Below are 461,373 nucleotides of genomic sequence, written 5' to 3' on the forward strand. Positions count from 1 at the left end.
GTTCTACGCCGGTTCCTGGCGTTACGCTGGCGGCCGGAGACAGCTGCCAGCGCCGTATTCTGATGAATACCATCGATGCGCGCCTGATTGCCATTAATGCTGATAACGGCGAGTTCTGTGAGGACTTTGGTGACCACGGCATCGTGGATCTCAAAAAGGGCCTGGGCGATGCGCCCGATCCGCTTTATCAGCTCACCTCTGCACCCACGATTGCCGGTACCACCGTTGTCGTAGGCGGGCGCGTGGCTGACAACGTTAAAACAGATATGCCTGGCGGCGTGTTACGCGGTTTTGACGTGATCACCGGCCAGATGCGTTGGGCCTTTGACCCGGGCAATACCGATCCGAATGCTATTCTGATGCCGGGCAAGGACTATACGCGGAGTACGCCAAACTCATGGGCGCCGATGTCCTACGATCCGGCCATGAACACCGTGTTTATTCCGATGGGAAGCTCATCGGTTGACCTGTGGGGCGCAAACCGCAACGCACTCGATCATAAATACGGTGCCTCCGTACTGGCACTCGATGCAACAACCGGTAAAGAGAAGTGGGTTTATCAGACCGTGCATAACGATCTGTGGGACTTCGATCTGCCGATGCAGCCGAGCCTGATCGACTTCCCGATGAAAGACGGCAGCACCAAGCCTGCGGTCGTGATCGGCGGCAAAACCGGCATGATCTTTGTGCTGGACCGGATGACCGGCAAGCCACTGACCAAAGTGGAAGAGCTGCCAATGCCGCAGGGACATATCCCTAACGAGCAGTACACTAAAACCCAGCCGCATTCGACCGGTATGCCGATGATTGGTAATCAGACGCTGAAAGAGTCCGATATGTGGGGGGCCACGCCGTTCGATCAGCTTGCCTGCCGTATCGCCTTTAAATCTATGCGCTATGACGGCCTGTTTACCGTGCCGGGCACGGATAAGTCGCTGAGTTTCCCGGGTTCGCTGGGCGGAATGAACTGGGGCAGTATGTCCACCGATCCGAATAACAACCTGTTGTTTGTTAACGACATGCGTTTAGGATTGTGGGTACAGATGATTCCGGTTGATACCAGTAAAGTTTCCCGTGGCAGCAACGGCGGTGAGGCGATCAATACCGGCATGGGCGCCGTTCCACTGAAAGGTACGCCTTATGCGGTGAATAAGAACCGCTTTATGTCACCGCTGGGCATTCCTTGCCAGGCACCCCCGTTCGGTACCTTGTCTGCTATCGATATGAAAACGCAGAAAATCGTCTGGCAGGTTCCGGTGGGTACCGTGCAGGATACCGGTCCGTTCGGGATCAAAATGCGCGCGAAAATGCCAATCGGCATGCCAACGCTGGGCGGCACGCTGGCAACCCAGGGCGGCCTGGTGTTTATCGCCGGTACGCAGGATTACTATCTGCGTGCGTTTGATAGCGCAACGGGTAAAGAAGTGTGGAAAGCGCGTCTGCCCGTTGGCAGTCAGGGCGGCCCGATGAGCTACGTCTCGCCGAAAACCGGCAAGCAGTACATTCTGATCTCTGCAGGCGGCGCGCGTCAGTCACCGGATCGCGGTGACTACGTGATTGCTTATGCGCTGCCAGACAGCAAGTAACAGCAAGCGATAACGGGTAAAATAAAAGGGCCGCTCGCGGCCCTTTTTTTGTGCTTATTTTCCGTCGCAGAAGAGCGACACCAGCTCCGGCGGGGCCGACTGTTCCGGTATCAGGATCACCACCGTACCGGCCTCACGGCGCGTGGCGTACTGGATCTGGATACGAAAATAGCGCTGATCCCCGCATCCTACCTTAGTGGCTTTATCCTCTGACTCGCCCAGCGGCATCGCCTGCTCCAGCACTTTGCAGACGCGCTGTTTCTCTGGCGCAGGAAGTTCACCTAAGGGAAAACGACGCTCGCTGCGTAAGCCGGGGATAAAAGCAAAGCCACCTTCGCGCGTCACCACAATGGTGGCGTCGTCGGTAAGTTCGGGGAGTTGACTCATAATACGCCTACCTCTTTCCACGCCTGTTCAATTTTGCTGCCGACGGAACGATCAAAGCGCTTTTCACCGTGCTGCACGGTCAACTGTGCAAAGGTTTTGAAGTCAGCATCCTGATGCAAATTATCATCACACAAGGTGTCATACCACGCTTGCCCTGCCTGTTCCCAGGCAAAACCACCTAGTGCTTGTGCTGCCAGATAAAAGGCACGGTTAGGAATGCCAGAGTTCAGGTGCACGCCGCCGTTGTCTTCTCGCGTTTTAATATAGTCGTCCATATGGCCCGGTTGCGGATCTTTACCCAACATTGGGTCGTCATAAGCGGTGCCGGGGTGCGACATCGATCGCAAGCCTTTGCCATTGATGCCTTTCGCCAGCAGGCCTTCACCAATAATCCAGTCGGCCTTATCGGCAGTCTGTTTTTTACTGAACTGCTTCACCAGGGAGCCAAAGACATCGGACATGGATTCATTTAGCGCGCCAGCCTGTTCAAAATAGATCAAACCGGCTTCGGTTTCTGTGACACCGTGCGATAACTCATGCGCAACAACATCAATAGCGATAGTAAAACGGTTAAAGATCTCACCATCGCCGTCGCCGAACACCATCTGCTGTCCGTTCCAGAAAGCGTTCTGATATTTTTCACCATAGTGAACGGTTCCCGCTAATTTCAAACCGTTATTGTCCAGAGAATTGCGTTTATATATCTGCCAGAAGAAATCGTGTGTGACGCCAAGATAGTTCCAGGCCTCGTCGGCGGCAACGTCACCATTTGAAGACTGGCCTTCTTTACGCACCAGGGTTCCCGGCAACGTTTCTTTGTTTTTGGCATCATAGATTTCACGCTCAATCTTCCCGGCCTGCGTGGTTTTCGGCGCAGCCGTCTTTTGCCAGTGCTCCGCCATCAGGTGCTGAACGTGGGTGAGGGTACGGCGCGCCTGCTCCTGCTGATGACCGGAACCGTGGGCGATAATCTTACGGAGAATATAGGGAGGGATAACGCTGAAAGCCATTGTAGACTCCTTGGCACGAGGGATGTACCAGGAAGTATAGTTAAGAAATGCTTTTCTTTCGTTTCGGTTTTTCGGGAATAAGCTGCGTGACCTGACTTTCTACCCAACCATCATCGAGACGGGTACGCAGTAAATCGCCTGTGCTCACCTGACGCGTTTTCTTCACCACCTGGCCAGCGTTGTCGGTCGTGACGCTAAATCCACGCGCCAGCGTGGCTAACGGACTGACGCCTTCCAGCTGGGCCGCAAGCTGACCGAAGCGGTTTTTGTCACGGTTAAGCAATTTTTCCATGCTTTGTTGCAGGCGATAGTGCCAGCTTTGTAGGCTTTTTTGCGCCAGATACAGGCGCTGCTGTGGCTGCTGCTGCGCCAGGCGCTGTGACAGGCGGTCCTGCTGGCGAGTGGCATTGCGAAGCCGCTGTTCCATCGCCTCGCCCAACCGCTGCTGCAGGCGAAACAGTGCGGTTTGCTGGCGGGCCAGACGCAGTTGAGGATGCTGCTGCTGCAGGCGATGATCCAGGCGACTGAATACCCGCTGCTGGCGCGCCAGATAATAATCCATTGCCATCTCCAGCCGCTGCTGCTGTGACTGCAGCTGGCGCAGGAGTTCAAGTTGATTACGGCTGACAATCTCTGCCGCAGCGGAAGGCGTTGGCGCGCGCAGGTCAGCAACAAAATCGGCAATGGTGACGTCGGTTTCATGGCCAACCGCGCTGACCACGGGAAGGCGACTGGCAAAAATCGCACGCGCAACGCGCTCGTCATTAAAACTCCACAGATCTTCCAGCGAACCGCCGCCGCGACCCACGATCAGCACGTCGCATTCGGCACGTTGGTTCGCAAGCTCAATGGCGCGCACGATAGCGGCAGGCGCATCTACACCCTGAACGGCAGTGGGATAAATCACAACGGGCAGTGAGGGATCGCGACGATGCAGCACGCGCAGAACATCGTGCAGGGCTGCGCCCGTCGCAGAGGTGACCACGCCAACCTGCTTAGCCGGCTGTGGTAAGGGCTTCTTGTGTTCGGGTTCGAACAAGCCTTCCTGCGCCAGCCTGGCTTTCAGTTGCTCAAACTGCTGCTGTAGCAGGCCTTCACCGGCGGGATGCATACTTTCAATAATCAGCTGATAATCGCCGCGCGGTTCATAGAGTGTGATATTTGCGCGAACCAGGACCTGCTGGCCGTGCTGGGGACGGAACGTCACACGACGATTACCGTTACGGAACATGGCGCAGCGGACCTGGGCGCCATCATCTTTCAGGGTAAAGTACCAGTGGCCAGAAGCGGGCTGGGTGAAATTGGAGATCTCGGCGCTGAGCCAAACCAAGCCCATCTCATTCTCCAGCAGCTGACGCACTGTCGTATTGAGACGGCTGACGGTAAAAATATTGGCGTTTGGCGGCAGCGACATGTGACGAAGATCAAATTCCAAATCAGTAGGTTAATCAGTCGATACTACATTGCTGATTGCGCGGATCAAGACTTTTTCTCAAATAATAGTGGAGGCAATCGATTACGGCCTGTATAATGCCGCGGCAATATTTTATCTATTCTCACGCACCCGAGGTGGAGTATTGCCATGTTAAGAATCGCTAAAGAAGCACTCACTTTTGACGACGTCCTGCTCGTTCCTGCACACTCCACCGTCCTGCCGAATACGGCCGATCTCAGCACTCAGCTGACCAAAAACATTCGTCTGAATATTCCCATGCTTTCTGCTGCAATGGATACCGTGACCGAAGCGGGTCTGGCTATTGCGCTGGCGCAAGAGGGCGGTCTGGGCTTCATTCACAAAAATATGTCGATTGATCGCCAGGCAGATGAAGTGCGTAAGGTTAAAAAGCATGAAAGCGGCGTCGTCACCGAACCGCAGACCGTGTTGCCCACCACTACGCTGGCGGAAGTGAAAGAACTGACCGAACGCAACGGCTTTGCCGGTTACCCGGTCGTGAACGCGGATAACGAGCTGGTGGGCATTATCACCGGTCGCGATGTGCGCTTCGTCACCGATCTTACCCAGCCCGTGACGGCCGTGATGACGCCAAAAGAGCGCCTGGTGACAGTGAAAGAGGGTGAAGCCCGTGATGTCGTCCTGCACAGAATGCATGAAAAGCGCGTAGAAAAAGCGCTGGTCGTGGATGACAGCTTCCACCTGCTGGGGATGATCACCGTTAAAGACTTCCAGAAAGCCGAACGTAAACCTAACGCCTGTAAAGATGCGCAGGGTCGTCTGCGCGTCGGTGCGGCTGTAGGCGCCGGTGCAGGCAACGAAGAGCGCGTAGATGCGTTGGTTGCTGCCGGTGTGGACGTACTGCTGATTGACTCGTCGCATGGCCATTCAGAAGGCGTACTGCAGCGTATCCGTGAAACCCGCGCTAAGTATCCTGACCTTGAAATCGTCGGCGGCAACGTTGCAACAGGTGCGGGCGCGCTGGCCCTGGTTGAAGCTGGCGTGAGCGCGGTTAAAGTCGGTATCGGCCCGGGCTCCATCTGTACTACGCGTATCGTTACCGGTGTGGGTGTCCCTCAGATCACCGCCGTTTCAGATGCCGTGGCCGCGCTGGAAGGCACCGGCATTCCGGTTATCGCGGACGGCGGTATTCGTTTCTCTGGTGATATCGCGAAGGCGATTGCCGCAGGCGCATCCTGCGTCATGGTGGGATCGATGCTGGCAGGGACCGAAGAATCACCGGGTGAAATCGAACTTTATCAGGGCCGCTCTTTTAAATCCTACCGTGGAATGGGCTCGCTGGGCGCCATGTCTAAAGGTTCGTCGGATCGTTACTTCCAGACCGACAACGCTGCTGACAAGCTGGTGCCAGAAGGTATTGAAGGCCGCGTGGCTTATAAAGGCCGCCTGAAAGAAATCGTGCATCAGCAAATGGGTGGCCTGCGTTCCTGCATGGGCCTGACCGGCTGCCAGACCATTGATGATCTGCGTACCAAAGCCGAATTCGTGCGCATCAGCGGCGCGGGCATCAATGAAAGCCACGTGCACGACGTGACCATCACCAAAGAGTCACCGAACTACCGTATGGGTTCATAACCCCGTAAGATTTCCCGCCCGGCAACAGCCGGGCGCTTTACTTTAAGTCACCGTTCTGGAAACCCCTCAATGACGACGGAAAATATCCATAAGCACCGCATTCTGATTCTCGATTTTGGTTCTCAATATACGCAGCTGGTTGCGCGCCGCGTACGTGAGCTTGGCGTGTACTGTGAACTCTGGGCCTGGGATGTCACCGAAGAGCAGATTCGCAAGTTCAATCCAAGCGGCATCATTCTGTCTGGCGGCCCGGAAAGCACAACCGAGCATGGCAGCCCGCGCGCGCCTGACTATGTGTTCACGGCTGGCGTGCCGGTTCTGGGTGTTTGTTATGGCATGCAGACCATGGCGATGCAGTTGGGCGGCAAGGTGGAAGGATCCAACGAGCGTGAGTTTGGCTATGCGCAGGTTGAAGTCAACACGGCAAGCGCCCTGATTCGCGATATCGAAGACGCCATCAGCGCAGCCGGTAAACCGTTGCTGGATGTCTGGATGAGTCACGGTGATAAAGTGACCGCTATCCCTGCTGACTTTGTTACCGTTGCCAGTACAGAAACCTGTCCATTTGCCATCATGGCGAACGAAGAGAAACGGTTCTACGGCGTGCAGTTCCATCCGGAAGTGACGCATACGCGTCAGGGGCTGCGCATGCTGGAACGTTTTGTTATCGATATTTGTGAATGTGAAGCGCTCTGGACACCGGCAAAAATCATCGAAGATGCCGTCGAGCGTCTGCGCGTGCAGGTCGGCAACGACAAAGTGATTCTGGGCTTATCTGGCGGTGTGGATTCGTCAGTGACCGCCATGCTACTGCATCGCGCCATCGGTAAAAACCTGACCTGCGTATTCGTCGATAACGGCCTGCTGCGTCTGAACGAGGCCGAGCAGGTGCTGGACATGTTTGGCGACCATTTTGGTCTGAACATTGTTCACGTTGATGGCGAAGCGCGTTTCCTGGACGCCCTGGCCGGGGAAAACGATCCGGAAGCGAAGCGTAAAATCATCGGCCGCGTCTTTGTTGAAGTCTTTGACGAGCAGGCACTGCGCCTGGAAGACGTGAAGTGGCTGGCGCAGGGTACCATCTACCCTGATGTGATCGAATCGGCTGCCTCTGCTACCGGTAAAGCGCACGTGATTAAGTCGCACCACAACGTCGGCGGCCTGCCGAAAGAGATGAAGATGGGCCTGGTCGAGCCGCTGCGCGAGCTGTTTAAAGATGAAGTGCGCAAGATCGGTCTGGAGCTGGGCCTGCCTTACGATATGCTCTATCGTCATCCATTCCCGGGGCCAGGCCTTGGCGTGCGCGTACTGGGTGAAGTGAAGAAAGAGTACTGTGACCTGTTGCGTCGTGCGGATGCCATCTTTATTGAAGAGCTGCATAAAGCCGATCTCTACAACAAAGTCAGCCAGGCCTTTACCGTGTTCCTGCCTGTACGTTCTGTTGGCGTTATGGGCGATGGCCGCAAGTATGACTGGGTCGTTTCACTGCGCGCGGTAGAAACCATCGACTTCATGACCGCCCACTGGGCGCACCTGCCGTACGACTTCCTGGGCCGCGTGTCCAACCGCATCATCAACGAAGTTAACGGTATTTCCCGGGTGGTTTATGATATTTCCGGCAAGCCACCGGCGACGATTGAGTGGGAATGATTTAGCGTCCGGCTCAGACCGACAGTAAGCACTATAAAAACGAAGCCCGCGTTATGCGGGCTTTTTGCATTTTAGCTCCCGCATTGTCTGGCCGATAGTCGCTTCGCCGGAACGGCGAGGGATATCACTGAATTTCGCCTGCAAAATGAGTTCGCGTTGAACAGCGCACGGCGCTGAAGCGAACTTAGGATCTACGCCAGGCGGCAGGCAGGAGACGTACGACGCGAAGCTCGGTGACGACAATCCCCACCAGGATTAACGCCGCTCCTGCAAGTCTTTCTGGCGGCAGACGATCGCCCGCGAGAAAATAACCAAAAATCCCACTAAACACAGGTTCACAAATCAGTATCAGGGCGACCTTTTCCGGGGCCAGCACAGCCTGAGCACGATTCTGAATGGCGTACGCCAGGGCTGTTGCGAACAGGGCCAGTGACAGGATTGTTAATGCTGTCGGCAGCGAGTGAGGTAAAGAAAACTGGTCACGGGCGACGCTCCATAGCAAAGAAAGCACGCCAACGATGCCGAGTTGTATCGATGTTGATGCCAGGGAAATATCAGGCGTTGTGAAAGTCGACACGATGACGATGTGTACGGCGAAGCACACCGCACAACCCAGAATAAGTAAGTCACCATAGTGCACCCTGAACCCGTCAAGGCTGAGTAAGCCAAGCCCAAACACGGCAATGGCGGTTCCTGCTGCCTGTTTAGCACTGGGGCGTCCTCTGCCGATGAGATAGATACACAACGGCGTGAAAACGGTGCACAAGCCTGTGATGAAGCCGGCATTGGAGGGCGTTGTGTAAGCTGTGCCGGATGTCTGTAGGGAAAATGCAGCGAAGAGCACGATGCCCGCCAATACCGCACTCACCCAGTCACGTGGCTTCAGGTGGCGAAAAGAACGGATCGAAAAGGGGAGAAGCGCGAAAGCCGCCAGGGTAAACATCCACGCGTTCAGGGTGGATGCGGCCATGAAGCCCAGCGTGTCGTGCTTCGCAACGAAGCTCCAGCCCCACACCGCCGTGACGGCTAAAAGCGCGATTGACCAAAGGATGCGATATGACATAGTTGTCCCTTAGGCAGGCATTTATACCGAATGCCTGGCTCAGAATTGTATGTCAGCGGTACCCAAAGCGGCTTACGATAATTCAGTAAAAAGCTCCTGGCAATCCTTAACGCTGTTCCTGCGGCGGCTATCCGAAATTTCAACTGTTGATGACGCGAAGTAGCGAGATAGAAGGGGGCAGTACAAGGTGCCAGCAACCGGGAATTTGATAAGGTCAGGGTTCTGTGGCTGGCGGTGGTCGGGATGAGCAATGAGCAGACGTTGATAACATTACTGCCTCGCTACAAGCCTGCTTAACGGCGGGTTTTTCCTTTCACTGGTCGAAGGCCGTTTTTGGGTGAAGGCATAAATACTTGCGCGGAGTGGAGAAGGGTGATCACGCCCTGATGCCTGTCAGCATTTAAGCCAGAAAAAATCAGCCGGTGCTATCCGGCTGATTTTATTTACCGCATGTCTGCACGAACAAAAAAATATGAATCCGCTGTCGGGCGATGTTTACTTAAGGTGTTCCTTCAATTCCGCTGACGCCTGGCCAATCGCCGTACGCACCGTAGGCTCTTTACTCAAGGCATTCAGCAAACCAAAGTCGTGGATCATGCCGTTATAGCGGGTCACCGTCACCGGTACACCGGCGGCATCCAGCTTACGTCCAAAGGCTTCACCTTCATCGCGCAGCACGTCGAGTTCGGCAGTCTGAATCAGCGTTGGCGGTAAACCGGCCAGTTGCGCCTCAGTGGCACGCAGCGGAGAAGCCAGAATGTTATTCCGATCTTTATCTGACGTGGTGTAGTTATCCCAGAACCACTTCATCATGTTTCGGGTCAGGAAATAGCCGTTGGCGAATTGCTGATAAGACGCATCATCAAAGCGGGCATCGGTAACGGGCCACAGCATCACATCGTAACGAATCGCCGGGGTTTTGTGTTGTTTGGCCTGCAGCGCGACGGCGGCCACCATGTTGCCTCCCACGCTGTTACCGACCAGCGCCAGGCGCTTACCGTCAACGCCAATTTCCGCACCGTGTTCGGCTACCCATTTTGTCGCTTCATAAGCCTGGGTAATCGCGACCGGATAATGGGCTTCTGGTGAGGGCTCGTAATTCACAAATACCGCCGCAGCGCCGGATTCGTTCACAAGGTCTCGCACCAGACGTTCGTGCGTCGGGAAGTCACCCAGCACCCAGCCGCCACCGTGGAAGAACATGAATACCGGGAGCACACCGCTGGCGTGTTCGGGTTTAACAATCGTCAGTTTGAGCGGCTTGCCCAATGCTGTGATGGTTTTTTCAGAAACCTGTGCGGGTGGCAGTGTGGCACCTTGCTGCGCGCCGGTGAGTACCGCGCGTGCTTCTTTAGGCGTTAAGGTCTCAATGGGCTTACCGCCGCCACTGTTCAGTGCTTTAAGAAAGGCGGCGACGCCAACGGTAGGTTCAGGCGCATTCTCCACAGGGCTGGCCCATGCTGATGTGATCTGGCTGGCTAACAATAAAGCACCTGCGGTGAGTTTCACGTTCATTTTAATTTCCTTGTGTTTGCGATTAAGTAGTGCGCTATTTAGTTTGGCTAAGATGGCAGGTATTTCTTAAGTTGTAAACTACTAAATAGTTCGCTATTTAAATTTCAAGGCTGACGCGAGAACAATGCTGATGGCGAAAAGGCGCGGGAAGAGGCGTGGCGTCTGTATTGGATGGCATTTTTTACGATTTACCCGTGGGTTAATCAATTTCGTGCCAGTTGTTTTTTTGAGCGCTACACTCATCTCTGAACCGCAACGCTGTCAGCGTGTAAAACAGCCTGCGTGTGTCCATTTCACGGCATGATAGCGACGGGCAATCAGGCTTTTTGATGACTCAAACTCAAGGACTGAATTAACCATGTTTAAGCGTCTTCTCTCTTCTCTGCGCAATAAAAACCAACCCGCCGATACCGCACCAGACGAGCCCGCTCAAGAACGGGAGATGATTGTTGCTTACGATGCTCATGGACAGGAAATGCACATTGCACGCAATGAATGGCGTGAGAAGGTCTTTCTGCCGGATCTGGAAAAGAAGTGGGATGATGCGGACGCCTTGTACACCGCGATTCTGATGGGGTTGAAAGACGCCTTTGCTTCCGATCTGGTTGCGGCAGCGGAGCGCCTGGTGGACATTGACCGTAATCCTGAACGAAGTCATACCCTCCACGGAATTGTACTGATGGAAACCGGCCACCTGGATGCGGCAGAACAAACCCTGCGAGAGGGAATGGATAAATCAGGCGCGACAGGAACCTTACTCACCAATCTGGCGAAAGTCTTTGCCGAGCGCGGTGAGGACAAACGGGCAGATGACACGCTCTGGCAGGCTATTCAAACCGATCCGAACCTGGATAACGGTTTACTCTGGTGGGTGAGCATTCAGCGCGAGCGCGGAGGCGAGGATGCTTACATTGAGGGATTGCGCAGTGTTGCCGCGATGCCGGGAAGCTGGCGAGCACAGCTCTGGATGGCCCGTTTTTATCTGGAGCATAACGAAACCGACAAGGCTCGTGGACTTTATGAAGAGGTGCTGTCGGGTGGACGGTACGATGCTGAGGCGCTGTATATGATCTCTGGCGACCTGGGGAAAAATGGCGAGATTCCGCTTCTGATTTCGCTGGTTGCGCCCCATTACGATGTTCAAAAGCACGATCCTATGGCCGGTATAAATTTATTGCAGGCTTATCTTGAGTTGGGGCAGACGGATCAGGGGCTCACGCTTCTTAACCAGCTGTATGCACTCAATTTTGCCCCGATCAAGCAGCATCTTGATTATTACAGACAAGCGTTTGAAGAGAAACGCCGCCAAACGGAACCCGTTCAGCAGGTGGCGCCTGATGATGTGAAAATCACAACGTTATCCGTTACGCAGCCCATTTGGCATTACGGCTTATGTAAAGCCGACTGGCTGTTTAACCAAAAACCTGAAGAGACAGCGAAGATCGGTTTCTTTGCGTTATCAAAAATACCGGATGGCACCGCAGCCCAGGGCATACAGCGCGAAGATGAGCTTGGCCGACTGTCGCGCGCGATTCCGCTCTATCTCGCTGAAGCCGTACATTACTGGAGTGATTATGCGGCGTGCACCTATTTTCTGATGGCGGAGGGCCACGGTCCTGTTCTCACTGGCCAACCGATGGTGGGTGAGGATATTTATGAGATCCTGCCGCCTGACATGAAGTATGTGGTGACGGGGGAAATTGGCTGCACTGGCGAGGGCGAACAGCGTCGTTGGCAGATTGCGTTGTCGCTGTGGAACTGTAACACGCGCAGTAAACAGTCGACTGAAACTGAAGAGGTAACGGATGCCGGGTTAGGCAACGTGATGCAGGCGTTGGAGCAAAAATTACTGATGCAGGCCGGCCTGAAGCGTGAACAACCACTGGATGCCTTTTATCAACGTCCTCCGGCTGACGCGTTGCCTGTCTATCTGACCGGGCTGGGGCAATCGTTAATGCTGACGTTGCTGGCTAACCAACAGGTTCCGTATTCGGAGGTCTGGAATGAGCGCGCCATGTTGGACTGGCCGCTGACTATTGTCCGTCACTGGCCATCCCTGACTGCCGCTAAAATCATGTATCTTTCCGGGTTGGGCAAAGCTTTCGATTATCACTCCGAGGCACTGCCGGGCTACCAAACATCCAGTCTGGAATTGCTGAGAATGGAGAGCAGTCAAAGCAGCGTGATTGCAGGACTCGCGCCGCTGATGTGGAAAATATTTGGTATCGAAGGTGAGATAAACTCACGCAGCCAACCTGTCGCGCTGGAGGCGCAGCAGCGCTATGAAGCGTGGTTGCAACGTGTAGCGGAAAAGGCGATAACAGGCTAGTTTTCAGACGGCGGGTTCAAGATAACCTATGCTGTTGTTGAAATCGCCAGGCATGAAATGCATCTGGGATCTGTTATCTGCTTCGAGCATGGGTGAAGTGCAGGCTTCGCGTGCCTTCGGGATTGGCTCTATCGCCTTCTGTACTGACCGCAAAGCAGAGGGCAGCCCAGACCGGTCGCGCGCTGAATGCGCGCGGCGAGTATCTCTGCTTGCTTCCTGAGCCTGAGTCGCGGCGGGTTTCAGGCTGGCTGATTCTGCGTATAGCCAGCCTCTGAGCATACTGGTGGTGACAGCCATCACGGCCCCTTAACGTTGTGTGATGGCGGGCCGTGCGTCAGCAGCCACTCACCAGCGTGAGCAAATATTGCGATGACATCGCAGCATAGTTAGTGAATACAAACCCTATATTTCATTGCAAAATCATCCCTTATCTTTTACCTGCAGGAACCGCGATGCTGACCCTGAAAATCTTCAGTCTCTGTTTTCTCACCGTAATTTTACTGTCGCTAGCGGCGAGCCTGGCGCAAGCCACTCATGGCAACAACGCTACCGGCCAGGGTGGCTGGGCAACGGCCCGAAGGGATTCGGCCGGTGTCGCGCCCGATCCACAGGCCAACGCCAGTCAGGCCATCGTTCAGGTCTATGCCGCACCGACATACGGCTGGAAAGGCGCTATCGCGGTGCACCCGTGGATTATCTTTAAACGTGCAGGTGAAAGCCGCTATACACGTTACGAAGTCATTAGCTGGGGGAGCGGCGATAAGGTAAGACGTAATTCATCGTTGCCTGACGGCTACTGGTACGGGGCAAAACCGCGGCTGTTGGTTGAGCATCGTGGCCCGGATGCGCAAAAACTGATCCCGCAGATTGAAGCCGCCATAAAATCCTACCCCTGGCCCACCACCTATCGCGCCTGGCCCGGGCCGAACAGTAATACCTTTATGGCGCACATTGGTCGCAATGTGCCGGATCTCAAGCTTGATCTGCCTGCCAACGCCCTGGGAAAAGACTACCGGCCATTATGGCGCCCCGTGGGCTTGCCGCCCTCAGGCCGTGGGGTTCAGGTATCAATACTTGGCGTCGCGGGCATTACGCTGGGGGCGGAAGAAGGGGTTGAAGTGAATCTTTTGGGACTGAGCGCGGGGATAGGCTTTGCGCCGTTTCGGCTGAGACTGCCTTTTATTGGCGGTTTAGGAAAAAATAATCTGCAGGAAAATAAAATCTGACAGCCGTTTGGTGGATGACGCGGCAGTCGAAACAGGTTACCCGACGGTTGGGTTGCCGCGTAACCCCACTTCGGGTTGTCTTAACCGTTACGGTCTGCCTGAGTCACATCACCCGTTTTAACAGACGCCAAAATCGCCATCTTCATGGTAGAGATTTACGCTGTCTGCGTTAACTTCGATTTCTTTTTGAGTGGCATCGTCCACGCGAGCGCACCACAGCGTTCCCCCTTCGGCACGTAGCACCACCATTTTGGGTCCGCCCGTTTTCGATTGTACCAGGTCATCAGTTTTAAACATACTTCCTCCGTTGTGAGCATTGATTTTAGTCCATCACGCCAGACTGACACTTTTTTGCGTAACCTTTTCCATTTTAGCCGCAACCTGTTTTACCTGCTGCCCGACAACCCCCATGCTGCTCATCTACCGCATTAAGTATAAATAAGTTGTCAGTTGACAACCCATCAAAAACAAGGAATGATATGCACCATGGTGGACAGAAAGCGACATCCCAGCAAAGAGATTGAAGCCGCATTATGTTACGCAGAGTTCCATGGGTGGCTGGTGGTTGCTAAGGGCCATCACGCATGGGGCAAAATGTACTGCCCGGCAAATCTGTCGGCGTGCCGCTGTGGTGAATACTGTCTGACCTGTATCTGGCGCACCCCGAAAAGCGCGCAAAACCATGCCAAAGCGCTGCGGCGCGTGGTAGACAACTGTATCGCCACCCGTGAGTAGAAAAAGAGGGAAGGATTATGACGGACTATCATTTCACCCTGCGGTTTGAACTGCCTGAATCAGCCAAATCCATCGACGCATTACTGGAAAAGCTGGCGGAGGCAGGATGCGACGATGCGCTGGTCGGTGCCGGTGTGGCAGGCAAGCTGGCACTGGAATTTACGCGCCACGCCGACTCGGCGAGCCACGCACTCAGCAGTGCGATAGAGGATGTGCAGTCTGCTATTCCTGGCGCAGTCATGGTTGAAGCCGCGCCTGACTTTGTCGGTTTAACCGATGTTGCAGACCTGATTGGTGTATCACGCCAGAACATGCGCAAACTAATGCTGACGCACAGCAAACAGTTTCCGCTACCGGTTCACGATGGCAAAACGGCCATCTGGCATTTAGCCGATGTGCTGGAGTGGCTGGCGCAGCGTAATCACTACCAACTGCCTGCGGTCACCTGCGAGCTGGCACAGGTGACGCGTCGGCTTAACGTGATGGGATCCCTGCAGCGCTACGGTTATCAACATTCGTGATCAGTGCGGTATCAGAAAGATTGTCGCCAGGCCCAGAAAAATAAAGAAACCACCAGTATCGGTGATGGCGGTAATCAAGACGCTTGAACCCACGGCGGGATCGCGTTTCATTTTCGTCATGACCAGCGGCACCATGACACCCATAACCGCAGCCAGCAGGAGATTCAGCACCATCGCCAGCATCATGACGCCGCCCAGCGCCATGTTATCGTACATGAGCCAGGTCACTCCGCCCATAATGGCGCCCCAGAACAGGCCGTTAATCAAAGCGACGCCGAGTTCACGCATAAACAGGAACGAAAAGTTGCCCGGCTCAACCTGATGCAGGGCCAGGGCGCGAACAATCATGGTGATGGTCTGATTACCGGTGTTCCCACCTATCCCGGCAATAATCGGCATGAGCGTAGCTAGGGCGACAATCTGCGAGATAGTGCCTTCAAACAGACCAATGACGCGTGAGGCAATAAATGCCGTACACAAATTGATTGCCAGCCATGCCCAGCGGTTGCGCACGGATTTGCGCACCGGCGCGAAAACATCTTCTTCCTGACTGATCCCGCCCATTTTTCGGATATTGCTTTCGTTCTCTTTGTTAACCAGATCAACAACATCTTCAATGGTGATGCGGCCGATGAGTTTACCCTGCGCGTCAGTTACCGCCGCTGAGATCAGGTTGTAACGTTCAAAGGCACTGGCTGCATCTTCGGCTTTATCATCAAGCTGAAACGTGGTGGGATGCGAATTCATCACGTCGCTCACCATGGTCTTGGGTTTGTTCAGCAGAATAGCGGTTAACAGCAGTTCGCCCAGCAGTTGGTTGTTTTCATTGGTGATAAAGATTTTGTCTGTACCGTCCGGCATGCTTTTGCCTTTCCGCAAAAAGCGCTGCACTGTGGCTAAGGTCACATCCTCGCGCACCGTGAGGATATTGAAGTCCATAATCCGGCCCACGCGATCCCGGTCGAACTGCATCACGCTCAGGATGCGGGCGCGCAGGTTAGGCTCAAGCGAGGTCAGCAGGCGTCCGGTGAGGTCGCGTGGCAGGTAACGTACCAGCCAGGCCTGATCGTCAATGTCCAGGGGTTCCATAGCCTGCAGGATGGCGCGATCGCTCATCTCTTCGGTCAGGCTGTCCCAGACGGTTTCAGAGGCTTCAACCAGCACATGACCGCGTTTCTCACCCGGTACCAGGCTCCAGAGTGCCAGACGCGCTTCTTCAGGCAAGGCTTCAAGAATATCGGCAAGGTCAGCGGCATGAAGCTGGCTGATGTCTTGCTGCAGAATTTCACGATTTATCGCATTTTCACGTTGCTGCTCAGCGGTGAGATGGCTGGCTTTATCCAGCAATTCATCCACCAGATCGTGCTCATTGAGCAGCAGCGTCAGAATACGATGACGAATTTCACTTAAACGTTGAGTGTGTGAGGCAGACACATTGCATCCCTATAGTCTGAAAGCACTTGCACGAAGTGTAGCGTTTTGACCGAAAAAGGGATGTAAAAAATGGCGCTGATGCAGGGGATCGCGCGTCGATTAATCAGGTTATGACATCTTATGATTAACGGCTGTCAGAAAGCGTGGTGATCGCCGGAGGCGAGTCGGTTTGTTTTTGCTGATGATGCTCGAAAGCCGCGGGCAGGATAAAGACGAGGCGACTAAACAGAATGATAAAACTGATGAGTAAAACAATCCGCGTCATGCTGACGCTTTTTTTACGTCTTCGTGGAGAAAGGGCGCTGTTCACGCAGTGTAATTCCTGTAAAAACCCAAGACGGGCGACAGCAATATTTAGTCACAGTCGCCCGCTGAAATCAACCGCTGTTTAAAAAAAATACAACAATGTTAATAACTGGCTTTCTGCGCCAGGAGCGTCGCAAACCGGCAGTTTATCCGGTTGCCATTTTCATCTTTGCGGTGTAACTGACCCCAGTTTTCGTTGTACTTCACAATGTGCCAGTTGCGATAGTAATGACTTAACTCGCCGGATTTAAAGGCAAAAGGGAAGTCAGACGGACAGGGGGCATCCTCGGTATTCATGGCGGCAACAATCAGGTTGAAGCCATTTTTCACGGTGCAGGCCTGCATATCGGCAATCAGCTGGGGGATAGTTTCCGGCTGTAAAAACATCATTACCACCGTAGAGATCGCCAGCTGGTACGCGCCGTTGAAACGCACCTGGTTTAAATCCTGCTGCGCCGTATGAATGCCGGTCAGCCCTTCGGCGGTAATAATCTGATTCAAGCGTGCCAGGCTTGCCGGATTATGGTCCCAGGCAGTCACTTCGAATCCATGTTGATTCAGAAACAGCGTGTTGCGCCCGCTTCCGCATCCCAGGTCAAGCGCTTTGCCGGGCGTCAGCTTAGGCAAGGCGTCAACCACTTCAGAATGGGTGGGCGTTAAGCCGTAGGTATCGGCAAAATAATGTTCAGTTCGTAATGTCATCGTCATCGGTTCGGTGATGCGGGCAGTCAGTGCCCGCACGATCAGGCTTCTGCGAGAATCAGTTTCCAGCCGGTTACTTCATCCCAGTAGGTTTGCTCACGCTCAAGGTCGAGTTGCACCAGGTTATTCTGACTGAAATAGCCTGCCGGAAAAGTGAGCGTCCAGTGGCCGTCATCGCAGGTGAGTTTTAACGCGTCCGGACGAGTCGTGGCCTGGCGCTGGTTATTCAGCAAGGTCCCCAGACGAAGCAGAAAGATAAGGGGCAAAAACTGCTTCTTCTTAAACAGCGTCACGCGCGGCAGTTCATCTACCTTCACCGCTTTACGGTGAAATCTGACCAGCGCCGCCAGCAGCATTTGCTGATCCTGATTAAAGCCTGGCAGATTGGTGTTCTGCAGGATATAGGCTGAATGGCGCTGTAAACCACTGTGATTGATGGTCAGCCCCACCTCATGCAACATGGCAGCCCATTTCAGTAACGCAGCCAGCTGCGGATTCGCCAGTTTGGGATTTTGATCGCGCCACTGCAGATAGAGCTGTTCCGTCGTCTCCAGTACGCGTCGAGCCTGATCGCTGTCGATGGCGTAGTGATTCGCCAGGCTCTGAGCCGTACGGCTGCGAATATCCCGATGGCGGAAACGGCCTTCCATTTCGTACAGCACACCTTCACGAAGTGCGCCATCACTCAGCGTCAGTTCACGGATAGCCAGCGCGTCAAAGACGCCGCAGAGAATGGCCAGGCCCGGAACGAACACGCTTTTACGCTCCTCAGACAGGCCCGGCAGGCTCAGCGCAGCAAAGGACTTGTGCTTAATGACTTCGTCATACAGTTTCGTCAGGCGCTCAGGGGTAATCAGCTTCTCTTTCTCACCCATCGCCAGCAGCACCTCACAGGCGGCTTTGATGGTGCCAGACGCGCCCAGCGCATATTGCCAGCCGTGCAGACGGTACTGCCAGGCCAGCGTTTCCAGCTTCTGCGTGGCGGCCAGGCGGGCGCGACGAAAGTTCTCAACGCTGATTTCACCGCCGGGAAAATAAAGCTGGGCAAAACTCACGCAGCCCATGCGACGGCTTTCTACCAGCTGCGGCTCAAAATCTTCACCGATCACTAATTCCGTTGAACCGCCACCGATGTCGATGACCAGCTTGCGGCCTTTTTCCGGCTGCGTATGTTCAACGCCCATAAAAATCAGGCGCGCTTCTTCGTGACCGGAAATCACCTCAATCGGGTAAGGAATAACGTCAGCCGCGCGCTGCAAAAAGGTTTCGGCATTCACCGCCTGCCGTAACGTATGTGTGCCCACGATCGTCACGTTGCTGGCGTTAAAGCCCTGCAGACGTTCAGCAAACAGCGCCAGGCAGTTCAGCCCGCGTTCCATCGCCTCTTCGCTCAGGTAATTTTTGGCATCCAGCCCATCGGCCAGATGTACCCGTTGCTTCAGACGCCCCAGAACCTGCAAAGCGCCATCCACCACGCGGGCAATTACCATGTGGAAACTGTTGGAGCCAAGGTCAATTGCCGCAAACTCTTGAGGTTTCGGCGTACTTTTTTGGGAGATAGGCATAGGCGTTATTCAGGTTGTTCCAGCTTCTTAATGTAATCGTAAATGGCCATCTGCGACCGTACTTTACGACGATTACCGCGCTGAACGTACTGGTTAGTCAGCTCTTTATCCACAACACGTGCTTTAACGGTGTCGCTAAGCTGAATAGCAATAATGTCCAGGATGCGCTGCTTTATCTGTGGATCAAGGATCGCCACGGCCACTTCGATGCGATAATCAATGTTACGCGTCATCCAGTCCGCGGACGAGAGAAACACTTTCTTATCACCACCGTTTTCAAAAATGTATACGCGGTCGTGTTCCAGGAAGCGGTCAACAATACTGATCACACGAATGTTTTCACTGATCCCGGGCAAGTCTGGAATCAATGAGCACATTCCGCGCACCAGTAAATTAACATTTACGCCAACGCTGGATGCGGTATAAAGCCTGTCTACCAGCCCTTTGTCCACCAGGTTGTTAATTTTCAGCGTAATCCCACTAGGGCGTTTTTGCTGCGCGTTGGCGATTTCGTTATCGATCAAATCATACAACATGCGACGCGAGTTTTGCGGAGAAACCATTAAATGGTCAAAGGTCACCGGGCGATAGGGATTTTCAATAAAGTTGAAGACCCGACGCACTTCATTGGTGATACGCGCATCGGCAGTTAACAGGGAATAGTCCGTGTAAAGGCGTGCCGTTTTTTCATTGAAGTTACCCGTACCAATGTGGGCGTAGCGCACGATCTCCTCGCCTTCCCGGCGGGAAATCAAAAACAGCTTGGCGTGAATCTTCAGCCCGGGCGCGGAGAAAATAACGTGTACACCGGCTTCCGTCAGGCGTTTTGCCCAGTAAATATTGGCTTCTTCGTCGAAACGGGCCTGCAGCTCTACTACAACGGTCACCTTTTTCCCGTTATAGGCGGCATGAATCATCGCATCCATAATGCGCGAATGCTTGGCAACGCGGTAAATATTGATTTTGATCGCCAGCACGCTCGGGTCGAATGACGCCTGACGTAACAGTTCAAGAACATGCTCGAAGGTGTGGTACGGATAGTAAAGCAGCACGTCGCGATTACGAATGGCATCGAAACCGTTGCGGAAACCGTCAAAGCCAATATGGCGGATTTGCGGCATCGGCCGGTTAATCAGGTTGTTCTTCCCGACGTTAGGGAAGCCGATAAAATCTTTAAAGTTGTGGTAGCGCCCCCCCGCCAACACGGAGTCGTAATTTGAAATCGACAGCTTGTCGCACAGCAGCGCCACCATCGAATCCGGCATGTCGCGCTGATAAACAAAACGCACCGGTTCGGCGGTCAGACGCTGTTTCAGGCTGGATGACATCAGTTCCAGCAGGCTGGATTCCATTTCTGTCACCAGGTCGTACTCCGCATCACGCGTCATTTTCATCGAATAGGCGTTGAGCGTGTCGTAGTCATAGAAACCTTTAAAAATATCATCCAGACAATACCGCAGGATGTTATCAAGCAGGATCATAGGCTTACGGCGACGGGGAGGTTCGGCAGGCAGATTGATGAAGCGTGGCACTTTATCCGATGGAATTTCCAGCAGGGCGTACTGAATATCCTGACCGCGAATAATTTCAACCGCCAGGTAGGTGTAATCGTCTTTCAGAAACTCGGTTAAATCGGTTTCATGAGTAATCAAAATCGGCGTGATGTGCTGACGCAGCTCATGCTTAAAGTAGTGGCGCAGCCAGCTTTGCTGGTTAGGTGACAGCTGACGTTCGTTTATCAGGAATATTTGATTACGCGCCATCTCCAGCAGCAGGTCGTTATACAGGGCGTCAAATTCCTGATCTGACTTCAGGACGCGCTGTTGAATCTTTTTTAACAAATGGCGTGGCGTGCTGGCGGAGCCTTGCTCTTCGCCAATCAGGATACGGCGTTTCAGATCGGCAAAACGTACCTTGTAAAATTCGTCGAGGTTGTTCGAGTAAATACCTAAAAAACGCATACGTTCAATCAGCGGATTACCTTTATCTGCCGCTTCCTGCAAAACACGTTCGTTGAAGCACAACCAGCTCATTTCTTTTTCGATATAAAGCTTTACCTGACCCATTCTCACTCCGTATGACGGTTGCAGGACTGACGACGATACAGTATCCAACAGCATTATGGCGAGAGTATGGCAGGGTTGTCCAACAGCAAAAGTTGTCTTATCAACCAGCTACGGGCAACATAGCGACTCATTTCCGCCGCATAACCAGGGCCGCATGAGCGTAAACCATATTCCTGTGCAGTTTAGCGATCGCCGACGTCGTGCTATTGACCGTTTCACGCGGCGCCTCGTCACGTGTTGCGGAGCGGCCATTCTGCTACTGATGATGCTGTTGTTCTTTTGGTTGCTTTGGGTGGTCCTGCCGTTATTCAGCGCGCCGGGCGTGCAAAGCGTCAGCAGCCAACGTCTGTGGGATTCGGCACCGGCTCTGGCGATCGGCAATCTGGGCGACGTAGGCTGGCGCATCAGCCGCGATGGAAAGGCGCGCTTTATTCCGCTAAACGGACAACCGGCAGCCCCGGCATTAGGACTTTCGCCCGTGCCGGAGCAAATCGTGACCAGCGCAGACGACAAGACGTTGCTGCTTAATGCCCAAGGCAGTTTAACCCTGCTGCAACCGGTGATAATCCAGGGCGAAGGCGAATGGCATTTCCCATTGGGCGATAAGGTGTTTCGCCTGCCACAGGGCGAAATAAAAAAGATGGCGCTGGCCACGATTAGCCCTGACCAGTGGCGCATCGCCGCCTCTGGTGAGTCCGGAGTAAACCTACTGACGCTTGGCACCAACCAGCAGGCGTCGCTGATTACGCTGCCGGCCCAGCAACCTCAGCATCTGTTACTGTCGCCCAAAGGCGACCTGCTGTATACCACCGAAGGTAACCTGCTGCAGGTCTGGCAAATTGATGACGGGCGAGCCTGGCTGCGCGAAACGCAGACGCTGGCTCAGCCGCCCCGGCAGTTGCTGTTACTGGCTGGCGGGCAAAGCCTGCTGATCCAGGATGACAGCGGCATTTCTCAGTGGTTCTCCATAGCGGGTCAACACGGCCTGCGCTTACACCGCATCCGGACCTTTGAGCACAGCGCCGGACAGGCCACGATGATCGGTGAGCCACAGCGACGGGTGTTTGCCACGGTTGATCAGACCGGCATGCTGAAGGTGTTTGCCAGCAAACAGAACGGGCCTATCCTGCAACGGCAGCTGGCCGCTGGTATTCTTCAGGCCCAATTCTCCCCCCGTGGTGACAGCCTGCTGCTGGAGCGGCAGTCAGGCTGGGAAACGCTGAAGCTGACGAATCCCTGGCCGGATGTGACCTGGCGTAATTTCTGGCAAAAAATCTGGTATGAAAACTATCCCAAGGCCGACTGGGTCTGGCAATCCACCAATGCCGGAGACAGCTACCAGGCGAAATTCAGCCTGATCCCAATGGTCGTGGGCACGCTTAAAGCGGCCAGTATGGCTCTGCTGTTTGCCACGCCGCTGGCGCTGGCCGCCGCGATGTATACCGCGTGGTTTATGGCACCGGGCCTGCGTCGTTGGGTTAAGCCCGCCATTGAGATGATGGGGGCGCTGCCCAGCGTGGTGATCGGACTGATCGCCGGATTATGGTTAGCGCCGCACGTAGGTCAGGCGTTAGTGGGCTTGCTGCTGCTGCCCATGACGCTTGCCGGCAGCCTGCTCGGCTGTGGCGTAGTGAGCCGTCGCCTGCCTGAGCGCTGGCGCCAGCCAGGACGTGAGGTGTTGTTGCTTCTGCCTGTGCTGCTGAGTGTCACTCTGCTGACGTTAGGGTTGCCGACCCTGATCGTACCCGATGCCGGGGACTGGCTACCGCATTACGCGCAACGTAACCTGTTGGTGGCGGCGCTGGCGATGGGGTTTGCGCTGGTACCGTTAATTTTTACCCTGGCTGAGGATGCCCTGTTTAGCGTGCCCGCTTCGCTGGGACAAGGATCGCTGGCGCTGGGTGCCACGCCCTGGCAAACCCTGACGCGAGTTGTGCTGCCGGGCGCGTCGGCGGGGATTTTTGCCGCCTTGATGATTGGCTTTGGCAGGGCTGTCGGCGAAACCATGATTTTATTAATGGCGACGGGTAATACGCCGCAAAGTGAAGGCGGCTTGTTCAGCGGCCTGCGTACGCTTTCCGCCAACATCGCGATCGAGATGCCTGAAGCGGCCGTGGGCAGCGCCCATTACCGAATTTTGTTCCTGAGTGCGTTTTTATTGCTGATATTTACGTTAATGATTAATACCCTGGCAGAACTTATCCGGCAGCGCCTGCGTCATCGCTTTAGTCAGTACAAGGAGCAGGCATGACGGTGATGCGACAAAACGACCGCTGGCGCTGGTTAACGGCCGGGGCCGTGACGGTGTGCCTGTTGGCGTTTACCTTATTGATAGGATTGCTGGGATGGCAGGGGCTGCGTACCTTTTGGCCTCATAAGGTTGAGCTCTATACCTTTACGCAGCCTGACGGCAGTCACACCCGGCTGCTGGGTGAAACCCTTGAGCGGCAGTCACAGTATCCAGCCCCGGCTGGCAATGCAGATGATCCGCACGCGACGCTGCATCGCTATTTGATTAAAACCGGCAACCGTGACTGGGCCGCACCGGATTTTCGTATTGCGCTCAGCAAGAATACACCGGCAGTCAGCCAGCCGGAGGCCATCATGGTGTTACAGCGCCGCAGTCACGGCAATGCTTACGGCTGGCTTGTGGGGCTGCGCGAAGACAATGAAGCGCTGACGGCCAAAAACATCAATGCACTTTTAGAGCAGCGCCTTGAACAGGTGCAGATCCTGGTACGCCAGGCCAACGAAATCCGTCGTGTTGATATGGCCCGGCTGAATCAGCAACTGGATCAGCTAGACGATCAGGCTGAACAGCAGCGTGAGGCAAAGCAGTTTGATTTGCAGGCGCAGTCAGAATATGACGCCAATCAGGCTGCACTTGAGCGTCGGCTTATTCAGCTCAATGACAGGCTGAACAATCTGCAAGAGGAAAGTCAGCGTGACGCCTTAATTCTGCGTGACGTTAACGGTATCGAGCACAGTATCCCGCTGTCGCAGATCGTGGCGGCCTGGCAACCCAATGCCATGACGTTGACAGAAAAAACAGGGCACTTTTTCCAACAACTGTGGCGCTTCGTCAGTGATTCGCCTGCCGAGGGTGAAAGCGATTTTGGCGTTTTCCCCGCCATCTTCGGCACGGTTCTGATGGTGCTGCTGATGTCCGTGGTTGTTATGCCGTTGGGGGTGATTGCAGCCGTCTGGCTGCATGAGTATGCCGGACGCAATGCCTTGACCCGACTGGTACGCATCGCGGTGGTGAACCTGGCGGGCGTGCCATCCATTGTCTATGGTGTGTTCGGACTGGGCTTCTTTGTCTGGCTGGTGGGCGGTTCGGTCGATCGGCTGTTCTACAGCAGCGCGCTGCCGAATCCCACCTTCGGCACGCCGGGCTTGCTCTGGGCATCGCTCACGTTGGCCCTGCTGACCCTGCCGGTGGTGATCGTGGCAACGGAAGAGGGCTTATCCCGCATACCGAACAGCCTGAGACAGGGATCGCTGGCGCTCGGGGCGACGCAGGCCGAAACCTTATGGAACGTGGTGCTGCCGATGGCGGTTCCGGCGATGTTAACCGGGCTGATTCTGGCGGTAGCGCGCGCCGCGGGCGAAACCGCGCCATTGATGCTGGTCGGCGTGGTAAAAATGGTACCGGAATTGCCGGTTGATGCGGTGTTTCCCTATCTGCACCTCGACAGAAAATTTATGCATCTGGGCTTTCAGATTTATGATTTAGCCTTTCAAAGCCCCAATACCGAAGCCGACCGGCCGCTGGTGTTTGCCACGGCGCTGCTGCTGGTGCTCATTATTCTGTTGCTGAACCTGCTAGCCATGGGCCTGCGTCACCGTCTGCGTGAACGCTATCGCCTGATGACTCAATAACTGACGATGACTACAATGCCCGAAACTGATATTGCGCTAACCGTTGATCACCTTTCGCTCTGGTATGGTGAGCGCCAGGTGCTTCAGGATGTCTCGCTGCAGCTACCCAAAAACCGTATTACCGCCCTGATTGGGCCGTCCGGCTGCGGCAAATCAACGTTGCTGCGCTGCTTTAATCGTATGAATGACGTGATCGATAACTGCCGCATCGACGGCGAGATTCTTCTGGAGCAGCAGTCGATCATGCGGCCTGCCCAGGATGTCTCTGCGCTGCGTCGCCGGGTCGGTATGGTTTTCCAGCGGCCCAATCCTTTTCCGAAGTCGGTCTACGAAAACGTGGTGTACGGATTGCGCTTGCAGGGCGTGCGCGACAAGCGGGTACTGAATGAGGCCTGTGAACGCGCACTCCGTGCGGCGGCGTTATGGGGAGAAGTGAAAGATCAGCTGGCACAGAATGCCCTGACGCTCTCCACGGGGCAGCAGCAGAGGCTGGTTATCGCCCGCGCCATTGCGATTGAGCCGGACGTGCTGTTACTGGATGAGCCGACGTCGGCGCTGGACCCGATTTCAACGCTGGTGATCGAAGAACTGATGAGCACCCTGAAACAGCACTTCACGCTGGTGCTGGTCACCCATAATATGCAGCAGGCCTCACGTGTGTCGGATTACACGGCCTTTATGCATCAGGGATCGCTGGTGGAGTTCGACACAACAGACAAGATTTTCACGACGCCGAAGGTGCGCCGGACGGAAGATTACATCACCGGACGCTATGGCTGAAAAGGGCAGGGAGCCTGGCTCCCTGCCTGTTACTCGTGGGCGTAGCCCTGAAGCGGTAACGGCTTACCATCCAGCCAGGCCTTTCCCTCACGCATGGCCAGGCGGCCTTCAACAAACCAGTTAATCACCAGCGGATAGATGGCATGTTCCTGATGTTGCACGCGCTCGGTAATGTCCGCTTCGCTGTCTTCGGCAAAAACGGGCACCTTGGCCTGCAGAATCACCGGACCACCGTCCAGTTCATCCGTTACGAAATGCACTGACGTGCCATGCTCCGCATCGCCATTTTCCAGGGCCTGGCGGTGAGTATGCAGTCCGGGATATTTGGGCAGGAGCGACGGGTGAATATTCAGCAGTCGGTCGCGATAATGCGCCACAAAACCCGGGCTTAAAATGCGCATATATCCTGCCAGCACCACAACATCCGGCGCACAGGCGTCGATCTCACGCATAAGCTGGCGATCAAAACTTTCACGGTCGCTAAAGTCACGGGCGTCCAGGGCAATAGCCGGAATGCCTGCCCGCTCTGCGCGGACTAAGCCATAGGCGGAGGCTTTATTACTGAACACGGCAGCGACGCTGCCGTGAATACGCCCGTTTGCACAGGCGTCAAGGATGGACTGAAGATTACTTCCGTTGCCGGAGATCAGCACAACCAGCTTTTTCATGACGTGATGACCACACGCTCTTCCGCTTCTGATGCCTTAATCACGCCGATTTTCCAGGCATTTTCACCGGCGGCGCGCATTAGTTCAACGGCTTTATCAGCGTCGGCAGGGCTCAGGGCAATCAGCATACCCACGCCACAGTTGAACGTACGGTACATTTCGTGACGGCTGACGTTACCAGCCTGCTGCATCCAGCTAAACACAGCCGGCCATTCCCAGCTTTTTTCGTCAATCACGGCCTGGGTGTTATCGGGCAGCACGCGTGGAATGTTTTCCCAGAAGCCGCCGCCGGTGAGATGCGCGATAGCATGCACATCGACCTGTTCGATCAGGCTCAGAATGTTTTTGACATAAATGCGGGTAGGTTCCAGCAAATGATCGGCCAGCGGTTTGCCTTCGAGCTGCTCAACCTGCGGATCGGTCCCGCTGACTTCCAGAATTTTGCGCACCAGAGAATAACCATTGGAGTGCGGGCCGCTGGAGCCTAATGCGATCAGGACATCGCCGTCCTGCACTTTGCTGCCGTCAATGATTTCTGATTTCTCAACGACGCCAACGCAGAAGCCGGCCACGTCGTAGTCTTCGCCATGATACATGCCCGGCATTTCGGCCGTTTCGCCGCCCACCAGTGCACAACCTGACTGCAGGCAACCCTCGGCGATACCGGTGATGACCGCCGACGCGGTATCCACATCCAGTTTGCCGGTGGCGTAGTAATCCAGGAAGAAGAGCGGTTCAGCGCCTTGTACCACCAGATCGTTGACACACATCGCGACCAGATCAATGCCGATGGCATCGTGGCGCTTAAGATCCATCGCCAGACGCAGTTTGGTGCCTACGCCGTCGGTGCCGGAGACCAGCACGGGTTCACGGTATTTTTGCGGCAGCGCACAAAGCGCACCGAAGCCGCCTAGTCCACCCATGACTTCCGGGCGACGCGTCTTTTTCACTACGCCTTTAATACGGTCAACCAGAGCGTTACCAGCATCAATATCAACACCGGCGTCTTTGTAACTGAGAGAGGTCTTGTCGGTCACTGCGAGGTCCCCACGCGAGTTGCGGTTGGTGGTTTAATATAAAGCGCGGCAATTCTACCAGCGCAGGCAAACGTTTGCGAGTCTCAGATTGCGTCCCCGGCGATTTTCATCAATCCTTACTTTGCCATGACAAAATGCCTCTGATTGCGCAAGCACATGTGGCACTGCGGCGAAAAGGCGGTATAATCCCGCGATTTTTTTTTAGCTCAACTCACTCCGGGAGAACAACAATGAAGATCGTGGAAGTCAAACACCCGCTGGTCAAACATAAACTGGGACTGATGCGTGAGCATGATATCAGTACAAAGCGTTTCCGCGAGCTGGCCTCTGAAGTCGGCAGTCTGCTGACGTATGAAGCGACCGCCGATCTGGAAACCGAAAAGGTCACCATTGAGGGCTGGAATGGCCCGGTTCAGGTTGATCAAATCAAAGGTAAGAAAATCACCGTCGTGCCTATTCTGCGTGCCGGTCTGGGCATGATGGAAGGCGTACTGGAGCACGTACCCAGCGCGCGCATCAGCGTTGTTGGCGTCTACCGTGATGAAGAAACGCTGGAGCCCGTGCCTTACTTCCAGAAACTGGTTTCGAATATCGAAGAGCGCCTGGCACTGGTGGTTGACCCCATGCTGGCCACGGGCGGCTCAATGATTGCCACGATAGACCTGTTAAAGAAAGCGGGCTGCAGCAGTATCAAAGTGCTGGTGCTGGTTGCGGCACCTGAAGGGATTGCCGCGCTGGAAAAAGCGCATCCGGATGTGGAGCTTTACACCGCTTCTGTGGATCAGGGGCTTAACGACAAGGGTTATATCATCCCAGGCCTGGGTGATGCCGGTGATAAAATCTTCGGCACCAAGTAATGACGAAAATCCGCGGCGCCATGCATCACGCTGTTTTCAGCCTGCAGCAGCAGGCCGAGCCGCTTTTTTCTGTTGTAACACATAAAGAAATGAACCAGCCGACCAGAGAGTCGGCTTTTTTTTGCCTGAAAACAGACCACTCACTCAAGGGGACTTTTAATGACTCGTCGCGCTATCGGCGTTAGCGAACGGCCGCCATTACTGCAAACGATTCCGCTCAGCCTGCAGCATCTGTTCGCCATGTTTGGCGCCACCGTGTTAGTGCCAATTCTGTTCCACATCAATCCGGCGACGGTATTGCTGTTTAACGGTATCGGCACGCTGCTGTACCTGTTTATTTGTAAGGGAAAAATCCCCGCCTATCTGGGTTCCAGCTTTGCCTTTATTTCACCCGTGTTGCTCCTGCTGCCGCTGGGTTATGAAGTGGCGCTGGGCGGTTTTATTCTGTGTGGCGTGTTGTTCTGCCTTGTCGCGCTGATCGTTAAAAAAGCCGGAACAGGCTGGCTGGACGTGATGTTTCCGCCAGCAGCAATGGGGGCCATCGTCGCCGTCATTGGTCTGGAACTGGCTGGCGTGGCCGCGAATATGGCGGGGCTGCTTCCAGCCGAAGGCCAGTCGCCAAACGGCACAACCGTGTTGATTTCGCTGGTGACCCTGGCGGTTACCGTTTTTGGATCGGTTTTGTTCCGTGGATTTATGGCGATCATTCCTATCCTGATCGGTGTGCTGGCCGGTTACGCGCTTTCCGCCTTCATGGGCATCGTGGACTGGAGCGGTGTTGAACAGGCGCACTGGTTTGCCTTGCCGACGTTTTATACGCCGCGCTTTGAATGGATTGCCATGTTGACCATTCTGCCCGCCGCTCTGGTGGTGATTGCCGAGCATGTGGGCCATCTGGTCGTGACGGCGAATATCGTTAAAAGAGATCTGGTGCGCGATCCCGGACTGCATCGTTCCATGTTCGCCAATGGCTTATCGACGGTCATTTCCGGGTTCTTTGGATCAACCCCGAACACGACATACGGCGAAAACATTGGCGTCATGGCGATTACCCGCGTTTACAGTACCTGGGTGATTGGCGGCGCGGCCATTTTCGCGATTTTACTCTCCTGCGTCGGCAAACTGGCGGCCGCTATTCAGGCGATTCCGGTGCCGGTGATGGGCGGCGTATCCCTGCTGCTGTATGGCGTTATCGGCGCGTCAGGTATCCGTGTCCTGATTGAGTCCAAAGTGGATTACAACAAAGCGCAAAACCTGATTCTGACCTCCGTTATCCTGATTATTGGCGTCAGCGGGGCGAAAGTACATATCGGGGCTGCCGAGCTGAAAGGCATGGCGCTGGCCACGCTGGTCGGCGTTGCGCTGGCCTTAATTTTTCGCGTCATTTCCCTCCTGCGTCCTGAAGAAGTGATTCTGGATGCGGAAGACAACCGCGAGTCGTAATCCCACCGTCAGCTGTCAAAAGTCGGGCAGGGATGCCCGATTCATCTCTGGCCGAAAACTATGATAGACTTGCCCCGATTTTTGCTTGTTCTCTTGCTGAGGTGCTTCTGAACACGCCGGCACAATTGTCATTGCCACTCTATTTACCTGACGACGAAACCTTCGCCAGCTTCTGGCCGGGTGAAAACCCCTCGCTTATTGCCGCGATTAAGGGTGCGCTTAGCCAGCAACATGGCAGCTATCTTTATTTCTGGTCTCGTGAAGGGGGCGGTCGCAGCCATCTGCTGCATGCCGCCTGCGCTGAAATGTCTGCACGCGGCGAAGCCGTGGGCTATGTGCCGCTCGATAAACGCACCTGGTTTGTCCCGGACGTGCTGGAAGGCATGGAGCAACTGCCGCTGGTTTGCATCGATAATATTCAGTGCATTGCGGGAGAAGAGGCCTGGGAAATGGCGATTTTCGATCTTTATAACCGCATTCTGGAAACCGGCAATACCCGGTTGTTTATTACCGGCGATCGTCCTCCTCGTCAGCTCAATCTGCATCTGCCCGATCTGGCATCGCGCCTCGACTGGGGGCAGATTTATCGTCTACAGCCGCTCTCCGATGAGGATAAACTGCAGGCTTTACAGCTGCGCGCCGGACTGCGGGGATTTGAACTGCCTGAAGACGTCGGGCGCTTTTTGCTAAAGCGCCTTGACCGAGAAATGCGCACGCTGTTTGATACGTTGGATCGTCTCGACAGCGCATCCATTAGCGCCCAGCGTAAGCTGACGATTCCCTTCGTAAAAGAAACCCTTGGCCTCTAAAGGATTTCCAGTACCGCTTCTGGCGGACGTCCCAGGCGGGCGCGATCGCCGTTGATCACAATCGGTCGCTCAATCAGTTTGGGATTTTCCAGCAGCGCGTCCAGCAACGCGCTTTCCCCGATGTCAGGCCGATCCAGCCCCAGCGCCGCATAAAGCGGATCCTTACGACGCATTAACTCACGGGCACTTTGCATATCCAGCTTTTGCAGCAGGATCTGTAACGTCTGGCGATCCGGCGGCGTGTCCAGATAGTGCACGATCTCCGGGGCGATGCCGCGCTCTGCTAGCAGCGCCAGGGTTTCCCGGCTCTTGCTGCAGCGTGGATTATGATAAAAGGTCACCATACTGTTTATCCTCGTTGATACTGCTTAAAGCGTTGCTGGAGCTGGCGTAGCTGGTCGATGCGGGCATCGTAACGGGCCTGTTTCAGGCTGCCGAGCGGCACCAGTGAACTGGCCCGGCTTAGGGCGCTAATGGCCTGATCCAGCTGGCCGCTCAGCGCCAGACTTTCGGCGCGGGCAAAGAGCTCCTCATCTGTCAGCCCCTGCTGCGCGGAAGCCTGGGCCAGCAGATCCCATCCGTTGGTATCGTCTTTATGAGTCCAGGTATAGCGGTTGAGAATGCGGCTGGCGTTCGCCGGCTGTTTCGCTTCCACATAGGCATTAGCGAGGTTCAACTGGACGACCGGGCTGGTTTTTGAGGCCTGGGTCGCGGTCAGCATCGCTATCGCCTGCTGCGGTTGATTCAGGCCGATGTCAATGTCAGTCATCAGGTCCAGCAGCCAGACATTTTCAGGTTGTTTCGCCAGTAACGGTGCCACGATCCTTTTCGCCTCACCAAAGCTTTTAGCCTGCAGGAACTGCACGGCTTTACCGTACTGCGAGGCCAGCTGTTCGCGGGAATTACCGTTAGCATATTGCGTAAGCAGTTCGTCCGTTAACTGGTTACGGCCAGTCGAATACATGCCTAATGACCGCACTTTGGCCAGATAAAAGTCTTGAGACGACTGCACCACCACCGGACGCATCTGGTTTGCACGGTTGCGCGCATCGGCAAGACGGCTGTCAGGCAGGGGATGGGTTAACAGGATTTCCGGAGGCTTCGAAGAAAAGCGGCTCTGATCGGCCAGTTTTTGCAGGAAGTTAGGCATGGCTTGCGGGTCAAAACCGGCGCGCTGTAACACCTGAATACCGATGCGATCGGCTTCCTGTTCATTATTTTGGGTAAAGCTGATAATCCCCTGTTGGGTGCCGGCCAGCGTACCGGTCAATGCGGCCATGCCCATTTGTGGGCTGGCCATCGCCAGTAAAATTGAACCCAGCGCGCCCACCCAGGTGAGCGGGGCATTACGTTTTTGATCTTCCATTGCCCGCGCCAGATGGCGCTGCGTGACGTGGGAGATTTCATGGGCCATGACTGAGGCCAGCTGGCTTTCGTTATCCGTAAAACGGAACAGGGCCGCATGCAACACCACGTTGCCACCAAAGAAGGCGAAGGCGTTGAGCTCATCGTTCTGAATCAGGAAAAAGTGGAAGGGCGTTTTAACGGCGTCCGCATGCGAAACCAGCCGCTGCCCAAGTTGGTTGATGTACTGATTCAGCAAAGGATCGTTAATCAGCGGAGCACTGGCGCGGAGCTGGCGGACGTAGAAGTCGCCCATCTGGAGCTCCTGATTAATCGACAGGGTCGATCCTGCCGTGGTCCCCATATCCGGCAGCGAATCACTGATATCCGCACGGGCGGTCAACGGGCCGGATAACGTCAGTGCAGGGAGTAGCGCAGCAAGCAGCGTCTTTTTAAACCGGTTCAACATGCCTTAATCCTGTAATGAATCCCTGATTTGGACAGGTAAGCAGCGGAAATGTTCTGTTTTTTCATCAACAGCGCTACGGTCTTCGTATCTTAACCACAGCCAGGGAAGAATGAAATGGCGTTATGGCAGCCGGGATCGACGCATTGCCCCTTCCGGGCTTGTCGGGTGCTTGCTAAACCCAACCGCCCTGTATCAGCAGTCAGAAAAAGGCATTCGTCGTGCTGCCAGCGCATTGACGACGTGGTGAACCGCTGTCACCGCAATGTCATCTTCCCGTGATGTTGATGTCACACAACCCCGTTAGGTTAAGCGCCAATGAGATCGATCTCATTATCGATTAACCGGGGGGGAAATGAGTGATTTAATCAGCGTGGCGGTTCTGGCCGGCGTTTCGCGAGCAACCGCGGCGCGTGCCTTTTCCGATCCCCATCTGCTTAAGCCCGGCACGCTGAAAAAAGTGCTGGAGGCCTCGGAGCAACTGGGGTTCAGACCTAACCACATTGCGCGCCAGCTCCGTACGCAAAGCTCCACGACGCTGGGCGTTTTGCTGCCTTCGCTCAGTAACCCGGTGTTTGCCTTGCAGCTTCAGGCCATGGAGCAACAGGCGCGTCTGGCGGGCTATGGCCTGCTGGTGGCCACGACCGATTACCAGCCAGAGCGTGAAGCCGCCATGATTGAACATATGCTGCGCCAGCGCGTCGCGGGCATGGTGCTGACCGTCTCCGACGCGGACAGCAGCACCGTATTAGCCCCGCTGGCAGAGGCGCGAATGCCCTTTGTTCTGGCGCATAACGTGCCGCAACAGCAAAACTGGCGCTGCGTCTATGTCGATAACCGTCGCGCAATGGCCGAAGCCACGGCGCACCTTATTGCGCTGGGTCATCAGCATATCGTGATGGCGGCGGGACCGATGCTGCAGTCGGATCGTGCCCGTCAGCGTTATCTTGGCTATTGCGATGCGATGCAGCAGGCAGGATTTGTCCCGAGGGCACTAATTGATATGCCCAGCCATACCCAATCCAGATTCGAGCCCCTTTTACCGCTGATCAACAGCCCGGACCCACTGACCGCCGTCATCTGCAGTAACGATCTCCTGGCGATCAGCCTGCTGGGCGCGGCCGCCCGTGCCGGCATTCAGGTCCCGCATCAGCTGTCGGTCATGGGGTTTGACGGCATTGCTATAGGCGAACAGCTTTCACCCTCGCTGGCCAGCGTGGTACAGCCCAGCGATCGGTTAGGTGCCTGTGCCATCGATATGCTTCTTCAACCCTCTCATGATGACTCGTGCCTGCTGGACCACTGGTTGCGTTCAGGCGAGAGCATCGCTGCAGTCTTTCATTCGTCAACATCAGGGAACCATCATGTCTACACACAATAAAATCACCGTGCTTGCCAGGGCGGCGCTCTTCACCGCCTGTGCATTTTCCAGCCAGCTGGTGCAGGCTGCTGAGAATGCTATTTGCTACAACTGTCCACCTGAATGGGCAGACTGGGCGACCGAGCTTCAGGCCATCAAAAAAGATACCGGCATTGTGGTGCCGCAGGACAACAAGAACTCCGGGCAGGCGCTGGCTCAACTGGTCGCCGAGAAAGATAATCCCGTTGCCGACGTGGTGTATTACGGCGTCAGCTTTGGTATCCAGGCGGCTCAGGCAGGCGTGATTGCTGACTATAAGCCGGCCAACTGGGATCAGGTGCCGGCAGGCATGAAAGATCCGGAAGGGAAATGGGTTGCGCTGCATTCCGGCACGATGGGCTTTATGGTCAACGTAGATGCGCTGGGCGGTGCACCCATTCCAACATCCTGGGACGATCTGCTGAAGCCAGAATACAAAGGGATGGTGGGCTATCTCGATCCGGCCAGTGCGTTTGTGGGTTACGTGGCCGCCGTGGCGGTGAATCAGGCCAAAGGCGGCAGTATGCAGGACTTCACTCCCGCGCTGACCTGGTTTAAAAAGTTGCAGGCGAACAAGCCTGTCGTGCCGAAACAGACGGCCTATGCTCGGGTGATCTCCGGCGAGATCCCCATTCTGCTGGATTACGACTTCAACGCTTATCGCGCCAAATATAAAGATCATGCCAATGTGGTGTTCGTGATCCCGCAGGAAGGGACGGTCACGGTGCCTTATGTCATCAGCCTGGTGAAAAACGCCCCGCACGCCGCTAACGGCAAAAAAGTCATGGACTACGTGCTGTCGGATAAAGGCCAGGCCATCTGGGCCAATGCCTATCTGCGCCCGGTACGGCCTTCAGCCATGTCTGCCGAGGCCAAAAAGCGCTTCCTGCCAGACAGTGATTACGCGCGCGCGCATACCGTGGACTATCAGCAGATGGCCGACGCACAGAAAGCCTTCTCTGCCCGCTACTTGAGTGAGATTCGGTAATGGCAGCGTCTGACGCCCGCAGCGATTTACCGGTGGCAACGCGCCACCGGTCACGCCAACGCGAGCAGGGGGCAAACTGGCCATGGATGCTGCTGCCAGCCTTACTGTTTTTTGCCGCGTTCTGGCTGTTACCTTTTGCCCGATTATTACAGATGGGCATGACGCCGGATCGCAGCACACATCAAAGTGGCTACTGGACGGTAATTACCCAGCCGCAGTATCTGCAAAGCCTGGTGAATACCGTGCTGCTGTCGCTGACGGTAACGCTACTGACGTTGGTCATCGCCACCGTCGTAGGGTGCTTCCTCGCTCGCCAACGTTTCACCGGACGCGGCACTCTGCTGGCACTGCTGACCTTTCCTCTGGCGTTTCCCGGCGTGGTGGTGGGGTTTTTAGTGGTGATGCTGGCAGGACGACAGGGCGTGCTGGCGCAGATCAGCCTGCGCCTGTTTGATGAGCGCTGGACGCTGGCCTACTCACTCACCGGGCTGTTCATTGGTTATCTCTACTTTTCGCTGCCGCGCGCCATTGTGACGTTGGTGGCCGCGAGTGAAAAACTGGATCGCTCGCTGGAAGAGGCCGCCCGTTCGTTAGGCGCCAGCCAGTGGCGCATTATCTGGGATGTGATCGTGCCGGGACTTAAACCGGCACTGCTCTCCAGCGGTGCGCTGTGCTTTGCCACCAGTATGGGCGCATTTGGCACCGCGTTTACCCTGGGAACTGACCTGAGTGTGCTGCCGCTGACCATTTATGGCGAATTCACCAACTACGCTAACTTCGCCACGGCGGCGGCGTTATCGGTGGTCATGGGCGCTGTCGCCTGGGCTGGCTTAATGCTGGCGCGCGTACTCACCCAGTCAAAACAGGAGCCGTCATCATGAAGCGCCGTGGGCTGTTTTACCTGCAGGTCGCGATCACCACACTGACTGCACTGTTCATGATTGTGCCGGTGATCTTGTCGATGCTGGCGGGCGTGACGCAGAACTATTTTGTTGGCCTGCGCAGCGGACTGACGCTGAAATGGGTGGCGCAGGTTTGGGAGATGTACAGCGACACCTTTTGGCTGTCGTTGCTCATTGCTGTCAGCTGCTTGATCGTCACCGTGGCGATCGGCGTACCGGCCGCCTGGGGCTTACTGAAATCGCCCTCTCGCTGGGCATCGCGCATTGAAGAGTGCCTGATGTTGCCGGTGGCGCTTCCGGGCCTGGCCACCGCACTGGGCATTATCCTGCTGTATGGCCAGTTCAGCAGCCTGCGTGACAGCTGGGTGTTTATCCTGATTGGTCACGTCCTTTTTACGCTGCCGTTTATGATCCGCCCGGTACTGGCGGTGATGCAGGCGATACAGCTGCCCCGACTGGAGGAGGCTGCCGCCAGTCTCGGGGCCGGCTTCTGGCGTCGCTTTTTCACCGTGGTGGTTCCCAACTGCCGCAACGGCATTCTCGCCGGGGCCTTTATGGTGATTACGTTATCGGTAGGCGAATTTAATATCACCTGGATGTTGCATACGCCACTGACCAAAACCCTGCCAGTGGGCCTGGCGGACAGCTACGCCTCGATGCGGCTGGAAGTCGGTTCTGCTTATACCCTGATCTTTATTTTAATGATTCTACCGCTGTTGTTGATGCTCAACGCCTGTAATCACTGGCTTGAACGCCAGTCTCGCCAACAACCAAGGGAGGAAAAAGCATGATTGTTGATGCGGTTAACGTCACGCTACGCGGCTGTGCGCGTCGCTTTCATCACCATCAGGCGCTGCACCCGCTGGATCTTAGCGTACGCGCAGGGGAAACCCTGGTTCTGCTGGGCCCGTCCGGCTGTGGCAAAACGACAACGTTGCGCATTATCAGCGGGCTGGAGAGCACTGACGCGCCGGGTGAAGTCTGGTTTGACGATCGCAACGTGACCGACCTGCCTATTGAGAAGCGTAACGTAGGAATGGTGTTTCAAAACTACGCCCTGTTTCCCACGCTTAACGTGGCGCAGAACGTAGCCTATGGGCTAAAAGTGCAGGGCATTCCGCGCCACGAGCGTGAGGCCCGGGTCAATGAGATGCTGGAACTGGTCGATCTCATGTCACTGGCACATCGTCATATCGACAAGCTCTCCGGCGGGCAGAAACAGCGCGTGGCGCTGGCAAGAGCGCTGGCGGCACGGCCTAAAGTGCTGCTGTTTGACGAACCGCTGGCGGCGCTGGATGCCAAACTGCGTGAGCGTCTGCGTCTGGAAATCGGGGGCCTGTTAAAAAAGCTGGCTATCACCGCCGTGTATGTCACTCACGATCAGCAGGAAGCTATGGCGCTTGGCGATCGTATCGCCGTCATGGAGCAGGGGCGCCTGGTGCAGATCGATACGCCGCAGGCCATCTATCAGCGTCCGGCCTCGCGTTTTGTGGCGGATTTCGTTGGCGCGATTAACTGCATCGCACGTGACGATCAAGGCCATCCAGTGCGTTTTTGTCGACCAGAGGATGTGCTGCTGGCAGACGAAGGCCGCTATGCGCAGCACGGCTGCATTGTTGCCAGCACCTTTCTCGGCGCGTCTCAACGCCTGATGATTGATATCGGGCTGGACAAGCCGATTCAGGTTGAACGTCACGCAAGGGAAACCTGGCACGCCGGGCAGCGAGTGAGCTGGTCGCTGGCTGAGCAGGCCGCACTCGAATTTACCCTTTAAGGAGTCAACGTTTGTCCGTTAAACCTGTGCTGATTGCTCAAATCAGCGACTTGCATATTAAAGCGCACGGTCGTCTGTCGTATAAAAAAGTCGATACGTATAATGCCCTGTTACGGGCGATAGCAACCCTGAATGGCCTGACGCCCCGGCCCGATGCGGTGGTCATAACCGGCGACCTGGTGGATTTTGGTACGGCAGAAGAGTATCAGACGCTGCGGCAGGCGCTGGCCACCCTGGCGTTGCCGTTTTACCTGATGGCGGGAAATCATGACGATCGCCAGGCGCTACGGGCGGCGTTTCCCGATCATCCCTATCTGCAACAGGGCCCGACGCTCAACTGGCAACGGGAGGTTAAGGGGGTTCAGCTACTGGCGCTCGATTCCAGCGTGCCGCAGCAGCCGTGGGGCGAGCTTGATGAACAGCAGCTTGACTGGCTGGATGCCGCACTGACCGCGTCACCGGACAGCCCCGCGCTGGTGATGCTGCATCATCCGCCCTTTGTCTGCGGTATCGATCATATGGATCGCCAGCGTTTACGCGCCCCTGCTGCGCTGGCGGCGATCGTCAGTCGTCATCCGCAGGTCGAACGTGTGCTGTGTGGCCATGTACACCGCGCGATTCAGACCCGCTTTGCCGGTACGCTGGCCTGCATTGCCCCCGGCGTGTCTCATCAGGTTGCGCTGGATCTGCAACCGGATGGCCCGGCAAACTTCATGCTGGAACCGGCAGGATTTTTACTGCATCGCTGGCATCCGCAGCAGGGAATGACCACGCATCAGTGTGCGATTGGAGACTATGATGGCCCCTGGCCCTTTTATGATCAAAACGGGTTAATCGATTAAAAGCCATACGGGCTGACTTTTTGGTTAATGCCGCGCTTAAACCTGCTCAAATTGTCCTACAGCGTGTAAACTTACACGCTGTAGGACCGCAATCACGATAAAAACAACAGAGTCAGGCACAGCAAAATGAATCTTTGCACTGTGGCGTTCCCGCCATGCTCATAAATTTCCGTCCCCGGGCGGACTTACGCACGCTTATTGCGCTGCTGGTTATTGCCAGCATAGTCATCACGCTTGCCAATAATTTATATGCAACCTGGCGTGTGCAACGCATGGTGCTGATCGACAGCACCCTGGAAGCCAACCGCGCTTACGCTGCCAAACTGGCCTCCACCAGCGAAGTCTTTTTCCGGCTGGCGCAGTCCCAGTTGCACTTCAGTGCTAATTTACTGGGAAAAGATTTCAATAATGAGGCACTGCTCAAAGCGGAAGTGAACCGTCTACGTGAGCAGACCGACAGTTTTAACTCGGTCGCCGTGGTGGATGAAACGGGTACGGTGCGCGCAATATCTCCCGAATCGCTGACCTTAACCGGGATGCATCTGACCAGCGATGCGGCCCGCGAAGCGCTGCAGACCCGGCAACCGCTGATTAGCAGACCGACACTCTCTGCCGCCAATAACCTGCTGATTTTTGTCTCATGGCCCATCTGGAATAACCAGGGACGCTATCTGGGCTATATTGGCGGGACGATTTACCTGAAAAAGAAAAGTATTCTGAATGCGCTGCTGGGTGAACAGTTTTATCGCGACGGCACCAGCGTATTTGTTCTCGACGGCGATAATCAGGTGCTGTATCACCAGAACCGCCAGATGGTGGGCAAAACCATGTCGCCACTGATGAGCGATCGGGAACGTCAGGAAAAAGATAACGGCTCGCTGGTCTTAACTGAGCCCGACAAACCGACCCGGCTGGCCGGCTACGCCATTGTTCCCACGACGGGCTGGATGGTGGTGGCGTTGAAACCTGTCGACGTCACGCTGCAACCGCTGTCGGGGTTGCTCCTGAAAGTCCTGAAGCATTCAGTGCCCTTTGCCTTACTGACCTTGCTGGTGGCGGTCATTCTGGCACGGATGATTGCCATGCCGCTCTGGCAACTGGCCCGCAAGGCCAGCAAGATTGATGCCTCAAGCGCCACCTACGAAATTGGCGGCATTCGGGCATGGTACTTTGAGGCCGCCCAGGTTAAACGGGCGCTGTTAACCGGTATTGGGCTGGTACAGGACAAAATTGGTCGGCTGAGTTCGGAAGCGCAGACCGATTCGCTAACGCTGTTACTCAACCGCCGCGGGCTTAACGCGGTACTCGATTACTACCAGACGATGCGCCAGCCTTTTGCCGTGCTCGCCCTGGATATCGATCATTTCAAAAGCGTCAATGACAACTGGGGACACGACGTCGGCGATCGGGTGATTCGGCAGGTGGCGCAGACGCTACGACAGAGCGCCCGGCAGTCGGATGTGGTCTGCCGTAACGGTGGTGAAGAGTTTTTAATGCTGTTGCCTAACACGCCTCTGAAAGAGGCTGAGGCGACGGCCGAGCGCATTCGCATCAGCATCGCGGATAACGCTATCGAGGCGGTCGGCCATATCACGATTTCCATCGGCGTAGCGGAGTGGGATGCCCGGCGGCCGCCGCTGGAAAGCAGCCTGAAGCGGGCTGACGATGCCCTGTATCAGGCTAAGAACAGCGGTCGCAACTGCACCGTGGTTGCCAAACGCGTAAAAGCCTCTTGATCAAGACTGTGCGCTAACGGTTTCTGGCCCGCCCGGCAATCCGGGCGAGCCATCAGGAATTGATATGCTCGCGGCAGTAGCGTCGCTTCCAGCTGGCAGGTGTTAAGCCTGTATGCTTACGGAATATCTGACGGAAATAGCCCACATCATTGAACCCACACTGACGCGCTACCTCGGTTAAGGGCAGCTTATCGCCGATCAGCAGCTTTTCTGCCATTAATACGCGCTGCCGGTGAAGGGCTTCCGTCAGCGTCAGGCGAAACACGCGCCGGTAAACACGTCCCAGATAATCGGCATTGCAATGCAGCGTTTTCGCCAGCGTGGAGGTTGAAAGCGCCAGGTGATACTGCGTGCGAATAAGCTGATTGGCTTTCCAGGCCAGGTCAACGCCGGGGCTGTCGACAACATCCTCGTGCAGCGCCGGAGCCGCGAGCTGCTGCAGTATAAGCAGTAAAATACACTCCAGCGCGACGCTGCGGTGAATGTTTTCCTGCTCGCTGAGGAACTGCCGGAACAGGGCGATGATATAGGCCGGATCGCCAACGCGCGTATGCTGGGGAAGGTGGAGCAGTGCCTGGTGTAAGCCATGCTGCTCAGGCTGTTTCTGCCAGTCAAAATGCAGCCAGTAAAATTTCAGATCGGCCGGAAAAATCCCTTCTCCCACATGCAAATGCCCTGGCCTCAGCAGCAGGCTTTCGCCCGCCTGCACGCTGAACAGCTCGCCATCCTCCCGAATCGTTAACTGCCCGCGTTCAACGAAAATGATCTCCCAGGAGGTCAGCCTGCGTGCAGGATGGGTTCCCACGCCGCGCGAAATAAACAGCCCGCCATTTTGCACCTGTATCGGAAACGTTATGGATAATTCGAACATCGTTATTCATTTTCCCGCTGCTACGGAGGTAATTGATGTCTTTCTCTCTGATTATTAACTAAAAAAAAGACATGTACCTGATCCAGTTCACACTTTGCTTCACAGGTCGGAATTACCCCGTTTTTATACTTTTTTGTGCTCTTGTTGGTGAACGGATTCCTGACAAAATAAATCGGGTTAAGCGCTAAAACACCAATAAGCCCGGCATAAAGCGGGCAATCCTCTCTGTCCTGCATGAGGCATTTTAAATGACTTCTACGACTATCGCTCAGGCCGATCTTAGCCCGTCGGCTACGCAGAGTGCGCTGTCCCTGCGAGAGAAAATAGGTTACGGCTTGGGTGACGCCGGTGGCACGGTGGTCACCTGCCTGATCACCAACTTCCTGACGTTTTTCTACACCGATGTGTTTGGCTTAACGCCCGCGCTGGTCGGCACCCTGTTTATGGTGCTGCGCGTGTTTGACGCGGTCTCCGATCCGGTGATGGGCGTCATTGCCGACAGAACCCATAGCCGTTGGGGGCGCTTCCGCCCGTGGCAGCTCTGGGTGGCCGTTCCCCTTGGCCTCATTGGTGCGCTGACGTTCACCGTGCCCGCCGTCAGCATGGACATGAAAATTGTTTGGGCGTTTGCCACCTATCTGCTGCTCTCTGTCAGCTATACCGCCATCAACGTGCCCTATTGCGCGCTGATCAACACCATGACCACCCGCCACACAGAAGTGCTGGCCTGCCAGTCATGGCGCTTTGTATTGTGCGGGGTGGCCGGGTTTCTGGTTTCGGTAGGGCTGCCGTGGCTGGTCGCGGTGTTGGGTAAGGGGAATGCGGCCCTGGGCTATCAGTCTGGCGTCGGTATCCTGTGCGCTCTGGCGGTCGTGATGTTCCTGTGTTGCTTCTTTTGGGTCCGCGAGCGCGTACCGCTGGACAGCCTGGGCAAATTTACCCTGCGTGAGCATCTGGCCGGGCTACGCAAAAACGATCAGCTGTTGCTGATGCTGGTGATGTCTTTTTTGCTGATTAACGTGTTTAACATTCGCGGCGGCGGCTACATGTACTTCATTACCTATGTGTTACAGGGCAGCACGGCTTTCACGTCGCTGTTTTTTACCATGGTGACGTTAGCCTCCATTGTGGGATCGGTGATCGTGAACCCGCTTTCCAGGCGCATTGACACCGTCCGGCTGTATTACTGGACCAACCTTGTGCTGGCCGCACTCGCAGTCATGATGTGGTTCCTGCCGGTCGGGCCGTCATGGCAGATATTGTGGCTGGTGGTGATCCTCAGTAATGGCATCATCCTCGGGTTCACTCTGCCGCTGCATTTTGCCCTGATGGCCTTTGCTGATGACTACGGCGAATGGAAAAACGGTGTCCGCTCGTCGGGCATGAATTTCGCGTTTAACCTGTTCTTTATCAAGCTTGCCTGGGCCTCCAGCGCCGTCATTATCAGCCTGCTGTTTGTCATCGTGGCTTATAAGCCGGGGATCGGCAATCAGACGGCTGCCTCCCTGCACGGTATTACCGCCACGGAAACCCTGTTACCGGCGCTGTTCCATCTGTTGCTGGCATTCACCATCCGCGCCTGCAAGCTCACTAACCCGATGATGGCGCAGATCGCCCACGACCTGCGTATTCGCCATGTTCCGTCTTGAGGAGAGTAAGATGTCTGTCAATGAAGTCGATCTGCATAAGCTGACTATCCACGATCCGTTTCTCGGTAAGTATCAACAACTAGTGCGGGAGGTGGTCATTCCTTATCAGTGGGAGGCGCTTAACGATCGGATCGAGGAAGCCGATCCCAGCCATGCCATCGAAAACTTTCGCATCGCGGCTGGCCAGCAGGACGGGGAATTCTATGGCATGGTGTTTCAGGACAGCGATGTAGCGAAATGGCTGGAGGCGGTGGCCTGGTCGCTTTGCCAGAAGCCTGACGCGGAACTGGAGAAAACGGCCGATGAGGTGATTGAGCTGATCGCGGCGGCGCAGTGCGAGGATGGCTATCTCAACACTTACTTCACCGTGAAAGCGCCGCAAGATCGTTGGACCAACCTTGCCGAGTGCCACGAGCTTTACTGCGCCGGGCACATGATTGAGGCGGGCGTGGCATTTTACCAGGCGACCGGCAAACGCCGTTTACTGGAGGTGGTGTGCAGGCTCGCCGACCATATCGACAGCGTCTTCGGCCCTGAGGAGCATCAGCTGCATGGTTATCCTGGCCATCCCGAGATCGAGCTGGCGCTGATGCGGTTGTATGAAGTGACTCAGCAACCACGCTATCTGGCGCTGGTGAATACGTTTGTCACGCAGCGCGGCACCCAGCCTCACTTCTATGATATTGAGTACGAGAAACGCGGTCAGACTTCCTACTGGCATACCTATGGCCCGGCATGGATGGTGAAGGACAAGGCTTACAGCCAGGCGCATCAGCCTCTTGCCGAACAGCAGCACGCAGTGGGCCACGCGGTGCGGTTTGTTTATCTGATGACCGGCGTAGCGCACCTCGCGCGTCTGAGTCAGGACGAAGGAAAGCGTCAGGACTGCCTGCGGCTGTGGCACAACATGGCTCAGCGGCAGCTTTATATTACGGGCGGAATCGGCTCCCAAAGCAGCGGTGAGGCGTTCAGCAGCGATTATGATTTACCCAATGACACGGTATATGCCGAAAGCTGCGCGTCCATTGGCCTGATGATGTTTGCCAGACGTATGCTGGAAATGGAAGCCGACAGCCAGTACGCCGATGTGATGGAGCGCGCGCTGTATAATACGGTACTGGGCGGTATGGCGCTGGACGGGAAACATTTCTTCTACGTCAATCCGCTGGAGGTGCAGCCGAAAACCCTGCATTTCAACCATCTTTACGATCATGTGAAACCGGTGCGCCAGCGCTGGTTTGGCTGTGCCTGTTGCCCACCGAACATCGCGCGTTTACTGACCTCGCTCGGTCACTATATCTATACGCCGCACGAGAATGCGCTCTTTATCAATCTCTACGTCGGCAACCGGGTTGATGTGCCCGTCGGCGATCGCACGTTGGGTATCCGTATCAGCGGTAACTTTCCCTGGGAGGAAACGGTCACGATTTCTGTGGATGTCACCCAGCCCGTAAAACATACGCTGGCGTTACGACTGCCTGACTGGTGCGAGGCGCCGCAGGTGAGCTGTAACGGTGAGGTGGTGACGGATCGCGCCCGCAAAGGCTACCTGTACATTGAACGGATTTGGCAGGAGGGCGACACGCTCACGCTAACGCTTCCGATGCCGGTGCGCCGGGTGTACGGTAATCCGCTCGTGCGTCATGTGGCGGGTAAGGTAGCTGTCCAGCGCGGGCCGATAGTCTACTGCCTGGAGCAGGCCGATAACGGCGAGCAGTTACACAATGTATGGCTGCCCGCGTCTGCGGCGTTCAACACCTTTGAAGGGAAGGGCGTCTTTGCGCACAAGGTAGTAATCCAGGCTGAAGGGGTGAAAAAGACCGCCCACGAGCCAGCGCAACAGCCGCTGTGGAACTACGACCGCGCACCGGCTGCACCGCAGAGCCAGACGTTAACGTTTATCCCTTGGTTCTGCTGGGCGAACCGGGGAGAAGGGGAGATGCGTATTTGGGTAAACGAAGCCTGACCCCAGAACATTGACCGACAGCGGGCCGGAAAGGCGTTCGGCCCGCTGTGAATAGAATCGGTGGCGATTCGCCTGCCAGTGGACAGCCTTAGCCAGGTTCAAACTCCCGTTAACAGGGCCGTGCAGGCCCGCCATCGCCCGGTCAACGAAAGCTGTCAGGCCACAGACTGCTTTTCACATCTTTCCCACACCAGAATATCCGGTACAATCATGGCCCTTTTTGACGTTATGGACCCAACGGCATGCTGGCTTTATTGATTCAATGGTACAAACGCCGTTTTAGCGATCCGCAGGCGATTGGCCTGCTGGTGATTCTGCTGGCGGGATTCTGCATTCTTTTCTTTCTGAGTGGGTTGCTGGCGCCCTTGCTGGTGGCGCTGGTTCTCGCTTACCTGCTTGAATGGCCGACGGTACGGCTGCAACGCATTGGCTGTACGCGGAGCTGGGCGACCAGCATCGTGTTGGTGCTGTTTGCCGGGATTCTGCTGGTTCTGGTCTTGATTGTCGCCCCCGTCGCCTGGCAGCAGGGCATCAACCTGACGCGGGATCTGCCCAACATGCTGAACAAGCTCTATCTGTATGCGGCGGGTTTACCCCGACGTTTCCCCGCCCTGGTCGATGCGGGCATCATTGACGTCATCGTTGAAAACCTGCGCGGTCGTCTTAGCGGGGTAGGCGATTCGCTGGTGAAATATTCCCTGGCCTCGCTGGTAGGCTTGATGACCCTGATGATTTATCTCGTGCTGGTGCCGCTCATGGTGTTCTTCCTGCTGAAGGACAAAGAGCAGATGCTGAACGCCGTTCGGCGCGTGCTGCCGCGCAATCGCGGGCTGGCGGGGGAAGTGTGGCAGGAGATGAATCAGCAAATTACTAACTACATTCGCGGCAAGGTGCTGGAAATGGTGGTGGTCGGGATCGCCAGCTGGCTGGCTTTCATGTTCCTCGGCCTTAACTACTCGCTTTTGCTGGCCGTATTAGTGGGGGTTTCGGTTCTGATCCCCTATATCGGCGCGATGCTGGTCACCATTCCGGTTATTGGCGTAGGGTTGTTTCAGTGGGGGCTTGATAGCGAGTTCTGGACGCTGTTAACCGTCTATCTGGTGATTCAGGCACTGGACGGCAATGTGCTGGTGCCGATTTTGTTCTCAGAAGCGGTCAATCTGCATCCGCTGGTGATCATCTTGTCAGTGGTGATCTTTGGCGGAATGTGGGGATTCTGGGGCGTGTTTTTTGCGATTCCGCTCGCCACCCTGGTCAAGGCGGTGGTGCACGCGTGGCCTGAAGCCCCGCTGGATGAAACGCTGAGTCGCTAAACGTTCAGGGCGCGGACGATGCCGCGCCCTGAAGACATCAGGCTGACTTGAGGTAGTCCATCACGATGTCGTGGTGGTTTGACGTTTTGAAATCGTCGAACACCTTTTCGATTTTGCCATTCGCATCCACCAGGAAACTGATGCGATGAATGCCGTCGTAGGTTTTCCCCATAAAGGTTTTTTCACCCCAGACGCCAAACTGCTCGCAAACCTGATGCTCCTGGTCCGACAGCAGCGTGAAGTTAAGCAGCTCTTTTTCTGCAAAACGTGACAGCTTTTCGGGTTTATCCGTGCTGATCCCCAGCACCTCGACGCCAGCTTTTTTAAGTTCATCCATGTTGTCACGCAGACCGCATGCCTGCACGGTACAACCCGGCGTCATGGCTTTTGGATAGAAATAGACCAGAACACGCTGCCCCTGGAAGTCGGCTAAATTTACTTGTTCGCCATCCTGATCGGGCAAGCTAAATTTCGGTGCGGTATCACCGGCTTTCAGTGGATTCATCACATCTCTCCATTTTGAGTTCATGCTGTGGTTAATACACCAAGAGGCGAGAAACTGCCAAATGGAAAATTATCTGTTTCAGACGTATTCCTCACCTGACTGCACTTTTAACGTAGCAGAACAGTCACGGGGGCGCTCGTCTTTACCTGCCAGGTGCGGCCAGTTCACGATTATCGGCATCGCTCAGGCTGTAGAGACGCAACGAACCCTGCGCGTTAAGCTCCTGGCATAATTCATTAAAGGCCTGTTCAAAGGCCGGACCATCGCTCCGCGTCGGGCTGTGCGCCGTCATCTGAATATAGAGCGTAGCGGGCCTGTCGTGCTGGGCTGGCTGAATGCGTGACACCAGTTCAGCGATGTTCATCAGGTGCTTGTCCGTTAAATCCGTAAAGCGCTCAATAATATGCGGTGAGTCAGCGACTTCGACCTGAATAAACGCCGTATCCGGCATCGGAGGGCGGGCGGTCGCATGGGTGCGTTTCATCACGATGAGCAGCTCCAGCTCTGCGCCTTTAAGCGGCAGCGTTGACTCAATCAGCGTAATGGCGTTCCAGCTACCGGACAGCAGCATAATGAACGTGAATTCATCCCCAAGCATGGCAAGGCGACTGTCTTCGATGTTGCAACCGCAACTGCTGACGTGACGGGTAATCGTATTGACGATACCCGGGCGGTCAACACCCAGTGCGGTGATCACCAAGTGGTGGGGTTGAGATTGCTGCAAAATAGGATTCCCTGTGCATTTGCTAATAACCATAAGGTAAACATAAAAAAAACTGCTGACAAGCGCGGGAATAGCGGAGCTTGCTTGCTTTTCCCTAAGTGTAAAACGTACCATGAAGCACTTGTTTGTCGAGGGGATCGCCAATGTTTACGGGAAGTATTGTTGCACTCGTTACGCCGATGGATGACAAAGGTAATGTCTGCCGTGCGAGTTTGAGAAAACTGATTGATTACCATGTCGCCAGCGGTACGGCGGCGATCGTTTCCGTCGGCACCACCGGCGAGTCTGCCACGCTGAGCCATGACGAACATGGTGATGTCGTGCTGCAAACCCTGGAACTGGCGGATGGGCGTATTCCCGTGATTGCCGGAACCGGTGCGAATGCCACCGCTGAAGGCATCTCTCTAACCAAACGCTTTGAAAATTCTGGCGTTATTGGCTGCCTCACCGTCACGCCTTACTATAACCGCCCCACGCAGGAAGGCCTGTTTCAGCACTTTAAAGCGATTGCCGACAGTACCAGCCTGCCACAAATGCTGTATAACGTACCTTCGCGCACCGGCTGTGATATGTTGCCGGAAACCGTTGCCCGCCTCGCCGAAATCAAAAATATTATCGGAATCAAAGAGGCAACGGGGAACTTATCCCGTGTCAGCCAGATCCAAGAGCTGGTTAATGATGAGTTCATCCTGGTGAGCGGCGACGATGCCAGCGCACTGGACTTTATGCAACTGGGCGGCAAAGGCGTCATTTCGGTGACGGCTAACATAGCAGCACGCGAAATGGCCGAGCTGTGCAGGCTCGCACAGCAGGGTAATTTCGTTGAAGCTCGCCGTCTCAATCAGCGTCTGATGCACCTGCACCAGACGCTTTTCTGTGAACCTAATCCAATCCCGGTTAAATGGGCGGCAAAACAGCTAGGATTAATCGCTAATGACACGCTGCGTCTGCCAATGACACCACTGACTGCGGTTGCACAGCCGAAAGTGGAGCAGGCGCTGGTGAAAGCGGGTTTGCGATAATTTAGGGAGTTTGAATGAATTACTCAGTAAAGCGGTCAATGATTGCAACAGTGGTGGGGCTTTCCACCCTGATGCTATTGTCGGCCTGTTCGAACGATCAGCGTTACAAACGCCAGGTCAGCGGTGATGAGTCCTACCTGCAGGCCAGTGGTCTGCGGGAGCTGAAGGCACCGTCGGGCATGATTCTGCCTGTCCAGAACGGGGAATACGATATTCCGCCTTCAACCAGCAAAGCACCGGTTGGCAAGCAGCTGGATATTCGTCCACCAGCCCAGCCTCTGGCTCTGATGAACGGCTCACGCGCCCAGTTCAGTAATAACACTGGTGTGCTGATGTTTGATAACAGCCGCGGATCGATTTGGTCGCAGGTTGTGGGTGTCGTCCAGTCTAATAACTTCCCGATCGCTTCCCGTAATGACGCCGGACAACAGCTGACCACCGACTGGGTACAGTGGAACCGTGCAGACGAAGATAAGCAGTACCGTGGTCGTTACCAAATCAGCGTTCAGTCGCAGAGTTATCAGCAGGTCCTGACCGTCCGTCTGCTGGAGCTGCAGCAGGAAGGCAACAGCGTGACCTCGCCAGTGCAGATTCAGCGTTATACCGCGCAGATGCTGAACGACATCGCCGCAGGGATGGACAAGATCGCCACCGCGAATGAAAACGCTGCCGCCGGCCGCGTCAGTGGTGCGATTGATGTGCAAAGCGGTGCCGACGACACCGGCCTGCCTATGCTGGTGTTACGCACGCCGTTCAATGTTGCCTGGCAGCGTCTGCCTGCGGCCATGAGCCGTGTAGGAATGGACGTCACCGACAGCACGCGCTCAACCGGCAGCATGAAAGTGACCTACAAAGCGCCGGGCAGCAGCACCTGGGACAGCGTGGGCGCCAAAGATCCTGAGTTGCCAAACGGCGATTACAAGGTTCAGGTTGGCGACCTCGACAACCGTACCAGTCTGCAATTTATTGATCCTAAAGGCCATGTGCTGACGCAGGCGCAAAACGACGCGCTCGTGGCAGTGTTCCAGGCCGCAATGAACAAATAAAAAATTACCCCAGGCCGGAGATTCTCCGGCCTTTTTATTTCGTTTTTTGGCATAATAGCGCGAGACGAGGTAATCGATTGCGTCACGGCAATCAACGCAAAATGCCTGCCTCAGAACCGGATCTTTCATGTTTGGAGTTAAATAAGATGCAAAAGCGAGCTGAGTTGTATCGCGGTAAAGCGAAAACCGTATACAGCACCGATAACCCGGATCTGCTGATACTTGAATTCCGCAACGATACATCAGCAGGCGACGGCGCCCGCATTGAGCAGTTTGATCGCAAGGGCATGGTGAATAACAAGTTCAACCATTTCATCATGACGAAGCTGCAGGAAGCGGGCATCCCGACACAGATGGAAGCCCTGCTGTCAGATAACGAAGCGCTGGTGAAAAAGCTGGACATGGTCCCGGTCGAGTGCGTAATCCGTAACCGTGCGGCCGGTTCGCTGGTGAAGCGTCTTGGCGTCGAAGAAGGGATTGTGCTGAACCCGCCGCTGTTCGACCTGTTCCTGAAGGACGATGCTAAACACGATCCGATGGTTAACGAATCTTACTGCGAAACCTTTGGTTGGGTCAGCAAAGAGAATCTGGCCCGTATGCGTGAGCTGACCTATAAAGCCAACGACGTACTGAGCAACCTGTTTGATAAGGCTGGTTTGATTCTGGTGGACTTCAAGCTGGAGTTTGGCCTGTTCAACGGCGAAGTGGTACTGGGGGACGAATTCTCACCCGATGGTGCGCGCCTGTGGGACAAAGAAACCCTGGATAAAATGGACAAAGACCGTTTCCGTCAGAGCCTGGGTGGCCTGATTGAAGCCTATGAAGCGGTAGCCCGTCGCCTGGGCGTCAAACTTGACTGAGTAACGCTCAGCAGGTCACGAAAAGGAGAGCGCAGGCTCTCCTTTTTCATTTTGGTGTAAAGCTGGTGATTGCGCCGTCACGCATCTAAAATCATGCCATCTGAGTTAATACGCCACAGGGAGCAAAAACCATGCGCTGGCAAGGACGTCGCGAAAGCGACAATGTCGAAGATCGCCGTAATCAGTCATCCGGTAACCGGGGAGGACGCATTCCTCTGCCACGCGGCAAGGCGGGCATTATCATGCTGATTCTGGTCGCGGTGGCGGGTTATTACGGTTATGACCTGACCCCGTTGCTGACCGGGGGCGAGGTGACATCGGGCAACCAACAGCAGCAGCGCACCGCCAACCCGAATCAGGATGAGGCGGCAAAGTTTACGTCGGTCATGCTGGCGACAACCGAAGACACCTGGGACAAGTTGTTCAAACAGATGAACAAACAGTATACGCCGCCGAAGCTGGTGATGTATCGCGGCGCTACGCGCACCGGCTGCGGCACCGGACAGTCTGTTATGGGGCCCTTTTACTGCCCGGCAGACCAGACTGTTTATATCGATCTGTCATTCTATGACGAAATGAAAAACAAGCTTGGGGCAGGCGGCGATTTTGCCCAGGGCTATGTCATTGCGCATGAAGTCGGCCACCATGTGCAGAAGTTGCTGGGCATTGAACCCCGGGTACGTCAGATGCAGCAGGGGGCCAGCCAGACTCAGATTAATCAACTGTCCGTGAAAATGGAGCTTCAGGCCGACTGCTTTGCGGGCGTCTGGGGCCACTATATGGAACAGGAAAAAATCCTCGAAGTGGGGGATTTACAGGAAGCGTTAAACGCAGCCGAAGCCATTGGTGACGATCGTCTGCAGCAGAAAACCCAGGGCCGGGTTGTGCCGGACAGCTTTACGCATGGTACGTCCGCGCAGCGGTATACCTGGTTCAAACGCGGATTCGACAGCGGTAACCCTGGCCAGTGCGACACCTTTGCTCTTAAAGGATGAACCTGAAAGCAGCGACCTGTGCCATGCAGGCCGCCGGTATACGGCGGCTGGCCGTGATCGGCGGCGAAGCCGACTGGTGCCGGGACACCGCGCTCTCATGGAGCCAGACGCTGGAAGGCGACTGGCTGTGGCTGAGCGATAACCCACCGGAAACCGGCACGCACTGCGCCCCGACCGCATTTCGTACGCTGCTGGGGCGTGAATTCCATCATGCCGTGTTTGATGCCCGCCAGGGGTTCCATGCCGAGGCGCTGGCGGCGCTGGCCGGAACGCTGACGGCCGGTAGCTGGCTGCTTCTGTTAGTGCCCCCCTGGGCGCGCTGGGCGCAGCAGCCCGATGCGGACAGCCTGCGCTGGGCTGATGTCAGCGAGCCGATTGCCACGCCCCATTTTGTCCATCACCTGCAACGCCTGACGGAAGACGATCAGCAGGCGCTGTTGCATCAGCAGCCGCAGCCGCTCGCGCTGCCCAACTGGTCGTCTCGGCCGGCCTGGCACTGTCAGGCCGCGAGTCAGCAGCAAAGCATTCTGCAAGAGCTGACTCATTTTTCTGCTGGCGTGGCGGTCATCACCGCCGCGCGCGGCAGAGGCAAATCGGCGCTCGCAGGCATGCTGGCGCGACAGAATACGCGCTGCCTGGTAACCGCACCGGCAAAAATTACCACCACAGTGTTAGCCTCTTTCGCCGGAGAACATTATCGGTTTATGGCACCGGATGCGATTCTGGCGCTGCCCGACCAGCCCGAGTTTGACTGGCTCATCGTGGATGAAGCCGCGGCCATTCCCGCTCCGCTGCTCCATGCGCTGGTAGCACGTTTCCCGCGCGTGTTGCTGGTAACGACCATTCAGGGTTACGAAGGCAGCGGCCGTGGCTTTATGCTCAAGTTCTGCGCTGAGCTGCAGCAGGTGCGCTACTTTACGCTGGACGAACCGTTACGCTGGGCTCGCCACGATCCCCTGGAACACTGGCTCAACCGGGCTCTGCTGTTTGAGGATGCCGCTGAAACCCCGTCCCTGGAGGAGCGTGCGCCCCGGCGAGCAGATGCGTCTGATTTCGCCGCCCAGCAGGCGGCTTACCAACTGCTGACCAGTGCGCATTACCGCACCTCACCGCTGGATCTGCGTCGCCTGTTGGATGCGCCAGGCATGCATCTGTGGCTGGCGGGCGAGGTTCCGGCGCTACAGGGCGCGCTATGGTTGGTAGAAGAGGGCGGGCTGACGGATGAACTGGCGCAAGCGGTATGGGCGGGCCACAGGCGGCCTCGCGGTAATCTGGTGGCGCAGTCGCTGGCCGCGCACGCCGGGCTGACGGAAGCCGCCACGCTGCGCGCCTTGCGAATTAGCCGGATTGCCATTGCCGCACCTGCGCGCCGCCGGGGAATCGGCCAGCAACTGGTGGCCGCCGCCTGCGCGGATGCCGCCGGATATGATTACCTCTCGGTCAGCTTTGGCTACACTGAACCTCTCTGGGCTTTCTGGCAAGCCTGTGGCTTTACGCTGGCGCGAATTGGCAGTCAGCGAGAAGCCAGCAGCGGTTGTTATGCGGCGATGGCCGTGCTGGGGCTGACGACGGCCGGCAAAGCGCTGCAGCAGAAGGCGGAGGGAAGCCTGGCCCGTGACTGGCCGCTGCTCAGACCGCACATTCCGCTGGACCTGCCGCTACCGGCAGCCTGTGACCACGCGTTTACCCGGCGCGATGCCTGGCTGGCCGCCGGTTTTGCCTGGGCGCAACGCCCGCTGGAAGCAAGCCTGGCGGTACTTCAGCGGCTGGTTGGCATCAGCCAGCAGCCTTTGCCGCTCCTGCGACAGGCGGTGAACGCTGACACCAGCCTGGCTGAACTGGCTCAGTCTGCCCGGCTCAACGGACGCAAGATGCTGATTACGGCCTTACGCGCTGAAGCCGCCGCTGCGCTACTGGCGTTACCCGGCAGAGAAGGCGAAGCGTTGCGTGAGCAATTGCAATAAATCCACCAAGACATTCAAATATTCCCACTATCATCCTGCGCCCGGGGGCGTAGAGTAGTCGCAGGAGGTCGATATGACACTGAAATATGTAATTGTTCAGCAGCCCACTCAGGCTGCCCAGCTGTTTCTGCTTTATCATGCCGTGGGGGACAATCCCGACGCGATGGGCCAAATTGGCAGCTGGTTTGCTAAAACGTTTCCGGCGGCGCTGGTGGTGTCGGTGGGATCGCCGGGGCCGGGCGGTCAATGGTTTAACGAAGCCGGCCTGCATGATAAAAGCGAGCAGGCCTGTGTAGACAGCAGCATGCCGCAGTTTGTCGAGTCGGTGCGTCACTGGCAGCAGAAAAGCGGGGTGCGTCCCGAAGCCACGGCACTGGTGGGGTTTTCGCAGGGGGCCAGCATGGTGCTGGAAGGCATCAAAGCCCACGACGATCTGGCTGGCCGGGCGGTTGCCTTTAGCGGTCGCTTTGTGACGCTACCGGAAAAGGCCAGCACGCGGACTACCGTGCATCTGATCCATGGTGATTATGATGACCATATCCCGCTGATGCAGGCGCAACAGGCGGAACAGCGTTTAACCGCGCTGGGCGGTGATGTCACGCTGAATATCGTAGAGGATTTGGCGCATGCCATCGATCAGCGCAGCATGGATTTTGCGCTGCATCATTTGCAGTATACCGTGCCGAAACGTTACTTCGATGAAGCCTCAGGCGGGGCAAAACCTGGCGATGACGATGTCATTATGATGATGTAACCGCGCGCCCTCGCGATGGCGGGGGCGCATGACCGTTATTTTTTCTTCGGCCAGTGGTCGTCCTCGTCCCACTTGTCGTTGAAATCACGATGAGGCGGGAGATCGGGTTTGTTATCCATAAATTTTTTATGATCGATGCGTTTCAGATCTTTATAGACGTTCATTAACACGCCCACCATCAGCAGGATCACCAGGATCCACCAGTAATCTTTAATAAACTCCATAGGCCCGCTCCTTCCCTCGCTGTCAGGCGATCAATTGTTCCATGATGCGTTGATACATCCGACTCAGCATTTGTAAGTCTGATGCTTTCACGCATTCGTTAATTTTGTGAATCGTGGCATTCACCGGACCCAGTTCCACCACCTGCGAGCCCATACGAGCGATAAAACGTCCGTCAGAGGTTCCACCAGAAGTCTGCAACTGCGGCTTAATTTCATTATAGTGCGTAACGGCGTTGACCACGGCATCAACCAGCTTGCCGCGTGAGGTCAGGAATGGCTGGCCGGAAAGCTTCCACTCAATGGTGTAACGCAACTGATGGCGGTCCAGCAGTTCTGCGACACGCTGCTGAATCAGGGTATCGGTGAGTTCCGTACTGAAACGGAAGTTGAACTGCACAAACAGCTCGCCGGGGATGACGTTGTTACTGCCGGTTCCCGCCTGAATGTTGGCGATCTGCATGCTGGTGGCCGGGAAAAAGGCGTTACCCTGATCCCATTCCGTGGCGACCAGCTCGTTAAGCGCCGGCAGAGCACGGTGCACGGGATTATCCGCCAGTTGCGGATAGGCTACATGGCCCTGTACGCCATGCACGGTCAGGTTCGCGGTGATGGAGCCACGACGACCATTTTTCACGACGTCACCCACGACTTCGTTGCTGGAAGGTTCTCCGACCAGGCAATAATCCAGACGCTCGTTACGCGCCATGAGGCGCTCAACCACTTTTACCGTTCCGTTCGCGCCGCTGGCTTCTTCGTCAGACGTAATTAAAAAGGCCAGACGCCCCTTGTGATGAGGATGAACGGCGACAAACCGCTCGGCGGCAACAACCATGGCGGCCAGCGATCCTTTCATATCTGCTGCACCGCGCCCAAACAGCATGCCGTCGCGGATGGTGGGTTCAAACGGGGGATTAATCCAGCGGCTGGCATCGCCCGGGGGAACAATATCGGTGTGGCCGGCAAACGCCAGGGTTTCGCCTTCGCCGCGCGTGGCCCAGAAATTCAGCGTGTCGTTGATGTTCATGGTTTCGATGTGGAAACCTATCGCTTCCAGGCGTGCGATCAGCAGCGCCTGACATCCGGCGTCATCGGGGCTGAGAGAAGGGCGACGAATAAGCTGCTGCGTCAGCTCAATGACCGGACAAAACATATTATGACTTCTCCTGAAGACGATTCTGGTAAAGAGATTCGCTGAAGCCCAGCAGCAGCGAGCCGTCGGGTGCGCGCAGGACAGGGCGCTTGATGATAGCAGGCTGGGCCAGCATCAGCGCTTTTGCACTGGCGGCATCGGTGACGGCCTCGCGCTCTGCCTCGGGTAGCTTACGCCAGGTCGTGCCGCGCGTGTTGAGCAGATCCTGATAGCCCAGTACGTCGATAAACTGCTGCAGCTGGTCACCGGTCAGGCCGTCAGCACGATAATCATGGAAGCGATAGTCCACGCCCGCCGCCTCTAAACAGCGACGTGCTTTTTTAATCGTGTCGCAATTTTTAATCCCAAACATGACCCACTGCGCGCTCATCGCCTGCTCCTGTCATTAAAATTAGCTCTGGAGTTTACCATAGTGTGATCTGATGCAGCATCCGCCCGATCGCGCCTGTATCGAAAAATACCCTGCACAGAGGCGTTTCCCGTCGGGGGTAAACGGTTTCAGTTTTGCCTCTAATGATTTCGCGGTTTATCATTTCGGAATTAAGAATTTCCTTAATTGTGATTTTTAGGCTACGTCCTGGTCAAAACCGCATTAAAACCTGTCAGCTTAGGCCCTTGCTGAAGTGTGCGTCAGCCAGCAAATCAGAAAATACTCAGCTTTTTGTCGCCTTTGCCGATAGTAATGACAGGTGTAAACGTATTCACCAGGCGAAAAAAAAGGCGTAATATTGCCACTACAATAAGAGAGGGTTCTATGATTGACACCGAAATGGGGAACTGGAAAGAATTCATCGAAGCGATGTTACGCAACAAGTAACACGTGAGGAGAAAAGCAGGGCACTTTCCCCTCTGCTGTAATTCTGACCACACACACGAATAAAACGGCCGCTGCGAACAGAGGCCGTTTTTTTTGCCTGATTGAGGCGCCGTCAGGAAAGCGGGTTAATCAGTCCCGATGCTTCTCTTTCAGGGGAAAGCGGCGACGCACCAGCACAAAGAACAGCGGCACAAACAGAATGGCCAGAATCGTGGCAGAAATCATCCCGCCCATCACGCCCGTTCCCACAGAATGCTGACTGCCGGAGCCTGCGCCGCTGCTGATCGCCATCGGCAGCACACCGAAGATAAAGGCCAGCGACGTCATCAGGATCGGCCGCAGGCGCTGGCGTGACGCCGCCAGCGTCGACTCAATCAGTTCACCTCCCTTACTGTTAAGCTCGTTAGCAAACTCGACAATCAGGATGGCGTTCTTGGCCGAAAGCCCGACCACGGTCAGCAAGCCCACCTGGAAATAGACGTCGTTCTCCAGCCCGCGCGTCCAGGTGGCAATCAGCGCACCGATCACGCCAAGCGGGACGACCAGCATGACAGAGAACGGGATCGACCAGCTTTCATACAGAGCTGCCAGGCAGAGGAAGACAACCAGCAGTGAAACCACGTACAGCGCGGGTGCCTGAGAGCCCGATAACCGCTCCTGATAGGATGCTCCCGTCCACTGGAAACCCACGCCAAGCGGCAGGGATTCGACCAGTTTCTCCATTTCATTCATCGCTGTACCGCTACTCACGCCCTCTGCGGCTTCCCCCACGATTTCCAGGGAGGAGTAGCCGTTATAGCGTTCCAGACGCGGTGAACCGGTTTGCCAGCGGCTGGTGGCAAATGCCGAGAAGGGCACCATGGTGCCACTGCTGTTACGCACGTACCATTTATCGATATCGCCGGGCAGCATGCGATAGGGCGCATCAGCCTGTACATACACTTTTTTTACCCGTCCACGATCCAAAAAGTCGTTCACGTAGCTTGAGCCCCAGGCAGTGGCTAGCGTGTCGTTAATGGTATCCAGTGATACGCCCAGCGCCTGGGCTTTGCGCTCATCAATATCAATTTGCAACTGCGGGCTGTCATCAAGGCCGTTATGACGGACACGGGACAGGAGCTTATCTTTGCTGGCCTTGTCGAGCAGCATGTCGCGCATCGCCATGAGCTTGTCATGCCCGATGCCGCCATGATCCTGTATTTCCAGGTCAAAGCCCGATGAGCTGCCCAGACCGGTAATCGCCGGCGGACTGCTCGCAATGACCGTGGCCTCATTGATGTGTTTGAACGCTTTTCCGGCGCGCTTAATGATGGCGAACGACGTGCGATCGGCCCCGGGTCTGTCACCCCAGTCTTTCAAACGAATAAACAGACGCGCGACGTTCTGCCCGTTCCCGCCAGGGCCGGAACCGATCGTTGAGAAGACCGACAGCACGTTATCTTTCTCTTTCGTCAGGTAGTACTTTTCCACTTTTGCCACTACCGCCGAGGTCTGATTCATGCTGGAACCGGCGGGAAGCTGGACCTGGGTCAAAATCATGCCCCGATCTTCCTGGGGCAGAAAAGACGAAGGCAGATGAAGAAACAGGAACGCCATGATGCCAATAATCCCCACATACAACAGCAGCCAGCGGCCGCCCGTGCGCAGAATGTGGGCGACACCACGCTGATAGCGGTCGGCGTTGCGGTTGAAATGGTGGTTAAACCAGCGAAAGAAGCCGCGCTCGCCGTGATGTTCCCCTTTGGCGATGGGCTTAAGCAGCGTGGCACACAGGGCGGGTGTCAGGATCATCGCGACCAACACCGACAGGATCATGGCGGAGACAATAGTCACCGAAAACTGGCGGTAGATTGCCCCGACGGTGCCACCAAAAAAGGCCATAGGAATAAATACGGCGGAGAGTACCAGCGCAATTCCGACCAGTGCCCCCTGGATTTGCCCCATCGATTTGCGGGTGGCAGCGCGCGGCGAGATCCCTTCCTCGCTCATAATACGTTCAACGTTCTCCACGACCACAATCGCATCGTCCACGAGCAGGCCTATCGCCAGCACCATAGCGAACATGGTCAGGGTGTTGATGCTGTAGCCGAAGGCAAAGATCACACAAAAGGTGCCAAGCAGCACGACGGGCACCGCGATGGTAGGGATTAACGTGGCCCGGAAGTTCTGCATAAACAGATACATCACGCCAAATACCAGCAGAATAGCTTCCAGCAGGGTTTTGACCACGTCGGTGATAGAGGCTTTAACAAAGGGCGTGGTTTCATACGCGATTTTCGCTTCCAGCCCGTGCGGAAAATAGTGTGATAATTCATCCAGCCGCGCCCGCACCAGTTTATCGGTGTTCATCTCGTTGGCACCGGAGGCCAGTTTTATGCCCAGGCCGGAGGCGGACTGGCCATTATAGCGGCTGAGGGAATCGTATTTTTCAGCGCCGAGCGCCACCGTTGCGACATCACCTAGCGTCACCACGGAGCCATCGGGATTATTCTTCAGGGTAATCGCTTTAAACTGGTCGGGGGTTTGCAGCATCGCCTGCGCGTTCACCGTGGCGTTCAGCGCCTGATTATTGACGGCCGGTAGCCCGCCCACCTGGCCCACTGCAACCTGGGTATTCTGGGATTTGATCGCATTGACCACATCATCGGTGGTCAGGGCATAGGCGGTTAGCTTGTAGGGATCGAGCCAGATGCGCATAGCATATTGCGTACCGTAGGCATCCACTTCACCCACCCCATCAATACGGCTTAAGGGCTCCTGAATATTACTGGCGACATAATCAGCAATATCTTGTTTGTTCATGCTGCCGTCAGTTGAGACAAACGCCACCATCAAAATGTTACTGTCGCCGGTTTTATTGACGGTCACCCCTTGTGACTGCACCGGTTGAGGTAACTGGCGCAGGGCCGACTGCAACTGATTCTGAACCTGCTGACGGGCTTCATCAGGATTGGTACCCGCGGTAAAGGTGAGGGTGATTTGCGCCTGGCCGGTATTACTGCTGTTGGAGGACATATACATCAGGTTATCGATACCGGTCATGTTCTGTTCGATAACCTGGGTGACGGTATTTTCCAGCGTTTGCGCTGAGGCGCCGGGATAAGTGGCGGTAATACGCACGTTGGGCGGGGCGAGATCGGGATATTGCTCAACAGGAAGTGAAATAATGGCGAGCGTGCCGCAAAGACACAATAAAATAGCCAAAACCCAGGCGAAAATTGGGCGGTCGATAAAGAAATTCGACATTGAACCGACACTCCTCACTGCTTTTATTATTAATATGAGCGATGCGGCGCGTGACGCACAGAAAAATCCACGCAAACCACGCACGGGTAGGACTGTACTTTACGTGCGAGGCGGGTTTGAAAAGTGGAGAAATTGTAGAGAATGTGTAAGTTTGCGCGTTTTTTATCAACTGTTTCGGCGCTCAATCCACATAATTGTTGCAGCAACGCGTGAACGTACATCAAGTTTGCGCAGGACATTACGAATGTGGACCTTCACCGTTTCTTCCGAGATATGAAGTGCATGAGCCACGTCTTTATTAGACAAGCCCCGCGCCACTTCCTGCATCACGCCGCGTTCGCGTTCGGTCAGCAAGCGGAAGGGATCGTCACTGTTATGTCGCATGGACAGAGCGTGCCTTACCGCATCGCTAAACACCGTCTCACCCTGTAGGGCCTGCATGATCTGGCGCAACAAGATTTCGGGTTCGCTGTCTTTGAGTAAATAGCCGTCCGCTCCTGCATCCACCAGGGCGTAAATGTCGCTGCGCGCGTCAGAGACCGTCAGCACCAGAATACGTGAGCTGATGCCTTCATGACGAAGCGCTTTTAACGTATCCAGCCCTGACATCCCTTTCATGTTGAGATCGAGCAGGATGATATCCGGTGTCAGACGGCGGGCTTCCGCCAGCGCTTCAGTCCCGTTACTGGCTTCAGCGATGACCTGCAACTGCGGCTCCAGCGCCAGTAGCTGGCGGATGCCCCGGCGCATAAGGGGATGATCGTCCACGATCATAATGGTTAAAGCAGGTTGTGCCATGTTAGCTCCCTGTGCACTGGATGTCAGACGGCGGTACGGGCAGTACGAACGATCGGCTTTCCAGACCGTTCCAGAATGGTGATGCGCAGAATGTTGATTGTAATGGTTAATTCTGCCTTCAGGTGTTGATCTGCCACATCTTGTATGATCTCAGGATGTTATTAAAATACACAATGGCGGGCAACAGCACTACTCACGCGGCAGCGCCGGACGCGATGGAAAACGCAGTGTGACACGTGTTCCGCGTGGTTGTGCCGTAATCTGTAAGGATCCGGCTAGCCGTTCAGCCCGCTCCGTCATGGTCGTCAGCCCGTAATGCCCCTGCGGTTCCTCTGTCGTGCCGATCCCAATACCATCATCCGTCACGCTCAGTATATGTTCGCCTTCATCTGTGTGCTGATAGTCGAGGGTAATCATCTGTGCATTTGCATGGCGAATGGCGTTAAGCAGCGCCTCGCGGGCAATCTGGAGTACGTGTACCTGCTGTTGAGCATCCAGCGCCTCAAGCCCTGGCTGGCAGGTGAAATGGATGTCGGCCTCAGACTGCTTCTGCAAGGGGGCGATCATTGCGTGCAGTGCGGCCATCAGATCGGATTTTTCAATCGTTAAACGGAAGGTGGCAAGCAACTCACGGAGCTGACGGTAAGCTTCGGCCAGCGCAAGATCGAATTCGGCAATAATGTCATGTGCTGCCCTATCGCGCGCATCGACAGTGCGCCGCAGCAGCGTCAGTTGAATACGCAGGTAGGTCAGTGCCTGAGCCAGCGAATCATGCAGCTCGCGTGCAATGGTGGCGCGCTCTTCAATTAATAGCATCTGCTGCTGCTGTTTTTGGGTCTGCCAGATCCAGACTGACCGGGCCAGCATTGCCGCCAGGCTCTGCATTAATGCTGCAGGCGGCGTCGTAACGGTCGTTTGCCAGTGCAGGGTGCCAATAGGGTGATCGCCCTGCTGCAAGGGTAACTGATGCCAGGCCTGAGAAGGGGCGATTTGCCCGGACTCAAAGGTAAACTGCTCGCCTTCCAGGCGGATAAACGCAAGCTTTTCTCTGGCAAGCACGCTGGCTAACACGCTGTCGAACAGAGCCGGATGCAGGGGGCCGCGCGCTAAAATCTGAGAGCTCTGATAGAGCAGCGAAAGCGTGCGGTTTGCCTGGGTCAGATCCCGGGTTTTATCGCGGACCCGCTGCTCCAGGAGCTGATAGTGCGCGTGCAACTGGGCGGCCATGCTGCTGAAGGTGTGTGACAGCACCTTAAGTTCATTCTGCTGCTGGACGTGCAGAGGCGGGAACGCAAAATTGCCCTTTTCCACATAACGACTGGCGGTGACCAGCGCGTTCAGCGGCTTAACGACCTGCTGACGGGTAAAGCGTATCGTCATCAACGCCAGCGCCACGATCGCCACCAGGCCCGTCAGGCTACTGATCGCCACCACCCGCATTTTCAGTTCAGCATAACGCTGCAGTTCCAGGACAAAGCGATCGATTTCCCCCACGTAGACGGGCATTTGAAGCTGCCAGGCTTCTGCTGCATCGGCATCAAGATGCTGAGCTAACTCCGGCCAGCCCGCGCGCAAACGTTGATAGTGGTTAATAACTTTATGTGGCACCCAGGGGCGGTCGAGGCCTTGTAAAACGGGGGCATCAAGCGTGTGCTGGAACTGCGCAAGATGCGCTACCAGCAGGCGAGGCTCCAGCCTGGCATCCCAGGCCAGCCGGTAACTCTGCATCCGTAGCGAACCGGCCAGATTAATGGCTTCCGCGTCACGCAGGCTGCTGGAAAGGGTGAGCAGAGCCAGACCGGTTGTCAGCAAAGCCAGCAACACAATCAGCGTTAAAGACTGCGCAATACTTCGGGTAACAGAGCGTTTAACAATCACAACAAATAACCCCTTCAGTAACAGGGAAGGATAAAAGAGGTGGCAGAGGACGCCAGGTGACCTGTCATGAAATAGCCCGAAATGAGACCGTTCAGCAGCTTTACTCACCCGGATTGACGTTTCCCAGGAATCCCGACGTCAGACCGACCATTACTCGCACAGCTTTACAACTCACAAAGGTTGGCTTGCATTGTCTCGCCAATAATCAATAACGTGTTTAACCACAGCGACCAACGCGAGTACAGGAGTATTTATGAAACGATTACCTGCTTACCTCACCGCCGCCCTGTTGGCCACTGCGTCATTTTCTACCTTGGCCGCCACGGCGGTGGACCAACGCGAGGCACAGGATCTGCAAAAAATCGGCAGCGTCTCTGTTTCCAGCGTAAATGGTTCACTTGACGATGTGACTCGCCAGCTTTCACAACAGGCGAAAGCCGAAGGCGCCAGCCACTTCCGGGTCATCGGTGTGAACACGCCGGGTGATTCCAGCCTCTGGACCGGCACCGCAGAGATTTACCGCTAAACCCTCTCTATTCCATCCCTGTAGTGTTTACCGGCCAGCCAATGGCCGGTTTTTTTGTGATCTCAGAAAAATTTTTTACAAATCGTCCCGCATATCCCCTCGGTATATTTTGCTTCGATGTTACATAACGGTTAGGATTCATCGCCGTAAATTCCCGCGCCGCTTTCCGTAAACTCACAGGCGGACGCACAGAGGAAGACAACCCATTTCGCAGTGCTGAACGCAATCGTTTGGATGCGCTATGACTTATGGTCAGGACAAACAGGAAGGCTATGAAATCTACAAAGAAATCCGCAGCGGACATGCGCGCTGCGAAACGACGCTGGCTCAATTCCCACGACTCCGGCTATAAGAAGGCCATGGGCAATCGTCACGTGCAGATGATTGCCATCGGGGGAGCCATCGGTACGGGGCTGTTTCTGGGCGCAGGCGCCCGTTTACAGGCGGCAGGTCCGGCCCTCGCCATCATCTATCTGGTCTGCGGTATCTTCTCATTCTTCATCCTGCGCGCACTGGGCGAACTGGTTTTACACCGTCCCAGCAGCGGAAGCTTTGTCTCCTATGCTCGTGAGTTCATGGGCGAGAAAGCCTCTTATGTGGCAGGCTGGATGTACTTTGTTAACTGGGCTATGACCGGGATTGTGGATATCACTGCCGTTGCGCTTTATATGCATTACTGGGGCGCGTTTGGTGATGTGCCGCAGTGGGTATTTGCGTTAGGGGCGCTGGCGATTGTCGGTACCATGAACATGATCGGCGTAAAGTGGTTCGCCGAAATGGAGTTTTGGTTCGCGCTGGTCAAAGTGCTGGCGATTGTCATTTTCCTGGTTGTCGGTGTCGTGTTCCTCGGCACGGGCAAACCGCTCGATGGAAATGCAACCGGCTTCCACCTGATCACGGATAACGGCGGCTTGTTCCCGCACGGCCTGTTGCCGGCGCTGGTGCTGGTGCAGGGCGTCGTATTTGCCTTCGCCTCGATTGAACTGGTCGGTACGGCAGCAGGCGAGTGTAAAGATCCGGAAACCATGTTGCCGAAGGCGATCAACAGCGTTATCTGGCGTATTGGTTTGTTCTATGTCGGTTCCGTGGTGCTGTTAGTGATGTTGTTGCCGTGGAATGCCTACCAGGCTGGGCAAAGTCCGTTTGTGACCTTCTTCTCTAAGCTGGGCGTGCCTTACATTGGCAGCATTATGAATATTGTGGTGCTGAGTGCGGCGTTATCCAGCCTGAACTCCGGTCTCTACTCGACCGGCCGTATTCTGCGCTCAATGTCGATGGGCGGTTCCGCACCGAAGTTCATGTCTAAAATGAGCAGCCAGCAGGTGCCCTATGCCGGGATTCTGGTGACCGTCGGCGTCTATATCATCGGCGTGGTGCTTAACTACTATGTGCCGTCTCAGGTATTTGAGATCGTATTAAACGTGGCGTCACTCGGCATTATCTCTTCCTGGGGCTTTATCGTGCTTTGCCAGCTACGCCTGCGTAAAGCGATCAAAGAAGGCAAGGCAGACGACGTCAGCTTCAAGCTGCCAGGCGCGCCTTTTACCTCATGGCTGACGCTGCTGTTCCTGTTCAGCGTGCTGGTATTGATGGCGTTCGACTATCCAAACGGCACCTATACTATCGCCTCCATTCCGTTGATTGCGGTGATTCTGGTACTGGGCTGGTTTGGCGTGCGTAAGCGTGTGAACGCCATTGCAGCGACCGAACACGATCATCACGAGCACGACGGTAAATCGTCGTAACCGAGACGTTTCGCATAGAATGCCAGCCAGCGTGCTGGCATTTTTTTTGCCTGTGAGGATGGACGATGACGTGCGCAAGGCCCGTAATTCAGATAGTTTTCTTTTAACGTACGTCCTATTATCTCAGGCTCCCTTTCTGTCGCTGCGGAGCGTCCATGTCCTTCAAGATCAACATCATCAAAGATAAGCTGCTGTCAGAGAACTGGTTTGTCCTGCGTAATATCACTTATGAGATTACCGACAACCGGGGCGAACTCGTGCGTCACAAGCGTGAAGTTTACGACCGCGGCAACGGTGCCACCATTCTGCTGTATAACCGTGACAAGAACAGCGTGGTACTGACGCGCCAGTTCCGCATTGCCACCTACGTTAACGGTAATGAAGACGGTATGTTGATTGAAGCCTGTGCAGGCTTGCTGGATGATGACTCGCCTGAAGACTGCATTCGCAAAGAGGCCATTGAAGAAACCGGCTATGCGGTGGGCGAGGTGGAAACCCTCTATTCGGTTTACATGTCGCCGGGCGGCGTGACCGAGCTGGTGCATTTCTTTGCGGCTGAATATCACGACGCGCTGCGGGAAAATGCGGGCGGCGGTGTAGAGGATGAAGCCATCGACGTGCTGGAAATCACGTTTCCTGAGGCCATGCAGTGGGTGAAAGCGGGGCGCATCCGCGATGGCAAAACCATTATGTTATTGCAGCATGCGCTTATTGCAGGCTGGCTCACGCTCTGATGGAGTACAGAGCAGACGCGCCACCAGGCGCCTCTGCCTGAATGTTACGCGCAGGCCAGCACGCTCTCGGCCACGCATTCCGGGTGCGACTGCAGGCGCGCCAGTGCATCGGCATAAGCGGGCATAGCATGAGCGGCTCCCTGTCGTTCAACGCACAGGGAGGCAAACGCTGCGGCGAACAGTGCAGCCTGTTCCAGAGAAACGCCGGCGGCCAGCCGGGCAGCCAGCGCACCGTTAAAGGCATCGCCCGCGCCGGTTGTATCAAGCGGCGTGGCGGGAAACACCGGAATATGCAGCAGCTGTTGCCCGTCAGACAGTAAGGCGCCCGCCGTACCCAGGGTAATAATTACCTGACGTGCGCCCTTGCGGTGCAGCACAAGGGCGGCCTGCCGGGCGCTGGCGAGGTCCGTGACCTTCACGCCGGTCAGCAGCATGGCTTCGGTGCTGTTGGGCGTCAGCAGATCGACCTTTGCCAGCAGAGCGTCACTGATTTTTTGAAACGGTGCCGGATTAAGGATGACAAAGGTATTTGCCGCCCGGGCATGATCGATCATGCGCTGAATCGCGCTCAGATTATTTTCCAGCTGTACCAGCAAAATATCCGCCGCGGCAACGGTCGGCCTGCAGCGCGTCACTTCCGCTGCGCTGACGGTGAGATTCGCCCCAGGATAAACAGAAATCATATTCTCAGCGTCATTACCGGCCACGTAAATCAACGCATTGCCGGTGGGTTTCTCTTTGCAGGTGAACAGCGTAATGGCATCAAAGCCGGTTTTTTCCAGATGCCGGCGGGCAAATATGCCGAAGTCGTCGTTGCCCACTTTGCCGATGTAGTGCACCCGGGCGCCCGCACGAAGCGCGGCGGTGGCCTGATTCGCGCCTTTGCCGCCGGGCCCCATCATGCTGTGCTGGGCAATTAACGATTCACCCGGTAGCGGAAAGCGGGCCATGCCTGCCACGATATCCAGGTTGAAGGAACCGAACACGCACACTTTGCCTTTCATTTTTCCCCTCCAAAACAGCGCTCGGCGGCCAGACAGGCACCGCGACAGCCCGTGTGATCGGTCGCATGGCTGAAAACGATTTTTAAACCCTGGCGCGTAACGGGCGGTCGCAGATATTGCTGAATGGCGCTGCGCAACTGCACCAAGGGAAAATCCGCCATCGACAGTACGCCCCCGCCCAGAATCAGGTACTCGGGATCCAGAATGTTCATTTCGCTGGCGATCAGCTGTGCCAGCCGCTGCACAAACGCCCGCAGATCAGGGTGATCGCCATGCCGGGTAAAGAGTTGCGAAATCCCCGTATCCGGCTGTTGTGCTGCCGCCCAGGTGCTGAGCCAGTGACCGGATATCAAGGTTTCGGCACAGCCCCGGTTGCCGCACGGGCAGGGCAGGTCGTTGTTCGCCAGCGGAATATGGCCCAGCTCGCCTGAGCCGCCATGATGACCATGATAAAAGCGGCCTTCCAGCCACAGGCTGTTACCCAGACCGGTGCCGGGATATAACCCCACGGCATTATTGGGTAACGTCTCCAGCTGCAGCAGATCCCACAGCATCAGGTGGTTCACATCTTTATCCATGGCAACCGGAACGCCAAGGCGCGCGCTGAGCCGTGCCACGACGGGTTGTTGATCCAGCGCCTGAATAAAGGGCAGCGAGATCACCTGCTGGCGGTCACGGCTGAGAATGCCGGGCAGGCCAAGCATCACCCCGCTTACCGGCTGCGCCTCCAGCGTTTCGCAAATCAGATCGCCAAGCGCGACCAGCGCATCCGCCTGTTGCGACCAACAGGCGGTCGGCACTTTACGGAAGCCGCACCAGTTCCGGCCTTCTTCCATCAGCTGCAAACGGGTACTGGTGCCGCCAATATCAATGCCAAGCCAGCGTGATTTCATGCAGACTCCTGCGCCAGTCCCTGCGCGGCATCAATACTGTCGCGCATCATTGTCCAGGCGGTGGAGAGATCGTCATGCAGGTTGAACAGGCCCGAGGTGCCGACAATCAGCACTTCCGCTCCGGCTTCCAGCAGGGTGCGATAAGTGCGTTGATTACAGGAGCCATCGATCTCAATCAAATAGTGGTAGCCGTGGGCGCGTTTTAACGCACTGAGTGCCCGAATCTTCTCCACCATTTCCGGTATGAAGGGTTGCCCGGCATAACCCGGATCCACCGTCATCACCGTGATCTTATCCAGCAGATGCAGGTAATGATGAATAAAGGACACCGGCGTGGCGGGGTTCAATACCACGCCCGGTTTTTTCCCCAAACTGCGAATCAGGTTGATCACCCGGAAGGCATCCCGATTGATCGTCTCTGCGTGCGGGCAAATATAGTCCGCTCCGGCGTTGGCGACTGCCTCAATAAAATCGGTGGGCTGCTCAACCATCAAATGCACATCGATAGCCACTGGCGTGTGCGGGCGAATTTGCTCAATAAAGAACGGTGAGAGCGTGATATTTTTGACGTAGTGACCATCCATGATATCAACATGCAGGAAGTCAGCGCGGGTGTTCAGCACAGCCAACTGCTGCTTGATCTCCATCAGGTTCATACACATCAACGACGGGGAGATTTGAATTCGCATCATACTTCCTTTTTCTCAGTCAGAGGATTCAGTACCGCACTCAGGCGCTTGCTGCGCTTCATGGCACGGCGTTCATTGAGTCGGGCTTTACCCTGTTTCACGGCCAGCACCACAATCAGCACTGCGCCCCACATCGCCAGGCTGACGTGCTGGCTGATATTCATCAGGTTGAAGCCAGTTGAGAGGATCTGCAGGGCAATCAGCGCCAGCACGACGCCGGTCACACGGCCAAAACCGCCGTTGGGATCGGTGCCGCCAAGAATAATGGCCAGCACGGTCAGCAGCAGGTACGCATCGCCATAGCCCATACGCGCAGAGTTAAATCGCGCCATCATCACGAGCCCCGCCAGCACGCATAGCAGGCTGGAAATCACATACACCAGCACGATCATGCGATGCGTATTAATTCCGCTAAACCAGGTGGCATTAATGTTGCTACCGCCCATATAGATGCACTTACCTGCACGGGTTTTCCCCAGGAACACCGCCAGCAGCGCTGCGGCCACGAAAAAGACCCACAGCGGCAGAGGAATGCCCAGCAGCGTGTCGGCGCCCAGTGCGCGCACCACCGGCGGCATGCCGCTCACCGCGGCGCCTTTTGTCAGCCAGATGCCGATGCCGTTGAGGGTAATCATGGTGGCCAGGGTCACCAGAATGGGATGGGCACCGATGCGGGTTACCATCACGCCGGTGATCAGGCCAATCAGTGCAGCAATCAACATGGCACCGAGCACCGCCAGCAGCAGCCAGGCCAGCTGCTGACCGGTTCCCGCCCCGTCTGGCAACATGCCGAGTAGCACCCAGGCGATGAACAGGCTGGTCAGGTTGGCGGTGGTAATAATCGCCAGGTTTAATCCGCCACTCAGAATGGCAATAAACATCGCCAGGGTGAGCAAGCCCAGTTCAGGCAGTTGAAAGGCCATGCTGAGAAAGGTGGAATCGGTAAAAAAACGGCCGGGCAGCAGGATGCTGAACAGCGCCATCGCAAACGCGATGAGCAGCAGCAGGCCGGTATTGGTACCGTCAGGTTTCAACGCAGATAAAAGTTTCATGTGTGCTTCTCCCATCAGACAAAGCTGACGTCAGTCTCTTTGCGCTTTTTATAGTGCGTGACGGCGATGGCGACCATAATCACGCCACCGACCACGATGTTCATGAAATAGTTGGATACGCCAATCAGGTTGAGGCCGTTCTTTAAAATGGCGATCAGGAAAACCCCCATTAAGGTGCCGCTGACCGTGCCTTTTCCGCCCATCAGGCTGGCACCACCCAGCACGGTGGCAGCCAGCACATCCAGTTCACCGCCGACCAACGCGTTTGGCACCACTTCACCCATGCGATAAACCTGCACCAGTCCGCCAATGGCCGCCATCGCCCCCAGCCAGCCGTAGGCAAAGAGGTGAATCAAACCAACGCGAATCCCGATGCGCCGCGCGGACTCCGCATCACCGCCCACGGCATAAAGCTGGCGGCCCAGATGCGTTTTGTTGAGTAACACGGCCGTCAGGGTGGCGATGACCAGCAGGACGAGCAGGGGCAGGCCAAGCTGAAACGTCTGGCCCTGCCACTCAAACGGCAGCACGCTGCGAAGGGTGATCCACCATTCAGGCAACTGATAGAGGCTGCGTCCGCCGGTTGACCACATCAGCAGCCCAAACAGCAGCGACTGCATGCTGATCGTGATGATGATGGAGACCACCCGCAGCCAGGTAATGAGCCAGGCGTTGATCATGCCGAACAGCGTGCCGCAGGCCACCGCCAGGCCAATACTCAGCAGGGCATGATCAAACTGATAGCGTACAAACAGGGTGGCGATGAAGTACTGCACCACCGAGGCCACGGCAGCAAAGGAGATATCGATGCCGCCGGTGACCAGCACCACAAAGAGCCCAAGTGCGAAGATGCCGGTGACCGCATAGCTTTCGGCTAAATCCAGCAGGTTTTGTACGCTGAGGAACTGGTCGCTGGACAGCGAAAACACCCCAATAAACAGCAGTAAAACCCAGGTCAGCCAGCCCTGGCTGGAATGAGGACGTAAACGGGATAAGTCAGGCATTGATGACCTCCGCCAGTTGCTGTTCTTGCACTCGGTCTGGCTGGTATTCGGCATGGATCGTCCCCTCACGGAAATGCAAAATGCGGTCGCAGTTGTGCCAGACCTCCGGGACTTCATCGGAAATCAACATAATCGATAAGCCTTCTCGCGCCAGTTCGTGGATCAGCTGGTAGATACTGGCCTTCGCGCCGACATCGACGCCGACGGTGGGCGAGTCAAGAATTAACAGGCGAGGTTGAGTGAGTACCCACTTGGCTAAAACAATCTTTTGCTGGTTGCCGCCGGAAAGCGTGGAAATTGCCTGCTCGGGATCGGCTACCCGGACGCCAAGCTGCTGAATCCACTGCAGGATCAGCCTGTTCTTACGGTATTCATCAATCAGGTGAAAGCGGTTTTGCAGCTTATCGAGAATCGGCAACACCATGTTATCGGCCACCGACTGTTGCTGAACCAGCCCCAGCGTCAGACGGTCTTCTGAGACATAGCCAATACCGGCTTTGATGGCGTCTTCATGGCTACGGAAGCGTACCGGTTTCGTGTCCAGCCAAATCTTGCCGCTGTCGGGCTGGGTCATACCAAATAGCGACAGAGCCAGCTCGGTACGACCCGAACCCAGCAGGCCACAGAGCCCCAGCACCTCGCCTTCGTACAAACGAAAATTCACGTCGTGGTACTGCCCGCTCCGGCTGAGGTGTTCGACTTCCAGCAACACGCGATCGCGCCTGCGCGTGACGTTTTTCAACGGATATTCCAGCTTCTGTCCGGTCATCAGTTCTGTCAGACGGTGCGGCGTCATGTCCTGTGCTGGCCAGCTGCCAACCCTGCGGCCATCGCGAATAACCGTCACCCGATCGGAGATTTCCAGTACTTCATCCAGTCGATGGCTGACAAACACCACACAGATGTTTTTCTGTTTGAGATAGCGCACCGTGCGCAGCAGCTGATTCACTTCTGTTCGGGTTAGCGAGGCTGTGGGTTCGTCCATGATCACCAGCCTGGCATCGGCAACGAGTGCCCGGCAAATCGCGACCTGTTGCCGCTGGGCAATGGAGAGGTGCGCCACTTTCTCGTTGAGATCGAGTTCAAACTGAAGCTCGTCAACGATACGTCGGGCGCTGGCATGCAGCCTTTTACGCTGATGCCAGCCGAACAGGCCACGCAGGTTGTGTTCAAACGCAATGTTTTCGGCCACGCTCAGGTTAGGGAACAGAGACAGATCCTGATAGATCACCTGTATACCAAAGTCTCTGGCCTGCTGGGTTGAGAGGCGGGGCAAAATTTCCCCTTCGCCCAGACGGATCTCGCTGCCCTCATCCGGCGCATGAACGCCTGAAATCACCTTAATGAGCGTGCTTTTGCCACAACCATTCGTCCCGGCAAGGCAGTGCACTTCTCCGGCCAGCAGCGTCAGCGAAATATCGCTCAGCGCACGATGACCACCAAACGTTTTCGACAACGCATCTAACGTCACGAGCGTCTGCGGTGCGACAGGTCTCATCTCTACAGCCCCAGCTTAATCAGTTTCGGCAGGTTGGCTTTATCCAGGCTTTCGGTGTTATTGCCCAGAAGGGTATGCGTCGTGTCATCGACCCGGACCTTGCCTAATCCCTCAATGGTCATGCCATCTTTAATGGGCGTGTTTTTCTCCATCATCTCGGCAAGACGGACAAACACTTCACCGGCCGTATGGGGATTCCAGATATAGCCGCCTTTGATCGCGCCCCGGTTGACGAGCTGCGCGCCCTGGCCCGGACTGAAGGCTCCGATGACGCACACCTGGTTAATCTTATTGCGGTTCATTACGGCCCGTCCTGCGCCGATAGGGCCCTGTGAGCCAAAGGCTAAAATCCCTTTCAGATTGGGATATTTAGACATCAGCTCGTTGGTGGTACGGATTGAATCATCCAGCGATTCGCCTACGCCAAATTTGTCGGTGACCAACTGCATTTTGGGATAATGCTGTTTTTGATACGCCAGCGCGGCGTCGGTCCACTGCTGGTGGAGCGGCACCGTCAGGCTGCCAACGTACATGGCGTATTGCCCTTCATCGTGCATACAGGCTGCCAGCGCTTTCATATGGTTGATGCCGTGGGTGGCTGCATCCACTAACTCAAAGTCCCAGTTGGCGAATTTCTGACTCGGTGATTCATGGGTAATCACTTTGATGCCCGCATCGCGCGCCCGCTGTAAGACGGGCTCCAGGACTTTAGGATCGTTGGGGACCACGCCAATGATATCGACTTTCTGCGCAATCAAATCCTCAATAGCGCGTACCTGCAAGGCGGGATCGGCTGCGGTGGGTCCGACCATCCATGCATCTATGCCGCTTTTCGCCGCTTCACTTTTAATCCCGGCTTCCATCGCGTTGAACCATGGAATACCGCCAATTTTCACCACGATGCCCATACGTATTTTTTCTGCTGCCTGAGCCTGGAATGCGAATAATGCGATCAGGGAGCAGGCGATAAGCTGTTTTTTCATAGTGACTCCATTTATTGATTAATAAGCTGCACGGACTGAGGCCGTTGTGAACAGTCGATAATATTTACCCCGTTCCACGCCAGTTCCTGTTCCAGCTCTTTATCTTTTAACTGGTCGGTAATAAGAAAATCCACATCGCGATAATGACAAACACGCGCGAATGAGGGCCGAAGAAACTTAGAGCTATCCATTAATAAATGTTTGCGTTCAGCTGCCAGAATGAGTTGTTGTTTTAAATGTGCATTATGTTCATTCCCCTCGCGTAAATAACCGTCGTTGCCCAAACTGCTACAGGAAAAAAAGATTTTATTTATTTGAAACTCTTTTAACGGTTGTTCAGTCACGATGCCGTGAAAATCTTCATAGCGATCGGAATATTCGCCACCCAGGCAGATCGTGCGAATACTGCTGCGCGCCGCCAGGGTCTGCACAATGCGTAAAGAATTAGTTAATACAGTTAATTCAATATCCGGTAACTGTCGGGCCAGATAAAAACACGTGGTACTACTATCGAGTAATAAACAATCGCCTGGGCTAATAAACCCCAGCGCCCGCTTAGCAATGGTCATTTTGGCATCGACATGTTCATTAATTCGCTGCCGGAAAGATAATTCATACTCATTAATGGCCCGGTTATTTATCTGAATGGCTGCATTATATTGTTTAACCGGAACAGCGCCGCCATGGCTTCGCTGGAGTATGCCTTTCTTTTCCAGTTGGGCTAAATCCCGACGAATCGTTTCCTGCGAAACCTGACATAAGGCGGTCAGTTCAGCGACAATCACGCGTCCATTACGCATTAATTCATCAATAATTCTCTGCTGGCGTTCAATCGGCAACATGCTGGCCTCCGAGGGTTATAAAGTACTGGAAGGCACGCGGCAAAAATGTGGCCTGAGCGTGGCTACGCAGGTCACTCTTCTCACAGCGTGCGTAAAGAGATATTTGTTGGGTTTTTTATGAAAAACTATGTAATAGGTATATTAAAGACGTGACTGATATCACTAAATTAGGGTTAATTAACCGTAAGAAACAGGGCTGACAGGCTTTTATGCCTGCACCTGTGGCGACTATAACATGCCTGTTTTTGACCGTTTATGTGTATTTGACCGATTCGACTGGCGGGAATGTCCGACGAATCCGATTGAGCGCAACAGAGTGAAACAGCATGATGACTATTCTGCAGAGATCACCGCCTTTCTTTTGTTGTAAAGCGGATGTTTTTTAGTCGGTTAGCTGCGCTTGCTGAGCACTTCACAGAATGCGGCCCTCGTGACGTGCGCTATTGCGCTATCATCTTCCACTCAAAGAAGTTGGGGTTCGATTTTCTTAATGTGGTATGGGATGAAATCGCTGTTTGCGTTGTCTGTTTTTATGGTTGCCGCTGCTCAGGCTGATCCGGTACAGAAGCTGTTTTCTGACTGGCAACTCACCTGCAATAATGCGGCGCATTGCGTTGCGCGCAGCATACCTGGCGACCAGGGCCTGGTTATGACGCTTTCCCGCAGTGCGGGATCCGATGACAAACCGTTACTGCGCATCGATTACGGCAGTGCATACAGCGGCGCGCTGCCCGGCCCGGCGCTGCAAGATAATCTTTTAGTCGATCAACGTCGGCTGCGGCCTGACTTCAAGCACTGGACGGTTGAGCCACACCATCTTGCTACCAGCAATCCTATCGCCATTAACGAATTTCTTGAACTGACCATGGATGCGAAAAGCCTGCAGCTGACGTTCAATGCCGGTCCGCAGATTTCGTTGCGCGGTATGAAAGCCGCGTTGTTATTTATGGACGATGTGCAGGGCCGGGTGAATAGCATGAGTGCCTGGGTCAGGCGCGGAGGAAGAACCGGCGTCCCGGCCGCACCGGCCGTACCGCAACTGCCGCCGGCGATGGCTGCGCCTGCGCCACTGACGCGTGACGAGACCAGCGGGCTGATCGACTACGGAACGTGGCGGGTAAATTCGGATACCTGTTCCCTTGATCCCCTGCGCCGCGAAGTCAGCGTCTCGCCGCTGACAGACAAAAAAGCGCTGCTGCTGGTCAGCTGTGAAATGGGCGCATATAACGTGATCGATCTGGCTTTTGAAGTAACGCGTGCGCCGCCCTATGTGGCGCGTGGGATTACGCTGACCTTGCCTTTTACCCCGCCGGGCGCATCAGAGCGCCAGCTGGAGCTGATTAACGCAGATTATGATGCGGCAAGCGGGCAGCTCTATACCTTTGGCAAAGGACGCGGACTTGGCGACTGTGGTACCGCGACCCGCTGGCAGTTTGACGGCGAGCATTTTGTTTTAGCCGAGTATGCCGAGGAGTCAACCTGCGATGCCTGGCACAGCAGTGACGACTGGCCCACGCTTTGGGTGAGCCAGTCAGCCTCATCAGCGGTGAGCGGTTAAGGAATCGCCTGGACCATCATCGGCGAGCCGTTCTGATTGCCCACCAGCTCAGCGAGCAGGTTGTTTACGCCGTCACTCATCGGCGTAAAGCGCGTCAGAGGCGAGCGGGTAACGACCACAAAAACCCCGACGTTTTGCTGGGGAACCATCGCCATATAGGTGATGAAGCCGCCGCCGCCGCCGGTTTTCTGGATAATGCCAGGGCGACCGTTGGCCGGCCCCATATAAACCCACCCCATTCCCAGCGCGTCGGCTTTGCCCGGCACGTCCATGCCGTCAACTTTATGCAACTGGTCGCGACGGTAGATCAGCGTCTGCAGGCGGTCGATCTGTGGCGTACGGTGATTTACCGAGGAGTTGAGGAACTGCTGCATCCAGCGGCCCATATCATCAGGCGTCGAATATACGCCACCGCTGCCGATGGCCGCCAGCGTGTTATTACAGGGGCTGGCGCCTTTTTCCGCCACCATCAGGCGTGCGCACTGCTCAGGTGACGGCGTAAAGGTGGTGTCTTTCATCCCCAGCGGACGGGTAATTAACTGCTGCAGCAGGGCAGGATAAGGCTTACCGGCCGCGCGCGACAGCGCATCGCCCAGCAGGTCATAACCGAGATTGGAATAGGCCGCATTGGTGCCGGGGGCGGCTTTAAGGCTGGCCGTGTTTAACCAACGCCAGCGTTCACTCTGTGTCGGCCAGACAAACACCGGACGATGGGGTTTGCCGCCGGGCTGCTCTCGCGGCAGACCGCTGGTATGGGTAGACAGGTTAATCAGCCGAATGGGCTGACCATCAAAACTGGGCACCCGCTTTCCGGGCGGTGCATATTTACTGAGCGGATCGTCAAGGCGAATCTCCCCGCGCTCGGCCATCTTCACCATGACTTCACTGGTCATCAGCTTGCTCAGTGAGGCAATACGAATTAACGAATCCTTTTGGGGGCGAATATTGTTTCCTGGCCGCGTGTCACCAAAGCTGGCGAAAACCCGCTGATTACCATCTATTGCGACCAGCGCCATGCCTGTCGCACCGCTGGCATAGAAGATATGCTCCGCATAGCGGTCAACAATTTGGGATGCCAGCAACGGATCGGGCGCAACCTGCGCCATGCTTTTAAGGGGAAGCAAAGAAACCAGTAGAGCCAGTACGTAAGGAGTGCGCATTTTCAACGGAGAGGGCTTCGCTATAGGAATCGGGTGAAAACCTATAGTAATCAGTTTGCGGATGACGGGAAGAGCAAAGGACAGTTTTTTTTGTTTCGGATTACAGCATGCGGGCCAGACGGGCCGGTGACGTCACGGGATTGGCGCCGCATTTTGCCCCTGAAAGCCACCTGACTGAACCGGCGCAGGGCGAGCACGGGACACCCGTTCGGTCAGGTGCGTTTGTACATGCGCCGGGGATGGCCCACCTTGCCATACAGCATTTCGACCGTCAGAAAGCCGGTTTCCACGCAGTGCTCCAGGTAGCGGCGGGCGGTCGTTTTACTGAGCCCGGTTTCTGTCATCACCTCATCGACCGAAAAAAGGCGCGTTGTGGCGGGCGTAAACAGTGTCTGAACCCGGGCCAGGGTATTTTCCTCAATGCCTTTGCTGCCGTTATCGTGCGGGTAGTTCTTCGCCTGCAACTGATACAGTACATCGACATTTTTCTGATCGACAATTTTCCATGTGCGCTGCTGGTCTGCGAAGGCGATGAAGTTGGCAAGCGAGCGGTTAAGGCGTTTCCAGGATACCGGTTTAAGCACGTAATCAAAGGCACCGTTGCGAATGGCCTGGCTGCAGGTATCCATATCACTGGCCGCCGTAATAAAAATAATGGAGCAGTTCGCGTTGGCCAGCAACGGATCGCCAATCAGGGTGATGCCTTTGCCATCAGGCAGGTAGTTATCCAGCAGCACCAACTGTGGCGCGGTCAGTTCAAGCTGCTGTCTGGCTTCTGCCAGGGAGCTGGCTATGCCGACCAGCCTGAGCTCAGGGTGCTTACCAATCAGTTCTGCATGAAGCTGAGCCAGTTCAGGCTCATCTTCAACAATCAGGACAGTAACAGGATCATGTTGCATCGCGGACGTTCTCCGTTTCCGTTACGGGACAGCTGTTGGTTTGCGCACAGGGGATAAACAGCGAAAACACCGCGCCACGGGGCACGTTGTCGCTGACCTCAATGGTTCCCCCTGCACGGGTAATATAGCTTTCGGTTAAATACAACCCGATGCCGTGATCGCCTCGGGTTTTGGTCGTCATGCCACGTTCAAACATGCGCTCGCGGATCGCCGGCGTAATGCCCACGCCGCGATCCGCCACTTCAATGAGCAGCTCACGGGTACTGAGTTTAATCAGTACTTCAACAGGTTCATGAGGCAACGGGGCGCGCTGCGTGGCTTCAATGGCGTTGTCCAGCAGGTTGCCAATGACCGAAATCAGTTCGGCATCGGAAAGCGCGGGAAACGGCTTATCCATCAGGCACGCGGGATCAAAATGGAGAATGACGCCTTTTTCTCTGGCGCGCGCGGCTTTGCCCAGTAATAAGCCGCACAGCAGAGGCGAAGTGAATCGAGCCGAGACAAAGTCCAGCAACTCCTGCTCGTGCTCGGACTGCGCTTCAATGTAACCAATCGCTTCGTCAAAACGCCCCATGTGCAACAGCCCGGAAAGCGTGTTCATGCGGTTAAGCTGTTCATGACGCATGATGCGCAGGTTATCGACATAACGTTTCACCTGGCTGAGTTGGGCGCTGAGGGAATCGATGTCGTTAAAATCGCGAAAGGTGATCACCCATCCCATTAGCGCGTCCTCCAGCATGATGCGCACCCGGCTGGCGATGACGGTCAGCGAGTTAAATTGGCAAATTTCATCGTGGGTATCTTTTTCCAGCATTACGGGCTGCGATAAAAAGGGCACGGGGGAGACGATCTGGCTGACAGACTCGCCGCGCAGCGCCTCGGCGGACTGTGACAGTCCCAGCAGCTTGCGGGCAGCCTGATTAATCACTTCGATCCGCAGTTGTTCATTGATAACAATGACGCCTTCATAGATCGATTCCATCATGGCTTTTTGCTGGCGGACCATCAGGCCGATCTCGCGCGGTTCCAGCGAGAAAATCTGTTTTTTAATATTACAGGTAAAAAACCAGGAGAAAATAAACAGGGCAATCAGCACCAGCGCCGCCACGATCAACAGGTTGATCATGTTGCTGAAGGTGATGGCATCCAGATAGCGGGCGAGGTAGCCAACAGAAACAATACCGACGACCTGGCCGCGATCGTTGAGAATAGGCGCCTTACTTCGCAGTGACATTCCCAGGCCGCCTGTCCGAATGGTGGTGATACTTTTCCCTGCCAGCACCGCTGCGTTATCGCCGCCCACCAGCGGTTTGCCAATCCTGTCCGCCGTCACCGAGTGAAAAAGATGCAGGGCCTGGTTATCGCCAATCACAATAAAACTGGCATCGCTTTTCCGGGCGATAGCCTTCATCAGCACATTGATGGTCGTGATGTCACGATCCGCCACCGCTTTTTTCAGTTCCGGAATCAGCGCGATCTCGTCTGCCTGAACCTTCGCGCGCATGCTCATCGCCTGATAAAGCTGCCGGGTGATGCTGACGTAATAATAGCTTCCCAGTAACACGAACAGGACAGACGAAAAAACCACGAGCGAAAGAAACAGCTTCGTTTGAAATGACAACTTCATGACTGTCACACGTATTTTGGAATAATAACTTCAATGTATCATCTTTTTAACAATAGGAACTACATCGGTTTAATTGTTTGATAAATAGTGATTTTTATCGATTACCTACGCTAAAAAAGCCCCTTAAAAGGCTGAGTAACGGCAGCGGGGAATAAAAACCATAAACACCACGGCGATTATCACGATGCGGATCACGCTCTGGAAATAACACCATTAAAACTTTATGCCAGATACCTTCTTCTTCACGTAATTCCGCCTTTTTTCCCGGCATCCTGAAAAAAAAACGATGACGCAAAGAGGATAATAATGAGCTCACCTGATAATTCTTTTCTGTCTGACACGCTGACCCGTTCACCGCGCAGGAAAACCCTGAAAGAGCAGTGGTGGCATATTATGGATAACTGGAAAGTCGGGATTATTCCTCTGCCGCTGTTTGTGCTGGCCGGTGCGCTCATTGCGGTAGACTGCCTGAGTGGAACGCTAAAAAGCGATATCGTGGTCATGGTCGCCACGCTGGCCTTTTTTGGCTTTGCCTGCGGAGAGTTTGGCAAACGCCTGCCCGTGGTGGGGCGTTTAGGGGCAGCGGCTATCTGCGCCACCTTCATTCCTTCTGCGCTGGTGTACTACGGTTTGCTTCCCGACATCGTGGTAACGTCCACGACGCAATTCTACAAATCGACCAATATTCTCTATCTTTACATTTGCTGCATCATTGTCGGCAGCATCATGAGCATGAACCGCACGGTGCTGATCCAGGGCTTTCTGCGCATCTTTTTCCCCATGCTCTGTGGTGAAATCGTGGGGATGATTGTCGGCATGGGCGTGGGTTTAGCGCTGGGGCTGGAACCCTTCCAGATTTTCTTTTTCATCATTCTGCCCATTATGGCGGGAGGCGTCGGTGAAGGTGCCATTCCGCTCTCCATCGGCTATGCGGCATTGCTCCATATGGATCAGGGCGTGGCGCTGGGCCGCATCCTGCCCATGGTTATGCTGGGTGGCGTGACCGCCATTATTATCTCCGGCTGTCTGAACCAACTGGGTAAACGTTATCCGCACCTCACCGGGGAAGGCCAGCTGATGCCAAACGTGACCAATGTTGAACCCGAGCCGCTGCAGTCCGTTTTCTCCGGTAAAGTTGACGTGACGGCGATTGCGTCCGGGGCGCTGCTGGCGGTGCTGCTCTATATGGTAGGGATGTTAGGGCAGAAGCTGACAGGACTGCCTGCGCCGGTAGGGATGCTGTTCCTGGCCGTGCTGGTAAAACTGGTGAATGGGGTTTCTCCGCGTATTCTGGCCGGTTCTCAGGTGGTCTATCGCTTCTTCCGCACGGCGGTAACCTATCCGGTTCTGTTTGCCGTCGGCGTCGCCATCACGCCCTGGCATATTCTGGTTACCGCGTTTACGCTCACCAACCTGCTGGTGATTATCAGCACGGTCAGTGCGCTGGTCGCAACGGGCTTCTTTGTCGGGAAAAAGATTGGCATGCATCCCATCGATGTTGCCATTGTTTCCTGCTGCCAGAGTGGGCAGGGCGGTACGGGCGATGTGGCGATTCTTACCGCCGGTAACCGCATGGGCCTGATGCCGTTTGCGCAGATCGCCACGCGCATCGGCGGGGCCATTAACGTTTCGCTTTCGTTGTTATTACTGAGCCATTTTCTCAAGTAAACCTGTTACGCCGACTGAAGCGCTCGCAAAGCAGCATGGCTCCCGAACGGTGCAGGCGTGAGATAGCCTGCATCCCTTGCCTGGAGTAGGGCTGAGAAAGTGGGAGAGGCTGAGAGAGACGAAAACAGGCGTTCAGAAAAGCGACGTGCCAGCGCAGGGCTGGCACGTCGTGTTAGCCAGGCGACCTGACGCAAAGCAGCAGGTCGCTCAGCAGCAAGTGGATTATGCGGGTTTCAGCAGTGCTTCTGCATGGCTGACGATGTTTTCCACCGTAAAGCCAAATTCAGCAAACAGCTTCTCGGCCGGCGCCGACTCGCCGAAGGTCGTCATGCCCACAATGGCACCGTCCAGGCCAACATATTTATACCAGTAGTCGGCGATGCCTGCTTCTACCGCCACGCGCGCTTTAACCGCAGAAGGCAGCACCGACTCACGGTAAGCGGCATCCTGTGCGTCAAACAGGTCAGTGGAGGGCAGTGAAACCACGCGCACCTTGTGACCGCCAGTTGTCAGCTTCGTCGCGGCACCCAAGGTTATTTCTACCTCGGAGCCGGTCGCAATCAGGATGATGTCTGGCGTGCCGTCGCACTCCTTCAGCACATAACCGCCGCGCTTGATGTTAGCCACCTGCTCTGCGGTACGCTCAGGCTGAGCCAGGTTCTGACGCGACAGGATCAGCGCTGTCGGGCCATGGTGGCGCTCAATAGCTGCCTGCCAGGCGATTGCCGTCTCCACCTGGTCACAGGGGCGCCATACGCTCATGTTTGGCGTCACGCGCAGGCTGGCAATTTGCTCAACCGGCTGGTGGGTTGGGCCGTCCTCGCCCAGGCCAATGGAGTCATGGGTATACACCATGATCTGCCGGGCCTTCATGAGTGCCGCCATGCGCGCCGCGTTACGGGCGTACTCAACGAACATCAGGAAGGTGGCGGTATAGGGCACAAAGCCGCCGTGGTGGGCAATGCCGTTACCGATCGCCGTCATGCCAAATTCACGCACGCCGTAATGGATGTAGTTTCCGGCCGGATCGTCTTTGATGGATTTTGAGCCAGACCAGATGGTGAGGTTGCTCGGTGCCAGGTCGGCAGAACCGCCCAGAAACTCTGGCAGCAGTTTGCCATAGGCTTCCAGGGCATTCTGCGAGGCCTTGCGGCTGGCAATTTTTTGCGGATTGGCCTGCAGCTCGGCAATAAACTTCGCGGTTTCCGTTTCCCAGTTTGCCGGCATGCCGCCGTTCATGCGGCGCTCGTACTCGGCCGCCAGCTCTGGATAAGCCTGCTTATAGGCCGCCAGTTTGTTGTTCCAGGCTTTTTCGCGCTCAGCGCCGGCCTGTTTGGCATCCCACTGCTGGTAAATCTCTTTGGGGATCTCAAACGCCGGATAGTTCCAGCCCAGTTGCTTACGGGTCAGCGCCACTTCTTCTTCGCCTAACGCCGCGCCGTGGGCTTCTTCTTTACCGGCTTTATTCGGTGAGCCGAAGCCAATGACCGTACGGCAGATGATCAGTGACGGCTTGTCGGTGACGCTCTGCGCTTCCTGAATCGCGGCTTTAACCGCATCGGCGTCATGACCGTCGATTTCACCCACCACATGCCAGTTATAGGCTTCAAAGCGTTTGTGCGTATCGTCGGTAAACCAGCCTTCGGTTTCACCATCAATAGAAATACCGTTGTGATCGTAGAAGCCAATCAGTTTGCCCAGTCCGAGCGTACCGGCCAGCGAGCAGACTTCATGAGAAATGCCTTCCATCAGACAACCGTCGCCCATGAAAACATAGGTGAAGTGATCGACGATATCGTGATCGGGACGGTTAAACTGGGCCGCCAGCGTGCGCTCAGCAATCGCCAGACCAACGGCGTTCGCCAGGCCCTGGCCCAACGGACCTGTGGTCGTTTCCACGCCTGGCGTATAGCCAATTTCCGGGTGGCCCGGCGTTTTAGAGTGGAGCTGGCGGAAGTTTTTCAGTTCTTCAATCGGCAGATCGTATCCGGTCAGGTGCAACAGGCTGTACAGCAGCATGGAGCCGTGGCCATTTGAAAGGATAAAGCGGTCACGATCCAGCCAGGCGGGGTTGGTTGGATTGTGCTGGAGGAAATCGCGCCACAGGACTTCGGCGATATCAGCCATGCCCATTGGCGCACCAGGATGACCTGATTTTGCTTTTTGTACCGCATCCATACTTAATGCGCGAATCGCATTAGCCAACTCTCTGCGTGAGGACATAAAGGGTCTCCCTTGTTAAGCATCAGGGCGGGAGTGCTCCCGCCCGGTAAAAGAGGGGGAAAACTACAGGCGCGCTGCCAGCACATCTTCCAGTTTTTGCTGGTCAACGGCGAACTGACGAATACCGTCAGCCAGTTTCTCTACCGCCATCGGGTCCTGATTATGTTCCCAACGGAATTCGGCTTCGGACAGCGGGGAAGGCTGGTGGAAACATTCGGTTGAGGGTTCGAGCTTGCGCTCTACGGGCTCCTCACTGTTTTGCAACTCTTCCAGCAGGTTAGGCGAAAGCGTCAGGCGGTCACAACCGGCCAGGGCAAGCACCTGCTCAACTTTACGGAAGCTGGCGCCCATGATGATGGTGTCATAGCGGTGCTTCTTGTAGTAATCGTAAATGCGGCGTACGGATTTCACGCCGGGATCTTCATCCACGTGATACGGGTCCATCGGTTTGCGGGTGTTGTACCAGTCGTAAATACGGCCCACAAAAGGTGAAATCAGGTAAACACCGGCTTCGGCACAGGCACGGGCCTGCGCGAAGGAGAACAGCAAGGTCAGGTTGCACTGGATACCATTTTTTTCCAGTTCTTCAGCCGCCTTAATGCCTTCCCAGGTGGAAGCCAGTTTGATCAGGATGCGTGAGCGGTCAATGCCGTGTTCTTCATACATGCGAACCAGCTTTTCCGCTTTCGTGACGCACATGCCACGATCGAAGGAGAGGCGCGCATCCACTTCGGTCGAAACACGGCCCGGTATGCTTTTCAGGATTTCCATACCGAGATTGATTGCCACTTTGTCGCTGGCGTTGATGATCTGCGTCTCTTTGCTGCCGCCCTGCTTTTTCGCATAGTCGATGGCGTCATCAATCAGGTGTTTGTAAGGCTGGAGAGCAGATGCTTTCAGAATAAGCGAGGGGTTGGTGGTCGCATCTTGTGGGTGATAATTTCGAATCGATTCGATATCGCCACTGTCAGCCACCACGGTAGTGAACTGTTTAAGGGCTTCAAGCTGGTTCATTTCTACACTCCTTGAAAAAAACGTTGTAACGAAAGGGAACACCTCTGGCCTCGTGCCCTAATCAGTGCAGACATTACCGGTCGCAGTAACGCCGACTCACCACCTTGCAACAGACAGGGTGCAGTGAAAATGCGTTTTCTCTGAATGTTGTGCGATGGGGGTAGCGCGCAATCATCCGAGATGACATTTCTGCGGATAACGACTGCCCGGTTATTAAGAATAGCAGCCATGACAAATGACGCAGACCAGACTGTAACAATCTGTGCCTTAAGAAATGAGGTTCTTTGAAGCGCCTCACCGCTTTGTGGTTGTCTGCTTTCTATACTGGGCGTTCACTTACCTGGCGAAGAAGGATGTCAAATGGATGACCAACTGAAGCAAAGTGCGCTCGATTTTCACCAGTATCCCACTCCCGGCAAGATTCAGGTCTCGCCCACTAAACCGCTGGCCACTCAGCGCGATCTGGCCCTGGCCTATTCACCCGGCGTCGCCGCACCCTGCTTAGAAATTGCCGCCGATCCCCTGGCCGCCCATAAATACACCGCACGCGGTAATCTGGTGGCGGTCATTTCTAACGGCACGGCGGTGCTGGGCCTGGGCAACATTGGTGCGCTGGCCGGTAAGCCGGTGATGGAAGGCAAGGGCGTTTTATTCAAGAAGTTTGCCGGTATTGACGTCTTTGATATTGAGGTCGATGAGCACGATCCCGATAAGCTGATTGAGATCGTCGCGGCGCTGGAACCCACCTTCGGCGGCATCAACCTGGAAGATATCAAAGCGCCAGAGTGTTTCTATATTGAGCAGCAGCTACGGCAACGCATGAAAATCCCGGTGTTCCACGACGATCAGCACGGCACGGCGATTATCTGCACGGCGGCGGTGTTAAACGGATTGCGTATTATCAAGAAGGCGATTTCCGACGTGCGGCTGGTGGTCTCCGGCGCGGGCGCCTCGGCGATTGCCTGCATGAATCTGCTGGTCGCGTTGGGTTTGCAGAAGCACAATATTCAGGTGTGCGATTCAAAAGGGCTGATCTACCGAGGGCGCGAGCCCAATATGGCGGAGACCAAGGCCGACTATGCGGTTGAGGATCAGGGAAAACGTACGCTGGCCGAGGTTATTGAGGGCGCCGACATTTTTCTGGGCTGCTCTGGCCCGGATGTCCTGACGCCTGACATGGTCAAAACCATGGCCAGCGATCCGCTGATTCTGGCGCTGGCGAATCCGCAGCCAGAAATTCTGCCGCCGCTCGCTAAGGCCGTGCGGCCTGACGCCATTATCTGCACCGGCCGTTCTGACTATCCTAATCAGGTGAATAACGTCCTGTGCTTTCCGTTTATCTTTCGGGGAGCGCTGGATGTTGGCGCAACGGCCATCAATGAAGAGATGAAGCTGGCGGCGGTGCACGCGATAGCCGAGCTGGCGCAGGCGGAGCAGAGCGATGTGGTGGCTTCGGCCTATAGCGATCAGGACCTGAGCTTTGGCCCGGAATATCTGATCCCCAAACCCTTCGATCCCCGGTTAATTGTGCAGATCGCCCCGGCGGTGGCGAAGGCGGCGATGGATTCCGGTGTGGCGACCCGGCCCATTAGCGACTTCGACGCCTATCGCGAACAGCTCACGGAATTCGTCTATAAAACCAATCTGTTTATGAAACCGATTTTCTCTCAGGCGCGCAAAGCGCCGAAGCGCGTGGTGCTGGCAGAGGGGGAAGAGGTTCGGGTGCTGCATGCGACGCAGGAATTAGTGTCGTTGGGGCTGGCAAAACCTGTTTTGATAGGCCGCCCGAACGTTATCGCGATGCGCCTTGAAAAGCAGGGGCTGAAGATCGAAGCCGGAAAGGATTTCGAAATCGTCAACAACGAATCCGATCCCCGTTTTAAAGCATACTGGAACGAGTATTACCAGATGATGAAGCGGCGCGGCGTAACGCCCGAGCAGGCACAGCGCGCGGTGATCGGTAATCCGACGCTCATTGGGGCCATCATGGTCTATCGCGGTGAAGCGGATGCGCTCATCTGCGGCACCATCGGGGATTACAACGAGCACTACGAGATTGTGGAGAAAGTGCTGGGCCTGCGTTCCGATGTGAAAGTGGCAGGGGCCATGAATGCCTTGCTGCTGCCGCACGGCAACACCTTTATTGCGGATACCTACGTAAATGAAGATCCCACACCCGAACAGTTAGCGGACATCACGTTAATGGCGGCCGAAACCGTGCGGCGATTTGGTATTGAACCGCGGGTTGCCCTGCTGTCGCACTCCAGCTTTGGCACCTCAAATTCTCCTGGCGCTCGAAAAATGCGTGACGTACTGGCGCTGGTGCAGCAGCGCGCACCTGAGCTGGAAATTGACGGCGAGATGCACGGCGATGCGGCACTGGTAGAGAGCATTCGTCGGGAGATCATGCCCGACAGCCCGCTGAAAGGCAGCGCCAACCTGTTGATTATGCCCAACGTGGAGGCGGCACGAATCAGCTACAACCTGCTGCGCGTCTCGCACGCTGACGGCGTGACGGTGGGGCCGGTGCTGATGGGGATGACCAAACCCGTGCACGTACTCACCCGCATCGCCTCCGTGCGGCGCATCGTTAATATGGTGGCGCTGGCGGTGGTAGAAGCACAAACCCAGCCGCTGTAACACAACGGGGCCGCATGCAGCCCCGATTTTCACCTTCGCGCATGAAAGCGCTGTTAACTTTGTCTTCCTGCCCGTTACGCGGGGCAGGAAGACGAACGTCACTCGGGCAGGTTAAGCCAGTTCTTCACCGGCAGAAAATCGCGGTAGAGCGCGGCCTCTGGCGAATCCGGCTCAGGATGATAATCATATTCCCAGCGTACCAGAGGCGGCAGAGACATCAGAATCGATTCCGTTCTGCCTCCGGTTTGCAGGCCAAACAGCGTGCCGCGATCCCACACCAGATTAAATTCCACGTAGCGACCACGACGATAGAGCTGAAACTGACGTTCACGCTCGCCAAACGGCAACGACTTGCGGCGCGCCACGATGGGCTGATAGGCGTCCAGGAATCCCCGGCCCACCGCCTGAATCAGCGCGAAGCTTTTTTCAAAGCCAGGCAGATGAACATCATCGAAGAACAGGCCACCAATGCCGCGCTGCTCGTCACGATGTTTCAGGTAGAAATAGTCGTCGCACCATTTTTTAAAGCGCGGGTACACGTCCTCGCCAAAAGGCTGGCAGAGATCAAATGCCGTCTGATGCCAGTGCAGCGCATCCTCTTCGAAACCGTAAAACGGTGTCATATCGAAGCCGCCGCCAAACCACCAGATAGGCTCGGCACCTGGTTTTTCGGCAATAAAGAAACGCACGTTGGCATGGCTGGTCGGCACATAGGGATTGTGCGGATGAATCACCAGCGACACGCCCATGGCTTCAAAACTGCACCCGGCCAGTTCAGGCCGATGCGCGGTAGCGGACGCGGGCATCTGATCGCCATGAACGTGCGAAAAGTTGACGCCGGCCTGTTCAAAGACGGCGCCATCACGCAGCACGCGGCTTCGTCCGCCGCCGCCGCCGGGGCGCTGCCAGCTGTCTTCAATAAAATGGGCACCGCCGTCTTCGGCGGTCAGCTTGCGACAAATCTCATCCTGCAAATCCAACAGGAACGTTTTTACACGGGAGATATCTGGCATGTGATGAGCTTCTCTTGGTAAAAATTGGACGTGATTATAGCTGATTCATTATGACATTCGGCGATCGTACTCATCAAAGTAGTTGATTATTCCCGTGGCGATAGCCGACGCGATTTTTTGACGAAACGCGCTGGTGCCCAATAGCTGCTCTTCCCGTGGGTTGGTGATAAACGAGGTTTCCACCAGTACCGAGGGAATCGACGGGGATTTTAATACGGCAAAAGCGGCCTGTTCCGTGTGCTGACTGTGAAGGTGGTGCACCGGACGGATCTGATCCAGCACATGTTTACCCAGCGTCAGGCTGTTCTTAATGGTATCCGTTTGCACCAGGTCAAAGAGGATCTGCTGCAGATAGTGATCCTGCGCTTCCACCTTTGCGCCACCGACCTTGTCGGCATCGTTCTCTCTGTTTGACAGATAGCGCGCCATGCTACTGCTGGCACCGCGGTTGGACAGGGCGAAGACTGAGGCGCCGTTGGCATCGGGGCTGGTGTAGCCATCGGCATGGATGGACATAAACAGATTCGCGCCATGCTGATGGGCAATTTCCACGCGCTGATAAAGCGGAATAAAGTGATCGCTGTCGCGCGTCAGCCGCACCTCAATGCGCGGATGGGACTGCAGTTCACGGCGCACGTTATTGGCAATTTCCAGGACGATATGTTTCTCTTCCGCGCCTTCTTCGCCTACCGCACCCGAATCAATCCCGCCGTGCCCCGGATCGATCATCACAATGCGTTTACCGTTACTGGTGGGTGGCTTGGGTGAGGAGTGACGAGAAGAGAGCGAAGCCTGCTGTTCTTTCGCCTGAACGGCGCGCGGGGACAAAACAGCCAGCGCCAGTCCTGACAGCAGAAGCTGGCGGCGGTGAATCAAACGTTTAAGCAAATGCATGTGCAGGTCCATAAGCAACAATCATGCAAAGTGTTATAGCGTAACGTTAGCGCCAGGGCGATCTTTCAAGCATTTCAGGTTATTACTTTGTATTTCAGCCCACTAACAGCCAAATCCCTTTTTTTTAACGTTGCCGCCAGTGGGGAGGGTTGCGCCCGACGAAGAAAGCGTGATAATCAGCAAATTGTGGTAAATAGCAGGAAAAGAAGATGGAAATCCGCACCTTCCGCCAGGAAGACTTTGAAGAAGTAATCACGCTCTGGGAACGCTGTGATTTGTTACGCCCGTGGAACGATCCGGAACTGGATATCGAACGTAAAATGCATCACGACGCCGATCTTTTTCTGGTGGCTGAAGTGGGCGGTGAAGTTGTCGGAACGGTCATGGGCGGCTACGACGGGCATCGCGGGGCGGCCTACTATCTGGCCGTGCATCCTGATTATCAGGGGCGTGGTTTTGCCAATGCCTTGATGAACCGGCTTGAAAAAAAACTCATTGCGCGCGGCTGCCCAAAAATCCATTTGATGGTACGTGAAGAAAACGATCAGGTCGTCGCCTTCTATGAAAAACTCGACTATGAAACGGTCGATGTGGTGTTGCTGGGTAAACGTTTAATCGAAGATCGTGAATATTAATTCCGTCTGGCCGCCTGAAGAGTACGACGATAAAGGTCAGCTGCGTCTGCCGTTTCTTTTTTGGCTGATTCTGCTGCTGCAGTCGCGTACCTGGCTGTTGCTGATCATGGCTGGCGCCTCACGCCAGCAGGGAAACGATCTTCTGGCGCTCTTTTATCCCGATCGCCAGGCCTTCTGGGTAGGGCTGGCGCTTGGCTTACCGGCGCTGGCGGGCCTGCTGCTGACCGGCTATCGTTCGCGTTTGCCCCGAGTGTGGCGCAGCTGGCGTCAGGTGTTGATGCTTTCCGTAGCAATTAACCTGATTTGGCAAGGCGCACAGCTGTATCTGGCGGACTTCCTCAGTTCACCGCTTCCCCTGTTACTGACGCTATTCGATCTGCTCGCGCTGCTCTGGTTATTCAGCAGCGTTCGGCTTCGCGCCTGCTTTTTACCCCAACCGCATGCTGAATAAACTTTTTGCCGCTTTGCGACTCCAATCAGTTCTGCCTTAATGTTCTTTTATTAACAGGAGTTTTCATGAAAGCTGTTCGTTACACGTTACTGACTGTGGCCATGCTGGTCAGTGGGTGTGCCAGTTCCTCCGGTACTGATGCTAACAGCAGCCAGCAGGTAAGCTGGTGGAATCCACTGAGCTATCACTGGTCTGCCGCGCTGCCGTGGAACTGGTTTGGTTCCTCGCTTACGGCCACAGAGCAGGGCGTGGGCGGCATCAATGGCTCAACGACCATGACCGAAGCCGCCATAAAAGAGGGGTTGAAAGGCAAGTACGATCTGCGTCAGGGCATGCGCGGCCATAACGGCCAGGTGGTGTCGTTCTGGCAGGCTATGGATGACGGCAAAGTGATGCTGGTGATTTATGGTCAGACGCAGGTCGATCGCATTGAGGTGCTGGACAGCCGTATCGCCAGCGCCGATGGCAGCAAAATCGGTGACGCGTTCAGCGCCAAATTCGACAAAGCCTTCAACAACTGCGTGCTGGCGAGCGGACTGGACAACCGTGACGTGGAGTGCCGCGCGCCCAACAGTCAGCATCTTCGCTATGTCTACAGCGGAACCTGGCACGGGCCAGAAGGGTTGATGCCGTCGGATGACACACTCAAGAGCTGGACGCTCAGCAAAATTGTCTGGCAGCGCTAAGTCTTTTTTCACACCGCTCAACCGCAGGGCATAACCGGCCCTGCGCGTCCAATTCTGTTTTTCGTCTGTCTTTTCCCGCCGCCTTATGCCTTTTTCGACTTTGAAATCAGCAAACGATATATAAAACCGTTACGGGTTTACGCTGAGTTATAAATAAACTGCTGTATCTGCAGATGAGATCTGCATCAAATTTCCTCAGGGTGAACCATGACCTTACCAGCGATGAAAAAAATCGTGAGCGGACTCGCACTGTCGCTGAGTCTGGCCGGTGCCGCAAACGCGACCGAGCTGTTGAACAGCTCTTACGATGTCGCACGTGAATTATTTGTCGCCCTGAATGCGCCTTTTGTCAGCCAGTGGGATGCCAGCCATCCTGACGACAAGCTGACCATTAAGATGTCCCATGCCGGGTCATCCAAACAGGCGCTGGCTATCCTGCAAGGCCTGCGTGCCGATGTGGTGACCTATAACCAGGTCACCGATGTGCAGGTGCTGCACGATAAAGGCAAACTGATCCCTGCCGACTGGCAAACCCGCCTGCCGAATAACAGTTCGCCGTTTTACTCCACCATGGCGTTCCTGGTGCGCAAGGGAAACCCAAAGCAGATTCACGACTGGTCCGATTTAACCCGTGACGATGTGAAGCTGATTTTTCCTAATCCCAAAACCTCCGGCAACGGACGTTATACCTATCTTGCTGCCTGGGGCGCCGCCAGCAACGCTGACGGGGGCGATCAGGCTAAAACCCGCGCTTTTATGACAAAATTTCTGAAAAATGTTGAGGTCTTCGATACCGGTGGCCGAGGTGCTACGACCACCTTTGCTGAACGCGGTCTGGGTGATGTGTTGATCAGTTTTGAGTCTGAAGTGAATAACATCCGCAACCAGTACGGAAAAGACGACTACGAAGTCGTGGTGCCTAAAACCGATATTCTCGCGGAGTTTCCCGTTGCCTGGGTGGATAAAAACGTTGAGCAGAATAAAACAGCCGATGCAGCGAAAGCCTATCTGGCCTGGCTGTATTCTCCTGCGGCGCAGAAAATTATTACGGATTTCTATTACCGCGTGAACAATCCGCAGTTAATGGCGCAGCAAAAAGCCCGTTTTCCTGCCACGAACCTGTTTCGTGTTGAAGACATTTTTGGCGGCTGGGATAACGTGATGAAAACCCATTTCGCCAGCGGTGGCGAGCTAGACCAGTTATTAGCGGCGGGGCGGTGATCATGTTTGCAGCCAGTCAAAAACGCGTCCTGCCCGGTTTCGGTCTCAGCCTGGGCACCAGCCTGCTCTTTACCTGTCTGGTGCTGCTGCTGCCAATCAGCGCACTGATTATGCAGCTGTCGCAGATGACGTTGCAGCAATACTGGGACGTGGTCACCAATCCGCAGCTCATCGCGGCCTATAAGGTCACGCTGCTGTCGGCCGGTGTGGCCTCACTGTTTAATGCCGTATTCGGCATGTTAATGGCGTGGATCTTAACGCGTTACCGTTTTCCGGGCCGCACGCTGCTCGATGGTCTGATGGATCTGCCGTTTGCGCTGCCGACCGCGGTTGCAGGCCTGACGCTGGCCGGTCTGTTTTCCGTGAACGGCTGGTACGGACAGTGGTTCGCGCATTTTGATATCAAGATCTCCTATACCTGGATCGGTATCGCGCTCGCGATGGCCTTCACCAGTATTCCGTTTGTGGTGCGTACCGTGCAGCCGGTGCTGGAAGAGCTGGGGCCTGAATATGAGGAAGCGGCTCAAACGCTGGGCGCCACGCCCTGGCAGAGCTTCCGCCGGGTCGTTCTGCCTGAAGTGGCACCGGCCTTACTCGCGGGCACCGCGCTGTCGTTTACCCGCAGCCTGGGCGAGTTTGGTGCGGTAATCTTTATTGCCGGCAACATCGCCTGGAAAACCGAAGTGACCTCGCTGATGATCTTCGTGCGCCTGCAGGAGTTTGACTATCCGGCAGCCAGCGCCATTGCCTCGGTCATTCTGGCGGCATCGCTGCTGTTACTTTTCGCTATCAACACTTTACAAAGCCGCTTTGGTCGTCGTCTGGGAGGCCATTAATGGCAGAGATTTCGCAACTCAATCATGCCGACCGCCAGCCTGTTAACTGGGCCAAGTGGCTGCTTATTGGTATTGGTGCGCTGATATCCTTGCTGCTGCTGGTCGTGCCGATGGTGTCCATCTTCTGGGAGGCCCTGCATAAAGGACTGGGCGTCACCTTAAGCAATCTGACCGACAGCGACATGCTCCATGCCATATGGCTCACGGTGCTGGTCGCATTGATTACCGTGCCGGTGAATTTAGTGTTCGGCACGCTGCTGGCCTGGCTGGTGACACGCTTTACCTTTCCGGGACGTCAGCTGCTTTTGACGCTGTTCGATATTCCCTTTGCGGTATCGCCTGTCGTGGCGGGCCTGATGTATCTCCTGTTCTGGGGCATTAACGGCCCGGCGGGCGGCTGGCTGGATGCCCATAATATTCAGGTGATGTTCTCCTGGCCTGGCATGGTGCTGGTCACCGTCTTCGTTACCTGTCCGTTTGTGGTGCGCGAACTGGTGCCGGTGATGCTGAGCCAGGGCAGTCATGAAGATGAAGCCGCGGTGCTGTTAGGTGCCTCGGGCTGGCAGATGTTCCGTCGCGTGACGCTGCCGAATATTCGCTGGGCCATGCTGTATGGCGTCGTGCTGACCAACGCCCGCGCGATTGGTGAGTTTGGCGCGGTTTCCGTGGTTTCGGGTTCTATTCGCGGTGAAACCTACACCTTACCGCTTCAGGTTGAATTACTGCATCAGGATTACAACACGGTGGGCGCCTTTACTGCCGCAGCCTTACTGACCGTGATGGCAATCGTGACGCTGTTTCTGAAAAGCATTGTGCAATGGCGTTTAGAGCAACAGCACAAACGCCTGCAACTGGAGGACAATCATGAGCATTGAGATTAACCAGATCAACAAATCCTTTGGTCGCACAGCGGTGCTGAACGATATCTCACTGGATATTCCTTCTGGCCAGATGGTGGCCTTACTGGGGCCGTCCGGTTCCGGTAAAACCACGCTGCTGCGCATCATTGCTGGACTGGAACATCAGAACAGCGGTCAGATTCGTTTTCACGACCACGATGTCAGCCGCCTGCACGCCCGCGATCGCCAGGTCGGATTTGTCTTCCAGCACTATGCGCTGTTCCGTCATATGACGGTCTTCGACAATATTGCCTTTGGCCTGACCGTGCTGCCGCGCCGTGAGCGTCCGTCCAGTGCGGAAATTAAAAAACGCGTCACGCGCCTGCTGGAGATGGTGCAGCTTTCCCATCTGGCGAACCGTTTCCCGGCCCAGCTTTCGGGAGGGCAGAAGCAGCGCGTCGCGCTGGCAAGAGCCCTGGCCGTGGAACCGCAAATCCTGTTGCTGGATGAGCCCTTTGGTGCGCTGGACGCTCAGGTGCGTAAAGAGCTGCGCCGTTGGTTACGTCAGCTGCACGAAGAATTGAAGTTCACCAGCGTGTTCGTCACCCACGATCAGGAAGAGGCGATGGAAGTGGCCGATCGCGTGGTGGTGATGAGCCAGGGCAGCATCGAACAGGTGGGGACGCCGGATGAAGTCTGGCGCGATCCCGCCACGCGCTTCGTGCTGGAATTCCTGGGTGAGGTTAACCGCTTCGACGGTGAAGTGCATGGTTCTCAGTTCCATGTCGGGGCGCACCACTGGCCGTTAGGCTATACCTCTGCACATCAGGGCGCGGTCGATCTGTTCCTGCGCCCGTGGGAAATCGACGTTTCGCGCAGAAGTAGCCTGGAAACGCCGCTGCCCGTTCAGGTCTTAGAAGTCAGTCCTCGTGGTCACTTCTGGCAGCTGGTGGTGCAGCCAACGGGATGGCAGAGCGAGCCCTTCTCGCTGGTCTTTGACGGTGAACAGACCGCGCCGTTGCGCGGCGAGCGCCTGTTTGTGGGGCTGCAGCAGGCCAGACTGTACCAGGGCGCGACACCGTTACGGGCGGTTGCCTTTGCACACAGCGCCTGATATTTTCTTTTTCACGCAGGGCGGGACAGTGTCCCGCCTTTTTAATGACCTGAATACCGCGATAACCCGGGCTGTGGCCTGGATCAGGGCGGAGAGGGTTTTGCCAGGAAATGCATCGTGACCACTCTGGAAGACACCATCGGCAATACGCCGCTCATCAGATTACAGCGCCTGGCGCCTGACAACGGCAGTGAAGTCTGGCTTAAGCTGGAAGGGAATAACCCTGCCGGTTCAGTGAAAGATCGGGCCGCCTGGTCGATGATCCACCAGGCCGAGTTGCGCGGCGACATTACGCCGGGCGACCAGTTGATCGAAGCCACCAGTGGCAATACCGGCATTGCGCTGGCGATGATTGCCGCGTTGAAGGGGTATCGGCTGCGGCTGCTGATGCCCGACAACATGAGTCAGGAGCGGCAGGATGCGATGCGCGCCTACGGCGCAGAACTGGTGCTGATTAGCCGCGAGCAGGGGATGGAAGGCGCACGCGATCGGGCTCAGGAGATGGCGGCACGGGGCGAAGGAAGGGTACTGGACCAGTTCAATAACCCGGATAACCCGCTCGGCCATTACCAAACCACCGGGCCTGAGCTGTGGCAGCAGTCGAAACAGCGAATGACCCACTTTGTTTCCAGCATGGGTACCACGGGAACCATTACTGGCGTAGGCCGGTTTTTAAAGGATCACCAGACCGGCGTTAAAGTGATTGGCCTGCAGCCTACCGAAGGCAGCAGCATTCCCGGCATCCGCCGCTGGCCGCAGGCTTACATGCCGGGTATTTATCGCCCTGAGTTGGTGGATGACATCATTGATATGGGGCAGCAGGAAGCCGAAGAAACCATGCGCGCGTTAGCGCGACGTGAAGGCATCTTCTGCGGCGTCAGTTCCGGCGGTTCGGTTGCTGGCGCACTGCGCATCGCCCGGGCGAATCCGGGGAGCGTGGTGGTGGCTATCGTCTGCGACCGGGGCGATCGCTATCTCTCAACCGGAATTTATCAGTAGCGTCCTCCTCAATACCGATGCGTTAAAAAAGGCGTGTGTTGCCCACCAGGGCGCATAAGCCTTTTTTATTTACCGGAGTTGGCACTATGCTTAGTCGCATCTGTAAGGATCGCGTAAAACCGGCTGCGCATTACGCTGGCTCGGTTCAAAATAGCGCCAGTTACGCATGAGAGATAACAATGAAAATCTTGCTGGTAGATGACGACGTAGAGTTAGGCACCATGTTAAGCCAATACCTGATAACAGAAGGTTTTGACGCTCAGCTGGTGTTAACCGGCAGTGCCGGGGTTCAGGGAGCGCTGTCGGGGGAGTTTAGCGCCATGATACTGGACATTATGTTGCCCGATATGAGTGGCACCGACGTGCTGCGCCAGGTACGTCAGCAAAGCCGCCTGCCGGTAATTATGCTGACCGCCAAAGGCGATAATATTGATCGGGTCATCGGGCTGGAAATGGGCGCGGATGACTATATGCCCAAACCCTGTTATCCCCGTGAACTGGTTGCGCGTTTGCGCGCGGTCCTGCGCCGGGTTGAGGAGCTTGCACCGCAGCAGGACAAAAAAGAGATACTGCAGTGGGGCGAGCTCACCCTTAACTCTGCCAGGCGGATTACGGAGTGGAAGGGCAAAACGTTTGACCTGACCGCCTCAGAATTTAACCTGCTCGATTTGCTGCTGCGTTCACCCGACCGGGTAGTGACGAAAGACGAACTGTCAGAAAAAGGTCTGGGCCGACCGCGCGAAGCTTACGATCGCAGCGTGGATGTTCACATCAGTAATATTCGTCAGAAGCTCAGTGCGCTCACGGCGGAGAGCATTACGATTGAAACCGTTCGCAGCATTGGCTATCGCATTCGATGAGTCACAGCTATCGCGGACGCATGTTCTGGAAAATCCTGCTGGGCTTTTGGCTGGTATTTTTCATCATCAGCCAGCTTATCTGGCTGGGGTTTTCACTATCCGGAACCCGCCACCATCCGCCTGAACTCCAGGTAACACAGCGTCTGGCGGATGTGTTAATGGCATCAGCCACGTCCGTGCTGGAACGTGAAGGGCCAGCCGCACTCAAGGTGATGACAGCAGAGTGGACGCCTGAGGAACGCCAGTTCCTGAGCATAAGTCCTGTTGATGACCTTCAGCCCGCCGTCAGCGCGCCGCCGCCTGTTTCCGATACCACTGATAAATCGTTTTTCCCCAATCGGCTGGTGCGTCAGGTAAAGGGTGCAGACGGCAACGATTATGAACTGATGTACGACCTCAGAGGAATGCGTGAACTGAGTCGGGAAGGGCGACCACACAACTTTCTGAACATACCTGAACCCATGTTTATTTTTGCTGGCTCGGTAGGGCTGCTGTTCAGTTTGCTATTGGCCTGGAACCTGACCCGGCCAATGCGACAGCTACGCGAAGGGTTTTCGCGCGTGGCTAATGGGGATTTACGCGTCCGGCTTTATCCGGCACTGCGTAAACGCCACGATGAGCTGTCGAGCGTGGCTCAGGCATTCGATGCCATGGTAGAACGGCTGGATACGCTGGTGAAGGCGCGTGAGGCGCTGCTTCATGATATCTCTCACGAACTGCGCTCACCGCTTGCTCGCCTGCAGTTGGCCACCGGGCTGGCACGTCAAAGGCCAGAGAATGTCAGTACCTCACTGGATCGCATTGACGAAGAAGCGCAACGACTTGATAAGATGATCGGCGAGCTGTTGACTCTGGCGCGTGCAGAACACGAAAGCATGCCGGGAGAACACTATTTTGACCTTGCGGGATTGCTGGAGGCGGTGGTGACAGACTTACGTTATGAAGCGCAGATCCCCGGTGTGGATGTCGTGTATGACGTTGATGAGCGCGCCGATCATACGGTGCGTGGTAATGCGGAACTGTGCCGCCGTGGCATTGAAAACGTATTACGTAATGCCCTGCGCTTCTCGCTGCCGGGACAACGTATTCATGTGAGCCTGAAGGTGGAATCGCAGTGGCTGGCTATTCACGTACGTGACCAGGGGCCGGGTGTGGAAGAAACCAAACTTTCCAGTATCTTTGACCCGTTTGTACGCGTGAATTCTCCGCTGATGGGCAAAGGTTACGGGCTGGGGTTGGCTATCGTACGTAAAGTGGTGTTGGCGCATCATGGGGAAGTGCACGCCGTTAACCGACCGGAAGGCGGGCTGGAGCTCACGCTGCGTTTGCCGCGCTGGCAGCCGGATTAACGCGGAAAACGAACATAAAAAAACGGCACCCTCAGGTGCCGTTTTTCGTTTACTTCCTGATGCGAATCACAGGGGTTTCACCCACAATGACCTGACCAGAAAGCTTCGTCAGATCTTTGATTTCATCCATGTTGGAGATGACAACAGGCGTCAAGGTTGATTTCGCTTTCTCTTCCAGCAGCGCCAGATCGAACTCAATAACCACGTCGCCTTTTTTAACCTTCTGGCCTTCTTCAGCGATACGTTTGAAGCCTTCGCCTTTCAGTTCAACGGTATCAATACCGAAGTGAACAAAAAGCTCAATGCCGTTATCTGATTCGATTGAAAATGCGTGGTTGGTTTCGAAAATCTTGCCGATAGTCCCGTCAACCGGAGCAACCATTTTGTTGCCGCTTGGTTTGATCGCAATACCGTCACCCACGATTTTTTCTGCAAACACCACATCTGGTACGTCTTCAATGTTCACGATTTCGCCTGACAGAGGCGCTACGATATCAATTGTCCCAGCGCTATCTGTTTTTTCGCCAAAAAGTTTAGAAAACAAACCCATGATCTTCTCCTAAGCAGTAATTTGGGGCCAGCATCTCGTGGATCAGCAGAGCGTTTTTTCTTTAATGAACTTGTTAACCAGGTTCATTAAGTCTTCCGCCGTAGGTTGAGCCAGTGCCTGCTCTGCCAACGCCTTCGCATCTTCGAAATGTGTATTACGAATAATTTTCTTGATGCCAGGGATAGAAATGGCACTCATGCTGAATTCGTCCAGCCCCATTCCCAGTAACAGTAGTGTAGCACGTTCGTCACCTGCCAGCTCACCACACATGCCAGTCCATTTACCTTCAGCATGAGACGCATCAATAACTTGCTTGATGAGGTTCAGCACTGACGGTGTCATTGGGTTATACAGGTGCGAAATCAAATCATTACCACGATCTACTGCGAGAGTATACTGCGTCAAATCGTTTGTCCCAATGCTAAAGAAGTCGACTTCTTTAGCCAGGTGACGGGCAATCACGGCTGAGGCAGGCGTTTCGACCATAATGCCGACTTCGATTGACTCATCAAACGCTTTGCCTTCTTCGCGTAACTGCGCTTTAAGCATGTCCAGCTCGGCTTTCAGACTGCGGACTTCTTCGACCGAAATAATCATCGGGAACATGATACGCAGCTTGCCGAACGAGGAGGCACGCAGAATGGCGCGCAGCTGAGCATGCAGGATCTCTTTACGATCCATCGCGATACGAATAGCACGCCAGCCGAGGAAGGGGTTCTCTTCTTTTGGCAGATTCATGTAAGGCAGGTCTTTATCACCGCCAATATCCATGGTACGCACGATAACGGCCTGCGAGCCCATCGCTTCAGCAACGGCTTTGTACGCCTGGAACTGCTCTTCTTCGGTCGGCAGCGAATCGCGATCCATAAACAGGAACTCGGTGCGATACAAACCGACACCTTCAGCGCCGTTACGCTCTGCGCCGGCGATATCACGCACGGTGCCGATGTTGGCGCAGACTTCAACCTGATGACCATCCAGAGTTACCGCGGGCAGATCTTTCAGCTTAGCCAGTTCATGTTTTTCGGACAGGTACTGGTTCTGAACCGCTTTCAGCTCTTCCTGAACGGCGTCAGACGGATTGACGTGAATCGCATTGTTCACGCCATCCAGAATGATGAAGTCACCGTTCTTAATGGAGGTGGTCACGTTACCGGTGCCGACGATCGCAGGGATTTCTAACGAACGCGCCATGATGGACGTGTGCGACGTCCGACCGCCCAGGTCGGTAATAAAGCCCAGCACCTTTTTCAGGTTTAGCTGTGCGGTCTCTGACGGCGTTAAATCTTTCGCCACCAGAATAGATTCGTCCTGGATTGCGCTCAGATCGACAATGTGCAGACCTAAAATATTTTGCAGCAGGCGTTTACCGATGTCGCGCACGTCCGCCGCACGCTCTTTCAGGTATTCATCATCCAGCTCTTCCAGCGCTTTAGCCTGAGCGTCAATCACGGAATTCACCGCGGCATCGGCAGTTGCGTGATCTTTTTTGATCAGGTCGGTGATTTCCTGCTCCAGCTCTTCATCTTCCAGCAACATGATGTGGCCTTCGAAGATCGCTGCTTTTTCTTCACCCAGGGATTCGCTGGCTTTGATGCGAATGGCTTCCAGCTGTTCAGCCGCTTTGCCGCGGCCCTGAAGAAAGCGCTGGATCTCCTGCTCAACCTGATCATCTGAAATCTTTTTACGGTTGATGACGATCTCGTCTTCTTTCAGCAGCAGAGCTTTGCCGAAAGCGATACCTGGTGATGCTAAAATGCCTGAAATCATAACCCTACCTTTTAATCACGATGGCTGACTGGACTCGTTGCATTGCCATAGTCGTGGGACACGTACTCTACGAAAGCAATAACGCGGACAGTTTGTCCGCGATCAAGATGTTGCACGCAATGGCGCAGAAGAGTCGTTTTAAAGCGGTGCAGAAAGGAGATTACTCCAGTTCCGCCATCAGCTTAACTAAATGCTCTACGGCTTTTTGCTCATCTTCACCTTCCGCAGAAAGGGTCACAACGGTGCCCTGGGTCAGACCCAGCGTCTGTAGCTTGAACAGGCTTTTAGCGCTGGCAGATTTACCATTGGAGGTGACAGTGATTTCTGACTGGAAGGCTTTAGCTTCTTTGACAAATTGCGCAGCAGGGCGAGTATGCAGTCCGTTTGGTGCGGTAATGGTAACTTCTTGCTGGAACATTCTATTTCCCCAACTTTTTCAGGATTAGTGTTATGGATCTAAAGTCTAGCCTGGAGCCCTAACTTTAGCCTGTGAAGGTGCGCGGGTATACATCTTACTGTCTAACAATGCGCTTGAATGAGTCTTTCATTCCCGCTGAGTGTCAAAAAGCGATTTGAGCACGTCACCGGTTAATTATGCCGTGATTTGCCCTTTCACTAAATCTGAATCTTGACTCAGCTTGATCCACTTCAAAGGAGGATTAATTTCAGGCTTCGAAATAATTGGCAGTCTAAATACCAGAGCCACGTGAGTGAAATCAATCTGCGACATGGTGAAAGTGAGATCTGCGCCACAAAAAAGCACCCATCCGGGTGCTTTTTAGGCATTCATCCGCACCCGTTTCGGGCTATTGCAGCTCTTTTTCGGTAAAGAGATCGGCAAACAGGGCGGTACTGAGATAGCGTTCGCCGGAAGAGGGGAGAATCACGACGATATTTTTATTGGCGTAAGCTTCATCTTCCTGCAGCTTCAGCGCGGCGGCAACGGCGGCGCCAGATGAAATACCGGCCAGGATGCCTTCTTCTTCCATCAGACGACGTGCAGTGGAGATGGCTTCTTCGTTGGTGATAGCCACTGCCAGGTCAATCAGCGACAGCTCCAGGTTGCCTGGAATAAAGCCAGCACCGATCCCCTGAATCTTGTGGGGGCCGGGTTTCAATTCTTCGCCCGCCATTGCCTGGGCAATGACCGGTGAGTCGGTTGGCTCAACCGCGACCGTGATCAATTCTTTTTTGCCTTTGGTGTTTTTTATGTAACGACTTACCCCGGTCAGGGTACCGCCGGTACCCACACCGGCGATGAACACGTCCACTTCGCCATCCGTATCTTCCCAGATTTCCGGGCCGGTGGTCTTTTCATGAATTTCCGGGTTAGCCGGGTTGCTGAACTGCTGCAGCAGCAGGAATTTGTCTGGATCGCTGGCTACAATCTCTTCAGCTCTTGAGATGGCACCTTTCATGCCTTTTGCGCCTTCGGTCAGCACCAGATTTGCGCCTAACGCTTTCAGCAGCTTGCGCCGCTCAACAGACATGGTATCCGGCATGGTGAGTGTCAGTTTATAGCCGCGTGCCGCCGCCACGTAGGCCAGCGCGATGCCGGTGTTGCCGCTCGTCGGCTCAACCAGTTCAATGCCAGGCTTAAGAATACCGCGTTTTTCCGCGTCCCAAATCATATTGGCACCGATACGGCATTTCACACTGAAGCTCGGGTTACGGGACTCCACCTTCGCCAGGATGCGGCCGTTACCGATGCGGTTCAGTCGAACCAGCGGCGTATGACCAATTGTTAAAGAGTTGTCTTCATAAATCTTGCTCATAGCCTGTCCTTAACTGTATGAATTATTGGGAACCCTCAGAGCATACCTGTTCTTCTTTCTGGCGGAAGGAAAGAAATCATATATCTATATGTCTCATGGCAATAAGACCTGCCAAAAATTGCATAAGGATAGTTGATGTTTTAGCTCAGGTGCCACGAGCAAGCTTCGCACGATAACGATCGACCCACATTGCCGTTGCACCACAAACAGCTACCGGCATAATGGCCAGATTAACGACCGGAATCATCGTAAACAGGCTGACCAGTGCACCAAACTGCATGTTTGCCGTCTTGTGTTGACGCAGCGCCTGGCGCATCTGCTGAAAACCCACCTTGTGGTTATCGAAAGGATAGTCACAGTACTGAATTGATAACATCCACGCGCTGAACATAAACCATAAAACGGGCGCGACGGTCTGCCCAAAGCCCGGAATAAAGTAGAGCAGCAGTAAGCCCAGCGCGCGTGGCAGGTAGTAGCCCAGCTTCTGCAATTCGCGTTTCATAATGCGGGGAACATCTTTGAGCAGGCCTACCCAGCCGCTGTCAGGTAGCGGTTTCCCGGTCAGGCGCGCTTCCAGTTGTTCGGCCAGTAGCCCACAAAAGGGGGCGGCAATCAGGTTGGCAAGGGTGGAAAAGAAGTAACTGAACACCAGTACCACGGAAATCACCGACAGCGGCCACAGCAAATAGCTCAGCCACTGTAGCCAGTCGGGAACGTGGGACATTAACTGCGGGATCCAGCTATCAAGCTGGTAAAAAAGCCACACGAAAGCCCCGCCCAGCAGAAGGATGTTGACCAGTAAAGGGATAATCACAAAGCGTCGAATACCGGGCAATCTGACCAGCTTCCAGCCCTCGCTGAAGTAATGCAAACCGTTAAAAGCGGAAACCGAATTGTTGACAACCATAAAGCCCGTTCTCCTGAAGATGGTAAGGCGCGTCTACTATAACCTGGCTTTTTCACCTCTCCAGGTGCCGTTTGGGTAAAAAAACAGCGAAAAAGCGTGGGTGGTCTATCTTATTTGTGAGAAAATACTGCACAGACTTGCACTTATCTGGCAGGGCAAATACAGTTAGAGAATAAAGTTTGCCGCGGTGGCAAGGTATTGGAACAACAGAGAATACAATGATGCAGGATTTGCGTCTGATATTAATCGTTGTTGGCGCGATCGCCATTATAGCGCTTCTTATTCACGGACTGTGGACCAGCCGTAAAGAGCGCTCTTCAGTGTTCCGCGATCGCCCGCACAAACGTTTGAAACAACGTGATGAACATGATGATGAGACGCTTACCGACGACGTTGATGACGGCGTGGGTGAAGTGCGTGTGCGCCATGCCCGCGACCATCAGGAACCTCACTTCGATGATATTCGCGATACGCAGCCAGACGAGCAGCACGCGCCTGTAACGACACAGCGTGCACGTCAGCCTGCCACATCAGCGCCGGAAAGCGATCCCCTGTTTGCGCCAGCACCTAAGCCTGAATCCGCACAGCCGCGGCCAGCGCCTGCACGCCAACAGCCCGCGCCTCAGCCAACCTTTGTTGCGCCACCGGTACAGGCAGATCCTCTGCTGGATTCTGACCCGCTGGATAGCGTTCAGCCCAATCCCGTTTATCAGGCTGAGCCTGAACCCGCGCCTGAGGTCGTCAGCCCGCCGCCGCCTAAGCAACCTGAAGCGCGCCCTGCAACCAGCAGCAAGCCGAAAGAAGCGGTGCTGGTTCTGCATGTCGCCGCTCATTCCGGTGGTCAGCTAAATGGTGAAGCCCTGTTACAGGGGATTTTGCAGGCCGGTTTTCAGTTTGGTGAAATGAATATTTTCCATCGTCACCTCAGCCCGGCGGGCAGCGGCCCTGTGCTGTTTAGCCTGGCCAATATGGTGAAACCTGGCTCGTTCAATCCGGATGAAATGACTGATTTCACCACGCCCGGCGTGTCTATTTTTATGATGGTGCCGTCGTATGGCGATGCGAATCAAAACTTTAAGCTGATGCTACAGTCCGCACAGCGTATTGCGGACGATGTGGGCGGTGTGGTTCTCGATGACGAGCGCCGTATGATGACGCCACAAAAACTGGAAACCTACAAAGCGCGTATCCGCGATGTGGTTGAATCCCGGGACTAATCCACACTTCTTCAATTTGTTATGATAAACCCCCGCCTGTCGGGGGTTTTTTATCTGATGGGGTTATATGAAATCCGTCCAGGAACACATCACCGAACTGCGCACGACGCTGCGCCATCATGAATACCTTTATCACGTTATGGACGCACCGGAAGTACCGGATGCGGAATATGACCGCCTGATGCGCGAGCTGCGCGAGCTTGAAGAACAGCATCCTGACCTGATTACGCCTGACTCACCTACGCAGCGCGTCGGGGCGGCTCCCTTAATGGTGTTTGAGCAGGTCCGCCATGAAGTGCCCATGCTGTCACTGGATAATGCCTTTGACGAAGCCAGCTTCAGAGCATTTAACAAGCGCGTGCAGGATCGGCTAAAAAGCAGTGACGATCTGGTCTACTGCTGTGAACTCAAACTGGATGGCCTGGCCGTGAGCCTGTTGTATGAAGACGGACTGTTAACCCGTGCGGCAACCCGCGGTGACGGCACAACCGGCGAGAATATTACAAGCAACGTGCGGACAATCCGCGCCATCCCACTGCGGCTCAAAGGCGAGAACATTCCTGCCCGCGTCGAAGTACGGGGCGAGGTGTTTATGACGCAAAACGGCTTTGAAAAGCTGAATGCGGAAGCGCGCCGCACCGAAGGCAAAGTCTTTGCCAATCCGCGCAACGCCGCGGCAGGTTCACTGCGCCAGCTCGATCCCCGTATTACGGCAAAACGACCACTCACGTTTTTCTGTTATGGCATTGGCCTGCTGGAAGGCGGCGAGATGCCGCGCAGCCATATGGCGCGTCTGCAACAGTTTAAAGCGTGGGGCTTGCCGGTCAGCGATCGTATTCGTCTGGTTCATAACGTGGATGAAGCGCTGGCCTTTTACCACGAGGTTGACGCGCAGCGTGCAGAACTGGGGTTTGACATCGACGGCGTCGTGATCAAAGTCGATTCTCAGGATCTGCAGGAGAAGCTGGGCTTTGTCGCCCGTGCGCCGCGTTGGGCGGTAGCCTTTAAGTTTGCCGCTCAGGAGCAGATGACCGTCGTGCGCGACGTTGAATTCCAGGTGGGCCGCACTGGCGCGATTACGCCTGTGGCGCGCCTGGAGCCGGTGCAGGTCGCTGGCGTAATGGTCAGCAATGCGACCTTGCATAATGCCGATGAGATAGAACGTCTTGGTTTGCGTATTGGCGATAAAGTTGTGATTCGCCGTGCCGGTGACGTGATTCCTCAGGTGGTGAATGTCGTTGTCAGCGAACGCCCTGAAGACGCACGTGAAATCCTGTTCCCTTCCCACTGTCCGGTATGCGGATCCGATGTTGAACGCGTCGAAGGCGAAGCTGTCACACGCTGTACCGGCGGGTTGATCTGTGGTGCCCAACGTAAAGAAGCGCTGAAACATTTTGTCTCGCGCCGCGCCATGGACGTCGAGGGGATGGGCGATAAGATTATCGATCAACTGGTAGAGAAAGAGTACGTCAAGACGCCGGCAGACCTGTTTCGATTAACCCGTGAAACCTTAACCGGCCTGGATCGGATGGGGGCGAAATCGGCGCAGAATGTGGTCGACGCCCTGGAAAAAGCCAAATCCACTACGCTGGCGCGTTTCCTGTATGCGCTCGGTATTCGCGAGGTTGGCGAAGCGACCGCGGCTAACCTGGCTAACCACTTTGGCGAGCTGCAAAAGGTAATGGATGCCGATCTGGACGCGCTGATCGCAGTGCAGGATGTGGGCACCGTGGTGGCGAAGCACGTACGTCACTTTATGGAAGAAGAGAGCAATCGCGACGTGATTCGCCAGTTGGTCGAAGACATTGGTATCAACTGGCCCCAGGTGATGGTGGTTAAAGCGGAAGAGATTGACAGTCCGTTTGCAGGCAAAACCGTGGTGCTCACCGGCTCGCTGTCACAGATGAACCGTGACGACGCGAAAGCGCGCCTTACCGAACTCGGCGCGAAAGTCAGTGGAAGCGTATCGAAGAAAACCGATCTGCTTATCGCGGGCGAAGCGGCCGGTTCAAAATTGGCGAAGGCGCAGGAACTGGGCATCGAAGTGATCGATGAAGCTGAAATGATTCGTCTGCTGGGAGCCTGACATGGACAAACAGTATCTGGTTGAAATAGCTAACACGGTCATGCCGTTTGGCAAATACAAAGGCCGGGTGCTGATTGATTTGCCTGAACCTTACCTGCTGTGGTTCGCCCGCAGTGGCGACTTTCCTTCAGGACGTTTAGGTGAGCTGATGCAACTGACGTTGACGATTAAAATTGAGGGGCTGGAAGGCCTCGTGAAGCCCCTGAAGCGCGGTGAGTAATTACGCTGCCTCGTTATATTGAGCAAACGAGGCAGCGATTTTCTACGCGTTTCGGTTATTTCTGCGATTCCACCACGGCGGCTTTATCTTTTTTAGCCTGCAACGCATTGGTTTTCTTATAACGCCCGGCAATAAACGAACACACCATCAGCTGCACCTGATGAAAGATCATCAGTGGCAAGACGATAATGCCCACGGCGCTGGCGGGGAACAGAATGTTCGCCATCGGCACACCGTTTGCCAGACTCTTTTTGGAACCACAGAACAGGACAACGATCTCATCCTGACGGCTGAAGCCAAACAGGCGAGAGGCAAAGTAGTTAATCAACAGAACGATAGTCAGCAGCAGTAGACATCCCGCCAGAATCCACAGCAGCGTATCAACGCCAACCCGTTTCCAGATGCCGTTTACCACCGCTTCACTGAAGGCGGAATAGACCACCAACAGAATAGAGGTTTGATCCGTAATACCAATCAGACTCCGGTTTCTTTCCACCCAGCCGCTGATCCAGCGACGTGACAGATGGCCTAAAACAAAAGGCACCAACAGCTGCAGCATGATTTTACCCACCTGCTCAAGGCCATCACCCGGTCCGCTGTTGTTAACGTCCATAACCAGATTCACCAGCAGGGGGGAGATAAATACGCCCAGCAGGGAAGATGCCGAGGCGCTACAGACCGCGGCAGCAACGTTTCCGCCCGCCATTGAGGTAAAGGCGATAGCTGACTGTACCGTGGCCGGTAAAATACACAGATAGAGGAAGCCGGTATAAATCTCGGCACCAACTTTCACCGGATGCCACCAGACAATTAACATACCGATAGCCGGGAACAGCACAAAGGTACTGCACATAATCCAGAGATGGAGCCGCCAGTGGCTGCTACCGGCAATGATTTTTTCCCGCGACAATTTGGCGCCATGCATAAAGAAAAGCAGCGCAATCGCGGCGGTGGTCAGGTACTGAAAAAAGTCAACAAAATGACCTCTGGCAGGAATAAAAGAGGCCAATAATACGGTGATGATAAGCTTTATCATCATTGGGTCTATACGTAAAAATCCCATCGTTAAAATCCGGTTAAATTTAGGCTGAGGTGATTGTGCGCGATGTGGGTTTAGAAATAAAATTGATTTATTAGATTAATCTATGTGAGAAATCGATGAATTACTCTTTGCGTCAGCTACGCACCTTTGTTGCTGTAGCGCATTACGGCGGTTTTAGTCAGGCAGGGCAGGCTATTGGTCTGAGCCAGTCGGCCGTAAGCCACAGCATAAAAGAGCTGGAAAATGAAATTGGCGTTCGCCTGCTGGACAGGACGACGCGCGAAGTCGTGCTGACCGAGGCCGGCCAACAGCTGGCCTCCCGCATGGAAAGGCTGCTCGAAGAGATAAACACAACGCTGCTTGATATTCGCAGCTACGGTGAACAGCGCAGTGGCACGGTGCGAATCGCGGCCAGTCAGACCATCTCTGCGCACCTGATGCCGCAGTGCCTTGCTGCCAGCCAGCATAGCTATCCGGACATAAAAATCATTTTGCACGACCGCGTACAGCAGTGGGTGTTAGAAAGCGTCCGCAATGCTGAAGTGGATTTTGGCATCGTGATCGGACCGCTTAACGACACCGATTTTGACGGCTGCGCTATTCTGGATGAACCTTTTTTGCTGTTGTGTCGTGAGGACGATCCGCTTGCCGAGGTAGCACAGGCGCAGTGGTCTATGTTGGACGGCAGGACGATGGTGCTGCAGGATTATGCGTCAGGCAGCCGGGTATTAATTGATGCGGCTTTACGCCAGCAAAATATCAACGTTAATGTCGTTCAGGAGATCGGCCATCCCGCAACGCTGTTTCCTATGGTCGATGCCGGCATTGGGATTAGCATTTTACCGGCGCTAGCGTTACCGCTTCCGGCAGGACGGGCGCTGACGGTGCGCCGTCTTTATCCGGAGATCAATCGCACCCTGACTTTAATTAAGCGTAAAAATCGCTCATTAACGCCAGCGGCCGAAGCGATCTGGCAGGAGGTGCGTCAGCAGGCAAGATTGCTGACGCAACAACGCGAGTCAAGACCGGCGTTTTAGATATACACATCGAGTTGATTGGTCTGCGTCGGGCGGTTAACGCCATCTGCAGATGCAGTATTACCTTCTTTTTGCGCCTGCTTTGCTTCAGCTTTCTGTTGCTCTTTGCGTTGTAACTGCTGGATTTGCGCTTCTAATACCTGGATTTGTGCCTTAATCGTATCTTGCTGCTTCTTTTTCTGCTCTGTGGTCATCGTCTTATCGTCACCCAAACTTTTCAGTTGGTCGTTGAGACGAGAAATCTGCTTATTCAGGCTGGCGATTTGTGATGCGGTATCACTGGAGTTGGTTGTGTCTGATGAACTGCTGCTTCCGATACTCGGCGTGCTGGTTAATATCGTTGTCATTATGATCTCCTTGCAAATAGACGTTTTAGGTTATCGGACGCTTGCCGCAAAAGCTTAATGCCCCAAAATGTTAATTTTACGAAAAGATTCTTACAGTCTGGCGTCAGGACGGATAAATTTGGTGGCTCGTGCAGGATTGCCTCGGCCTGGTGGGCCTCGCCCTGCGGGTGATGCTGGCGCATCCACCTGAACCGCTTTGCGATTCAGTCGAACCTGCACAGGTTCTCATCCTGCACTATAGACACTGGCGCACAGAAACGAAAAAAGCGCCTGAAGGCGCTTTTTTCTGAATTTGGTGGGTCGTGCAGGATTGCCTCGGCCCGGTGGGCCTCGCCCTGCGGGTGATGCTGACGCATCAGCCTGAACCGCTTTGCGATTCAGTCGAACCTGCGGCAGGTTCTCATCCCGCACGTTTTACGCACAGCAAAAAGGCGCCTTTAGGGCGCCTTTCAACATTGGTGGGTCGTGCAGGATTGCCTCGGCCCGGTGGGCCTCGCCCTTCGGGTGATGCTGACGCATCAGCCTGAACCGCTTTGCGATTCAGTCGAACCTGCGGCAGGTTCTCATCCCGCACGTTTTACGCACAGCAAAAAGGCGCCTTTAGGGCGCCTTTCAACATTGGTGGGTCGTGCAGGATTCGAACCTGCGACCAATTGATTAAAAGTCAACTGCTCTACCAACTGAGCTAACGACCCGAAGTGGTGGGTGATGACGGGTTCGAACCGCCGACCCCCTCCTTGTAAGGGAGATGCTCTACCAACTGAGCTAATCACCCACTTCGGTACTGCTTCACAAGAGTGTCATCTGACTAAGATATGGTGGGTGATGACGGGTTCGAACCGCCGACCCCCTCCTTGTAAGGGAGATGCTCTACCAACTGAGCTAATCACCCATATCTTATCTCTTGTCACTGCGGGCCACCTTAAACCTTCTTAAGAGTGGTGGGTGATGACGGGTTCGAACCGCCGACCCCCTCCTTGTAAGGGAGATGCTCTACCAACTGAGCTAATCACCCCCGCTGTGTGGAGTCGCATTATAGGGATAGTTGATTTTGAGTCAACGCTTTTTAAAACATAATTGTGCGTTCGGTTTAATTTTAAACATCCCGTAGGGATTTTATCCAATGTGCTGGTTTTCTTAGCAGAAATACAGGCTTTGCTGCCGCTCTGCTGTCTTGCATGCATTGAGGATTCATCATCAGATGCTAGAATATGCGCACTGTTTTCGCGTCTAACCCGTTTTTTGTCATCCAGACAACGAACCTGCGCATTTAAGGCAATACTGAATGAAAATCAAAACTCGCTTCGCGCCAAGCCCTACCGGCTTCTTACACGTAGGTGGCGCTCGTACCGCACTCTACTCATGGCTCTTTGCCCGTCATCATCAGGGCGAGTTTGTACTGCGCATTGAAGATACCGATCTTGAGCGTTCTACACCGGAAGCCATCGAAGCTATTATGGATGGGATGAACTGGCTGAGCCTGGACTGGGATGAAGGCCCTTATTACCAGACCAAACGCTTCGACCGCTACAACGCCGTCATTGATGAAATGCAGGAAGCGGGTACTGCCTATAAATGTTACTGCTCGAAAGAACGTCTTGAAGCGCTGCGTGAAACGCAGATGGCCAACGGCGAAAAACCCCGCTATGACGGCCGCTGCCGTGACAGCCATGAGCATCATGCCGCTGATGAGCCGCATGTAGTGCGCTTCCGTAATCCACAGGAAGGCTCTGTTATTTTTGACGATCAGATTCGCGGTCCGATTGAGTTCAGTAACCAGGAGCTGGACGATCTGATCATCCGCCGTACCGATGGCTCACCGACTTACAACTTCTGCGTCGTGGTCGATGACTGGGACATGGGCATCACCCACGTTGTGCGCGGTGAAGACCACATCAACAACACACCGCGTCAGATCAATATCCTGAAGGCGATAGGCGCACAGGTACCGGTTTATGCCCACGTTTCGATGATTCTGGGTGACGACGGTAAGAAACTGTCTAAACGTCATGGTGCAGTAGGCGTGATGCAATACCGTGATGACGGCTATCTGCCAGAGGCGTTGCTTAACTATCTGGTACGTCTGGGCTGGTCACATGGCGATCAGGAAATTTTCTCTGTCAAAGAGATGACGGCGCTGTTTAGCCTGGACGCGGTCAGTAAATCGGCCAGCGCCTTTAATACCGAAAAACTGCAGTGGCTAAATCACCACTATATTAATGCGCTGCCGCCCGAGTACGTGGCAACCCATCTGCAGTGGCATATTGAACAGCAGAACATTGATACCCGCACTGGCCCGGAACTGGCAAAGTTGGTGACCTTGCTGGGCGAGCGCTGCAAGACGCTGAAAGAGATGGCCGCATCGTGTCACTATTTCTATCAGGATTTTTCAGAATTCGATGCCGATGCCGCGAAAAAGCATTTACGTCCAGTCGCGCGTCAGCCGCTGGAAGTGGTTCGCGACAAGCTGGCCGCATTGACTGACTGGAATGCAGAAACGGTGCATCAGGCTATTCAGCAGAGCGCGGATGAGCTGGGTGTGGGCATGGGCAAAGTCGGCATGCCGCTGCGCGTCGCCGTCACCGGCGCCGGTCAGTCTCCCGGACTGGATGTGACGGTGGAAGCCATTGGCCGTAGCCGCAGCGTTGAGCGTATTGAAAAAGCACTGGCCTTTATTGCTGAGCGTGAAGCACAGAGCCAGTAACCGTTCTCTTACACGGCGGCTTGCGGCCGAGCGCTTTCTGGCATTAACCGATGAAGGCCAGGCCGCGGGACGTGATTGTCTGAGACGAAAAAAAACCGGAAGCATCGCGCTTCCGGTTTTTTTATTGTTCGTGAATGCCCAGTCGGTCAAGCACACCTTTTATCCCTTCCCGCAAAATCAACGCCGTGAGCTGATCTTGCTCGTTCTGACTCATTTGCTGGACAGAACTTATCAATAACGCAGGTAATGAATTCGGTGGGGGAGTATAATTTGCCGTGGGTTCATTAAGGTTGCGCGTCGACTGAATGAAACTTTTCACGCGTTCATCAATATGAATCAATCTGGCTTTTCCGCCCTGAACGCCGGGTTTTGGCGTGGTCGTCCAGTTCTCGCGTTTGATCCATTTGTTCACCGTCTGCCGACTGTAGCCCGTTTCGATTGCCAGTTCTTCCGGAGTTAGCCATTCCTTTTTCACGATGCTGTCCCTGTTCAATACATTAGCCATACATATTACAGCAAATCGTAACGCGTGAAAGTAACAGGAAACGAAATTGCCTTTTGTCTCTCAACAAAAGGCAGGGGATTGTTTATTGCGCAGTGCTTGGCTGCTCGGCTGCGGGGCGGAAAGCGAGGAAGTAAGCCAGACCAACGAAAACGGCGCCGCCGACGGCGTTACCTAAGAATACCGCCACGAAGTTAGGCAAATATTCAGCCCAGCTCATCTGTCCGGCAAAGATCGCAGCAGGAATAATGAACATATTCGCCACAACGTGCTGGAAACCAATGGCCACAAACGCCATGACCGGGAACCACATCGCGAAAATTTTGCCGACCACATCTTTACTGGCGAAGGCCAGCCACACGGCAAGACATACCAGCCAGTTACAACCGATGCCAGAAATGAACGCATGCAGGAAATCGGCATGGACTTTGGCATTCGCAATCGCCAGCGTCTTTTTAAGGTAATCACCCTCGGTCATGGCCAGCATGTGGCCAAAGAACCAGGCGATAGCGATGCTGCCAAGGAAGTTGGCAATCGTTACCCAGAACCAGTTGCGTAATACGCTGTAGCCACTAATACGGCGTGCAAACCAGGCAACAGGCAACGTCATCATATTACCGGTTAACAGTTCACCACCGGCCAGAATGGTCAGGATCAATCCCACCGGGAACACCGCAGCCCCTAAGAAGCCGCCAAATGAGCCCCAGTCAGCAGGGAGAGAGTTAATGACATGAACATCCAGCAAGAAACCTGTAGCAATAAAGGCACCTGCCATGAAGCCAAGAATGATTAAGGAGCTAATGGAAGCATGGCTTTTTGCCACGCCAGCCTGAATCGCCAGCTGGGCGATCTCTTTGGGTGTATGCAGCGACATATATTCTCTATTGATTTTAGTATTGGAGCGAAAACGCCTGGTTGAAGAACGGTGCGCTGGAGAAAACCATGCAGCCGTATTAGATAGCGGGCTAAGTTTTACACGACATTACCGGGAAGACAAGATAATTCCCATAACATATTTAACCGTGAATTAACTTAACTACCGATAAAAACTTACTCTTCAACCAGGCTCCTTTCACGATGTTAACAAGGGCAGGAGAGAAACAAACGCACGTCATCACGCTGAGTTTGCCGTCTTTTTCAGCGATCAAACACAGAATGTGATTTTGCCGTTGACACTCCATGGGGGGTTGCATATTATGCCGTCCGTCGCTTAACACGACGGTTTTTTCGGTTCGGGGCTATAGCTCAGCTGGGAGAGCGCTTGCATGGCATGCAAGAGGTCAGCGGTTCGATCCCGCTTAGCTCCACCAAACTTCTTCCCAAAAGTTTGGCACTGAAAAAATGATTTCCAGATGTGGGGGTATAGCTCAGCTGGGAGAGCGCTTGCATGGCATGCAAGAGGTCAGCGGTTCGATCCCGCTTATCTCCACCAAATCTCTGGCTTCTCAGCCTTTCTGATATTTCTCTTCGTCAATCCACACACAAGCGTATATAGCGTGCCTGTGCGATTTATCCTCTTTGACGTTATCTTTCTGCAACACAGCAGGCGTTTATCACCTGGCGTTGTGCCTGAATTCAGCCTAATTGTTGCGCCAGCCATCGACGGAAGTCATTAAGCTGTAGAATAAACGCCTCAGCCGTCGCCCGTGGTGCCTGACTTTCTGCGAAAAAGAAGGCCATTGCCGCTTCACGCGCCGGATAACGCGCAACGAACCGCTCAACGTGCTCCTCAAGGCTGCGCGGCCAGTCCGTGTCGCTATCTTTACGTAACATATTGGTGGCGCGAATCAGTTTTCTGGCAGCCGCGCGCTGAAGTGGTCGCTGCTGCCAGGGCTGGCTGGCGCGGGACAGGCGCGTTGCATACTCGCTCAGCACCTCTGTGACATCGCGGTTTATCGCCCAGGCCAGCGCGCGGGATGGCCTGTAAAGCGCAAAAAGCACAGAGAGATCCTGGCCATAGAGACAGCGGCAATGGTGCTTCAGCCAGAATCCCCAGGAAAGGCTGTTCTCCGGCGCGCGGGCCTCATTGAGCGTGCCGATATCAAAATCGACTTTACTCACTACGGGATGCTTCACGGCCAGCGCCTTTTTCAAATCGGCCAGGCTGTTTTGCTGCGCCTGATCAGGTGAATAGCTGAATATCAGGCACAGGTCCAAATCAGATTCTCCCTCAACGGCGTTTCCCGACGCTACGCTGCCGTAAAGATAAACGCTGTGCAGGCTATACCGATAGTCAGCGCTCAGGTGGGCCAGGGCATCGTCAATGACAGCCTGAAACGCGGGCTGAACGTCTGCAAAGGGCAGGGTAAGGATAAAACCCTGTGGATCCAGACTCATAATGGCTCCTGTATGGCAAACACAGTGGATAACTGAACGATGCGGAGGTGCGTGGTAAACCGCGAGATCTTCCGCTCAGCAGACAAGGGCAGTATTTATCAGGGCGAGAGATGGGGTCAACTTTCTTGCCCGGCACTCAGGTTCCGGCGGGCAAGGAGTTATGGATGGGAGGGAGACAAAAAAGGCGAGTCGTTTGACTCGCCTTGATGTGGGCAGAACGCGAACTCAGAATGCCAGTACCAGGCCTGCAATCGCCGCAGACAGCACGCTGACCAGCGTTGAGCCGTACAGCAGTTTCAGACCGAAGCGTGAAACCACGTTACCTTGCTCTTCGTTCAGTCCCTTGATGGCGCCAGCGACGATGCCGATAGACGAGAAGTTGGCGAATGAGACTAAGAATACTGACAGGATGCCTTCCGCGTTCGGTGACAGCTGACCGGCAATTTTCTGCAGATCCATCATGGCCACAAACTCGTTGGAAACCAGTTTGGTTGCCATGATGCTGCCGACCTGCAGGGCTTCGCCTGATGGCACGCCCATCACCCACGCAAAGGGGTAGAAGACATAACCCAGCACGCCCTGGAAGGTCACGCCGAAGATGAAGTCAAACAGCGCGTTCAGGCCCGAAATCAGCGCGATAAAACCGATCAGCATGGCTGCAACGATGATGGCGACGCGGAAACCGGCAAGAATGTACTCGCCCAGCATTTCAAAGAAGCTCTGACCCTGATGCAGATCCTGCAGTTGCAGATCTTCTTCGCTGTCAACGCGGTAAGGGTTGATGAGCGACAGCACGATAAAGGTACTGAACATATTCAGCACCAGCGCAGCGACAACATACTTAGGTTGCAGCATGGTCATGTAAGCGCCCACGATAGACATGGAAACCGTCGACATCGCAGTGGCCGCCATGGTGTACATACGGCGTTGAGACATTTTGCCCAGAATATCTTTGTACGCGATAAAGTTCTCAGACTGTCCCAAAATCAGAGAGCTTACGGCGTTGAAAGATTCCAGTTTGCCCATGCCGTTGATCTTAGACAGCACGGTACCAATTCCACGTATGACCCATGGCAGGATGCGGAAGTGCTGAAGAATACCAATCAGGGCTGAGATGAACACGATGGGGCACAATACGTTCAGGAAGAAGAACGCCAGGCCTTTATCATTCATGTTACCGAACACGAAGTTGGTACCCTGAGCGGCATATTTCAGAAGATGATCGAAGAAACCGGCAAATCCTTTGACGAATCCCAGACCGGCTTCCGAGTTCAGGAAGAACCATGCCAGAACGATCTCAATAACCAGAAGCTGTACGATGTAGCGAACCCGAATACTTTTTCTGTCGTGGCTGACCAGCAGGGCCAGCACGCCAACGACCACTAGTGCTAAAAGAAACTGCAAAATATGGGACATGATTGCTCCAAATTTGAGGAGGATTGTATTTTGCTGCGTATTCTATGTAACGGCTTACCGAAAAACGAGATCTCCACCACAATATAAGTATTCAATATCGCCAATTTTCTCAGAATACTCTCACCGATCACGCCCTGTAACCAAATTGTTCACATCATATTCACTTAAACCTATTGTCTGTAATTTAAACAACACGTAGAGTAGGGGAATTTCGCCTGACCTTGAGGCATTCTGCACCTCCAATTTATAGCAATGGCTATACTTTATAGCACTATCTATTACACTGATTACTAAAACCGCATTTCACTTGCACCTGTGTCGCTTTAAGCTGCACAGGTAAACCAACGACAGGGTAGCCAATATGTTTGAAAGCCGTGCCGCCGAGCGCGCCGCTCGCGGAGCAAGAAAAGTGAAACTCGCCCTGTTGGGGCCCGCGTTTATCGCCGCTATCGGCTATATCGATCCGGGCAACTTTGCGACCAATATCCAGGCGGGTGCTGCTTACGGTTACCAGCTCCTTTGGGTCGTGGTATGGGCCAATATCATGGCGATGCTTATCCAGTTGATGTCAGCCAAATTGGGCATTGCGACGGGCAAAAACCTCGCGGAACACATCCGCGATCGTTTTCCCCGTCCGGCGGTGTGGTTCTATTGGGTACAGGCGGAGATCATCGCGATGGCGACCGATCTCGCAGAATTTATCGGTGCCGCTCTGGGCTTTAAACTGCTGCTGGGTGTGTCCCTGATGCAGGGCGCTGTGCTTACCGGCGTGGCCACCGTGCTTATTTTGATGCTGCAAAACCGTGGGCAAAAGCCGCTGGAGCTGGTGATTGGTGGCCTGCTGCTGTTTGTGGCGGCAGCGTACATTGTGGAGCTGTTTTTCTCCCAGCCCAAGGTCAGTGAACTGGTGACAGGCATGGCGCTGCCGTCTCTGCCCAACGCGGATGCGGTCTTTCTTGCTGCGGGTGTGCTGGGCGCCACCATTATGCCGCACGTGATTTATCTGCATTCTGCATTGACCCAGGGAAAAAGCAGTGACAGTCAGGCCCGGCGCTATTCATCCACCAAGCTTGATGTCGCCATTGCCATGACCATTGCGGGATTTGTCAATCTGGCGATGATGGCCACGGCCGCTGCCGCCTTCCATTTTAGCGGCCACAGCGGGATTGCCGAGCTCGATCAGGCTTACACCACGTTGCAGCCGTTACTGGGCCACGCTGCCGCCACGGTGTTTGGCTTAAGCCTGGTCGCGGCGGGGCTGTCTTCTACCGTGGTGGGCACCCTGGCCGGACAGGTGGTCATGCAGGGATTTATAAAATTCTATATTCCGCTGTGGGTGCGACGCGCAGTAACCATGGTGCCTTCGTTTATTGTGATCTGGGCCGGCTGGGATCCTACGCGCGTGTTAGTCATGAGTCAGGTGTTGCTGAGCTTTGGTATCGCGCTGGCTCTCATTCCGCTGCTGGCCTTCACCGGCAACCGTGAGCTGATGGGCGAGGCATTGGTCAATTCACGACTGATGCAAAACACCGGCCGCGTCATCGTGGTGCTGGTGGTGAGTCTTAACGCCTATCTGCTGATCGGCCAGATGATGGGAATGTAATGCCGCTGCCTGGCAACCCGTCAGGCAGCCCATCTTTAGCTTTTAAAGCCTGTTGCCTTGAGCTTTATCCGCATCCGTTTATATTTTCTTCTGTCTTGTTGATTCAGGAGCGGAACGATGCGGACACCGGATTATCCTTCAGAAGACCAGCCAAAATGGGCTGCGGTCGACGACTACTTTTCTCAGCAACTTATTCCTGCCGATAGCCATTTTCAAGCCGCGCTTGTCGCCAACCGTCAGGCGGGGCTGCCTGCTCACGATGTTTCTGCCCTGCAAGGCAAGATGCTCGGGCTGTTTATCAAAATGATTAATGCCTCACGCGTGCTGGAAATTGGCACGCTGGGAGGTTACAGCACCCTCTGGATGGCTCAGGCGCTGGGTGCGGAAGGGAAAATTACCACTCTCGAAGCTGACAGCCATCATGCGCAGGTTGCCAGGCAGAACATCCACCGTGCAGGGCTGGCCGAACGTGTCGATCTGCGTCTCGGTGCAGCGCTGGACGTGCTGCCTCAACTGCAGGGGCCGTTCGACCTGATCTTTATCGATGCGGATAAGCGAAACAATCCGCACTACCTGCGTTGGGCAGTCACTCTGGCGCGCCCCGGCACGGTCATTATTGCCGACAACGTTGTACGAGGCGGGGCGGTAACAGAGGCGGCTTCCACAGACTGCAACGTGCAGGGCGTGCGTGAATTTTTCCAACTGCTTACCAGCGATCCCCGGCTGGACGCGACGGCGATTCAAACCGTAGGCGAAAAGGGCTGGGATGGCTTTGTCATGGCCAGAGTGAAGTAGAGCTGGCACTACACCTCAGGTGGCCTGCCAACCCGTTCGGGCCAACAGGCGCGCTTTAGCGATAGCGTTCAGGATAGCGATGGTGTTCGCGGCGTTCAGCGTGCCAGTGGCGATGCTCATGCTCCCAGCGACGTTGTCTGTCGCGTGCGTGCCAGCGGCGTTCGCGTTCCCACTGCTGATGACGTCGCCACGCTTCGTGTCGCCACCAGCGACGCTCTTTATAAGCATAGCGATCGTTAAACCAGCGCGGCTCACGCCAGTGGTGACCGTCCCAGTAATAACCTCGGCGGTCACGATCGCCCAGATGAAGCGTTACGCCGGGCGCGAGACGCACGGATGTATCTGAGGCCTGAGCGGTGTGCATTGCCAGCGGCATTAACATGGCTACAACGGCAGCCAGTAAGATTCCACGTATCATGATTTTCTCCTGACGGCAGCGTGTCTCCGCTGCTGATACGCTATTTTGTCGGTATCAGGCCGGAGAAACCTGTGGAAGCCGTCTGAAAAACCGTTAAAGCTCAAGGTTTGAGAGTTTTCTGGCGCAGCCGCCTGGCGAACCAGGCGGTGCGGTTACAGCAGCGCGGACTCAATTGCGGCCAGTTCGTCGTCCCTGAGGGGCGCCTGACTCAGCATCTGTAGGGCATCATCGATTTGCGCCGTTTTACTCGCGCCTATCAGTACCGAGGTAATGCGGGGATCGCGCAGTACCCACGTCAGCGCCATCTGTGCCAGCTTCTGGCCGCGCTGTTGCGCAATAGCATTAAGCCTGCGAACTTTTTCCATCTTTTCGTCGGTAAGCTGGCTTTCGTTCAGGAATTTGCTGCCGCTGGCAACGCGAGAATCCTGCGGGATGCCCTGCAAATAGCGATCGGTCAGCACGCCACCCGCCAGCGGCGAGAACGCAATACAGCCTGCTCCATGCGCATCCAGCGTCTGAAGTAATCCCTGTTCCGGTGTACGTTCAAAGAGCGAATAACGAGGCTGGTGGATCAGGCACGGCGTGCCCAGATCGCGCAGAATCGCCATCGCGTCGGCCGCCCGTTCCGCGGGATAGTTTGAAATCGCCGCATACAGCGCTTTACCCTGCCTGACCACATGATCCAGCGCCCGCATGGTTTCTTCTAGCGGCGTGTCCGGATCCGGACGGTGGTGATAGAAGATATCGACATATTCCAGCCCCATCCGACGCAGGCTCTGGTCCAGGCTCGCGACCAGATATTTTCGGGAGCCCCAGTCGCCATAAGGACCTTCCCACATGGTGTAACCGGCTTTGGTCGAAATAATCAGTTCATCGCGATGAGCCTGAAAATCTTCACGCATGATGCGGCCAAAATTGACTTCGGCGGAGCCGGGAGGCGGGCCGTAGTTATTCGCCAGGTCGAAATGCGCAATGCCGTGGTCAAACGCGTGGCGCAGCAGTTGGCGGCTCACGTCCAGTTGCGTGTTGTCGCCAAAGTTATGCCACAGGCCCAGTGAAATCGCGGGAAGTTTCAGGCCGCTGCGCCCACTGCGACGCCACTGCATATGCTGATATCGGTCCGGATGAGGGAAAGCTGTCATAGTAAGGTCCTGAGTAAAAAACAAATAAATGTGCCAAAACCGCCTCAGTGTATACGCTTACACTCAGTATTAATTCGTGTGAAGTCGCATATTCACGGAATAATGCACGGTCGTAACGCGGGCTTGCCATGCAATGCATCGGCTAAATTTGCTGCCATTCTCGCCAAATTTTCGCCATGTCAGATACTTATCAGAACAATCCCCTCAAAGGAATTCGCTATGTCCGATTTTACGGTTGGTGATTATCTGTTGGCTCGCTTACAGGAGTGCGGCGTCAGGCATTTGTTCGGCGTACCGGGTGACTACAATCTGCAGTTTCTGGACCGCGTTATTGCGCACCCGGATATTGGCTGGGTGGGATGCGCCAATGAGCTGAACGCCGCTTACGCCGCAGACGGCTACGCGCGTTGCACGGGCGCAGCCGCCTTGCTGACCACCTTTGGCGTGGGAGAACTCAGCGCCATTAATGGTCTGGCGGGCAGCTTTGCCGAATACCTGCCGGTCATCCACATCGTGGGCGCGCCATCAAGCCAGGCGATGCAGCAGGGGGATTGTGTGCATCATACGCTGGGAGACGGGGACTTCGGCCACTTCATCCGAATGGCGAAGGAGGTCAGCGCCGCAACGGCAGCGTTGACGGCTGACAATGCCACGGCTGAAATCGACAGGGTTATACTGACTGCGCTTCAGCAGCATCGTCCGGGCTATTTAATGCTGCCGGTTGACGTTGCACAGCGGCAAACCTCTGCGCCTGATCAGCCGCTAATGCCCATTACCGCGTCGTCTGATGAGGTGCGCATCTCATTTCAGCAGGCGGCAGAGCGGTTGCTGGCACCTGCGAAGCGGGTTTCGCTGCTCGCCGATTTTCTTGCCCAGCGCTGGCAACAGCAGCCGGCGCTGGCGGCCTTACGGGCAGGACGTGCGTTTCCCTGTGCCACGTTGTTAATGGGTAAAGGTGTACTGGATGAACAGCAGCCGGGCTTTGTCGGTACCTATGCCGGCGAAGGCAGTGAAGGTGACGTGCGGCAGCAAATTGAAGAGGTGGACGTGACGATTTGTGCTGGCGTGCGGTTTACCGACACCATTACGGCGGGTTTTACGCAGCAGTTCAGTCAGGCACGACTTATCGATATTCAGCCGCACAGCGCGAGCGTAGCGGGACAGACGTTTGCCCCGTTGTCGATGGCAGAGGCATTGCAGGCGCTGCTGCCCGTCTTCGAACGCCTGGGGGAAGGCTGGCAGGCCGCCTGTGCGCCACGGGCGGCAGAGCCGGTTCCCGACGCCGCTCTTATCAGCCAGTCTGCTTTTTGGCAGGCGATGCAGGGGTTTCTGCAGCCTGGCGATATTATTCTGGCGGACCAGGGAACGGCGGCATTTGGTGCCGCATCTCTGCGGTTGCCCGTTGGGGCACAGCTTTTAGTGCAGCCGCTCTGGGGCTCTATCGGTTATACGTTACCCGCCGCGTTTGGTGCGCAAACGGCCTGGCCCGGGCAGCGCGTTATCCTGATTATTGGCGACGGTTCGGCCCAGTTGACCATCCAGGAGTTAGGATCCATGCTGCGAGATCAACAGCATCCCCTCATTTTTCTGCTAAACAATGAAGGCTATACTGTGGAGCGGGCGATTCACGGCGCCGCGCAACGTTATAATGATATTGCCCAATGGAACTGGACAGCGCTGCCGCAGGCGATGAGCCTGGAATGCCAGGCGCAGAGTTGGCGCATCAGTGAAACCGTGCAGCTCCAGGCGCTGATGGCGCAGCTCACACAGCAGCGCAGGCTGTCGTTTATTGAAGTGGTGATGCAAAAAGATGACCTGCCGCCGTTATTGCGCAAAGTCTCAGCCTGCCTGAGCCAGCGCAACGGCGGTTGAGATTCGGAAAGTTGCCTCTGTGCAGGCCAGCCTAACGCGGTTAGGCTGTTGCACACACGAGTCAGACGCTCACCAATAACTTCGGTGAGCGTTGTTGTTTTATCGGCAGGATTTTATAGTGTCCTCCAACTCTTTAAGACCCCCAAGCGGAGCACCAGAAGAATGACAACTTATGCCTTGGTCGGCGATGTCGGCGGCACCAATGCCCGTCTCGCTTTGTGTGAGGTGGAAAACGGCAGCATCTCCCAGGCCAAAACATTCGCAACATCAGACTACGACAGCCTCGAAGCCGTCATCCGCCACTATCTTGATGAACAAAAGCAGGATATCAAAGACGGTTGTATCGCCATTGCCTGCCCGATTACCGATGACTGGGTTGAGATGACCAACCACGACTGGGCATTTTCGACCAAAAAGCTCAAAGAAAACATCGGTTTTGAACACCTGGAAATTATTAACGACTTCACAGCGGTTTCCATGGCCATCCCTATGCTGGGTGCGGAACATGTCATTCAGTTTGGTGGCAAGGAGCCTATCAAGGATAAGCCTGTGGCCATTTACGGCGCGGGTACCGGGCTGGGCGTGAGTCATCTGGTCCATGTTGATAAGCGTTGGGTCAGTCTGCCCGGCGAAGGCGGCCACGTTGACTTTGCGGCCAACAGCGAAGAAGAAGATCAAATCCTCGAAGTGTTGCGGGAAGAGCTAGGCCATGTGTCGGCCGAGCGCGTTCTGTCCGGCGCGGGGCTGGTCAATCTCTATCGGGCGATTGTGAAAGTCGATCATCGCGTACCCGAAAATCTCAAGCCCAAAGAAGTGAGTGAGCGTGCGCTTGCTGACAGCTGCACCGACTGCCGTCGTGCACTGTCGCTGTTCTGCGTGATTATGGGACGTTTCGGCGGTAATCTGGCCCTGAACCTTGGCACCTTCGGTGGAGTGTACATCGCGGGCGGTATCGTGCCGCGCTTCCTGGAGTTCTTCAAATCGTCGGGCTTCCGGGCGGCCTTCGAAGACAAAGGGCGCTTTCGCGATTATGTCGCCACGATTCCGGTCTATATGATCACCCACGATCAACCCGGATTATTAGGCGCTGGCGCGCACCTGCGCCAAACGCTGGGCCGCATTATCTAATGCCTGCCGTTGCCCTTCCCGGTGGGAAGGGCTGTGTCCATTCCGCCATTCCCCTACAAACGCATGAGCAGCCGGAAGGTTTTGACCTTGCTACGACTGACCGGCACCTGAAAATCCTTGTCCCTTAGCTTCAGCAGATAAGTATTATTGAACCAGGGTTCAATCTCTCTGATCTTATTCAGGTTGACGCAGTACGAGCGGTGACAGCGAAAGAATTGCTGTTCAGGCAGGCGTGCGCAAAATTCGCTGATGTTCATCGACATCACGTAATCTTCGCGGCGCGTGTACACGAAGGTTAATTTTTCGTGGGCTTCAACGTAGTAAATATCGTTTACGTCGGTCACGATGATGCGCTCATCTTTGATCAGGTTAACCGTGAGGGCATGTTGCGCACTCGGTGCCTGGGTAATCGTATGCTGCTGTTGCCAGCTGGCTTCCAGCTTGTTGAGCATCGTGATAATACGTGACTCATGATAGGGCTTGAGAATATAGTCAAATGCTTCCAGCTCAAAGGCCTCGACCGCATGCTCTTTCCAGGCGGTAATAAAGACAATGAGCGGCTTGTGAACGAACTGATGGATATTCTGCGCCAGTAACATGCCATCCAGAGACGGGATATTAATGTCGAGAAAGATCACATCAACCCGGTGCTGTTGCAGATATTTCAGCACGTCGAGTCCGTCATCAAAGCAGGCTTCAATGTCAATTTTACTGTGCTGCTGAATCATCCAGCTCAGCTCTTGCTGGGCAAGGAATTCATCCTCTACGATGATGGCTTTCATGCAAGATTCCCCACCAGTGGCTGTCCGTTTTTGCCCAGCGTAAAGGCAATCTCTGTGCCGGGTTGATGACGCACGATATGCAGTCCCTGGCCCGAAAGCAATTTGACCCGGTGATGCACGTTTAACAGACCGATTTTATTGCCCGGCATGTCGTTGCGCGCGACCTTGTCGATCACCTCATCGCTAATGCCTTGTCCTGTATCCCGCACGGCAATGCGGACCTTGTCGCCCAAATCGCGCACGCTCAGCGTGACCACGCCTTTGCCTTTACAGGGTTGAATGCCATGCACGATGGCGTTTTCGACCAACGGCTGAATCAGCAGGCTGGGCAGCGAGAAATGCAAATCCTCATCCACGTCATAAATCATCGTCAGCTTGTCGCCGAAGCGAGCCTGTTCAATGGCGATGTAATCCTTTACCTGCCACAGCTCTTTTTTAATATCGATCAGCTCATCGTCATTCAGTTCGAGGTTGTAACGCAGATAACGCGATAAGTTAATGACCAGCTGACGCGCCGTATCCGGATTAAGGCGGATAGAAGATGAAATCGCATTGAGCGCATTAAACAGGAAATGCGGATTTATTTTACTCTGGAGCGCCCGCAGTTCCGCTTTATTGGCCATCTCTCGCAGCTGCTCGGTGCGGGAAACTTCAAGCTGGGTGGAGATAATCTGCGACAGGCCCACGGCCATCTCTTTTAGTGAACCCGTGATACGGTACGCACGGCGATAGTAGATTTTTAAGGTGCCGGTAACCTGTCCTTTTTCCCGCAGTGGAATGACGATCATTGAATGAATGTCTTTTGTCCGATGGGCTTCATCATTGTTTTTAATGATGATTTTTCCGCTGTGAATCGCCTGAGCCGTGGTGGGGCTGATACCGTCATCGCCGTGCTGATAGTTGTGCTCGCCATAGCCAACATAGGCCAAAATCTTCTGTTTATTGGTCATGGCGACGGCATCCGCTTTGATTTCCCGCCGGATAATATCGCAAATGTTGCGAAGTGAATCGCTGTTCACCTGCCTGAACAGCGGCAGCGTCTGGTTAGCAATATCCAGCGCCAGCTTGGCCTGACGCGCTGCAATGGCCTCTTTCTCGCCCTCTACGCTCTGCACCAGCAACACGATTAAGCCAATGCTGGAGGCACCGAGAATCATCGGCAGGGCGATTTCAGACACAATCGCCAGCCCCAGCGCGACAGGTTTGGCCCATAGCACAATCAGCAGCATCGTCAGACTTTCACAAAACATACCGCCCAGAATCCCTACCAACCAGCGCCGTTCGCGCTGCACCCGACGGTTGATTCCCCCCGCGACGATCCCGGCTATGATGCTGGTGATCAGGCAAGGCACAGAGGTAACGCCATGAACATCAATCAGAAAGCGGTGCAGGCCGGCAATCACGCCTGTGGCAATTCCCACCCAGGGGCCAAAGAGAATGCCGCCCGCCATCACCGCAATCACCCGCACGTTAAGCAGTGATCCCTCCACGTTAACGCCTGACCAGGTACTGAATAGGGCGAACAGGGAAAAAATCGCAATGACGGCGGCTTTTTCCAGCGAGGTATGCTCATCCTTTTGTAACAGCTGACGAAAAGGCCGGGTTCGCGTCAAAAAAAACAGGCAGATCAGCATCAGCGCGGCGCGATCAAAGACGGCGAGGAGCATGTTAAAGTGTGAAGTCACAGGCGACTCTTCAGCTATGTTAAAGAACGCTATGATAAAAAATGTGATGATGATGCGCCAGCATGCCTGACGGTCAGCGCGGCTGTTCATGTTTTAGATCAATTTATCTAAAACAGGGAAAAGCGGAAATGTTGAGTGCATTAAAGGGGAACAGATTATTCCTCGCTGAATTTGGGGCAGGGCGCGGACGCCTGACAAGGTGATTCGCGCCGTTATCCTCGTTTAAGCCATCGCTCGGGAGTAGAGTATGCAGGTAATGACTTCACGTTTGACGCTAACGACATTACGCCCTGAAGACTGGCAACTGTTCAGGGCTGTGCATGAAGATCGCGATACGATGAAGTGGGTGAGTGACATTCCCGACGAAGATGATATCCGCGAACGTTTCACCCAACGTCTGGCACCCTGGCAGGTGGGCAGCTTTCACATGTTGTGTCTGGTCGTCAGGCGGCGCGATAGCGGAGAGGCCATTGGCCTACTGGGCTGCACGCCTGAGTGGCAGCCTGCCCGCCAGGCCGAGATCGGCTACATGCTGCTGCATCGCCACTGTGGCCAGGGCTTTGGCAGTGAAGCCCTGGAGGCACTGTGTGAGTGTTTGTTTGATGCTGATTTCCTCAAACTCAAGGCGATGGTGGTAGAGGGGAACTGGGCATCACGTCGGATTCTGGAAAAAAATGGCTTCACGCTACAGCGCACACTACAACATAATTATCTGTTAAATGACCGCTGGGTGAATGACTGGCTGCTTGAGCGACTCCATCCGCAAATATAAAAAATTTTCTGCTCCTATCGACAAAGTTGTTATTGGCACGTTATGTTCTTGTTGTGGTCACCGCAGTGACCAGCGTCGCTCGGACGGTCCGGGCGCTAACGTTTTCCAGAGGATATCATGGCTGATAACAGCACAACCCGTCGTTTCTCACGCATTGAACGCCTGCCGCCTTACGTATTTAACATCACCGCTGAACTGAAGATGGCTGCGCGTCGGCGCGGTGAAGACATCATTGATCTTTCAATGGGCAATCCTGATGGGGCGACGCCGCCTCATATCGTAGAAAAACTGTGCCAGGTGGCACAACGCGAAGATACGCACGGTTACTCGACGTCGCGGGGAATTCCTCGTCTGCGCCGCGCGATTTCACGCTGGTATGAAGAGCGTTATCAGGTTGATATCGATCCGGAATCTGAAGCTATCGTCACGATTGGCTCCAAAGAAGGCCTGGCCCACCTGATGCTGGCAACGCTCGATCATGGCGACACGGTGCTGGTGCCTAATCCCAGTTATCCTATTCATATCTACGGCGCAGTGATCGCCGGTGCCCAGGTGCGTTCTGTACCGCTGGTGGAAGGCATTGATTTTTTCAATGAGCTGGAGCGTGCCATCCGGGAAAGCTATCCCAAACCCAAGATGATGGTACTGGGTTTTCCCTCCAATCCGACGTCTCAATGCGTTGAACTGGACTTTTTCGAACGCGTGATTGCGCTGGCGAAGCAGTATAACGTCCTGGTGATCCACGATCTGGCTTATGCCGATATCGTTTATGACGGCTGGAAAGCGCCTTCTATCATGCAGGTGCCGGGTGCACGCGATGTGGCAGTCGAATTCTTTACCCTGTCTAAAAGCTACAACATGGCAGGCTGGCGCATTGGCTTTATGGTCGGCAACAAAGAACTGGTCGCTGCGCTGGCACGTATCAAGAGCTATCACGATTACGGGACTTTTACGCCCTTGCAGGTGGCGGCGATTGCCGCGCTGGAAGGCGATCAGCAATGCGTGCGTGATATTGCCGAGCAATATAAACGCCGTCGCGATGTGCTGGTAAAAGGGCTCCATGAAGCGGGCTGGATGGTTGATATTCCTAAAGCCTCTATGTACGTGTGGGCAAAAATACCTGACCACTACGCTCATCTCGGTTCACTGGAATTTGCCAAGCATATGCTGCAGGATGCGAAAGTCTGCGTCTCGCCAGGCGTGGGATTTGGTGATTACGGTGACACGCATGTCCGCTTTGCGCTGATTGAAAACAGCGATCGTATTCGTCAGGCAGTAAGAGGGATTAAAGCGATGTTTCGTGCTGACGGTATTCTGCCAGGCAGCGTGAAAAGCATGGAAGAACAAATATAGTACGCCACTGGGGCGACCGTCTGTCGCCCCCTACGGACTGCTTGCAGAAACTACAGCATCAGCACAAAGGTGCCGACCCAAAGCAGTACGAAGAAAGAAATTCCCATCAATGCATATTTCACACACGAACTCCTCTGAGCGGTTACGATATTGGCGATCCCGATCCAGCGCAACGCGGACAGAAGGGATAAGGCCGCCGTTCAGGTCAACGGTCAACGGTTTCCCGGACGAACTGAATAACTCAGTACAGGATCGGGGCTAATCTACGCGTATTCAGACCGAAAAGAAATAGTTTGGTTCTGAGAGTTTGTTCACATTTTTTACTGAGTGTTAATTTCCGGAACGGCGGACATCCCGACACGTAACTGGGCCAGATTCGGCTGCCCTTTATCCAGCACAATTTTCACCGGCAAGCGCTGAACGATCTTAGTGTAGTTGCCGGTCGCATTGTCGGGAGAAATCGCCGAGAATGTCGCGCCCGTCGCGGGTGCAATGCTGTCAACATGGCCGGTAAAGACCTGATCGGGTAACGCATCCACTTTGATGCGCACGGGTTGCCCGGGGCGAACATCTTTCAACTGCGTTTCCAGATAGTTGGCTGTGATATAGGTTTGCTGCAGCGGTACAACCGCCAGCAGACGCGTGCCAGCGGAAACCCAGGCCCCCAGCCGCACCGTACGCTGTCCCACCATGCCTGCCACCGGCGCCACAATACGGGTGTAGGAAAGATTCAGACGTGCCTGATCGACGTTGGCTTTCGCCGCGGCGACATCGGCCTGTGACGACCTGACGGCCGCCTGCAATACGCCAACCTGCTTAATGGCGGCAGCCAGCGCCGCTTCGCTCTGGCGCACCGTGGCCGTGGCCGAACGCTGTGCAGAACTGGCTTTTTGCTGCTCGTCTGCGGCCACCGTACCGCTTTTATAAAGGCGGTTATAACGTTCAGCACTCTGACCGGCATACTGAGCCGTGGCCTGGCTGGCCGCGACGCTGGCCTTTTGCTGCGCAATAACTGACTGCTGTTGCTCCAGCTGTGCCTGGCTGCTCAACAGTTTGGCTTCACTGACCTGCAAATCAGCTTCGGCGCTTTCAAGCGCCACGCGATAATCGCGATCGTCCAGCGTGGCTAAGCGTTCGCCCGCCGCCACCTGCTGGTTATCCTTCACGTCGATATGGGCGACATAGCCGGACACTTTTGGCGCGACGATGGTGTAATCAGCATTCACCCAGGCATCATTAGTACGATGATCGTTACGGGTCATGACCGCCCAGACAGCCAGCGCCATCGCCAGTAAAACCAGCAGCAGCAGTGAAAGCAGCAGGGTTTTTCTCATTACTAAAGCACGCATATTCAGTTATCCCGACGTGGAGGTGGCAGAGTGGATCAAGGTTTGTGGCGGCCAGACCCGTTTGGGTAGCAGAGCAGTGATCAGCAGCAGCAGCAGCGCAAAACCGATCAGCAGCAGCCAGGTATCACTCAGGCCGAGCACCAGCGCCTGGTGCTTGACCTGGGTGGCGAAAGCGCGCAGGTTTTCAACAGAGCTTGCGCTGCCGTCTGGCAGAAGCGGATAGCGGCCACTGGCCTGGCCGCTGTCGGGGGCCGTCATCAGCCAGGGTCTGCTGGCCGCCTGATTAATCAGGATGCTGGAGTGAAACTGCTCACGATGGCTGACGAACCATGACACCAGGGTTGAGGCGGCGATGCTGGAGAATCCCCGCACGGTATTAAACATCGCTGAGGCGAACGGGCCTTCCGGCGGGGCAACGACGCTGGTGGCGCTCATCAGGACCGGCAAAATGACCATCGGTTGGCCCGCGGCCTGTAAGGCCTGAATCAGCCAAAAGTTGTCCCTCGCCCAGCCGGAGGTGATCTGCATGCCGAGCAGACAAGCGGCGATAAGCAACCCCAGGCCGAGCGACAGCACCCAGCGACAGTCGATCCAGCGAATATTCAGCAGGGCGGCGATAAAGGGCGCGATAATCAGCTGCGGTAAGCCGATGGTTAAGGCCAGCGGCGCAAACTGGGCAATACGGAACCCCTCAACCTGAGCAAAATAGGTTGAGGGCAGCGCCGAGCCGGACAGTGACACAATGAGTACGCCCGCCAGTACCAGTAAGCCGTGCATCAAATTACGCCGCCTCAGCATCTGCAACTTAAACAGCGGCAGCGGATGAAACCACTCGTTAATCAAAAACACAATCAGTAGCGGCAACGCAGCAAGAAGCATGGCCGCAATGAGCTGCGAATCAAGCCAGTCGAGCCGTTCGCCTTGCGTGAGCACCAGAACGACCAGCGCCATGCCGCTACAGCCGGTGAGCATGCCAAACAGGTCGATCTGCTGAAACCGTTCGGTGCGCAGGGGATCCTGAGGTAATCCCCAGGCCATCAATACGAGGGCAATCAGCATGCCGGGCACGACCTGCCAGAACACAAACATCCAGCTGACTTCATCTGTCCAAAAGGCCGCCAGCGAGGCGGCCATGTTCGGGCCAAACGTGGCGGTAAGCGCATAGGCGCCCAGGCCATAAAGCTTAATCGGAGGGGGCAAAAATCGCAGCGCGACGGTCATCAGCATCGGGGGAAGCGCGCCGCCAAACAGGCCCTGCACGACGCGCAAGGCAATAAACAGAGCAGGGTTCGTCATCAGCGGCAGCAGCACGCCGGATAATAAAAAACCGGCGGACATAATCAGCGAAAAACGGCGCAGGGAAAACGTCACGGCAAACCACGGCGCAATCATCATGGCGGCGACTTCGGCGGCCTGATAAACAGAAATAATCCAGCTACCCTGGTCGTAGCCGATGCCCAGCGCGGCACGAATATCGGCCAGGGCGATATCACTGACCCGATCGTTAAGGCCTGACGTCAGTGCGGCGATCCAGACGCCAAGCAGGCCTAATGCCAGTCGCAGGGTAAAGGGATGCAGCGTCGGCGCATTGCCGGGCCGGGTTGTCATAGCAGGCGCTCTCATTATTATGGTTCGATGTATTGCAATGCGATACATCGCGGCGATATTACATGGCAATATGCTGTATTGCAATGCGGTACATGCTGTAAAACGTGCGCTTTTCGGGTTACAGTAAGTCAGCTCAAAAAGGACGACGCTATGACTCATCAATCATCCAGCCGCGAGGATGAAAAAACGGGCGGCATTCAGGTGATTGCCCGGGCGGCAAAAATTCTTAATGCCTTAGGCGAACATCCCGGTGGCATGAGCCTGGGCGAGATTGCGCAGGTGGTCGATCTGCCGCGTTCCACCGTACAACGTATCGTGGCAGCGCTGGATAGCGCAGAGCTGGTGCGAAGCAGTGGGGCGGGCGGGCTGCGCCTGGGGCCGGCTTTGCTGAAACTTCTGTCCAGCGTCAACACGGATGTGGTGGATTTAGTGAAACCCCTGCTGGAGAAACTCTCTGCCGATACCAATGAAACCGTATCGCTGGCCCGCGCAAGCGGCTCACAGCTGGCGGTTGTGCATTATGTTGTGGCGTCACGCGAGCTGCGCGTGGTACCGCGCATCGGACTGGATCTGCCGCTTTACAGCACCTCAGGCGGCAGAGCGTTGCTGGCGCTGGAAAGCGATGCCGACGTGCAGGCGAGGGTAGGCGATGACTGGCGCGAACTGACCGATAAAACGGTTAAAACGCTGGCGGCGCTTTTGCAGATGATTCACGAGGTGCGTAAAACCAGTATTTCCTACGATCGCGGTGAAACGCTTGAAGGCGTTTCAACCATGGCTTTCGCGCTGGATACGATCTTTGGCCGCTTTGCGGTGTCCTTACTGGTGCCTACGGCACGTTTTAAGAAACACGAGGCACGTTATCGTGAGGAAATGCTGCAATGTAAACAGGCGCTGATTCGCGAAATTGGCAAAATCGCCGCTGTTGAAGGATAACGTCCCGATGAAAACAGTCTTAATGGCTATTGATAACACCCCCGTTGCGAAGAAAGTGATTTCCCTGACGATTGAAGAAGCGCTGGCACATCGTGCAGAAGTGATGGTGTTATGCTGCATCGATCCCGCTTATTCATCCTGCAGCCAGCCTATCGATATTGATGCAGGTGAAGATCCGGCGGATTTTGTCGCGGCTCAGGATGAACAGAATACCGCTGAAATGGTGGTGCGCCATGCGCTGGCTCCCTTATTGCAGGCTGGAATCAAGGCGCGGGGCATGATACTGGCCGGCGAAGCGGCGGACACGATTGTGGCGCAGTCGCAACAGTTAAACGCCAGCATGATTATTATGGGGCGACGCCATTTGTCTCCCTTTAACCGTTTATTGAAAGGATCTGTGAGTGCGGCCGTTGTTGAACGCGCGCATTGCCCGGTACTGATTGATGTGCGTAAGGATTAACAACGTAGTATGACTTCCCTGCTTTTAATTACGCTGGTGGCCTTTGTGCTGCTGGCGATTATCATTTTTATGTTGGTCAGAACGACCCGGTTGCGCGTCTGGCAGGGCATCGTCCTGTTTATCCTGCCGCTTATCCTGTCGAATATTTTATTGTTCAAGTGGATTTTGCCTCAGCAACAGCAGGAAAAACGCTACGAACGGGCTGCGGACTATATGGCGCAGGCAACGGTCTATCGGGTATTGCGTACTCAGGAACCGGCCCTGTGGCAATTACTGACACGCGAACTCGCCCACAAACTGCGTGAAGGGGAACCCATGATTCAGGCCGTTGGCGAGCTGAGAGGCTGGCTGACGGATGTGATTAATCAGCGTCTGATGCGCGCGTCAAACCATGCCATCGTTAATTACATTGGCGTTTCTGTCGAAGAAATGCAGGCGCTAAATAAACGCGATCCCGGCCTCTGTTTTCAGTTTCTCTACCCGCAGGTGAAGGGCGGCGTGAATCTGGCAAAAACGCTGCCGGCCGCGCTGAACCAAAAAGAGGCGGAAGCCACTGAATATTTGCTGCTTAACAGCCTGGCGGAAGAACAGCCGATGGATCGCGATCAGGCTCAGGATGATTTGAAGAATATTGTTGATCGCCTATACCAGAAATGGGGCGATAAGCTGCAGCAGCTCAATATGCCAGCAGACACGGCAGTGGACCGCTCTTCAATGTGTGCCATGTCCATCGATCTCTACAGTGCAATTCTCGCACTCCCGGACAAGCAGGCCGCGAATCTGCTTCGTAGAATGATTGCGCTTTCCGGTGAGGGATAAGCAAAAAAAGCCCGCTTAACGCGGGCTAAATTGAGAGGCTTTTTTTAGTGAGGCTTTTTATTAGTAGAGTCATACCTGGTGTTGTGCTTTGACTGTTTCTCGTTAGATGCAGTTTCGCAGTTTAATGGCACATTATGCCAACTGTTTACCCGTATTGAATCAATTGGTAAAACTTCGTAAATACGCGATAGTCGCGTACTATTCCTATAGATACGCATTTTGCAGCACCTTACACTGCGTCAAAATGTGAGGGAAAAATGAAAAAAACACTTATTGGTGCACTGGCACTTATTTTGCTGAGCGGCTGTACCGCCAGCAAACCCGGGGCGTTTGAGCGGGTCGATGAAGACACCTCCTCAAATACGGTACAGTACCGTTTCGATCCGTCAAAAGTTAATCGCGATGCCATGGAAATTGATGTGGCGAAATACTGCATGGATAAGGGTTTTGATAAGGTAGAAAATCTGCCTGCTCAGGACAGCACAATACCAGGCCTGAAGAAAACCTGGTATCAGTGTAATTACGCGGTGAAGAGTTAACGAATAAAACGAGGTGGGATTGAATCCCACCTTCTTTTTTATATTATGCTGTGTGAAATCTTTGCCCTTCAGTTTTTCTCATATCTGGCGGACATCCTTTCCTGTCTCCGCCTGTCGCTATCATGCCCTGATATCATTTTTGACCCGCTGATAAAATAACCCGCTGATACTGTGGACAGGACCGTGGTACTTAATGCTTTCATACGACATCTCCACTTTTTCGATGCTTAAAATATTACGCTGAAATAGTGGAGTAAACATGTAGCCAGTGTAGAGTTATTTCGATAATTATTTCTTTATATTTCAAAATGGGCGGTGGCGGATAAAGAATCTGACTATTCCAATCAGAACAGGATGAATAAGCGCTAATATGCGTAAGACCTGTCTTAAAAACAAGTAAGAAAAGCGTTGTCCCGGTTGGGGAAATCGGAGCTACATTATTAGCAGGTCTATAAAGGGAGGCAAACATGGCTCACAAGGTAAAAAATATTCTGCCACTTCAGGCGGAGTTAGGGGAATGCCCGCTTTGGTCGGTAAAGGAGCAGGTATTGTGGTGCGTTGATATCCTGGCACCGGCGATTCATCGTTTTGATCCCCTTAGTGGCGAACTGACGACCTTTCCTCAGCAGGAGGAGGTAGGGTGCATAGGCTTGCGTGAACAGGGCGGTATCATCGCCGCGCTGCGCGGTGGCGTGTGGCTGCTGGACGAGCAGGGCAAACCACAGAAAAAAGTGGCTGATAATCCCGGTATCGCGGAGAAAAGCCGGTTCAATGACGGACGTGTCGATCCCTGGGGCAATTTCTGGTGCGGCAGCTTGTGGGAGCCGCAGGATAAAAACGGCGGTTTGCTGTGCCGTGTGACGCCAGACCTGAAACTTGAGGTGAAAGCGCGTGATATCAAGATCTCAAACGGCGTGGCATTCTCCCCCGACCGCCAATGGATGTATCACACGGATACGCCCAATGCAGTGCTTTACCGCTATCCGTTGGATGCGCAGGGCGAACCGGGCGAGCGGGAGGTTTTTCGACGTTTTGACGCCAGCGGCGGTTTACCCGATGGTGCAGCGGTAGACAGCGAAGGTTTTTACTGGTCGGCACTCTTCGATGGCGGCCGGGTTGTGCGCATCCATCCTCAGAGTGGTGAAATCGTCGATGAGATCAGGCTGCCGGTTAAATGGCCAACGATGGTGGCCTTTGGCGGCAGCGAGTTAAAGACGTTGTATATCACCAGTTCACGAGAAAATCTCAGTAAAGAAGATCGGGAACGTTATCCGGAATCGGGAGATATTTTCGCGGTTGAGCTGGACGTGGCCGGCATGGCGGAACCGCTGTTTCGCGGCTAAAAAGGGAGGCCAGGCTGTCCTGGCCTCTGAAATTACTGGCGTTGCAGCTGCGGCGCGCTCCCGGACTGACTCTGCGGCATCCGGATAGTGAGCGACAGCAGTAAGGACATGACCAATAGCGTCATGATAAGGCTGAACGTCACGGTAAAACCGCCAAACAGTGAGGCAACCAGCGATCCCAACACGCTGCCAATGCCAAACCCCAAATAAATCAGACCATAGTTTTTCGTCAGGTTATTCAGGCCGAAAAAGTCACTGACCAGGGAAGGGAACACGGTAATCGTGCCGCCGAAGCTGAAGGCGACACAGGCCAGCGACAGGAAAAAGGTGGTCTGGTTCATGTGCGTAAACAGTAATACGCTCATGCCTGTCAGAGCGATCAACTGGGCCAGGGAAATAACCCGGATACGAACCATTTTGTCCGACAGGACGCCCAGCACCAACCGACCACTCAGGTTAGCGACGGCAATGACGGTGACCGCGTTAGCCGCTGTCTGAGTGCTGAGGTGCACCAGGCCTTCCCCGATATCTTTGGCGACGCCAATGACGTAAAGCCCGCTCATGCACGCCGTCAGGAACATCAGCGCCAGCATCCAGTACTGCGGAAGGCGCACTGACTCAGCGAGCGTATAATTGCGGGTTGCCTGATGTTGCGCCGTTGACGAACGTTGCAATGGCGCATCGCGCATCATCAGCGCACCGATAACTATCATCGTCATGGCTAATAACCCCCAGAGAATAAAGGTTTTTTCAAGCCCAAACTCAGCCAGTAGCGCCCCACAGATAAATTTGAAACCCAGGCTGCCCAGGCCGTAGGCACCAATCGCGCAGGCGGATATCATCCCTTTACGTTCAGGAAACCATTTCACGCAGTTAGACAATGTCATCAGGTAACCTGCGCCGTCAGCCAGCCCCAGCAGAATGCCTGCGCTCAGGTACAGCATGACCAGGTTATCGGCATGTGAAGTCAGCCATAAGCCCAGCGCCATCATTACTCCCGCGCCAATCGTCACCTTACGGACACCAAAACGTTCCTGCAGCTTACCGGCAAGCGAAGAGGCTACCGCCAGACCCAGACTCAGTAATCCAAATGAAAAGGCCACCTGGCTCACCGATGCCGCCAGCTTTTGCGACAGCTGACCGTTAAACAAACTCCAGGTATAAACCGATCCCAACGCAAACTGGGTAATCACTGTGCCGAAAAGGGTTAACCAGCGTGTACGCTGACCAACAGCCTGTTGTCGCTCATTCATTATTTTTACTCCCACAGGAAAACTGGAAACTGCGGCCAGATTAAACAAATGCCTGACGCGCGGGAGGGAAAAGAGCATGAACGGAATGCAGAATGGAATGAAATGCCGTGAGAGCGGCATGAATGGCAGGCCCGATAAACGTAACCAGACTAACCATGTGATGAGTTCAGGTAAACAGACGTAAGGGAATGTTACAGGTAGCGGTTTTTACCGGCAGGTTGCGTGTTTTTTTGCCAGGCTTAAAGTCCATTCAACAGGAGGAAATATGAAAGACCGGACATATGAATCCATCACCAGTGAGGATGAAGTTTGCTGCATTATCGGTCAGGCAGTGATCGAATTGAGCACAGAGCAGCAGCCTGTCACGAAATCTACGCTGGCGCTAAAATTATTGTCAATGGCGGATCGTGACAGCGACGATGAGCGAGTTCTGCTCTACTGGATTGCGCGCAAGGCGATCAATCAACCACAATATCTTGTCAATCAGCAGCAACAATGGGCATGAGGTCCTGACAGGAAAGGGTTCCACGCCCGGTACGGTTCAGCGTAACGCACAGCGCGTAATCGTAATGCGTACAGCACACCTGAAAGCTGACCGTAAAATCGTGGTAAAGCCAGGGATGGCATCGACCTCCTCATCTCCCCCAGTGATCTCTCTTCCCTGACCCGGCTGCCGTTTCACTTTACATTCTGATCTGTCTCGCGCTGTGGCGCTTCCCGATGCTGCGGCCCGCGCTCTGGTGAGTCTGACGCTGGACGGGGCGGTTCAAAGAATCGGATGAAAGACGCCCGCGGACCAGTGATCACACTCAGACATATTCCCCCTGCTGACAGGCAACATCCGTTGTGGGAATAATGAATGCCTGTTTTCCCTGCCGGAGAGGTTTATGAATTCAGTCCCCCTCAAGTGCCTTGGCGTAATGATATTCGCTATCCTCACTTCGGCATGCAGCCCTTCATCCAATGGTCACATTCTTCTGGGTAAATGTGACGTTAAAGGGACTTACAGTATAAATTTCCCACGCTTTGACGAAACGGCACAGCAGTTAGCCCATGCATCTGGCTGTTTTATTGAGACGGACTTGTCACGAACCGGCGCTGTCCACGTCAATCCTGTGCAGGGAACCATGACGATTCGGGAAGCGGTCAGTCAGGCGATTAAAGGCACCTCACTTACCATCGTGGCGCAAAAACCGGACACCATCACCGTTGAATAATCAGGGCGAAGAATATGCGTAACTTAGCGGCGCTAACAGGAATGGTGTGGCTCTTATCCGTGTCAGCCTGCTACGCCGGTCATGGCGGAGCGGACAGCAATGGCGGAAGTGGCCTTCCAGGAAAGAACGGGCAACGCGGGATGGCGGGCTGTCCCGGTGGCACGCCACGCTCAACAGACGGTCACTTTTATTTGCCGGGTACACAGGAGCGGTGCAATCCGCCCTCTGCCAAAAAACACCACTGGGGCCCGCAGCGGAGCGTTGAGAGCATTTAGGCTAACCCGCCTGAATGCCTCACGGGCACGTTAAAAGGTGAGAACGATGAACCCTGACGCTTTTTTGCCCCTTGCGGGCCAGTTTTATCGCGCGGTGTTATCTGAGAATGCCCGGGCTGTCCTCGCTGCGCCCGGGCTGCAAAGTGCTGGTCGTTATCATCGGCAGGGGCAATCAGCGTTATATATGAGCCCCAGGCCTGAATGGTCTGTAATCGCGGTTTCAGGTTACATGCGGGAAGATGGCTTACCGCGCGTGCTCATTCCGCTACGCGTGATGGGGGCCAGGGTTGTCGATCAGCGGGATAAAGCGCGTTGTCTGCAAATGGGAATTATCCCCGAGCTATCGAATCGCCCCTGGCGTCCCGCGCTGCAGCAGGGACAAACGCCGGACGCCTGGGAAAATGCGGACAGAGCAAGAGCATTAGGCGCCGATGGGATAATTGACTGTTCCCGTATGATTCCCGGCGGTTGGCACCTCTGTCTGTTCCGCTGGAATACAGAGAATGCGCCATGCGTTGCGGTATGCGGCAAACCCATTACGATCACGCTTTCACAGAATGGCCCCAAATGGGGATTATAACGGGTGCAGTGCAGCCGAAAACCTCCCCTCTGAAACCCTTCAGACAGGTGAATAACATGAGAACCGCTTCTCTGCTGCTGTGCTCGCTCCTCCCATTAATGGCCCTGGCGACAGCGCCAGATTATCCGGGATGCGACCTCAATGTGCAGCATCAGCTGATGGCGGCGCCAGTTGGCAGCATGACGGACGTGCGTGAGGCGCACATTGTTATGCGTGCCGATGTCCTACAGGCCGATATCGGCAAAGCCCGGAAAGCGCGCCAGCTCACGCAGCCAGAAGCCCGCGCGCTGTGGCAGGACATTGCACAGGTGCGCAAAGACAGTGCCCGGTGGGTGAAAGTCCAGGGGTTTTTAAGTGCGGCGGAGCGGGCCAGTTATGACCGCGCGCTGGATCGCGTGGCGGTGCAACTCTGTAAACGCGGATGAACCCTGACAAATTAATGTTTTGATCAAAATGGATAATCTGATTTCACTGTCAGTTGCCTTAAAAACAACTAAAAAAGCAATGCTTTTCTATTTTCATAATTCATATTTATAACGCCGTTCACAATTATACGCTTTTCCACTCTTTAACCGAAAATACCCTACTTTAGCTTTACTAAAGCCTGTGTCCGGAAATCACAGAAAGGATGGACGTTATGCTCGCTATCCCTGCCGATATTTGCGCCCGGCACGTCACGCGCTTTAACCGGCATTTTCCTGCCAGACTGTAAACATGCCCCTCAGAAACTATTTTTTTATTTATGAATGTTTTTAACGAATCAATGTGGTTTGGGGGCTTTACTATGTCGTCATAAAACCGGTCTTTCGCCAACCGCGGCATCATGCAATGTGCCCGGCGCAGGGTACGCCTTAAAATCACATCCGCAGGTAAAATGCCGCTGGCGGAGCTGGAAACGATCGGATTTTTCACAAGCGGAGGTCAGGTGCAATGAAATAATTTCGAAAAAGGATAATATTATCCGGAATAATTATTAACCGTGTGGTTTGTATCAAGTCATAATTTTTTGACATGGGCGTCATCATAACGAACGCGTGCTGTGCGCGCACGAATCTATATTGGGAATGTTATCACTTTGAGAAGAAAGCAGATGCCCTTAAGAATATTCGTCTCACTTAATATGTAACTCTGATGTATTTTACTTTTCGATCTTTAATTCTACATTTTTACACTTTAATGAGATAATAAACTATAGTTTAAATTTATCTGGTTTTATCTACTTTGCGGCAAGATTAAATTAGTATTAAAGATCGTATATACATTTAATTTCTTTATTTTGTTTGTAAATCAAAAACTCCAATGCATAATTGGCTTTGCCAGTTTTAAGGTGTGTTTTTAATTAATTTCTATGCTTTTGTTAAATGTATAAATATTTGTTAAATAGATATTGATCTGTTTGATGATATTTATTTGTTATTGCATTAATCAATTAACGGGATTAAATAGGTATGAAAATTAATAAAGTTGCAGTGGTTTTGATGCTTGCTCTGGGAATGGGCGCAACAGGTGCGCATGCGGCCAATCAGGGACAGGGAAAAATCACTTTCCATGGTCATATCATTGATGCTGCATGTTCCATCGGGAGTGACAGCGAAAAACAAACTGTTGAACTGGGCCAGATTTCAGCTCGACAGCTAGAAGATCAAGGAACATCCAGCCCAAAAGTTTTCACTATTGATCTGGAAAACTGCCGCATGAACAGCACCGACGATGGCAATGGTAACACTGTTATCACCTCGCCAACGGTGAAAGTGACCTTCGGTGGAACGGCTGCAGTAAAATCCGATGGCTCCACAGATAATAATAAGTTCGGCATTATGGGCACCGCATCCGGTGCGGGCGTGGTGATCACCGACGCGTCCAGCGCAATTATTCCCGTTGGCGGTTCCAGTGAAGCCCGTACCTTAATTGAAGGCAATAATACGTTGGCATTCTCTGCCTATCTGCAGGGACTGGACGACAATAATGCGATTAAATCCGGTGAGTTTACCTCGATTGCTGACTTTACGTTGGCGTATGACTAAGAGCTGATCACAAACGTTTCCCCTACCCGGTCAGCTCATGACCGGGTAGGGGAGTTATCTACAGGCATAAACAGGATGCATATTGTTTATTTGCGTTTGACGCTATTCATCTTTTTTATTTGCCATTTCACTGTCCAGGCGTCCCCGATTAAAGATGAGGGGCAGGGCCGTGTTTACGTTAATGGTCAGATTCTGACATCGGCGTGCAATATTCATACTGAAGATGTCTGGCAAGAATTTGTGTTCGATTCACTTACGCCGCATATCGTAGAGAATAATAATGGGCTCAATGAAAAACGATTTTCCATTCGCTTAGTGAATTGTGATCTTAGAGATGAAGATAAATGGCGAAGCATAGCGTTCACCTTTTCAGGTGAGGCGGTTTCTCACGCGCCCTCTTTATTTTCGCTGAGGGGCGAGGCCAAAGGGATTGCACTCAAAGTGACTGACAGTGACGGCGAGCAGGCATTGCCGGGCATACCTATGCACAGCGTTGTCCTGAGTCAGAATGAACATCAGTTTGATTATGTTATGCAGGTGGTTCCGGATGGAAAATTCTATATAGAAGGCGACTGGGCGGGTGCAATACGTTTTATGCTGAGTTATCAGTAAATCCCTTTCTTGCACGATTCGCTATAACAAAAGATAACGTAAATGGGTAAACCACAACTATTACATCGATATTGTCTTTTTTTTAGCGTTTTAATAACGATGTCGGGTTATTGCGGCGATACACGCGCTGTTGAATTTAATACTGACATTCTTGATGCCGAAGATCGAAATAATATTGATTTATCCCGTTTCGCCCGTGCGGGTTACATCATGCCGGGTACCTATAGTCTCACACTTCGGTTGAATGAGCGGAATATCATTGAACAGGAGGTGGTGTTTAAAGAGAAGAAAGGTGCCGAAGAAGTGCAGGCCTGTCTGACGCCTCAGCAGGTTGAGTTACTCGGTCTTAAGCACGATGCGCTGGCAAAGATAAGCTTTGACCATAATGACGACTGCGCTGATTTTTCCGCGCTGGACGGTGTCAGGCTGCGCGGCGATCTTTCAACCTCGTCGCTCTATATTTCGGTACCCCAGGCCTGGCTCGAATATCAGGATGCCACCTGGCTGCCGCCTTCACGCTGGGAGAATGGCGTACCGGGGGTAATGCTGGATTATAACATCAATACCAGCTTCACCCGTCCGGTACACGGCAGTCAGTCACAGCGAGCCAGTGCCACCGGTACGCTCGGTGCAAACAGCGGCCCCTGGCGTTTGCGAGGCGACTGGCAGGCTAACTACAACAAGACCGGCGGCTCCAGCGGTGGCACGACCCAACGTATCGACTGGAGTCGCTTTTACCTTTATCGCGCGCTGCCGTCGCTTATGGCAAAACTCACCCTGGGTGAGGATTATCTTCGATCGGATATTTTTGATACATGGCGCTTCACCGGCGCGTCATTGGTCAGCGATGAAAGCCAGCTGCCCCCCAGGCTGCGCGGCTACGCGCCGGAGGTGAGCGGCATTGCACGCACCAATGCCAAAGTCATCATCAGCCAGCAGGGACGGATCATTTACGAAACCATGGTGGCGGCAGGACCGTTCCGCGTGCAGGAACTCAGCAGTGCGGTGAGTGGGCAACTGGACGTAAAGGTGGAAGAGCAGGACGGTAGCGTACAACACTTTCAGGTCACCACCGCCACCGTGCCCTATCTGACCCGGCCGGGCCAGGTGCGTTACAAGCTGGCCACCGGGCGACCCTCCGATTTCCACCACCATGTGCAAGGGCCGACATTTGGCACCGCCGAAATATCATGGGGCGTGGCTAACAGTTGGTCACTGTATGGCGGGAGTATTTTCTCTGCGGACTATCACAGTCTGGCCATTGGTGTGGCTCGTGATCTTTACCGGTTTGGTGCGCTCTCAGCTGATATCACCCAGTCTGCAACATCGTTACCGGACAGGGGACATTTACAGGGCCGTTCCTACCGTTTGAGTTATTCAAAGCGCTTTGACGACTTCAACAGCGATTTGACCTTTGCGGGCTACCGTTTTTCCGAACGCAATTACATGACCATGACGGAGTACCTTGACGCGCGCTATCGCAATGGCGTAACGGGCAGCAGTAAAGAACTTTATACCGTTACGGCGAGCAAAAGTTTTACGGATCTCAACCTTTCTGCCTACCTGAGCTGGTCTCACCAGACGTACTGGGATCGCCCGCGTGCCGACCGTTACAGCCTTTCTGCCAGTCGTTATTTCGATCTGAACCGTTGGCGCAATCTGTCCGCCACCGTTTCCGCCGTGCGAACGCGCGATTACGGCCGTAAGGATGATGCGCTCTGGCTAACGATAAGTGTTCCTTTTGGTCAGGGGACGGCCAGCTACAACGGCAACTGGAGTCAACAGACTTACAGCCAAACCGCAGGATGGTATGAACGCCTGGAAAACGGTGACAGTTATCGCCTGTCGGCCGGAACGCGAAGCGGAAAAAGCGAGAGCATCACGACCCAGGCGAGCGGGCTGTACAGCCACACAGGAACGGCTGCAGACATCACCGCCAATCTGGGCTGGCAGCAGAACGGCTATACCTCAGCGGGCTTGTCGATTAGCGGCGGCCTGACAGCGACCAGCGAAGGGGGCGCGCTCCATGGCAGCAGCGTCAGAGGAGGCACCCGAGTGTTGGTCAGCACCGATGGCGTGGCGAATGTGCCGGTGGGCCGTAATGGCATGACCAACCGATTTGGCCTGGCCGTAGAACCCTCCGTACCCGGCTACTATCGCGCCACGGTCAAGGTAGATGTGAATCGGTTGCCGGATGACATCGAAATCAGTAGCGCGCCCGTTGCGGAAGTTTCACTGACCGAAGGGGCGATTGGTTTCCGCCGTTTTGACGTGCTCAAGGGTGCGAAAGTCGTGGCGACTGTCGCGATGGCTGACGGCACTTTTCCTCCTTTCGGGGCCAGCGTGCGCAATGCAAAAGATCAGGAGTTAGGCATGGTGAGTGAAGGGGGCTTAGCCTGGATTTCAGGGGTTAAACCCGACGAGGTGCTGACGCTGTTCTGGGGCGACAAGGCACAGTGCCGGGCAACGCTTCCGTCACTCATCCCCGACAGTCAACTGCTGCTGCCCTGCGAGTAACCTTCCCATGCAGCCTGTCTGGGATCTGAAAGCAAACGTATACAAGGTGCAAACGAGATGATGAAAAGACGCAAGGATAGGTGGGCATTACTGTTGATAACGAGTGTGCTGGCGACGTTGGCAGGGCAAACAGCGCAGGCCGCCATTGCCCTTGATCGCACGCGCGCCATTTTTAACGGAGGCGAAAAAAATCTCATCCTGAATATCAGCAACGACAATCAGAAAGAGCCCTATCTGGCTCAGGCCTGGCTGGAAGATGCACAGGGCAATAAGCTCACCAACTATCTCAGGGTCACGCCGCCCGTGCAGCGCGTGGAGCCGGGCGCAAAGAGCGTCATTCGCATTACCGCGTTGCCCTCTTCCGCCTCGCTGCCGCAGGACAGGGAAAGTGTGTTTTATTTCAGCGTCCGGGAAATTCCGCCGCGCAGCGACCGCGCCAACGTGTTGCAACTGGCCCTGCAGACCCGAATCAAACTGTTCTATCGACCAGCCAGCATCACCCCTGAGCGCTTCAGCCGCCATGATGATCAGTTAGTCCTGCACAAAGTGAAAGGCGGTTTCCGCGTGGAGAACCCAACACCTTATTACATGACGTTGCTGGGGATCATCAGTAAAGGCAACCGTGCTGTTGAGAAAAGCTTTGTGCCCGTCATGATCGCCCCGATGTCGAGCGAGACGGTGAAGTCCTCGGTTTCCCGCGATCCGCAAATTATCACCATTAATGATTTTGGTGGAAAACCTGTTCTGCCCTTTCTCTGCCAGGGCTCGGTATGTCGGGCCGATCCCGTGGCCGTCACTCAGCACTGAAGAAGGAGACAGAATAGTGATAGTGCGAGCGTCTGAACTCTATGTCGGATGGAAACACATGATGGCAATAACCCTGATCGCAGTGCCGCTGATATCCACGTTCCCGCGAGCTCACGGACGGGAAGCCCGGTGGGAAAATACGCTAAGAGGAATGTTGCAGGCCTCAGGCTCATTGATCACCTCGCCCTGTGTATTAATGCCGGAATCTCAGGTTCAACATATTACGCTCAGCCCTGTTGCGTTGGCGGCGTTAAACAAGACAGGCGATGTCACTGTGCCCGTGGATATTCATCTCGTACTGGATCACTGTCCCAGCGGCGCCCGGCATTCTGGCACCCCACAGGACCTGCGCCACAGGTTATGGCTCGCCGATCAGCGCTCGGTCAGACTGCGTCTCCTCGGCGACAGGGCCAATGATGATGCGCGATTTTTCAGCATAAAAGGCGCATCCGGTCTTTCTCTGCGCATGGAGGATCCTTTGGGTAACCTCCTGATTCCCGGCCTGTTAAGCCAACCCGTTCCGCTTGCCGAGGGGCGTAATGACCTGGTTCTCAAAGCACAGCTCTGGCGTAACCGCGATCCGCTGGAAGCGGGCGAGTGGCAGGCCGTTATCAACATTGGCATGGAGTACGAGTGATGGAGAACCTAATCCGTTTTCGTCGCGCGGGCGGTGGTTTGCTGATAGTGATTGGCCTCACGATGTTCACCGCGCTGCTGCTGGTCAGGGCGAAAGCGGATGCGGGATCAACGGACGTTGTGTTCCGCGGAACGCTGCTTGCCGTGCCCTGTCTGGTCGACATGGATTCGGTGGATCAGACGGTAGCCTTCTCGCCCATCGTCGCCCGGCACTTTACCACCAATCATCAGTCCTATCCGGTCGACTTTTCCATTGCGCTAAAAGAGTGTGACCTGTCTGTCGGCTCGCAGGTAAGCGTCACGTTTTTTGGCGATAAAAACGCCGTAAATCCTGCACTTTTTGCGCTGAATGGCACGGTGGAAGGGTTGGGGCTGGCGGTCAACGATGCTCAGGGTAACGCGGTACTTCCCGGTGTGCTTCAGCCGCCTGTTGAACTCACCGACACGGAAAATCGGCTGGAGTGGCTGGCCCGATTGCAGCGTACGGCCGCAAATGGCGAGGTCACGTTAGGGGAATACAGTGCAATGATCACCTTTCAGTTGCAATACGAATAAAACAGCACCGTTACTGCCGCCTTGTAGTCAAGGCCGCAAAGCGCACAGCATCAGGAGGTACAGCCGTTGAATATCTTCAGCTTGTTAGATCAAGGCCATCAAGCCGGTACTCAAACTCATCCGGCCAGCGTGCGCGGCCGGGTACTGATCAGGGAGGTGATATGCGTAACGAACGCCTGAAACAACAGTGCCTTGCCGTGCTGGGCACCGCCAGGGACGTGGACAAGGGACTGTCCACCCGAGACATCGCTGACGCGCTGGATATTAGCGTGTACAAAACCCGATTGCTGTTGCTGGATCTTGAGAAAGAAGGGCGGGTCAAGGCGCTGCCGCGTGAAAAGCCCTGGCGGGGGGCGGCCCGGCGCTGGGCGGGTCGTTGATGACTGGCACAAGTGTGTGTTCAAACGCCTTCTTCCAGCTTGGGCTTGAGGCGATACAGCAGGCGCTGTCAGACCATTTGGGCAAGCAGATTCGCCTTCAGGGATTCTACTTTCCGACGATGCAAGCGCTGCTCGCCTGGAGCATGAATCCACGGCTCGCAAAGGGATGCATGATTGTGATTGCCGGCAGTAACCCGGTGCTGTCGGTGTTAAGCGGCCTGGTGGATCCGAAGCGCATCCTGCTGTCAGACGCGGGCGAATCCCGGCAGGCACTGATGGAGAAACTTTACATCAAGGCGCGATGCGCGCACCTGAAGGTGCCGGTTAAAAAAGAGGCCATTTACCTGACCCGGCGTGAAGTGATCTATATGCGCGCCTTTATACAGGGCAAACCACACCAGTCACACAGTAAACGTGACAGCGGTATTCGACTGGCTGTGATGAAGAAAATTGGGGCAACAGGGCCGGTTTCTCTGCTGATTCGTTTTCGCCTGTTGCGCGGCCTTAAAAGCGATTACCTGCTGAAACCTGCCCGGTTAGCGCACGGGCAGGCGGTGGAACAGCGCGGCGGCATCCCGCAGAACATCACGCCGACTGCGCAAAGAGACAGGCGTTGCCTCGGGCAGCCGGAAACACAACAGGACATTTTGCTATGTGGACAAAAGCGATATTGATAAAGCTCTGGGCCATTCTGGCGCTGGCAGGCAGTGTGAATGCCCATGGCGCGCTGACGGTTGATCGATCGCGCCTGATCCTTAATCAGGGGGAAAAGTCGATCAGCCTGAACGTAACCAACCGCAATGAAAAAGATCCCTACCTGGCGCAGGGCTGGATGGAAGATGTAGACGGAAAAAAAATCAGCGGTCCGCTGATGGTATTGCCGCCGGTGCAGCGTGTTGAAGCGGGCGGCAAGACGCTGGTGCGTATTCAGGTTCTCCCGGCCATCTCGTCGCTGCCGACAGACAGGGAAAGCGTTTTCTACCTTAATCTGCGGGAAATACCGCCAAAATCGGCTAAAGCCAACGTCCTGACGCTGGCGATGCAGATCCGGCTCAAAGTCTTCTATCGCCCTAAAGGACTGAACGTGGATCCGATGTCAGATACGGTTCCCGGCACGGAAACCCTGACGCTGATTAAGCAGGGAAACCAGTATGAAGTGCACAACCCAACGCCCTACCATTTTTCCTTCGTCGAAGTCAGACGAAGCCTGACCGGAAGCGGACTGGCACGTTTTGAACCCGTCATGGTGGCACCGAAAAGCCGCCAACTGCTCAGTCCGACCGTCAGTGAGTTAGGCAGCACGCCGGTTCTGATGTTCGTCAGCGATTACGGCAGCCAACGGTTGTTGCCGTTTATTTGCAACGGCAACACCTGCCAGGCAGAGAAATCGCGCATACCGAATGAGATTTCCTTTAGGCAACAGCAGGCGGAGCGCAATGAAAGCTAAATTCAGGCTGTGCAGCCTTCTGCTGCTGACTGCATTCATGGCGAGCAGCGTACAGGCAGAGGTTAACAATGGGGATATGACCACGCTGACCATCCGCGGCATTCTGGTGGAGACGCCGGAATGCGTGGTCAACAACCAGGAACCCATCGAGGTGGACTTTGGTGAGGATGTGGTGATTAGCCGAATAAACGGCGTTGATTATAAAAAGACACGAATCATGTACAGCCTGCTGTGTACATCCCTGGCTAAACAGGGGCTAAAAGTCACGATTATCGGCGAACCGGCTGCGTTTAATACTTCGCTGCTTGCAACCAGCAAATCGGCACTGGGTATTCAGTTAATGCATGAGAATGCCGCGCTGTCGCCGGGCAGCAGCGTTGCATTCAATTATAACGACGGCACGTTGCCCGAATTATGGGCCGTGCTGGCAGTACAGAACAACGCTCTGCCCACGGCCGGTACCTTTACAGGTAATGGAACGATGGTGTTTGAGTATCAGTAAGGAGCCAGCATGCACCCTGTTTATATTCCGCTCGTGTTTAGCGCCGTATTCTGCTTGCCGGTTAACGCAGCCAGTGAGAACCCGAAGGCGGATGTGACGTTTCGCGGCACGCTAATCGAACGTATTCCCTGCACCGTTAATAACGGTGACACCATCACGGTGAATTTTGGTGATGATGTGATGACAACCCGGCTGGACGATGACAACAGCAATGTTTACAGCCGGGAGGTTGTGGTTCCGCTGGACTGCAGCTCACGAGATGTGCGGTTGCGCATTGATGGCATCACCTCGGCGTTCAACCCTGAACTGCTTGCCGGTCATCAGGCGGGATTCGGTTTTCGCCTGATCTATGGTGACAGAACGATGCCGCTCAACGACTGGATCCAAACGAACGTCAGCGCGCAGGGCATGCCCGATCTCACCTTTACCGTTCGGCCCGTCAGGCAGGAGGGCGTAACGCTCAACGGCGGAGAGTTCAGCGTCGTCGCGTCTTTGATAGCGAATTACCTGTAAACATGGAACATCATGACAAATCAAGGAGTCAGGATGCCTGGTTATGAAGGATATGCGAAAGGTCGACATCGGTGGCCCGGAATACGGGTGGGCAGTCTGCTGTTGGGTGGATTAGCCCTGATTGCACCCGATGTCTACGCGAACAATCTTGCGCTCAAAGGAACGCTTATCACCCCGCCGTCCTGCATCCTTAACGGAGACAGCACGCTGGAAATCAGCTTTGGGGAAAGCATCAGAATTAAAAGCGTTCCCGATGGTCTGTATCGCCAGGCCGTTAACCCGGGGCTGGAGTGCGATAGCAGTAATCTGGCATGGAACCTGGTGTTAACCGTCGCCGGTACAGCGGCAGGATTTGATAACGAGAGCGCAACGGTCGTGACCGCAGAGCAGGCGGATCTGGGCGTGAAACTGTATATCGACGATGCGGCGTTTGAACTCAACAAAGCGTACAAGGTGAATGGCCAGACGCTACCGAAGATAGAAGCCGTATTGGTTCAGCGTGAAGGCGCGGAGCTGAATGAAGGCGATTTCACGGCCAGGGTAACGTTACGCGCTGAGTTTCAGTGAAAACGGCGGGTGCCTTACCTTGAAAGGTGACGCCCACGCGGCGCGGTTTTCACTCAAGGCGCCTCTCTGTCGGGAATCCTGTGGCGAAAGGCGGAGCTTAAGGCCTTTTGTAATGAATAGTCTGTGAGGAAACCTCATGCGTTTTTTTTATTTCCTAACCAGCGTGTTTTTTCTGCTGTTTTCGTCATGCCCGGTGAAAGCCTTATTGCATGAGAATGCACCTTTCCCAATTTTTGTGGGTAACACGCAAAAAGTGCCCGGCACACAGGTCGAATTTCATGTCGGACGCGCCACGAGTTACATCGATCCGCATCAACCTCACTACGTTACGGCAAACTCAGGGATTGCGATTTATTTTTACTGGTGCACACAAAGTGGTGGCAGTTGTGCAGGCCCCGCGAATACCTTTGTGCCACCCGAAAATATCATTGCTCGCGGGGAAGGCTGCCCCACCGATGACATACATCAATTTATCGATTGTCTGCATGAGAAAATAGATCCAGGCGGGCAATATATGGCGACCGTCCCTGACAATGTGGGGTCAGATTCGCGGCTGACGCGCGGCCGGGTTTGTTTACGCTATCTCAATGATGTTAATTCGGCGCTCGGCACAACGTTTACCTCCAGTTATAACTCTTGCAAGTTATCGCCGCCGACCCAAACCTGGTGCGCGATGGAAACTCCTAATGTGGATATCGATTTTGGCATAGTCCATGTGGGAGAGGCTGAAGGACAGACGCGGGAAAAGGATATCAGCGTGTATTGCTCGGGACCGGCCAACTATATTATCGATCTGACAAGTGAAGATTCCTCTGTCCCTTTAAGTAACGGCATGAAAGCCGAATTAACTATCGATGGGCAGTTGATACAATCCCAAAGTCTGGTTTCAACGGAGCAAGGCTCAACGACTTATAAGCTGCAAGCGGAATTGAAGGGGCAACCTGTGGCAGGGGCTTTTAACAGTACAGCAATACTGTTTATTTCCTACCCGTAATCGTGCTGGCAGGATTGATATTTACCGGGCCTGACAGGGCACAATGTTGAACGGGCCATTCTGGTCGGATCTAAAAGCCTGTGGGAAGCCAGGCCTGTTAATCATCGCCCTGTGAGTCAGGGTAACAGGGAGCAACTGTTTTCACGCTGAATGCGCCCACTCATGGGCGCTGCATTTTAACCACTCAATGAGGCTGAGATGTCAGCTAAATCCCTGGCGATCCCCGCCATCCTGCTGGGCAACGTTATGCAGAACCATGGCGGCGGCCCCAAATGCGACGGTATCCGTGGCGGAGATCTCCGGCAGGCAGATCTCGGGTTGCACGACACGGCTGCCCTTTAAGCTATCCAGCCTGGAGAAGTCGAGCCAGACCGCGAGCCGTTCACGAACGCTTTGAGGCAGTGTTCCCCCCACATAGATCGCCGCAGGGGCAAGAACAGCGTTCAGCATAAAGCCCAGACGGGCGATTTCCGGGCCTGTTCGTTCGATCCATTCGTCGAGAACGCTGACGTTTTCGGTAAGGAATCGCTGCCAGATGTCTTGTGAGCGCCCATCCGGTATCTGGCCGAGGCGATGCTGACACCATGCCGCAAGGTCAGTAAAGGAGGGGCGGGGCCTGTCGAGTGGCAGTAACAGACCAATTTCGCCCGCGTTGCCAAGATGACCGCGATAACGCTGTCTACCCAGAATAATGCCGCTGCCGACGCCTTCTGACAGATAGAGATAGAGAAAGTCTTCATGATTAGCCGCATTACCCAGTGCCATTTCACCCATCGCTGCAGCATTGGCATCATTCTCAATTAACACCGGACAGCCCAGCGCCTGCTGAATGGACTCGAACAGTCCGGGTTCATCCCAGGAAAGCACCTCGGGTGCCAGATGAAGGGGAGCAACACCCCGTTGGAATCGCGTGGGCATGGCAATGCCTGCACCAATCACTAAAGTATCCGGAATGTGGTTTCTCTCAAGCAGGGCTCTGTGCCCCTTCTGAATCGCTGATCGGGCCGTGGCGAAGGTATCGTAAAGGCCGCGCAGCTCAATTTCGTCAACCCGCTTCCCCGTGAAATCAAGCAGCATCAGCGTAATGGAGAAGCGGCTGGCATGAACTCCAACGGCATAACCAATGGCGGAATTCAGCGTGAGATCAATGTGCGGAGCGCCCCGGCCAGACGGGCGACGCGCCCCTTCGACGATGATCCCTCGCCTGATGAGATCGCGGGTCATCATGCTGACGGCAGCCGCTGTTACGCCACAGCCCTCGGCGAGCTCGGCACGCGATGCGGCGTGGTTGCGACGCAGATAACGCAGCACCGCAGACTGCGTTGTACCGATTCCTTCCCAATGCTTCGATGAAGTCAATGCCGCTTCTCCCTGTCGTTGTCGCGTGGTCATGAACCTGTCATTTAAATAAATTAACTTACTTAAATAATAGGTACAACGGGAATAAAAACCATGTCGAAAAAACGCACTCTCCTGGCAAGCGTAATGATTTCCGCGCTCTGTGTCGGCATTGCCCATGCCGAAGAGATCACCATCAAACTCTCCACGCTTGCTGAGCGCAGCGCACCCAACCGCATCACCAATATTGAAGATGCCGCCGACATCATGAACAAGCAATTCAAGGCTGCGGGTGTCGATAAACATATCGTGATTCAGGCCAACAGCAGTGCGGTCAAAGGCTGGGACGACTTCGCGATGGACATGCTGAAGGCGATGTCCGTCGGGCAGGGGCCGGATATCTATGTGCTGCCTCATGAGTGGATTGGCCAGTTTGCTAAGGACGGTTATGCCTTGCAAATGAACGATAAGATCGCTGCTGCGCCGTGGGTTTACAGCGATATCCTGCCTGTGCTGTGGGATTCAGCAAAAGCAAACGATGGCAAGATTTATGGCATACCGCAGGATGCCGAAATACGCATGTTTTTCTACAACAAAGATATGTTGAGAAAAATCGGCAAGGATGAAGCTTTTATTAACGCTATCCCTGCCAGGGTGGAATCCGGTGACTTCACCCTTGACGATCTGACTGCGCTGGCCAAAGAGGTTGTGGACGGTAAAGCGGCCCAGTATGGCATGCTGCACCGCCCGAACGTGGGTATTGATTATCTTATGGTTTTTCAGTCGTACGGCGTGAAATTTATGGATGAGAAGACCGGCAAACTCATTTTCCCCAAAGCGGAAATGGCCGACGCCCTTGGCTGGTATGCGCGTAATGCTAAGCAGGGCGTCACGCCAGTCGATAATACGGCGATGAGCTGGGATGCCATTCAGGGTGCGTTCAAGCAGGAGAAGGCGTTTATTTTCCACCAGGGCGTTTGGGCGGTGGCCTGGCAACTGGGTGACAAAAATGGGGCTGTCTGGCCGTCGGACAAAGACGGTTATTTTCATAAGATAGGCTGGATTCCTGCTCCCGCGGCCAAAAAGGGCGGCCAGCCCTCAAACCTGTCGCATCCGCTTCTCTATACGGTGAATGCCAAAAGTAAAAATGCCGACATCGCTGCCGAACTCGTGGCATTAGCAACGCTGCCCTATTTTAACAACGAACATGCCGTAACCTCCTATCACACCGCCATCAGCAACGCGCAAACGGCGATGCCGAAATACCGGGATAACTGGGTGTTGTCTGCTGCCTCGCCCATGATGGCGCATGCGAAGTTCGTGCCCAATCAGACGCAGTTTGGCAGCTACAACAAGGTGCTGTTCAGCGGCCTTCAGGCCGTGGAAACAGGGAAAATGACCGCAAAACAGGCCGTTGATTTTATCGCTGAAGAGTTAGAACTCCAGTTCGGCGACGATATAGAAATCCGTTCGTCCGTTGCCAGCAAATAGGGTTTAGCCCGCCCAATGCGATCGTTAATATTGAGGGAGGTGAGATGATGTCGCAGTTCCAGCCTCGGGCGCACCGGCCCGCCCGGCCCGTCTTCTATCTCGCGCCCGCTATCGCGCTGTTGGTCGTCTTTTTCCTGGCGCCCATCATCGTCAATACCGTTATCGCCTTTACCGATATGGGCGCGGATCTTCGGGTCGGTCAATTGACACTGCATAACTTTGAGCGGATTGTGTCGCGTGATGCGCGTATTCCGGGCGTGCTACTAACAACGCTGATTTACGTAACGGCGACGCTGTTTCTTTTCAATGTCGGGCTGGGGGCGCTGCTGGCTATCACATCAACGGCAATCCCTGACCGACTCGGGAATCTGTTTCGCGGTCTCTGGCTTTTGCCGCGCATGTCACCGGCCGTGCTCTACAGCATTCTGTGGATATGGGTGGCCGATCCCACGCCGTCCGGTTTGCTTAATCAGATAACGGGTTCCTTCGGGCTGCAGCCGATGAATCTGCGCAATGATTTCCCCTTGTTTCTGATCGTGGTGGCAAATGGCCTGGTCGGCGCATCCTTTGCCATGGTCATTCTGACGTCAGCGATTCGTTCCATCCCTTCACATCTTGCCAATGCGGCACGGATAGATGGGGCGAGCGAGTGGGGCGTGCTGCGTTATGTTGTGGCCCCCGCGCTGTCTCAGCCCATTCGATTTATTACGATCTATCAGGGGCTCTCCCTGATGACGACCTACGAATACATTCTGCTCATCACCGGGGGCGGTCCCGTTTACGACTCCACACCTTATGCGCTCTATATCTACCGTCGTGCCTTTGAAAATGGTGCTTATGCCTATGGTGCGGCCCTGGCGCTGGGGTTGATGGTGATCGGCGTCGCCGCGACCTTAATACAGTGGCGTGTCAGCAATATGCGCGCGACATTCGCCGCGCCGAAAATCGAGGTATTGTGATGTCACGCGTGCAAACCACATCGGTTGCCACATCGAAATGGGCCCGTCTTGAACGCAGAGGTACCGTCAATCGTGTCGGCTTCCTTTCTGTGGTCATTCTCTTCCTGACGCTGATTTCGGTTCCGATCCTGCTGCCTTACCTCTGGCTTCTTGCGAAATCCCTGACCACCTCTGATGCGTCTATCAGTCGGCTTGTTCTTTGGCGCACCAGCGCCATTGCGGGCGTGGCTTATCTCGGCGCGATCGTGCTTGCTTTTATGGCAGAGCGCTTGCGCAGGCCGGTATTGTCCTGGAGTGCGCTCGGCATCATCGTGCTGCTCCTCGTGATGATCTTTCTGATGCCCTATCTGACGTTGCACAACTACCGGTTTCTCTGGCTGCGGGATATCGCGAATACCGGCACAACGCGTGTGGATCTGATGCCGTCGGTCTGGACGGCACTGGGCAGCTCCCTGATCTTTGCCGTCTCTCAGACGCTGATTGTGACGATCGTCGCCACGCCAGCAGCCTACGCGCTATCTCGCTTTGCCTTTGCCGGCCGGGAAAATTTTCTTCGCGGTTTGCTGCTGTTACATGCTTTCCCCGCGCTGGCACTCACCATCGCCATCTTTATCCAGCTCCACTATATGGGCCTGCTCAACCATCTCTCCGGCGTGGTGATGGTCATGAGTGCGCTGGAACTGCCCTATGCGATCTTTGTTCTTAAAGGCTTTTTTGACGGCGTGCCCTGGGATATTGAGATGAGTGCGGTGACTGATGGTGCCACCCGTTTTCAGGCCTTCCGCATGGTGGTGTTGCCCCAGGTGCGCAGCGGACTGATTGCGATCGCCACCTTTACCTTTCTGCGCGGTTGGGAGGAGTACGTCTTTGTTCAGACATTACTCATCGACAAAAGCCAGATGACGATGAGCCTCTACCTCTTCTTTGTTGCACAGGACAATACAGGCGCGGATTACGGCATGATCGCCGCCGTCGGCATTATTTACCTGCTCCCCGTGCTCGTTCTCTACACCTTCACGCAGAAATACATCACCCAAATGAGTTTTGGCGGTATTAAGGGATAATTGTCATGGCCTCGATCACTCTCAACAATGTCACCAAAAACTGGGGCGAGACCCAGGTCCTGAAACCGATCAATCTTACCATTGAGAACGGCGAATTCGTCGCTATCCTCGGGCCATCTGGATGTGGTAAATCAACGACGCTGTTTCTGCTGGCGGGGCTTTATGCGCCAAGCAGTGGTGAGATCGCGTTTGACGGGCACAATGTCAATCGCATTGATGCCCGCGATCGTAATGTCGGTATCGTCTTCCAGTCTTATGCGCTTTACCCGAATTTGACGGTGCGTGAGAACATCGCGTTTCCGTTGCGCTTTAAAAAATTAGATAGAGATCAAATCGCCAGGCGCGTGGAAGAAGCGGCCAGTCTTGTACAAATCAGCGCACTACTCGATCGACGTCCGTCGCAGCTTTCAGGTGGGCAGCAGCAGCGCGTGGCGCTGGCTCGCGCCCTGGTCAAGGAACCGAATATCCTGTTACTTGACGAACCCCTTTCTAACCTTGATGCAACACTCCGTATCACCATGCGGACAGAGCTTAAGAATCTTCAGAAACGTCTTGGCTTCACCACCTTGATCGTCACTCATGACCAGATGGAAGCCATCACCATGGCCGATCGGATTATCTGTATGAATCAGGGCGAAATCGTCCAGATCGGTACGCCAGAGGATCTTTACCGACGTCCTGACGATCTCTTTGTGGCAGGATTTATCGGCTCGCCGCCCATGAATCTGGTGAAGGGGCAAGCCCTGGGGCGCATCCTGCAACTGGGACAAATGTCACTCGAACTGAATCACGGATACGATGGCCCCGTCTGTTTTGGTCTGCGTCCAGAGGATATCAGCCTGGTTGCCCCTGATGATGCGCCGCTGTGTGGAGAGGTGATGACCGTTGAGCCGATGGGACGCGAAGTGTTTTACACGATCGACACGCCAGCCGGCAGGCTCCATGCACTGGAATACGGTGAAGCAGTGCGTCATGCGCCCGGTTCCCGAATCGGTATCGCATGCCAATCCGCGCTGACCCTGATTTTTAATTCGTCCGGTAAACGCATCGTCGATCTTCATGCCAACCTCTCCGTATTCTGCCATCCCGGCAAACATGTCCATGCTGCCAGCTAACAGGAAATTACCCTAATGACCCGAATCGTCTCACATCGTGGCGCCAACCATTTTGCGCCAGAGAACACCTTCTTTTCCGCAGACCTGGCGCTGGAACAGGGGGCTGATTACATTGAGCTGGATGTGCGGGAAAGTGCCGATGGCGTGCTCTATGTCATCCATGATGAAACGCTGGATCGTACCACTAACGGCACCGGCCCTGTGGGTCATGCCTTATCGCGCGATATCGATGCGCTGGATGCGGGAAGCGGATTCGACGAGCGCTTTAAAGGTGCCATGGTGCCGCGGCTTGATGCTTATCTTGAACATCTGCGCGGTCGCGCGGGTGTTTATATCGAGCTGAAATACTGCGATCCGGTTAAAGTAGCTGCATTGGTACGGGATCTCGATATGGTCCGGGACACGTTCTTCTTTTCGTTTTCCGAGGAAATGCGCCGCGGTCTTCAGGCCGCCGCGCCGGACTTTCGTAAAATGATCACCCTTGATATCGCGATGTCGCCCTCTCTTGTGAGAACCGTCCATCATGCATCGCTCATTGAGTTGAGCGTAGAACAGATGCGTAATCGAGCCATCCTTGAAGCGAGCCGTCAGGCCGAGCTTGAAATCATGGTTTATTACGGTGGTGACGACATAGCAATTCATCAGGAAATCGCGGCGGCGGGCGTCGATTATATTAACCTTAATCGGCCGGATATTTTTAGTACAATACGTAATCAAACAGCCATGTAATATTGTAAGCACACCCGTTTTAGTTCCACGCACTTTTTGAGGTTTCCGGTTTTCGGCCATCAGCCGGTACTCCTCTGGCGTCAGGTTATTCAGGGATTCATGAGGCCGCTCGCTGTTGTATTCCATCAGCCAGCGACTTGTGATTTCCCGGGCTTCATTCAGCGTTCTGAACAGGTAAAAATCCAGGATTTCTGTTCGGTACGTCCGGTTAAACCGTTCGATAAAGGCGTTCTGCGTTGGTTTTCCCGGCTTGATAAATTCCGGCATCACTCTATGCTCTTCAGCCCACTGTGCCAGCGTCAGTGAGACCCGTTCTGGTCCGTTGTCCATCCGCAGTTTCAGTGGATAACCCCGGTTTGCCACGATTCTGTCCAGCACCCTGACCACCCGCTGTGCCGGGATATTCAGATCGATTTCTATGGCGAGGGCCTCGCGGTTAAAGTCATCAACCACATTAAAGGTCCGAAAGCGTCTGCCGCAGACCAGCGCATCATGTATAAAATCAATGGATCAGCTCTGGTTAAGCGCTTCCGGCGTAGCCAGTGGCACCGGGTTACGTGCGGGTAAACGCTGTTTTCCCTTGCGACGAAAATTCAGTTTCAGCAGGCAGTAAATCCGGTGAACGCGTTTATGGTTCCAGGTGTTACCCTGCCTGCGCAGCAGCTGGAACAGCTTTTTGAAGCCGTATCGCGGGTAGCGCTCTGCCAGCTCAGTCAGCACCTGGATCACCGGTTCATCACGCCGGGTATCGGGCTGGTAAAAACAGACCGTCCTGCTCAGCGATAACGTCCTGCAGGCCTGGCGAATGCTCATGGTAAATTGCGCAGTCAGGTAACCGACGAGCTCACGCTTTATCGCTGGTTTTAAAGCTTTTTTTCGATGACTTCTTTAAGTGCCCGGCATTCAAGGCTGAGAGCAGCAAACATCTGTTTGAGGCGACGGTTTTCATCCTCCAGGTCTTTCATCTTTTTTATATCAGAGGCTTCCATACCGCCAAACTTCGCTTTCCAGTTGTAATAGCTGGCTTCAGAGATACCGGCTTCACGGCAGACATCCTAAACGGTACGTCCGGCTTCGACGGACTTCAGAACGGCAATGATCTGGTGTTCGGTGAATCGGGCTTTACGCATGGTGATCTCCTCACAGGACATAATCAGTATGTCGGAAGATCTCTAAAAGTGAATGGTTCGTTTAAGCGGGATACTTACAGAACCACTTGTGGTGATCAAAAGATGCATACCATTACCGTCTGTCAATTTGACAGGTTTATCAGAAGGCTTTGTATTTCTTACAGTTAACTCAGTTAGCGCCATACTAAAAACCCTCTTCTGATGGTATCTGCATTATCGAACTTAAAATACCAACATATGTACCAACAAACAGAGTGGATTTTGAAATATGACGGTGTACGTTAACGGGCTACAAAAGGAAGGTAAGTGTTTGAAGTTGAAGAGTTGACTAGACTTTAAAATACTTAGATGGGCTAACATATGGTGTCCCCTGCAGGAATCGAACCTGCAACTAGCCCTTAGGAGGGGCTCGTTATATCCATTTAACTAAGGAGACGCCAGCGCAGTATACCGCAGTTAGGCGGCAGGATTCACTACACCGCCGCGCGTTTGCTCATTCTGTCAGCAATTTAGCGTTCTTCTTGTTGCTGCTGACGTTTTTTCTCCGCTTTACGTCGTTCCGCTTTCGCCTTTGCCTGGGCAGCTTCGCCCATATCATTGCGAATCTGCGCATGGCTGATCAGGGCGAAAATCAACGTACCGCCCGTCAGATTGCCCAACAGCGTCGGGATAGCAAAGGGCCAGAGAAACTCGGTCCAGGGAATGCTGCCGTTAAACACCAGGTAAAGCACTTCGACGGAACCCACCACGATATGCGCCAGATCGCCCAGCGCGACTAGCCAGGTCATCATCACAATGACAAACAGCTTGGCGGCACCGGCATAGGGGAACATCCAGACCATGGTGGCAATGATCCAACCTGAAATCACCGCATTCGCAAACATCTCGCCCGGCGTATGTTCCATTACCTTCATACTGATGTCGGTAAAGGCCTGTCGGGTGGCTTCATCAAAAATCGGCATTTCAGTAAACGCCAGGGCCGCGAACGCTGTCCCGATAAGATTACCCAGCAGCACAATGCCCCACAGGCGAAGCAATAAGCCAAGATTGCTCACAGTAGGTTTGTGCATAAAGGGCAGGACGGCGGTCACGGTGTTTTCAGTGAAAAGTTGCTGCCGTGCCATAATCACAATCACAAAGCCAAAGGTGTAGCCAAGATTTTCCAGTAAAAACGCGCCGGGCACGCCATCCAGATGCACCTGAAAAATGCCCTTAGCCATCAGCGAGGCGCCCATCGACAGCCCGGCAGCAATAGCGGACCACAGCAGCGCCATACCGTCACGTTCCAGCTCTTTTTCCCCGTCCTGACGAATCTCCTCATGGATAGCGGCGGCGCGAGAGGGCAGGGCGTCTTCATCCACTTCAATATCCTCTTTGCCCTGTTCTTTCTCTTCGCTGTCTACGTCGTTAGGTCCCTGACTGGTGCTTGATGAAGGCTTCATGTTTTCTCCTGGTAACAGTGCAAATGCGTTATAAGCGTAGTCGTTTTTTGGCTCGCGAAATTGTTTCTACAACAGCTAACAAAAGTTACAACATTTTGCTGTGGTGCGCTTTTTGTCCGCTTAACGCCGTGAAAAGCACGAATATCCAACCCCAGCGGGAAAGGGGGCCGCGCACGGTCTTCGGCACACTGCAACATTGTGCTATCATTTGCGCCTTATTTGGCTGGCGCGATTTACCCCTCCATGTTGGAAATCATGAATCTGCTTTGTGTGCGTGATGAACGTGCGCTCTTTGAGGCGCTCACGTTTCGCGTGTCGGCAGGTGATATCGTACAAATTGAAGGGCCAAACGGGGCCGGTAAAACGTCGCTGCTACGGATTCTGGCCGGGTTGAGCACGCCTGAACACGGCGAGGTGCGTTGGCAGTCGCAGCAAATTCATCAGCAACGCGATGTCTGGCATCAGGCCATGCTTTATCTTGGGCATCTGCCGGGGATCACCTCGGCGTTGTCGGCGCTGGAAAATCTACGCTTTTATCATCCGAACTGCCGCGATGAGCATATTTTTACTGCACTGGCCAGCGTCGGACTGGCGGGCTATGAAGACGTGCCAGCCGCGCAGCTCTCTGCAGGGCAACAGCGGCGAATCGCGCTGGCCCGGCTGTGGCTGACCCAGGCAACCCTGTGGATTCTGGATGAACCCTTAACCGCTCTTGATCCTGTCGGCGTCGAGACCTTAATGGGGCGCTTTGCGGAACACGCGCAACAGGGCGGTTCTGTTATTGTGACGAGTCATCAGGCGCTGCCGGGGCTAAACGGTCAGATAAAAACCGTTCGCCTGCATGCCACGGAGTGGCAGTAATGTTGTGTCGTCTTATTCAACGTGAATTACGCATCGCCTGTCGTCGCGGTGCGGAGGTGGTTAATCCACTGTGGTTTTTCCTGATCGTGATTACGCTTTTCCCGTTGGGTATCGGTCCCGATCCTCAGCAACTGGCCCGGATCGCGCCTGGTATTGTCTGGGTTGCCGCGTTGCTCTCCTCGCTGCTGGCGCTGGAAAGGCTGTTTCGCGATGACTTCAATGACGGCACGCTGGAGCAACTTTTATTGTCTCCCACGCCGCTGCCGGTCATGGTGCTGGGCAAAGTGATTGCCCACTGGCTGGTCACCGGCTTGCCGTTAATCCTGCTTTCGCCGCTGGCGGCTCTGTTGCTGTCCCTGGATATCCCGAGCTGGCGAGCGGTGGCACTGACGCTGCTGCTGGGAACACCGACGCTGAGTTTTCTTGGCGCAATTGGGGTGGGGCTGACTGTGGGATTACGTCGTGGTGGCGTGCTGCTCAGCCTGTTGGTCCTGCCGTTGGCGATTCCTGTCTTGATTTTTGCCAGTGCGGCCATTGATGCCGCAGGACAGGGCGTCGCCATTGGCGGTTATCTGGCGTTGCTGGGGGCAATGCTGGTCGCGAGTGCAACGCTGGCGCCTTTTGCCACCGCTGCGGCGTTGCGGATTACGCTGCACTAAATCAGCACGCCTCAGACGTGTTATTAGCGTTTATTTTAATGTGAGCAATTGAACATGTGGAAAGGATTACATCAGCTGGCTAAGCCCGAACGGCTATATCAGTTGTGCGGTCGCCTGCTGCCGTGGTTTGCTCTGGCCAGTGCGGCGGTACTGCTGCTGGCCTGGGTATGGGGATTTGGCTATGCACCGGCAGACTACCAGCAGGGTAACAGCTTTCGCATTATGTATATCCACGTTCCGGCGGCCATGTGGTCGATGGGGATATACAGCGCGATGGCCGTTGCGGCGTTCACGGGGCTGGTCTGGCAGATGAAAATGGCCGATTTAGTGTCAGCGGCGATGGCGCCAATCGGTGCCGTGTTTACCTTTATCGCGCTGGTCACCGGTTCTGCCTGGGGCAAGCCGATGTGGGGAACCTGGTGGATATGGGATGCCAGACTGACGTCAGAACTGGTGCTGCTGTTTTTATATCTGGGCGTGATTGCGCTGTATCAGGCCTTCGACGATCGTCGCATGGCCGGGCGGGCCGCAGGCGTGCTCATTTTGGTCGGGGTGATCAATCTGCCCATCATTCATTTCTCTGTGCAGTGGTGGAATACCTTACATCAGGGTTCGTCCGGGTTGCTGCAACAGGCGATCGCGCCGCCGATGCGCACGCCGCTGCGCTGGGCCATCCTGGGTGACCTGCTGTTGTTTATCACCTTAACGCTGATGCGCTTACGTAACCTGATTCTGCTTACGGAACGTAAACGTCCCTGGGCAATTGCCCTGGCGAAGACAAGGAGCAAAGTATGACGCCCGCTTTTGCCTCATGGCATGACTTCGTTGCCATGGGCGGCTACGCCTTTTATGTGTGGCTGGCGGTGGCAGGCACGCTGGTGCCGCTTTTCGCCCTGATCTTGCATAGTAGGTGGTCACACCGACGTTTGCTGGCGGACATTCGCCAGCGTGATGCACGGGAGCGCCGCCTGCGAGCGGCCAACGTTCAACGTACCGCCAACCATACGGCAGGAGAAGAGAAGTGAATACCCGCCGTCGTAATCGACTGTATGTCGTGGTGGCGATCCTTGCCGGACTTGGACTGGCGACCGCACTGGTGATGTATGCGCTGCGGTCCAATATCGATCTGTTTTATACGCCGGGTGAAATCCTGGAGGGAAAAGGCGATGCGCACATCAAGCCTGAGCCCGGACAGCGCCTGCGCGTGGGCGGCGTCGTGATGCCTGGCAGCGTAACACGGGATCCCCACACGCTGGCGGTTTCCTTCCAGCTTTATGATGGTCGCGGTGTGGTCAACGTGAGCTTTGTCGGCATTTTACCGGATCTGTTCCGCGAAGGTCAGGGCGTTGTCGCGCAGGGCGTACTTGAACCCGGCAACCTGATCAAAGCCAAAGAAGTGCTGGCAAAACATGATGAAAACTATACGCCTCCCGAAATCAGCACCGCGATGAAACCCGCACCCTCTGCGCAACAGGCCGCGAATAACCCGGCAGGACGTACACCATGATGCCAGAACTGGGCAGTTTCTTACTCTGTCTTGGATTAGCGTTGGCGCTGCTGCTCAGCGTCTATCCGCTGTGGGGCGCCTGGCGCCAGGATGCCCGCCTGATGGGCATGGCGCGTCCGCTTGCCGTTGGCCTGTTTGCCTGCGTCGCGGGGGCTTTTATGCTGCTGGTCTGGGCGTTTATCGTTAACGATTTTACCGTGAGCTATGTCGTCAACAACTCAAACTCACTGCTGCCGGTTTACTACCGCGTTGCGGCCACCTGGGGCGCGCATGAAGGCTCGTTATTGCTGTGGGTGCTGCTGCTGAGTGGCTGGACGCTGGCCGTGGCAATCTTCAGCCGCGGTATGCCGCAGGACGCGCTGGCCCGGGTGTTGTCAGTGATGGGGATGATCAATCTGGGCTTTTTGCTGTTTATCATCCTCACCTCCAATCCCTTCAGCCGAACGCTGCCCGATTTTCCAGTAGACGGTCGCGATCTTAATCCAATGTTGCAGGATATCGGCCTGATCTTTCATCCGCCACTGCTGTATATGGGCTATGTCGGCTTCTCCGTGGCCTTTGCTTTTGCCATCGCCTCATTAATGGCGGGACGGCTGGATACCGCCTGGGCGCGCTGGTCGCGTCCCTGGACTACCGCCGCCTGGTTATTCCTGACCATTGGGATTGTGCTGGGTTCCGCCTGGGCGTATTACGAACTGGGCTGGGGCGGCTGGTGGTTCTGGGACCCGGTGGAAAACGCCTCCTTTATGCCGTGGCTGGCGGGCACCGCCTTAATGCACTCGCTGGCGGTCACGGAAAAACGCGGCACCTTCAAGGCCTGGACGGTGCTGCTGGCCATTACCGCGTTCTCCCTGAGCCTGCTCGGCACCTTCCTGGTCCGTTCCGGCGTGCTGGTCTCGGTACATGCTTTCGCCTCCGATCCGGCGCGCGGCATGTTTATTCTCGCATTTTTGGTCATCGTGATTGGCAGCTCGCTGCTGCTGTATGCCATTAAAGGCGGCCAGGTGCGCAGTCGGGTGCAAAACGAGCTCTGGTCGCGAGAATCTTTTCTGCTGGGGAATAACGTCCTGTTAATCGCGGCCATGCTGGTGGTCCTGCTCGGCACGCTGTTACCGCTGGTGCATAAGCAATTAGGGCTGGGCAGCATTTCCGTTGGCGAACCCTTCTTTAATACCATGTTCAGCTGGTTAATGGCTCCGCTGGCGTTAATGCTCGGTATTGGGCCGTTAGTACGCTGGCGACGCGATGAACCACAAAAACTGGTTCGTCGTCTGCTGATAGCACTGCTCGTGACGCTGCTGGCCTCCGTGCTGCTGCCCTGGTGGTTGCAGGATCGTGTTGAAGCCATGACGGTGGTGGGATTACTGATGGCGGTATGGATCATCCTGTTGACCCTGATGGAGCTGCATGAGCGCGCCACTCATCGTCATCGTTTTTTTACCGGATTACGTCACCTTTCGCGCAGTCACTGGGGCATGGTGCTTGGACATCTCGGCGTGGGCGTCACCGTTATTGGCATTGCGTTCAGTACCCAATACAGCGTTGAGCGCGACGTGCGCATGAAAGCGGGCGACAGCGTCGATATCCATCACTACCATTTTGTTTTTCGTGATGTTCAGGACTTACAAGGCCCTAATTACAGCGGCGGCGTGGCGGTAATTGACGTTTCCCACAAGGGCAAGCCGGAAGCCGTGTTGTATGCGGAGAAACGCTTTTACTCTGCCGCGCGCACCATGATGACCGAGGCGGCGATCGACGGCGGCTTTACCCGCGATCTTTACGCCGCGCTGGGTGAAGAGCTCAGTGACGGTAGCTGGGCGGTGCGTATCTACTACAAACCCTTCGTCCGCTGGATCTGGTTTGGCGGCTTGTTTATGGCCGTCGGAGGGCTGTTCTGTTTGCTGGACCCGCGCTATCGCTCGCGCAAGAAAGCCGATCGCGAGGTAAGGGCATGAAAAAAATTCTATTTGTTCCGCTGGGATTATTTTTACTGCTGGCTGCCGCGCTGCTGTGGCAGCTGTCACGTAATGCGGAAGGGGACGATCCTTCACGGCTGGAATCGGCCTTAATTGGTAAGCCCTTGCCCGTGTTCAGGCTGGAGGCGCTGGATAAGCCAGGCAAAACCTATGATCAGCAAACGTTGATCACCGGTAAACCGCTGTTGCTGAACGTCTGGGCGACCTGGTGTCCGACCTGCCGCGCCGAGCATCGCTACCTTAATGAGCTGGCAGAGCAGGGCGTTCGGGTTGTAGGGTTGAACTACAAAGACGATCGCCAGAAGGCAGTAACCTGGCTGAACACGCTGGGTAATCCTTATGCGCTCAGCCTGTATGACGGTAACGGGATGTTGGGCCTCGATCTCGGCGTTTATGGCGCACCTGAAACCTTTTTGATTGATGGCAAAGGCATTATTCGCTATCGCCATGCTGGCGATCTGAACCCGCGCGTCTGGCAACAGGAAGTCAAACCCTTGTGGGATAAATACACGAAGGAGAGCGGCGCATGAGATCCCTGATGATGATGCTCTGTGGGCTGCTGTTTAGTGCCAGCCTGTGGGCCGCGATTGATACCTATGCGTTTGACTCCGTGGCGCAGGAAGAGCAGTACCGTGAGATCACCGCCTCGCTGCGCTGTCCCAAATGCCAGAACAACAGCATCGCCGACTCTAATGCGATGATTGCGTCAGATATGCGGTTGAAAGTTTATCAACTGATGAAGCAGGGGCAGAGCCGTCAGCAAATCATCGACTATATGGTGGCGCGTTATGGCAATTTCGTCAGTTACCAGCCGCCTGTCACGCCCTCAACCCTGATCCTGTGGGTCGGGCCGGCGCTGTTTGTGATTGTGGGCGGTACAGTGATCGTGTGGCGTAGTCGTCAGCGTAAAACCCGAAGCGAGCTTGATGACCAGGAACAACAGCGTCTGGCGGCGATTCTGAAGTCGGACAGGACACGATAATGGCTGTCTTTTTACTCACGATTTTTCTGCTGCTGCTGGCGGCCAGCGTACTGTTTTTAGCCGCAGGCTGGCGTCAACGTGAAACCCACGCGGCGGCGCGCGACAACCTTAATACGCATTTTTATCGGCAGCGGCTGGCTGAAATGACCCTGGACGAAGAGCAGGGCGTAATTGCCGATCGCGCCGTGATGGAGCAGGAGTTACAGCAAACCCTGCTTAGCGATATTCCGCCCGCTTCGGATGCCCATTCGCACCGCAGCCGTCGCTGGGTGCTGTTACCCGGCCTGATCGTTTTAGTAATCGTGTCACTGGCAAGCTATCTTAAAACCGGTGGCTTAACGCAGTTAAGTGGCTGGCTCCAGGTGCAGGAAGCGTATCCGGCGCTGCGCGCCCAGCTCATGGATCCCCATGCCCGGCCACTTACCCAAGAGCAGCTCTCTCGCCTGCAGCTCGGTTTGCGCAGCCAGCTGCAAACCGAACCTGATAACCTCAGTGGCTGGGCGATGCTGGGCCGCCTCGGTATGGTACTCAACAATGCCACGGGCGCGCGTCAGGCTTTCGAGCATGCGTTGCAGCTGGCACCGAATAATTTTGCCCTGCTGCAGGATTATGCCGAGGTGTTGACGCGATCGGGCGATCCTCAGGATAACCGCCAGGCCGGGCTGCTGCTCAAGGATCTGCTTAAACAGCATCCGCAGGACATCCGCACCCTAAGCCTGCTGGCCTATAATGCGTTTGAACAACAGCAGTACTCGCAGGCCATAGACAGCTGGCAAACCCTGTTGCAGGTGTTACCGGCCGACGATCCTCGTCGTGAGGGCATTGCGCGCAGCATTGAACACGCTAAAACCGATGCCGGGCAGCAAAGCAGTCAACTAACGGTCGAGGTGACGCTTTCTCCCCAGGCAGAAAAAATGTTACCGCCGGGCGGAGTCATGTATATTTCGGTGACTGACGGCGTCTCGCCGGTGCCGGTGGCGGTGAAACGCGTCTCGCCCGGACATTTTCCCGTGTCGCTGACGCTGGATGACAGCAATGCCATGTTACAGGACCGACGTCTTTCAACGCAGAAACAGATTCAGGTTCGCGTCAGGATTGCACGAAATGGCCGTGCAAATCCTGAGCCGGGCGACTGGTTTGGCGTCAGCGCGGTAGTCCCCTGGGATGGCCATCAGCACATTGACGTCGCGATTGATAAACAGCAGCCTTAACCGGCTGGCGTCTGGCAATGTCTGAATCTGCCAACCGCACGGGAGATATCAGCTATGCTTGCTGGACTGCGCTGTTCTACCCGCTGAAACTCAGCAGGGTATAAATAACTTATATGCACAGGGAGAAAAAAATGGATCACCGCCTGACCAGCCTGGCTTTGACCAGTGTGCTTCTGGTTGGTTGTGCCAGTTCAAAGCCTGCTGACGATGCGCCTGCAGGGCGTAGCGATCCGCTTGAAGGTTTTAACCGCACAATGTTTAACTTCAACTATAACGTGCTGGACCCTTACGTGCTGCGCCCTGTGGCAGTGGCCTGGCGCGACTATGTTCCCGTGCCTGCGCGCGCAGGCCTCAGCAACTTCCTGGGCAACCTCAGCGAACCTGCCAGTATGGTAAATGCGATTCTGGTCGGAGAGCCGCGCAATGCAGGTATCCACTTTACACGTTTCTTCCTGAATACGGTGCTGGGGCTGGGCGGTTTCATTGATGTCGCCGGTAAAGCCAATCCGGAACTGGCGCGCCAGGGACCGCAGCGTTTTGGTACCACGCTCGGTCACTATGGCGTGGGCTATGGCCCTTATGTGCAGTTACCGGCCTATGGCAGCTTCACGATACGTCAGGACGGCGGTGATTACGTCGATACGCTTTATCCTGTGCTTGGCTGGTTGACCTGGCCCATGTCCATCGGTAAATGGACGCTGGAAGGCATCGAATCGCGCGCACAGTTGCTGGACTCGGATGCTATCCTGAAACAGCAACGCGATCCTTACGCCTTTATCCGTAGCGCCTACTTCCAGCGCTACGACTTCCTGGCGCGCGGCGGCAAGCTGAAGCCAGAAGAAAATCCGAATGCGGCGGCGATTCAGGACGATCTGAAAGACATTGATTCGCAGTAAATCATGACCCGCCAGAAGCCGCCTGTCGCAAGGGCGGCCTGATAAGCGGCCGGGGTGATGACGTGAAGCTGTTACAGGGTTGTCACCAGGCTGCATGACGTGTGACGTTCCCGTTAGCAATAAAAAAGCGACACTCAGTGTCGCTTTTTTTATGCATTTCGCGCATCAGAACTTGTAGTTGAAGCTTGCGCCATACAGCCAGGCTTTACCACTAGAGTTAAAGGTATAGGTGCCTTCCTGCACGGTCACTTTCTGACCGTGCATGTAAGACACGCCGACGTCTACCGATGCATCGTCGTTAAACGCATAAGAGGCACCGGCGCTCAGCCACAAACGGTCCTGATCCGGGATAGAGATAGAACGCTTGTCAGCCGGAACCGGGCTGTCATCAAAGGCGATACCGCTGCGGAAGGTCCAGTTTTTGTCGTACTGGTAGGTGGTACCCAGTGCGATGCGGTAGGCATCGTGGAAACCTTCATCTTTATAGAACAGCGTCTGGCCGTTTGAGCCCGTTGCTTTCAGCTCCTGAAACTGACTCCAGCTGGTGTAGGCCAGGCTATAGTGCACGGCCCACTGTGGTGCCACTTTATGCCAGCCTGAAACTTCCCACATTTCCGGCAGGTTCAGGGTCAGTGACCCCGGAATGGTGTTACCGCTTGTGCCAAAAGGCGCACCGGGGATGTTAAAGGCATTGAGGGCAGTAGGCAGATTACTTTTGTAATCCCCATCGAAATCGATTTTCACTTCAGAGCGGTAGGTGAAGCCGAAACGGTTGTTTTCATCGACTTCATAAAGAATACCGGCGTTCCAGCCATAGCCCCATTCATCTCCCTTCAGACGAGCAATCTGGGTATCCGCAGGAATTCTGAGTGCCGAGAAGGATTCGCCAGCGTAGCGCTCAATTTTTGCTTTGGCATAAACCGCATCAAAGCCCACACCGAAGCTGAAGTGTTCATTAAGACGATAGGCCGTACTGAGGTTCAGGTTAGCGGTCATCAGATCGGTTTTTCCACCGAATCCGCCCGCGGTATAACCGTTGTTAAACTCTGTCGCCAGGCCGTAGTTAGACGTCGCTGACGCGCCTACCCACCACTTGTCATTGATCGGCTGGACGTAATGCAGGTTAGGGATCCATTGGTTCGGTGCGATGTTTTTCGCGTCCAGGCTGCGGCCCGTCGGGCTTTGGCCACTGATATCCACTTCAGGATCGATGTAAACCGCACCGATTGAAAATTCAGGGCGGTCCATGAGTGCCATGGTTGCCGGGTTACGACTGGCTGAGGCCGCCGTATCACCCATTGCGCCTTCGCCAGAATAAGCGCGACCTAAACCAATGGAAGAAAATTCATTTAACTGAAATCCGGCTGCATATACGTTAGAGGAAATAAGCGCTACTGCAGCTGCCACGGCTGACTTTGCGAACAGGTTTTTATGGTTCATGACCACAACCTCATGTGAATTATTATTTAACGTTGTGACGTCGCGTAACAAGGAACGGCGGATTGTATGGACTGATGTCAAATGCACATATCAGACCAGTGCGGAGAGTATAGGTCCGACCTGTACACATGTTGCAATATTGTTTTTAAAATATTTCCAATTTGATAGGTGAAAATTCGATCTGCTTAACACTTCTCGGGAATAAATGGGCAGAGCGGCAGGAGCAAAACTGATCCACATCAAATTTTATTGTGATATTCGTCACTTAGCGCGGTGTGTGTAGCGGGTTGATAAGCCAGAGCGTAAAATTTTCAGCAGAAAACTCACCCACCTTATGATGTGATGTCAGGAGAAAATCATGACAAATGCTTTAAAAAAATGTAGCGCGACGGAAACGGCTGCCTGCTGTTGCGTTGACGTTGGTACGGTGATGGATAATTCAGACTGTACGGCCAGTTGGTCAGCATGGTGTAAAGATCGCGCCGATGCCGAAACGAAACTGGCGCAGCTGACGGAAAGGGCGCGTCAGGTCGAGTCAGAACCCTGCGTTATCGATTCCAGCATGGTGGAAGAGGCCGGTGGCGTGCAGCTTAATATCGACTTTACCTTTAGCTGTCAGGCCGAAACCCTGATTTTCCAACTGGGTTTACGTTAAACATTTCGGCGCCGCTGCTCCGCGGCGTTTTTCATTTTCGTGTTTCTTATCTCACTTTTCTCCTCCTGATGTTGGCGGCGCACCCGCTTGTGGTTAACACTGTGGATCAGGTCAGACCTCTTTCGGCAATGATGCCTCGGTCACGATGTACAGGTGGATACAATGAGCAAAGCGCAGTCACTGCTGACGCGTAATGGCGAGCGCATCGCCATCACCCACGGATTACGTACGCCTTTTCTTCGCCAGGCCACGGGTTTTCACGGCATCCCTGCGGTTGAACTGGGTCGCATGGTGATCAGCGAAATCATGGCCCGAAGTGAACTCCCGGTTGAGGTGATTGAGCAACTGGTCTTCGGTCAGGTGGTGCAAATGCCGGAAGCGCCAAACATTGCACGTGAGATCGTCTTAAGCAGTGGCCTGAGCGTCAATACCGATGCTTATAGCGTCAGCCGCGCCTGCGCCACCAGCTTTCAGGCGGTGGCAAACGTCACCGAAAGCTTACTGGCAGGTACGATTTCTGCCGGCATCGCAGGCGGGGCGGACTCCTCCTCTGTGCTGCCCATTGGGGTCAGTAAAACGCTGGCGCGCGCGCTGGTGGATATGAATAAAGCGCGTGGCTTTTCACAGAAGCTGCACATTCTCCGGCGGCTGCGCCCTAAAGATCTGTTACCGGTTCCGCCTGCCGTTGCGGAGTACTCCACGGGGTTACGTATGGGGGATACCGCAGAGCAGATGGCCAAAACGCATGGCATCAGCCGGGAAGAGCAGGATGCGCTGGCCCTGCGCTCGCATCAGCGCGCGGCCCAGGCCTGGCAGTCAGGCGTACTGAGTCAGGAGGTGATGGCCGCCTTTGTGCCGCCGTGGAAAGCGCCCATCGAGCAAGATAATAATGTGCGTATGGATGCAAAAGCCGCCGACTATGCCCGGCTGCGTCCGGCATTTGACCGTCAGCACGGTACCGTTACTGCGGCAAACAGTACGCCGCTTACCGATGGGGCTGCGGCGGTCATTTTAATGCGTGAAGGCCGGGCAAAAGAGCTTGGAATACAGCCGCTGGGCTATTTACGCAGCTATGCGTTTACCGCTATCGACGTCTGGCAGGACATGCTGTTAGGGCCGGCCTACGCCTCGCCGCTGGCGCTGGATCGTGCCGGGATAGCCTTAAAGGATTTGACGCTGATTGATATGCACGAAGCCTTTGCCGCTCAGACGTTAAGCAACCTGAAAATGTTTCGTGATGAACGTTTTGCCCGGGACGTGTTAAACCGCGCCCATGCGCTGGGCGAAGTTGACGAGGCACGTTTTAATGTCTCGGGCGGATCGATCGCCTTTGGGCATCCGTTTGCCGCAACCGGCGCACGCATGATTACCCAGACGTTAAATGAATTACGCCGCCGGGGCGGCGGGCTGGGTTTAGTCACAGCCTGCGCCGCCGGGGGTTTAGGGGCAGCAATGGTTCTGGAGGCCGAATAATGGAACAGAGCGCGTTCACATTACAGATGCGGGACGATCATGTAGGCGTGATCACCATTGATGTACCCAATGAAAAGATGAATACGCTTAAAGCGGCATTCGCGGCACAGATTGCGGTAATTATTGCGGAAGCACGCAAGCATCCGCAACTGCTGGGGCTGGTGCTGATTTCAGGCAAACCTGACAACTTTATTGCAGGGGCTGATATCAGCATGATCGATCGCTGCCAGAGCGCCCACGAGGCAGAAGCGCTGGCCAGACAAGGGCAGGACGTGATGGCGGCGATTGCGGCATTGCCATTTCCTGTGGTGGCGGCAATCCATGGTGCTTGTCTGGGCGGCGGGCTTGAGCTGGCGCTGGCCTGCAACGCGCGCATCTGTTCGCTGGACGATAAAACCCGTATTGGCCTGCCTGAAGTGCAGTTGGGGCTGCTGCCGGGGTCGGGCGGCACGCAGCGCCTGCCTCGCTTAATCGGCGTACAGAAAGCCTTACCGCTTATCCTTACCGGTAAGAACCTGCGGGCCAGGCAGGCGAAAAAGCTGGGCATTGTTGATGATGCCGTGCCGCAGGCCATCCTGCTTGACGCCGCCGTTGAACTGGTGAAGAAAGGGAAATACCGCAGAGCGCCGCTGCCCCTGCGCGATCGTCTGTTGCAGGGCCCGATGGCTCGTCAGGCGCTGTTCGCACTGGTCAGACGCGAAACCGATCGTAAAACCCAGGGTAACTACCCAGCGGCACGACGCATTATCGAGGTGGTTCGCATCGGCCTGGAGCAGAGCAGCCAGGCCGGTTACGCCGCGGAAGCGCGGGCGTTTGGCGAACTGGCGATGACGCCAGAGTCGGCCGCGCTGCGCAGCCTGTTTTTTGCTTCCACCGCCATCAAGAAAGAGAACGGCACCCAGGCTGAACCACGACCACTCCAACGGGTCGGTGTGCTGGGCGGCGGGCTGATGGGCGGCGGGATCGCCAGCGTCAGCGCCGTTAATGCGGGGCTACCGGTGCGCATCAAGGATATCAGTCTTAAAGGCATCAACCATGCCCTGCAAACCAGTTGGGATCTGCTGAGTAAAAAAGTGAAACGCCGGCAAATCAGTCCGGCACAGCGTCAGCAGCAGATGGCGCGCATCAGCGGCAGTACCGACTATCAGGGATTCACCCAGCGCGATATCGTGATTGAGGCGGTCTTTGAGGACCTGGATCTGAAAAGACAGATGGTGGCGGACATCGAGGCGAACTGTCAGCCTCAGACGATCTTTGCTTCCAATACCTCATCGATTCCCATTGCCGAGATTGCGGCGACGGCACGGCGCCCGGAGAACATCATCGGCCTGCACTATTTTAGCCCGGTGGAAAAAATGCCGCTGGTCGAGGTGATCCCGCATGCCACGACCTCGCCTGAAACGATTGCCAGTACGGTAATGCTGGCACGGAAACAGGGTAAAACGCCGATAGTGGTGGCCGATAAACCTGGTTTTTACGTCAACCGTATCCTCACACCTTACATCAACGAGGCCATGCGCTGCGTGGTGGAGGGGGAACCGATCGATCACATTGATCGGGCGCTGGTGAAGGCGGGATTCCCGGTGGGGCCGGTTCAGCTACTGGATGAAGTTGGCATTGATGTCGGCAGTAAGATTTCACCGGGCCTGCAGCAGGCTTATGGCGAGCGGTTTGCCGCGCCTTCCGCGCTGGATGCCGTGATTAAAGACGGTCGCAAAGGACGCAAAAACGGTAGGGGATTCTACCTGTACGGATCGTCGCGTCTGTCGCGTAAGAAGGTCGATCCGGCGGTGTACGGCTTAGTGAAGACCCGGCCGGTGGCAAAGCAAAGCGGCGCCCAGATTGCCGAACGGTGCATGATGATGATGTTAAACGAAGCGGTGCGTTGCCTGGATGAGCAGGTTATCCGCTCACCGCGGGACGGCGATATCGGTGCGGTGTTTGGCATTGGTTTCCCCCCCTTTTTGGGCGGGCCGTTCCATTACATCGACAGGCTGGGCGCGGCAGAAATCGTCAACAGATTAACGCGGCTTCAGCAACAGTACGGGGACCGTTTTGCGCCCTGTGACGCGTTGCTGCGCGCAGCGGAGCAGCAGACAAAGTTTTACACTTCTTCATAAATTCGAATACCCACTCCGATTCAGGGGGTTAGAAACGCGCCGCACAAGCGTGAGGCGCTGCACGAATCTGACTGGTGCTTATTTAATAAACAACCGGTTGACTATACTGAAGTCATTAGGGTACAACACGACGTTCATTCGCAGAATGAAGCGCCTGATGCGGATGCATCAGGCGATGTCGACAAACAACAGCGGTGCTTTATGCAAGTTTTTATCATGCGTCACGGCGATGCGGCTCTTGAGGCTGCCAGTGATTCAGTCAGGCCTTTAACGCTTTGTGGATGTGACGAATCACGTCAAATGGCGAACTGGTTAAAAGGTCAGTCTGTTGACATTGAACGTGTACTGGTCAGCCCCTATCTCCGTGCGCAGCAGACGCTTGCCACATTTCGTGAGGCGTTTCCTTTGCCAGAAGGGGAGGATATTTTGCCGGAACTGACCCCCGGCGGCGATCCCGGTCTGGTCGGATGCTATTTGCAGGCACTGGCGAATGAAGGGGTTAAATCGGCGCTGGTTATCTCCCACTTGCCACTGGTGGGCTATCTGGTGTCGGAGCTTTGCCCCCAGGAAACCCCACCGATGTTTGCCACCTCGGCCATTGCCTGCATTGACTTCGATCCGGCTGAAAGTCAGGGTAAACTGTTATGGCAGGTCAGCCCCAAAAAACTCGCGAAAGCGATGTAATAATGTCGGGCCATTTACTGGCCCGAACATGAAAACGACCCCCGAACGTCATTCCCGTCTGCTTCTTTCCCTGCAGGTCAGGCAATCACAAAACGTGATACTGAGCCCGCCAGCGTTTGCGCCTGGTCATGGAGCGCGCTTGCCGCCGCAGACGACTGTTCCACCAGGGCCGCGTTTTGCTGCGTCACGTTATCCATTTCAACGATAGCCACGCCGACCTGCGCAATGCCGCGGTTCTGCTCTTCAGACGCGTGAGAGATCTCGTTCAGTATCTCTGTCACATTGCTGACCGAGGTGACGATTTCTCCCATAGTGTTACCTGTCTGACTGACCAGCTGTGAACCGGCGCGGATGCGGGCAACCGAGTCCTGAATAAGCGCTTCGATTTCTTTTGCCGCCAGCGCGCTGCGCTGCGCCAGATTTCTCACTTCACTGGCGACGACGGCAAAACCACGGCCCTGTTCGCCAGCCCTTGCCGCTTCTACCGCGGCGTTCAGTGCCAGAATGTTGGTCTGAAACGCAATACTGTTAATGACGGAGGTGATCTCGGAGATTTTCCCCGAGCTGGCAGAAATTTCATCCATGGTGCTGACGACATTGGTCACCAGCTCTCCGCCACGGCTCGCCGTGTCAAAGGTTTGCTGCGCCAGCCTGCTGGAATGATGAATATTATCGGCGTTCTGTTTTACTGTCGCAGTCAACTGCTCCATGCTGGCTGCCGTTTGCGCAAGGGCCGCTGCCTGGCTTTCTGTCCGTGCCGATAAATCATTATTCCCGGAGGCGATTTCTGCGGAAGCCTGGCTGACGCTGGTGACGCCGCTGCGAATCCCGCTGATAATCCGTCGCAGTTCATCGCTCATCTCGCCTACCGCGCGCATGAGCTCGCCCAGCTCATCCCGACGGGTCGAGTTGAGCATGATGCTGAGGTTGCCACGCGCCATCTGGTTCGCCACGTTCAGCAGTTCAGAAAGTGGACGCGTCAGCTGTCGGGTAATAAACAGGGCGATAACAATACCTGCCACGATGGCAGCGATAACAATGGCAGCCATTAACCACACGGCCTGTCCGGCATCGTGATTGGTGGCATCCAGCTGTTGCGTAAACAAGTTATTGCTCATGTCCGTCAGGGTCTTACCCGCAACCGCCAGCTCGGCCGTGGCCTCTTCGCCTGCTTTCACGGAGGCCATCAGCGCATTAATGTCAGCTTGTTTCCCGTCAAGCTGTTCGCTGATTTTTGCGAGCGTTGCACTGTCTGCCGGGTTAAGGCGAGGCGCAACCTGTGCGATAAGCCCGACGGTTTCAGTGAGGAAGTTGCTGAGTGCGCTGCGATCGGCATCTTTGTGCTCAAGGCCAAAGAGTTTCACCCGCACCGCGACGCCAGCCAGATGCTTATTGATTTCCTGTAAGGCTGCGGCAACCTGCGCGTCATTGCTGCTGCTCGTGGCAAGCTGGCTGATCCCCCGCATTTCTTCTTCGACAGACAGGCTTTGTAAAGCCTGAGCCCCATTACGAACGGCCTGCACGGTTTCGGCCCGTTTCTGCCGGTAAGTGGCAATGGCGGACGGCATCGCCGTAATCATGGCCTGCTGACTGGCATCCCAGCGGAAAGCGCCCAGGTTTTTCAGATTCTGATCCACCTCTTTCAGCATGGTTTCGTTTATGTCGATGAATTTCTCATCATGCGTTTTAACGAACTGCAGTCGGGCATCTTTGGCCTGAGAAAACCGGTCATTAACGCTTTTCAGCTCCCTGAGCTTTTCGGCCCGGACGCTAATATCGTTGAGGTTTTTAATACCACATATCGCGACGGCCAGACTTAAAAGCAAAATCAGTCCAAACCCGAGCATGAGCTTTTTGCCCACGTTTAAATTCTCAAAAAAACGACTTAATGCGCTCATTCAAAATGTTCCCTTGGTTAATACGCCAAAATGTTGAAGCCTAATGTGCCTAAATGCCTAGACGTTATCGGCAAGGGAAAACTTGTATTGAATATAAATAGTTTCTTAAGCAAATAGTCTGCGTCAGCCTGAACGAAAAGCAGCAGAACGCCTGGCCAAACAGGGGCGGGATCGGGAGTTTAAGGGGAGCTGCGTGTAAGTGCGTTTAACGGGCTCCCCCGTCAAAGGGGGAGGCAGCAGGGCAAGGTGCTTAAGCCGTTTTGCTGGCTGAATGTCAGGGCAGCTCTGGCGGTTGCCACTCTTCTACTTCAATCAGCACCAGCAAGGCAGCGTCGCCACCAAACATTTTAGGTGCCTGGTGAAAGGCCATTACCCAGGGATGTTGAGCCAGCCAAAGCGGCGTTTGCTGCTTTAGAATATGTTTACCATGTCCGGTCATCACGCTGGCGCAAAAAAGGTGTTCGCGACGACAGGCGGCAATTAGCGCGCCTAACTCCTGCTTGGCCTGCATCTGTGTTAACCCATGCAGATCGAGAAAAATCTCTGGCGTATAATCGCCCCGACGCAGCTTTTTCAGCTCAAAATGGCTCACGTCCGCGCGCACATAGCGCGTCGCCCCTTCAGTGGAAAGCAGCGGCTGGAACTCATCGGAAAAGTAGTGGCTGTTATCCGCCTGTTCAGACAGCAGCCTTTTTATCGGCACTTCCCGGGTTTTAACCGCCGGTTTGTGTACGATAGTGTCTTGTTTTAACTGACGCGTTCCTGTCATCAACTGGCGAAACAGCGCTTGATCATCCTGGCTCAGGGGGTTTTTTTTACTCATGGGTGGTGAATCATGTCTGAGGTGGCTGATTAACAGCAGAAGCCGATACCTTACCGTTAACCGTCATTAATTGTCAGCTTTTTCACCTTGCTGCGCTGAATTCTCCTCGGCTTCGTGGCAAACTATCGGCCGAATTAGTAAAAGGCCTGCGGAGGGCTACGTGGACAAAATTTTCGTCGATGAGGCAGTGAACGAACTGCACACCATTCAGGATATGCTGCGCTGGTCAGTTAGCCGCTTTACGGCTGCCGGAATCTGGTACGGACACGGCACAGATAACCCCTGGGACGAAGCTGTCCAGCTGGTCCTGCCCACGCTGTGGTTGCCCCTGGATATCCCTGAAGACATGCGTAACGCGCGCCTTACGGCCAGCGAACGCCATCGCATTGTTGAGCGCGTTATTCGCCGCGTGAACGAGCGCATTCCGGTCGCCTATCTCACGAATAAAGCCTGGTTCTGCGGCCATGAGTTTTACGTTGATGAACGGGTTCTGGTTCCGCGTTCGCCCATTGGGGAACTGATTGAAAACCGCTTTGCCGGTCTGATCACGGACAAACCGCGACATATTCTGGACATGTGCACCGGCAGCGGCTGTATTGCGATTGCCTGCGCCTATGCCTTTCCGGACGCAGAAGTGGATGCAGTGGATATTTCCCACGATGCGCTGGCGGTCGCCGAGCAAAATATTGAAGAGCACGGCCTGATTCATCACGTCACGCCGATCCGCGCCGATCTGTTCCGCGAACTCCCGCCGGTGCAGTACGACCTGATCGTGACGAATCCGCCCTATGTCGATGCGGAAGATATGGACGATCTGCCGAGCGAGTATCAGCATGAACCCGAACTGGGGCTGGCGGCGGGCAGCGATGGCCTTAAACTGGTGCGCCGCATTCTTGCCTGCGCGCCGGGCTACCTGAGCGAGCAGGGCGTGCTGATTTGCGAAGTGGGCAACAGCATGGTGCACATGATGGAACAGTATCCCGATGTGCCCTTTACCTGGCTGGAGTTCGACAATGGCGGCGACGGCGTCTTTATGCTCACCCGCCAGCAGATCGTGGATGCACAGCACCATTTCTCATTTTATAAAGACTAAAAGGATGGGCGAACCTTCGCCCGTCAAACCGTAACAAGGAATCTCAATGGCCGGAAACAGCATCGGACAGTTCTTTCGCGTCACCACCTTTGGTGAATCTCACGGTATTGCCCTGGGCTGTATTGTTGATGGCGTGCCGCCGGGCATCCCGTTAACCGAAGCCGATATTCAGCACGATCTCGACCGTCGTCGTCCAGGCACGTCGCGCTATACCACCCAGCGCCGTGAGCCGGATCAGGTGAAAATTTTGTCTGGCGTGTTTGAAGGTGTGACCACCGGTACCTCGATCGGCCTGCTGATTGAGAACACCGATCAGCGCTCGCAGGATTACGGTGCCATTAAAGATCTGTTCCGTCCTGGCCATGCGGATTACACCTATGAGCAGAAGTACGGTACGCGTGACTACCGTGGTGGCGGCCGTTCATCAGCACGCGAAACCGCGATGCGCGTGGCTGCTGGGGCGATTGCCAAAAAATATCTGCAGATGAAGCACGATATTGTGGTTCGCGGCTATCTGGCGCAGATCGGCGACGTGGCCTGTGAACTGAAAGACTGGAGCATTGTGGAAGATAATCCTTTCTTTTGCCCGGATGCGGACAAGCTGGACGCGCTGGACGAGCTGATGCGCGGCCTGAAGAAGGAAGGCGATTCGATTGGGGCCAAGGTTACGGTCATGGCGGAAAACGTACCACCAGGCCTGGGCGAGCCGGTTTTTGATCGCCTGGATGCCGACCTGGCGCATGCGCTCATGAGCATTAATGCGGTGAAAGGGGTAGAAATCGGCGACGGTTTTGCTGTGGTTAATCAGCGTGGCAGTCAGCATCGCGATGAAATTCGCGCCAGTGGTTTCCAGAGCAACCATGCGGGCGGTATTCTGGGCGGCATCAGCAGCGGTCAGACCATCAGCGCCAATCTGGCCATGAAGCCCACCTCCAGTATTACCGTGCCGGGGAAAACCATCACCCGCGACGGCGAGGAAGTGGAGATGATCACGAAAGGTCGCCACGATCCCTGCGTGGGCATCCGTGCCGTGCCGATTGCCGAAGCCATGATGGCCATCGTGCTGATGGATCATCTGCTGCGCCAGCGCGCGCAGTGTGGCGATGTGCACTCCACCGTGCCACGTTGGTAAGCCAATGAAAATTTTGCTGATGGTGAGCGCGCTGTTGTTGAGCGCGGCCAGCCTGGCGGCGACGCCGTGGCAGCGCATCCAGCACCCGATTGCGGGTCAACCGACGGCTATTGGTGGCTTTGCCAATGGCTGTATTGTGGGTGCGCAGGCTTTACCGCTTAATTCGCCTGATTATCAGGTGATGCGTCAGGATCAGTGCCGCTATTTCGGGCATCCCGATCTGATCCTGTTTATCCAGCGCCTGGCCACCCAGGCCCATAGCCTCCAGCTAGGAAACGTGTTGATTGGCGATATGGGCATGGCGGCGGGCGGGCGCTTCAGCAGTGGACATGCCAGCCATCAAACCGGGCTGGACGTGGACATCTGGCTGCAACTGCCTAAAACCCGCTGGAGCGCGCAGCAGCTGCTTAAGCCCCAGCCGCTGGACCTCGTCACCGCCGACGACAAGAACGTGGTGGCGCGCCACTGGCAGCCTGAGATTGACAGCCTGATTAAGCTGGCGGCGAAAGATGAAGATGTCACGCGTATTTTCGTCAATCCGGCGATTAAAAAGCAGCTGTGTGCCGATGCAGGCACAGACCGGGCCTGGCTGCGTAAGGTGCGTCCGTGGTTTGCGCATCGCGCCCACATGCACGTCCGTTTGCGCTGTCCGCAGGGCAGCCCCGACTGTGAAGAGCAGGCACCGCCGCCTGCCGGTGACGGCTGCGGCGCAGAACTGCAAAGCTGGTTTTTGCCCAAGCAGCCTGGCTCTGCACCGGTGAAACGTGAACCGCCGCCGCTGCCTGCGGCCTGTCAGGCACTGCTGGATAAACATCTACTGTAAGGGTTCCCATGGAATGGTTCGTTGTCAGCCCGTTGTTGGTCGCGCTGCTGTTTTTCATTGCGCTGCTGGCAGGTTTTATTGACTCCATTGCGGGCGGCGGCGGACTGTTAACCGTTCCCGCGTTGCTGGCGGCCGGGCTGTCACCGGCTCAGGCGCTGGCAACCAACAAGCTGCAGTCGGTCGGCGGATCGTTCTCGGCCAGCCTCTATTTTGTCCGGCGCGGGGCGATTAAGCTGAGCGAGCAGCGGCTGAATATCGCCATGACCTTTTTGGGGGCGGTTGGCGGTGCCATTCTGATCCAGCACCTTCAGGCTGATTTTTTGCGTCAGGTGCTGCCGCTGTTGTTGATTGCTATTGGCATGTGGTTTCTGCTGATGCCGCGCATCGGTGAAGACGATCGCGTTCACCGCCTGCAGGGGCTGCCTTTTGCCCTGGTCGGCGGTGGCTGTATCGGCTTTTATGATGGCTTCTTTGGACCCGGTGCGGGCTCTTTCTACGCGCTGGGCTTCGTGACGCTATGCGGCTACAACCTGGCGAAAGCCACCGCCCACGCCAAACTGCTCAATTTCACCTCCAACTTGGGCAGCCTGCTGTTTTTTATGTTTGGTGGCAAAGTGGTCTGGGGCACGGGACTTATCATGATGCTGGGGGCTTTTTGCGGGGCTCGCCTGGGCGCCAGGCTGGTGCTGGCACGCGGACAAAGGCTGATTCGCCCGATGGTGGTCATCGTTTCGGCGGTGATGAGCATCAAGCTACTCTGGGACAGCCACGGCAGCGAATTCATGGCCTGGCTGAGCACGCTGAATCTGTAATACTTTTACGTGATGACTTAATGACAACAACACATAATTACGCGCAGCTTATTACGCTGTTTGATGACTGCTTTAGCCACGATTTTCAGACCCGTCTAATTAAAGGCGATGACGAACCGATCTATCTTCCAGCGGATGATGAATCACCATGGAACCGGGTGGTTTTTGCTCATGGGTTTTATGCCAGCGCGCTGCATGAAATTTCACACTGGTGCATTGCTGGCGAAGCCCGGCGTAAGTTAGTGGATTTTGGCTACTGGTATTGTCCGGACGGACGCGACGCGCAAACGCAGAGCCAGTTTGAAGCGGTTGAGGTGAAGCCACAGGCGCTGGAGTGGATGTTTTGTGTAGCCGCAGGCTTTCCCTTCAACGTCAGTTGTGACAATCTCGAAGGCGATTGTGAGCCAGATCGCATTGGCTTTCAGCGTAAAGTTCATGCCCAGGTCATGAGCTATCTGGCGTCGGGTATTCCTGACCGCCCCGCACGCTTTATTTCAGCCCTGGCTGACTATTATGGCAGGCCTTCTCTGACCGCATCGCAGTTTCCCTGGCCGGACGATCTGTGATGCATAAGGGACTTAATAACAGAGGAATGATGAGATGATCGCAGAATTTGAGGCACGTATTCTGGCCCTGATTGACGATATGGTTGAGCACGCCAGTGACGATGAGCTATTTGCCAGCGGTTATCTGCGCGGCCACCTCACTCTGGCAGTCGCTGAAGTGGAACTGCTGGACGACCACACGCCGCAGGCGCTACAGATTCAGGTGACACGTAGCCTGCAAAATGCCATTGCTGCCGGGGAGTTATCGCCACGGGACCAGGCGCTGGTGATTGGCATGTGGGATAACCTGTTTTTACAGGCCCGTCAGACGGCCTGAGTAGTCAGGGCGGCAGACCGCCCTGTGCTATTTCCCCGCTTTTTTACCCTTCAGTAGTTTTCTTACCCAGTAACGATTGGGATGAAGCGCCGCGAGCGTGTTGAGGTCCAGCGGCTGGGGTTCACCGCTAAGCTGAGCCGCCAGCACTTCCGCCGCCAGGGGGGCGCTGCACAGCCCGCGTGAGCCAAGCGCACCAAACAGATAAAGGCCAGGGAAACAGGGCGCCATTTCGCTCTTAGCCGCGCGGGCGCGCTGCTGAGCAAGATCGGCATAAACGTCAAGCGTTGCCACGTAATCCGGCACGCTGCCGACCATGGGCAAATGATCGCGTGTGGCGCAGCGCACGCCATTGCGCGCCTCGCCCTCACTGACGTCCACTTCATTCACCCAGTCGCTGTGTGGCAGGCAGTGCTGCAGACGGCTGCGGTTTTGCTGCTGATCGTCTTCGCGATAGGCGGTTGAGGTGTCGCCACGATGATAGCTGGCCCCGATACAGTGCGTACCAAACTGCGGGCTGGCTGGCGTGAGGTAGCCGTCATAGCAAAGTACCGTTTTCAGTGCCGACAGGGCCGGTGAAGCCGGGATATGGCTGACCTGACCGGCGACCGGGTAAACCGGCAGGGCATCGGTCTGAGGCAGATCGGTCATGGCATGACCATTAGCCAGCACCACAGCCTGATGCTGGGTTGCGGGCTTTTCGTCAAAGGTTAACTGCCAGCCTTGCGGAACCTGCGTCAGTGCGGTGACGCGGTGCAGCCAGTGAATGCGTAATCCACGCTGCTCGCAGTGGGACAGCAGGGCTGTGGTTAATTCGGCCGGGGCCAGCCAGCCGCCCAGTGGATAAAAGATACCGCCGCAATCCAGCGCCACATTTGCCAACGCGGCTGCCTCGTCCTGGTTGACGCCAAAGGCGACCTCAGCCGGTAGGGCCATATCCAGCATCTGCGCAATCTTACTGGCACTTTTCTCGTCCCAGCCCAACTGCAATACGCCGCTCCAGTCATGTTCATAAGGCAGATCGAGTTGATCATACAGGCGACGGGCAAAACTGAATGCGGCAGGAAAGAAAGCCGCCAGGGCAGGATCGTGCTCGTTAAGGAGCGGATAGAGCGCGCCCTGACGATTACTGGACGCCCCCAGCGCGGGTGCCTCGTCAGCGCAGTAGAGCGTCACGCGAAAGCCCCGGCGAAGTAAGGCAAGGGCCAGCGTCGCGCTGGCAACGCCGCCGCCGACCAGGGCGATCTCCTTACCGGACAGGGCAGGACGCGCATACCAGGGCTGGCGATGAGCCAGCGCAGGCGCGGCCTCAAGCGAACCGCACAGCATTTCCCGTTTCGGCCCAAAGCCTTTACGCCGGGTCACCGCAAAGCCCGCCTGTTGCAACCCGCGCCGCACAAAACCCGCTGCCGTAAAGGTCGCAAATGTGCCCCCTGGCCGGGCCAGTTTCGCCATCGACGCAAACAGTTCCGGCGTCCACATATCGGGATTTTTCGACGGCGCAAAGCCATCCAGAAACCAGGCATCCACCTGGCGATGCAGACTGTCATCAAAATTATCAATTAGCGCATTAATATCGCCTAACCACAGGTCCAGTGTGACGCGGCCCGAATCAAATAACACCCGCTGGCAGCCTGGCAGTGCCAGCGGCCACTGGTGCTGGAGCTGTTCGGCCCAGGGGGCCAGTTCGGACCAGTGCTGGTGGGCCGCCGTTAAATCGGCCTGCGTCAGGGGGAATTTTTCAAAACTGATGAAGTGCAGACGTTTTAGGGGCGCGTCAGGATAATGTTGCTGGAAGGAATCAAAGGCCTGCCAGAGCGTGAGAAAGTTCAGGCCTGTGCCAAACCCGCTTTCGGCAACAATGAGCAGATCGCGCGGGTGCTGATGAAAGCGTTGTGGGAAATCATTGCCACCCAGAAAGACATAACGTGTCTCTTCCAGACCGTTGTCATTGGAAAAATAGACGTCGTCAAACGCTCGGGAAACAGGTGTACCCTGTTCGTTCCAGCTCAGTCTGGCGTGTTCAACCTGGGGTGTTTTCACAGTAAAGGCTCATTTTTCAGGGAGTGTCAGGATCTTATCGGTCGGCGTGACATGACGCAAATTTACAAAAGGAAATGGCTGATCGGACTTGTTCGGCGTACAAGTGTAAGCTAGAGTGCTCGTCAAATAACAGAAGTGGTGAGGAAGATTGAATGAAACGTGCTGTGATTACTGGCTTAGGGATCGTTTCCAGTATTGGTAATAACCAGCAAGAGGTGCTGGCATCTCTGCGTGAGGGCCGCTCAGGCATCACTTTTTCCCAGGAGATGAAAGATTCCGGCATGCGTAGTCACGTCTGGGGTAACGTTAAACTCGATACTACCGGCCTCATCGATCGCAAAGTTGTGCGTTTTATGAGTGATGCGTCCATCTATGCTTACCTGTCTATGGAAGAAGCCATCAAAGATTCTGGCCTGAGCAACGAAGCTTACCAGAATAACCCTCGCGTAGGTCTGATTGCAGGATCTGGCGGTGGTTCCCCACGTTTTCAGGTTTTTGGTGCGGATGCCATGCGCAGCCCACGCGGTCTGAAAGCCGTAGGGCCTTATGTGGTGACTAAGGCAATGGCGTCAGGCGTTTCAGCCTGTCTGGCTACGCCGTTTAAAATCCACGGCGTGAACTATTCAATCAGCTCTGCCTGTGCGACCTCCGCGCACTGTATCGGTAACGCGGTTGAACAGATTCAACTGGGCAAACAGGATATCGTTTTTGCGGGCGGCGGCGAAGAGCTGTGCTGGGAAATGGCCTGTGAGTTCGATGCAATGGGCGCACTTTCTACGCGTTATAACGACACGCCAGAAAAAGCCTCACGGACCTATGACAACGAACGTGATGGCTTCGTCATTGCGGGCGGCGGCGGTATGGTCGTGGTTGAAGAACTGGAACATGCGCTGGCGCGTGGCGCGCACATCTACGCTGAAATCGTGGGCTATGGCGCAACGTCGGACGGAGCAGACATGGTTGCGCCATCTGGTGAAGGCGCAGTGCGCTGCATGAAGATGGCGATGCACGGTGTGGATACGCCAATCGACTACCTGAACAGCCACGGAACCTCTACGCCAGTCGGTGATGTGAAAGAGCTGGGTGCCATTCGCGAAGTGTTCGGCGACAACACGCCGTATATTTCTGCAACCAAAGCGATGACCGGCCACTCCTTAGGGGCGGCGGGCGTGCAGGAAGCTATCTACTCGCTGCTGATGCTGGAGCACGGTTTTATTGCCCCAAGCATCAATATCAGCTCGCTGGACGCGGCGGCAGAAGGGATGAATATTGTGACTCAGCCAACTGAAAAAGCGCTGACCACGGTAATGTCAAACAGCTTTGGCTTTGGTGGCACCAACGCCACGCTGACAATGCGTAAATACCAGGCTTAATGCCCGGTTAAAAACGTGGCGTCGCGCTGCCCGGCACGACGTGAACCTTGCGAAAAGGTCGGCTTGCCGGCCTTTTTTGTTTTGGTTATCCCTCAGCGACGGTTGGGTGATGAGCCCGATGAAAGCAGCCTCACCAGCTTATCGCACCCGGCCACTATCTCATCCGGCGTCAGCGCCGCAAAACCCAGAATCCAGCCTTGCTGACGCGCGCCATCGCCGTAGAGCGGACTCAGGCGAGGCAGCAATAACCCCATCTTCTCGGCCTGTAAGCTCAGCTTCGCTTCGTCGCCCTGCCGCAGAGCAACGGTTGTCTGCAGTCCACCCGGGCAGGGAAAGGGCCTGAGCCAGGGCGTCAGGCGTTGCGCTATCTGCTCGAGTAAGCGATCGCGGCGGCTATGGTAAAGCTGGCGCATCAAACGCAGGTGGCTGGCAAAATGCCCCTGCTGCATAAATTCCGCCGTTACCGCCTGGGGCAGCAGGGCGCTGTGCCCGTCAAGCAGGCTGCGCGCGCGACCTAAGGGCGCGACCAGCGGGCCGGGCACCACCATCCATGCCAGACGAAGCGACGGAAACAGCGATTTTGAAAATGTGCCGAGAGTAATGACCCGGTTATCGTTGTCGAGCCCGTGCAGCGCAGACGCAGGGCGATCGTCATAGTGAAACTCGCTGTCGTAATCGTCTTCAATCAGCCAACTGCCGTTGCGCCGTGCCCAGTCCAGCCAGGCCAGACGGCGCGGCAGGCTTAATGACACGCCGGTGGGATACTGATGCGAAGGCGTCAGATACATCAGCTTTGCTGTTCCGGCTTGAGGAATCGCCCCCTCGGCATCCACCTGAATGCCGCGCACCCGTGCGCCTGCAGCAAGAAAGGCATTGCGCGCCCCCGCATAGCCCGGCTCTTCCATCCAGATCTTATCACCGGGATCAATCAGCATTAACGACAGCAGCTGCAGCGCCTGCTGTGAACTGGTCAAAATAATCACCTGCTCAGCCTCACAGTGAACCCCACGAGACAGGGCAAGGTAGTCTGCAAGCGCGTGGCGAAGTGGCAGGTACCCCAACGGATCGCCATAGCCCATGACGCCAGGGCCTGCAGTGCGCTGCACGCGGGCGGTTAAGCGCCGCCAGAGAGGATGAGGAAAGGCGCGCAAATCTGGCGAACCTGCCGAAAAGGCATACGGAAAGGGCACATCCTGACAACCGCCTGTCGCCAGTATCTGATGGCCGCGCTGCGAGAAATGCGCCATGCGGTCGGCGCGGGGGCGCGGCGCGCTGACCGGCAGCGTGATGGCAACGAAGCTACCGCGACCGGACTCCCGCCGCAGGTAGCCTTCACTTTCAAGCTGAGCGTAAGCCGCTTCAACCGTAACGCGTGACAGATTCAAATCGGCAGCCAGCTGACGGCTGGAGGGCAGTTTCTGACCCGCCTGAAGGTGCGCGGTCTCTATCCACTGGCGAAGCGTGGCGCACAGGCGGTCGCGCAGACCGCCAGTTGCCTGATGATGAAACAGTTGCAGCAGCGGGGAAGTCATCGTGGTCTTATGGGCTCATTAAAAGCGGTATTATCCATCAGTCCACTTTGCCGTAAACTGCCTGTCTGCCACAACAGGAGAAAAAACGATGTCATCTGTTTTAGGTTTTCCCCCCGCGTCACCGCAGCAGAGCCTTGCATATCTGCAGGCCAAACTGGCTTATTACACCGATGCCTGGGATCTGGCTGACGATCTGGCCCATCAGCGACCGGGCGTTGTCGTCATTGATGCCCGTCAGATCGAGGCTTACCGCGCCGGTCATCTCTGCGGAGCAATAAATTTTCCGCATCGGGAAATGAATGAAGCCAGCACGGCCGGACTGGATCGCAACCTGCTGTATGTGACGTACTGTGATGGCATTGGCTGCAATGGTTCGACCAAAGCGGCTTATCAGCTGGCGTTGCTGGGATTTAAGGTCAAAGAACTGATTGGCGGGCTGGATTTCTGGAAGCGCGATGGCCATCCCATGGCATGGGGCGACGAGCCGGGAGAATGGCCGCAGACGGCTTCTGCGGCATCCTGTGGGTGTTAACTTACAGCACCAGCCAGAGTAAAAAGGCCAGAACGATTAACCCGACGACCGCGCTCAGCACCGGGCGCGCTGCCAGCGGCTGCAGCACAGGCGGCAGCGAGCCGGAGATGGGCGCCCAGATGGGATGCGGATTCAGTTCGTTATCGGCCAGGGCTTGCTCGTGTGCTCTTTCTGCGCGACGTGCAAACAGGAAGTTAAGCAGATCCTGGGTTTGCGTCGGGGTCAGCACCATCTGAGGCGTGGCCTGAAAGCGTTGCAGGCTGTAGTCTTCCAGCATCTGCTGTTCACGCTGATCCAGAGGGTGTTTAAGCGAGGTTTCAATCAGCTGCAACGTCGGCGCACTGTGCTGGCTTAACGTCTGACGGACCTGTAAATACTGAGTGAGCAGCGGATAGTGGCGTGACGGGATCGGATCGCCGCTGGTCAGGTTTACCAGCTTTAGTGCGGCGGTCCATATTTTGCCACTGGATTCGCCCGTTGCGGCAGCCAGGCGAACAATTTGCTGATTCAGCGCCTGATGCTCGGCAGGCAGCAGCGTGCGATCGCTGCTGCGGCTCTGCTGAGGTTGCGGAATGGCCATCTGACCATTTTGCAGCATGGTCAGCACCTGACGAAGCTGATCCTGGGTTAATGCGCTCAGCACCGTCTGACCAAACTGCTGGCGGATAAAATCACTTACCGCCTGGCGGTTATTGCCTTTGGGCAACAGGTCGGTGAGTTGCGTCATTAACTGACGCGTACCGTGACCGGTCTGCACCTGCGCCAGGCGGTTGTTAAGAAACTGCTCCGCAGCCGGAAAATGGCGTGACTGGAGTTCTGCTTCGCTTTTAACACCGACTTCATGACGCAGGCCGGCCCAGAGCTCAGGCGCTTTAAGCGTGCTGAGCGACATGATGCGCACAATCAGGCGCTCAAGCGTCGTGCGCTGGGCAGGAGAAAGGGGTTGTTCACCGGCAACACTTCCCGTACGCGGGGCGTCAGTTTGCGGATTAACAGATGAACGATCGCCGACCGGCACACCGGGGCCGCTGACAGGTTGCATGGCGGATTCCTTGGGAAACAGAACAGCGTGGGGTGCGCCGGAAACAGAATACACTATGATAACAAAAGCCCCTGGGAAATCCACGGGGCTTGTGTGTTTCGAACAAAGATTTACTTACTGATGCGCGGGAGCGGGCTTACGGCGCAGCCGTTTCCATAGCAGCGGCACGATTAATACGGCAACGGCGAGGATCAACAGGACTTTCGCAATCGGACTTTCCCACAGAATGCCCATCTCACCGTTGCTGATCGACAAGGCACGCCGCAGGTTTTGCTCCAGCATTTCACCCAGCACGAAACCTAAAATCAGCGGTGACATGGGGAAATCCATTTTCCGCAGGATATAGCCGAAAATCCCCAGTCCGACCATCAGCAGCAGGTCAAAGGTGGTGCTGTGCACCGCATAAACGCCCACGGCCGAGATGGCGGCGATAGCCGGAACTAAAAACCACAGCGGAATCGTCAGCATCCGCGCAAACACGTTGATCATCGGGATGTTCATGATCAGCAGCATCAGGTTACCAATCAGCAGCGCGGCAATCAGTCCCCAGACGATATCCGGCTGTTCGGTAAACATCGCAGGTCCAGGCGTGATGTTGTACAGCGTCAGCGCACCGACCATGACCGCGGTGGTGCCGGAACCGGGAATGCCCAGGGTCAGCATCGGAATAAACGAGCCGCAGGCGGAGGCGTTGTTCGCCGCTTCCGGCGCAGCCACACCGCGAATATCGCCCTTACCAAACTGATCGCTGCCAGTGATTTTTTTCTCGGCCATGTAGGCGATAGCACTGGCGATAGTGGCGCCCGCGCCGGGCAGCACGCCCACAAAGAAGCCGATAAATGAGGCACGCAGTGTGGCACCCGTAGACATAGCGGCCTCTTTCATATTGAACATCATGCGGCCACTGGCACGCACCACCTTTTGCCCGCTATGGGTGGATTCCAGCATCAGCAAAATTTCGCTCACTGAGAACAGGCCAATGACGACCACGACAAACTGGATGCCGTCAGAAAGGTGAACGCTGTCAAAGGTGAAGCGATAGACGCCGGTATTCGCATCCACGCCCACGGTCGCCATGCTCAGCCCGATCAACGCCGACAGGAATGATTTAAGCGGGTTCTGACTCATCATGCTGCCCAGACAGGCAATGGCGAAGACCATAAGCGCAAAATATTCGGCCGGGCCAAACGCCAGCGACCAGCGGGCCAGCAGCGGTGCGAATAAGATGATGCCGATGATAGCGATGGTGGAACCGACAAAGGAGCTGACGGCAGAGATAGAGAGCGCCACGCCCGCTTTTCCTTGCTGCGCCATCGGATAGCCATCCAGTGCGGTCATAATGGCGCCGGCATCGCCCGGAACGTTGAGCAGTATCGACGAAATACGTCCGCCGTATTCACAGCCCAGATAAACGGTGGCCAGCAGAATCAACGCGGATTCTGCAGGCAGGTGCAGGGCGAACGCCAGCGGCATCAAAATCGCTACGCCGTTGATCGGCCCGAGTCCCGGCAGTAAGCCTACGATCGTGCCGATAAAGCAGCCGATAAGGGCAATCAGCAGATTTTCCGGCGTCATGGCAACGGCAAAGCCGTGCATCAGGAAAGACCAGGTTTCCATCATTTCTCTCCTTAATTAAACAGGCTGCCAGCAGGCAAGGTAACGTCCAGTAGATGGTCGAAGGCGTAAAACAGTGACCATCCCATTACACCGCCGGACAGCACAGCGGCCCACCAGCGCGCGCCAAACAGCAGGCCGATACCAAACGTCAGCAGCGAGGTCGCTAACGGGAAGCCCAGGGTTTCAAACATCCCGCCGTACACCAGCATCATCGCCGCCAGCGCCACCAGGCGTTTCAGTGTGGCGGGCGTGGGCCACTGGATGGCATCCGGTTTTCTCAGCAGCAGCATCACGGCACAGAAAGCCATCAGGCTGAGAAGCACCAGCGGAAAAGGACGTGGGCCGACAGGCTCATAGCTGTATTCACTCTGAATCTGCCAGGCGATAACCAGTCCCGCCAGGCACAGCACTAGCCACAAGGTGGCAAAAATACGATCGCTCATGATCTCTCCCGCTTACTTAGCCAGACCAAAGGATTTCGCCTGCTCGCGATAGGCGGCAACCTGGTCTTTCACGTATTTATCCAGTTCAGCGCCAAACATATTGAATTCGAACAGGCCTCGCAGTTCACGCTGCTTCTTGAATTCCGGGGTTTGCACCATTTTCTCAAAGGCGCTCTGCCACCACTGATAATCGGCATCGCTGACTTTAGGGCCAAGATAGAAGCCGCGAATAATCGGCCATTCCACGTTAAAGCCCTGCTCTTTGGCGGTAGGAATCGAGGCCAGCTGATCGGGCAGGCGTTTGTCTGCCATTACCGCCAGCACGCGCAGTTTGCCCCCTTGTAAATGCGGCACCATCTCGCTGAGATCGCCAGACATCACCTGAATATGATTACCCAGCAGGGCGGTGACGACTTCACCACCGCCTTCAAACGCGACATAGCGCATTTTGCGCGGATCAATACCGGCTTCTTTTGCGACCAGCGCCGTTTTCATCCAGTCCTGGCTGCCGATAGAGGCACCCGCACCCACCACCACTTTGGTGGGATCTTTTTTCATATCCGCCATGAGTTCGCCCAGGTTTTTCCACGGCGCGTCTTCACGCACGGCAATCATGCCGTAATCGGTACCGATCGCCGCCAGCCACTTCACGTCATCAACCGAGTAGCGACCAAATTTTCCCTGAGACAGGTTCAGCAGCGATCCCCCCGAAAAGGCCACGACCGTACCGGCTTCGGCAGGACGCTGCGCAACGATCGCGTTATAGGCCACCGCGCCTACGCCACCTGGCATGTAGGTAATGCGCATCGGCTTCTCGATCTGCTTCGTTTCCATCAGCGAAACCTGAATCAGCTTACAGGTCAGGTCAAAACCGCCGCCGGGTTTAGCCGGTGCGATGCATTCTGTTCTGTCGGGTGCAGCAGCATAACCTGATGAGGAGAACATAAAAGCCAGTAGGGCAGAGGCGAGGGCGGTGTGGATTATTTTTTTCATCGTGCGCTCCATCTTTGTTTCAGAGTGTGATTACTACCGACTATTCGGTGTTATTGAATTGTTAAAACAGCAACCTTTCATTTACCTTTCATTCATGAGGTTTAGTGAAAGGATGTGATATGCGTCTCTTACTGGTGGAAGACACGGCCGAGCTGGCGCGGTGGTTACAGAAAGCGTTAACACAAAAAGGCTTTGCTGTGGACTGGGTGGCGGACGGCCTGGCGGCCGATCACAGCCTGCAAAGCGAAGATTATGCGCTGGTCGTACTGGATGTCTCTCTGCCGCGCCTGGACGGCATTGAAGTATTAACCCGGCTGCGCCGCCGGGGACAAACTGTGCCGGTACTGATGCTGACCGCGCGCACTACGCTGGATGACCGCGTGCGCGGTCTGAACACGGGGGCGGATGACTATCTGACCAAACCCTTTGAACTGGATGAGCTGGACGCGCGCCTGCGAGCGCTACTGCGGCGTTCTCAGGGGCAATCGCCACAAAACCAAACGCTGGGTCAGTTGGTGCTGAACGGCGAGGGTTACTTTTTGCTGGCCGAAAAACCGCTGGCGCTGACGCCGCGAGAATCCAGCGTGCTGACCACGCTGATGCAGCGTCAGGGTCGCCCGGTCTCGCGGCAACATTTGTATGAACAAACCTTTACGCTGGCGGATGAAGCCAGCCCGGAAAGTATTGAACTCTATGTGCATCGGGTGCGCAAAAAACTGGCCGGAAGTGATGTCGGTATTGTGACGCTACGCGGTCTGGGTTACAGCCTGGAAACCCTGGCATGCGATTAATCACCTCGCTACGGGGAGAGCTGCTCGCCTGGCTGGGACTGCCATTGCTCCTGCTGTGGATTCTGTCAGTTTATACGCATTACCAGAGCGGCCTGGCGGCGGCGAATCAGGCCTACGATCGTTCGCTGCTGGCCTCTGCGCGCACCGTTGCCGAGCGGCTGGTGGTACGTCATCAGCATCTGGAGGTCGATGTGCCCTGGGTCGTGCTCGACAGCTTTGAGCGTAATATGAACGATCGCCTGTTTTACCAGGTGATTTCGCCCCAGGGTAAAACGCTGTCGGGTTATGACGGGCTGCCGCCGATTCCGGCCACCAGCGAGATGTCTGAAGCCTATCCTGCGTTAGTCCATTTTTATGACGGGTTTTACCAGAAACAGCGCATTCGGGTCGCGGCCTTATGGCAGCCGGTCAGCGAGGCGGGCGTGGAAGGTATGGCGCTGGTGCTGGTGGCGGAAACTATCCATTCCCGTGAGGCGTTTGCCCAGGGGCTGATGCGTACAGCCTTACTTAGCCAGAGCGCGCTGGTGCTCATCGCCTTGTTGCTGGCGAGCATGATGCTGCGCCGGGTATTACGGCCTTTACGTCGGCTGTCAAAGATTGTCCTGCGCCGCGACGGTGCTGAACTGACCCCGCTGCCTTCGCTGCCCTGGTCGGAACTTCAGCCGCTCATTGTGGCCTTTAACCGCTATCTGGAACGGCTGAGAAAATTGCTGGCACGGCAGGATCGGTTCAGCGCTGATGCCGCGCATCAGCTACGCACACCGCTCACCATTCTGAAAACGCAGATTAGCACGGCGCTGGATAGCGATCGGCCCGAACAGTGGCGGGAAAGTCTACAGAGCATGCATTACACGCTGGATGACACCATTCTGCTCACCGACCGTCTGTTACAACTGGCGCGCATCAAAGCCCGTCACGGGGAAGATAAACCCATGACGCGGGTGGATTTGGCGGCAGTGGTGCGTGAAGCGTGCCTGAGTCGTTATGCAGCGGCGCGCGCGAAACAGATTGACCTGGGTTACGAAGGGGATGAGCACGGTGAGGTGGAAGGCGATGCGCTGTTGCTGGGCGAGCTGTGCGCCAACCTGCTGGATAACGCGATTAAGTACACGCCAGCGCAGGGCATGATTACGGCCCGCGTAGAGAACGGCAGGCTGCAAATTGAAGACTCGGGGCCGGGGATTAGCCGGGAAGAGCAACAAAAAGCACTGCGGCCTTTTATCCGGCTGGATAATGCCGCGATGCAGGCCGGAGCGGGCATTGGACTGGCGCTGGTACAGGATATTTGTGCCTGGCACGGGGCGGCCGTCACGCTGGAGAGCAGTCCGTTACTGGGCGGACTGCGTGTTTCCGTCAATTTTAGCGCGGATCGGCCTTGATCGATTTGCGCGCGCTAAGTGGCCTGCGCAGCCGCTGTGCCAGCAAAACGCCCGTCAGCGTCAGACCGCCGCCGATCCAGTGATAGCTGTGCAGATGCTCATGCAGAAACAGCACCGCAATCAGGGCGGTAAAAACCGGCGTCAAATTCATAAAGATGCTGGTGATGCTGGCACCTAATTTTTGCACGCCATGGATCCACAGCCAGGGGGCAAGAATCGAGGCAAACAGCCCGGCAAAAGCCACCAGCGGAAGGTTACGCGGCGTAAGCGCCACGTCCGGCGTCATCAGAAAGCCGGGTAACAGCAACAGAACGCCAAAGGCAATTTGCACATACAGGCTCTGCCAGACCGGCAGCGGAATTGACCAGCGTTTGGTCATCACGCCATAAAGCGCATAGCTGGCTGAGGCCGCCAGCATCATGGCTTCACCTGCTCCGATGCCGTGATGCAGCAACTGATCAAGATTGCCTGCGCTGACCAACCAGATTAAGCCACAAAAGGAGATCAGGCTGCCCGCCAGAATCCCCACGGTCGGGGCAATGCGCAGTATGACCACACTGAGCAATACCGTTAACAGTGGGATTAGCGCGGCGATAATACCCATAAACAGGGCGCTCACGCTGTGCGCGGCATAGTAGGCCAGACTTTGGTACAGCGCCATGCCCAGCAGACCCAGAACCATCAAGCGCAAGAGGTGCGGCCGGATCGTCTGCCATTGCCGTATCACACCCGGTAACACAAACGGGGTCAGGACCAGCAACGCCAGTAGCCAGCGATAAAAAGAAATCGCCGCAGGCTCGATGGCACTCGCCGATAATTTATTAACGATAGCATTAACCGACCAAATCAAGACCGCAAACAGCGGGAACAAAAAGAACATAATATGACTCCAGCCTCAGACCCGCCGCAGTGTACGCCTGTGTTGCCCTTTTCTGCCAGCCTTAGCACTCACTGTACAGCGTGGTTAGGCTAACGCGGAGCTTTTGTGCCAAAATAGCGCCCTTAAATGCAACACACAGGAAAGCCGTGGTGAAAATTCTCGTCGATGAAAACATGCCCTATGCCCGTGAACTCTTTAGCCGCACGGGCGAGGTGGTCGCTGTCCCTGGCAGGCCGCTTCCTGAAGCCCAACTGGCCGATGCCGATGGCCTGATGGTGCGTTCCGTGACTCAGGTTAACGCTGCGCTACTGCAGGACAAGCCCGTAAAGTTTGTCGGCACGGCAACCGCGGGCACAGATCATATTGACGAAGACTGGCTTGAGCAGGCGGGCATTGCCTTCTCTGCCGCGCCGGGCTGTAACGCGATCGCCGTCGTAGAGTATGTTTTTTCTGCCTTGCTGCTGCTGGCGGAGCGCGACGGTTTTCAGTTGCGCGATCGCACGGTGGGCATCGTTGGCGTCGGTAACGTGGGCGGGCGATTGCAGAAACGCCTTGAAGCCTGGGGCGTGAAAACCCTGCTGTGCGATCCGCCGCGCGCTGACCGGGGTGACAAAGAGGATTTTCACTCGCTCGATGCGCTGGTGGAACAGGCCGATATTTTAACGTTTCATACGCCGCTGTTTAAATCTGGACCCTACAAGAGCTGGCATCTGGCCGATGCCGCGCGGCTGATGGCGCTGAAGCCGAATACCATTTTGATTAACGCCTGCCGCGGCCCGGTGGTGGATAACGCCGCGCTGCTGGAAGTCCTGAACATGCGTCACGATCTCAGCGTGGTGCTGGACGTCTGGGAACCTGAACCGGATCTCTCCCTGGCGCTGCTGGATAAGGTGGATATCGCGACGGCCCACATTGCTGGTTACACCCTGGAGGGCAAGGCGCGCGGCACCACCCAGGTTTTTGAGGCCTGGTGTGACTTTATTGGTCAACCGCAGCAGGTGCCGCTGAGTAGCCTGCTACCGACGCCGGAATTCAGCCAGATCAGCCTGAACGGGCCGCTCGATCAGCCAACGCTGAAACGGTTAGTGCATCTGGTGTATGATGTGCGCCGCGATGATGCGCCTCTGCGAAAAGTGGCGGCAAAACCGGGCGAGTTTGACCGCCTGCGCAAACAGTATGAAGAGCGTCGCGAATGGTCATCATTACAGGTGAACTGTGATAATGAAGCCACCGCTGAGCAGCTTATTCAGCTGGGCTTTAACGCCATATTATCCTCAACCTGATGGGTTCAGCCGGGTTACGCGCGGCTGAAGGTAGGGATAATTCTGAATCCCCGGGCGGTGACATCACCGCCTTCTGTTTTTATGTCATTGTCTGAGGTAAACCAACATGTCTGACGGCTGGAATATTGCGCTACTGGGCGCAACAGGCGCAGTAGGGAACGCTGTACTGGAACTACTGGCTCAACGCCAGTTCCCGGTTGGTGAATTGTATTTGCTGGCGAGCGACAACGGTGCCGGTGAAATCAAACGTTTTGAAGGACGTTCTGTGCGCGTTGAAGACGCGGCCGGGTTTGACTGGTCACAGGCGCAGCTGGCCTTTTTTGTTGCCGGTCGCGATGCATCAGAACGCTATGCCGAAGAGGCGGCGGGCGCGGGCTGTCTGGTGATCGACAGCAGCGAGCTGTTTGCCCTGTCACCGGACGTGCCGCTGGTGGTGCCGGATGTGAATCCACAGGTGCTGGCCGATTACCGTAATCGCAACATCATCAGCGTGGCGGATAATCTGGTGAGTCAACTGCTGACGGCAATCAAACCGCTGGTGGATGCGGCAGGTTTGGGCCGTTTACAGGTCACCAATCTGATCTCTGTCTCCACCCACGGCAAAGTGGCCGTGGATGCGCTGGCCGGTGAGAGTGCGCGTCTGCTGAACGGCGTGCCCGCTGACGAACACCATTTTGGCCGCCAGCTGGCCTTTAACCTTCTGCCGCAGCTGGCAGATAGCGAAGGCAGCGTAGAAAGCGAGCGCCGCCTGGTCGATCAGGTACGTAAAGTCCTGCAGGACGAGGGTTTGCCCGTGGCGGTCAGCAGCATTCAGGCGCCGGTATTTTATGGCAATGCGCAGATCGTACATATTGAAAACCTGCGCCCGCTGTCGGCGGAAGAGGCAAGGGCAGAGCTGGCGCTGGCTGCGGATATTCATCTGAGCGAAGAGGATGCGGTGCCGACGCCGGTTACCGATGCCTCGGGCAGCGATGAACTGAGCATTGGCTGTGTGCGTAACGACTACGGCATTCCTGAGCTGTTGCAGTTCTGGTCGGTGGCCGACAACGTCCGTTTCGGCGGTGCGCTGATGGCGGTGAAGACCGCTGAGAAGCTGGTTCAGGAGTACATGTACTGATGTCAGAAGGTCAGACACAAAAACTGGCACTGGGCATCGAGTACGACGGCAGCCGCTACTATGGCTGGCAACGTCAGCAGGAAGTGCGCAGCGTGCAGGAAAAGCTGGAACGGGCGCTGTCGAAAGTGGCCGACCATCCGGTCAGCGTGTTCTGTGCCGGCCGCACCGATGCTGGCGTACACGGCACCGGCCAGGTAGTACATTTTGAAACCGTTGCGCAGCGCGCCGATGCCGCCTGGACGCTGGGCGTGAACGCCAATCTGCCAGACGATATCGCCGTACGTTGGGTCAAGGCGGTGCCGGACGACTTTCACGCGCGTTTTAGCGCAACCGCCAGGCGTTATCGCTATTTGATCTACAATCAGCGGCTCCGTCCGGCGATTCTGGGTAATGGCGTGACGCATTTTTACTATCCTCTGGATGTAGAAAAGATGCAGCGCGCCGGACAGTGCCTGCTGGGCGAGAATGATTTTACCTCTTTCCGCGCCGTGCAGTGTCAGTCGCGAACGCCGTGGCGCAACGTGATGCACCTGAACGTCACGCGCCACGGGCCTTATGTGATTGTCGATATTAAAGCCAATGCGTTTGTGCACCATATGGTGCGCAATATTGTCGGTAGTCTGATGGAAATTGGCTGCGGCAATCAGTCAGAATCCTGGATGGCGGAACTGCTGGCGGCTAAAGATCGCACGCTGGCGGCGGCAACGGCGAAAGCCGAAGGGCTTTATCTGGTGGCGGTGGATTATCCCGTGCATTTTGCTTTACCTCAGCCGGCGATGGGGCCATTGTTCCTCGCGGATTAATTAACCTTACGTACAAGGGATCGTTATGGAGTTTATCCATTTTGTGGTCGATTTTATTCTGCACATTGATGTGCATCTGGCCGAATTAGTCGCGCAGTATGGCATCTGGATCTACGCCATCCTGTTTCTGATTTTGTTCTGCGAAACGGGCTTAGTCGTCACGCCGTTTTTGCCGGGTGATTCACTGCTGTTCGTGGCAGGGGCGCTGGCCGCGTTGCCGGGTAACGATCTCAACGTGCATCTCATGGTGGCGCTATTGGTCATTGCCGCTATTCTGGGGGACGCCGTGAACTACACCATCGGCAAACTCTTTGGCGAACGGCTGTTCAGCAACCCGAACTCGAAAATTTTCCGCCGCAGCTATCTGGATAAAACCCATGCCTTTTATGCCCGGCACGGTGGGAAAACCATTATCCTGGCGCGCTTCGTGCCCATCGTGCGGACCTTTGCGCCTTTCGTCGCCGGAATGGGGCACATGTCCTACCGCCACTTCGCCCTGTTTAACGTCGCGGGCGCGCTGGCCTGGGTGCTGCTGTTTTCCTATGCGGGTTATCTGTTTGGCGATTTGCCCGTGGTACAGGAAAACCTTAAGCTGCTTATCCTCGGGATCATCGTGGTGTCGATTCTGCCAGGTGTGATTGAAATCTGGCGCCATCGCCGCCAGGCTAAGCAGTAAAATTATCCCTGAGTAGCCGCGTTGCTCAGGGGTAAGACCAGATTTTTATCCACAGTCTTAATTGGTTGTGGTTTAATGAGCGACATTTACCGTCTGCTGAAGCGGTTTTCAGCAGTATCAAGACGACTGGACCAGGTCAGTTTTAAACAGAAAGGTCATCAATGAGCTGGATTGAACGCATTCTTAATAAAAGCAACATTACGCCCACAAGTCGCGCCAGTATTCCGGAAGGAGTGTGGACAAAATGCGACAGCTGTGGCCAGGTACTTTATCGTGCCGAGCTGGAGCGTAATCTTGAGGTCTGCCCTAAGTGCGACCACCACATGCGCATGCATGCCCGTGAGCGCCTGGCGAGCCTGCTCGATCAGGGCACGCTGGTTGAGCTGGGCAGCGAGCTGGAACCCAAGGATCTGTTGAAGTTCCGGGATTCCAAAAAGTATAAAGATCGTCTGGTTGCTGCACAGAAAGCCACGAATGAGAAAGATGCGCTGATCGTGATGAAAGGTCAGCTGCACGGTATGCCGGTTGTGGCGGCCGCCTTTGAATTCGCCTTTATGGGCGGCTCAATGGGATCGGTGGTTGGCGCACGTTTCGTCCGGGCTGTTGAGCAGGCGCTGGAAGATAACTGCCCGCTGATCTGCTTCTCCGCCAGTGGCGGTGCGCGTATGCAGGAAGCGTTAATGTCGCTGATGCAGATGGCCAAAACCAGTGCCGCGCTGGCGAAAATGCAGGAACGCGGTCTGCCGTATATTTCGGTGCTGACCGACCCGACCATGGGCGGCGTGTCTGCCAGCTTTGCGATGCTGGGCGATCTGAATATTGCCGAACCTAAAGCCCTGATCGGCTTCGCGGGTCCACGTGTGATTGAGCAGACCGTTCGTGAAAAACTGCCGCCGGGCTTCCAGCGGAGTGAGTTTTTGATCGAGAAAGGGGCGATTGATATGATCATTCGTCGTCCGGAAATGCGCTATAAACTGGCGAGTCTGCTGGCAAAAATGATGAATCTGCCCGCACCGCTGCACGACGGTGAAGCGTTCGCACCTGCGACGATCCATCCGGAGAGCAACGAGGCCTGACAGGAGACAGAAGGCGCGCAGGTCGCGCCTTCCACCAATGCACCGTATACCTTGCGGCTTTCATCGGGTATAAATTTGCAAAACGGGACATATGGACAATCTTCACCTTCCTCAAGCCACGTCGCCTTTGGCCACGTGGCTTTATTATCTTGAGCACCTCCACTCTCAGACGATTGAACTGGGCCTGGATCGTATTCGCCAGGTGGCGCAAGGTCTGGACCTGCTCAAGCCTGCACCCTTCGTTTTTACCGTTGCGGGCACCAATGGCAAAGGTACCACCTGTCGCACCCTGGAAACCTTACTGATGGCAGCCGGCTATCGGGTTGGGGTTTACAGCTCGCCGCACCTTGTGCGCTACACCGAGCGCGTCCGGATTCAGGGGCAGGAACTTAGTGAAGCCCAACACAGCGCCAGTTTTGCCGACATTGAGGCCGGACGGGGTACGGTTTCTCTGACCTACTTTGAATTTGGCACGCTGTCGGCGCTTAACCTGTTTAAGCAGGCGGGGCTGGATGTCGTCATTCTGGAAGTCGGGCTGGGCGGTCGGCTGGACGCGACCAATATTGTCGATGCGGATGTCGCGGTGATTACCAGTATCGCGCTGGATCATACCGACTGGCTTGGCCCGGACCGTGAAAGTATTGGCCGGGAAAAAGCCGGTGTCTTCCGCCAGGCGAAACCCGCCGTGGTCGGTGAACCTGATATGCCTGCCACAATTGCTCAGGTTGCCCGTGAAAAAGGTGCGCGGTTAATGCAGCACGGGCGCGACTGGCACTATCATCAGCAGGCAGAGAGCTGGTCGCTGCGCGATGCGCAAGGCGAGCTGCATGATTTACCGCTGCCTCAGGTGCCGTTGCCAAATGCGGCTACCGCACTGGTGGCGCTGCGCGCCTCCGGGCTGAACGTGAGCGATGCAATCATTCGTGCGCATCTGCCGCTGGCGATTTTACCGGGACGCTTTCAGACCATCAGCGAATCCCCACGGGTGATTCTGGACGTTGCCCACAATCCGCATGCGGCGACCTATCTGGCCTCGCGACTGGCTGCATTGCCGCAAAGCGGACGCGTCCATGCGGTTGTGGGGATGCTGCACGATAAAGACATTGCGGGCACTCTGGCGGCCCTGGCACCTCAGGTGGACTGCTGGTATTGCGCACCCTTGGCCGGTCCGCGCGGTGCCAGCGCGGAGCAGCTCATGGCGCACGTAACGTCCGCTCAGGCATTTGCGGATGTTGAACAGGCCTGGCACCAGGCGCGCCAGCAGGCGGAAGCGCAGGATATTATTCTGGTCTGCGGCTCTTTCCTGACGGTGGCGCAGGTTATGGAATCGATTGAAACGGAGAAAGGACGTGGCGAGTAAGTTTCAAAACCGTTTAGTCGGTACCGTTATTCTGGTGGCCGTCGGCGTGATCGTATTGCCGGGGCTGCTGGATGGTAAGAAAAAACATTATAAAGAAGAATTTGCCGCGATCCCGCTGGTGCCCAAACCCGATGACCAGCAGGACAGCGAAATGGTGCCGCCGGTGACGCAGTCGCTGCCTGCGCATCCGCCAGCAGGCGCAGGCAGTGCGGTCAGCCATTCTGATACGGATGATGATGCCGCCGCTGAGGGCGGTAGTCAGCCCGAGCAAAGTAGCGAACCGAGCGTGGTCTCACCGCCACCGGTCCATTCGTCTCCGGCCACGACAGCGCCGAAAGCCAGGCCGGTTGAGCCAACCCGACCCAAACAGGTTGAGCAGGCTAAACCGAAGTCGGTCGAGCAGACGCAGAGCAAACCGGTAGAAAAAACCAAACCGGTTGAGCAGGCTAAGCCTGTTGAAAAAACCAAACCGGCCGAGCAGTCGCAGCCGGCGGAAAAAACCGCGCCTGCGGAGCAGCCCAAAGAAACGCAGCCTGCCGGTCAGGCTTACGTTGTTCAGTTAGGCGCACTCAAGAACGCCAGCAAGGTTAACGAGATTGTGGCGAAACTGCGCCTGTCGGGTTACCGGGCCTATACCGTGCCGTCTACGCCCGTGCAGGGGCAAATCACCCGCATTTATGTGGGGCCGGATGCGTCAAAAGCGAAGATGCAGGCGGCCGTCGGCGAGCTGAAGAACGTTTCAGGCTTGAGCGGCGTGGTTAAGTCTTACAGCGCCCGCTAAAGCGCCGATTGGCGCTGCCGATAGAAATAACAGGCAGCGCCAATCGGGATGAGAACGGCAGTGCCTGACCCGGCTTGACGCTAAATTTCTGACAACTTTTCAGCCTGTTAGCGGGGTGAAAATGACACAGGCGAAGACGGATTTTTTCATCGCCTTTTTTATGGATGCAGAACCTGAAAACCCCTACGCAAACGTTTTCTTTTTCTGTTAGAATGCGCCCCGAACTGGAAGCAGGGGTGCAATGGCACTGGCGCTGGAAGAGTTCATGATCTGGATTGATTACGTCATTATTGCGGTAGTTGGTTTTTCGGCTTTGGTCAGCCTGGTTCGAGGGTTTGTCCGCGAAGCCTTATCTCTTGTTACCTGGGGATGCGCGTTTTTTGTCGCCAGTCATTACTATGCCTACCTTGCAGTCTGGTTCACAGGTTTTGACGACGAACTGGTTCGTAACGGAATCGCGATTGCGGTGCTGTTCATCGCGACCCTGATTGTGGGCGCAATCGTGAACTACGTTATCGGCTCGCTGGTTGAGAAAACTGGCCTGTCGGGAACCGATCGGGTATTAGGCGTTTGTTTCGGGGCATTGCGTGGTGTGCTCATCGTGGCCGCTCTGCTGTTCTTCCTGGATACATTCACGGGCTTTTCAAAGAGCCCGGACTGGCAGCAGTCTCAACTTATTCCCGAGTTCAGTTCTATAATCAGATGGTTTTTTGACTACCTGAAAAGCACGTCGAGTTTTTTGCCCCGGTGAGACCACCGGGCGTACGGCTTAATGAGGAAATGACAACATGTGCGGTATTGTCGGTATCACCGGTTTCATGCCGGTCAACCAGTCGATCTATGACGCGTTAACGGTGCTCCAGCACCGTGGGCAGGATGCCGCAGGCATTTGTACCATCGATGCGCTGAACTGCTTCCGCCTGCGTAAGGCTAATGGTCTGGTCAGCGATGTTTTCGAAGCGCGTCATATGCAACGTTTACAAGGCAACATGGGGATTGGTCACGCACGCTATCCTACCGCGGGCAGCTCCAGCGCTTCTGAAGCCCAGCCATTCTACGTTAACTCGCCGTACGGTATTTCCCTTGCCCATAACGGTAACCTGACCAATGCCCACGAGCTGCGTAAGCAGCTGTTCGAAAAAGGCCGCCGTCACGTTAATACCACCTCCGATTCTGAAATCCTGTTGAATATCTTTGCGCAGGAACTGGATCGTTTTCAGCACTATCCGCTGGAAGCCGATAACGTGTTTGCCGCCATCGCTGCCGTCCACCAGCAGGTGCGTGGCGCCTATGCCGTGGTGGCGATGATCATCGGTCACGGCATGGTCGCCTTCCGCGATCCTAACGGCATTCGGCCACTGGTGCTGGGCAAACGCGTCATTGCCGATGGCCGTACCGAGTACATGGTCGCCTCCGAAAGCGTGGCGCTGGATACCCTGGGTTTTGAATTTATCCGTGACGTGGCACCGGGTGAAGCGGTTTACATCACTGAGCAGGGGCAGCTTTCAACCCGTCAGTGTGCCGAAAATCCAAAAAACAATCCTTGCCTGTTCGAATACGTCTATTTTGCGCGTCCGGACTCCTTCCTGGATAAGATTTCGGTCTACAGCGCCCGCGTGCGCATGGGCACCAAGCTGGGTCAGAAGATCGCCCGCGAGTGGGAAGATCTGGATATCGACGTGGTGATTCCCATTCCGGAAACCTCGATGGATACCGCGCTGGAAATCGCCCGCATCCTTGATAAGCCTTACCGTCAGGGGTTTGTGAAAAACCGCTACGTGGGCCGCACCTTTATCATGCCGGGCCAGCAACTGCGCCGCAGCGCCGTTCGCCGCAAGCTTAACGCTAACCGCGCTGAGTTCCGCGATAAGAACGTGCTGCTGATTGATGACTCAATTGTTCGTGGCACCACCTCCGAGCAGATTATCGAGATGGCGCGAGAGGCGGGCGCGAAAAAGGTCTATCTTGCGTCTGCCGCGCCGGAAGTGCGCTTTCCTAACGTCTACGGCATTGATATGCCCAGCGCGACCGAGCTGATTGCCCACGGCCGTGAAGTGGAAGAGATTCGCCAGATTATCAAAGCAGATGCGCTGATTTTCCAGGATCTCGATGACCTTATCGAAGCCGTACGGGAAGAGAACCCGGATATCGTGCAGTTTGAGTGCTCCGTCTTTAACGGCATCTACGTGACGAAAGACGTCGATCAGGGCTATCTTGAATATCTGGAATCCCTGCGTAACGACGATGCGAAAGCCATCGCCCGTCAAAACGAAGTCGAAAACCTCGAACTGCATAACGAAGGGTAAGCGAACCCGAATGCAAAAAGGAGGGCGGGATTTATCCCGCCCTCTGTGTTTTCTGCCGGTCTGCGCTATTATGGTGCACTTTGCCACTGCAAGGTTGAACGATGAAACGACTCATTATTGGTATTTCGGGCGCAAGCGGCGTGATCTATGGCGTCCGGCTATTGCAGGTCTTGCAGCAGATCAGCGACGTGGAAACCCATCTGATCATCAGCCATGCGGCACGTCAGACGCTGAGCCTGGAAAGCGACTACAGCCTGCGGGACGTCCAGGCGCTGGCCGACGTGGTTCATGACGTGCGGGACATTGCCGCCAGTATCTCCTCCGGGTCGTTCAAAACGTTGGGCATGGTGATCCTGCCGTGCTCAATGAAAACCCTGTCCGGTATTGTTCACAGCTACAGCGACTCGCTGCTGACGCGCGCAGCAGACGTGGTGCTGAAAGAGCAGCGTAAACTGGTCCTGTGCGTACGTGAAACCCCGCTGCATATTGGTCATCTGCGCATGATGACGACTGCGGCCGAACTGGGGGCCATCATCATGCCGCCGGTGCCGGCGTTTTACCACCGTCCAACCACTATCGAGCAGCTTGTCGATCAGACCGTTAATCGGGTCATTGATCAGTTTGATATTGAACTACCGCAGGACTTGTTTGTGCGCTGGCAAGGTGCATAAGCGTGTTCTTTCGCCCTTCTTTGGTGCAGAAACGCGGGAGCGATCACTGTTCCTGCATTTCTTGAACTAAAAGTTCACAACATCGCTTTTTCTCTGCGACATCACTGATATATTCCTTTCACAAACCCAGTCTTTTCGTCACCAAACGGGCGGCTGGGCAGACGGCAAAACTGCAGAACTGGCATGAAACATGCACAGGAAAAGGCAGTGTTCGTCGCAAACACACATCATGCATCACATAACAATAAGCAATTTACTTGAGGGTAATCTATGAAGAAGCGTGTTCTGGCTCTTTCTTTAATGTTGGGCCTGTCCAGTGCGGCCAGCGTATTTGCAGCAGTACCGACCTCGATTCGTGTCGGCACTGACCCAACATATCCGCCGTTTGAGTCGAAAAACGCGCAAGGACAGCTGGTTGGTTTTGATATCGACCTGGCTAACGAAATCTGTAAACGTATCCAGACCAAGTGTACCTATGTAGAAAGCGATTTTGATGCGCTGATTCCGTCGCTGAAAGCGAAGAAAATCGATGCCATCATCTCCTCGCTGTCCATCACCGCTAAACGTCAGGAAGAGATTGCGTTCTCAGACAAACTGTATGCCGCTAACGCACGCTTAGTCGCGCCGAAAGGATCAAAAATCGAGCCGACGCCTGAGGCGCTGAAAGGCAAAAACATCGGCGTGCTGCAGGGCACTACTCAGGAAACCTACGCGAATGAGTACTGGCGTCCAAAAGGCGTGACCGTAACGCCTTATGCCAACCAGGATCTGGTCTATCAGGATCTGACCGCCGGCCGCATTGACGCCGCCTTCCAGGACGAAGTCCAGGCCGCCGAAGGCTTCCTGAAACAGCCTGTCGGTAAAAGCTATGCGTTCGCAGGTCCGGCCGTGAAAGACGATAAAATCTTCGGTGTCGGAACCGGTATGGGATTACGTAAAGACGATACCGAGTTGAAAGCGGCCATCGATAAAGCATTTGAATCAATGCGTAAAGACGGTACCTACGACAAAATTGCGAAGAAATACTTTAATTTCAACGTGTACGGTGACTGATCTGTCGTCCTCGCCTCTGTTGTTCGCATAACAGAATAAGCCCTGGGTTGTCCCGATCTCTCTGGTCGGAGCAACCCTGTGTCATCGGCTATGCGAGAACAGAAGCTGCGCTGCCCGTCTGCACGACGGCGCAGCGTCGTTTCCACCCCACGACAGGACTTTTTCCATGTTGTATGGCTACTCTGATGTCATTTTAAAAGGCACGCTGGTCACGCTTGAGCTCGCCCTGAGCTCGGTGCTGCTGGCGGTGATCCTGGGTCTGATTGGCGCAGGCGCGAAGCTGTCGCGCAATCGCCTGCTGTCACTGATTTTTGAGGGCTACACGACGCTGATTCGTGGCGTGCCTGACCTCGTTCTGATGCTGCTGATTTTCTACGGCCTGCAGATCGCTCTCAACCATCTCACCGATGCGCTTGGCCTGACCCAGTTCGATATCGATCCCATGGTGGCCGGTATCATCACCCTGGGCTTTATCTATGGCGCCTATTTTACCGAAACCTTCCGTGGCGCCTTTATGGCGGTGCCAAAAGGGCAGATTGAAGCCGCCACGGCGTTTGGTTTTACCGGTTCGCAGGTTTTCCGCCGTATCCTGTTCCCGGCGATGATGCGCTACGCGCTGCCCGGCATCGGTAATAACTGGCAGGTGATCCTGAAAGCCACGGCGCTGGTTTCCCTGTTGGGGCTGGAGGATGTGGTAAAAGCCACGCAGTTGGCAGGTAAAAGCACGTGGCAGCCGTTTTATTTTGCTATCGTGGCGGGCGTGATTTATCTGGTCTTTACCACCTTGTCTAACGGCATTCTCTGGTGGCTCAATCGCCGCTACACGGTCGGCGTGAAGAGGGCGGAGCTATGATCGAGATTATTCACGAATACTGGAAGTCGCTGCTCTGGACAGACGGTTATCGCTTCACAGGCGTGGCGATTACGCTATGGCTGCTGATTGTCTCGGTCGTACTGGGCGGCTGCATGGCCGTGTTGCTGGCGATTGCGCGTGTATCACCCAATCGTTTTATCAGCCTGCCGGTGTGGCTCTTTACCTATGTGTTTCGCGGTACGCCACTCTATGTGCAACTGCTGGTGTTCTATTCCGGCATGTATACGCTGGAAATCGTGAAAGGCACAGAGCTACTGAATGAGTTTTTCCGCAGCGGCCTGAACTGTACGCTACTGGCGTTTACCCTTAATACCTGCGCTTACACCACGGAAATTTTCGCCGGGGCGATTCGTGCCGTGCCACACGGTGAAATCGAAGCGGCGCGAGCCTATGGCTTCTCGACCTTTAAACTGTATCGCTGCATTATTTTGCCTTCTGCACTGCGCACGGCCTTACCGGTTTACAGCAACGAAGTCATACTCATGCTGCACTCTACCGCACTGGCCTTTACCGCAACCGTGCCTGATTTGCTGAAAATCGCCAGGGACATTAACGCGGCAACCTATCAGCCCTTTACCGCGTTTGGCATTGCGGCCGTGTTATACCTGATTATTTCTTACGTGCTGATTAGCCTGTTTCGTCTTGCGGAACGTCGTTGGTTGGCGCACGTGAAACCTTCTTCATCGCATTGAGTAAGACTATGGCTGATAACAAATTAAGCGTCACCGACCTGCATAAACGTTACGGTGAACATGAAGTATTAAAAGGTGTGTCATTGAACGCCAATGCGGGCGATGTCATCAGTATTATTGGCTCGTCGGGTTCCGGGAAAAGTACCTTTCTGCGCTGTATTAACTTCCTCGAAAAGCCGAGTGAAGGCACCATTGTGGTCAACAAGACCGCTATTACCCTGGTACGCGATACGGACGGCCAGCTGAAGGTGGCAGACAAGGAGCAACTGCGCCTGCTTCGTACCCGTCTGACCATGGTCTTTCAGCATTTCAACCTGTGGAGCCACATGACGGTGCTGGAAAACGTTATGGAAGCGCCGATTCAGGTGCTGGGCCTGAGTAAAGCGCAGGCACGTGAGCGCGCGATTACCTATTTGAACAAGGTCGGCATCGACGAGCGCGCGCAGGGAAAATATCCCGTCCATCTCTCGGGAGGGCAGCAGCAGCGCGTCTCCATTGCCCGCGCGCTGGCGATGGAGCCGGAGGTGCTGTTATTTGATGAGCCCACCTCAGCCCTGGATCCTGAGCTGGTCGGCGAAGTGCTGCGTATTATGCAGAAGCTGGCCGAAGAGGGGAAAACCATGGTGGTGGTCACGCACGAAATGGAATTTGCCCGTCACGTCTCCAGCCACGTCATTTTCCTGCATCAGGGGAAAATTGAGGAGCAGGGGCCACCGGCTGAATTATTTGGTCAGCCCAAGAGCCCGCGCTTACAGCAGTTCCTGAAGGGATCGCTTAAGTAGGCAAGCTATCGGTTATTCAGCAGGCGCACGGCGGTGGCTTCATCGGTCACCAGGCCCGATATCCAGCCGCCGTTCAACGCCGCCTGAATAGCGGCATATTTTCGCTCCCCGCCGGCAAAGCCGATGATATTGCGCGTCGTCTGGCTTTCCAGCGCCACGCTGGTTAACAGCGCATCGGTTTCCCCTAACACGCGTTCGCCCTGCTGATTGAAGAAATGACCGAGCATTTCACCGACCACGCCGCGCGCATTCAGCGCCTGCACCTGGCTGTCTGTGATAAAGCCTTCGGCATGGAGCGGGCAGCCGGGATTGACCTCCCCAATTCCCAAAAAGGTGACGTGGGCCTGTCGTGCACGGTTGACCACGCGCTGATAGACCTGATGCCGGCACCACATCTGCTTATCGTCTGGGCTGTCGGCGAACAGCGGGGCGGGAATGAAGAAATACTTGCCCTGCATTTTTTCAGACAGCTTAAGCGGCACGTCGTAGCGGGTGCCTGAATCGTCGCGGGCGATGGCCCCAATCATGGAAACACAGTGATGCTGCGGTCGTTCAACCCAGGGAAGCGCATCAATAATGGCACGCAGGGTTTTTCCCGAACCGATGCCAAACACCTGCGGCTCGTCGTTATTGATAAACTGCGACATCACCTCTGCGCCTTCTACCGCCAGCATTTGCTGTATGGCATTGTCGTCCAGATCGCCGGAAGGCACCACGCGGCAGTGCTGCAGGCCAAATTTCTCCTGCACGTCGTGCGCCAGACGCAGGCAGTGCGTCACGGGGTGGGCGATCTTTACGCTGACCATGCCCATTTCACGCGCCCCGGAAATCAAACGCTGGGCCACCTGGCGCGACAATCCCAGTGCCCGGGCGATCTCCTGCTGTGTTAACCCAGCGACGTAATACATCCAGGCGGCACGCGCCGCCAACTCCTGTTTCTTCTCTTCTTTGTTCATTGCGCCATTCCCTTCTCTGCGGATCGCCATTTTATCGCGCAATCTGTTTAAAAGCCTATCAGGGCAAAAGCTCAATTAACGGGCCAATGTCTTAAATGTGAAATTAATCACAGAACCTTGACGTTACCTCTGATTAACATATGTGCATCGGGCAAATGCCCTTAATTTAAACAAATGCCTAAAGAGGTCATGATGACACCATCAGTTTGGATGCATATCGGCGCAGGCTCTTTCCATCGTGCCCATCAGGCATGGTATCTGCACCGCCTGATGCAGCAGGGCGACAGCCGCTGGCATATCGCGCTGGGCAATATCCGCGATGACGCAACGCCGTTGCTGACGCAGCTAACCGCCCAGCAAGGGGAATATGTGCTGGAGACGGTCACGCCTGAGGGCGAGCGTCACTACGAGACCATTACCTCCATTCGGCAGGTTCTGCCGTGGGACAAAGAGATCAGCGCGCTGGTGCAGCAGGGCGCCGATCCATGCACCCGGGTAATCGCCTTCACCGTGACCGAAGCGGGTTACTATTTAACACCGGAACATGAGCTTGACCTGCAGCAGCCCGATATTCAGGCGGATCTGAATGGCGAGGCGCGAACCTTGTATGGCGCGCTGGCGCGTATCCTGACGGCACGCGTCGTCAACGGTGGGGCGCCCGTGACCCTGTTGAACTGCGACAATCTGCGCCACAACGGTGAGCGTTTCCGTCAGGGTTTTTTGGCCTTCCTTGCGGCAAAAGGGGCAGGTGAGCTGGCCGCCTGGGTGCGTGACAACACCACCTCGCCGAATACCATGGTGGATCGAATCACCCCGCGTCCCACGCCTGACGTCGCGGAGCGCGTTCAGGCGGCAACCGGTAAAGATGATGCGGTGCCGGTGATGGCGGAGTCCTTTATCCAGTGGGTGATCGAAGACGATTTTATTGCCGGGCGTCCGGCGCTGGAGCAGGTGGGCGTCGAGCTGGTCGAGTCGGTGTTGCCCTGGGAAGAAGCCAAGATTCGTATTCTTAACGCCACCCACAGCGCCATTGCCTGGGCGGGCACGCTTATCGGTTTGCTTTACATTGATGAAAGCACCCGTCAGAAAGCCATCCACCAGATGGCATGGGAATATGTCTCACAGGATGTCATACCTTCACTTTCACCCAGCCCGCTCAACCTGGCGGAGTATCGGGATGTTGTCCTGTCCCGCTTTAGCAATCCGTGGATAAAAGATACCAACCAACGTGTGGCGGCTGACGGTCTGTCAAAAATTCCCGCCATGGTGACGCCGACGCTACGGGAATGCTATCAGCGCGGCACGCCGCCTGCGGCCAGCCTGGTGCTCCCGGCGCTGTTCTATCTGTTTTTGCAACGCTGGGCCAGTGGCGAGCTGCCTTATGACTATCAGGATGGCGTGCTGCAACCTGAAGTGGTACAGCAGTGGTTTGCCCATGCCGATCCGTTACAGGCTTACATGACCCAGACGTCCCTGTTTGCTGAGCTGGCCACATCACAGGATTTTCATGCGCGGCTTAGCACCACCGTCGCCGGGCTGGAAACGTGGCAAGTCCAGCCAGAACAACCGCTGGCCGTGGTTTAGGGGGCGAATATGTATCTGGGTATCGATATCGGCACCTCTGAGCTTAAAGCGCTGATCGTGAATGCGCAGGGCGAGATCGTGGCATCGGAACATGCCGCCCTGGCCGTGCAGCGCCCCCATCCGCACTGGGCAGAGCAGGACCCGCATGACTGGTGGCGCGCCTGCCATCAGGTCATCACGCGTCTGCGTCAGCAGGCACCTCTGGCCTGGTCTGCGATAGAGGCGATTGGGCTGTCAGGACAAATGCACGGAGCGGTGCTGCTGGATGAGCAGGGTGAGGTTTTACGGCCCTGCATTCTGTGGAATGACACGCGCAGCGCGGCAGAATGCCACTGGCTGGGTCAGCATCATCCCGAAATCATGCACATTAGCAGCAACATGATCATGCCGGGCTTCACGGCCCCAAAGCTGTGCTGGGTGGCCCGGCATGAGCCTGACTGCTTTCGCCGCATTAGCAAAGTGTTATTGCCAAAAGATTACCTGCGCTGGCGCCTGACCGGGCGCTTTGTCACCGATCCCTCGGATGCCGCAGGCACCTTATGGCTGGACGTCGCCAAACGCGACTGGTCAGCGGCACTGCTGTCCGCAACGGGAATGCGTCGTGACCAGATGCCTGCACTCGTCGAAGGGAATGCCGTCAGCGGCACGTTACGGCCGGCGATTGCCGACGAATGGGGGCTCTCCTCGTCGGTCATCATTGCAGGCGGCGGCGGGGATAATGCCACCTCGGCGGTTGGCGTGGGCGCCGTGAATCCTGGCGATGCGTTTATTTCACTTGGCACCTCTGGCGTCATCTTTGTGGTTAATGACCGGCTGCAGGCCGATCCGCAGTCAGGCGTGCACGCTTTCTGCCATGCGCTGCCTGACCGCTGGCACCAGATGAGCGTCATGCTCAGCGCCGCAAGCTGCCTGCGCTGGCTGTGCCAGTTGCTCTCGGTCAGTGAAAACCAACTGCTGGAAGAGATTGCTGCGCTGGGTCCGGCACAAAAACAGCAGGCCCCGCTTTTCTTGCCTTATCTCTCTGGAGAACGTACCCCGCACAACGATCCTGATGCGACGGGCGCGTTTTTTTATCTGCGGCACGAAACCCAGCGTGCCTTACTGGGCTATGCGGTGCTCGAAGGCGTAGCCTTTGGCCTGGCCGACGGCCTGACCGTCTTAGGGGAAGGACGGCGTGCCATTACCCAGTTCAGCCTGACCGGCGGCGGCGCGCGCAGCAGCCTGTGGGCGCAACTGATCGCCGATGTGCTGACGCTGCCTGTCGTGACGCATCCCGCCAGCGCATCCGGTGCACTGGGCGCGGCGCGCCTGGCCTGGCTGGCTAAGGGCGGTGATGAAGCGCAGGTGTGTCTTAAACCCCCGATACAGGCGCGCTTCCTGCCCAATCCTGAGGTTCGTCAGGGGCTGCAGCAACGGCTGGCTCAGTTCCGTGAGCTTTACCGTCAACACTCTCAGTCCCGTTCGCTGGCCTGATTAACCTGTAACCAAACAGAGAAGGACGATCGTCATGCACTCTACTGCGTACTGGTTTGGCTTGCCCAAACATCTGATCTGGGGATTTGTCGCCATCGCTGTTTTTATGGCAGGTGACGGTTTCGAGATGGCGTTCCTGTCACGCCATATTACCGATATGGGATTCACGCCGGGGCAGTCGGCGCTGGTGTTTACCTTTTACGGTTTAGCGGTGGCGCTGGCCGCCTGGGCATCCGGTGTGGTGGCGGAACTGATTACGCCGCAGCGCGCTATGCTGATCGGTTTTATCTTGTGGGTTGTCATGCACGCCCTGTTTATGAGCCTGGGGCTGGGGATGCGCAATTATCCTCTTATGCTGCTGTTTTACGGTATCCGTGGCCTGGCCTATCCGCTGTTCATCTACTCATTTATGTTGCTGCTGGTGCAGGTGCTGCCACGGGAACGGCTGGCGGCCGCCACGGGCTGGTTCTGGGCGATGTATTCGGTGGGCATCGGCGTGGTCGGGAGCTATCTGCCCAGCCTGATCATTCCTTCCATTGGTGAAACCGGCACGCTCTGGCTGGCGATTGGCTGGGTAACCTGTGGCGGCTTGCTGGCCTATTTTAGCCTGCGCAACGTGCCGGTCGATCGTTCTCGCGTCAACTTACCCCTGCGGGAAAAAATGACGGAAATGTCGCGTGCGGTGACTATCCTGTTCACCAACCAGCATGTGTTTTACGCCTGTCTGATCCGCATTATTAATACGCTGTCGCTGTTTGGCTTTGCCATCATTATGCCGCTGCTGTTTGTGGATCGGCTTGGGTTTACGCTCTCAGAGTGGCTGCAGATTTGGGCGGTGTTCTTTTTTGTCACCATTTTTACCAATATCTTCTGGGGCATCATGGGTGAACGTATTGGCTGGATTCGCCAGGTGCGCTGGTTTGGCTGCCTCGGCATGGCGATCTCCAGCCTGGCGTTCTATTACCTGCCTGTCTATGCCGGTCACAATTTCCTGGTCGCCCTGATTCCTGCCGTGATGCTGGGCATTTTCGTGGCGGCCTTTGTGCCCATGACGGCGGTTTTCCCTACGCTGGAGCCCCATCATCAGGGCGCGGCCGTCTCGGTGTATAACCTGTCTGCAGGCATGAGCAATTTTGTTGCGCCCGCCATCGCCTCCATGATGCTGCCGTTCTTTGATATCGTCGGCGTGGTATGGGCTTACACCTGCCTGTATGTGTTTGCCGGTGTGCTGACCTTTATCATCCGCGTACCGCAACCGAATCACGGCGCGCTGCGTTCCACGGTGAAGTCGAAAACCGCGGTCACCTCTCAGTAAAAAAGGGAAGGGGAGCGAGTGCTCCCCTGATCCTCAGCTTTTCACCACATCCTGTAATGCATTCTGCAGCTCATACCAGCGGAAGCGAAAACCCGACGCCTCCAGCCGTTTTGGCAGCACATGTTGCCCACCCAGCACCAGTACAGACGATTCTCCCATCATCAGCTTGATCGCACTGGCGGGCGTGCGCATGAAAGCCGGGCGGTGCATCACCTCACCCAGGGTAGCGGCAAACTGCTCATTGCGCACGGCGTAGGGCGCAACCATGTTAAAAGGGCCGCTACAGGCATCATCGTCGAGCAGCCACAGAATGCCGCTGACCATGTCATCAATGTGGATCCACGGCATATACTGTTTGCCGCTGCCAATCGGGCCACCAATTCCCAGCTTAAACGGCAGCTTCATTTTACTCAACGCGCCGCCTTCTCGCGTCAGCACCACGCCGGTACGCAGCAGGCAGACGCGGGTGCGCTCACTCTGCGCGGTCAGCGCCAGCTGTTCCCAACGGGCGCAAAGTTCGTGGGTAAACTCGTTCTGTCCGGGATCGTCCTCGGTTAATACCACGTCGCCCGTGTTGCCATAAAAGCCCGTTGCCGATCCCGAAATCAAGACGCGCGGTGGCGTGGTACTGGCGTTAATCAGGGAGGCAATGCGCTCCGTTATCTGCCAGCGGCTCTCGCACAGCTGCCGTTTGTGGGCCTCTGTCCAGCGTTTATCCGCGATGGGTTCACCGGCCAGGTTGATAACGGCATCCACGCCATCCAGCGAGTGCTGTTGCGCCAGGCCTGACCAGAGCGCGATATCTTCCCCCAGCATGTCTCGTGCAGCGGCAACGTCGCGCGTGACCACGCTGACCGTGTCGCCACGCTGTTGCAGACGTGGAATAAGATGGCGGCCAATAAGCCCGGTTCCACCAGTAATTAAGATATGCATAGTGCGGCTCCGTCTGAATTTTTATTTTTTGCTTACTTCATCATAGAAGAGTCGTACCCGTGTGGCGTGAGCCGCTTCGTAATTTAGTCAGTTGAGCGCAAACATCGGACCAGCGCCTGGTTGTTTTCAGAAATAAAAATCGGTAAAGATGATGCACCCCTGTCAGCTATTTGAGGTAGCAGATGAATTACCCCTCCATCACCCTGTGGTCAGATTCATCTTTCTTTAGTCCTTATGTCATGTCGGCTTATGTTGCGCTCAGCGAAAAAGGGGTGCCTTTTAGCGTAAAGCGTATCGATTTATCGCAAAACCAGCAGCGTGCTGAGGCCTATCGCGATCTGTCGTTAACCTGCCGCGTCCCGACCTTACAGGTCGATGACTTTATGCTGAGTGAATCATCGGCCATCTGCGAATACCTCGAAGAGCGTTTTGCTGCCCCTGAATTTGAACGCCTCTATCCCAAAGATCGCGAGAAACGCGCCCGCGCCCGGCAAATTCAGGCCTGGCTGCGCAGCGATCTGCTGCCCATTCGCCAGGAGCGCCCTACCGAGGTGTTATTTGCCGGTGAGCGCTTTGCGCCCTTGTCGCCTGCAGCCGTTGAGGCCGCCGAAAAACTGATTGCCGCTGTTCAGCGCCTGTTGCCAGAACGTCAGCAAAATTTATTTGGTGAGTGGTGCATTGCAGATACCGATTTGGCTGTCATGCTTAATCGACTGGCGCTGCATGGCGATACCTTGCCTGCGCGTTTGCAGCACTATGCTGAGTTTCAATGGCAGCGGGCATCAGTACAGTTATGGCTAACGGAAAGCGGTAAAAATCGCTAGCGATCGGCGCTTGCTCAAGTTGTCATAAGTGATTACCTTACGACACACTATGATATAGGTGTGGCAAACAGCGCGTGCATAAAGACACGCTAAACAGGAAAGGGTTACGGATGGTGGATCAAACTGCTGGTGGCGAAATCGAATGGGTCGATATCGTAAGCGAAGAGAATGAAGTCGTTGCACAGGCCACGCGTGCGCAGATGCGCGCGCAATGCTTACGTCACCGCGCGACCTATATCGTGGTTCATGACGGTATGGGGAAAATACTGGTTCAGCGCCGTACTGAAATCAAAGATTTTATGCCAGGCAAACTGGATGCGACGGCTGGCGGCGTAGTGCAGAGTGGCGAAGACATGCTTGAATCGGCGCGGCGTGAAGCCGAAGAGGAGCTGGGCATTGCGGATGTGCCTTTTGCAGAACATGGCAAATTCTATTTTGAAGATGAGCATTGCCGCGTCTGGGGAGGATTATTCAGCTGTGTGTCGCACGGCCCTTTTGCTATGCAGGAAGAAGAAGTGGATGAAATTTTCTGGATGACCCCGGATGAAATCACCGCCCGCTGTGATGAGTTTACCGATGATTCACTCAAAGCCTTATCCCTGTGGCTGAGCCGCAACAACGAAAACAGTCACTGATACCTTCTGTTAGCTTTGCGGGCGGTCGTGGCCGTTCGCAAAGCGGGCACGCGGCGTTGATCGCCGCCTCATTCGCCTGATGATCAACTTCCCGCCTTTTGTCGATCGCTCGCCGTGCCAGGGCACACCTTGCGCAGCCGCGTCGGACAGGGCGCATGTAACTATTCGACCTGCCAGAATGAGAAAGCGGCTATGAGTCAACGTCGCGCGTCATCTTCAGCGCCAGGTGAAGAGGCGCAGGGCACATAGGTCACCATTCTCAGCCCCGGAAAGTCGTGCAGATAAAAACTGTGATAACGCCAGGTTTTCAGCGCGCCCCCTTCAGCTGAGAACTGCTTGATGCCTTCATTGCCGCTGATGACCCGATACTGGTCCCACAGCGCTTTGAAATCGCTGTTCTGCAGCAGTTGGCTGATCCTGGCCTGGAACCGGGGATGGCCGTTTTCCAGATCGACACGGACGCGAAAACGCGCAACCAGCTTTTCTGCTTCATCGTGCCAGCGTTCGCCAAAGTTTATGCGCGCTGCGGGATGATTAAACATAAACCATATGATATTGCGGTATTCGGGCATCAGGTCGTCAAAATCGGTCAGCAGCGTCGCAAGCGGCGCATTCCAGCACAAAACATCCAGCAGCGTATTGGTGATGTAGGTAGGAAGCGGCTGCTGCTGAACGATAAGCTGCAGCGAAGAAGGCAGGTTGCTGGTGATGTCAGTCGTCGCTATCTCTGCTGCCAGCCTGTGCAGGTGTTGCGCCTGGTCGTCGCTCATTGACAGCGCATCTGCCAGCCTTTCCAGCGTCTCGTGGGTCACGGCATTGGCCCGGCCCTGTTCAATGCGCGTATACCAGTCAACGCTGATGCCCGCGCGTTCAGCCACTTCTTCCCGACGTAACCCCGGCGTGCGCCTCGGTTTACTGGACTGAATTTTGGCTTTCTCAGGCGAGGTCGTTTCTCTGACCGTTCGAAGAAACAGACCCACATTCTTATTAAGTGACATGTTTTCTCTCTGACTGGGCGTGGCGGGTCCTGGGATAAGGCAGACACTGAATAACCCCTTTTAGGCGCTCTAGACTACAACCTCCTGTGATAGGTGAGGAGAGAAAAATGAAAGCTGTCGTTCTGAAAGCGTGGGGCGAACCCCTGGTTTATTCGGATGTGCCCGAACCGGTTTGCGGTTCAGGTGAGGTCCTTGTCGAGGTTGTCGCTGCCCCAGTGCTGAGTTACACCAATGAGGTATTTTCCGGCCAGCGCCATTATTTACTGGATCTGCCCGCCATACCGGGCTGCGGTGCCGTGGGAAAAGTGCTGGAAACCGGCCCGGACGCGACCCAACTGAAAAAAGGGATGTGGGTTTTTTGCGATCCTACCGTCAGATCGCGCGACAGTGCGTTAATGCCTGACATCGTTCTGCAGGGCTGGAGTGCACGCGGTGGAGGCGGCCTGGCACTGCAGCAATATCATCGTAACGGATCCTTTGCCGAAAAAATCCGCATTCCCACCGAGAATGCCTTACCGCTGGGCGAGATGGCCCTAGATGATGCCAGGGCCTGGTGCGTGGTTAATACACTGCTTATCGCCTATGGCGGATTGCAGGCTGGTCGGTTTGAGCCGGGGGAAACCTTGCTGGTGAGCGGCGCAACTGGCAATTTTGGCAGTAGTGCCGTGGCTATTGCGTTGGCCATGGGTGCAGGCAAGGTCATTGCGACGGGGCGCAATACGGCGATACTGCAGGATCTGGTTGCGCGCTTTGGTCCACGGGTTATTCCGGTGCGCCTGACAGGGGATGAGCAGACGGATCTCGCAGCCTGTCAGGCGGCGGGCGGCTTTATCGATATGGTGCTGGATTTTCTTCCGCCCGCCGCGCCAGCCTCTGCGGTGCGTACGGCGGTCATGAGCGTTCGGCCTTACGGACGGGCGGTGTTAATGGGCGGCGTCGGGATGTTGGGCGGAGAACCGCTGTCTCTGCCTTATCCCTGGATCATGCGTAACCTAGTGACGATCAAAGGGCAGTGGATGTACGAACGTGCCGACAGCCATAAATTAATTCAGTTGATTCAGCAGGGGCAGCTCGATCTTCACCACTGGACGATAACGCCGTTTGCGCTCAACGACGTGGCGCGTGCCGTAGAACATGCGGCACAGCATGCTGGCCCGTTTCAACAAACTGTGGTGGTACCGCCCGTTCAGCCCCTGACGTGATTTTGCCCATGACCAGGCTGACAGGGGCTGGGTGCGCACTGTCCAGATCAGACAACCGCCCACACGTTAACCCTGTGGGCGGTTTAACAACCTGAACCGGTTTGCTGACTGTTATCTAAACCGGCTGTGGCTGGCGCATCTTTTCCCCGCGCCGCCGCAGGACTTCCATGACGATCAGTAACAGGAGCGAAGCCGCAATCATGATTGTGGCGGCGGCCGCGATAGTGGGATCGAGGTTTTCACGAATACCGGCAAACATTTGAATCGGCAGCGTCCGCTGCGTTGGGCTGGCAAGAAACAGCGTCACGACAACTTCATCAAATGAGGTGGCAAACGCGAACAGTGCCCCGGAAAAAACGCCCGGTGCAATCAGCGGCAGGGTGACTTTTCGAAACGCCAGCAGCGGAGAGGCACCGAGGCTGGCAGCGGCCCGCGTCAGATTGGTGTCGTAGCTTTTCAGTACGGCGACCACCGTGATCACCACAAAAGGAACGCCCAACAGGGCATGGGCTAACACCAGCCCGAGGTAGCTGTTCAGCAGTGACAGTTTGGCAAAGAAGAAAAACATGCCAACGGCGATGATCACCACGGGTGCCACCATGGGAGAGATAATAATTGCCATCACCAGACCTTTGCCGCGAAACTCGCCGCGCACCAGGCCCATGGCGGCCAGCACGCCCAGTACGCTAGCCAGTAGCGTGGCTAGCGGCGCAACCAGCAGGCTGTTCATTAACGCACCTATCCACTCCTTCGAGTGAAAAAAGGCCTCGTACCAGCGCAGCGAAAAGCCACTTAGCGGATAGCTCAGAAACGAACTTTCGTTAAACGACAGCGGCACAATGACCAGAACAGGCACAATCAAAAACAGCAGTGCCGCTGCGCCGTAAAAATTAAACAGGTAACGCCAGACCCGCAGCAACGTCGAACCTTGTTGTTTCATCATTTGCTCCTTAACGTACTGCCGCCTCGGATGACGTCCGGGTGACACGTGAATACACCACATACAGCAACGTCACGATAATCAGCAACTGGCTCCCTAGGGCGGCGGCCATGCCCCAGTTCATGGTGCTGTTGGTAAAAAAGGCGACAAAGTAGCTGACCATTTGATCGTCCGGCCCGCCCAACAGCGCTGGCGTAACGTAATAGCCAATCGCCATCATGAACACCAGCAGCGCGCCTGCGGTAATCCCAGCATAGGTCTGCGGGACATAGACGCGCCAGAAGGCCACAAAGGGATGGGCACCCAGCGACACGGCCGCCCGGACATAGCTGGGCGATATCCCTTTCATGACGGCATACAAGGGCAGCACGATGAAGGGCAGCAGGATATGCGTCATAGAGATGTACACGCCGACCCGGTTGAACACCAGCGTGAGCGGACTGTCGATGAGCCCTGTCGCCATCAGCGTCCGGTTAATTAATCCTCCTGACTGCAGCAGGACAATCCAGCTGGCGGTACGCACGATCAATGAGGTCCAGAAGGGCAACAGCACCATAATCATTAGCAGGTTGGCGCGGTTGGACGGCTGTTTCGCCAGCCAGTAGGCCAGCGGATAGCCCAGGCCCACGCACAGCAAGGTGACCACGGTCGCCATCCACAGCGTACGTAGCAGAACGTTCACATAAAGCGCCTGATCGGGGGACTGCGCGACGATGTCGCCGGTCTTTGCATCAACCTTGTGGTCAAACACTGACAGCAGGTAATAGCTGGTATAGGGTTTGGCTACGCGCTTGAGGGTTTGCCAGGTAGACAGCTCGCCCCACAGGGGCTGCTTATCAATGAGGGTGGCTTTGACGTTAACCCCATCCTCGGGGGCCTGGCGGGGCACGGCCAGGATCAGGCGACGAAACGCATTGTCTTCATAACTCAATCGCTTCGCAATGCCAGAGATCTGGCCCTGCTCGCGCGCCGCGCTGACTTCCTTCGCCAGCGTGGCAAACAGGCTTTCATCCGGCAGCGCCTTGCCGTTCCATTTAGCCAGGGCCTGGCTGGTTTGCGGAAGTGCGTCGTGAAGCTCAGGGTTATTGACGCTCATACTGAGGATAGAGCCGATGGGGAACAAAAAGCACACCACGACGAAAATCAGTAACGGGGCAACTAAAAACAGGGAGCGTTGTGTTTTTAACCAACCTGCCCGGTTAAATTGCTGGCGCAGACTGAACGCGCCTTCCGTACGTCTGACGGGCGCTGAATTCATCACGGGGTTTTGACTCATGCCGATCTCCTGAAAGGGGGCTGCCGGAGCGGGTCCGGCAGCGGGTTATTTCGCGGCCCAGGCGTTAAAACGCTGTTCCAGCTCTTCGCCATGTTCCAGCCAGAATGTGGCGTTAACCTGAACGGCTTTGGCCATGTTTTCCGGTGCCGTTGGCAACTGAGCCAGACGATCGGCCGTCAGCAGTTTGCCTGCCTTGATATTGGCGGGGCCATAAGGAATATTTTCGGCATACACTTTTTGGTTCTCGGGCTGCAGCGAGAAGGCGATAAATTTCTCTGCCAGCGCTTTGTGCTTTGAGCCTTTCACAATCGCCCAGTTATCGAAGTCGTACAGGTTGCCGTCCCAGACGATTTTGAAATTATGACCTTCTGCCTGAGCGGTGCCGATGCGGCCGTTATAGGCCGATGCCAGCGTCACGTCGCCTGAAACCAGCCACTGCAGGGGCTGCGCGCCCGATTCCCACCACTGAATATTCGGCTTTAGCTCATCCAGTTTCCTGAAGGCACGATCGACGCCCGCCGGGGTTGCCAGCACCTTGTAAACGTCTTCGCGCTTCACGCCGTCCGCCATCAGCGCGATTTCCAGCGTGTATTTCGCGCTCTTACGCAGGGCGCGTTTGCCGGGGAATTTTTTCACATCCCAAAAATCTGCCCAACTGGTGGGGGCGGTTTTGAGCTTGTTGCCATCGTAGGTCAGTACGGTAGACCAGACGAAGAAGCCCGCACCACATTCGCTCACGCTCCCCTTGGCAAAGTCGGCTTTGTTGCCTAACTTGCTCCAGTCCAGGGTTTCAAACAGCCCTTCTTCACAGCCCCGCTCCAGTTCCGGGGTTTCCAGTTCTACAACATCCCAGCCGACCTGTTTGGTTTCAACCATGGCGCGGATGCGTGCCATTTCGCCGTTATATTCACCGGCTTCAATGCTGTCCTTCCCCGAGGCCATGAAAGGCTTATAAAACGCTTTATCCTGTGCGTCCTTGTTGGTGCCCCCAAAGGACACCACCGTAAGATTTTCGGCCTGTGCCTGGATGGCCACCGCTGCCAGAACCAGTGCCGCTATGTTTTTCATCATCCCCGAACTCCTGAATTATTATGTTCAGGCAGATTCCTCTGCCCGGTGTTTGCCTTGCAATCATGATGCCAGGGGCTGACCCGCAGCGGAACGTGCGGCGCGTCAGCCCGCGAAACCTAATACTTGCCCAGGATACGGTTCAGCAGATTCAGTGCTGTGCGGAACTGCGCGTCCGGAATGGTGAGAGGGTAGAGGAAACGAATAACGTTGCCGTGTACGCCGCAGGTGAGCAGCAGCAACCCTTCGTCCAGCGCCTCTTGCTGAATAGCTTTGGCGATGTCTGCGCTGGGTTGGCCTTCGCTGTTGGTGAATTCAGCCGCGATCATAGAACCGCGACCGCGCACCTCTGCCAGCGCACTACAGCCTGCGCCCTGCAGCGTTTCCGTCAGTTGCCCGCCTAACAGCAGGGCGCGCTCGCACAGGTTTTCATCGCGAATGACCTCCAGCACGGCCAGCGCAGCGGCAATGGCCGGTGGGCTTCCTGCATAGGTGCCACCCAGGCCGCCGGGCAGGGGCGCATCCATTACGTCAGCCCGTCCTGAAACCGCCGATAGCGGCATACCGCCCGCCAGGCTTTTTGCCATGGTGATCAGGTCTGGCTGCACGTCAGGATAGTATTCACTGGCAAACAGCTTGCCGGTGCGGGCAAAACCACTTTGGATTTCATCGGCGATCAGCAGAATGCCATGTTGATCGCACAGCGTGCGCAGGGCGGTCACAAACGCTGGCGGCGCGACATTGAAGCCGCCTTCACCTTGAATGGGTTCATAGATAATGGCCGCAACCTGTTGCGGGCTGATATCGCAGCGGAAAATGGTTTGTAAACTCTCCAGCGCGTCATCGACGCTACAGCCATGCAGTGCATTCGGGTAGCGGGCGTGAAATACTGAGCTGGCAAAGGGGCCGAAACCGGTTTTGTAGGGGACCACTTTGCCCGTCAGCGACATCGTCATGTTGGTGCGGCCGTGAAAGGCCCCCGTAAAGGCGATGACGCCGGGACGGCCGGTTGCCGCGCGGGCAATTTTGACCGCGTTCTCAACGGCTTCTGCGCCGGTGGAGAAAAAAGTGGTCTTGGCGGGGCCGCTTACCGGCACCAGCGCATTCAGTTTTTCCGCCAGGGCAATATAATTTTCGTAAGGCACAACCTGAAACGCGGTGTGGGTAAAATGATCGAGCTGTTCTTTGATGGCGGCGATCACTTTGGGATGACGATGTCCGGTATTCAGCACGGCAATGCCTGCGCTGAAATCGATAATTTCACGGCCCTGGTGATCCCATAACGTAGCGTTTTCTGCTTTCACCGCATAGAAATCGCACATCACGCCCACGCCGCGCGGCGTAGCATTGAGACGACGGACCTGCACTTCACTGTTACTCATAACGCGACCTCATGGTGTTTGTTGCCATATTGTTACAGTGGAATCTGCCTCCTTGCTTTTTAGCGTTTTCAGGGTTTTATAATCCAGAGCCAGTTTTTTTTATTTTGAGGTACCAATTTTGCGAAGCTTACTCGGTGACCTGCTTGCACAACGTCTGGCCTCGCTTTCCGGCGGTACGCTGAATAAGCGATTGTATGATGTCTTGCAGGCAGCGATTCAGGACGGATCCATTGCCACCGCGACGCGACTGCCCGCCAGCCGCGACCTTGCTCGCGAACTTTCTGTCTCACGTAATACCGTGCTGGCAGTCTATGAACAGCTTCAGTCTGAGGGCTATGTACAAACCCGCACCGGAAGCGGCACCTTCGTCAGTACCGTGCTGCCGGAACAGGTGCCGGGTGAGCCGCTGATCAGGCCCGTCACGCCGCCGATGAAACCCGTCAGACTGTCGCGACGGGGTTCACGCCTGCTGGCGAGCAGCGGTGCCGGGAGCCATCAGTGGGGGGCATTTATGCCCGGTGTGCCGGACGTAAGCCATATGCCGCACGACATCTGGCGCAAAATTCAGCTCCGCCTGAGCCGACGGCTGCCGGTTGAAAACCTGAGCTATGCCAGCCACGGCGGCTGTGTTGAGTTACAACAGGCGCTGGCGGATTACCTGCGGGTGATCCGTTCGGTGAACTGCACCCCCGAACAGGTACTGATCACCGCCGGAACCCATCAGTCGCTGGATCTTCTGGCGAAAATGCTTTGCGATCCGGGAGACAGGGCCATCGTCGAAGAGCCGGGATACTGGGGGATCCGCAATGTGCTGGTGGTGAACGGCGTCACGCTGATCCCCACGCAAGTTGACGATCAGGGGCTGGTTTTGCCGCCCGAGCAGCCAGACAGCCCGGTGCCTCGCCTGATCTGTGTGACGCCTTCTCACCAGTATCCTCTCGGGGCGGTCATGAGCCTGCAGCGGCGCCATGAATTACTGGAGCGCGCAAAAAGCAGCGGCAGTTGGGTGGTGGAAGATGACTACGATGGCGAGTTCCGCTTTACCGGAAGTCCCATTCCTGCGCTACAGGGCCTGGCGGCGGATGCCCCAGTGATTTATCTGGGCACCTTCAGTAAAACCTTGTATCCCGGCATCCGGCTCAGCTACATGGTGGTGCCTAAATCCCTGGCGGCACGGATGAAAATGGCGCACTCCGAGCTGTATCGCGGCGGCTACGGGTTAGTACAACTCACGCTGGCGGAGTTTATTCGGGAAGGGCACTATGCGGCCCACGTACGACGCATGCGGCAGATTTACAGCCGCCGCCGTGCTGCGCTAGTGGAGGTGATTAGCACATCGCTGGGCGCCGACTGGATAGTGCATCACAGCAATGCGGGGTTGCATCTGGTTCTCAGGCTGCCGGACAGCATTGACGATGTGGCCTTTAGCGCAGAGCTGGAACAGTGCGGTGTATTAACACGTCCACTGTCGTCCTATTATCTTCGGGGCACGCCGCAGCGAGGATTGCTGCTGGGTTATGCCTGTGTTGACGAAGCCGCCATTCCCGCCGCGTTCGTGCCTATCCTGACCCGGTTGCAACATCACCTGCAGGTGGCGTCTGTCTCGCCCTGATGCACCATCAGTGCGCATCCCTGGTATTGCCTGATTCTGTGATAACTGTCACGTTAATTTAATGTTAAATTTAAAAAGACAATAAAATACAATGGCCTGCAAAGTAAATTTGTAAGCCATTTCTTTTTAGATTGTCAAATTCTGCTTGTGCAAATCAAATGCGTTGTGGTAGTGCTAAAAAAAGGCCCGACAGGATTCGCACGTCAAAAGGATGATGCATGAATCGTGCCGAAACCCTTTTTCATCCTGTTTACGAGATTACGCCATGAGAAATTTTGTCAGTTTTCGGAATATCAAAAAGAGCTACGACGGCGACAAGCTGGTGGTGCGCAACCTCAATCTGGATGTGGCAGAAGGCGAGTTTTTGACCCTGTTAGGGCCGTCAGGCTCCGGGAAAACGACCAGCCTCATGATGCTGGCAGGATTTGAAACGCCTACCGATGGCGAGATACTGCTGCGTGATAAACCTTTGCACACGTTGCCGCCGCATCAGCGTGATATCGGTATGGTATTCCAGAACTACGCGCTTTTTCCCCACATGACGGTGGCCGAAAATCTGGCGTTTCCTTTGTCGATTCGCCGTTTGAGCAAGGCCGATATTGCCCAGCGAGTTAAACGGGTGCTGGATATGATTAAACTCACTTCGCTGGCAGACCGTTATCCCGCACAGATGTCTGGCGGCCAGCAGCAGCGGGTGGCCCTGGCGCGGGCGCTGGTATTTGAACCTAAACTGATCCTGATGGACGAACCGCTGGGAGCGCTGGATAAACAGCTGCGTGAACACATGCAGATGGAAATTAAGCAGCTGCATAACATGCTCGGGCTGACCATTGTTTACGTCACTCACGATCAGAGCGAAGCCATGACCATGTCTGACCGGGTGGCGGTCTTTAACGACGGCATGATTCAGCAAATGGACAGCCCGAATAAGCTTTATGAACAGCCCGACAACGCCTTCGTGGCGCAGTTTATTGGCGAGAATAACAGCCTGCTGGCAACCCAGTCAGGGCAGCAGGGTGATTACTATCAGGTGACGCTGGATAACGGTATCCAGCTGGATGCGCTGAAGGTGCGGCCCAGTTCTCCGGGCAAGAAAATACAGCTCAGTATCCGGCCTGAACGCATTAACGTAAATGCAGCCAAACCGGGCGATCAGTCGGTCCAGGCCCGAATCCAGCAGTTTATCTATCTGGGTGACCACGTGAGAATGCTGACGGAAGTTGCTGGTCAGGGAAACTTTATGGTGAAAATGGCCTCATCGGAGGTCTCACCCGGCTGGACGGCGGGCAGTGAAGTGACGTTGTCCTGGCAACCTCAGCACCTGCGCGCGCTCGACGTTACGCTGCAATAGGCATAAAAAAAGAGCATGCAGTCTGCATGCTCTTGTTCAACGGGAAAGGATTAACCTTCAGCCTGCTGCGACTGAATCGCCGTCAGGGCAATGGTGTAGACGATATCGTCTACCAGTGCGCCGCGTGAGAGGTCGTTGACCGGCTTACGCATGCCCTGCAGCATTGGCCCGATTGAAATCAGGTCAGCGGAACGCTGCACCGCTTTGTAGGTGGTGTTACCGGTGTTGAGATCCGGGAAAATAAAGACCGTTGCGCGTCCGGCAACCTGCGAGTTGGGCGCCTTGGATTTTGCCACGTCTTCCATAATCGCCGCGTCGTACTGCAACGGCCCATCAATCACCAGATCCGGGCGTTTTTCCTGCGCAAGGCGCGTGGCTTCACGCACTTTCTCCACGTCGCTACCGGCACCTGAATTACCGGTTGAGTAGGAGATCATGGCGACGCGTGGATCGATGCCGAAGGCTTTCGCTGAATCGGCAGACTGAATGGCAATTTCTGCCAGCTGTTCAGCCGTTGGATCGGGGTTGATCGCGCAGTCGCCGTAGACCAGCACCTGCTCCGGCAGCAGCATAAAGAACACGGATGACACCAGTGAGCTGTTGGGCGCGGTTTTGATCAGCTGTAACGGCGGACGAATCGTGTTGGCCGTGGTATGTACCGCGCCCGAGACCAACCCGTCAACTTCCCCGCTTTCCAGCATCATGGTGCCCAGCACCACGTTATCTTCCAGCTGTTCCTGCGCAACCACCTCGGTCATGCCTTTGCTTTTGCGCAGCTCGACCAGACGCGGAACATAGTTCTGACGCACCACTTCAGGATCGACTATCTCAATGCCTTTACCCAGCTCAACGCCCTGGGCTGCCGCAACGCGCTGGATTTCATCCGGATTGCCCAGCAGGACACAGGTCGCAATGCCGCGGTCGGCACAAATTGCTGCGGCTTTAACGGTACGGGGTTCATCCCCTTCCGGCAGAACAATGCGCTTGCCAGCCTTGCGAGCCAGTTCGGTTAACTGATAGCGGAAAGCCGGCGGCGACAGGCGGCGACTGCGCTCAGACGTGGCGGTCAGCGACTCGATCCAGTCCGCGTTAATGTAACTTGCGACGTATTCCTGGACTTTTTCAATGCGCTGCGTGTCATCAACCGGTACTTCGAGGTTAAAGCTTTGCAGGCTGAGCGAGGTCTGCCAGGTATTGGTTTTGACCATGAAGACCGGCAGGCCAGTCTGGAAGGCGCGATCGCACAGTTTGGCGATGCGCTCGTCAATTTCATAGTTACCGGTTAAAAGAATGGCACCGATCTCAATACCGTTCATCGCGGCCAGACAGGCGGCAACCAGCACGTCAGGGCGGTCAGCCGAGGTGACCAGCAGCGAGCCCGGGCGGAAATGCTCAAGCATGTGCGGGATGCTGCGTGCGCAGAAGGTCACTGATTTGACACGTCGGGTCTGAATTTCACCTTCGTTAATAATCCGGGCGTTCAGGTGGCGGCACATATCAATGGCGCGGGTCGCAATCAGGTCGAAGCTCCACGGCACACAACCCAAAATGGGCAAGGGACTGTTGGCAAACAGCTGGTCAGGATTAATATTCGCGATGCTGGCCTTCGATGAGTCATCGAAAATTTCAGACAGGTCAGGGCGCGTACGGCCCTGCTCATCAACGGGCGCGTTCAGCTTGTTGATGATCACACCGGTAATGCTTTTATTCTTCGAACCGCCAAAGCTGCTTTGTGTCAGTTCAATACGCTCTTTGAGCTGTGCGGGAGAATCGTTACCCAGCGCGGTCACGAAGACGATTTCAGCGTTTAACGTTTTGGCGATTTCATAGTTCAGCGCGCTGGCAAACTGGTGCTTACGCGTAGGCACCAGGCCTTCAACCAGAACCACTTCAGCATCCTGCGCATTGGCGTGGTAGCGGGCAATAATTTCTTCCATCAGCACGTCTTGCTGATTAGAACCCAGCAGCGATTCCACACGGGACATCGGCAGCGGCTCTGCGGCCGGGATGCCTGAACTCTTGCGCACAATGCTGGTGGTCTGGTCAGGTGCATTGCCGCCCGCACGCGGTTGTGCAATGGGTTTGAAAACGCTCAGTCGAACGCCTTTACGTTCCATGGCGCGAATAACGCCAAGGCTAACGCTGGTCAGACCGACGCTGGTGCCGGTCGGAATGAGCATAATTGTACGTGACACGATTGAACCTCTCAGATTTCACTGGGTGTCAAAACAACGCCGTCAGCCGGAGCTGACGACGAAAGGAGATCAGGCGGTAAGGCGAGCGGCATCTCGGGCAATCACTAACTCTTCGTTAGTGGGGATCACCACTGCCGGGCGAGTGCCTTCTTTGTTGATAAAACCTGACTTGCCAAAGCGAGCCGCCAGGTTGCGCTCGTGGTCAATGTCAAAGCCCAGCAGCGCCAGCTTGTCCAGGGTCAGCTCACGCACCATCGCCGCATTTTCACCGATACCGCCGGTGAAGACCACGCCATCGAGACGACCGTCCATCAGCGCGGTATAGCTGCCAATGTATTTGGCCAGACGGTGGCAGAAGACATTCATTGCGCGTTTAGCATCTTCTTTGGTGGCGTAGTTGTCTTCAACATAACGGCAGTCGCTGGTGACTTCGGTCAGCCCTAACAGCCCCGACTCTTTGGTCAGCATCTTGTTAATGGCATCGACGCTCATGCCCAGCGTGTCGTGCAGGAAGAAGATAATGGCCGGATCGATATCGCCGCTGCGGGTGCCCATGACCAGGCCTTCCAGCGGGGTCAGGCCCATAGACGTATCCACACACTCACCGTTACGGATAGCAGAAACAGACCCGCCGTTACCGAGATGACAGGTAATGATGTTCAGCGTTTCTAGCGGCTTATTCAGCATTTTTGCCGCTTCGTGGGTGACATAGTAGTGGCTGGTACCGTGCGCACCGTAGCGGCGCACGCCGTGCTCTTTATACAGGGCATACGGCAGCGCATAAAGGTAGGACTCTTCCGGCATTGTCTGATGGAAAGCGGTGTCAAAAACCGCCACATTTTTGTCAGACAAGTGCGGGAAGTTTTTCATGGCTTCATCAATGCCAATCAGGCCCGCTGGGTTATGCAGTGGTGCAAAAGATGATGCATCTTTGATACCCTGCACAACAGACTGAGAAATGACCACTGACTGCGTAAGTTTTTCGCCGCCGTGAACAATACGGTGACCTATTGCAGCGATTTGTGCTGAAAGCTCTGGTTTTTGTGCCAGAATTGTTTTAACAATGAAATTCAGCGCTTCGCTGTGGGCTGCGCCAGCACCTAAAGGTGCTTCCTGCTTCTGACCATCAAGTTTCCATTTGATCCGTGCTTCGGGCAGGTGGAAGCATTCAGCCAGACCCGAGAGGAATTCTTCACCGCTGGTGGGATTAAGGATGGCAAACTTGAGAGAAGAGCTGCCGCAATTCAGAACCAGTACTAACTTACTCGACATGGAAGTACCTATTTGTTAAAAGTGGCTAAAAATAACGCAATCAGACTTACAGCGTAGCCCATCGACGCAGCCAGATTAATGACAGAAGTCATACCCAGGTCAAAATAGTGCGTTTTATGCAAAAAAAATTGAGTCTTTACGCATAAATTTGAAATTTCGCTTAAAACGGGCCTTGTCGTCTCTGTTACAAGGGAAGTTGCGGCAGTGACGCTGTTAAAACGGCGTCAGAATAGCCGGAGTCACCTTTAAAGACAAAAATATTTGAAGGATGTTACGTAAAGTTGTGTGGTTATAATTATTTTTCAAAAAATACAGTATTAGTTGAGGCGAGCCATGGCGAATGAATCTCACACCGGCTGGTTCCGGATGTTTCAACGCGGACAGCATTATATGAAGACCTGGCCCAACGATAAACGCCTGGCACCGGTCTTTCCTGAGAACCGGGTATCGACGGCTACGCGCTTTGCGATTCGCTTTATGCCGCCGCTGGCGGTCTTTACGCTCACATGGCAGATCGCGATGGGTGGGCAATTGGGCCCGGCAGTAGCAACGGCTCTCTTTGCCTGTAGTTTGCCTATGCAGGGATTATGGTGGCTGGGTAAGCGATCCGTCACCCCATTGCCGCCCACGCTGCTGCGCTGGTTCCATGAAGTGCGCACGAAGCTGGAAGCCGCAGGTCAGGCGATCGCACCGGTTGAAGGCAAACCAACTTACCAGGCACTGGCCGATCTGCTTAAGCGCGCCTTTAAACAGTTGGACCGCACCTTTCTGGACGATCTTTAATCCGCACCGTGCAGAAATTATTGCACGCAAACCTGCGGTTAAATCAATGAAAAGCGATGTGGCTACGCTCGCATCGCTTTCCCTGTGTAATTATCTTTCCATCGTATAAAACCTGAACAGCCCGCGGGCTGGAGGACAAGATGATGGAAATGACCCACGCGCAACGTTTGATCCTGACTAACCAGTACAAAATCATGGCAATGCTGGAACCGGAGAGCGCCGAACGTTTTCGTCGCTACCAGACTATCATTGAGCGTGGCTATGGCCTGCAAATGCGGGAGCTGGACAAAGAGTTTGGCAAGCTTCCCGAAGAGACCTGCCGGACGCTTATCGACATTATGGAAATGCACCACGCGCTGCAGGTCTCCTGGGCTAATCTCAAGACCCAAGGCGATATCGACCCACGACGTCTGGCATTTCTGGGGTTTGATGCCGCCACGGAATCCCGCTATCTCGGTTATGTGCGGTTTATGGTGAACATCGAAGGGCGCTATACCCATTTTGATGCGGGAACGCATGGCTTTAATGCGCAAACGCCGATGTGGGAAAAGTATCAACGTATGCTGGCTTTGTGGCAGACTTGTCCTCGCCAATACCATTTAAGCGTAAACGAGATTGCGCAAATCATTAACGCCTGATGAGGAGTGACGCGTGGAGTACAGTGGTTTTTTATTTGATTTAGATGGCACCTTAGTGGATTCGCTACCCGCGGTTGAACGCGCCTGGAGCAACTGGGGTGCACGTCATGGCATTGCGGCTGATGAGATTCTGGACTTCATTCACGGAAAGCAGGCGATTACTTCACTGCGCCACTTTATGGCGGGCCAGTCAGAAGCCGCAATCCAGGCCGAGTTTCTGGCGCTGGAAAAAACGGAAGCAGAAGACACGGACGGCGTGCGGGCGCTGCCAGGCGCAAAAGCGTTGCTCACGCAGCTGAATGCGTTGCAAATCCCCTGGGCGATTGTCACCTCCGGCTCCGTGCCGGTGGCGCATGCGCGTCACAAAGCAGCAGGTTTACCTCAGCCTGCCGTGTTTATTACGGCCGAACAGGTGGCGAAGGGCAAGCCAGAACCCGATCCTTACTTACTGGGTGCAGAAAGGTTAAAGCTGTCGCCAGCCGACTGCGTAGTGGTAGAAGATGCGCCGGCCGGCGTGATCGCCGGGTTAGCTGCGGGCTGTGCCGTGATCGCCGCGAATGCGCCTGATGATACGCCACGCATTGACGAAGTGGCGCTGCGCCTGACTTCACTGGAATCGCTGGTGGTCACCAAACGATCGACGGGCAAGTTTGCGTTTCACCATCAAGGCTAGGTAAAAGGGCGGCGTGAAGCCGCCATTGTCAGAGCGGCGTGTCCTGCGAGATTTCGTCCAGAGACAGGCTAAAGCTGGGAATGAATACCTCCACGAAATAGCTCATTTCGGGCGAACGACGCTGATTCAGGGTTTTTTCCAGCCGCGCTTTTGCTAACAAAAACTCATTATTCCCGGCCGACAGCTCTTCCAGGCATTTTACGTAGGCACAGATCGCATCGGCTTGTTTCACGACGGCTTTTTCTTCCTCACTGTGCAGATGCTCATCAATCAGCGGACGGTAAACATCCTGCAACTCGTCCGGCAGCATCTCAATCAACTTCTGCTGCGCGATTTTCTCAATCTTTTTGTATTCGTGGGCGATCTGCGCGTTGTAGTACTTCACCGGCGTGGGTAAGTCTCCGGTCAGCACTTCACTGGCGTCGTGATACAGCGCCATCATGGCGATGCGCTCGGCATTAAGGTTGCCGTTAAACTTCTTATTTTTAATGATGGCCAGCGCGTGGGCAACCATCGCGACCTGCAAACTGTGTTCAGAGACGTTCTCGGTGCGCACGTTGCGCATCAGCGGCCAGCGGTTGATGAGTTTGAGACGGGAAAGGTGGGCGAAGAAATGGCTCTGAGTCATGGTAATTCCTGTTTGCGACAGGGGAGAGGCCTGCTCTCCCCGAAATCACATCAGTATAGGCGCATCCGGACTACTGGCGGTAGCCTTGCAGAAAACGGCCAAACTTATTGATCGCCATTTCCAGATCGTCGACGCGCGGCAGCGTCACGATGCGCAGATGATCGGGCCACGGCCAGTTAAACGCCGTTCCCTGAACCAGTAGCACTTTCTCCTGTAGCAGGAAATCCAGCACCATTTTCTGATCGTCGTGGATATTGAATTTTTTGGCATCAATACGCGGGAACATATAAAGCGCGCCCTGCGGCTTCACACAACTCACGCCTGGAATATCGTTGATCAGTTCCCATGCGCGCTGACGCTGTTCATAGAGCCGCCCGCCAGGCACAATAAATTCACTAATGCTCTGATAGCCGCCCAACGCAGTCTGAATGGCATGCTGCGCGGGGACGTTGGCACACAGACGCATGGAGGCCAGCATCTCCAGCCCTTCGATATAACCTTTAGCATGCTTTTTGGGGCCGTTTAGCACCATCCAGCCCTGGCGGAAACCCGCTACGCGATAGGTTTTAGACAGGCCGTTAAAGGTTACGGTCAGCAAGTCCGGCGCCAGTGCAGCAATAGAGTGATGCTGTGCGTCGTCGTACAGAATTTTATCGTAGATCTCGTCAGCGAAAATAATCAGGTTATGCTGGCGGGCAATCTCAACGACTTCCATCAACAGTGCTTTGCTGTAAACCGCACCGGTTGGATTATTGGGATTGATAATCACGATGCCGCGCGTGCGTGGCGTAATTTTACTGCGGATATCATCCAGATCCGGGAACCAGCCTGCGGACTCATCACACAGGTAGTGCACGGCTTTGCCGCTTGAGAGCGACACGGCCGCGGTCCACAGCGGGTAGTCAGGTGCCGGCACCAGCATTTCATCACCGCTGTTCAGCAGCGCCTGCATGGCCTGGACGATGAGTTCAGAAACACCGTTGCCGATATAGATGTCTTCCACCGTGACGTCGCGCATGTCACGCGCCTGGTAGTGCTGCATGATGGCTTTACGAGCAGAATACAATCCTTTGGAGTCACAGTATCCCTGTGCGCTGGGAAGGTTACGGATGACATCAACCAGAATCTCGTCCGGCGCTTCGAAGCCAAAGGGGGCCGGATTGCCGATGTTCAACTTAAGAACTTTATTACCTTCTTCTTCAAGGCGTTTAGCCTCTTTTAAAACCGGTCCACGAATGTCGTAACAGACATTGTCCAGTTTGCCGGATTTATCAATTTGAAAAGTCATTGTGGCCGCCTTAATGTGCAGAATCCTTGTGCCTGCCGCTGAAAACAAACCTGCACAATGTACTCTCCTCAGGCCGACAAAAGAAGGGCAGGGCGCGGTTTTGGCGTGTTCAGCATCTTTGTCTCCAGTCAGACGATGGAATGCGTATTGGTTATCAAGCAGGCCGGTTTTAACGTTTGTTTTTTTGAGTTTTATTAGTTTATTATGCTGCGATTAAAAATTGAGCGCTGGGTAATGTCTACTTTTATTTTGCCGATAATGAACCTGAAGGCCGTAAAACAATCTGAGAATCTGTGATGCGTCATGAGTGAAATAGTTTAATTATGCTTTATTGATGCATAAAATTTGCACGCAAAAAGCGGACTCAACTCAGAGTAACCTGAAAAAAAACGATGGTGCATAATGTTAACTGTCTTATATCAAAGGTTTTTTATAAGATTTTCAGGGCCGGGAGAGACAACCGGGAGCATCATCAATGCATGTTTCATCGCTGAAAAGTCGTATTTCCTGTTTTCAGGCAGGTTACGTCCGCTCAGGACATTCTCGAAGGGATGTAAGATGCTATTTGATCAAAATATGCAATGCTTTTCACAAAAACATTTCCATTTTGCGGTCAAAAATGATTAAGTATAATTTACTATTTGATGAGATTAAACGCTGCGTACCGTTAGCGTATTACAGACCCGTTTACCCCTGCCTGAGGGCACTTTGGGGGTAGGAAAAGACAACTACACAGCTTCCCGCATTTTTGCATCCAGTGCCTTCGGTACAGAAGTTGTCTCTGTCTTCAGGACCCGGTTTCCCTGTTTTGCAGGGAAGTACCGTCTTCCTCCGTAAGTAAATTTTATGTCGGCCCTTTGCCGGGACGCCATGAAGCATCATTACCGCTTATCGCTTTGATAAGCTTGTAATAACACCAGGATAGTAGTTCTTAAAAATCTAATAAGTGAAGAAAAAACATGACTAATGCAAATCGTCCGATACTCAATCTCGATCTCGATCTGCTCCGGACTTTTGTTGCTGTAGCTGACCTGAACACCTTTGCAGCCGCTGCTGCTGCGGTGTGCAGAACGCAATCGGCAGTGAGTCAGCAGATGCAACGTCTGGAACAACTGGTCGGTAAAGAGTTGTTTGCCAGACATGGCCGCAACAAGTTGTTAACTGAACACGGCATTCAGCTTCTGGGCTATGCCAGGAAAATCCTGCGTTTTAACGATGAAGCCTGTACTTCACTGATGTACAGCAACATCCAGGGTGTACTGACGATTGGCGCTTCTGACGATACCTCAGATACCATTCTGCCGTTCCTGTTAAACCGCGTGACCTCTGTCTATCCAAAACTGGCGATTGATGTTCGCGTGAAACGCAATCCGTTCATGATGGAAATGCTGAATCAGGGCGAAGTTGACTTAGTCGTCACGACGTCAAGCCCGGGTAACTTTACCCATCAGGTTCTGCGTACCTCTCCGACCCTGTGGTATTGCGCGGCGGATTATGTGTTCCAGCGTGGAGAAGCTATTCCACTGGTACTGCTTGATGAACCCAGTCCGTATCGTGATATGGCGATTGATCATCTCAACGAAGCCGGTATCCCGTGGCGTATCTCTTACGTTGCATCAACCCTGGCGGCCGTTCGTGCGGCAGTCAAAGCAGGATTGGGTGTAACGGCGCGTCCGGTAGAAATGATGAGCCCGGAACTGCGCGTGATGGGCGCAGCAGAAGGCTTGCCGGTTTTACCGGATACACAGTATCTGCTGTGCCGTAATGCCGACAGCGACAACGAGCTGGCGCTGGCCATCTTTAATGCTATGCAGTCCACGCACGATCCGTACAACATGGTGGCCAACGCTGACGGCACGCTGTTGCTGGATGACGAAGAGTAACATTTTCACGCTGTCGCAAAAAAAACGTCATTCACCGGTAAGATAATGGCTGTAAACAGGCCTCTTGTTCTGTAAAAAGAACAGGAGGCTTTTTTTTGACCTTTTTCCTGCGAAATAAAAACCCGCACGGAGACGCTGAGTTTATCGCCTGCCCACAAGCATTTCAGGGCGATGTAAATGGCGGGCGAGAGGCAAAATGTAAAATATTTGATTCGAATCAGTCTGATAACTGCTGAAATTTAACACAAAAAAGATAATTCTGTGTTCTGGATCAACAAAATAGCCATTCCCAAGGGAAGGAAAACCCCCGAAATCCTGTCAAAATATGAGGGTTAATTGCACGATCCATGCGCGCAAATACCCGCTACACTAAAATTACCCTTACAGACTGAAGCGATTTAGCTGGAAACACGCGCATCATATGTTAATAATATGATGCAGGTGTAAAATAAAGTTTGGATACTTTTGTCAAAGTTGACAAAAGGTTATAGAAAGGAGTAAAAAACCCCATAAAATTGCTGCTTATTGCAGAGTAACAGCAAAATTTGTAAGGTTTTTATCCTTCCCTTTGAATCGATGTGGTGAGTTTGCTGCCAGAACCCGAGCAGGATGCCCGCGCCACTTTTGATGAGTAAGCAATGAGTATGTCAACTACCACCGAAATCATCGCTCAGCATTGGGCATTCGTCGTATTTATCGTCATCGCTTTTGGCCTCTGTGCGTTCATGTTAACCGGAGGCTGGCTGCTTGGCGGCAGAGCGCGTGCCCGTTACAAAGACACACCTTTTGAGTCCGGCATTGAATCCGTCGGTGACACTCACCTCCGCTTATCAGCAAAATTCTACCTGGTAGCGATGTTCTTCGTTATCTTCGACGTAGAAGCTCTCTTTTTATACGCATGGGCGACCTCTATCCGTGAAAGCGGCTGGGTCGGCTTTGTGGAAGCCGCAATTTTCATTTTGGTGCTCCTGGCGGGCCTGGTTTATCTGGTGCGCATTGGCGCGTTGGACTGGACGCCTGCACGCCGGCGAATCGTGGTTAAAACGCCCACGGTAAGTCACACCAATCCTCATAAGCAGTAAAAGAGAGGCAATAAGATGGACTATACGCTCACCCGCATAGACCCAAACGGTGGTGAGAACGACCGTTACCCTCTGCAAAAGCAGGAAATCGTCAGCGATCCGCTGGAGCAGCACGTTCATCGCAGCGTCTACATGGGCAAGCTCGAACACGCCCTGCACGACATGGTGAACTGGGGACGTAAAAACTCCCTGTGGCCTTACAACTTTGGTCTTTCATGCTGCTACGTTGAGATGACCACCTCCTTCACCGCCGTGCACGACGTCGCGCGTTTCGGTGCAGAGGTTATGCGTGCATCGCCACGTCAGGCCGACTTCATGGTCATTGCCGGTACGCCGTTTACCAAAATGGCCCCGGTGATTCAGCGTTTGTACGATCAGATGCTGGAGCCGAAATGGGTGATTTCCATGGGTGCCTGTGCCAACTCAGGCGGCATGTACGATATCTATTCTGTCGTGCAGGGCGTTGATAAGTTTCTGCCGGTTGACGTGTATATCCCGGGTTGCCCGCCGCGCCCTGAAGCTTACATGCAGGCACTGCTGCTGCTGCAGGAATCCATTGGCAAAGAGCGCCGTCCCCTTTCGTGGGTGGTCGGAGACCAGGGCGTTTACCGTGCCAATATGCAGTCTGAGCGTGAACGTAAGCGTGGCGAACGTATTGCAGTAACCAACCTGCGTACACCAGACGAAGTTTAAGTTAACCGTATGGATGGAATCAGTGCCTGCAGCAGACAACACCACAAATTAATGCATGGCACCATCCTGACGCCTTCATTTGAGCGCCTGTTATCAGGCCGGAATGGTGAGTAACGTATGACAGATTTGACCACGCAAGATCTCGCTCAGCCGCTATGGCAAACCCGGGATCACCTGGATGACCCGGTGATCGGCGAGCTGCGTAATCGTTTTGGGCCGGATGCCTTTACCGTTCAGGCGACCCGCACCGGTATTCCGGTTGTTTGGGTAAAGCGTGAACAGCTGCTGGAAATCATTACATTCCTGCGAAAACTTCCTAAGCCGTACGTCATGCTGTATGACCTGCATGGCATGGACGAACGCTTACGTACCCACCGCGCCGGTTTACCTGCCGCGGATTTTTCCGTTTTCTACCACCTACTCTCGATTGAACGCAATCGCGACATCATGCTCAAGGTGGCTTTATCTGAAAACGATATGCATGTGCCGACCATCACCAATATTTTCGCCAATGCCAACTGGTATGAGCGCGAAACCTGGGAGATGTTTGGTATCACCTTTGATGGTCATCCGCATCTGACGCGCATTATGATGCCGCAGACCTGGGAAGGGCATCCGCTGCGCAAGGACTATCCTGCGCGTGCGACCGAATTCGATCCTTTCACGCTGACGAAGCAGAAAGAAGATCTGGAAATGGAAGCGCTGACGTTCAAGCCGGAAGACTGGGGCATGAAACGCAGTACCGCCAACGAAGATTTCATGTTCCTCAACCTCGGTCCAAACCACCCGTCAGCGCACGGTGCTTTCCGCATCATTTTGCAGCTGGATGGGGAAGAGATCGTCGATTGCGTCCCGGATATTGGTTATCACCACCGTGGCGCAGAGAAAATGGGCGAACGTCAGTCCTGGCACAGCTACATTCCTTACACCGACCGTATTGAGTACCTTGGTGGCTGCGTTAACGAAATGCCTTACGTACTGGCCGTTGAGAAACTGGCTGGTATCGTGGTGCCTGACCGCGTGAATGTTATTCGCGTCATGCTCTCTGAGCTTTTCCGCATCAACAGTCACCTGCTGTACATCTCGACCTTTATTCAGGACGTTGGCGCAATGACGCCGGTGTTCTTTGCCTTTACCGACCGTCAGAAAATTTATGATGTGGTTGAGGCGATTACCGGTTTCCGTATGCACCCGGCCTGGTTCCGTATTGGCGGTGTGGCACACGACCTGCCGAAAGGCTGGGAGCGCCTGCTGCGTGACTTCCTGGACTGGATGCCAAAGCGCCTGAAAGAGTACGACAAAGCGGCGCTGCGCAACACCGTTCTGATGGGCCGTTCGCAAGGTGTGGCAGCCTACAATATGGAAGAAGCGCTCGCCTGGGGCACCACAGGTGCAGCCCTGCGTGCCACCGGTCTCGATTTTGACGTGCGTAAATGGCGTCCCTATTCAGGCTATGAAAACTTCGACTTCGAAGTGCCCGTGGGTGCCGGTATCAGCGATGCCTACACGCGCGTACAGCTGAAAATGGAAGAGATGTGGCAGTCGCTGCGTATTCTGGAACAGTGCCTGAACAACATGCCGGAAGGGCCGTTTAAAGCCGATCATCCGCTGACAACCCCGCCGCCAAAAGAGCGCACGCTGCAGCACATTGAAACCCTGATCACTCACTTCCTGCAGGTGTCATGGGGCCCGGTTATGCCGGCCAATGAATCCTTCCAGATGATTGAGGCGACCAAAGGGATTAACAGTTACTACCTGACCAGCGATGGCAGCACGATGAGTTATCGCACACGTGTGCGTACGCCGAGCTTCCCGCACCTGCAGCAGATTCCTTCGGTAATCCGTGGCAGCCTGGTATCCGATTTAATCGTGTACCTCGGTAGTATCGACTTTGTTATGTCAGACGTGGACCGCTAATTATGCACGATCAACACATTGCTATTAAAACGATCGACCCTAACGAGGTCTTCGTGCTGAGTGCGGAAGAGCACCATGCGATTGAGCACGAAAAACACCATTACGAAGATGCACGCGCGGCGTCAATTGAAGCGCTGAAAATCGTACAGAAACAACGTGGCTGGGTTCCAGACGGCGCGATTCATGCGATTGCCGACGTTCTGGGCATTCCCGCCAGTGACGTAGAAGGTGTGGCAACGTTCTACAGCCAGATTTTCCGCCAGCCGGTTGGCCGCCACGTGATCCGCTACTGCGACAGCGTGGTCTGTCACATTACCGGTTTTCAGGGCATTCAGGCTGCGTTGGAAGAAAACCTCAATATCAAGCCCGGCCAGACCACGACCGACGGCCGCTTTACGTTGCTGCCGACTTGCTGTCTGGGTAACTGCGATAAAGGCCCAACCATGATGGTGGATGAAGATACGCACGTTCATCTGACGCCGGAAGGCATCGCCTCTTTGCTGGAGCAGTATCAATGACAATTAAACAGATCATTCGTACTGCCGAAACCCATCCACTGACGTGGCGCATGCGCGACGATCAGCAGCCGGTATGGCTGGATGAGTACCGCAGCAAAAACGGCTACGCCGGTGCGGAAAAAGCACTGAAGGGCATGGCACCCGACGAGATCGTGGCGCTGGTGAAAGATTCCGGCCTGAAGGGACGCGGTGGTGCAGGCTTCTCTACCGGTTTGAAGTGGAGCCTGATGCCGAAAGACGAATCCATGAACATCCGTTACCTGCTGTGTAACGCCGATGAAATGGAGCCGGGCACCTATAAAGACCGCCTGTTGATGGAGCAGATGCCGCATCAGTTGGTTGAAGGCATGCTGATCAGTGCGTTTGCCCTGAAAGCCTACCGTGGCTACATCTTCCTGCGTGGCGAATACATTGAAGCGGCGGTGCATCTGCGCCGTGCCATCGCTGAAGCGACCGAAGCCGGGTTACTGGGTAAAAATATCCTGGGCTCAGGGTTCGATTTCGAACTCATCGTCCACACCGGCGCAGGCCGCTATATTTGCGGTGAAGAAACCGCACTGATTAACTCACTGGAAGGACGCCGTGCTAACCCACGTTCTAAGCCGCCTTTCCCGGCGAGCGCGGGCGTTTGGGGTAAGCCGACCTGCGTGAACAACGTTGAAACGCTGTCAAACGTGCCGGCTATTTTGGCAAACGGCGTTGAGTGGTATCAGGGCCTGTCTAAGAGCGACGATGCGGGTACCAAGCTGATGGGCTTCTCGGGTCGGGTGAAAAACCCTGGCGTCTGGGAACTGCCGTTCGGTATCACGGCCCGTGAAATCCTGGAAGACTATGCCGGCGGCATGCGCGATGGTCTGCGCTTTAAAGCGTGGCAGCCGGGCGGGGCGGGAACGGACTTCCTGACGGAACAGCATCTGGATCTGCCGATGGAGTTCGCCAGCATCGGTAAAGCGGGCAGCCGTCTGGGTACGGCGCTGGCCATGGCCGTGGACCATGAAATCAATATGGTTTCACTGGTACGCAATCTCGAAGAGTTCTTTGCCCGTGAATCCTGCGGCTGGTGTACGCCATGCCGTGATGGTTTGCCGTGGAGCGTGAAGATCCTGCGCGCGCTGGAGCAGAAAAAAGGCCAGCCGGGGGATATCGAAACCCTGGAGCAGCTTTGCCGCCAGCTCGGCCCGGGCAAGACGTTCTGCGCCCACGCACCCGGTGCAGTCGAACCGCTGCAAAGCGCCATTAAATATTTCCGTGAAGAGTTTGAAGCCGGTATCGCGCCGCAGGTGTTTGGTAATACCCGATCGATCGGTGGTATTCAGCCAAACCTGCTGAAAGCGCGCTGGTAATTCGCCGTTATCCACGGGAGCTGGCCCTGTGCCGCCGTTCCTGCTGCAGTGTGCAGGAACAAGAATTTGATTAACGCTCGTTTATGACGAGCCTTACGGAAGCATGTCACTATGGCTACAATCCATGTAGACGGTAAAGAATATGATGTGAACGGAGCGGACAACCTGCTACAGGCATGTCTGTCTCTGGGCCTTGATATTCCTTATTTTTGCTGGCATCCGGCGCTGGGAAGCGTGGGTGCCTGCCGCCAGTGTGCGGTAAAGCAATTCCAGAACGCTGAAGATACTCGCGGCCGCCTTGTCATGTCCTGTATGACGCCGGCGTCTGACGGCACCTTCATCTCTATTGATGATGGCGAAGCGAAAGAGTTCCGTGAAAGCGTGGTTGAGTGGTTAATGACCAACCACCCGCACGACTGTCCGGTATGCGAAGAGGGCGGTAACTGTCATCTGCAAGATATGACGGTAATGACCGGCCACAGCTTCCGCCGCTATCGCTTCACCAAACGCACCCACCGTAATCAGGACCTTGGCCCGTTCATTTCGCATGAGATGAACCGCTGTATCGCCTGCTACCGCTGTGTGCGGTATTACAAAGATTATGCTGACGGTACCGATCTGGGCGTTTATGGCGCGCATGACAACGTTTACTTCGGCCGCCCGGAAGACGGCACGCTGGAAAGCGAGTTTTCCGGCAACCTGGTTGAAATCTGCCCAACCGGCGTATTTACCGATAAAACCCACTCTGAACGCTATAACCGTAAATGGGATATGCAGTTCGCGCCCAGCATCTGTCAGCAGTGCAGCGTGGGCTGTAACACCAGTCCGGGTGAGCGCTATGGCGAGCTGCGCCGCATCGAAAACCGTTACAATGGCAGCGTTAACCACTACTTCCTGTGTGACCGTGGTCGCTTTGGTTACGGTTACGTCAACCTGAAGGACCGCCCTCACCATCCGGTACAGCTGCGCGGCAGCGATCGCGTGACGCTGAATGCGGAGCAGGCGGTGAACGTCGGGGCAGACGTGCTGCGCCAGGCGAAACGCGTGATTGGTATCGGCTCGCCACGTGCCAGCGTCGAGAGCAACTTTGCGCTGCGTGAACTGGTCGGGGCCGAAAACTTCTCTACCGGTATGCCTGCCGGTGAGCAGGAACGCCTTGAACTGTTGTTAAAAGTGCTGCGTGACGGCGGAATTTATACGCCATCGCTGCGTGAAATTGAAAGCTACGATGCAGTGCTGGTGCTGGGGGAAGATTTGACCCAGGTTGGCGCGCGCGTGGCCCTGTCTGTGCGCCAGGCGGTGAAAGGTAAGGCCCGTGAAATGGCCGCTGCGCAGAAAGTCGCAGACTGGCAAATCGCGGCCATCATGAATATCGGTCAGCACGCTAAGCATCCGCTCTTTGTCACCAACGTCGATGAAACGCGTCTCGATGATATTGCCGCGTGGAGCTATCGTGCCCCAGTGGAAGATCAGGCACGTCTTGGATTTGCCATCGCCAATGCGCTGGACGAAAGCGCCCCGGCCGTAAGCGATTTCGACGCTGCGCTGAACGGCAAGCTGGATGTCGTCGTGCAGGCGCTGGCCGGCGCTAAAAAACCGCTGATCGTTTCCGGTGTTCACTCAGGCAGCACTGCCATGATTGAAGCGGCCGCGAACGTGGCGAAAGCGCTGAAAGCGCGCGGCGCAGACGTCGGTATCACCTTACTGGCAGGCCATGCGAACAGCATGGGGCTGGGCCTGATGGGCGGAAACACCCTGGACCAGGCGCTAGAACAACTGCAAAGCGGCGAAGCCGATGCGGTCGTGGTACTGGAAAACGATCTCTATCGCCATGCGCCAAAAGCGCAGGTGGATGCGGCGCTGAATCAAGCCGCTAACGTGATCGTCGTTGATCATCAACGCACCGCCACGCTGGAGAAAGCCGGACTGGTTTTGTCCGCGGCCAGCTTCGCGGAAAGCGATGGCACCTCAATCAACCACGAAGGGCGCGCACAGCGTTTCTTCCAGGTGTACGATCCTGCCTATTATGACAACAGCATCGTGATGCTGGAAAGCTGGCGCTGGTTGCATTCGCTGCACAGCGCGCTGGAAAGCCGCCACGTTGACTGGACGCAGCTGGATCACGTCATTGATGCCGTGGTTGCCAGTCTGCCACAGCTGAAGGGCATTAAAGAGGCGGCACCGGATGCCAGCTTCCGTATCCGTGGTCAGAAACTGGCGCGTTCACCGCATCGTGCCAGTGGCCGTACCGCCGCGCGCGCCAACATCAGCGTGCACGAGCCGCGTCAGCCGCAGGATCAGGACACGATGTTTGCCTTCTCAATGGAAGGGAACAACCAGCCGAACGCACCGCGTTCGCAGATCCCCTTTGCCTGGGCGCCAGGCTGGAACTCACCTCAGGCATGGAACAAATTCCAGGATGAAGTGGGCGGTAAACTGCGTCACGGCGATCCCGGCGTGCGTCTGTTCGAAGCCAGCGACGCACAGTTAGCCTGGTTCAGCAGCGTACCTGGCGCGTATACCACTAACGGTCAGTTCCGCGTCGCGCCTTACTATCAGCTATTCGGTAGTGAAGAGATGACGCAGCGCGCGCCGGTTATCCAACAGCGTATGTCGGCACCCACTCTGGTCCTGAACCCGGAGGATGCGGCTAAGCTGGGCGTGAACAGTGGCGCGTCTGTGGAATTAACCTGTGCCGGTGAAACCGTACGCTTGCCTGTGCGTTTCTCCGCGTCGCTGCAGGCAGGGCAGGTGGGGCTTCCACTCGGTCTGCCGGGCGTACCGCCATTCCTGGCGAATGCAAAAATTGATTCTCTGCAGGAGGCGGCGCAATGAGCTGGTTAACTCCAGGTGTTATCGACATTCTGATCGCCGTGGGTAAAGCGCTGGTGATTCTGCTGGTCGTGGTGGGCTGCGGTGCGTTTATGAGCTTCGCCGAGCGTCGTCTGCTCGGCCTGTTCCAGAACCGCTATGGACCGAACCGCGTGGGCTGGGGCGGATCCTTGCAGCTGGTTGCTGACATGATCAAGATGTTCTTTAAAGAGGACTGGGTTCCCCCGTTCACCGACCGCTTTATCTTTACCCTGGCGCCGGTCATCGCCTTTGTGTCACTGCTGCTGGCATTTGCCATCGTGCCGGTTTCGCCGACCTGGGTCGTCACCGACCTGAACATCGGGCTGCTGTTCTTCCTGATGATGGCGGGCCTGGCGGTCTATGCCGTACTGTTTGCCGGCTGGGCGAGTAATAACAAATACTCGCTTTTAGGTGCCATGCGCGCCTCTGCGCAGACGCTGAGTTACGAAGTGTTTCTGGGACTGTCGCTAATGGGCGTAGTGGCGCAGGCGGGATCGTTCAACATGACCGATATCGTCAACAGCCAGACGCACCTGTGGAACATCATCCCGCAGTTCTTCGGTTTTCTGACCTTCTGTATTGCGGGCGTCGCGGTCTGTCACCGTCATCCTTTTGACCAGCCAGAAGCTGAGCAAGAGCTGGCCGACGGTTACCACATTGAATATGCCGGGATGAAATTCGGCCTGTTCTTTGTGGGCGAATACGTCGCGATTACCACCGTCTCAGCACTGATTGTGACGCTGTTCTTCGGGGGCTGGCACGGGCCTTTCCTGCCGCCTTTCATCTGGTTCGCCCTGAAAACGGCGTTCTTTATGATGATGTTCATCCTGATTCGTGCTGCGCTTCCGCGTCCACGCTATGACCAGGTGCTGTCGTTCGGCTGGAAAGTGTGTCTGCCGTTGACGCTGTTGAACCTGCTGGCGACCGCCGCAGTGATTCTGTACACAGCGCAGTAAGGGGTAAACAAATGACATTAAAAGATATTGTCGTAGGCTTCGGCACGACAGTTCGCAGTATCTGGATGATAGGCATGCACGCCTTCGCGAAACGCGAAACCCAGATGTATCCGGAAGAGCCAGTCTACCTGCCACCGCGCTATCGTGGTCGTATCGTTTTGACGCGCGATCCCGATGGGGCAGAGCGTTGCGTTGCCTGTAACCTGTGTGCAGTAGCCTGTCCGGTAGGCTGTATTTCACTGCAAAAGGCCGAAACCAAAGACGGTCGCTGGTATCCAGAGTTCTTCCGTATTAACTTCTCACGCTGCATTTTCTGCGGCCTGTGCGAAGAGGCCTGCCCAACCACCGCTATCCAGCTGACGCCGGATTTCGAGCTGGGCGAGTTCAAGCGTCAGGATCTGGTGTATGAAAAAGACGATCTGTTGATCTCGGGGCCGGGTAAATATCCGGAGTACAACTTCTACCGCATGGCAGGTATGGCGATTGACGGTAAAGATAAAGGTGACGCTGAAAATGAAGCGAAACCCATCGACGTCAAAGGCTTATTACCTTAAGGAGCAAGGCATGGAATTTGCGTTTTATCTTTGCGGACTGGTGGCGGTGGTGACGACGTTACGCGTCATTACCCACACTAATCCGGTACATGCGTTGCTGTACCTGATCGTTTCGCTGTTATCGGTGGCGGGTGTCTTTTTCTCCCTGGGTGCCTACTTTGCCGGTGCGCTGGAAATCATCGTGTATGCCGGTGCCATCATGGTGCTGTTCGTGTTCGTCGTGATGATGCTCAACCTGGGCAAGGCCACGGAGAAACAGGAACGCGAATGGCTCAGCCCGTCCCTGTGGATCGGTCCCGGTCTGGTGTCCTTTCTGCTACTGGCGGTCATGATTTACGCCATCATGACGGCACAGGATCAGGGCATTGACGGTAAAATCATCGACGCGAAAGCGGTCGGTATTAGCCTGTTTGGCCCGTATGTCCTGGCGGTTGAACTGGCATCAATGCTGCTGTTGGCCGGTCTGGTTGTTGCCTTCCATCTGGGACGTGAAGAGCGCCAGGGTGAAGTCCTGAGCAACCGTTCAAACGATGCCGCGCAGGCGAATAAGGAGCAAGCATGATCCCGTTACAACATGGATTGATTTTGGCCGCGGTGCTGTTCGTTCTTGGCCTGACCTCGCTGGTACTGCGCCGCAACCTGCTGTTTATGCTGATCAGCCTTGAAATTATGATCAACGCCGCGGCGCTGGCGCTGGTCGTTGCGGGCAGCTACTGGGGACAGGCCGATGGTCAGGTGATGTATATTCTGGCAATCAGCCTCGCCGCAGCGGAAGCCAGTATCGGTCTGGCCCTGCTGCTTCAGCTCTATCGTCGTCGTCAGACGCTGAACATTGATATTGTGAGCGAGATGCGCGGATGAACCTTCTCTATTTAACTGTCTTGTTTCCGCTGATCGGCTTTTTGCTGTTAGCGTTTTCCCGTGGTCGCTGGTCAGAGAATCTGTCGGCGACGGTCGGAATGGGATCAGTGGGGTTAGCCGCACTGACTACCCTGTATGTTGGCGTTGACTTCTTTGCTAACGGGCAGCAGGTATTCACCCAGGCGCTGTGGACCTGGATTCACGTGGGCAATTTTAACATTCAGGTCAATCTGACTCTGGATGGCCTTTCGCTTACCATGCTGTCGGTGGTTACCGGCGTCGGTTTCCTGATCCATATGTTCGCCTCCTGGTATATGCGCGGAGAAGAGGGCTATTCACGCTTCTTCGCCTATACCAACCTGTTTATCGCCAGCATGGTGGTTCTGGTGCTGGCGGATAACCTGATGCTGATGTATCTGGGCTGGGAAGGGGTTGGGCTGTGTTCTTACCTCCTGATTGGCTTCTACTACAGCAATCCGGAAAACGGCAAAGCGGCGATGAAAGCCTTTATCATCACCCGCGTCGGCGATGTGTTTCTGGCCTTTGCGCTGTTCATCCTTTACAACGAACTGGGTACGCTCAACTTCCGCGAGATGGTTGAGCTGGCACCGGCACACTTTGCGGCGGACAATCACATGCTGCAGTGGGCTACCCTGATGCTGTTAGGCGGTGCGGTCGGTAAATCGGCCCAGTTGCCCTTACAGACCTGGCTGGCCGATGCAATGGCAGGCCCGACACCGGTATCGGCACTGATTCACGCCGCGACCATGGTAACGGCAGGGGTTTACCTGATTGCCCGCACGCATGGCCTGTTCCTGCTGACGCCTGAGGTGCTGCATCTGGTCGGCATTATCGGTGCCATTACCCTGGTGCTGGCAGGCTTTGCTGCCCTGGTTCAGACGGACATCAAACGCGTTCTCGCTTACTCCACCATGAGCCAGATTGGCTACATGTTCCTGGCGCTGGGCGTACAGGCGTGGGATGCCGCGATTTTCCACCTGATGACCCACGCCTTCTTTAAAGCCTTGCTGTTCCTGTCTTCAGGTTCGGTTATTCTGGCCTGCCACCACGAGCAGAACATCTTTAAGATGGGCGGACTGCGTAAGAGCATCCCGCTGGTTTACACCTGCTTCCTGGTGGGCGGCGCCGCGCTGGCGGCACTGCCACTGATTACCGCCGGTTTCTACAGTAAAGATGAAATCCTGTTTGGTGCGCTGGCGAACGGTCATCTTAACCTGATGGTAGCGGGCCTGGTGGGTGCGTTCCTGACCTCAATTTATACCTTCCGCATGATCTTCATCGTGTTCCACGGTGAAGAAAAGATTCATGCTCATGCGGGTAAAGGCATTACCCATCATCTGCCGCTGCTGGTGCTGCTGGTGCTTTCTACCTTCGTTGGCGCACTGATTACCCCACCACTGGCGGGCGTTTTGCCGGCGAATGAGTTTGGCGAAAACGGTAAAGTGACGCTGGAGATTGCATCGGGTCTGGTCGCGGTTTCCGGCATCGTGATTGCAGCCGCACTTTGGCTGGGCAAACGTCAGCTGGTGACCCGTATTGCCAACAGTGCACCGGGTCGCTTCTTCGGCACCTGGTGGTTCGCTGCCTGGGGCTTCGACTGGCTCTACGACAAGGTGTTTGTCAAACCGTACCTGGGCATTGCGTGGCTGTTAAAACGCGATCCGCTCAACGGCCTGATGAACCTCCCTGCGTTGCTTTCACGTATCGCCAATAAAGGTCTGGTGGTCAGTGAAAACGGTTATCTGCGCTGGTACGTGGCGTCGATGAGCGTGGGTGCCGTCGTGGTTCTGGCCCTGTTGCTGGTAATTTAAAGATTGATGAGCGGGGTGAGTTCGCTTACCCCAGTTAAGAATGTCCAAATAACCGAGTAATGAGCGCAATCGTCGCAGCCAGTTTCATTACCGCCAGCGCACAGCAACCGGAGCGTACTGAAGTACGTGAGGATTGCGAGCACTGCCGGGAATGAAAATGGTAAGTAAGATAGCTCATAAAAGGCCATAAAAGGGAAGTATGCCGTGTTATTACCTTGGCTAATTTTCATACCCTTCTTCGGTGGTTTTATCTGCTGGCTCGCCGAGCGCTTCGGCGCGAAAGTGCCACGCTGGATTGCACTGATCACCATGGGGCTGACGTTGGCGCTTTCACTGCAGCTGTGGTTGCAGGGAGGCTATTCACTGACGCAGGCAGCGGGTATTCCGCAGTGGCAATCGAGCTTCTCAGTACCCTGGATCCCCCGTTTCGGCATTAATTTCCATTTAGCGCTTGATGGCCTTTCGCTATTAATGGTGGTGCTGACCGGGCTGCTCGGTTTGATGGCCGTGCTGTGTTCGTGGAACGAGATCGAGAAGTATCAGGGATTCTTCCATCTTAACCTGATGTGGATTCTGGGCGGCGTTATCGGTGTGTTCCTTGCCATCGACATGTTCCTGTTCTTCTTCTTCTGGGAAATGATGCTGGTGCCGATGTACTTCCTCATCGCACTGTGGGGACATAAAGCCTCGGACGGGAAAACCCGTATCACCGCGGCCACCAAATTCTTTATCTATACCCAGGCATCAGGTCTGGTGATGTTAATTGCGATTCTGGCGCTGGTGTTTGTCCACTACAACGCGACCGGCGTCTGGACGTTCAACTACGAGCAGTTGCTGAAAACGCCCATGTCGCACACCGTCGAATATCTGCTGATGCTGGGCTTCTTTATCGCGTTTGCGGTGAAAATGCCGGTGGTGCCGCTTCACGGCTGGTTACCCGATGCGCACAGTCAGGCGCCGACAGCAGGTTCTGTGGACCTGGCGGGTATTTTGCTGAAAACTGCGGCCTATGGTTTGCTGCGTTTCAGCCTGCCGCTGTTCCCCAATGCATCCGCTGAGTTTGCCCCTATCGCGATGTGGTTAGGTATCATCGGTATCTTCTACGGCGCCTGGATGGCGTTCTCGCAGACGGATATTAAACGCCTGATTGCCTACACCTCGATTTCCCACATGGGCTTTGTGCTGATTGCGATTTACACCGGCAGCCAACTGGCCATTCAGGGCGCGGTGATACAGATGATTGCGCACGGCCTGTCTGCGGCGGCCCTGTTTATCCTGTGTGGTCAGCTGTATGAGCGCCTGCACACGCGTGATATGCGTCAGATGGGCGGTCTGTGGTCGCGCATCAAATGGATTCCGGGTTTATCACTGTTCTTTGCTGTCGCCAACCTGGGGATGCCGGGCACCGGTAACTTCGTGGGTGAGTTTATGATCCTCACCGGCAGCTTCCAGGTCGTTCCTGTCATTATTGTGATTGCGACCTTTGGTCTGGTTTTCGCTTCGGTTTATTCGCTGGTCATGATGCAGCGTGCCTACTACGGCGAAGCGAAATCTAAAGATCCACTGCCGGGAATGTCGGCACGTGAATTCCTGACCATTGGCGTGCTCGTGGTTCTGCTGGTGCTGTTGGGTATTTATCCCCAGCCGATTCTGGATACCTCACATGCTGCAATGAGCAATATTCAGCAGTGGTTTACCGCTTCAATTTCAACTACAAGGCCGTAATTCGCCATGACAATAACTCCTCAACAATTGATCGCGTTGCTGCCGCTGTTAATCGTCGGATTGACGGTGGTGGTTGTGATGCTGTCCATTGCCTGGCGACGCAACCACTTTGTTAACGCCACGCTAACAGTGGTTGGCCTGAACCTGGCTCTGCTGTCGCTGTATTTTGTGGGCCAGGTCGGGGCGATGGACGTCACGCCGCTGCTGCGCGTTGATGCTTACTCGATGTTCTATACCGCACTGGTGATGCTGGCCAGCCTGGCAACCTGTACGTTTGCCTATCCATGGCTGGCGACTTTCCCGGATAACAAGGACGAGTTTTATCTGTTGGTCCTGATTGCCGCACTGGGCGGTATCGTGCTGTCAGCGTCTAACCACCTGGCATCGCTGTTTATCGGAATTGAACTGCTGTCACTGCCGCTGTTTGGTTTGATTGGTTACGCGTTCCGTCAGAAACGTTCGCTGGAAGCGGCCCTGAAATACACTATCCTGTCGGCGGCGGCATCGTCCTTCCTGCTGTTTGGTATTGCGCTGATTTACGCTGACTCTGGCAACCTGGGCTTCGTCAGCCTGGGCAAAAGCCTGACTGACAGCATGATTCAGGCGCCACTGTTGCTGGTGGGCCTGGGAATGCTGATTATTGGTCTGGGCTTTAAGCTGTCGCTGGTGCCGTTCCACCTGTGGACGCCAGACGTGTATCAGGGGGCACCGGCTCCGGTATCAACGTTCCTGGCCACGGCCAGTAAAATCGCCATCTTCGGTGTCGTCATGCGCTTGTTCATGTATGCGCCGGTGACCGACAGCGAAGCGGTGCGAACGGTATTGGGTATCATCGCCTTCGTTTCCATCCTGTTCGGTAACCTGATGGCGATCTCGCAGAGCAACATTAAGCGCCTCTTGGGTTACTCCTCCATCGCGCATCTGGGTTATTTGCTGGTGGCGCTGATTGCGGTGAAAGATCATCAGCTGTCGCTGGAAACCTCTGGGGTTTACCTGGCCGGTTACCTGTTCAGCAGCCTGGGTGCCTTTGGTGTCGTGAGCCTGATGTCGAGCCCTTATCGCGGTCCGGATGCGGATTCACTTTACTCGTATCGCGGTCTGTTCTGGCGTCGTCCGGTTCTGTCTGCGGTGATGACGGTGATGATGCTGTCGCTGGCCGGTATTCCAATGACGCTGGGCTTTATCGGTAAGTTCTACGTGATTGCCTCTGGCGTGAGTGCGCACCTGTGGTGGTTGACCGGTGCGGTGGTGGTGGGGAGTGCTATCGGCCTGTACTACTATCTGCGCGTGACCGTGAGCCTGTACCTGAGCCCACCAGAACTGCTTAACCGTGATACGCCTGATAACTGGGCCTTCACCGCGGGCGGCGTGGTGGTACTGATTTCAGCGATTCTGGTACTGCTGTTAGGTGTTTATCCGCAGCCGTTAATCAGACTGGTACAGATGGCTCAGCCCCTGATGTAATCGTCGATTGTCATACTGAATCAGGCCCTCGGGCCTGATTTTTTTGTCTGAAATCTGCCTACTGCACCACGCAGCGACTTAACCGCACGACCGGTGACGACGTAAGGGTTTCTGCTGCCCTAAAAAAATGCGTCATCTTCATTCTGTCTCCCTATTTTTCTGCTGCAATGTCCTCTGGCTTGTAACAGGAGCATGGCCTATGGAGCGCCGTCATTTTTTATTAGGCTTCACCGCTGCGCTGATAGTCGCAAAGAGCAGGCTGTCGCGGGCATCCCAGCCGGAAATCTCACACACGGTGATTCCGCTCTGGCCTGGCACGCCACCCGGCGGCGGCGGCCCTGTCGGTGCCGTTAAGACTTCATCTTCGGGCGCACAGCGCAATATCGCGGTGCCGACGCTGACAGTGATCAAACCGAACATGCCCAACGGCCATGTTGTTCTGATAGCCGGCGGCGGGGGGTACAAACGGATAGAAATGGCGAAAGAAGCCTGGCCTGCGGCACGCTGGTTAACGGCACGCGGCTATACGGCGGCGATTCTGCGCTACCGGCTTCCCGGCGAGGGCTGGGCAGCGGGCAACATAGTCGCGCTGCAGGACGCCCAGCGCGCGCTGCGGCTGTTACGGCCGCAGGCAAAGCGGCTCTCGGTGCTGGGTTTTTCCGCGGGTGGGCATTTACTCGGAATGGCTGTGACGCGCCATGACTTTCAAAGCTATGCTGCCCTTGATGCGTTGGACAGTGCGCCAGCTTATGCTGACGGGGCGGCGCTGATCTATCCGGTGATCACCCTGGAGGCGCCCTATACGCACACCGCAACGCACCGTATGTTGGTGGGAACGCATGCAACGGCGGCAGAGGACGCAGCCTGGTCGGTTCAGAATTATGTGTCATCGACATCGCCTCCCTTTTTTCTGGTCCAGGCCGAAGACGATCCGGTTTCCGATCCCCATAACACCCTGATCATGGCCAGCGCCTGCCAACAGCATCAGGTTGACGTCGAGCTGGTGCGCTATCTCACGGGCGGGCATGGCTTTGGTATGGGAAAACCCGGCACGCCGACCATGGCCTGGCCTCAACATTATCTTCACTGGCTGCAGAAAGGCCGGCGCGGTAAAGTGATGTGATGCCTCCCGGGCAGGCGGCCCATTTTAGTAAGGATAAGACATGCATATCAGTTGGCTGGATCTTCAGCATCAAGCCTTAAGCGTTCCGCAGCTCTACGCGGCGCTGGCTTTACGCTGTGAGGTATTCGTCGTGGAGCAGCAGTGCGCCTATCTGGACGTCGATGGCCTGGATTTGCAGGGCGAGAATCGTCACATTCTCGGCATGGCGCAGGGGGATCTGCTGGCCTACGCGCGCATATTGTCACCCGATCGCGCGGGCGCAGAGGTGAAAATCGGACGCGTGCTCATATCTAGTAAGGCTCGTGGCCTGAACTTAGGCAACCAGCTGATGACACAGGCAATCGCCAGTTGTGAGCAGCACTGGCCGGGGCATTCACAGTTTCTCTCTGCTCAGGCGCATCTTGAGGCGTTCTACCAGCGACATGGCTTTATCACGGTCAGCGACAGCTATCTTGAGGACGGTATTCCCCATATCGATATGCGCAGAGCAGGGCAGTAAAGCGCCGCTAACGGCTCAGATGCCCTGTGGGGCAAAAAAAATGCATCCCGGCGGTTGGCCTGAGATGCATTTCACGTGAGAGGGAAGCGTTAGCTTACGGTCATCTGGCGATCGTCAACGTATTTACGCTGGTCCGGCGGCGGTGGCACATACTGATAGAGCCAGGTCTCACTCAGGGTTTCGTCTTTGGTGCGCAGGAACAGGCGCATCTCGACGGGCTGTACGCTGTCGCTGTTGGGATACCAGTCGAACAGGATGCGGTAACCTTTTATCGGTTCGACATACAGGATCTCTACCTGTTTAAAGGTGCCTGAGGAAACCGTAATCACCGGTTCAATGCCTTTCGGTGCGGCTGCCTGCAAGTCGCCGCCGATAAAGTCCACAGCGAAACGGCGGCACCAGACATCCGGGAAGTGCTCGCCCGGCGCCCAGCCTTCGGGGAAACCACCAATGCCGGTGCGGGTCGCATCTACGCGGGCCAGATCGCTCTGAACGGGCGGCAGGGCGCTCCAGTAAAGCTTGTAGGCAAAACTGTATTCGCTACCGGCTTTGATCGGCTCTGCGGGCTGCCAGAAGCAGACGATGTTATCAAGCGTTTCGCCGGTGGTTGGAATTTCCATCAGGTTAATAGCGCCTTTGCCCCATTTGCCTACCGGTTCCACCCACAGGCTTGGGCGTTTGTTATACCAGCCAATCACGTCCTGATAGTTCTCAAAGTCATGGTCTAGCTGGAGCAGGCCAAAGCCGCGCGGGTTTTCGTCTTCGTAGGCGTTGAACTGCAGGCGCTGAGGATTATTTAACGGCCGGGCAATCCATTCACCTTTGCCGCTCCACATCGCCAGGCGATCGGAGTCATGAATCTGCGGATGATAGGTGTTACACATCCGGCGTTCGTTGGTGCCGCAGCTGAACATACTGGTCATCGGCGAGATGCCTAACTGACGAATATCCTTGCGGGCAAACAGATGATTCTCAATCTCCATGACCACGCGTTCTGCTTCGCAGTGAATGACAAACTTATAGGCCCCGGTGATGCTGGCGCCGTCCAGTAAGGCATAGCAGGTAAAGGTGGTGTCTTCCGCTTTCGGCGTTTCAAACCAGAAGGCCGTAAAGTCTGGAAACTCTTCCTGACCGTTGCTGAAGGTGTTGATGGCCACGCCACGCGCGGACAGGCCGTACTGATAAGTGTCATCGACCGCGCGGAAATAGCTGGCACCCAGAAACGAGACAATGTCGCGGCGGGCCAGCTCAGGTTTTTTGAAGGCGCGGAAACCGGCAAAGCCAAGATCCGTTTTACCCTGCAGTTGTTTGGTATCGACTTTGGCATCGTTGTAGTTAAACAACTCAGGACGAAAATGAATTTCGCGTGCTTCACGACTGGCGCTGTCCACAGAGAACATGCGGATGCGGCGTTTAAATCCCATGCCTACGTGGAAGAACTGCACATCCAGTTCGCGATTGGGAATATTGTTCCACAGAGAGTGGTTGGCATCATACTGAATGTCGTTGTATGCCTGTGGTGTCAGGGTTGCCAACGTGGGGGGAAGGGGGCCGGGTGCGCCGCCCCAGGGTTTTTTAGCCAGCGCGGCCGCATTCTTCTTCAACTCATCGAAATCGAAGCGTACTGCGGTTCCGTCAGCAATGCCATCATCTGCCCAGGCGGATTGCGCGAACAGCGTTGATAAGCCTGTCATACCGCTTACGGCGGAAAAGGCCATTGACGCTTTCATAAACATTCTGCGATTCATGCCAGAGATCATTCCTTAGCTGTTCGAGTTTGCTGTGACTGTCGTGTCAGCGCATTGATATGCACATGGCCTGATTATTACAGGCAACAGCTGGGTACGACAGTCGGCGTAGATAAAAATTCATTTCGTTGAAAATTTATCAGATAAATCAAATAAGCGAAGCGAAATCGCTGCCAGCAGGCCATCTATTACACTTCTTTGCGTAGCGTCCAGCGTGACACAGATTCACTGTCGTTTTGTTTACTCACGCTGATTTTCAGGCAATTCCTGGCGGAGTTCCACGCAAAGCCCTGTTTTGGGACTATAGTTAACCAGGTGCTTTGCAATTCACATGGAGGAAATGATGGTAAAACAGACTGAATCTTTTGAAACAGGCTATGACGACGATATCGCACTGCTGACCGAAACGCTGGAAGAAGTGCTGAAGTCATCAGGGGATCCGGCCGACCAGAAATACATCGAACTGAAAACCAAAGCTGAACGAGCGCTGGAAGATGTAAAGTCACGTGTTAGTCAGGCGTCCGATAGCTACTACTATCGTGCTAAACAGGTTGCTTACCGTGCCGACGATTACGTCCATGAGAAACCGTGGAAGGGCATCGGTATTGGTGCAACGGCAGGGCTGGTTTTAGGCCTGCTGCTGGCTCGCCGTTAAGCTAAACGCGTAGTGCAATACGTACAACGGGCAGGCTCACTCCTGTCCGTTTGCGCTTTCTCAACATCCCTTGCCTGCTTTATAGCTTCTTATCCCCTTCTTATCCTCTCACCAGACGCGGCCTTATTCGACGCTAAATCTCCCTTACAGATTGTGTTTTACGCAGGGGCTTTCTAAAGTGAACCTAATGGCACAAGGAGAAAGAACGTGATTAGAGTCGAAATGCTGTCCACGGGCGATGAAGTGTTACACGGTCAAATCGTCGATACCAACGCGGCCTGGCTGGCTGATGTGTTATTTCAGCACGGAATGCCGATGACCAGCCGTACAACAGTAGGTGATTCCCTGTCGTCCCTGGTTGAGACCTTACAGGCACGTAGTCTTGAAGCGGATGTGCTCATCGTTAACGGCGGCCTGGGGCCCACATCTGATGACCTTAGCGCCCAGGCGGCTGCGATGGCGAGTGGCGTTGAACTGGTGATGCAGGAAGCCTGGCTTGAAACTATGGAAGTCTGGTTCGCCAGTCGTGGACGTGTGATGGCCGACAGCAATCGCAAACAGGCCGAAATTCCTGCCAATGCCGAAATGCTCGATAATCCGGTCGGCACCGCCTGTGGATTTGCCCTGCAGCTCAACCGTTGCTGGCTGTTTTTTACCCCCGGCGTACCCTCCGAATTTAAAGTGATGGTTGAACAACAAATCATCCCCCGCCTGAAAAATAAATTTGACCTGCCAGAGCCGCCGCTGTGCCTGCGGCTGACGACCTTTGGTCGGGGTGAAAGCGATATTGCTAATGAACTGGAGCCGCTGGCGCTGCCGGAAAACGTGTTGATGGGCTACCGTTCATCAATGCCCATTATCGAAATTAAGCTCACCGGGCCTGCCTCACAGCGCGTGGCGATGGAGCAGGTCTGGCAGCAGGTGCGTTTACTGCTGGCGGAATGCACGATTTTTGAAGGGTTGGAGGGGCTGCCTGCGCTGTTGGCGCGAGAACTGAATCAACGTAACCTGCGTCTCGCAATCAGCGAGCAGTACACGGCGGGGTTACTCAACTGGCAGTTGGCTTCGGCTGAGGTTCCCCTGAGCGCCACCGAAATTCTGCCGCAGCAGGACGAAAGCCTTGAGGTACAGGTGATGCGCACGCAGGCGCTGGCGGCGAGGCTGCAGACGCCGTTGGCCCTGTCGGTCGGCAACCTGAGCGAAGGCGAGATTTCCGTTGCGCTACACACGCCGGAGGCGACCTGGGGACAACGCGTGAAGTTTAACCACGGTCGTCATAATCTGGAAACCCGGCAAAAAGTGGTGGCGATGATGGCGATGAACATGCTGCGGCGCTGGCTACACGGCAGTGAGGTAAGCACAGGGCACGGCTGGATCGATGTGATCGAAACGGTGAAGCACTAGGCCTTAGCGAACGTAAGGGGCTGGCGTCGTCCAGCCTGTCTTATGAAAGCGTCGACAAATCGTTAAGCGGCGCGCGCTGACGGTTTTATGCTGCGGACGTGGCGTTGTTGATCTCACCTGGCTGGCAGGCTTCGATTTTGAAATCAAGGTGATTGCCCGTATTCCCTGAGCCAGCGCCAGAAAAAAAACCGCCATTCGGTTGGAATGACGGTTTTTTAACTGCCTGAGATGCGAGCCTAGAGTTCAAGCTCGATCTCGCCCTTCGCCTTACAGCAGCAGGGCAGGATCTCGCCCTGCTCAATAAACGCCAGCGGCTTTTCCGCGTAGTCGACTTCGCCGCTCAGTAGCCGCATCCGGCAGGAGCCGCAATAGCCCTCACGGCACTGGAATTCAACACACAGGTTGTTGGCTTCCAGCATCGTCAGCAGGTTAGGGTGATCGTCTGCGCCCTCCAGTCGGGTACCGGAACTGCGCAGAATAACAACGGAACGGCTCATTATTACAACTGGAAATCGTCGAAGTCGTTTTCGCCCACTTCGGAGTCAATCTGACCGACCAGATAGGAGCTGACTTCCACTTCCTGCGGTGCCACCTGTACGTTGTCCGACACCAGCCAGGCGTTGATCCAGGGAATCGGGTTAGAACGCGTTTCGAAAGGCAGATCGAGGCCAACCGCCTGCATACGAATATTGGTAATGTATTCAATATACTGACACAGGATATCTTTGTTCAGGCCGATCATCGAACCGCCGCTGAACAGGTATTCCGCCCACTCTTTTTCCTGCAGCGCCGCTTTTTTGAACAGTTCAAAACACTCTTCACGGCATTCGGCGGCGATCTCTTTCATTTCAGGATCGTCTTCGCCAGTGCGCAGCAGGTTCAGCATGTGCTGAGTACCGGTCAGATGTAGGGCTTCGTCGCGGGCAATCAGCTTGATGATTTTCGCATTGCCTTCCATCAGCTCACGCTCGGCAAACGCAAACGAGCAGGCAAAGCTGACATAGAAACGGATGGCTTCCAGCGCGTTGACGCTCATCAGACAGATATACAACTGCTTTTTCAGGGCACGCAGGCTGACGGTGACGGACTTACCGTTAACCTGATGGGTGCCTTCACCTAACAGATGCCAGTAGCTGGTCATCTCAATCAGATCATCGTAGTACTGCGAGATATCCTGAGCACGTGCCAGAATCTGCTGGTTGGTCACGATATCGTCAAACACCACCGCCGGGTCGTTTACGATGTTACGAATGATGTGGGTGTAGGAGCGTGAGTGGATCGTCTCTGAGAATGCCCAGGTTTCGATCCAGGTTTCCAGCTCAGGAATGGAGATCAGCGGCAGCAGCGCCACGTTTGGGCTGCGTCCCTGAATGGAGTCCAGCAGCGTCTGATATTTCAGGTTGCTGATAAAAATGTGTTTTTCGTGATCGGGCAGGGCCTGGTAATCGATGCGATCGCGTGAAACATCGACCTCTTCAGGACGCCAGAAGAACGAAAGCTGCTTTTCGATCAGCTTTTCAAAGATATCGTATTTCTGCTGGTCAAAACGGGCCACGTTAACGGACTGACCGAAAAACATCGGCTCTTTCAACTGGTCATTTTTATTCTGAGAAAAAGTGGAGTAAGCCATAAAAAACTGTCCAATGTAGACGAGGCTCAGCACCGGCCTCGCGGGAAAATGTGGGCGGGAATGGCTCCCGCCCGACCGTCAGATCTTACAGGCGCCGCTTTCGCAGCCATCATCCTGAATAGAAGGTGCCAGATCATCCTGCGCATCTTCCGCACCATCACGGGTGTTTTGATAATAGAGCGTCTTCACGCCGAACTTATAGGCGGTCAGCAGATCTTTCAGCAACTGCTTCATCGGCACTTTGCCATTCGGGAAGCGTGACGGATCGTAGTTGGTGTTAGACGAAATCGCCTGATCGATAAATTTCTGCATCACGCCAACCAGCTGCAGATAACCATCGTTAGAGGGCATATCCCACAGCAGTTCGTACTGATCTTTAAGACGCTCATACTCCGGCACCACCTGACGCAGAATACCGTCTTTGGATGCCTTGATGCTGATATGACCACGCGGCGGCTCAATACCATTGGTAGCGTTTGAAATCTGCGATGAGGTTTCAGACGGCATCAGCGCAGAAAGCGTTGAGTTACGCAGACCGTGGGTTTTAATCTGCTCACGCAGGGTTTCCCAGTCCAGGTGCAGCGGCTCATTGCAAATCGCATCCAGATCTTTCTTGTAGGTGTCGATCGGCAGTACGCCCTGCGCATAGGTGGTTTCATTAAACCACGGGCAGGCACCTTGCTCTTTCGCCAGCTCGTTTGAGGCTTTTAGCAGGTAATACTGAATGGCTTCAAAGGTTTTGTGCGTCAGGCCGTTGGCGCTGCCGTCGGAGTAACGCACGCCGTGCTTCGCCAGGTAGTAAGCAAAGTTAATCACGCCAATACCCAGCGTGCGACGGCCCATCGCACCGCGTTGTGCGGCAGGAATCGGGTAATCCTGATAATCGAGCAGGGCATCCAGCGCACGTACCGCCAGGGTCGCCAGCTCTTCCAGATCGTCCAGGCTGTCAATGGCGCCCAGGTTGAACGCTGACAGCGTACACAGCGCGATTTCACCGTTCTCGTCGTTGACGTCGCTCAGCGGCTTGGTCGGCAGCGCAATTTCCAGACACAGGTTAGACTGGCGAACCGGCGCGATGCTGGCGTCAAACGGGCTGTGTGTGTTGCAGTGATCGACGTTCTGGATGTAGATACGGCCCGTTGAGGCGCGTTCCTGCATCATCAGCGAGAACAGATCCACGGCTTTCACTCGCTGCTTGCGAATGCTGCTGTCTTTTTCATATTTGGTGTAGAGGCGCTCAAACTCATCCTGATCGGCAAAGAAGGCATCGTACAGGCCAGGCACGTCTGACGGGCTGAACAGCGTGATGTCTTCGCCTTTAAGCAGACGCTGATACATCATTTTGTTGAGCTGCACGCCATAGTCCATATGACGCACGCGGTTGCCTTCAACGCCACGGTTGTTTTTCAGCACTAACAGGCTTTCGACTTCCAGGTGCCACATTGGGTAGAACAGCGTGGCTGCGCCGCCACGAACGCCGCCCTGCGAACAGGATTTCACCGCAGTCTGGAAGTGCTTATAGAACGGGATACAGCCCGTGTGGAATGCTTCGCCACCACGGATAGGGCTGCCCAGCGCGCGGATACGTCCGGCGTTGATACCAATGCCCGCGCGCTGAGAAACGTATTTCACAATGGCGCTGGAGGTGGCATTGATCGAATCCAGGCTGTCGCCGCACTCAATCAGCACGCAGGAGCTGAACTGACGCGTAGGCGTACGCACTCCCGACATGATGGGCGTTGGCAGCGAGATTTTGAAGGTCGAGATCGCATCGTAGAAACGCTTGATGTAATCCATACGCGTATCGCGCGGATAACCTGAGAACAGGCAGGCGGCGACCAGGATATACAGGAACTGGGCACTTTCGTAGATCTCACCGGAGACGCGGTTCTGAACCAGGTATTTGCCTTCTAACTGCTTCACGGCCGCGTAGGAGAAATTCATATCGCGCCAGTGGTCGAGAAAGCCATCCATCTGCTCGAACTCTTCACGGCTGTAGTCTTCCAGCAGATGGCGATCGTACTTGCCCAGATCGACCATCTTAACAACCTGATCGTACAGCGCGGGCGGTTCAAACTGACCGTAAGCTTTTTTACGCAGGTGGAAGATTGCCAGTCGGGCAGCAAGGTATTGATAGTCAGGGGCATCGCGAGAAATAAGGTCTGCAGCGGCCTTGATGATCGTTTCATGGATGTCAGACGTTTTGATGCCATCATAAAACTGAATGTGGGAACGCAGCTCTACCTGTGAAACCGACACATTGTTCAGCCCTTCGGCCGCCCAGTCGAGGACACGGTGAATTTTGTCGAGATCAATGCGCTCCTGGCGGCCATCGCGTTTAGTAACGAGCAGACTTTGGTTCATGTCGCGTTTTTACCTTTGCGTGAGTATCCAATAATTAAAAGAAATCCCGATTTATACACAGCATATTCATTGTGAATAATGTTGTGGATAAACACTACATCTTGGGGTTGTTGACGATATGCATAACAATATGGAGGCTTATTCTAGTATTTTGCTGGCGCTTAACAAGAGGAAAAAATGATGTCTGCGGGGGTTGTATTTTCTGAGGGTTTTCTTAAGCCGCGTCTCGTAAGGCCGCAGGTCGTGTCAACCATTCAGAGAAAATATTGCAATTTATGATCGACCGCTGATTTTTCAAACATTGCGCTAACTTTTCCAACACCTCAGCGCGGGAGAGCAAAACGTGCAGATACTGTCTCAGCCAATGCCCTGGATCCGCCCCTCGGAAACGCTAACCTGCGCAGATGACAACAGGATGACAGCAGCGTGGGCAGGGCAGAGCCGCACGCTGCAGGATTATCAGGCGTCGCCGTGATGCGTGTGTATCATGTAGTTCACATCCACACCGTTACCCAGACGAAACTTATCGGTGATGGGGTTGTAGTGCAGGCCAATCATATTGCGCTCACGTAGTGGCGTTTCATCGACCCAGCCCAGCAACTCGGAAGGGCGGATAAATTTTTTCACATCATGCGTGCCGCGCGGCACCATGCGCAGCACATACTCAGCGCCAAAAATTGCCATCAGCCAGGCTTTGGGATTGCGGTTGATAGTCGAGAAGAACACCTCACCGCCGGGTTTCACCAACTGCGCGCAGGCGTGCACCACCGAACGCGGATCGGGCACATGTTCCAGCATCTCCATGCAGGTCACCACATCGTATTCGCCCGCGTGTTGGCTGGCGTGCTCTTCCACCGTCTGTTGCACATAGCTGAGCGTGACGCCGCTCTCCAGGGCATGCAGACGCGCCACTTCCAGCGGTTCGGCACCCATATCCAGCCCGGTGACCACCGCGCCTTCCCGCGCCATGCTTTCGGCCAGGATGCCGCCGCCACAGCCAACATCGAGAACTTTCTTGCCGAACAGCCCGTTGCTGTGTTGCGCAATATAGCCCAGCCGCAGAGGGTTAATACGGTGCAGCGGTTTAAATTCGCCCTCCAGATCCCACCAGCGCGAGGCAACGGCCTCAAACTTGGCAATTTCCTTATGGTCAACGTTCTGACCGCTTTCCTGTGAAGTTGAAATCATAACCTTGTTACTCCGGCTAATAGCGTTGATGGTTGGGAGTATACCTCAAGCTGGCCGGGGCCGTAGACTGAAGAGTCAGCAGTCATTCCCCGACTCGCCTTAAATTGAAATGCATGATAGCTGAATAGAATGTCCCATTTGTAAGCCGTCAGGTGGGAGCATCTGATGTGTGATTGCGTTATCGGCACTATCAGACTGACGGCCGGAAAATAAATATGACCTGTAGTGGAGGTGGACAGGATGGAAAAAGGCGAGGCAAAAAGCACGCTTAAGTTATTTTTTCCTTGTCAATAACAAAGGGATTAACGCCATGAAATAGGGAAAAGGTATCCACAGAAAACCAATCACACGACTTCTGTTGAGATAGTTAAGGCACCGCAAACTGCTGGAAATAACCGGCATAATAAATGCAATGATAAGAAGTATTGAAAGAGAATCGTCCGCCAGAAAGGACAGATAGAGTGAAAACCAGGCTATCTGGAAAACAAGGAAGATGAGATATTCGAGTTTCGAATCCTTTTCTTCGTAGTTCATGCAAAGTCTGAACCCTTTTTTAATGGTTTTAAAAATCAAGGTGCTCTCCTTTTTAACACTAGCGCAATACTAATGACAAAACCGCACAAAATTGCCAGTGCGGCAGGCAACGGATAACCTGTAGTGATAGTTTCACATGGAGAGGATTTTATTTGATACGTCACTATTATCAGAACTAACGAAATCGAAAATTGAAGAATTTGTTGTGTTATAAGTTTAATGAAACGGTTGTTTTTCTTTCTAAGGATTAGAGCTGAAATTAATAAATAAATTGAAAAAGTCAATCCTGTAATCAACTTGTTATAAAATAAACTGCTGATATTATCCGTTAGTGTTTCCTGACATGCAGATCCCAGCGTTAATATTTCATAGTTGAAAGTAAATCCAATACTAAACAGAATTAGCGATAGTAACACGGTTGAAAAAATAAAGTTTTTTTTAATCATAGCTTTATACCGTGTTTTTTCATGTCAAGCATTGATTTTGCTAATTCAGTTTTATCAGTAATGAATTTTGTTTCTTTCGTATTGCTATTGTATTTAGCCATTGCAGTGGGGGTATCAATCCCTCCATTGTCCATAGTGAATTTCACATTTTTATTTCCATATAGAATAATATTAGGGATAGGGTCCTTGCCGTAATTAACTGTTGGTGAAAATCTGGTTGTTCTAGGCTTAGTTAAATTTTTAGGAATATCCAGAACATCAGAATCAGGCAAAAGTGAAAATGAGGCTAAAGACCCTGAAAATGCAAGCGTATAAGCTAAATCGCCAGTGTATTTTGTGTGTACTGGAGCGCCGAAAGAATACTTAATGGTTTGCCAAAGGGTGATATCTGCAGGATTGATTTTTTTGCCCTCCATATACATATCTTGCTTTTTGGATAAGCTGATCACCATCCGGTAGACCTGAACTAGAGATGGAGAAATTCCGCCGAAAGAAAAACCATCAGGAATGAGTCCATCGCGAGGATAAATGCGCTCAATGATGTAATAGAGTCCTGTGGATTCAACTAGTGATATATTCATACAGTAACCGATGGCAGATATAATTTTCTGATTAGCATACCACTTACACCTTGATTTTGAAGCAGCAAAGAAGGAACAGTTGAATGGAGAACAGTGGGATTAATAATATTGAGAGTTTTTTAAGATTTTTCTTAGGTGGTTTTGGCCTCTGTCCTAAATCGTACTCTTAATGGAAGGCTGAGGCAGATTAACAACAGTTTAGACTGGGGGTTTGAGGCGGCTCTGTAGAACGGTATATTCGTCATGCTAACCTCAATGTCCTGCTCGTCGAGCACAGGCCACTTTCTTTGCACGCATCTAGCGAAGAATCTTTTTGCGTTGCACTTTCCCGTATCAAAATTGACTCTGTCGGGGATGAAAAACCTCGTCCTTAACGATGCTTTACTTTCCCCTCACGTGCGCCTGTGTGATATACTTTCGCACCTTTAAAATCCGGGATTAGTAGAGGGATAGCGGCTCCATGAGCGACCTTGCGAGAGAAATTACACCGGTTAATATCGAAGAAGAGTTAAAAAATTCTTACCTCGATTACGCCATGTCGGTCATCGTTGGCCGAGCTTTACCCGATGTGCGTGATGGCCTGAAGCCAGTACATCGCCGCGTACTATACGCGATGAGCGAACTGGGTAATGACTGGAACAAACCCTATAAAAAATCTGCCCGCGTCGTCGGTGACGTTATCGGTAAATATCACCCCCATGGTGATTCTGCCGTTTACGACACCATTGTACGTATGGCCCAGCCTTTCTCCCTGCGTTACATGCTGGTGGACGGTCAAGGCAACTTCGGATCCATCGACGGCGACTCCGCTGCGGCGATGCGTTATACCGAAGTGCGCATGTCCAAAATCGCCCACGACCTGTTAGCTGACCTGGAAAAAGAGACCGTTGATTTCGTTCCTAACTACGACGGCACCGAGCAGATCCCTGACGTTCTGCCCACCAAAATTCCTAACCTGCTGGTAAACGGTGCGTCCGGTATCGCAGTCGGCATGGCAACCAACATCCCACCGCACAACCTGCGTGAAGTGATCAACGGCTGCCTCGCCTATATCGAAGATGAAAACATCAGCATCGAAGGGCTGATGGAGCACATTCCGGGGCCTGACTTCCCGACAGCGGCCATCATTAACGGTCGTCGCGGCATTGAAGAAGCCTACCGCACCGGTCGCGGTAAAGTGTATATCCGTGCCCGTGGTGAAGTGGAAGTGGACGCCAAAACCGGGCGTGAAACCATCATCATTCACGAACTGCCGTATCAGGTGAACAAAGCGCGCCTGATTGAGAAAATCGCCGAGCTGGTGAAAGAAAAACGCGTTGAAGGCATCAGTGCGCTGCGTGATGAGTCTGATAAAGACGGCATGCGTATTGTCATTGAAATCAAGCGCGATGCGGTTGGTGAAGTCGTCCTCAACAACCTCTATTCACTGACTCAGTTGCAAACCTCTTTCGGTATCAACATGGTGGCGCTGCATCAGGGCCAGCCGAAGATTATGGCACTGAAGGAGATTCTGGAAGCCTTCGTTCGCCATCGTCGTGAAGTGGTCACGCGTCGTACTATTTTTGAACTGCGCAAAGCTCGCGATCGTGCGCATATCCTTGAAGGCCTGGCGATTGCGCTGGCTAACATCGATCCGATCATTGAGCTGATCCGCCGTGCGCCCACGCCTGCCGAAGCGAAAGCGGGCCTGATCGCACAATCCTGGGATCTGGGCAACGTGTCTGCCATGCTGGAGCGTGCCGGTGATGATGCTGCCCGCCCAGAGTGGCTGGAAGCGCAGTTTGGTATTCGTGAGGGTAAATATTACCTGACTGAACAGCAGGCTCAGGCCATTCTGGACTTACGTTTACAGAAACTGACCGGGCTTGAGCATGAAAAGCTGCTGGATGAATACAAACAGCTTCTGGATCAAATTGCGGAGTTGCTCCACATCCTGGGAAGTTCTGAGCGCCTGATGGAAGTCATTCGCGAAGAGCTGGAACTGATGCGCGATCAGTTCGGCGATGAGCGCCGCACGGAAATCACTGCGAACAGCGCAGACATCAACATCGAGGACCTGATCAATCAGGAAGATGTGGTCGTCACGCTGTCGCATCAGGGCTATGTAAAATATCAGCCGCTGAGTGATTACGAAGCGCAGCGTCGCGGTGGCAAAGGCAAGTCTGCCGCCCGCATTAAAGAAGAAGATTTTATCGATCGTCTGTTGGTGGCAAACACCCACGATACGATTCTGTGCTTCTCCAGCCGTGGCCGACTCTACTGGATGAAGGTTTACCAGCTGCCGGAAGCCAGCCGTGGGGCACGTGGACGTCCAATCGTCAACCTGTTGCCGCTTGAAGCGAATGAACGTATCACGGCGATTCTGCCTGTGCGCGAATACACCGAAGGCTTCAATATCTTTATGGCAACCGCGAGCGGCACGGTGAAGAAAACCGGTCTGCAGGAGTTCAGCCGTCCACGCAGCGCCGGTATCATCGCCATTAACCTGCGCGATGATGACGAGCTGATTGGCGTAGCGCTGACCAACGGTAACGACGAGGCGATGCTGTTCTCGGCCGCCGGTAAAGTGGTTCGCTTCGCCGAATCTGCCGTGCGTGCCATGGGCCGTACGGCCTCGGGCGTACGCGGTATCAAGCTGGCGCAAAACGATCGTGTGGTTTCCCTGATTGTGCCGCGTGAAGAGGGCGCGATTCTCACCGTGACGCAGAACGGCTACGGTAAGCGTACCGCGAACAGTGAGTATCCAACCAAATCCCGTGCGACGCAGGGCGTGATCTCCATCAAAGTGACCGAGCGTAATGGCCCGGTGATTGGTGCAGTGCAGGTGGTCGACAGCGATCAGATCATGATGATCACCGATGCCGGCACCCTGGTGAGAACCCGTGTGTCTGAAGTCAGCATCGTGGGCCGTAATACCCAGGGTGTGATTCTGATTCGTACGGCAGAGGACGAGAACGTGGTCGGACTGCAACGCGTGGCTGAGCCGGTGGAAGAAGAAGAGCTGGACTCCATCGACGGCAGCGTGGCGGAAGGGGATGACGATATCGTACCTGAAGTCGACAATGACGACGATGACGTACCCGCAGCGGACGACGATGAGTAATTAGCGCGTCGTACGTTAAGAGCAACGGCAGGTCAGGGATCACCCGACCTGCCATTTTTTTGCGGCAGGTTTGGCAAAGGATGATTTCCTCAGGGGCAAATAGTCCCAAACTGCGCCGGGTGCCCGTCACCGACTGGCTTTTTTGCTGCGATAAAGCTAGTGTATGAGCATTAAAAATCCCACGATGCGACTAACCTTGCCACCTGCGAGTTACCTTTGAAATATCTAGTCTCTTTCCGCACGACGCTTCGCATTTCGCGCTATCTGTTTCGCGCGTTGGCGCTGCTAATCTGGCTACTGGGCGCGGTGCTGACCACCTTCTACATCATTAGCGTACTTCACGATAAAGAGAACAAGGTACGGCAGGAATTTGCTGGCAACTACGGCACAATTGACTGGTACGTTCGCCTCTCAGCGGGCAAGATGCGCGAGCTTAAGTTCATCGCTGAAAACCACCTCACCAGCGCCAGCGCCGGGGGAGAAGCCTCGGATCGGTCAACGGCAGGAAAGACGATTCAACCGCAGTTTACCCCCCTTTTTTCCAGTGATGACTGCACCGCCATGAGCGCGACCTGGCGCAACTCACTGGACTCACTCAGCAACTATATCAATTACTGGAGGAGTCATTTCGCCTCATCTTATGAGCTCAACCGGGTGTTCCTCATTGGTGGCGATAACAAGTGTCTGGCGGATTTTGCTATTGGTAACAACGTTAACCGCGATAACAGCCTCAAGCTGTTGCAGGAAAACCTTCAGCGCTACCGCAACAGTTCGGAAGAGGAGCGTCGCAACCCGGTCTACTGGGTAAACAGCAGCGCCCAGCCAGGCGTAGGAAACTTCTCTGTTATCATGCCGATCTACGTGGCGGATAAACTTCAGGCCCTGCTGGGCGTCGAGCAAAATATCCAGCTTGATGCGTTTATTCAGCCCGGTAGCCTGCCCGTCACGGCAACGATTACGGATGAAAATTACGCTCCGCTCCTGACCTCGCGCCGGGGCGGTTTGGGCTTTTCATTAAATGAATTGCCTGATGATAAAACCTGGTTTGGCTATCTTGACGGTTACCGTCAGCTGGTGCTGAAAAAACCGTTGCCACCGTCGAATCTTAACGTGGTGTGGTCGGTCTCTACCGATGTGCTGGTCGATCAGCTCAAACTGATGATGATCAATGCCCTGTTGCTGAATATCCTGAGCGCCATCCTGCTGTTTACGCTTGCCTGGCTGTTTGAGAGACGCATGTTTTTGCCAGCGGAAGAAAACGCACACCGGCTGGAAGAGCACGAGCAGTTTAACCGTAAAATTGTCGCTTCAGCGCCGGTAGGGATCTGCATTTTACGCACCAGCGATGGTACCAATATTCTCAGTAACGAGTTGGCACACAACTATCTGACGCTGCTGACGCAGGAAGACCGTAAGCGATTAAATGAGATCATCGGCGGGCAGCAGGTTAACTTTGTTGATGTCCTGACGGGCAGTAATACTAACCTGCAAATCAGCTTTGTGCATTCCCGCTACCGCAATGAAAACGTGGCGATCTGTGTGCTGGTGGATGTTTCCGCCCGCGTGCGCATGGAGCAATCCTTACAGGAAATGGCCCACGCGGCAGAGCAGGCCAGCCAGTCGAAATCCATGTTCCTGGCAACGGTCAGTCACGAACTTCGTACGCCGTTGTATGGCATCATTGGTAACCTGGATCTGCTGCAGACGCGGCAGCTGCCGAGCGGTATAGACTCGCTGGTGACCGCGATGAATAACTCTTCCAGCCTGCTGTTGAAGATCATCAGCGATATTCTCGACTTCTCCAAAATTGAATCGGAACAGTTGAAAATAGAGCCGCGACCTTTCTCGCCGCGCGAAGTAATCACCCATATTGTCGGAAACTATCTCTCCCTGGTGGTGAAGAAGCGCCTGACGCTTTACTGCTATATCGAGCACGATGTTCCGCAGGCACTTGATGGTGATCCTCTGCGACTGCAGCAGGTGATTTCTAACCTGCTGAATAACGCCATTAAATTCACCCATACGGGCTGTATTATTCTGCATGCCTATGTCACACAAGGCTATCTGGCGTTCCGCACGCGTGATACCGGTGTGGGTATTCCGGCTAAAGAGTTGACCCGACTGTTTGATCCCTTTTTCCAGGTGGGCAACGGCGTACAGCGTAATTTCCAGGGGACCGGATTGGGGCTGGCGATCTGTGAAAAACTGATCAACATGATGGACGGTGACATTGAGGTTGAGTCTGAGCCGGGAATGGGAAGCCAGTTTATTGTCCGTATTCCGATCTACAACGGTAAACAGCCTTCCATTCCGCTGCTGGACGGCTTACAGGATAAGAAAATCTGGCTGGCGATGCGCAATGAATATCTGGCGCAGTACCTTGAACGGCTGCTAAAGCAGCATGGTATCCAGGTTGCTGAATATCAGGCCCAGCCGGGCAGTGATGATGTGGTGCTGACAGATTACGTGCCCGACATCCACGCGCCAGTGCGGGCGGTTATCACTTTTGACGGTTCGCACGTGGACATGCCTCGTGAGCCTCAGACGGGACGCTGGATCCACAGCACGGCAACCCTGCATGAGTTACCCACGCTGCTGGCGCGCATTTACCGGATTACGGTTGACGCGGAGGTGAATGATGGCCTGGCGCTAGACGGTCCGGTGGAAGAGAAAATTCATAATGACGACATTATGGTACTGATCGTTGACGATCATCCTATCAACCGTATGCTGCTGTCAGAACAGCTTGGCACCCTGGGTTATCAGGTCAAGACCGCCCAGGACGGCGTCGATGCGTTAAACGTTCTCAGTCGTAATAACATCGATATCGTGCTTACCGATGTCAACATGCCGAATATGGATGGCTATCGCCTGACGCAGCGGCTGCGCCAGCTGGGGCACGTGTTCCCGGTAGTCGGCGTCACCGCCAACGCGCTGGCAGAAGAAAAACAGCGCTGCATGGATGCAGGGATGGACAACTGTTTGTCTAAGCCGGTGACCTTAGACGTGTTGAAAACAACGCTGGGCATTTATGCAGAGCGGGTAAGGAAAACGCGGGTAGGGTAGCAGGGAAAAGAGGCGGTGCGAAACGCACCGCCTGAGGACTTAATCTTTATCGATTTGTGTCGCACTGACGGACGACAGGTAGTTGAGCAGGGCGATATCATTATCCACGCCCAGCTTCATCATGGCCGATTTTTTCTGGCTACTGATGGTCTTAATACTGCGGTTCAGCTTCTTGGCAATTTCGGTCACCAGGAAACCTTCAGCAAAGAGGCGTAATACTTCGCTCTCTTTAGGTGACAGACGTTTATCGCCATAGCCGCCCGCGCTGATTTTCTCCAGCAGTTTGGCGACGCTTTCCGGCGTATATTTCTTGCCTTTCTGCAGTGCCGCCAGCGCTTTTGGCAAATCGGTTGGCGCCCCCTGTTTCAGGACAATGCCTTCAATATCCAGATCCAGCACCGAGCTCAGAATGGCTGGGTTATTGTTCATTGTCAGAACAATGATGGACAGATCGGGATAGTGACGTTTGATATATTTAATCAGCGTAATACCGTCGCCGTATTTTTCCCCTGGCATAGAGAGGTCGGTGATCAGGACGTTCGCATCAAGTTTGGACAGGTTGTTGATTAGCGCCGTTGAATCTTCAAATTCACCTACAACGTTAACCCACTCAATTTGTTCCAGAGACTTTCGGATACCGAAAAGAACAATTGGGTGATCATCGGCAATAATTACATTCAAGTTATTCATCTTATTGGTTACCTTGCTGCAGCAGTTGATTGACATAAGCGTCAATATTACTGGTGGTATTTTTAATGTTTGAATCGTCACATACTTTGATGTGGTGTTCTAACGCTTCACAAAGCTGTTTGCCCGGTGTCAAATTGAGCATAGCAAACACGCCCTTAAGGCGATGAGCTGTCTGAGCAAGCGAGGCATAATCTGATATCGCTGACTCAGTATACAATCTCTTTACATCATCCGGTACTGTCTCAGTAAACAGCTGGAAATAGCCTCCACTTAACAGTGCCGTGCCGGCGTCATCTTCAGTGTCATCCTCCATCACATCGTGGGACAATTGCTTCTCAATCAGTGCCAGCAAGGCATCAAGTAATGCATTGCTGAGATTGAAATTGACGCGATACTGTTGGTCGTTTAAAGCATGATGGCCGGGTTCATCCTCCGCCAGCAATAAAGCCCAGCCGCTGAGTTTGCTGGGATCGTCAGTAATCTGTACATCGTGATCCTGGCCTGAGATACGTTCATCCGGCGTCAGGCAGCGTGCGCCCCAGTTCTCCAGATGGCGACAGACGATCTTGTGCACGTCTTCAACGGCAATCTCAACCAGGGCGGTAATCCCTTCGAGAATCTTCTCTTGATCGTCTTCGTGCTTCTCTTCAAGCGTGAGCGGAAGCTGAATGTTATATCGGGTGCCAATGTCTGCCTTGGCAACGATTTCCAGGCTGCCGCCCATTTGCTTGCACAGCTGTTTGCACAGGAAAAAGGCCATGCCCGAAGCCTGACCATAACGATCCTGGCTGGTATCGCCCAGGAACGGAAAATCGACATTGGCCAGTTCATCGATCGTGAGCCCAGCTCCCGTATCCACCAGCTCGATATAGAGGCGGTCAGGGTGCTGTTCGGCGGTTTTTACCTCAAGGGTAATCTTGCCCCAGCGCGTGGTGATCAGGGCATAGTGCATTAGCGTCGTCAGCACTTTGCGCAGGGCACGGCGATCGCCAAAGCGTACTTCATCGTTCGGCTGATGATTATTCACCACCAACGATAACCCTTTACGACGCAGCAGTGGCAGGCTTTCCAGCGCGATTTCGTCCAGAAGTTCCTGCAGATTAAACACACTGGCGTCAGGCGACCAGTCGTGCGCTTCAAGGCGATTCAGCAGCACAATATCGTCGACCAGACGTGCCAGTGACTGGCTCTCATCCAGAATATCCAGCACGCTTTCGTCATTCTCTCGCTGGCTCAGGTGCACCAGCTGCGAGACAATTTTTTCCAGCGGCTGATTTAACGCGTGACCAAGATGATGCAGCAGTTGCTGACGCATCTGGTGGTTGCGATCTAACACCTGTTGCGCTTTTTGCAGTTTCTTGTTCACCAGCAGCTCGCGATCCTGATCGCGCATCATGAACAGTTGGGTATGCGGAGACAGCACGCTTCGTGCGTGACGAATCTCATACACTTCATTGTTGATGGTGGCTTGCAGTACGCCCTGATGCTGGTCGGACATATTGATGATTTTCTGCAGATTCAGGTGAGGCAAAAGATGCTCAGCGATTTTATTGCTCAACAGCGTGCGGTTACTGGCAAAATCATAGACCAGCAGGCCAACGGGCAAACTGGCCACAATCTCCTGATTGAGCACCCGGAGCGAATCCAGCTCGGCGCTTTGATTCTCACTGGGTCGTAGAGACTGCTGACGTAGCAACAACATGCCGCTAAGCGAGAGTAAAAACAGCACCAGGTTAATCAGCAGCGGCCACATCAAATTATGTGCGCTGTCGAGCAACAGGCGTAAGAGCGGCACACGGTAAACCAGCTGTAGCGATGTACTGGGTAGTGCAGCGGCGATTTCAATATCGTGATTGACCAGGGCTACCTGTGTGGTTTCAACATCGTCCTGATTGCTGCTGGCGTTGTTATTCAGCGTGGCATCCTGACGCAGCTGGAAATTCTCCACCGGCATATTCAGGGGAATTAAGTCGTTGATAGGCAAATCAAATGCCACCACGGTCGCCAGATGACCGGGCTGATTAAACGTGGTGCGCAACGTAAAATAGTGGTCGTTCTGAAAGGCAAGATGGCGAAGGGGAGAAAAGCTTTCACGCTCATCCAGCGCATTGGCCTGCTGCAGCATTTCAGCACGTCGTGCCTCAACCAGAGAACTGATGGCATTCTCTTTGTAACGCGTCGTCATGTCTTTCAGCGGCAGGGTGGAGATCATGATCAGGCTGTTGTCCTGACCATTTAAAAAGTACATGGACCAGGTCGGCGTTTCTGCACCCCATAAGGTGTCCAGATAGCTGGACATTCGCATCGACATATCCAGCGTGCTGCTGTCATGGGACCCGAAAATCAGCGCTTCGGTTTTGCGGCGCGTTTTTTCCAGATAGTAGACATCCGGACGCAGGCGCGTCTCTTGCAGATTACTGGCAGGAGGCGTACCGGCGGCACTGGTCGACAGGTTTTCATAAATCTGCCAGGTAACGAAACGGTAGGCATCAATACGTTTCTGAATATCTCGCGCCATATCCGCCATGGCGTAACGTTTGTCGGTCAACCAGGCATTGACGGAGTTTTGCACCATAAAGCCTAGCGCCAGTAACAGCACCAGATTAAATACGATAAAAAAGCGAGTGACATTGCCGGATGTCAGCGGAAACTTATACAACATAGCGTCTCAGATACCTGAATTATCGCGCAACGTTGCGCGCACTGACAGCCACAGCCAACAATAACAGTGCTATGAGTAAAAACGCACCGCTAAGGCTAATCCATTGAGAAATGAACCCGATCAACGCCGGACCAGAAAGAATACCTGCATATCCCAACGTTGTCATGGCAGAAATCGCCAGGTTAGCCGGCATATCATGCTGGTTACCTGCCGCATTGAACAACATCGGCACGGTATTCGATAATCCAAAGCCGACCAGTAAGAACGCCAGCAATGAAGCTTCGGGCCATGGGAGGAGCACCGCTAATGCCATTCCTGATGCCGCCGCCAGCGCGCCCACCAACATGACAGGATAACGGCCGAAGCGATGAATAATTTTATCCCCGCTAAAACGCCCAACTGTCATGGCAACGGAAAACAGCGCGTAGCCGAGCCCGGCATGCGCGGTCGTCATCACAGGGTTTTGCAACAGCAGGAGTGCGCCCCAGTCGAGCACGGCGCCCTCTGCTAAAAACAGAATAAAACACAGCATGCCCAGAAAGGCGACGCGTCCACGTGGAATGACCAGCCACGGCTGATCGGGCTGGTGCAAACGCTGATTCATAAAGGTGGGGATTCGCCACAGCAACAGTACCATCATCACGGCCATCACGATCAGCACGGAAAGCAGTGGCGTCAATCCCAGGCTCAACAGCAGGCTGACCGCCCCGGCACCCAGAATACCGCCCAGGCTAAAAAAAGCATGAAAGCCTGACATCATCGGCTTGCCAGCCGCTTTTTCCACTTCAACGGCCTGATAATTCATGGCGACGTCCAGCATGCCCAGTCCGGCACCAAACAGCATCAACGCGGCGGCCATGAAAAGATGCGTTTGCACCGTGGCGAGCAGCGGCATCATACATAACACCAGTAGCGTTGAAAATATCATCACTGTACGGCAGCCAAAGCGCGCTACCAACGTGCCGGTTACCGGCATCGCGAGCAATGAACCGATACCCAGACACAGCAACAGGGCCCCCAGGGAAGCACCATCTAAATGCAAGCGATCGCGTGCATAGGGCACCAGTGGCGCCCAGGCTGACATTCCCAGGCCATTGATCAAAAAAATGATGCGTGTGCCCCCGCTCAGGCGGCGGTCAGAGGGAGTTGATTTTGCGGCATCCAATGCTGTCATGGCCCTAATTCATCAGTAGCAAAGCAGAAAAGTGTAGCATTAATTGGCTGCAAAACGCTGTGAGAACACAGGTTTAACAGGTTTTCCGGACCGCTTTTATCAGCCCTGTCAGCGGCCAGTGTACCGACTTTTACCGCGACAAATTTTTTTTCCAGAACTTTCCTGGCATAACCCGCGGGTAAACCCTGCACCGGCCCTCTTTTAGGAACGATCTGCATCACAGTTTAGTGATGTGAATTGCTTAGCTGAATTTCAGTATCGGGCAGGAACCCAGAAAACAAAAAAATAGAGACATTTCCGGCACTTTTGCAATTTACTGGAAATATTTAGCAATATTTTGACATGCAATAACATGCATTCCGCCTTTTTCCTCCCTGATAAATCACAAAAATTGCTAATGTTATTTTTATTAATTCATAAATAAAACTGCATCTTATGATTGATTTTTAAACGCAGACAGTTAACTATTGATTGCACGATGTTGCCATTTGTGAGCATCGATTAATACAAATGTTAAAAAAACAAAGTCACTACTTGCGGAGTTGCCTTCTACTTCGCCTGTTTGCTTAAGCCGCCTCCGCCAGGCTGAAACGTTTTCCGATACGCAGCATGAAAAAACGTCAATGAAAAATCATAACTTATTTTTATGGTTTTCATTTCAGCTAATTAGATATTCTGGTGGAGCAAGGTCAAGATGGCAGAACTCACTCAAAGTCGCGTCGATATCATTTCCCGTGCAAATGGTACGCTTACGTCTCAGGTCGACGGCGGCTTAACGCAAACGATCACTCTTAATGAACCGAGCGTAGTACGCATTAATGGTACGCGTGAGGCTGTCGTACAATACCAACGTCAGGGCGACGATCTCATCGTCCAGATGCGTGACGGAAGCTCCGTTCGCTATAAAAAATTCTTCCTCGACGATGCCGCAGGCGACCACAGTGAACTGGTCTTTGATGATGGCGTGAACCCACCAGAGCATGCACTCTTTCCCACGACGGCAGGCGCAACAGATTTAGCGACAACATCCGTGACGCCCGGATTTGAGTCACTGGATAACGTGGAGCCGCTCCTGCTGGCTGATAACAGCAATATTTCTACCGGCCTGATGACGGCGAGTGGTATTGGCCTGTTGGGACTGGGGGGCTTAGCACTGGGCACCAGTCGCGGCGGAGGCGGAGGCGGTGACACACCGGCAGCACCGGGAACGCCAGCAACACCGACCCTGACCGTTAATCCCTTTGCCGGTGACAACGTCCTGGACAACAGCGAGAAGGCCAGCGATCAGCTGGTCTCCGGCACCACCAGCAACGTAGAGGCGGGCCAGACCGTCACCGTGACGCTGGGCGGCCAGACCTATACCACCACAGTTGGGCCGGACGGCAGCTGGAGCCTGAGCGTGCCTTCGGCGGCGCTGACCGCGCTGGCTGCGGGCACCACCACGCTCAACGTGACCGTGAGCAACGCGGCGGGAACGGCGGCCAGTGCTGAGCAGGTGATTACGGTTGACGCGCCCGTTACCACGCCGGGCGCACCGACCCTGACCCTTGATCCCTTTGCCGGTGACAACGTCCTGGACAACAGCGAGAAGGCCAGCGATCAGCTGGTCTCCGGCACCACCAGCAACGTGGAGGCGGGCCAGACCGTCACCGTGACGCTGGGCGGCCAGACCTATACCACCACAGTTGGGCCGGACGGCAGCTGGAGCCTGAGCGTGCCTTCGGCGGCGCTGACCGCGCTGGCCGCGGGCACCACCACGCTCAACGTGACCGTGAGCAACGCGGCGGGAGCGGCGGCCAGTGCTGAGCAGGTGATTACGGTTGACGCACCGGTTACCCCTCCAGGCCCACCGACGATAACGGTGAATGACTTTGCCGGTGACAACGTCCTGGACAACAGCGAGAAGGCCAGCGATCAGCTGGTGTCCGGCACCACCAGCAACGTGGAGGCGGGCCAGACCGTCACTGTGACGCTGGGCGGCCAGACCTACACCACCACAGTTGGGCCGGACGGCAGCTGGAGCCTGAGCGTGCCGTCGGTAGCGCTTGCTGGGTTAGCGGCGGGTGCGGCCACCATCGACGCAAGTGTGACGAACACCGCAGGTAATAATGCGACAGACAGTCAGCCGTTTACCGTCGAAGCGCCTGCAGGTGCAGCAGGTACACTGGTTATCACGCAGCCGCTGGGCGGCGACGGTTTTATTAACGCTCAGGAAGCAGCTCAAGGATTGACCGTAAAAGGATCGGTCGCAGGGGTGGCCCAGGGGCAGCAGGTCGTTGTGAACTTTAATGGTGTCGATTACACCGGCACCGTTGATGCCAATGGACTTTGGTCCGTCATCATTCCGTCCGGTGCCTTTAGTGGCGTCAGTGATGGGGTGAAACAAATCACCATTAGCACCGTGGATGCCAATGGTAATCTGCTGTCCAACACCGCCGATATGACCCTGCAGGCCACTACGCTGCCTGCCATCTCGCTTGATAGCGGCTCGCTGAGTGACGGTATTCTCAATAATACCGAAAGCAGCAGCGATCAGGTATTAAGCGGCAATACCGGTGTCACCGGGGCTGGCCAGCAGGTACAGGTTCAGCTCGGCGGTAAAATCTATGACCTGCCAGTAAATAATGACGGAAGCTGGAGTGTGACCGTACCTGCGGCCGATCTGGCTGCACTGCCACAGGGCAATAATCCGCTTGTGGTAAGCGCGATCGATCAGGCCGGGAATGTGGTGACACAGACCAGCACGGTCAATGTCGATACGCAACCGCCTTCATTAGGTGTGGATCCCGTGGGCGGTGACAATACGCTCAGCGTAAGCGATCTGACACAGCCGCTGATATTGAGCGGTACCGGGCAGAATGGCGATCAGGTCACGATGTCACTTAACGGCAGATTCTACCGCACGCTGGTCAGCACCAATGGACGCTGGTCATTGCGTATCGATCAGTCCGATTTGGCCGCGTTACCCTCGGGTAGAAATCCTTTTACAGTCACCATTACCAACGCCAATGGCAGTCAGACGACGTTCACCAGCGAACTGAACGTCGCAACGGCACCAGAAGTGCAGCCAACATTGAGTGTGAACAGCGGCACCTTTGCGGGTGATGGCGTGCTGGATGGTTCAGAACAAAAACTGCCACAAACGCTCACCGGTACCTCAACAAACGTAGAGGCCGGACAGCAAGTTAGCGTCACCATTAACGGTATAACCTATACCGGTACGGTAGAAGCAAGCGGTAACTGGAGCATCGTTATACCACCCGTAGCACTGGCAACGCTGGCTGAGGGCAGTCAGGCTCTGACCGTCACCGTGGTGAATGCCGCAGGTAATACCACCAGCACCGAACTGACCTTCCAGGTTGACGCAACAGGAAGCAGCGTTGCCCTGGCTCCGGCAGGAAACAACAATTATCTTAATGCCGATGACGTGGCGAGTGAGGTCGTGCTTAGCGGTAGCACCAGCAATATCCCGGCTGGCAGCATTGTTAACGTCACCGTTAACGGTAACAACTACACCGGTACGGTAGGCGCGGATGGCACCTGGACGGTGACGCTGCCGGCGGGCAGCCTCGTTGGCTTACCCAACGGCGCGCTTCCTGTTACCACCACCATTACCGATGCGGACGGCAATACGCTGGCAACCAGCACCTCGAATATCAACGTTGTGGCGACCGATGTACCGGTTGCGACACCGGGCGATGCGTTTGTCGATGGTGTACTGAACGGCAGTGAAGCGGCAGCGGGCGGTGCTATCACCGGCAACAGTGGCGTAACCGGGGAAGGCCAGCGCGTGGTGGTTACGCTCAATGGCGTCAACTACACCGGTATTGTCGATAACACCGGTAACTGGCAGGTGAACATTCCTTCAGCGGTGCTCTCAACACTGCCACAGGGATCGGTGCCTTATACGGTTACTCTTACCGACATTGCCGGCAACACCAGTAATGCCGCCGGCAGCGTGACGGTCGATACTTTACCGCCAGCCCTGACGGTAGCAACACCGTCTGGCGATGGTGTTCTTAATGCAGTTGAACTTCAGCAGCCCTTGGTCCTGAGCGGTAACAGCGAAGGTAATGCCGTTATCGTAGTCAACATTAACGGAACCACCGTCAGCACCACCGCCAATCCAGACGGTAGCTGGACGCTGGAAGTACCGGCTGCGGCACTAAACGGTCTGACCAACGGCAGCTATCCCCTGACCATCACTGCTACCGACACCGCGGGCAATATCACAACGGACACCAGCAGCCTGACGGTGAAAGCCGATGCGGCTTCATTACCCACGCTGACCCTGAACCCGTTTGCCGGTGACAATCTGGTTGACGGCGCTGAACGTCAGGTCAATCAGGAACTGTCGGGCACCACCACCAACGTGGAGGCGGGGCAGGTTGTGACGCTGACCGTGGGCAGTGACGTGTTTAGCGGTACCGTTCTGGCGGACGGATCGTGGCGCCTCACTGTTCCTGCTTCCGTTCTGTCGGCGCTGGCCGATGGTAGCGCCACCTATACGGTTGCCGTCAGCGATGCCGCAGGCAATACCACCTCGACGGATCTTGCGTTGACGGTCAACAGTAATGCTTCCGGTGTGGCGCTTGATACGATAAGCGGAGATAACTTCCTGAATGCCAACGAGGCGGGGGAACCGTTGATCATTACGGGAACCACCGTCAATGTGGCACCGGACAGCACTGTCACGCTGCAGTTTAATAATGTCACTTACACCGCCGTGGTCTCTGCTGGCGGTACATGGAGCGTGATCGTCCCACCATCCGCTCTGGCAGCCCTGACGGATGGCCCTGCGGCCTTAACCGTAACGACGACGGATACAACGGGCGCGGCGCTGAGCAGTTCAGCCACGCTCAATGTCGCGATTAACAATGTTCCCAATCCTGTGGTGATCACGGCCTTCGGCGACGGGATCCTGAATGCCACGGATATTTCCAGCGTACAGCAGCTTAGCGGAACGACCGGCGTAAGCGGTGTGGGCCAGACCGTGAGCGTTTCCCTGGGCGGCAATGTTTATACCGGTACGGTAGACGGAAATGGTAACTGGCGTGTGAGTCTTCCTGCCAATGCCTTAGCCGCACTGAACGAAGGCAGCACGGACTATACCGTCACGGTCACGGACGCGGCAGGGAACAGCCGCGAGGTAAGCGGTAACGTTAATGTTGACCTCACGCCACCGACCCTGACGCTTGATCCCGTCGCCGGGGACAATATCGTAGACGCCGCAGAAAGCACGGCGCCGATCGTCCTGAGCGGCAGCAGCGATGCGGGCGAGGGGCAGGTTGTGACCATCACCCTGAATAACCAGGTATGGAACACCACGGTAGATGCTGACGGCAACTGGAGCTTTGCGCTGCCAGCGGGCGCCCTGGCAGACGTCGCAGCGGGCAGTTATACCCTGACGGTGAGCGTCAGCGATCCTGCGGGTAACCTTTCAACTGAAACCCGTGATATTACCGTGGCGACCGGTACATTAGCGATAAGCATTGATACGCCTTTTGCCGACAGCTACCTGGGTCAGATTGAGGCAGCCAGTGAACAAACGCTGACGGGCACGACAGGGCTGACCGGCGCAGGCCAGATTGTGACCGTCACGCTAGGCGGTAATGACTATGCAGCCACGGTGGATGCTCAGGGCAACTGGACGGTCACGCTGAGTAGTACCGTCCTGCAGGCCTTGCCCGAAGGCACAAATACGCTTGTCGTCACCGTTAGCGATGCGACAGGCAGCAGCGGCAGCCTGAGCAGCGCAATCACCGTTGACTTTACCCCACCGGAACTCAGCCTGAATCCTGTAACCGGTGATAATCAGATTAACTCACTGGAAATTCTGCAAAATATTTCCGTTTCGGGTACAGCATCGCTGGCCGATGCAGGGCAAACGGTGACGGTGACGCTTCAGGGCGAAACCTATCAAACCCTTGTCTTGATTGACGGTACCTGGGTTCTTGAGATACCCGCCAGCGTCATGCAGGGCTTGCCGGATGGCCCTTACTCACTGGACGTCACGCTGACCGATGCCGCAGGCAACCAGACCACGCTCACCCAGACCCTGACGCGCGTCGCAGACAGCGCGTCGCTTCCGGTACTGACCCTCGATGCCATCAGCGGGGATAATTACCTTAACCAGGGCGAAGCGGCTGCGGACTTAACCATCAGCGGCGGCAGTACGAATTTGACCGCTGGTCAGGTGATCACCGTTTCGCTCAACGGGCAAAGCTACACTGGAGAAGTGCAGGCAGATGGCCGCTGGACGGTGACCATTCCACAGGCTGACGTCAGTGCCTTACCGGACGGTCCTCAGAGCGTGGTGGTGAGTGCCACCGACAGCGCAGGCAACCCGACCAGCAGCGATGCGACCCTTAATGTTATTGCCAGTGGCGCGGCGCTGCCGACCCTGAGTGTGGATGTGGTCGCCAGTGATGACATTATCAACGCCATTGAAGCCGGAGCGGATCTGGATGTCAGCGGCAGCAGTACGCAACTGGCTGAGGGAACGGTAGTGACCGTCACGCTGAACAACGTCGGCTACACCGGCACCGTTGACGCGGCGGGTAACTGGACGGTCTCCGTGCCGTCTTCGGCTCTGAGTGGTCTGCCTTCCGGCTCGCAACAGACCTTTGTCGTCACGGCAAATGACGTGGCAGGTAATACCGCCCTGACTAACCACAATGTCGCGATTGACACGACATTACCGGTATTGAGTGATATCAGCCTGAGTGCAGGCACATCGCTTAATCTGGCCGAGTCGCTGCAGGATCTGACCGTGAATGGCAACAGCGATCCGGGCGCGCAGATCACCGTCGTCCTGAACCAAATCACCTACACCACCAGTGCAGATGAGAATGGTGTCTGGTCACTGGCAATCCCCGCCGCGGATTTGCAGCAGCTCAATGACGGGCTCCAGACGCTGACGATTACCGCAACGGACGCCAGCGGCAATGTCACTACCAACACCAGCACCACGCTGGATGTGGCCTTCCGCACACTGCCGGAGCTGACGCTGGATACGCCATTTGGTGATGGCATTGTCAGTCAGGCCGATGCTGCCGGTGAACTCACCCTGAGCGGCAGTGCGACTAATCTGCCAGAGGGTAGCCCGATCACGGTGACGATCGGCGATCAGCCGTTTAATACGACCGTTGGTGCCAACGGTGCATGGACCTTAACGCTGGCACCGGGCGCGCTCGATGCCTTACCCGATGGCCTGACCCAGGTGGTGGTGACGGCCAACGATGCGGCAGGCAACCCGGCTGAAGTCAGCGCAGGCGTTGAGATTCTGGTGACCGTACCGGCCGATCCGACCATAGCTGCCACGTTGTTTGGCGATAATGTGATTAATACCACTGAAGCCGCCTCCATGCAGCTGATCACCGGCACCACGCCGTTTGGCGATGGACAAACCGTCAGCGTCAGCGTAGACGGCACGCCGCTAACCGTCTCTGTCGATGCGAACGGTAACTGGAGCGCCAGCCTGCCGCCCGATGTGATTGCCGGTCTGGCAGACGGAACGCACACGATCAGCGTGATCACCACTGACCGGGCCGGTAATACTTCTGTTGCCGTTACGCAAGACTTTACGACGGCCACGGCACCTATCCCCGAACCGACGCTGAACACGCCATTTGGTGATGGCCGTATCAACGCGATAGAGGCGCAGGCAGATGGCACCCTGAGCGGCAATCTGAATATTGATAATGCCGCCTCCGTTACGGTAACCGTCAACGGTACGGCCTATGCCGCCACGCTCAACGGTGATGGCACCTGGTCCCTGGCTCTGCCATCGGCATTACTGCAGACGCTGCCAGACGGTAACTGGCCCGTTGCGGTAACCATGACGGACACCAACGGCAATACGGCCACGATAAACAGCAACATTGTGGTAGCAATACAAACTCTGCCGGATGTCAGCCTGACTCTTCCGTTCGGTGACGGAGCACTGAATGCGGCTGAAGCGGCACAAGACCAGACGCTGACCGGCTCGACAGGTATCAGCGGCGAGGGCCAGACAGTAACGGTGACCATCAGCGGCTTTAATAACGATTTGCCACTGAATGCAACCGTTCTGCCGGACGGAAGCTGGTCACTGGTTCTGACGCCGGCGCAGATGGCGCAGATCCCCAACGGCAGTCATGTTATCACCGTCAACGCCACGGATATTGCCGGCAACACTGACAGCACCACGCTCAATGTGGTCACCGCCGTCACCGTTCCCGTGCCCACTTTTACTGACCTGCAGTTTGGTGGTGATAACGTGCTGAACATCAGCGAGGCCGCTGCTGGCGTAACGCTGACCGGGACGACCGGTAGCCTCGGAGCAAACCAGGCGGCAAGCATCAGCGTGGATCTGGATGGAATACGCTATCCGGGTACCGTTGATGCGAATGGTAACTGGAGCGTCACGATCCCACCTAATGCGTTGAATACCATCGGAAGTGGCCCGCACAGCGTGACGGTGAATGTGGTGGATGCAACGGGTAATCCGGCTACGGCACAGTTTGACTTTATTGCCGATCTGACACCGCCAGCCCCGAGCGTGGATCCGCTGCCACGCAACGGCTATGTCAACGCCACTGACGTCGAGAACGGTATCACGCTGACGGGCAATACCGGTGAAACCGGCGCCGGGCAACAGGTTGTGGTGACTATCGGCACCACCGATTTCACTGCCCAGATAGCGGCAGATGGAAGCTGGACATTGCCGTTGAGTAACGCGCAACTGAGCGCCTTAACCGATGGCACCTATTCGTTAGCCATCACCGTCACCGATCCTGCCGGTAACAGTACGACGCTCAACGAATCCCTGGTAATCGACACAACCGCGCCAACGATCACCGGCGTGACGTTTGCAGGTGATGATGGTCTGAATTATGCCGAGAGTATTCAGCCTCAGGTGTTAAGCGGCATCGCTAACGGTGCGGAGACCGGGTCACAGTTAACCGTCTCCTATAACGGCACGCTGTTAGGTACGGCGGTTGTCGGTGCCAACGGCGCCTGGAGTCTGACCCTGACGCCAGAACAAATGAGCACCTTCGTCGCACCGGATACCACGTTAACGCTTGCCGTCAGCGACCTGGCGGGCAATCCGGTCACGCAGGATCTGACGGTGCCGGTTGATCTTACACCCCCACCAGGACCGCTGGTCACGCTGGGCACCGTATCGGGTGATAACATCATCAGCACGGTCGATCAGCAGGCAGGTGGCGTCGTGGTGAGTGGAACGTCACAAAATCTCGGTGCCACCGGTGTCGTTACCGTCGTGATCAACGGCGTGGACTACAGCACGACAATTGATGCTAACGGCAACTGGACGACGGCAACCTTACCGGTCAGTGATTTTGGCAGCACTGATGGCCCGGTCACGATTACCGTCAATGCCACCGACGGAACGGATACCGTGACCACCAGCGGCACCGTTCAGATCGATCTGACGGCACCGGTACTGACGATTAACAGCTTCACGGGTGACGATGTGGTTAACGCCAGTGAAAGTTCAACGCGTCAGACCATTAGCGGTACGGCGGACACCAGCGAAACGGGACGTACGGTAACGGTTACCCTGAATGGCAAAACCTACACGGGGATCGTGCAGGGCGACGGCACCTGGTCTACCAGCGTGCCAGCCAGTGATATGCAGGCGTTGGCCAACGGTGAAACGACCATTAATGCGCAGTTGACCGATGCCGCCGGCAACGTGGGCAGTGCCAGCCGCACCATTAACGTCGATACCGCAGCACCACTGATTGAGATTGACGCCTTCCTCGGCGATAACCTGATTAACGCCGCCGATGTTGCTGTCGGGCAGGTATTAACGGGCCGGACAACCGGTGCGGAAGAGGGACAAACCATTTCCCTGTACGTGGGCGATGGCGCCCCTGTCGCCACCGGGATCATTGGCGCTAACGGCGTCTGGAGCATTGACCTCACGCCGCAGGTGCTGTCCAGCCTCAACGACGGTGCGCTGGTCTTTGGCGTGCGCGTCAACGATCAGGCTGGCAACCAGACGGATGCCACGATTACCGTGAACAAAGTGGTCAATGCCGCCTTGACGTTGGTAGTGGATTCTGTCTTTGGTGACGGCACGCTGAGCGCGATCGACACCACGATTGCCCAGACCATTAACGGTACGGCGACCTCTGCAGGCGTAGGCGCAACCGTCGCGGTCACGATCGGCGGCACGACCCTGACCAGCGCCGTGGGCCAGGACGGGAAGTGGGCGATTGTTGTTCCCCCCAGTGTTCTCGGTCTGCTGAGCGACGGTGAACTGGCCCTGAACGTGACGTTAACCGATGCAGCAGGCAACAGCCGCAGCGTGGGTGAAACGGTCAATGCCATCGTGAATGCCGTACCTGTCGTGGATAACCTGACCGGTCTGTTTGGCGGCGATAATCTGCTGAATATTGCCGAGGCCGCGGTTGATCAACAGATTGGCGGGATTATCGAGAACGCGGCAGTGGGCTCACGCGTGACCGTTATCCTGGGGACGAAGACGTATAACACCACGGTGCAGGCCGGGGGCAACTGGAGCGTGACGCTGCCGTCCGGCGATCTCTCTTCCTTACTTAATGGCAATCTGACGTTGGGCGTGACTGTCACCGATGCCGTCGGTAACGTAGCCAGCAATAGCGCAACCATTGGTATCTTCACACAAACGCCGACCATCAGCCTGACGTCACTGTTTGGTGATGGCGTGCTTAACCTGATTGATATTGCCACCAGCCAGACCATCAGCGGCGTGGTGAATAACGTTGCTGCCGGTTCGGTGGTCACGCTGAACGTGGGGAACAGCCAGGTCACGGCAACGGTCGGCAGCAACGGCACGTTCACCGCCACGGTTGCGCCGGATATTTTGAGTACTCTGACGCAGGGAAATCTCACGATTGGCGCCACGGTCACCGATCAGGCCGGTAACACCGCCTCTACCAGCGCCGGTATTCGCGTCGATACCATCGCGCCTACCCTCACGATCAGTCCGCTGTTTGGCGATGGCCTGTTAAATGCCGCGGATGCGTTACTGGGCCAGACGATTGGCGGCGTGGTTAACGGTGCAGAGGCCGGTTCCCGTGTCGTAGTGACGATTGGCGGCCAGCAAATCGTGACGGCAACGGACGCCAGCGGGAACTTTGCTGTGTCACTGACGCCAAGGCTGCTCCAGGGTCTGACGGACGGTACGCTGACGGTCGGCGTCAGCGTCACGGATGCGGCAGGGAATACGACCAGTAGCACGGCGTCGGCCACGGTAGGGATTAATACCTTACCTAAAGTCACGCTCAACCCACTGTTTGGTGACGGCATTTTGAATATTGCCGAGTCGCTGGTCACCCAGACCATCAGCGGTACCACCACCGGCGTAGCCGCAGGCAGTACCGTCAGGCTGGCGATTGGTAATACCACGGCAACGGCGATCGTTAACAACGACGGCACCTTCTCGGCCACGGTATCCCCCGCCATTCTGGCTACGCTGCTCGGCGGTAACTTTACCGTGAGTGCTTCGGTTACCGACGCCGTAGGTAACACCACCTCCACCAGCGGCGGTGTGCAGCTGGGGCTGACTCAACCCACCCTGACGGTCAATACCGTGTTTGGTGACGGTATCCTCAGCGCTGCGGACCTGGCCTCTAACCAGACCATCAGCGGGACATCGAATCTGGCTGCCGGGGCGACGGTAAGTGCTACGCTCAACGGCATTACCTATTCAACGAAAGTGATCAGCGGTGGCAACTGGACAATCAGCGTGCCAAAAGGTGATTTAACCGGTATCAGCGATGGCCTTAAAGCGGTTGCGGTGACTGCCACAGATGTGAATGGCAACACCGTGACAGGCAGCGGCAGCCTGACCGTCATCAGTAATACCCCACCCGCCGTAACCATTACTTCGCTGTTTGGTGATAACGCATTAAGCGTTGCCGATGTGAAAACCACCCAGACGATTAGCGGTACGGCGACCAATGCGGAAGGGTCGCTGGTGCAGGTGACGATTGGCGGCCAGACCTTTACTACCACGGTCAGCAGCAACGGCAACTGGAGCCTTCCGGTTTCGGCCTCTAATCTCGCGGCGATCGCGGATGGACTCTATACCGTCACGGCAAGCGTGACGAATGGCGTGGGCAACAGCGGTAATGCCTCGGCTTCGCTGGGCGTTGCCAGCCGGACCACGCCAACGGCGGGCATCAACAGCTACTTTGGTGGGGATGGTTATCTGAATATTGCCGAGGCGAATGTTGCAGAAACCATTAGCGGTACGAGCAGTAACGCGATTGGGGGACGGGTTTCCGTCAACGTGGCGGGCAACATTTTCACCACGACGATTGGCAGTAACGGTGCCTGGAGTATCAGTGTGCCGTCAGCCACCCTGAAAGGCATTGCGGATGGCAGCCATTCTGTAGCCGTTACCATCACCGACGTGGGCGGTAACAGCACCACAGCCACCAGCAGCTTCACGGCGCTGTCGCACAATCAGCCGCTTCTGGGCGTCGATCCTGTGCTGAGTGTGGTGTCATCGCTGATCAACGGGCTGACGGTGCAGGGGGGCTCTCTGAATGCGGCTCAGGGGTCAAAAGTCAGCGTTACGCTGCTGCTGGCTAACGGCAGCAATGGGCCGACGATTAACACCACCACGGATGCGCTCGGACGCTACGCGGCTAACTTCAGCCCCGCGCTGTTATCGGTTGGGGGACTGCTGCTGTCGCTCAATACGCTGGCGAAGGTCACGATTACGGATGTGGCGGGCAACAGCTACACCACGACCAATACGCTATTGTTAGGCGCTGTGTTGCCGGTTACCACGGCGTCAACGACCGAGTCCGTTGCGCTGTTCTCACTGGTGGACGACAGTGCAACCGCGGCGGGCCATGATACGCAGCACAACACGCAGTCCACTGAAGAGGCAACGCCGACGGTGCACGTGGCTTCAACGCTGACCACCGAAGCCGATGTGGCCGCGCCGGTCAATGCGTCGGAGGACAATACCGGAGTCGCGGCGGCGGCAGTCGCTGACACGGCAGCCGTAACAGACACGCCTGTTGACGAAAGTTACAGCATTGGCGGGGTGGTCATTACGCTGGCAGATGGCAGCATCGTGGAAGGCGCATCGGTAAATGGGAGTAGTGGTGCCGATACGGTTGTGGTCAGCGATCTGAACTTCAGCCATATCGATGGCGGTGCAGGAACCGATACGCTGGTGCTGAACGGCGATCATCTGACGTTGGATCTGACCGATCTTGGTCTGAAAGTGGAAAACATTGAAGTGCTCGATCTCGGTCAGAGCGGCACGAACGCTGTGAAGCTGGATCTCAACGAGGCGCTGAATATCACTGACCAACAAAGCGATGACCTGGTGATTAAAGGGGCTGACGGTAGCCTTGTCACGCTGGTCAATGGCCAGGGGGGCACGTGGGAAATCAGTGGCGAACGCATGGTGAATGGTCAGTCCTACGAGGTCTACCATAACTCGGCACTCACCAATGACAACACGTTGGGCGATGTTCTGATTCAACACAATCTGCAGGTACACATCGTTTAACATACGATATTCACGTTAAGCACTTACCCACAGCAGCGGTTGCGCAAGCTTCCGCTGCTTTTTTTCTGCAACGTGGCTTTCAACATTCCGCCACTCTTCCTGGCAACATGTCAGCATGGGGTAAGCACGCCGTGAGGGCATCCGGCCACTAACGGATAGATGAAACAGGCCGTTTTATCTTGACTTCGGGTAACGCTGTACCGACCCAGAGTAACGGGCAGATTAACGCCGGTTCGACAGGAAGCGTAATCGTCGCCTTTTGATGCCGCCTTGCCTGACAACCGCTTCATTAATCACAATCACGAGACCTTCCAGGACCTGAGAGTGCAGCGTTCCGACTGACGGCCGCTCGTGACTCAATGGTAAGAAATATGACTTTTTAAAATCGATGTCGTTAATTTTATCTTAAGTAGTGGCAGGGAATGGTGTCTGTTTAAAAAATCGCCTTTCAGTAAATATATTTGATAATTGGTGATTTTTAACATGACCACTTTCTCTGTATGTACTATTAATAGTAACTCGCGCTTAGCGGTCTTTACTGAACTCATTAAATAAATTAACAATAAAATGCGTGATGCTTATCGTGCCCTTGCTTTTTTTACATACTGAAATCACCAGGACGTCATCGAATGATCATAAGAAAACCTGTTGGTATGAATAATGAACAAAGCGCGTTTAGCCCTGTTTTTTTACGCCCTGAATGGCCTGGTCCTGCCCGCGGCATTTGCCGCCCCCTTACCGAAAGCGGAGTTCAACTGGCGCGCAGCACCCAGCGAAGAGCAGGTCGCCATTTTGACCCTGCGGGAAGCCATCCTTCGAGCCTTCGCACGCAACCCAAAAATTTCCGAGGCGGCGGCGCAGATTCATATTGGTGAAGGCGATCTGAGTGCCGCGCAAAGCGCCTGGTATCCCCAGATATCGCTTCAGGGGGCCGCGGGGCGCTCACATCAAACCGACTCATCTGGCAGTCTGAATAACAATGGGTCCGGCGGAATCACCCTCAGCCAGCTGTTATATGACTTTGGCCGCACTAACGGTGCCATTGACGAGCAGCATGCCCTGTCAGATGCCTACCGCTTCGGGTTATTTGACGCCATGACGCAGGTGGCTAAAGAGGCCTTACAGTCTTATCTGGAAGTCAAACGTTATCAGGCACTCGCCGCCACGGCACAGACGAATATCGCCTCGCTGGAGCACGTACGTGACATTGCCAAAATGCGTGCAGATGCCGGGCTCAACTCTCAGTCAGATGTGCTGCAGGCCGAAACCCGTATCGCCGCCATGCATGCCACGCGTGAACAGTATCTGGCCCAACTGCGTTCTGCCAACGCGCAGCTTACCGTCCTGACTGGCGTGGTGCCTGCCACACTGCCTGAGCTGCCCCAGGCGCTGTTACAACAGCAAATTACCCTGGACAAAATCGCCTATGAAAACAGCGCATCGGTGCGCAGTGCGCAATACAAACAGGAAGCCGCCCGCGAACGGGTCCGTCAGGCGCAATCGGGTCACTGGCCCAGCATCAAGGTTCAGGCTGGCCGGACGCGTTACGAAAACGATACCCGCTCATACTGGGACGATGAAGTCCAGCTTCAGGTAGAAGCGCCGCTCTATCAGGGCGGTCTCGTCAATGCCAAAACCCAGTCAGCGGAGGGCGATCGGCTGGCCGCCCAGGCTGCGGTACAGCAAGCCAAACTCACGATTAATCAAAACGCCTCCACATCTTACGCCGATATGATCGGTGCTCAGCAGCGTCAGCTGGCGGGAGAGGCGCAGTTAGCCAGCGCTGAACATACGCGCAACGTGTATGCCGATGAGTACCGGCTCAGTAAACGCAGCCTGAACGATCTGCTTAGCGTTGAGCAGGACGTGTTTCAGGCCGACAGCGCGCGAATCACTGCGCTTTATGACGGGTGGGATGCCACTGTCCGTTACGCCGCTGCCGTCGATAACCTGCTCGACATCATGGGTATCGATCGTCAAAAAAACAGTGGTGATCTTCTTCCTTCTTTGCAATAGCCAACCCGTTTTAAAAGGCGCGAACAATGAGTGCACAAAACCCGACGACCGATAACTGGATTGCTGCGATGTTGCGCGTGGCGGCACGCTTCGGTAAGCCTGCAGAGGGCAAAACGCTTCGCCAGCAAATGCGCTGGTTTGAACACCTGCCGGTGGCGCAGCAGCGGGATCGCCTGTGCGGGCTGCTGGGTCTTCATTTAACCATGGTGCCGCAGAACCAATTGCGCTGGCGGCAGGACATCACGCCCGTGGTGCTGGTGATGGAAAATAACAGCATCGCCGTGCTGGAAGAAATCGATGGCGAGGGCGGGGCGCGCTACTGGCTTAGTGAAGGCGGCGATGTCATTCGGGAAGGCGAGCTGGCAAGCCTGCTCTCCAGAGCGCAGGGGGACATTGGCGTGATTGGCGTGGCCGCGCGCGGAAGAGATGCCCGCATTGATGAATTCGTGCAGCCCTATGAACCACACTGGTTCTGGAAAAACTTTCGCGGCATGGGCCGGCGAATCGGCGAAATATCTCTGGCATCGGTAATCAGTAACGTCCTGGCTCTCGCCGGTATTCTTTTCTCAATGCAGGTGTACGACAGGGTTATCCCGGCGCAGTCCGAGGCGACGTTGTGGGTGCTGTTTGTCGGCGTGCTCATTGCCGCCGCCATTGAATATCTGATTCGCCTGATGCGAACGCAGGTTTCTGACCTGATGGGGAAACGCATCGATCTGAAAGTGTCCGCCATGCTGTTTGCCCGGGCGATGAATATTCGCAATGAGTCACGGCCTAAATCCACGGGCTCTTTCATCTCCCAGCTGCGTGAAATCGATCAGGTTCGTGAGTTACTCACCTCAACCACCGTCGGCGCTGCCGCAGACTTACCCTTTGTCATTCTGTTCCTGTTTATCATGTCGTTTATCGGCGGCTGGCTGGTGCTGATTCCGCTGGCTGCTATTCCGCTCATTATTATTCCGGGGATGTTAGTGCAGTTCCCTATGGCGCGTCTGGCAAAAGCCGGGCTGCGCGAAGGCGCGCTGCGGAATGCCGTGCTGGTCGAGACGATAGAAGGCATTGAGGATATCAAAGCGCTGCAGGCCGAGCCTTACTTTCAACGCCAGTGGGAGCAAACCCACGAGGTCAGCGCCTCGATTGGCAATCAGCAACGTCTGTGGGGCGCCAGGCTGACCGGCTGGGCCTCCACCGTGCAGCAACTGACCTACGCGGGCATGCTGGTGTTCGGAGTTTATCTGGTACTGGATTCACAAATCACCACCGGTACGCTGGTGGCCTGCAGCCTGCTCTCTTCGCGCACCATCGCGCCACTCATGCAGCTGACCATGGTGTTTTCTCGTTGGCAGCACGCCAAAACCGCGATGAAAGGGCTGGATGAGCTGCTAAAAAAACCGCTCGATAAACCCGAGTCGGCCACCATGGCGCACTGTCCGACCCTGACCGGCCACTTTGAACTGCGCAACGTGCACTATACCTACGACGAAGAGAACGAAAAAAACGTGCTCAACGTGCAGCAGTTGAACATTAAGCCTGGAGAGAAAATAGCCATTCTGGGGAAGGTGGGCGCGGGCAAATCGACCCTGTTAAAAATACTGGCGGGCCAGGCGCAGGCCAGCCAGGGAAAAGTGCTGGTGGACGGCGTGGATATGGCACATATCGATCCGACCGATTTGCGCCGCCAGCTTGGCTGGCTGTCCCATGATTCGCGGCTGTTTTTTGGCACGCTCAGGCAGAATCTGCTGCTCGGCAATCCCCACGCCAGCGAACAGGAAATGCTGCAGGCGTTACGGATTAGTGGCGCGCTGTCGCTGGTCCAGCAGGATGCGGCCAGTCTGGATCGCGTGATCAATGAAGGGGGGCGAGGGCTGTCAGGTGGACAGCGGCAGATGATCATGCTCAGTCGAATGATCCTGCGCCAGCCGCAGGTGGTGCTGCTGGATGAGCCAACGGCCGCCATGGATGAGCAGCTTGAAGAGCATGTCATCCGTCAAATGCAGGGCTGGATCAGTGGGCGCACGTTGATTCTGGTGACGCATCGCCCCGCGCTGCTGAAGATGGTCGATCGCATTGTCGTGATGGATAACGGGCGCATTATTGCCGACGGTGCGAAAGAGCAGATATTGCGGCGCGCCACTCAGAACGTCCCGGAAGCGACACAGGGAGGTGCGGTATGAGTGTGATCATCGATAAAGACCTTGCCAGACACGAGCGGCGCACCTCCGCGATCATCTGGTTGTGTACGGCGGCGCTGGCCTTTTTCCTGATCTGGGCGCACTTTGCCATTCTTGATGAGGTAACCGTCGGGACCGGTAAGGTTACGCCATCTACGCGCGCCCAGGTCATTGACAGCCTGGACGGTGGCATCGTTAAGCAGCTCAACGTGCACGAGGGCGATATTGTAGAAAAGGGCCAGATACTGGCCACGCTGGATCCAACCCGGTTTCAGTCCAACTTTGGTGAAGTACAGGCCAGAGTTCGTACGCTGCGTGCTTCATCGGAACGGCTCAATGCTGAACTGTCGGGGATTCCACTTAAATTCAGTGCTGAGACGCAAAAAGAGCCGCAGCTGGTGGCGCGTGAGAGACAGCTGTATGAATCGCGTCGGCGTAACCTCACCGAGACCATCAACAACCTGCAACAGTCTTTGCGGCTGGTACAGGATGAGCTGCGGTTAACTGAACCGCTGGTGGCAAAAGGCGCGGCGGGGCAGGTTGAAGTGATTCGCCTGCGCCGGCAGGTCAGCGATCTGCGTGGAAAAATCGACGAGGCGCGTAACGACTATCTGGTCCGCGCTCATGAGGAGCAGGTGAAAAACAATGCTGAACTCGATGCCCAGCTACAGGTAGCCGCAGGCAAAGAGGATCAGCTGACGCGCGCCACGCTCTATTCACCCGTGCGCGGCATTGTTAAAGATATTCAGGTCACCACGGTAGGTGGTGTGCTCGAACCCGGCGGAAAAATGATGGAAATCGTCCCCCTGGAAGATCAGTTACTGATTGAAACCCGTATCAATCCCCGTGATATCGCCTATATCCGGCCCGGACTGGCAGCCGTGGTGAAAGTCACAGCCTATGACTCATCCATTTACGGGGATTTAACCGGCGTGGTGGAAACCGTTTCGCCTGATACCTTGCAGGATGAAGTTAAGCGCGACCAGTATTACTACCGGGTTTATGTGCGTACGCAAAAAGCAGAACTCACCAACAGGGCTGGACGACGCTTTCCTATCGTACCGGGCATGGTGGCGAATGTGGAGATCAAAACGGGGCAGAAATCTGTCATGGACTATTTGCTTAAGCCGTTGAATAAAGTCAAAGAATCGATGCGTGAACGCTAATATAGCCCACGTTTTCTGACGTCACGTATTTTAGTTACGCTGCGTGATAAATTAGCCGCTGAAGTTTACCTGCTGAGGCGGTATATTGCGCGAAATAAACCCATAAATACGGTGAAGAATCCCGCAGCTATCCCGCCTATTCAACTCTCTAAGACAATACAGACAACGTTCAGGCAAAAAAAAGCCGGGCAATAAGCCCGGCGATATATAAGGGTAAAAAAAAATCATTCGGGGTGAATGAAGATAAGAAATAAATGATGATAGCGGGAGTAAGTATATTGGCTGGCGAATAATAAGTTTTACCATTGAGTGCTTAGGATTATTCCCACTAAAATCATTCGGATAGCTATTATTTTCAACGCGGTTGTCATTTTGTGCTTTATTTTTTATCACTCCGTGCGGCTAATAAGTTCCCCTTTATTTACATATAGCAATAAATTTTACAGATCATGAAACACTTTCGGAAATTTAGTAGCATTTTTACGATGGATTATTACCCATTATGAAACAACAATGGTTTGCCGACCGATATTACCATCGGTTTGCAGTGGCAAATATAAAAGGCACATAACAGAGGGTAATAAAAATGAAGCGTCACATTCTCTCCCTGGCGATCCCGGCATTACTGGCAGCAGCGGGCTCGGCAAATGCGGCTGAAATATACAATAAAGACGGCAATAAATTAGACCTGTTCGGCAAGGTTGACGGATTGCACTATTTCTCGGACAACGACGGTGCCAACGGCGACCAGTCTTATGTTCGTTTTGGCTTTAAGGGTGAAACCCAGGTAACAGATCAACTGAGCGGCTACGGCCAGTGGGAATACCAGGCGGCGCTCAACAATTCAGAAGCACAGGGTACGGCAAACAGCTACACCCGTGTTGGTTTTGCAGGACTGAAATTCGGCAATGCGGGTTCATTCGACTACGGTCGTAACTACGGTGTGGCTTACGACATTGGCGCATGGACTGACGTTCTTCCTGAGTTTGGTGGCGATACCTATGGCGCAGACAACTTTATGTTCCAGCGTGGCAACGGTATGGCGACCTACCGCAACAACGGCTTCTTCGGTCTGGTAGACGGCTGGAACTTTGCAGTTCAGTATCAGGGCAAAAACGATAACCCAACGGAAGCAAGCGGCGGGCGTGATGTGCTGGGTGAAAACGGCGACGGCTGGGGTCTGAGCACGACCTACGATCTGGGCTCCGGTTTCGGTATCGGTGCGGCAACCTTCCAGTCGGATCGTACCAACAACCAAAATGGCAATGCGCCGGGCATTCTGGGTCGCGGAGATAAAGCGGAAGCTTATACCGGTGGTCTGAAATACGATGCTAACAACATTTATCTGGCTGCGATGTACACGCGCGCCTATAACGCGATCAGCTTTGGCGACAGCACAAGTGCTAATCAGCCAAACACGGCCTACGGCTATGCTGACAAGGCTGATAACTGGGAATTAGTGGCACAGTACCAGTTTGACTTTGGTCTGCGTCCTTCTCTGGCGTACGTTAACTCGCGCGGCACCGATGTGCAGAACTGGGGCAAACAGAATCTGAAGAAATATGTCGACGTGGGTGCGACTTACTACTTCAACAAAAACATGTCGACCTATGTTGATTATAAAATCAACTTACTCGATGACAACGACTTTACCAAGGCCGCCGGCATTAATACCGATGACGTGGTGGGCGTAGGACTGGTGTACCAGTTCTAAATGTCACAGGGAGCGCCCGTGCGCTCCCTGATTTATTAATCTGCCGGGTGTTCCGGCTCGTTATCATCCTGTGGCACGATCACGTTGCCATATCTGGCCCCCTCGAATGCCACACCTGAAAGTGTAAACGCAGCAAAACTCAGCCAGTTTTGCATCGCAGTCATCACGGTTTCCGACTTATCCATCCCACACCTCTCAGCAACACAGTTAAGGTTTCTGGTGCAGGAATCGTGCCAGCCCAACCGCTCTCATAGACACGGAAAAACAGGTGATTTTGCTACAATGGCGCGCGAATTAGGGGGCTGATGACCTTAAATGGTGCAGGGGCGATCAACGACGGCGCAGGTAAGTGGTTGGCATGTTGCGATTACGGCGTTGCTGCCATGTTTTATAGCTTCCTAATACGAACAGGCCCAGCACAGCGGCAAGGATTACATAAATCATCTGTGACTCCTTATTCTGACGCTCTCAGGAGCGAGCGGAACGTAGCAGTGTGATCGACCTAATAAGTTTTATCAACCATGTTTAAGTTACTTTACTTAGTGTTTGTGCTTTGAAATATGCACAGATGACCTGTTACGGATAAATAATGATGCGTTTTAAGATAAATCTCCTGTTTGTAGCTTTAATGTCATTGTTAATGGGATGTGACGACACGTCATCCAAAGCCCATGACGCCATGGTGCTGGAAGGCAAAACGATGGGAACGGTGTGGCGAGTCAGCCTGGCAGGCGTGGAGGCTGGACGCAAAGCGGCACTACAACAGCGCATCCAGCAACAACTGGATGCCGATGATGCGGAACTCTCGACGTGGAAACCGACGTCAGTGCTGTCACGTTTTAATCAGAGCCGTGCAACAACGCCTCAGCCGGTGAGTGAAAACATGGCTGATATCGTGACGATTGCGCTGCGTATCGGCAAAAAAACCTCGGGCGCCATGGATATCACGGTCGGGCCGCTGGTGAATTTATGGGGATTTGGCCCCGATAAGCAGCCCAACCATATTCCGGATGACAGCCAGATCGCCGCGGCCAAAGCCCTGACCGGCTTACAACATTTACGTGTCATACAGGGAGGCGAAGGCCAGTGGTTACAGAAGGATCTGCCAGGCTTGTATGTTGATCTCTCCACGGTGGGAGAAGGTTTTGCGACCGATCACCTTGCGCGACTGATGGAACAGGAGGGGATTAACAATTATCTGGTCTCGGTGGGGGGGGCTGTGCTATCCCGCGGGATGAATGCGCAGAACCAGCCATGGCGGGTGGCGATTCAGAAACCGACCGATCGCGAAAATGCCGTGCAGGCGCGGGTAGACCTACAGGGACACGGCATCAGCACATCTGGCAGCTATCGAAACTATTATGAGCTAGACGGCAAACGTCTTTCACACATTATCGATCCCGCGACTGGCCGCCCAATTGACCATAAGCTGGTGTCAGCGACCGTGATTGCCACTACGGCGCTGGAAGCGGATGGCTGGGACACCGGCCTCATGGTGTTAGGTACTGAAAAAGCCAAAGCGCTGGCGATTAAAGAGAAACTGGCGGTGTATTTAATCACCCGGGAAGGCGATCGCTTCGTCAGCTGGATGTCGCCCCAGTTCTCTGCTTTTATTATTCCATCTGACTGACTGAGAGAACCGCTATGCTGGATCTGTTTAGTGATGCCTCACCCTGGCAAGAACCCCTGGCTGATGGCGCGGTGATTTTACGCCGTCGCGCACGCGATGAAGCGGAAGATCTGTATCAGGCCATGATGGCAATAGCAGAATGTAATCCGTTTGAGCACCGCATCACGCCGGGCGGACATCGCATGTCCGTTGCGATGACCAACTGTGGGGACTTCGGCTGGTCGACAGATGCGCGCGGCTACCGATACAGTGAACAGGACAGCAGCAGTCAACGTCCGTGGCCGGCAATGCCGGATGCGTTTCGCCGGCTAGCGCAGCAGTCGGCTGAAGAGGCCGGCTTCCCGGGCTTCAATCCGGATGCCTGCCTGGTTAACCGCTACGAACCCGGCGCTAAGCTGACGCTGCATCAGGACAAGGATGAAAAAGACTTACGCCAGCCCATCGTTTCAGTGTCACTGGGCCTGGCGGCGGTTTTTCAGTTTGGTGGCTTTGAGCGGGGCGACCATGCACAGCGGGTTTTGCTGGAACATGGCGATGTGGTGGTGTGGGGCGGGCCTTCGCGACTGCGCTATCACGGCATCCTGCCGCTCAAGGCGGGCATCCATCCGCTCACCGGCGCCTTTCGCTATAACCTGACATTCAGGCGGGCTTTTTAACCCCCGCGCAAAGTGCGAATAACTATTGCTATCATTTGCCATCACATTACACTGCAGGCTGATTTTCATGTCTGGTAAGGTTTTATGGCGTTGTTGAATGTGGTTTTCTGCCAGTATCGCTGGCCGTTTATTGGCGTAATTTTGCTCACCCTGCTGAGTGCCGCATTGGGTATTGGCATGATTGCTTTTATCAATAGCGAAATGATCGTCGCCGTGAATACTTCCCTGACTGTTCTGCCCGCGTTTCTGTTCCAGGTCGTGATGCTGATGGGCGTAACGCTGGCCTCACAGCTGGCGCTGACCTGGCTGGGCCATCAGTTTGTCTGGCGCATGCGTGGCGAATTTATCAAGCGTATCCTGGACACGCGCGTGGAGCGCATCGAACAGATTGGTAGCGCACAACTGCTGGCGGGATTAACCAGCGATGTCCGGGCAATCACCCTCGCTTTTGTCCGATTGCCTGAGTTAATTCAGGGCATCATTATCACACTCGGTTCAGCGCTGTATCTTGCCTGGCTGTCACCCAGAATGCTGCTGGTCACCAGCGGCTGGCTGGTCGTGACCATCGTCGGCGGCTGGATGCTGGTGTCGCGGGTTTATCAGCATATGGCGAAGCTACGCGATGTCGAAGACAATCTCTACCGCGATTACCAGACGGTGATCGAGGGGCGTAAAGAGCTACAGCTTAACCGTGAGCGCGCCAGACTCATCTATGAAACGGTTTATCAGCAGGACGCCAACACCTACCGGCACCATATTGTGCGTGCCGATACCTTTCATCTCAGTGCCGTTAACTGGTCAAACATCATGATGCTGGGCGCTATCGGGATGGTGTTTTACATGGCTAACAGTCTGGGATGGGCCAACACAGCCGTCGCGGCCACCTTTTCCCTGACGTTGCTTTTTTTGCGCACGCCGCTGCTGTCCGCGGTCGGCGCTCTGCCTACGCTACTGAGCGCTCAGGTCGCCTTTCGTAAGCTCAATACCTTTGATCTCGCGCCCTATGAACCTGACTTTCCCGCCTTTAACGGCGAAACCGACTGGCAGACGCTTGAATTGCGAGATGTGACCTTTCACTACGGCGATAACGGTTTCCAGGTCGGACCGGTTAACTTGCGGCTCCAGCGCGGCGAGCTGGTGTTTTTAATCGGCGGTAACGGGAGCGGCAAATCGACGCTGGCCATGCTGCTCACCGGACTGTATCGCCCTCAGTCCGGCAGCCTGTTAATCGATGGCAAACCGGTTGATATGGGCGACCTCGATCGCTGGCGCAAACACTTTTCCGCCGTCTTTACCGATGTCCATCTGTTTGACCGCCTGATTGACAGCAAAGGCGATCCGGCGTCACCCGCCCGGATTCAGCAGTGGCTGGAAAAGCTTAAAATGCAGGACAAGCTAAAGATTGAAGGGAATAAGATCCTGAATCTGCAGTTGTCAAAAGGGCAAAGTAAAAGGCTGGCGTTGCTGCTGGCCGTGGCTGAACAGCGCGATGTCCTGCTGCTGGATGAGTGGGCAGCCGATCAGGATCCCCATTTCCGCCGGGTTTTCTATCGTGAACTACTGCCGGCGTTACAGGCCGCCGGTAAAACGGTATTCGCCATCAGCCACGACGACCACTACTTTATTCATGCCGATCGTCTGCTGGAAATGCGCGAGGGTAATCTATACGAATTAACCGGCCATGCTCGCGACCACGCCAGCCTGGATGCCATCAGGCTGACTGATACCGGATTATGATGTCTGATGAACGCGATTGACGAGGCTGCCCGATGCCTGACTACCACACTCAGAAGAGGGGCAGAGGGTTGATGCATAAAGGATAAAGCCGCTCAGGGTGAGCGGCTTAGAAAAGGTCTGGTTGGCGCTTGAAATCACACGTTGCTTTGCTGTAACGCGGTGTGAGGTTGGTAGCTTGTTATAATCAATCGTTTGGCGGGATGGAGAAGTTTTTCAGTGAAACGACAAAATGTTGTTGGCCTTTGCTGATGCGCGCACCGCGATCGCACCACTGACTTGCCAGACGAAAGAAATCGTCACAACCGATGTCGTATGCCAGCTCCACCTTATTGATACCTGAGTGCAGTAAATTTTCTGCATCCTTCAGGTTTTTAGCTTGGATGATCATATCTGTACCCTCGATTTCAGGAGGAAACAGAATAAGCTTTTTTTATGACAAAAATGTTTCAGTTTGATGAACCGCTGTCTTATTTGTTATTTTTGTGAAGCATTAGACATTAAGGGTTTATCACTAACTCATTAATTAATATCAATAATGGTGATTTTTTAGCAGTTTATCGGGAAAGTCTGATATTGCAACCATCAGCAGCGGGCTGTTCAGCACAGCCCGGCAAACAGAAATCGTTTAGTCCTGTTGATGTCTGTCAGGCAGCAGGCCAATCAGAGGTTTTCAGGTCTGGGCTTCATGCTCACTCTCAGGGCGAAGACGTTCCTGAGCCAGAAAACTCAGGTCGCTGCCTGCAGGACGCTGGTAAATGCGCAGCGAAAAGACGTTAGCGATGGCATATACGTATTCGAAGATGGCCGATTGGGTATGTTCATAATCGACCCAAAGCACTGACGACGTAAAGCAGTAGATCTCAATGGGCAACCCCTCAGAAGACGGCTTCATTGACCTCACCACGATATACATCTCTTTATGGATATCATCTCGCTGAGCCAGCCAGGCGGTGAGATAGTGACGAAAGATCATCAAATTCGTCATGCCATTTTCAACGAACCAGCGATCGCCGACGGCACTCAGTTCGCGACCATCCATAAGTTTGGACAGTTGTTCATTAATGCCGCGAATCTGCGTCATGGGCTCCAGCATGGCGTGATTTACAAAGCTTATGGACGTTTGATCAATGTAGAAACTGCGCATGATCCGGCGTGCACCGGATGAGAACATGGCCTGCCAGTTGGTATAGGTTTCGGTCAGAAAGGTTTTGGTGGGAACGCGGGACAGAGTATTGTCCCAGTTGCGAATAGTAATGGTGTGAAGGGCGATATCCACTACTTCTCCACTAATATTATTGACCGGAAGCTCAATCCAGTCGCCTAGCTGCAACACATCATTCGAAGAGAGCTGTATATTCGCCACCAGCGACAGTAAGGTGTGCTGAAATATCAACATCAGTACCGCTGCCACCGCACCCAGACTGGAGATAATAATGACTGGCGACTTATTCGACATGATAGCCAGGATCATAATCGCCGAAATGATATGCACCAGAATTTTGCCGACCTGAATATAGCCTTTAATGGAATGGTTTTTACGTTTCGACTTTTTTACGTAGGAGATATTAATAATCTCCAGTACTTCATTAAAGAACAGCGACAGGTAGACCATAAACAAAATGCCGCAGATGGTCTTAATGGCAATCAGCAGATGCTCGGGTAAGTCCGGCATAAACTGCAGCAGGAAGTAGACGGTGATCACCGGAATAAAATTAGACAGCTTTTCAGACAGCCTGACGTCTTTGTCCAGCGGCACCTGATTTTTATGGCTGCTGAAGAACACCTTACGTACGACTTTGACAACCAAAAACTTACAAATCAGATGCGCAACCAGGCCCGCGACAATCAACACAACGATGTTAATAGCAATGGAAAGAGCAGGTTTGTTCTCGATAAAGTGTTGTATGTCGTTCAAATAATTCATGTTAATCGTATGCCTGGAAATTTGTCTGTATTCAATCACAAACCTGATAATGGCGATAAGCGTAGCGTGCGTTTGAACGTCGTGCGAGGGGTAAGTTAATTGAATTGATTTATCATGCCATAGTGCCACTTTACGCCTGTGGCATCGCCAGCCTGTCTGACGCGTGAACAGGGGCGGCAGAGCGGGGCAGTCAACGAAAGTCTGGCTCGTTCAGGCCATGACTGTACTGCCTGTGCTGAGGTTCACGTACTCGTCCTGCGAGCGCTGGCGCGTTCACCAGGGCAGTGCATGGGTAACCGGCTTTGTACTGTGCCACAGAGGTATTTTTCGCCGCCTCATAACGGTCAGTTTCGGCAACAGGTCTTTAGCCTTTCGGTTATTCAGGACAGGCAGATATCAGTAGATGCTATGCGCGCGTTAATTCCCTGCATATAAATGAGCATCATTGAATTAAGGTTATATTTTCCCGATGCTCATGATTTTATTGAACCTGTTCCTGCTGTCGCTTAGGCGTGTGTTTTTTCTCTTAGTGACATGTTGCTGGCCTGATAAACAGGCGCTGCAAAATGCGGGTTTTACACTCTGTATTTATAGCTATTTACGCTAAATATATGGAGGATATCGCCGTAATTTGACTTATGAGAGGCATGCTGTAGGTTAAAAATACCTCAAAAACATATGCTTATCTCCACCTCTTTTCAGGAAGGTGGAAAATGAAAACTCACACTATCTCTAACAGTCACCCCGGTGGTCGTGTTCAGTCGGCGCGCTCGGGCAGAGTGGGCTTTATTGAAAAAGCCGGTTTTGGCGCCGGCGATGCGGCCTGCAATATGTTGTTTAATCCAATAACCATGTTCTTGTCGTTTTTCTATACGGATATATTTGGCCTTGCGCCGGGCGTGGTGGCGACCATCTTTCTTGTTGTACGATTTGCCGATGCGGTTTTCGACCCCTTTTACGGCGCTTATATTGATAAAACCGCGACGCGATGGGGCCGTTTTCGTCCCTGGATTATTGGCTTTGCCGTACCCTTTGCCATTAGCTGTATGGTGATGTTTTACACACCGGATTTACAGGGCCATGCAAAGGTCATGTATGCCTTTATTACCTATCTGATTTTGTCGCTGCTTTATTCCGGGGTTAACATTCCTTACTGCTCGCTGGGCGGCGTAATCACTACCAACGCGCAAGAAAGGGTGTCCTGTCAGCAATTCCGTTTTATGGGCGCCGGGCTCGCCAGCCTGTTCTGCACGCTGACATTACTGCCAATGGTGGCCTTTTTCGGTAACGGAAACCGGCAAATCGGTTTCTTCTGGGTCATCACCATTTTTGCCATCATTTCCCTGTTTTTGTTTGTTTTTTGTGTGGCAACCACCCGGGAGCGCATTACACCCAAGAGCAATGCCGGAGAATCCATTTTCACTATTATCCGGCAAATCACAAAAAACGATCAGTGGGTCGTCTGTGTCTTTGCCATGTTTCTGGACTGTATCCCTTCTTTTGTGCGCGGCGCCGCCTGTATCTACTTTGCGAAGTACGTGATGGGATTAAACGATTACTACGCCACGCTGTTCCTGAGCACCGGTATTGTTGCCGGTATTCTTGGCTCTTACATTACCCCGTTTTTCACGAACCGGTGGTGTAAGGTTCAGGTTTATCAGGCATGCAAAGCGGTCGCGCTGGCGATGTCAGTAGTGTTCTTCTTTTTGCCCGCCCAGAACGTGGTACTGGTGTTTGGCTGGTTTTTTATCCTGTCAGTCATTCATCAGATTGGTGCGCCTATCCTGTGGTCGTTTATCGGTGACGTTGATGACTATGGCGACTGGAAAACAGGCAAGCGCCTGTCTGGGATCTGTGCCTCTGGCAACCTGTTTTCACTCAAAATTGCGCTGGCCGTCAGCGGCGCGATTGTGGGGGCTGTTCTGTCGGTCACCGGTTATCAGGCCAACATTGCTGTGCAAAGCAGCCGCGCCATCGCCGGGATTTATGCGCTGATGGTCTGGATTCCCGTCGTGGGTTATCTGCTGTCTGTGTGGCTGGTCCGTTCGCGCTACATATTGACCACAGCCAAAATGAAAACCATTGAAGACGATCTGTTCTCAACGCATCCCGAGTAAGCCTTTATCCGTAATTCGTTATGAAGACAGAAGGGAAGAAAATGATTACGTACTTTTTCCAAAAACAAAACTACATCGACCAGGTGGACGATGCCCTGTACGGCTCCTTTGTTGAGCATCTTGGTCGCGCTGTCTATAGCGGCATCTATGAACCTGGGCATGCCACGGCGGATCAACACGGCTTTCGGCAGGACGTGGGGGAACTGGTGCAGGATCTGGGGATTAGCACCGTACGTTATCCCGGTGGTAACTTTGTCTCGGGCTATAACTGGCGTGACGGCATTGGCCCGCAAGCCGAGCGCCCGGTCAGGCTGGATTACGCGTGGCTGACGAAAGAAAGCAACCAGTTTGGCATCGATGAGTTCGCCACCTGGTGTGAGAAATATGCGGTGACGCCAATGATCGCCGTCAACCTCGGCACAGGTACGCCGCAGGAGGCCGGTTACTTTATTGAATACTGTAATCTGGCGTCCGGCACTGCGCTCAGCGATCTGCGCATCCAGCATGGTCGGGAAACGCCGTATAATTTTAAACTCTGGTGCCTGGGTAATGAGATGGACGGCGAGTGGCAAACCGGGCAGCTGAGCGCGGAGGATTACGTCAAAAAAGCGCGGGAAACGGCAAAAATCATGCGCTGGGTCGACCGGGATATCAGGCTGGTCGCCTGTGGCAGCTCTAACTCGTTACAGGCCAGCTACCCGGAATGGGATCGTATCGTTCTGGAAGGGCTCTATCATCAGATCGATTACCTCTCATGCCACCATTATTTTGAAAACAGCACCGGTAACCCGCAGGATTTCTTAGCGTCGTTCCAGAGAATGGATGATTTTATTCATACCATCACGGCCACGGCGGACTATGTAAAAGCCAAACTGCGCAGCGATAAAAAGATGATGCTGTCGTTTGATGAATGGAACATCTGGTCAATCGAAGGCGAACCCTGGCAGGATCACTTTATCGATCCCAACAACCTTTATCAGGAAGCGCCGCCCCTGCTGGAGCAGTCTTATACCTTCCTGGACGCGCTGACGTTTGGCGGGCTGATGTGTTCATTACTCAATCATTGTGACCGGGTGAAAATGGCGTCGCTGGCCCAGTTGGTCAATGTGATTGCTCCCATCTTTACCCGCCCCGGCGGCGAGGTGATTCGCCAGACCATCTTCTGGCCTTTCCAGATGGTGAGCCAGTATGGACGCGGGCACGCGCTGCGCTATTTTGCCAACATTCCCACCCTTAACACGGTGCATGGCGAAACCCGGCAGGTACAAAGCGCGGCGGTGTACAATGAAGAGAGGCAGCAAATTGCCTTCTTTGCGCTCAATACACACGACCATGACGCAACAGACATCAGGTTTATGCTGGATGCGTTTGGTGAGGGAGTACTCTCACAACATATCGTGTTAGCCGGCCATGCGCTGGATGCCAGAAATACCTTCTCTCAGCCGGATAATGTGGTGCCGCAACCCCGCACGCTGACAAATGAGCAGCGTCGCCAGAAACAGGTGTCGCTCCCGCCTCTTAGCTGGAACATGGTGCTGATCGATCTGCAATGCTGAACAGGGATAAACCCGCCAGTGTCGGATGTTTCTGGCGAAGGTGATGAAGCGGCGGAGCCACTCAAAACCCACTATCGCGTGGGTTTTGACCGAACTGGGCCGGGTTTATCAATCGCCTTACTCCAGGATTTCGGCCAGATTTACGATATAACGTGAGGAGATAAAGGCAATTGACCTTTTATCAAATTCCCGTTCATGACTGATATTGGATAATAGGTTCCAGTAAAAAACCTTCGCCCCATACGGCCGCAGCGACAATCGACAATCTGACAGCGCGTGGTTTTTTTATCATTGTTTATCGCGCCTTTCCGGAACCATGAACCCTGTTTATCGGGGCGACGTTCTACGCATCAGAATAAATGTTTCCCTTAAACGAAATCCTGGCATGATGCTTTTTTAACAGCGCATATTGGCCTTTATTCGCTGTTGATCATTGATTAACCCGCTCGGCACAGGCATTCCTGACTATCGAACAGCCTGTGTTTTTTATCTGTTATTGACAAATGCAGTTAAATGACGCTCAGGCAGCCGGCACTTTTTTATCCACCACAAAATCAAACTTTGTTAAACCAACACTCTGGGCACTTGTCATCACGAAGGCCACTCGCCCATACGGGGTTCCCTGATCCGCATAGATACGGATATGCGGCGGTTCAGGCAGTTTTGCCGCATCCTGCAGCCGGGCTACAAAGGCGGCGTCATCAAGTGTTTCTTTATCCCAGGCAATATTCCCGTTGGCCGTCAGCGAGATATTCACTGATTTAATGTTCTTATCGACCATGCTGGCGTTAGCTTTGGGCAAATTGACTTTTACCGCCGGATTGATCACCGGCAAGGTAATCATAAAGACAATCAGCAATACCAGCATGACATCAATAAAAGGGGTCATATTAATATCATTGACCAGCGGATCGTCATCTGACTCAAACTGTGATTTACCTGACATACTCATTTTTCACGTCTCCTGAGAAGGCCGCGCTAAACTGGCTGACTGGCGCGAAATGGCTGAACAGGGCTCGACTGAGCTTTATCGCCAGCGTGCAGTTCCTCTACGTTAGACGTAATACGTGAGCCGGTAAGATAATAAGCGTGCAGGTCGTTGGCAAAACGCGCGATGGCGTGCTGAAGGGCGCGGTTGCGACGACTTATGGTGTTAAACCCCAGAACTGCCGGGATAGCCACGAAAAGGCCAAATGCCGTCATGATAAGCGCTTCGCCCACCGGCCCGGCAACGTGAGCCAGATCGGGCTGGTCGGCCATGCTGATGGACTGCAGTGCATGATAGATCCCCCAAACGGTGCCAAGCAAACCTACAAATGGCGCCGTACTGCCAATGGAGGCAAGGATCCCCAGGCCTGATTGCAGATTGGCAGCGCTGTCGTCGATACTGTTTTTCAGGGCGCGGGCCAGCCAGTCGCTAATATCCAGATTGTTGCTGATGCCTGCTTCAATCGTATATTGGTGGGACATGGCCGCGTGTCCGGCGATGGCAAGGTCGCGAAACGGGTTGTTACCGTTGGCACCCAAGGTATCAATGGCTGCCGGTAGCGTCTTTTGACTCCAGAATAAATGCTTGGTGCGGTGGGCTATCTTTTTCATGCCCGCGCCTTGTATGCATTTTATAACAATGACCGACCAGGACATGACCGACATAATTAGCAGGATAATGGCCACTGACCGGGTAATGATGTCACCCTGTTCCCATACATGTTCAATGCCAAACTCATTCATAATGCATCCTCAATTAGTAAGAAAAGCGCCCGCTCATCATCATCCTGCCCTAGCTGGATAATTTGAACGTGATGGGTTGAATCGTCATAACGGAAATCGCCTGGCCGTTTTCCATGTAAGGATTACAGCGTATTCGCGAAACGGCTTCCATTGCCGCCTGATCCAGATCGTCAAAGCCGCTGCTCCGTGCAATTTCGCGGTGTTTCACCGTGCCATCGGAGTTAATGATCAGGCGGATTAGCACCTCGCCCTGTTCCTGAAGCCGTTTCGCCCTACGTGGATAGTCCGGAGCCGGTACCTGGCAACCCACTGTGGCGACATTCCTGGGGGCAGCATTCGGTACGCTTTTCAGCATTTGCCCTTGAGACGTGGCGGGAATCGCCGTTCGTTCCGCCACTTTTGCATTTTGCACGGGTGAAGGTTTAACCGGTTCGACCGGGTGCGTTTTTTCCGTTAACGTTTTGTGTCGAACAACCGGCTTTGGTTTGGGCTTAGGCGGCACGACTTTTGGCTCAGGTGGCGGTACAACCGGCTTGACGTCATCCTGATCGATTTCGCGCGTGCTGTTATCGGCGGTCAGGACAGGTGGCGCTTTGACGACCTCCGGAACCGGTACGGGTTCAGCAGGCGCCTCGACCATGGTTGCTTCAATACTGGTTTGGGTCGCGGGATTAATAATATTCAGCGGATGGTATTGAGTGGTGTGGGTAATAGCCATGGCAATCAGTGCCAGGTGCAAGATAACCACCGCGCTCACCGCCAGCTTTGGCAGATTTTTTTTACAGGAACTCTGCGCGCCTTGCGGAGCAATCAGGGGAGCCGTTGGTATTCCAGGCACTGAAAGATGATCTTTGAAAATAAGGCGCTCTGCTTTCACTACTACCTCACGATAAATCGCTACTGCTTAATGATTCTCAGCAGCAGTTTCTGGAAGACTTATCCTGTATGTGCAACGAGAATGAAAAAATGACACCGACCGGGGAAGAAAAAACGCAAATTTTTATGACGCGGCCGGCTCGATCCTGATCCAGTAATTCGTAGTGCGAGTGATCGCAATCGGCATTGTTTGGGCAAGCGCGTCGAGCGTGTAGGGAATATTATCAAGCGGGAAGTTGCCGCTGACTCGCAGGTCAGCGACGGCCGGGGCGACGCGAATGACGGCAGGACTGTAATTTTTCAGTGAGTTAATCACGGAACCCAGCGTAGCATCTTTCACTTCCAGGCGACCCTGCGTCCATGCGGTTTCCTCATAGGGCGAGACGCCCAGCGGAATAAACGACTGATGATCGAACCACAGACCGTGGCCTGCCTGAACCTGCCGACTGTCACCGTTTCGATTGGTCACTTTTACCACCGCGTTCAGGACGGCCAAATGAATACCGCTCGATTCCTGCCGAACATGGAAACGGGCTTCCTGCGCAAGAATTCGCCCTGCGTGGGTGGCAATGGTGAACGGGCGTTGCTCGTCGACCACTTCGGCAATGATGCCACCGGTGCGCAGTTCCACTTTGCGCAAGGTTTCATCCAGCGAAATATTCAACGCCGTGCGGGCATTCATATCCAGCGTGCTGCCGTCGTTAAGTTGGATCCTGCGCCGCTGTCCGGTATCGGTATAAGCATCGGATAACAGGTAGGGCAAAGGATATCGCTGGTTTAATATCAACCCACTGAACACACCTAACGCGGCAACGCCACAGGCTTTTTGCAGGAACTGACGGCGGCTTGACGGCGCAAGCAACGTCTGGCGCAGATTTTCTTTGGGTATACTGTGGTTTAGCGTCTGAATCTTACCCAACGTTGCTTCAATTTTTGCACAGGCGGCGTCGTGACGATCGTCGGAATAACGCCAGCGCTCATACTGCCGGAAGTCATCTTCTGTGGCATCGCCCGAGCGTAACAGCACCATCCACTCAATTGCTTCCTGCGCGACGTCGTCGGGACGCTGGGTAAGTTTCATTTGTGATGTCCCGCCATCGGGTCAGATTGACCCTGAGCCACCAGATAACAATTCGTCAGTGCTTTAGCCACATATTTACGCACCATACTGGCTGATACGCCAAGCTCTTTAGCGATTTCAGCATAGGTCATGCCATCCAGTTGGTTGAGCAAAAAGGCCTTTCTCGCATTTACGGACAAGCCATCCAGAGCGCGATCGATAGCCAGTAAAGACTCCATCACCATCTCCAGTTCTTCGGGCGAGGGGTGACAATGCTGCGGGCTATCCGCCAGAGCTTTGAGATAAGCCTGTTCAAGGTCGCGGCGTCGCCAGTTTTCATATAACACGCGCTGGGCCAGTGTCGTCAGCATGGCCCTGGGCTCGCGAATGTGGGGCAGTTCCGGAATTGCCGCCAGACGTAAAAACGCTTCAGAAGCGATATCTTCTGCCATGGTGCCGTAGCTAATTCGACGCCGTAATTTATCCGTCAGCCAGCGATAATCGCTGCGAAAAATAAGCGTTAATATATCTGAACGATCGGTCATGTCGGCAGGCATAATGTCCCCCATCTGAAAACTTAACACCTTTCTCAGCGCCTCAATAAAGACCGAGAAATGGAACCCACTTTCTACCTTGCGCTAAGGTGCAGCTTATTGTGGGAAAAACCTTTGCCTACCAAGCAAAAGAAAGGCCAATGTGTTTCCGGACTTTTCTTTTTTAAGTTTATTTTTTTTATTTATTACTATTCAGCTTGTTATAAATGCATCGTTACGCTCTGCCACTCACTTCTCTTGTGCCATCTTTTTGACGCTGGAAGGCCAGCCTCAGTAGGCTGCACCGCAAAGGTGCTGCGTTCATCTGTCGCTGACGGCGGAGACAAGACAGAACGAAAGATAAGAGTATGATTTTTTTTATTAACGCGTTTCATCTTCCTGACGTGAAGCGTCATTGATGCGAGTGTTGATTCACCAGAGAGCGCCCAGTAAAAGCTCACATCCAATTAAGCACCAGAATGGTGCGCTAATGCGTCGCCGTTCACTCGGCGTTGGGTTACACAGTGATGAATAACTTATAAATTAATTTTGAATTTAAATAGTTAATATTATTAATGTTTTCAAGTTAAGTGATTTTTTTCACACAAACACCCTAATGAGGTGTCACTTTTTAAATCTCATTGCACATACCTACTGAGAAGAATAATCGACTCATAACAATATGACGTAGTCCCTTTACCTTTTCTGCTGGAGCTGTAGCAATGAACGAAGCACCGCATCATGCAAAGAAAACGTATTTTACCCAAGGCCGTCTGGCGTTGGCGGTAAATATTGCCCTGGCCATTACTGCCTTTCCGCTACTTGCGTTGCAGGATGGTTATGCTGCAGCGCCTGCGGCAATCAATTATTCCGTGCCTTCCGGTTCTCTGGAGCAAGGTTTATTAGCGATAGCCCGTCAAAGTCATCAAACCATCTCGTTCGATCCTAAACTGGTGGCGCCTTACCAGGCTAAAGAGATTAAAGGTCACTTCACGCTGAAGCAGGCTATTTTGCAACAGTTGCAGGGAACGCCACTTTCCGTCACTACCACACCTAATGGTACGCTGACTATCTATGCGATGAATCCCACCTCGCCGGTTAAACCCGCCTCAGATCTGCAAGCTGCGCAGGACAGCGGTCAGACTCTGCCAACGATTACCGTTAACGGTGAGGCAGAACGCAGCGAAGATGAAACGGTATATAATCCATCAATGTCGAGTTCTGCGACGCGCACCAATTTATCCCTGCAGGATACGGCACAGTCCGTTCAGGTCATCAGCCGCAAAGTGCTGGACGATCAGCAGGCCACCTCTGTGGAAGATGCGCTGCGTAACGTAGGAGGGGTCAATCTTAGTACCGGTAATCGCGGACAAAATGGCGTTAGCATCCGTGGTTTTGCCATCACCTCAGGTTCCACAGACGGCGTATCCAATCCCAGCAACGCGGTAAACGGCAGCCCTTTAGGTTACTCCAGTATTGATGGTGTTGAGCGTATTGAGGTATTAAAAGGACCACAGGCGGTATTAGCAGGAAACAGCTCACCTGCGGGTTCGGTTAACGTTGTCCGTAAAGCGCCGACGGCTTACCCACTGCATACAATAAAAGTCGAGGTGGCCAAATATGGTGAAGTCAAAACCGCAATCGATCTCGGCGGACCATTAAACGACGATAAAACGTTCCGCTACCGCCTTAATGCATCCACCATGCACTCCGATAACAGCTTCCCGGATTTTAATGGTAATCGTGCCGACTACCTTGCACCGGTTCTCGCATGGGAAGGGGAAAAAACACATATAAAAGTGGGCGCCGAATTTACCAATACCCGAAAATCAGGCCCTGCAGCAACTCTTTATAGTAACGGCCATATTTTAAAACTGCCTGAATACCGACTGGGTGATAAAGATGACCACTTCGCTCTTGATTCTAAAACTACCTATTATGAACTGAAGCAGGATCTGTCAGATAACTGGTCGTTTAACAGTAAAGCCACTTATGTGGACAGCGTGAATAATTTCCGCGTTCATGAAGTTTACAATGCCGCGCGCAATGGCAATTTACTGAGCCACGAGCTGGGTATCAGACAGGACACCACGTCCTTAAGCCTGCAGAACGATATCCGGGGCAAATTCGATACCGGGCCGTTAACCCATAATGTTCTGGTGGGTTATGATTACCAACATACAGAGACCACCGACTGGGAACTGGCTCAAGGGCGAATCTTCACGACGGGAAATTATAACAATCCTGACAGCCTTTCTTTTCCGCCAATACCCGATCCAACCGCTAAAAACTATAATACGCTCGAACAACAAAAGGGAATTATTCTTCAGGACCAGATTGATTTCTGGAAAAAGCTGCATCTGCAATTGTCCGCCAAGCGAGCGCAATGGACGTCAAAATCGACAGCCTATGTTTCACCGACGCGCACTTTAATTACCTTTTCAGATGAAACGAAATGGGTGCCCAGCTACGGTGTGAGTTATGACATTACGCCTGAGGTCACCGTCTATGCTAATTTACTCAACAGTTTTCAGACAAGTGGATTGCTGGACCCCCGGACCGGAAGTGCATTTGCACCTTCCACAGGAAAATCGAAGGAGGCCGGCTTTAAATTCAGTCTGCTCGACGATAACCTGACGATTACGACGTCAGCCTTTGACATTATTCAAAAAAATCTCATCATTACGAATTTTGCCGGTCAACCAGTCGGGACACAGGGAAGGGAAACCAAAGGTTTCGATTTCGATTTAAATGGTCAGATATTGCCGGGCTGGAATATCACCACCAGTTATACTTTCTCTCAGTCAAAAGATCCCGACAACGCGGCACTTATCGGTTATCAAAGCAAAGTTGTGGGTCAGCCAAAACATTCCGCGAGCCTCTGGACCACCTATGAAATACAGCAAGGGAAATTACAGGGACTGGGTGCGGGTGTCGGGGTACAGGCAGCAAGCAGTACCTGGAACGGTTACAGAAACAACTATTTTAAAGAGGGCGGTTGGGCCCAAACGGATGCCTCCGTTTTCTATCATCAGCCTAAATATACGGTGACGCTGGGCGTGAATAATATATTTAATCGCACGCTCTATTATTACACCTCAACCCCTCAGTTTATCAGTGTGAAACCTGACAGGACAGCACGTCTGACGCTGACTTATTCGTTCTGATACATGTAAATCACCAGAGTATACTAACGTGGTAAATAAAATCCCATCGGATGATAACCGTCCGGGTACGTGGCAATTAATCTATCCTTTCTGGATATCATCAGAGAAATGGCTCGCTATATTATTACTGGCTGTCATCCTGACAATTAATTTTACCACGACCTATGCCTTTGTCGCATTGAACAGGCTACACGGAAAATTAACCGATGCACTGGTCGCACTTAACTGGCCGGTAATCAGCAATGTCATGATTGAAAGCCTGATTATCGGCGCGTTAACCACGGTATTGCCTTTGATAAGCGTACTGGCAATAAACTATCTCACGTTGCGATGGCGGACATGGATGACCGCTCGCTTTGTGGAACGCTGGACAGAACATCCTGCTTATTATCAGTTAGAACGGGACAACGTTATCAGCAACAGCGATCAACGCGTCGCGGAAGATATCAATCTTTTTACCGACGTCACAATCAATTTATCGACCAACATTATTAATGTGCTGGTCAACATGGTCACTTTCACCATTGTGCTGTGGGGATTATCAGGCGCGTTATCCATTAGCCTGGGCAGCACAACATTATCTATTCCCGGTTACATGGTGATTGCCGTCTATTTGTATTCTGTTGCCCATCTCGCGCTGGCGCACTGGCTGGGTAAAGTCCTGATCGGCGTGAATATGAATAAACAAACGGTGGAAGCTGACTTTCGTTTCCTTGGCATGCAGGTTCGGGAAAACGCCGAGCAAATTGCTTTTTTTGAAGGTGGAGAGCGTGAACGGCGGCGGCTATTTTCGCGCTTTGAACGGGTGCGCGCAAATACCCTGCTGATGATGCGTAAGACGTTCAGACTCAACTTTTTCCAGAGCTTTTTTTCGCAGGTATTTTCGCCCTTACCCACGCTGCTGGCACTCCCGTTGCTACTGTCGGGAAAAATAACGATGGGCGGCCTGACGCAGATCACGATGGCCTACGGAACCTTGCTTAGCACGCTTTCTTTTTTCCCACAGGCTTATCAGTCATTTACCAACTGGATGGCGCTGTCCAACCGACTTCGTGATCTGCTCTGGGCGTTAAATAAAGCGCGCGATAAGCCCTCAGGGATTTTACTGAAGCATCAGGGGACGCGCCTGCAGTGCGAGAACCTGACGCTTCGGCAGCCAGATGGTTCGTTACTGTCCCATCTGCCGCACTGGCAGGTACAGGCGGGCGAGCGCTGGGTGATTCGCGGCCGTTCGGGCTGTGGTAAGAGCACGCTATTGCGCGCCTGTGCCGGGCTCTGGCCTTATGGCGAAGGCACTATTATTGCCCCCGAGTCTGTTCGTACGCTTTTTTTACCCCAGAAAAGCTATATCCCGGTCGGCACGTTAAAAAGTGCGCTGACCTATCCGCTTGAACCTGACGTTTTTACCGATCAGCAGTGTCAACAGGCGTTAATTGACTGCTGCCTGGAGGCTCACGCCGCTTCGTTAACACAATTTGACCGCTGGCAGCAGGTGCTCTCCGGCGGCGAACAGCAACGGCTGGCGATGGCCCGGGTGCTGTTGCACAAACCCGAAATGCTGTTTCTTGATGAAGCGACCAGCGCGCTCGATCCGCAGACAGAAAACCGACTTTATCAGGCGCTTATCGACCAGTTGCCCAACTGTACGCTTATCAGCGTGGCACACCGTAAAGAGCTTGAACACTTCCACCCTCATATTCTCACGCTCACGGCCCGTTAATGAGCATTAACGCTTGCAAAGGAATCACTATGACGCATAAATCCATTGAATTAACCGATCTTGAGCTTGATGTCTTTCTGGCCGATGCTCAGTTACCGGTTCTCGTCGATCTCTGGGCCCCCTGGTGCGCGCCTTGCCGAGCGATGTCGCCGATTATCGATAAGCTGGCCCGCAACACGGCGGGACATTTACTGGTCGCCAAACTTGATGTCGAAAAATATCCTTCCATCATGCAGCGCTTTAGCGTACGGGGCATTCCCACCTTATTGCTGTTTAACCCGGCTCAGGACCCGGTTCGGTTAGTGGGCGCTCAGTCTCTGGCTCAGCTCAACGAATGGCTTGCCAACCATCAGGTCAACATCTCGGTACCCACAGTGCACGTACAGCAGGACGAAAGTCTGGAATGGGGCAGTTTCTATGGGGATGACGAACTGCTCGCTTTTATTGCGGCACGTGTGCTGCGACATGCCCGCGAGCGAGAGATTACCACGGGCCAGAGTCGCTACTGGATCGAGGGTAAAGGCACCCTTGCGGCGGCGATGGTCCATCAACCCGACAGTAATGCATTTGAACGTATCACCGGGCTTTCCGCTGCACTGGGCTGCCTGCTTGACCGTTGTGAATATCTCACGGTGGAACAGGTGGAAGGCCTGTTTGGGGCGTTACGGGCAGGTAAAGATTACCGACTGGTGCCACCAGCGTTTATGCAGTGGTGGCTGAGCGATGGGTTCTTCCCCTGGGATAATCATCTGCGTGCGCCCGAGCTAATAACGTTACTGGCGCAGTGGCAAACACTGTGCGCCGACCGGTTTGCCGGACGCGAAACGACGCCGCAGGCCTGGGCCGATATTGGCAATCTGGCATCTTCCCTGTTGTCTGGCTTCCAAACGTCAGACCGACAGCTGGAAAAGATAGTCGCCATGCTGATCCAACATCTTTCACCGTTTCCTGTTACGACCGACGGTGAACGGTGGGACATCATCACGAAAAATATGAACTGGGCGCATTTCCACATTATGCAAATCCACTCAGGCTGGAGCGACGACGATCGCGCCACACCAGAGAAGCGAATGGGATGGTTTATGGCGAAAGAGCGTCAAACGCCGACGGGCAAGCTCACTCAGGGGGAGATCGCCCAGCTCAGAGAAGAATGGAAGTCGCTAAATGGTGAATTTATTAGTAAAGAAAACGCGCTTCATCAAAACCTGTTGCAGCTTGCGCTGCCAATAAGCACAGCATCGCAGACGGTTTTGAATCGCCTGCTTGCCGCGGCACCGGACCTTTAATAATGATGCATAAACAGGGGGCCGCTATGGCAAATACGTTGGCGCACAGCCGGGTTCAGCTGTCGGACCTGGCTGACAGCGTTATCAGGATGGCCTTGCAGGAAGGGGCTTCCGATGCGCAGGTGATGTTTAACGAAAGCACAGGACTGCTACTTGAAATGCGTCAGGGCCGGTTAAAAACGCGCACCCGCGCCAGTCAATCCAGCCTGTTTCTCACCGTTTACCGAGGACATCATCAGGGAACGACCAGCTCAACGAACTATTCGTCTGCAAGCCTGCGAGAAACGGTGCAGGCCGCATGCCGTATTGCAGGTTACACCGGCGAAGATCGTTTCGCCGGACTGGCGGAGGCACGCTTTCTTTGCCGTGCATCGGACGAACTGGACCTCTGGCATCCCTGGAACCTCGACGAAGCCGATGCGACAGCACTGGCACAGCGCATAGAGGCCGGGATTGTTTCAGCGGGTGACGACGTCATTAGCGACGGTGTTACCGTGCACACCGGGCACTCGGACTGCTTCATCATGAACAGTCATGGATTTAGCTGCAGCGAACGCCAGAGCAATCACCTGATGGCAGCCCGCGCGCTGGCCCGTAAGCAGAATCGCAGCCTGCTGGATTTCCATTTCTCGGTTGCCCGCCACGCCCAGTCACTCATGGCACCGGAAGAGATCGGACGCCGGGCTGGAAATGGCGCGATAGCGGCGCTGGATACTGCCCCGCTTCAGGGCAGCCAGCGCTGTCCGGTCTTGTTTGACGCTAAATGTGCGCTGTCTTTGCTTGACCATCTGGTTCAGGCGACCAGCGGTAGCGTGCTGTATCACCGTAACAGCTTCCTCGCTGACAGACTGGGCGAGACGGTTTTCAGCGACCACGTCAGCGTCACTGAAGATCCCTTCGCGCCGCAGGGGCTCGCCAGCCGGTCATTCGACGGCGACGGTATCGGCGGCACAACCCGCAAGATCGTTAATCAGGGGATTCTGGCGGGTTTTTTCCTCTCGGCTTATGCCGCGCGCCATCTTGATATGGCTCCGACCGGGAATGGCTGGGGGCCGGGAAACCTGTCTCTGACCAGCAGCCTGACGCAGAAGGGCGATGATTTCGACGCGATGGTAAAAAAACTTCATACCGGGCTGATCGTGACCAGTTTCAGCGGCGGCGGGCCACGGTTGATTAACGGTGATTACTCGCGAAGCCTGCGGGGTTTTTGGGCTGAAGGCGGGCAAATACGGTACGCCGTTGATGGCGTTACGGTGGCGGGTAACCTGGCCGAAATGTTCCGCAACATTGTGGCTATCGGGACTGACGTGATAACCCAGGGCGCACTGACTTCCGGGTCTGTATTAATTGATAACCTTCAGGTGGCAGGACGCTGAGCCAAAGGAGTTTTACTATGAGTCAAACAGACACAACCACTCGCATGGTAAAGGCCAAAGAGCAATTGCTGGAACCCTACGGCCTGAGCGATGCCCTGCTACAGGACATCATGGGACGGATTCTCGTCCATCGGGTCGATTACGCCGATTTATATGTGCAGAGTCTTCGCCATGAAAGTTGGGCAATGGAAAATGGCGTGGTGAACTTTGGATCGTTTGATGTCGATCAGGGGTTCGGCCTGCGTGCGGTAGAGTACGATCAGACCGCCTTCGCTTATTCTCAGCATCTTGATCTCAAACATTTGCGCGAAGCCGCGCGATCGGTGCGGACCATCGCTAAGCATTGCTGTCTCGCCCTGCCTGAACCTGTTAAAGCCCGGCCCGAGTCAACGCATATCGGCTCCCGCGATCCCTTAGTGGCATGGGAGGCGGCAGAGAAAATCAGTCTGCTGGAAAAAATCAACCAAATGACTCGTGCGCTTGACCCACGGGTGATTCAGGTCACGGCCAGCCTTCGATTGTCCCATTCGGTTAACTATGTCCTGCGCCATGATTTTTATCAGGCTGCAGATATTCGTCCGATGCTGCTGTTGCAGGTCAGCGTCATCGTCGAGCAGCGGGGCGTCCGTGAGTCGGCCACGACCGGCATAGGTGGGCGCGGCGATTTCAACATGTTCAACGATCAGGTGCTGCAACAGACTTTACGCACGATGGTGGATTCGGCACTGATAAATTTAGAGGCGGTTGCGGCCCCGTCCGGCGGAATGCCTGTTGTCATTGCCGCCGGATGGCCCGGCATGTTGTTGCATGAAGCGATGGGGCATGGCTTTGAAGGTGACTATAACCGGCTGGGTACCTCAGTTTACGCAGGGCGCATCGGAGAGAGAGTTGCACCACCTGGGGTGAATATCGTCGATGACGGCACGCTACAGGGGCGCCGGGGTTCGCTCAATACAGATGATGAGGGGCACCCGACGCAGTGCACCTCATTGATTGAAGACGGTATTCTGCAAGGTTATATGCACGACAGCCTGAGTGCCCGTCTGATGAAACTTCCCCCCACTGGAAATGGCCGACGTCAGTCCTACGCGTATCTTCCTATGCCGCGCATGACAAACACCTTTATGCGTAATGGCCAGTATGAACCTGAGGAGATCATTGCGTCTGTTAAACGTGGATTATATCTGGCTAACCTGGGCAGCGGACAGGTGGATATCGTCAGTGGCCAATACAGCTTTCAAAGCGCGCTGGCCTACCTGATCGAAGACGGCAAAATTACAACACCGGTTAAAGGCGCCACGCTGACCGGAAAGGGACCGGAAACGCTGCAGCAGATCAGCATGGTTGGCAACGATCTGGCCCTGGATCGTGGCGTCGCCACCTGCGGGAAATCGGGACAAAATGTTCCAGTGGGCGTAGGGCAACCGACGCTTAAAGTGGATAACCTCATCGTTGGCGGCACGCGCCAGCGATGAGGTCATCATCCGACGAAACCGGTCTGTGGCGCTTGTCGCTTTGACGGACGCTACGGGTGGGCTGACCGCTGTTCAAATGTCGATGCCAGCGTTTGCGCGCGCTGCGGACGCGCCAGAGCCCGCAGCGATCATGTGTTTTAAGCCAAAAATGAACCTGCCGTCACTGACTGGCGGTAAGGGGAATCTTGAGACGGTTAACGCTTTCTCGTGTAAGGAATGATGATGAAATTAACGCCATCCTGGACTGATGCGTTTGCCCGGATGCCATTAACCTATTTGCGCCAGGAATATCCCAGTCATCTTGTACACTTAATGCTTGATGACAGTGATGCCTTGTCGCCACGTGTACTGCATCCGGTTTTCTATGGCTGCTACGACTGGCACTCTGCGGTACACGGTTACTGGCTGTTGCTCCGTGCCCTGAGCCTTTATCCCACGTTGTCATGCCGTGATGAAATCATTGCTGTTTTTCATGCGCATTTTACTGAAGAAAATATCGCGCAGGAACGTGCTTATTTTACCGTACCGTTTCGCACGGCGTTCGAACGTCCTTACGGTTATGCATGGTTGCTTGGCTTATCCGGGGAGCTGAAAAAATCTGCCTTGCCGCAGGCTGCACAGTGGTATCAGAGGCTTGAGCCACTGACTCAGGACATTCGCAGTCGCTTTATCGACTACTTCAGTAAGCTGACCTACGCTATTCGGGTCGGGACCCATACCAATTCAGCCTTCGCGCTGATGTTAGCACTGGATTACGCACGCACTTTAGAGGACAGCTTGCTGGAAAACGTCATCGTTAATGTCGCAGAACGTTTTTACCGCGAGGACACTGATTATCCAGCACATTATGAACCCGGTGGGGACGAATACCTTTCTGGTGCATTAACGGAAGCCATGTTAATGAGTAAAGTCACCGTTAACTTCGCCAACTGGTTCGATGCATTTCTACCTGATATCGCCAGTAAGACCGCGCTGATGCAGCCTGCAGAGGTCAGCGATCGTACCGATCCCACCATCACACATCTTGACGGATTGAATCTCAGCAGAGCCTGGTGCTTTAGGCATCTTGCTGTTGCATTGCCAAACGCTCATCCCGCTGTCTCGTTGCTTCAGGCCGCAGCCGAACGGCATCTGACAGCCAGTCTCCCTCACGTGGTGGGCAGCCATTACAGCGGCGGCCACTGGCTTGCCAGCTTTGCACTGCTGGCTTTGGCGTCGCCTGTTGACGGCCAGGCTCATCATCAAACGTGATCTCGCGTTTGAGATCCTCTCCGGCATCCTGAGGTTACGATAACATGATACGTAGCAGTAAACCGGTGGTCCTGTAGATATCGCAGGGAATTTGTCATGACGCTGTTTTCAATGACAAAGCGCGGTCCGTTTCCGGCAAAGACGTTGACGCCGTTTGGCATCTTGACGCTAGAGCCTGCGCTTTTGCTGGGTGCGGGCGTGGGACGTTTTTGGGGCGCGAGGGCAGAAATGTACTGGACGATGATGTGCGAAGCGGCGTTGTCTCATGCCACGCGCTTCTGATATCTGATCACAGCAAAATGATGGCTGGTTTTACCATTTTTTTACCCTCACCAATCGCAGGCAATAAAAAACCAACCGTAAAGGTTGGTTTTTTAAGGGAGAATTTGGTCGGCACGAGAGGATTTGAACCTCCGACCCCTGACACCCCATGACAGTGCGCTACCAGGCTGCGCTACGTGCCGAACTTTGGAAAGCTAGTCTACTGATTCTCTGCACGAATGCAAGCGATCAGGCAACTAACTGCCTCATTATTAATCAGTTAGCGATAAAACGTTTCTCTTCTGTGAGCACCTGCAACAAGAGCGCGAGTTCCGGTTTGTGATCTTTCAATACATTTCCACTGGCGTCGTAAACACGGTAGCTGCCGTTATTGTTCAGCACCAGCGTGATTTTAGGCGTGGTAATGACCAGCTTATTATCTTCGCTACTGGTGACCCAGTCATGACGACGCTGAGCAGCAAACAGATCTTCGCCTTGAGCATAGTTGACCGGATTAGTGCGCACATGCAGCAGGCGCTGCATCAGGGTCACCATCACGTCCTGATGATCGGAAAGCCGAGTCACCGTCTGCGCGGGCGTGTCCGGCCAGTGAATAACCAGTGGCACCTGCAAGGTCTGGCGATTGCCTTCGTTGTCCGGATTGCCATCCAGCGCCACACCATGCTGAGCGGTAATGACCACCACGGTGTTTTTCAGTAAGTCACGTTGTTGCAGTGTGGTAAGGATGGCCTGAATCTGTTCATTGAGGGCAGGAGCCTGCCGCATATAGCTTCGCTGACGTGCTTTGTCGTTATCACCGCTCACCCTTGGGCCGTTCAGCGCCACCCAGGAGAACCAGGGCGTACCATCGCCTTTTTGGGCACTCAGCCAGCTTTGCCATTGTGAAACGGTGCTGGCATTGGGCTGCTCCTCGCTGGGGGGCAGAGAGTAGTCGGACAGCAGCGCCTGACGATACAGCGGCTGACTAAACCCCTCTGACGAGAACAGGCCAAACTGATAGCCCTGGGTGCTCAGTGCAGTAAGCAGGGCAGACGGCGTCCGCTGTGCCAGAACACCGTTCATATAACTCGGGGAGATGCCGTAGAACAGGCCAAACAGGCCTTTTTCTGCGTTGTCCCCGGCGCTGAAATGCTGGGTAAAGCGCACGTTCTGGCTGGCAAACTGGTTCAACGCCGGCAGGGCGTTATCGGCACTGGCACTGTTCAGACCATCCACCGTAATGACCAACAGGTTATCGCGTGAGCCTTTGTCCGCAAAGGTGATATCGCTGAGCGGATACTGCACTGCCGCAGCCTCAGGATCGCCTTGCTGCACCAGACGGCGCTGATATTCCTGCGCATCCAGCAAGCCGTGACGCTCAAGAAAGCGACGGGCGGTCATCGGATAAGAAAGGGGCAGATTCGCACGTTGCATCGTGATTGGGCGATAAAAATTAGCGTCCGCCCAGATATACATCAAATGACTGGCAAAAAAGGCGCTGATAAAAAGGGCGGCCAGCGGCTTACCAAACGAACGGCGGTTCAGGCTACGCAGCTTCTGCCAGCTCCAGGTGGCAAACAGAATCTCCACCAGAAAAATGAGCGGCACGCCGATAAACATCAGCTGCCAGTCGCGCGCCATCTCACTTTGATCGGGGTTAATCACCAGTTCCCACACCACCGGATTAAGGTGTAAATGGAAACGGTTAAAGACGGCGCTGTCGACCATCAGCAGTGTCAAACCGGCGGTGGCGACCACCGTCGAAATCACCCGCATCAGACGTTGCGACATCACCACAAACGTCAGCGGGAAGATAATCAGCAGATAAACGGCAAATACAATAAAGCTGAAGTGACCAATCCAGCTGCTGTACGCATAAATGCGCCCAGCCAGTGAAGCAGGCCAGTCGGCAACCAACAGATAGCGGCTACCCAGAATGAGCGCGAAAAAGATATTGAACAGGGCAAACCAGTGTCCCCAGCTAATCATCTGGGAGACTTTTTCGCGGTAGCGCTGTCGGTTGGTTACCATAGTTTGACGTCAGATTAGCGAATTAATGGGCGCTGTCGTCTACCGACGCCTGCAGGGCATCAGCAAAAGAACGGGCCAGAGAGCGGCGTTGCGCGGGAGCAACATCGCTGTTGATCAGATTGGTTACCATGTTCCCTAGTACCATCAGGGAAAGGTCGGTTGGCGCCTGGTCTTTTTGCAAAACCTGCGCCATTTCCGCGAGGAGTTGTTCAACGCGTTGGTCGCTGTAACGGGATGATTGTGGCATAGCGAAAACTTATCTCGTCTCAAAAGGCGATATAGTACCGGAACAGCGCACTTTTTTCCGCAAATTTATCGAAAGCGCGGTGTTCCGGTTGTGCATGGAGTTGAAAGCTGCTGCTGGCGGTGTTTGAATACGCGCCTGTGCTATTAGGAGAGTTTACCATGAGTCTGGATATCGACCAGATTGCCTTGCACCAGTTAATCAAACGTGATGAAAATCAGTTAGAGCTGGTGCTTCGTGATTCGTTACTGCCGGCCACCAATACCGTCGAGGCGATGGTGGAAGAGCTGCACCGTGTATACAGTGCAAAAAGTAAAGCTTACGGGCTGTTTAATGCTGAAAGCGAACTGGCAGATGCACTGCGCAACTGCCGCAAGGGTAACGATGATTTTCTCGCTTTTAGCCGGGCTGCTACCGGACGCCTGCGTGATGAACTGGCAAAATATCCGTTCGCCGAAGGCGGCGTGGTGCTGTTTATCCAGTACCGCTATCTGGCGGTAGAATACTTGCTGGTGGCGGTGTTAAACAGCCAGTCGAGTATGCGCGTCAACGAACAGATGGATATCAGCAGTACCCACTATCTGGATATCAATCACGCCGATATTGTGGCACGAATCGATCTTACCGAGTGGGAAACCAGCCCTGAATCGACGCGCTACCTCACCTTCCTGCGTGGACGGGTAGGGCGAAAAGTTTCTGATTTCTTCATGGATTTTCTGGGGGCGGAAGTCGGACTGGATACCAAGGCGCAGAACCGGGGGCTGTTACAGGCGGTAGATGACTATTGTGACGAGTCGAATCTGGATAAGAATGAACGACAAAACTATCGTCAGCAGGTTTACAGCTACTGTAATGAACAGCTTCAGGCTGGGGAAGAGATCGCGCTGAAAGCGTTATCAGGTGAGCTGCCGCCACTGGGTGAAAAGACGTTTGAAGCCTTTACTCAGGAGCAGGGCTATGACCTGGAAGAGCATTTCCCGGCAGATCGCAGTACGTTACGTCAGTTAACCAAGTTTGCCGGTAGCGGTGGGGGGCTGACCCTGAACTTCGATGCCCTGTTGCTTGGCGAGCGCATTTTCTGGGATCCGGTCACCGATACGCTGACCATCAAAGGAACACCGCCTAACCTGCGTGAGCAGCTGCAACGCCGCACCAGCAGTAAATAAGCATCTGCCCGATCCGGCGTTCTGGCGGATAACAGGCAAAATAAAAGGGCCGGTTTCGCAACCGGCCCTTCTACTTTCAACGCATTCGGCGATTAAGCGCGAACGAAGTCGATGTGGTGCAGTTTTGGCTTGAACGGATGACGCTGAACAGCCTGCACTTTAACTTTGGTTTCTTTACCGTCAACCACCAGAGTCAGCACTTCTTCGTAGAAGCCTGGCTTGGTTTGCAGGTTCATCACCTGGTCGTGGTCGAGGTCGATAGCAACAGCGGCTTCTGAACCACCATAAATGATGGCCGGGAAGCGGTTTGCTGCGCGCAGGCGGCGGCTCGCACCCTTACCCTGCTCTTTACGTTCTACTGCATTGATAGTGAACATTAATACGTCTCTTTATGATTTCTGCTACAGGCGACCCAGTAACAGAAGGGTTATTCAACACCGCTTATGCACATGCAAAAGCGGGCGGCATTATAGCGGTAATCCCCTACAGGGGCAAACGCTAATAAGGCTTAGCGCAGTTCGTTAGCGCGGCGAAAGCGCCCCTGGTAGTCAAACAGCTTTTCGCGAATCTGCCAGAACTGGCCTTTGGCACGGGCCACCACAAAATCGGGATGGCGCAGAAGAGGCTGGAGGGCCAGCACATCGGCGGCGGTTTGCCAGCCCAGCGGCACGCCGGGCGCGCGCTGATGCGGGCGCATAAACAGGTGCTCAAACGCCTTGCGCTGTGCGGGCGTTTGCAGACGAAACCGCTCACTGACGCTGGTGCCGTCTTCATCGAAATAGGTGGCTTTCAACCATTCGCCTTTGTCGTCGCGGCCCTGTTCCAGCGTCATGCCGCCGCAGCGCAGAACGCGCGCATCTTTCAGCTTCAGCGCGGCTTTAAGCATATCGTCAGGATCGACCAGAATCTTGTCGCATTCGCGGCAGCGGCGCGCGGCGATGTCGTTTTCTGCGTTGCACGCCGGGCAGTTCTTAAACCGAAAGCGGTAGTCACACTGCTCGCGCCCGCCTTCGTCGTCTTCCAGTACGCCCTGACAACGCCGGCCAAAGTGCTCAATCACCATGCCATCGCTCGTGGCCTTGCCCCAGAAGGTATTGGCAAAGCCGCAGGCCGGGCAAAATACCTGCACGGGCTGATTGTCACTTTTCCCTTTCGGTGCGCCCACTTCAGGCGTAAACAGATCGTGAGGATTACCGGCATAGTCCAGAATCAGGCAGTCTTTTTTGCCGGGCGACAGGCGCAGACCTCGCCCGACAATCTGTTGATACAGGCTGACTGACTCGGTAGGGCGCAGGATCGCGATCAGATCCACATGCGGCGCATCGAAGCCGGTGGTTAGCACCGCAACGTTGACCAGAAACTTAAGCTGCTGGGCTTTAAACGCCGCGATTAGCGCATCCCGATCTTTCGCGTGAGTTTCTGCCGACACCAGCGCGCTGTTTTCAGGCAGCAGGCCCAAAATTTCGCGCGCGTGTTCGACGGTGGCGGCAAAAATCATCACGCCGTGGCGATCCTCGGCAAATTCCACAATCTGCTGGATAATATGGGGCGTCACCCGCTGCTGCTGTTTGAGTTCCCGATTCAGGTCGGCTTCGCTGAACAGGCCATTTGCCTGAGCGGTGAGGCGGCTGAAATCATACTGAACCACCGGCATATCCAGCCTTTCCGGCGGCACCAGAAACTGATGCTTGATCATATAGCGCAGGGGCAGTTCATAGATGCAGTCGCGAAACAGGGCCTGCTCGTCGCCCCGAACCATACCGTGATAATGAAAACGGTAGATCCAGCCTTTGCCCAGGCGAAACGGTGTTGCGGTCAGGCCGAGCAGACGCAACTGAGGATTATGCTGGCGCAGGTGATTAAAAATTTGCTGATACTGGCTCGCTTTGTCATCACCAATGCGGTGGCACTCATCTACAATCACCAGCGAAAAGGCGCGGTCAAACAGGCTGAGATTACGTGCAACAGACTGGACGCTACCGAACACGACTTTCCGCTGGCTTTCTTTGCGCTGCAATCCTGCCGCAAAGATGTCAGCCTCAAGTCCGTAAGCCTGATACTTGCTGTGATTTTGCGCCACCAGCTCTTTGACGTGCGCCAGCACCAGCACCCGACCTCGAGCCAGGCGCGCCAGCTCGGCGATCACCAGGCTTTTTCCGGCCCCGGTGGGCAGAACGATCACGGCAGGTTCAGGATGACGACGGAAGTGGGCGAGGGTGGCATCGACCGCTTCCTGTTGATAAGGGCGTAAGGTAAAAGACATGCTGTTCACTTTTGTAAAACCTGCCGCAATTATGCCACGAATCCACAATAAACGCGCTGTCAGCGAGGCGCAGATCAGGCTATACTTCCCCTACTTTTTCAACGGTTAAAAATGCCGTTTTAGTTTCCCTCCGCAGTAACAGGCAAAACGAATTCATGCGACTCGACAAATTCATCTCTCAGCAACTGGAAATCAGCCGTGCCATCGCCGCACGTGAAATCCGTGGTCAACGTGTTACCGTTAACGGTGATGTGGTGCGCGACACCGCTTTCAAACTCCAGCCCGATCATGAGGTTGAGTATGACGGCAATGTATTGCAGATGCAGACCGGGCCGCGCTACTTTATGCTGAACAAACCTCAGGGCTATGTCTGCTCAACGGACGATCCCGATCATCCCACCATCGTCTATTTCATTGAAGAACCGATGGCGTTTAAGCTGCATGCCGCAGGCCGGCTGGATATTGATACCACCGGTTTAGTCCTGCTGACGGACGACGGTCAGTGGTCACATCGCATTACCTCACCGCGCCACCATTGTGAGAAAACTTATCGGGTAACGCTGGAAGCGCCGGTGAGCGATGACACGGCCGCACAGTTCAGCGCCGGGGTGCAGCTGCATAATGAAAAAAGCCTGACTAAACCCGCTCAGCTTGAGGTCATCACCCCCACGGAAGTGCTGCTGACCTTGAGCGAAGGCCGCTATCACCAGGTCAAACGCATGTTTGCAGCCGTGGGTAACCGGGTCGTTGGCCTGCACCGCGAGCGCATTGGTGAGATTGTGCTGGACGAGGCGCTGGAACCGGGTGAATACCGCCTGTTAACGGAAGAAGAGATAGCCAGCATTGGCTTACCGGATGAACTTAAACAAAAATAGCGAGAAACCTGGTGCGTAAGGAAAAGAATTCGCCAATGGGGCTGGTCGTCATCCTCGGCCTGTTAGCGATGTTGATGCCGTTGTCGATAGATATGTATCTGCCTGCAATGCCACAAATTGCGCGCCAGTTTGCCGTGTCCGCCGGTAGCGTTCAGATGACGCTCAATCTTTATATCCTGGGTTTTGCCATCGGTCAGTTGATCTACGGTCCGCTCGCCGACAGCTATGGCCGCAAGCCGGTGATTACGCTCGGCACCCTGATATTTGCCTGCGCAGCGGCAGCCTGCGCACTTTCGCAGTCGATTGAACAACTGATTGCGATGCGTTTTTTACACGGTCTGGCGGCAGCGGCGGCCAGCGTCGTGATCAATGCGTTGATGCGTGACAGTTACTCGAAAGAAGACTTCTCACGCATGATGTCGTTCGTCATGTTGATTACCACCATCGCACCGCTGCTGGCGCCCATCATCGGCGGCTGGCTGCTGTTAGTCTGGAGCTGGCACGCCATTTTCTGGACGCTGTCGATAGCGGCGGTTATCACCACTGTGCTGGTGGCAACCCAGATTCGCGAAACCCTTAAACCTGAGCAGCGACAGCACTTTCACCTGCGCACCACGCTAGGTAACTTCGTTATCCTGTTTCGCCACAAGCGCGCGTTCAGCTATATGTTATCGAGCGGATTCTCGTTTGCGGGGCTGTTTACCTTTCTCAACGCTGGCCCCTTTGTTTACATCGAACTGAATCACATTTCACCGCAGAGTTTTGGCTACTACTTCGGTCTGAATATTGTGTTTTTGTTCATCATGACGCTGATTAACAGCCGGGCAGTGCGCCGTTTTGGCCCCGTGGTCCTGTTTCGCTTCGGATTGTTGGTGCAGTTTGCTATGGGCATCTGGCTGTTGATCGTCAGCGCTTTCGATCTGGGGTTCCTGCCGCTGGTATTAGGCATTGCAATGTTCATCGGCTGCGTGTCGATGGTGTCGTCAAATGCTATGGCGGTTATCCTTGATGAGTTTCCGCATATGGCCGGTACGGCCTCTTCTCTGGCGGGCACCTTGCGTTTTGGCGTGGGTGCGCTGGCGGGGGCGCTGCTCTCCCTGTTCAGCTTCAACAGTGCCTGGCCCATGGTGGGAACCATTGCACTGTGCGCGACAATCTCCGTTTCGTTATTTCTCTACGCCTCACGTCCGCGTACCGTCGCCCGCTAAGCGGGCGTCTGCCATCCTCTTTTTCCGCTTAGTCAAAAATGTTTCTTATTTGTGAAAAAAAATAGCAAATAAAGTAATCGTATTGGGACTAAAATGATTGTTAGTTATCATTAAACGCGGTACATATAGCCCAAAGTGAGATTTAACTCGCAAATTTGCTCTACCGGGCGATTGCGGATCGGCGCGTTAAGCAGACTTTACCCACTCTGCAGGCTGACATCATTGGTTGTGAATTGCGCTTCATTCTCTGGAGATAGGGATCATTATGTTGCAACTTTCGGTTGTGCATCGCCTGCCGCAGCGGTTTCGCTGGATTAGCGATCGTCATGCCGTGATTGAAACCGACGATGCGGGCTCAGAAGAGCATGACGTTATTGCGCTCCGGCTGATAAGCCATGATGGTGTTCCGGCATGGGAGATTCTGCGGGAACTGAAAGACATGCTGGCCGCCATTCAGGTTGACGGCAAAATCGCTGAGTGCGAAGGGCAGCCCTGCCTTTTTATCCGCCGTTGTGATGAGAGCGCCACGAACTGCTGCCTGAAAAATCAAGGCGTGGCGATTGCGGAAACCTTCATCGGTCACTGAGCGAAACGGAGCCGAGCAGCTCGCGGGTATAAGCCTGTGCAGGTGTGGCAAAGAGTGTCTCACAGTCGCCTTGTTCAACGACCTCGCCCTGACGCAGTACGATGAGCTGATGGCAGAGCGATCGCACCACTTCCAAATCGTGACTGATAAACAGATAACTCAGCTGACGCTGCTGCTGTAATCCCCGTAGCAGCGTCAGAATCTGTTTTTGTACGGAGCGGTCGAGTGAGGAGGTTGGCTCATCCAGTATCAGCAGCTCCGGTTCAAGAATCAGGGCGCGCGCAATAGCGATTCGCTGACGCTGACCGCCGGAAAACGCAGCTGGATAGCGATGGCGGCTTTCCGCGTCCAGCCCGACCTCGGTCATGACCGCTTTAACCCGTTCGTCCTGTTGTGCGGCACTCAGGTGTGGATAATGCACGGCCAGACCTTCGGCAACGATCTGCTGAACCGTCATTCGGGGGTTCAGCGCAGAATTAGGATCCTGAAAAACGACCTGAATGCGGCGTCGCAGCGGCAACAGCGCTTTTCTCGACCGCTGATGCAGCGGCTGATTGTCAAACCAGACCTCCCCCTGAGCGGCAATAAGACGCAACAACGCCATACCGGTGGTGCTTTTACCTGAGCCTGACTCGCCTACCAACCCCAGACTTTCGCCTCGTTTCAGGCTAAAGCTAAGATTCTCTACTGCAATTTTTTCGCCTGTTTTACGTTTAAACAGGCCCTGACGCAGGGGAAAACTGACGCGCAGGTTGTCCACCTTAAGAATAACCGGCGTATCCGCAGGGAGCGGCACGGCACGACCTTCCGGATCGGCCGCCAGCAGCTGTTTCGTGTAGGCGTGCTGAGGCTGTGTTAGCAGGCGCTGGCCGGCGTTATGCTCAACCACCCGACCAGAGCGCATCACGCTGACGCTGTCTGCCAGTTGGCGAACAATCTTCAGGTTATGGGTAATAAACAGCATGCCCATATTCAGTTCTTGTTGCAGTTCGCGCAGCAGGCCAAGGATCTGCGCCTGAACGGTGACATCAAGCGCGGTGGTCGGTTCATCGGCAATCAGCAGCCTCGGCTGGGTCAGCAGGGCCATCGCGATCATCACACGCTGGCGCTCGCCCCCGGAGAGCTGATGTGGAAAAGCGTTCAGGCGGGAGGCCGGCTGGCGAATACCCACGCGATCGAGGCAGCGCAGGATTTCCGCTCGCGCGGGCTCGCGTCGCATGCCGCGATGTAGAGAAAGCACTTCATATAGCTGCTTTTCAATACTGTGCAGAGGGTTGAGTGACACCATGGGTTCCTGAAAAATCATCGCCATCTGATTACCCCGCAGGCCGCGGAGTTGCTGCGCCGATGCCTTGAGCAGGTCTTCGCCTGCCAGCAGAATTTCGCCCTGAGGATAGGCGACGGCGGACGCGTGCAGCAGCCGCATGATCGACAGGGCGGTAACGCTTTTTCCGGAACCGGATTCGCCCACCAGGGCCAGGGTTTCTCCTGCCTCTATACGCAGCGAGACATCGTCCACCACCTGATACAGCTGTTTGCCCTGACGAAAGGCGACGGAGAGATGGTTAACAGCAAGCAGCGGGGTGCTCATTCAGACTCCTTTACTGGGATCAAAGGCGTCGCGCACGGCTTCGCCAATGAAAATGAGCAGCGACAGCAGAATCGCCAGCGTAAAAAAGCCCGATAAACCCAGCCAGGGGGCCTGCAGGTTATTTTTCCCCTGCAGCAGCAGCTCTCCCAGAGAGGGAGAGCCGATGGGCAGACCAAACCCGAGAAAATCCAGCGAGGTTAAGGTGGTGATAGAGCCACACAGGATAAAAGGCAGAAAGGTCAGGGTTGCCACCATGGCGTTGGGCAGGATATGACGCAGCATAATACGTCCGTCACTGACGCCCAGCGCCTGCGCGGCCCGAATATAGTCAAAGTTACGGGTACGCAGAAATTCGGCACGTACGACGCTGACCAAACTCATCCAGCCAAACAGCACGGTAACCAGCAGCAGCCACCAGAAGCTGGGCTGAATCACGCTGGAAAGCAAGATCAGCAAAAACAGCGAGGGCATCCCGGACCAGACCTCAATCAGGCGTTGACCTATCAGGTCCACCTTGCCGCCAAAGTAGCCTTGTATGGCACCGATGACGATCCCAATCACGCTGGAAAACAGCGTCAGCAGCACCCCAAACAGGAGTGAAATGCGCAGACCATATAACAGACGCGCCATAACATCGCCGCCGTTGGCATCCGTGCCCAGCCAGTTCTGCCGGGAGGGCGGCGAAGGGAAGGGCACCTGAGAAGCAAAATTAATACTGTTGGCACCGAAACGGATGGGTGCCCAAAGCGCCCAGCCGTGATTTTCAATGCGCTGTTGCAACCAGGGATCCTGATAATCCGCTGCCGTGGCAAACGGGCCACCATAATCGCTTTCGCTATAGTTAAAAAACAGCGGAGCGTACCAGCGCTGCTGATAATGCACCAGCAGCGGTTTATCATTGGCAATGAATTCCGCGCACAGGGAAAGCATAAAGACAGACAGAAAAATCCAAAGCGACCAGTAGCCACGGCGGTGATGACGAAAGCGCTGCCAGCGCTGCTGATTCAGGGGAGAAAGACGCATCACCGGCCCTCAAAATCAATACGGGGATCCACCAGGGTATAGGTCAAATCACTCAGGATATTCATCAGCAAACCTATCAGGGTGAAAATATACAGGGTGCCAAACATCACTGGATAATCGCGCTGGATCGTCGCATCAAAACCCAGCAGGCCCAGGCCATTAAGAGAGAACATCACCTCAATCAATACCGAACTGGTAAAAAACATGCTGATAAAGGTGGCAGGAAAGCTGGCGATCACCAGCAGCATCGCGTTGCGAAACACATGATGGTAAAGAATGCGCCGCTCTGAGAGGCCTTTAGCCCGGGCGGTGACCACATACTGTTTGCGAATCTCATCCAGAAATGCATTTTTGGTCAGCATAGTTAAGGTGGCAAAACCGCCAATCACCGTCGCCAGTACCGGTAGCGCAATGTGCCAGAGATAATCGGTTACCCTGGCGTACCAGGGCAGCGAATCAAACTGTGGAGACGTCAGACCGCGCAGGGGAAACCAGTCAAAATAGCTGCCGCCAGCAAACAGAACAATCAACATAATGCCAAACAGAAACGCCGGAATGGAGTAGCCAATAATGATGAAGGTGCTGCTCCAGACATCAAAGGTACTGCCGTTACGCACCGCCTTTCTAATGCCCAGCGGGATGGAGACCAGGTAGATAATTAAGGTACTCCACAGGCCAAGGCTGACAGAGACGGGCAGGCTCTGTTTGATTAACTGCAATACGGAAGCACTGCGAAACAGGCTGTCGCCAAAGTCAAAGCGCAGATAGTTCCACAGCATGGTGAGATAGCGCTCCCCGATAGGTTTATCGAAGCCGTAACGTCGCTCAATTTCTGCGATGACCTCCGGATCCAGGCCGCGCGCGCCGCGGTATTGATTATCCCCTGGCGTGACGCGATGCAGGCTGGCCTGGGTGCCGCCGCCTTCACCGCTGCCCGCGCCAGGCAGCCCGCTGGTCTGGCCAAACTGGATATTCGCCAGCGCCTGATCGACCGGGCCGCCCGGCGCAATTTGTACAATAAAAAAGTTGAGCGTAATGATGGCCCACAAGGTAGGAATAACCAGTAATAGTCTACGTAAAAAGTAACTTGCCAACCTGGCTCTCCTCAGCGTTTGTCGGCCGGCAGTCGCCCGGCTTTATTCACGTCATACCACCAGTTATCCAGACCTGTGCTGTAGGCAGGTTTAACCGCAGGATGGGAAAATTTGTCCCAAAAGGCAAGTCGCTGCTCGGCGTTGTACCACATCGGGATCATATACGCATTCCACAGTAAAATACGGTCCAGCGCCCGGCCCAACGGCAGCAAGGCGTCCGCATCGTCCTGATGGGCGATGATCTGTTTCACAACGCTATCGACAACGGGGTCCTTGACCCTGGCCGTGTTCCAGGAGGACTGAATATAGTCCGATTGCCAGTTGGCCTGCAGACTGCGTGAGGGGGTTGGCATCGCATGATAAATATTACTGACCATATCATAGTCACCGCTGCGCAGGCGGCGCAGGTACTGCGAGCTGTCAATTTGGCGTAGCGTTAACGTGATACCCAGCCGCGCCAGATTATGTTGATAAGGAAGCGCCCATTCACTGTTTGCGCCTGCGGGCAGCAGCAGCTCTGCGCTAAAGGGCTGCCCGGTTTTATCATTAATCAGGCGCTGATTCCTGATGTGCCAGCCCGCCTGATTCAGCAGGGACATTGCCTTGAGCAGGTTGGTGCGATCGTAGCCGCTGCCGTCAGTTTGTGGCGGCACATAGGTTTCACTGAAGACTTCAGGCGGTAACTGTGCTGCGAACGGCGTCAGAATGCGCAGCTGCGCGGCATCGGGCAGGCCCCGTGCGGCATAGTGGGTATTCTGAAAATAGCTGTCTGTGCGCTTAAAAGCCTGATAGAAAAGCGTTTTATTCATCCATTCAAAATCGAAAGCCAGCGCCATCGCCTGCCGGACCCGACGATCGCTAAACAGGGCTTTTTCATTATTCAGCGCCAGCCAGCGCGTATCAATTGAGGCGGTATTCGGTGTGGTTTCTTTCACGATCTGTCGATCGTCGAAATGACGCCCCAGATACTGCGTGGCCCATTTCTTTGCCGACGTCTCTTCCCGCAGATCAAAGGCCCCGGCTTTGAATGCCTCAAATGCCACGTTGTCGTCCAGGTAATAGTCGTAACGCATTACATCAAAATTGAACCGGCCACGGTTAACCGGCAAATCCGCCGCCCAGTAATCGTTTACGCGACTGAATTCAATAAACTGGCCCAGCTTCCACTTACTGATGCGATAAGGCCCACTCGACAAGGGGGGCTGGCTGAGCGGCTCGTTAAATTTTCTCGTCTGCCAAAAGGTTTGGGAGATCACCGGTAGCGTCAGCAATCCCAGCATCAGGTCTTTATCCGGGGCCGGTAACCTAATACGCACGGTCTGGCGGTTGAGGGCGGTGACCGTGACGCCGCGATAAAATATCCGAAACTGCGGAACCCCTTCAGTCATAAACTTTTGGAAGGTAAAGGCCACATCCTCCGCCGTAATGGGTGAACCATCCTGGAACCGGGCGCGGGGATTAAGGGTAACGTCCATCCAGCTGAAATCCACGGGATGACGAGCAGATTCCGCAATGAGGGGGTAATAACTGCTGGTTTCATCGTCCGACGTCGTGAATAAGCTGTCATACAGGGGCCCGGTACCGGCACCGGGATTGCCACGTGAGGCATAGCGGTTGAAATTGTCGTAAGTGCCAATGACGGACAAGACGATCTTGCCGCCCTTGGGCGCGGCAGGATTCACATAGTCGTAGTGACTGAAGTCTTGCGCATACTTTGGCGTTCCAACCTGAGCAAACGCGTAGCTGGTCTGAACCGGGGAAGCGTGCAGCGGAAGGGTAAGCAAGCTACACAGCAGCAGAAGGGCGAAGCGGAGCTGCATAAGGGATGTTCTCTCCTGTGAGTGTCTTGCACCGTAGCGATAATCTACGGCAATTAAAGCATGGGTTACCTGTTTTGACGCTGAAAATAGTCTTTGATCTGCTCCGGGCGTAACGGACGGCTATAAAAATAGCCCTGTAAATAGGTGACGCCGCGGTCGATCAACCAACTGGCCTGTTCGTCGGTTTCAACGCCCTCGGCCACGCTCATCAGATTGAGCCGTTTAGCCAGTTGTAACACCGTATCCAGCACCGGCGAAGTGATCGTTTCCGTTCCGATACTTTGCACAAATCCACGATCGATTTTTAGGTAATCAAAATGGTACTTCTCAAGATAGATTAATGCACTGTGCCCGGTCCCAAAATCATCAACCGCGATTTTAATGCCTCGCTGTTGTAGCCAGTGAAACAGTTCGGCCGCATTCGCGTTCTCGACGACTGCGCGCTCGGTAATTTCAAAAACATACAGAAAATGATCGTGAGGCATATTGTCCTGCCAGTACAGGACATCGTCACGAAAACTGCAGGCGCTGAGATGCAGAGGGGAAATATTTACGCTGATGCAGGTTCCTTTGGGCAGGCTATCACGGAGTTGATGTGCATCGCGGGCGACCAGTTCAAACAGGTGTCGGGTCAGGGGGACGATTTGGCGTTGTGCTTCAGCATAGCTGATAAAAATATCGGGTGGGACCGTTTCACCCGAAGGATGTGTCCAGCGTAGCAGTGCCTCCATACTATAAGATTTGCCATCCTGGGCCGAAACTAAAGGCTGATACTCGACATGAAATTCCCCTCGTCGGATACCCAGGGTGATCTCTTTGCCAGGCCGCTGAAAGCGGGTCAGCAAAAACCAAAAGGCACAGCTGGCGATTAATGAAATCAGCAGGCTGCTCAGCATGATGGTCTGATAGTCACTTGCTGACAGCGTTGAACCGTAGAGAGCAAACTGGAAAGGAAGGCCTTCCAGGGGCGTTTGCATTAGCGGCGGCGGGAGTTGACGATTTCGTACCAGCGTTGGCTGCCAACTGGTCATGGCAGTTTTATGGGCGAGTAAGGCAATCCCGGTGATTTCGGGGTAAGAAGACGCTTTTAGCTGATACGTTGCCAGGCTCAGATTCAATGTCGTAAAAATGCCGGACTGAAGGGTGCCGGGCTGCTTAATCCAGATGGCCAGCACCGGCTTTGTCGGCTGCATCGGCGTACCCGGCAACAACCGAATGTCCCTGTCACGTGTGCTATCCGTTCGGGCTGAGAGCGCGCTGAGCGGCTGAAAAAAGCTTCCGGTTGCGGAAGAGCAAAACGCGTTGCCGTCTTTAACTAAAATAATGGCGCGTATGTCGCCGGCAAACGCGGCTCGCGCGGTTAACTCATGATTACCGATATAGCATTCTGACTGAACGAATGGAAGCAGGGGGGAAAGCGTGTCCGAAATAAGCGTCTGGACGCTACGTTGAAAGTCGTTACTACTGTCGATGAGCAACTGTTTATGTTGGCTTTCCCGACGATGTTGGGTTTCGATGAGCAAAACAGAGGTTAACAACAAAAAAAACAGACTGCCAATAATCGCGCTATTCCACGCGATTTGACGAGGATAAGTTGCCTGGCGTATCAGCGCCCGCGACAATGGCATGAAGTGCTTCCCCTGATCAAAATATAAAACTTACTGGTGCGCAATCGCCCGAATATTTGCGTCTGAGAATATAACGAGTCTGTTAATAATGTCTCGTTATTATTTTGATAAACAAGTATTTTTAGGGGGATTCGAGGGATTAAAAAAAAACGCTGCCTGGGCAGCGTTCTGTTTTTCTCTGGCTGAGAGGACATTCGGGAGCTGCATTAGCTCGGGTTGCGACTTAAGACCCGCCGCGCTTCGCGATAACGTTTTTTCCAGTAATCTTCATTAAGGCTGGAGATCATGACACCGCTGCTGGTCGAAGCATGAACAAAGTTGTCATTGCCGAGGTAGATACCGACATGACGGCCCGTTGAGCCAGCACGGAAGAGAACTAAGTCACCCGGTCGCAGTCTGCTGCGAGAAATCTCTTTTCCCGTTCCCTGCTGTTCGGACGTTGAGCGAGGAAGATCCAGACCAAACTGTTCGCGGAACGTACGCTGAACGAAAGCGGAACAATCAATACCACGCTTGGTATCACCGCCAAGACGGTAACGAACACCTTTCCAGCTCGCGTATTGATCCATGATGCGCGTCTTAACATCAACGTTGCGCACCATCTCTTCGAACTCATCCTGAGACGCTTGAAGTAAAAAACCATTCTGGTTGTTAACTTCATGATTCTCGTTTTTAACGGTGTTATGGGTACTGCTACAAGCTGAGAGGAGAGTTGCCAGCGCCAGAGCGGGCGCAATCCGCCAGATATATCTCAGTATTGGTTGAGACTTGACCATTATTCGGGTTTTCCTTCGAAGTCCTTACGACAAGATTGTCGCCAGCCAGATGACAAAACGGAATGAGATTAATAAGCCAGTCAGAACAAGACAATGCTTTAATTATAAAAATGTGTAAATCACCACATTTTATCTATTAAAGAATGCTTAATACCGCGTCTTCTTTTCTCACTGCGACCGAGATTAACCGATTCCAGAGGCCGTGGCGAGCGCTTTTAATCAAATTCTGATAGGTTTTTTTGATACTTATCAAACTTAAATAACTTGTTCACTTTATCAACAGTTATTCAAGGTGATAACAGGATGAAAGGGGTGATCTGGCGCTAATTCCAGGCTTAGTGCGGGCTGGGAGAAGGTCTGCAGAGTAACTATCGTCGAAGGCTGAAGAGAAGTCCTGCATTATCATCGGGTTCGGATGTTTTTTTGGTTAGCTTGCTAATTATTTCCATAGGTTTTTTATAAGTGAGGGCAGGTTATAATTTAATCATAATTCCGCCCTCGCTAATTAATTACTATTAGGGTTTATTTTTACCCGGTAATTTGTGATAAAACCAATTAACCAGATAATCACTTGCCGGCGTTAATAGCCACCAGCTTAATCCCACTAACGCCACGGAAAGCGATCCGACTGCAATATCGCTAAACCAGTGCGCGCCTGCCATGACGCGTGGCAGCGAGAACAGCCCCACAATGACAACACCCACTAAAAACGTACGGAAGCCGAAATAACGCCACATGAATGCCGCAAAGATAATGAGCATCATGCCATGATCGCCCGGAAAACTGTCGCTTGACGCATCTTTGGCTGGGATACCCGTTAACTCACTGACGCGGTGAACGTTCTCAAAGAACAGCGTCGGGCTGGCGTGTTTTTCTGGGATCAAATGGCCCGCCTGGTTCAAAACGACCGCTGTCAGCAACATCGTAATGCCAATGGCAAACATACGACGGCGGCCCGCAGGCGTTTCCCGCCACCACAGCCACAGATAGAGTAACCCCATCGCCAGCAACGACACGGCGTCAAAACCGCGAAAGTTAGTGATGGCGACCAGCAGGGCAAAGCCTGGGTGATCCACCATTTCATTATTAAACGCGAAGAAAATCCCTTTATCGATATCAAACCAAAACCCGTGATGGGGCGGTAAATACCATGAAAAAAACAGCACCAGTCCCAGTGCGTTAAGCAACAGGATGGTGACAAGGCGTGTTGCGTGCATAATTCTGCCCTAGTAAAAAATAACCGCCGACCTTAATCCTGTCAGCTTAAACGAAACCTCAACAAAGCAGATTGTAAACTATTCCAGTCGGCAGATGAGGAATGAATCATCTCAATGCGACTGTCAGGTGGGGTTGCGGCGAGAATTTCAACATGCACGTCTTCTCCCTGACGGTTAATGCTGACGCATCCTTCGGGGATGCGCAGCACGCCTTTAACCCGATCGACGGGGGCAAGCCGCGCCCATTCCAGCAAAGGAAGGCTATCAAACACCGTTTCGTGGTCAAAAATCCAGCCGCAGGCGACATAACCCTGACCCTCATTCACCGCCCGACGCCATGACGCGCGCCCGTCGAGTCGCAAGGCTGCGATACCGCTGCCCGGGGCCGCAGCGTGATGATGGTGGACCGGATGCGGAAGGGCGCGCGGTTTCCCGCGCGGACTGTCAAGTAACGCCAGGGGAATCTGACCGAACTCGGCAGTAACAAATTCACGATCGTCCTGATGGGCGGCAAGCCACGCCTGGAGGCGCTGCCGATCGGCCTCGCGCCAGCAGTCGCGTTTATTGCCGACAATAATGTCGGCCGCGGCCAGCTGATCGCGAAAGTTTTCATTATCCGTTACACGCCTGTCGGCGAGCTGGCGGGCGTCCAGCAGGGTTAGCGTGGCCTGCAGTTCGATCCAGGGTTGATAAACAGACGACGTCAGCATCTGTAGCAGCTGGCGTGGATGGCCCAGGCCCGTGGGCTCAATCAGCAGGCGGTCGGGCTTGTTTTGTTGAAGCAGCCTGTTTAGCCCGACCTGCATGGGCAGCCCATTAACGCAACACATGCAGCCGCCGGGGATCTCCTTTAACGTCGCGCCACGGTTGGCCAGTAACGCGCCATCAATACCAATCTCACCGAATTCATTGACCAGCACAGCCCAGTTTTCAGTCTGGGGCTTGTGCGCCAGCAGATGAAGCAGCGTGGTGGTTTTTCCGCTGCCTAAAAATCCGGTGAGAAGGTTAACGCGTGTCATGCCAGTGACTCCTGTAGAGAAAGAGGGTGGTGTTATAATATAACACTACCTGTCAACCCGGCGTACAGCGCGCGTTATCAGTCGGCACGTCCCATATAGCGACGCTCGGCAACATGGATGCGAATGCGATCGCCGTTGCTGAGGTACTCGGGAACCTGAATGATCAAACCGGTAGACATTCCCGCCGGCTTAGTGCGGGCACTGGCCGATGCGCCTTTGATACCGGGTGAAGTATCCACAATATCCATGTCCACCGTTTGTGGCAGCTCAAGCGCCAGCACCTGGCCATCCATCGTGAGTACCTGAATGCCGGGAATGCCACCTTCCGGGATGAACAGCAGCTCTTCTTCTATTTGCGCTTTTTTAAAGGAATAGGGCGTGTAATCTTCGTCGTCCATAAAGACGTATTCATCACCATCAATATAGGAGAAGGTAACGCTGCGGCGGCTCAGGGAGATGGCCTCAATGATCTCGTCGCCCTTAAAGCGTTCTTCCACCTTCATACCGGTGCGAACATCGGTAAAACGCATTTTATAAAGCGTTGCCGCACCGCGCGCGCTGGGGCTCTGGACATCAATATCCTTTACCAGCAGCAGTTTTCCATTGTGGGTAACGGCCATTCCTTTTTTGATTTCATTCGCCTTTGGCATTGCTGTTCTCACTTGCAGAGTAATAGTGCGCGCAACGTTACTCGCGCGGTCGTGAACAGGCAAGATAGCGCGAAAAATTTTGTGGTCGGGGGCAACAGCAGGGCGCGTCGGATAGGGCAACCAGGACAGCGATATTTCATGGGTTCTGGCATGACACGGGCCATTTGAGCCCCTGACTCTGTCTTATCTTCTTAGTGGTTAAGCGCTTTTTTCTGTAAAGGTGATTTCGGGCGCGAGCCCCTTCTGCTATCGTGCGCGGTTTACCCCTATCCAGGACGTAAACCATGGAATGTCGTACAGGCTGTGGCGCCTGTTGTATCGCCCCCAGCATCTCCTCGCCCATTCCCGGTATGCCGCACGGCAAGCCCGCGAATACCCGGTGCGTCCAACTTGCGGAGAATAATCTGTGCAAAATTTTTGGTTCTCCCCTGCGACCAAAAGTTTGCGCCGGGCTTCAGCCCTCGGCTGACATGTGCGGCAGTAATCGCCATGACGCGATGGATTACCTGATTCACCTTGAGCAGAGCACCGCGCCCTAATGCGTAGCGGTCTGCCGATCCTTAGCGTGTTACCCTGCATTGCTTTTTGCCCTCGACTTATGCCAACGTCCGCCTGTTAACGCTGCTCTGCCTGCGCTTTCCGTGGCGGATCGGGTTTTACAGGAAAGCCCCCGATAGCGATGTATCTGACCCGACGTGATGTTGCCCGTTCAAGGCGATAACTCTTCAAGCGATTTCCCTTTGGTTTCAATGGCGAAGAGCAGGGTAATCATTCCGCCGATTAGGGCAATCACGGCGAACGCAATGAAAACAAACCGGATACCAAATCCCGATACAATGAAACCCACCATTAGTGGCCCAACAGACGACCCGGCGCGCAGCCAGGCGCTGGAAAAGGCAGTACCTGTCGCGCGAAGTCTGGTCGGATACAGTTCGGCCGAATAGAGATAAAGTGAAAAGGCAATTGTTTGCAAAATAGCATAGGCCATGCTGCCCAATATCAGTATCTGCCATGGCGTATTGGCACCCAGTACACACAGCACGATGAGCGGAATAATGGCCAGCATAAATGCCCAGGTGTACCAGCGCTTACGGCCTACTTGATCGATCTTAAAGGCACAAATGACAGAGGCAATAACACCACAGGTAGAGGTAATCCATCCATAGGCCAGGCTTGTTTCTAGTGGCAGATGAAACAAGGTTCTGTACATAGTGGGAAACCAGGTAATCATGCCGTTGTTAACGGTATAAACCGTGAGCCACAATCCCCACAGCATAAACGTGCGGGATTTGTAGATACCTGAAAACAGCGCCTTTACGCCGCTGGACGAGGCGGGCATCACCGGTACGGGTTTTATTACGGGGTCGGGCAATGACATACCGCGACGCAGGGCTTCTGCTTCAAACGACTGAACGACTTTTTCAGCCTGTTGATGGCGGCCTTTAGAGACTAACCAGCGCGGAGACTCTGGCATAAACCAACGCAAAGGCGCCGCCAGAGCTGAAGGGATCAGACCAATGAGAAACATGATTTTCCAGCCATAAATGGGCACCAGAAAGAATCCGATAAGGCCAGCACACATCATGCCGACCGGAAAGATCACTTCATAAAGCAGAAAAAACCGCCCCCGCTTCTTTGCACCGACAAATTCGTTGATATAGGCACTGGCAACGGGAACCTCAGCACCAATGCCCAGTCCCTGCAAAAAACGAATGATCAGAATTGACCAACCGTTCCAGGCGAACAGGCAGGCGGCATCCATAATCACAAACATCACGATGGTGATACGTAAAACACCAATCCTGCCAATTTTTTCTGCCAGCGTACCAAAAAAGAGCGCTCCCACCAGTTGCCCAATATAGCTGGCTGCAATGATCAGACCGACGAACGTCGGCGTAAGCCCCCATTCCTGCGTCAGTTGTGGCAGGGCAAACGCGATGGCAATAATGGTATAGGCATCAAAAAAAGTGGACAGCCCTACCACAACACGAATCGCCATTAACCGGCGTGTGATGGGCAATCGCTCAAGCCGTGCCAGTAATACTGATGCGTCGGCGGGATGAGCGTGGGAAGCGATAACCTGAGTTGACATAGTTACACCCTGTTGCGTGATGGATATGGGGAAAACATGCAAGACGACGCGCGTTCCTGAGCCATGCATTTGCAGCCCACTCACTGACGGTAGTTGCATAAAACCTGTGCAAAATGGATAGTGTGAAAACGTTAATGCAATCGTTTTCACATGAGTTATCGTTGGTTTAATATCCCGCTGCGTCAATTAAGCGGCTTGATTAATTGTTAACGTGTTCACATTCCGCTCTCAGGCAATCGAAAAAGCGTGAAACAGGTCATACTCTCTTCAATAGCCTTTACGGGGATGCTCAGGCTGGGGAGAACAATGAGAGCCTAAGCGTTGAAAATCGTATTCTTCAGGCGTGACGACAAAGAGAAATGCGGCCCCCACGCAGTGCATGTTAAGGGCGTATCCCGTTGTTATAGCGTCTGTTGTATAGTATTGCCGTCTGCAGAGGGATCTTTGCCACCCACATTAATCCTCGGAGTGATATATGGATCAGGAAAGCCAGGAAAAGGAACAGTCGGATAAAAGGCTGATAACGATGCGTGATGTTGCTAATGCCGCGGGCGTAAGCATCTCCACCGTATCGCGAATTCTGGATGAGAGGCTTCCGCAGTCAAAAAGCGCTTCAGCTGAAAAGGTTCGCCAGGTTGCCCGTGAACTTGGCTATCGGCGTGATTATGTTGCCTCCAGCCTGCGCAGGGGCGATACCGGCACGCTTGGCGTTCTGGTTCCGCGTATGACGGATGCGGTGACGGCGATGCTGTTTGAGGCTATCGCGACAGCGGCTTCACGACGCGGCTATTTTGCCATCGTGGCAACCTGTGGTGACGATCCGCAACAGGAAAAAGCGTCCGCAGAATCCCTACTGGACAGACGCGTTGACGGCCTGATTCTTTCAACCTGTCGTCTGGGCGATCCGCTTCCCCAGACCCTGCGGGAGCGCGAAATACCGCACGTGCTGGTATTGCGTACGGATGGCGTAAGTCCCTCTTCCGTTGGCGATGACGAAATGGGCGGCTACCTTGCAGCGCGTCATCTGATCGATTTAGGCCATAAAAAAATCGGGATGATTGGTGGACCGGATTTTGCGTCCAATGCGTTGAATCGTCGAAAAGGTTTTGAACGGGCAATGAGTGAAGCCGGTTTGCCTGTTCGGCCAGAATGGTGCCGTTCGTCTGACTTTAATATCAAGTCAGGCGAAGATGTGGGGTCGTCAATGTTGAACCATTCCTCGCGGCCTACCGCAATTTTTGCGGTCAATGATGAGATTGCGATTGGGGTCATGGCTGCGGCGCATCGTGCAGGCATGACCATAGGCAAAGACCTGTCACTGGTCGGATACAATGATATCCCCCTGGTCAGCCGCTTGCCTGTCGCATTGACCTCAGTGCGAACACCGCTGGAACATATTGCCGGGAATGCTGTAGATATGCTTATCCATGGCAGGCATGAACCCCATTTATCGACCATTATTCCTACGTTAATTCCGCGAAAATCCACGTCTTCTCCTCATCAGTAATCGTTCCTTTAATGACCGCATTGCGAATGTAATGTGGTCATTAACCCGCTGGGATCCCGATCGCAAACTCTCTTCGTCTCCCAAAGCGTTTTGTGATAACTGCCTCATTTATCAATCGCCGCTGGTTGACGCGATGAAATTAGATTGCCAATTTATCTTATATGAAAACGATTGCAGTAACGTTTTCATATTGTATTCACTTTGACTGAACCTGTGACTAAAAGTATTTCACATCAAGGAGTTAATCATGATTAATATCGACCTCAGAGGTTTAACCCCTGCGCCTGTCACCCCATTCACGCGCGAAGGGCAAGTGGATTTTGACGCGATTCAACGTCTGGGCAGTTGGCTGGGTAGTATCGACGGCGTAAAGGGGCTGGTGGTCCTGGGTCATGCTGGCGAGGGCACCTTTCTGACGCAGGATGAACAGGCCGACGTGATTCGGGCATTTGTAAAATCGGTCGAAGGCAAAATCCCCGTTATTGCCGGTATTACCGGGGAAGGCACCGAAGTCGCGGCGCGTGAGGCAAAACGCGCTGTCGAGGCCGGTGCGGCTGCCGGTTTGCTCTATCCCTCACACGGCTGGTTGCGTTTTGGATACCAGGACGGCGCACCCCAGGATCGCTACCGGGTCGTGTATGAAGAGAGTGGTTTACCGCTTATTTTATTCCAGTACCCGGATGTGACCAAAGCCACCTATAACCTGAAAACGCTGCTGGATATTTCCGCGCAACCCGGCGTGTTTGCGATGAAAAATGGCGTGCGTAATATGCGGCGGTGGGATACTGAAATTCCCGTCATTCGCCGTGAACGTCCCGATCTACAGATTCTGACCTGCCACGATGAATATCTGCTGCATACCATTTTTGATGTTGATGGCTTCCTGGTGGGCTACGGCAATATTGCCCCTGAGCCGCTGATTGAAATGATTAACGCAGGTAAAGCGCAGGACTATAAGAAAGCACGTGCTTTACATGATCGACTGATGCCTGTGACTAAAGCGGTTTACCATCGTGGCTCACATATGGAAGGCACTGTCGCACTCAAACATGCGCTGGTTGCGCGTGGCATTCTGGAACATGCCACTGTCCGTTCACCGCTGTTACCGCTGGGTGACGGAGCGGCCGAAGAGATTCATGCCGCAATGCGTTCTGCTGAGCTGGGCCGGGTGAAATAAAACGGGCGAGTCTGGCAGGCAGGGCGCCTTCATGTGGGAACTGCCTGTCGTCGCGGCCTAAGGCTATTCAACGTATCTCTGGGATAACCCGGTTTTCTGACCGGCAGCCAGCCAGAGAAAAAAGGCATCAGCGCGAAAAGAATTTACACCCTCAGTGCACCTGATACGCAGAAAACGGTTATTTAGCCGCGTGCCATTTCTCTGTAGGACATACCGACAAATAACCCGTTGCAACCTTGCGGAGTGAAAGGAAGCCTGTACCGGCCTTGAGTGTGGGCTGGAACGGTGTAAACCGCAGTCAGAAGGAATGGGATCATGCTACTACTACAGTTTATGACCGTGCTTTTTTTTCTGTTTTTGGGAATGCGTATTGGCGGTATCGGTGTGGGGTTTGCAGGTGGGGCGGGTGTAATCATGTTGTGCGCGCTGGGTGCCACGCCTGGCGATCTGCCCATGCTGGTAATGGTATTTATTATGGTGGTGATCGTCGCCATATCGGCCATGCAACAGGCAGGCGGCATTGATTATCTGGTGCAACTGACAGAACGTGCCTTACGTCGCTATCCGCGGTTGTTGGTGATTACGGCACCGCTCTCAACCTGGTTACTGACCATGATGGCCAGTACCGGGCAGGTCTCTTTTGCCTGTATGCCCGTGATTGTGGCTGTGGCCAGAGATAATCACCTTCGTCCAACCCGCGCATTAGCGCTTTCCGTTGCCGCATCCTTACTGGGCATTGTGGCCTCGCCCATTTCTGCCGCCGTGATTTTTCTCTCTGGGATTCTGGAACAGGGACCGCATGGTTGGGGCTATATTGAACTGATTGCCGTGACCATTCCCGCCACCTTCATGGCGCTTTTCTGTTCCGCCTTGTTTTACCTGTGGTGGGATCGCTTACGTCACACAGACCAGCTTGCGCAGCAGGATGATGCGGTAAACACCGTACAGCATTCGCATTCCGCTCTCCACGGCAGACGTTCAGTACTGATTTTTATTGTCGGCCTGGTGACAGTGCTGATTTATGCCATTATCAGCAGCCCTAAAATGGAGATCATTACCCGCCCCGTTCTCAATAGCGGACAGGCACGGATTGCCGTAATGCTAACGGTGGCGATGGCTATCGTCATGTTCTGTCGGGTGAATGTGCATACAATTCCGGGATCGTCGGTGTTTAAAACCGGAATGACGTCTTGTATATGCATACTGGGTGTGGCCTGGCTGGGTTCCACATTTATGGAGAGCAATCGTCTGTGGTTGCAGGATAGGGTGGCGAGCTATTTTCTGGATTCCACATGGTTACTGGCGTTGATTATCGTACTGGCATCATGTTTTCTCTATTCTCAGGCGGCATCGACCAAAATTTTATTTCCGATGGCCTTAAGTATGGGCATTGCGCCCGCTACGCTTGTTATCTGTTTTCCCGCTACCGCGTCCCTGTTTATCTTACCGAACTATCCCACATTGCTGGCCGCCGTTGCGCTGGATGATACGGGATCCACCCGCCTTGGCCGACGGATAATCGATCACCCGTTTATCCTGCCTGGCCTGCTGGCTACCGGTCTGTCGATGCTTTTTGCAGCAGGTTTAGCAAGGCTGTTCTAACCTTAAGCACATCATGAGGGTAAAAGGCTAAGCCCCTTTGCCGCCATGCTGTGAAGCCCGTGCTGGTGGATTATCACTGTCTGGCAACGTGCCTCTGAGAGGTTAACGTTACCCTGTTTGCAGCGTCTGCTGACGCTGCTGAAATCACGCTCAAAAAATCGGCCTCGTGTCGTCCAGACTTCAGCACTATTTTTAAGGAAATTCCGTAACCTCTCTGAATTGTGCGTAATGTCAAAGATCTGTTATGCCGTTTACGCATTTTCTTGCCTGCAAAGCCAAGCTGAATAACAATCCCTGAAACGTTTCAGCGTTGCTGTGACAACCTTCACCAGGTCAAACAGCAAGATTCAACACCATTGAGCTGAAACGATTCAATCAGCAAGCGAGGAGAATTATGTTCCAGCTCGAATTGCAGGCCATCCATACCGGAGCCAGCGCCCAAAATAAAGAAGATGCGATTCGTCAGGTTGCGGCGGCACTTACCGCTGCGGGTAACGTGGCGGAAGGTTATGTCAACGGCATGCTGGCGCGTGAGCAGCAAACCTCAACCTTTTTGGGTAATGGCATCGCCATTCCTCATGGCACCACCGACACGCGCGATCTGGTGCTGAAAACCGGCGTTCAGGTCTTTCAGTTTCCTCAGGGAATTGCCTGGGGCGACGATCAAACGGCCTATGTCGCGATTGGTATTGCCGCGAAATCTGATGAACATCTGACGTTGCTGCGCCAGCTGACGCACGTACTGAGTGACGACAGCATCGCCGAACAGCTTAAAACGGCCTCTGCTGAAGATCTGCGTGCGCTGCTGATGGGTGAGAAGCAGTCAGCTGAATTCAGCTTCGATACTTCATTAATTTCCCTGGATGTCAGCGCACGTGACCTGATAACGCTGCAGGCCGTCAATGCCGGCCGCTTACAGGCTGCGGGTGTAGTTGATGCCAGCTATGTTGCTGAGGTGGTTTCCAGTAAACCGCTGAGTCTGGGGCAGGGCATCTGGTTAAGCGACAGCGGCAAAGGCAATCTGCAAAGCGGTGTGGCCGTCAGCCGCGCGGCGACAGCCTTTGAACATGAAGGTGAATCCGTGGCAATGCTAGTCAGCGTGGCCGCCGTCGATGACCGCCCGCTGGAGGTACTGGGTTACCTGAGCGCACTGCTGCACAGCAATAAAGCCGACCGTTTGCTGAAAGCCGATGCGGCAGGTGTTTATGCCCTGCTAACCAGCGAAGTTGACGAGCAGGCAGACCAACTGACGGCTGAATTTACTATTCGCAACGAGCATGGCTTACATGCGCGTCCGGGGACCGCCCTGGTGAGCGTGATTAAACAGTTCAACAGCGACATTACGATTACCAACCTGGATGGCAGCGGTAAACCTGCAAACGGACGCAGCCTGATGAAAGTCGTTGCGCTGGGTGTGAAAAAAGGTCATCGCCTGCGTTTTACTGCCAGTGGTGAAGATGCCCAACAGGCGCTGACGGCTATCGAAGAAGCCATCAACAGTGGCTTAGGTGAGGGGGCGGCATGACCAGACGTGTTGCAACCATCACGTTGAATCCTGCGTACGATCTGGTCGGTTATACGCCTGAAATTGAACGTGGTGAAGTGAACCTGGTGAAAACCACTGGCTTACATGCTGCCGGGAAAGGCATCAATGTGGCGAAAGTGCTGAAAGACCTGGGTATCGACGTAACCGTTGGTGGCTTTCTGGGTAAAGACAATCAGGATGGTTTTCAGCAGCTCTTTAGTGAACTGGGGATCGCCAACCGTTTTCAGGTCGTGAATGGCCGCACGCGCATTAACGTCAAGCTGACTGAGCAAACCGGTGATGTGACCGATCTTAACTTTTCCGGTTTTCAGGTGACGGCTCAGGACTGGGATCGCTTTACCAGCGACTCATTAACCTGGCTGGGCCAGTTCGATATGGTGTGCGTGAGTGGCAGCCTGCCGGAGGGGGTGGATCCGGATGCCTTTACCCGCTGGATGACTGAACTGCGTACGCACTGTCCCTGCATCATCTTTGACAGTAGCCGCGAAGCGCTGGTGGCGGGCCTGAAAGCCGCGCCCTGGCTGGTTAAACCTAATCGTCGCGAGCTTGAGATTTGGGCAGGGCGCAAGCTACCTGCACTCCAGGACGTGATTGACGCAGCGCACGAGTTGCGTGAGCAGGGCATTGCACATGTGGTGATTTCTCTGGGTGCTGAAGGCGCACTTTGGGTCAATGCCTCAGGTGAATGGATAGCTAAACCGCCGGTGTGCGAAGTTGTCAGCACCGTTGGCGCAGGTGACTCCATGGTAGGTGGCCTGATTTATGGCCTGTTAATGCGTGAATCCAGTGAACATACGTTGCGTCTGGCTACTGCGGTAGCCGCGATGGCTGTCAGCCAGAGCAACGTCGGCGTGACCGATCGTACCCAGTTGGCCGCAATGATGGCGCGCGTCGACTTACAACCCGTTAACTGACAGCAGGAGAGCGATAGTGAAAACGCTGCTGATAAAAGATCCTTCAACAGGACTGGCTTCTGCCTACATGGCAAAACAACGTCTGGCCGCTGCGGCTGCTCAGGCTGGTATAACGCTAACCGAAAACCCGGCCGAGGCCGAACTGGTGATCGTCACCGGTAAAACAGTACCAGAGGATGCCGCGCTGACGGGGAAATCCGTGTGGCTGGGCGATGTGCAGCAGGCAGTCAGTGAACCTGAACTGTTCCTGAATCGTGCCAAAGCCGAAGCGAAACCCTGGCAAGCCAGCGTGGCAGCACCTGCTGCCGTTGCCGCTGTGCCAGCGAATGGGCCAAAACGTGTGGTTGCTGTGACCGCTTGCCCAACGGGCGTTGCGCATACCTTTATGGCGGCCGAGGCAATCCAGGCGGAAGCGACCAAACGCGGCTGGTGGGTTAAAGTTGAAACCCGTGGCTCTGTAGGGGCCGGTAACGCGATCACCCCTGAAGAAGTTGCCGCAGCCGATCTGGTTATCGTGGCCGCGGATATCGAAGTGGATCTGGCTAAGTTTGCGGGTAAACCGATGTACCGCACCTCAACTGGTCTGGCACTGAAAAAGACCGCGCAGGAGCTGGATAAAGCCGTGGCAGAAGCGAAGCCTTATAAACCTTCTGGCGCGCAAAACAGTTCTCAGGAAGAGAAAAAAGAGGGCGGCGCGGGGGCTTACCGTCACCTGTTGACCGGCGTCTCCTACATGCTGCCCATGGTGGTGGCGGGTGGCTTGAGTATCGCGCTGTCTTTTGCGTTTGGTATCACGGCCTTTAAAGAGCCCGGTACGCTGGCCGCTGCCCTGATGCAAATCGGTGGCGGGAGTGCCTTTGCACTGATGGTTCCGGTTCTGGCGGGCTTTATTGCCTTCTCAATCGCGGATCGTCCTGGTCTGACGCCTGGCCTGATTGGCGGTATGATCGCCACCAGCATCAACGCGGGCTTCCTTGGCGGCATCATCGCCGGTTTTATTGCGGGTTATGCGGCCAAACTGATCAGCGGTAAGGTGAAGTTGCCACAGAGTATGGAAGCGCTAAAACCTATCCTGATTATTCCGCTGTTTGCCAGCCTGATCACCGGCTTGCTGATGATCTACGTGGTAGGTAAACCGGTCGCGGGCATCATGAGCGGTTTGACCAGCTGGCTGGCTAACATGGGTACCGCGAATGCAATCCTGCTGGGCGCTATCCTGGGTGGCATGATGTGTACCGATATGGGTGGTCCTGTTAACAAAGTTGCTTACGCATTTGGCGTCGGCCTGCTGAGTTCACAAACCTACGCACCTATGGCCGCAATTATGGCTGCCGGTATGGTGCCACCGCTGGCTATGGGGCTGGCGACGCTGGTTGCGCGTCGTAAATTTAACAAAGGTCAGCAGGAAGGCGGTAAAGCCGCGCTGGTTCTGGGTCTGTGCTTTATTTCAGAAGGTGCGATTCCGTTTGCGGCCCGTGACCCGATGCGCGTCCTGCCATGCTGTATCGTCGGTGGCGCAGTAACCGGTGCCGTTTCCATGGCGATTGGTGCCAAGCTGATGGCGCCGCACGGTGGCCTGTTCGTCCTGTTAATCCCGGGGGCGATTACGCCGGTCGTGGGTTATCTGATGGCGATTTTGATTGGTACCGCGATTGCCGGATTAGGCTATGCAGTACTGAAGCGCCCGGAAGAAGAGCTGGCGAAAGCCTGACAGGTAAGACGACAAAGGAGCCGCAAGGCTCCTTTTTCTTATTTCTTAACGTTGTTCTGACTTAAGCCAGGCAATTTCATCTTTCCAGATATCCGGATTAATGGTCTCCAGAATCAGCGGAATACCATCGAAACGCGAATCCTTCATCATCCAGCTAAAGGCGGTTTTACCGATATTCCCCTCACCCAGGCTGTGATGACGGTCAACCCGGCTGCCCAGCGTACTTTTGGCATCATTCAGGTGCATCCCGCGAAGATAGTTAAAACCCACCACGCGCTCAAATTCGGCAAAGGTCTCCGTGCAGGCGGCTTCACTGCACAGATCGTATCCGCCCGCGAAGGCATGGCAGGTATCGATGCAAACGCCGACGCGCGACTTATCTTCGACGTGTTCAATAATGGTCGCCAGATGTTCAAAGCGGAACCCCAGGTTGCTGCCCTGACCGGCGGTATTTTCGATAACGGCGGTCACGCTGTGGGTTTGATCCAGGGCGATGTTAATTGACTCGGCGATGCGCTTTAAGCAGGTCAGCTCATCAATTTGCTGTAAATGACTGCCCGGATGAAAATTCAGTAGCGTCAGCCCCAGCTGTTCCGCGCGCTGCATTTCATCTACGAACGCATCGCGCGATTTTTGCAACGCGTCCATGACCGGATGCCCCAGGTTTATCAGATAGCTGTCGTGCGGCAGAATCTGGCCCGGTCCAAAATGATATTTCTCACAGGCAGCGCGGAAGGCGGCGATGGTTTCGTCTGACAGCGGGGCGGCTTTCCACTGACGCTGGTTCTTCGTGAACAGCGCAAAAGCCGTGGCTTCCAGTTCGTGGGCGCGGAGGACCGCCTGATCCACACCACCCGATGCGCTGACGTGCGCGCCAATATACTTCATGCCGTTCTCCTGAAGGATTTAACTCAGATTGAACGGCATGATACACGATGGCGCTGTAGCAAAGCGCGGTGCGCAGGAAATTTTTAGCGAGGTCAGGAGGAAGCATTATCAGGAATACAGCCGTGCCGCAAAGGGCTCGCTCTTTTCACCCGAATACGCGAAAAGTCTCTGGAAAGGGGCCGGGCGTGAGGCGAAAACGGCCGATGCCGAATCGACCTTGTCTGTCGGAAGAAGACAACGTAGCGGATCAGTGGCGGAGTTTCGCCAATTCGTCTTCGGTCAGGCCGGTCATTTTAATCACGGTCGGGCGATCAAGGCCGTTATTTAACATGGTCCGGGCAATCTTCAGCGCTTCTTCCTTCCTGCCTTTTTCAATGCCTTTTTGTTCCAGCTGTTCTGCAATGGTCATCAGAGCCTCTCCGTGTTGCGGCACCCGCTGTGCCAGCTTATGAACAAAGGTTTGCGCATCTGAAGCTTCGCCCACCTGTATCATGTAGTTTACCAGCGATATCACCAGCGATGAAGAGAGATGTTTATGTAGAAGAAGACTGACCAGGCTGTCAATCAGGGCTGTCAGGTTTCGCTGGTGGATATGCTTTTGCAGTAAGGTTAAGGCGGCCATGCTGCGATGGTGTGCAATCTCCTCGTCAGGGATAATCGTCACATCAACCAAAGGGAAAGCCGTGGTGTACAGTGCGCCCGCGATGTCCGGTCGGGCAAATTCATCGAGCCAGCAGAGGGAATAAGGATACGGGCTGCGTTTACCGGTATAGAACAACATTGGGATAACCAACGGCAGTGTTTTATGCCCGGCCTGCAGGTGGCGGTGCATGGCGGCAACCGCATAGCGCATCAACCTGAAGGCCATATGTTGATCCGGACCGGACTGATGCTCGATAAGCACGTGGATGTAGCCTTCCCCGGATGCGGTTTTAAGGCTGTAGAGCACGTCGCTGAAATACTGACGCAGATCGTCTTCGACAAACGAACCCGATTCCAGTTTAAGGGTGGACAGGTCGCAAAAGGCTCGTAACGGTTCTGGCAGGTGGATCGCCATAAAATCCTGCGCAATATCGGGCTGTGTCAGAAACTGCCTGAACAGGGCATCGTGAGGCGTTGGCGTGGTGGTTTTTATCTTCATCCGTCCCGGCTCGAAAAAATGACCTGCCTAAAATAGGGCAGACCGGGGCGTTCGCCTAATAACGGCGCAGTAATGTACGGCGCGTCTCGCAAATCCCCGCGAGTGGTGCAGTGAAGGGGAAGTGGCCGCCATAACCGGCCCCGTCAAGGGCCGGTCAGGAAGGGAGAGGGCTGCGTGCTTACGCCATGAGGTGCTGGACCAGCAGATTAATAGTACCGCCACCCACAATCAGCCAGACAAATACCAGTGCTCCTAACAGCACAGGCTTAAATCCGGCAGCGCGCAGGGCAGTAAAGCGGGTAGTTAAGCCCAACGCTGCCATTGCCATGGTCAGCAGGATCCCGCCGAGGGTATTTAATGTGTTAACCCACCCGGCCGGCAACCAGTGCAGGGAGTTGAACAGAGCGACAGCAACAAACATTAAAGCAAACCACGGAAAGGTGACCGGCTGTGCGCTATGCTGTGCTGTCTGTTCACGTCGCAGTACACCGCTTAGCAACAGTAAAAACGGAGCCAGCATCATCACCCGGAGCATTTTCGCAATGACTGCGCTGCTCTCGGTTTCGGGCGCAATGCTGTGCCCGGCGGCGACCACCTGGGCCACTTCGTGGATCGTCGAACCGGTGAAAACACCAAACTGTGTCAGACTGACGGCAGGGAAAAGATGATGAACCCATGGCCACAGCAAGGGATAAACAAAGATCGCCAGGGTGCCAAACAGCACGACCGTTGCCACGGCCACCGCCACCTTTGAGGGGGCCGCTTTCACGACTGGCTCTGTGGCCAGTACGGCAGCGGCACCGCAGATGCTGCTCCCCGCACCGATTAACCACACGGTGTCACGATCGAGCCTGAGCAGGCGCCTGCCCAGCAGGCAGGTTATAAAAAACGTGCTGCTCAGGGTCAGTACATCAATAACGACGCCGCTCAGGCCGACATCCGTGATTTGTTGTAAGGTGATGCGAAATCCGAACAGTATCACGCCCAGCCGGAGCAGTTTTTGTTTGGCCAGCAGTACGCCAGCGTCGCACTGACCGGCCATCGGGGAATAAACACTGTTCCCGATAATGATGCCCAGCATAATGGCCAGAGTTAACGAACCCAGCCCCAGATTCGAGACGGCAGGTACCTGCGCCAGCAGCGCCGTGACGCTGGCAAGGGTACCGCATAGCAACAGGCCTGGCAGCCATTGCTGCACAGTGTGAGATTTTGAAATGCTGATGTCGGCCATGATTACGCTCCTGGTTGAGCACGCATCATCGCGCCAGGTTTGTTAAAAGTGAAATTGATTATATATTTATAATCTACCGCTATAAGTGATAAGGCAGGATATATGCTGTTCGCACGACTGGGGCGCTTAATCACGCTCATCAAAAGAGATGTTTTAACGCTCGCCTATGCCTGCCGCGATCCCCGAACGCCGCTGTGGTGTAAAGGCGCGGCCGTGGGACTCATGGCGTACGGCATCAGCCCCATTGATGTAATCCCTGATGTCATCCCGGTCGTCGGGCTACTTGATGATGCAGTGATCATTCCCACCGGCGTCATGTTGCTGCTGAAAATGTTACCCACGGAAGTGCGCGCCAGCAGCGCAGAGCGTGCCCGGCAGCAGCGTGCACGCGGTAAAACCCTGTTCGGTGTGCTGGGTGTGGTTTTTCTGCTGTGGATAGCCCTGATGGTTTACCTCTTACAGCGTTAGATTCAGGAGTCTCCATGCACATTACACTGCGACAAATCGACGTTTTTACCGAAGTGCTGAAAAGCGGCTCCACCACGCAGGCTTCTCAGGTGCTGGCCTTGTCCCAGTCAGCCGTCAGTGCGGCACTCGCCGATCTGGAAAACCAGCTTGGCGTTCAGCTTTTCGACCGTGTAGGTAAGCGACTGGTAGTGAATGAACACGGCCGGTTACTATACCCGCGGGCCGTGGGCCTGCTTGAACAGGCGACGGAAATCGAACAGCTGTTTAAAGAAGATAACGGGGCTATCCGAATTTATGCCAGTAGCACAATCGGGAATTACCTGTTGCCGGGGATGATTGCCGGCTACCGCCGTGATTTCCCGACCTTACCTTTAGAGCTGAGCGTGGGAAACAGCCAGGACGTGATCATGGCCGTGTCTGAATTCAGGGTTGATGTCGGGTTAATCGAAGGTCCCTGTCATATGACGGAACTGGTAAGCGAGCCCTGGCTTGACGATGAGCTGGTGGTGTTTGCCGCGCCGGATGCTGCCATTTTACAGCAGCCGGTGACGCTGGCATCGCTGGCGGAGGCCACCTGGATTCTTCGCGAACGGGGTTCAGGGACGCGCGAAATCGTTGATTACCTGCTGCTTTCTCATCTGCCGACCTTCCAACTGGGCATGGAACTGGGCAACTCCGAAGCGATCAAACATGCCGTGCGTCACGGCATGGGCATTAGCTGTTTATCCCGCCGGGTTATTGCCGACCAGCTCAGTGCCGGAACGCTCATTGAGCTGAATACGCCTTTGCCCAATTTGACGCGTACGCTTTACCGTATTCATCACCGGCAAAAACATATCTCAAAGGCGCTGTCACGGTTTTTGTCCTACTGCCGGGAATAACCGCAGGGGGAGGCTGATGATGAAATAAGCGGTTCAACCCCTTGAAATTCAGGGAGACAGGCGCTGCCGCTAATAATCTGCCGCCTATCATGAAGGTAACTTATATCAACGCAGCATTCGCTATACAGTGCGGCCTTTGCTGCTACAATCGCGCCTTATTTTTACCCAGCGTAATGTTTACACATGCATAATGACACAAAAACAACACAACAACCTGCGTTACGACGCGATCTAAAAGCGCGTCACCTCACCATGATCGCCATTGGCGGTTCAATCGGTACAGGCCTCTTTGTGGCATCAGGTGCCACCATCTCTCAGGCCGGTCCAGGCGGCGCGTTACTCTCCTATGCCCTGATTGGTTTGATGGTTTATTTCCTCATGACCAGCCTGGGTGAACTGGCGGCATTTATGCCGGTATCCGGTTCTTTTGCTACCTACGGTGCGAAATACGTCGAAGAAGGCTTTGGTTTTGCCCTTGGCTGGAACTACTGGTACAACTGGGCGGTTACGATTGCCGTTGACCTGGTGGCTTCCCAACTGGTGATGAATTACTGGTTCCCGGACACGCCAGGATGGATCTGGAGCGCTCTGTTCCTGAGCCTGATGTTCCTGATCAACTACATCTCGGTGAAAGGCTTCGGCGAAACGGAGTACTGGTTTTCGCTGATCAAGGTTGTCACCGTGGTGATCTTTATCGTGGTTGGCGTACTGATGATTGTCGGGATTATGCGCGGCGCTGAAAATGCGGGCTGGCATAACTGGCAGGTCGGTGACGCGCCATTTGCGGGCGGTTTCGCCGCGATGATCGGCGTGGCGATGATTGTCGGCTTCTCCTTCCAGGGCACTGAACTCATCGGTATTGCGGCGGGGGAATCAGAAGATCCGGCGAAGAATATTCCTCGCGCGGTACGTCAGGTGTTCTGGCGTATCCTGCTCTTCTATGTGCTGGCTATCCTGATCATCAGCCTGATTTTGCCTTATACCGATCCGCAGCTGTTACACAATGATATTAAAGATATCAGCGTCAGTCCGTTTACGCTGGTGTTCAAAAATGCCGGTCTGCTGTCAGCGGCGGCGGTGATGAACGCGGTCATTTTAACGGCGGTATTGTCCGCGGGTAACTCCGGAATGTACGCCTCAACGCGCATGCTTTATAACCTTGCACGCGAAGGCAAAGCACCGCGTATCTTTGCCCGCCTGTCAAAAGGTGGCGTCCCCCGTAATGCCCTGTGGGCGACCACGGTGGTGGCTGGTCTGTGCTTTTTAACCTCGAAATTTGGCAATCAGGAAGTCTATCTCTGGCTGTTGAATACCTCAGGCATGACCGGCTTTATCGCCTGGCTCGGTATTGCAATCAGCCACTACCGTTTCCGTCGGGGTTACGTTGCGCAGGGCCACGATCTTACTGCGCTGCCATATCGTTCCGGCTTTTTTCCCGTTGGACCGATTTTTGCTTTTGTCCTTTGTCTGATTATCACTCTGGGCCAGAATTATCAGGCGTTCCTGCAGGATAAAATCGACTGGTACGGCGTGGCGGCTACCTATATCGGTCTGCCGCTGTTCCTGCTGATCTGGCTGGGTTACAGGCTGGTGCGGGGCGGTCGGATCGTCAAATATACTGAAATGGAATTTCCCGTCTATAAAGACTAACAATGCCTGAAAGCGCCTGGTGAACGCCGGGCGTTTTTTAAGCTTACGTCATCACTGTTAACATTCCATGAATTGATAATTATTATCACCTGCACTATTGTGGCTGCGTTTTTAATTCTGGAGCCATTACTGGGTTGAATCATGACAACGGAATCCTCGTTGATCGGTGCTGAAGCGGACCATCAGCACACATTAAAAAACTATCATCAGGTTGTGCGCCGCCGAATCTTCTGGCTGGGTGCGCTGCTGATAGCGATACTCGCCTCACTCGTTCTTGATTTTACGCTCGGTCCGGCAGGGCTCTCTTTGTCCGTGTTGTGGCACACGCTGCTCTCTCCTGAGAGCGTCGATGCAGGTACCCGCGTAATCGTCTGGGATATTCGCCTGCCTTATGCCTTGATGGCGATTGTTGTTGGCCTGGCGCTGGGCCTCGCCGGCGCCGAAATGCAAACGATCCTGAATAATCCGCTCGCCAGTCCGTTCACGCTGGGCGTGTCTTCTGCGGCGGCGTTTGGTGCAGCACTGGCGATTATTCTGGGCGTAGGGATCCCGGGCATCTCCGGGCAGTGGTTTATCTCGGCCAACGCCTTTCTGTTTGCCCTGTTTGCCGCGTTGATGCTGGATGGCATTACGCGATGGACCCAGGTGTCATCGTCCGGTGTGGTGCTGTTTGGTATCGCCCTGGTGTTTACTTTTAACGCCTTGGTTTCAATGATGCAGTTTATCGCCAGCGAAGATACGTTACAGGGGCTGGTGTTCTGGACCATGGGCAGCCTGGCGCGCGCCTCCTGGGAAAAGCTGGGCGTTCTGAGTGCGGCCTTTGCGCTGCTGGTTCCCTTCTCTATGCTCAGCAGCTGGAAACTTACCGCGTTGCGCCTGGGTGAAGACAGGGCGATCAGTTTTGGTATTGATGTTCGTCGTTTACGCCTGGCCACGCTGCTCCGTATCAGCGTACTGTCCGCGCTGGCCGTCGCCTTCGTCGGGCCGATTGGCTTTATTGGGCTGGTGGCACCGCATATTTCCCGCATGATGTTTGGTGAAGATCATCGCTTCTATTTGCCGGCCAGCGCGCTGACCGGTGCCCTGGTGTTGTCGCTGGCTTCTGTGGCGTCGAAAAACCTTATTCCCGGCGCCATCGTGCCGGTGGGCATAGTGACTTCGCTGATTGGCGTACCGTTCTTCCTGAGTATTATTCTGCGTCACCGGGGGACAGTATGAGGGAGCAAGGATTAAGCCTGCGCGGCTTCACGACCGGCTATCCCAAACGCCAGGTCATTGAAAACCTGAATGTGGCGCGCCTGCCGCGTGGGGAAATTACGGTTCTGCTAGGACCGAACGGCTGTGGCAAATCTACGCTGCTGCGTGCGCTGGCCGGACTGAATAAAGGGCAGGGCGAGCTGTGGCTCAACGGGGAAGACCTGATGACTCAGCCTTTCGCCCAGCGTGCCAGACAGGTCGTGTATCTGCCCCAGTCGCTGCCGGCTGGCGTTCATCTGCACGTGCTGGAGTCCATCATCGTGGCACAGCGCGCTTCCAGTGGTTTACATAGCGCCGCCAGCGAGGCGGACGTGATGGCGCTGCTGGAGCAACTGGGCATTGCGCATCTGGCCATGCGTTACCTTGACCAGCTCTCCGGTGGACAGAAACAGTTAGTGGGCCTGGCGCAGTCGCTGATTCGTCGGCCTGCGCTGCTGCTGCTGGACGAACCGCTCAGCGCGCTGGATTTAAACTACCAGTTCCACGTGATGGATTTGGTACGGCGTGAAACCGCGCTGCGCAATATGGTCACGGTGGTGGTGGTGCACGATATCAATATTGCCTTACGCCACGCTAAGCATGCGGTGATGCTTAAAGCGGGCAGGTTAATTGCCGAAGGCACGCCGGATAGCGTTATCACCCCAGCAACCCTGGCGCAGGTTTACGGCGTACAGGGCCGCATTGAGCACTGTTCACGCGGTACACCGCAGGTCATGATTGACGGGCTGGTACAGGAAGGACTGTCTTGAAATCAGGGGATTGCACTGGCAATCCCCTGTGTGAGATCACCCTACCAGCAGGTGTTGCGCATGGAAGCGCAGGTGATCTTCGACAAAGCTGGCAATGAAGAAGTAGCTGTGATCGTAGCCAGGCTGGATGCGCAGGGTCAACGGGAAGCCCATTTCCTGCGCGATCGCTTCTAAGCGCTCCGGCTGCAGTTGATCCGCCAGGAACTGATCGCTGTCGCCCTGATCGATCAACAACGGCAGACGATGCTGAACCTCCCGCATCAGCTGGCAGCTGTCGTAGGCGAGCCAGGCCTGGCGATCGTCCCCCAGATAGGCCGTGAATGCTTTCTGGCCCCAGGGAACCTCACAAGGGTTAACGATGGGCGCAAAGGCGGAAGCCGACGCAAAGCGGTTTCCCAGACGTAATGCCAGCATCAGCGCACCGTGTCCGCCCATGGAGTGGCCCATTATCGACTGACGTTCACTGACCTTAAAGTTATCGGCAACCAGCTCAGGCAGCTCGTCACTCAGGTAGTCGAACATACGGTAATGATCCGCCCAGGGCTGTTGCGTGGCGTTGAGGTAAAAACCTGCGCCCTGGCCGAGGTCATAGCCTTCGTCATTCGCAACCTGCTCACCGCGTGGGCTGGTGTCCGGCATGATTAACACCAGGCCCAGCTCGGCAGCGACACGCTGTGCGCCAGCCTTGGTGGTGAAGTTCTCGTCGTTGCAGGTCAGGCCCGCCAAAAACCACACCACCGGCGGCGGGGAATCACCGCGCGGACTCGGCAAATAGATACTGAACGTCATCGGGCAATGAAGCACCTGAGACTGATGACGCCAGCGCTGCTGCCAGCCGCCAAAAATACGATGCTCTTCCAGCAGCTCCAGAGTAGATGTCATAGATAGCGCCCCCGGTTACTTGTTAAAATGCACAACGGAGCGGATCGATTTCCCTTCATGCATTAAATCAAAGGCGTCATTAATCTCTTCAAGCGGCATGGTATGGGTAATGAAATCGTTCAGCGCGAATTTCCCATCAAGATAATCCTGCACGATACCGGGAAGTTGTGAACGGCCTTTCACGCCACCGAAAGCAGAGCCACGCCAGACGCGGCCGGTTACCAGCTGGAATGGACGCGTTGAAATCTCCTGACCTGCGCCTGCAACGCCGATGATCACCGACTCGCCCCAGCCCTTGTGACAGCACTCCAGAGCAGAGCGCATCACATTGACGTTACCGATACATTCAAAGGAATAATCCACGCCGCCGTCGGTGAGTTCAACAATCACGTCCTGAATAGGCTTGTCATAGTCTTTGGGGTTAATCAGATCGGTGGCACCCAGCTTACGCGCCAGATCAAACTTACTGGTGTTGATATCAATACCAATAATGCGGCCCGCTTTGGCCATTTTCGCGCCGATAATCGCCGACAGACCAATGCCGCCCAGCCCGAAGATGGCAACGGTATCGCCTTCTTTAACCTTGGCGGTGTTCATCACAGCGCCCATACCGGTGGTTACACCACAACCCAGCAGGCACACTTCTTCCAGTGGCGCTTCTTTACTGATTTTCGCCAGGGAGATTTCAGGCACGACGGTATATTCAGAGAAGGTTGAAGTGCCCATGTAGTGGAAAATCGGCTTGCCGTCTTTAAAGAAACGCGTGGTACCGTCAGGCATCAGACCTTTGCCCTGCGTGGTGCGGATGGCCTGACACAGATTCGTTTTACCGGACAGGCAGAACTTACATTGACCACATTCGGGCGTGTAAAGCGGGATCACGTGATCGCCCACTTCAACGCTGGTCACGCCTTCGCCGACCGCTTCAACAACGCCACCGCCTTCGTGGCCCAGAATCGCCGGGAACACGCCTTCAGGATCGCTGCCGGACAGCGTATACGCATCCGTATGGCAGACGCCGGTGGCGACGATACGTACCAGCACTTCCCCTTTCTGCGGCGGCATAAGATCCACTTCTTCGATTTTTAGCGGTTCGCCTGCGGCCCAGGCTACGGCGGCACGGGTTTTGATCATGTTCATGCAATCCCTCTTCCAGTCAGATTGTGACGCGATGTGGCGTCTGGATGGTCGTGATAAGTTAAAAATAGCGCGGAAACTCTATTCCGCCGCCTGCAATGGATGCATCAGCTCGTCATTGAGCGGACGATCGTGAAATTGTTCAATAATAAGATACTTCAGCGCCTCAACGTTGGGCGTGAAAGCATCGCGTCGCCACATCAGCCAGGTGGCGGTGTTGCGATATTCAGCCGGCAGGCTGTGTACCTGAACACGGGCGCGGTCTGGCATCTGTTTCAGCACCGACGCGGGAATCATAGCCACGCCCGCGCCGCCTGCGACACAGGCCAGCATGGCATGGTAAGACTGAATCTCCATCACGCTGTGAGGCGCGGCCTGGCTGTCGCGGTACCAGGCTTCAAGTTTAACCCGGTAAGAACAGCTGTTGCGAAAGGCAAACAGGGTATCGTCTTGCGTGTCGCGCGCGCAGGTTACCGGGATATGATCAAGATCGGTGATCAAGACCATCTCCTCGCGAAAGGCAATACAGCCATTCAGATCGTCGTGCTGAACCGGGCCATCGACCAGGGCCGCGGCCAGCGTGCCTTCACGTACTCGATCAATAATTTCCCCTGAGGTGCCTGTGATCAGCGATAAGGCGACAGCAGGAAAACGCTGATGGAAGGCAGCCAGAAGGCCAGGCAGGCGCGTCGCGGCGGTACTTTCCATCGAGCCAAGTGCAAAATTCCCGCCGGGTTTACCCGCTCGGGTCATATTTAATGCTTCATCACTCAGGGCCAGAATACGCTGGGCGTAGTTAAGGAAATTATGGCCCATGGGCGACAGGCGAATGCGCTGTTTTTCGCGAATAAACAGATCGACACCCAGTTCCTCTTCCAGCTGACGCAGACGCGTCGTGAGGTTGGAGGGAACCCGATGCAGCTGTTCCGCAGCACGGGCCAGGGAACCGCTTTCTGCCACGGAACAGAACATACGTAACTGAACTAAATCCATAGTGTTCTCTTCCTGTAAACAAGTTGCTTAAGATTATTCACTTTTTGTGAGTTTAAGCATCGTTCATGCTATAAGCAAGTTTCTGTGTAAAAAACTGAGGTGGCAGATGGCGTTTCGCGTGGCAATAAGTGCATTTTTGACGTTGTTTGTTGTAATGGGAATCGGGCGCTTTGCCTTCACTCCGCAGGTTCCCCTGATGATTCAGGCGCACCAGTTAACGCTGACCAGCGCCAGCCTGGTGGCGGCGTTAAACTATCTGGGCTACCTGTGCGGGTCTTTCGATGCCATGCGCGCACGCCATAAGGTCGCGTTGCGTCTGCAACTCGGAACGTGGGGTGCCGTGGTGCTGACGGCACTGTCGGCCTTTGCCGACGGGCCGTGGTGGCATGGCATTATTCGCTTTGCCATCGGCTGGGCCAGTGGATGCGCCCTGGTGCTGGCGGCGGCGTGGAGCAACGAGCAGTTGCATCAGTATGGTCGTCCGGGGCTGTCGGCAGCCGTCTTTGCCGGACCGGGTGCAGGCATTTTTATCAGCGGTCTGCTCGCGGTGAGCTTGCACAGATATCAGGTCTCAGCGGCGCTGGCCTGGTGGGTTTATGCCGCGCTGGCGGCGGTATTGGTGGCGCTCATTAGCCGAAATCTGCCGCGCAAGGGTGAGCTACATCGTCCGGAGCAGGCACCGCCATCGCTGGTGCTGACCCGTAACCTCCGGCGGCTGGTCCTGAGTTACAGCCTGGCGGGCTTTGGCTATATTCTCCCCGCGACATTTCTTTCACAAATGGCTGCAGTGCGTTTTCCAGGCAGTGCTGTGGCACAGTTTGTCTGGCCGATATTCGGCGGTGCGGCGGTCATCGGTATTGTTCTGGGCATTGTCACGCGCAAGACGGGGAGCAGCCATGCCCGCCTGGCGGTGGCCCTGTGGGCACAGGCGCTGGGTGTGCTGGCGGCCGCATTGCTGCCGGGATTCAGCGGGCTGCTTATCGGCGCGCTACTGGTCGGGGGCGGCTTTCTGTGTGTGGTACAGCTGTCTTTGCTCTGTGCCCGTGAACTGGCACCGCAGCATATGCGTTATATGGCCGGCCTGCTGACAACCGGCTATGCGGTTGGGCAACTGGCAGGGCCTATGCTCTCCTCGCTGTCAACGCTGTTTCTTCATCGTCTCGAACCCGCACTGTGGGTGGCGGGGGCCAGTCTGATCGTCGCAGGGCTTCTGGTCTGGCGTCGGGACGCGTGAAAAGCTTTCATCTCCAATCGGATTGATTGCTGGATTCCCTGCACAGAAAGTTTCACAATACGCACTCAGAAATATGACCCGCTGGCAACAGACGGCGGGCGCAACACCTGCCGGAGAAGAGTAAAGATGAGCACCTTGAGTCAGGAAGCTGCACTGGTCCACGAAGCGCTGCTAGCGCGTGGGCTGGAAACGCCGCTGCGCGCACCCACGCGTGAAATAGACGATGAAACGCGTAAAAGCCTGATTGCAGGCCATATGACGGAAATCATGCAGCTGCTGAATCTGGATCTTGAAGATGACAGCCTGATGGAAACCCCGCATCGCATCGCCAAAATGTATGTCGATGAGGTCTTTTCCGGTCTCGATTATGCCAACTTCCCCAAAATCACGCTCATCGAAAACAAGATGAAAGTGGATGAGATGGTGACGGTTCGCGACATTACGCTGACCAGCACCTGCGAACATCATTTTGTGATTATCGACGGGAAAGCCACCGTCGCGTATATCCCTAAAGATAAGGTGATCGGCTTATCCAAGATCAACCGCATCGTGCAGTTCTTCGCGCAGCGGCCTCAGGTGCAGGAGCGTTTAACACAGCAGGTCCTGCTGGCGCTGCAAACGCTGTTGGGAACGAATAACGTTGCCGTTTCGATCGATGCCGTTCACTACTGTGTGAAAGCGCGCGGCGTGAAGGATGCCACCAGCGCCACGACCACGACCTCGCTGGGTGGGCTGTTTAAATCCAGTCAAAATACCCGTCAGGAATTCCTGCGCGCGGTGCGTCATAACTAAAGCTGACGGGCGGGCGCGACGGTCGCCCGCCTGAGACATCAGGATCCCACATGCAACGCTACCTCGTGCTGGATTTTATTCGGGGCTGTGCCATTCTCGGCATTCTGTTGTTAAATATTATTGGCTTTGGTTTACCTTCTGCTGCCTACCTTAATCCTGCCTGGCAGGGCAGCATCACCCTTTCTGATGCCTGGACGTGGGCTATTTCCGATGTCTTTGCCCAGCTTAAATTCCTGACGCTGTTCGCCCTGCTGTTTGGAGCAGGCCTGCAGATGCAGCTGTCACGCGGTAGCCGCTGGCTGACTGCCCGTTTATCCCTGTTAGTGATGCTGGGATTGATTCACAGCGTATTTATCTGGGAAGGCGATATCTTGCTGGATTACGGCATTATCGGGCTGGTTATCTGGCGTATGCTGCGCGATGTTCCCTCTACCCGGGGGTTAATTAACACCGGAATTCTGCTCTATCTGATGGGATGCGCCGTGTTGCTGGTATTTGGCTTGATCTCCAGCCCTGAACCGTCGCCCTCATGGCTCCCGGGCGCTGCAGAGATCCAGTACGAGCAGTTCTGGAAGCTCACGGGCGGTCTGGCCGCCGTGCAGATTCGTTTAGATCACCTTTCTTCGGGATTGATGGCGCTGGTGGCCCAGTACGGCTGGCAACTGGCGGGACTGATGATGCTGGGGGCGGCGCTGGTGCGCAGCGGATGGCTGAAAGGAACCTTTCCGCTACAGCACTACCGACGCGTTGCTGCGCTGTTGCTGCCGCTGGGTTTGCTGATGGCGGCGGCGGGCGTTGCCGCACAGTGGTGGGTTCACTGGGACTACCGCTGGAGCGCGTTTTATCTGCAACTGCCGCGCGATCTGGCCAGTCCGCTCATCAGCCTCGGCTATACGGCATTGTGTTTCGGCTTTTGGTCTTCTGTCCAGCGCTGGCGGCTGAGCTATGCCATTCGTTGCGTAGGTCGAATGGCGCTCAGCAACTACCTGTTGCAATCCCTGATCTGTACCACGCTCTTTTATCGCTTCGGCGAGTTTATGCATTTCTCACGCCTGCAGCTGGTGATGCTGGTGCCAGTCATCTGGTGCGTTAACCTGCTGTTTTCCGTGCTGTGGCTGCGTTACTTCCCGCAGGGCCCCCTCGAATGGATCTGGCGTCGTCTGACGCTGATTGCCGCAGGCGCACCGTCCACTTCCCCCTCTGAAAGATAATGACCGCCATCACAAAGGTTACAGAATTGTATGTAACCGTTTTCATTGATGTGACGTAATTCACGCTGTGTGGCGATCTTCCCTGACAAAATAGCGCCGGTGTTGTAACTGGCGTAATGCCTTATCTCTCTGGAAGTGCTGCATGATAACGATTCGTGATGTTGCGCGTCAGGCCGGTGTGTCAGTGGCCACCGTTTCGCGCGTACTAAATAACAGCAGCGCGGTCACCGCTGAAACACGTGACGTCGTGTTACAGGCGGTTGACGCTCTGGGCTATCGCCCAAACGCCAACGCTCAGGCGCTGGCTACCCAGGTGAGTGATACCATCGGGGTGGTGGTTATGGATGTTTCCGACCCCTTTTTCGGCGCGCTGGTGAAGGCGGTAGATACCGTGGCACAGCGCGTGCACAAGCATGTTCTGATCAGTAACTCCTGGCACCATGAAGAAAAAGAACGCCACGCCATTGAAGTGTTGATACGCCAACGCTGCAATGCGCTGGTGGTGCACGCGAAAACGCTTTCAGACGCCGAACTGGCCGATTTTATGAGCCAGGTGCCCGGTATGGTGGTGATTAACCGTAGCGTGCCGGGTTTCGAGCATCGCTGTGTCAGCCTTGATAATGTAACGGGCGCATTGATGGCCTCAAGAATGCTGCTGCAACAGGGGCATTGCCGCATTGGCTATTTGTGTTCCAGTCATCCCATTGAAGACGTTACACAGCGGCGTGAAGGCTGGCTGCAGGCCCTGGCAGAGCAGGGGATTCGTCCGCAGGAAAGCTGGATAGCCAGCGCCGAACCCGACATGCAGGGCGGCGAAGCCGCAATGGTTGAACTGCTGGGGCGTAATCTCAATCTGAGCGCCATATTCGCCTATAACGACAGCATGGCGGCAGGCGCGCTTACGGCCCTTAAAGACAACGGAATTCAGGTCCCTCAGCATTTTTCCGTAGTGGGCTTCGACGATATTCCGATTTCACGATACACCGATCCGCAGCTGACCACCGTTCGCTATCCCATTGTTTCAATGGCAAAACTTGCCACGGAGCTGGCGCTTCAGGGGGCCGCGGGCTGTATCGACAGCAGTGCAAAACACATCTTTATGCCGACGCTGGTACGCCGCCATTCCGTAGCGCAAAAGCAAATTGTGGAGTCCGTCACTAATTCAGGCGATTCCACGATGTAACCGTTTTCAATCTGTGATTGTATTCACAGTTAATTAACATTGCTATCACTATGATGGCAGCGTCTTACAGTACTGAAACATTATGTAACGCCACTCTCCTGTTGAGGGCACCGGCCTGGTCGCCGGTTTACATGGTTCATGACACGCACTATGGATGCAGTAGCCTACACGGAAGTCACGGAAGTTGAGTTTTGCATGGCACAGCAGTGGCTCAGCCTGATAGAGAGCGCATCCTGCCTCGCCGAATAATTCTACCTGATGTTCTAACGCCATCTGCGCGGCAGAACAAAAAAAGACCCTGCAAAAAAACCGGAGATACCATGAATAAGAAGGTTTTCACGCTCACAGCACTGGTTGCCAGCATGATGTTTGGTGCAACGGCGCATGCCGCTGACACGCGTATCGGCGTAACCATTTACAAATACGACGACAACTTCATGTCGATGGTACGTAAAGATATCGAGAAAGAAGCCAAGACGCTGGGCGGTATTCAGCTGCTGATGAATGACTCGCAGAACGACCAGTCTAAACAGAACGATCAAATTGACGTGCTGATGGCAAAAGGCGTGAAAGCGCTGGCAATTAACCTGGTCGATCCGGCCGCGGCCGCGGTGGTTGTCCAGAAAGCCCGTGCTAACGACATTCCCGTGGTGTTCTTCAACAAAGAGCCAAACGCGAAAGTGCTGGCCAGCTATGACAAAGCTTACTACGTGGGTACTGACTCAAAAGAGTCTGGTGTGATTCAGGGCAAACTGATTGAGAAGCACTGGAAAGCAACCCCGGCCTGGGACCTGAATAAAGATGGTGTGATTCAGTTCGTTCTGCTGAAAGGCGAGCCGGGCCATCCGGATGCGGAAGCGCGTACCAAATACGTTATCGATACGCTGAACAAAGACGGTGTTAAAACCCAGCAGTTAGCGATGGATACGGCAATGTGGGATACCGCTCAGGCGAAAGATAAGATGGACGCCTGGCTGTCAGGTCCTAACGCCAAGAAAATCGAAGTGGTTATCGCCAACAACGATGCCATGGCAATGGGTGCCGTAGAAGCGCTGAAAGCACACAACATGTCTTCCATCCCGGTCTTCGGTGTGGATGCGTTACCTGAAGCACTGGCGCTGGTTAAGTCAGGCGCAATGGCCGGTACCGTGCTGAATGACGCGGAAAACCAGGCGAAAGCCACCATCGACATGGCCAAGAACCTTGCAGATGGCAAACCGGCGACGGCAGGCACCAACTTCAAGATGGTTGATAAGATCGTACGCGTACCTTATGTACCGGTTGATCAGGAAAACCTGTCTCAGTTCCAGAAATAACTCTTTGCAGACGGGCGCGGCAGCTGCTGCGCCTTTTTTATGTCATCACCGTTTTGTAGCCAGGTAAATTATGGCCAGTGATAATACGACCGCGCAGCGCGAATATCTGCTGGAAATGACCAACGTCAGTAAATCATTTCCCGGCGTGAAAGCTCTCGACAACGTTAATTTAAAAGTGCGGCCTCACTCCGTTCATGCACTAATGGGTGAAAACGGCGCTGGTAAATCGACATTGTTAAAGTGTTTATTTGGTATCTATAAAAAAGATACAGGCAGCATTCTTTTTCAAGGGCAGGAAATAGATTACAAAAGCTCCAAAGAAGCGCTGGAAAACGGCGTGTCGATGGTGCACCAGGAATTAAACCTGGTATTACAGCGTACCGTGATGGACAACATGTGGCTTGGGCGTTATCCACGCAAAGGTGTTTTTGTCGATCAGGACAAAATGTACCGTGATACCAAAGCGATTTTCGACGAGCTGGATATTAATATCGATCCGCGTGATAAAGTCGCCCATCTCTCCGTCTCGCAAATGCAGATGATTGAGATTGCCAAAGCATTTTCCTATGACGCCAAAATCGTGATCATGGATGAACCGACTTCTTCGTTAACCGAAAAAGAAGTTAATCATCTGTTCACGATTATTCGTAAGCTCAAAGATCGCGGCTGCGGAATTGTTTACATCTCGCATAAAATGGAAGAAATTTTCCAGCTGTGCGATGAAATTACCATCCTGCGTGATGGCCAGTGGATTGTGACTCAGCCGCTTGAAGGGCTGGATATGGATAAGATCATCTCCATGATGGTTGGGCGTTCTCTCAGTCAGCGCTTCCCGGATCGCACCAATGTTCCGGGTGAAACCATTCTGGAGGTGCGCAATCTGACCTCGCTGCGTCAGCCCTCAATTCGCGATATTTCTTTTGATTTACGTAAAGGGGAGATACTCGGCATTGCCGGGTTAGTGGGTGCAAAACGTACCGATATCGTTGAAACGCTGTTTGGCATTCGCGAAAAATCGGGCGGCACAATTAAACTGCATGGTAAAACGATTAACAATCATACCGCCAATGAAGCCATTAACCATGGTTTTGCGCTGGTAACTGAAGAGCGTCGTTCTACCGGTATTTACGCTTTTCTGGATATTGGATTTAATTCCCTGATATCCAATATCAAAAAATATAAGAACAGTATTGGTCTGCTGGATAATAAACGCATGAAAAGCGATACCCAATGGGTTATCGACGCTATGCGGGTAAAAACGCCAGGGCATCATACGCAAATTGGTTCACTTTCTGGTGGTAACCAGCAGAAGGTCATTATTGGTCGCTGGTTGCTGACTCAGCCTGAAATCTTAATGCTTGATGAACCCACGCGCGGTATTGATGTGGGGGCCAAATTCGAAATTTATCAGCTGATGGCTGAGCTGGCGAAGAAGGAAAAGGGCATCATTATTATCTCTTCCGAAATGCCAGAGTTGCTGGGCATCACCGATCGTATTCTGGTAATGAGTAACGGTCTGGTCGCCGGCATTGTTGATACGAAAACGACCACGCAGAACGAAATATTGCGTTTAGCGTCATTACACCTTTAATGAAGTAAGGGCTGTTAACATGAAAGCGACTACAAAAAAGAATGCGCTAACCTGGCTGAAAGAGGGCGGCATTTATGTCGTACTGCTGGTACTACTGGCTGTTATTATTTTCCAGGATCCGACATTTTTAAGTTTAATGAACCTGAGTAACATTCTGACCCAGTCTTCGGTGCGTATTATTATCGCGCTGGGCGTGGCGGGGCTGATTGTGACCCAGGGTACTGACCTTTCTGCCGGGCGTCAGGTGGGGCTGGCCGCCATTGTAGCCGCCTCATTGCTGCAATCCATGGATAACGTCAACAAAGTGTTTCCGCATCTGGAAACCGTGCCGATTCCGGTCGTTATCCTGATTGTTTGTGTGATTGGTGCCGTTATTGGTCTGGTGAATGGTGTCATTATTGCCTATCTGAAAGTGACGCCTTTTATCACTACGTTGGGTACCATGATCATCGTTTATGGCATTAACTCACTGTATTACGACTTCGTTGGGGCCTCACCGATTGCGGGCTTCTATGATGGCTTCTCAACTTTCACACAAGGCTTCCTTCGTTTCGGTGATTTCAAACTGTCTTACATCACCTTCTATGCAGCGATTGCTGTCGTGTTTGTCTGGATTCTGTGGAACAAAACGCGCTTTGGTAAAAACATTTTTGCTATCGGGGGTAACCCGGAAGCGGCAAAAGTGTCAGGTGTGAACGTTAACCTGAACCTGATCCTGATTTATGCCTTGTCAGGCGTGTTTTATGCCTTCGGCGGTATGCTGGAAGCGGGTCGTATCGGCTCAGCCACGAATAACCTCGGTTTCATGTATGAACTGGATGCTATCGCAGCCTGCGTAGTCGGTGGCGTGTCCTTTGCCGGTGGTGTCGGTACGGTGGCCGGTGTGGTGACCGGGGTGCTGATCTTCACCGTCATCAACTACGGTTTGACCTATATCGGTATCAACCCTTACTGGCAGTACATCATCAAGGGCGGCATCATTATCTTCGCTGTGGCGCTCGACTCGTTGAAGTACTCGCGTAAAAAATAACAGCAGTGGCAATGATGTAAGCGGCCTCAGGGCCGCTTTTTTTGCGCCCTTTTACGCGGTTTGTGGGGTTCGCTCATCGTCGGGGCGCTGTTTCTTTCATGGCACCGGCGCAACGTCACGGGTGCGCAACCCTGAATTGGCTGGCGGACGTCGCCGCAGCCTTCCCGTTTCATTTCTGACAGCAGCATCAGGCGGGCGGGGGAGCCATAAGCCATTCCGGGCTTATCTGTTACTAAAACGCGGGTAAACGGGGTGAATTACTGACGGCGTTTCTGTTCCAGTTCCAGTAGCTGTTCTGGCGTCACGGCAGGATAGCTCTGTGCATCTTCAGGAACTTCATGTACAGCCGGGATCGGCACCAGCGGGCCAAGGAAACGCGGTTCGCGCTTCAGTAAAAACAGATCGGCCAGCGCACCCAGCCGCGCACCGACTTCACGCATTCGTACGCTGAGCATATTTTTAGGAGACGGAACCGCATAGCACTGCGCCTGAATCCCCAGGTGCAGGGCAATAAACAGCGCCCGTTCGCAGTGAAAACGTTGGGTAATGATAATAAAGTCGTTGGTGTCGAATACCTTACGCGTACGGACGATAGAATCCAGCGTACGGAAGCCCGCATAGTCCAGCACAATATCAGCAGGATCGACGCCACCTTTGATGAGATCGCGCCGCATAGTCATGGGTTCGTTGTAGCTTTGCTGCGCATTGTCCCCGCTCAGCAGCAGGTAGTTCACCTTTCCACTGTTATAGGCGTTAAGCGCGCCCTGCATGCGGTACAGGTAATACTGGTTAATCACGCCGGTGCGATAATATTTGGCCGTGCCCAGTACCACCCCGACCTGACGGTGGGGAAGGGATGCAAGGTTGTCATAGATATAGGGTGCCGTTTTCCAGCTGATCCAGCGGTCCAGGCCGAGCGCCGTCGCCACCATCGTTAAGATGATGAAAAGCAGAGCAATGAAAACGCGTTTCAACATGCGCCTGAGCACTCGAGATCCGAAGTTTGGGTGGGACAAGGCTACTTGAGCGTCACCCGCTAAGCAAGTTTACCCCGTCTGGCTGGTGTAAATTTAAGCAGCGCTGGATCCGCAGGGATCCAGCGCCGTGTTTTTAGATAGAGGTACGGCGGTAGTGGCGGTATTGAGGCAGCCAGAAATTATTGGCGATAGACTGTGAGAGCACGTCTTCTGAAGTCACCACCGCGACGCCCGCGAGCTGGGCAGCTTTGCCCACTTCCATCGCGATAATCTTCGACACGCCCTGAATATCTTTAATTTCAGGCAGAACCGGGCCTTCACCATCGTTCACCAGCGGTGAACAATCCGCAAGAGCACGGCTGGCCGTCATCAGCATGGTATCGGTGACACGCGATGCGCCAGACGCAATCACGCCCAGGCCAATGCCAGGGAAGATGTAGGAGTTATTACACTGCGCGATCGGGTAGGTCTTACCGTTCCACGAAACCGGTGAGAACGGACTACCGGTAGCGACCAGGGCGGCACCATCGGTCCAGGCAATAATGTCTGCCGGCGTGGCCTCAACGCGAGACGTTGGGTTAGAAAGCGGCATCACGATTGGACGTTTGCAGTGCTTGTGCATCTCACGGATGATCTCTTCTGTGAACAGCCCAGGCTGACCTGACACACCGATTAAGATGTCTGGCTGTGCGTTACGCACCACGTCCAGCAGTGAGATCGCATCATTTGAGGTATCCCAGTCTTTCAGGTTGTCGCTTTTCTGCACCAGCTTGCTCTGGAAATCGAGCAGGTTAGGCAGTTTGTCGGTCAGCAAACCAAAGCGATCCACCATCATGACGCGACGACGGGCTTCGTCGTCGCTCAGACCCTCCGATTTCATCTGTGCGATGATCTGTTCGGCAATACCACAACCGGCTGAACCCGCGCCCAGGAAGACAACCTTCTGCTCGCACAGGCGGCTGCCTGCTGCACGGCTCGCGGCAATCAGGGTGCCAACGGTGACCGCAGCAGTACCCTGAATGTCATCATTGAAGCAGCACACTTCGTCACGATAGCGCTCCAGCAGCGGCATGGCGTTTTTCTGTGCAAAATCTTCGAACTGCAACAGCACTTTTGGCCAGCGGCGTTTCACGGCCTGAATAAACTCGTTTACAAACTCGTCATATTCTTCACCCGTGATACGGGGATGGCGCCAGCCCATGTACAGCGGATCGTTAAGCAGCTGCTGGTTATTGGTGCCCACATCCAGCACCACCGGCAGGGTATAAGCCGGGCTGATGCCGCCACAGGCGGTGTACAGGGACAGCTTACCGATTGGAATGCCCATGCCACCGATGCCCTGATCGCCCAGGCCAAGGATGCGCTCACCGTCAGTGACCACAATCACTTTCACATTTTGTTTGGTGGCGTTTTGCAGCATGTCTTCGATGTGCGCACGGTTGGGATAGGAGATGAACACGCCACGCGCGCGGCGATAAATTTCTGAGAAGTGTTCGCAGGCGGCACCGACGGTTGGCGTGTAGATAATCGGCATCATCTCTTCGAGATGGTTGTCCAGCAGACGATAAAACAGCGTTTCGTTGGTATCCTGAATGTTGCGCAGGTAGACATGTTTATCGTTGTTGTTTTTGAAGTCCTGAAACTGACGCCATGCGCGTTTTGCCTGCTCTTCGATGGATTCTACCGCTTCTGGCAGTAAGCCATTGAGGTTAAATTCATTGCGCTCTTCGATGCTGAAGGCACTGCCTTTATTCAGCAGCGGAAATTCCAGCAATATAGGGCCAGCATAAGGAATATATAGCGGGCGTTTACTTTCGTATTCGAGTTCCATGCAGTCATGCTCCGGTTGCAAGTTTTCCTGGCGCAATAATCAAAGAGTAGGGTGACGCCAGTTTTATTGTGATGACGAAGACCTGGCGCCAGATCCTATGAAATTTCTGGCCGATGTACAGCTTTTGTAAATAAAAGATTTAGAAACTGTTTAAAACCGTGCCTCACCTTACGCTTTTGCCAGCGTAAGGTGCGTCAGGTTATCGCAACCCAGGGCGTGCAGGGTGGCCTGAGTTGCAGAGAACTGATCCAGGGCTGGCTGCGGCGTCTGGGCTAATGCGGCGGCCTGAATATCGTGGCAGGATTCCCCCGCCATATTCAGTAGAATCAGCGCGGCCTGCAAAGGCGGCAGGCTGGGATTGAAGGCGGCGTTTTCTGCATAGCGTCCGCTGAAAATCCGGCCGGAGGCGGTCTGTAACGCCACTCCGCTGAACGCCCGACTGTAAGGCGCATGGCTGCGATTAGCCGCCTTGACGGCGGCCTGAGACAGCGCATCGCCCGTTGCAACATAACCCTGGTCCACATCATCCATCAGGCGTTCGGTGATATTCAGATCGCCTGGGCCGAATGCGTCAGGCAGATAGTGCGCCAACGTATGCACCGCGCGCTGCGGCAGGCTAATGCGAATATCTGTGCCGCTGTTAAGTTCATTCATAAACTGGCGACAGTGACCGCAGGGGGTGTAATTGACTGTAATGGTCTCCAGACGAGATTCACCGCGCAGCCAGGCATGGGTGACGGCGCTCTGTTCAGCATGAACGGTTTGCTGCATGGTCGCGCCGGCAAATTCCATATTGGCGCCGAAATACCAGTTGCCGCTGACGCCGCGCGCAATCGCGCCGACGTTAAAATGTGAAAGCGTGGCAACCGCGCAGGCAGCGGCAACCGGCAGCAGCGCCAGCGCCAGCGCATCGGCATCCAGTTGAGTTTGCTCTTGCAACAAGGTGACCTGATCGGCCTGCAGCATCGCGTCAAATCCCGGCTCGCTCAGCACCGGACGCAGCGCGGTTTGCAGAGTGGCTGGAAGTACTTCAAAGGCAGAGTGGAAACGTGGATGCATGGAAGCCTCATTCAATCATCAGGGCAATGTGCCAGACATCGGTTTATATGTGATCTCTGTCTCTCTGACAATGCAACATGTCTTACAGTTTTCAACTTTGCGAGATCTCTCGCAAAGTTTTAGCCAAACCAGTGCAGCAGCAGCGGGAAAATAAAGGGGGCGAGCAACGACGTGATGATGCCGCAGATCACCAGCGCCAGCGAGCTGAAGGCACCTTCCTGAAAATCAAGTTCCGCTGCCCTGGCCGTTCCCAACGCATGCGAGGCATTGCCAATCGCCAGCCCGCGTGCGGCTTTGCTTTTCACCCCCAGCAGATTAAGCAACATATGACCAAACACGGCGCCCAGCACGCCCGCAATCAGGACACAAATTGCGCTGATGGCGGGAATGCCGTGCAGTGAGGCTGAAACCGCCATGGCGATCGGCGTGGTAACTGATTTCGGCAAAATCGTGGCGGCGATTTCTGGTGTGGCGCCCATCCACAGCGCGATGGCGGTGCCTGAAATCATCGCCGTCAGGCTGCCGATCACGCAGACGCCAATAATGGATTTCCAGCGGGCGCGAATTTGATGCATCTGCTCATACAGCGGCAGCGCCAGGGCCACGACGGCGGGCTGCAACAGTTGATTCAGTATCTCGCTGCCTGCGAAGTAGCGGGCATAAGGCATGTGCAGTAACAGCAGAAGGGGAATAATCACCGCCATGGAGACCAGAAGCGGGTTCAGCAAGGGAATTTTCAGCGTTGCCGCCAGCTTGCGCGCCAGCAAAAAAGCCCCGACAGTGAGGGGCAATGACCACCAGATATCACTCATCGTTGCCCCCTTTGATCACGGGGCGCGAATGCAGCTTATGCGCGCTTAACCCTACAATGGCCAGGACAGCGAAGGTACTGACAAGACAGGAGACCACAACAGGACCGAACTGCGCGGTAAGAATATCGGTGTAATTCATGACGCCAACGCTGATGGGCACAAACAGCAGCGCCATATAGCGAATAATCAGATGGCAACCCGGTTTGACCCAACGCACGGGCAGGATTTGCGATGCAAGCAGCGCAAACAGAATCAGCATGCCAATAATGCTGCCGGGCAGGGTGATGGGCAGCAGCAGGGCCACGCCGTTTCCGGCATATAAGCAAAGATAGATAATGATAAAAGCGCGCAGATAACGCCAACTCATCGTTAGCACGGTGTGCATGACAGGCTCCTGTTTTTAACGGGGTTTATCATACGCACTAACGGTCAGGCCCGCCAGCAATCAGCGGTGTGGCTGAAGCGCCATCCCCGGCGGTAAACCGCAGAGGATGGCCAACGGACTATTTCACCGGCATGCCGGGCACCGCGCCGCTGTCTACGGACAGGACAAACAGATCTTTGCCGCCGGGACCGGCAGACAGCACCATGCCTTCTGACACGCCAAACCGCATTTTACGCGGCGCAAGGTTGGCCACGATAATGGTCATTTTGCCAACCAGTACCGCCGGATCGGGATAGGCCGCACGAATACCGGAGAAAATCTGGCGCTTCTCGCCGCCCAGATCCAGTTCAAGACGCAGCAGCTTGTCCGAGCCTTCGACGAATTCCGCTTTCTCAATCAGCGCCACGCGCATATCGACTTTGGCAAAATCATCAATGGTAATGGTATCGCCAATCGGCGCATCGGCCAGCGGGCCGGTCGCCGCGGGTTTATTGGCGTCTGCCGCATCCGCTTTTGACGCCTCAATCAGGCCGTCGACCTTCGCCATTTCGATTCGGCCATACAGGGCCTTGAACGGCGCAACCTGATGGTTCAGCAGCGGTTGCTGAATGGCATCCCAGTGCAGCTCAGTGTTCAGGAACGCTTCGGCGCGCGCGCTCAGCGACGGCATGACCGGTTTCAGCCAGGTCATCAGCACCCGGAACAGGTTAATGCCCATCGAGCAAATGGCCTGCAGGTCTGCATCGCGGCCTTCCTGCTTCGCCACCACCCACGGCGCCTGCTCATCCACATAGCGGTTAGCCAGATCGGCCAGCGCCATGATTTCACGAATGGCACGGCCAAATTCACGGCTGGCCCAGGCCTCACCAATCTTCTCAGATGCGTCCAGGAAGGTTTGATACAGCGCCGGATCGGCCAGCTCAGCTGACAGCTTGCCGTCAAAGCGTTTGGTGATAAAACCGGCATTACGTGAGGCCAGGTTCACCACTTTGTTAACGATATCGGCGTTAACGCGCTGAACAAAATCTTCCAGATTCAGGTCGATGTCATCAATGCGCGAAGAGAGCTTGGCCGCATAGTAGTAGCGCAGGCTGTCGGCATCCAGGTGCTGTAACCAGGTGCTGGCTTTGATAAAGGTTCCACGCGACTTCGACATTTTTGCACCGTTGACGGTGACGTAGCCGTGCACGAACAGGTTAGTCGGCTTGCGGAAACCGCTGCCTTCCAGCATGGCCGGCCAGAACAGGCTGTGGAAGTAAACAATGTCTTTACCGATGAAGTGATACAGCTCCGTGATGGAATCCTGCTGCCAGAATTCGTCAAAGTTAATATCGCCACGTTTGTCACACAGGTTCTTAAAGGATCCCATGTAGCCGATAGGCGCATCCAGCCAGACGTAGAAATATTTGCCCGGCGCGCCAGGGATTTCGAAGCCAAAATACGGCGCATCGCGCGAGATATCCCACTGTTGCAGACCGGATTCGAACCACTCCTGCATTTTGTTCGCGACCTGCTCCTGCAGTGCGCCAGAACGGGTCCAGGCACGCAACATCTCACTGAACGAGGGGAGATCGAAGAAGAAATGCTCGGAATCACGCAGCACGGGTGTTGCACCCGACACCACAGATTTCGGATCGATCAGTTCAGTCGGGCTGTAGGTCGCGCTGCACACTTCGCAGTTATCGCCGTACTGGTCAGGTGACTTACATTTTGGGCAGGTTCCCTTAACAAAACGGTCAGGCAGGAACATGCCTTTTTCCGGATCGTACAGCTGAGAGATGGTCCGGTTTTTAATGAAACCGTTCTCTTTCAGGCGGCCGTAAATCAGCCCGGCGAGCTCACGGTTCTCATCGCCATGCGTGGAATGGTAATTGTCATAGCTGATGTTGAAACCGGCGAAATCTGTTTCATGCTCCTGCTTCATTTCAGCAATCATCTGCTCCGGCGCAATACCCAACTGCTGGGCTTTCAGCATGATCGGCGTACCGTGAGCGTCATCGGCGCAGATGAAATAAACCTGATTGCCACGCATTCGCTGATAACGCACCCAAATGTCCGCCTGGATATGCTCGAGCATGTGGCCGAGATGAATTGAGCCGTTTGCGTAAGGCAGGGCGCAGGTTACCAGAATTTTTTTAGCGACTTGAGTCATAGTTTGCGTAGCTTTCAGTTAAGTAAAAAAACGGGCTTAGATGGTAACCGATGGGCACAGCCGCGTAAACATAAGGGATTTCCCGTGCGCGACAGCCCGCGAAACGATCGGCATCTGATAGTATTGTTAGTACATCGCTGAAACACAGCGCAGGCCTAGCAGAAAAAGGAGTGGGGATGACAGCGCAATCCCGGGAACCGCATACACCAGAAGCTTTACGCGCCGTTGTGGCCGGCGTACTGAGCAGCCTTGAACATCCGACGCTTCAACGTAACCTCATTGCTCTCAAGGCGTTACACCACGTGGCCCTGCTGGACGGCACGCTGCACATTGAACTGCTGATGCCGTTCGCCTGGAACGGGGCGTTTGAAGAGGTGAAAGCAGAAACCAGTGCTGAGCTGCTGCGCCTCAGTGGCGCGCAGGCTATCGACTGGCGTCTCAGTCATGATATCGCCACCCTGAAGCGGGTTAAAAATCATCCCGGCGTTAACGGCGTGAAGAACATTATTGCCGTCAGCTCTGGCAAAGGCGGCGTGGGTAAATCGAGCACGGCAGTTAATCTGGCCCTGGCGTTAATTGCAGAAGGGGCACGCGTAGGCATTCTGGACGCCGACATTTATGGCCCGTCCGTGCCCAACATGCTGGGGTGTGAAAAAGAGCGGCCAACGTCACCAGACGGTAAGCATATGGCCCCTGTTATGTCGCACGGGCTGGCAACCAACTCCATCGGTTATCTGGTAACAGATGATAATGCGATGGTCTGGCGCGGCCCGATGGCCAGTAAAGCGCTCATGCAGCTGCTTACCGAAACCCAGTGGCCAGAGCTGGATTATCTGGTGCTGGATATGCCGCCGGGCACCGGCGACATTCAGCTTACGCTGGCGCAAAGCGTACCGGTCACCGGCGCGCTGGTGGTCACCACGCCGCAGGATATTGCGCTTATCGACGCGCGTAAGGGGATGGTAATGTTTGAGAAGGTGAACGTGCCGGTACTGGGCGTTGTGGAAAATATGAGTATTCATATTTGCAGCGAGTGCGGCCATCACGAGCCAATCTTTGGCACCGGCGGCGCGCAACGGCTGGTGGATGACTATGGTACCCGGCTGCTGGCGCAGCTACCGTTGCATATTCACCTTCGTGAAGACCTCGACGATGGCGAACCCACTGTGATCCGTCGTCCACACAGCGAGTTCGCGGCACTTTATCGCCAGCTTGCCGGCCGGGTGGCGGCTCAGCTCTACTGGCAGGGCGAGGTGATTCCGGGCGATATCGCGTTTCGCGCGCTTTAACGTCCGCTGGCCTCGCTGGTGTAGAGCGATGGCTGAGGATAGTGCATCAGCACATAATTCCCCTGTTCGCTCTCACCCTGCGAAATGATTTTCCAGCCGCGCTGCAAATAAAATGTTTGTGCGGCTTTGTTCATTTCCAGGCACTTTAGCGCGCCCGTCGAGGTGAAGCGCCCCTGAACCTCATTAAGCAGCGCGTTGCCCACGCCACGGCCCTGATAAGCCGGATCGACATACAGGCTGTGCAGAAAATTATCGTTTTCCATCAGCCCGGCAAACCCCACCCGATGACCGTCCAGTTCTGCAACCAGAACCGTCTCGCCGGGGATGATCTGATCGAAATCTTCAAGCTGCCAGTCCTCGTTTTCAATCCAGTCCCAGTTATGGCGGCGCGCCGCCAGATACAAGGTTCGCAGAAAAGGGCGGTCGGCCTCAGTAAACAGTCGAATATGCACATCGCGCTCCATTAATCCTTTTTAACAAACATGGCAGGGATTGCCAAAAAAGCAAAAGCAGAACAAATGTCATCTCTTTCACTGTACACTGCTGGGCGGTGCCTTTTGGGGAGACAGGAACGGGTGGTGAATTTCAGGCGCTGGATTTCACGCATAAGCAAGTAAAACGTGATTTCGCAGCGAGCGTTGCCGCCGTAAAGTCGGTTTTTTCCCTGAAAGATCAAGACGATCGGCGTTTGATAGCTTTCGTTTATTTTATTGATAACGAGGGCTTATTAGATGTTGGCCCGAAAAATTTGTAATCTGCATCACATATTCTAAAGGAGGCCATCACATGTCCATTATCAATACCAAAATTAAGCCGTTCAAAAACAGCGCATTCAAAAACGGCGAATTCATTGATGTAACCGAGAAAGACGTTGAAGGTAAATGGAGTGTTTTCTTCTTCTATCCTGCTGACTTCACTTTCGTTTGCCCAACCGAACTGGGCGACGTAGCGGATCACTACGAAGAGTTCCAGAAAATGGGCGTGGACATCTATTCCGTGTCTACCGATACCCACTTTACCCACAAAGCCTGGCACGGTTCTTCCGACACCATCGCGAAAATCAAATATGCGATGATTGGTGACCCAACTGGCGCGCTGACCCGCAACTTCGACATCATGCGCGAAGACGAAGGTCTGGCGGATCGTGGTACGTTTATCGTTGATCCACAGGGCGTGATCCAGGCAGTAGAAATCACTGCTGAAGGTATCGGCCGTGACGCGTCTGATCTGCTGCGCAAAGTGAAAGCGGCACAGTATGTGGCGTCTCACCCAGGTGAAGTGTGCCCGGCGAAATGGAAAGAAGGTGATGCCACTCTGGCACCGTCTCTGGACCTGGTTGGCAAAATCTAATTTCGCATCGATACGTCGATCATTTTCTCATCGGGTGCTGCGGCACCCGATTTTTTGACCAGGAACTCACTATGCTTGATACCAATTTAAAAACACAGCTCAAAGCCTATCTTGAGAAACTCACCAAGCCTGTGGAGTTGATTGCGACGCTGGATGATGGCGCGAAATCAACGGAGATTCGCAATTTGTTGGTCGATATCGCGAGCCTGTCTGACAAGGTCAGCTTTCGTGAAGAGAACGATCGTCAGGTGCGTAAGCCCTCGTTTTTAATTACTAACCCAGGCGCTGATCAGGGGCCGCGTTTTGCCGGTTCGCCGCTGGGTCATGAATTTACCTCACTGGTACTGGCACTGCTACAGACCGGTGGGCATCCCTCTAAAGAAGCGCAAAGCCTGCTCGACCAGATTGCGGCGCTGGATGGGGATTTCCATTTCGAAACCTATTATTCACTGTCGTGCCACAACTGTCCGGATGTGGTGCAGGCATTAAATCTGATGGCGGTGTTAAACCCACGCATCAGCCACACCGCCATTGACGGTGGCCTGTTCCAGAATGAAATTCAGGAACGCAATGTGATGGGCGTGCCCGCTGTCTATCTGAATGGCAAAGAATTCGGTCAGGGCCGCATGAGCCTGGCCGAGATCGTCAGCAAAGTCGACACCAATGCAGATAAGCGTGCCGCAGAAGAGCTGAACAAGCGTGAGGCTTACGAGGTTCTGATCGTGGGCAGCGGTCCCGCGGGCGCCGCCGCGGCTATCTACTCCGCACGTAAAGGGATTCGCACCGCGTTACTGGGCGAGCGCTTTGGTGGACAGGTGTTGGATACAGTCGATATTGAAAACTACATTTCCGTACAGAAAACGGAAGGGGCCAAACTGGCCGGCGCCCTGCGCGCTCACGTGGATGATTACAACGTTGACATCATTGACAGCCAGAGCGCGATTAAACTGATTCCCTCAGCGGTGAAAGGCGGCCTGCACGCTATTGAAACGGCCTCCGGCGCGGTGCTGAAATCGCGCAGCATCATTCTTGCCACCGGTGCGCGCTGGCGCAACATGGGCGTGCCTGGCGAAGAGCAATACCGCACCAAAGGCGTGACGTACTGCCCACACTGCGACGGCCCGCTGTTTAAAGGCAAACGCACGGCGGTCATTGGCGGCGGTAACTCTGGCGTAGAAGCCGCAATCGATCTGGCGGGCATTGTTGAACACGTGACGCTGCTGGAGTTCGCCAGTGAAATGCGTGCAGATAAAGTGCTGCAGGACAAACTGCGCAGCCTGAAAAACGTGGATGTGATTCTGAATGCACAAACCACGGAAGTGAAAGGCGATGGCAGTAAGGTGACGGGCCTGCAATATCTGGATCGCACTAACCAGACTACTCATGAGCTGGCGCTGTCGGGCATTTTCGTGCAGATCGGTCTGCTGCCTAACACCAACTGGCTGGAAGGCGCGGTTGAGCGCAACAAGATGGGCGAAATCATGATCGATGCGAAATGCGAAACCAGCCTGAAAGGCGTTTTCGCCGCAGGGGACTGCACCACCGTTCCTTATAAGCAGATCATCATCGCCAGCGGTGAAGGATCAAAAGCCTCACTGAGCGCGTTTGATTACCTGATTCGCACCCAGCCTGCGCACTAAGTTTTACGCGTAAGACGAAAGCCCTGTAACCTGTGTTGCGGGGCTTTTTAATATCCGGCCAGCGTCATCAGCATCATCCATAACGGTGTAGTAATGGCAGCAAAAAGCGTGGAAAACAGCATGCTCGCGGCCGTCGGTCCGGTTATCACATTAAATTTCTGCGACATCAGATAGACGTTCACGCCCACCGCCATGGATCCCAGCAGCACCACCACTTTGCTTTCCAGCGCAGGTAACCCGGTCAGCCAGGCAATAGCCCAGACGCACAGCGGTTGCAGAATCAGTTTCAACGCACAGATGGTGTAACTCTCTTTTAAGCCTTCCCGAATCCGGTAGTGCGCCAGGCTCATGCCAAGGGTAATCAGGGACAGAGGCGCGGCAATCGATGCCAGCATGCGTAAGGGTTCAGCGGCAATAACGGGAAGCGGCCTCTGTAGCAGACTCCAGGTCGTGCCGGACAAAATACCGATGATTAATGGGTTTTTCAGCACGCTGATCAAGGTTCGTTTAAAGCCCCCCAGTGAGAAACTGCCCTGTTTGGACCACTCCACCGATACCGTCAGCAAGGTCCAGAGAATCAGGCTGTTAAACACCAGCACCAGCGCGACGGAGGGGAGTGCCGCTTGGCCAAGCAGGACGGTAGCAACCGGAATCCCCAGCATCACGTTGTTCGAGAACACGCCGCCCAGGGCAAAAACCGATCCGGCTACGCCATCCAACTGAAACAGGCGCGATGCGACAATCCGTCCCACAATGAAGACCAACAGGCAACTGCCAAAAAACGCCAGCAGCAGGCGTACATCGACCGGTGGACTGTTATAAAAATCACTCATGATGCGAAACAGCATGCAGGGCAGGGCGACATTGAACACAAAACGGTTCATGCCTTCGCTGACGGTAACGGGCCATCTGCCAAACCGGATAAGGCAGAATCCCAGAAAAATCAGGATAAATAGCGGGGCGGAAAGGTAGATCTGGTGTCCTAGTGTATCCAGCAGGAATGGCATAAGTGTAAGCAATCCAGTGACTCAGTAACCGCAAGACTATCAAATTGCTTCAACCACGTAACCTGGCAAAACAGGGCGCGCGGTCAGCCAGATCATCCCAGCCAGCGACGCGCCTGATCATCACTGATATCGCGGTAATAAACCCGATGGATAACCGTATCGCAACGTTGGCAGCGGGCAGAAAGATAGGTGGAATAATAATATCGGCCAGAAGGAGAAACCGCACCCTGACGGGTGATACTAATGTCGGTCCATCGGTGACGATGAGGAATAAGCGCTAAGAATCGCATCATGCTTCCTGTAAAGTATGAAGTGCTCTGTTTATTTGTTTTTTACGTTTATGCGTTTACTTTTAGGGTGCGATGTTTTTGGCAGGTTTAATTTATTAATAGATGATGTAACAGGGGCGAATATTATTGTTAAATAGCGAAACGGCTTTCGCGGCTATTACGTGCAAATTTAGAGCCCGCAGCATTAAGCCTTTTTTTGTGAAGTTGGTGGTTGATCGAGATCATGCAAAAGCTTTGCATATCAAATCGAAAAAATAATAAGAGCCTTGCTTAAATCAGAGCGCTTACTTAAGCTTTTGTTCGTAACACGACTCGGGGTGCCCTTCTTTGTGAAGGCTGAGAAAAACCCGTATTACCTGATCTGGATAATGCCAGCGTAGGGAAGTCTGATGCCTGACCGCATTCGCCTTCTTGTCCGCCGGTTGGGAGTTATGATGACACATCAACCGCAACACCTTTCTGATGCGCAATGCGCGCCCATTCTGCAACAATTTCGCCGTCAGTCACCGCTGGTGCACTGTATGACCAACGATGTGGTGCAAACGCTAACGGCTAACGTTTTACTCGCCCTTAATGCCTCTCCGGCCATGGTCATCGACGCTGAAGAAGCGGCGCAGTTTAGCGCGGTTGCCGATGCGCTGCTTATCAATGTCGGTACGCTAACCCACGATCGTAAGCAAGCGATGCAGGCTGCGGTGCTTGCAGCAAACCAGGCGGGCACGCCCTGGACACTGGATCCGGTGGCGGTCGGCGCGCTGACGCTGCGCACCGCGTTTTGCAAGCAGCTACTCGCGCAGTCGCCTGCAGTGGTTCGCGGCAATGCCTCAGAGATTCTGGCGCTGGCGCAGCAGGCAGAAGGCGGACGCGGTGTTGACAGCCTGCATTCGGCCGAAGCCGCACTGCAGGCAGCCCAACAGCTGGCAAAAGCCTTTGATACCTGTGTCGTCGTAACCGGCGAAGTAGACTATGTCACCGATGGGCAGCGCACTTGGGCGATTACGGGCGGCTCGCCGTTAATGACGCGGGTGGTCGGCACCGGCTGTGCGCTTTCAGCGGTGGTTGCGGCCTTTGCCTGTTTGACAGGTGACCGACTGATCAACATCGCCTGCGCCTGTCGGGTGATGGCGCTGGCTGGAGAAAAGGCCGCGCAGGATGCAGATGGACCGGGTAGCTTTGCGCCTGCTTTCCTGGATGCACTCTGGACGCTGGAGGCACCTGATGAAACGCATTAATGCCCTGACGATTGCGGGGACCGATCCCAGCGGCGGGGCCGGTATCCAGGCCGATCTGAAAACCTTCTCTGCACTGGGCGCTTACGGTACCAGTGTGATCACGGCGCTGGTGGCGCAGAATACCTGCGGCGTGCAGTCGGTATACCCTGTTGCGCCAGAGTTTGTGACCGCCCAGCTGGACTCGGTGCTGGATGATGTGCGCATCGACAGTGCGAAGATTGGCATGCTGTCTGAAACAGAAATTGTCGAGCGGGTGGCCCATGGCCTGCAGCGGCGGGAAATTCCCTTTGTGGTGCTGGATACGGTGATGGTGGCTAAAAGCGGCGATGCCCTGCTGAATCCGGATGCGATTGCCTGTGTGCGAGATCGTTTATTGCCACAGGTGTCATTGATTACGCCAAACCTGCCCGAAGCCGCTGCACTGCTGGGATGCCAGGTTGCCCTCAATGAAGATGAGATGCTCACCCAGGGCGAAGCGCTACTGGCGCTGGGCTGCCAGGCAGTGCTGATGAAAGGCGGTCATCTCGATGGTGATGAAAGCCCGGACTGGCTGCTGACCCGGGCAGGGCGTCAGCGCTTTAGCAGCGTGCGGGTAAACACGCGTCATACGCACGGCACTGGCTGTACACTGTCCGCCGCGCTCGCGGCCTTACGTCCCCGGCATGACAGCTGGGAAGCGACGATCAGTGAAGCGAAAGCCTGGCTGCAGCAGGCATTACTGGCGGCAGATTCGCTGGAAGTGGGCAACGGGATTGGGCCGGTGCACCATTTCCATCAGTGGTGGTAGCCCATCGTGTTTCGCCTTGCAGACTGGCAAGGCGTTAATCCTCTTCAAACCAGGCGCTGTTTTGCTTGATGACTGGGGTGATCGAAAACATCATGGCCTGCAAATGATGGCGCAACGCCGCCTCAGCCTTGACGGGATCGTTTGCCTTCAGCGCCGCAAAAATAGCATCATGCTGTTCTATCAGGGTTTCGGCGGGCGCAACGTCATTCAGGGTTAAATAGCGTACCCGATCCATGGTGGCTTTGATGTTTTCAACCGTTTCCCACGCCAGTGGACAGCCGATGCTCTCAGCGATGAGGCGATGAAACTCATCGTCCAGGCTTAAGAACATCTGGCTATCGCCACGGGCAGCGGTGATGCGTTGCAGTTGCAGGTTATGCTCCAGCGCCATCAGCCCTGACTCTGCGATTTCCTCAGCAGCGCGACGGACCACGGCAATCTCCACGGCCTCACGAATGAAACGACCATCTTCGACCCGTTTAGCCGAGATCCTGCGCACAAAGGTGCCGCGCTGCGGCAGGATCTGAACCAGACCGGCTTCCGCGAGCTTGATAAAGGCTTCCCGCACCGGCTGACGTGAGAGGTTGAACCGGGTGGAAACCTCTTTTTCCGAGAGCAGTGCACCAGGCTGAATTACGCACGTCACGATATCGCGGCGCAGATAGCGGTAAACCTGCTGATTCACCGGTTCGCTGGTGGTAATGGTGTAAGAAAGTGTCATATCGCTGTCCGTTTTATCTTCGGCCTGGCATCAGGCGATCGCATCAGACCTCAGGACCGGCAATGGCCTGCTGAACGCTGGCACGGGCTCCCTGAGCGGCAAGCTGCAGGTAACAGGCGGTAAGTTGTTTCACCAGCGCATCGTTTTTAGCAAGATCGTCGCCAAATACCCTGCTGATGTTGAGTAACGCCCGCACGCGAGCTTCACCGTCATCACTTTCCGCTACGCAAGTGGCCAGTTGTGCGTTCAGCGGATCGCGGATCTCGATGGGCTCGCCTTTTTCGTCCACTGCGCTGACATAGCGCATCCAGGCCGCGATGCCCAGCAGCAGCAAGGGACACGGCGTGCCGTGGTCCAGATGCCAACGCAGGCTGTCGAGAAAGCGCTGGGGCAGCTTCTGGGTCCCGTCGGTCGCAATCTGATAAGTCCGATGCTTAATCGCCCGATTGGCAAAGCGGGCGATAAGCGCATCGGCATAGGCGGATAAATCGACATCCTGAATGGTCAGCGTAGGTGCCTGCTCATTGACCATCAGCGCCCGTGCCGCTGCGCGAAACGCGTCATCAGCCATACAGTCGCTGATGTGTTCGTAACCGGCAAGATAGCCAAGGTAAGCTAAAAACGAATGGCTGCCATTGAGCATGCGCAACTTCATCTGCTCAAACGGCAGAACATCCTGCACCAGTTGAGCGCCCGCTTTATCCCAGTCCGGTCGGCCGCTGACAAAATGGTCCTCGATCACCCACTGGAAAAAAGGTTCAGCTTCAACGGCGACCGGATCCCGTGAACCGATGCGCTGGCGCAGGGCGTCAAATGCCGCGTCATTCATGGCGGGCACGATACGATCCACCATGGTGGAGGGAAAGGTGAGGTTCTGTTGGATATAGTCAGCCAGGGAGGCATCGTACTGCCGGGCCAGCTGCATCACGACATTACGGGTTACGCGGCCGTTTTCTGGCATATTGTCGCAGGACATCACGCTAAATGGCGCGACTCCCCGTTCACGGCGGCGGCGGATTGCCGCGACAATCAGACCCGGCAGAGAGTGCGGCTGGTCCGGCTGCGCCAGATCGTGCTGAATATCCGCGTGCTGAACGTCAAGGTCGCCGCTGGCGGGCAGATGACAGTAGCCTTTCTCTGTCACGGTCATTGATACAATCGCCACGTCAGGCTGACACAGCGCCTCAATGACGGCCTCGATACCGTCCGTTTTGCCATGCAACGCGGACGTGATAATGCCGATTACACGGGTTTCTAAAGCATCGTCGCTCTTTTCTGTCAGCGTGTAGAGCAGGTCCTGTTCCCGCAGCGCCTGAATAAGAGCGCCGCTGTTCAAATTCACCTCGCAGTAACCCCAGTCGCTGCCCAGTTCAGCCAGCTTATCGCTACATAACGCCTGGTGGGCGCGATGAAAGGCACCAAACCCGATGTGTATCATTCGGGTTTTAAGCTGGCTACGGTCGTAGGCGGGGCGCTTAACATCAGCGGGAAGGTGGTCAATTTGCAGCATCATGCATCCTTGTGGCGGAGGGAGCGACAGGCCATTCCGGCGGTAAAGATGAAAAATTACGCGCCCCGCGACTACCATACAAGTTGGCGTGACGAAATTGTGAATGCAATCACGAACTGTTTACATCTAAGCCGGGAGTCTTCACTCCCGGTTAACTTAGCTCAGCAACGCGCACTGCGGTGGCAGGCGACAGCTTAGCGCACCTGGCATAACATCAATCGTAAACTCCTGTCCGGACAGCGGTTCGCCATCCAGATTAAACGTCATCTCATGCGATGAGCGGATCGTCAGGGACGATAGACGGGTGGAAATAATGCTGGGATTGTCCTCATCGCCGCCGGTCAGTGAGTGCAGCAGGGTAGGCAGTAACTCCTGCGCGGTGACCACGCTGATGTCGAGCAGGCCGTCGTTGATCAACGCAGCGGGACACAAACGCTGACCGCCGCCAGCCTGACGGCCGTTACCAATGCCAATGACCAGCGCATCGCCCTGCCAGCTAAAATCAGGTCCGGTGATTTCACAGCTGTCGGGCTTGAGTGTATCCATGCGCATCAGCCCGTGAATGAAGTAGGAAACGCCACCCAAGGCCGACTTCAGTTTTTCCGGCGTTTCAGTGGTAATACGTGTACCGAAGCCGCCGGTCGCCATGTTGATAAAGTAGTGATGCTGATTCACCCGGGCCAGGTCGATATCGTAGGCTTTGCCCTGAATCGCCAGACGCAGCGCAGGCTCGATTTCTTCAGGAATGCCGACGCTGGTCGCAAAATCGTTGGCCGTCCCCAGGGGAATAATGCCTAAGACAGGACGGTCGGCGACGTTGACGGACGCCAGGGCGGTGGCGATTTCATTGACGGTGCCATCGCCGCCGCCTGCCACCACGGTTTCAGCCTGTAATTCCAGGGCTTCTTCGACGTAGCGCTCGCCGTCGCCTTTTTCATACGTCACGCGCACGGCAATGTTGTAGCCCTCATCGCGCAGCTTAGTGACCGCTTCACGTAGATCATCATTGCCTGCGCCTTTACCGTTCAGGATCAGCAGCGTAAGCGATTGTTTGTCCATTATCTGTTCCTTGGAGATCTAAAGCGTAGTGAGTGGTTATAGCATAGCCGGAGAAGAAAAATGATTGGCGAAAAGGAGAAAAAAGAAAACCCGCACGGGGGAGCCGGGCGGGTGAATGAGGTGGATCCAGTTACAGCTGCTGATAATTGTTACTCATTGGTAGCAGGCAGCACTATAGAACAGCAAAATTAAGCCGTCTGTGATCCTACTCTTGCTTTTGTCAAAATGTGTCAAGCTGGCACGCGCGTGGCGTGCGGATCGCGTGTATCCTGACCCGCAGTAAAGTTGCGCAGCAGCAACGCAAATTGCAGGTCAACATCAGGCGGCACCTTCATCCAGACGCGATGTCCGTCTCCCGGCGCCACCTCCGTCGGCTCGCCCCGGCTGTTTTGCAGGGCATCCAGCGTACAAATCAGGTTGCCGGCGGGCGTCATGATCTCCAGGCTGTCGTGCAGGGCAAATTTATTTTTCACCACCACTTCCGCCCAGCCATCACGCAGCTCGCCGCTGAATTCGCCGACAAACTGCTGACGTTCCGAGATGGAATAGCCGTTCTGGTAATTCTGGTAGCTGTCATGGGTATGACGGCGTAAAAAGCCTTCGGTGTAGCCGCGATGCGCCAGGCCCTCCAGCGTTTCCAGCAGAGCGGGATTAAAGGGTTTGCCCTCGGCGGCATCGTCAATGGCTTTGCGATAGACCTGAGCGGTGCGAGCGCAGTAATAGTAGGATTTGGTCCGGCCTTCAATTTTTAATGAGTGAACGCCCATCTGGCTGAGCCGTTCAACATGCGCCACGGCACGCAAGTCTTTCGAATTCATAATGTAGGTGCCGTGCTCATCCTCAAAGGCACTCATCATCTCACCAGGTTTCATCTTCTCTTCCAGCAGAAATACCTTGTCGCTGGGTTGGCCGATGCCCAGGGTTGGCGTGACGTCCTGCACGGTAACCGGCTGATGGATTTCAACAATATTCCCCACCTCATCCTGCTTAGCCTCCTGCAACTGGTATTCCCAGCGGCAGGCATTGGTGCAGGTTCCCTGGTTAGGATCGCGCTTATTCATGTAACCGGAAAGCAGGCAGCGCCCGGAATAGGCCATACACAGCGCACCGTGTACGAACACTTCCAGCTCCATTTCAGGCACCTGCTGGCGAATCTCGGCGATCTCTTCCAGCGACAGTTCACGTGACAAAATCACCCGACTTAGCCCCATTTGCCGCCAGAACTTCACCGTTGCCCAGTTAACGGCATTGGCCTGAACGGATAAGTGAATGGGCATGGACGGAAACGCCTCACGCACCAGCATGATTAATCCGGGATCGGACATAATCAACGCGTCCGGCTGCATCTCAATCACCGGCGTTAAGTCGCGGATAAAGGTTTTCAGCTTGGCGTTATGCGGGGCAATATTCACAACGACGTAAAACTTTTTACCCAGTTCATGGGCTTCATTAATGCCCTTCGCCAGGTTTTCATGGCTGAATTCGTTGTTACGCACGCGCAGGCTGTAGCGCGTCTGGCCGGCGTACACGGCGTCCGCGCCGTAGGCAAAGGCGTAACGCATATTCTTCAGCGTTCCGGCTGGAGAAAGCAATTCTGGTTTCATGATGAACTCACTGATATCAGGTCAGCATGCCGCCTGGGCGGCACGTGCAGGGCTAAACCCTGCAAAAGATGCGGAATTGTAGGCAGTGAGAAAAAGGAAGTAAATTGATCTAAATCAATCTAAATCAAATGACAGATATCGGCTTCCCAGCGATAGCCCATGCCGTACACGGCGCGGATGAAAGGCTGCTCGCTGTCCAGATTTTCCAGCTTCCTGCGCAGGTTCTTGATATGGCTGTCGATGGTGCGGTCGGTGACCACGCGATAATCATCATAAAGATGGTTTAACAGTTGCTCACGGGAAAAGACTTTCCCCGGCTCAAGGGACAGCGTTTTTAACAAACGAAATTCCGCAGGGGTTAAATCGAGCGGCTCATCGCGCCAGCTGGCCTGAAAGCGGCTTTCGTGTACTTTCAGCAGCGATGCGACCGGCGCGTCTTCTGGCGAGCGTTTGACGCGACGCAAAATGGTTTTGACGCGCGCAACCACTTCCCGCGGGCTGAACGGCTTACAGACATAGTCGTCTGCGCCAATTTCAAGGCCGAGCAGGCGATCGATCTCTTCCGTACGCGCGGTCACCATAATAATCGGCAGTTCAGAGTCGCGCCGGATTTCACGGCACAGCGTCAGCCCGTCTTTACCTGGCAGCATCAAATCCAGCAGGATAAGATCGGGCGGCGTCTGGTTAACATAATCCAGTACTTCATTGCCGTGCGCCAGGTGATGAGTCCGGTAGTTAGATGCCTGTAAATAATCAATCATCAGTTGTGCCAGCTTGGGTTCATCTTCAACCACAAGGATCAGCGGATATGCGTTTTCCTGATTCATAGTCTTCTAAACGGGAGGAACATAACGCAATTGTAGCGCGATTTTCAGTCCACCTAAATCAGCGTGCGTCGCGGTTATCGTGCCGCCATGCGCATCAACGATGTTTTTACAGATAGCCAGGCCCAGCCCCGAGCCGCCGCTGGCGCGATTGCGTGAACCTTCGGTACGGAAAAAACGCTCGAAAATTTTGGCCTGCTGCTCGCCATCCACCCCGGGTGCGCTGTCTTCAATGATGACTCGCCAGTATGGCGCGTCATACCAAAGACGTACCCGGACCTCGCCACCGGCATCGGTGTAACGCAGGCTGTTTTCCAGCAGGTTGATAAACAACTGCATCAGGCGATCGGGATCGCCAAAGAAAGGGGCTTCTTCAGGCATGTCCAGATGCAGCGTTAACTCATGAGCCCGGTAGCGCTCAGTAAAGTTGCCTGCGCTGACCTCAATAAGCTGCACCAGATCCGTCGCCTGCTTGCGGTAGGCCAGCGCGCCGACGTCAGAAAGAGAAAGCTGATGTAAATCGTCAACCAGCTTGGTTAACAGGGCAACCTCACTTTGCAATGAGGTAATGGCGTCGGGCGTCAGCTTACGAACGCCATCCTGCATGGCTTCCAGTTCACCGCGTAAAATAGCCAGCGGCGTGCGTAACTCATGGGAGATATCGGCCATAAATGCCCGGCGCATACTTTCATTTTTTTCCAGCGAACGGGCTAACAGGTTAAAGTCATGGGCCAACTGACCCAGCTCATCCTGACTGCTGACCTCAACCCGGGTGGCTAAATTCCCTTCGGCAAGATGATGCGTGCCGTCCACCAGCCTTTTGACCGGCGCCAGTAGGCCCCGCGCCATCAGCCAGGTCACCAGCGCGGCAAGCAGGGTAGAGAGGCCAACGATATACCAACTGGTTCGTCGCTGTTGCTGATCAAAATTAATATCGGTACTGCGCGTCAGGCGTTCAGGCGGGGAGCTGATTATCCAGCCCACGATTTTGCCGTTGCTGGTGGTGATGTTATGACGTATGCCTTCTGGCGGCACCTGTGAACGTGGGCCTACCATCACTTTGTACTGCTGATCGAGCACCCAGAACTGGGTTCGCCAGCCGTGCGGCGGAAGCTGATTACTGCTGTCGGGATTTTGTTCCAGCGATCGCAGCATGGTAAAAATCAGTCGGTCATTATTACGCAGAAAGTCCCAGTTGCCATGCTGCTCGTACTGATCGGCCAGCGCTGCACCCAGCAAATTCAGTCGCTGTTCATTACCACGTTTAATGTAGTCCACGAAGCCATGCTCAAAACTCAGCCTGACGCCCCAGTGCATGGTGATCAGCACCAGCATGCAGGTGGAGAAAATAGCCATAAACAGCTTGGCACCAATGCCAACGCGCAGAAACGATCTCATTCACTTCTCCGGCGTCGCAGATCGACGCTTTTACTCTCTTCTTTCGGAACGCGCCAGAACACCAGCGCAGGCAGAATAATAATCAGGGCCATACAGAGATAAACGTAGATAAAGGCCTGATGGCTTAGCCCGTGGTGCCCCAGCGCCGACTGGCCGAAGGCGCCCAGCAGCAGGCCCGCAACGGTAACGCCGATACTCATGGATAGCTGCATGATCATGGATAACAGACTGTTGCCGCTGGAGGCCAGTTCGTCAGGCAACTCCTTTAGCGTCAGCGTATTCATTGAGGAGAAGCGAATGGCATTCACCATGCCCTGCAGAAACAACACCAGCGGCAACATGGCCGTCCAGCCCAGCATCGCCACCAGCGGAAACAGTAAGACCACCAGCGCCAGGCCCACCGTCGATCCCACCAGCACGTTGCGGTAGCCAAACAGGTTAACGATACGGACTACGATGCGTTTCATGCCCATATTTCCCAGCACCATCGCAATCATCATCAAACCGGCATGAAACGGGCTGAAACCCATGCCGATCTGTAAAAAAAGCGGCGTCATAAACGGCAACATTCCGCTGCCGATGCGGCCCGCCAGGCTACCGAGTAAGCCAATAGAGAACACCCGATTATCAAACAGCTTCAGGCTAAACAGCGCATCGTCGTTATGGCGCGCATGTAACAGGTAAAACAGCAGTGACCCCATTCCTGTCAGAATCATCGCCGCCAGCAACAACGCAGAGCCGCCGCTGCTGCGCTGACCATCAAGGGCCAGCGTCAGGGTTGCCATACCGACTGCCAGCAGGATAAAACCCAGAAAATCGAAGCGTCGTGGCGGCATGGCGTAGTTGGGTAACAGCTTTAAGGTGGCGATGGCGCCGATCACACCAACCGGGATGTTAATCAGGAAAATCCAGTGCCAACTGGCATATTCCACCAGCACTCCGCCAAGCGCCGGACCCAGTAGCGGACCCACCTGGCCGGGCAGGGTGACGAATGTCATTGCAGACATATATTGATCGCGCGGCACAATGCGCATCACCGTCAGGCGACCCACCGGCACCATCATGGCGCCGCCGATGCCCTGCAGTACCCGCGCGACGAGCAGCTGATCCAGCGTGTTCGATAACCCACACATCAGCGACCCCAGGCTAAACAGAACGATGGCGCTAAAGAAGATATTTCTGACGCCAAACCGATCGGCCAGCCAGCCGCTCAGCGGCAGCGTCACCGCCACCGTTAACACATACGCGACAATGACCGAATGCATATGCAGCGGGCTCACGCCCAGATCCTGAGCCATTGACGGGATCGCCGTGTTGACGATCGTGGTATCCAGCGCCTGCATAAAGAAGCCAAAGGCGACAATCCATAACTGCCAACGGACAGTTACGCTCTGCATGATAGTGACCCCTTAATGCTGAGTGGCATTGATCGTCTGGGTGCGCTTTTTACGACGCAGTTTATCCATCATTAAGTACACCACCGGCGTGGTATACAGGGTGAGCAACTGACTCATGATCAGGCCACCCGCAATAGTAATGCCTAACGGCTGGCGCAGTTCCGCGCCATCTCCGCTGGTCAGCACCAGCGGGAGTGCGCCAAACAACGCTGCCAGAGTGGTCATTAAAATAGGGCGGAAACGCAGCAGGCAGGCCTGAAAAATGGCATCGCGCGGACTCAGGTTACCGTTGCGCTCTGCCTCAAGAGCAAAGTCCACCATCATGATGGCGTTCTTTTTCACGATCCCGATCAATAACAGAATACCGATCAGGGCAATCAGGCTGAACGGCGTATCAAACAGCGCCAGTGCCAGCAGCGCACCGACGCCCGCCGAAGGCAGCGTGGAAAGAATGGTTAACGGGTGCACATAGCTTTCATAAAGAATGCCCAGCACAATGTAGACCGCCGCAATGGCGGCCAGCATCAGCCACAGCTGGCTGCTCTGTGACTGCTGGAAAGCCTGCGCGGTACCGGCGAAGCTGCCACGCACGCTGGAGGGTACGCCCAGTGCGGTCATGGTGCGCTCAATGGCCTCCGACGCCTGCGACAGCGAAACGCCTTCTGGCAGGTTAAAGGAAATGGTTGATGCGGCAGACAGCCCCTCGTGGTTGACCGACAAGGGTGCGTTAGCCGGTTGCCATTTGGCGAACCAGGCGAGCGGAATCGGTTTGCCCTCGCTGTTGATCACAAACATCTGATTCAGGGCGCTAATGTCCTGGGTGTAACGGGGATCCACTTCCATGACGACCTTGTACTGGTTCAGCGGCTGATAAATAGTGGAAATCTGCCGCTGCCCAAAGGCATCATTTAACAGGGCGTTGGCTTCTGAAACGTTGATCCCCAGCCGGGCCATGCTGGCGCGGTCATAGGTCAGTGCCATTTCACTGCCCTTATCCTGTTGGTCGGAGTTGACGTCAGCCAGTTCCGGCAGGGCAGTAAAGGCCTGACGGATTTTAGGTTCCCAGGTGCGCAGCGCAGCAAGGTCGTCTGACAGCAGCGAGTACTGATAGCTGGCATTGGCTTCGCGACCGCCCACCCGGATATCCTGCACCGCATTAAGATACAGATTGGCACCGGGTTCGTTCGCCAGTTTGGCACGCAGGCGGGCAATCACCGCCTGCGCCGTGTCTTTCCGTTCAGACAGGGGTTTTAGAGAAATAAACATCAACCCCATGTTGGTACGCATGCCGCCGGTAAAGCCCACCACGCTGGAAACGTCCGGATCGGCGCCAACAATTTTCATGAAATCTTCCAGCTTGCCGCGCATCGCCTGGAACGAAATACTTTGGTCGGCCGAAATAAAGCCAGACAGGCGGCCGGTGTCCTGCTCGGGCAGGAAGGTTTTGGGAATACTGATAAACAGCCATACCGTCAGAGCCACGGTGCCCACCAGCAGGAGCAGCACCCAGCGGGCATGATTGAGCACAACGGTCAGCGAGCGGGCATAACCGCGCTGAACCGCCAGCAGCAGCCGTCCAACGCCCCGTCGCTGAGGTTGACTGCGCGGCGCGTGGGGTTTGAGCAGATAAGCACACATCATTGGCGTGAGCGTGACCGAGACAAACAGGGAAATCAGAATGGCGACCGACAGGGTGATTGAGAATTCGGCAAAAAAGCGACCAATCAATCCGCCTGTCATGAGCAGCGGCAGGAAGACCGCGATTAAGGAGAGGCTCATCGACAGCACGGTAAAGCCGACTTCACGCACACCTTTCAGTGCGGCCGCCATCGGTTTCATCCCGGCTTCCACATGGCGGGCGATGTTCTCCAGCACCACAATCGCATCATCCACCACAAAACCCGTGGCGATCGTCAGGGCCATCAGCGACAGGTTATTCAGGCTAAAGCCGCACAAATACATTGCGGCGAAGGTGCCGATCAGGGATACCGGCACGGCAACGGCGGGGATCAGCGTGGCGCGGCCGGAGCGTAAAAACACGAACACCACCAGAATGACCAACGCAACGGCAATCATCAGCGACTGCTCCACTTCCTCAAGAGAGGCGCGGATGGTAGGGGAGCGGTCCTGAGCCACCTCAAGGTTGATGGCAGCCGGAATGATCTCGTGCAGTTCGGGCAGTTCGGCACGAATGCGATCCACCGTTTCAATCACGTTCGCATCGGCGGTTTTTCGTATCACCAGTAACACTGCCGGTTTACCGCGCGACATCCCGGCGTTGCGCACATCCTGGACTGAATCCTGCACCGTGGCAACATCCGACAGGCGCACCGCCGCGCCGTTGTTGTAGTGCACCACCAGCGGCTGATATTCACTGGCAGTTTGTAGCGCATCGTTAGTGCGCAGCTGCCAGCGCTGCTGGCCGTCTTCCACCGCGCCCTGAGGGCGGCGCTGGTTGGCGTTGGAAATCGTCTGCCGTACTGCATCCAGCGAAACGCCCTGGTTAAACAGCGCCTGCGGATTCAACGCCACGCGCACCGCAGGCAAAGAGCTGCCGCCCACGGTCACATCGCCCACGCCGTTAATCTGCGACAGCTTCTGCGCCAGCTGTGTGGACGCGTAATCGTAAAGCTGAGCCGGGCTGTACAGATCTGAGGTCAGCGTCATGATCATGATCGGTGCATCAGACGGGTTCGCTTTGCGGTAGGTCGGGCGCGAAGGCATTCCCGTGGGAAGCAGACTCTGCGCGGCATTGATCGCCGCCTGCACATCCCGCGCCGCGCCGTTGATGTCACGATCGAAATCGAAAACCATAATGATGCGGGTCGATCCCAGGGAGCTGGTGGAGGTCATCTCACTCACGCCCGCGATGCGGCCCAGCGAGCGCTCCAGCGGCGTGGCAACCGAGGAGGCCATGGTTTCCGGCGAGGCACCGGGCAGAGAAGCCGACACCATTATGACCGGAAAATCCACCTGCGGCAGCGGCGCGACCGGCAGCAGGCGGAACCCCAGTATCCCCGCCAGCGCAATCGCCAGCGTGAGCAGCGTGGTGGCTACTGGCCGATGGATGAACAGCGCAAAGAACTTCACGACGGTTCCTCCGTGTGACCGATGCGGCGACGCAGATTGTGCGCCAGACGGTCAAACAGCAGATAAATCACCGGTGTGGTAAACAGGGTCAGAACCTGGCTCAGTATCAGGCCGCCGACCATGGCAATCCCCAGCGGTTGCCGTAATTCTGCGCCAACGCCGGTGCTGAGCATCAGCGGTAACGCCCCCAGCAGCGCCGCCAGGGTGGTCATCAGAATGGGGCGGAAGCGCAGCAAACAGGCCTGGTAAATGGCGTCATAGGGCTTCATGCCCTGTTCCCGCTCGGCGGCCAGGGCGAAGTCAATCATCATGATGGCGTTCTTTTTCACGATACCAATCAGCAAAATGATGCCGATGATCGCCACAATATCCAGCTCGTTACCGCTTATCATCAGGGCCAGCAGCGCACCTACGCCCGCAGTAGGTAGCGTTGAAAGAATGGTAATGGGATGGATAAAACTCTCATACAGGACGCCCAGGACGATGTACATCGCCACGACCGCCGCCACAATCAGCCATACCGTGCTGGTCAATGCGGCCTCAAAGGCCAGCGTGCTGCCCTGGAACTGGGTCATCACCTCTGACGGCATGCCAAGCTGTTCCTCGGCCTGGATGATGGCTTTTGTTGCGTCTTCCAGAGAGTAGCCTTTTGCCACATCAAACGAGAAAGTGGCAGACGGAAACTGGCTCAGGTGATTGATCGTTAAGGGCGCATGGCGTTGCTCAATACTGGCGATAGCATTAAGGGGAACGCTGCCGCCATCGGTACTGGTCAGGCGAATGCCATCCAGACTTTGCAGGCCCTGGATCGCGCTGTTGTCCTGTTCCAACACCACGCGGTACTGATTTGCCTGGGTATAAATGGTGGAGATCAGCCGCTGACCAAAGGCGTCGTAGAGCGCATTGTCCACATCTGCCATGCTGATGCCCAACCGGCTGGCGCTGTCGCGATCGACCTTGATATAGGCTTCCAGGCCCTGATCCTGCCAGTCGCTGCTGACATCACGCAGCGCGGGCAGTTTCTGCAAGGCACTTACCAGCGCGGGCACCCAGGTGCTGAGTGAGTCCAGCGACCCGGACTGCAGCGTGAACTGATAGGGCGTTCGACTGGCCTGGGTATCGATTGTCAAATCCTGAACCGCCTGCAGCCATAACGTCACGCCGGGGATCTTGCTGACTTGCTGTTGCAGGCGTTGCTGAATCTCAGGAATACGTTCGCTGCGCGCATCCAGCGGTTTAAGGTTTATCTGCAACCGGGCACTGTTAAGGGATGGATTGGTGCCGTCCACGCCCACAAACGAGGTGAGACTTTGCACCGCCGGATCTTTCATAATCACCGAGGCGACGTCGCGGGTGCGTTCCGCCATACTGGCATAGGACACCGACTGCGGGGCCTGCAGGGTGCCCTGAATAATGCCGTTGTCCTGCTGCGGGAAAAACCCTTTGGGAATGGCGATCCATAACAGCACGGTAAGCAGCAGGGTTCCCAGCGCCACGGACAGCGTCAGCCAGGGATGATTGAGCACCCGGCTCAGCCCCCGGCCGTAAACCGCGATGATACGATCAAACATCGCTTCGCTGGCGCGGGAAAAGCGGTTCTGCCTGCGCAGTGATTCGGCGCTGAGCATGCGTGCACACATCATCGGCGTCAGGGTGAGCGACACCACGGCCGAAATCAGAATCGCCACCGCCAGCGTGACCGCAAACTCCCGGAACAGACGACCAATCACATCGCCCATAAACAGTAACGGGATCAATACCGCAATCAGTGAAAAGGTCAGCGAGATAATGGTAAAGCCGATTTCGCCGGCGCCCTTCAGGGCGGCGGTCATGGGTTTTTCGCCTTTCTCGATATAGCGTGAGATGTTCTCGATCACGACGATGGCATCATCCACCACAAAGCCTGTGGCGATGGTGAGCGCCATCAGCGTCAGGTTGTTGATCGAAAACCCCAGGAAGTACATCGCGGCGAAGGTGCCGATCAGCGACAGCGGCACCGCCACGGCCGGAATAATGGTTGCAGGGACGTTGCGAAGAAACAGGTAGATAATCATCACCACCAGCCCCATCGCCAGCATCAGTTCATGCTGTGTGTCAGTGACCGACGCGCGAATATTGGTGGTGCGGTCTGTCACCAGCTTCACGTCTACGGATTTAGGCAGGCTGGCAATCAGCGACGGCAGCATGGCACGAATGTTATCGGCCGTGGCGATAATGTTGGCACCGGGTTGGCGCTGCACATTCAGCACGATAGCCGGTTCACGATTAGACCAGGCCCCCAGCCAGCTGTTTTCTGCGCCCTGATCGATGGTCGCCACGTCGGCCAGCCGCACCGGGGCGCCATTTTTATAACTGACGATCAGCTGGCGATAATCCTCCACGGATTTCATCTGATCATTGGCGGAAAGGGTGACCGAGCGGGTAGGGCCATCCAGGCTGCCTTTCGCGGAGTTAACGTTAGCATTCGTGATGGCCGTACGTACCGCTTCACTGGTCAGCCCCATAGCGGCCAGTGCCTGGGTGTTCATTTTCACGCGCACGGCGGGACGTTGACCGCCCGTCAGCGTGACCAGACCAACGCCCGTGACCTGGGATATTTTCTGTGCCACGCGCGTTTCCACCATATCCTGCACCTGGGTTAATGGCATGCTGGTTGTGGTGACGGCCAGGGTCATGATCGGCGGATCGGCCGGGTTCACTTTGCTGTAAACCGGCGGGTTAGGCAGATCGTTGGGCAGCAGGTTGCTGGCGGAGTTGATCGCCGCCTGCACTTCCTGCTCTGCCACGTCGAGCGGCAGGGTCAGCTGAAACTGCAGAGTAACGATGGAGGCGCCGCCAGAACTTTGTGATGCCATCTGCTTGAGTCCGGACATCTGGCCGAACTGACGTTCAAGGGGCGCGGTAATCGAAGAGGTCACCACATCCGGGCTGGCCCCGGGATAGAGAGTAACGACCTGAATGGTGGGATAGTCCACTTCCGGCAGGGCGGAGACCGGCAAAAAGCGGTAACCCAAAATCCCAGCCAGAAGAATGGCGATCATCAGTAAGGTCGTTGCGACCGGACGCAGGATAAACTGGCGTGACGGCCCTCCGCTGTGGTCAGGAGGCATAACCTGCATTACTCAGATTCCCCTTTTGACGGCAAGCTGGCACGGGTCTCTTTTGTGGCGCGACTCTGCGCGGCAACCACTTCGACTTTTGCCCCTTCCGTCAGGCGGTCCAGCCCGTCGGTAACGACGCGGTCGCCTGCGTTGAGTCCGGCGCTGATCACCACTTTTTGGCTGTCCTGCAGTCCGGCGGTTACGCTTTTCTTACTGACCTTGTCTTCATTGTTGATCACCCAGACAAAGTGGCCTTCATTGCCCATTTGCAGCGCGGCGGCAGGAATAACCACTGCATCCTGCAAGGTATTCACCTTCAGCCGGGCGTTGACGAACTGGTTCGGGAAGAGCAGGTCATCCTGATTATCAAAGCGCGCTTTGATTTTGATCGTACCGGTCGTGGCGTCGATCTGGTTATCCAGACTGAGCAGCTTACCGCGGGTGATTAAATGTTGATTGCTGCGATCCCAGGCTTCTACCAGCAAGGGTTCACCACTTTTCTGCGCCTGCATGATCTGACTAATATTATTCTCAGCGACGCTGAACACCACGTCCACCGGATGCGTTTGCGTAATCACCACTAAGCCATTGGTATCGCCGCTGGTAATGTAGTTGCCAATATCAACCTGCTTCAGGCCTACACGGCCATCAATCGGCGAGGTGATGCGGCTGTAAGTCAGATTCAGTTGGGCGCTGGCAACACTGCCTTCGTCGGCTTTAATGGTGCCCAGGGTTTCACTGACCAGGGCGTTCTGCGTGTCCAGATCCTGCTGAGACACCAGCGACGTTTTCGCCAGTTTTTGATAACGGGCTAAATCGCGGCGTGCGTTAGCCAGAGTTGCCTGATCGCGTGCCAACTGGCCCTGTGCCTGCATGAGCGCAACCTGATAGGGGCGCGGGTCAATCTCCGCTAACAACTGCCCGGCTTTGACCTGCTGACCTTCCGTGAAGTGGATAGACATCAGGTTTCCATCAACCCTGCTGCGGACCGTCACGGTATTGGCGGCCGTCACGGTGCCTAACCCGTTAAGGTATTGCGGCACACTTTCTGTCACCGCGCTGGCCGCCTGAACGGGAGCCAGCGGTTTGTGCGCGCCATTGCCTCTTTTGCCATGTGCTGACTGACCAGACAGGTCACCGTCGCTGCTGGGCTGTGCCGGATGTTTCCACCAGTAAAAGCCGCCTGCGGCTACGGCAATGACCACCAGCACAATCAGACCTTTTTTCATAACAGGGTATCGGTTGTTCATTGTTGTTGTTGCTCTCCAGCTATGTCTTTCCAGGGCGCGGGCTTAAACGGTAGCCTGCAAACCACGAATTGTAGTCGTCCCTGCCGGTAAAAATTTGAAGGAATTAAGGATATCTGTCAGCACAGCGTAATTATGTTCTTTTTCTGAACAGACGTGGCCGTTTAATTGCCGTCCGTCAACAGAATGCGTTTCATAAAGTTTGCCACAGGATAACGGGTGATGAGCCGCTGTTGTCAGGAAATAACATGTTGAAATTTGATGAAGGGCAACACGGGTAAACGTCAGAGAGGCAATGTTCGCCAGGCGATAGTGATGCGCGGGGGCATCCGCCTGCCTTTTGCCCGCAGGGAGGCGGGCAAAAGGCATGGCTGGCACAGGACGGTTCCGCCTGTGCCGGTAGGTCAGGCAAACATAACCTCTGCCCAGCGCGCCAGGCCGGCGGTCACCGAGGCAAAGTCGTCTCCTCCCGCTATTGGTGTGTCTGGCAGGGCCTGCTGGAGCGCCGCGCGCAAAAGTGGGGAACGGGCACTGCCGCCGGTGAGATAAATCACCTCGGGTTTGATATGGCTGGTCGCCAGCGCCAGATGAACCTGCTCCAGAATCTTCTCCAGCGGCTGGCCGATCGCCTCCTGCAGGGTCGCGACGCTGATCTCGGCCTGTAAGCCGGAGGTAACAAAATCCAGTGACGCCGCAAACGCAGGGCGCTCAGACAGCGCGATCTTGCTCTCTTCCGCCGTGCGGACCAGGCGATAACTCAGCTTCTGTTGCCAGACTTTAAGCAGGTGAGCCACGGCGGCAGGATTTTCTGCATCGCGCACTAAATCACGCAGCAGCTTGCCGCAGGCGGCGCTGTAGAAATCGCTTTGTGCCGGCACGTCGTTCACCGCCACCGCATTCCACCAGGGCAGGGCAGGCAGGGCGGTGCCTTTTTGAGTGTTGCCGCCCGCGCCGAGCAGGGGCATCAGAGCTTTAAACGCCAGCATAATATCTAAATCGTTACCGCCAACGCGGCAGCCGCTGTGACCCAGCAGGCTTTCACGCCGGTCTGACAGGTTGCGCCATTGCGGGCCCATCAGCAGCATTGAGCAGTCGGTGGTGCCCCCGCCAATATCGACAACCAGTACGCGGGTCTCTTTTTCCAGTGTCGCTTCAAAATCCAGGCCCGCCGCGACCGGCTCGAACTGAAATTCGACATCCCGAAAGCCGGCGCGTTTGGCCGCACGAAGCAGAATGCCCTGTGCCTGTTGATTCGCGTCTTCGCTGCCTAATCCCTGAAAGTTGACCGGACGGCCGATGACCGCCTGGTCGATAGGCTGCTGGGTCTGCGCTTCACCCTGCTGGCGAATGTGCAGCATCATGGCGCACACCAGATCCTCAAAAAAGGCAATCTGCTGCGGTTTCAGGCCGGTTGCGCCCAGAAAGGATTTGGGGGATTTAACAAACCAGACATCTTCTGGATCGACCATGTAATGCTGAAGTGCGGTCAGGCCGAACTGCACGCTGTCAGGTAAGACATCAATATCTTCTTCACGATTGTAGCGCAGGGCCCGCTGCAGCAGCGCGGTGCTTTCCTGTTCCGGTGTTGCAACCTGATGATGGCGGTGAAGCCATTCCGTCACCGCTTCACGCGTTGGGGAGCAAATCATGGACGGCAGCAGGCGTTGGCCATTCTCCAGCGCTAACAAACGCGGCGCGCCTTTTTCACTGACTGCAATTGAGCAGTTAGCCGTACCGTAATCAAATCCAATGAACATTTTTCGCCCCCAGGCCGGAAAAAAGGGGGCGACTTTAGCGCAGCTGATCGGTCGTGGCAAGCGGTGAGCGGCAGAATTAGCGAATAGCGAAAAGGGGGGCTTCCGCAAGTCTGCTCATTGGCTGGCGTTCCGCAACGGCACTGCCCCAAACGCCGTCCACTTCAAGGCTGGTCAGCGTGGTGAGCACCGCGGGAACGGACACCGGGCCGGCAAGCAGGGTGATATCACGCTGGCTGGTCTGGCTCTGAATAATGGAGATTAGCATCTCATCCATCAAATTGTTGTGCAGGTTAGCCACCAGTTCCGGGGACAGGATCAGGCAGTCCACCACTTTACCGGTCAACTGGTTAAAGGCATCCAGATTGCGGCCGAAATGCTGCAACACGATGCGGCAGCCCGCCTGGCGCAGTTTCATCAATGCACCGATCAGGCCATCGCCGCTGGAAAGCACGCTGGAGGCGTTAAGCGCGATCCCGCTATGGCTGCGGGCAAGACCGGATTCGGCGAAGCGCAGGCAGAGATTGTCAACGAAAGCCGGATCGTACAGTGCGTGCACATCGAGAGGCAAAATCAGTGCGATACCTTTTTGGCTCATCGTTGCAATCTGCTGGCGGAAGAAGGCATTAACAATATTGTCTTCAAGCCGGCGTTTCAGCATATCGTCAGTCAGGTTATTACGTAGCAGATGCTCATCAATGAGTAACCCTTCTGGCGAAAATAGCTGAACCTCAACCAGCCAGACGCTGGCGGAATGCGGCTTGCCAGGCGGCGCAACGGCCCATACCTGCATGTCCACTTGTAAGGCATCCAGGGTCGCGAGATCCACGGAGTGATGGCTTCCCATTAGCGCCAGCGCATGCTGCTCATACACCTTATACCGACCCCGCCCACTCCGCTTGGCGTTGTAACAGGCAATATCTGCCTGAGACAGCACATCGCTACTCTGACAGTTCTGCGCGTTGATTTGGGTTATGCCTGCGCTGGCACCGACCTGATAGGCGCGCCCCAGCCATTCAAAACAGTAGTCACCGACCGCGCGAACGATGTCCTGCACCACGTCGCGAGCCTGATCCAACGAACATTCGGGCATCAACACGGCAAATTCATCCCCGCCCAGGCGGGCCAGGAAATCGCTCCCGCGCAGGCGATGGCGCATTAAATCCGACAGTTCGCTCAACAGGGCGTCCCCGGCTGCGTGGCCAGCGCTGTCGTTCACCGCCTTAAATTTATCCAGATCGATAAAGACCAGAACGTGCTGATTCTGATGCTCGACGGCGTCGGACAGTAACCGCTTGAGCTGCAGTTCAAAGCTGGCACGATTAGGTAACCGGGTCAGCGTATCGTGCAGTGCGCTGTAGCTCAGACGCTTCATCACTTTACGTGACTCACTGACGTCCTGTATCACCATCACCGCTCCACGCTCGGTACCTGATTCAGATTTCAGCGGCGTTATACTGTAATGAATATCAATATGCTCGCCATTGAGCGTGTGCAGCACCCACTCCTCAGAGAGATAGGGCGCGGTTTTTTCAGACGGCACATGGCACAGCAGCAGATTATCGACTTCAGGGCCATGACGACCGTGCGTGATATGCAGCAGTTCGTTTACCGGTTTGCCCGCCGCCGCCTCTTGTGACCAGCCTGTCATTTTTTCCGCGACCGGGTTCATAAAGGTCACGCACATGTCCTGATCGGTACTGATAACGGCCTCTCCGATCGAGTCGAGCGTGATCATCATGCGCTCTTTTTCCTGAAACAGCGCCTCATTCAGGTTCCGTAATGAGGTGATGTCCTGAGAGATACCCAAAATGCGTTCGATACGGCCTTCTTTACTGAGCAGGCGGTTTGCCTGAGAACGGATCCAGTGCTGCCCGTCCTCCCGTACCACCCGGTACTCCATCTGGAAGGAACTGCTTTTCTCAATGGCACCCTGAATGGTGAGCACACAACGTTCGCGATCGTCGGGATGAACCAGCGTGACCCACAGATCGTAGCTGGGCAGTTCATGGGGCTTCATGCCAAACAGCGCATACATGCGTTTATCCCACAGAACTTCGCCGCTGGTCAGATTCCATTCCCATACGCCGATGCCGCCCGCCTCATTCGCAAGGGTAATGCGTTCCATCAGGCGTTTGTTCACCTGCTCACTCTGTTTCAGCTCAGAAATATCAATAATCTGCGCGATAAAATAGAGTGGTTGCTGCGCCTGATCGCGCACCAGGGAAAGCGTTAGCCGTACCCAGACGATTTCGCCGTCTTTGCGGAAATAACGTTTTTCCAGCGTATAAGAGTAAATCTCGCCCTGCAGCAGCTTTTCCAGTCGGCCCTGGACGTCGTAAAGATCATCCGGATGAGTGATTTGCTGGAACGTCAGTTGAGTCAGTTCATGTTCCGGATAGCCCAGCGTGTCACACAGGGATTTATTAACCTGAAGCCATCGGCCTTCAGCAGAAACCAGCGCCATGCCAATCGCGGAATACTCCATGGCATGACGGAAACGGGTTTCGCTCTCACTGATATGGCGCTTCTCATGCCGAAAGGCATCCATCACTAATGCCATGATATGACAGGGAATTAAGACCATCAAAAACGGAAGCCAACTGCTTATCACCGCATAGGTGCTGGCGGCCGTTGGCGTGACGTTAATCCAGCCCAGTGACAGCAGCAGTGCCATAAAGCTGGCGTTAACAAAAAACAGCACAAAGGCTTCCACCTTCGGCAACCGCACGGCACACCAGAACAGCACTACTAAAATAAAAGTAAAAGGCCAGGGTAAAAACCGCAGCGACAGGTAGCTGGCAGTAAGCGTCAGGGCCAGCGTGATGAGCGTCTCTACCAGAGACGCGCGTTTCAGGCCATTCTGCGACAGCGGCCAGGTCAGCAACAGTAAAACCGGCCCGAGCGCTAACATGCCGATAATTTCCGAAATGACCCAGGTGTAAAAGAAAGCAAATGAGGCCTGATCTCCAACCTGCAGTATCCACAGCGCGAGTACGCCGCCAACCAGGGGCGAAATCAGGCCGGTAGCGATAACAAAGCGGATCCAGTCATTGAGCGAAACCAGCGGCGCCTCACGGTCAAGCAACGCGCGCAGTAACAGCCCGCCCAGTATGGCCTGCAGCAGATTAAGCAGGGCAAATTTCAAATTAGAGGGGGCGGGACCGATAATGAAGGCATTTGCCAGTGCCGTACCGATAAGGCAGGCGATGAGTAACAGGGGGAGCTGGCGAGACGTGCTGCGAAACACCACGATGGTCATCAGTGCCGTCGAGAACCAGAGCGGTGAAATTTTACCGCTAACCACAATCAGCTCAAGGCAAAATAGCGTCAGGACGAAGGAAGCCAGGCCAAGCCAGCAGGCGTTTAGCCACTTTTTAGGTGATTTATCTGACGAGGCCAGTGTCTCAACGATCATTAATCGATCCAGCAGAGGGCAAAATAGTGCAATGGCATGCGCTGCATCGCCATTGTCATTCGAAGAATGCTAGCACATTTGATAGAAAAAACAGGGGGGAAATCATTAAATTGCGTTATTCGTTGGATTGAATGGCTCGCGGAAGCACGAGCCACCATGTGCATTATTCCCGGAAAAGATCGGCCCGGGTGTAAGGTTTTTCCATGCCAGCCAGACGGGCAGAAAACTGCGCCAGGAACTGTTGTGTGGTGGCAATCCGACCGTGACCCAGCAGCAGAACCGGCACCAGCAGCGCAGCGGCGATTTGCGGCAAGCTGAACCCTTTAAGTGCCGTCTCGCGCTGGGAAAGTAAAAACGCGGTACTCAGCGTAAAGCCCAGCAGCAGACCGGTAATGACCTCGCTGACGGAATGCGCATGGATAACCAGGCGCGAAACGCCAACCATTAAGGGAATCGCATAGCCCACGCCAATCGCCAGGCCGCGCCACAGGCTTGAGCAGCGCCCTGAGATTAACCAAAGCATAACCGGCCACAGGGTTGCTGACATCGCGCTGTGGCCGCTAAATCCCGTGAAGTTAAAGCGTGCGCTGCCAATACCAAAGCCAAGAAACAGTATTTTTGACACGCTGACCACCAGCCCGGCCAGGCCAAAGGCCAGAAGCCAGTACCACAGGGCGCGACGGTTATCGCTTTTCCACGGTAAAATCAGGGCAATAATCACCGCCGTGGGAATCAATAACATGCTGTCACCAAAATAGGTGAGGGTCTTCCAGAGCATAATCTTCCTTTCTTCTTCTTGGGCAAAATGCCCTTATTCATCGGCCATACCGAGCCCGACAGGTGCTGTGCGACGTTGTTCTGTGTGAAGCGGCTAGTTTATCGGTGAAACCATTCAGGTTAAAAGGGGAAAGTCTGAAAAGGGGGACGGTGCCATTTCTCTGGCATCAAAAGGCCGAAATCCCTATACTGAGCGCCAACTCACCCTCTCCGTTCAGCCCCATTAACTGGGTGCGCAGTTTGCGTACAGTTTCTGGCTCCAGTATCAGGTTTTTAAAAGTATGACTGACAAGTCCCATCAGTGCGTGATCGTTGGCATTGCAGGTGCATCTGCATCCGGTAAAAGTTTAATCGCCAGTACGCTCTATCGTGAAATTCGCGACCAGGTCGGCGATGAGCACATCGGCGTTATCCCTGAAGATGCCTATTATAAAGATCAAAGTCACCTCACCATGGAAGAGAGGGTTAAAACCAATTATGACCATCCCAGCGCGATGGATCATGATTTGTTATTGCAGCACTTACGTGCGGTAAAGGCAGGGCAGGACATTGAGTTGCCCGTTTACAGCTATGTTGAGCACACGCGTACTCAGGAAACGCTGCAAATTAAGCCTAAAAAAGTCATTATTCTTGAAGGCATTCTCCTGTTAACCGATGCGCGTCTGCGCCAGGAACTAAATTTCTCCATCTTCGTGGACACGCCGCTCGACATTTGCCTGATGCGACGTATGAAACGTGATGTCAATGAACGGGGGCGTTCAATGGATTCCGTCATGAGTCAGTATCAGAAAACGGTCCGCCCCATGTTTTTGCAGTTCATTGAACCCTCTAAACAGTACGCAGATATCATTGTGCCGCGCGGTGGTAAAAACCGTATTGCTATTGATATTCTTAAAGCCAAAATTAACCAGTTCTTCGAGTAGTTTACGTCTCAAAGGACGTGACGCGAGCAGGTTAAAAGCACAGATGCCGCCTGTTCGCTACACTTACTTCATGGAGTTACCGTAATGAGATTATGCGACCGCGATATTGAAGCCTGGCTGGATAGCGGGAAACTGGCGATCACGCCACGGCCACCGGTGGAACGGATCAACGGTGCAACGGTCGACGTACGTTTAGGCAATCAGTTCCGGACATTCAGCGGACATACCGCCGCGTTTATTGATCTGAGCGGGCCGAAGCACGAAGTGAGCGCGGCCCTGGATCGCGTGATGAGTGATGAGATCGTTCTCCCCGAGGGCGAGGCATTCTTTCTGCATCCCGGCGAGCTGGCCCTGGCGGTAACGCTGGAATCTGTGACCATTCCCGACGATCTGGTTGGCTGGCTGGACGGGCGCTCCTCGCTTGCCCGCCTGGGCCTGATGGTCCACGTGACCGCGCATCGTATCGATCCGGGCTGGCAGGGCCGTATCGTGCTGGAGTTCTATAATTCTGGCAAACTGCCTCTGGCACTGCGCCCGGGAATGCTGATTGGTGCGCTAAGCTTTGAACCGCTTTCGGGACCTGCCGCGCGTCCTTATAATCGACGTGAAGATGCTAAATATCGTGGCCAGCAGGGTGCTGATGCCAGTCGTATCGACAAAGATTAATTCATGAGGATGTGATGAGAAGAGTGATAACCACGCTGGCCATCTTACTGGTGGTGGTCGTAGCGGGATTAACAGCCCTGGTTATGCTGGTCAACCCCAACGACTTTCGCAGCTATATGGTGCAACAGGTCGAACAGCGCAGCGGTTATCAACTCACTATCAATGGCGATTTGCGTTGGCACGTCTGGCCTAAACTCAGCATTCTGGCCGGGCGCATGAGCCTGACCGCGCCCGGTGCAGCCCAGCCCGTGGTCTCTGCAGACAATATGCGGCTGGATGTGAATCTTCTGCCCTTGCTATCACATCAGCTGAGCGTGAGCCAGGTGATGCTGAAAAACGCGGTGGTGCAGGTCACGCCAGACAGTGCGGCGCAAGTACCGCAAAATGCCCCGCGCGGTCCGCACAACAGCGAGCCTGCGTCTTCAGACCGATGGTCTTTCGATATCGGCAAACTCCAGCTGTTGGACAGCCTGTTTATCTGGCAACAGCCCGGCGGCGATGCGTTCACCTTCCGTAATCTCAACCTGAATATGGAGCAGGATCAGTCGAGCCTGGCAACAGTCAATCTCAGCACCAGCCTGACGCGCAACCAGCGCACGGCGATGATCAATCTGAAGGGGCAATTTGATAAATCGCAGTATCCCCATCAGCTCAGTGGTCAGCTCGAACAACTGGATTACGCGTTGTCCGGGGCCAGCCTGCCACCGCAGGGCATTAAAGGTACGCTGAGCTTCCAGGGAAACTGGAATGGCGACAGAAATACCGTTGCCCTGTCCGATCTTAAGCTTAACGCCAACGACAGTGTTCTCAGCGGCAGCGCGCAGGGCGATCTTACGGCTCCGCAAAAGCTGTCTCTGGATCTTCATGCGACCTCACTGGATATGGATAACCTGCTTTTTATCTCTTCGTTAACTCAGCAGGTGAGTGGACAAAGCAGCCAGATTGCCCCTGCGCCGGTGATTGCAGACCAGCGCGAACCCACCAATGCGGACTCGCCGCTCAACGATATCGATCTGGACATAAAACTGCAGGCGGACAGCGCGGTCTGGCGAGGTCTTACGCTCTCAAAACTGGCTGTGGATGCGGTCAACCAACAGGGACTGATGACATTTAATACCTTGTCAGGAACGGTGGGGCAGGGGCGTTTCTCCGTTCCCGGCAGCATTGATATTCGTCAGCCCGTTACGCACGTCAGTTTCAAACCCGTGTTGAGTCAGGTTGATCTTCAGCCATTACTGAAGGCGTTGGCCCTGCCTCAGTCGCTGCAGGGAACCCTTGATCTTAACGGCGAGTTGGCCGGTGATAACCTCACCCTTGAGGACGCGAAACAGAGCTGGCAGGGCAAGGCGGATGTCCGTGTGAGCCATCTGAAACTGGCGCAAATTGACTTACAGCAGATGGTCCGTCGCGCGGTGGCGCGCGTGAGCGATCGCGTCAGCAGCGACGATCAGGTATTGGGACAGGGAATCGATCACATCAGCGGTCAGCTTGCGCTGAAGAACGGCCTCCTGTCCTTTAACCATCTCAGCGGCGAAAGCAAGCAGCTGACGTTACGTGGCGATGGGAGCGTCAACATGGTGCAGCAGCAGTTAGACGTTACATTGGGCTTGACGCTGAGCGGCTGGCACGGGGATGAAAAACTGGTTGCGGCCTTATCCGATCAGGTGATCCCGTTTCGCCTTTACGGCAGTTGGGAGAATCCGCAATATACGCTGCCGGTTGACGATATGCTGCGCGAGAAGCTGCAGAATGAGGCGAAATCGCGCCTGAATCAGTGGCTTAATCGTCAGCAATTAAAAGGAAATAACGCCACGCAGCCAGACTCGGCGCGCCCTTAAGGCGCGGCATGCTGTTGCATGTCAGGCTGCGGCAGAATTTCAACCTTCTGAACCCGGTGCTGTTCAACCTGCAGAGTACGTAAGCGGTAATCCCCCAGGAGGATCTCTTCACCTTCCTGGGGAATATTCTGCAGGCGATCCATCACTAGTCCGGCCAGCGTATGATAATTACGCTTCTCATCCAGCGGTAACGTCACGTACATCGCCAGATCCTCCAGCGGCATTTGGCCATTGGCAATCCAGCCACCCGACCCATTAGGCTGGATATCATAGCGGGCATCGGTTTCGCCTGCTTCATTTGGCAGATTTCCCGCAATGGTTTCCATTAAGTCGCTCAACGTGACCACGCCCTCTACCGAACCAAACTCATCGACCACAAATGCAAAATGTGTGTGACCCTGACGAAACAGCTCCAGCGCTTGTAACAAGGTGATGTGCTCGTGGAACACCAGGGGCTGACGAATCAGGCTGCGTAAATCAAGGGAGTGGTGATGCAGTGACTGATGGAGCAGATCGTTAACATGCACAATGCCGAGCGGCTCTTTGCTGTTGTCCGTAATAACGATGCGCGTATGCTGATTACGATCAAGGTTAGCCATGATCTCCGCCGGATCGTCGCTTAAATCAATGTGCTGAACATCGTGACGCGTCGTCATGATGGTGTTGACATGACGCTGCCCAAGCCCCATCACTCTGGCGATCATCACGCGCTCCTGGCGATTAAACAGCGCGACAGCCTCTCCATCGGCAATCATTGACGAGGTTTTTGCATCCAGTTCCGCCTGTTCGGCTTCGCCGCGTAACAGACGTAATACCGCTTCGGCAGTGCGCTGGCGTAACGGACGACCCGCCGACAGCACCTTGCGCCGGTTAAACTGTGCCAGCTGGTTCAGGGCTTCGATTAGCACGGAGAAACCGATCGCCGCATAGAGATAGCCTTTAGGAATAACAAAGCCAAAGCCTTCAGCCACCAGACTAAAGCCAATCATCAGTAAAAAGCTCAGGCACAGAATAACGATGGTCGGGTGACTGTTGACGAAACGGGTAAGGGGTTTACTGGCGAGCAGCATCAATAAAATCGCCACGGTAACCGCCACCATCATGACCGGCAGGTCGTTTACCATACCGACGGCAGTAATCACCGCATCCAGCGAAAAAATTGCGTCCAGCACCACGATCTGCGCCACGACAGGCCAGAATTTAGCGCCGCCTTTTTGTTGAGCGTTCTCCTCGTCCTGCCCTTCGAGCCGTTCGTTCAATTCGGTTGTCGCTTTGAACAGCAAAAACAGTCCGCCAAACAGCAGCAGCAGGTCGCGCGCGCTGAAGGCGTGATTAGCCAGCGTAATCAATGGCTGCGTCAGCGTGACCAGCCAGGACAGGGAGGCTAACAGCAGCAGTCGGCACACCAGCGCCATCAGCAGGCCAATCACCCGCGCGCGGTCGCGTGCGGCTGCCGGCAGCTTCTCGACCAGAATAGCGATAAAGACCAGGTTATCGATACCCAGTACCAGTTCAAGAACGATTAGCGTTACTAATCCTGCCCATAGCGAGGGATCGGCCAATACCTCCAGCATGCTTTATTCACCTGAATGTCTAAAAATAAGCTTTGTCTGATGATAGTGGAGAGATGGCCTTGGGACAAATAGCGAGCTTACAGGGTCTTTACGATTTAATTGAATAGCCCATACATTAATTACAGGATAATTCTTCAGCAGATTGATTAATGCGGCGGTGAAGGTAGCGCATAAAGGTTGCAGATTAATGTCACCGTATTTCTCATTCAGAGGAATTTCTTATGCGATTATTCCTGGTGCGAACATGGAATAAATCTGATTTTTTCCTACCTGAAAGCTGAAAATGAGCGGCTTCAATACTTATTACTGGTAGTCTTTTTCCTAAAATAGTCCGGGGATGGCGGGGTCTACTTGTAAACATGCCAGTAATAACTAGTATAGCAACGAGTTAGACAACGCCTGCGCCCGAATCTGTAATTTGCGCAATCAACCGCCTCGGTACGCAGCAGAATGTCAACGCATTCTGCACAAGGACGCTTTGTGCGCAATCGCGCGCGGCGCAGGGAGAAACAGAGGTTATCAGGGCGGTATTGGCAGCGACAGCCAAGGGCGGTAGCGTGTCTGCGTCACCGCTTCGGTTTGATATTTAATCAGCACATTGCTGATAAAGTCAGAGTAATCTGTTGGTATTGTGCACGGTATTATTGGTTTCATAGTCAATGACAATGGCGTAAATGCCGCAGGAGCTCCCCTCAGAAACGCTCGGGCTTAAGAGACAATGCTGGTCACTTAAGCGTCTGGTGTGGTGGGTTAAGGAAATAAAATAAAGAGTTAAATATGCGCGATAATGAATTTACGTTTAAAAGTCTTATCACCAAATTATTATTGGCTTGTTCTGATTTAATATGTTTCAACGCGGCATTATTTATCGCGATGATGCTAATTAATATGACATCTCCTTCACTGTTATCGGATATGTCTGATCGGGAATTTAATTTAAAAGTTGCTACACACATCTGTCTGTCAGTAATTTGCGTGGGCTGGTTTTGGGTCAGACTGCGCCATTACACCTACCGCAAACCGTTTTGGTTCGAATTAAAAGAAATTTTTCGTACCATTCTCATTTTTTCCGTCATTGAACTGTCGATCACGGCCCTGTCTCAATGGCAGATGTCGCGCTTTGTCTGGCTGTTAACGTGGCTTATCGCCCTGGTGGCAATGCCGGTGTGCCGCGCACTGTCCAAACGACTGCTGAATAAATACGGCCTGTGGAAGAAGCAGACCATCATTATTGGCAGCAATAAAAATGCCCAGGAAGCGTGGGAGGCTCTGCAAAGCGAAGAGGTTATGGGCTTTGAGGTTATTGCCTTCTATGACGTGGACGGATCCTGCCCGCAAGAGCTGATTTCGGGTATTCCGGTGCTGCGCGACGAGCAGGCGCTGTGGAGGCTCACTAACAGTGAAACCCAATTCATTGTGGCCGTTGAGTTTGAGCAAAGTCAGTATCGTGACATGTGGCTGAAATCGCTGGCGATGCATAACTGCCGCTCTGTTTCAGTGATTCCTACCTTACGTGGGGTGCCGCTGTACGGCACTGACATGGCTTATATCTTCAGCCATGAAGTCATGATCCTGCGTGTTCAGAATAACCTGGCCAAACGCACCTCACGCTTCCTAAAGCGCACGTTCGATATCTTCGGGGCACTCTCCATCATTTTGATGCTGTTACCGGCGCTGCTGGTGCTGGGATTCCTGGTGGGACGTGACGGCGGGCCGCCTATTTATGGTCACGAACGCGTCGGCCTGAACGGGCGTAAATTTAAATGCCTTAAGTTCCGTTCAATGGTGATCAACTCGAAAGAAGTGCTTGAGGAAGTCTTGCGAACCGATCCAGTTGCCCGTGCTGAATGGGATAAAGATTTTAAACTCAAAAACGATCCCCGTATTACTAAAGTCGGTCACTTTATTCGTAAAACCAGCCTTGATGAGCTGCCGCAGTTGTGGAACGTCGTACGCGGCGACATGAGCCTGGTCGGGCCGCGCCCGGTTATTGAAGACGAACTGGCGCGTTATGCGGGCGATGTCGATTACTACCTGATGGCAAAACCGGGTATGACCGGATTGTGGCAGGTGAGCGGCCGTAACGATGTGGATTATGAAACGCGCGTCTACTTCGACTCATGGTATGTAAAAAACTGGTCGCTGTGGAACGACATTGCAATTTTGTTCAAAACCGTGGGTGTGGTTTTGAAACGTGATGGTGCTTACTAGCCGCAAAAGAGCCTCTGTCAGCCGCGCGCCGAAGTGCCACTTCAGGTTCCGGCGGGCAGATTTCTCTAAAAAAAAGCGGTACGGCATTGATAAACCGAAATGTTCTGCTTTGCTTTATTCCGTTCCGGGTAAAGCGCGTGATGGGTACAAGACAGGAGCTAAGAATAATGAACGACATGTTCAGGGCCTGAGTCAGGATAGCCTACTTTTTTTCGAGCGCTTACACAGCGGCGTATTCGCCTCTATCAAACATTAACTGATAGCGAAGATCTAAATGATTACAATGAAAATGAAGATGATACCTGTTCTGGTATCTGCAACTTTTATGGCCGGGTGTACTGTCGTGCCGGGGCAAAATTTATCCACTTCGGGAAAAGATGTCATTGAGCAGCAGGACAGCAATTTTGACATCGACAAGTACGTTAACGTTTATCCGTTAACGCCAGGCCTGGTGGAGAAAATGCGTCCTAAGCCACTTGTGGCACAGGCTAATCCGTCGTTACAAACCGAAATTCAGAACTACGAATACCGCATCGGCATTGGTGATGTTCTCACCGTCACCGTGTGGGATCACCCCGAACTCACCACGCCTGCCGGTCAGTACCGTAGCGCCAGTGACACCGGTAACTGGGTCCATTCCGACGGCACGATTTTCTATCCTTACATCGGCCGCGTCCGTGTTGCCGGCCGTACCGTAGGTGACGTGCGAAATGAAGTGGCGCGTCGTCTGGCGCAGTACATCGAAAGCCCTCAGGTTGACGTCAGCATTGCCTCGTTTAAGTCACAGAAGACTTACGTGACCGGTGCCGTGACGACCTCAGGCCAGCAGCCTATCACCAACGTACCGCTGACTATCCTGGATGCGATTAACGCAGCGGGCGGCTTAGCGGCGGACGCAGACTGGCGCAACGTTATCCTGACCCACAACGGCCGTGAGCAGCGCGTGTCACTGCAGGCCCTGATGCAGAACGGCGATCTGAGCCAGAACCACCTGCTTTATCCGGGTGACATCCTGTATGTGCCGCGTAACGACGACCTGAAAGTGTTTGTCATGGGCGAAGTGAAACAGCAGGCCACCCTGAAAATGGACCGCAGCGGTATGACCCTGGCTGAAGCGCTGGGTAATGCGGCAGGCATGGATCAAACCACGTCCGACGCGACCGGGGTCTTTGTTATCCGACCGACGCGCGGCTCCGATCGCAGCAAAATCGCCAATATCTACCAGCTGAATACCAAAGATGCGGCATCCATGGTGATGGGTACCGAATTCCAACTTGAACCTTACGATATCGTCTACGTGACATCGACGCCGCTGACGCGTTGGAACCGCGTGATATCGCAGTTGATACCAACCATAGCCGGTGTTAACGATGCGACGCAGGCTGCACAGCGCATCCGCAACTGGTCGAACTAAGGTTTCGCCATGATTAAGTCCGTGTTAGTCGTCTGCGTAGGCAACATCTGCCGCTCTCCTACGGGAGAGCGCCTGTTCAAACGCGCGCTGCCGCACCTGCCTGTGGCCTCCGCCGGACTCGGCGCCCTGGTTGGGCACGCGGCGGATAAAACGGCGACGGAGGTGGCAGCCGAAAAAGGCTTATCGCTGGAAGGTCATGAGGCTCAGCAGCTAACGGCCAGCCTGTGCCGGGAGTATGACCTGATTCTGGTGATGGAAAAGCGCCACATTGAACAGGTAAACCGCATCGATCCGGCTGCACGCGGCAAAACGATGCTGCTTGGGCACTGGCTCAATCAGAAGGAAATTGCGGATCCGTACAGAAAAAGCCGTGAGGCCTTTGAAGAGGTTTACGGGTTACTGGAACACGCCACTCAGAAATGGGTCAGCGTACTAAGCCGATAGTTGGGATTATCCATGAATATAAAAAACAAAGTCATGACCGCGCCGCGCGAGGAATCGAATGGGTGGGATCTGGCGCATCTTGTGGGACAGCTTATTGATCACCGTTGGGTTATCGTCGCTGTCACCGCTTTTTTCATGCTGGTAGCAACGCTCTACACACTGTTTGCGACGCCTATATACAGCGCCGATGCCATGGTTCAGGTGGAGCAGAAGAATACCAGCACCGTCCTGAATGAATTACAGACGCTGATGCCCACGACGCCAGCATCGGATACCGAAATCCAGATTCTTGAATCACGCATGGTGCTGGGAAAAACCGTTCAGGATCTTGGCCTGGATGCAGTGGTTTCACAGAACTATTTCCCGGTTATCGGCAAAGGTCTGTCGCGCCTGATGGGCAACAAGCCTGGCAATGTCGCGATCTCCCGTCTGGAGATTCCGCGTACGATCGAGAAGCGCAGTGTTGAGCTCGAGGTTACGGGTAAAGACAGCTATACCGTTTCTGCGGATGGCGATGAGCTGTTCAAAGGCAAAGTAGGGCAGTTCGAAAAACACGGCGATGTGAGCATGCTGGTCAGCGATATCAATGCGGAGCCGGGGACCACGTTTACCGTCACCAAACTCAACGATCTGCAGGCAATTAACAGCATCCTGTCTAACCTGACCGTTGCAGACAAAGGGAAAGACACCGGCGTACTGGGACTGCAGTATGTGGGTGAAGATCAGGAGCAGATCAGCAAAGTTCTGAACCAGATCGTGAATAACTACCTGTTACAGAACGTGCAGCGTAAATCCGAACAGGCCGAGAAAAGCCTGGAGTTCCTGAAACAGCAACTACCGGAAGTGCGTGGCAAACTGGATCAGGCGGAAGACAAACTTAACGCCTTCCGCCGTGAGAATGAGTCCGTTGACCTGTCGCTTGAAGCCAAGTCTGCGCTGGATTCATCCGTTAGCGTGCAGAGCCAGCTTAACGAGCTGACGTTCCGCGAAGCCGAAGTTTCGCAGCTGTTCACCAAAGATCACCCTACCTATCGGGCGCTATTGGAAAAGCGTAAAACGCTGGAAGATGAGCAGGCGCAGCTGAACAAGAAAATTGCGCAGATGCCGAAAACTCAGCAGGAGATTCTGCGTCTGACCCGCGATGTGCAGTCAGGCCAGGAAATCTACATGCAGTTACTGAACCGCCAGCAAGAGCTGAGCATCAGTAAGGCCAGCACCGTGGGTGATGTTCGCATCATCGATCAGGCCGCCACGGCAAACTCGCCGGTTGCGCCGAAAAAGCTGCTGATCATCGCAGCCAGCCTGATTCTGGGGCTGATGGTGTCCGTCGGTGTGGTTCTGCTTAAAGCGCTGTTGCATCACGGAATCGAGAACCCGGAACAGCTGGAAGAGCTGGGCATGAACGTCTATGCCAGCGTACCGCTCTCTGAGTGGCAGCGTAAGAAGGATACCGAAGCACTGGCGCGTCGCGGTCACAAAGGCAAAACCGATCCGCATGAGACGCTGTTGGCACTGGGTAATCCAACCGACCTCTCTATTGAAGCGATTCGTAGCCTGCGTACCAGCCTGCACTTCGCCATGATGGAAGCGAAAAACAACATTCTGATGATCACCGGCGCCAGCCCGGGTATTGGTAAAACCTTTATCTGCGTTAACCTCGCTACCCTGGTGGCCAAGGCCGGTCAGAAGGTGTTGTTTATCGATGGTGACATGCGCCGCGGTTACACCCACGAACTGCTGGGGGCGGACAATAAATCTGGTCTGTCTAACGTCCTGTCTGGCAAAACCGAGTTTACGCCGACCATGATTCAGCAAGGGCCATACGGTTTTGATTTCCTGCCGCGCGGACAGGTTCCACCGAACCCGTCAGAGCTGTTGATGCACCGCCGCATGGGTGAGCTGCTGGAGTGGGCAAGCAAAAACTATGATTTAGTCCTGATTGATACACCGCCGATTCTGGCCGTAACGGATGCGTCCATCATCGGTAAGTTGGCCGGTACCTCGCTGATGGTGGCGCGTTTTGAAACCAACACCACAAAAGAAGTGGATGTCAGCTTCAAACGCTTCGCGCAGAACGGTATCGAAATCAAAGGGGTTATCCTGAACGCCGTGGTACGTAAAGCGGCTAACTCGTACGGTTATGGTTATGACTACTACGACTACGAGTACGGTAAACCAACGAAAAGCTAAGAGCTGAAAGAAAAGGGGCGGGTTTGACCGCCCCTTTTGATCCCTGGCTCAAGATAACGACACGTAACGATTTGCACAGGTGATTCTGGATACAACGCACAATAAGCGACGATCTAACGTCAATCATCAGAATTCATCATCAACACGCTTTTGTCTGTCGCGATGTCGGCGCAGACCTGCTGAGAGATCAACCCGGAAGGTAATCAGCACTGGCCACTGTTGGCATGAGAACTTGTGGATTTAAGGAATCACACCATGGCTCCATATTGGTATATATCAGGGTTTTTGCTGCTGATTTCGCTGTTCGAAATCCTGGTGAAAAAAGACGAACGCACAAATTATATTTTGACCTGGCTGCTGTGCTTTGCGGCTATTATTCTGATCGTATTCGGGGGGATTCGTGGCCTCGGCACCGGCATGGATGACTTCCAGTACCGCAGTTTCTTTGAGGACTTTGTACGGCGCATTCAGATCAACGGTTTTTTCAATACCGTCGCGTTTTTCCGCTACGAACCGCTGATTTTTGCGATGGCGTGGATAACGAGTCTGTTTTCGCATAACGCCAGCGTGTTTCTGTTCGTCTTCTGTGCGATTGCGGTATCCATTAACGCCTTCTTTTTCAGAAAGATGTCGCCTTATCCGGTACTGGCGCTGGCGCTGTATTCGGCGCACATCTTTATTAACAAAGACATCAATCAGATACGTTTTGGCTTAAGCTCCGCCCTGTTCCTCGGGGTGCTGTGGACGATCTACCTGAAGCGTTACTGGTGGGCCTTTACCTTTTTTATCCTGTCGTTCATGAGTCACAACACCGCCGTTATGGTGATAACGCTGGTGCCTTTCCTGTTTATTCGTGACTGGCGCTGGTGGCCGGTGGTGATCATCGTTGTCAGCCTGCCGCTCTCGGTCGTCGGGGGTTCAAGCTTCATCGCCCTGATTGCCGGACACCTCGGATCGCTGGGGGAAAGGGCATCGGGCTATAACAACGATCCCTCCTATGCAATGGATGGCAGCATCCTGTCAGTCTCGAACCTGAAGAACATCATGCTGGTGTTTATTTTCTTCTATTTCATGCTGACTGAAGAACTGAAGCGCGAAAACTATGCCCAGTATCGTCTGAACTACTTGCTGATTTTAAGTTTTGCTATCGGCGGGGCGATCCGCATCTTCCTGTATAACTTCCCGTCAGGTTCGCGTCTTTCCAACTATTTGCAACAGGTTGAACCCATCATTCTGACCTCGCTTATCTATCAGGCCAGACGCGTCTGGAAGCCGGCGCTGTTTGGCATGCTGTTTTTCTTCCTGCTCTATTACCTCTACTACAACACCATCTCAACCAAGCAGGCGGTTGTAGGGTACGAAGTGGCCCAGGAGTTCTGGCTGATTCGGTAACGGACCCGGCGGCGCGCCCCCAGTGAACGGCTTCACTTCGCGGGGCGGTCGCCTGTAACAACACAGGTTTTTCTTCGGCGTTTGTCGATTGAATTGTTTATTTTTGAATACTTTAATGAGGTGCTGGCAATGAAGGACATTCGTTTCTCCATCGTAATTCCGGCTTATAACGCGTCAGAATCGATTGTCACGACGCTGGATTGCGTTAAAGCACAAACGTATCGCCATTTCGAAGTCATCATCGTGGATGACAAATCTGCCGATGCCGCCGCGCTGGCGGAAGTGGTGCGCAGTGAGCGCTATCAGGACCTGGACATCAATCTGGTCTTGTCTGAGGTTAAACTCAACGGTGCCGGCGCGCGTAACAAAGGCATTGAGCTGGCAACGGGCGACTATGTCAGTTTTCTGGATGCCGATGACGAGTGGCATGCCGACAAGCTTCTGCAGGTCAGTGAAAAGATTGCGGAGCTAGAGGCGCAGGGTCAGCACAATACCATTATCTTCAGCCAGGTAAATATCTATCAGGACGGTGCGTTCCTGAAGGTTATGCCGATGCAGCCTCCGGCAAAAAACGAAACTGTCGCAGAGTATCTGTTTGGCTGTTATGGCTTTATTCAAACCAGCACCATCGTGCTGAAGCGTGAAGATGCCGCTAAAATTCAGTTCGATGCGCGTTTTATCCGCCATCAGGACTATGACTTCTGCATCCGTGCCGACCGCATGGGTTACCGGTTTGAAATGATCGCCGCCCCGCTGGCCAACTACCACCTGGTGACGAAGTTTGGCTCCAAACACAAAGGTGAATCGGTCAAGTACTCCCTGTTCTGGCTGGATACGATGAAACCGCACCTTACCGCACGAGATATTCACACCTACAAAGCATTCAAGCTGCCCCTGCGCTACAAAATGGACGGTAACTCGCTGATGGCGAGCGTCAGCTTCGCGCGCTACTTCCTGCTCACCAATAAAGATAATCGCACTTACTTCCTGAACCGCGTGAAAGACAAACTGAAAGCGCGGTTCGGTGGCGAAAAGGCACTCTCCTGATTCTATTGAATGTCGTGACGTTTTAACGCTACCGGAACGTTATCTGGTGGCCCCGTCTATTTTATTTATTCAGGTATGAAAATGAATAATCACTCTGGTACCGTCGGCATTGTCATGCCTATGTATAATGCCCGCGAGACGGTATTACGCGCTGTACAGTCCGTCATCAATCAAACCTATCAGGACTGGCACCTGTATCTGATCAACGATAAATCCACCGATGATTCACTCGCGTGGGTGCGCGAGCAGTGCCAGGACCCGCGTATTACGATTCTCGACAATGCGGTCAATATGGGCGCGGCCGAAACCCGCAATGTGGGATTACGTGCTTCGCAAGAAGAGGTGATCGCTTTTCTTGACAGCGATGACGAATGGCACAGCGATAAGCTTCGCCAGCAGATGCAGGCTATCGCTGATGGGGACAATCTGGTCATCACGGAATACCATTACAAAACCCGCAAAGCTGACCACGATATTCGCTATACAAAGCCTTACCTTAAGCAGGACAGCTATGTCAAAAAGCAGTATCGGGTGTGCTTCTCATCCGTCTGTTTCCGCCGTCCGCCAGGCGGGATTTTATTTGAGCGAAAAGGTCACGAAGACTTCCTTTTCCTCTACGAACTCTTTAATCGCTACAAACAGGCCCGCGTAATTCAGAGTATTCTGGTGAATTATTACGAGTTAGGGAATTCCCTCTCGCGTAATAAAAACAAAGCCGCCAAATGGCACCTCGAACTATTAAGAATTATCTATAAAAACAATCCGTTAAAAATCTATTACTATTACGCCTGGTATATGGTGAATGGTGTGCTGTTTAGCCTGAAACACCGTTAAGCCGATCGGCAGGATTGTGTATAAATTTGAGGTGGATAACGTTTCATGAAAAAAATCGTCCTGGTGATCAAAGACGCTTACTCGTATGCGGGCACCGAAAATATCTGTAACTTTATGTCGGAATGTCTTGGTGATGCGCATGAGGTCACCATCTACTCACTGGAGGGGCACGGCGAACCCTTTTACCCTTTCGACAAGGTCAAGCAGATCGTCAGCTTCGAAGGTGAAAGTAACCCCATCAAACGTGCCGTGGCGCGTATTCAGCAGGAAGGCTTCGACACCGTGTTTTTAATCAGCATGGGTCGTCTGAGCGTGATGTTTGCTTTCTGGAACCTGATGACGCTGAAAAAGAAGCGCTTCAAGGCCTATGCCTGTGAGCACGTTGCCATCAACTCCTTCAGTAAACCCATTAAGTTCCTCAAGTTCCTGCTACTGCGCTTCTACGACCGCGTCATTGTCCTGACGGATAAAGATCATCAGGTCTTTCAGCGCTGGCACATCCCCAGTCAGGCCATTCCTAATCCGGTGGTGTACAAATCCTGGCACCGTACCACGCGCCATCGTCAGGCGCTGGCGGTGGGACGTCTGGACAATCAGAAAGGGTTCGACCTGTTACTGGATATCTGGCGTGACTTTTCCAGAGCGCATCCTGACTGGACGCTGGTGATTGCCGGCGACGGTGAACTGCGCCAGCAATTACAGGATCAGGCAGCCGTGCTGGGCATTACCTCCAGCGTGAAGTTCGTCGGTAAGGTCAGCAATATCAACGATTACTACCGCGACAGCGATATGGCGCTGATGACCTCCCGTTACGAAGGTTTGCCGCTGGTGCTGCTGGAAGCCAAATCCTGGTCACTGCCGGTGGTGGCCTATGACTGTCCGACAGGTCCACAGGAGATTATTAATCACGGCGAAGACGGTTTCCTGGTGCCGATGAACAAGAAAAGCGAATTTCTGGCGCGGATGGAACAACTGGCCAGCGACGATGCACTGTTCTATGCCATGAGCGAAAAAACCCAGCAAACCGCGCTGAAGTTTGACGGTAAACAGATTAAACAAAGCTGGCTGGCGTTGGTGTAAGGGCTGAAGACGCTCACTTTTGATGTGCCTCATGGGACACCTTTTATGGCTGAGTTTACGGCCTTCATGACGACGGGATTAATTGCATGAAAAGAAGAGAAGTCTTGCAAACCGCAGCCTCCGCCCTTGTCGGCGCGCTCTCCGTGAGCACCTTTTCCAGCTACGCGGCCAAAAACACTGGCCTGGCGCTCAAGTCGGTTGATGCAAGCGCGGTACCCAAAGGCGATGTTCCGATTCTGACGCCTGAAAATGTCTACGCGATGCCGCCGCAGTTCTGGCAAAACTTCCAGGGAAAACTGTGGATCGGTAAATCGGGAAGCGATGCCAGCCAGGCGGGTAACCAGATCCCCGTGTTCCTGCGCGATGCCAGCGGCAAGCTGGCACAAATCACCCAGCCGATTACCCTGAATAAGGGGAATTTTGACCAGTTTGTAAAGGATAATGCGGCGCTGATCGCGAATCCGTCTCACTCTATGGCGCTGGAAGACAGCAACGGGCAGATGGTCTTTAACATCCCGGATGTCAGCCAGCCGGGCCAGGCTGCCTTTAGTCAGCGTCTGGCACAGCCTGCGGGTTATCAGCTAATCGGTGAGATCCCCTCGGTGGACGATCTGCGCAAGACGCGCCCGCTGTTTGAAGGCGCGAAGATCAAGCTCAAAAGCTGGCACCCCGGCCTGGAAGTGGGGGGCGGCGAATTCGTCGGCAGTTTCCAGCCGGCGCAGGACGATCAGGGGGTGATTTTCAGCGGCGACGGCTTTCACTGGCGTCGCGTAGTCGATGACTATAACCGACTCTCGCTGTTTGACTTTGGCGCTATCGCCGACGGCAAAACCGACAGTGCGCCCGCGATTAAAGCGATGTACCAGTGGTCGCAGCAGAGCGATCAGCCTATCTGCGTACAGTTCCCTGCGGGCACGTTCTTCGTTTCCGCCTGTAACTTCGGTGAGGAGGAGCGCCGTTTCTTCCGCATCTCCGGTGCGATGGTCAACTTTGGGTATTTCCCGGCGACCAGCATCGTCTCCGACGGCAAATCGCCGTTTGTTTTCGAGGTCAGCGCCCGCTGGGTGGAAATCTCTAACCTGATATTTAACGGCAATACGGATACGCATCCCAATAAGCAGGGATTGTTCCGTAATACCTGCCCGGGCGGACAGTTTTTCCGTGGGGCCTGCCTGCGCTTCAACCGGGTTGGCGGCACCGCGCTCAGCCTGCTGGATACGCTGGATTGTAAGATTGACCAGTGGTACGCCTCAGCCTGTACGGGCGACGTGATTCAGGCCGGCTGGTCTGGTCAGAAAAAGGGGAACTGGGACCACAGTACCGCGATTGAGCTGTCAAACTTTAACGCCCAGCACTGTAAAGGCGGCAAAGTTCTCAACCTGCCGCGCTGCAGCCAGTCGCTGATTCACAACGGCTGGATTGAGCACTGTGATAATCCCGGCGATATCTCAAACGGTCAATGGATTATCGATGCCTTAAGCCTTGAGGACTGCAAGAACCCGCTGATTGCCTGGCACTCCCGCCTGAATACGCGTCAGACCAACCTGCAATCCGGCAGCTGGATTGACAACTCAGAGCAGGGCGATCGTTGGCTAAGCGCCTGGGAAATGGGATCGACCCGCGTTGAGTCCTACGGCGTCGCGATCGATGGCAGCCTGAAATATAACTATCTGACCTCACGCTGGCTGTTGGAAAACAACACCAATCAGGCCGTGTGGTTTGAACTGGGCAATCTTTATTCCCCCACCGTTGGCGACTCGTGGGAAATCGAAATTTTTGGACAGTCGCAGTTCAATAACGGCACGGACGGTGAGCCGCTGATGAACCTCATCAGTGGGAAAAACACCGGCGGCCGGGCGGTTATTCACGTTCAACGCAAGAAAGACCATGCTGAAGCCAGCTGGTCGGCGGAAGGCAGCAGCCCGGTGGTGGATGTGCGCTACGTCGCTAAAACCGATACCGACACGCAGGTTTTCATCAGGCTGGCAGGCTGGACGCCTTCGGCAGCGGTGATGATCAAGAGCACGGCGAAAGATCGCTTTGTCACCGGCCGCTGTGCGCGGGTCGATGCCAAAATGACCCAAGCTACGCCGGACAGCGGCAGTCATGCCGCGCCGCAGCGCTTTAGCCTGCATAACGGTAAAGCGGGCGTGGGCGCGAATGAGCAGGGGGATTTATTGCTGGCCTCCCGCGCGTTGTCTGATGACAAGGTGGATACCAGCAAACCTGAAGGATTCGTGTCTGTCGTTATTAACGGTAAGCAGGTCGCCTTACCGTATTTTGCGATTAAATCGTAGTCAGAGAGGGCTGCCCTGATACGGCAGCCAACACCAACAGCATCTGGGATGTTGGTGCAGGATTTTTATTTGCTGTTTTTCTCCCTATTCATTTTGCCCGTTTCGGAACTGGGCGGTCGGTAGAATTAGAAAAAATTATTCGGAGTTTTTATGAAGATTTTATTGGTGGGTAACCATACCTGTGGGAATCGTGGGGATGGCGCGATTCTGCGTGGACTGATTGATTCAATTCAGGCCGCGCGCAACGATGTGGATATTGATGTGATAAGCCGTTATCCAACCAGCTCCGGTTATCTGCTTCAGCAACATATTCAGCAGGATAAGCTCTTCCTGCACAACAACTCCTCGGGTAAGGGCCTGATTGGCTCTGTTAAACGCAAAGTCGCTAACCGACTGATGCCGAATATCATGATGGCGCATCTGGGCAAGGGTGGACCCTACAAATCCTTCTCCGTGCCGCCACACCTCAAAGCCTTCACGGAAAGTCTGGCGCAGTACGATGCGGTCATTCAGGTGGGCGGTTCATTCTTTGTCGATCTGTATGGCGTGACTCAGTTTGACCATGCGCTCTGCGCGCTGCTGGCTAAGAAGCCGCTTTACCTGATTGGCCACTCCGTTGGACCTTTCCAGAACGCCCGCACTAATCAACTGGCCAACTTCGTGTTTGACCGGGTTGACCGCCTTATCTTGCGTGAGTCCGTTAGCCTTGACCTGATGAAGCGCGATGGCGTGACCAGCTCAAAGGTGATGCCCGGTGTGGATACGGCCTTCCTGGTACGTGCCCGTCACGTTGAAAACCCCAGCCACAGTCTGCAGCACTGGCAGAGCGTGATTCGCACCCGCAAAACCATCGCGATTACGGTCCGTGAACTGGCGCCATTTGATAAGCGTCTGGGCGTCACGCAGCAGGAATACGAAGCCGCCTTTGGTCGCGTGATCAACGCCATGATCGCCAGCGGTTATCAGGTCGTCGCCTTATCTACCTGTACGGGCATCGACAGCTACGCCAAAGATGACCGTATGGTGGCGCTCACTTTGCGCGATCGCGTTGAGCAGCCAGAGCACTACCACGTTGTAATGGATGAATTTAATGACCTCGAATTAGGTGTCCTCCTCAGCGAGTGTCACCTGACCATCGGAACCCGTCTGCACTCTGCCATCATCTCGATGAACTTTGGTACGCCAGCGGTCGCCATCAACTATGAACACAAATCCATGGGCGTCATGAATCAGCTAGGTCTGCCGCAAATGGCTACCGATGTTCAGAGCCTGATGGACGGTTCGCTGATTGATAAAGTTCAGGCTATCCTGGCCGACTACGACACGATCAAGCAAAACGTCGAAACCGCCGTGGCGCATGAAAGGGAAGTAGGTAACAGAATCACTGAAGAGATTCTAAACGTAATAGGATGATGTGATGAAACTGACTTTTTTCACGATGCGTTTCCCGGTTGCCTCTGAAACCTTTGTTCTCAACCAGGTCACTCATTTTATTGATGCCGGTTACGACGTTGAGATTATCTCGGTATTTCCGGGAGACCTGGTCAACCGCCACGGCGCATTTGACGAATATGGTCTGGCGGCAAAGACGCATTACCTGTTACCCGAAGAAAAAATTTCCCTGACGGACAAGCTGGGACAGCGGCTGAAACTGGTTCTGCCCAAAATCACCAAAGTGTCGTTACTCCGTTCCCTAAACGTGCGCCGCTATGGCGCACAGTCCAGTAAGCTGCTGCTGCCGGCGATCGTTGCCAATGCGCGTCAGACCTATGTCGCGGATGTTTTCCTGGTGCATTTCGGCTATGCCGGGGCGCTGGCGAATAAACTGCGTGAACTGGGTATCCTGAAGGGCAAACAGGCAACGGTGTTTCACGGGGCGGATATCTCTCGTCGTCACATCCTCGACGAGCATAAGCAGGATTACCGTAATCTGTTTCAGCAGAGTGAGCTGATGTTGCCCATCAGCCATCTTTGGCAGAACAAGCTGATTGAAATGGGCTGCCCGCCTGAAAAAATTCACGTTACCCGCATGGGAATTGAACCTGAAAAATTCAATTTCCAGCCGCGTGATGCCTTCCATACACCGTTGCGCATTGTTTCCGTTGCCCGTCTGACCGAAAAGAAAGGACTGGATGTGGCGGTGAAAGCCAGCGCCATTCTGAAACAGCGCGGTGGCCAGTTCCAGTACACCATCATTGGCAATGGCGATCAGGATCAGATGATGCGTGACTTTATTGCGCGCGAAGAGATGGACGACTGCGTGACGATGCCGGGTTTCAAACCTCAGGAAGAGATCCGTCAGGCCCTCAACGAAGCGGATATATTTCTGCTGCCCTCTAAAACGGCCGCAGATGGCGACATGGAAGGCATTCCGGTTGCGCTGATGGAGGCGATGGCGGTAGGGCTGCCAGTGGTCTCCACCTTCCACAGCGGCATTCCGGAACTGATCGAAAATAACGTTTCTGGCTGGTTAGTGAAGGAAGATGACGCCGAGGCGCTGGCCGAGACGCTGCTGAAATTGTCAGAAGGCGCGGTGGACGTGGCACCGGTTGTTGCCGCAGCCAGACATAAAGTTGAAACCGAGTTTAATCAGCACATCGCGTATCGCGAGCTGGCACAGATTCTGGAGCAAATGGTTTGAGTGGAATAAAGTCACAGGCGATTTGGTTGTTTGGCAGTACCTGTTTCTCTGCTGTATTACAGGTTGCTCAACTGAGTATTCTCGCCCGTAAACTCGAAACCCATGAGCTGGGGCTGTTGGCGATCATCAACGCTATTTTAGCGGTGGCGGGCGTGCTGCAGGACATGGGCATGAGCAGTTATCTGGTCCATCGCCAGAATATTACCCGACGCGAACAGAGCACCATCTATTGGGTCAACGTCTCGCTCAGCTTATGTACCGGCGTTGTCATGCTGCTGATTGCCTGGCCTGTTGCCTGGTTCTATCATCTGCCGGAACTGGTAGGGTTGATTATGCTGACGAGCCTGAACTTTCTGGTGCTGGGGCATCTTTCGCAATATCAGGCCCACTACATTAAAACCAAACGCATGGTGTCGCTGGCGAAGATCGAAATGGGCACCAAACTGTTTGCCTTCCTGTGCGTGGTGGCGATGCTGGAGTTTACCTCGCTGACGGTGGCCGCCGCGATTCTGGGGCTGTTTATTAACGCCTTTACCCGCATCCTGTGCATGATCGCGCTGGGTGAGAAGTCATGGCGTCCCACATGGGAGTTCGATAAACAGACTTTCTTTAGTGCGATTCGTTACGGTATCTATCAACTGGGTTCGCAGACCATTAACCAGCTTCGTACTCAGGCCGATGCGCTGGTGGTAGGTAAAGTGATGGGGGCAGAAATGCTCGGCGTCTATTCTCTGGCGAAAGAGCTGGTACTGCAGCCCCTGAAGTTGGTTTCGCCGGTGATTAACCGTCTGGCGCTACCGCGCTTCGCGGAAAAACAGCAGGATCCCGAGCAGTTGAAGAAGCTGTTCCTGAAAGGCACGCTGGTGATTATGCTCTTCAGCAGTGCCATGTACCTTGCTATCGGTATCTTGTCTCCTGTCATCGTACGCATTCTGTATGGTGCGTCTCACGAGCAGGTTTATCATCTTATCCCGCTGATGCTGCTGTTTGGCATGCTGCGTCCGATGGGTGGACTAACTGGCGCCATTTCACAGGCAAATGGCCGAACCAACGTGGAGTTCTACTGGAACATCGTGGCCAGCCTGGTCGTCATGGCTGTGCTTGCGACCACCTTTATCTGGCCAAACGTGCTCTACGTCGCGCTGACGTTGTCGATCTCACAGGTGCTGATTTCAGCGCTGGCGCATCCGTTCTTTATCAAGCCGGTTATTGGTATTCGCTTCATCCCTTATGCCCGACAGTGGGTATCTGTATCGGTCCTGTTTGTGGGGCTGATGCTGCTGGTAAATCACTTTGACCTTTTCGTGATGCCAGAATGGTTTGAACAGTGGCTGTGATGCCAATAACAACGGGCGACTTAGGTCGCCCGTTTCTTTTTATGGCTGGCACCAAAAACGGCGACGTCAATTTCTCTGCCGCTCATGTGGCCGGTCTTTACTGTTTGTGTTAACTCAGTTTATGGGGATGTTTACTCTAGGTAAAATCCCGAATTTGTAAGATTTCACAGCGAGTTAGTGTCGGCTTTTCAGATAAAGATTATACTTCCTTTTCCGGTCCATCCGGCATAATTGACGCATGTCTTCACTTCATTAGATGGAATAACTATGACCAAGCTTAAAGCAGTAATCCCGGTTGCGGGTCTCGGTATGCATATGCTTCCGGCGACTAAAGCCATTCCGAAAGAGATGCTGCCTGTCGTGGACAAGCCAATGATTCAATACATCATTGATGAGTGTGTTGCAGCAGGGATCAAAGAGATTGTGCTGGTCACCCATGCGTCCAAGAATGCGGTAGAAAACCACTTCGATACCACCTATGAACTCGAAGCCCTGCTGGAAGCACGCGTTAAACGCCAGTTGCTGAGTGAAGTCCAGTCAATCTGCCCGCCGGGCGTGACCATCATGAACGTGCGTCAGGCGCAGCCACTGGGCCTGGGGCATTCTATTCTCTGCGCGCGTCCTATGATCGGCGACAATCCTTTTGTGGTTGTCCTGCCTGACGTGCTGTTGGACGATTCCACCGCTGACCATTTACGATATAATCTGGCGGCGATGGTTGCGCGTTTTGAAGAGACTGGTCACAGCCAGGTGCTGGCAAAACACCTCACCGACTACGATCTGTCTGAATACTCAGTGATCACGACTGAGCAGCCGCTGGAAAACCCAGGTGATGTCAGCACGATTACTGACTTCGTTGAGAAACCTGAGCATCCGGCCGAGTTAAACTCAGACCTGGCAGCGGTGGGACGCTACGTGCTTTCAGCCGATATCTGGGCTGAGCTGGAGCGTACCGAACCGGGCGCATGGGGCCGTATTCAGTTAACGGATGCTATCGCCAGCCTGAGTAAGAAGAAAACGGTCGATGTCTCACTCATGACGGGTCACAGTTTCGACTGCGGACGTAAAATGGGTTACATGCAGGCATTTGTCTCCTACGGTCTGCGCAATAACGCTCAGGGCCGCGACTTCCGCGAAGCGATCGAGAAAATTCTGGCGAAGTAATCAACTATCATTCGCCGCGGCTAACGCGGCAGAAAGGGAGAAGAGATGGCTATTTTGGTAACGGGCGGGGCAGGTTATATCGGCTCCCACACAGTGCTGGCACTGCTTGAGCGCGGTGATGATGTGGTGGTACTTGATAATCTGTGCAATGCCTCGCGTGAGGCCATCAATCGGGTTGAGAAACTCGCCGGCAAGAAAGCAACGTTTATCGAAGGCGACGTTCTTGACCGCGCCTGCCTGCGTGACCTGTTTGCCTCTCACAGCATTTCTGCCGTGATTCACTTCGCCGCACTTAAAGCGGTGGGTGAATCCACGCGTATGCCTCTGGAATACTACGAAAATAACGTATCCGGTACGGTCGTACTGCTTGAAGAGATGCGCAACGCGGGCGTCTGGAACTTCATTTTTAGTTCTTCCGCTACTGTTTATGGTGCCAATGCCCCGGTGCCTTACGTGGAAACCACACCGATTGGCGGCACAACCAGCCCATATGGCACCTCTAAGCTAATGGTCGAATTTATCATTCGGGATTTCGCCAAAGCTGAGCCGAAGTTTAAAACCATTGCGCTGCGTTATTTTAACCCGGTCGGTGCGCATGAGTCGGGCGAGATTGGCGAAGACCCAACCGGTATCCCTAACAATCTGCTGCCTTACATTGCCCAGGTCGCTATAGGTCGTCTGGATAAACTCGGCGTGTTTGGTGGTGACTACGATACGCCAGACGGCACCTGTCTGCGTGACTACATCCATGTCGTTGACCTTGCTGAAGGCCACTTGAAAGCGCTGGACCACCTCGATAAAATTGAAGGCTATAAAGCCTATAACCTGGGGGGTGGGAAAGGCTTCTCTGTGCTGGAAATGATCAAGGCGTTTGAGCAAGCCTCAGGCAAGTCCATTCCGTTTGAAATCAAGCCGCGTCGTGATGGTGATCTTCCGGCATTCTGGGCGGATGCGTCGCTGGCCAACCAGGAACTGGACTGGCGGGTTTCGCGTGGTATCGATGCGATGATGCGTGATACGTGGAACTGGCAGTCGAAGAATCCGGAAGGGTTTCGTTAAAAACCGAACGATTACCTAAAAAAGCCTCGTATCGTTCAATCGCTGAAGAAGCAATTGAAAATATGGGGTTTTTTTGTGCCCCCAAAGTAACATCTGTCTGAATGATATTTGTCTAAAAAATAATCACATAAAGTTAAGTGAAAATTTATGATGATTGGACGTTATCTATACATTTAATCAATGAGCTACGGGTTTCACGTTTCACTCACTTTATAACTGAAAAAGCAACTTTGTAGATTAAATGCACAAATTTGTAACCTCGGAGCGGGAGTAATTACAAAATTGTCAAAAAGTGGCCTTTTAAACCTTGTCTAGAAGCCAGGATAGTACGAGAATCGTAAGGTTTTTTATCAGTTAGCCCGGGTTCCGAAATTATTAACCCGGCAAGACAACGCCATTATGTAATGCAGTCTATGCTTAACGATGGCTAAAGCTACGTTTACGCAGGTGGTTGCGATAGCCAGGGGCGGTAGCGTGGTTAAAATATGACAACTTAGCAGTGGTGCATACATGCAAGAGATCGTTTGTGTTTTTCTAAGTGCATTTGCGTTGCTCTTCATTGCGCGCAAGGTCGCTCGCAAGGTCGGACTGGTCGATAAGCCTAACGACCGAAAGCAGCATAAAGGACACATTCCCTTAGTTGGCGGCGTTTCGGTCTACTTATCACTATGGATACTTTATGTCATGCAGCCTGGCTGGCTACCTGACTTTACCATTTATATGTTCTGTGCCACCGTGCTGTTAACTGTTGGTGTGATTGACGACCGTTTCGATCTGCCTGTTATTCCTCGTATACTGATTCAGGCTTTAATGGCGTGCATCATGATGTGGAATGGCTACTACCTGTACTCACTTGGTAATATTTTATTTGGATTTCAGTTAGTGCTGGGTATGTTTGGTTATGCATTTACACTCTTTGCCGTCATCGGGGCCATTAATGCGTTTAACATGGTTGATGGTATTGATGGCCTGTTAGGAGCTTTATCATGTGTGACATTTGGCGCGCTTGGTATCGTTTTTGAACTGGGAGGTAATCCTAAGCTTGCATTATGGTGCACATGCCTGATGGCGGCCTGCCTGCCTTATATTTTATTGAATTTAGGTATTCCATGGGGTAAGAAATTTAAAGTCTTCATGGGTGATGCAGGAAGTACACTTATTGGATTTACAGTAATTTGGTTACTTATGATCGCGACTCAGGGAAGTGAGGCAGTGATGCGGCCTGTAACAGCGCTCTGGCTAATAGCGGTTCCTTTGATGGACATGGTCCGAGTAATGAGTTCACGTATCCGACGTGGTTGCAGCCCTTTCAGGCCTGACAGAGAGCACCTTCACCATTTGTTGATGAGAGGAGGTCTGACCGGTCGTGGTGCACTTACTGTCATGGTCTTCTGTGCCGCTATGCTTGCAACGATTGGGATTGTATCGGAAAGCATGGGAATAGGTGATTGTTGGCAATTGCTGGCATTCATTGGTCTGTTCTTCACCTTTAATGCGGCCATCAATAAGTCAGCAAGATTTCATAGAATAAACTCAATTAAGCTCTCAAATCAGAATGAAAATGAAGTATTAGCAGATAAATTCTGACCTTAAATTTATTACGGCTAAGATGTAAGTTTTTGGCTGTAGCGAAGGCTAAATTTAACACACAAAGTAAATTGCATCTTGAGCTAATTAATTAGATATTGGCCCAAAGTGTTGGACTTGAATTAATATTCTGGATATGAATCGTGAAAATTTTAGTGACTGGTGGTGCAGGTTTTATTGGATCCGCGGTAGTTCGTCATATAATCAAAAATACGCAAGACAGCGTTGTAAATGTTGACGCACTGACCTATGCAGGCAATCTCGAGTCACTCAAGGGGATTGAGAGCAATGAGCGTTACAGTTTTGAACATGCAAACATATGTAATGCAGACCAAATGATCTCGATTCTGGACCGTCACCAGCCAGATGCAATCATGCACCTGGCAGCAGAAAGCCACGTTGATCGTTCAATAACTGGCCCAGCCGCTTTCATTGAAACCAATATTGTTGGGACCTACACTCTGCTGGAAGCAGCGCGGAAGTACTGGTTGACGCTGGGCGACATTAAGAAAAACGATTTTCGTTTTCATCACATCTCGACGGATGAAGTTTATGGTGACTTGCCTCATCCCGATGAAGTAAAAGAATCTCAACCGCTCCCCTTGTTCACAGAAAACACGTCATATGCGCCAAGCAGTCCTTACTCTGCCTCGAAGGCATCCAGCGATCATCTGGTCAGAGCATGGACACGAACCTACGGTTTGCCTTCCCTCGTTACCAATTGTTCGAATAATTATGGTCCTTATCATTTTCCAGAAAAACTTATTCCTCTCGTCATACTAAACGCGTTAGAAGGTAAACCATTACCTGTTTATGGCAAAGGTGACCAGATTCGTGACTGGCTATATGTCGAGGATCATGCGAGAGCGCTCTATACGGTTGTGACATCTGGAAAAATAGGGGAGACATACAACATTGGCGGTCATAACGAGAAGAAAAATCTCGATGTTGTATTCACAATTTGCGATTTATTAGACGAGATCGTCCCCAAAGATGTTTCCTACCGTGAGCAAATTACCTATGTGAAAGACAGGCCTGGACACGATCGCCGCTACGCCATTGATGCGAGCAAAATTGGAAACGATCTTGGTTGGAAACCTCAGGAAACCTTCGAAAGTGGTATCCGTAAAACGGTAATGTGGTACTTAGACAATACTGAATGGGTTAATAATGTGAAAAGCGGTGCATATAAAAGCTGGATCGAAGAGAACTACGGAGAACGGCAGTAATGGATATCCTGCTTTTAGGTAAATCAGGGCAGGTGGGCTGGGAACTGCAAAGAGCACTCGCGCCGCTAGGGAATGTTGTTGCGCTTGACAGGCATTCGCAAGCGTATTGTGGTGATTTAAGCCAACCTGATGCGATTGCGCAAACCATCAGGCAGCTCAAACCATGCATCATTGTTAATGCTGCGGCTTATACGGCAGTCGATAAAGCAGAGTCTGACACTGAACAAGCTTATTTATTAAATGCGGACTGCGTTGAGGTTATTGCTAAAGAAGCCGAAAAAATCAATGCATGGATTGTACATTACTCGACAGATTATGTTTTTTCGGGCAAAGGCGAAATGCCGTGGCGTGAAAGTGATATTACGGAGCCTGTTAATATTTACGGTGCAAGTAAATTAGCGGGTGAAAAAGCAATACAGATGCACAGCTCCAAATATCTTATCTTTCGCACAAGTTGGGTTTATGCTGCAAAAGGAAATAACTTTGCTAAAACGATGCTGAACCTTGCAAAAAATAAAAAAGAACTGTCAATCATTAACGATCAGTATGGCGCACCTACTGGTGCGGAGTTACTGGCCGACTGTACAGCTCATGCGCTTCGTGTTGCCGTTTCCCAACCCGAGGTTTCCGGTATATACCATCTGGTAGCGAGCGGTATCACCACGTGGTTTGATTATGCATCATTAGTATTTTCTGAAGCGCGCAACAACGGTGCTATGCTTGAACTTGAACGAGTAAAAGCAGTTCCAACCAGTGTTTATCCAACGCCAGCACCCCGACCAAATAATTCGCGACTAGATAATACTAAATTCCAGCAGACATTTAAGATGAATTTGCCTGAATGGGAAAAGGGTGTTAAGCGTACCCTGAATGAACTATTGAGTAAAAAAAATTGACAATCCGCTAATGCCTGAAATCGGGCATTTTGTGCTTAAAGAGAAAAGATATGGAAAAGCGTAAAGGCATAATCCTTGCGGGTGGATCTGGAACCCGTCTCTACCCTGTAACGATGGCTGTCAGTAAGCAGTTACTGCCAATTTATGACAAGCCTATGATCTACTATCCGCTTTCTACGCTAATGCTGGCCGGGATTAGAGACATTTTAATTATAAGTACGCCCCAAGATACACCGCGTTTTCAGCAGTTACTCGGTGATGGAAGTCAGTGGGGCATCAATTTAGAATATAAGGTTCAGCCTTCTCCTGACGGATTAGCTCAAGCATTTATTATTGGTGAAAGTTTCATTGGAAACAGTAATGTCGCATTAGTATTAGGTGACAATATATTTTATGGACATGACTTGCCGAAACTTATGGAAGCCGCTATTGAAAAAGAAAATGGCGCGACTGTTTTTGCCTATCATGTAAATGATCCAGAACGATATGGCGTTGTTGAGTTTAACAAGCAAGGCACGGCAATAAGCCTGGAAGAAAAACCTGATACGCCCAAAAGTAACTACGCGGTCACAGGTTTATACTTTTACGATAACGACGTGGTCGAAATGGCTAAGAATCTCAAGCCTTCTACTCGTGGTGAACTCGAAATCACTGATATCAATCGTCTCTATCTTGAACAGGGACGCCTGTCTGTAGCCATGATGGGGCGAGGTTATGCATGGCTGGATACGGGAACACATCAAAGTATGATTGAGGCAAGCAATTTCATTGCGACGATTGAAGAACGGCAGGGGCTAAAAGTATCTTGTCCTGAAGAAATCGCTTTCCGTAAAGAGTTTATATCAGCTGAAAAAGTTGAGACATTAGCTAAACCACTTTTGAAAAATGCCTATGGGCAATACTTGATGAAAATGTTGAAAGGCTATTAAGCATGAAAGTGATTGAAACTGATATTCCAGATGTGCTTATTTTAGAACCACAAGTTTATGGTGATGAGCGCGGGTTCTTTATGGAGAGCTTTAATCAGAAAAAATTCGATGAAGCGGTCGGGCGAAAGGTTGAGTTTGTTCAAGACAACCATTCTAAGTCTGCTAAAAACGTCCTCAGAGGATTGCATTATCAAATTCCACCTTATTCTCAGGGTAAGTTAGTCCGTTGTGTTATGGGTGAAGTCTATGACGTGGCCGTTGACATACGTGAGTATTCCTCATCTTATGGCAAGTGGGTTGGTGTGCATTTGTCGGCTGAAAACAAACGTCAATTGTGGATTCCTGAGGGGTTTGCTCACGGTTTTCTAGTCTTAAGTGATTCTGCCGAGTTCTTATACAAAACGACAAATTATTATCATGCAGAAAGTGACAGAGGTCTGATGTGGAATGATCCTGACATTGGTATTGAGTGGCCTGTAATAAGCTCTCCTCTGCTTTCTAATAAAGACAGCAATCAACCTGCGTTTAACAAAGTGCGTTAAAAGTATAGATCAATAAGCTGATAGTTAAAAAATTATCAGCTTAATCAAAAAGCTCAAGACTAATATAAATAATTGAACTTACGCGCAACATGAGATAGTAGTATGGGGCATTACAAAAAAATAGTTTTTGATAATTTTTTTCTAGCTATTCAGTTTTTCTTCGGTGGCCTGACAGTATTTTATGTATCACCAATGATTATTAAGATTATTGGTGTCTATGATTATGGGAAGTTGTCTGTGTTTTTAAGTCTGGTTACCTATATGTCCGTCATAATCCAATATTCCTTCAATATGACTGGGCCTAAATTAATAGCTGAAAATAGTGATAAAAAAGAATATTTTTTTAATATAATACTGTCAGCAAAAGGGGTTTTGTTTTTGCTGGTAACGTTAATTTTTTTAGTTTATTTTTTTACAAGTCAGGAAAAATACAGTCTAATCTATCTTTTGTTTCTTGTTATGCCCTTTTCTTGGGTTTTAAATAGTGCATGGTTTTTGCAATATAATGGTAATTTTTTAATCAGTAGTGTTTGCTCCATCTTAGGCTCTTTAGCAACATTTATTCTTGCTTACTTTTTTTTGGAAAAAAACGATGGCTATGCTATAGCTATCATGTGTCTGGTTTCATCAGCAGCAATTAATGGTTTGTTAACATTTATTTCCTCTGTCAGGCATTTAGATAAAATAAAAATTTTAAAACCTTTCGGTGTAATCAAGGATGGTCGCGATATTTTTATATCGCAGATGATTTCAGCACTGTACACAATGTCAGGTGTTTTAATTGTCTCGTATTTTTATGGTTCCGCCCAGAGTGGTGTTTATGCCGCCATTGAAAGGTTCATGAATCTTTTTATTTCATTGGGTATATTAACCCATGTGGCAGCGTATCCTAAGTTGACTGTAATCTTCAATAATGACTTCAAAAAATATAGGAGTACAGTCCTGTTTGTCGTAGGTGTTTATACGTTATTCTCGTTTTGTATTTTATTAGGCTTGTTTTTTTTTGAGGCTCAAATAGAAAATTATATATTTGGTAGCCAATACGAGGGTGCATATAAAGTTTTGTATTCGGCTGCATTTTATATTTTCCTTGGTATTTATGGTCCAGTCATAACAGGTTATCTAAATCTTATTAATAAAAGTGGTAAAATAATTAAAATTAATATTTTAATAGCCATTGTTTCAATGTTTCTAGGTGGTTTCTTTTTGAAATTTTTAGGCACTGAAGGTTGGTTACTAGGACTTGGATTAGCTCAGATTATCAATTTAATATATTTCATAAGAATATTTTTTCGGAGAGCGTCATGTGTGGGATAGTTGGATTTATTGGTGAAAACAATAACAAAAATATCATTACTGATATGCTGGCTACCATTAAACATAGGGGGCCTGATTCCGATGGCATTTGGCATGACGATTCTTGCAATTTATTTTTTGGCCATACTCGTTTATCAATTGTAGACTTAACAGCGTCCGGCCATCAGCCAATGGTCAGTGATTGTGGCAATTACGTTTTAACCTTTAATGGTGAAATTTATAACCATATTGAACTACGTAACAAATTGTCAAGCACGCTATCAATAAATTGGATAGGGATGTCAGATACTGAAACTTTGTTAAAGTGCATCATTGAATGGGGTTTATCTAAGACACTTGAGAACCTAACAGGGATGTATGCTTTTGCGCTATGGGACGTTCGCAAAAGAACGTTGAGTTTAGCGCGGGATCGTATGGGTGAAAAGCCATTATATTATGGGTATTTGGGTGGGTCTTTTGTATTTTCATCTGAAATCAAAGCGATGAAAGAACACCCGGAATTTGATAAAGAAATTAATTGGGATTCCGTTAATGGATTTCTACATAAAAACTACATATCATCACCCAACTCTATATATAAGAATATTAAAAAATTAAAAGCAGCTCACTACTTGCATCTAACGTATGAAGATATGTTGGCAAAATCTGATGTCCAGCCTATCTGCTATTGGTCAGTTCAGGCATCAGTAACTGATGATAATTTTGATAAAAAAGATTATAACGACTGTTTGGAAGAACTAGACAGTATATTAACCAACACGATAGCGCTACAGTCTATTGCTGATGTAAAAGTGGGGGCCTTCTTATCCGGAGGCATTGATTCAAGTGCTGTTGTTGCATTACTTAAAAAGAATAATCAAAACGTCACCACTTTTTCAATTGGAATGCCTGACAAGGAGTTCGATGAATCGCAACATGCTATTGAAATCGCGAAATATCTTGGAACAAAACATTTCAATTATAATATAACTCCAGGTGAAGCCCTTAATATAATCGATAAAATTCCAAAAATTTGGGATGAGCCTTTTGCAGACAGTTCCCAAATACCCACCTTTATGGTGAGTAAATTTGCTCGGGAACATGTGACAGTAGCTTTATCAGGGGATGGTGGCGATGAGTTATTCATGGGCTATAATCAGTACCCGCTTTTAAAGAAATTATGGCAAACAAATGCATTATCGGCACTACCCGTAACAAGAATTTCAAACACGCTTAAAAGGTTAAAAATAAAAGGCTTAAATCCCTTTTTGCAAAGAGCTGAAAACTTATCGCTCGCATGGAATTTTAAAGAGCCATATCAACTTAATGATTTCTGGATGGATAAATACAGAAATTCAGATTTCCCTATGTTAAATGATTCGCAGCTTTTCCCAGATTCTACGCCAAAATTTAAAGATGGAATAACATCAGTCTGCCTTCACGATTTAAATTATTATCTTTCAGATGATGTCTTGACGAAAGTAGACAGGGCATCTATGGCTGTTAGCCTCGAAACGCGCGCGCCATTTCTTGACCATAAAGTTGTCGAGTTTGCATACAGATTACCCACCCATTACAAAATCGATAATAAAGTACAGAAAAAAATTCTTAAAGACATGCTCTATAAATATGTTGATAGAACATTGATTGACAGACCTAAGCAAGGATTTTCGCTTCCAATGAAACGTTGGTTGAGAGTCGAATTAAAAGACTGGGCTTACGATAGATTAAAATCATTACCGTCGGACAAGTTTAATGCCAGCGTTATAGAAAAAATATGGCATGAGCACCAGAGTGAGCTTAAGGATAATAGCGAAAAAATCTGGGGTCTTTGTAATTTGGCTAATTTCTTGGTAAAAAAATGAATAAAATTGCCGTTTACACTTGCGTTACTGGTGGATACGATAAAATTAAAAAGCCAGCTATTATTAACAGTGAATTTGATTATTTATGTTTTAGTGATACCAACATTACTGTGCCTTATCCCTGGAAATTGATTCGGGTAAATGAAGAAGAAAAATTCTCTGGACTTGATAAGAAAACAATCAATCGTAAGATTAAAATTACTCCACATGTTTTTCATTATTTTGATAATTACGAATTAACAATATACATTGATGGCAATATAGAAATCTTAAGTGATTTGACGATGTTGGTGGAGACAGTTAAAAGCCAAGATGAAAAAATATTTATGTATGATCATTTTGGTCGGAACTGCTTATATAAAGAGGCCACTGAATGTTTATTAATCGGCTATGACTGGCAATGGAATATTTACAGGCAGATGAGAAGATATAAACAGTCTGGTTTTCCTTCTAATTATGGTTTATTTGAGTGTTCTATCATTATTAGAAAAAACGACTCATCAATCAATAAATTAATGGATGAATGGTATAAAGAATATTTAAACGGGGTAAAGCGAGATCAGCTATCCTTAATGTATGTGGCATGGTCTAACATGTTTAAAATTAAGAGTTTGGGTAAAAGTGATGCGAGATTTCTAAATGAGAATTTCAATTTGGTGCCGCACAAAGCCTCTAACTCAAGTTTAAAAAGGCGCATCAAAGCAAAACTAAACAAATGCATACATTCTTTGGCAGGTGGATTTTAAATGGATAGTAAAAAATTCGGCATCATCATAGTCTTTTATCACCCTGAAAATGAAAACGTAGAGACTGCCCGCAGGTTAAGTGAAAAATATGATGTCGTCATTGTTGATAACAGTGAAAAGCCACAAAACTATACGTTACCTTCTGCAAAAGTCATCAATTTGTATGGCAATCAAGGAATAGCAACAGCATTAAATAAGGGACTCTCTTATTTAATAGAAAATAATTATGAGTTTGCATTTTTATTAGATCAGGATAGTGAGCCTGAAGATAATTTAATAATGTCGCTAATTGAATATATTGAAGGTACTGATGAGAAAACTTGTCTGGTATCTCCTTCGTATTATGATAAAGCAATTAATAAGAATGCTGAGTTTATTGTTTGCGAAAAAAAGAGAATTGTCAGGCAACCGGCTCTGGGCAATGAGCCTATTCAGGCATCTTATGTGATAACGTCTGGATCTATGATTAGGCTTTCAACTATTCAGCATATCGGATTTATGCTCGATAAACTATTTATAGATTTTGTTGATATTGAATGGTGCCTTCGAGCAAGGCATGCAGGGTATCAAATATTTGGATTGCCTTGGTTGAAGATGAGCCATGAGATTGGTGGTAAGCCAATTAAGGTTATGAACCGGACGTATGTCAATCATTCACCTATTCGACATTATTATTATTTTCGAAATGTTTTTCATTTATTAAGAATGAAGCATATTCATTCTCAGTGGAAGAAAATGGAAGTAATTAAATTGGCTCCGAGATTCATCGTATATGCTTTTTTTACTGAAAAACCTCTCCAACACACCGCTCATATGTTAAAAGGCATTTGGGACGGAATATGTGGTCGTTCTGGTAAAAAAAGATGAAAGCAGATAACAAAATAATTATATTAATCGTATATTTTCTGCTTTCCATCGCTGTTTTTATTCTCTTCGACTTTGCAAATTCGCCTGATTTTCAATCCTATCTTAACTGGTATGAATCTTCAGTAAACGCGTCTTATCTGAATACTTGGGTCTTATTAAAGGATCCAGGGTATTATTTTATATCTAATTTTTCTTATTATTTAAGTTTGGGTGTTCTGGGCGTAATATTTGTTTTGTTTACTATTTCGATTAGCACAAAAATGTTTGTCGCCTATAGGTTTCTTAATGCAGAGATGTTTTTTTGGTTTGGTGTGCTATACTTATCTAGGCTTTTTATAATTCATGACTTAATACAGTATCGTGCTGGTGCAGCCATAGGTCTTTGTTTTTTGTCTTTCTTTTTCTATTTAAAGGCATATAGATTACGTGCCGGTAGTATTTTTTTATTCGCAGTTTCAATTCATCTTTCGTCTATTTTAATATTGGTGGTTATTCCACTCCATTCATTTTTGATGAAAAGGCAAAAAGCTAATCTCTTTAATTTTATAATTGTCGCATTTATTCTATCTTTTATCGTAGTGCTCATCGATCCTTATCGTTTTTTGATGGAGCTGATGGCGAAAATTCCATTTTTACAAGAAAGAATTGCACCCTATATAGATGGTTCTTATCAAACATCAGCTATTCCTTTGTTGAATACTTATGTTTTAATAAAAATTATAGTGTTTATTTTTTTTCTGCGCTGGATTTATCTTAATCAAGATAAAGAACTTGTAAGAAAAAATCATTTACTTTATTTGTCTTTTTTTATTTCTTATTTCAGTTTAGTGCTTGGGTGGTTTTTTAGAGGGAATGATTCATTAGCAATAAGGTTGTCTGACTTTTATTGTATATATGATATTTTATTCTTCGTGCTCGCGATGAATGTTTTTACCGTATCCAGTAAACCGTTATATAGATTGTTTATTTTGATAAGTGCAATTATCTTTATTTATTCATCTGCGAAATTAATTTTCCATTAAATGGCCATTTTATGAGTATTTTTATTTCATTAGTTTCACATAATCATGCTGAGATGATTATGAAGACATTTTTTTTTCAGGATCTTGCAGCAAAGTATAATGTTGTTTTAAAAAATAATGCAGGTCAAGACAGTAGTGTGTTGAATGTTTATTGTAAAACCAACAAAATACATCTTATCGATAATAATTATGGGCTTGGTTTCGGAAGTAATAATAATATCAACTTCAAATACTGCGTTGACGTCCTTGGGATGCAAGACGATGATATTTTTATTCTTATTAATCCCGATGTCGCTATAAATACTAAAAGTATTGATGACTTAACTGCTTTAATTAATAAATATGATGCTGACGTTGCAGGCATTTCTCTGTTTAAAGACGAAGGTTTTAAAAATAGAGATTTATCAGTACGTAAATATCCTACTTTTATATCTTTCTTTTCATCATTATTGGGCATCAAAAGAGAATGTTATTTCGCTAGTTTTTCTGCTCATGAAGAGGCGGTGGACATGGAGTGGGTTGCAGGCTCATTCATAGCTTTTAAATGTTCTTCTTACAGAAAAGTACAGGGTTTTGACGAAAATTATTTCATGTACTGCGAAGATATTGACATCTGTTACAGAGCAAAATCACAAGGGATGAAACTCTTGTATTTCCCTCAAATAAAGGCTGTGCATACTGCCCAGCACAACAACCGTAAAATTTTTAGTAAACATTTTTTATGGCACTTAACCAGTGCGTTGAGGTTTATACTAAGCAAGCATATCAGGCTTTCTGTGAATTCTTCTATTAAATGAAACGTTCATGGGGTTTTTTCCGATCTTTTTTTTAAGTGTTAGTTTTTTTTACTAAGATGTGTCCTTTGGGGTATGATTTTAACCATATTTTTAATCGCGCCAGGCGCGAAGAGCACAGAAGGAGTCAAAAATGTCTAAGCAACAAATCGGCGTTGTAGGTATGGCGGTAATGGGCCGTAATTTGGCACTTAACATTGAGAGCCGCGGTTATACTGTTTCAGTATTCAATCGTTCACGTGAAAAAACGGATGAAGTGATTGCTGAAAATCCAGGCAAAAAGCTAGCGCCATTCTACTCCGTTGAAGATTTCGTCGATTCCCTTGAGAAGCCACGTCGCATCTTGTTGATGGTGCAGGCTGGAGAAGCTACCGATAAGACAATCGCTTCACTGACACCGCATCTTGATAAAGGCGATATTTTAATCGACGGTGGTAATACCTTTTATAAAGATACTATTCGTCGCAATAAAGAACTTTCAGATCAAGGCTTCAATTTTATTGGTACAGGTGTATCGGGTGGTGAAGAGGGCGCGCTTAAAGGTCCCTCAATTATGCCTGGCGGTCAAAAAGAAGCCTATGAGCTTGTTGCTCCTATTTTAAATAAAATTGCTGCCCGCGCTGAGGATGGTGAAGCATGTGTAACCTATATTGGTTCTGACGGTGCAGGCCATTATGTGAAAATGGTTCATAACGGTATTGAATATGGTGATATGCAGTTAATTGCAGAAGCCTATTCTCTACTAAAAGGGGCACTTAATTTAACAAATGAAGAACTGGCTGAAACGTTTACACAATGGAATGACGGCGAGTTAAGCAGTTATCTTATAGACATAACTAAAGATATTTTTACCAAAAAAGATGATGATGGAAAATATTTAGTTGATGTGATTCTAGATGAAGCTGCTAATAAAGGAACAGGTAAATGGACCAGCCAAAGTTCGCTTGATCTCGGTGAGCCTTTATCACTGATCACTGAGTCTGTTTTTGCTCGCTATCTTTCATCACTTAAATCTCAACGTGTTGCAGCTTCAAAAGTTTTAAAGGGCCCCGCAGCCAAAAAATACACTGGTGATAAAGCTGAATTTATTGAAAAAGTTCGTCAGGCTTTATATTTGGGGAAAATTGTTTCTTACGCACAAGGGTTTTCTCAGCTAAAAGCTGCGTCAGATCAGTATAACTGGGATCTTCAATATGGTGAAATTGCGAAAATCTTTCGTGCAGGTTGCATTATTCGGGCGCAGTTCCTACAGAAAATCACTGATGCCTACGCTGATGATGTGAATATCGCTAATTTACTTTTGGCTCCTTATTTCAATAATATTGCTGATGAATACCAGCAAGCATTACGTGATGTTGTTGCTTATGCTGTTCAGAACGGAATTCCTACACCAACGTTCTCATCAGCAGTGGCTTATTATGACAGCTATCGCTCTGCGGTCTTACCTGCCAACCTGATTCAGGCACAACGCGACTTCTTCGGTGCGCATACCTATAAGCGCATTGATAAAGAAGGTGTATTCCATACTGAATGGCTTGAATAATAATTTAAATAAAGCCTCTTCAATGTAGGAGGCTTTTAAAATATTATCACTCAGGAGCCTTAACTCACAATTGAAGGTAATTCGAGCTGAATTAATGAATTTATGATAAACAAAAATAATGCAAACGACGAGCATTCACCCCGGCATCATGGGATGTATGTAGCAGAGCGAAATGATTCCGGTATCGATTTAATTGATTTAATTGTACAATTATGGCGTGGGAAAGTTATTATTATTTCCACCATTGTCGTTTCAGTTTTGATTGGTATTGCTTATCTCCATTTTGTGAAAGAAAAGTGGGTTTCAACTTCAACAGTAACGCTTCCCGCTGCAGGCCAGGTTGCTAACTATAACGCGGCTTTGAGTATCGTTTATGCTGATTCCCCGCAAGATAAACCTTCTCTTACTGGGCTTCAAAGCCAATTGTTCAACCGTTTTACTGCTTCTATGAGTGCGCTTGCAGGGGCGCTGAATAACCTTGAGACGCCTGTCACGTTGACATTGAGTCCAGTTAAAGGAAGCGAAGATGCACTAAATATTTCACTCGTTGGACAAAGTGCAAAGCAAGCGCAAATGCAATTAACTCAATATATTTCTCAAATTAATAATGAAGTCGTCAAAGATTATGGCGATGATATTAAAAGAAATTTAAGTGTCAAAACTCGAGAACTTAACAATACATTAGATACCTATAAGCAAGTTGCATTGAATCAGAAAGAGCATCGTCTCGATGTTATCAAACAGGCTTTAAAAATTGCAGATGCTTCTGATGTAGGTAAATTGCAAGTAAATCAGGCTGAGTTTCTTTCTGATGACACTTTATATTTATTAGGCAGCAATGCGCTTAAGGCTATGGTTGAGAATGAGAATTCAAAACCGCTCGATTTCAGTAAGGAATATTATGATGCACAGCGCGCGCTACTTGCCGTTACGCACCTTAAAATTGAAGTTGAGAACCTGCAATCCTATCGCTTTATTTCTCAGCCCGACTTACCCATCAAACGTTTAAGTCCCAGGAGAGGTATTGCTCTGATGATTGCGTTTTTAATCGGTGCTTTATTGGGATCTATTATCGTCATTGGTCGTAATTCACTAACCAGTTACCGTAACCGAGGTTAGCGAAAAGTAAAAGTCTGAGTAAAAGGCTGATTTTAACTTTGATCAGCCTTTTGCGTGTGCGCCTTTTTCATTCAGGCCCAGCTAAAAAATGCTTTAGTATAAAATCACTTAGGCAAAATTTAGACGCTTCAGGTCCGACTAAAGCTCAATGTTGCACCAACAAATCCCCACTCCGCACCGACTTCTCTCCCGCCAGCCTCAACACCAGCATCCCTGCCGTGGCAAACCTGGCCCAATGCCGGGCATAAAGTATCCCACCGAACTCCGCCACCAGTGGCGTGATATGGTCTGTTACCGGATCGACAATCTCCGCGACCACTTCACCTGGCCTGATAAGCGCACCCAGCGGTTTGCGATGCAGAATCAGTCCCGAGACGGGCGAGTGAACGTATTCGCAACCGGCAAGCGGGGTGGGCGGATTTTTCAGCGCAGGTGATGAGGCGGATGTACCCTCGGTGTGACGCTGCTTAATAATCCTGCTTTCATCGGCAACCTGAGCAAGACCTGGAGCACCGAGTCCTGTACCGCTCTCATCAACGCCGACTAAATCTTCGCCTCCGCTGGCGACGGATACCAGCTCATCGCCGCCAATCACCGGTGCCGCGACCTCGACAGAAACGGCCGCCTCATCGGCTGTAATGTAGCCCGATTCCTGTAGCGCGCTGATAATCGCATCGGCATCCTGTTCCGCTTGCTCTGGCGACACGTCACGTACGCCACGGAGTTCAAGGGTTACGGGTAATAAACCCTGCGGCATGGGGAACTGTTCGGCAAAACGCTCTGCCAGCGTCAGCCAGGGCTCACAACAGGCTTCATCAAATGGCTCCCCGCCGGAAACTTGTGCCAGCAACTGAACTTCACTACCTAACCAGCGTGCCAGCGGTTCGACCGCAGGCCATGCGTGCGGTGTGGTATAGAGGTGCGGCAGGGCTTCCCAGTCGCAGTGTAGATCGATCATTAAATCCGCCTGGCTCGCCATGCGCATGAGCGTGAACCGCTGCGCTTCCAGCTCCGTTTTCGGTACGGTATCGCGGTAGTAGCGATCGATTGCATCACGAATCAGTCGCTTGTTTTGGGTTTCGTTTGGCGTCAGTACGCCAGCCAGATCGTTAGCCAGCGTGGTGCCGAGTGATGGAAACTTACGGTTAAAGTCTTGTCCAGTCTGCGTATGGAAGCGTCCCAAATGGGTGCCATGCCAGTGCTGGCCTAGCGCAAGAGGATTTGAAACCGGGATCAGGGTGAAAGAGGCTTTTAACCGTCCGGCTGACTCCAGCGTTTGCAGACGTTGTTTCAGGTACCACGCAACCGCCATGCCAGGTATTTCATCGCCGTGTAAGGCAGCCTGGATATAAACCTGTCGCGTAGCGTCATCGCCAAAATGAAAACTGATAATTTCACGCTGGGTGCCGAGAGAGGCGCTTAACAAGGGGTGATGTTGTTGGTACATACCGTGTTAATGTCCTTTTGTCGGTTCAGGGCGACAAGGGCCGCCCATAAAGTCATTGAGTATAGCCCTGCACAGGCAGGAGAGCGAAAAAGCCCGCCATGACGTTACTTCTGAATCGAAATATCGGTTGAGAAATAGCGCTTCTGAATCTTATCAAAGGTGCCATTTTTCTTAATTTCATCAAAGGCTGTATCCAGCGCGGTCTTCAGCTCGGCATCCCCTTTACGCAGACCAATCGCCGTGCCCGGTCCAATAATCGGATCCTGAACAATCGGGCCTGCCAGCGCAAAATCTTTGCCCTGCGGCTGTTTCAGAAAACCATTGGCGGCCTGCGCCGCGTCGGTAAAGACCGCGTCAAGGCGTCCGGCCACTAAATCGCTTTCCACCTGAGCCTGATCGCCGTAAGGCACCACAGTCACGCCATGCGGCTGCCATTTTGCGCGGGCATAACGTTCCTGCACCGTGCCCTGTTCAACACCCACCGTTTTCCCTTTCAGCGACTCTGGCGTCGGTAACAGGCCAGACCCTTTGCGTGCGATAAGCTGAGCGTGGGTATCGTAAAGCGGCTGGGTAAAGTCTATTTGCTTCAAACGCTCTTCTGTAATGCCCATGTCAGACAGGATGGCATCGAATTTACGGGCTTTAAGTGCCGGGATCATGCCGTCGAACTGACTTTCCACCCACACGCACTTCGCTTGCATTTGTGCACACAGGGCGTTGCCTAAGTCGATATCGAACCCTACCAGTTTGCCCTGCGGGGTTTTTGATTCGAAAGGCGGATAGGTGGGATCGACGGCGAAGCGGACCTGTTCGATTTTTGCCTGTGCGCCGAATGCGCAACCAGCAAGCACGGCCAGTGCAAGCGCAGCGCGCAGGCGAATTTTGAGGGTTTTCGTTGCCATAGTTCAGATCTTCTGTTGTCGTAATGTTGTATTACGCAGAGTACCTTTCGACCGGGATGATGGCAATTAGAGGATAATTTTCACAGTGTTAGCCCCACAAAGTGCACGGTAATCCTTGATGTTCAGGATCACTGAGTGGTCCAGCACGCCCGCATTAAACGCAATCTCATCGTAACGTTCAAACAGCAGCGGATCGACTATCGGCAGCAAATCAGGATGAAAACTGAACGGGGGAATCGCACCAAATACACAGCCCGTCAGCGCATCGACCTCCGCAGGCGAGGCAAGGGATGCCCGACGTCCTCCCACCGCTAAGGCCACTTTACTGAGATCGGCCTGCTGGTCGGCGGGCAGTACCGCCAGAACATGCTGTTTGATCCCATTGCCTTTCACATGGCACACCAACGCCTTTGCACCCTGACCGATTTCCGTGCCACGAATCGTTGCCACCGCTTCACATTTGCCGGTCGCTTCGTGCTGCATCAGGCGATAACGTGCGCGATTTTGGTCGAGTAGGGCAATTAATTTTTCATGAGTAGTCACGGTTCTCTTCCTGAGCAGTGAGTTGCAGCATCAGTGTCTGCAGCATATGTGGTTGACGCGGTAGCACGCCAGTTTTCAGACCCAGCGGTCTTAAGGCCCGGTTGAGCGTACTCAGGGTCGTATTTTCTCTGTCCTGCTCGATATCTGATAGTGTCCGGCGGCTAATCCCTGCCAGCGCTGCATAGCGTTCCTGTGAAAATCCCAGCACGTTTTTGCGAAGCTGCATCAGGAGTTCACCCTGTGACAATTTTTCTTCAAGAAACTGCTGAAGAAGGTTTAGCAGCATTGCCTCACGTTCAAACGGTGACAGCGTTTTCTTCATAGTTGCCAGCCTTCAATACGCTGATCCAGATAATCAAAGCCAAGAGCCGGCATAGTCAGAATTGATGCTGGTATACCTCGCTGGAGCAGACGCTCTTTGAGTCCGATAAGCTGTCGGGCCAGTACGGCCAGCTCAGCCAGTAATCTGTCCGATGGCACCAGGTCATCCAATGCGGCAGCAATCTGTTGCCATTGATATTGTCCCCCCTCCTCAAAAGGCGCCCCCCATTGCGTCGTGCGTACCACGCCTTCAGGATCCGCTTTCATCGGCGCAAAATCATAGATGGGTGCAAGCCACATGCCGGTATCCTTTTTCAGAATCGCGCTGTTACGACCATGATTATCAGAATTGCCAAACGCAATATTCAGCATGTCACGTTTTACCCACTCAATGACGAACGCCTCTTGCGCGCGTCTGTCAGGATTAAGGTGTGTAATCAGCGTGCTAATTACCTCAAAATGATTGAGATAGCTGCCTGGCGGTTTTCGCATTATTGAATAGACAGATTCCAGACCATACATCACTTTTTCGCCCGCGATGTAAGACACATCAAAGCGGGGTAACCATAAGGAAGGATAACGGCTACCTTCACACAACTTCATTTTTTCACAGGGAATGGTGTCGAAACCCATCGACGCTAATTCATGATAGTAGTGGTATTCGGCGCGAAGTATGTCGCAATCGATCGCGCTGCGCGCACCGCGCGGATACTTCACCAGATAATGCACATCCTGATTGTGTACATCATCCTGCCAAGTATCTATCCATACCTCATCCTGTGGCGTATAGCGCAATAAGAGTTTTGGCGCTTCACCGCCAGCCCCGGTCGCTCCACCGCTGGCTGCACCCATTTGCTGAGCGTACGCCAGAAAATCACTGTCACGTTCGATGGCCCATTCAGACGGAAAACGTCGGTCACGTAGCTGACTTTGCGCGGGTAACGCGGGTATCGACTCTTTGATGCGCTGGTTTCCCACTGGTGCAATTGTGCCAGATTTCAGCAACCAGAAATCCTGCTCAGCGGCAGACTTTCCCTGTAACCCAAGCTGCTGAATCCAGTAACGTCTACTGGCACCTGCAGGCATAATGTCATCCAGAAAGGTAAACCACGGACGAGCCGCATAGCTGCCAATAAGCATGACCGGGTAATTCAGACTGCAGCTGGCATAATCATTCCGATCAAGATATTCAACAGCGTAGTCAAAGTTATAGGCGAGTAAAGCGGGACTTTCACGTCCCTGGTGGGGATGTTGGATATTGAGCTGGGCAGCATCATGCCAGCGGCCCTTAATAAACAGCTGGAGTGTGAGCATGACAACTCCTGTTGAGCAACATTATGCTCAATAATAGCGTTTAATTAATTTTTTGAGAAGGATACTGCTCAGAATCCGCATAAAAGTGGAATTCTGAGCAGTATATTGCACCGTTATTTATGACGGGCGCGCAGATTACTGATGATCGTGCTGAGATCTAAATCCTGGTCCTGTAGCAAAACCAGCAGATGATAGATCAGATCCGAGGCTTCGTTAGTCAGCTCTTCGCGATCGTTCACCGTCGCCGCCAGTGCGGTCTCCACGCCTTCTTCACCGACTTTCTGCGCGATGCGCTTGGTGCCGCTGGCATAGAGTTTCGCGGTGTAAGAGCTGTCCGGATCGGCACTTTTGCGCGAGGCCAGCAGTTGTTCCAGCTGATAAAGGAACGTCCAGTCCGGTGCAGCAGGCGAGAAGCAGCTGGAGGTGCCTAAGTGGCAGGTTGGGCCAATCGGGTTCGCCAGCACCAGCAACGTGTCGTTGTCGCAGTCCGGCGTGATGCTGACGACCTGCAAAAAGTGGCCTGAGGTTTCACCCTTGGTCCACAAGCGGTTTTTGGTGCGTGAGAAAAACGTCACGTTACCGTCCTGCAGGGTTTTATTCAGCGCATCCTGATTCATATAACCGTGCATCAGAACTTCACCCGACACGTTGTGCTGGACGATAACCGGCATCATGCCTTGGGTCTTTTCCCAGTCTAACCGGGACAGCTGTTGTTCAGTTAACACGCGCGAATCTCCACACCGTTGTCGATCAGAAAGCGTTTCAGCTCGCCGATATTAATAATCTTTTTGTGAAACACCGAGGCCGCAAGGGCTCCGTCAACGTTGGCCTGCTCAAAGGCCTCAAGGAAGTGGGCCATGGTACCGGCTCCGCCAGAAGCAATCAGCGGCACCTTGCACACGTCACGGACTTTCTTGAGCTGCACCAGGTCATAGCCGTTGCGTACGCCGTCCTGATTCATCATATTCAGGACAATTTCGCCTGCGCCCAGCTTTTGCACTTCCTGTACCCAGTCCAGCGTTTCCCATTGGGTGACGCGCGTCCGGGATTCATCGCCCGTATACTGGTTAACGTGATATTTACCGCTGGCATCATCGAACCAGGTATCAATGCCCACCACAATGCACTGCACGCCAAAGCGGTCAGCCAGGCGGGTAATCAACGAAGGATCGGCCAGAGCAGGGGAGTTAATGGAGATTTTATCCGCGCCAAACTCCAGAATCCGGGCCGCATCTTCCGGGGTTTTAATGCCGCCGGCCACACAGAAAGGAATGTCGATAACCTCCGCCACGCGTGAAACCCAGCTTTTGTCTACGACGCGGTCGTCCGATGAGGCGGTGATATCATAAAACACCAGTTCATCGGCACCTTCTTCCGCATAGCGCTGCGCCAGCGGCACGATATCGCCAATAATTTCATGGTTGCGAAACTGAACGCCCTTAACCACCTGACCGTCGCGTACATCAAGACAGGGAATTATCCGTTTTGCCAGCATGCTATTGCCTCCGAAACTGTAAATTTGCCTTCCAGCAGCGCACGTCCGACAATCACGCCCTGAACGCCGCTACCGCGTAAGGCGGCAATATCACTGAGTTCACCAATACCGCCCGAAGACTGAAACGCGATCTGCGGAAAACGTGCGGTCACTTCTTTATACAGGTCGACGTTAGAACCGCTGAGCGTACCGTCACGGGAAATATCTGTGCACAGAACATGCTTCAGGCCAACGGGCTGAAACTGTTCGATGACCTCTTCCAGCGTGATACCGGACGCTTCCTGCCAGCCGCTGATGGCGACCTCTTTGCGGTTCGCCGCATCAATGCGGACGTCCAGCGCCAGCACGATGGCGTCCGGGCCAAATTCGTTAAACCAGGCTTTGACTTCCTCAGGCTGTTTGACGGCGGTCGAACCGACCACCACCCGGCTGGCACCGGCATCCAGCAACGCTTTTACGTCATCCCGGTTACGGATACCGCCGCCAACCTGCACGACCGCCTCAACGCCGTTGAGCAACTTCTTCAGTAAGGCAATCTGGCGTTTAGCCGGATCTTTGGCACCGGTCAGATCAACAAGGTGCAATACCGTTGCCCCCTGGCCGGCGTAGTCCTGCAACCGGGGCAGCGGATCGCTGCCGTAATCACGCTGTTGCGCATAATCACCCTGATGGAGGCGCACGACCTTGCCATCGATTAAATCTAAAGCGGGGATAATCATCACATCTCCAGGAAGTTTTTCAGCAACTGTGCGCCCACTTTGCCAGAGCGTTCCGGGTGGAACTGCACGCCAAAGAAGTTATCTTTCTGCACTGCGGCGGTAAAGGCCTGGCCATAGTGGCACTGGGCAATCGTGCTGGCATTCACCGGCATGGCATAGCTGTGGACGAAATAGAAATAGCTGCCTTCGTCAATGCCGCGAAACAGATGATTGCCCGCCTGAGCGGTAATCTGGTTCCAGCCCATGTGGGGAAGCGGTAATCCCTGTGTATCCATCAGCGAGACAGGATGGTCGATAATGCCCAGCGTCGGCACGCCACCGTTCTCTTCACTGTGGCTGCCCAGCAGTTGCATACCCAGACAAATACCCAATACCGGTTGCGTACAGGCCTTGACCAGCTCAATCAGCTCGCGCTCCTGCAGCTGGTTCATCGCGGCCTGCGCGGTTCCCACGCCCGGCAAAAACAGCTTATCGGCGCGCAGCACCACGTCAGGATGACGGCTGACTTCCGGCGCGTAGCCCAGACGCTCAACAGCCCATTTTACCGACGACAGGTTGGCACAGCCCGTATCCAGGATCACCACGTTCATCAGAGCACTCCTTTCGAGCTCGGCAGGGTATTTCCCTCAACGCGAATGGCCTGGCGCAGCGTGCGGCCAAAGGCTTTGAACAAGCTCTCTACGCGGTGATGGTCGTTTTTACCTTTCGTCTTGAGATGCAGGGTACTCATCATGGCGTAGGACAGCGAACTGAAGAAATGTTCCACCATCTCCGTGCTGAGATCGCCCACGCGCTGGTAGCTGAATTCGGCTTTGAATTCGATATGTGGACGACCAGAGATATCCAGCGCGCAGCGCGCCAGGCACTCGTCCATTGGCAGCACAAAACCAAAACGGCCAATGCCGCGCTTGTCGCCCAGGGCTTTCAGCAATGCCTCGCCCAGCGCCAGACCGGTATCTTCAACCGTGTGGTGGTCGTCGATATACAGATCGCCTTTCACTTCGATATTCATGCGAAAGCCGCCGTGCACCGCAATCTGATCCAGCATGTGGTCAAAGAAGCCCACACCGGTGTTAATCTTGCTGCCGCCTTCGCGATCCAGCCACAGTTCAACGCGAACCTGGGTTTCTTTGGTGTTGCGCTGCACCAGTGCGTAACGATCGCGTTGCGTCAGCTGCTGCTGAATGGCCTTCCAGTCCTGACCTTCTGCACCATAGCGAATACCCTGAATGCCCATATTCTCGGCCAGCTGAATATCGGTCTGACGGTCGCCAATCACATAGCTCTGAGCCGTGTCGAGAGCGCCCTCTGCCAGCCAGGCTTCCACCATTTTGGTTTTTGGCTTGCGGCAGTCGCAGTCATCTTCTGGCTTATGGGGACAGATCAAAATATCGCTAAAGCGAATGCCCTGGGAAGCCAGAATCTGCATCATCAGATTATGCGGGCCATCAAAATCGGCCTGAGGAAAACTGTCCGTGCCCAGGCCGTCCTGATTGGTGATCATGACCAGCTGATAGCCCGCGTCCTGTAATGCCAGTAAGGCGGGGACAACATCAGGTTCGAACGCCAGCTTATCCATCCGATCTACCTGAAAATCCTGCGGAGGTTCAGAGATAATCGTGCCGTCGCGGTCAATAAAAAGGGTCTTCTGACTCATGCTTACTCCAGAGATAAGGCTTGCAGCGCGGCGATCAGGCGCTCGCACTCTGTTCGGGTTCCTACAGAGATACGCAGACAGCCTGCAAGGCCGGGGTTCTTGTTTTGGTCACGCAAAATAATGCCCTGATCCCACAAGGTTTTAAATACCCTGGGCGAGTCAGTAAAGCGCACCAAAATATAGTTGGTTTCGCTGGGAAATACCTGCTCGACCGCGCGAATCCGCGGTAACTGCTCAAACAGCCAGCTGCGATTGGCATTCAGCTCGGCTACGTGCTGACGCATCAGGGCAATGCCTTCTTCGCTCAGTGCCTGGCCTGCCACGTCGGCGACCGGGGTGGCAAGCGGATAGGGCGCAATAACTTTCATCAGCAGATCGATAACCGTCTTATTGGCCAGCGTAAAGCCACAGCGCAGGCCCGCCAGCGCGAAGGCTTTTGATAACGTACGCAGGATCACCAGGTGCGGGTAATCCTTTAACCAGCCCGCCAGCGTCGCCTCGGGACAGAATTCAATATAGGCTTCATCCGCTACCACCAGGGCTTTTCCGGCGGTCATAGCCAGCAGCTGACGGATAGCGTCCTGATCGATCAGGTTACCGGTGGGATTATTCGGGCTGCACATATAGACGACTTTCACGCCGTCCAGCTGTTCGGCGATGGCGGGCAGGTTTAACTGCCAGTCTTCCCGCGCCGGAACGGTACGGTATTCAATGCCGATGGTTTCGGCACTGACGCTGTACATGCCATAGGTCGGCGGGCAGAAAAGAATGGCATCTTTGCCCGGCTCGCAGAAGGCACGCATCAGCAGCTCAATGCCTTCATCTGCGCCACGGCTGACCAGTACCTGCTCTGGCGTAAGCCCGGCATAGGCCGCATAGCGGGTGATAACCTGTTTCGGCTGGCACTCCGGGTAGCGATTCAGGGTTTGCTGCGACAGCTCGAAGGGCACCGGCAGCGGGAATTCGTTGGCATTCAGCCAGACATCGCCATTGCCCCCCAGGCGGCGAGCTGACTGATAGGGCGTCAGCGCACGCACGTTGGCGCGTGCCAGCTGTTCAATTTCCTGACTCATGCTTGCTCCTTGAGTGCGGCAACGCGCAACGTGACGGCATTCTTGTGGGCGTGCAGCTGTTCAGCGGCCGCCAGGGTTTCGATGGTCGCCGCCAGGTTCAGGAAGCCCTGCGGCGTCAGCTCCTGTACCGTCATGCGTTTCTGAAAGTCGGCCAGGCCCAGGCTGGAGCAGGTCGCGGTATAGCCGTAGGTCGGCAGCACGTGGTTGGTGCCCGAAGCATAATCTCCTGCGGATTCCGGTGACCAGTCGCCCAGGAAAACCGAACCGGCGCTGGTAATCTGTTCCACCAGATCCCGTGGCGTGCGGGTTTGCAGAATCAGGTGCTCCGGACCATAGCGGTTGGAGATCGCAATGCATTGCTGCATATCCCGGGCGACGATCAGGCGGCTGCTTTCCAGTGCCTGGCGGGCTGTCGCCGCACGTGGCAACTGGGCCAGCTGATCCTCCACCGCCTCGGCGACGCGCTCGGCCAGCGCCAGCGAAGGCGTCAGTAAAATCACCTGCGAGTCAGGGCCGTGTTCCGCCTGCGACAGCAGATCAGAGGCAACGAAGGCCGGTGTGGCACCTTCATCGGCAATCACCAGCACTTCCGACGGGCCTGCGGGCATATCAATCGCCGCGCCATCAAGGCGCTGGCTGACCTGACGTTTGGCTTCGGTAACCCACGCGTTGCCCGGACCAAAAATTTTATCTACCTTAGGGATGCTTTCGGTGCCAAAAGCCAGGGCGGCAATCGCCTGTGATCCACCCACCTGGAACACTTCTTCCACACCGCAAAGTTTGGCCGCGTAGAGAATTTCATCAGCAATCGGCGGGGGCGAGCACAGCACCACGCGACCACAGCCCGCAATCCGCGCCGGGGTAGCCAGCATCAGAACGGTAGAAAACAGCGGGGCAGAACCGCCCGGAATATACAAGCCCACCGATTTCATCGGGCGCGTAATTTGCTGACAGCGCACGCCGGGCTGCGTTTCCACATCCACCGGCGGCAGGATCTGCGCACGGTGAAAGGTTTCAATATTGCCAATGGCCACGGCCATCGCCTGTTTCAGCTCGTCACCAAGGCGATCGCTGGCCGCCTGCATCTGCTGTGGCGTAACGCGCAGGTCGTCTGTTTCAACCTTGTCAAAGCGCGCGCTGAATTCTCGTAAAGCCGCATCGCCTTCCTCTTTCACTCTGACCAACACATCGCGCACGATCTGGCTGATGCTGTCAGACGAGGCGAGCGCAGGGCGTGCCAACAGCGCCTGCTGCGCCTCGCTGCTGCAGGCTTCCCAGTTCACGGGCGTCATGATTCTGCTCATCGTTTACTCCAGCATTTTTTCGATTGGCAACACCAGAATTGAACTGGCACCCAGCGCTTTGAGTTTTTCCATGGTTTCCCAGAACAGCGTTTCACTGCTTACCATGTGCATCGCCACGCGGCTGACATCGCCCGCCAGCGGCAGAACGGTAGGGCGCTCGGCGCCAGGCAACAGGCTGATCACGTCTTCCAGACGCTCACTCGGCGCGTGCAGCATGATGTATTTGGATTCTCGCGCTTTAATCACGCCCTGAATACGGGTCATCATTTTATCAATCAGCTCCTGCTTGGCCGCTGGCATCTCGCCGTCGCGCTGAATCAGCACGGCTTTCGAGCGATAGATGACTTCGACTTCGCGCAGGCCGTTCGCTTCCAGCGTCGCGCCGGTGGACACCAGATCACAGATGGCGTCGGCCAGACCGGCACGCGGGGCCACTTCGACCGAGCCGTTTAATAAACAGGATTTAAAATTGATGCCTTGCTTGTCGAGGTACTGCTTTAACAGGTGAGGATAGGAGGTGGCGATACGGGCGTTATTCAGGCACTGTGGGCCGGTATATTCGTCATCAACCGGCATTGCCAGCGACAGGCGGCAGCCGCCAAAATCCAGGCGACGTAGCGTGAAGTAACGCGGGTCTTCGCCCTGCGCGCGGCGGTCCAGCATCTCTTCTTCCAGCACGTTCTCGCCGATAATGCCCAGATCCACTACGCCGTCCATCACCAGTCCCGGAATATCGTCATCGCGCACCCGCAGGATATCAATAGGCATATTTTCCGCAAAGGCGATCAGACGCTGTTGCTGAAGATTAATTTTGATACCACAGCGCGCCAGGAGCTCGCGTGAATCATCGCTTAATCGACCTGATTTCTGCATAGCTATGCGTAAACGGCTATTGTCTAACATCGTTCCTGTCCCCTTGATTGACCTGTCCTGAATGATTGATTTGCGTCAGCCCATAAAAAAACCCCCGGAAGACGATCTTCCGGGGGTTCTCTTGCGTTCGCACCACTGGAAGATCCTAGACGTCTTCCAGCACACATCGCCTGAAAGACTAGTCAGGGTGATGGTGGTGATGATGGTTGAACTGAACGCGTGTCATAAAATTCTCGATTAATGAAATCTTATTCATTTGTGTGGAATTAACCTAACGAAGATAGTTGAAATTGGCAACTCTTTTTTAATGTTGAAATTCGCAAAGCGCCGAAACACTTTGAACTGGTTTGCAACTCAGGGGGAGCTTAAGATGGGAGAATCTTTGAGTCTGCAGCAGGAGACAACATGAAAAAGGTCGCAATAGTAGGACTGGGTTGGCTGGGCATGCCGTTAGCCATGGCGTTGAGCGCCCGAGGCTGGCAGGTGACCGGCAGCAAAACCACGCCGGATGGCGTTGAAGCGGCCCGTCGCTGCGGGTTAGACGCGTTTCAACTGGAACTGACGCCCGACCTTATCTGCGATGCTGAAGATCTGGATGTGCTGTTCGACGTTGACGCCCTGGTCGTTACCTTACCCGCCAGTCGCACGGCAGAGGGCGGGGACGCCTACGTCCAGGCGGTACAAAACGTGGTAGACACGGCGTTGGCCCATAGCGTACCGCGCATTATTTTCACCAGCTCAACCTCCGTGTACGGCGGCAGTTCGGGGATCAAAACGGAAAAAAGCCTGCTGCAGCCGGAAACCACAGCGGGCAAAACGCTGGTTGATCTGGAAAACTGGCTGCACGATCTGCCCGGTACCAGCGTGGATGTTCTGCGTCTGGCGGGGCTGGTGGGGCCTAAGCGTCATCCGGGACGTTTTTTGGCCGGTAAGCAGGCGCTACCCAACGGTTCCCACGGGGTCAATCTGGTTCACCTTGATGATGTGGTGGAAGCGATCATGCTGCTGCTGCAAACGCCCAGGGGCGGCCGGACCTTTAACCTGTGCTCTCTGAAACATCCGTCCCGCGCGCACTTTTATCCCGGCGTGTCACGCCAGCTCGGCATGACGCCGCCAACTTTCGCCGCCGAGGCGAGTGACGACAGCGGTAAGCTGATAGACGGTTCGCGTATCTGTCATGAGCTGGGTTTTGAGTACCGCTACGACGATCCCCAAAAAATGCCGCTGGAATAACGCTGGCGCTGCCCTGCACGCGCAACCCGGTATTTACACGCCGAGCCTGTCGCGCAGCGCATACCATGCGGCGCCCATCGCCGTCAGTGGCACTTTAAACCGCCGTCCGCCAGGGAAGGGCAGATGCGGAAGCTTCGCAAAGGCGTCGAAGCGCTCCGCATCACCGCGCAGCACTTCGCTGATAAGCTTGCCGGAAAGGTGAGTACAGGTGACGCCGTGACCGCTGTCGCCCTGCATAAAATAAACGTTGTTTTCCAGCCGACCAAACTGCGGCATGCGCGATAGCGTCAGCAAAAAATTGCCGCTCCAGGCGAAATCAATTTTTACGTTGTGCAACTGCGGAAAGGTGCGCAGCATCTTGGGACGGATCATTTTCTCCACGTCGCCAGGTTCCCGGGCGCCGTAAACGACGCCGCCGCCGTATAGCAGGCGGTTATCTGCGGTCAGGCGGAAATAATCCAGCAGATAGTTACAGTCCTCGACCGAATAGTTATTGGGTAACAGCGCAAGCGCCCGATCGCGCGACAGCGGTTCGGTCGCGATAATCTGCGAGCCGCACGGCATGCTTTTCCGGCTCAGGCGTGGTTCCAGCTCCGAAGGTAAATAGGCATTACCCGCGAAGATCAGAAAAGTGGCACGCACTTCACCTTGTGCTGTTTTCACCCGGTTTGGCGCACCATAGTCAACGCTTAACGCAGCAGAATGCTCATAAATGCGTCCGCCGTGACGACGAATCGCTTCGGCTTCGCCCAGCGCCAGATTCAGTGGATGCAGATGCGCACCACGTTTGTCGAGTAATCCGCCGACATAGCGTTCTGTCGCGACTTCCCGCCGAATACCCCGTTCGTCCAGCAGTTCCAGCTCATGATTGCCATAGCGCGCCCAGGCCGCTTTTTGTTTCGCCAGATGCGCCATCTGACGAGAATTAAAGGCGGCAAAAATGCCACCCGGGCGGTAGTCGCAGGCGATCGCATAACGATCGATACGATCGCGGATAATATCCCCGCCTTCAAACATCATGCTGCCCAGCATTTTCGCGGTGTCTTTGCCATAACGCTGTTCAATCACATCCACATCCCGGCTGTAGGAGTTCACTGCCTGTCCGCCGTTGCGACCGCTGGCACCAAAACCGACCCGTGCGGCTTCAAGCAGTACCACATCATAGCCCGCCTCGGTTAAAAACAAACCGGCTGACAGGCCAGTAAAGCCCGCGCCGATAATGCAGACGTCACACTGAATGCTTTCCTGTAATACTGGCCAGGGCGCATGTGGATTTATTGTTGCGGTGTAGTAATTTTCCACATAATTCATATTTAGCTCCTTGGCAGACGGCCCCCATCAAAAATTGGCGGGCGTATGGGCACTGACGATGCGGCAGGGCACATCGGCAAGGTTGGTAAAGCTGTGCGGCAGGCCCGTATCAATGACGTAACTCTCACCGGCAGACAGGTGAAATTGCTGGCCGTTTATCTCCAGAACGATCTGACCTTCCAGCAGCGTACCGGTTTCTTCGCCCGCGTGGTGCAGTTTTTCCCCGGTACTGGCACCGGGAAGATAGGTCTCCAGCAGCATGCCCAGGGCGCGCTTTGGGGTGCCGTTATCAATCAGCTTCAGTGAAACGCCCCGGCTGCCGATCTCCAGCAGATCCTCGGGCCGGACAACCACGTTGGGCGCATCCTGGCTGTGAGGTTCGGAGAAAAATTCCGACAGTGACAGACCATAAACTTTCAACAGTTTTTGTAGCGTGCTGACCGCCGGGCTGACCTTGTCCTGCTCGATGGTGCTGATGGCACTGTGCGTCAGGCCAGCCAGTTCAGCGACGCGCCGTTGAGATAATCCCATCGCCTGGCGAATTTGCGACAGCCGACGTCCGGGAGCCTGATTCGCATCATTCATTGCTGCTTTTCCCGTTGATAATGACGCGCGGCCTGGATAAAGCCGTTAAACAACGCAAAGGACGGCGTTGCGGGTTTCAACTGCCACTCGGGATGCCACTGTACTGCCAACGCAAAAGGATGCCGGGTGAGGCTGACCGCCTCAATCAGGCCATCTGGCGCCCGGGCTTCAATGCGCAACTGTGGTCCGGTTTCGCGTATCCCCTGATGATGAACGGAATTCACGATTAACGGTGCCGGGCCGAGCAGCGCGGCCAGTAGCCCTCCGGGTTCAATATTCACATCATGGGCAGGTGCATACTGTTGCGACAGCGGGGCAGCGTCATCGTCGTGATGGCGCTGAAACTGTGGATGCTGATTAAGATGACGGTAAAGTGCGCCGCCGTTGGCTACCACCAGCTCCTGCATGCCGCGGCAGATGCCAAAGAGCGGGAGTTTTTTACCCACGGCGTGCGTGATCAGATTAAAGGCCAGCCGGTCCCGTCCGGCATCCGCGTCGGGTTCTTCGCCTGCTTCACCATACAGCCAGGGTTCAAGGTTGCTGGGGCTGCCGGTCAGTAAAATTCCGTCCAGCGCAGCCATAGCGTTTTCTGATAGATGAGGGGCAGCCATAAGCTGATGAGGCAGCGCAAGCGGCACGCCACCGGCGGTAACGACGGCATCAAGATATTTATTGTGCACCGACTGAACCGGATGCCCGTGATGATGCGTCTGACACATCACTACGCCGATCAACGGCTTGTCAAAAATAATGCCCATCTTTCCCCCTCAACAGCTGTTCGAAATATTTGACGAAAAGGGCATATCTGATGGTTAAGTGTGCAATATTTTGTCAATCTAGCAACCCACTGCCGGATCTTCAAACAGATTTGTTACATTTGCACACTTTTTGTGTTAGCGCTATGTTAGAGGTGTGGCGGTTTTTTTGAGCATTACGCACTCCCATTTTGTGGTTAAAGGCGGATGAAATCATGACTAACCTGGTAGAAGTAGAAGACTTCACGTTGCACAGTGAAGAGAGACGAACCAGCGCGTTCCAGCAAGAGGTTAAAAACTGGCTGGAGCGCCACCCTGAAACCCAGTACGTTGATATTTTACTTAATGATTTAAATGGTGTTTTTCGCGGTAAGCGCATTCCCGTCTCCGCGCTGGCTAAGCTGGAAAAGGGCTGCTACTTTCCCGCCTCGGTCTTTGCCATGGATATTCTTGGCAACACCGTTGAAGAGGCCGGACTGGGACAATCCCTCGGTGAGCCCGATAATCTTTGCCTTCCTGTTCCCGGCACGCTCGTTCCCTCCGCCGCCGATCCGCAACACATTGCACAACTGCTGCTAACCATGTGCAACCAAGATGGCACTCCCTTTGACGTTGAACCCCGAAATGTCCTGAACCGGCTGTGGCAACAGCTGCGTAACCGTGGACTGTTTCCGGTGGTAGCGGTAGAGCTGGAGTTCTATCTGGTCGATAAAAAGCGCGACGCGGAAGGTTTTATTCAGCCGCCCTGCGCACCGGGCAGCGACGATCGCAATATGCAGAGCCAGGTCTATTCCCTGGACAATCTTGATCACTTCTCTGAAGTCTTACGGGATATCGATACCCTGGCCCGCCTGCAGGGCATTCCTGCCGACGGCGCGCTGGCGGAAGCGTCACCGGGGCAGTTTGAAATTAACCTGCATCACACCCGGGATGTCCTGAGCGCCTGCGATCATGCCATTCAGCTTAAGCGCCTTATCCGGCAGGTGGCTGAGAATCACGGTATGACCGCTACCTTTATGGCGAAGCCCTATGAAGACTATGCGGGCAGTGGGATGCACGTACACATCAGTATGCTGGACGCGGCCGATCACAACGCCTTTGCCTGCGACGACGGCAGCGACTCTCCGCTGCTGAAGCGCACCCTGGCCGGTATGATCGATTTAATGCCGGCCTCCATGGCGTTGCTGGCCCCTAACGTCAATGCCTTCCGCCGTTTTGTCCCGGAGGCGTACGTGCCGTTGCAGGCCTCGTGGGGCCATAACAACCGCACAGTGGCGTTGCGCATTCCCTGTGGGGATATTGAAAGCCGCCGAATCGAGTATCGAGTGGCGGGAGCGGATGCTAACCCCTATCTGGTGATGTCCGCGATTTTAGCTGGCATGTTGCACGGTCTGGATACGCAACTGCCTTTGCCGCAGCCGGTTAAAGGCAATGGTCACGAGGCGGAAGGGTTAGCGTTACCCATCCGTCAAAGTGATGCCCTTACCGAGTTTGAAAGCAGCTATCCTTTACAAAAATTACTGGGTGAGAAATTTGCTAAAGTGTGGTTTAGCTGTAAAAATTATGAGCTAATGCAGTTTGAAAGGTTAATCACTGCCACAGAAATCGACTGGATGTTAAAGAATGCCTGATTAATTTTTTGCATTCTCTGCGACAACGTCTTGAAATAATGCGTTGGGTTGGGGCAAAATACGCCTCCTGCAAATTCAGAACATAACCGACGCTCACCGCGTCGGTTATTTTTTTGCATGTTACAACAGAGTGAATTTTCACTGACACAAACGAGGCCGGGCGCGTACCCGGATAGATAAACACTGAAAACACGCACCCGCGTGAGATTGAGGATGTAAAGATGGGGTTGTTTAACACACTGCCAGCGCAGGCTGGTACACGTTTTCGTGATGACTACGGCGCCGCTGCCGCAAACCTTACTCCCTGTCGCTTAATGCGCAGTATCCTTGTGAATCAACCCAGTCAGGTTGCTGCGCAAGGAGGACTGAAGCATGTCGCTTAATACCTCTGCTGCACCACAACGTGCCCAACTGAAAAAAACGCTGACTTTACTTCCGGTCGTCATGATGGGCTTAGCCTACATGCAGCCTATGACCCTGTTCGATACCTTTGGTATTGTGTCGGGCCTGACCGATGGTCACGTTGCCACCGCCTATGCTTTCGCCCTGATTGCGATTCTGTTCACTGCCGTGAGTTACGGTAAGCTGGTACGCCGCTTCCCATCTGCGGGCTCCGCTTATACCTACGCTCAAAAGGCAATCAGTCCGCACGTCGGTTTTATGGTGGGCTGGTCATCGCTGCTGGACTACCTGTTCATGCCGATGATCAACATCCTGCTGGCAAAAAACTATTTTGAAACCCTGGTACCAGGTATCCCCTCGTGGATTTTCGTGGTGCTGCTGGTGGGCTTTATGACGCTCTCCAACCTTAAGGGAATCAAAACCGTCGCCAACTTCAACAGCGTGATCGTGATCCTGCAGGTTGTGGTGATGGTCGGTATTACTGCCATGGTGATCTACGGTGTGGCGCACGGTGAAGGTGCAGGAACAGTGGTAAGCAGCAAACCGTTCTGGTCGGAAAACGCCCACGTGGTGCCGATGATTACGGGAGCGACCATCCTGTGTTTCTCTTTCCTGGGTTTTGACGGCATCAGTTCGCTGTCGGAAGAAACGAAAGATGCAGAACGTACCATTCCGCGTGCGATTTTCCTGACCGCGCTGATTGGTGGCCTGATGTTTATCGTGGCCTCCTACTTCCTGCAGCTGTACTTCCCGGACATCTCGCGCTTTAAAGAGCCGGACTCCTCACAGCCGGAGATCATGCTCTACGTCGCGGGCAAAGCGTTGCAGGTCGGTATCCTGATCTTCTCCGTGGTCACCGTACTGGCTTCCGGCATGGCGGCGCACGCGGGCGTATCACGTCTGATGTACGTAATGGGCCGTGATGGCGTATTCCCGGAGCGTTTCTTCGGCTATATCCATCCGAAATGGCGCACGCCGTCACTGAACGTGATTCTGGTCGGTGCCGTCGCGCTGATGGCCATTAACTTCGATCTGGTTACCGCGACTGCGCTGATTAACTTTGGTGCGCTGGTGGCGTTTACCTTCGTTAACCTGTCGGTGATTGCGCAGTACTGGATACGTGAAAAACGTAACAAAACCCTGAAAGATCACTTCCAGTATCTGGTTCTACCGATGCTGGGCGCGCTGACCGTTGGTGCGCTGTGGGTTAACCTGGAGCAGAGCTCGATGGTTCTGGGCTTGATCTGGGCCGCCATTGGTATTCTCTACCTGGCCTTTGTGACCCGCAGTTTCCGCAATCCGGTTCCCCAGTTTAGCGAAGAAGTGTAATCCCCCTGGTCCTGCTCTGTGCCCAATAACGGGACAGAGCAGGGCTGTTCTTATTCGCTTTTTCCGGCCATCATCAGTTCCCAACTTCCTGCCTGTAACGCATTTCGTCCTGCGGCATTCAATTGATCATCCGTCACGATCACATCAAACTTCTCCAACGGTAAGGCCAGCCACGTCGCGATTTTATCGTACTTAGAGCTGTCGCTGAGCAGGATGCGTTTGCTGCTGACCTCGCACACGGCCTGTTTAACCGCCACCTTGTCTTCATCCGGTGTAAACAATCCGCGCAGCCCCCAGCTTGAGGTGGACACAAAGGCGATATCTATCGCAAGTTGACGCAGGTGACGTGCCGCCGCATCGCCAATGCAGGAGCGGTTATCCCGGCACACCGTACCGCCGGTGTGAATCACCCGACAGCGACTCGCCTCCATCAGCAGATTGGTCACCATAAAATCATTAGTGACGACCAGCAGATCCTCCCGATCGGCAATTTCCCGCGCCAGCGCCAGCGTGGTGGTGCCGGCATCCAGATAGATGCAGCTGTCTGGCGGAATAAGCTGAGCGGCTAACTTGCCAATGGCTTTTTTTTCTTCATTGAACAGGGCCGTTTTGGTCAGATGTGAGGGCTCGCTCGCCAGCCTGTTAGCGGAACGAACACCGCCCGACACCGAGAGTACCGCGCCCTGTTCTTCCAGCTTTTGCACATCCCGGCGAATAGTCATATGTGACACGCCAAAACGCTCCGTAAGCTCGTTAATGCTCATTACGCCGCGCTCTGCCACCAGAGCCAGAATCTGTTGATGACGCTCAACCGGAATCATAACCACCTCGTTTTATCATTTTTTCACATTGTAGAGCATCGTCATGTGAAGAAACATGGAAATTTTGACTCCATTTTTCCTGAAAAACCGCGCATTAACCGCCCGTGAGTGGGAGTAGCAAGCGGTGAGTGATGTGAAAAAATGTTTTACAGCGGCCTCTGTGAGTTAATTTATGTGAATAAGAACACGGTTTTGCGCGTCGTTTATTGGCACTATTAACAACAGAAATCAAAAATTCACTTAAATTAACAATGGAGGCCAGCGATGCCAGTTTCACATATTTGTGTCATAGGCTTAGGCTCAATGGGAATGGGCGCCGCGCAGTCCTGCATTCGTGCCGGGCTGTCAACCTGGGGCGTGGATCTGAATCCGCAGGCGCTGGATGCGCTGCGTCAGGCGGGCGCGCGCGATGCTCAGACGTCGGCGCATGCCTTTGCCAGCCAGCTTGATGCTGTGCTGCTGCTCGTGGTGAATGCCAAACAGGTTAACACGATCCTGTTTGGCGAGCAGGGGCTGGCCGCCAGGCTGAAGCCAGGCACGGCGGTAATGGTTTCTTCCACCTTGTCCGCGCAGGATGCACAGCAGATCGCCGCAAAACTGGCGGACTATCACCTCCTGATGCTGGATGCACCGGTATCCGGCGGGGCGGCCAAAGCCGCCAGCGGCGAGATGACCGTGATGGCGTCCGGCAGCGACGAGGCGTTTGCTGCCCTGCAACCGGTACTGGATGCGGTGGCCGCGAAGGTTTATCGCGTCGGCACGGAAATCGGTCAGGGATCGACGGTCAAGATTATTCATCAGCTGCTGGCTGGCGTGCACATTGCCGTCGGGGCCGAAGCCATGGCGCTGGCCGCCCGCGCCGGGATCCCGCTGGAGACGATGTATGAGGTGGTGACCAATGCGGCCGGCAACTCGTGGATGTTCGAAAACCGTATGCGCCATGTCGTCGATGGCGACTACCGACCGACATCCGCGGTAGATATCTTTGTCAAAGATCTCAACCTAGTCGCCGAGACGGCGAAAGCCCTGCATTTCCCGCTGCCGCTGGCCTCCACCGCACTGAATATGTTCACCGAGGCCAGCAATGCCGGTTATGGCCGTGAGGATGACAGTGCGGTCATTAAAATCTTCAGCGGCATTACGCTGCCTCAACGCGAGGGGGAAATCTGATGCGGTTAGGGGTCATTGCCGACGATTTTACCGGCGCAACCGACATTGCCAGCTTTCTGGTACAGAACGGGCTTTCTACCCTTCAGTTTAACGGCATCCCGAAACAGGCCGCTGTGCCGGATGCACAGGCCATTGTGGT

396 protein-coding genes, 8 tRNA genes, 3 other RNA genes, 2 pseudogenes, 1 riboswitch and 1 other annotated feature (2 of these 411 only partly in view) are annotated in these 461,373 nt (G+C 54.2%); of the genes and pseudogenes, 237 read left to right on the forward strand and 172 right to left on the reverse strand.

Annotated features, from left to right (window positions below; translation table 11 throughout):
* On the forward strand, positions 1 to 1,586 hold the 3' portion of the coding sequence (locus PAGR_RS06045; RefSeq protein ID WP_014605276.1) for a glucose/quinate/shikimate family membrane-bound PQQ-dependent dehydrogenase. It extends 856 nt beyond the left edge of the window; only the last 1,586 of its 2,442 coding nucleotides appear in the window; its start codon lies off the left edge, out of view; its stop codon occupies positions 1,584 to 1,586.
* Between the two features lie 54 nt (positions 1,587 to 1,640).
* Here PAGR_RS06045 and PAGR_RS06050 read toward each other — a convergent pair whose 3' ends face one another.
* Genes PAGR_RS06050 through xseA form a run of 3 tightly spaced genes read right to left on the reverse strand, consistent with a single transcriptional unit; the run spans position 1,641 to position 4,397 of the window.
* A complete protein-coding gene (locus PAGR_RS06050; protein ID WP_014605277.1) occupies positions 1,641 to 1,973 on the reverse strand; it encodes a protealysin inhibitor emfourin in 333 nt (110 codons plus the stop codon).
* Positions 1,970 to 2,983 (reverse strand): M4 family metallopeptidase, encoded by a 1,014-nt coding sequence (locus tag PAGR_RS06055; RefSeq protein WP_013026727.1) that lies wholly within the window; start codon positions 2,981 to 2,983, stop codon positions 1,970 to 1,972. Before PAGR_RS06055 ends, PAGR_RS06050 begins: the two co-directional genes overlap by 4 nt.
* Before the next feature lie 40 nt (positions 2,984 to 3,023).
* Positions 3,024 to 4,397, reverse strand: a complete 1,374-nt coding sequence (gene xseA, locus PAGR_RS06060; protein WP_014605278.1) for an exodeoxyribonuclease VII large subunit — start codon at positions 4,395 to 4,397, stop codon at positions 3,024 to 3,026.
* A gap of 168 nt (positions 4,398 to 4,565) precedes the next feature.
* Between xseA and guaB the strand changes: the two genes are divergently transcribed.
* Together guaB and guaA are read left to right on the forward strand one after the other, a co-directional pair.
* On the forward strand, positions 4,566 to 6,032 hold the full coding sequence (gene guaB / locus PAGR_RS06065) for an IMP dehydrogenase (protein WP_013026725.1): 1,467 nt from the start codon (positions 4,566 to 4,568) through the stop codon (positions 6,030 to 6,032).
* A gap of 69 nt (positions 6,033 to 6,101) precedes the next feature.
* The gene (gene guaA, locus PAGR_RS06070) at positions 6,102 to 7,682 is read left to right on the forward strand and encodes a glutamine-hydrolyzing GMP synthase (protein ID WP_014605279.1); all 1,581 of its coding nucleotides are present in this window, start codon (positions 6,102 to 6,104) and stop codon (positions 7,680 to 7,682) included.
* A gap of 184 nt (positions 7,683 to 7,866) precedes the next feature.
* Here guaA and PAGR_RS06075 read toward each other — a convergent pair whose 3' ends face one another.
* Both PAGR_RS06075 and PAGR_RS06080 read right to left on the reverse strand, forming a co-directional pair.
* Positions 7,867 to 8,745 (reverse strand): DMT family transporter, encoded by an 879-nt coding sequence (locus tag PAGR_RS06075; protein WP_014594304.1) that lies wholly within the window; start codon positions 8,743 to 8,745, stop codon positions 7,867 to 7,869.
* Between the two features lie 495 nt (positions 8,746 to 9,240).
* Positions 9,241 to 10,260, reverse strand: a complete 1,020-nt coding sequence (locus tag PAGR_RS06080) for an alpha/beta hydrolase (RefSeq protein ID WP_014605280.1) — start codon at positions 10,258 to 10,260, stop codon at positions 9,241 to 9,243.
* Positions 10,261 to 10,618: 358 nt separating this feature from the next.
* Here PAGR_RS06080 and PAGR_RS06085 point away from each other — a divergent pair, with 358 nt between their 5' ends.
* Positions 10,619 to 12,589, forward strand: a complete 1,971-nt coding sequence (locus PAGR_RS06085; RefSeq protein ID WP_014605281.1) for a tetratricopeptide repeat protein — start codon at positions 10,619 to 10,621, stop codon at positions 12,587 to 12,589.
* A gap of 452 nt (positions 12,590 to 13,041) precedes the next feature.
* The gene (locus PAGR_RS06095; protein ID WP_014605282.1) at positions 13,042 to 13,815 is read left to right on the forward strand and encodes a DUF3750 domain-containing protein; all 774 of its coding nucleotides are present in this window, start codon (positions 13,042 to 13,044) and stop codon (positions 13,813 to 13,815) included.
* Between the two features lie 117 nt (positions 13,816 to 13,932).
* On the opposite strand, the gene PAGR_RS06100 is transcribed toward PAGR_RS06095, so the two are convergent.
* On the reverse strand, positions 13,933 to 14,112 hold the full coding sequence (locus tag PAGR_RS06100) for a GDFGVC terminal motif YodC-like protein (protein ID WP_014605283.1): 180 nt from the start codon (positions 14,110 to 14,112) through the stop codon (positions 13,933 to 13,935).
* 189 nt (positions 14,113 to 14,301) lie between these two features.
* On the opposite strand from PAGR_RS06100, the gene PAGR_RS06105 reads away from it, so the two are divergent.
* Positions 14,302 to 14,550, forward strand: a complete 249-nt coding sequence (locus PAGR_RS06105; protein WP_014605284.1) for a hypothetical protein — start codon at positions 14,302 to 14,304, stop codon at positions 14,548 to 14,550.
* 17 nt (positions 14,551 to 14,567) lie between these two features.
* The gene (locus tag PAGR_RS06110) at positions 14,568 to 15,071 is read left to right on the forward strand and encodes a helix-turn-helix transcriptional regulator (protein ID WP_013026713.1); all 504 of its coding nucleotides are present in this window, start codon (positions 14,568 to 14,570) and stop codon (positions 15,069 to 15,071) included.
* Here PAGR_RS06110 and mgtE read toward each other — a convergent pair whose 3' ends face one another.
* The 5 genes from mgtE to ppk1 all read right to left on the reverse strand — a co-directional run bounded on the left by mgtE (position 15,072) and on the right by ppk1 (position 21,144).
* Complete coding sequence (mgtE, locus tag PAGR_RS06115; RefSeq protein WP_013026712.1) at positions 15,072 to 16,505, reverse strand: magnesium transporter; 1,434 nt, start codon at positions 16,503 to 16,505, stop codon at positions 15,072 to 15,074.
* Between the two features lie 124 nt (positions 16,506 to 16,629).
* Positions 16,630 to 16,815: a YfgG family protein gene (locus tag PAGR_RS06120; protein ID WP_013026711.1), complete on the reverse strand. Its 186-nt coding sequence runs from the start codon at positions 16,813 to 16,815 to the stop codon at positions 16,630 to 16,632.
* A 98-nt stretch (positions 16,816 to 16,913) separates the two neighbouring features.
* On the reverse strand, positions 16,914 to 17,552 hold the full coding sequence (gene tehB / locus PAGR_RS06125; protein ID WP_013026710.1) for a tellurite resistance methyltransferase TehB: 639 nt from the start codon (positions 17,550 to 17,552) through the stop codon (positions 16,914 to 16,916).
* Positions 17,553 to 17,554: 2 nt separating this feature from the next.
* Positions 17,555 to 19,078, reverse strand: a complete 1,524-nt coding sequence (gene ppx / locus PAGR_RS06130) for an exopolyphosphatase (RefSeq protein WP_014594297.1) — start codon at positions 19,076 to 19,078, stop codon at positions 17,555 to 17,557.
* A 5-nt stretch (positions 19,079 to 19,083) separates the two neighbouring features.
* Positions 19,084 to 21,144 carry a polyphosphate kinase 1 gene (gene ppk1 / locus PAGR_RS06135; RefSeq protein ID WP_014605285.1) on the reverse strand — a complete coding sequence of 687 codons (2,061 nt, stop codon included), beginning with the start codon at positions 21,142 to 21,144 and terminating at the stop codon, positions 19,084 to 19,086.
* A gap of 154 nt (positions 21,145 to 21,298) precedes the next feature.
* Between ppk1 and PAGR_RS06140 the strand changes: the two genes are divergently transcribed.
* Genes PAGR_RS06140 through pstB form a run of 3 tightly spaced genes read left to right on the forward strand, consistent with a single transcriptional unit; the run spans position 21,299 to position 25,806 of the window.
* On the forward strand, positions 21,299 to 23,395 hold the full coding sequence (locus PAGR_RS06140) for an ABC transporter permease subunit (protein ID WP_014605286.1): 2,097 nt from the start codon (positions 21,299 to 21,301) through the stop codon (positions 23,393 to 23,395).
* Positions 23,392 to 25,026 carry a phosphate ABC transporter permease PstA gene (pstA, locus tag PAGR_RS06145; protein WP_014605287.1) on the forward strand — a complete coding sequence of 545 codons (1,635 nt, stop codon included), beginning with the start codon at positions 23,392 to 23,394 and terminating at the stop codon, positions 25,024 to 25,026. Before PAGR_RS06140 ends, pstA begins: the two co-directional genes overlap by 4 nt.
* A 6-nt stretch (positions 25,027 to 25,032) precedes the next feature.
* A complete protein-coding gene (gene pstB / locus PAGR_RS06150) occupies positions 25,033 to 25,806 on the forward strand; it encodes a phosphate ABC transporter ATP-binding protein PstB (RefSeq protein ID WP_013026705.1) in 774 nt (257 codons plus the stop codon).
* 29 nt (positions 25,807 to 25,835) lie between these two features.
* Here pstB and purN read toward each other — a convergent pair whose 3' ends face one another.
* Both purN and purM read right to left on the reverse strand, forming a co-directional pair.
* Positions 25,836 to 26,474 carry a phosphoribosylglycinamide formyltransferase gene (gene purN, locus PAGR_RS06155; protein ID WP_014605288.1) on the reverse strand — a complete coding sequence of 213 codons (639 nt, stop codon included), beginning with the start codon at positions 26,472 to 26,474 and terminating at the stop codon, positions 25,836 to 25,838.
* Entirely contained in the window at positions 26,471 to 27,511 is a 1,041-nt protein-coding gene (gene purM / locus PAGR_RS06160) for a phosphoribosylformylglycinamidine cyclo-ligase (protein ID WP_013026703.1), read from the reverse strand. Before purM ends, purN begins: the two co-directional genes overlap by 4 nt.
* Before the next feature lie 230 nt (positions 27,512 to 27,741).
* Here purM and upp point away from each other — a divergent pair, with 230 nt between their 5' ends.
* The 3 genes from upp to hda all read left to right on the forward strand — a co-directional run bounded on the left by upp (position 27,742) and on the right by hda (position 30,620).
* On the forward strand, positions 27,742 to 28,368 hold the full coding sequence (gene upp, locus PAGR_RS06165; protein ID WP_013026702.1) for a uracil phosphoribosyltransferase: 627 nt from the start codon (positions 27,742 to 27,744) through the stop codon (positions 28,366 to 28,368).
* A 159-nt stretch (positions 28,369 to 28,527) separates the two neighbouring features.
* Positions 28,528 to 29,811, forward strand: coding sequence for a uracil permease (gene uraA / locus PAGR_RS06175; RefSeq protein WP_013026701.1), 1,284 nt, complete (start codon positions 28,528 to 28,530; stop codon positions 29,809 to 29,811).
* 32 nt (positions 29,812 to 29,843) lie between these two features.
* Positions 29,844 to 30,620 carry a DnaA inactivator Hda gene (gene hda, locus PAGR_RS06180; RefSeq protein ID WP_014594292.1) on the forward strand — a complete coding sequence of 259 codons (777 nt, stop codon included), beginning with the start codon at positions 29,844 to 29,846 and terminating at the stop codon, positions 30,618 to 30,620.
* On the opposite strand, the gene arsC is transcribed toward hda, so the two are convergent.
* Both arsC and bepA read right to left on the reverse strand, forming a co-directional pair.
* Positions 30,617 to 30,964, reverse strand: a complete 348-nt coding sequence (gene arsC / locus PAGR_RS06185) for an arsenate reductase (glutaredoxin) (RefSeq protein WP_014594291.1) — start codon at positions 30,962 to 30,964, stop codon at positions 30,617 to 30,619. The genes hda and arsC overlap by 4 nt on opposite strands.
* A gap of 5 nt (positions 30,965 to 30,969) precedes the next feature.
* A complete protein-coding gene (gene bepA, locus PAGR_RS06190; protein ID WP_013026698.1) occupies positions 30,970 to 32,433 on the reverse strand; it encodes a beta-barrel assembly-enhancing protease in 1,464 nt (487 codons plus the stop codon).
* Positions 32,434 to 32,542: 109 nt separating this feature from the next.
* Between bepA and PAGR_RS23875 the strand changes: the two genes are divergently transcribed.
* From PAGR_RS23875 to PAGR_RS06225, 8 genes are all read left to right on the forward strand, one after another.
* The gene (locus PAGR_RS23875; RefSeq protein WP_158307925.1) at positions 32,543 to 32,680 is read left to right on the forward strand and encodes a hypothetical protein; all 138 of its coding nucleotides are present in this window, start codon (positions 32,543 to 32,545) and stop codon (positions 32,678 to 32,680) included.
* Between the two features lie 105 nt (positions 32,681 to 32,785).
* Complete coding sequence (locus PAGR_RS06195; protein ID WP_013026697.1) at positions 32,786 to 33,811, forward strand: substrate-binding domain-containing protein; 1,026 nt, start codon at positions 32,786 to 32,788, stop codon at positions 33,809 to 33,811.
* Entirely contained in the window at positions 33,795 to 34,817 is a 1,023-nt protein-coding gene (locus PAGR_RS06200) for an ABC transporter substrate-binding protein (RefSeq protein ID WP_014605289.1), read from the forward strand. The genes PAGR_RS06195 and PAGR_RS06200 overlap by 17 nt, the downstream gene beginning before the upstream one ends.
* On the forward strand, positions 34,817 to 35,698 hold the full coding sequence (locus tag PAGR_RS06205; RefSeq protein WP_014605290.1) for an ABC transporter permease: 882 nt from the start codon (positions 34,817 to 34,819) through the stop codon (positions 35,696 to 35,698). The genes PAGR_RS06200 and PAGR_RS06205 overlap by 1 nt, the downstream gene beginning before the upstream one ends.
* Positions 35,695 to 36,510, forward strand: a complete 816-nt coding sequence (locus tag PAGR_RS06210) for an ABC transporter permease (RefSeq protein ID WP_014605291.1) — start codon at positions 35,695 to 35,697, stop codon at positions 36,508 to 36,510. The genes PAGR_RS06205 and PAGR_RS06210 overlap by 4 nt, the downstream gene beginning before the upstream one ends.
* A complete protein-coding gene (locus PAGR_RS06215; RefSeq protein ID WP_014605292.1) occupies positions 36,507 to 37,493 on the forward strand; it encodes an ABC transporter ATP-binding protein in 987 nt (328 codons plus the stop codon). The genes PAGR_RS06210 and PAGR_RS06215 overlap by 4 nt, the downstream gene beginning before the upstream one ends.
* An 11-nt stretch (positions 37,494 to 37,504) precedes the next feature.
* Positions 37,505 to 38,335: a phosphodiesterase gene (locus PAGR_RS06220; RefSeq protein ID WP_013026692.1), complete on the forward strand. Its 831-nt coding sequence runs from the start codon at positions 37,505 to 37,507 to the stop codon at positions 38,333 to 38,335.
* A 155-nt stretch (positions 38,336 to 38,490) separates the two neighbouring features.
* A complete protein-coding gene (locus tag PAGR_RS06225; protein ID WP_014594286.1) occupies positions 38,491 to 40,071 on the forward strand; it encodes a sensor domain-containing diguanylate cyclase in 1,581 nt (526 codons plus the stop codon).
* Between the two features lie 52 nt (positions 40,072 to 40,123).
* Here PAGR_RS06225 and PAGR_RS06230 read toward each other — a convergent pair whose 3' ends face one another.
* Positions 40,124 to 40,942 carry a helix-turn-helix domain-containing protein gene (locus PAGR_RS06230; RefSeq protein ID WP_013026690.1) on the reverse strand — a complete coding sequence of 273 codons (819 nt, stop codon included), beginning with the start codon at positions 40,940 to 40,942 and terminating at the stop codon, positions 40,124 to 40,126.
* 248 nt (positions 40,943 to 41,190) lie between these two features.
* Here PAGR_RS06230 and PAGR_RS06235 point away from each other — a divergent pair, with 248 nt between their 5' ends.
* The 3 genes from PAGR_RS06235 to PAGR_RS06245 all read left to right on the forward strand — a co-directional run bounded on the left by PAGR_RS06235 (position 41,191) and on the right by PAGR_RS06245 (position 45,870).
* Complete coding sequence (locus PAGR_RS06235) at positions 41,191 to 42,591, forward strand: MFS transporter (RefSeq protein ID WP_013026688.1); 1,401 nt, start codon at positions 41,191 to 41,193, stop codon at positions 42,589 to 42,591.
* Positions 42,592 to 42,601: 10 nt separating this feature from the next.
* Positions 42,602 to 44,557 (forward strand): glycoside hydrolase family 127 protein, encoded by a 1,956-nt coding sequence (locus PAGR_RS06240; protein ID WP_014605293.1) that lies wholly within the window; start codon positions 42,602 to 42,604, stop codon positions 44,555 to 44,557.
* 242 nt (positions 44,558 to 44,799) lie between these two features.
* The gene (locus PAGR_RS06245) at positions 44,800 to 45,870 is read left to right on the forward strand and encodes an AI-2E family transporter (protein ID WP_013026686.1); all 1,071 of its coding nucleotides are present in this window, start codon (positions 44,800 to 44,802) and stop codon (positions 45,868 to 45,870) included.
* Positions 45,871 to 45,907: 37 nt separating this feature from the next.
* Here the strand turns inward: PAGR_RS06245 and bcp are convergent, their stop codons facing one another.
* Positions 45,908 to 46,375: a thioredoxin-dependent thiol peroxidase gene (gene bcp, locus PAGR_RS06250; protein ID WP_014605294.1), complete on the reverse strand. Its 468-nt coding sequence runs from the start codon at positions 46,373 to 46,375 to the stop codon at positions 45,908 to 45,910.
* A 142-nt stretch (positions 46,376 to 46,517) separates the two neighbouring features.
* Positions 46,518 to 47,099 carry a glycine cleavage system transcriptional repressor gene (locus tag PAGR_RS06255; RefSeq protein WP_089517136.1) on the reverse strand — a complete coding sequence of 194 codons (582 nt, stop codon included), beginning with the start codon at positions 47,097 to 47,099 and terminating at the stop codon, positions 46,518 to 46,520.
* Between the two features lie 143 nt (positions 47,100 to 47,242).
* Between PAGR_RS06255 and dapA the strand changes: the two genes are divergently transcribed.
* From dapA to ypfH, 6 genes are all read left to right on the forward strand, one after another.
* Positions 47,243 to 48,121, forward strand: coding sequence for a 4-hydroxy-tetrahydrodipicolinate synthase (dapA, locus tag PAGR_RS06260; protein WP_014594282.1), 879 nt, complete (start codon positions 47,243 to 47,245; stop codon positions 48,119 to 48,121).
* 14 nt (positions 48,122 to 48,135) lie between these two features.
* On the forward strand, positions 48,136 to 49,167 hold the full coding sequence (gene bamC / locus PAGR_RS06265; RefSeq protein ID WP_014605295.1) for an outer membrane protein assembly factor BamC: 1,032 nt from the start codon (positions 48,136 to 48,138) through the stop codon (positions 49,165 to 49,167).
* Between the two features lie 146 nt (positions 49,168 to 49,313).
* Complete coding sequence (gene purC, locus PAGR_RS06270; protein WP_014605296.1) at positions 49,314 to 50,027, forward strand: phosphoribosylaminoimidazolesuccinocarboxamide synthase; 714 nt, start codon at positions 49,314 to 49,316, stop codon at positions 50,025 to 50,027.
* Between the two features lie 131 nt (positions 50,028 to 50,158).
* Complete coding sequence (ypfJ, locus tag PAGR_RS06275; RefSeq protein WP_014594278.1) at positions 50,159 to 51,022, forward strand: KPN_02809 family neutral zinc metallopeptidase; 864 nt, start codon at positions 50,159 to 50,161, stop codon at positions 51,020 to 51,022.
* Positions 51,019 to 52,986: a tRNA(Met) cytidine acetyltransferase TmcA gene (locus tag PAGR_RS06280; protein ID WP_014605297.1), complete on the forward strand. Its 1,968-nt coding sequence runs from the start codon at positions 51,019 to 51,021 to the stop codon at positions 52,984 to 52,986. Before ypfJ ends, PAGR_RS06280 begins: the two co-directional genes overlap by 4 nt.
* A 73-nt stretch (positions 52,987 to 53,059) precedes the next feature.
* Positions 53,060 to 53,740 (forward strand): esterase, encoded by a 681-nt coding sequence (gene ypfH / locus PAGR_RS06285; RefSeq protein ID WP_014605298.1) that lies wholly within the window; start codon positions 53,060 to 53,062, stop codon positions 53,738 to 53,740.
* Between the two features lie 35 nt (positions 53,741 to 53,775).
* Here ypfH and PAGR_RS06290 read toward each other — a convergent pair whose 3' ends face one another.
* Genes PAGR_RS06290 through PAGR_RS06300 form a run of 3 tightly spaced genes read right to left on the reverse strand, consistent with a single transcriptional unit; the run spans position 53,776 to position 55,484 of the window.
* A complete protein-coding gene (locus PAGR_RS06290; RefSeq protein ID WP_014605299.1) occupies positions 53,776 to 53,964 on the reverse strand; it encodes a YpfN family protein in 189 nt (62 codons plus the stop codon).
* A gap of 22 nt (positions 53,965 to 53,986) precedes the next feature.
* Positions 53,987 to 55,114: a succinyl-diaminopimelate desuccinylase gene (gene dapE / locus PAGR_RS06295; protein ID WP_013026676.1), complete on the reverse strand. Its 1,128-nt coding sequence runs from the start codon at positions 55,112 to 55,114 to the stop codon at positions 53,987 to 53,989.
* 1 nt (position 55,115) lies between these two features.
* Positions 55,116 to 55,484 carry an ArsC family reductase gene (locus tag PAGR_RS06300; protein WP_014605300.1) on the reverse strand — a complete coding sequence of 123 codons (369 nt, stop codon included), beginning with the start codon at positions 55,482 to 55,484 and terminating at the stop codon, positions 55,116 to 55,118.
* A 384-nt stretch (positions 55,485 to 55,868) separates the two neighbouring features.
* Between PAGR_RS06300 and ypfM the strand changes: the two genes are divergently transcribed.
* Entirely contained in the window at positions 55,869 to 55,931 is a 63-nt protein-coding gene (gene ypfM, locus PAGR_RS24345; protein WP_139015967.1) for a protein YpfM, read from the forward strand.
* 129 nt (positions 55,932 to 56,060) lie between these two features.
* Here ypfM and acrD read toward each other — a convergent pair whose 3' ends face one another.
* The 3 genes from acrD to narQ form a co-directional block, all read right to left on the reverse strand.
* The gene (gene acrD, locus PAGR_RS06305) at positions 56,061 to 59,177 is read right to left on the reverse strand and encodes a multidrug efflux RND transporter permease AcrD (protein ID WP_014605301.1); all 3,117 of its coding nucleotides are present in this window, start codon (positions 59,175 to 59,177) and stop codon (positions 56,061 to 56,063) included.
* 165 nt (positions 59,178 to 59,342) lie between these two features.
* Positions 59,343 to 59,975 (reverse strand): response regulator, encoded by a 633-nt coding sequence (locus PAGR_RS06310; protein WP_013026673.1) that lies wholly within the window; start codon positions 59,973 to 59,975, stop codon positions 59,343 to 59,345.
* 189 nt (positions 59,976 to 60,164) lie between these two features.
* Positions 60,165 to 61,853 (reverse strand): nitrate/nitrite two-component system sensor histidine kinase NarQ, encoded by a 1,689-nt coding sequence (gene narQ, locus PAGR_RS06315; protein WP_014605302.1) that lies wholly within the window; start codon positions 61,851 to 61,853, stop codon positions 60,165 to 60,167.
* Between the two features lie 253 nt (positions 61,854 to 62,106).
* On the opposite strand from narQ, the gene PAGR_RS06320 reads away from it, so the two are divergent.
* The 3 genes from PAGR_RS06320 (at position 62,107) to nudK (ending at position 64,858) form a co-directional block, all read left to right on the forward strand.
* Positions 62,107 to 62,379, forward strand: coding sequence for a YdgH/BhsA/McbA family protein (locus tag PAGR_RS06320; protein WP_013026671.1), 273 nt, complete (start codon positions 62,107 to 62,109; stop codon positions 62,377 to 62,379).
* A 272-nt stretch (positions 62,380 to 62,651) separates the two neighbouring features.
* Positions 62,652 to 64,124, forward strand: a complete 1,473-nt coding sequence (gene ansP / locus PAGR_RS06325; protein WP_014605303.1) for an L-asparagine permease — start codon at positions 62,652 to 62,654, stop codon at positions 64,122 to 64,124.
* A 155-nt stretch (positions 64,125 to 64,279) separates the two neighbouring features.
* On the forward strand, positions 64,280 to 64,858 hold the full coding sequence (nudK, locus tag PAGR_RS06330) for a GDP-mannose pyrophosphatase NudK (protein WP_013026669.1): 579 nt from the start codon (positions 64,280 to 64,282) through the stop codon (positions 64,856 to 64,858).
* Positions 64,859 to 64,902: 44 nt separating this feature from the next.
* Here the strand turns inward: nudK and PAGR_RS06335 are convergent, their stop codons facing one another.
* Genes PAGR_RS06335 through PAGR_RS06370 form a run of 8 tightly spaced genes read right to left on the reverse strand, consistent with a single transcriptional unit; the run spans position 64,903 to position 72,823 of the window.
* Entirely contained in the window at positions 64,903 to 65,862 is a 960-nt protein-coding gene (locus PAGR_RS06335) for a ribokinase (protein WP_013026668.1), read from the reverse strand.
* Positions 65,859 to 66,755 carry an allose kinase gene (alsK, locus tag PAGR_RS06340; protein WP_013026667.1) on the reverse strand — a complete coding sequence of 299 codons (897 nt, stop codon included), beginning with the start codon at positions 66,753 to 66,755 and terminating at the stop codon, positions 65,859 to 65,861. The genes PAGR_RS06335 and alsK overlap by 4 nt, the downstream gene beginning before the upstream one ends.
* Positions 66,752 to 67,444 carry a D-allulose 6-phosphate 3-epimerase gene (alsE, locus tag PAGR_RS06345; RefSeq protein WP_014605304.1) on the reverse strand — a complete coding sequence of 231 codons (693 nt, stop codon included), beginning with the start codon at positions 67,442 to 67,444 and terminating at the stop codon, positions 66,752 to 66,754. The genes alsK and alsE overlap by 4 nt, the downstream gene beginning before the upstream one ends.
* A complete protein-coding gene (locus PAGR_RS06350) occupies positions 67,444 to 68,496 on the reverse strand; it encodes an ABC transporter permease (RefSeq protein WP_014605305.1) in 1,053 nt (350 codons plus the stop codon). The genes alsE and PAGR_RS06350 overlap by 1 nt, the downstream gene beginning before the upstream one ends.
* A gap of 14 nt (positions 68,497 to 68,510) precedes the next feature.
* On the reverse strand, positions 68,511 to 69,500 hold the full coding sequence (locus PAGR_RS06355; RefSeq protein ID WP_014605306.1) for an ABC transporter permease: 990 nt from the start codon (positions 69,498 to 69,500) through the stop codon (positions 68,511 to 68,513).
* Positions 69,493 to 70,998, reverse strand: a complete 1,506-nt coding sequence (locus PAGR_RS06360) for a sugar ABC transporter ATP-binding protein (protein WP_013026664.1) — start codon at positions 70,996 to 70,998, stop codon at positions 69,493 to 69,495. Before PAGR_RS06360 ends, PAGR_RS06355 begins: the two co-directional genes overlap by 8 nt.
* Positions 70,999 to 71,000: 2 nt before the next feature.
* A complete protein-coding gene (locus PAGR_RS06365; protein ID WP_013026663.1) occupies positions 71,001 to 71,981 on the reverse strand; it encodes a substrate-binding domain-containing protein in 981 nt (326 codons plus the stop codon).
* A gap of 11 nt (positions 71,982 to 71,992) precedes the next feature.
* On the reverse strand, positions 71,993 to 72,823 hold the full coding sequence (locus PAGR_RS06370; RefSeq protein ID WP_013026662.1) for a DeoR/GlpR family DNA-binding transcription regulator: 831 nt from the start codon (positions 72,821 to 72,823) through the stop codon (positions 71,993 to 71,995).
* 490 nt (positions 72,824 to 73,313) lie between these two features.
* On the opposite strand from PAGR_RS06370, the gene PAGR_RS06375 reads away from it, so the two are divergent.
* Entirely contained in the window at positions 73,314 to 74,381 is a 1,068-nt protein-coding gene (locus tag PAGR_RS06375) for a DUF1176 domain-containing protein (RefSeq protein WP_014605307.1), read from the forward strand.
* On the opposite strand, the gene ampH is transcribed toward PAGR_RS06375, so the two are convergent.
* From ampH to PAGR_RS06395, 4 genes are all read right to left on the reverse strand, one after another.
* The gene (ampH, locus tag PAGR_RS06380) at positions 74,378 to 75,541 is read right to left on the reverse strand and encodes a D-alanyl-D-alanine-carboxypeptidase/endopeptidase AmpH (RefSeq protein WP_014594262.1); all 1,164 of its coding nucleotides are present in this window, start codon (positions 75,539 to 75,541) and stop codon (positions 74,378 to 74,380) included. The genes PAGR_RS06375 and ampH overlap by 4 nt on opposite strands.
* 212 nt (positions 75,542 to 75,753) lie before the next feature.
* The gene (locus PAGR_RS06385) at positions 75,754 to 76,440 is read right to left on the reverse strand and encodes a response regulator (RefSeq protein ID WP_013026659.1); all 687 of its coding nucleotides are present in this window, start codon (positions 76,438 to 76,440) and stop codon (positions 75,754 to 75,756) included.
* Positions 76,430 to 78,067, reverse strand: a complete 1,638-nt coding sequence (locus tag PAGR_RS06390; protein ID WP_014605308.1) for an ATP-binding protein — start codon at positions 78,065 to 78,067, stop codon at positions 76,430 to 76,432. The genes PAGR_RS06385 and PAGR_RS06390 overlap by 11 nt, the downstream gene beginning before the upstream one ends.
* Before the next feature lie 94 nt (positions 78,068 to 78,161).
* The gene (locus tag PAGR_RS06395) at positions 78,162 to 78,383 is read right to left on the reverse strand and encodes a hypothetical protein (RefSeq protein WP_044042305.1); all 222 of its coding nucleotides are present in this window, start codon (positions 78,381 to 78,383) and stop codon (positions 78,162 to 78,164) included.
* Between PAGR_RS06395 and PAGR_RS06400 the strand changes: the two genes are divergently transcribed.
* Positions 78,374 to 79,735 (forward strand): 2-hydroxycarboxylate transporter family protein, encoded by a 1,362-nt coding sequence (locus PAGR_RS06400; protein ID WP_014594259.1) that lies wholly within the window; start codon positions 78,374 to 78,376, stop codon positions 79,733 to 79,735. The genes PAGR_RS06395 and PAGR_RS06400 overlap by 10 nt on opposite strands.
* A 222-nt stretch (positions 79,736 to 79,957) precedes the next feature.
* Here the strand turns inward: PAGR_RS06400 and tkt are convergent, their stop codons facing one another.
* Positions 79,958 to 81,958 carry a transketolase gene (gene tkt, locus PAGR_RS06405; RefSeq protein ID WP_013026656.1) on the reverse strand — a complete coding sequence of 667 codons (2,001 nt, stop codon included), beginning with the start codon at positions 81,956 to 81,958 and terminating at the stop codon, positions 79,958 to 79,960.
* Between the two features lie 63 nt (positions 81,959 to 82,021).
* The gene (gene tal / locus PAGR_RS06410; RefSeq protein WP_014594257.1) at positions 82,022 to 82,972 is read right to left on the reverse strand and encodes a transaldolase; all 951 of its coding nucleotides are present in this window, start codon (positions 82,970 to 82,972) and stop codon (positions 82,022 to 82,024) included.
* Positions 82,973 to 83,332: 360 nt separating this feature from the next.
* On the opposite strand from tal, the gene maeB reads away from it, so the two are divergent.
* Positions 83,333 to 85,612 (forward strand): NADP-dependent oxaloacetate-decarboxylating malate dehydrogenase, encoded by a 2,280-nt coding sequence (gene maeB / locus PAGR_RS06415; RefSeq protein ID WP_013026654.1) that lies wholly within the window; start codon positions 83,333 to 83,335, stop codon positions 85,610 to 85,612.
* A 98-nt stretch (positions 85,613 to 85,710) separates the two neighbouring features.
* Here maeB and hemF read toward each other — a convergent pair whose 3' ends face one another.
* On the reverse strand, positions 85,711 to 86,625 hold the full coding sequence (gene hemF, locus PAGR_RS06420) for an oxygen-dependent coproporphyrinogen oxidase (protein ID WP_013026653.1): 915 nt from the start codon (positions 86,623 to 86,625) through the stop codon (positions 85,711 to 85,713).
* A gap of 48 nt (positions 86,626 to 86,673) precedes the next feature.
* The gene (gene amiA / locus PAGR_RS06425; RefSeq protein ID WP_028715444.1) at positions 86,674 to 87,519 is read right to left on the reverse strand and encodes an N-acetylmuramoyl-L-alanine amidase AmiA; all 846 of its coding nucleotides are present in this window, start codon (positions 87,517 to 87,519) and stop codon (positions 86,674 to 86,676) included.
* A gap of 209 nt (positions 87,520 to 87,728) precedes the next feature.
* Here amiA and PAGR_RS06430 point away from each other — a divergent pair, with 209 nt between their 5' ends.
* The 10 genes from PAGR_RS06430 (at position 87,729) to PAGR_RS06475 (ending at position 96,509) form a co-directional block, all read left to right on the forward strand.
* Complete coding sequence (locus tag PAGR_RS06430; protein ID WP_006117810.1) at positions 87,729 to 88,154, forward strand: GNAT family acetyltransferase; 426 nt, start codon at positions 87,729 to 87,731, stop codon at positions 88,152 to 88,154.
* The gene (locus tag PAGR_RS06435) at positions 88,144 to 88,605 is read left to right on the forward strand and encodes a DUF2919 family protein (RefSeq protein WP_013026651.1); all 462 of its coding nucleotides are present in this window, start codon (positions 88,144 to 88,146) and stop codon (positions 88,603 to 88,605) included. The genes PAGR_RS06430 and PAGR_RS06435 overlap by 11 nt, the downstream gene beginning before the upstream one ends.
* 65 nt (positions 88,606 to 88,670) lie before the next feature.
* On the forward strand, positions 88,671 to 89,291 hold the full coding sequence (locus tag PAGR_RS06440; RefSeq protein WP_014605310.1) for an RpoE-regulated lipoprotein: 621 nt from the start codon (positions 88,671 to 88,673) through the stop codon (positions 89,289 to 89,291).
* A 207-nt stretch (positions 89,292 to 89,498) separates the two neighbouring features.
* Positions 89,499 to 90,512 (forward strand): sulfate ABC transporter substrate-binding protein, encoded by a 1,014-nt coding sequence (locus tag PAGR_RS06445; protein WP_013026649.1) that lies wholly within the window; start codon positions 89,499 to 89,501, stop codon positions 90,510 to 90,512.
* 2 nt (positions 90,513 to 90,514) lie between these two features.
* Positions 90,515 to 91,348, forward strand: coding sequence for a sulfate/thiosulfate ABC transporter permease CysT (gene cysT / locus PAGR_RS06450; RefSeq protein ID WP_014594252.1), 834 nt, complete (start codon positions 90,515 to 90,517; stop codon positions 91,346 to 91,348).
* On the forward strand, positions 91,348 to 92,223 hold the full coding sequence (gene cysW / locus PAGR_RS06455; protein ID WP_013026647.1) for a sulfate/thiosulfate ABC transporter permease CysW: 876 nt from the start codon (positions 91,348 to 91,350) through the stop codon (positions 92,221 to 92,223). Before cysT ends, cysW begins: the two co-directional genes overlap by 1 nt.
* Positions 92,213 to 93,301: a sulfate/thiosulfate ABC transporter ATP-binding protein CysA gene (gene cysA, locus PAGR_RS06460; protein WP_013026646.1), complete on the forward strand. Its 1,089-nt coding sequence runs from the start codon at positions 92,213 to 92,215 to the stop codon at positions 93,299 to 93,301. Before cysW ends, cysA begins: the two co-directional genes overlap by 11 nt.
* Positions 93,302 to 93,418: 117 nt before the next feature.
* Positions 93,419 to 94,300 (forward strand): cysteine synthase CysM, encoded by an 882-nt coding sequence (cysM, locus tag PAGR_RS06465; RefSeq protein ID WP_013026645.1) that lies wholly within the window; start codon positions 93,419 to 93,421, stop codon positions 94,298 to 94,300.
* Positions 94,301 to 94,479: 179 nt separating this feature from the next.
* Positions 94,480 to 95,160 (forward strand): response regulator transcription factor, encoded by a 681-nt coding sequence (locus PAGR_RS06470; protein ID WP_013026644.1) that lies wholly within the window; start codon positions 94,480 to 94,482, stop codon positions 95,158 to 95,160.
* The gene (locus tag PAGR_RS06475) at positions 95,157 to 96,509 is read left to right on the forward strand and encodes an ATP-binding protein (RefSeq protein WP_013026643.1); all 1,353 of its coding nucleotides are present in this window, start codon (positions 95,157 to 95,159) and stop codon (positions 96,507 to 96,509) included. Before PAGR_RS06470 ends, PAGR_RS06475 begins: the two co-directional genes overlap by 4 nt.
* Before the next feature lie 49 nt (positions 96,510 to 96,558).
* Here the strand turns inward: PAGR_RS06475 and crr are convergent, their stop codons facing one another.
* From crr to cysZ, 5 genes are all read right to left on the reverse strand, one after another.
* On the reverse strand, positions 96,559 to 97,059 hold the full coding sequence (gene crr, locus PAGR_RS06480; RefSeq protein WP_013026642.1) for a PTS glucose transporter subunit IIA: 501 nt from the start codon (positions 97,057 to 97,059) through the stop codon (positions 96,559 to 96,561).
* A 42-nt stretch (positions 97,060 to 97,101) separates the two neighbouring features.
* Complete coding sequence (gene ptsI / locus PAGR_RS06485; protein WP_013026641.1) at positions 97,102 to 98,829, reverse strand: phosphoenolpyruvate-protein phosphotransferase PtsI; 1,728 nt, start codon at positions 98,827 to 98,829, stop codon at positions 97,102 to 97,104.
* A gap of 160 nt (positions 98,830 to 98,989) precedes the next feature.
* Complete coding sequence (gene ptsH, locus PAGR_RS06490) at positions 98,990 to 99,247, reverse strand: phosphocarrier protein Hpr (RefSeq protein ID WP_003848868.1); 258 nt, start codon at positions 99,245 to 99,247, stop codon at positions 98,990 to 98,992.
* A 388-nt stretch (positions 99,248 to 99,635) separates the two neighbouring features.
* Positions 99,636 to 100,604: a cysteine synthase A gene (cysK, locus tag PAGR_RS06495; RefSeq protein ID WP_013026640.1), complete on the reverse strand. Its 969-nt coding sequence runs from the start codon at positions 100,602 to 100,604 to the stop codon at positions 99,636 to 99,638.
* Positions 100,605 to 100,749: 145 nt separating this feature from the next.
* The gene (cysZ, locus tag PAGR_RS06500; RefSeq protein WP_013026639.1) at positions 100,750 to 101,511 is read right to left on the reverse strand and encodes a sulfate transporter CysZ; all 762 of its coding nucleotides are present in this window, start codon (positions 101,509 to 101,511) and stop codon (positions 100,750 to 100,752) included.
* Between the two features lie 218 nt (positions 101,512 to 101,729).
* Between cysZ and zipA the strand changes: the two genes are divergently transcribed.
* The 3 genes from zipA to PAGR_RS06515 all read left to right on the forward strand — a co-directional run bounded on the left by zipA (position 101,730) and on the right by PAGR_RS06515 (position 105,034).
* On the forward strand, positions 101,730 to 102,728 hold the full coding sequence (gene zipA / locus PAGR_RS06505) for a cell division protein ZipA (protein ID WP_014605312.1): 999 nt from the start codon (positions 101,730 to 101,732) through the stop codon (positions 102,726 to 102,728).
* A 67-nt stretch (positions 102,729 to 102,795) separates the two neighbouring features.
* Positions 102,796 to 104,814, forward strand: a complete 2,019-nt coding sequence (gene ligA / locus PAGR_RS06510) for an NAD-dependent DNA ligase LigA (protein ID WP_014594249.1) — start codon at positions 102,796 to 102,798, stop codon at positions 104,812 to 104,814.
* Between the two features lies 1 nt (position 104,815).
* Positions 104,816 to 105,034 (forward strand): DUF3820 family protein, encoded by a 219-nt coding sequence (locus tag PAGR_RS06515; protein WP_013026636.1) that lies wholly within the window; start codon positions 104,816 to 104,818, stop codon positions 105,032 to 105,034.
* 55 nt (positions 105,035 to 105,089) lie between these two features.
* Here PAGR_RS06515 and PAGR_RS06520 read toward each other — a convergent pair whose 3' ends face one another.
* Positions 105,090 to 106,097, reverse strand: coding sequence for a bile acid:sodium symporter family protein (locus tag PAGR_RS06520; RefSeq protein WP_013026635.1), 1,008 nt, complete (start codon positions 106,095 to 106,097; stop codon positions 105,090 to 105,092).
* Positions 106,098 to 106,192: 95 nt separating this feature from the next.
* On the opposite strand from PAGR_RS06520, the gene PAGR_RS06525 reads away from it, so the two are divergent.
* On the forward strand, positions 106,193 to 107,113 hold the full coding sequence (locus PAGR_RS06525; protein ID WP_014605313.1) for a LysR family transcriptional regulator: 921 nt from the start codon (positions 106,193 to 106,195) through the stop codon (positions 107,111 to 107,113).
* Here the strand turns inward: PAGR_RS06525 and PAGR_RS06530 are convergent.
* The 8 genes from PAGR_RS06530 to PAGR_RS06550 form a co-directional block, all read right to left on the reverse strand.
* Entirely contained in the window at positions 107,110 to 107,460 is a 351-nt protein-coding gene (locus PAGR_RS06530; protein ID WP_013026633.1) for a FlxA-like family protein, read from the reverse strand. The two genes, PAGR_RS06525 and PAGR_RS06530, sit on opposite strands and share 4 nt — an antisense overlap.
* A 119-nt stretch (positions 107,461 to 107,579) precedes the next feature.
* Positions 107,580 to 107,710, reverse strand: a non-coding RNA gene (locus tag PAGR_RS23000) — RtT sRNA.
* A 43-nt stretch (positions 107,711 to 107,753) separates the two neighbouring features.
* Positions 107,754 to 107,885, reverse strand: a non-coding RNA gene (locus PAGR_RS23005) — RtT sRNA.
* Positions 107,886 to 107,916: 31 nt separating this feature from the next.
* Positions 107,917 to 108,048, reverse strand: a non-coding RNA gene (locus tag PAGR_RS23010) — RtT sRNA.
* Positions 108,049 to 108,079: 31 nt separating this feature from the next.
* Positions 108,080 to 108,155: transfer RNA gene (locus PAGR_RS06535), tRNA-Lys, on the reverse strand.
* A 4-nt stretch (positions 108,156 to 108,159) separates the two neighbouring features.
* Positions 108,160 to 108,235, reverse strand: a tRNA-Val gene (locus PAGR_RS06540).
* A 41-nt stretch (positions 108,236 to 108,276) separates the two neighbouring features.
* A tRNA-Val gene (locus tag PAGR_RS06545) sits at positions 108,277 to 108,352 on the reverse strand.
* 47 nt (positions 108,353 to 108,399) lie between these two features.
* Positions 108,400 to 108,475, reverse strand: a tRNA-Val gene (locus PAGR_RS06550).
* A gap of 270 nt (positions 108,476 to 108,745) precedes the next feature.
* Here PAGR_RS06550 and gltX point away from each other — a divergent pair.
* Positions 108,746 to 110,164, forward strand: a complete 1,419-nt coding sequence (gene gltX / locus PAGR_RS06555; RefSeq protein ID WP_013026632.1) for a glutamate--tRNA ligase — start codon at positions 108,746 to 108,748, stop codon at positions 110,162 to 110,164.
* A gap of 121 nt (positions 110,165 to 110,285) precedes the next feature.
* Here the strand turns inward: gltX and PAGR_RS06560 are convergent, their stop codons facing one another.
* Both PAGR_RS06560 and PAGR_RS06565 read right to left on the reverse strand, forming a co-directional pair.
* Positions 110,286 to 110,639 carry a YfeC-like transcriptional regulator gene (locus PAGR_RS06560; protein ID WP_024471562.1) on the reverse strand — a complete coding sequence of 118 codons (354 nt, stop codon included), beginning with the start codon at positions 110,637 to 110,639 and terminating at the stop codon, positions 110,286 to 110,288.
* Positions 110,640 to 110,751: 112 nt separating this feature from the next.
* Complete coding sequence (locus PAGR_RS06565; RefSeq protein WP_013026630.1) at positions 110,752 to 111,540, reverse strand: formate/nitrite transporter family protein; 789 nt, start codon at positions 111,538 to 111,540, stop codon at positions 110,752 to 110,754.
* A gap of 360 nt (positions 111,541 to 111,900) precedes the next feature.
* Here PAGR_RS06565 and PAGR_RS06570 point away from each other — a divergent pair.
* Positions 111,901 to 111,976: transfer RNA gene (locus PAGR_RS06570), tRNA-Ala, on the forward strand.
* 46 nt (positions 111,977 to 112,022) lie between these two features.
* Positions 112,023 to 112,098 (forward strand) — tRNA-Ala (locus PAGR_RS06575).
* Between the two features lie 143 nt (positions 112,099 to 112,241).
* On the opposite strand, the gene PAGR_RS06580 is transcribed toward PAGR_RS06575, so the two are convergent.
* Positions 112,242 to 113,003: a nucleotidyltransferase domain-containing protein gene (locus tag PAGR_RS06580; RefSeq protein WP_014605314.1), complete on the reverse strand. Its 762-nt coding sequence runs from the start codon at positions 113,001 to 113,003 to the stop codon at positions 112,242 to 112,244.
* 225 nt (positions 113,004 to 113,228) lie between these two features.
* A complete protein-coding gene (locus PAGR_RS06585; protein ID WP_014594244.1) occupies positions 113,229 to 114,419 on the reverse strand; it encodes a NupC/NupG family nucleoside CNT transporter in 1,191 nt (396 codons plus the stop codon).
* A gap of 361 nt (positions 114,420 to 114,780) precedes the next feature.
* Between PAGR_RS06585 and PAGR_RS06590 the strand changes: the two genes are divergently transcribed.
* Positions 114,781 to 116,022 (forward strand): Nramp family divalent metal transporter, encoded by a 1,242-nt coding sequence (locus PAGR_RS06590; RefSeq protein WP_013026627.1) that lies wholly within the window; start codon positions 114,781 to 114,783, stop codon positions 116,020 to 116,022.
* Positions 116,023 to 116,139: 117 nt separating this feature from the next.
* Entirely contained in the window at positions 116,140 to 116,817 is a 678-nt protein-coding gene (locus PAGR_RS06595) for an O-methyltransferase (RefSeq protein ID WP_014594243.1), read from the forward strand.
* A 55-nt stretch (positions 116,818 to 116,872) separates the two neighbouring features.
* On the opposite strand, the gene PAGR_RS06600 is transcribed toward PAGR_RS06595, so the two are convergent.
* Complete coding sequence (locus tag PAGR_RS06600) at positions 116,873 to 117,235, reverse strand: DUF2502 domain-containing protein (RefSeq protein ID WP_013026625.1); 363 nt, start codon at positions 117,233 to 117,235, stop codon at positions 116,873 to 116,875.
* Between the two features lie 152 nt (positions 117,236 to 117,387).
* Positions 117,388 to 118,377, reverse strand: coding sequence for an L-glyceraldehyde 3-phosphate reductase (gene mgrA / locus PAGR_RS06605; protein ID WP_014605315.1), 990 nt, complete (start codon positions 118,375 to 118,377; stop codon positions 117,388 to 117,390).
* Between the two features lie 219 nt (positions 118,378 to 118,596).
* Here mgrA and PAGR_RS06610 point away from each other — a divergent pair, with 219 nt between their 5' ends.
* Positions 118,597 to 120,249, forward strand: a complete 1,653-nt coding sequence (locus PAGR_RS06610; RefSeq protein WP_014605316.1) for a thiamine pyrophosphate-binding protein — start codon at positions 118,597 to 118,599, stop codon at positions 120,247 to 120,249.
* A gap of 162 nt (positions 120,250 to 120,411) precedes the next feature.
* Entirely contained in the window at positions 120,412 to 121,377 is a 966-nt protein-coding gene (glk, locus tag PAGR_RS06615) for a glucokinase (RefSeq protein WP_014594240.1), read from the forward strand.
* Between the two features lie 53 nt (positions 121,378 to 121,430).
* Here glk and PAGR_RS06620 read toward each other — a convergent pair whose 3' ends face one another.
* Together PAGR_RS06620 and PAGR_RS06625 are read right to left on the reverse strand one after the other, a co-directional pair.
* Positions 121,431 to 122,159, reverse strand: coding sequence for a LytR/AlgR family response regulator transcription factor (locus PAGR_RS06620; RefSeq protein ID WP_013026621.1), 729 nt, complete (start codon positions 122,157 to 122,159; stop codon positions 121,431 to 121,433).
* Complete coding sequence (locus tag PAGR_RS06625) at positions 122,156 to 123,826, reverse strand: sensor histidine kinase (protein WP_026021025.1); 1,671 nt, start codon at positions 123,824 to 123,826, stop codon at positions 122,156 to 122,158. Before PAGR_RS06625 ends, PAGR_RS06620 begins: the two co-directional genes overlap by 4 nt.
* A 265-nt stretch (positions 123,827 to 124,091) precedes the next feature.
* On the opposite strand from PAGR_RS06625, the gene PAGR_RS06630 reads away from it, so the two are divergent.
* Positions 124,092 to 124,616, forward strand: coding sequence for a GNAT family N-acetyltransferase (locus tag PAGR_RS06630; RefSeq protein ID WP_013026619.1), 525 nt, complete (start codon positions 124,092 to 124,094; stop codon positions 124,614 to 124,616).
* A gap of 117 nt (positions 124,617 to 124,733) precedes the next feature.
* Complete coding sequence (gene alaC, locus PAGR_RS06635; RefSeq protein WP_014605318.1) at positions 124,734 to 125,969, forward strand: alanine transaminase; 1,236 nt, start codon at positions 124,734 to 124,736, stop codon at positions 125,967 to 125,969.
* Positions 125,970 to 126,019: 50 nt separating this feature from the next.
* Here the strand turns inward: alaC and ypdK are convergent, their stop codons facing one another.
* From ypdK to PAGR_RS06645, 3 genes are all read right to left on the reverse strand, one after another.
* The gene (gene ypdK / locus PAGR_RS24090; protein ID WP_006120362.1) at positions 126,020 to 126,091 is read right to left on the reverse strand and encodes a membrane protein YpdK; all 72 of its coding nucleotides are present in this window, start codon (positions 126,089 to 126,091) and stop codon (positions 126,020 to 126,022) included.
* Between the two features lie 198 nt (positions 126,092 to 126,289).
* Positions 126,290 to 127,318 carry an HlyD family secretion protein gene (locus PAGR_RS06640; protein WP_014605319.1) on the reverse strand — a complete coding sequence of 343 codons (1,029 nt, stop codon included), beginning with the start codon at positions 127,316 to 127,318 and terminating at the stop codon, positions 126,290 to 126,292.
* 6 nt (positions 127,319 to 127,324) lie between these two features.
* Entirely contained in the window at positions 127,325 to 128,926 is a 1,602-nt protein-coding gene (locus tag PAGR_RS06645) for an MFS transporter (protein WP_014605320.1), read from the reverse strand.
* A 150-nt stretch (positions 128,927 to 129,076) separates the two neighbouring features.
* On the opposite strand from PAGR_RS06645, the gene PAGR_RS06650 reads away from it, so the two are divergent.
* The 5 genes from PAGR_RS06650 to PAGR_RS06670 all read left to right on the forward strand — a co-directional run bounded on the left by PAGR_RS06650 (position 129,077) and on the right by PAGR_RS06670 (position 133,023).
* Entirely contained in the window at positions 129,077 to 129,862 is a 786-nt protein-coding gene (locus tag PAGR_RS06650; protein ID WP_013026614.1) for an IclR family transcriptional regulator, read from the forward strand.
* A gap of 7 nt (positions 129,863 to 129,869) precedes the next feature.
* The gene (locus tag PAGR_RS06655) at positions 129,870 to 130,322 is read left to right on the forward strand and encodes a universal stress protein (protein ID WP_014605321.1); all 453 of its coding nucleotides are present in this window, start codon (positions 129,870 to 129,872) and stop codon (positions 130,320 to 130,322) included.
* Between the two features lie 9 nt (positions 130,323 to 130,331).
* On the forward strand, positions 130,332 to 131,141 hold the full coding sequence (locus tag PAGR_RS06660) for a G protein-coupled receptor family protein (protein WP_013026612.1): 810 nt from the start codon (positions 130,332 to 130,334) through the stop codon (positions 131,139 to 131,141).
* A gap of 257 nt (positions 131,142 to 131,398) precedes the next feature.
* A complete protein-coding gene (locus PAGR_RS06665) occupies positions 131,399 to 131,680 on the forward strand; it encodes a lipoprotein (protein ID WP_014605322.1) in 282 nt (93 codons plus the stop codon).
* 467 nt (positions 131,681 to 132,147) lie between these two features.
* Entirely contained in the window at positions 132,148 to 133,023 is an 876-nt protein-coding gene (locus PAGR_RS06670; RefSeq protein WP_014605323.1) for an SMP-30/gluconolactonase/LRE family protein, read from the forward strand.
* Between the two features lie 32 nt (positions 133,024 to 133,055).
* Here the strand turns inward: PAGR_RS06670 and PAGR_RS06675 are convergent, their stop codons facing one another.
* On the reverse strand, positions 133,056 to 134,276 hold the full coding sequence (locus PAGR_RS06675) for an L-lactate MFS transporter (RefSeq protein ID WP_014605324.1): 1,221 nt from the start codon (positions 134,274 to 134,276) through the stop codon (positions 133,056 to 133,058).
* A 265-nt stretch (positions 134,277 to 134,541) separates the two neighbouring features.
* Here PAGR_RS06675 and PAGR_RS06680 point away from each other — a divergent pair, with 265 nt between their 5' ends.
* From PAGR_RS06680 to PAGR_RS06760, 17 genes are all read left to right on the forward strand, one after another.
* Complete coding sequence (locus tag PAGR_RS06680) at positions 134,542 to 134,781, forward strand: hypothetical protein (protein ID WP_013026608.1); 240 nt, start codon at positions 134,542 to 134,544, stop codon at positions 134,779 to 134,781.
* A 382-nt stretch (positions 134,782 to 135,163) separates the two neighbouring features.
* The gene (locus tag PAGR_RS06685) at positions 135,164 to 135,493 is read left to right on the forward strand and encodes an STN domain-containing protein (RefSeq protein WP_014605325.1); all 330 of its coding nucleotides are present in this window, start codon (positions 135,164 to 135,166) and stop codon (positions 135,491 to 135,493) included.
* Between the two features lie 321 nt (positions 135,494 to 135,814).
* Positions 135,815 to 136,348, forward strand: coding sequence for an RES family NAD+ phosphorylase (locus PAGR_RS06690; protein ID WP_014594232.1), 534 nt, complete (start codon positions 135,815 to 135,817; stop codon positions 136,346 to 136,348).
* Between the two features lie 56 nt (positions 136,349 to 136,404).
* Positions 136,405 to 136,773 (forward strand): hypothetical protein, encoded by a 369-nt coding sequence (locus PAGR_RS06695; protein ID WP_015699796.1) that lies wholly within the window; start codon positions 136,405 to 136,407, stop codon positions 136,771 to 136,773.
* A gap of 1,023 nt (positions 136,774 to 137,796) precedes the next feature.
* The gene (locus PAGR_RS06700) at positions 137,797 to 138,372 is read left to right on the forward strand and encodes a fimbrial protein (protein ID WP_013026604.1); all 576 of its coding nucleotides are present in this window, start codon (positions 137,797 to 137,799) and stop codon (positions 138,370 to 138,372) included.
* Between the two features lie 75 nt (positions 138,373 to 138,447).
* A complete protein-coding gene (locus PAGR_RS06705; RefSeq protein WP_014605327.1) occupies positions 138,448 to 138,984 on the forward strand; it encodes a fimbrial protein in 537 nt (178 codons plus the stop codon).
* 42 nt (positions 138,985 to 139,026) lie between these two features.
* Entirely contained in the window at positions 139,027 to 141,501 is a 2,475-nt protein-coding gene (locus tag PAGR_RS06710) for a fimbria/pilus outer membrane usher protein (RefSeq protein ID WP_151243569.1), read from the forward strand.
* A 57-nt stretch (positions 141,502 to 141,558) separates the two neighbouring features.
* Entirely contained in the window at positions 141,559 to 142,308 is a 750-nt protein-coding gene (locus PAGR_RS06715) for a fimbrial biogenesis chaperone (protein WP_013026601.1), read from the forward strand.
* Positions 142,309 to 142,366: 58 nt separating this feature from the next.
* Positions 142,367 to 142,945 (forward strand): fimbrial protein, encoded by a 579-nt coding sequence (locus PAGR_RS06720; protein WP_217268014.1) that lies wholly within the window; start codon positions 142,367 to 142,369, stop codon positions 142,943 to 142,945.
* On the forward strand, positions 142,945 to 143,499 hold the full coding sequence (locus tag PAGR_RS06725; RefSeq protein WP_014605329.1) for a fimbrial protein: 555 nt from the start codon (positions 142,945 to 142,947) through the stop codon (positions 143,497 to 143,499). Before PAGR_RS06720 ends, PAGR_RS06725 begins: the two co-directional genes overlap by 1 nt.
* A 161-nt stretch (positions 143,500 to 143,660) precedes the next feature.
* The gene (locus PAGR_RS06730) at positions 143,661 to 143,879 is read left to right on the forward strand and encodes a FaeA/PapI family transcriptional regulator (RefSeq protein WP_014605330.1); all 219 of its coding nucleotides are present in this window, start codon (positions 143,661 to 143,663) and stop codon (positions 143,877 to 143,879) included.
* Positions 143,879 to 144,553: a hypothetical protein gene (locus PAGR_RS06735; RefSeq protein WP_014605331.1), complete on the forward strand. Its 675-nt coding sequence runs from the start codon at positions 143,879 to 143,881 to the stop codon at positions 144,551 to 144,553. Before PAGR_RS06730 ends, PAGR_RS06735 begins: the two co-directional genes overlap by 1 nt.
* Positions 144,532 to 145,326 (forward strand): fimbria/pilus periplasmic chaperone, encoded by a 795-nt coding sequence (locus PAGR_RS06740; protein ID WP_014594226.1) that lies wholly within the window; start codon positions 144,532 to 144,534, stop codon positions 145,324 to 145,326. The genes PAGR_RS06735 and PAGR_RS06740 overlap by 22 nt, the downstream gene beginning before the upstream one ends.
* Complete coding sequence (locus tag PAGR_RS06745) at positions 145,316 to 145,828, forward strand: fimbrial protein (protein ID WP_014605332.1); 513 nt, start codon at positions 145,316 to 145,318, stop codon at positions 145,826 to 145,828. The genes PAGR_RS06740 and PAGR_RS06745 overlap by 11 nt, the downstream gene beginning before the upstream one ends.
* A gap of 9 nt (positions 145,829 to 145,837) precedes the next feature.
* A complete protein-coding gene (locus tag PAGR_RS06750) occupies positions 145,838 to 146,341 on the forward strand; it encodes a fimbrial protein (protein ID WP_014594224.1) in 504 nt (167 codons plus the stop codon).
* A gap of 33 nt (positions 146,342 to 146,374) precedes the next feature.
* The gene (locus PAGR_RS06755) at positions 146,375 to 146,908 is read left to right on the forward strand and encodes a fimbrial protein (protein WP_014605333.1); all 534 of its coding nucleotides are present in this window, start codon (positions 146,375 to 146,377) and stop codon (positions 146,906 to 146,908) included.
* 136 nt (positions 146,909 to 147,044) lie between these two features.
* Positions 147,045 to 147,902: an MrpH family fimbial adhesin gene (locus PAGR_RS06760; RefSeq protein ID WP_014605334.1), complete on the forward strand. Its 858-nt coding sequence runs from the start codon at positions 147,045 to 147,047 to the stop codon at positions 147,900 to 147,902.
* Between the two features lie 201 nt (positions 147,903 to 148,103).
* Here the strand turns inward: PAGR_RS06760 and PAGR_RS06765 are convergent, their stop codons facing one another.
* Entirely contained in the window at positions 148,104 to 149,294 is a 1,191-nt protein-coding gene (locus PAGR_RS06765) for an ROK family transcriptional regulator (protein WP_049792146.1), read from the reverse strand.
* A 60-nt stretch (positions 149,295 to 149,354) separates the two neighbouring features.
* Between PAGR_RS06765 and PAGR_RS06770 the strand changes: the two genes are divergently transcribed.
* From PAGR_RS06770 to PAGR_RS06790, 5 genes are read left to right on the forward strand one after another with little or no spacing between them, the layout of a single operon-like run.
* Positions 149,355 to 150,731 (forward strand): ABC transporter substrate-binding protein, encoded by a 1,377-nt coding sequence (locus tag PAGR_RS06770; RefSeq protein WP_014605336.1) that lies wholly within the window; start codon positions 149,355 to 149,357, stop codon positions 150,729 to 150,731.
* Positions 150,732 to 150,775: 44 nt separating this feature from the next.
* Positions 150,776 to 151,690: a carbohydrate ABC transporter permease gene (locus PAGR_RS06775; protein WP_013026590.1), complete on the forward strand. Its 915-nt coding sequence runs from the start codon at positions 150,776 to 150,778 to the stop codon at positions 151,688 to 151,690.
* Complete coding sequence (locus tag PAGR_RS06780; RefSeq protein ID WP_014605337.1) at positions 151,690 to 152,754, forward strand: carbohydrate ABC transporter permease; 1,065 nt, start codon at positions 151,690 to 151,692, stop codon at positions 152,752 to 152,754. Before PAGR_RS06775 ends, PAGR_RS06780 begins: the two co-directional genes overlap by 1 nt.
* A gap of 5 nt (positions 152,755 to 152,759) precedes the next feature.
* Positions 152,760 to 153,869 (forward strand): ABC transporter ATP-binding protein, encoded by a 1,110-nt coding sequence (locus PAGR_RS06785; protein ID WP_014605338.1) that lies wholly within the window; start codon positions 152,760 to 152,762, stop codon positions 153,867 to 153,869.
* Between the two features lie 15 nt (positions 153,870 to 153,884).
* Positions 153,885 to 154,598 carry a glycerophosphodiester phosphodiesterase family protein gene (locus PAGR_RS06790; RefSeq protein ID WP_014605339.1) on the forward strand — a complete coding sequence of 238 codons (714 nt, stop codon included), beginning with the start codon at positions 153,885 to 153,887 and terminating at the stop codon, positions 154,596 to 154,598.
* Positions 154,599 to 154,617: 19 nt separating this feature from the next.
* Here the strand turns inward: PAGR_RS06790 and PAGR_RS23645 are convergent.
* From PAGR_RS23645 to PAGR_RS06810, 4 genes and pseudogenes are all read right to left on the reverse strand, one after another.
* A pseudogene (locus PAGR_RS23645) lies at positions 154,618 to 155,728 on the reverse strand (IS3 family transposase).
* 78 nt (positions 155,729 to 155,806) lie between these two features.
* A pseudogene (locus PAGR_RS24290) lies at positions 155,807 to 155,911 on the reverse strand (Arm DNA-binding domain-containing protein); the annotation flags it as partial.
* Between the two features lie 178 nt (positions 155,912 to 156,089).
* A tRNA-Arg gene (locus PAGR_RS06805) sits at positions 156,090 to 156,164 on the reverse strand.
* A gap of 73 nt (positions 156,165 to 156,237) precedes the next feature.
* Complete coding sequence (locus PAGR_RS06810; RefSeq protein ID WP_014594216.1) at positions 156,238 to 157,170, reverse strand: formate/nitrite transporter family protein; 933 nt, start codon at positions 157,168 to 157,170, stop codon at positions 156,238 to 156,240.
* A 243-nt stretch (positions 157,171 to 157,413) separates the two neighbouring features.
* Between PAGR_RS06810 and ccmA the strand changes: the two genes are divergently transcribed.
* The 10 genes from ccmA to mlaA all read left to right on the forward strand — a co-directional run bounded on the left by ccmA (position 157,414) and on the right by mlaA (position 165,262).
* Positions 157,414 to 158,031: a cytochrome c biogenesis heme-transporting ATPase CcmA gene (ccmA, locus tag PAGR_RS06815; RefSeq protein ID WP_014605340.1), complete on the forward strand. Its 618-nt coding sequence runs from the start codon at positions 157,414 to 157,416 to the stop codon at positions 158,029 to 158,031.
* Positions 158,031 to 158,690, forward strand: coding sequence for a heme exporter protein CcmB (ccmB, locus tag PAGR_RS06820; protein ID WP_014594214.1), 660 nt, complete (start codon positions 158,031 to 158,033; stop codon positions 158,688 to 158,690). Before ccmA ends, ccmB begins: the two co-directional genes overlap by 1 nt.
* A gap of 54 nt (positions 158,691 to 158,744) precedes the next feature.
* Entirely contained in the window at positions 158,745 to 159,485 is a 741-nt protein-coding gene (locus tag PAGR_RS06825) for a heme ABC transporter permease (RefSeq protein ID WP_014605341.1), read from the forward strand.
* Entirely contained in the window at positions 159,482 to 159,715 is a 234-nt protein-coding gene (gene ccmD, locus PAGR_RS06830; RefSeq protein ID WP_014594212.1) for a heme exporter protein CcmD, read from the forward strand. Before PAGR_RS06825 ends, ccmD begins: the two co-directional genes overlap by 4 nt.
* Entirely contained in the window at positions 159,712 to 160,197 is a 486-nt protein-coding gene (gene ccmE / locus PAGR_RS06835; RefSeq protein WP_014605342.1) for a cytochrome c maturation protein CcmE, read from the forward strand. The genes ccmD and ccmE overlap by 4 nt, the downstream gene beginning before the upstream one ends.
* Positions 160,194 to 162,152 carry a heme lyase CcmF/NrfE family subunit gene (locus tag PAGR_RS06840; RefSeq protein ID WP_014605343.1) on the forward strand — a complete coding sequence of 653 codons (1,959 nt, stop codon included), beginning with the start codon at positions 160,194 to 160,196 and terminating at the stop codon, positions 162,150 to 162,152. The genes ccmE and PAGR_RS06840 overlap by 4 nt, the downstream gene beginning before the upstream one ends.
* Complete coding sequence (locus tag PAGR_RS06845; protein ID WP_014605344.1) at positions 162,149 to 162,703, forward strand: DsbE family thiol:disulfide interchange protein; 555 nt, start codon at positions 162,149 to 162,151, stop codon at positions 162,701 to 162,703. Before PAGR_RS06840 ends, PAGR_RS06845 begins: the two co-directional genes overlap by 4 nt.
* Positions 162,700 to 163,155, forward strand: a complete 456-nt coding sequence (locus PAGR_RS06850) for a cytochrome c-type biogenesis protein (RefSeq protein WP_014605345.1) — start codon at positions 162,700 to 162,702, stop codon at positions 163,153 to 163,155. The genes PAGR_RS06845 and PAGR_RS06850 overlap by 4 nt, the downstream gene beginning before the upstream one ends.
* Positions 163,155 to 164,366, forward strand: a complete 1,212-nt coding sequence (gene ccmI, locus PAGR_RS06855) for a c-type cytochrome biogenesis protein CcmI (RefSeq protein WP_014605346.1) — start codon at positions 163,155 to 163,157, stop codon at positions 164,364 to 164,366. Before PAGR_RS06850 ends, ccmI begins: the two co-directional genes overlap by 1 nt.
* A gap of 131 nt (positions 164,367 to 164,497) precedes the next feature.
* Positions 164,498 to 165,262 (forward strand): phospholipid-binding lipoprotein MlaA, encoded by a 765-nt coding sequence (mlaA, locus tag PAGR_RS06860; protein ID WP_014605347.1) that lies wholly within the window; start codon positions 164,498 to 164,500, stop codon positions 165,260 to 165,262.
* A 165-nt stretch (positions 165,263 to 165,427) separates the two neighbouring features.
* Here the strand turns inward: mlaA and fadL are convergent, their stop codons facing one another.
* Positions 165,428 to 166,702, reverse strand: a complete 1,275-nt coding sequence (gene fadL, locus PAGR_RS06865; RefSeq protein WP_014605348.1) for a long-chain fatty acid transporter FadL — start codon at positions 166,700 to 166,702, stop codon at positions 165,428 to 165,430.
* A gap of 358 nt (positions 166,703 to 167,060) precedes the next feature.
* Here fadL and PAGR_RS06870 point away from each other — a divergent pair, with 358 nt between their 5' ends.
* From PAGR_RS06870 to sixA, 4 genes are all read left to right on the forward strand, one after another.
* A complete protein-coding gene (locus tag PAGR_RS06870; RefSeq protein ID WP_014594205.1) occupies positions 167,061 to 167,357 on the forward strand; it encodes a YfcZ/YiiS family protein in 297 nt (98 codons plus the stop codon).
* Positions 167,358 to 167,519: 162 nt separating this feature from the next.
* Positions 167,520 to 168,830: an acetyl-CoA C-acyltransferase FadI gene (gene fadI / locus PAGR_RS06875; RefSeq protein WP_014605349.1), complete on the forward strand. Its 1,311-nt coding sequence runs from the start codon at positions 167,520 to 167,522 to the stop codon at positions 168,828 to 168,830.
* Positions 168,830 to 170,950, forward strand: a complete 2,121-nt coding sequence (gene fadJ, locus PAGR_RS06880; RefSeq protein ID WP_014605350.1) for a fatty acid oxidation complex subunit alpha FadJ — start codon at positions 168,830 to 168,832, stop codon at positions 170,948 to 170,950. Before fadI ends, fadJ begins: the two co-directional genes overlap by 1 nt.
* 201 nt (positions 170,951 to 171,151) lie before the next feature.
* A complete protein-coding gene (gene sixA / locus PAGR_RS06885; RefSeq protein WP_013026570.1) occupies positions 171,152 to 171,634 on the forward strand; it encodes a phosphohistidine phosphatase SixA in 483 nt (160 codons plus the stop codon).
* A 77-nt stretch (positions 171,635 to 171,711) separates the two neighbouring features.
* On the opposite strand, the gene PAGR_RS06890 is transcribed toward sixA, so the two are convergent.
* Both PAGR_RS06890 and smrB read right to left on the reverse strand, forming a co-directional pair.
* The gene (locus tag PAGR_RS06890; RefSeq protein WP_014605351.1) at positions 171,712 to 173,532 is read right to left on the reverse strand and encodes a methyl-accepting chemotaxis protein; all 1,821 of its coding nucleotides are present in this window, start codon (positions 173,530 to 173,532) and stop codon (positions 171,712 to 171,714) included.
* Between the two features lie 274 nt (positions 173,533 to 173,806).
* Positions 173,807 to 174,355 carry an endonuclease SmrB gene (smrB, locus tag PAGR_RS06895; protein ID WP_013026568.1) on the reverse strand — a complete coding sequence of 183 codons (549 nt, stop codon included), beginning with the start codon at positions 174,353 to 174,355 and terminating at the stop codon, positions 173,807 to 173,809.
* Between the two features lie 160 nt (positions 174,356 to 174,515).
* Between smrB and prmB the strand changes: the two genes are divergently transcribed.
* The 6 genes from prmB to PAGR_RS06925 are packed head-to-tail and all read left to right on the forward strand — an operon-like array spanning position 174,516 to position 179,097.
* Positions 174,516 to 175,448: a 50S ribosomal protein L3 N(5)-glutamine methyltransferase gene (gene prmB, locus PAGR_RS06900; RefSeq protein WP_014605352.1), complete on the forward strand. Its 933-nt coding sequence runs from the start codon at positions 174,516 to 174,518 to the stop codon at positions 175,446 to 175,448.
* A 46-nt stretch (positions 175,449 to 175,494) separates the two neighbouring features.
* Positions 175,495 to 176,580 carry a chorismate synthase gene (gene aroC, locus PAGR_RS06905; RefSeq protein WP_014605353.1) on the forward strand — a complete coding sequence of 362 codons (1,086 nt, stop codon included), beginning with the start codon at positions 175,495 to 175,497 and terminating at the stop codon, positions 176,578 to 176,580.
* 4 nt (positions 176,581 to 176,584) lie between these two features.
* A complete protein-coding gene (mepA, locus tag PAGR_RS06910; RefSeq protein WP_014605354.1) occupies positions 176,585 to 177,403 on the forward strand; it encodes a penicillin-insensitive murein endopeptidase in 819 nt (272 codons plus the stop codon).
* 8 nt (positions 177,404 to 177,411) lie between these two features.
* Positions 177,412 to 178,215: a sulfite exporter TauE/SafE family protein gene (locus PAGR_RS06915; RefSeq protein WP_013026564.1), complete on the forward strand. Its 804-nt coding sequence runs from the start codon at positions 177,412 to 177,414 to the stop codon at positions 178,213 to 178,215.
* Between the two features lie 20 nt (positions 178,216 to 178,235).
* On the forward strand, positions 178,236 to 178,781 hold the full coding sequence (locus PAGR_RS06920) for an elongation factor P hydroxylase (protein ID WP_013026563.1): 546 nt from the start codon (positions 178,236 to 178,238) through the stop codon (positions 178,779 to 178,781).
* A gap of 34 nt (positions 178,782 to 178,815) precedes the next feature.
* Positions 178,816 to 179,097, forward strand: coding sequence for a YfcL family protein (locus PAGR_RS06925; protein WP_013026562.1), 282 nt, complete (start codon positions 178,816 to 178,818; stop codon positions 179,095 to 179,097).
* A 27-nt stretch (positions 179,098 to 179,124) separates the two neighbouring features.
* Here the strand turns inward: PAGR_RS06925 and mnmC are convergent, their stop codons facing one another.
* On the reverse strand, positions 179,125 to 181,137 hold the full coding sequence (gene mnmC / locus PAGR_RS06930; RefSeq protein WP_014605355.1) for a bifunctional tRNA (5-methylaminomethyl-2-thiouridine)(34)-methyltransferase MnmC2/FAD-dependent 5-carboxymethylaminomethyl-2-thiouridine(34) oxidoreductase MnmC1: 2,013 nt from the start codon (positions 181,135 to 181,137) through the stop codon (positions 179,125 to 179,127).
* Between the two features lie 152 nt (positions 181,138 to 181,289).
* On the opposite strand from mnmC, the gene fabB reads away from it, so the two are divergent.
* On the forward strand, positions 181,290 to 182,510 hold the full coding sequence (gene fabB / locus PAGR_RS06935) for a beta-ketoacyl-ACP synthase I (RefSeq protein WP_013026560.1): 1,221 nt from the start codon (positions 181,290 to 181,292) through the stop codon (positions 182,508 to 182,510).
* Between the two features lie 92 nt (positions 182,511 to 182,602).
* On the opposite strand, the gene pdxR (PAGR_RS06940) is transcribed toward fabB, so the two are convergent.
* Positions 182,603 to 184,042 carry a MocR-like pyridoxine biosynthesis transcription factor PdxR gene (gene pdxR / locus PAGR_RS06940; RefSeq protein ID WP_014605356.1) on the reverse strand — a complete coding sequence of 480 codons (1,440 nt, stop codon included), beginning with the start codon at positions 184,040 to 184,042 and terminating at the stop codon, positions 182,603 to 182,605.
* Positions 184,043 to 184,130: 88 nt separating this feature from the next.
* Between pdxR (PAGR_RS06940) and PAGR_RS06945 the strand changes: the two genes are divergently transcribed.
* A complete protein-coding gene (locus PAGR_RS06945) occupies positions 184,131 to 184,574 on the forward strand; it encodes a rhodanese-like domain-containing protein (protein ID WP_014605357.1) in 444 nt (147 codons plus the stop codon).
* 1 nt (position 184,575) lies between these two features.
* On the opposite strand, the gene flk is transcribed toward PAGR_RS06945, so the two are convergent.
* The 4 genes from flk to PAGR_RS06965 all read right to left on the reverse strand — a co-directional run bounded on the left by flk (position 184,576) and on the right by PAGR_RS06965 (position 188,669).
* A complete protein-coding gene (gene flk / locus PAGR_RS06950; RefSeq protein WP_014605358.1) occupies positions 184,576 to 185,616 on the reverse strand; it encodes a flagella biosynthesis regulator Flk in 1,041 nt (346 codons plus the stop codon).
* Between the two features lie 114 nt (positions 185,617 to 185,730).
* The gene (locus PAGR_RS06955; protein WP_026021021.1) at positions 185,731 to 187,233 is read right to left on the reverse strand and encodes a tripartite tricarboxylate transporter permease; all 1,503 of its coding nucleotides are present in this window, start codon (positions 187,231 to 187,233) and stop codon (positions 185,731 to 185,733) included.
* Positions 187,234 to 187,244: 11 nt separating this feature from the next.
* A complete protein-coding gene (locus PAGR_RS06960; protein ID WP_013026555.1) occupies positions 187,245 to 187,676 on the reverse strand; it encodes a tripartite tricarboxylate transporter TctB family protein in 432 nt (143 codons plus the stop codon).
* A gap of 12 nt (positions 187,677 to 187,688) precedes the next feature.
* Positions 187,689 to 188,669, reverse strand: coding sequence for a Bug family tripartite tricarboxylate transporter substrate binding protein (locus PAGR_RS06965; RefSeq protein WP_078828827.1), 981 nt, complete (start codon positions 188,667 to 188,669; stop codon positions 187,689 to 187,691).
* A 119-nt stretch (positions 188,670 to 188,788) separates the two neighbouring features.
* Here PAGR_RS06965 and tctD point away from each other — a divergent pair, with 119 nt between their 5' ends.
* Positions 188,789 to 189,460: a transcriptional regulator TctD gene (gene tctD, locus PAGR_RS06970; RefSeq protein WP_014605360.1), complete on the forward strand. Its 672-nt coding sequence runs from the start codon at positions 188,789 to 188,791 to the stop codon at positions 189,458 to 189,460.
* Positions 189,451 to 190,839 carry a sensor histidine kinase gene (locus tag PAGR_RS06975; protein WP_014605361.1) on the forward strand — a complete coding sequence of 463 codons (1,389 nt, stop codon included), beginning with the start codon at positions 189,451 to 189,453 and terminating at the stop codon, positions 190,837 to 190,839. The genes tctD and PAGR_RS06975 overlap by 10 nt, the downstream gene beginning before the upstream one ends.
* Here the strand turns inward: PAGR_RS06975 and PAGR_RS06980 are convergent.
* A complete protein-coding gene (locus PAGR_RS06980; RefSeq protein ID WP_014594190.1) occupies positions 190,820 to 191,719 on the reverse strand; it encodes a DMT family transporter in 900 nt (299 codons plus the stop codon). The genes PAGR_RS06975 and PAGR_RS06980 overlap by 20 nt on opposite strands.
* 149 nt (positions 191,720 to 191,868) lie before the next feature.
* Here PAGR_RS06980 and pdxB point away from each other — a divergent pair, with 149 nt between their 5' ends.
* The 14 genes from pdxB to hisP all read left to right on the forward strand — a co-directional run bounded on the left by pdxB (position 191,869) and on the right by hisP (position 205,193).
* Entirely contained in the window at positions 191,869 to 193,002 is a 1,134-nt protein-coding gene (pdxB, locus tag PAGR_RS06985; RefSeq protein WP_033774564.1) for a 4-phosphoerythronate dehydrogenase PdxB, read from the forward strand.
* A 106-nt stretch (positions 193,003 to 193,108) separates the two neighbouring features.
* Positions 193,109 to 194,119, forward strand: coding sequence for an aspartate-semialdehyde dehydrogenase (locus PAGR_RS06990; RefSeq protein WP_014594188.1), 1,011 nt, complete (start codon positions 193,109 to 193,111; stop codon positions 194,117 to 194,119).
* Positions 194,119 to 194,922, forward strand: coding sequence for a tRNA pseudouridine(38-40) synthase TruA (gene truA, locus PAGR_RS06995; protein ID WP_013026548.1), 804 nt, complete (start codon positions 194,119 to 194,121; stop codon positions 194,920 to 194,922). The genes PAGR_RS06990 and truA overlap by 1 nt, the downstream gene beginning before the upstream one ends.
* A 25-nt stretch (positions 194,923 to 194,947) precedes the next feature.
* A complete protein-coding gene (locus PAGR_RS07000; protein WP_013026547.1) occupies positions 194,948 to 195,598 on the forward strand; it encodes a DedA family protein in 651 nt (216 codons plus the stop codon).
* 161 nt (positions 195,599 to 195,759) lie between these two features.
* A complete protein-coding gene (accD, locus tag PAGR_RS07005; RefSeq protein WP_014605363.1) occupies positions 195,760 to 196,674 on the forward strand; it encodes an acetyl-CoA carboxylase, carboxyltransferase subunit beta in 915 nt (304 codons plus the stop codon).
* 91 nt (positions 196,675 to 196,765) lie between these two features.
* The gene (folC, locus tag PAGR_RS07010) at positions 196,766 to 198,034 is read left to right on the forward strand and encodes a bifunctional tetrahydrofolate synthase/dihydrofolate synthase (protein WP_014605364.1); all 1,269 of its coding nucleotides are present in this window, start codon (positions 196,766 to 196,768) and stop codon (positions 198,032 to 198,034) included.
* Positions 198,024 to 198,815: a cell division protein DedD gene (dedD, locus tag PAGR_RS07015; RefSeq protein ID WP_029569031.1), complete on the forward strand. Its 792-nt coding sequence runs from the start codon at positions 198,024 to 198,026 to the stop codon at positions 198,813 to 198,815. Before folC ends, dedD begins: the two co-directional genes overlap by 11 nt.
* Before the next feature lie 265 nt (positions 198,816 to 199,080).
* Entirely contained in the window at positions 199,081 to 199,566 is a 486-nt protein-coding gene (gene cvpA / locus PAGR_RS07020; RefSeq protein ID WP_026021019.1) for a colicin V production protein, read from the forward strand.
* 37 nt (positions 199,567 to 199,603) lie between these two features.
* A complete protein-coding gene (gene purF / locus PAGR_RS07025; protein ID WP_013026542.1) occupies positions 199,604 to 201,121 on the forward strand; it encodes an amidophosphoribosyltransferase in 1,518 nt (505 codons plus the stop codon).
* A gap of 101 nt (positions 201,122 to 201,222) precedes the next feature.
* Positions 201,223 to 201,792, forward strand: a complete 570-nt coding sequence (locus PAGR_RS07030) for a UbiX family flavin prenyltransferase (RefSeq protein ID WP_013026541.1) — start codon at positions 201,223 to 201,225, stop codon at positions 201,790 to 201,792.
* Between the two features lie 270 nt (positions 201,793 to 202,062).
* A complete protein-coding gene (gene argT / locus PAGR_RS07035; RefSeq protein ID WP_014594186.1) occupies positions 202,063 to 202,845 on the forward strand; it encodes a lysine/arginine/ornithine ABC transporter substrate-binding protein ArgT in 783 nt (260 codons plus the stop codon).
* 166 nt (positions 202,846 to 203,011) lie between these two features.
* Positions 203,012 to 203,698 carry a histidine ABC transporter permease HisQ gene (locus PAGR_RS07040; RefSeq protein ID WP_013026539.1) on the forward strand — a complete coding sequence of 229 codons (687 nt, stop codon included), beginning with the start codon at positions 203,012 to 203,014 and terminating at the stop codon, positions 203,696 to 203,698.
* Positions 203,695 to 204,411: an ABC transporter permease gene (locus PAGR_RS07045; protein ID WP_014605366.1), complete on the forward strand. Its 717-nt coding sequence runs from the start codon at positions 203,695 to 203,697 to the stop codon at positions 204,409 to 204,411. The genes PAGR_RS07040 and PAGR_RS07045 overlap by 4 nt, the downstream gene beginning before the upstream one ends.
* Positions 204,412 to 204,419: 8 nt before the next feature.
* Positions 204,420 to 205,193, forward strand: a complete 774-nt coding sequence (gene hisP / locus PAGR_RS07050) for a histidine ABC transporter ATP-binding protein HisP (RefSeq protein ID WP_013026537.1) — start codon at positions 204,420 to 204,422, stop codon at positions 205,191 to 205,193.
* A gap of 5 nt (positions 205,194 to 205,198) precedes the next feature.
* Here hisP and PAGR_RS07055 read toward each other — a convergent pair whose 3' ends face one another.
* A complete protein-coding gene (locus tag PAGR_RS07055; RefSeq protein ID WP_014605367.1) occupies positions 205,199 to 206,149 on the reverse strand; it encodes a sugar-binding transcriptional regulator in 951 nt (316 codons plus the stop codon).
* Positions 206,150 to 206,341: 192 nt separating this feature from the next.
* On the opposite strand from PAGR_RS07055, the gene dalD reads away from it, so the two are divergent.
* From dalD to PAGR_RS07070, 3 genes are read left to right on the forward strand one after another with little or no spacing between them, the layout of a single operon-like run.
* Positions 206,342 to 207,733, forward strand: a complete 1,392-nt coding sequence (dalD, locus tag PAGR_RS07060) for a D-arabinitol 4-dehydrogenase (protein WP_014605368.1) — start codon at positions 206,342 to 206,344, stop codon at positions 207,731 to 207,733.
* Positions 207,734 to 207,742: 9 nt separating this feature from the next.
* On the forward strand, positions 207,743 to 209,206 hold the full coding sequence (gene xylB, locus PAGR_RS07065; protein WP_014605369.1) for a xylulokinase: 1,464 nt from the start codon (positions 207,743 to 207,745) through the stop codon (positions 209,204 to 209,206).
* Between the two features lie 34 nt (positions 209,207 to 209,240).
* Complete coding sequence (locus PAGR_RS07070; protein ID WP_013026533.1) at positions 209,241 to 210,521, forward strand: MFS transporter; 1,281 nt, start codon at positions 209,241 to 209,243, stop codon at positions 210,519 to 210,521.
* A 33-nt stretch (positions 210,522 to 210,554) separates the two neighbouring features.
* Here the strand turns inward: PAGR_RS07070 and PAGR_RS07075 are convergent, their stop codons facing one another.
* Entirely contained in the window at positions 210,555 to 211,454 is a 900-nt protein-coding gene (locus PAGR_RS07075) for a TIGR01777 family oxidoreductase (protein WP_014605370.1), read from the reverse strand.
* 182 nt (positions 211,455 to 211,636) lie between these two features.
* Here PAGR_RS07075 and yfcF point away from each other — a divergent pair, with 182 nt between their 5' ends.
* Positions 211,637 to 212,278, forward strand: coding sequence for a glutathione transferase (yfcF, locus tag PAGR_RS07080; protein ID WP_014594179.1), 642 nt, complete (start codon positions 211,637 to 211,639; stop codon positions 212,276 to 212,278).
* Between the two features lie 110 nt (positions 212,279 to 212,388).
* Complete coding sequence (gene yfcD, locus PAGR_RS07085; RefSeq protein WP_014594178.1) at positions 212,389 to 212,913, forward strand: NUDIX hydrolase YfcD; 525 nt, start codon at positions 212,389 to 212,391, stop codon at positions 212,911 to 212,913.
* A gap of 197 nt (positions 212,914 to 213,110) precedes the next feature.
* On the opposite strand, the gene PAGR_RS07090 is transcribed toward yfcD, so the two are convergent.
* A complete protein-coding gene (locus tag PAGR_RS07090) occupies positions 213,111 to 213,911 on the reverse strand; it encodes a helix-turn-helix transcriptional regulator (protein WP_014605371.1) in 801 nt (266 codons plus the stop codon).
* A 107-nt stretch (positions 213,912 to 214,018) separates the two neighbouring features.
* Here PAGR_RS07090 and PAGR_RS07095 point away from each other — a divergent pair, with 107 nt between their 5' ends.
* The gene (locus PAGR_RS07095; RefSeq protein WP_014605372.1) at positions 214,019 to 215,113 is read left to right on the forward strand and encodes a quinone oxidoreductase family protein; all 1,095 of its coding nucleotides are present in this window, start codon (positions 214,019 to 214,021) and stop codon (positions 215,111 to 215,113) included.
* A gap of 115 nt (positions 215,114 to 215,228) precedes the next feature.
* On the opposite strand, the gene PAGR_RS07100 is transcribed toward PAGR_RS07095, so the two are convergent.
* From PAGR_RS07100 to PAGR_RS07115, 4 genes are all read right to left on the reverse strand, one after another.
* Positions 215,229 to 216,053, reverse strand: a complete 825-nt coding sequence (locus PAGR_RS07100) for an ABC transporter permease (RefSeq protein ID WP_014605373.1) — start codon at positions 216,051 to 216,053, stop codon at positions 215,229 to 215,231.
* A gap of 10 nt (positions 216,054 to 216,063) precedes the next feature.
* Positions 216,064 to 217,329: an ABC transporter permease gene (locus tag PAGR_RS07105; protein WP_014605374.1), complete on the reverse strand. Its 1,266-nt coding sequence runs from the start codon at positions 217,327 to 217,329 to the stop codon at positions 216,064 to 216,066.
* Between the two features lie 45 nt (positions 217,330 to 217,374).
* On the reverse strand, positions 217,375 to 218,400 hold the full coding sequence (locus PAGR_RS07110; RefSeq protein WP_013026527.1) for an ABC transporter substrate-binding protein: 1,026 nt from the start codon (positions 218,398 to 218,400) through the stop codon (positions 217,375 to 217,377).
* A 116-nt stretch (positions 218,401 to 218,516) separates the two neighbouring features.
* Positions 218,517 to 219,779 carry a 4-aminobutyrate--2-oxoglutarate transaminase gene (locus PAGR_RS07115; RefSeq protein ID WP_013026526.1) on the reverse strand — a complete coding sequence of 421 codons (1,263 nt, stop codon included), beginning with the start codon at positions 219,777 to 219,779 and terminating at the stop codon, positions 218,517 to 218,519.
* A 118-nt stretch (positions 219,780 to 219,897) separates the two neighbouring features.
* Between PAGR_RS07115 and pdxR (PAGR_RS07120) the strand changes: the two genes are divergently transcribed.
* Both pdxR (PAGR_RS07120) and PAGR_RS07125 read left to right on the forward strand, forming a co-directional pair.
* Positions 219,898 to 221,391, forward strand: coding sequence for a MocR-like pyridoxine biosynthesis transcription factor PdxR (pdxR, locus tag PAGR_RS07120; RefSeq protein ID WP_014605375.1), 1,494 nt, complete (start codon positions 219,898 to 219,900; stop codon positions 221,389 to 221,391).
* Positions 221,392 to 221,656: 265 nt separating this feature from the next.
* Positions 221,657 to 222,742: an ABC transporter ATP-binding protein gene (locus PAGR_RS07125; protein ID WP_014605376.1), complete on the forward strand. Its 1,086-nt coding sequence runs from the start codon at positions 221,657 to 221,659 to the stop codon at positions 222,740 to 222,742.
* Positions 222,743 to 222,792: 50 nt separating this feature from the next.
* Here PAGR_RS07125 and pta read toward each other — a convergent pair whose 3' ends face one another.
* Both pta and ackA read right to left on the reverse strand, forming a co-directional pair.
* Positions 222,793 to 224,922 carry a phosphate acetyltransferase gene (gene pta / locus PAGR_RS07130; protein WP_014594171.1) on the reverse strand — a complete coding sequence of 710 codons (2,130 nt, stop codon included), beginning with the start codon at positions 224,920 to 224,922 and terminating at the stop codon, positions 222,793 to 222,795.
* Positions 224,923 to 225,006: 84 nt separating this feature from the next.
* Positions 225,007 to 226,209 (reverse strand): acetate kinase, encoded by a 1,203-nt coding sequence (gene ackA / locus PAGR_RS07135; protein ID WP_014605377.1) that lies wholly within the window; start codon positions 226,207 to 226,209, stop codon positions 225,007 to 225,009.
* A gap of 333 nt (positions 226,210 to 226,542) precedes the next feature.
* On the opposite strand from ackA, the gene yfbV reads away from it, so the two are divergent.
* The 3 genes from yfbV to PAGR_RS07150 all read left to right on the forward strand — a co-directional run bounded on the left by yfbV (position 226,543) and on the right by PAGR_RS07150 (position 228,303).
* Complete coding sequence (gene yfbV, locus PAGR_RS07140) at positions 226,543 to 226,992, forward strand: terminus macrodomain insulation protein YfbV (RefSeq protein ID WP_014605378.1); 450 nt, start codon at positions 226,543 to 226,545, stop codon at positions 226,990 to 226,992.
* 143 nt (positions 226,993 to 227,135) lie between these two features.
* Complete coding sequence (locus PAGR_RS07145) at positions 227,136 to 227,630, forward strand: YfbU family protein (protein ID WP_026021018.1); 495 nt, start codon at positions 227,136 to 227,138, stop codon at positions 227,628 to 227,630.
* A gap of 13 nt (positions 227,631 to 227,643) precedes the next feature.
* Positions 227,644 to 228,303 carry a sugar phosphatase gene (locus PAGR_RS07150; RefSeq protein ID WP_013026518.1) on the forward strand — a complete coding sequence of 220 codons (660 nt, stop codon included), beginning with the start codon at positions 227,644 to 227,646 and terminating at the stop codon, positions 228,301 to 228,303.
* Between the two features lie 28 nt (positions 228,304 to 228,331).
* Here PAGR_RS07150 and yfbR read toward each other — a convergent pair whose 3' ends face one another.
* Together yfbR and PAGR_RS07160 are read right to left on the reverse strand one after the other, a co-directional pair.
* Positions 228,332 to 228,931, reverse strand: a complete 600-nt coding sequence (gene yfbR / locus PAGR_RS07155; RefSeq protein ID WP_013026517.1) for a 5'-deoxynucleotidase — start codon at positions 228,929 to 228,931, stop codon at positions 228,332 to 228,334.
* A gap of 70 nt (positions 228,932 to 229,001) precedes the next feature.
* Positions 229,002 to 230,219: a pyridoxal phosphate-dependent aminotransferase gene (locus tag PAGR_RS07160; RefSeq protein WP_014594167.1), complete on the reverse strand. Its 1,218-nt coding sequence runs from the start codon at positions 230,217 to 230,219 to the stop codon at positions 229,002 to 229,004.
* 959 nt (positions 230,220 to 231,178) lie between these two features.
* Between PAGR_RS07160 and lrhA the strand changes: the two genes are divergently transcribed.
* The 16 genes from lrhA (at position 231,179) to PAGR_RS07240 (ending at position 249,522) form a co-directional block, all read left to right on the forward strand.
* A complete protein-coding gene (lrhA, locus tag PAGR_RS07165; RefSeq protein WP_013026515.1) occupies positions 231,179 to 232,102 on the forward strand; it encodes a transcriptional regulator LrhA in 924 nt (307 codons plus the stop codon).
* Between the two features lie 638 nt (positions 232,103 to 232,740).
* Entirely contained in the window at positions 232,741 to 233,184 is a 444-nt protein-coding gene (locus tag PAGR_RS07170) for an NADH-quinone oxidoreductase subunit A (protein WP_013026514.1), read from the forward strand.
* A gap of 15 nt (positions 233,185 to 233,199) precedes the next feature.
* Positions 233,200 to 233,877: a NuoB/complex I 20 kDa subunit family protein gene (locus PAGR_RS07175; RefSeq protein WP_006120026.1), complete on the forward strand. Its 678-nt coding sequence runs from the start codon at positions 233,200 to 233,202 to the stop codon at positions 233,875 to 233,877.
* A gap of 117 nt (positions 233,878 to 233,994) precedes the next feature.
* Entirely contained in the window at positions 233,995 to 235,794 is a 1,800-nt protein-coding gene (gene nuoC, locus PAGR_RS07180; RefSeq protein WP_013026513.1) for an NADH-quinone oxidoreductase subunit C/D, read from the forward strand.
* A 2-nt stretch (positions 235,795 to 235,796) separates the two neighbouring features.
* Positions 235,797 to 236,312 (forward strand): NADH-quinone oxidoreductase subunit NuoE, encoded by a 516-nt coding sequence (gene nuoE / locus PAGR_RS07185; protein WP_013026512.1) that lies wholly within the window; start codon positions 235,797 to 235,799, stop codon positions 236,310 to 236,312.
* A 2-nt stretch (positions 236,313 to 236,314) separates the two neighbouring features.
* Entirely contained in the window at positions 236,315 to 237,655 is a 1,341-nt protein-coding gene (gene nuoF, locus PAGR_RS07190) for an NADH-quinone oxidoreductase subunit NuoF (RefSeq protein ID WP_026021016.1), read from the forward strand.
* Between the two features lie 111 nt (positions 237,656 to 237,766).
* Positions 237,767 to 240,490 carry an NADH-quinone oxidoreductase subunit NuoG gene (gene nuoG, locus PAGR_RS07195; protein WP_014605379.1) on the forward strand — a complete coding sequence of 908 codons (2,724 nt, stop codon included), beginning with the start codon at positions 237,767 to 237,769 and terminating at the stop codon, positions 240,488 to 240,490.
* Entirely contained in the window at positions 240,487 to 241,464 is a 978-nt protein-coding gene (nuoH, locus tag PAGR_RS07200; protein ID WP_013026509.1) for an NADH-quinone oxidoreductase subunit NuoH, read from the forward strand. Before nuoG ends, nuoH begins: the two co-directional genes overlap by 4 nt.
* An 11-nt stretch (positions 241,465 to 241,475) precedes the next feature.
* A complete protein-coding gene (nuoI, locus tag PAGR_RS07205) occupies positions 241,476 to 242,018 on the forward strand; it encodes an NADH-quinone oxidoreductase subunit NuoI (RefSeq protein ID WP_013026508.1) in 543 nt (180 codons plus the stop codon).
* 10 nt (positions 242,019 to 242,028) lie between these two features.
* Positions 242,029 to 242,580 (forward strand): NADH-quinone oxidoreductase subunit J, encoded by a 552-nt coding sequence (gene nuoJ, locus PAGR_RS07210; protein WP_014605380.1) that lies wholly within the window; start codon positions 242,029 to 242,031, stop codon positions 242,578 to 242,580.
* A complete protein-coding gene (nuoK, locus tag PAGR_RS07215; RefSeq protein WP_013026506.1) occupies positions 242,577 to 242,879 on the forward strand; it encodes an NADH-quinone oxidoreductase subunit NuoK in 303 nt (100 codons plus the stop codon). Before nuoJ ends, nuoK begins: the two co-directional genes overlap by 4 nt.
* On the forward strand, positions 242,876 to 244,711 hold the full coding sequence (nuoL, locus tag PAGR_RS07220) for an NADH-quinone oxidoreductase subunit L (protein WP_013026505.1): 1,836 nt from the start codon (positions 242,876 to 242,878) through the stop codon (positions 244,709 to 244,711). Before nuoK ends, nuoL begins: the two co-directional genes overlap by 4 nt.
* Before the next feature lie 204 nt (positions 244,712 to 244,915).
* Positions 244,916 to 246,436, forward strand: a complete 1,521-nt coding sequence (nuoM, locus tag PAGR_RS07225) for an NADH-quinone oxidoreductase subunit M (RefSeq protein ID WP_013026504.1) — start codon at positions 244,916 to 244,918, stop codon at positions 246,434 to 246,436.
* Between the two features lie 6 nt (positions 246,437 to 246,442).
* Positions 246,443 to 247,900: an NADH-quinone oxidoreductase subunit NuoN gene (nuoN, locus tag PAGR_RS07230; protein WP_013026503.1), complete on the forward strand. Its 1,458-nt coding sequence runs from the start codon at positions 246,443 to 246,445 to the stop codon at positions 247,898 to 247,900.
* Between the two features lie 199 nt (positions 247,901 to 248,099).
* Positions 248,100 to 249,023, forward strand: coding sequence for an alpha/beta hydrolase (locus PAGR_RS07235; protein WP_014605381.1), 924 nt, complete (start codon positions 248,100 to 248,102; stop codon positions 249,021 to 249,023).
* Positions 249,024 to 249,063: 40 nt separating this feature from the next.
* Positions 249,064 to 249,522: a GNAT family N-acetyltransferase gene (locus PAGR_RS07240; protein ID WP_013026501.1), complete on the forward strand. Its 459-nt coding sequence runs from the start codon at positions 249,064 to 249,066 to the stop codon at positions 249,520 to 249,522.
* 89 nt (positions 249,523 to 249,611) lie between these two features.
* Here PAGR_RS07240 and PAGR_RS07245 read toward each other — a convergent pair whose 3' ends face one another.
* On the reverse strand, positions 249,612 to 251,270 hold the full coding sequence (locus PAGR_RS07245; protein WP_014605382.1) for a glucan biosynthesis protein D: 1,659 nt from the start codon (positions 251,268 to 251,270) through the stop codon (positions 249,612 to 249,614).
* A gap of 343 nt (positions 251,271 to 251,613) precedes the next feature.
* On the opposite strand from PAGR_RS07245, the gene elaB reads away from it, so the two are divergent.
* Complete coding sequence (gene elaB / locus PAGR_RS07250; RefSeq protein ID WP_015699853.1) at positions 251,614 to 251,925, forward strand: stress response protein ElaB; 312 nt, start codon at positions 251,614 to 251,616, stop codon at positions 251,923 to 251,925.
* Positions 251,926 to 252,132: 207 nt separating this feature from the next.
* Positions 252,133 to 253,329 carry a nicotinamide mononucleotide deamidase-related protein YfaY gene (locus PAGR_RS07255; protein ID WP_013026498.1) on the forward strand — a complete coding sequence of 399 codons (1,197 nt, stop codon included), beginning with the start codon at positions 252,133 to 252,135 and terminating at the stop codon, positions 253,327 to 253,329.
* Between the two features lie 236 nt (positions 253,330 to 253,565).
* Here PAGR_RS07255 and yfaE read toward each other — a convergent pair whose 3' ends face one another.
* The 5 genes from yfaE to PAGR_RS07295 form a co-directional block, all read right to left on the reverse strand.
* Positions 253,566 to 253,826 (reverse strand): class I ribonucleotide reductase maintenance protein YfaE, encoded by a 261-nt coding sequence (gene yfaE / locus PAGR_RS07265; RefSeq protein ID WP_014605383.1) that lies wholly within the window; start codon positions 253,824 to 253,826, stop codon positions 253,566 to 253,568.
* Positions 253,827 to 253,828: 2 nt separating this feature from the next.
* Positions 253,829 to 254,959 (reverse strand): class Ia ribonucleoside-diphosphate reductase subunit beta, encoded by a 1,131-nt coding sequence (gene nrdB / locus PAGR_RS07270; RefSeq protein ID WP_014594159.1) that lies wholly within the window; start codon positions 254,957 to 254,959, stop codon positions 253,829 to 253,831.
* 78 nt (positions 254,960 to 255,037) lie between these two features.
* Positions 255,038 to 257,323, reverse strand: coding sequence for a class 1a ribonucleoside-diphosphate reductase subunit alpha (gene nrdA, locus PAGR_RS07275; protein ID WP_013026495.1), 2,286 nt, complete (start codon positions 257,321 to 257,323; stop codon positions 255,038 to 255,040).
* A gap of 459 nt (positions 257,324 to 257,782) precedes the next feature.
* Complete coding sequence (ubiG, locus tag PAGR_RS07280; protein WP_014605384.1) at positions 257,783 to 258,511, reverse strand: bifunctional 2-polyprenyl-6-hydroxyphenol methylase/3-demethylubiquinol 3-O-methyltransferase UbiG; 729 nt, start codon at positions 258,509 to 258,511, stop codon at positions 257,783 to 257,785.
* Positions 258,512 to 259,487: 976 nt separating this feature from the next.
* Entirely contained in the window at positions 259,488 to 260,072 is a 585-nt protein-coding gene (locus tag PAGR_RS07295; RefSeq protein ID WP_013026492.1) for a hypothetical protein, read from the reverse strand.
* Positions 260,073 to 260,532: 460 nt separating this feature from the next.
* Here PAGR_RS07295 and gyrA point away from each other — a divergent pair, with 460 nt between their 5' ends.
* Positions 260,533 to 263,175 carry a DNA topoisomerase (ATP-hydrolyzing) subunit A gene (gyrA, locus tag PAGR_RS07300; protein WP_013026491.1) on the forward strand — a complete coding sequence of 881 codons (2,643 nt, stop codon included), beginning with the start codon at positions 260,533 to 260,535 and terminating at the stop codon, positions 263,173 to 263,175.
* 216 nt (positions 263,176 to 263,391) lie between these two features.
* Positions 263,392 to 266,241 (forward strand): two-component system sensor histidine kinase RcsC, encoded by a 2,850-nt coding sequence (rcsC, locus tag PAGR_RS07305; protein ID WP_014605386.1) that lies wholly within the window; start codon positions 263,392 to 263,394, stop codon positions 266,239 to 266,241.
* A gap of 39 nt (positions 266,242 to 266,280) precedes the next feature.
* On the opposite strand, the gene rcsB is transcribed toward rcsC, so the two are convergent.
* The 3 genes from rcsB to PAGR_RS07320 are packed head-to-tail and all read right to left on the reverse strand — an operon-like array spanning position 266,281 to position 270,767.
* Positions 266,281 to 266,931: a response regulator transcription factor RcsB gene (gene rcsB, locus PAGR_RS07310; RefSeq protein WP_014605387.1), complete on the reverse strand. Its 651-nt coding sequence runs from the start codon at positions 266,929 to 266,931 to the stop codon at positions 266,281 to 266,283.
* Between the two features lies 1 nt (position 266,932).
* Entirely contained in the window at positions 266,933 to 269,593 is a 2,661-nt protein-coding gene (gene rcsD, locus PAGR_RS07315; RefSeq protein ID WP_014605388.1) for a phosphotransferase RcsD, read from the reverse strand.
* A 19-nt stretch (positions 269,594 to 269,612) separates the two neighbouring features.
* On the reverse strand, positions 269,613 to 270,767 hold the full coding sequence (locus PAGR_RS07320) for an MFS transporter (RefSeq protein WP_014594154.1): 1,155 nt from the start codon (positions 270,765 to 270,767) through the stop codon (positions 269,613 to 269,615).
* A 694-nt stretch (positions 270,768 to 271,461) separates the two neighbouring features.
* On the opposite strand from PAGR_RS07320, the gene PAGR_RS07330 reads away from it, so the two are divergent.
* From PAGR_RS07330 to ompC, 5 genes are all read left to right on the forward strand, one after another.
* On the forward strand, positions 271,462 to 284,295 hold the full coding sequence (locus tag PAGR_RS07330; protein ID WP_014605390.1) for an Ig-like domain-containing protein: 12,834 nt from the start codon (positions 271,462 to 271,464) through the stop codon (positions 284,293 to 284,295).
* Between the two features lie 660 nt (positions 284,296 to 284,955).
* Positions 284,956 to 286,311: a TolC family outer membrane protein gene (locus tag PAGR_RS07335; RefSeq protein WP_013026484.1), complete on the forward strand. Its 1,356-nt coding sequence runs from the start codon at positions 284,956 to 284,958 to the stop codon at positions 286,309 to 286,311.
* 26 nt (positions 286,312 to 286,337) lie between these two features.
* The gene (locus PAGR_RS07340; RefSeq protein ID WP_014594152.1) at positions 286,338 to 288,485 is read left to right on the forward strand and encodes a type I secretion system permease/ATPase; all 2,148 of its coding nucleotides are present in this window, start codon (positions 286,338 to 286,340) and stop codon (positions 288,483 to 288,485) included.
* Positions 288,482 to 289,648 carry a beta-barrel domain-containing protein gene (locus tag PAGR_RS07345; RefSeq protein WP_014594151.1) on the forward strand — a complete coding sequence of 389 codons (1,167 nt, stop codon included), beginning with the start codon at positions 288,482 to 288,484 and terminating at the stop codon, positions 289,646 to 289,648. The genes PAGR_RS07340 and PAGR_RS07345 overlap by 4 nt, the downstream gene beginning before the upstream one ends.
* A gap of 586 nt (positions 289,649 to 290,234) precedes the next feature.
* Complete coding sequence (ompC, locus tag PAGR_RS07350) at positions 290,235 to 291,362, forward strand: porin OmpC (RefSeq protein ID WP_014594150.1); 1,128 nt, start codon at positions 290,235 to 290,237, stop codon at positions 291,360 to 291,362.
* A gap of 35 nt (positions 291,363 to 291,397) precedes the next feature.
* On the opposite strand, the gene PAGR_RS23965 is transcribed toward ompC, so the two are convergent.
* Both PAGR_RS23965 and PAGR_RS07355 read right to left on the reverse strand, forming a co-directional pair.
* Positions 291,398 to 291,547 carry a hypothetical protein gene (locus PAGR_RS23965; RefSeq protein ID WP_014605391.1) on the reverse strand — a complete coding sequence of 50 codons (150 nt, stop codon included), beginning with the start codon at positions 291,545 to 291,547 and terminating at the stop codon, positions 291,398 to 291,400.
* A gap of 145 nt (positions 291,548 to 291,692) precedes the next feature.
* Positions 291,693 to 291,806: a hypothetical protein gene (locus tag PAGR_RS07355; RefSeq protein WP_013026480.1), complete on the reverse strand. Its 114-nt coding sequence runs from the start codon at positions 291,804 to 291,806 to the stop codon at positions 291,693 to 291,695.
* Between the two features lie 145 nt (positions 291,807 to 291,951).
* Between PAGR_RS07355 and apbE the strand changes: the two genes are divergently transcribed.
* The 3 genes from apbE (at position 291,952) to PAGR_RS07370 (ending at position 295,385) form a co-directional block, all read left to right on the forward strand.
* Positions 291,952 to 292,992, forward strand: a complete 1,041-nt coding sequence (gene apbE / locus PAGR_RS07360) for an FAD:protein FMN transferase ApbE (RefSeq protein ID WP_014605392.1) — start codon at positions 291,952 to 291,954, stop codon at positions 292,990 to 292,992.
* 14 nt (positions 292,993 to 293,006) lie between these two features.
* A complete protein-coding gene (alkB, locus tag PAGR_RS07365; protein WP_013026478.1) occupies positions 293,007 to 293,648 on the forward strand; it encodes a DNA oxidative demethylase AlkB in 642 nt (213 codons plus the stop codon).
* An 84-nt stretch (positions 293,649 to 293,732) separates the two neighbouring features.
* Positions 293,733 to 295,385, forward strand: a complete 1,653-nt coding sequence (locus PAGR_RS07370) for a multidrug ABC transporter permease/ATP-binding protein (RefSeq protein ID WP_014605393.1) — start codon at positions 293,733 to 293,735, stop codon at positions 295,383 to 295,385.
* Between the two features lie 184 nt (positions 295,386 to 295,569).
* Here PAGR_RS07370 and PAGR_RS07375 read toward each other — a convergent pair whose 3' ends face one another.
* The gene (locus PAGR_RS07375; protein ID WP_013026476.1) at positions 295,570 to 295,773 is read right to left on the reverse strand and encodes a hypothetical protein; all 204 of its coding nucleotides are present in this window, start codon (positions 295,771 to 295,773) and stop codon (positions 295,570 to 295,572) included.
* Positions 295,774 to 296,055: 282 nt separating this feature from the next.
* Entirely contained in the window at positions 296,056 to 297,309 is a 1,254-nt protein-coding gene (locus tag PAGR_RS07380) for a mechanosensitive ion channel family protein (RefSeq protein ID WP_014594147.1), read from the reverse strand.
* A gap of 713 nt (positions 297,310 to 298,022) precedes the next feature.
* Here PAGR_RS07380 and PAGR_RS07385 point away from each other — a divergent pair.
* On the forward strand, positions 298,023 to 299,426 hold the full coding sequence (locus PAGR_RS07385; protein WP_014605394.1) for a glycoside-pentoside-hexuronide (GPH):cation symporter: 1,404 nt from the start codon (positions 298,023 to 298,025) through the stop codon (positions 299,424 to 299,426).
* A gap of 41 nt (positions 299,427 to 299,467) precedes the next feature.
* Positions 299,468 to 300,982 carry an arabinosylfuranosidase ArfA gene (arfA, locus tag PAGR_RS07390; protein ID WP_014605395.1) on the forward strand — a complete coding sequence of 505 codons (1,515 nt, stop codon included), beginning with the start codon at positions 299,468 to 299,470 and terminating at the stop codon, positions 300,980 to 300,982.
* A gap of 520 nt (positions 300,983 to 301,502) precedes the next feature.
* Here arfA and PAGR_RS07395 read toward each other — a convergent pair.
* The 5 genes from PAGR_RS07395 to PAGR_RS07415 all read right to left on the reverse strand — a co-directional run bounded on the left by PAGR_RS07395 (position 301,503) and on the right by PAGR_RS07415 (position 305,218).
* Entirely contained in the window at positions 301,503 to 301,934 is a 432-nt protein-coding gene (locus tag PAGR_RS07395; RefSeq protein WP_013026472.1) for an ExbD/TolR family protein, read from the reverse strand.
* Positions 301,935 to 301,960: 26 nt separating this feature from the next.
* Entirely contained in the window at positions 301,961 to 302,713 is a 753-nt protein-coding gene (locus PAGR_RS07400) for a MotA/TolQ/ExbB proton channel family protein (RefSeq protein WP_013026471.1), read from the reverse strand.
* Between the two features lie 49 nt (positions 302,714 to 302,762).
* On the reverse strand, positions 302,763 to 303,461 hold the full coding sequence (locus tag PAGR_RS07405) for an energy transducer TonB (RefSeq protein WP_227008702.1): 699 nt from the start codon (positions 303,459 to 303,461) through the stop codon (positions 302,763 to 302,765).
* A gap of 252 nt (positions 303,462 to 303,713) precedes the next feature.
* Positions 303,714 to 304,670 carry a FecR family protein gene (locus PAGR_RS07410; RefSeq protein WP_014605397.1) on the reverse strand — a complete coding sequence of 319 codons (957 nt, stop codon included), beginning with the start codon at positions 304,668 to 304,670 and terminating at the stop codon, positions 303,714 to 303,716.
* Complete coding sequence (locus PAGR_RS07415; protein ID WP_014594144.1) at positions 304,667 to 305,218, reverse strand: sigma-70 family RNA polymerase sigma factor; 552 nt, start codon at positions 305,216 to 305,218, stop codon at positions 304,667 to 304,669. Before PAGR_RS07415 ends, PAGR_RS07410 begins: the two co-directional genes overlap by 4 nt.
* A gap of 686 nt (positions 305,219 to 305,904) precedes the next feature.
* Between PAGR_RS07415 and PAGR_RS07420 the strand changes: the two genes are divergently transcribed.
* The 7 genes from PAGR_RS07420 to PAGR_RS07455 all read left to right on the forward strand — a co-directional run bounded on the left by PAGR_RS07420 (position 305,905) and on the right by PAGR_RS07455 (position 315,739).
* Positions 305,905 to 308,349 carry a TonB-dependent siderophore receptor gene (locus PAGR_RS07420; protein ID WP_014605398.1) on the forward strand — a complete coding sequence of 815 codons (2,445 nt, stop codon included), beginning with the start codon at positions 305,905 to 305,907 and terminating at the stop codon, positions 308,347 to 308,349.
* A gap of 28 nt (positions 308,350 to 308,377) precedes the next feature.
* Complete coding sequence (locus PAGR_RS07425; protein WP_014605399.1) at positions 308,378 to 310,069, forward strand: ABC transporter ATP-binding protein/permease; 1,692 nt, start codon at positions 308,378 to 308,380, stop codon at positions 310,067 to 310,069.
* A gap of 29 nt (positions 310,070 to 310,098) precedes the next feature.
* Positions 310,099 to 311,355: a thioredoxin family protein gene (locus tag PAGR_RS07430; RefSeq protein WP_014605400.1), complete on the forward strand. Its 1,257-nt coding sequence runs from the start codon at positions 310,099 to 310,101 to the stop codon at positions 311,353 to 311,355.
* 26 nt (positions 311,356 to 311,381) lie between these two features.
* A complete protein-coding gene (locus PAGR_RS07435) occupies positions 311,382 to 312,731 on the forward strand; it encodes a TldD/PmbA family protein (RefSeq protein WP_044042527.1) in 1,350 nt (449 codons plus the stop codon).
* 17 nt (positions 312,732 to 312,748) lie between these two features.
* On the forward strand, positions 312,749 to 314,206 hold the full coding sequence (gene tldD / locus PAGR_RS07440) for a metalloprotease TldD (protein WP_014605402.1): 1,458 nt from the start codon (positions 312,749 to 312,751) through the stop codon (positions 314,204 to 314,206).
* A 222-nt stretch (positions 314,207 to 314,428) separates the two neighbouring features.
* Positions 314,429 to 315,457 (forward strand): DUF2891 domain-containing protein, encoded by a 1,029-nt coding sequence (locus PAGR_RS07450; RefSeq protein ID WP_042678205.1) that lies wholly within the window; start codon positions 314,429 to 314,431, stop codon positions 315,455 to 315,457.
* A gap of 96 nt (positions 315,458 to 315,553) precedes the next feature.
* Complete coding sequence (locus tag PAGR_RS07455; RefSeq protein WP_014605404.1) at positions 315,554 to 315,739, forward strand: hypothetical protein; 186 nt, start codon at positions 315,554 to 315,556, stop codon at positions 315,737 to 315,739.
* A gap of 105 nt (positions 315,740 to 315,844) precedes the next feature.
* Here PAGR_RS07455 and PAGR_RS07460 read toward each other — a convergent pair.
* From PAGR_RS07460 to PAGR_RS07470, 3 genes are all read right to left on the reverse strand, one after another.
* Positions 315,845 to 315,921 (reverse strand) — tRNA-Pro (locus PAGR_RS07460).
* A 73-nt stretch (positions 315,922 to 315,994) separates the two neighbouring features.
* Entirely contained in the window at positions 315,995 to 317,749 is a 1,755-nt protein-coding gene (gene yejM / locus PAGR_RS07465) for an LPS biosynthesis-modulating metalloenzyme YejM (protein ID WP_014605405.1), read from the reverse strand.
* Between the two features lie 22 nt (positions 317,750 to 317,771).
* Entirely contained in the window at positions 317,772 to 317,996 is a 225-nt protein-coding gene (locus PAGR_RS07470) for a YejL family protein (protein ID WP_013026459.1), read from the reverse strand.
* 158 nt (positions 317,997 to 318,154) lie between these two features.
* Here PAGR_RS07470 and yejK point away from each other — a divergent pair, with 158 nt between their 5' ends.
* On the forward strand, positions 318,155 to 319,159 hold the full coding sequence (gene yejK / locus PAGR_RS07475) for a nucleoid-associated protein YejK (RefSeq protein WP_014605406.1): 1,005 nt from the start codon (positions 318,155 to 318,157) through the stop codon (positions 319,157 to 319,159).
* A 92-nt stretch (positions 319,160 to 319,251) separates the two neighbouring features.
* On the opposite strand, the gene rplY is transcribed toward yejK, so the two are convergent.
* Positions 319,252 to 319,536 carry a 50S ribosomal protein L25 gene (rplY, locus tag PAGR_RS07480; protein ID WP_013026457.1) on the reverse strand — a complete coding sequence of 95 codons (285 nt, stop codon included), beginning with the start codon at positions 319,534 to 319,536 and terminating at the stop codon, positions 319,252 to 319,254.
* Between the two features lie 131 nt (positions 319,537 to 319,667).
* Positions 319,668 to 321,422, reverse strand: coding sequence for a DNA repair helicase RadD (gene radD, locus PAGR_RS07485; protein ID WP_014594135.1), 1,755 nt, complete (start codon positions 321,420 to 321,422; stop codon positions 319,668 to 319,670).
* Between the two features lie 155 nt (positions 321,423 to 321,577).
* On the opposite strand from radD, the gene rsuA reads away from it, so the two are divergent.
* The 3 genes from rsuA (at position 321,578) to PAGR_RS07500 (ending at position 324,091) form a co-directional block, all read left to right on the forward strand.
* Positions 321,578 to 322,297 carry a 16S rRNA pseudouridine(516) synthase RsuA gene (rsuA, locus tag PAGR_RS07490; protein ID WP_014594134.1) on the forward strand — a complete coding sequence of 240 codons (720 nt, stop codon included), beginning with the start codon at positions 321,578 to 321,580 and terminating at the stop codon, positions 322,295 to 322,297.
* A gap of 11 nt (positions 322,298 to 322,308) precedes the next feature.
* Positions 322,309 to 323,505 (forward strand): Bcr/CflA family multidrug efflux MFS transporter, encoded by a 1,197-nt coding sequence (locus tag PAGR_RS07495; protein ID WP_014605407.1) that lies wholly within the window; start codon positions 322,309 to 322,311, stop codon positions 323,503 to 323,505.
* A gap of 265 nt (positions 323,506 to 323,770) precedes the next feature.
* Positions 323,771 to 324,091, forward strand: a complete 321-nt coding sequence (locus PAGR_RS07500) for a YejG family protein (RefSeq protein WP_013026453.1) — start codon at positions 323,771 to 323,773, stop codon at positions 324,089 to 324,091.
* On the opposite strand, the gene yejF is transcribed toward PAGR_RS07500, so the two are convergent.
* The 9 genes from yejF to yeiP form a co-directional block, all read right to left on the reverse strand.
* Positions 324,078 to 325,682, reverse strand: a complete 1,605-nt coding sequence (gene yejF / locus PAGR_RS07505; protein ID WP_014605408.1) for a microcin C ABC transporter ATP-binding protein YejF — start codon at positions 325,680 to 325,682, stop codon at positions 324,078 to 324,080. The genes PAGR_RS07500 and yejF overlap by 14 nt on opposite strands.
* Positions 325,683 to 326,705 carry an ABC transporter permease gene (locus PAGR_RS07510; RefSeq protein WP_014605409.1) on the reverse strand — a complete coding sequence of 341 codons (1,023 nt, stop codon included), beginning with the start codon at positions 326,703 to 326,705 and terminating at the stop codon, positions 325,683 to 325,685.
* Positions 326,705 to 327,799 carry a microcin C ABC transporter permease YejB gene (locus PAGR_RS07515; RefSeq protein WP_014605410.1) on the reverse strand — a complete coding sequence of 365 codons (1,095 nt, stop codon included), beginning with the start codon at positions 327,797 to 327,799 and terminating at the stop codon, positions 326,705 to 326,707. Before PAGR_RS07515 ends, PAGR_RS07510 begins: the two co-directional genes overlap by 1 nt.
* A gap of 11 nt (positions 327,800 to 327,810) precedes the next feature.
* A complete protein-coding gene (locus tag PAGR_RS07520; protein ID WP_014605411.1) occupies positions 327,811 to 329,619 on the reverse strand; it encodes an extracellular solute-binding protein in 1,809 nt (602 codons plus the stop codon).
* 65 nt (positions 329,620 to 329,684) lie between these two features.
* Positions 329,685 to 331,247 carry a cyclic di-GMP phosphodiesterase gene (locus PAGR_RS07525; protein ID WP_014605412.1) on the reverse strand — a complete coding sequence of 521 codons (1,563 nt, stop codon included), beginning with the start codon at positions 331,245 to 331,247 and terminating at the stop codon, positions 329,685 to 329,687.
* A gap of 206 nt (positions 331,248 to 331,453) precedes the next feature.
* Positions 331,454 to 332,023: a bifunctional murein DD-endopeptidase/murein LD-carboxypeptidase gene (mepS, locus tag PAGR_RS07530; RefSeq protein ID WP_013026447.1), complete on the reverse strand. Its 570-nt coding sequence runs from the start codon at positions 332,021 to 332,023 to the stop codon at positions 331,454 to 331,456.
* 515 nt (positions 332,024 to 332,538) lie between these two features.
* A complete protein-coding gene (locus PAGR_RS07535; protein WP_014605413.1) occupies positions 332,539 to 333,240 on the reverse strand; it encodes a phosphatase PAP2 family protein in 702 nt (233 codons plus the stop codon).
* Between the two features lie 41 nt (positions 333,241 to 333,281).
* Positions 333,282 to 334,259 (reverse strand): CobW family GTP-binding protein, encoded by a 978-nt coding sequence (locus tag PAGR_RS07540; protein ID WP_014605414.1) that lies wholly within the window; start codon positions 334,257 to 334,259, stop codon positions 333,282 to 333,284.
* Positions 334,260 to 334,336: 77 nt separating this feature from the next.
* Positions 334,337 to 334,909, reverse strand: a complete 573-nt coding sequence (gene yeiP, locus PAGR_RS07545; protein WP_014594125.1) for an elongation factor P-like protein YeiP — start codon at positions 334,907 to 334,909, stop codon at positions 334,337 to 334,339.
* Between the two features lie 284 nt (positions 334,910 to 335,193).
* On the opposite strand from yeiP, the gene PAGR_RS23020 reads away from it, so the two are divergent.
* Positions 335,194 to 335,448: a YkgJ family cysteine cluster protein gene (locus PAGR_RS23020; protein ID WP_014605415.1), complete on the forward strand. Its 255-nt coding sequence runs from the start codon at positions 335,194 to 335,196 to the stop codon at positions 335,446 to 335,448.
* Between the two features lie 170 nt (positions 335,449 to 335,618).
* Here the strand turns inward: PAGR_RS23020 and PAGR_RS07550 are convergent, their stop codons facing one another.
* Positions 335,619 to 337,001 (reverse strand): MFS transporter, encoded by a 1,383-nt coding sequence (locus PAGR_RS07550; protein WP_044042313.1) that lies wholly within the window; start codon positions 336,999 to 337,001, stop codon positions 335,619 to 335,621.
* Positions 337,002 to 337,476: 475 nt separating this feature from the next.
* On the opposite strand from PAGR_RS07550, the gene PAGR_RS07555 reads away from it, so the two are divergent.
* The 6 genes from PAGR_RS07555 to fruA all read left to right on the forward strand — a co-directional run bounded on the left by PAGR_RS07555 (position 337,477) and on the right by fruA (position 345,458).
* Positions 337,477 to 338,508 (forward strand): LacI family DNA-binding transcriptional regulator, encoded by a 1,032-nt coding sequence (locus tag PAGR_RS07555; protein ID WP_014605417.1) that lies wholly within the window; start codon positions 337,477 to 337,479, stop codon positions 338,506 to 338,508.
* 247 nt (positions 338,509 to 338,755) lie between these two features.
* A complete protein-coding gene (locus tag PAGR_RS07560; RefSeq protein ID WP_013026440.1) occupies positions 338,756 to 339,685 on the forward strand; it encodes a dihydrodipicolinate synthase family protein in 930 nt (309 codons plus the stop codon).
* 315 nt (positions 339,686 to 340,000) lie between these two features.
* The gene (locus tag PAGR_RS07565) at positions 340,001 to 341,287 is read left to right on the forward strand and encodes an anaerobic C4-dicarboxylate transporter family protein (protein ID WP_014605418.1); all 1,287 of its coding nucleotides are present in this window, start codon (positions 340,001 to 340,003) and stop codon (positions 341,285 to 341,287) included.
* Between the two features lie 394 nt (positions 341,288 to 341,681).
* On the forward strand, positions 341,682 to 342,812 hold the full coding sequence (fruB, locus tag PAGR_RS07570) for a fused PTS fructose transporter subunit IIA/HPr protein (RefSeq protein ID WP_014605419.1): 1,131 nt from the start codon (positions 341,682 to 341,684) through the stop codon (positions 342,810 to 342,812).
* A complete protein-coding gene (fruK, locus tag PAGR_RS07575; RefSeq protein WP_013026437.1) occupies positions 342,809 to 343,747 on the forward strand; it encodes a 1-phosphofructokinase in 939 nt (312 codons plus the stop codon). Before fruB ends, fruK begins: the two co-directional genes overlap by 4 nt.
* A 16-nt stretch (positions 343,748 to 343,763) precedes the next feature.
* On the forward strand, positions 343,764 to 345,458 hold the full coding sequence (gene fruA / locus PAGR_RS07580) for a PTS fructose transporter subunit IIBC (RefSeq protein WP_014605420.1): 1,695 nt from the start codon (positions 343,764 to 343,766) through the stop codon (positions 345,456 to 345,458).
* A gap of 45 nt (positions 345,459 to 345,503) precedes the next feature.
* Here fruA and nfo read toward each other — a convergent pair whose 3' ends face one another.
* From nfo to PAGR_RS07595, 3 genes are all read right to left on the reverse strand, one after another.
* Positions 345,504 to 346,346 carry a deoxyribonuclease IV gene (nfo, locus tag PAGR_RS07585; protein WP_013026435.1) on the reverse strand — a complete coding sequence of 281 codons (843 nt, stop codon included), beginning with the start codon at positions 346,344 to 346,346 and terminating at the stop codon, positions 345,504 to 345,506.
* 247 nt (positions 346,347 to 346,593) lie between these two features.
* Entirely contained in the window at positions 346,594 to 347,487 is an 894-nt protein-coding gene (locus tag PAGR_RS07590) for an Rpn family recombination-promoting nuclease/putative transposase (protein ID WP_014605421.1), read from the reverse strand.
* A 178-nt stretch (positions 347,488 to 347,665) separates the two neighbouring features.
* A complete protein-coding gene (locus PAGR_RS07595; protein ID WP_014605422.1) occupies positions 347,666 to 348,718 on the reverse strand; it encodes a YeiH family protein in 1,053 nt (350 codons plus the stop codon).
* A gap of 102 nt (positions 348,719 to 348,820) precedes the next feature.
* Between PAGR_RS07595 and PAGR_RS07600 the strand changes: the two genes are divergently transcribed.
* The 5 genes from PAGR_RS07600 to PAGR_RS07620 all read left to right on the forward strand — a co-directional run bounded on the left by PAGR_RS07600 (position 348,821) and on the right by PAGR_RS07620 (position 353,723).
* Complete coding sequence (locus PAGR_RS07600; protein WP_014605423.1) at positions 348,821 to 349,186, forward strand: YkvA family protein; 366 nt, start codon at positions 348,821 to 348,823, stop codon at positions 349,184 to 349,186.
* Positions 349,187 to 349,200: 14 nt separating this feature from the next.
* Positions 349,201 to 350,067 (forward strand): DNA-binding transcriptional regulator YeiE, encoded by an 867-nt coding sequence (gene yieE / locus PAGR_RS07605; protein WP_014594115.1) that lies wholly within the window; start codon positions 349,201 to 349,203, stop codon positions 350,065 to 350,067.
* 183 nt (positions 350,068 to 350,250) lie between these two features.
* Complete coding sequence (locus PAGR_RS07610; RefSeq protein ID WP_014605424.1) at positions 350,251 to 351,717, forward strand: amino acid permease; 1,467 nt, start codon at positions 350,251 to 350,253, stop codon at positions 351,715 to 351,717.
* A gap of 141 nt (positions 351,718 to 351,858) precedes the next feature.
* Positions 351,859 to 352,935: a FecCD family ABC transporter permease gene (locus PAGR_RS07615; RefSeq protein WP_013026429.1), complete on the forward strand. Its 1,077-nt coding sequence runs from the start codon at positions 351,859 to 351,861 to the stop codon at positions 352,933 to 352,935.
* On the forward strand, positions 352,932 to 353,723 hold the full coding sequence (locus PAGR_RS07620) for an ABC transporter ATP-binding protein (protein ID WP_014605425.1): 792 nt from the start codon (positions 352,932 to 352,934) through the stop codon (positions 353,721 to 353,723). Before PAGR_RS07615 ends, PAGR_RS07620 begins: the two co-directional genes overlap by 4 nt.
* Before the next feature lie 36 nt (positions 353,724 to 353,759).
* On the opposite strand, the gene fghA is transcribed toward PAGR_RS07620, so the two are convergent.
* The 3 genes from fghA to ptrR all read right to left on the reverse strand — a co-directional run bounded on the left by fghA (position 353,760) and on the right by ptrR (position 356,735).
* Positions 353,760 to 354,605 (reverse strand): S-formylglutathione hydrolase, encoded by an 846-nt coding sequence (gene fghA / locus PAGR_RS07625; protein ID WP_013026427.1) that lies wholly within the window; start codon positions 354,603 to 354,605, stop codon positions 353,760 to 353,762.
* A gap of 15 nt (positions 354,606 to 354,620) precedes the next feature.
* Complete coding sequence (locus PAGR_RS07630; RefSeq protein WP_013026426.1) at positions 354,621 to 355,745, reverse strand: S-(hydroxymethyl)glutathione dehydrogenase/class III alcohol dehydrogenase; 1,125 nt, start codon at positions 355,743 to 355,745, stop codon at positions 354,621 to 354,623.
* A gap of 78 nt (positions 355,746 to 355,823) precedes the next feature.
* On the reverse strand, positions 355,824 to 356,735 hold the full coding sequence (gene ptrR / locus PAGR_RS07635; RefSeq protein ID WP_013026425.1) for a putrescine utilization regulator PtrR: 912 nt from the start codon (positions 356,733 to 356,735) through the stop codon (positions 355,824 to 355,826).
* Between the two features lie 106 nt (positions 356,736 to 356,841).
* On the opposite strand from ptrR, the gene PAGR_RS07640 reads away from it, so the two are divergent.
* From PAGR_RS07640 to mglC, 7 genes are all read left to right on the forward strand, one after another.
* Positions 356,842 to 357,969, forward strand: coding sequence for a YbfB/YjiJ family MFS transporter (locus tag PAGR_RS07640; RefSeq protein ID WP_014605426.1), 1,128 nt, complete (start codon positions 356,842 to 356,844; stop codon positions 357,967 to 357,969).
* 126 nt (positions 357,970 to 358,095) lie between these two features.
* Entirely contained in the window at positions 358,096 to 358,761 is a 666-nt protein-coding gene (gene folE / locus PAGR_RS07645) for a GTP cyclohydrolase I FolE (RefSeq protein ID WP_014594111.1), read from the forward strand.
* Positions 358,762 to 358,811: 50 nt separating this feature from the next.
* Positions 358,812 to 359,972: a DUF418 domain-containing protein YeiB gene (gene yeiB, locus PAGR_RS07650; protein ID WP_014605427.1), complete on the forward strand. Its 1,161-nt coding sequence runs from the start codon at positions 358,812 to 358,814 to the stop codon at positions 359,970 to 359,972.
* Positions 359,973 to 360,114: 142 nt separating this feature from the next.
* Positions 360,115 to 361,155 (forward strand): HTH-type transcriptional regulator GalS, encoded by a 1,041-nt coding sequence (gene galS, locus PAGR_RS07655; RefSeq protein WP_013026421.1) that lies wholly within the window; start codon positions 360,115 to 360,117, stop codon positions 361,153 to 361,155.
* Between the two features lie 320 nt (positions 361,156 to 361,475).
* A complete protein-coding gene (gene mglB / locus PAGR_RS07660; protein WP_013026420.1) occupies positions 361,476 to 362,471 on the forward strand; it encodes a galactose/glucose ABC transporter substrate-binding protein MglB in 996 nt (331 codons plus the stop codon).
* 70 nt (positions 362,472 to 362,541) lie between these two features.
* Positions 362,542 to 364,062 carry a galactose/methyl galactoside ABC transporter ATP-binding protein MglA gene (mglA, locus tag PAGR_RS07665; protein WP_014605428.1) on the forward strand — a complete coding sequence of 507 codons (1,521 nt, stop codon included), beginning with the start codon at positions 362,542 to 362,544 and terminating at the stop codon, positions 364,060 to 364,062.
* Between the two features lie 19 nt (positions 364,063 to 364,081).
* Positions 364,082 to 365,092: a galactose/methyl galactoside ABC transporter permease MglC gene (mglC, locus tag PAGR_RS07670; protein WP_013026418.1), complete on the forward strand. Its 1,011-nt coding sequence runs from the start codon at positions 364,082 to 364,084 to the stop codon at positions 365,090 to 365,092.
* A 257-nt stretch (positions 365,093 to 365,349) separates the two neighbouring features.
* On the opposite strand, the gene sanA is transcribed toward mglC, so the two are convergent.
* The 6 genes from sanA to metG form a co-directional block, all read right to left on the reverse strand.
* Positions 365,350 to 366,069 carry an outer membrane permeability protein SanA gene (gene sanA, locus PAGR_RS07675; protein WP_014594108.1) on the reverse strand — a complete coding sequence of 240 codons (720 nt, stop codon included), beginning with the start codon at positions 366,067 to 366,069 and terminating at the stop codon, positions 365,350 to 365,352.
* Positions 366,070 to 366,202: 133 nt separating this feature from the next.
* Entirely contained in the window at positions 366,203 to 367,900 is a 1,698-nt protein-coding gene (locus tag PAGR_RS07680) for an NAD-dependent malic enzyme (protein ID WP_014594107.1), read from the reverse strand.
* 168 nt (positions 367,901 to 368,068) lie between these two features.
* Positions 368,069 to 368,959, reverse strand: a complete 891-nt coding sequence (gene cdd, locus PAGR_RS07685; RefSeq protein WP_014594106.1) for a cytidine deaminase — start codon at positions 368,957 to 368,959, stop codon at positions 368,069 to 368,071.
* Between the two features lie 119 nt (positions 368,960 to 369,078).
* Positions 369,079 to 369,771 carry a CidB/LrgB family autolysis modulator gene (locus PAGR_RS07690; RefSeq protein ID WP_014594105.1) on the reverse strand — a complete coding sequence of 231 codons (693 nt, stop codon included), beginning with the start codon at positions 369,769 to 369,771 and terminating at the stop codon, positions 369,079 to 369,081.
* Positions 369,764 to 370,156 (reverse strand): CidA/LrgA family protein, encoded by a 393-nt coding sequence (locus PAGR_RS07695; protein WP_014605429.1) that lies wholly within the window; start codon positions 370,154 to 370,156, stop codon positions 369,764 to 369,766. Before PAGR_RS07695 ends, PAGR_RS07690 begins: the two co-directional genes overlap by 8 nt.
* Positions 370,157 to 370,274: 118 nt before the next feature.
* On the reverse strand, positions 370,275 to 372,308 hold the full coding sequence (metG, locus tag PAGR_RS07700) for a methionine--tRNA ligase (RefSeq protein WP_014605430.1): 2,034 nt from the start codon (positions 372,306 to 372,308) through the stop codon (positions 370,275 to 370,277).
* A gap of 176 nt (positions 372,309 to 372,484) precedes the next feature.
* Between metG and apbC the strand changes: the two genes are divergently transcribed.
* Entirely contained in the window at positions 372,485 to 373,597 is a 1,113-nt protein-coding gene (gene apbC / locus PAGR_RS07705; protein WP_014605431.1) for an iron-sulfur cluster carrier protein ApbC, read from the forward strand.
* Here apbC and PAGR_RS07710 read toward each other — a convergent pair.
* Positions 373,594 to 374,061, reverse strand: a complete 468-nt coding sequence (locus tag PAGR_RS07710) for a GNAT family N-acetyltransferase (RefSeq protein WP_014605432.1) — start codon at positions 374,059 to 374,061, stop codon at positions 373,594 to 373,596. The genes apbC and PAGR_RS07710 overlap by 4 nt on opposite strands.
* A gap of 322 nt (positions 374,062 to 374,383) precedes the next feature.
* Between PAGR_RS07710 and ahpC the strand changes: the two genes are divergently transcribed.
* On the forward strand, positions 374,384 to 374,947 hold the full coding sequence (gene ahpC, locus PAGR_RS07720; RefSeq protein WP_013026408.1) for an alkyl hydroperoxide reductase subunit C: 564 nt from the start codon (positions 374,384 to 374,386) through the stop codon (positions 374,945 to 374,947).
* A gap of 71 nt (positions 374,948 to 375,018) precedes the next feature.
* Positions 375,019 to 376,587, forward strand: coding sequence for an alkyl hydroperoxide reductase subunit F (ahpF, locus tag PAGR_RS07725; protein WP_013026407.1), 1,569 nt, complete (start codon positions 375,019 to 375,021; stop codon positions 376,585 to 376,587).
* A gap of 47 nt (positions 376,588 to 376,634) precedes the next feature.
* On the opposite strand, the gene PAGR_RS07730 is transcribed toward ahpF, so the two are convergent.
* Both PAGR_RS07730 and PAGR_RS07735 read right to left on the reverse strand, forming a co-directional pair.
* On the reverse strand, positions 376,635 to 377,594 hold the full coding sequence (locus PAGR_RS07730) for an AEC family transporter (RefSeq protein WP_014605433.1): 960 nt from the start codon (positions 377,592 to 377,594) through the stop codon (positions 376,635 to 376,637).
* A gap of 92 nt (positions 377,595 to 377,686) precedes the next feature.
* On the reverse strand, positions 377,687 to 377,884 hold the full coding sequence (locus tag PAGR_RS07735) for a hypothetical protein (RefSeq protein ID WP_014605434.1): 198 nt from the start codon (positions 377,882 to 377,884) through the stop codon (positions 377,687 to 377,689).
* Between the two features lie 303 nt (positions 377,885 to 378,187).
* Positions 378,188 to 378,284: riboswitch (TPP riboswitch) on the forward strand.
* Between the two features lie 31 nt (positions 378,285 to 378,315).
* On the opposite strand from PAGR_RS07735, the gene thiM reads away from it, so the two are divergent.
* Complete coding sequence (gene thiM / locus PAGR_RS07740) at positions 378,316 to 379,116, forward strand: hydroxyethylthiazole kinase (protein WP_014605435.1); 801 nt, start codon at positions 378,316 to 378,318, stop codon at positions 379,114 to 379,116.
* Positions 379,103 to 379,903 carry a bifunctional hydroxymethylpyrimidine kinase/phosphomethylpyrimidine kinase gene (gene thiD, locus PAGR_RS07745; protein ID WP_014605436.1) on the forward strand — a complete coding sequence of 267 codons (801 nt, stop codon included), beginning with the start codon at positions 379,103 to 379,105 and terminating at the stop codon, positions 379,901 to 379,903. Before thiM ends, thiD begins: the two co-directional genes overlap by 14 nt.
* A gap of 34 nt (positions 379,904 to 379,937) precedes the next feature.
* Here thiD and PAGR_RS07750 read toward each other — a convergent pair whose 3' ends face one another.
* The 3 genes from PAGR_RS07750 to yegS form a co-directional block, all read right to left on the reverse strand.
* A complete protein-coding gene (locus PAGR_RS07750) occupies positions 379,938 to 380,624 on the reverse strand; it encodes a GntR family transcriptional regulator (protein ID WP_014605437.1) in 687 nt (228 codons plus the stop codon).
* Positions 380,625 to 380,667: 43 nt separating this feature from the next.
* On the reverse strand, positions 380,668 to 382,134 hold the full coding sequence (locus PAGR_RS07755) for a mannitol dehydrogenase family protein (RefSeq protein WP_014605438.1): 1,467 nt from the start codon (positions 382,132 to 382,134) through the stop codon (positions 380,668 to 380,670).
* Positions 382,135 to 382,290: 156 nt separating this feature from the next.
* Positions 382,291 to 383,193 carry a lipid kinase YegS gene (gene yegS / locus PAGR_RS07760; protein ID WP_014594093.1) on the reverse strand — a complete coding sequence of 301 codons (903 nt, stop codon included), beginning with the start codon at positions 383,191 to 383,193 and terminating at the stop codon, positions 382,291 to 382,293.
* Positions 383,194 to 383,253: 60 nt separating this feature from the next.
* On the opposite strand from yegS, the gene PAGR_RS24235 reads away from it, so the two are divergent.
* Positions 383,254 to 383,385 (forward strand): hypothetical protein, encoded by a 132-nt coding sequence (locus tag PAGR_RS24235; RefSeq protein ID WP_019106532.1) that lies wholly within the window; start codon positions 383,254 to 383,256, stop codon positions 383,383 to 383,385.
* 38 nt (positions 383,386 to 383,423) lie between these two features.
* On the opposite strand, the gene trhP is transcribed toward PAGR_RS24235, so the two are convergent.
* The 10 genes from trhP to PAGR_RS07815 all read right to left on the reverse strand — a co-directional run bounded on the left by trhP (position 383,424) and on the right by PAGR_RS07815 (position 401,804).
* Positions 383,424 to 384,800 (reverse strand): prephenate-dependent tRNA uridine(34) hydroxylase TrhP, encoded by a 1,377-nt coding sequence (trhP, locus tag PAGR_RS07765; RefSeq protein ID WP_044042314.1) that lies wholly within the window; start codon positions 384,798 to 384,800, stop codon positions 383,424 to 383,426.
* 116 nt (positions 384,801 to 384,916) lie between these two features.
* Positions 384,917 to 385,624, reverse strand: coding sequence for an envelope stress response regulator BaeR (gene baeR, locus PAGR_RS07770; protein WP_013026399.1), 708 nt, complete (start codon positions 385,622 to 385,624; stop codon positions 384,917 to 384,919).
* Between the two features lie 6 nt (positions 385,625 to 385,630).
* The gene (baeS, locus tag PAGR_RS07775; RefSeq protein ID WP_013026398.1) at positions 385,631 to 387,019 is read right to left on the reverse strand and encodes an envelope stress sensor histidine kinase BaeS; all 1,389 of its coding nucleotides are present in this window, start codon (positions 387,017 to 387,019) and stop codon (positions 385,631 to 385,633) included.
* Positions 387,016 to 388,416, reverse strand: a complete 1,401-nt coding sequence (locus PAGR_RS07780) for an MFS transporter (RefSeq protein ID WP_013026397.1) — start codon at positions 388,414 to 388,416, stop codon at positions 387,016 to 387,018. The genes baeS and PAGR_RS07780 overlap by 4 nt, the downstream gene beginning before the upstream one ends.
* A gap of 12 nt (positions 388,417 to 388,428) precedes the next feature.
* On the reverse strand, positions 388,429 to 391,506 hold the full coding sequence (mdtC, locus tag PAGR_RS07785) for a multidrug efflux RND transporter permease subunit MdtC (RefSeq protein WP_013026396.1): 3,078 nt from the start codon (positions 391,504 to 391,506) through the stop codon (positions 388,429 to 388,431).
* Positions 391,503 to 394,625 carry an MdtB/MuxB family multidrug efflux RND transporter permease subunit gene (locus PAGR_RS07790; RefSeq protein WP_014605440.1) on the reverse strand — a complete coding sequence of 1,041 codons (3,123 nt, stop codon included), beginning with the start codon at positions 394,623 to 394,625 and terminating at the stop codon, positions 391,503 to 391,505. The genes mdtC and PAGR_RS07790 overlap by 4 nt, the downstream gene beginning before the upstream one ends.
* Entirely contained in the window at positions 394,625 to 395,857 is a 1,233-nt protein-coding gene (locus tag PAGR_RS07795) for an MdtA/MuxA family multidrug efflux RND transporter periplasmic adaptor subunit (protein ID WP_014605441.1), read from the reverse strand. The genes PAGR_RS07790 and PAGR_RS07795 overlap by 1 nt, the downstream gene beginning before the upstream one ends.
* A gap of 401 nt (positions 395,858 to 396,258) precedes the next feature.
* A complete protein-coding gene (yegD, locus tag PAGR_RS07805; RefSeq protein WP_014605443.1) occupies positions 396,259 to 397,611 on the reverse strand; it encodes a molecular chaperone in 1,353 nt (450 codons plus the stop codon).
* A 76-nt stretch (positions 397,612 to 397,687) separates the two neighbouring features.
* Entirely contained in the window at positions 397,688 to 401,026 is a 3,339-nt protein-coding gene (locus PAGR_RS07810; RefSeq protein ID WP_014605444.1) for a diguanylate cyclase, read from the reverse strand.
* A 163-nt stretch (positions 401,027 to 401,189) separates the two neighbouring features.
* Positions 401,190 to 401,804 carry a phosphatase PAP2 family protein gene (locus PAGR_RS07815; protein WP_014605445.1) on the reverse strand — a complete coding sequence of 205 codons (615 nt, stop codon included), beginning with the start codon at positions 401,802 to 401,804 and terminating at the stop codon, positions 401,190 to 401,192.
* A 280-nt stretch (positions 401,805 to 402,084) separates the two neighbouring features.
* Between PAGR_RS07815 and udk the strand changes: the two genes are divergently transcribed.
* From udk to asmA, 3 genes are all read left to right on the forward strand, one after another.
* Positions 402,085 to 402,726 (forward strand): uridine kinase, encoded by a 642-nt coding sequence (gene udk, locus PAGR_RS07820; RefSeq protein ID WP_013026389.1) that lies wholly within the window; start codon positions 402,085 to 402,087, stop codon positions 402,724 to 402,726.
* 84 nt (positions 402,727 to 402,810) lie between these two features.
* Complete coding sequence (gene dcd / locus PAGR_RS07825) at positions 402,811 to 403,392, forward strand: dCTP deaminase (RefSeq protein WP_014605446.1); 582 nt, start codon at positions 402,811 to 402,813, stop codon at positions 403,390 to 403,392.
* A gap of 14 nt (positions 403,393 to 403,406) precedes the next feature.
* Positions 403,407 to 405,230 (forward strand): outer membrane assembly protein AsmA, encoded by a 1,824-nt coding sequence (gene asmA / locus PAGR_RS07830; protein WP_014605447.1) that lies wholly within the window; start codon positions 403,407 to 403,409, stop codon positions 405,228 to 405,230.
* Here the strand turns inward: asmA and PAGR_RS07835 are convergent.
* Positions 405,227 to 406,804 carry a TerC family protein gene (locus PAGR_RS07835; RefSeq protein ID WP_014605448.1) on the reverse strand — a complete coding sequence of 526 codons (1,578 nt, stop codon included), beginning with the start codon at positions 406,802 to 406,804 and terminating at the stop codon, positions 405,227 to 405,229. The two genes, asmA and PAGR_RS07835, sit on opposite strands and share 4 nt — an antisense overlap.
* Positions 406,805 to 407,581: 777 nt before the next feature.
* Here PAGR_RS07835 and wbaP point away from each other — a divergent pair.
* The 27 genes from wbaP to wzzB all read left to right on the forward strand — a co-directional run bounded on the left by wbaP (position 407,582) and on the right by wzzB (position 440,349).
* Positions 407,582 to 409,015 carry an undecaprenyl-phosphate galactose phosphotransferase WbaP gene (wbaP, locus tag PAGR_RS07840; protein WP_013026385.1) on the forward strand — a complete coding sequence of 478 codons (1,434 nt, stop codon included), beginning with the start codon at positions 407,582 to 407,584 and terminating at the stop codon, positions 409,013 to 409,015.
* Between the two features lie 274 nt (positions 409,016 to 409,289).
* A complete protein-coding gene (locus tag PAGR_RS07845) occupies positions 409,290 to 410,429 on the forward strand; it encodes a polysaccharide export protein (RefSeq protein ID WP_013026384.1) in 1,140 nt (379 codons plus the stop codon).
* A 9-nt stretch (positions 410,430 to 410,438) separates the two neighbouring features.
* Entirely contained in the window at positions 410,439 to 410,873 is a 435-nt protein-coding gene (locus PAGR_RS07850) for an arsenate reductase/protein-tyrosine-phosphatase family protein (protein WP_013026383.1), read from the forward strand.
* 12 nt (positions 410,874 to 410,885) lie between these two features.
* Positions 410,886 to 413,063, forward strand: coding sequence for a tyrosine-protein kinase Wzc (gene wzc, locus PAGR_RS07855; RefSeq protein ID WP_014594083.1), 2,178 nt, complete (start codon positions 410,886 to 410,888; stop codon positions 413,061 to 413,063).
* A gap of 255 nt (positions 413,064 to 413,318) precedes the next feature.
* Positions 413,319 to 414,455 carry an EpsG family protein gene (locus PAGR_RS07860; protein WP_014594082.1) on the forward strand — a complete coding sequence of 379 codons (1,137 nt, stop codon included), beginning with the start codon at positions 413,319 to 413,321 and terminating at the stop codon, positions 414,453 to 414,455.
* Positions 414,456 to 414,584: 129 nt separating this feature from the next.
* Complete coding sequence (locus PAGR_RS07865) at positions 414,585 to 415,502, forward strand: glycosyltransferase family 2 protein (protein ID WP_014605449.1); 918 nt, start codon at positions 414,585 to 414,587, stop codon at positions 415,500 to 415,502.
* An 81-nt stretch (positions 415,503 to 415,583) separates the two neighbouring features.
* Positions 415,584 to 416,336 carry a glycosyltransferase family 2 protein gene (locus PAGR_RS07870; RefSeq protein WP_014605450.1) on the forward strand — a complete coding sequence of 251 codons (753 nt, stop codon included), beginning with the start codon at positions 415,584 to 415,586 and terminating at the stop codon, positions 416,334 to 416,336.
* A gap of 45 nt (positions 416,337 to 416,381) precedes the next feature.
* Positions 416,382 to 417,416: a glycosyltransferase family 4 protein gene (locus tag PAGR_RS07875; RefSeq protein WP_014605451.1), complete on the forward strand. Its 1,035-nt coding sequence runs from the start codon at positions 416,382 to 416,384 to the stop codon at positions 417,414 to 417,416.
* A gap of 86 nt (positions 417,417 to 417,502) precedes the next feature.
* Entirely contained in the window at positions 417,503 to 419,713 is a 2,211-nt protein-coding gene (locus tag PAGR_RS07880) for a phage tailspike protein (RefSeq protein WP_014605452.1), read from the forward strand.
* 150 nt (positions 419,714 to 419,863) lie between these two features.
* Positions 419,864 to 421,126, forward strand: a complete 1,263-nt coding sequence (wcaK, locus tag PAGR_RS07885; RefSeq protein WP_013026376.1) for a colanic acid biosynthesis pyruvyl transferase WcaK — start codon at positions 419,864 to 419,866, stop codon at positions 421,124 to 421,126.
* A gap of 4 nt (positions 421,127 to 421,130) precedes the next feature.
* Positions 421,131 to 422,354: a glycosyltransferase gene (locus PAGR_RS07890; RefSeq protein ID WP_014594078.1), complete on the forward strand. Its 1,224-nt coding sequence runs from the start codon at positions 421,131 to 421,133 to the stop codon at positions 422,352 to 422,354.
* The gene (locus PAGR_RS07895; protein WP_013026374.1) at positions 422,351 to 423,691 is read left to right on the forward strand and encodes a lipopolysaccharide biosynthesis protein; all 1,341 of its coding nucleotides are present in this window, start codon (positions 422,351 to 422,353) and stop codon (positions 423,689 to 423,691) included. The genes PAGR_RS07890 and PAGR_RS07895 overlap by 4 nt, the downstream gene beginning before the upstream one ends.
* A 267-nt stretch (positions 423,692 to 423,958) precedes the next feature.
* The gene (gene galF, locus PAGR_RS07900; protein WP_014594076.1) at positions 423,959 to 424,855 is read left to right on the forward strand and encodes a UTP--glucose-1-phosphate uridylyltransferase GalF; all 897 of its coding nucleotides are present in this window, start codon (positions 423,959 to 423,961) and stop codon (positions 424,853 to 424,855) included.
* A 45-nt stretch (positions 424,856 to 424,900) separates the two neighbouring features.
* The gene (gene galE, locus PAGR_RS07905; RefSeq protein WP_014605453.1) at positions 424,901 to 425,914 is read left to right on the forward strand and encodes a UDP-glucose 4-epimerase GalE; all 1,014 of its coding nucleotides are present in this window, start codon (positions 424,901 to 424,903) and stop codon (positions 425,912 to 425,914) included.
* Between the two features lie 510 nt (positions 425,915 to 426,424).
* Positions 426,425 to 427,501 carry a UDP-N-acetylglucosamine--undecaprenyl-phosphate N-acetylglucosaminephosphotransferase gene (gene wecA / locus PAGR_RS07910; RefSeq protein ID WP_014605454.1) on the forward strand — a complete coding sequence of 359 codons (1,077 nt, stop codon included), beginning with the start codon at positions 426,425 to 426,427 and terminating at the stop codon, positions 427,499 to 427,501.
* A gap of 143 nt (positions 427,502 to 427,644) precedes the next feature.
* The gene (gene rfbB, locus PAGR_RS07915) at positions 427,645 to 428,730 is read left to right on the forward strand and encodes a dTDP-glucose 4,6-dehydratase (protein ID WP_014605455.1); all 1,086 of its coding nucleotides are present in this window, start codon (positions 427,645 to 427,647) and stop codon (positions 428,728 to 428,730) included.
* Entirely contained in the window at positions 428,730 to 429,626 is an 897-nt protein-coding gene (rfbD, locus tag PAGR_RS07920; RefSeq protein WP_014605456.1) for a dTDP-4-dehydrorhamnose reductase, read from the forward strand. Before rfbB ends, rfbD begins: the two co-directional genes overlap by 1 nt.
* Positions 429,627 to 429,676: 50 nt before the next feature.
* Positions 429,677 to 430,555, forward strand: coding sequence for a glucose-1-phosphate thymidylyltransferase RfbA (gene rfbA / locus PAGR_RS07925; RefSeq protein WP_014605457.1), 879 nt, complete (start codon positions 429,677 to 429,679; stop codon positions 430,553 to 430,555).
* Between the two features lie 2 nt (positions 430,556 to 430,557).
* The gene (gene rfbC / locus PAGR_RS07930; protein ID WP_014605458.1) at positions 430,558 to 431,097 is read left to right on the forward strand and encodes a dTDP-4-dehydrorhamnose 3,5-epimerase; all 540 of its coding nucleotides are present in this window, start codon (positions 430,558 to 430,560) and stop codon (positions 431,095 to 431,097) included.
* Between the two features lie 102 nt (positions 431,098 to 431,199).
* Positions 431,200 to 432,414, forward strand: a complete 1,215-nt coding sequence (locus PAGR_RS07935; RefSeq protein ID WP_014605459.1) for an oligosaccharide flippase family protein — start codon at positions 431,200 to 431,202, stop codon at positions 432,412 to 432,414.
* Positions 432,402 to 434,258: an asparagine synthase (glutamine-hydrolyzing) gene (gene asnB, locus PAGR_RS07940; protein WP_014605460.1), complete on the forward strand. Its 1,857-nt coding sequence runs from the start codon at positions 432,402 to 432,404 to the stop codon at positions 434,256 to 434,258. Before PAGR_RS07935 ends, asnB begins: the two co-directional genes overlap by 13 nt.
* Positions 434,255 to 435,004: a glycosyltransferase domain-containing protein gene (locus PAGR_RS07945; protein ID WP_014605461.1), complete on the forward strand. Its 750-nt coding sequence runs from the start codon at positions 434,255 to 434,257 to the stop codon at positions 435,002 to 435,004. The genes asnB and PAGR_RS07945 overlap by 4 nt, the downstream gene beginning before the upstream one ends.
* Positions 435,005 to 435,871: a glycosyltransferase family 2 protein gene (locus PAGR_RS07950; protein ID WP_014605462.1), complete on the forward strand. Its 867-nt coding sequence runs from the start codon at positions 435,005 to 435,007 to the stop codon at positions 435,869 to 435,871. It begins immediately after the preceding gene.
* Positions 435,868 to 436,893 (forward strand): EpsG family protein, encoded by a 1,026-nt coding sequence (locus PAGR_RS07955; RefSeq protein WP_014605463.1) that lies wholly within the window; start codon positions 435,868 to 435,870, stop codon positions 436,891 to 436,893. The genes PAGR_RS07950 and PAGR_RS07955 overlap by 4 nt, the downstream gene beginning before the upstream one ends.
* An 11-nt stretch (positions 436,894 to 436,904) precedes the next feature.
* Positions 436,905 to 437,690: a galactosyltransferase-related protein gene (locus PAGR_RS07960; RefSeq protein WP_014605464.1), complete on the forward strand. Its 786-nt coding sequence runs from the start codon at positions 436,905 to 436,907 to the stop codon at positions 437,688 to 437,690.
* Positions 437,691 to 437,820: 130 nt separating this feature from the next.
* Complete coding sequence (gnd, locus tag PAGR_RS07965; RefSeq protein WP_014605465.1) at positions 437,821 to 439,230, forward strand: NADP-dependent phosphogluconate dehydrogenase; 1,410 nt, start codon at positions 437,821 to 437,823, stop codon at positions 439,228 to 439,230.
* Positions 439,231 to 439,332: 102 nt separating this feature from the next.
* Positions 439,333 to 440,349, forward strand: a complete 1,017-nt coding sequence (wzzB, locus tag PAGR_RS07970; RefSeq protein WP_237711079.1) for an LPS O-antigen chain length determinant protein WzzB — start codon at positions 439,333 to 439,335, stop codon at positions 440,347 to 440,349.
* A gap of 145 nt (positions 440,350 to 440,494) precedes the next feature.
* Here wzzB and PAGR_RS07975 read toward each other — a convergent pair whose 3' ends face one another.
* The 14 genes from PAGR_RS07975 to hisL form a co-directional block, all read right to left on the reverse strand.
* Complete coding sequence (locus PAGR_RS07975) at positions 440,495 to 441,796, reverse strand: succinylglutamate desuccinylase/aspartoacylase family protein (RefSeq protein ID WP_014605467.1); 1,302 nt, start codon at positions 441,794 to 441,796, stop codon at positions 440,495 to 440,497.
* Between the two features lie 104 nt (positions 441,797 to 441,900).
* Positions 441,901 to 442,698 (reverse strand): ABC transporter substrate-binding protein, encoded by a 798-nt coding sequence (locus tag PAGR_RS07980; protein ID WP_014605468.1) that lies wholly within the window; start codon positions 442,696 to 442,698, stop codon positions 441,901 to 441,903.
* Positions 442,699 to 442,764: 66 nt separating this feature from the next.
* Positions 442,765 to 443,241: a YbaK/prolyl-tRNA synthetase associated domain-containing protein gene (locus PAGR_RS07985; protein ID WP_014605469.1), complete on the reverse strand. Its 477-nt coding sequence runs from the start codon at positions 443,239 to 443,241 to the stop codon at positions 442,765 to 442,767.
* Positions 443,228 to 443,563, reverse strand: a complete 336-nt coding sequence (locus PAGR_RS07990) for a helix-turn-helix domain-containing protein (protein WP_014594063.1) — start codon at positions 443,561 to 443,563, stop codon at positions 443,228 to 443,230. The genes PAGR_RS07985 and PAGR_RS07990 overlap by 14 nt, the downstream gene beginning before the upstream one ends.
* Positions 443,560 to 444,876, reverse strand: coding sequence for a type II toxin-antitoxin system HipA family toxin (locus PAGR_RS07995; protein WP_014605470.1), 1,317 nt, complete (start codon positions 444,874 to 444,876; stop codon positions 443,560 to 443,562). Before PAGR_RS07995 ends, PAGR_RS07990 begins: the two co-directional genes overlap by 4 nt.
* A gap of 113 nt (positions 444,877 to 444,989) precedes the next feature.
* Positions 444,990 to 445,601 carry a bifunctional phosphoribosyl-AMP cyclohydrolase/phosphoribosyl-ATP diphosphatase HisIE gene (gene hisIE / locus PAGR_RS08000; RefSeq protein ID WP_013026354.1) on the reverse strand — a complete coding sequence of 204 codons (612 nt, stop codon included), beginning with the start codon at positions 445,599 to 445,601 and terminating at the stop codon, positions 444,990 to 444,992.
* Positions 445,595 to 446,371, reverse strand: a complete 777-nt coding sequence (gene hisF, locus PAGR_RS08005; protein ID WP_014605471.1) for an imidazole glycerol phosphate synthase subunit HisF — start codon at positions 446,369 to 446,371, stop codon at positions 445,595 to 445,597. The genes hisIE and hisF overlap by 7 nt, the downstream gene beginning before the upstream one ends.
* Positions 446,353 to 447,090, reverse strand: coding sequence for a 1-(5-phosphoribosyl)-5-[(5-phosphoribosylamino)methylideneamino]imidazole-4-carboxamide isomerase (hisA, locus tag PAGR_RS08010; RefSeq protein ID WP_014594060.1), 738 nt, complete (start codon positions 447,088 to 447,090; stop codon positions 446,353 to 446,355). Before hisA ends, hisF begins: the two co-directional genes overlap by 19 nt.
* Positions 447,090 to 447,680, reverse strand: coding sequence for an imidazole glycerol phosphate synthase subunit HisH (gene hisH, locus PAGR_RS08015; protein WP_014594059.1), 591 nt, complete (start codon positions 447,678 to 447,680; stop codon positions 447,090 to 447,092). The genes hisA and hisH overlap by 1 nt, the downstream gene beginning before the upstream one ends.
* A complete protein-coding gene (hisB, locus tag PAGR_RS08020) occupies positions 447,680 to 448,747 on the reverse strand; it encodes a bifunctional histidinol-phosphatase/imidazoleglycerol-phosphate dehydratase HisB (RefSeq protein ID WP_014594058.1) in 1,068 nt (355 codons plus the stop codon). Before hisB ends, hisH begins: the two co-directional genes overlap by 1 nt.
* A 2-nt stretch (positions 448,748 to 448,749) precedes the next feature.
* Positions 448,750 to 449,820, reverse strand: a complete 1,071-nt coding sequence (hisC, locus tag PAGR_RS08025; protein WP_013026348.1) for a histidinol-phosphate transaminase — start codon at positions 449,818 to 449,820, stop codon at positions 448,750 to 448,752.
* Positions 449,817 to 451,124 (reverse strand): histidinol dehydrogenase, encoded by a 1,308-nt coding sequence (gene hisD / locus PAGR_RS08030; protein WP_014594057.1) that lies wholly within the window; start codon positions 451,122 to 451,124, stop codon positions 449,817 to 449,819. Before hisD ends, hisC begins: the two co-directional genes overlap by 4 nt.
* Positions 451,125 to 451,127: 3 nt before the next feature.
* Positions 451,128 to 452,027 carry an ATP phosphoribosyltransferase gene (gene hisG / locus PAGR_RS08035; RefSeq protein ID WP_013026346.1) on the reverse strand — a complete coding sequence of 300 codons (900 nt, stop codon included), beginning with the start codon at positions 452,025 to 452,027 and terminating at the stop codon, positions 451,128 to 451,130.
* Between the two features lie 52 nt (positions 452,028 to 452,079).
* Positions 452,080 to 452,200, reverse strand: a sequence feature (His leader region).
* Positions 452,176 to 452,223: a his operon leader peptide gene (gene hisL, locus PAGR_RS23650; RefSeq protein ID WP_100396937.1), complete on the reverse strand. Its 48-nt coding sequence runs from the start codon at positions 452,221 to 452,223 to the stop codon at positions 452,176 to 452,178. It overlaps the preceding feature by 25 nt.
* A 179-nt stretch (positions 452,224 to 452,402) precedes the next feature.
* On the opposite strand from hisL, the gene PAGR_RS08040 reads away from it, so the two are divergent.
* Entirely contained in the window at positions 452,403 to 453,230 is an 828-nt protein-coding gene (locus PAGR_RS08040; protein WP_013026345.1) for an SDR family oxidoreductase, read from the forward strand.
* A gap of 33 nt (positions 453,231 to 453,263) precedes the next feature.
* On the opposite strand, the gene PAGR_RS08045 is transcribed toward PAGR_RS08040, so the two are convergent.
* From PAGR_RS08045 to puuD, 3 genes are read right to left on the reverse strand one after another with little or no spacing between them, the layout of a single operon-like run.
* On the reverse strand, positions 453,264 to 454,541 hold the full coding sequence (locus tag PAGR_RS08045) for an NAD(P)/FAD-dependent oxidoreductase (RefSeq protein ID WP_014605472.1): 1,278 nt from the start codon (positions 454,539 to 454,541) through the stop codon (positions 453,264 to 453,266).
* Between the two features lie 27 nt (positions 454,542 to 454,568).
* A complete protein-coding gene (puuR, locus tag PAGR_RS08050) occupies positions 454,569 to 455,126 on the reverse strand; it encodes an HTH-type transcriptional regulator PuuR (protein WP_013026343.1) in 558 nt (185 codons plus the stop codon).
* Positions 455,123 to 455,884, reverse strand: coding sequence for a gamma-glutamyl-gamma-aminobutyrate hydrolase (gene puuD, locus PAGR_RS08055; protein ID WP_014605473.1), 762 nt, complete (start codon positions 455,882 to 455,884; stop codon positions 455,123 to 455,125). The genes puuR and puuD overlap by 4 nt, the downstream gene beginning before the upstream one ends.
* A gap of 209 nt (positions 455,885 to 456,093) precedes the next feature.
* Between puuD and PAGR_RS08060 the strand changes: the two genes are divergently transcribed.
* Positions 456,094 to 457,512 (forward strand): glutamine synthetase family protein, encoded by a 1,419-nt coding sequence (locus tag PAGR_RS08060; protein ID WP_026021074.1) that lies wholly within the window; start codon positions 456,094 to 456,096, stop codon positions 457,510 to 457,512.
* Positions 457,513 to 457,884: 372 nt separating this feature from the next.
* Positions 457,885 to 459,243 carry an APC family permease gene (locus PAGR_RS08065; RefSeq protein WP_014594052.1) on the forward strand — a complete coding sequence of 453 codons (1,359 nt, stop codon included), beginning with the start codon at positions 457,885 to 457,887 and terminating at the stop codon, positions 459,241 to 459,243.
* 50 nt (positions 459,244 to 459,293) lie between these two features.
* On the opposite strand, the gene ygbI is transcribed toward PAGR_RS08065, so the two are convergent.
* Entirely contained in the window at positions 459,294 to 460,064 is a 771-nt protein-coding gene (gene ygbI / locus PAGR_RS08070; protein WP_014594051.1) for a DNA-binding transcriptional repressor YgbI, read from the reverse strand.
* A 264-nt stretch (positions 460,065 to 460,328) separates the two neighbouring features.
* Here ygbI and ltnD point away from each other — a divergent pair, with 264 nt between their 5' ends.
* Positions 460,329 to 461,234: an L-threonate dehydrogenase gene (gene ltnD, locus PAGR_RS08075; protein ID WP_013026338.1), complete on the forward strand. Its 906-nt coding sequence runs from the start codon at positions 460,329 to 460,331 to the stop codon at positions 461,232 to 461,234.
* Positions 461,234 to 461,373, forward strand: partial view of a 3-oxo-tetronate kinase gene (gene otnK / locus PAGR_RS08080; protein WP_013026337.1) — the beginning only. 1,123 nt of this gene lie beyond the right edge of the window; 140 of the gene's 1,263 nt are visible here — the first part of the coding sequence; its start codon is at positions 461,234 to 461,236; its stop codon lies beyond the right edge, outside the window. The genes ltnD and otnK overlap by 1 nt, the downstream gene beginning before the upstream one ends.

This window comes from Pantoea ananatis PA13 (assembly GCF_000233595.1).
Taxonomy (GTDB): Bacteria; Pseudomonadota; Gammaproteobacteria; order Enterobacterales; family Enterobacteriaceae; genus Pantoea; species Pantoea ananatis.

Bases quoted from the DNA above. Each gene is read 5' to 3' on its own strand.
- PAGR_RS06810 (WP_014594216.1), bottom strand. From the start codon at position 157,170: ATGAAGCCTTCATCAAGCACCAGTCAGGGACCTAACGACGTAGACAGC.
- PAGR_RS07345 (WP_014594151.1), top strand. From the start codon at position 288,482: ATGAGTGTGATCATCGATAAAGACCTTGCCAGACACGAGCGGCGCACC.
- PAGR_RS07240 (WP_013026501.1), top strand. From the start codon at position 249,064: ATGCATATCAGTTGGCTGGATCTTCAGCATCAAGCCTTAAGCGTTCCG.
- PAGR_RS06235 (WP_013026688.1), top strand. From the start codon at position 41,191: ATGACTTCTACGACTATCGCTCAGGCCGATCTTAGCCCGTCGGCTACG.
- fadI (WP_014605349.1), top strand. From the start codon at position 167,520: ATGAGCAAAGCGCAGTCACTGCTGACGCGTAATGGCGAGCGCATCGCC.
- PAGR_RS06210 (WP_014605291.1), top strand. From the start codon at position 35,695: ATGAAGCGCCGTGGGCTGTTTTACCTGCAGGTCGCGATCACCACACTG.
- PAGR_RS06640 (WP_014605319.1), bottom strand. From the start codon at position 127,318: ATGCGTGCTTTAGTAATGAGAAAAACCCTGCTGCTTTCACTGCTGCTG.
- PAGR_RS07370 (WP_014605393.1), top strand. From the start codon at position 293,733: ATGGCGTTGTTGAATGTGGTTTTCTGCCAGTATCGCTGGCCGTTTATT.
- PAGR_RS07560 (WP_013026440.1), top strand. From the start codon at position 338,756: ATGATTAATATCGACCTCAGAGGTTTAACCCCTGCGCCTGTCACCCCA.
- ligA (WP_014594249.1), top strand. From the start codon at position 102,796: ATGAAATCCGTCCAGGAACACATCACCGAACTGCGCACGACGCTGCGC.
- PAGR_RS07110 (WP_013026527.1), bottom strand. From the start codon at position 218,400: ATGATGAAAAACATAGCGGCACTGGTTCTGGCAGCGGTGGCCATCCAG.
- fadJ (WP_014605350.1), top strand. From the start codon at position 168,830: ATGGAACAGAGCGCGTTCACATTACAGATGCGGGACGATCATGTAGGC.
- PAGR_RS06200 (WP_014605289.1), top strand. From the start codon at position 33,795: ATGTCTACACACAATAAAATCACCGTGCTTGCCAGGGCGGCGCTCTTC.
- ypfH (WP_014605298.1), top strand. From the start codon at position 53,060: ATGACACTGAAATATGTAATTGTTCAGCAGCCCACTCAGGCTGCCCAG.
- yejK (WP_014605406.1), top strand. From the start codon at position 318,155: ATGAGTCTGGATATCGACCAGATTGCCTTGCACCAGTTAATCAAACGT.
- sanA (WP_014594108.1), bottom strand. From the start codon at position 366,069: ATGTTGAAACGCGTTTTCATTGCTCTGCTTTTCATCATCTTAACGATG.
- PAGR_RS06215 (WP_014605292.1), top strand. From the start codon at position 36,507: ATGATTGTTGATGCGGTTAACGTCACGCTACGCGGCTGTGCGCGTCGC.
- pta (WP_014594171.1), bottom strand. From the start codon at position 224,922: ATGCTCATTCCGACCGGCACCAGCGTCGGTCTGACCAGCGTTAGCCTT.
- alsE (WP_014605304.1), bottom strand. From the start codon at position 67,444: ATGCGAATTCAAATCTCCCCGTCGTTGATGTGTATGAACCTGATGGAG.
- PAGR_RS06945 (WP_014605357.1), top strand. From the start codon at position 184,131: ATGTCATCTGTTTTAGGTTTTCCCCCCGCGTCACCGCAGCAGAGCCTT.
- PAGR_RS06320 (WP_013026671.1), top strand. From the start codon at position 62,107: ATGAAACGATTACCTGCTTACCTCACCGCCGCCCTGTTGGCCACTGCG.
- ackA (WP_014605377.1), bottom strand. From the start codon at position 226,209: ATGTCGAGTAAGTTAGTACTGGTTCTGAATTGCGGCAGCTCTTCTCTC.
- nuoE (WP_013026512.1), top strand. From the start codon at position 235,797: ATGCACGATCAACACATTGCTATTAAAACGATCGACCCTAACGAGGTC.
- PAGR_RS07810 (WP_014605444.1), bottom strand. From the start codon at position 401,026: ATGATCGTTGAGACACTGGCCTCGTCAGATAAATCACCTAAAAAGTGG.
- accD (WP_014605363.1), top strand. From the start codon at position 195,760: ATGAGCTGGATTGAACGCATTCTTAATAAAAGCAACATTACGCCCACA.
- PAGR_RS07105 (WP_014605374.1), bottom strand. From the start codon at position 217,329: ATGAGTCAAAACCCCGTGATGAATTCAGCGCCCGTCAGACGTACGGAA.
- hisA (WP_014594060.1), bottom strand. From the start codon at position 447,090: ATGATTATCCCCGCTTTAGATTTAATCGATGGCAAGGTCGTGCGCCTC.
- PAGR_RS06055 (WP_013026727.1), bottom strand. From the start codon at position 2,983: ATGGCTTTCAGCGTTATCCCTCCCTATATTCTCCGTAAGATTATCGCC.
- PAGR_RS06765 (WP_049792146.1), bottom strand. From the start codon at position 149,294: ATGACCACGCGACAACGACAGGGAGAAGCGGCATTGACTTCATCGAAG.
- hisD (WP_014594057.1), bottom strand. From the start codon at position 451,124: ATGAGCAGAATCATGACGCCCGTGAACTGGGAAGCCTGCAGCAGCGAG.
- ompC (WP_014594150.1), top strand. From the start codon at position 290,235: ATGAAGCGTCACATTCTCTCCCTGGCGATCCCGGCATTACTGGCAGCA.
- PAGR_RS06975 (WP_014605361.1), top strand. From the start codon at position 189,451: ATGCGATTAATCACCTCGCTACGGGGAGAGCTGCTCGCCTGGCTGGGA.
- PAGR_RS07945 (WP_014605461.1), top strand. From the start codon at position 434,255: ATGAATAAAATTGCCGTTTACACTTGCGTTACTGGTGGATACGATAAA.
- PAGR_RS07410 (WP_014605397.1), bottom strand. From the start codon at position 304,670: ATGAAACTTACCCAGCGTCCCGACGACGTCGCGCAGGAAGCAATTGAG.
- PAGR_RS06050 (WP_014605277.1), bottom strand. From the start codon at position 1,973: ATGAGTCAACTCCCCGAACTTACCGACGACGCCACCATTGTGGTGACG.
- PAGR_RS06780 (WP_014605337.1), top strand. From the start codon at position 151,690: ATGTCACGCGTGCAAACCACATCGGTTGCCACATCGAAATGGGCCCGT.
- PAGR_RS06700 (WP_013026604.1), top strand. From the start codon at position 137,797: ATGAAAATTAATAAAGTTGCAGTGGTTTTGATGCTTGCTCTGGGAATG.
- amiA (WP_028715444.1), bottom strand. From the start codon at position 87,519: ATGCATTTGCTTAAACGTTTGATTCACCGCCGCCAGCTTCTGCTGTCA.
- gyrA (WP_013026491.1), top strand. From the start codon at position 260,533: ATGAGCGACCTTGCGAGAGAAATTACACCGGTTAATATCGAAGAAGAG.
- PAGR_RS07555 (WP_014605417.1), top strand. From the start codon at position 337,477: ATGGATCAGGAAAGCCAGGAAAAGGAACAGTCGGATAAAAGGCTGATA.
- PAGR_RS06840 (WP_014605343.1), top strand. From the start codon at position 160,194: ATGATGCCAGAACTGGGCAGTTTCTTACTCTGTCTTGGATTAGCGTTG.
- PAGR_RS06310 (WP_013026673.1), bottom strand. From the start codon at position 59,975: ATGGCACAACCTGCTTTAACCATTATGATCGTGGACGATCATCCCCTT.
- PAGR_RS06075 (WP_014594304.1), bottom strand. From the start codon at position 8,745: ATGTCATATCGCATCCTTTGGTCAATCGCGCTTTTAGCCGTCACGGCG.
- PAGR_RS06675 (WP_014605324.1), bottom strand. From the start codon at position 134,276: ATGAATGAGCGACAACAGGCTGTTGGTCAGCGTACACGCTGGTTAACC.
- PAGR_RS06655 (WP_014605321.1), top strand. From the start codon at position 129,870: ATGAAAACAGTCTTAATGGCTATTGATAACACCCCCGTTGCGAAGAAA.
- PAGR_RS06595 (WP_014594243.1), top strand. From the start codon at position 116,140: ATGCGGACACCGGATTATCCTTCAGAAGACCAGCCAAAATGGGCTGCG.
- bcp (WP_014605294.1), bottom strand. From the start codon at position 46,375: ATGAATCCACTGAAAGCCGGTGATACCGCACCGAAATTTAGCTTGCCC.
- PAGR_RS07690 (WP_014594105.1), bottom strand. From the start codon at position 369,771: ATGAGTGATATCTGGTGGTCATTGCCCCTCACTGTCGGGGCTTTTTTG.
- PAGR_RS07395 (WP_013026472.1), bottom strand. From the start codon at position 301,934: ATGAGTATGTCAGGTAAATCACAGTTTGAGTCAGATGACGATCCGCTG.
- wzc (WP_014594083.1), top strand. From the start codon at position 410,886: ATGAATATAAAAAACAAAGTCATGACCGCGCCGCGCGAGGAATCGAAT.
- alsK (WP_013026667.1), bottom strand. From the start codon at position 66,755: ATGAAATCACGCTGGCTTGGCATTGATATTGGCGGCACCAGTACCCGT.
- argT (WP_014594186.1), top strand. From the start codon at position 202,063: ATGAAGAAGCGTGTTCTGGCTCTTTCTTTAATGTTGGGCCTGTCCAGT.
- PAGR_RS06430 (WP_006117810.1), top strand. From the start codon at position 87,729: ATGGAAATCCGCACCTTCCGCCAGGAAGACTTTGAAGAAGTAATCACG.
- PAGR_RS06870 (WP_014594205.1), top strand. From the start codon at position 167,061: ATGACAAATGCTTTAAAAAAATGTAGCGCGACGGAAACGGCTGCCTGC.
- PAGR_RS08040 (WP_013026345.1), top strand. From the start codon at position 452,403: ATGAAAAAGGTCGCAATAGTAGGACTGGGTTGGCTGGGCATGCCGTTA.
- PAGR_RS07170 (WP_013026514.1), top strand. From the start codon at position 232,741: ATGAGTATGTCAACTACCACCGAAATCATCGCTCAGCATTGGGCATTC.
- sixA (WP_013026570.1), top strand. From the start codon at position 171,152: ATGCAAGTTTTTATCATGCGTCACGGCGATGCGGCTCTTGAGGCTGCC.
- hisB (WP_014594058.1), bottom strand. From the start codon at position 448,747: ATGAGTCAGAAGACCCTTTTTATTGACCGCGACGGCACGATTATCTCT.
- PAGR_RS06350 (WP_014605305.1), bottom strand. From the start codon at position 68,496: ATGAAACTTTTATCTGCGTTGAAACCTGACGGTACCAATACCGGCCTG.
- yegS (WP_014594093.1), bottom strand. From the start codon at position 383,193: ATGGACAAACAATCGCTTACGCTGCTGATCCTGAACGGTAAAGGCGCA.
- PAGR_RS06760 (WP_014605334.1), top strand. From the start codon at position 147,045: ATGCGTTTTTTTTATTTCCTAACCAGCGTGTTTTTTCTGCTGTTTTCG.
- PAGR_RS07355 (WP_013026480.1), bottom strand. From the start codon at position 291,806: ATGATTTATGTAATCCTTGCCGCTGTGCTGGGCCTGTTCGTATTAGGA.
- PAGR_RS07935 (WP_014605459.1), top strand. From the start codon at position 431,200: ATGGGGCATTACAAAAAAATAGTTTTTGATAATTTTTTTCTAGCTATT.
- xylB (WP_014605369.1), top strand. From the start codon at position 207,743: ATGTATCTGGGTATCGATATCGGCACCTCTGAGCTTAAAGCGCTGATC.
- nuoN (WP_013026503.1), top strand. From the start codon at position 246,443: ATGACAATAACTCCTCAACAATTGATCGCGTTGCTGCCGCTGTTAATC.
- PAGR_RS07000 (WP_013026547.1), top strand. From the start codon at position 194,948: ATGGAGTTTATCCATTTTGTGGTCGATTTTATTCTGCACATTGATGTG.
- PAGR_RS06695 (WP_015699796.1), top strand. From the start codon at position 136,405: ATGAGAACCGCTTCTCTGCTGCTGTGCTCGCTCCTCCCATTAATGGCC.
- mgrA (WP_014605315.1), bottom strand. From the start codon at position 118,377: ATGACAGCTTTCCCTCATCCGGACCGATATCAGCATATGCAGTGGCGT.
- PAGR_RS07975 (WP_014605467.1), bottom strand. From the start codon at position 441,796: ATGTACCAACAACATCACCCCTTGTTAAGCGCCTCTCTCGGCACCCAG.
- flk (WP_014605358.1), bottom strand. From the start codon at position 185,616: ATGCAACCTGTCAGCGGCCCCGGTGTGCCGGTCGGCGATCGTTCATCT.
- folC (WP_014605364.1), top strand. From the start codon at position 196,766: ATGGACAATCTTCACCTTCCTCAAGCCACGTCGCCTTTGGCCACGTGG.
- yeiB (WP_014605427.1), top strand. From the start codon at position 358,812: ATGCAACGCTACCTCGTGCTGGATTTTATTCGGGGCTGTGCCATTCTC.
- ahpF (WP_013026407.1), top strand. From the start codon at position 375,019: ATGCTTGATACCAATTTAAAAACACAGCTCAAAGCCTATCTTGAGAAA.
- cysA (WP_013026646.1), top strand. From the start codon at position 92,213: ATGAGCATTGAGATTAACCAGATCAACAAATCCTTTGGTCGCACAGCG.
- guaB (WP_013026725.1), top strand. From the start codon at position 4,566: ATGTTAAGAATCGCTAAAGAAGCACTCACTTTTGACGACGTCCTGCTC.
- PAGR_RS06525 (WP_014605313.1), top strand. From the start codon at position 106,193: ATGAATTACTCTTTGCGTCAGCTACGCACCTTTGTTGCTGTAGCGCAT.
- yegD (WP_014605443.1), bottom strand. From the start codon at position 397,611: ATGTTCATTGGATTTGATTACGGTACGGCTAACTGCTCAATTGCAGTC.
- PAGR_RS06690 (WP_014594232.1), top strand. From the start codon at position 135,815: ATGAACCCTGACGCTTTTTTGCCCCTTGCGGGCCAGTTTTATCGCGCG.
- rplY (WP_013026457.1), bottom strand. From the start codon at position 319,536: ATGTTCACTATCAATGCAGTAGAACGTAAAGAGCAGGGTAAGGGTGCG.
- PAGR_RS07835 (WP_014605448.1), bottom strand. From the start codon at position 406,804: ATGCTGGAGGTATTGGCCGATCCCTCGCTATGGGCAGGATTAGTAACG.
- elaB (WP_015699853.1), top strand. From the start codon at position 251,614: ATGGTAAAACAGACTGAATCTTTTGAAACAGGCTATGACGACGATATC.
- PAGR_RS07995 (WP_014605470.1), bottom strand. From the start codon at position 444,876: ATGCTCACACTCCAGCTGTTTATTAAGGGCCGCTGGCATGATGCTGCC.
- yejM (WP_014605405.1), bottom strand. From the start codon at position 317,749: ATGGTAACCAACCGACAGCGCTACCGCGAAAAAGTCTCCCAGATGATT.
- PAGR_RS06680 (WP_013026608.1), top strand. From the start codon at position 134,542: ATGAAAGACCGGACATATGAATCCATCACCAGTGAGGATGAAGTTTGC.
- hemF (WP_013026653.1), bottom strand. From the start codon at position 86,625: ATGCCAGATATCTCCCGTGTAAAAACGTTCCTGTTGGATTTGCAGGAT.
- PAGR_RS07245 (WP_014605382.1), bottom strand. From the start codon at position 251,270: ATGAATCGCAGAATGTTTATGAAAGCGTCAATGGCCTTTTCCGCCGTA.
- asnB (WP_014605460.1), top strand. From the start codon at position 432,402: ATGTGTGGGATAGTTGGATTTATTGGTGAAAACAATAACAAAAATATC.
- yieE (WP_014594115.1), top strand. From the start codon at position 349,201: ATGCACATTACACTGCGACAAATCGACGTTTTTACCGAAGTGCTGAAA.
- alkB (WP_013026478.1), top strand. From the start codon at position 293,007: ATGCTGGATCTGTTTAGTGATGCCTCACCCTGGCAAGAACCCCTGGCT.
- PAGR_RS06290 (WP_014605299.1), bottom strand. From the start codon at position 53,964: ATGGAGTTTATTAAAGATTACTGGTGGATCCTGGTGATCCTGCTGATG.
- PAGR_RS07990 (WP_014594063.1), bottom strand. From the start codon at position 443,563: ATGAAGAAAACGCTGTCACCGTTTGAACGTGAGGCAATGCTGCTAAAC.
- nuoL (WP_013026505.1), top strand. From the start codon at position 242,876: ATGAACCTTCTCTATTTAACTGTCTTGTTTCCGCTGATCGGCTTTTTG.
- PAGR_RS06960 (WP_013026555.1), bottom strand. From the start codon at position 187,676: ATGAGCGATCGTATTTTTGCCACCTTGTGGCTAGTGCTGTGCCTGGCG.
- PAGR_RS06915 (WP_013026564.1), top strand. From the start codon at position 177,412: ATGGAATGGTTCGTTGTCAGCCCGTTGTTGGTCGCGCTGCTGTTTTTC.
- PAGR_RS06735 (WP_014605331.1), top strand. From the start codon at position 143,879: ATGACTGGCACAAGTGTGTGTTCAAACGCCTTCTTCCAGCTTGGGCTT.
- zipA (WP_014605312.1), top strand. From the start codon at position 101,730: ATGATGCAGGATTTGCGTCTGATATTAATCGTTGTTGGCGCGATCGCC.
- PAGR_RS06585 (WP_014594244.1), bottom strand. From the start codon at position 114,419: ATGTCCCATATTTTGCAGTTTCTTTTAGCACTAGTGGTCGTTGGCGTG.
- PAGR_RS06665 (WP_014605322.1), top strand. From the start codon at position 131,399: ATGAAAAAAACACTTATTGGTGCACTGGCACTTATTTTGCTGAGCGGC.
- PAGR_RS07980 (WP_014605468.1), bottom strand. From the start codon at position 442,698: ATGGCAACGAAAACCCTCAAAATTCGCCTGCGCGCTGCGCTTGCACTG.
- pstA (WP_014605287.1), top strand. From the start codon at position 23,392: ATGACGGTGATGCGACAAAACGACCGCTGGCGCTGGTTAACGGCCGGG.
- tal (WP_014594257.1), bottom strand. From the start codon at position 82,972: ATGAACCAGCTTGAAGCCCTTAAACAGTTCACTACCGTGGTGGCTGAC.
- hisF (WP_014605471.1), bottom strand. From the start codon at position 446,371: ATGCTGGCAAAACGGATAATTCCCTGTCTTGATGTACGCGACGGTCAG.
- PAGR_RS07680 (WP_014594107.1), bottom strand. From the start codon at position 367,900: ATGGAACTCGAATACGAAAGTAAACGCCCGCTATATATTCCTTATGCT.
- tctD (WP_014605360.1), top strand. From the start codon at position 188,789: ATGCGTCTCTTACTGGTGGAAGACACGGCCGAGCTGGCGCGGTGGTTA.
- PAGR_RS07435 (WP_044042527.1), top strand. From the start codon at position 311,382: ATGGCAAATACGTTGGCGCACAGCCGGGTTCAGCTGTCGGACCTGGCT.
- hisP (WP_013026537.1), top strand. From the start codon at position 204,420: ATGGCTGATAACAAATTAAGCGTCACCGACCTGCATAAACGTTACGGT.
- PAGR_RS07510 (WP_014605409.1), bottom strand. From the start codon at position 326,705: ATGCGTCTTTCTCCCCTGAATCAGCAGCGCTGGCAGCGCTTTCGTCAT.
- PAGR_RS07845 (WP_013026384.1), top strand. From the start codon at position 409,290: ATGATTACAATGAAAATGAAGATGATACCTGTTCTGGTATCTGCAACT.
- PAGR_RS07335 (WP_013026484.1), top strand. From the start codon at position 284,956: ATGAACAAAGCGCGTTTAGCCCTGTTTTTTTACGCCCTGAATGGCCTG.
- yfbR (WP_013026517.1), bottom strand. From the start codon at position 228,931: ATGACTCAGAGCCATTTCTTCGCCCACCTTTCCCGTCTCAAACTCATC.
- nudK (WP_013026669.1), top strand. From the start codon at position 64,280: ATGTCCTTCAAGATCAACATCATCAAAGATAAGCTGCTGTCAGAGAAC.
- PAGR_RS06920 (WP_013026563.1), top strand. From the start codon at position 178,236: ATGACAACAACACATAATTACGCGCAGCTTATTACGCTGTTTGATGAC.
- PAGR_RS06705 (WP_014605327.1), top strand. From the start codon at position 138,448: ATGCATATTGTTTATTTGCGTTTGACGCTATTCATCTTTTTTATTTGC.
- PAGR_RS06205 (WP_014605290.1), top strand. From the start codon at position 34,817: ATGGCAGCGTCTGACGCCCGCAGCGATTTACCGGTGGCAACGCGCCAC.
- PAGR_RS07455 (WP_014605404.1), top strand. From the start codon at position 315,554: ATGACGCTGTTTTCAATGACAAAGCGCGGTCCGTTTCCGGCAAAGACG.
- PAGR_RS07295 (WP_013026492.1), bottom strand. From the start codon at position 260,072: ATGAATATATCACTAGTTGAATCCACAGGACTCTATTACATCATTGAG.
- PAGR_RS07095 (WP_014605372.1), top strand. From the start codon at position 214,019: ATGAAAGCTGTCGTTCTGAAAGCGTGGGGCGAACCCCTGGTTTATTCG.
- PAGR_RS07550 (WP_044042313.1), bottom strand. From the start codon at position 337,001: ATGTCAACTCAGGTTATCGCTTCCCACGCTCATCCCGCCGACGCATCA.
- cdd (WP_014594106.1), bottom strand. From the start codon at position 368,959: ATGCATCCACGTTTCCACTCTGCCTTTGAAGTACTTCCAGCCACTCTG.
- PAGR_RS06530 (WP_013026633.1), bottom strand. From the start codon at position 107,460: ATGACAACGATATTAACCAGCACGCCGAGTATCGGAAGCAGCAGTTCA.
- cysK (WP_013026640.1), bottom strand. From the start codon at position 100,604: ATGAGCAAGATTTATGAAGACAACTCTTTAACAATTGGTCATACGCCG.
- hda (WP_014594292.1), top strand. From the start codon at position 29,844: ATGCCCGATTCATCTCTGGCCGAAAACTATGATAGACTTGCCCCGATT.
- puuD (WP_014605473.1), bottom strand. From the start codon at position 455,884: ATGGGCATTATTTTTGACAAGCCGTTGATCGGCGTAGTGATGTGTCAG.
- PAGR_RS06625 (WP_026021025.1), bottom strand. From the start codon at position 123,826: ATGCTCCTCGCCGTCTTTGATCGCGCCGCGCTGATGCTGATCTGCCTG.
- PAGR_RS07870 (WP_014605450.1), top strand. From the start codon at position 415,584: ATGAATAATCACTCTGGTACCGTCGGCATTGTCATGCCTATGTATAAT.
- PAGR_RS06440 (WP_014605310.1), top strand. From the start codon at position 88,671: ATGAAAGCTGTTCGTTACACGTTACTGACTGTGGCCATGCTGGTCAGT.
- PAGR_RS06360 (WP_013026664.1), bottom strand. From the start codon at position 70,998: ATGAGACCTGTCGCACCGCAGACGCTCGTGACGTTAGATGCGTTGTCG.
- guaA (WP_014605279.1), top strand. From the start codon at position 6,102: ATGACGACGGAAAATATCCATAAGCACCGCATTCTGATTCTCGATTTT.
- PAGR_RS07695 (WP_014605429.1), bottom strand. From the start codon at position 370,156: ATGCACACCGTGCTAACGATGAGTTGGCGTTATCTGCGCGCTTTTATC.
- fabB (WP_013026560.1), top strand. From the start codon at position 181,290: ATGAAACGTGCTGTGATTACTGGCTTAGGGATCGTTTCCAGTATTGGT.
- PAGR_RS06515 (WP_013026636.1), top strand. From the start codon at position 104,816: ATGGACAAACAGTATCTGGTTGAAATAGCTAACACGGTCATGCCGTTT.
- PAGR_RS06195 (WP_013026697.1), top strand. From the start codon at position 32,786: ATGAGTGATTTAATCAGCGTGGCGGTTCTGGCCGGCGTTTCGCGAGCA.
- PAGR_RS07535 (WP_014605413.1), bottom strand. From the start codon at position 333,240: ATGCACGCAACACGCCTTGTCACCATCCTGTTGCTTAACGCACTGGGA.
- PAGR_RS07400 (WP_013026471.1), bottom strand. From the start codon at position 302,713: ATGAATGAGTTTGGCATTGAACATGTATGGGAACAGGGTGACATCATT.
- PAGR_RS07415 (WP_014594144.1), bottom strand. From the start codon at position 305,218: ATGGGGGACATTATGCCTGCCGACATGACCGATCGTTCAGATATATTA.
- PAGR_RS06750 (WP_014594224.1), top strand. From the start codon at position 145,838: ATGCACCCTGTTTATATTCCGCTCGTGTTTAGCGCCGTATTCTGCTTG.
- fruB (WP_014605419.1), top strand. From the start codon at position 341,682: ATGTTCCAGCTCGAATTGCAGGCCATCCATACCGGAGCCAGCGCCCAA.
- PAGR_RS06095 (WP_014605282.1), top strand. From the start codon at position 13,042: ATGCTGACCCTGAAAATCTTCAGTCTCTGTTTTCTCACCGTAATTTTA.
- mglB (WP_013026420.1), top strand. From the start codon at position 361,476: ATGAATAAGAAGGTTTTCACGCTCACAGCACTGGTTGCCAGCATGATG.
- PAGR_RS06845 (WP_014605344.1), top strand. From the start codon at position 162,149: ATGAAAAAAATTCTATTTGTTCCGCTGGGATTATTTTTACTGCTGGCT.
- PAGR_RS08065 (WP_014594052.1), top strand. From the start codon at position 457,885: ATGTCGCTTAATACCTCTGCTGCACCACAACGTGCCCAACTGAAAAAA.
- cysT (WP_014594252.1), top strand. From the start codon at position 90,515: ATGTTTGCAGCCAGTCAAAAACGCGTCCTGCCCGGTTTCGGTCTCAGC.
- PAGR_RS07735 (WP_014605434.1), bottom strand. From the start codon at position 377,884: ATGCGATTCTTAGCGCTTATTCCTCATCGTCACCGATGGACCGACATT.
- PAGR_RS06990 (WP_014594188.1), top strand. From the start codon at position 193,109: ATGTCTGACGGCTGGAATATTGCGCTACTGGGCGCAACAGGCGCAGTA.
- fadL (WP_014605348.1), bottom strand. From the start codon at position 166,702: ATGAACCATAAAAACCTGTTCGCAAAGTCAGCCGTGGCAGCTGCAGTA.
- PAGR_RS06385 (WP_013026659.1), bottom strand. From the start codon at position 76,440: ATGCAACATGATCCTGTTACTGTCCTGATTGTTGAAGATGAGCCTGAA.
- PAGR_RS07430 (WP_014605400.1), top strand. From the start codon at position 310,099: ATGACGCATAAATCCATTGAATTAACCGATCTTGAGCTTGATGTCTTT.
- maeB (WP_013026654.1), top strand. From the start codon at position 83,333: ATGGATGACCAACTGAAGCAAAGTGCGCTCGATTTTCACCAGTATCCC.
- PAGR_RS07590 (WP_014605421.1), bottom strand. From the start codon at position 347,487: ATGAAGATAAAAACCACCACGCCAACGCCTCACGATGCCCTGTTCAGG.
- uraA (WP_013026701.1), top strand. From the start codon at position 28,528: ATGACTCGTCGCGCTATCGGCGTTAGCGAACGGCCGCCATTACTGCAA.
- PAGR_RS07100 (WP_014605373.1), bottom strand. From the start codon at position 216,053: ATGAAACAACAAGGTTCGACGTTGCTGCGGGTCTGGCGTTACCTGTTT.
- PAGR_RS06630 (WP_013026619.1), top strand. From the start codon at position 124,092: ATGCAGGTAATGACTTCACGTTTGACGCTAACGACATTACGCCCTGAA.
- PAGR_RS07385 (WP_014605394.1), top strand. From the start codon at position 298,023: ATGAAAACTCACACTATCTCTAACAGTCACCCCGGTGGTCGTGTTCAG.
- hisH (WP_014594059.1), bottom strand. From the start codon at position 447,680: ATGAACGTGGTGATCCTGGATACGGGCTGTGCCAACCTGTCGTCGGTA.
- PAGR_RS06080 (WP_014605280.1), bottom strand. From the start codon at position 10,260: ATGAACGTGAAACTCACCGCAGGTGCTTTATTGTTAGCCAGCCAGATC.
- PAGR_RS07160 (WP_014594167.1), bottom strand. From the start codon at position 230,219: ATGACTTTTCAAATTGATAAATCCGGCAAACTGGACAATGTCTGTTAC.
- galE (WP_014605453.1), top strand. From the start codon at position 424,901: ATGGCTATTTTGGTAACGGGCGGGGCAGGTTATATCGGCTCCCACACA.
- PAGR_RS06085 (WP_014605281.1), top strand. From the start codon at position 10,619: ATGTTTAAGCGTCTTCTCTCTTCTCTGCGCAATAAAAACCAACCCGCC.
- PAGR_RS07620 (WP_014605425.1), top strand. From the start codon at position 352,932: ATGAGGGAGCAAGGATTAAGCCTGCGCGGCTTCACGACCGGCTATCCC.
- cvpA (WP_026021019.1), top strand. From the start codon at position 199,081: ATGATCTGGATTGATTACGTCATTATTGCGGTAGTTGGTTTTTCGGCT.
- yejF (WP_014605408.1), bottom strand. From the start codon at position 325,682: ATGAGCACCCCGCTGCTTGCTGTTAACCATCTCTCCGTCGCCTTTCGT.
- PAGR_RS06600 (WP_013026625.1), bottom strand. From the start codon at position 117,235: ATGATACGTGGAATCTTACTGGCTGCCGTTGTAGCCATGTTAATGCCG.
- PAGR_RS07330 (WP_014605390.1), top strand. From the start codon at position 271,462: ATGGCAGAACTCACTCAAAGTCGCGTCGATATCATTTCCCGTGCAAAT.
- glk (WP_014594240.1), top strand. From the start codon at position 120,412: ATGACAACTTATGCCTTGGTCGGCGATGTCGGCGGCACCAATGCCCGT.
- dapE (WP_013026676.1), bottom strand. From the start codon at position 55,114: ATGTTTTGTCCGGTCATTGAGCTGACGCAGCAGCTTATTCGTCGCCCT.
- PAGR_RS06770 (WP_014605336.1), top strand. From the start codon at position 149,355: ATGTCGAAAAAACGCACTCTCCTGGCAAGCGTAATGATTTCCGCGCTC.
- PAGR_RS06100 (WP_014605283.1), bottom strand. From the start codon at position 14,112: ATGTTTAAAACTGATGACCTGGTACAATCGAAAACGGGCGGACCCAAA.
- rcsB (WP_014605387.1), bottom strand. From the start codon at position 266,931: ATGAATAACTTGAATGTAATTATTGCCGATGATCACCCAATTGTTCTT.
- PAGR_RS07880 (WP_014605452.1), top strand. From the start codon at position 417,503: ATGAAAAGAAGAGAAGTCTTGCAAACCGCAGCCTCCGCCCTTGTCGGC.
- gltX (WP_013026632.1), top strand. From the start codon at position 108,746: ATGAAAATCAAAACTCGCTTCGCGCCAAGCCCTACCGGCTTCTTACAC.
- PAGR_RS07890 (WP_014594078.1), top strand. From the start codon at position 421,131: ATGAAACTGACTTTTTTCACGATGCGTTTCCCGGTTGCCTCTGAAACC.
- smrB (WP_013026568.1), bottom strand. From the start codon at position 174,355: ATGAGTAAAAAAAACCCCCTGAGCCAGGATGATCAAGCGCTGTTTCGC.
- rsuA (WP_014594134.1), top strand. From the start codon at position 321,578: ATGCGACTCGACAAATTCATCTCTCAGCAACTGGAAATCAGCCGTGCC.
- PAGR_RS07615 (WP_013026429.1), top strand. From the start codon at position 351,859: ATGACAACGGAATCCTCGTTGATCGGTGCTGAAGCGGACCATCAGCAC.
- PAGR_RS06825 (WP_014605341.1), top strand. From the start codon at position 158,745: ATGTGGAAAGGATTACATCAGCTGGCTAAGCCCGAACGGCTATATCAG.
- PAGR_RS23875 (WP_158307925.1), top strand. From the start codon at position 32,543: ATGAAATGGCGTTATGGCAGCCGGGATCGACGCATTGCCCCTTCCGGG.
- PAGR_RS06755 (WP_014605333.1), top strand. From the start codon at position 146,375: ATGCCTGGTTATGAAGGATATGCGAAAGGTCGACATCGGTGGCCCGGA.
- PAGR_RS07860 (WP_014594082.1), top strand. From the start codon at position 413,319: ATGGCTCCATATTGGTATATATCAGGGTTTTTGCTGCTGATTTCGCTG.
- rfbD (WP_014605456.1), top strand. From the start codon at position 428,730: ATGGATATCCTGCTTTTAGGTAAATCAGGGCAGGTGGGCTGGGAACTG.
- asmA (WP_014605447.1), top strand. From the start codon at position 403,407: ATGAGAAGAGTGATAACCACGCTGGCCATCTTACTGGTGGTGGTCGTA.
- lrhA (WP_013026515.1), top strand. From the start codon at position 231,179: ATGACTAATGCAAATCGTCCGATACTCAATCTCGATCTCGATCTGCTC.
- thiD (WP_014605436.1), top strand. From the start codon at position 379,103: ATGAAACGCATTAATGCCCTGACGATTGCGGGGACCGATCCCAGCGGC.
- ansP (WP_014605303.1), top strand. From the start codon at position 62,652: ATGAAATCTACAAAGAAATCCGCAGCGGACATGCGCGCTGCGAAACGA.
- PAGR_RS07750 (WP_014605437.1), bottom strand. From the start codon at position 380,624: ATGACACTTTCTTACACCATTACCACCAGCGAACCGGTGAATCAGCAG.
- bepA (WP_013026698.1), bottom strand. From the start codon at position 32,433: ATGTTGAACCGGTTTAAAAAGACGCTGCTTGCTGCGCTACTCCCTGCA.
- PAGR_RS07115 (WP_013026526.1), bottom strand. From the start codon at position 219,779: ATGAGTAACAGTGAAGTGCAGGTCCGTCGTCTCAATGCTACGCCGCGC.
- PAGR_RS06470 (WP_013026644.1), top strand. From the start codon at position 94,480: ATGAAAATCTTGCTGGTAGATGACGACGTAGAGTTAGGCACCATGTTA.
- wecA (WP_014605454.1), top strand. From the start codon at position 426,425: ATGCAAGAGATCGTTTGTGTTTTTCTAAGTGCATTTGCGTTGCTCTTC.
- rcsD (WP_014605388.1), bottom strand. From the start codon at position 269,593: ATGTTGTATAAGTTTCCGCTGACATCCGGCAATGTCACTCGCTTTTTT.
- ccmB (WP_014594214.1), top strand. From the start codon at position 158,031: ATGTTGTGTCGTCTTATTCAACGTGAATTACGCATCGCCTGTCGTCGC.
- dalD (WP_014605368.1), top strand. From the start codon at position 206,342: ATGACACCATCAGTTTGGATGCATATCGGCGCAGGCTCTTTCCATCGT.
- crr (WP_013026642.1), bottom strand. From the start codon at position 97,059: ATGGGTTTGTTTTCTAAACTTTTTGGCGAAAAAACAGATAGCGCTGGG.
- PAGR_RS07055 (WP_014605367.1), bottom strand. From the start codon at position 206,149: ATGAACAAAGAAGAGAAGAAACAGGAGTTGGCGGCGCGTGCCGCCTGG.
- cysW (WP_013026647.1), top strand. From the start codon at position 91,348: ATGGCAGAGATTTCGCAACTCAATCATGCCGACCGCCAGCCTGTTAAC.
- PAGR_RS07520 (WP_014605411.1), bottom strand. From the start codon at position 329,619: ATGCAGCTCCGCTTCGCCCTTCTGCTGCTGTGTAGCTTGCTTACCCTT.
- PAGR_RS24235 (WP_019106532.1), top strand. From the start codon at position 383,254: ATGATTGGCGAAAAGGAGAAAAAAGAAAACCCGCACGGGGGAGCCGGG.
- PAGR_RS06280 (WP_014605297.1), top strand. From the start codon at position 51,019: ATGAACCTGAAAGCAGCGACCTGTGCCATGCAGGCCGCCGGTATACGG.
- nuoC (WP_013026513.1), top strand. From the start codon at position 233,995: ATGACAGATTTGACCACGCAAGATCTCGCTCAGCCGCTATGGCAAACC.
- udk (WP_013026389.1), top strand. From the start codon at position 402,085: ATGACTGACAAGTCCCATCAGTGCGTGATCGTTGGCATTGCAGGTGCA.
- rfbC (WP_014605458.1), top strand. From the start codon at position 430,558: ATGAAAGTGATTGAAACTGATATTCCAGATGTGCTTATTTTAGAACCA.
- PAGR_RS06710 (WP_151243569.1), top strand. From the start codon at position 139,027: ATGGGTAAACCACAACTATTACATCGATATTGTCTTTTTTTTAGCGTT.
- PAGR_RS08045 (WP_014605472.1), bottom strand. From the start codon at position 454,541: ATGAATTATGTGGAAAATTACTACACCGCAACAATAAATCCACATGCG.
- upp (WP_013026702.1), top strand. From the start codon at position 27,742: ATGAAGATCGTGGAAGTCAAACACCCGCTGGTCAAACATAAACTGGGA.
- PAGR_RS07045 (WP_014605366.1), top strand. From the start codon at position 203,695: ATGATCGAGATTATTCACGAATACTGGAAGTCGCTGCTCTGGACAGAC.
- arsC (WP_014594291.1), bottom strand. From the start codon at position 30,964: ATGGTGACCTTTTATCATAATCCACGCTGCAGCAAGAGCCGGGAAACC.
- nfo (WP_013026435.1), bottom strand. From the start codon at position 346,346: ATGAAGTATATTGGCGCGCACGTCAGCGCATCGGGTGGTGTGGATCAG.
- mepS (WP_013026447.1), bottom strand. From the start codon at position 332,023: ATGGTCAAGTCTCAACCAATACTGAGATATATCTGGCGGATTGCGCCC.
- PAGR_RS06645 (WP_014605320.1), bottom strand. From the start codon at position 128,926: ATGACAACCCGGCCCGGCAATGCGCCGACGCTGCATCCCTTTACCCTG.
- PAGR_RS07850 (WP_013026383.1), top strand. From the start codon at position 410,439: ATGATTAAGTCCGTGTTAGTCGTCTGCGTAGGCAACATCTGCCGCTCT.
- hisC (WP_013026348.1), bottom strand. From the start codon at position 449,820: ATGAGTCAGGAAATTGAACAGCTGGCACGCGCCAACGTGCGTGCGCTG.
- wbaP (WP_013026385.1), top strand. From the start codon at position 407,582: ATGCGCGATAATGAATTTACGTTTAAAAGTCTTATCACCAAATTATTA.
- PAGR_RS06925 (WP_013026562.1), top strand. From the start codon at position 178,816: ATGATCGCAGAATTTGAGGCACGTATTCTGGCCCTGATTGACGATATG.
- PAGR_RS07710 (WP_014605432.1), bottom strand. From the start codon at position 374,061: ATGGAGCGCGATGTGCATATTCGACTGTTTACTGAGGCCGACCGCCCT.
- PAGR_RS06720 (WP_217268014.1), top strand. From the start codon at position 142,367: ATGATGGCAATAACCCTGATCGCAGTGCCGCTGATATCCACGTTCCCG.
- PAGR_RS06670 (WP_014605323.1), top strand. From the start codon at position 132,148: ATGGCTCACAAGGTAAAAAATATTCTGCCACTTCAGGCGGAGTTAGGG.
- wcaK (WP_013026376.1), top strand. From the start codon at position 419,864: ATGAAGATTTTATTGGTGGGTAACCATACCTGTGGGAATCGTGGGGAT.
- PAGR_RS07955 (WP_014605463.1), top strand. From the start codon at position 435,868: ATGAAAGCAGATAACAAAATAATTATATTAATCGTATATTTTCTGCTT.
- PAGR_RS07500 (WP_013026453.1), top strand. From the start codon at position 323,771: ATGTTGCAACTTTCGGTTGTGCATCGCCTGCCGCAGCGGTTTCGCTGG.
- mlaA (WP_014605347.1), top strand. From the start codon at position 164,498: ATGGATCACCGCCTGACCAGCCTGGCTTTGACCAGTGTGCTTCTGGTT.
- PAGR_RS07790 (WP_014605440.1), bottom strand. From the start codon at position 394,625: ATGCAGGTTATGCCTCCTGACCACAGCGGAGGGCCGTCACGCCAGTTT.
- PAGR_RS06730 (WP_014605330.1), top strand. From the start codon at position 143,661: ATGCGTAACGAACGCCTGAAACAACAGTGCCTTGCCGTGCTGGGCACC.
- bamC (WP_014605295.1), top strand. From the start codon at position 48,136: ATGAATTACTCAGTAAAGCGGTCAATGATTGCAACAGTGGTGGGGCTT.
- PAGR_RS06610 (WP_014605316.1), top strand. From the start codon at position 118,597: ATGTCCGATTTTACGGTTGGTGATTATCTGTTGGCTCGCTTACAGGAG.
- PAGR_RS07525 (WP_014605412.1), bottom strand. From the start codon at position 331,247: ATGCCATTGTCGCGGGCGCTGATACGCCAGGCAACTTATCCTCGTCAA.
- dcd (WP_014605446.1), top strand. From the start codon at position 402,811: ATGAGATTATGCGACCGCGATATTGAAGCCTGGCTGGATAGCGGGAAA.
- PAGR_RS07375 (WP_013026476.1), bottom strand. From the start codon at position 295,773: ATGATCATCCAAGCTAAAAACCTGAAGGATGCAGAAAATTTACTGCAC.
- PAGR_RS07865 (WP_014605449.1), top strand. From the start codon at position 414,585: ATGAAGGACATTCGTTTCTCCATCGTAATTCCGGCTTATAACGCGTCA.
- baeR (WP_013026399.1), bottom strand. From the start codon at position 385,624: ATGAATCAGGAAAACGCATATCCGCTGATCCTTGTGGTTGAAGATGAA.
- puuR (WP_013026343.1), bottom strand. From the start codon at position 455,126: ATGAATGATGCGAATCAGGCTCCCGGACGTCGGCTGTCGCAAATTCGC.
- pstB (WP_013026705.1), top strand. From the start codon at position 25,033: ATGACTACAATGCCCGAAACTGATATTGCGCTAACCGTTGATCACCTT.
- PAGR_RS06850 (WP_014605345.1), top strand. From the start codon at position 162,700: ATGAGATCCCTGATGATGATGCTCTGTGGGCTGCTGTTTAGTGCCAGC.
- hisG (WP_013026346.1), bottom strand. From the start codon at position 452,027: ATGTTAGACAATAGCCGTTTACGCATAGCTATGCAGAAATCAGGTCGA.
- yfcD (WP_014594178.1), top strand. From the start codon at position 212,389: ATGGTGGATCAAACTGCTGGTGGCGAAATCGAATGGGTCGATATCGTA.
- PAGR_RS06660 (WP_013026612.1), top strand. From the start codon at position 130,332: ATGACTTCCCTGCTTTTAATTACGCTGGTGGCCTTTGTGCTGCTGGCG.
- acrD (WP_014605301.1), bottom strand. From the start codon at position 59,177: ATGTCGAATTTCTTTATCGACCGCCCAATTTTCGCCTGGGTTTTGGCT.
- PAGR_RS06475 (WP_013026643.1), top strand. From the start codon at position 95,157: ATGAGTCACAGCTATCGCGGACGCATGTTCTGGAAAATCCTGCTGGGC.
- PAGR_RS06715 (WP_013026601.1), top strand. From the start codon at position 141,559: ATGATGAAAAGACGCAAGGATAGGTGGGCATTACTGTTGATAACGAGT.
- baeS (WP_013026398.1), bottom strand. From the start codon at position 387,019: ATGAGATCGTTTCTGCGCGTTGGCATTGGTGCCAAGCTGTTTATGGCT.
- arfA (WP_014605395.1), top strand. From the start codon at position 299,468: ATGATTACGTACTTTTTCCAAAAACAAAACTACATCGACCAGGTGGAC.
- PAGR_RS06955 (WP_026021021.1), bottom strand. From the start codon at position 187,233: ATGGAAACCTGGTCTTTCCTGATGCACGGCTTTGCCGTTGCCATGACG.
- PAGR_RS06790 (WP_014605339.1), top strand. From the start codon at position 153,885: ATGACCCGAATCGTCTCACATCGTGGCGCCAACCATTTTGCGCCAGAG.
- PAGR_RS06580 (WP_014605314.1), bottom strand. From the start codon at position 113,003: ATGAGTCTGGATCCACAGGGTTTTATCCTTACCCTGCCCTTTGCAGAC.
- PAGR_RS07320 (WP_014594154.1), bottom strand. From the start codon at position 270,767: ATGACAGCATTGGATGCCGCAAAATCAACTCCCTCTGACCGCCGCCTG.
- xseA (WP_014605278.1), bottom strand. From the start codon at position 4,397: ATGTCGCTGCCGCCAAACGCCAATATTTTTACCGTCAGCCGTCTCAAT.
- ptrR (WP_013026425.1), bottom strand. From the start codon at position 356,735: ATGGATTTAGTTCAGTTACGTATGTTCTGTTCCGTGGCAGAAAGCGGT.
- metG (WP_014605430.1), bottom strand. From the start codon at position 372,308: ATGACTCAAGTCGCTAAAAAAATTCTGGTAACCTGCGCCCTGCCTTAC.
- nrdA (WP_013026495.1), bottom strand. From the start codon at position 257,323: ATGAACCAAAGTCTGCTCGTTACTAAACGCGATGGCCGCCAGGAGCGC.
- PAGR_RS06590 (WP_013026627.1), top strand. From the start codon at position 114,781: ATGTTTGAAAGCCGTGCCGCCGAGCGCGCCGCTCGCGGAGCAAGAAAA.
- PAGR_RS07470 (WP_013026459.1), bottom strand. From the start codon at position 317,996: ATGCCACAATCATCCCGTTACAGCGACCAACGCGTTGAACAACTCCTC.
- ygbI (WP_014594051.1), bottom strand. From the start codon at position 460,064: ATGATTCCGGTTGAGCGTCATCAACAGATTCTGGCTCTGGTGGCAGAG.
- PAGR_RS06230 (WP_013026690.1), bottom strand. From the start codon at position 40,942: ATGTTCGAATTATCCATAACGTTTCCGATACAGGTGCAAAATGGCGGG.
- ccmA (WP_014605340.1), top strand. From the start codon at position 157,414: ATGTTGGAAATCATGAATCTGCTTTGTGTGCGTGATGAACGTGCGCTC.
- ahpC (WP_013026408.1), top strand. From the start codon at position 374,384: ATGTCCATTATCAATACCAAAATTAAGCCGTTCAAAAACAGCGCATTC.
- PAGR_RS06650 (WP_013026614.1), top strand. From the start codon at position 129,077: ATGACTCATCAATCATCCAGCCGCGAGGATGAAAAAACGGGCGGCATT.
- mglC (WP_013026418.1), top strand. From the start codon at position 364,082: ATGAAAGCGACTACAAAAAAGAATGCGCTAACCTGGCTGAAAGAGGGC.
- PAGR_RS07075 (WP_014605370.1), bottom strand. From the start codon at position 211,454: ATGCATATCTTAATTACTGGTGGAACCGGGCTTATTGGCCGCCATCTT.
- PAGR_RS06240 (WP_014605293.1), top strand. From the start codon at position 42,602: ATGTCTGTCAATGAAGTCGATCTGCATAAGCTGACTATCCACGATCCG.
- PAGR_RS06110 (WP_013026713.1), top strand. From the start codon at position 14,568: ATGACGGACTATCATTTCACCCTGCGGTTTGAACTGCCTGAATCAGCC.
- purF (WP_013026542.1), top strand. From the start codon at position 199,604: ATGTGCGGTATTGTCGGTATCACCGGTTTCATGCCGGTCAACCAGTCG.
- PAGR_RS06725 (WP_014605329.1), top strand. From the start codon at position 142,945: ATGGAGAACCTAATCCGTTTTCGTCGCGCGGGCGGTGGTTTGCTGATA.
- PAGR_RS06375 (WP_014605307.1), top strand. From the start codon at position 73,314: ATGTGGTATGGGATGAAATCGCTGTTTGCGTTGTCTGTTTTTATGGTT.
- ppk1 (WP_014605285.1), bottom strand. From the start codon at position 21,144: ATGGGTCAGGTAAAGCTTTATATCGAAAAAGAAATGAGCTGGTTGTGC.
- fruK (WP_013026437.1), top strand. From the start codon at position 342,809: ATGACCAGACGTGTTGCAACCATCACGTTGAATCCTGCGTACGATCTG.
- PAGR_RS06965 (WP_078828827.1), bottom strand. From the start codon at position 188,669: ATGAAAAAAATAATCCACACCGCCCTCGCCTCTGCCCTACTGGCTTTT.
- PAGR_RS07235 (WP_014605381.1), top strand. From the start codon at position 248,100: ATGGAGCGCCGTCATTTTTTATTAGGCTTCACCGCTGCGCTGATAGTC.
- yfcF (WP_014594179.1), top strand. From the start codon at position 211,637: ATGAATTACCCCTCCATCACCCTGTGGTCAGATTCATCTTTCTTTAGT.
- PAGR_RS06335 (WP_013026668.1), bottom strand. From the start codon at position 65,862: ATGAAAGGCAAAGTGTGCGTGTTCGGTTCCTTCAACCTGGATATCGTG.
- fghA (WP_013026427.1), bottom strand. From the start codon at position 354,605: ATGACATCTACTCTGGAGCTGCTGGAAGAGCATCGTATTTTTGGCGGC.
- PAGR_RS06390 (WP_014605308.1), bottom strand. From the start codon at position 78,067: ATGAAGTTGTCATTTCAAACGAAGCTGTTTCTTTCGCTCGTGGTTTTT.
- PAGR_RS07610 (WP_014605424.1), top strand. From the start codon at position 350,251: ATGCATAATGACACAAAAACAACACAACAACCTGCGTTACGACGCGAT.
- PAGR_RS06365 (WP_013026663.1), bottom strand. From the start codon at position 71,981: ATGAAAAAACAGCTTATCGCCTGCTCCCTGATCGCATTATTCGCATTC.
- PAGR_RS07640 (WP_014605426.1), top strand. From the start codon at position 356,842: ATGGCGTTTCGCGTGGCAATAAGTGCATTTTTGACGTTGTTTGTTGTA.
- pdxR (WP_014605356.1), bottom strand. From the start codon at position 184,042: ATGACTTCCCCGCTGCTGCAACTGTTTCATCATCAGGCAACTGGCGGT.
- nuoH (WP_013026509.1), top strand. From the start codon at position 240,487: ATGAGCTGGTTAACTCCAGGTGTTATCGACATTCTGATCGCCGTGGGT.
- PAGR_RS07875 (WP_014605451.1), top strand. From the start codon at position 416,382: ATGAAAAAAATCGTCCTGGTGATCAAAGACGCTTACTCGTATGCGGGC.
- PAGR_RS07600 (WP_014605423.1), top strand. From the start codon at position 348,821: ATGCTGTTCGCACGACTGGGGCGCTTAATCACGCTCATCAAAAGAGAT.
- PAGR_RS23020 (WP_014605415.1), top strand. From the start codon at position 335,194: ATGGAATGTCGTACAGGCTGTGGCGCCTGTTGTATCGCCCCCAGCATC.
- PAGR_RS06225 (WP_014594286.1), top strand. From the start codon at position 38,491: ATGCTCATAAATTTCCGTCCCCGGGCGGACTTACGCACGCTTATTGCG.
- PAGR_RS07795 (WP_014605441.1), bottom strand. From the start codon at position 395,857: ATGAACAACCGATACCCTGTTATGAAAAAAGGTCTGATTGTGCTGGTG.
- PAGR_RS06140 (WP_014605286.1), top strand. From the start codon at position 21,299: ATGAGCGTAAACCATATTCCTGTGCAGTTTAGCGATCGCCGACGTCGT.
- PAGR_RS06890 (WP_014605351.1), bottom strand. From the start codon at position 173,532: ATGAGCGCATTAAGTCGTTTTTTTGAGAATTTAAACGTGGGCAAAAAG.
- PAGR_RS07960 (WP_014605464.1), top strand. From the start codon at position 436,905: ATGAGTATTTTTATTTCATTAGTTTCACATAATCATGCTGAGATGATT.
- PAGR_RS07125 (WP_014605376.1), top strand. From the start codon at position 221,657: ATGAGAAATTTTGTCAGTTTTCGGAATATCAAAAAGAGCTACGACGGC.
- PAGR_RS07950 (WP_014605462.1), top strand. From the start codon at position 435,005: ATGGATAGTAAAAAATTCGGCATCATCATAGTCTTTTATCACCCTGAA.
- PAGR_RS07540 (WP_014605414.1), bottom strand. From the start codon at position 334,259: ATGACACGCGTTAACCTTCTCACCGGATTTTTAGGCAGCGGAAAAACC.
- galS (WP_013026421.1), top strand. From the start codon at position 360,115: ATGATAACGATTCGTGATGTTGCGCGTCAGGCCGGTGTGTCAGTGGCC.
- yfaE (WP_014605383.1), bottom strand. From the start codon at position 253,826: ATGAGCCGTTCCGTTGTTATTCTGCGCAGTTCCGGTACCCGACTGGAG.
- PAGR_RS07450 (WP_042678205.1), top strand. From the start codon at position 314,429: ATGAAATTAACGCCATCCTGGACTGATGCGTTTGCCCGGATGCCATTA.
- PAGR_RS07815 (WP_014605445.1), bottom strand. From the start codon at position 401,804: ATGCTCTGGAAGACCCTCACCTATTTTGGTGACAGCATGTTATTGATT.
- nrdB (WP_014594159.1), bottom strand. From the start codon at position 254,959: ATGGCTTACTCCACTTTTTCTCAGAATAAAAATGACCAGTTGAAAGAG.
- mepA (WP_014605354.1), top strand. From the start codon at position 176,585: ATGAAAATTTTGCTGATGGTGAGCGCGCTGTTGTTGAGCGCGGCCAGC.
- PAGR_RS07340 (WP_014594152.1), top strand. From the start codon at position 286,338: ATGAGTGCACAAAACCCGACGACCGATAACTGGATTGCTGCGATGTTG.
- PAGR_RS06980 (WP_014594190.1), bottom strand. From the start codon at position 191,719: ATGTTCTTTTTGTTCCCGCTGTTTGCGGTCTTGATTTGGTCGGTTAAT.
- nuoJ (WP_014605380.1), top strand. From the start codon at position 242,029: ATGGAATTTGCGTTTTATCTTTGCGGACTGGTGGCGGTGGTGACGACG.
- PAGR_RS06620 (WP_013026621.1), bottom strand. From the start codon at position 122,159: ATGAAAGCCATCATCGTAGAGGATGAATTCCTTGCCCAGCAAGAGCTG.
- PAGR_RS07380 (WP_014594147.1), bottom strand. From the start codon at position 297,309: ATGAATTATTTGAACGACATACAACACTTTATCGAGAACAAACCTGCT.
- PAGR_RS06775 (WP_013026590.1), top strand. From the start codon at position 150,776: ATGATGTCGCAGTTCCAGCCTCGGGCGCACCGGCCCGCCCGGCCCGTC.
- apbE (WP_014605392.1), top strand. From the start codon at position 291,952: ATGATGCGTTTTAAGATAAATCTCCTGTTTGTAGCTTTAATGTCATTG.
- PAGR_RS07755 (WP_014605438.1), bottom strand. From the start codon at position 382,134: ATGCTGCAAATTGACCACCTTCCCGCTGATGTTAAGCGCCCCGCCTAC.
- galF (WP_014594076.1), top strand. From the start codon at position 423,959: ATGACCAAGCTTAAAGCAGTAATCCCGGTTGCGGGTCTCGGTATGCAT.
- ppx (WP_014594297.1), bottom strand. From the start codon at position 19,078: ATGCCTATCTCCCAAAAAAGTACGCCGAAACCTCAAGAGTTTGCGGCA.
- PAGR_RS06745 (WP_014605332.1), top strand. From the start codon at position 145,316: ATGAAAGCTAAATTCAGGCTGTGCAGCCTTCTGCTGCTGACTGCATTC.
- ptsH (WP_003848868.1), bottom strand. From the start codon at position 99,247: ATGTTCCAGCAAGAAGTTACCATTACCGCACCAAACGGACTGCATACT.
- yfbV (WP_014605378.1), top strand. From the start codon at position 226,543: ATGGCGAATGAATCTCACACCGGCTGGTTCCGGATGTTTCAACGCGGA.
- cysZ (WP_013026639.1), bottom strand. From the start codon at position 101,511: ATGGTTGTCAACAATTCGGTTTCCGCTTTTAACGGTTTGCATTACTTC.
- ccmI (WP_014605346.1), top strand. From the start codon at position 163,155: ATGGCTGTCTTTTTACTCACGATTTTTCTGCTGCTGCTGGCGGCCAGC.
- thiM (WP_014605435.1), top strand. From the start codon at position 378,316: ATGATGACACATCAACCGCAACACCTTTCTGATGCGCAATGCGCGCCC.
- PAGR_RS07175 (WP_006120026.1), top strand. From the start codon at position 233,200: ATGGACTATACGCTCACCCGCATAGACCCAAACGGTGGTGAGAACGAC.
- PAGR_RS06685 (WP_014605325.1), top strand. From the start codon at position 135,164: ATGAATTCAGTCCCCCTCAAGTGCCTTGGCGTAATGATATTCGCTATC.
- ptsI (WP_013026641.1), bottom strand. From the start codon at position 98,829: ATGATTTCAGGCATTTTAGCATCACCAGGTATCGCTTTCGGCAAAGCT.
- wzzB (WP_237711079.1), top strand. From the start codon at position 439,333: ATGATAAACAAAAATAATGCAAACGACGAGCATTCACCCCGGCATCAT.
- dapA (WP_014594282.1), top strand. From the start codon at position 47,243: ATGTTTACGGGAAGTATTGTTGCACTCGTTACGCCGATGGATGACAAA.
- aroC (WP_014605353.1), top strand. From the start codon at position 175,495: ATGGCCGGAAACAGCATCGGACAGTTCTTTCGCGTCACCACCTTTGGT.
- mglA (WP_014605428.1), top strand. From the start codon at position 362,542: ATGGCCAGTGATAATACGACCGCGCAGCGCGAATATCTGCTGGAAATG.
- truA (WP_013026548.1), top strand. From the start codon at position 194,119: ATGTCAGAAGGTCAGACACAAAAACTGGCACTGGGCATCGAGTACGAC.
- PAGR_RS07595 (WP_014605422.1), bottom strand. From the start codon at position 348,718: ATGGCCGACATCAGCATTTCAAAATCTCACACTGTGCAGCAATGGCTG.
- PAGR_RS06445 (WP_013026649.1), top strand. From the start codon at position 89,499: ATGACCTTACCAGCGATGAAAAAAATCGTGAGCGGACTCGCACTGTCG.
- gnd (WP_014605465.1), top strand. From the start codon at position 437,821: ATGTCTAAGCAACAAATCGGCGTTGTAGGTATGGCGGTAATGGGCCGT.
- apbC (WP_014605431.1), top strand. From the start codon at position 372,485: ATGACAGCGCAATCCCGGGAACCGCATACACCAGAAGCTTTACGCGCC.
- PAGR_RS06740 (WP_014594226.1), top strand. From the start codon at position 144,532: ATGTGGACAAAAGCGATATTGATAAAGCTCTGGGCCATTCTGGCGCTG.
- ccmD (WP_014594212.1), top strand. From the start codon at position 159,482: ATGACGCCCGCTTTTGCCTCATGGCATGACTTCGTTGCCATGGGCGGC.
- purC (WP_014605296.1), top strand. From the start codon at position 49,314: ATGCAAAAGCGAGCTGAGTTGTATCGCGGTAAAGCGAAAACCGTATAC.
- PAGR_RS06105 (WP_014605284.1), top strand. From the start codon at position 14,302: ATGGTGGACAGAAAGCGACATCCCAGCAAAGAGATTGAAGCCGCATTA.
- PAGR_RS07040 (WP_013026539.1), top strand. From the start codon at position 203,012: ATGTTGTATGGCTACTCTGATGTCATTTTAAAAGGCACGCTGGTCACG.
- PAGR_RS07730 (WP_014605433.1), bottom strand. From the start codon at position 377,594: ATGCCATTCCTGCTGGATACACTAGGACACCAGATCTACCTTTCCGCC.
- PAGR_RS07070 (WP_013026533.1), top strand. From the start codon at position 209,241: ATGCACTCTACTGCGTACTGGTTTGGCTTGCCCAAACATCTGATCTGG.
- yeiP (WP_014594125.1), bottom strand. From the start codon at position 334,909: ATGCCAAAGGCGAATGAAATCAAAAAAGGAATGGCCGTTACCCACAAT.
- PAGR_RS06400 (WP_014594259.1), top strand. From the start codon at position 78,374: ATGAGCTCACCTGATAATTCTTTTCTGTCTGACACGCTGACCCGTTCA.
- PAGR_RS07090 (WP_014605371.1), bottom strand. From the start codon at position 213,911: ATGTCACTTAATAAGAATGTGGGTCTGTTTCTTCGAACGGTCAGAGAA.
- ltnD (WP_013026338.1), top strand. From the start codon at position 460,329: ATGCCAGTTTCACATATTTGTGTCATAGGCTTAGGCTCAATGGGAATG.
- nuoG (WP_014605379.1), top strand. From the start codon at position 237,767: ATGGCTACAATCCATGTAGACGGTAAAGAATATGATGTGAACGGAGCG.
- PAGR_RS07420 (WP_014605398.1), top strand. From the start codon at position 305,905: ATGAACGAAGCACCGCATCATGCAAAGAAAACGTATTTTACCCAAGGC.
- ypfJ (WP_014594278.1), top strand. From the start codon at position 50,159: ATGCGCTGGCAAGGACGTCGCGAAAGCGACAATGTCGAAGATCGCCGT.
- tkt (WP_013026656.1), bottom strand. From the start codon at position 81,958: ATGTCCTCACGCAGAGAGTTGGCTAATGCGATTCGCGCATTAAGTATG.
- PAGR_RS06245 (WP_013026686.1), top strand. From the start codon at position 44,800: ATGCTGGCTTTATTGATTCAATGGTACAAACGCCGTTTTAGCGATCCG.
- PAGR_RS07030 (WP_013026541.1), top strand. From the start codon at position 201,223: ATGAAACGACTCATTATTGGTATTTCGGGCGCAAGCGGCGTGATCTAT.
- radD (WP_014594135.1), bottom strand. From the start codon at position 321,422: ATGTCTTTTACCTTACGCCCTTATCAACAGGAAGCGGTCGATGCCACC.
- PAGR_RS06785 (WP_014605338.1), top strand. From the start codon at position 152,760: ATGGCCTCGATCACTCTCAACAATGTCACCAAAAACTGGGGCGAGACC.
- tldD (WP_014605402.1), top strand. From the start codon at position 312,749: ATGAGTCAAACAGACACAACCACTCGCATGGTAAAGGCCAAAGAGCAA.
- PAGR_RS06520 (WP_013026635.1), bottom strand. From the start codon at position 106,097: ATGGGATTTTTACGTATAGACCCAATGATGATAAAGCTTATCATCACC.
- purN (WP_014605288.1), bottom strand. From the start codon at position 26,474: ATGAAAAAGCTGGTTGTGCTGATCTCCGGCAACGGAAGTAATCTTCAG.
- ampH (WP_014594262.1), bottom strand. From the start codon at position 75,541: ATGCGCACTCCTTACGTACTGGCTCTACTGGTTTCTTTGCTTCCCCTT.
- PAGR_RS06565 (WP_013026630.1), bottom strand. From the start codon at position 111,540: ATGTCGCTGCATACACCCAAAGAGATCGCCCAGCTGGCGATTCAGGCT.
- rfbA (WP_014605457.1), top strand. From the start codon at position 429,677: ATGGAAAAGCGTAAAGGCATAATCCTTGCGGGTGGATCTGGAACCCGT.
- nuoI (WP_013026508.1), top strand. From the start codon at position 241,476: ATGACATTAAAAGATATTGTCGTAGGCTTCGGCACGACAGTTCGCAGT.
- alaC (WP_014605318.1), top strand. From the start codon at position 124,734: ATGGCTGATAACAGCACAACCCGTCGTTTCTCACGCATTGAACGCCTG.
- PAGR_RS06300 (WP_014605300.1), bottom strand. From the start codon at position 55,484: ATGAGCGCGCAGTGGGTCATGTTTGGGATTAAAAATTGCGACACGATT.
- PAGR_RS06370 (WP_013026662.1), bottom strand. From the start codon at position 72,823: ATGTTGCCGATTGAACGCCAGCAGAGAATTATTGATGAATTAATGCGT.
- PAGR_RS07630 (WP_013026426.1), bottom strand. From the start codon at position 355,745: ATGAACATGATCAAAACCCGTGCCGCCGTAGCCTGGGCCGCAGGCGAA.
- PAGR_RS07145 (WP_026021018.1), top strand. From the start codon at position 227,136: ATGGAAATGACCCACGCGCAACGTTTGATCCTGACTAACCAGTACAAA.
- PAGR_RS07780 (WP_013026397.1), bottom strand. From the start codon at position 388,416: ATGCAGAGCGTAACTGTCCGTTGGCAGTTATGGATTGTCGCCTTTGGC.
- PAGR_RS06355 (WP_014605306.1), bottom strand. From the start codon at position 69,500: ATGCCTGACTTATCCCGTTTACGTCCTCATTCCAGCCAGGGCTGGCTG.
- folE (WP_014594111.1), top strand. From the start codon at position 358,096: ATGAGCACCTTGAGTCAGGAAGCTGCACTGGTCCACGAAGCGCTGCTA.
- PAGR_RS23965 (WP_014605391.1), bottom strand. From the start codon at position 291,547: ATGGATAAGTCGGAAACCGTGATGACTGCGATGCAAAACTGGCTGAGT.
- ubiG (WP_014605384.1), bottom strand. From the start codon at position 258,511: ATGATTTCAACTTCACAGGAAAGCGGTCAGAACGTTGACCATAAGGAA.
- nuoK (WP_013026506.1), top strand. From the start codon at position 242,577: ATGATCCCGTTACAACATGGATTGATTTTGGCCGCGGTGCTGTTCGTT.
- PAGR_RS07565 (WP_014605418.1), top strand. From the start codon at position 340,001: ATGCTACTACTACAGTTTATGACCGTGCTTTTTTTTCTGTTTTTGGGA.